The sequence below is a fragment of the Gordonia sp. WA4-43 genome, from assembly GCF_020520305.1.
Taxonomy (GTDB): domain Bacteria; phylum Actinomycetota; class Actinomycetes; order Mycobacteriales; family Mycobacteriaceae; genus Gordonia; species Gordonia hongkongensis.
Genome location: NZ_CP084736.1, coordinates 4,999,143 through 5,437,500, shown reverse-complemented (window position 1 = coordinate 5,437,500; position 438,358 = coordinate 4,999,143). Strand labels below are relative to the sequence as shown.

The window sequence follows — 438,358 nt, the reverse complement described above, 5'->3', positions numbered from 1 at the left end:
ACCCCACAAGGGCCGGCGTTTCAACACAATCAGGAAAGCACAACCTGACCAAAATAAACCTAGCAAAATGTGACACCCAGGACGGGGCCCGAGCGCCACACAAAAAAACAAACATCTACATCCACAAAAGATGCACGATGCCACATTGGCATCAGACAATTCATCATCACACTATCGAGTTCTCAAAGAACACACACCCACCAGCTACCCACCCCAAATCAGGGCTCTCACCAGCAGACTTCGTATTCAACCTTGCCAGCCACCCCGTCTCCGGGGCAACTCTTCCAGCCTACCAGACCCATTTCGCAGCCCGCAACCCCGAAGAATTCCGAACCACTGAAAGACCCAGCAACCCCAACACTCTACCCGAGCCACAACGACTCAAGCCAAAACATTCAGGGGCGGCCAGCCAAGAAACCCGGTCTGCACTCCCCACCATCAGACCCTCTCAGGCCCTTCCGGGGCGGCGCCGTGGCTCGCTGACTTGAAGAAAGTTACGCAAGCGGATCGTCGGGGTCAAATCGCCTGCTCGCCGCCCGCCAGTACGGCCATCGTCGCAGGTCATCGCTTTCCCATCGGAGTCGAATCCCGCTGCTGCTCGCGGATTTCGGTGAATCACATCGATGTGACGTGCGTCGCAGACCGTCCTTTCGGACAGGTCATCACCCCCGGTCGGTCAGTTATGCGCAGGTCAGAGCGCTCATACGGTCGAAACATGACCGCGACCGAACTGGCCACGACCCCGACGACCGCGCCCATCGGCGCATCGCCGGTACCCGGACTCCCACCGCGGGTTGTCTCGTCCGCGCTTGTCCCCGACGGGTTCACGCGTTGCGGTCTCCTCTCCTGGCGCCGACAGGCGGGCGTCCTGCACATCGCCCATCCCTTCGACGAGCGCAGCATCTCCGACGCCGTGGTCGTCGACGGACTCGTCGCTCTCGTCGAGGCCGGCGTGTTGGCCGGCCAGTCGCAGTTCGAATCCGCCGCGATGGGGATCATCCGCACCTCGGCGAGTAGGTCCACCGACGCGTGGGCGGCTTTCTACGACAACTCGCTTCGCGAACTGCGCACGGGCGCATCGGCATTCGCTCCCGTCCACAAACGCGCGCGGAGCCTGGTCTCGGGCGGGGCCGTCCTCGAGGTGGGATCGTGCTTCGGCTTCTTCGCTCTCGCCTGCGCCCTGGACGGTCTCCAGGTCACGGCCTGCGACATCTCGCCCGGAGCGGTGTCGTTGCTCTCCGACGCCGCTCACCGACTCCGACTGCCCGTCGTCGCAACCGTCGGGAACGCGACCGCTCTCCCCTACGCCGACGACTCGGCCGACACCGTCACGCTCATCCACCTCCTCGAGCACCTCGATCCCGCGGGGGCGCACGCCGCGATCGGCGAGGCCCTCCGGGTCGCCCGGCAGCGCGTGGTCATCGGCGTGCCGTTCGAAGACGAGCCGAGCCCGCACTTCGGCCACCTCGTCCGGCTCACCGAGAACGACCTGTGCGGCTGGGCTCGAGCCGTCCCGCATGCCGGCGCCGAGGTCGTCGTCGATCACGGCGGATGGCTCGTCCTTACCCCCCGGTCCTGATTCCTCGAGTCCGGCCGCGGTACCGAGCGACCGCGTCAGATCAGCCCGCGTTTGCTGGCGATGTACACCGCGTCGGTCCGCTTGGACACCCCGAGCTTGCGAATGATGTTGCGAATGTGGAACTTCACGGTTGACTCCGAGATGTAGAGCGTCTCGCCGATCCGCTTGTTCGACAGCCCGTCGGCGAGGAGCCGCAAGACCTCGCGCTCCCGGTCGCTGAGTGCCTCGGACTTCTCGTTCTCGCCGGACACCGCGCGGAGGACGACGGCCGCGCTGCGCGGGTCGAATGCGCTGCCGCCGCCGGACACCGCCTGGATCGCGCGCACGAGTTCGGTCGTGTCGACATCTTTGACCACGTACCCCCGGGCTCCCGCCCGCACGGCGCGCACGACCAGATCGTCGTCGAGAAACGTGGTCAGCACCAGCGCGGCGACCTCCGGGTGGCGCTGCGCGATCTGCTCGATGAGCCGCAGCCCCTCGTACTCGGTGCCCGCCGACAGCTTGAGGTCGACCACGACGACATCGGGGTGTCGGGCGTTCACCTCGGCCAGCGCGGCGTCGGCCGATCCCGCCTCGCCGACCACCTCCACGACGTCCTCGCGCTCCAGCAGCGACCGCATCCCCTGGCGCAGGAGGGCGTGGTCGTCGACGAGAAGGGTCCGGATGGGGCGCCTGATGTCGTTGTCGCTCAACCGAACTCCTTCGTTCTGAGCGGGTCGTCGGGCGTCGCGGTGCCGGCCGTGCCGATCGGCAGCACCACCGCGACGCGGATACCGCCGATACGCGACCGGCGGATCCGCAATTCGCCTCCGAGCTCGGCGGCGCGCGAGGACATGTTGGCCAGGCCGCGGTGCCGTCCGGCCGTGAGATCGCCGAGCGACGCAGTGCGCATCACCCGGCGCAGATGTTCGGGATCACCGACGCCGTCGTCGTCGACCGACAGTGCGACGGTGTCCGTGGCGTAGGTGAGGGTCACCGTGACCTGGTGGGCACGCGAGTGGACGGCGGTGTTGAAGAGGGCCTCGCCGGCGATCCGCAGCAGGGCGTGCTGGACCTCATCGGCAAGATCGCGCTCCCGGCCGCGCATGTGGACCGCCGTGCGCAGGTCCGGCGGCATGTGCAACGAGCACAGCTCGGTCAGGACGTCGCGCACACTCGGCGACGGCGCGTTCGTGGCGTTGTTGAGCGCGTAGATGAACGACCGCAACTGCTCCACGGCCTCCTTGGTCAGCCGGCCCGCCATCTCCAGGCGATCGAGTGCGGGACCTTCGACGAGGCCGCGACACAGTTCGATCTGCACCCCCGCCGACAGCACCGACTGGGTGACCGAGTCGTGGAGCTCGCGGGCGATCCGTCCGCGCTCCTCGTTGAGCACGGTCGCCCGCATCGCCGCCGACAGTTCGCGCTGGGTACGTTCCAGTTCGGTGTTGCGCTCGGCGAGTTCCATTGCGTGGCGGTCGGTCTCGGAGAACAGCTCGGCGTTGAGCAGTGCGACGATCGCCTGGCTGGCCAGGATGCGCAGCACGACGAGATCGGTGGGATCGACCATGCGACCGACCGGTGTCCAGGCCGACAGTCCCCCGACGACGTTGCCGTCGAGTTCGACGGGGACGTGGACGTGGTCCTCCTGGAGGATCGCGCCGTGCAGGACGGTCTCGTGTCCGCGGAGTATGTCGTTGAGCCGGTTGAGCACCTCGTCGGGCAGGTCGTCGGGTGTGGCGGCCCGCTCGGACCCTTCGAAGGCGTAGAGCCGACCACCGCTCGCGCTGATCAGGTGTCGCGGGGCCGACTGCTCGAGCCGGCCGTCCGCGAGCGCGAAGACGACCCAGTCCGCGCCCAGATGGTCCCGCGCCGCCTCGACGACCGCGATGACCAACGCCTCGGGCCCTTCGGCGGTACGGACGAGAGCACGCGAGATCCGCTCCAGCGCACCGACCACCCGACTCAGCCGCGCCTCGACCCCGCGCAGCGCCGCGTAGTGGCTGCCCTTCACGCTGCGGAGTCCGACCAGGCTCTCGAGGTCGGCCTGTTCGGGGAGAGCGCTTCGCTCGGGCGACGGACCGGTCATCACAGCGCTTCGGCGTAGAGGTCCCGGATGCCTGCGGCCTGCGGACGCCGCGGGTTGGTGGTCATGCACGAATCGGCCAGCGCGTGCGCGGTGAGGCGGTCGAGGTCGGCGCTGCGCACGCCCAGCGGTTCGAGCGACGCCGGCATGCCGACCCGGGCGCCGAGCGCGGCGATCGCATCGGCCAGTCGGTCGGCGACGGTCCGGGCGTCGCCGGATGTCTCGACCCCGATGGCGTCGGCCAGGTCGACGAAGCCGTCGGCACACACATGGGCGTTGTAGCGGATCACGTGCGGCAGCAGGACGGCGTTGATCGCGCCGTGCGGGGCGTCGCAGTGCCCGCCGACCGGGTGACTCATCGCGTGCGTGGCGCCGAGAATCGCGTTGGTGAACGCCATCCCCGCCCGTAGTGCCGCGAGCGACATCTCCTCGGCCGCTACCCGGTCCCGCGGATCGTCGACGAGGCGTTCTAGATGCGTCCACACGCCGCGAATGGATTCCAGCGCAAGCGAATCGGTGAGTCGTCCGTGCGCGAGCGAGACGTAGGCCTCGACGCAGTGGGTGAGTACATCCATGCCGACCTGGGCGGTGACCGCGGCGGGCGCGGTCATCAGCAGGGTCGGGTCACTCACCGTCACGTCCGGCACGAGTGAACGCCCGATGATGGTCACCTTGGTACGCCGCTCGGCGTCGTTGATGATGCAGAACTGGGAGACGTCGGCGCCGCTGCCGGCCGTCGTCGGCACCGCGATGAGTGGCGGGAGCGGTCGTCGGGCACGGTCGATTCCCTCGTACTCGAGGATGTGACCGCCGTTGGCCGCCAACACCGCGACACCCTTGGCGGCGTCGATCACCGAACCGCCGCCCAGGGCGACGAGGCCGTCGGCATCGTGTGCCTTGTAGGCGAGGAACGCCGCCGCGACCTCGCCGGACCGCGGGTTGGGCGAGACATCCAGGTACGACGCCGCGTCGAGGCCGCCGGCACGCAGCCCGGCCATCAGCTGTGCGTACCAGGGGGTGCGTTCCAGACAACGATCGCTGACCACGAACGGTCGGCGCATCCCGAGTCCCGCCGTCGCGACCGGCACCTCCCCGAAGGCGCCCGGGCCCAGCACGATCTCCGGGGTGTGGAACTTGGCGACCTGGCCCGATGCGCGCCGACGGACGTCACCCACCATTCGTCCCGCCTCCGTTCCATCCACTCCGACCGCACCGTCCGACCACCTCGCCCCGGCGGTACCCCGACGCTACCCAGGTCACCTCAGCGCCGCACCCAGCTCGTCACAACGCGCGAGCATCTCGGCGCCGTCACGCACGCTGACGACTCCGCTGCAGTGCTCGGCGTAGTCGGCCATCGCGCACCCGGATTGCGCCCAGTAGCGCTCGGGTTCCGGTGTGATCCAGGCGATTCGGTGCGATCGGCGACCGACCTCGGCCACCAGGTCGACACGCGGATCGAGACCATTGCTGCGCGCATCCCCGACGACGAGCACCGATGTCCGCCTGCTGATCAGGTCCCCGCAGCCGCCCAGCAGTTCGCCGAACATGCGCCCGTAGTCGCTCGTCGCGGCGAGATCCAGACCGTCGGCGGCGAGCACCGCCGCGAGAGCCGAGTCGGCCGCCGCGGACCGCAGTGCGGTCGTGACGCGCACCGGGCGATCGACGAACGCGACGACCTCGCAACGGTCGCCGAAGCGATGCAGAGTCTGCGCGAGACGCAGGATGAACCCGGTGACCGGCCGGACCGACAACGACACGTCGACGAGGACCAGCAGCCGGACCGGGCCGGGCCGCCTGCGGCGCCGCCACAGTTCGGCGGGCACACCGTCGGTCGCGACCGACGCGCGCATCGTCGCCCGGATGTCGAGGGCACCCCGGTCGACCGGGCGGACCACCCGGCGCGGGGCGCCGCGCATGCGCTGGATCAGCCGGTGGCAGGCGCGATCGATCTCAGCTTGGTCGACATACCCCTCGGCCGACCGGTCGGCGCCGGACACCGCCTCGGCGCCGCCGTCGGCGTCCAGGCGTGCGACCAGCGCGTCGACGAAAGCACCCAGTGCCCGTTCCAGTTCGGCCCTCCGGGCATCGCCGAGGTCGTCGTTGCCGTCGGTGCCGTATGCCTTGCGCGGATCGTAGGCGTCGAGTGCGGCGAGGATGGCGTGGGCCCCGGTCAGCCCGAGCGGCCGGCTCGAGACCCGGGCCGCCGATCCGGTCAGTTCGCCGACGGTCGACGAGTCGGCGGTGTCGACCTCGACCGTGTAGGTCACTCCCCCACCGGTCGTGCCGCCGTCCGGGTCGACGCCGAGCTGCTCGGCGCCGGCCGAGACGCTGAAGTCGTTCTCCTCCCGGTGAGCGCTCTCGGCGTCCCGGTGCGCGGCGTCGGGATCGTCGGCCATCAGGTGGCCGATCTCGTCGGTGTGTTCGTCGGCGCCGATCTGGCGGGCCGCGCCCTCGAATTCCTCGTCCCAGACCACGTCATCGGGCAGGTCGGCCGCGACGCCGCGGGCCCGGGGAAGGTCGTCCTCGTCGGCCCGATCGGGTTCGGCGCCGAGGAAGAAGAGCTCGAAGGCCCGCTCGAAACCCGCTGTCTCGTAGCCGTATTTGACGCACACGCTCTGTAGCGCCGCACGCAGGACCGCCGGCTCGGCGGCGCCGACCATCGACAGGGTCCGCCGGATCTCGATGACCTCGGCGGGCGAGGCCGCGATCCCGGAGCTCCGCAGGACCCTTCCGAACGCGACCGCGAGCAGGTCGAGCGGGTCCGCCCGCCTCGCGGCGGCGACGGGTACCGGGGTGGCCGACGCCGCAGTCATCGGCGTCATCGTCCCGGTCGGACACCCGCACTGCGGGCGCGCCCGGCACCGAAGGCGCGCGCGGTCACCGACCCGCCGGGCGTCGTGCCGTCGACGCCGACCGGTGATCCGTTCACCGGCGACCCACCGCTGTCGGCCTCGGCAGTCAGTGCGCGCCGGGCGATCTCACCGTCCGCGCCGAACTTCACGAGCAGCGCCAGCAGAGCGCTGCGATGCTCGGCGTCGATCGGCGTGCCCGCCTGTCCGTCTCGTGCTCCGAGGTACGAGGCGGCCCGCGCGGCGTCGATCACCTCCGCGATGGACGGGCTCTTGCGCAACGGGAGATCGCGAAGCCGCCGGGCGAGGTCGACCACCTCGCCGATGATCGTCTCCTCGACGTCGGGGGCGCGGACCGCGACGATGTCCCGCTCGGTCTGCGGATCCGGATAGTCGACCTGGAAGTGCAGGCAGCGACGCTTGAGCGCCGGCGAGAGTTCACGAGTGTCGTTGGAGGTCAGGATGACCCATGGCGACGACCGCGCCGTGAACGTCCCGAGTTCGGGGACCGTCACCTGGCGCTCGGCGAGGACCTCGAGCATCACCGCTTCCATCGCCTCGTCGGTGCGGTCGATCTCGTCGACGAGCAGGACCGTCGGCGAGGGCGACGTGATGGCCGCCATCAGTGGCCGGGCCACCAGGAAGTCCTCGGTGTAGACGCCGACCTCGGCGCGCGCCAGCGCCGAACTCGCGGCCGAGAGGGTCGTCTCGGCGGCGAGTTCCGCACTGATGCGATCGCGCAGCATCTGCACGTGGAGAAGCTGTCGTGCGTAATCCCATTCGTAAAGGGCACGCGACTCGTCGAGACCCTCGTAGCACTGCAGCCGTACCAGCTCGCGCCCCGAAGCCGCCGCCAACGCCTTCGCCAGCTCCGTCTTGCCGACCCCGGCCGGCCCCTCCAGCAGGAGGGGCCGGTCGAGGAGCGTCGCGAGATGGACGACGACCGCGAGTTCCGGACCGATCAGGTATCCCTGCTCACCCAACGCCTCGGTCAGCTCCTCCACGGACGGGAAGGAACGGCTGTCCGGGGTGATGTCCCGGGTGATGTCCTCGGCGGTTTCCCGAGGTGCGCACACGTGCGTCATCGGATGTCGGACTCCTTGTCGGCCTACGGTTCTCGGAACAGTCAGGATCTCGGATCAGGCGGGCGAGCGGGCGGATCAGTAGCTGCCGGTGAAGGCGTGCGCCACCATCGGGATCAGCGACTCGACGGTGCTCTCCCGCGGGTTGCCCGGCGTGCACCAGTCGTCCATCATGTGCTCGGCGATGGCGCGGATCTGCTTGTCCGAGGTGTCCATGGTCTCGCCGCGGCCCTCGTACTTGCCGGTGTTCATCCGGTTCTTGTCGTAGCTGCTCGTCGACAGCTGACCGAAGTTGTCGGGGATGCCGAGGTCTTTGCCCAAGCGGATGGCCTCCTCGACGGCGGCGTCGGCGGCCTGGACCGTCGTCATCTTCGATGTGTCGACACCGAGCAGCGCGGCGATCTCGGCGTAACGCTGGTAGCGAGACGGCAGGTTGTACTCCCAGACGCGGGGAAGGGCGATGGCGTTGTTCAGCCCGTGATGGCTGTCATAGAACGCGCTCACCGCATGCGACAGCGAGTGCACGAGACCGAGGCCGCCGGAGTTGAACGCCTGCGCGGAGATGTACTGCGCGTACATCATCCCGGTGCGGGCCGCCAGGTTTCGCGGGTCGTACACGGCGGTGCGCAGATGGTCGCGGATCAGCTCGATCGAGTACTTGGCATTGCCCAGCGAGGGTGCGAAGTCCAGACGCGACACGTAGGGCTCGCTCGCGTGCGCGAGCACGTCGAAACCGCAGAAGGCGGTGAAGTGCTCGGGGCACGTGTAGTAGAGCAGCGGGTCGTCCATCGCCAGGTCGACGAGGCAGGTGTCGTCGAAGGCCACCCATTTGTGCGGCTTGTTCATGTCCGAGGTATCGGTGATGACGTAGGCCCAGGAGGTCTCCGAGCCGGTGCCGGCCGTCGTCGAGACCGCGATGTGCTTCGGATTCTCCTTGTTGGTGGCCTTGGAGAAGCCCTCGAACTCGTTGATGTTGCGGCCGTCGTGGGCGATGACCATACGTGCACCCTTGGCGGCGTCGTGGCTGGAGCCGCCACCGACCGAGATGATGCCGTCGCACTTCTCCGACTGGTAGAGGGCCGCGGCGTCCATGCAGTTGTAGTCCTTGGGGTTGGACTCCACCTGGTCGTAGAGCACCACGTCGACACCCTGGTACTCGATCTTGCCGATCAGCTCCTCGATGATCCCGGAGCCGCGTAGACCCGTCGTCATCAGGAGCGCACGGGTCATGCCCAGGTCCTTGGCCTCGACACCGAGCATGTCGTGCGCGCCGACACCCAGCTTCGCCTTCGGGAACGGGTGGAACTCCTTGATAGGGAAGTCCCAGATCTGGTTCAGCTCAATGGCCATGGTGGTGAACTCCTTGTGACGGTTGGTCTGTCACAACGAGAATGTCGTCCAGATCACAACCGGGACAAGGGGTCCTGCCCGTCCTCGACCACAGTGCACCCGGCCGGACGGGCCGGTACCTGTCCGATCGGACAGGGTTCAGTCGCGCACGCGCTCGATCTCACCGCCGAGACTGCGCAGGATCTCCACGAAGTGTGGGTACCCGCGGTCGATGTGCTCGACGTCGTGCACTTCGGTCACCCCGTCGGCGACGAGCCCGGCCAGCACGAGGCCGGCGCCCGCCCGGATGTCCGAACACCAGACCGGCGCACTCGACAGGCGGTCGATCCCGCGGATGACGGCGTGGTGGCCGTCGGTCCGCGCATCCGCACCGAGACGGACCATCTCCTCGACGAAGCGGAACCGGGCCTCGAAGACGTTCTCCGTGATCACCGACATGCCGTCGGAGATGGCGGCGAGGCCGATCGCCATCGGCTGCAGATCGGTGGGGAATCCGGGAAACGGCAGCGTCGAGACGTTGACGGCGGTGGGCCGGCGGTCGTGCCGGACCCGGAAGCCGTCGTCGAAGGTGTCGACCACCGCGCCGGTGTCGCCCAGTTTGTTCAGAACCAGCTGCAGGTGCTCGGGTTTCACGCCGCGCACGGTCACGTCACCGCGCGTCATGGCGGCCGCAATCCCCCAGGTGGCACCGACGATGCGGTCTCCGACCACCCGGTGTGTCGTCGGATGCAGCCGGTCCACACCGACGACGGTCAGCGTCGAGGTGCCGGCGCCGTCGATCTGTGCGCCCATCTGCTGCAGCATCACGCACAGGTCGACGATCTCCGGCTCGCGGGCGGCGTTGTCGATGGTGGTCTGTCCCTCGGCGAGCACGGCGGCCATGAGGATGTTCTCGGTCGCCCCCACCGACGGGAACTCCAGCGCGATCGGTGCGCCGACCAACGTGTCGGCCTCGGCCACCACGCAGCCGTGCTCGATCGAGCTGGTGGCGCCGAGGGCACGCAGACCCGCCTGGTGCATGTCGAGCGGCCGCGACCCGATCGCGTCTCCGCCGGGCAGCGCCACGACGGCTCGGTGACAACGCGCCATCAGCGGGCCGAGGACACAGACCGAGGCGCGGAACTGCCGGACCGCCGCGAAGTCGGCGTGGAACTTCGGCTCCGCCGGCGCCGTGATGGTGACCGTCTCGCCGTCCATGTCGACGACCGCACCGAGACCGCGGAGAACGTCCGCCATCAGCGGGACATCGGCGATCTCGGGTGCGTTGGTCAGCACGGTCGTCCCCTCGGCGAGGAGGGCCGCGGCCATGAGTTTCAGGACGCTGTTCTTCGCGCCCCCCACTGCCACCTCGCCGGACAGACGCGCTCCCCCGGACACCAGAAACCGATCGCTCACGACTGCCACCTTAACCGTCCGGGGTCACCGGCCCACCGGCCAGTACGTCCTCCGACCGTGCGTCCGATCCCGTGGGTCGGCGCAGTACATTCGACGCATGGCGGTACACCTGACGAGGATCTACACCCGAACGGGCGACGACGGCTCCACCGGGCTGAGCGACTTCTCCCGGGTGCCCAAAACCGATCCGCGTGTCGTCGCCTACGCCGACTGTGACGAGGCGAACGCCGTCATCGGTCTCGCCCTGGCACTCGGGGGTGACGTCCCCGACGACCTCCGGGAAGTGCTCACGACCGTCCAGAACGACCTCTTCGACGCCGGCGCCGACCTCTCCACGCCGGTCGTCGACGACCCCGAGTACCCACCGCTGCGCATCGCGCAGGATTACATCGATGCCCTCGAGCGCTGGTGCGACTCCTTCGGTGCCGATCTGCCCGCACTGGACTCGTTCATCCTGCCGGGCGGCACACCGCTGGCTGCCCTGCTGCATCAGGCACGAACGGTGACCAGACGGGCCGAGCGCTCGGCGTGGGCCGCGGTCGCCGCCCACCCCGACGACACCAGCCTGCTGCCCGCGAAATACCTGAACCGGTTGTCGGATCTGCTGTTCATCCTGTCGCGGGTGGCGAACCGCACTCGCCCCGCCGCGGGAGGCGACCAGCAGGGCGCGAACTCGCCCGGCGACGTCAAGTGGGTTCCGGGCGGCAACCGGCAACGTCCCCCGGCGCGGCCGGAATCCTAGGCGCTGCGGCGCCGCTGCGATCTCGCGGACTGCCGGGATTCGAGCCAGGACTGGAACGCGGTCACCGCACCCGGGCCCATCGCCAGTTCGTAGTCGTCCTCGGCGCGGCCGGCGGTCTGCACCTGCAGGATGAGCATGCCGTCGAGGATCTCCGTCTCGGTGCCCTCGGGGGCGCGACGACCGGAGATCTCCATGCCCTGTCGTGCGAACGTCACGTTCGGCCCCGGTTTCAGCGACGTGAGCCGGTAGTAGCGCAGAGAGTCGTCGCTGTAGTGCACGGTGCCGTGACGCCATCCCTGGTCGACGCCGGCCGGCACCGTGCGCAGCAGGACCGGAGTACCCGCGCGTCGGAGTTGCGCCAGACGCAGCGCCAGGAAGCCACACAACAGGAGCGCCACCGCCAGCAGCACACTGAGCATCACGACCGCCAGCGACATCACCTACTCCTTCGTGCAATCACCGCGGATAGGCGAAGCGTCGAACCCGGTAGGGCTCCAGACGGCTTGGGCTGCATACGCGCGGGACAGGGGGCTGTGGAACAAGCATGCCAGAACGTGCACATGAGACGCCAAACGACCTCGGCCGGCCATCGGAGAATTCCGATGGCCGGCCGAGGTCGGTCGTTGACCCGAACCGCTCGCGCGGCTCGCTCTACCGGGAAAGGTGTTGTGCCGCAGTCAGACGCGCGTGAGCACGGTGGTACTCGGGCGAATCCGGCTCCGCCTCGTCGAGCGCGGTCTTCTCCGCGTTGACGTCGACATCGTCGGCCCAGTCGGCCGACTCCGCCAGCACCGTGACGGCCTCGCCGGTGACGGAGAGGAACCCGCCCTCGACCGCTGCCGCACGACGGTTGCCGCTCTCCTCGACGATGACCACGAAACCACCCGGGACCAGCTGGCCCAGGAGCGGCTCGTGGTTGGCCAGGACACCCAGCTCACCGACGGTGGTCTGCGCGATCACGAACGTGGCCTCTCCCGAGTACAGGCTCAAATCCGCGGAGACAACCTCGACGTGGAAGGACTTCTCAGCCATGGCGAACCGCTACTTTCCGCTGATCTTGGCGGCGGCGGCCTCCACGTCGTCGAGTCCACCGCAGCTGTTGAACGCCTGCTCGGGCAGGTGGTCGAACTCGCCCTTGGCGACACGGTCGAAGGCCTCGATGGTGTCGGCGAGCGGGACGACCGAGCCCTTCTGGCCGGTGAACTTCTCGGCGACGAGGAAGTTCTGGCCGAGGAACTTCTGGATACGGCGCGCACGCTGCACCGTGACCTTGTCCTCTTCGGAGAGCTCGTCCATACCGAGGATGGCGATGATGTCCTGCAGTTCCTTGTACTTCTGCAGGATGCGCTTGACCTCGTTGGCGACGCGGAAGTGCTCGTCGCCGACGATCGACGCCTCGAGGATGCGCGAGGTCGAGGTCAGCGGGTCCACGGCGGGGTAGATACCCAGCTGCGAGATCGGACGCGAGAGCTCGGTGGTCGCGTCGAGGTGCGCGAACGTCGTGGCCGGTGCCGGGTCGGTGTAGTCGTCGGCGGGGACGTAGATCGCCTGCAGCGAGGTGATCGAACGGCCCTTGGTCGAGGTGATGCGCTCCTGGAGCTCACCCATCTCGTCGGCCAGGGTCGGCTGGTAACCCACCGCGGACGGCATACGGCCGAGGAGGGTCGAGACCTCCGAGCCCGCCTGCGTGAAGCGGAAGATGTTGTCGATGAAGAGCAGCACGTCCTGGTGCTTCACATCGCGGAAGTACTCCGCCATGGTCAGCGCCGACAGCGCCACGCGCATACGCGTGCCCGGCGGCTCGTCCATCTGACCGAACACCAACGCGGTGTCCTGGAGAACGCCCATCTCCTCCATCTCGAGGTGGAGGTCGGTGCCCTCACGGGTGCGCTCACCGACGCCGGCGAACACCGAGGTGCCGGAGAACTCACGCGCGATACGCGTGATCATCTCCTGGATGAGGACGGTCTTGCCGACGCCCGCACCACCGAACAGACCGATCTTGCCGCCCTTGACGTACGGGGTCAGCAGGTCGATGACCTTGATGCCGGTCTCGAGGATCTCGGTCTTGCCCTCGAGCTCGTCGAAGGCCGGCGGCTTGCGGTGGATGCTCCACTGCTCGCCGTCGCGACCCAGGCCCGGGCTGTCGAGGCAGTCACCGAGGGCGTTGAACACATGGCCCTTGACGACATCACCGACCGGCACGACGATCGACTTGCCGGTGTCGGACACGGCCGCGCCGCGGACCAGGCCGTCGGTCGGCTGCATCGAGATCGTGCGCACCAGGTTGTCACCGAGGTGCTGCGCGACCTCGAGGGTCAGGGTCTTGGCGACCGAGGAGAGAGCGACCTCGGCGTGCAGGGCGTTGAACAGTTCAGGAATCGAGCCCCGCGGGAACTCGACGTCGACCACGGGGCCGATGATGCGGACGACCCGCCCGTCGGCGGAACCCGCCGACTGCGCGGAGGGGGTTTCTACTGCTGCGGTCATGGTGCTTGGGTCACTTCCTCTTTATCGAAGTATGGGTTCTCGTCGATCCGGACTCGGCTGGCGCGCACGCTAGTTCGCCAGTGCGCTCGAGCCGCCGACGATCTCGCTGATTTCCTGGGTGATCTGGGCCTGGCGGAGCTGGTTGGCCTCGCGCGACAACGACTTGGACAGTTCTTCGGCGTTGTCCGTCGCGGCCTTCATCGCGGTGCGGCGCGCGGCCGACTCCGATGCCGACGAATCCAGCAGCGCCGCGTAGACCCGCGTCGCCACGTACTTCGGCAGCAGCGCGTCGAGCAGGGCGTCGGCCCCGGGTTCGAAGGTGTAGTTGCGCGACGGCGTGTCGTCGGACGAATCCTCGTCGTGCGACACGACCAGCGGGGCGATCCGCCGGACCTCGGGCACCTGCGCCAGCATCGACTGGAACCGCGTGTAGACCAGGTGCAGCTCGTCGACACCCTCGAGGGTGCCGTCTCCTTCTGGGCGCTCGACCTCGGTGCCCGATCCTGCCTGGAAGAGGTCCACCAGGAAGCTGGTCGCCGTCGCCGCGTCCGAGTACTGCGGTGACTCCGAGAAGCCCGTCCACGAGTCCGAGATCTCCAGACCCCGGAAGCTGAAGAACCCGACACCCTTGCGACCCATGACGAACAGGACCGCTTCCTTGCCTTCGTCGCGCAGGAGCGCGATGAGTTCGCGGGTCGCCTTGAGCACGTTCGCGTTGTAACCACCGCACATACCGCGGTCGCTGGTCACGACCAGGATCGCCGCGCGCTTCGGGTTCTCCCGCTCGTTGAGCAGCGGGTTGTCCAGCGATCCCGAGTTGCTCGCCAGCTCCGAGAGCACGGCGGTCATCTCCTGCGAGTACGGCTTGGCCGCCGCCACCCGTCCCTGGGCCTTGGTGATACGCGAGGTCGCGATCAGTTCCTGAGCCTTGGTGATCTTCTTGGTCGACTGGACCGACCGGATGCGTGAGCGCAGCTCACGAATGCTGGCCATGAGCCCTCACCCCTTCCTTTTCGCGATGTCCGTTGACGTCTGAGATCACTTGCGGATCTTGATCTCTTCGTTCTCGACGTTGTCGGCATCCATCGCCTCGGCCTCGGCCTCGTTGACGACGCGACGGCCGTCGTGGGTGAGGTAGCCGTTCTTGAACTTGTTGGTCTCGGCGATCAGGGCCTCGGCCTGGTCGTCGCTGAGCACCTTGCCGCCGGCGATCGAGTCGTAGACACCGGTCGCGTTGTGGTGCAGGTGGCTCAGCAGCTGGGTCTCGAAGTTGCGCACGTCGTCGACCGGGACCGAGTCGTAGTGGCCCTCACCGCAGAGGTAGATCGAGACGATCTGATCCTCGACCGAGAAGGGGCTGTACTGGTCCTGCTTCAGCATCTCGACCCAGCGGGCACCGCGCTCGAGCTGTGCCTTCGAGGCGTCGTCGAGGTCGGAGGCGAAGGCCGAGAAGGCCTCCAGCTCACGGAACTGGGCCAGCTCCAGACGCAGCGATCCCGAGACCTTCTTGAGGCCCTTGGTCTGGGCGGCGCCACCGACGCGCGACACCGAGGTACCGACGTTGATGGCCGGTCGAACACCCTTGTTGAAGAGGTCCGACTCCAGGAAGACCTGGCCGTCGGTGATCGAGATGACGTTGGTCGGGATGAACGCCGAGACGTCGTTGGCCTTGGTCTCGATGATCGGCAGACCGGTCATCGAGCCGCCGCCGAGCTCGTCGGACAGCTTCGCGCAACGCTCCAGCAGACGGGAGTGCAAGTAGAAGACGTCACCGGGGTATGCCTCGCGGCCCGGCGGACGACGCAGCAGCAGCGAGATGGCGCGGTAGGCCTCGGCCTGCTTGGTCAGGTCGTCGAACACGATGAGGACGTGCTTGCCCTGGTACATCCAGTGCTGGCCGATGGCCGAGCCGGTGTACGGGGCCAGCCACTTGAAGCCGGCCGAGTCCGAGGCGGGAGCCGCGACGATGGTGGTGTACTCCATCGCGCCCGCCTCTTCGAGGGCGGACTTGACGCCGGCGATGGTCGAACCCTTCTGACCGATCGCGACGTAGATGCAGCGAACCTGCTTGGTGGGGTCGCCGGTCTCCCAGTTGGCCTTCTGGTTCAGGATGGCGTCGATGCAGACCGCGGTCTTGCCGGTCTTGCGGTCGCCGATGACGAGCTGACGCTGTCCGCGGCCGATGGCGGTCATGGCGTCGATGGCCTTGATGCCGGTGGCGAGGGACTCCTCGACCGGCTGGCGCTCGAGCACGGTGGCGGCCTGCAACTCGAGGACGCGCTGCTCGTCGGCCTCGATGTCGCCCTGGCCGTCGATCGGGGCACCCAGCGGGTTGATGACGCGTCCCAGGAACGCATCACCGACGGGGACGGAGAGCACGTCGCCGGTGCGGCTGACCTGCTGGCCTTCTTCCAGGGACTCGTAGTCACCCAGGATCACGGCGCCGATCTCGTCCTCGTCGAGGTTCAGTGCGACGCCGAGGACGCCGCCGGGGAACTCGAGGAGCTCGTTGGCCATTGCGCTCGGAAGGCCGCTGACGTGGGCGATGCCGTCCGAGGTATCGGTGATGATGCCGACCTCGTCACGCGACGCTTCGGCTTCGAACGACGAGACGTACTGCTCGATCGCTCCCTTGATCTCGTCTGGTGAGATCGTCAACTCCGCCATGGGTTCTCGTCTTTCCTTGATGTGGCTCTGAGTCTCGAAGGCTCTGAGCTCTGGGCTTCGTGGGTTCGGGTGTGTCGGGGTGGTCGTCAGCGCGGCAGCGTCTCGGCGGCCTTGGCCAGCCGTGTCGCGACATCGGCGTCGATGACCTCGTCGCCGACACTGATCCGGAGACCGCCGAGCAGTTCCGGGGCGATCTCGGTCTGCACCGAGATGGTCCGACCGTAGATTCCGCCGAGCACGCCCGACAGTCGATCGATCTGGGCATCGGACAGCGGAGAGGCGGACACCACGTGGGCGACCGACTCGCCGCGACGGGCGGCGGCCAGCTCGGCGAGCTGATCGACCGCGACGTCGGCGGCCTGGCCGTGCAGCAGGCGCACGGTCGAGGACAGCAGCGTCCAGGTGTGGGTGCCGACCTTGTCGCCGACCAGCTTCTTCAGCAGGTCGACGCGCTTGTCGGCGTCCTTGCCGTGGTCGGACAGCAGCGAGGACAGCTGCGGGTTGGCCTCGAGGACTCGGCTCACCCGGAAGAGCTCGTCCTCGACCTGCTCGATGACCCCGTCGCGTTCGGCGGCGGTGAGGACGATCAGGGAGTTCTGACGACGCAGACCGACGACGAAGTCGCTCGACGACGACCACCGCTGACTCGACGCGGTCGCGAGCACCTCGACGACGACCGGGGCGAGCTTGCCGTCGAACAGACGGTGCACCATGGCCTTCTTGCCCTCGGGGTTCTCGTCGTCCTCGACCAGGCGCTTGCGCAGGACCGGGTTCTCGCCGAGGAAGTTGATCGCCGCGGTGAGGTCACCCGAGGCGTCGGCAAGTGCCGAACCGTCGAGATCGATTGCCGCCGAATCGAAGTGCTCCGACACGGCGAGAGCGGCGTCGCGGCTGGCGGCACGCATCGCGTGCAGACCGACGAGCGAGGCGCTCGAGGGAACCGCGTTCGTCGAACCCGACGACATCTCCTCGAGTTCGTCGATGACCCGGTCGACGCTCGCCGCCTGGGCCGAGTCGTCGGCGAGATGGTTGCGCACCAGTTCGCCGGCCTTGTCGACCGCGGTGAGTCCGAGATCGGTGCGCAGCTGACGAACGAGGTTGGCGCGCACCAGGGCGACCTGGTTGCGGCCGTGCTCGGAGATGCGCTTGACCTCGTGGTCGGCCTGTGCGCGGATGTCGGAGGTGATCGCCTCGGCGTCAGCCGCGGCGTCCTTCTGCATCTGTTCCGCCTCGGCCTTGGCCTCGGCGACCGCCTTCTCGCGGGCCTGCTTGCCGTCGGCGACGCGCTTGGCAGCGGCCTCGCTCTCGGCGAGCTGCTGACGCACGGTCTCCTGTCGATCCCGCATCATCTTCGCCACCGGCGGCCGGACGTACTTCCACAGGAGGAAGAGGATGACCGCGAAGCCGAAGAGCTGAGCGATGAAGATCGCGGGGTCGAACGCAGCACCGATGTCGTGCAGCCAGGTGCCGATGGGGCCCTGGTCGGATTCGGTCTCAGTGTTGGCAGCCATGATCAGTTCACCGCTCCGCTCGTCGATCGGGTATCGGAAAGAGTTGCCGAGTCGACACCGAGCACACGCGCCGCAAGCGTCTTGGCGAGTGCGTCCACATCAGCTGCAGCCGTCGAGGCGGCCTGCTCACCCTGCGTCGCCAGCTCGGAGCTGGTCGACTGCAGGGCGGCGTCGGCCTCGGCGGTCGCTCGCTGCTTCATCTCGTTCAGCTGTTCCCGCCCCTGGGCGCGAGCATCGTCGCGCTTGGCGGTGGCCTCACCGCGCGCTTCCTTGAGGAGTGAACGGAACTGGACGTCCGCATCCTCGAATTCGGCGGCGGCGGTCCGGTTGTCCTCCACGGTGCGGTGGATCATCGCGTCCCGCTCCTCGAGGACCTGCTGGATCGGCGGAACCACGAACTTGCGGATGACCAGCAGCAAAATCACGAAGATGAGCAGGACAACGAAGAACGTTCCATTCGGGAGCAGGAAGTTCTCTGCAGCAAGCGTCATTGTGGTGAGGTGTCGTTTCTACTCGGCGACAAAAGGGAGAGCGACGATCAGCCGGCGCTGATCGGGGTGGCGAACACGAAGAGCGCCATGAAGGCCAGGTTGATGAAGTAGGCCGCCTCGACCAGACCGACGGTGATGAAGAACGGGGTGAACAGGCGACCCTGTGCCTCGGGCTGGCGAGCGATACCGGCGATCAGCTGGCTACCGGCCAGACCGTTACCGATACCGGCACCGACGGCGCCACCGGCCATGATCAGGCCGCCACCGATGAGTGCGCCGAGGCCAATCATTGGATCCATTGTGATATTTCCCTTTCGTTGCTGACATCTGGTGTGTCAGGTCTGGAGTTGCGCCGACAGGTGCCGGAGCAGGTCGTCATGTTCGGTTGTGGGCGCGGCCGTGTCCGTCTCCGCGCGGTGCCCGGGTTCGGGCGGGTCAGTGATCCTCGGTCTCCATCGACTGCGAGAAGTAGAGGATCGTCAGCAGCGCGAAGATGAACGCCTGGATCAGACCGACGAAGAGCTCGAAGGACTTCCAGATCGCGTTGGGCGCCCACATGATGTACGGCGGGAAGAGTGCGATCAGGGCGACCATCATGCTGCCGGCGAAGACGTTGCCGAAGAGTCGCAGCGAGAGCGAGATCGGCTTGGTGAACTCCTCGATGACGTTGATCGGCGCGAGGAATGCGACGTGGCCCTTGATGATCCGCTTCGGGTGACCCAGCAGGCCGCGCTTCCGGAAGCCGGCGATCTGGTACCAGACGAAGACGAAGAGCGCGAGGGCGTAGGCGAAGTTCACGTCCGCGGCCGGCGGCTTGAGGATCTCGTGGTGACCGACCTGGACCGGCAGGATGGACAGCCAGTTGGAGATCAGGATGAAGGTGAAGAGCGAGACCGCGAGCGGGAGAACGTAGGGGGCGATCTTCATGCCGATGGCACTCTCGACCTGCCCACGCATCTGGATGGTGATGGCCTCCCAGAACAGCTGCACACCCGACGGCACGCCGGTCGAGGTGACCTTCGACTTCAGGTAGAACGCCAGCGCGAGCATGATCGCCGCGGCCAGCGCCGTCGCGATGATGGTCTCCAGGTTGAAGGTCAGTCCGAACAGCTCGAATTTGGTGTAGTGACCCACCTGGATGGCCGGTTCGCCATCCTCTGCGGCAAGGTTGAAGGCGGTCGTCATGGTTGGCTACGAAGTCCTTTCATCACCGGAATGACCGTGTTCAGCACCAAGACCACTTGGCCGATGGCGAGTCCGAACATCGCGCCCAACCCGTCGGGTTGGACCAGGAAAGCCGCCAGCAGCGCGAGCGCCGTGATGGCACCGAGTCGCATGGCGGAGTTGAGTGCAAGGGCGGTCTTGCGCGGGTTCTCGTCGGCGACCACGACGTCGACGGCACGTCGGACGAGGATCGCGTTGACGAAGATCCCGGCGACACCGAGAAGGAAGAACGCCGCGAAGAGCGGATGTCCGACGGCGAGCGAGACGGCGGCCACGACCACGATGAACCCGCCCGCGATGAGCGCGGGGCGGCGGAGTCCGGTCGGCGCCTGGGGATAGACGGGGGCCGAATCAGGGGCAGATGCGGTCATGTCCCTCCTCAGCTCTCCTACTCCATACCGATGGCACGGATCACCCGCGTACGTGCAGCAACACATGGCCGCTGGGCGTCAGCTCGCGTTTCGTTGTGACCCTACCAACACCGTTCTTGGTGTCTCACCGGGGGGTATTGCGTCGTGTGAGACAGAACCGGGGCTTTGTGTCCGGGTCTGCGCACATGTTGACTACTACGGGCGATAGTACACGATAATTTACGGTTTCCTTACCTTAGGCCGAGGTATCGCCCTCACGGAAATGACAGGGTCGCAGACGCCGGTCAGCGGTACGCCTTCGTCGACGTTCGCAGTTCGGCGAGGCGTCGATGCAGGCGCGGCGCCATCGTCACCAGCATCGCGACGACGAGGCCCGCGCCGAAGGCCGGGGCGACCACCGACAGCGGGAACAGCGTGCTGGCCGCCGCCGAGAACGCGAGCACCCCGACCCACAGATAGATGATCAGCGCGACCCGGCGCTGCGAGTGCCCGAGTTCGAGCAGGCGGTGGTGCAGGTGCATCTTGTCCGGGGTGTAGAAACCGACGCCGGCCCGGGTCCGCCGGATCACCGCCAGCAGCATGTCGAGCATCGGGATGAAGACGACGGCGGCGACGAGGATCAGCGGGGACAGCAGCGTGAAGATGTCGGCCGGTCCGTAGGCGTTCACGGCGATACGGCCCGAGGCGCTCGTGGAGGCCGCGGCGAGCAGCAGACCGATCAGCATCGCACCCGAGTCACCCATGAAGATCCGTGCGGGTGAGAAGTTGTGCGGCAGGAATCCGAGGCACGCGCCGGCCAGTGCCACCGAGATGAGGGCCGGGGGGTAGTAGCTGACGTCGCCGCCCTGGTCGCGCAGCAGACCGAGCGAGAACATGCAGATCGCCGCCGCGGCGATGAGTCCCAATCCCGCGGCCAGACCGTCGAGGCCGTCGACGAAGTTGATCGCGTTGATCGTCGCGACCGTGATCGCGACCGTGAGGAGACCGGCCTGCAGCGGGTCGAGCACCAGCGTGCCGATGTCGGCGAACGGGATGTAGAGCTGCAGCCAGCTGATGCCGAGCAGCACCAGGACGCCGGCGGCGGTGAGCTGACCGACGAATTTGGTCAGCGCGTCCAGGCCCCACCGGTCGTCGACGACGCCGACGAGGACGATCACCGTGCCGGCGGCGATCACCGCCGTCATGTCCGTGGTGTAGGCGAAGCCGCGGTTGAGCGCGGGGAGGTTCGCGGCGAGCGCGATGCCGGCGACCACCCCACCGAACATCCCGAGCCCGCCGAGGCGAGGTGTCGGGATCACGTGCACGTCGCGGACCCGCGGCACGGCGACCGCGCCGGCGCGGATCGCGAAGACGCGGACCGCCGAGGTCAGGAGGTAGGTCATGGCTGCGGCCGTGAGCCCCACGAGCAGGAGCTCGCGCAGAGGAACGCCCGTCCCTCCCCCGTCCGCGGCGGCGGCGAGCAAGGCCGGTGCGGCACCGGTCATCGCGCCACCACCGGTGTCAGACGGGCAAGGGTCTCCGACATTGCGACCACGCTACCCGTAGGCCAGTGCGGCGATCTCGCGACGGATCCGCTGGTGTGTCTCACGGTCGCGCGTCGACATCGCGGCGGCCATCGCGTCGGCGACGATCGGATGCATCGCGGCGGTCATGCCGCGCTCGGTGGCCACCGGCGTACCGATCCGGATCGCCGAACCCTCGGAGACGGGGCGGGTGTCGAACGGGAGGACCGCCTTGTCGACGACGATCCCGGCCGCGCCGAGCCGGTGCTGCGCCTCCATCCCGGAGATGCCGAAGCCGCTGACGTCGACGACCGCGAGGTGGATGTCGGTGCCGCCGGACACCACCCGGGCGCCCCGAGCCGCCAGTTCCGCGGCGAGACCGCGGGCGTTGTCCACCGCACGACGGACGTAGCCGGCGAACTCGTCGGTACCGGATTCCGCGCAGGCGACCGCCTTCGCGGCGACGGCGTGCATCGCGGGACCGCCCTGCACGAACGGGAAGACCGCCTTGCGCAGGGCCTCGCCGTGATCGGCTCGCGCGAGGATGACCCCGCCTCGCGGACCGCGGATCACCTTGTTGGTGGACAGGGTGACGATGTCGGCGTGCGGCACCGGCGAGGGCAGCAGGCCGGCCGCGATGTGCCCGGCGAGATGTGCGGCGTCGACCCAGAGGATGCACTCGGCCTCGTCGGCGATCCGGCGCAGGGTCGGGAAGTCGAACGTCCGCGAGTAGGACGCGGCGCCGGCGACGAGGATGCGGGGGCGGTGCACCAGCGCGAGATCCCTGACCTGGTCGTAGTCGACGAGTTCGTCGTCGCGGCGGACCTCGTAGTGCAACGGCGAGAACCATCGCCCGGAGAAGTTCGCCCGAGAACCGTGCGTCTGGTGGCCGCCGTGTTCGAGGCGCAGCGCGAGCACCGGGTCTCCGGGCTGGGCGAAGGCGGCATAGACGGCGAGGTTGGCCGCACTGCCCGACAGCGGCTGGACATTGACGTACGCGGCGCCGAACAGCGCACGGGCCCGGCCGACGGCGAGCTCCTCGAGCTCGTCGGCCACGTCACAACCGCCGTGGTAGCGCGCCCCGGGATACCCCTCCGCATACTTCGCGTCGAAGACCGACGCCATCGCGGCCCGCACGCCGGGAGTCGGATCGGTCTCGCTGGCGAGCAGCTGCACGGTGTCGCGGCGCCGTCCGACCTCGCGGCTCACCAGGGCGTCGACCGCGGCGTCGCCGGTCGGTGCGCCGCCCGCCTCGACGCCGGGTGGTCCGGACCTCGGCGCGTCGGGGCTCATCGCTCCGCGAGCAGTGCGGCCGGGTCCGTGTCGAGTACGTCGGCGACGGCGTCCGTCGGGACCGCGCCCTCGCGCAGGATGCGCGGACTCGGCCCGGAGACATCGACGATCGTCGACGCCTGCGCGGCCGGTGCCGGCCCACCGTCGAGATACACGGCGATCTCGTCGCCGAGTTGTTCGCGCGCCTCGTCGGCGGTGGTCGCCGGCGGACGTCCCGAGACGTTTGCGCTCGAGACCGCCATCGGCCCCACCTCGCGCAGCACGTCGATCGCGACCGGGTGCAGCGGCATCCGCAGCATGACGGTGCCGTCGGTGTCGCCGAGGTCCCACGCCAGCGAGGGTGCTTGTCGGACAACCAGACTCAGGCCGCCCGGCCAGAAGGCCTCGATCAGGTCGCGTGCGGGCTGCGGGACGGACAGGACCAGGCCGTCGATCGAGTGCCAGGAACCGACCAGGACCGGCACGGGCATGTCGCGTCCCCGGTGCTTGGCTGCGAGGAGCGCACCGACGGCGTCGGAATCGAAGGCGTCGCAACCGACTCCGTAGAGCGTGTCGGTGGGCATCACGATCAGCCGTCCGGCCTTCGCCGCCCCGACCGCCGCCCGAATCCCCGACGAGCGGTTCTGTGGATCGTTGCAGTCGAAAACAGTGCTCACGCGATCATCCTGCCATGCCGCGTCCGACGGACCCGGCCTGCCGTCGGCGCGCCATCACGAACCTCGGCCGGCCCGTGAGATCCGTGTGCCGGGTGACTTCCTCGAAGTCGCCGTGCGCGTGCAGGCACGACACGACGGCGTCGGCGGTCGTGTCGTCGTGTTCGATCCCGACGACGCCACCCGGCGTCAGCGTGCGGGCGATGACCGGCACCATCGGCACGATGACCGACATCCCGTCCGCGCCGCCGAAGACCGCGCGAGCCGGGTCGTGGGCGACCTCGGGTCCGACCACGGCGTCGAGCGGCACGTAGGGCGGGTTCGTGACCAGGACCGACACGCTGCCGGCCGGGATGGCTCCCGCGACCTGATCCGGATCGGTGACGTCCGCGGCGACGACGTCGACCCGTGACCCGACGGCCGGTGTCGCGTCGGCGACGTTGCGACGCAACCACACCAGCGCATCCTCGTCGGCCTCGATCGCCACGACCCGGGTCGCCGGACTCATCGCGGCGATGCCGATCGCCAGTGCCCCACTGCCGCTGCAGAAATCAGCCGCGAAATGCGATCCGGGGGTGGCGCGGAGTCGGTCGACCGCCCATTCGAGGAGGTACTCGGTCTCCGGCCGGGGGATGAACACCCCGGGGCCGACGGCCAGCTCGACGGGGCCGAAGGCGGCGGTCCCGATGATGTGCTGCAAGGGAATCCGCTGCGACCGCTGGTCGATCGCCGACCGGAACGCGCGGGCCGGCGCGTCGTCGATCGTGTCCACCAGCACCAGTCGGCCCGCATCGATCCCGAGCACGTGCGCCATCAGCCATTCGGCGTCACGGCGTGCGGAGTCGATCCCGGACGCGGCGAGACGGGCGGTCGCGGCACGCAGTTCGTCCGACAACGGGGTCGGCCTGCCGGTCACGACTCCTATTCCGCTTCCATGCGGGCCTGCCGGTCCGCGGCGACGAGCGCGTCGAGCAGGTTGTCCATGTCACCGGCGAGCACCGCGTCGAGATTGTTGGCCTTGTAACCGATGCGGTGATCGGTGATGCGGTTCTCGGGGAAGTTGTAGGTCCGGATCCGCTCGGACCGGTCCACGGTGCGGATCTGGGCCGCACGACCCTGCGCGGCGGCGGCCTCCGCCTCTTCCTCGGCTGCGGACTGCAGCCGGGCGGCGAGGACCTGCATCGCGCGCGCCTTGTTCTGCAACTGCGAACGTTCGTTCTGGCATGTGACGACGATTCCGGTGGGCAGGTGGGTGATGCGGACCGCCGAATCGGTGGTGTTCACGCCCTGGCCGCCCTTGCCGGACGAGCGGTAGACGTCGATACGCAGTTCCGATTCGTCGATCGTCACCTCGGCCACCTCTTCGGGCTCGGGGTAGATCAGCACCCCGGCCGCCGACGTGTGGATGCGGCCCTGCGACTCGGTGACCGGCACCCGCTGGACGCGATGCACACCGCCCTCGAACTTCAGTCGCGACCAGACCCCGTCGCGCACGGCCTCTTTCGACTTGATCGAGAAGGTGGCCTCTTTGTAGCCGCCGAGATCCGACTCGGTCACGCCGAGCACCTGCGCCTTCCAACCGTGCCGCTCGCAGTACTTGAGGTACATCCGGGCCAGGTCCGCCGCGAACAGTGCCGATTCCTCGCCGCCCGCACCGGATTTGATCTCCAGGACCACGTCGTCGGCGTCGTGGGGGTCGCGCGGGGCGAGCAGGTCGGTCAACGTCGCGTCGAGTTCCTCCACGGCCTCTTCGAGAGAGGGGATCTCGGCGGCGAACGACGCGTCATCGGCGGCCAGTTCACGTGCGGCCTCCAGATCCTCGCGTGCCGCCTTCAACCGGGTGTAGGTCGCCATGACCGGTGCGAGCTCGGCGAATCGCTTGCCGACGCGACGGGCCGCGGCGGGATCGTCGTGCAGGGCGGGATCGGCCAGTTGACGTTCGAGACCCGAGTGCTCGGCCAGGATGTCGTCGATGGCCGAGGGACTCTGCGTACTCATGAAGGCGACCTCACTTGTCGACCGGCGCCACAACGGATGATCGGCGAACCGGGAAGAACTCTGACCGGAAAACACAGCGACGCCCGTCCCGACATCGTCGGGCGGGCGTCGCAGCGTGGTCTACTTGGCGCGCTTGCCGTAGCGCTTCTCGAACCGGGCAACGCGGCCGCCGGTGTCGAGGATCTTCTGCTTGCCCGTGTAGAACGGGTGGCACTGCGAGCAGACCTCGACGTTGATCCGACCGTTGGCAGCGGTGCTGCGGGTCTCGAAGGTGTTGCCGCAGCCGCAGACGACGGTGGTCGTCGCGTACTCGGGGTGGATTCCCTGCTTCATGTCTGACTGTCCCTTTCTGAGGTCGCCGGGTCACCGTCGCTTGTCGACGGTGTGAACCGGAACCGGACTCGACCGATCAGTATGCCACGGGGGCATCACCCGGGAAAAATCCCGGTCACCGCGGTCGCAGGTGCCTCAACGGCAGGCCGCTCGGATCCATTCCCGGCACGGCCATCCGCACTCCACTGCACGTGACGCAGATCGCGATCCTCGTAAGGGTTGCCTAAGTGTAGTACCGTGGCGTCGCCCGCCCTGTCGGCGGCACACGCTCCCCCGCACCCCGTCCCCGAAGGAATCCTCGATGTACGACGCCGCCTCCACCGGCAGCAGCCTCACAGTCGACACCGCACGGACCTCCCCCGCCCGTCGTACCGGCAAGACGGCCCGATCGCAGTGGAACCGGCGCAATCCCTACCCGGCGACGGTCGTGCGGAACGAGCTCATCTCCGGTCCCGGATCGGCCAAGGAGGTCCGGCACCTCGAACTCGATCTCGGCGACAGCGGCATCACCTACGAGCCCGGCGACGGCATCGGCATCGCTCCGACGAACGATCCCGCGCTGGTCGATCTACTGCTCGCCCGGCTGCGTGCGGTGGGCGACGAGATCATCGCCGACCGCAAGGCGACCTATACCCTGCGCGAGGCACTGACCAGCAGGTACGAGATCGGGGCGCCGTCGAAGTACCTCGTCCGGGTCGTCGCCGAACGCACCGGACACCCCGAACTCACCCGGCTTCTCGACGCCGGAGACCCGCAGGCACTCGACGCGTGGCTCCACGGACTCGACGTCCTCGATCTGCTGGATCTGGACCCGACCTTCACCCCGACTCCCGAGGAACTGCTCGAGGAGTTGAGTCCCCTCGCGCACCGCGAGTACTCGATCTCGTCGAGCCCGCGAGTCCACGGCGACACCGTCCACATCACGATGGCCACGGTGCGCTACCGCGTCGCCGACCGGGATCGCGGAGGTGTGTGCTCCACCCATCTGGCCGACCGCTGCGCGCCCGGCGCCACCGTGCCCGTCTTCATCTCCCCCAACAAGAAGTTCCGGCTGCCCGCCGACGACGTCTCGGCCGTCATGATCGGCCCGGGCACCGGCATCGCCCCGTTCCGCGGTTTCCTGCACGAGCGGGCCGCGGCCGGCGCACCCGGCGGCAACTGGCTGTTCTTCGGTGACCAGCATCGCGGCCACGACTACCTCTATGCCGAGGAGCTCGACCGGTTCGTCACCGACGGGCTTCTCGACCGGCTCGACCTCGCCTTCTCCCGCGATCAGGAACACAAGATCTACGTCCAGGACCGGATGTGCGAACACGGCGGTGAGCTGTTCGCGTGGCTCGAGGCCGGCGCGCATCTGTACGTGTGCGGCGACGCCACGACGATGGCCGACGACGTCGACGCGGCGCTGCACGAGATCGTCGCCGAACACGGTGGTCTCGAGCCCGACCAGGCCGCGGCGTACGTCGATCGCCTGCGCGCGGAGAATCGCTACTCACGCGACGTCTACTGAGATGACCCACTCCGCCGGGGACCATCCGCACGCCCGCAGCGATCTCGAGATCCTGCTGCGGACAGCCGGATTCGCGGACTCCTCGGTGAATCACGACGTCCCCGCGGTCGCCGCGCGCCTGCCCGGCCTGGCCCAGGTCGTCGGCGTGACCGTTGCCGGTCCGGTGATCATGAACGCGGTCGGAGTCCATGACCTCCCGACGACCGTGGGCGGTCCGCTTCGTGTCGACTCGCAGCAGATCGCACTGCGGCTCAACCCCTCTCGCTTGTCGTCGGCGTTGCTCAGCGATCCCGCCGCCCACGTTCCGCCGACCCTGCGACTGTTCGACCACCGCGGCAACACCGCTCACGCCACCTACCTGACGGAGAACTCCGACCGGCTGGCGTTCGAGGCGATGACCTGCACCGGCGCGGCCGCGGTCCTTGATGGGCCCTTCGTGGATTCGCCTGCGCCACAGTGCGTGGACCCGTCCGCCTCGATCGACGACGATCAGGTCGCACAATTCGACGCGGTACTCACCGACGGAGGTGTCGCCCGCCTGGCGGCCCTCCCCCATCTCGACTGCGCGCGTACCGTCCGCGTCGAGACACGTGCGGTGATCGCCGCACTCGAGCACGCAGCGGGACTGGGGATGACCGTGACCTTCGCGACGGCGGCGCCGGGATGCATCCAGATGCGCCAGGACCGTCTCGACGGAGCCCGCGAGCATCGGGGCCAGATGGTGCTGGCATCCGGCAGCGCCCGCGTGATGATCAACTTCGACCTCGTCGGCGAATGCTGGGTGACGTGGCCCCGCGGGGTGTGGGACCGCACGGGATCACTCGAGATCTACAGCCGCGGAGGCGAGTGCGCGCTGATCGTCACCCAGACCGGGGCCGTCGCACCGCCGTGTGCGCAGGCGTGGCAACACCTGGCGGCCGACCTCGCCGGCTGAGAGGACACCGCGCGAGTCGCGCACCCGTACCGTCTCCCACTGCTTCTCCAAGCCGAGAGAACGACCTGCCCCCTGCTCCTGAGGAGCACCCGAAGCGTGCGGAGGGCGCGTCCAACCCCGCTCCCTGAGGAGCGCCCGGAGCTTGCGGAGGGCGCGTCCAACCCCGCTCCCTGAGGAGCGCCCGGAGCTTGCGGAGGGCGCGTCGAACCCCGCTCCCTGAGGAGCGCCCGGAGCTTGCGGAGGGCGCGTCACGAAGGGTCTTCGCAACCCGTCGTCTCACCAGGACCCTTCGTGACGCTCGCAAGCTCGCTCCTCAGGGAGCGGGGATATGACGCTCGCAAGCTCGCTCCTCAGGGAGCGGGGATATGCCGGACGAACTCAGTCGTCGTTGTTCCCGCCCGGTGCGGTCTTCTGCACCGTCATCAGGAACTCGATGTTCGTCTTGGTCTTCTTGAGCTGACTGATCAGCAGGTCGATGGCCTGCTGCGAGTCGAGACCCGAGAGCACGCGACGCAGCTTGTGCACGATGGAGAATTCCTCCGGCGACAGCAGCAGCTCGTCCTTACGAGTACTCGACAGGTTGACGTCCACCGCCGGGAACACCCGGCGCTCGGAGATCTTGCGGTCGAGCTTGAGCTCGGCGTTGCCGGTGCCCTTGAACTCCTCGAAGATCACCGTGTCGCCGGTGGAGCCGGTCTCGACGAGCGCCGAGGCGATGATCGTCAGCGATCCGCCGTTCTCGATGTTGCGTGCCGCACCCAGGAACCGCTTGGGCGGGTACAGCGCGGTCGAATCGACACCACCGGACAGGATTCGACCCGACGCGGGCGACGCGTTGTTGTACGCACGACCCAGACGGGTGATCGAGTCCAGCAGCACCACAACGTCTTTCCCGCTCTCGACGAGTCGCTTGGCGCGCTCGATCGCGAGCTCGGACACCGAGGTGTGGTCTGACGGCGGCCGATCGAAGGTCGAGGCGATGACCTCACCCCGCACCGAACGCTGCATGTCCGTGACCTCCTCGGGACGCTCGTCGACGAGGACGACCATGAGGTGGCATTCGGGATTGTTGGTCGCGATCGCGTTGGCGATGTCCTGCAGGATCGTCGTCTTACCGGCCTTCGGCGGCGACACGATCAGGGCGCGCTGCCCCTTGCCGATCGGCATGATCAGATCGATCACACGGGTGTCGAGTCGTTCGGGGGTGGTCTCCAGCCGCAGGCGCTGGTTCGGGTACAGCGGGGTGAGCTTGTTGAACTCGGGGCGACGCTTGGCCGTCTCGACGTCTCCGCCGTTGACGGTGTCCAGCCGCACCAGCGGGTTGAACTTCTGGCGCTGGTTCTGTTGGTCGCCCTCGCGCGGCACCTTGACCGCACCGGTGATCGCGTCGCCGCGTCGAAGTCCGTTCTTGCGGACCAGGTTCATCGAGACGTAGACGTCGTTCGGACCGGCGAGGTACCCCGAGGTGCGCACGAAGGCGTAGTTGTCGAGCACGTCGAGGATGCCGGCGACGGGCTGCAACACGTCGTCGTCGGACACCTGCGGCTCGTTCGGGGTGTCGCGATTCTGGCCGCGACGACGCTCACGGAACCGGCGACCCCGACGGCGACCGCCGCCCTCGCCGTCGTCGTCCTGACCACCGTCGCGGTTCTGGCCCCCGTCACGATTCTGATTTCCGTCGCGGTTCTGGTTGCCGTCGCGGTTCTGCTTGTCGCGATTCTGGCCCCCGTCGCGGTTCTGGCCCCCGTCGCGATTCTGGTTGTCGCGGTTCTGGTTGCGGTTGCGGCGAGTGCGCTGGTCGTTGCCGTCGGAGTCACCCGCGGCCTCGCCCGAGCCGTCACGGCCGCGGCGTCGCTCGCGTCCCGCACCGGTCTCCGACGAGTCGGCCTCGGAAGCGCTGCCGCCCTTGGGTGCATCCCCGGCCTGGGCCTCGGACTTCGCCGCGTCGGCGCCGTTCCTCGAGCCGTCGGCCTGGGTGGCTGCCGGGCTGTTCGTTCCCGAAGCGTCGGCGTTCGCGGTCTCGGTGGACGACGCCTCGGCCGGTGCGTCGGCGGCGGCCTTGCGGCCGGTGCCGCGCTGGGTGCGCGCGCCGCTACGGGGGGCGTCGTTCTTCTCGGTCGTGTCCGCCCTGGCCGTTGCCGGGGAGTCGCCGATGGTCAGTTGGTCGTCGTTCGTCGCCGGCTTCGACGTGCCGGCCTTCGACCGGGCGGGAGCGCTCTTCGCGGCCGGGGCGTCGCCACCCGCCTGGCGCTCCTTGATCGCGGCGATCAGATCGCCCTTGCGCATCCCGGAGGTGCCCTTGATGCCGAGTTCACCGGCGACCGTCCGCAGTTCGCTGAGCACCATGCCGGACAGGCCGGTTCGTGCACGTGTCTTGGTGGCCGGTCGTCCCGAGTCGGGGCCGGCCGAACCCGAGGATTCCTGCTCGGCAGGTGCGGTGATCAGGTCCGTATCGGTCACGGAAGTCCTTTCGTTCCTCCCGCAGACGAGAACTGCGTGAGGTCTACGTTTCCCTGCTTCTGTGCGCTAGGGAGTCCGTCCGCGGTGGACGGTGAGAATGTGTGGTCCGCTGCGAGCGTGCCCGGAAACACCTGCGCTTCGGCACCGTCGACAGAGATCCATGACCCCGGCCCGGATCCACAGCCGGTCATCTCCGATCGGTGAAGGATGAGAAGCGGCAGGACAAGCCTGCGCGGCTAGACCAGAATATGGTACCCCGTTCGCATGATAGGGGCAACACGCCGGAAGCGCCAAATGAATGCGCATTCACTCCGGCGGTCGTGCGGACGACGCCGATCAGCCGACGGTGATCTCGACGCCGCCGGCGACGGCAACCGACCGGGCGTCGAACCCGAGGCCCTGCGCCAGCTGACGGATCTCGGCGGGCACCGGCGCCGTACCGAGCACCAGCACGGTCGGTCCCGCTCCGGACACCGTCGCGGCATGACCCCGAGCACGCAGCGCGCTGACCAGATCGTGCGTCGGCGCCATCGCCGACGCCCGGTACGGCTGGTGCAGTCGATCCTGGGACGCGGCCATGAGGTTGCGCGGATCGGTGGTCAGCGCGACGACGGCGAGGGCCGACCGGCTCAGGTTGAACACGGCGTCGGCGCGCGGGACCGAATCCGGGAGCAGCCCGCGGGTGAACGACGTCGACGACTCGGTGTCGGGCACGAAAACCGTCGCGTAGATGTCGGGGTGCACCGGGAGACGGTGCGCGTGATACGAGGCGACGCCGTCGGCCGATTCGGTCCACGTGACGACCGCCGAGCCGAGCACGCTCGCCGCCGCGTTGTCGGGGTGGCCCTCGAATTCGCTGGACAGCTGTACCAGTTCGTCGGGCGAGAGCCCCGGACCGAGGCCCGCGGCCGAGATCAGGCCCGATGCGGCGGCGAGACCCGACACCGCGGCGGCGGCGGACGAACCCAGACCCCGGGAATGCGGGATCCGGTTGACGCAGCGCAATGTCAGACCGGGGGCCCGCAGCCCGGCGTGTGCCAGTCCGCGGGTGAGCGCCCGCACCACGAGGTGCGAGTCGTCGCGGGGCACGGCATCGGCGCCCTCACCCTCGACCTCGAGGGTGACGCCATCCGGGACGGTCTCGACGATCACCTCGTCGTAGATTCCGAGAGCTATTCCGAGACAGTCGAATCCGGGCCCCAGGTTGGCACTGGAGGCGGGCACGCGGACCCTCGTCGACAGCCCTACCGGCACCGTACCCGCGGCAGCCGCCGCGGACCCGGCCCCGTCAGCCGACACCGAGAGCATTCGCGACCGCCACCGGGTCCACCGGAATGGCCTCGACCGCCGGGATGCCCGCCAGCGCGGTGTCGGGGTCCTTGAGACCGTTGCCGGTGACCGTGCACACCACGGTCGAGCCCCGCTCGATCCAACCGTCGGCACTTGCGGCGAGCAGACCCGCGACGCTGGCCGCCGACGCCGGCTCGACGAACACGCCTTCCTTGCCGGCGACGAGTCGGTAGGCCTCGAGCAGCTTCTCGTCGGTGGCCGCCAGGAACTGTCCGTTCGACTCGTCCTTCGCGGCGACGGCCTGGTTCCAGCTGGCCGGGGAACCGATGCGGATGGCGGTGGCGACGGTCTCCGGGTCTTTCACCGGCGCGCCGTTCACCAGCGGCGCGGCGCCCGCGGCCTGGACACCGAGCATGCGCGGCACCGACGACGAGACGCCGTCGGCGTGATACTCCTTGTAGCCCTTCCAGTACGCGGTGATGTTGCCCGCGTTGCCGACCGGCAGAGCGTGGACCTCGGGGGCACGGCCCAGCACGTCGACGATCTCGAAGGCGGCGGTCTTCTGACCCTCGATCCGCGCCGGGTTGACCGAGTTCACGAGTTCGATCTCGGTGAACTCGGCGGTCGCCTTGCGCGCGAGTTCGAGACAGTCGTCGAAGTTGCCCTCGACCTGGATGATCTTGGCGCCGTGCATGACCGCCTGAGCGAGCTTGCCCATCGCGATCTTGCCCTGCGGGATCAGGACGGCGCAGGTGATCCCGGCCCGGGTGGCGTATGCGGCGGCCGATGCCGAGGTGTTGCCCGTGGATGCGCACAGGACCGCGGTCTTGCCGTTGTTGACCGCGTTGCTGACGGCCATCGTCATGCCGCGGTCCTTGAACGAACCGGTGGGGTTGAGGCCCTCCACCTTGAGGTAGACGTCGCAACCCGTCAGCGACGACAGATGCGGCGCACTGATCAGCGGGGTGCCACCCTCGAGCAGCGTGACGACCTTCCAGTCGTCGGCGACGGGCAACCGCGACCGGTAGGCCTCGATGAGGCCCGGCCACGCGCGGTGCACAGGCGTAGAAGTCGCTTCAGTCATCGGTACCTTCCAATCGCAACACACTCGACACCTTGATGACGGCGTCCATGTCTTCAAGCGCCGCAACACAATCCGATTGAGCTCGGTCGGGGGCGCGGTGGGTGACCAGGATCAGGCGGGCGTCGTCGCCCGCGCCCTCCTGGCGCACCGCGGCGATGCTGACCGACCGCTTCGAGAACTCCCCCGCGACCTGCGCCAGCACGCCGGGCTTGTCGGCCACCCGCATCGAGACGTAATACCGCGTGAACACGTCGTCGATCGGGGCGACGGGCAGGGAGGCGTAGGTCGACTCGAGCGGTCCGCGCCCGCCGTGCACGCGGTTGCGGGCGGCCATGACCATGTCGCCGAGAACCGCGGATGCCGTCGGCGATCCCCCGGCACCCTGCCCGTAGAACATCAGCCGCCCGGCGTTCTCGGCTTCCACGACGACGGCGTTGAACGCGCCGTTCACGGTCGCCAGCGGGTGGGTCAGCGGAATCAGCGCGGGGTACACGCGCGCCGAGATCCGTTGCGCGCCATTGGCGTCGCGGACGCGCTCGCAGATCGAGAGCAGTTTGATCGTGCAGTCGAACTTCTTGGCCGCGACCAGGTCCGCGGACGTGACCGAGGAGATGCCCTCGCGGTGCACATCGGCCGCCGTGACCCGCGTGTGGAAGGCGATCGAGGCGAGAATCGCCGCCTTGGCCGCGGCGTCGTAGCCCTCGACGTCGGCCGTCGGATCGGCTTCGGCATATCCGAGGCGGCCGGCCTCGGCGAGGGTGTCGGCGTAGTCGGCGCCCGTCTCGTCCATCGCGGAGAGGATGAAGTTGGTGGTGCCGTTGACGATGCCGTTGACCCGCTCGACGGTGTCGCCGGCCAGCGACTGCATCAGCGGACGGATGACCGGGATGGCGCCGGCGACCGCGGCCTCGAAGTAGAGGTCCACCTTGGCATCTGCCGCGGCGGTCGCGAGTTCGCCGGTGTATTCGGCGAGGAGCGCCTTGTTCGCCGTCACCACCGACTTGCCGCTCTCGAGCGCCGACCGGATCAGACCGCGGGCCGGGTCGATGCCGCCCATCAACTCCACGACGATGTCGACGTCGTCGCGCGCGACGAGTGCTGCCGGGTCGTCGGTCAGGAGATCCTGCGCGATCTTGCGGGGACGGCCGAGATCCCGCACCGCGACGCCGCGGATCTCCACGGGAGCCCCGACGCGCGCCCGGAGGTCGTCGGCGTTGTCGGTGATGATGCGCACCACCTCGGCACCGACATTGCCCATGCCGAGCACCGCGACACCGATGGTGCGCGAGTCCGCATCGGTTGCGCCGCTTGTGTTCTGCACTGATCCGGTCACAGGCCCACCTCCAGGCTGAGGAAGTCGTCGATGGTCTCCCGGCGCAGCAGCAGCCGGGCGTTCCCGTCGGCCACCGCCACCACGGGCGGTCTCATGGTCATGTTGTAGCGGCTCGACATCGAGTAGCAGTAAGCACCGGTGGCCGCCACCGCGATCAGGTCGCCGGGTCCGAGATCCTCCGGCAGCCAACAGTCCTTGATCACGATGTCGCCGCTCTCGCAATGCTTTCCGACGACCCGGCACACCACCGCACGGGCCTCCGACACCCGGGAGACGAGCCGGACGTCGTATTCGGCGTCGTAGAGAACGGTGCGGATGTTGTCGCTCATGCCGCCATCGACGGAGACGTAGCGTCGTACGGCGCCGCCGCCGAGTGCGACGTCCTTCACGGTGCCGACGCGATACAGCGTGATCGTGCCCGGGCCGGCGATGGCGCGGCCCGGTTCGACGGCGATGGTCGGCATGGGCAGCCCGAGCGCTGCCGACTCCCGCTCGACGATCGCCGCGAGCGTCTCCGCCACCTTCTGCACCGGCAGCGGGCGTTCCTCGGGGAGGTACGAGATCCCCAGTCCGCCACCGAGATCGACGACCGACATCTGCGCGGTCTTCTCGACACCGAACTCGCCGACGACGTCGCGGAGCAGTCCGAGCACCCGGTGGGCGGCCAGCTCGAATCCGTCCATGTCGAAGATCTGCGACCCGATGTGGCTGTGCAGACCCACGAGCCTGAGGTTGTCGGTCGCGAAGACCCGCCGGATGGCTTCCATCGCGATCCCACCGGCGAGCGAGAATCCGAACTTCTGGTCCTCGTGTGCGGTCGAGATGAACTCGTGGGTGTGCGCCTCGACACCGACGGTCACGCGCACCAGCACGTCGGCGACGACACCGCGTTCGTGGGCGATCGCGTCGAGCCGATCGATCTCGATCATCGAGTCGAGGACGACGTGCCCGATCCCGGCGTCGACCGCAGCGCGCAGCTCGTCGACGCTCTTGTTGTTGCCGTGCAATGCGATTCGCTCCGGCGGGAAACCGGCGCGCAGTGCGATGGCGAGTTCACCGCCGCTGCAGACGTCCAGGGACAGCCCCTCGTCGTCGACCCAGCGCGCGATCTCGGTGCTCAGGAACGCCTTCGACGCGTAGTGCACTCGCCCGTACGGGCCGAACGCCGCCATCATGTCCCGGCAGCGCGACCGGAAGTCGGCCTCGTCCACGACGAACGCCGGCGTCCCGAACTCTTCGGCGAGCTGACTCACCGGCACGCCGGCCAACCGCAGCTCGCCCGATTCGTCGCGGGATGCGTTGCGCGGCCACACCTGTGCGGGGATGGCGGCGAGCACCGCCGGGTCGTTCGGACGCTCGGCGAGATGGGGTGCGGCCAGCAGTTCGGCGTGCCGGGGGCCGGCGGGGTGGGCGTTCACATCTGCTCCGGCGCGGTGACGCCGACGAGCCCCAGGCCGTTGGCCAAGACCTGACGGGTGGCCTCGCACAGGGCGAGCCGGGCCCGGTGGATGTCCGCCGGTTTCTCGTCACCCTGCGGCAGGACACGGCACTTGGCATAGAACCGGTGGTAGGTGCCGGCGAGGACCTCGAGGTAGCGACAGACCCGGTGCGGCTCGCGCAACGTGGCGGCGGTCGCGACGACATCGTCGAAATCGCCGATGGTGCGGATCAATTCGCCCTCAGCGGGATCGTCGAGCAGGTCGAGATGGTCCAGCGACGACACGACCCCGAGGTCAGCGGCGTTGCGGGCCAGTGCGGACATCCGCGCGTGGGCGTACTGCACGTAGTACACCGGGTTGTCGTTGGACTGTTTGGTGAGCAGGTCGAGATCGATGTCGATGTTGACGTCGACCGACGAGCGGATCAGCGAATAGCGCGCGCCGTCGACGCCGACCGCGTCGACGAGGTCGTCGAGCGTGATGACCGTGCCGGCACGCTTGCTCATACGAACCGGCGTGCCGTCGCGCACGAGGTTGACCATCTGGCCGATCAGCACCTCGACGGTGGCCGGGTCGTCGCCGAGCGCCGCCGCCGCGGCCTTGAGCCGGCTGATGTACCCGTGGTGATCGGCGCCGAGCATGTAGATGCACAGGTTGAAGCCGCGGTTGCGCTTGTCACGGTAGTAGGCGATGTCGCCCGCGATGTAGGCGGCGTTGCCGTCGCTCTTGAGGACCACACGGTCCTTGTCGTCACCGAACTCGGTGGACCGCAGCCACCACGCGCCGTCCTTCTCGTACAGGTTGCCGTTGGCCTTGAGCTCGCCGATGCACTCGTCGACGAGGCCGGTGGCGAACATCTTGTCCTCATGGGTGAAGACGTCGAAGTCGGTGCCGAAGTCGTGGAGGCTCTGCTTGATGTGGGTGAACATCAGGTCCACCCCGACCGAACGGAACGTCTCGAGGCGGTCGGCGTCGGGCTGCGACAGCACCTCGGGGACCGTCTCGACGACCTTCGCGGCGATGTCGGCGATGTAGTCGCCCGCGTAGCCGTCCTCCGGGGTCGGAATGCCCAGGGCCGCGGCCTCCAGCGACCGGGCGAACCGGTCGATCTGGGCACCGTGGTCGTTGAAGTAGTACTCGCGCGTGACCGCACCACCGCGAGCGGCCAGCACGCGGCCGAGCGCGTCGCCGACGGCCGCCCAGCGGGTACCGCCCAGGTGGATCGGTCCGGTCGGATTGGCCGACACGAATTCGAGGTTGATGACCGAGCCGGCGAGTTCGTTTCCGCGGCCGTAGTCCGCACCCCGGGCCAGCACCGCCGCGACGACGGTGTTCTGCGCGGCGGCCCCGAGCCAGAGGTTCACGAACCCGGGACCGGCGATCTCGGCCTTCGCGACACCCTCGGCCGCGGCGAACGCCTCCGCGAGCCAGCCGGCGAGTTCCCGCGGGTTCACGCCGAGCCGCTTGCCCATCTGCAGGGCGACGTTGGTGGAATAGTCGCCGTGGTCAGCGTGACGGGGGCGCTCGACGACGATGGAGTCGGGCACCAGGTTCTCGTCCAGTCCGCGGTCGCGGACCACGGTCAGGGTCACGTCGCGCAGCAGCGCGGCCAGGTCGGCGGGAGTCACAGGACACCATCCTATTGGCCGCGGCCACTACACCGACAATCGCACCCTGCTCCACCCATCGGGCCCACCAGTACACTCGTGTGCGCCGAGCGCGGGCCGGGTCTCCCGCGGGTCCGCTCGGCCCCCGCAGTCGGATGAGGAAAGAAGTCAATGGCGCGCAAACCAGGGGCCAACGTCCCCAAGTCCCGCAAGCGAGCAGGATCCGTTCCCTCGGCGACAGGACGTCAGGTCGACTGGATGCTGATCGGCGCCGTCGTGGTGGTCATCGGCCTCATCGCCGGACTCGCGATCTACCTCGTCCCCAAGTTCAACGAGCGGCGGGCCGAACAGAAGGACGACTTCGCCGTGGAAACGGTGTCCGAGTTCGTGCCCTCACCGCAGAATCCCGATCCGTCGGCGAACATCCCGGGTGTCACGAAGCGCTACTACGAGGCCGCGCGGCACGTCACCGCGACCCAGCGTGTCGCCTACGACCAGTCGCCTCCGTTCGGCGGACCGCACGATGAGATCTGGGCGACCTGCACCGGCGTCGTGTACCCGAACCCGTTGCGGTCGGAGAATGCCGTCCACGCCCTCGAACACGGCGCGGTCTGGATCACCTACAACCCGGACACGATCTCACCCGAGGACCTCGACTACCTCAAGCAGCTCGTCCGCGGTGAGCAGTACCTGTTCCTCTCGCCCTACCCCGGACTCGACCAGCCGGTGTCGCTGCAGAGCTGGGGACACCAGCTCAAGCTCGAATCCGCCCGCGATCCGCGCGTCAACCAGTTCATCACCGCGCTGCGCCGCAACATGATGCCCGGGGTCTACCCGGAGAACCCGCAGACCGCCGCCTACCCCGAGACCCAGGCCACCTGTACCGCCATCCCCGGGTTCGATCCGTCGAACCCCCCGCCGGCCGACGAGGGTGAGCCCGGCCCCGACGCCGTCCCGATGGATGGCGGCAACCAGCAGCCCGCGGGCTGACGCGGGTTCCCAGCGAGCAGCAGACCAGGTAACGGACCGGGCCGCACGCCCCGACGAGATCGGCGAGGACCAGCGATGACCGACAACAGCGACCAGCCCGAATCCCGGGACGAGACAACGACTCCCGAGGGTCCGGACGACACCGCCGAGCCGTCGTCGCGCCCACGGATCCTGCTCGCCCTGGGCGGCGCCGCCCTCCTACTGTTCGGTCTCGGCCTGGGACTGCTGATCCAGGCGAGCCTCGCCGACGACTCCACCGGCGACGATTCCCCGGCTGCGAACTCGGCGGCCGTCGGCTTCGCGCAGGACATGACCCGCCACCATGAGCAGGGTGTGGAACTGGCCGCCATCGAACTCGAACACGGCACCGACCCCGAGGTGCGGAGCATGGCGTTCGACATCCTCACCGCCCAGAGCAATGAGATCGGCCAGATGCAGTCGTGGCTGACGCGATGGGGTCAGCCCGTCACCAACCCCGGCGCGACCATGGCGTGGATGGGCCACGGCGGTTCCGAGACCGACGGACACGACCACTCCGATCCCGCGGATCACTCCGCCGGCGGTCACGATCACGGCCACGGTGGCGACGGCAGTTCGGACCACGGGTACATGGACCACGGGGACATGGATCACGGGGACATGTCCGCACCCGCCTCAGGTGCCGCGGACTCCGACGCAGAACAGCCGCCGATGCCCGGGATGGCGACGTCGGCGGAGATGCAACAGTTCCGCGCGATGCGGGGTCCCGAGGTCGACATCCGGTTCCTCCAGCTGATGCTGCGTCACCACGAGGGCGGTCTGCACATGATGGAATACGCCGCCGACCCGGCCAACGTCGAGCAGGCCTACGTCCGCGACCTGGCGTCGAGCATGAAACGGACCCAGGACAAGGAGATCGCCATCATCACCCAGATGCTGGCCCTGCGTGGCGCACAACCACTTCCGCTGAACTGAGCGCCCCGCACGGCGGGCACGCCGGTGAGGTGAGCAAGTTCGGTCGGGCCACGCGGCTCTCCGAACGGCGATGATGGCGGCATGCTCTCACCACGCCTCGCGGCCGCGGTCGACGCGTTGCCACTGGCCCCTGGTCTGCGAGTCCTCGAGATCGGCTGCGGGCCCGGGCCGGCAGCACGCGAGGTGGCGCGCCGGGTGGGACCCGACGGCTTCGTACTCGGCATCGATCGGTCGCCTCAAGCCGTGAACGCCGCCCGCCGGGCCGCGATCGCCGGCGGCTTCGGTCCGGACCGACTCGACTTCGACTGCAGCGCCATCGAGGACTTCGACCTCGGCGCGCGCATCCCGTTCGACGTGGCGTTCGCACTGCGCGTCGGCGCACTAGACGGGCGACACCCCGATCTCTACGACGCGGCCGTGGGGGCCGTGGCCCGGGCGCTGCGTCCGGGCGGAGTGCTGCTTGTCGACGGCGGTGATCCGTTGCGGCGCATCGAGTTGCCGGCGAGTTGAGGCAGATCAGCACCGCGTGCGCGTGGAACTGTGGCGATCACGCCGGGGCTGTGGCACGCTGCTGCCCAGCGCCGCGTGCCGGTGGCGGACCGCATCAGGCATGGAGGCGCCGGGAGAGCCGTACGTGTGAGGGAACATCCTCCGGGCTGCTCGGTTCAGCAATAGGTATCGGTATCCGATACCTATTGCTGAACGCGGCAGAAGCCGCCTGACAATGGCACATACCCCGCCAAGCCCACCTGTTCAGCGCGGAGGCCAGGGATTATGGGATCGGGCCCCGGAGACTCCCGGGAAGAACGGCTACGCCGGTCAGTGCTACTGGTGCCCCCGATAGGATTCGAACCTATGGCCTTCTGCTCCGGAGGCAGACGCTCTATCCCCTGAGCTACGGGGGCTCATCGGGCGGGACTCAGCCTAGCGCACCGATCCGTCGACATCCCAATCGGCAGCTCAGGACACGCCGAGCGGGCTCTGCACTCGGACCGACGACCCGTGCTCGCCGCGGAGGACGTGCAGCTGGGCCGGAATTCGTGCGCGGAGTTCGTCGACGTGACTCACCACGCCGACGACACGCCCGCCGGCCCGCAAGTCATCCAGGACCCCCATGACGAGGTCGAGCGCCTCGGGATCGAGGGTGCCGAAACCCTCATCGATGAAGATGGTGTCGAGCACCCGCCCGCCCGACTCCGCGGAGACGACGTCGGCGAGTCCGAGTGCGAGGGCCAGCGATGCGAAGAAGGTCTCGCCGCCGGACAGCGTCGTCGTCGGGCGGAGCGCGCCGGTGTACTCGTCGCGGACCTCGATACCGAGGCCGCCACGCCGGCCCCGGACACCCGCGGCGTCGGTGTGCACGAATTCGTAACGCCCGGAGGACATCTCGCGGAGACGACCCGACGCGGCGACGAGGACCTCGTCGAGACGCGCGGCCAGCACGTAGGACCGCAGCGACATCCGGCGTGCGTTCTGTCCGCGCCCGCTGACCAATTCGGCGAGTCCCTGGAGTTCGGCGTGACGTTCCTGCAGAGGCGCCAGGGAGTCGAGGGCCTCCCAGAAGTGGGTGACGTACTCCTGGAGGTCGGCCGCCTGCCGGCCGGCCACGGCGTGTTCCTTCGCGGCGGTGTCGAGGCGGCGGCGGGCGGCGTCACGGTCTGCGGTGAGCTGTTCGACATCCGGCTCCGGAGTCGACATCGCGGCGCGCACATCCTCGTCGGCGAGGGTCTCCTCGGCAGCGGCGCGCAGACTGGCGGCCTCCTGCAGCAACGTGTCCCACGCCGCGATCTGCTTGTCCGGGGCGAATGCCGCTCGGACGGCGGCGACATCGTCGAACCCGGCGTCGGCACACGCCGCGGACAATCGATCGGTCGCCTCGGCGACCCGGTCCCGCGCTCGCGCGGCTTCTTGCCGGGCGTTCCGGTGACGACGGGTGCGACGGACCAGCTCGGCGAGTTCACGGCGCCGCTCGGCGACCCCGCCGCGGCCGCCGGTTGCCTCCCGGACGGCCTCATCGAGCTCGGTGAGGTTCTGCCGCAACGCGGTCACCCGCTCGCGACGGGCGGACTGGGCCGACTCGTCGTCGGCGAGGGTGGTGCGCCACCCATCGACCTCGGCGTCGATCCGATCGACCGCCGTCTGCAGCGCTGGGAGTCGCGACGCGGCACGTTCCGCGGCAGCCAGTTCGGCGCCCACCCGGGCGAGGTCGGCGTCGACGGCGTCGGAACGAGCACCACCGATCACGGCGTCGAGATGCGTACGGCGTTCGACGAGAGCCGCCACCGCGGATTGCGCGATGGCCTTGATCGCGCTCGCCCGCTCCTCGGCGGCCGCTGCCGCGTCTTCGTTGGCTGTGACCTCGGACGCCGGGGCGTCGCCGTCGTCGGTGGCCGGTCGAGGGTGCGTCACTGAACCACACACGACGCAGGGTTCACCCTCGACGAGCCCGCCCGCCAGTTCCACTGCCATCCCGGCGAGGCGACGCTCGCGGGCGTCGAGCACGCGCTCCCGCGCAGCGGCATGGGCGTCGCGGGCGTCGAGCAACTCCTTCTCGGCGGTCGCGAGCCGGACCAGCACCGCGTCCCGGTCGGTGAGTGCGTCGCGTACGCGGCGGAGTGCGTCGCGCTCGGCCCGGAGTTTCGGAGCCTGCATCCGCAACTCCCCCGCTTCCGCCAGTGCGGCGACGGCCTCGGCGCGACGGCCCGGCGCGGCGTCGAGCAGGGTCCGGGTCTGGGCAGTGCGGCGGTCCGCCTCGACGATCGCCGAGTTCAGGGTCTGGATCTCGGCGACCAGAGCCGGCCGCTGCGCGACGCGTTCGGCGAGGGGCTCCCACCGCCCCGACTCCTCGGTCCAGCGGTCGATCGCCGCATCCAGGCGTGCGTCGAGATCCTCGTCTGACCCGCCGGCGCACAGAGACTCACCCTCCGGCAGCGCGCACAGCTCTGCGTGCGCACGCGTGACGGCCTGCTCGGCGACCGTGAGTTCGCGAGTGACACGGTCGGCGTCGTCGGCGAGCGGCACGATGGGCGCCGCCTGCAGGGCCTGCCGACGAGCCTGTGCCGCCGCGCTCAGAGCGGCTTCGCCGTCCGCGAGCCGTGCGAGTCGCTCGGTGGCCGCACGCCCCCGGCGACGCAGCTCGGCGAGCCGGCTCCCGCTCTCGTACGCGGCCTGCGTCTGGTCGGCCGCGGCCTGCGCCGCACCTGACTCGAGGCGCATGCGCTCCGCGGCGGTGCGCGCACGCTCGAGACATTCCTGCGCCCAGTCGAAGTCGGGTTCGGCGGTCGGTTCGACCCCGCCCACCGCCACGATCTGACCGGCGACCCGGTCGAGCACGGCGGTCTGTTCGGTCAGCTTCGCCGCGCTCTCCCGCGCGCGGTCACGCAACCACTCCTCGAGGTCACCGAACCGCTCGGTGTCGAACAACCGCTCCAGCAGCGCTTCCCGCTCATCGGAGTGCGCGCGCAGGAATCGGGCGAAGTCGCCCTGCGGCAGCAGGACCACCTGGAAGAACTGATCGGCACTCATCCCCAGCAGCCGGACCACGGCGTCGCCGATCTCGGGGATGCGGGTCAGGTCGGGTCCGGATCCGTCGACCCACACGAGCGTCGCCCGAGCGTTCACCTTGCGGGTGCCGTCGCCGCGCTTCTTGGGTCGTTCGTGTTCGGGCGACCGCGTGATCCGGAGTCGGCGGGACGCGATCGTCGCCTCGAGTTCGACCTCCGGGATGTCCTCGGCCGCAGCGTGATCCGAGTGCAGGCGCCGGTTGGTGTCGCGCACGCCCGGTACCCGACCGAACAGTGCGAAGGCGACCGCGTCGAGGACCGTGGTCTTGCCGGCGCCGGTCTGGCCGTGCAGCAGGAACAGTCCGTCACCGCCGAGGTCGTCGAAGTCGACCGTGATCTCGTCGGCGAACGGACCGAAGGCCCGGACGCGCAGACGGTGCAGCCTCATGCGGACTCCGCGACGATCGCCTCGATGTCGAACAGGGTCAGTTCGGCCGCATCCGATTCGGGTTCGCCGACCACGGCGCGGAGTGCGCGTTCGAGGAGCACCCGCTCCCCCTTCGTCGGCTCGTCGCGTACGTCCTCGATGAACGATGCAACGATCTCGGCGTCGGTCCGGCCGCGCACGCGGGAACGGTAGTCGACGCCGGAGCCGGAATGCGGCCGCTCCCACTGCACATGGACCGCGAACGGGAACCGCTCGCGCAGCCGACGCATCGCGTCGGTCGGGCGGACCGGGTCGGTCAGCGTCACCTCGACGTAGTGGTCCTGCGCCGCGGCGTACCTTTCGTCGGTCAGCAGGTCGCCGAGAACGCCGGTGAGAGAGCTCAGTTCGCGGACGACGGGCAGCTCGTGTGCGCGGACCTCGGCGACGCCGTCGGCGTCGAGATCCACCACCAGGGCCGCCTTCCGGTGGGTTCGCTCACCGAAGGAGTACGGCAGCAGCGAACCGCTGTAACGGACCGTGTCGGTGACACGTTGCGGCGAGTGCAGATGCCCGAGGGCGACGTAGTCGGCGCCCGAGAACGTCTCGGCGGGAACCGTTTCCACCCCGCCGACACTGATCGAGCGCTCCGAACCGGAGGCCGCGGCCCCGCTGACGAAGGCGTGGGCGACGACCACGGACCGAACCCGGCGCGCAGCCAGATCGGTGCGGACGCGAGTCATGGCGGCGTCGAGGACAGCGGTGTGCCCGCCGATCGACTCGACGCCGAGGTGGCGTCGCGCGGTGTCGGGTTCGAGATAGGGGATGCCGTAGAACGCGACGTCTCCGTGGGCGTCCGACAGGATGACCGGACGGTCGATGTCGGCGATCGAGGTCCGCAGATGCAGGCCACCGGCGGCGGCGAATCCCGACCCCGCACCGAGGCGGGTGGGCGAGTCGTGATTGCCCGAGGTGACGACGATCTGCGCTCCCGCAGCGGCGATCTCGGCCAGGCCCTCGTCGTACACGCGGACCGCGTCGGCGGACGGGACGGACCGGTCGTACACGTCACCGGCGACGATGACGGCGTCGGCCGACTCCGCGGCGACCAGTGCGGCCAGATGCGACAGTGCGCGACGCTGGTCGGCGAGCAGCTCGACCCCGTGGAACGTCCGGCCCAGGTGCCAGTCGGAGGTGTGCACGATCCGCATGGGCGCAACCTTACGGTCGGGTGCCGACAAATCGTGGGACGCGCGCTCGCCTACGCCGTCGACCCCGGCACCGACTCGGACCGACCGGCGTCGGCGCCCACCGCGTACGGGTCGACGACCTGCGGTGGGACCGTCTGATGCGCGGGCCGGACGAAGAAGAAGGTCGCCACGACGCCGATCAGCAGCGCGGCCGCGGGCAGGTAGAGCGACTGCCCCATGGCGGTCGCGAACCCCTCGCGCAGGAACTCCGGCAGTTGCCCGGCCGCACCGTCCTGGGCGTTCTCGGCGTCGACGCCGGGCAGCTCGGCCGCCAGCCGGGTCTGCAGAAGCGCTCCGATCATGGCGGAGCCGAGAACCGAACCGATGACCCGCAGGGTGTTGTAGACGCCGGCCCCGGCCCCGGCCTGATGCCACGGCAGATTGCGGGTGGCGGTCGCGGCCAGCGGCGCCCAGATACCGGCCGAGGCCACACCCATCAGGCACAACGGAATCACGATCAACCAGACCGGGGTCTCCGGGCGGGCGACGAAGCCCAACCACGCGATGGCGATCGCGTTCAGCAGCAGTGCCGAGGACACGATCGTGCGCGGGTGGACGCGATCGACCACCCGGCCCACGATCGGAGCCAGGACACCGGTCAGCACCGCCATCGGCACCAGAACGACCGCCGACTCCGTCGGCGACATCCCGCCGACGAGCTGGAGGAAGAACGTCAGGGGGATCATCATCGCCGACACGGCGAAGCCCATCGACGCGATGCCGATGGTCGACAGCGAGAAGTTACGGTCGCGGAACAGCGACAACGGGACCAGGGGCTCGGTGCGGATGCGGGACTGCCAGTAGACGAAGACCCCCAGGACCACGACTCCGCCGACGATGAGCAGCCAGATCCAGGTATCCCAGTCGAAGGTCTCCCCCTCCTGGATGCCGAACACCAACGCGGACAGCCCCACCGCGGACAGGCCGACCCCGATCCAGTCGAACTGGTGGTCGTTCGTGCTCACCCGCGGGACGAGAACGGCCGCGAGGACGAGACCGGCGAGGCCGACGGGCAGGTTGATGAAGAAGATCCACTCCCAGCCGAACGCGTCGGTCAGCACGCCGCCGAGCAACGGACCGACGAGGGTCGCCACGCCGGCGACCGTGCCCCACACGCCCATTGCGGCGCCGCGCTTCTCGGCCGGGAAGATGCGAGTGATCAGCGCCATCGTCTGCGGGGTGATGAGGGCGGCGCCGACACCCTGCAGACCGCGGGCCGCGATCAGCTCACCGATCGACGACGACAGGCCGCACCAGAGGCTGGCCGCGGTGAAGACCGCCAGACCGAGCTGGTACATCGTCTTGGGGCCGAACTTGTCACCCAGGCGACCGGTGATCAGCAGCGGCACCGCGTAGGTGAGCAGGTACGCACTGGTGACCCAGACGACGCCGTTGACATTCGTGTCGAGGTCGGCCTGGATACGCGGCTGGGCCACGGCCACGATCGTCATGTCGACGAGGATCATGAAGAAGCCCACGCAGAGCGCCAGCATCGCGGCCCACGGGCGGGCGGTGACCATCTCGTCGGTGCCCGCGTTCTGGCCGCGGGTGGCGTCGCTCGACTGCATTTCCCGATGCTAGTGGTGTGTCTCGGAAAGAGGTGGCCGGTATCCGGTGGAGCGATCGGTGAGCTGGCAAGGCGGAGGAGGGAGCGATAGCGGAGCTATCTCGACCGACGACAACGCAGCCAGGCGCCGATCGAACGCCGGAGACCAGTCGCCTGTTTCCGAGACACACCACTCACCCTGTCCGATTCGTGAACGGCCCGCGCGATCACGGGATTCGCGGCAGCTCGGGGCGGGATGTCGCTCCGGATCATTACTGTGGAGCCATGAGCACAGAGTCCGAGCAGAGCACCGCGTCCGAGGGCGAACAGGGTTCGTACGTGATGACCGGCGAGGAGTTCGTCCGGGACACGAAGTACATCGAGACCCGCATCACCGCCGACGGCCGGGACGGCTATCCGGTGGAGGCCGGTCGGTACCGGCTCGTCGCAGCCAGGGCCTGCCCGTGGGCCAACCGGACCCTCATCGTGCGGCGGCTACTCGGCCTCGAGGACGCCATCTCGCTCGGGCTGTGCGGTCCCACGCACGACAAGAACTCGTGGACCTTCGACCTCGACCCCGGCGGAGTGGACCCGGTCCTGCAGATCCCGCGACTCAAGGACGCCTACGAGAAGCGGATCCCCGGCTACCCGAAGGGGATCACCGTGCCGGCGATGGTCGACGTGCCGACCGGCGAGGTCGTCACCAACGACTTCCCGCAGATCACCATCGACTTCTCGCTGGAATGGACCGCCTTCCATCGCGACGGCGCGCCGGAGCTCTACCCGGAGCGTCTGCGCGACGAGATCGACGAGGTCAGCCACGGCATCTACACGGAGGTCAACAACGGCGTCTACCGCTGCGGATTCGCCGGCAGCCAAGAAGCCTACGACGCGGCGTACGACCGGTTGTTCACCAAACTCGGCGAGTTGTCCGAGCGGTTGTCGACGCAGCGCTACCTGGTCGGCGACACCATCACCGAGGCCGACGTCCGGCTCTTCACCACCCTGGCGCGATTCGACGCGGTGTATCACGGCCACTTCAAGTGCAATCGGAGCAAGTTGAGCGAGATGCCGGTGCTGTGGGCCTACGCCCGGGACCTGTTCCAGACGCCCGGCTTCGGCGACACCACCGACTTCACCCAGATCAAACAGCACTACTACATCGTCCACACCGACGTGAATCCCACGCAGATCGTGCCGAAGGGCCCGGACCTCCGCGGCTGGCTCACCGCACACCATCGCGACGACCTGGGCGGTCGCCCGTTCGGTGACGGCACACCCCCCGGTCCCCCACCACCGGCCGAGGTCGTGCCCGCAGCGGACTGGGTACCGACGGAAGGAGCGGCGGCGGAATGAAAGACAAGGCGTCACAGGGACTTTCGGCAGACCACGGCCGTACGCCCCCCGGCAAGGCCGTCGAGGTGACCGGCGGAATCCTGGACCGGGCACAGCGACTGCAGGCACCCGCGGTGAAGAAGTACGTCGATTCATTGCGGCGGAAGTACCCCGACGACTCACCCGCGCAGATCATCGAGCGGCTCGAGAAGCGTTATCTGAACGCGGTCACCGGTTCCGGCGGCGCCGTCGGCGCGGCGGCCGCGGTGCCCGGTGTCGGCACGATGACCGCGTTCGGGGCGATGACCGGGGACACGGCGTTCTTCCTCGAGGCGTCGGCCCTGCTCGCGCTGTCGATCGCCGAGGTACACGGCATCCCGGTGCACGAGTCCGAGCGTCGCAAGGCCCTGGTCATGACCGTCGCGCTGGGCGAAGAGGGTGTGCTGGCCCTCGGTCGCGTGGTCGGCACCGGAGGCGGTGCGCTGCGCCGGCTCGGTGGAGCCGCCCTGCCATCCGGTGCGATCACCAAACTGAACAAGACCCTGGTGAACAAACTCGTCAAGAAGTACGCGATCCGCCGGGCGCCGCTAATCTTCGGCAAGCTCATGCCCGCCGGTATCGGTGCGGTCATCGGTGGTGTGGGGAGTCGCGCCCTCGGCCGCAAGGTCGTCCACAACGCGCGCGAGGCGTTCGGGCCGGCACCCCGGACGTGGGTCATCGACGTCGACTTCAGTGAGGCACCCACCCCGGATCCGCTCCCACCCGGTTCGTGGTGACCGCGGCGGCCGCACCGCACCCGCAGTCGTCGGCAGCCGCGCCCGGCTGGATCCGCCGGCTTCTCGGTGAGTCCTGGCGATACCGACGCGTCGTCGTCGTCACGATGATGTTCACCCTGGTCGCCGTCGGGGTGGACGTGCTGATGCCGCTGCTGACCAAGGCCGCGATCGACCACGCCACCGGCGTCGTCGACGACGGCCTCTCGCTACGGACCGTGATCGTCGCGCTGGTCGTCTCCGCCGTCGTCCGTTACGCCTGCCATCTCGGCCGGCGGGTGTTCGCGGGACGGCTCGCGGTGAACGTGCAGAACACGCTGCGACTCCGACTCCTCGACACCCTGCTGCACCTCGACGGCCGCAGCCAGCACCAGATCCGCACCGGACAGATCGTGTCTCGCTCGATCTCCGACATCCAGGTCGTCCAGAGTCTGCTGGCCATGGCGCCACTGTCGTTGGGCGCCGCGGTGCAGATGGTCGTGGCCCTGGCCATCATGGCGTACCTGTCGCCGCTCCTGACCGGGGTGGCGTTGCTGATCGCCCCGCTCATCGCCCTCGAGGTGTGGCGTACCCGGCGTCGGCTGTTCGCGGCGACGTGGTCGGCGCAGCAGGCCGCCGCCGACGTCGCCCAGCACGTGGAGGAGACCGTCACCGGCGTGCGGGTCGTGAAGGGTTTCGGCCAGGAGGAACGCGCGGTCGACGACCTCATCACCCGGTGCCGGACGGTGTTCGCTCGCCGACTCCGCGCCGCCCGGATCAATGCTCGATTCGCCCCGACCCTGGCCGCCATCCCGCAGCTGGGCATGGTCGGGGTGATCGTCGTGGGCGGCTACCTCACGATGACCGGCGCGATCACGGCCGGCACCTTCGTCGCGTTCAGCACGTACGTCGCCACCATGACCGGCATCGCCCGACTGCTGACGAACCTGATCGTCAACGCCCAGCTGGCGCGGGCGGCCGTCGAACGCGTCTACGACGTCATCGACCATCCCCACGATCCGGGCGACACCGCGACCGGCACGCTGCCCGACGGCCCCCTGGGCGTCGAACTGGACGGTGTGGGGTTCGCCCACCACACCCACGACGCCGACGACCCGCCCGCCGTGCTGTCCGGTATCGACCTGCGGATCGAGCCGGGCGAATGTGTGGCGATCGTGGGTCCGCCCGGTTCCGGCAAGTCGACCATCGCCGACCTGGTCAGCCGGTTCGAACGACCCGACTCCGGGACGATCTCGCTGCTCGGCGAGAGCGCCGGTGACGAGCCGTCCCGGTACCGGATCGACGACCTCGCGCCCGAGGCACTCCACCGTGCCGTCGCCGTCGTGTTCGACGAGCCGTTCCTGTTCTCCGACACCATCACCGCGAACATCGCGATGGGCCCGGCAGCCGCCGGGGCCGACACCGCCGACCGGGTTCGGGCAGCAGCCGCCGCGGCAGACGCCGCCGAATTCGTCGAGGCGCTCCCCGACCGATACGACACCGTCATCGGCGAACGCGGACTCACCCTGTCGGGCGGGCAACGTCAGCGCATCGCCCTGGCACGCGCCCTGTTCGCCGACCCCCGCATCCTCGTGCTCGACGACGCGACGTCCGCGGTGGACGCGACCACCGAGGCGCGCATCCTGGGCGGGCTCCGCGACCGCCGCGCCACGATGCTGGTCCTCGCCCATCGACGTTCGACGCTCGTCCTCGCCGATCGCGTCGCGGTGCTCGACAACGGCCGGATCACCGCGCTGGGGACGCTCGCCGAACTCGAGGCGACCTCACCGCGCTTCCGCGGGCTGATGTCGAGCACCACGCAACCGGCACCCGACGGCGTCCACGACGACATCCCCGGCGCGGCCCCGGTCGCCGACACCGCGCCACCGCTGCGCGGACCGGGCCCGACCGAGATCGAGAGCCTGTGGCCCGAAGTAGCTTCCGACTCGATCGACGTCGCGGCCCGGACCTCTCCGGCGATGGGGGCGGGCTCACGGACCGGTCGCGGCGGCGGCGTGGCCAGCGCGCTCGGTTCGATGCCGGCCACCCCCCAGCTCCAGGCCTCGGTGGACGCGCTCCCCCCGGCGGTCGAGCGGCCGGAGGTCGACGTCGCCGCCGCCCGACGCGAGAACCCGGTCTTCACCCTGCGCGGACTCCTCGCGCCGGTCCGGTGGCTGCTCGCCGCCGCACTGCTCGCCATCGCCGTCGACACGCTCGTCGGCCTGGCCTTCCCGAGCATCGCCCGGGCGGTCATCGACTCGACCGGACACACCGAGGGGTCGACCCTTCTATGGGCCGCGGTCGGCGGTGTCGTACTGGTCGGGGTCGGCTGGGTCGCCGCGTCGTCGATGGCGATCACCTCGACCAGGGCCGGCGAACGGGTGCTGTTCGGACTGCGGATCCGCAGTTATGCCCACATCCAGCGCCTCGGACTCGACTACTACGAGCGCGAGCTGTCGGGCCGGATCATGACCCGGATGACGACCGACATCGATGCCTTGTCGACGTTCCTGCAGACCGGACTGACCTCGGCGATCGTGGCGGTGCTGACGCTCGTCGGCGTCGGTGTCGCGCTCCTGATCACCGGCCCCCTGCTCGGACTCCTGGTGCTGCCCGTCTTCCTCCTCCTGATCGCCGCGACGATCGTCTTCCGCCGCGTCGCGAGCCGCGCCTACACGCGCTCGCGCGAGCTGATCAGCGTCGTCAATGCGGACTTCCAGGAGAACATCGCCGGCATCAAGACCACGCAGACCTACCTGCGCACCGACGACGCCCAGGCCCGGTTCGCGCGTCGTTCCGGAGAATGGGTCGAGGCCCGGATGGTCTCGCAGCGGGCGATCGCCTCGTACTTCCCGCTCATCCAGCTCATGTCCGACATCGCGACCGCGATCGCGCTCGGCGTCGGCGCCGGGCAGGTGGCGTCGGGTTCGCTCTCGGCGGGCACACTCGTCGCCTTCGTCCTCTACCTGACGATGCTGTTCGGTCCGGTGCAACAGCTCTCGCAGGTCTTCGACGGCTACCAGCAGGCGGCCGTGGGGCTCCGCCGGATCGGCGACCTGCTGCGCACGCCGAGTTCGCTGCGCACCTCGACGAGAGCCGAGTCCCCGCCACACGGGGGCTTTGACGGCGTCGTCGACTTCGACCGGGTCGGATTCCGCTACCAAGGTTCGACGACGGATGCGCTGTCCGCCGTCGACCTGCACATCCCGGCCGGGTCGTCGCTCGCCCTGGTCGGCCGGACGGGCGCCGGCAAGTCGACGATCGTCAAGCTGCTGGCGCGCTTCTACGATCCGACCACCGGACGGGTCCTGGTCGACGGCACCGACATCGGTGACTACGAACTCGCCGGATATCGGCGGCGGCTCGGCCTCGTCCCGCAGGAGCCGCACCTGTTCACCGGCACCGTCGCCGAGAACATCGCCTACGGCCGGCCCGACGCCGATCGGGCCGCGATCGTCGACGCCGCCGCCGCGGTCGGCGCACTGCGCATGATCACCGCCCTGCCCGGCCGGATGAACCATCCCATCGGGGAACGCGGCCAGGGGCTGAGCTCGGGCCAGCGCCAACTCATCGCACTGGCCCGGGCCGAACTCGTCGAGCCCGATCTGCTGCTGCTCGACGAGGCGACCGCGACCCTCGACCAGGCCACCGAGGCGCAGGTCCTCGCCGCCGGTCGGGCGGTGACCCGGCACCGCACGTCGGTGATCGTCGCCCACCGACTGGCCACGGCCGCCCGCGCCGACACCATCGCGGTGGTGGACGGCGGACGGATCGTCGAACTCGGAACACACGAGGAGCTGCTCGCGTTGGGACAGAGGTACCGCGGCTTCTGGGATGCCGGTGTCGATCCCGACGAGCCGGCGGTGCCCCGCCCCGACTCACCCGCTCCGACCAGCGCACGGAGGGCCGCCACGACGGTCACGCGGGCCACCTCGGAACTGACTCCGTAGTAACAGGTCGGTAGGTGTGAGCGAGTCGACGACGCGTAGCATCGTCAGGTGGTTCACCGATAGTCTCCACAAGAGACGACGCGTGGCAGAGAACCCGGCACCTTCAGGGAATTGAGGCGAGATACCGCTGTGAGCAGCAGTTCGATTTCAGACTTCGGACAGAACACGTGGCTGGTCGAGGAAATGTACCAGCAATACCAAGAAGACCCGAACTCGGTCGACCCGAGTTGGCACGAACTACTGAAGAACTACGAACCCGGCGACAACGGTGGCTCCGCCCCGGCCGCCGCTCCGCCCTCGAATTCCGCAAAGCCCACTGCCGCAAAGACTTCGGCCACCACAGCGGCCACCTCGTCCTCCTCCTCGACCACGAGTGCGTCGACCAACGGGTCGGCACGCAACACCTCCGCGCCGGCCACCGAGACCACGCCGCGCAAGCAGGTCACCCTGGATCAGACCCCGGCGCGCACGGCACCGCGCAAGCCCACCCCCGCCAAGGAGTCGACCGCCACGAAGGCGGCGTCGGGGCACAGCGTCGCCAGCCGTGACGGTTCCGCCCGCTCGCAGCCCAAGCCCGAGGCGGGCAAGGCCGCCGCGCCCGAGGCACAGAAGTCCGGGTCCGCGAAGTCGGACGCCCAGAAGTCCGAGAGCGCCGACGGCAACAAGGTCCTGCGCGGTCCGGCCGCGGCCATCGCGAAGAACATGGCGCTGTCGTTGGAGATCCCGACGGCCACCAGCGTCCGTGCGGTGCCCGCCAAGGCGATGATCGACAACCGGATCGTCGTCAACAATCACCTAGCGCGCACCCGAGGCGGCAAGATCAGCTTCACCCACATCCTGGGTTACGCGATCGTGCAGGCCATCAAGGCGTTCCCGAACATGAACCGGCACTTCGCCGAGATCGACGGCAAGCCGAACGTCGTCACACCCGCGCACACCAACCTCGGCCTGGCCATCGACCTGGTCGGCAAGGATGGCAACCGCACCTTGGTCGTCGCCGCGATCAAGGAATGCGAGACGATGGGCTTCGCCGAGTTCTACACGGCGTACCAGGACATCGTCCGTCGCGCGCGCGACGGCAAGCTCGGCGCGGCCGACTTCTCCGGTGTGACCATCTCGCTCACCAACCCGGGCACCATCGGCACCGTGCACTCGGTGCCGCGCCTGATGAAGGGCCAGGGCGCCATCATCGGCGCCGGCGCGATGGAGTACCCGGCGGAGTTCCAGGGCGCGAGCGACGAGCAGATCGCCGAACTCGGCGTCGGCAAGCTCATGACGCTGACGTCGACCTACGATCACCGGATCATCCAGGGCGCGGAGTCGGGCGATTTCCTCCGCACGATCCACGAGCTGCTGATCGACGACGCCTTCTACGACGAGATCTTCACCGCGTTCCACGTCCCCTACGAGCCGATCCGCTGGCGTCGCGACCTGCCCGCCGGCCTCGTCGACAAGAGCACCCGCGTCCTCGAGCTGATCGCGGCCTACCGCAGCCGCGGCCACCTGATGGCCGACATCGATCCCCTCATGATGGACAGCGATGCGCGCAGCAGCCATCCGGATCTGGACATCCAGAACTACGGGCTGACGCTGTGGGATCTCGACCGCAGCTTCAAGGTCGGCGGGTTCCACGGCCAGGAGAAGATGAAGCTGCGGGACGTTCTGTCGATCCTGCGCGACGCGTACTGCCGGCACGTCGGTGTCGAGTACACCCACATACTCGAGCCCGAGCAGCAGAAGTGGCTGCAGGAGCGCGTCGAGATCAAGCACGTCAAGCCGCCGGTCGGTGAGCAGAAGTACATCCTGAGCAAGCTCAACGCCGCCGAGGCGTTCGAGACGTTCCTGCAGACCAAGTACGTCGGGCAGAAGCGCTTCTCGCTCGAGGGCGCCGAGTCGGTCATCCCGATGATGGACGCGGTGATCGACCAGAGCGCCGAGCACAGCCTCTCCGAGGTGGTCATCGGCATGCCGCACCGCGGCCGTCTGAACGTGCTCGCCAACATCGTCGGCAAGCCGTACTCGAAGATCTTCACCGAGTTCGAGGGCAACCTGAACCCGTCGCAGGCGCACGGATCGGGCGACGTGAAGTACCACCTCGGCGCCGAGGGCAAGTACTACCAGATGTTCGGCGACAACGAGATCAACGTGTCGCTGACCGCCAACCCCAGCCACCTCGAGGCAGTCGACCCGGTGCTGGAGGGTCTGGTCCGCGCCAAGCAGGACCTCATGGACGAGGACGATCGCTTCCCGATCCTCCCGCTCATGCTGCACGGCGACGCGGCGTTCGCCGGTCAGGGTGTGGTCGCCGAGACGCTCAACATGGCGATGCTGCCCGGTTACCGCACCGGCGGCACCGTACACATCGTGGTGAACAACCAGGTCGGCTTCACCACCGCACCGGAACACTCGCGCTCGACCGAGTACTGCACCGACGTGGCGAAGATGATCGGCGCACCGATCTTCCACGTCAACAGCGACGACCCCGAGGCCTGCGTCTGGGCCGCGAAGCTCGCCGTCGACTACCGCCAGGCGTTCCACAAGGACGTCGTCATCGACCTCGTGTGCTTCCGCCGCCGCGGACACAACGAGGGCGATGACCCGTCGATGACGCAGCCGGCGATGTACGAGGTGATCGACACCAAGCGCGGCGTCCGCAAGAGCTACACCGAAGCCCTCATCGGCCGCGGTGACATCTCGACCAAGGAGGCCGAGGACGCTCTGCGCGACTACCAGGGACAGCTCGAGCGCGTCTTCAACGAGGTCAAGGAACTCGAGAAGTTCAGTGTCGAGCCGTCGCCCTCGGTCGAGGCCGACCAGACGCTGCCGACGAAGCTGGTGACCGCGGTCGACAGCAAGACGCTCGAGCTCATCGGCGACGCGTTCGTCAACGTGCCCGACGGATTCACCCCGCACCCGCGTGTGAAGCCGGTCCTGGAGCGTCGCGCCGAGGCCGCCCGCAAGGGCAACATCGACTGGGCGTTCGCCGAGCTGCTGGCGTTCGGTTCGCTGGTCATGGAGGGGCGCACCGTGCGTCTGTCCGGCCAGGATTCGCGCCGTGGCACCTTCACCCAGCGCCACTCGGTGCTCATCGACCGCAGCACCGGCTCGGAGTACACCCCCCTCAACCACCTGCAGCCCGCAGACGAGGAGAGCAACGGCGGCCGGTTCATGGTCTACGACTCCCCGCTCTCGGAGTTCGCGGTCGTCGGGTTCGAGTACGGCTACTCGGTCGGCAACCCGGACGCCCTCGTGGTGTGGGAAGCGCAGTTCGGCGACTTCGTCAACGGCGCGCAGTCCATCATCGACGAGTTCATCTCGTCGGGTGAGGCCAAGTGGGGCCAGCTCTCCGACGTCGTGCTGCTGCTGCCGCACGGCCACGAGGGACAGGGACCCGACCACACCTCGGGCCGCATCGAACGGTTCCTGCAGCTGTGCGCCGAGGGTTCGATGACGGTGGCCCTGCCGTCGACGCCGGCGAGCTACTTCCACCTGCTGCGCCGCCACGTGCTCGACGGCATCAGCCGTCCGCTCATCGTCTTCACCCCGAAGTCGATGCTGCGCAACAAGGCCGCGGTGAGCCCGGTCGAGGACTTCACCGAGGACAAGTTCCGTTCGGTGATCGACGACCCGCACTTCCTCAAGGACGGCGCGGACCGCAGCAAGGTGAAGCGCGTCCTGTTGGTGAGCGGCAAGCTCTACTACGAACTCGCCGCGCGACGCGACAAGGAGAGGCGCGACGACATCGCGGTCGTGCGCATCGAGCAGCTCTACCCGGTGCCGCACCGCCGCCTGCGCAAGACGCTCGAGCAGTACGGCAACGCGAGTGAGTTCCGGTGGGTCCAGGAAGAGCCCGCGAATCAGGGTCCGTGGCCGTTCCTCGGCCTCTGGCTGCCCGAGGTGCTGCCGGATGTGCTCGGCGGACTGCGCCGGGTCTCGCGCCGCGCGATGTCCGCGCCGTCGTCGGGATCGAGTAAGGTCCACGCGGTGGAGCAGCAGGAGATCCTCGACGAGGCCTTCGGCGAGTAACCTGCCAGACGACGACTGCGGCCACCGACCCGAGAGGGTCGGTGGCCGCAGTCGTCTGAGCGGTCGTGGGTGCCGGTTCTAGGTCAGCCGGGCTTCGCAGATGTCGGCGGCCGCCGCGACGGCCTTGTCGGCGGGCGTCATCCGGCGGGCGAGAGCAGCAGCGGCCGAACGGGTTCCGTCGTCGAACAGGACCGCGAGACCCGCGCGCGCGTCGTCGTCGGTGAAACTCGACAGCCGGACGGCCGCCCCGACGCCCAGGGCACGGACCCGTTCACCCCAGAACGGCTGATCGGCGGTGACCGCGCAAACCAGGGTGGGGAGGCCGGCCCGCAGACTCGCCGCGGTGGTGCCGGCGCCGCCGTGATGGACTGCGGCCGCGCATCGCGGCAGGACCGACGCGTGGTCGACACCCGCGACGTAGAACACGTCCGGGTCGTCGGGATCGACTCCGGTCGGATCTCCCATGGCGATGAGGCAGCGCACCCCCTGGGCACGGGCGGCTGTCCGCCAGCGGGCGATCAGAGCCTCCGGGTCGAGGATCGGCATGCTGCCGAACGTCACGAACAGCGGAGCTTCGCCGGCGGCCAGCCATCGGCCGAGATCGGTTGCCCCGGCGTCGATCTCGGAGATACCCGCCCGGCTTCCCGCGGGCAGGTCGAAGAATCCGACGACGGGTTTGCGATCGTCCCACTCCGCGGCGAGGCCCGGAACCATCTCCGCATCGTAGGCCTGGATCTGGGGGATCCCGGAGGCGTTCAGCCGCACCGGCAGCGGTCGCCGAGCCCGGTCGAGCCCGAGCCGGCGCCGGAACCGATTCTCGTTCCATCCGGTCGCGGCCCAGGTCAACCGGTCGGCGAGGCGCCAGGAGCGCCGCTTCCACTCCGGCGACCAGCTGTCGGTGAGTCCCGGTACGGCGCCGAGGAGTCCGTTCTCCGACATCGGGCCGTATCTCAGCACGGTCAGCGGGATGCCCAGATGTTCGGCGACCGCCAGCCCGCGGTCCTGGCACAGCGGCGCGACGACGAGGAGGTCGGTGTCGCGCAGCGGCGCCGTACCCGCGATGAAGAGTCGCTCGAGGGCGGCGTCCAGGGCGTCGAATCCGCCGCGGACCGTCCGCAGCGCAAACGCCATCCGCGCCAATGGGTTACGACTGTTGCGCGCCGACCGCGCGTCCTCCGACGACCACGCGGTGTCGGAGTCGAGGCCGATCTCGTGGACGTCGCGGACGCCGGTGGCCCGCGCGAGGCCGGCCAGGTTCGGCGGGACGAGGGCGCTCACGCGGTGGCCGCGCACCTGGAGTTCGAGGGCGAGGCAGATACCGGGCTGGATGTCGCCCCGGCTGCCGTACAGAACGATCGCGATGTGTGCCGACGTCACCAGAATCGATGTCCGATCCGCCAGGCGGTCAACTCGTCGGCGATCAGTGTGCGCAGCCGGACGGGATCGCCGAAATCGTCGGGGTCGATGCCGAAGAAGGTGAGCGTGACGGTGTCGCCGTAGGTGACCGCCCAGGCGGCGACCGCCGGGCCGCGTTCGCGCCGCTCCTGGGCGGGCATCCCCTGCATCACCGCGCGGATGGCAAACCGGGACGCCGTGTGACCGCCGATCCGCATCGCCGAATCGGGCGTGGCCCCGAGATTCGACACGGTGGTGTCGGGTCCGGGGATTCCGCGCATCAACCGACCGATGAGTCGTCTCGGCAGGATGCGAACGATCGGCTGCAGGTTGTCGGCGGCCTGACCGGCCCCGGACTCGGCGTAGTCGACGAAGGCCCGTTTGCTCGATGACCGGATGGCGGTGAGGTCGGTGTCCGGCTCGACGGGGTCGGCAAGGCGGATCCACACCCCGCCCGACGCATTGGCGCGGTTGTCGTCGTCGCCGTCCCGCTTGCTGACCGCTATGCACACCTTCATCGGACCGTCGAGCGGGCGACCCGAACGGTGCACGATACCGGCGAGCAAGGCGGTGAACAGGGAGTTGCCGGTGCCGCCGTGCTCGGTGGCGCGCGCGGCCCATTCGGTTGCCGAGACGTCGACCGTCGCCAGCGTGGTGTCCGGCTCGGGCGCGGACCGCGGTCTCGACGGACGCGTGGTGCGCGACGATCCCGGCGCGGATCGGGTGTCGGCGGACCCGGTGTCGGTGCCTCGCGCCGCCCGGGCCTCGCGGATCAGGATTCGCGCTGATCGGGCGGCTGCGCGCACCGACTCGGCGGCGTCGGCGGCGTCGGCGCGGACCGCCTCCCAGGAGTGTCCGCTGACGGGAGCGGGCAGACCGGCGGTGCGGCCCGCCGCGGCGTCGGCCACCAGCCGGTAGAGGCCGTGACCGTCGGTGATCATGTGGGAGGCGAGCAGGGACACCGCCCGCCCGCCGCCGCGGATCCGGGCCGAGTCGAGCTGCCAACCCGTTCCCCGCACGGGATCGAGACGGCTCGCGCGGAGGACGGCGTCGGCCCACTCCCCGACGGCGTCGGCTTCGACGACCGTCACCGGCCCGGGGTGGACCGGCATCGTCGATCGCACCCAGCGGTGCCGGGCGAACGGGACCCGACGGCGCGACACCGCACGGTGCAGCGGCCCGGCCGCGAGTCCGGCGCGCAACGACTCGATCGCCGCGTCCCCCGGGTCGTCGTCGAAGACCCAGGTGATCTGGATGGGCGCACCCATCCCGAACAGTTCCGCGACGAGCAGGTACGACTCGTCGGGGCCGGTCACGCGGAGTACCTCGGCGGGACGGGTGTCGGTTGCCGTTGCCGTCACGTGTGCTCCTCAGCTTCACCAGGTGTCATGATCACCAGATCTCATGGGGCAGACCCCAGGCCGTCAGTTCCCGGTCGAGCAGGTCCGCGACCACGGCATCGGAGGGAAAACTCGTCTCGTCGCAACCGAGCACGGTGAAGGTCACCTGATCACGGGTGCGGACCAGCCACGACTGGACGCCGTCACCGAAGCGTTGGCCGACCGAGGCGTCGACGCCCTGAGCCATGCCGCGGAATGCGACCTTCCGCGCCGACCGCCCGCCGAGCACCGTCGCCTCCGGGGGGATGTCGCCGAGGTTGGAGATCACCGCGTCGGGGATCCCGTTGCCCGCGCTGACCAGTTTCACGATGACCGCGGGCGGCAGGAACCAGGCCAACGGCCGCAGGTGGATGTGCGGTGCCCGGCGACCCTCCGACAGTCGGACGAAAGCCGCCTTGCACGCCGCCCGGATGCCGCCGAGATCGCCACCGGCGACCGGCTCCTCGGTGAGGTACACCGACACACCGGCGATCGGGTTGGACCGGGTGTCCGCCTCGCTCTCACGACGGTCGACGGGGACCCCGACCTTGATCGGATTCGGCAGCGGCGCATGGCCACTGGAGCGCAGCAAGCCGCTGACCACCGCGATGAACAGCGTGTTGGCGGTGCCGTCGTGCTCGGCGGCGACCCGGTCGAAGTCCGTCGCGGGGACCGTCGCGGTCGCCCAGGTGAAGTCGGCGGCCGGCGACCGTTCGGCGATCGGCGCGCGGACCGGACGCGGGTCGGGTTCGGGGCCACCGGCCTTGCGCTGCTCGAGTGCCGCCCGCACGAGCCCGGCAAGGACCGCGCCGGCCTGCGACCCGGCGTCGGCGAGGTCGCCGATCCGCTGCCGCCGCCACGAAACCGGCGGACGCGTCGTCGCGGCCGGATCGGCCCCGGACGCCCGGTCCGCGTCGCGAGCCAGTGGCATCTCCGACGCCGAAGCGGCCTCGGCGGCCGCCGCGAGCATGCCGCGACCGTCGGTGACGACGTGTAGGGCGCAGAGGGACACCACGGTTCCACCCGACGCGGTGGGCGCCGACCGCAGGCGCCAGCACCGCCCGCCCTCGGCGTCGAGGGGAACCGAGGACATCTCGGCGGTCGCCCAGGCGTCGATCTCCGCCTCCGGCACCGGTCGGCTGTCGACGGCCAGCCCGGGTGCGTCGGGCGCGGCAACCCACCGCGGGCGGGCTCCGACGACATCCGGTACGACGAGCATGCGGTTGAGGCGGCCCCGCGCGAAGGCGGCGTTCATCGCGGTCAACGTCTCGATCGAGACCTCCTCGTCGAACACCCACACGAGCTGGAGCACCACCGACCAGCCGAGTGCCGGCGTGACGAACCAGAACGGGGCGTCCTCGGAGGTCAGACGCTCGCCTCGGATCGCCGCCCGCTCGTCGCGGAGCCGGGCTGCGAGGCCACGCAGACCCGGCGCCCGCCCGGCGTCGGGTTGTTCGGCCATGGGCGACTTCGTCGTCGTCATACGTCCACCTTCGTTGCGCTGTGACTGTGTGGTCCCTGTGGGAGCCGTGGCCCCGTGCTCGAGCTTGTCACCGAACGCTCGATCTCGCGCACGGCGTCCCCGAGCGCCACATCCTCGGCCACCAGGGCGTCGCGGAGCCGTCCGGACCGCTCGGCGGCTGCGGGATCGAGCATCGACGCGACGGCGTCGGTCAACCGGTCCACGTCCAGGCCCCGTCCCGCGCGGGCCATGGGCATCGCCACGCCGACCCCCAGGCGTTCGAGTTCGGCGCCCCAGAACGGCTGATCCGCGCCGTACCAGCAGACGACCGACGGCCGGCCCGCGCGCAGAACGGCCGCCGTGGTTCCGGCGCCGCCGTGGTGGACCACCACCGCGCATCGGCCGAAGACCGTGCGGTGATCGACCTGGGACTCGATCCGCACCGCCTCGGATGCGATCTCGGCCCGGACCTCGGCGTCCAGCTCGGTCCAGCCGGCGCACACCAAAACTCGTCGACCGAGCCGCCGACCGAGTTCGGTGACGACGCGTAAGGTGGCCGCCTCTCCCCGCAGCGGCATGCTCCCGAATCCGACATAGATCGGGGCGTCCCCGGCGTCGAGCCAGGACGTGAGCGCGTCGGACCCGGCGACGGGCTGGTCTGCCGGCGATCCGAGGAAACCGACCGTCGGACGACGACGAACCGCGGAGTCGGCGGTCCATCTGCGTTCGTGCTCTACGCCGAACATCGGGTCGTAGGCCTGCAATTCGAGGCCGGGCGCTGCCCGCAGTCGGGCGGCGTAGGACGCCGACGACCCGGGCGACCCGAGGTGCATGCGCAGCCGGCGCTCACGCCGTCGGGTGAGGACGGCGAACGCGGCGTCGTAGGCGGCCCATTGCGTCCGGACGGCACGCGGTCCGCCCGGGAGGTGACCGGGCACCGGTGCGACCCGACTGTTCCGCCGCACCGGCGCGTGATGAAGGGAGATCAGGGGGACGCCGGCGGACTCGGCGAAGGCGAGCGCGGGCTGTTCGGTGATCAATCCCGTGACGATGACATCGGCACCGTCGACGACATCGGCCATGTCGGAGACGAGCTGGTCCCACCCGGCGTTCCGGAGCGACAGCAGCACGCGCAGCCGCCGCAGCGGATGACGGCCGGCCTGCTTCCGGGCTCGCGCCACCGACTCGAGGTGGGCCCGGGTGTCCACGCCGAGACGCACGACCTCGAGCCCGGTGATGCCGTCTGCCCACTCCAGAGCCGGCCCGATCATGTTGGGCGGCACCCCGAGACGGACGTCGTGTCCGCGCCGCGCGAGCGCGCAGGCCAGCACCGTCGCCGGTTGGACGTCCCCGCGGGTTCCGTTGATCACGAACGAGATCCTCATGCCGACCGCCCGGTGATCCCGGCCCCCGGCCGGGTGGTGATCCCGGTCTCCGGCCGCGCGCCGCGGTGGCCGACCGTGTTTAGAATCGGTCCCGATCCGCCACCGCCGGGCACGGGTCGCCCATCCGACCGCACCCAGACGTGAGGGGTTCGACGTTGAGGTTCGTGATCGCAGTCAACGGCAGTCGCGGCGATGCCCAGCCGGCCGTCGCACTGGCCGCCGAGCTCGTGGGCCGGGGCCATACGGCGACTCTCGCGCTGCCACCCGACCTGGTCGACTTCGGCAGCGGCGCAGGGGTTCCCACCGAGTCGTACGGGTCGAGCACCCGTGCCCTGCTCGACTCGGAGATGGTCCGGGAGGACATGCGGTCGAAGAACCCCCGGACCCGGTTGCGTGCGGTGTCGGCGATGTCGGTGCGGGACGGCCGGGCGATGCAGCAGCGGTTGCTCGAACTCGCCGACGGCGCGGATGCGATCATCGCGAGCAGCGCCGGTCAGGAACGCGCCCACAATGTCTCGGCGGTCCTCGGCATCCCCCACATCCCGTTGCACTACTGCCCCATCCGGCGCAACAGCTCGGTGTCGTTGCTCGCGCACCTGGGCATCGACGCCCCGGCGATCGTCAACGACCTGAGCTGGCGCGTCGCCGAACGCGCCCTGTGGCTCGCCACCCGCTCGGCGGAGACCACGCTGCGGGCCGATCTCGGACTGTCGCCGCTGAACCACCCGTATTCCGAACACATCGGCCGTACCGGCGTTCCCGAGATCCAGGCCTACGATCCGGCTCTCTTCGACGGACTCGCGACCCAGTGGGGCCGGCGCCGGCCGCTGGTCGGGTTCTTCACCCTTGCGGCCGCGCAACGCGCCGGGGTGGGCGACGCCGGACTCGACGGGGCCTCGGGAGCGGGGACGCTGGCCGACTGGCTCGACGCCGGCGACGCCCCGGTGTACGTCGGCTTCGGCAGCATGCTGCCCGCCGACCCCGACGGTCTGGCCGATGCGTTCCGGACCGCAGCGCGGCGACTCGGGATCCGCCTGCTGGTGTCGGGCGGCTGGAGCGGTTTCATGTCGACCGAATCCGGCTCTGCCACATCCGAATCCGAGGCATCGGGACTCACGGATGCGATCCGCGTCGTCGGACACGTCGATCACGACACCGTGCTGCCGCGGTGTCGGGCCGCGGTCCACCACGGCGGCGCGGGTTCGGTGGCCGCCGGGTTGCGTGCCGGCCTGCCGACGCTGATCACGTGGGTCGGCGCCGATCAGCCGATCTGGGGCCGGGCGGTGAGCAAGGCCGCGGTCGGGGCCACGCTGCCGATGGCGCGGGTGACAGCGGAGTCGCTGATCGGCGCCCTCGACACGATCCTGGACACCGAGGTCCGGGGACGGTCCGCCGAGCTCCGCAGTCGGCTCATCGCCCCCGACGAGGCCGTACACACGGCGGCCGACATCGTCGAGGACACGATGCGCGTCACGACGGTGCGCGGCGCCGGCTGATCCCGGAACGCCGACCGACCGCCCGACCCTACGGGAGGACTCGATCGGAACCACCGCCCCGCAACAGGTTTCGCGGGTCGACACGCCCGGTCCGGGAGTCGTAGGACCGCAACACGACGAGTCGTAGCGCATGCGCGACGGTGATCGCGGGCACGTACACCGCCGCCGAACCCGCTGCCAACCCGAAGCGACGGTGCAGCAGGAACGTGCGCGGCAGGAAACTCATGTAGCGGACGAACGGCACCATGCCGGTCTCCATCCGGCGCGGTGACACCCCAACGGTCAGCGAGCGGAGAAACGCGTTACGGCCCCCGGCGTCACCGACACACAGTCCCACGTCGACGTCTTCGAAGATGTTGCGGCGCATGCTGACACGGTCCCGTATCCGCACCCAGGTCGCACGGCGCAGCACCATGTTCGAGCCGTACAGGACAGGCACCTCGGACACGGACTGCTCGCCCCGCAACCTGTTCAGCGGGTGCAGCCGGGTCTTCCACCGGTCCAACCTGCCGGCGAGCGGCACGTCGTAGGCCTCCCCGCGCCCGCACAGGGCCGCCCAGTCACCGCGGACATCCGCGGTGAAGAACTCCACGATCGTCCGCGCCCAGTCCGGCGGCACCCGGGTGTCGGCGTCGATGCGGGCGATGAGATCACCGGTCGCGGCGTCGAGTCCGGCGTTGCGCGCGTAGACCAACCCCTGTCGTGCTTCGTCGATCACCCGGACACGGGGATCAGCCGAACACCAGGCATCGATCACCGCCCGGCCGCCATCGGTCGAGTTGTTGTCCACCACCACGATCTCGGTGATCTGGTCGAACTGTGCGGCCAGGCGGGCGAGGCAGTCGCCGATCGTGTCCTCCTCGTCGAAGACCGGGACGACCACCGAGAAGGTGAGCGGCGTGCCCATGATGGCTACTCCTTGCGCTGATCGGTTCGGTGCGGACACTCAGGTCCGCCGCATGTAGGTCCGCAGGGTCACCGGCACCACGACGGCGAGGACCGCCGCCGCGCCCACGAGCGTGTAGGCGATGTCGGTTCCCACGTCCTCGCCCGCGGCCAGTCCGCGCGCCGCCGTGACGAGATGGGAGACCGGATTCGCCGACGCACAGGCCTGCATCCAGCCGGGCATGGTGTCGATCGGGACGAGGGCGTTCGACACGAAGGTGATCGGCATCAGCACGAGCATCGAGACGCCCTGGACGGTCGACGCCTTGTCGAGCAGGACGCCGAGCAGCGCGAAGATCCAGCTCAGCGAGAATGCCACCACCACGATCAGGACACAGGCGATCGCGACCCCCACGGGGCTCGCCGGCCGGTACCCCATGATCACCCCGACGCAGACCGTGATGGCCGAGGCCACCACGTACCGCAACGTGTTGGCCACCAGGGCGCCGGCCAGCGGCGCGATGCGCGCGATCGGCAGCGACTTGAACCGGTCGAACACCCCGCGATCGAGGTCCTCGCGCAGCTGGACGCCGGTGACCACCGACGCCGCGACACACACCTGGACCAGTACGCCGGGAATGAGCAGCGGCAGGTAGCCCACCACGTTCCCGGCGATCGCGCCGCCGAAGATCGAAGAGAACATGACCGTGAACACGATGGGAAGCACGATGACGTCGAACAGCTGCTGCGGGTTGTGTTTGATCTTCAGCAGGCCACGATGGGTCATGGTGAGTGACTGCATCACCGCGGCGGTCGGCCGAACCCGGTCGTGGGGTTCGGCCGGGGCGTCGCCGGCGGCGAGTGCGCTCGGCTGCAGGGAACCGGTGGTCATGCGCGGGCTCCCGCCGAATCCGCCTGTGCCGCCATCGGTGCCGATCGCGTGGGGTCGCCCCCGTCGGTCAGCGCGAAGAACACCTCGTCGAGGGTCGGGCGCACGACGTTGACCGAGGTCAGCCCGAGCCCGCGCGCGCGGAGCGCACCGAGGATGTCGGCGAGGGGGTCGATGTCGGACATGGGCAGTACGAGGATGCCCTCGCCGCGCGCGATCGTCGCCTCGCCGTTCGCGGTGAACGGCGCGCACACCTCTGCCGCGGCGATCAGATCGTCCGCATCGGCCAATTCGAGTTTCACACTCATGTCGCCGACTCCGGCTTTCAATTCGTCGGCGGTCCCGTCGGCGACCACTCGGCCGCGATCCATGACCGCGATGTGATCGGCGAGTTCATCGGCCTCGTCGAGATATTGGGTGGTCAGCAATACGGTCGAACCGCGCGACACCATCTCACGAACCGTCTGCCACATCTGCGCCCGCGTCCGCGGGTCGAGTCCGGTGGTCGGCTCGTCGAGGAACAGCAGGCGAGGCCGGGTGATCAGCGAAGCCGCGAGATCGAGGCGCCGGCGCATCCCGCCGGAGAAGTGCCCCACCCGGCGGGTGGCGACCGCACCCAGCCCAAATTCTTCGAGCAGTTCGTCGGCACGGACCCGGGCGCGGCGGCGCGACGAACCGATCAGACGACCGAAGATCATCAGGTTCTCGCGGGCGGTGAGATCCTCGTCGACCGAGGCATACTGCCCCGTGACCCCGATCAGCGATCGAACCGCCGTCGCCTCCGCGACGACGTCGTGCCCGAAGATCCGGGCGCCCCCGGCATCCGGGCGCAGCAAGGTCGCGAGCATGCGCACGGTGGTGGTCTTGCCCGCACCGTTGGTTCCGAGCAGGGCGAACACCCCGCCCGCGGGTACGTGGAGGTCGACGGCGTCGACCGCACGCGTCCCGCCGTACTGCTTGGTCAGACCGTGGGCCTCGATGGCCGGGACGGTCGTGGACATGGCACCCCCGATGCGTGTATTCGACTTCGAGTGGGCCGCTCGCTCCGCTGCCGGCACCCTTCTCGGCCCACGGTAGGTGAGCTCTCCGGACGCCGCAACGTGACCTGTCCCGGCATACCGTGCTGCCCGCCAATGCATTTCGGCGCAACGCGGCCTGACCGCGCATTCCCTCCGATGCCACCCCTGTGCGGCAGCCGCTCGTCATGAGTTCTTTACATGAACGCTACGAAACGCCCTTGACCGCAAGGCCGAACACCCAATTCGGATCAAAAACCTCTGTCTCGCAGCGCGATTCCGACACCGACGGTGCGTCCGTGCACACCTGGACACCGTCCCCGTGATCAAGCTCACGGACTCCTGCCGCAGCACATGTCCGATGTGACCGCTTAGGCTCGGTTCAGACACAGGCGGCCGTGATGCGGTCCGTTCGACCGGAGAGACCTCCGGGACGTCGTCGGACAAGGTCGTGCGCGTGCATCGGGGTACGGGCGATTCCTGTTGTCTCAGATCAGAACTCATGGGCCGGGGGGCCATGCCGGCGAAGGCATGGCATGGCGTCGCGGCCCGAGAACGGATGACCGACGCATGGACGACCTCGAATGAAGTTCACCGAACTGTCCGACTATCCCGTCCCGCCCGGGACGGTGACGATCTGGACACCGACCACACGCGCGGATTCCGCGGGCTGGCACACCGATCCGCGACCGTTCACCTACGACCAGTCCGCCTCGATACGACGGTCGACCGCCTGCGACTCCGACGAGGCCTCCTGGCTCGGGGCGGTTTTCGAGATCGACGACGATCTCGACGACGAGCACTTCGATGCCTGCCTGCGCGGGTGGATCACCCGGCACGAAGCCCTCCGCTCGACCTCGGACCCGACGGCCGACGACCCGCACCGCGGCCGGCGTACCTACCGCGGAGCGCATCTCGGAGTCGACGCCGAGGCCGTCGGCGGATTCGACTCGGGGGACGACGTCCGCGAGCTGCTCACCGCGATCTTCGACACCAGGCTCGCGCCGACGCGGTGGCCGCACTGCATCGTGGCCACGATCGAGTCCGAGCGCGGCTTCACCGTCGCCTTCGCCGCCGACCACGTGGTGATGGATGCGTACTCGATCCTGTTGAGCATGAGCGAGATCCGCCGGCTCTACCTCTCCCCACGGCACGGCTCGTCCACCGAGATGGCGGAGGTCGGCAGCCACCTCGACTTCAGCGTCCACGATCGGGCGGTGGGACTCGGACTCACCGTCGATCACCCCGTCGTCGCACAATGGCGCGCCTTCCTGGACAGCTCCGCCGAGACCCCGGGCTTCGACCTCCCGCTGGTCCGTCCGCACCTGCAGACCCGGGACCGTGCGCGCACCCCGCGCCAGCGCGGCATCTCCGAGTATGTCGCCACCGACAACCAGGCGACCTTCATGACCTCGGCGGCGCGTGCGCGCGGACACGGTACCCAGACCGCGGTGTTCGCCGCCCTCGCGGTCACCCTCCGCGCACTCACCGGCCGGGACACGCTGCGGCTCACCATGCCGATGCACACCCGATCCGAGGCACGGTATGCCGGGTCGGTCGGCTGGTATGTCGGTCTGGCGCCGCTCGAGGTCGACCTCACCGCCGCCCACACGTTCGACGACGCCCTCGACGCGACCGCGGCCGCCATCGACGCCGTGCGCCATCTGCCGTCCTTCCCCTACCAGCGCATCGTCGAACTGCTCGGTACCGGCGGCGAACCCGAGTTCGTGGTGTCGTATCTCGACATCCGCCACGTCCCCGGGGCGGCCGAATGGGAGGCGGCCCGCGCGCAGATCCTGCGGGGCGGCTCACGGTCGGACCGCGAGGTCTACCTCTGGATCGCGCGTGTACCCGGCGGGATCACCCTGTCCGCCCGGCATCCCGGCCATGACCCCGCCGACGCGAGCATCCGCGACCTCCTCACGACCTACGCGACAGTGCTGCGAGCACTCGCCACCACCGGCACCGGACTGCCCCTGTCCTCCTACACCCACGCGAACTTCGCCGGCGCCACCGCGATCGACGGCGCCCGCCCCGCATGACCGACGAGAGGACCCGATGAGAATCACGGCCATGGGCAACTGGCGCCCACAACCGGGAACCGCCGTGCGATTCGATCCGACCGAGGCGTGCCGCGCGGCCGCGGCGGCCACTCCCGTCCACACCGCACCGGTGACCTTCCTGGCCCAGAACCACGTCCGCGGTGCTGCGGTGGCCCGGGCCGCGGGCCGTACCCATCGCGGATACCTGGGATCGGGCACGGAGATCGACGGCGACCTCGACACCGCGGCACTCGGGACCGCCCTGACGCTCTTCGTCCGGCGACACGAGGTGCTGCGCACCTGGTTCGAATGCCGCGACGGAGAGGTCACCGCCCATGTCGTCGACCCGTCCGACATCGAGTTCGAGGCACACATCGACGGCGAACTGGCGAGCACCGAGGACATCCACCCCTATCTCGTCGACCGATTCGACCGCGAGACCCCGAGCGACTCCTTCCCCGGCTTCTCCTTCGGAGCCGTCCGCCGCCCGGGCGGCTTCGCCATCTTCCTGGCGTGCGATCACGCGCTCTCCGACGGCGCCTCACAGGCCCTCGCCCTCGACGAGATCGCGCAGATCTACGCCGAACTGATCCGGCCGGACGGGCACGGCCACCCCGAGCCGGACCCCGCGACGCCGGCCGCCGGGAGTTACTTCACCTATGCGGCCGCGGAAGCCGAGGTGACCGCCGAGCATCTGGCCGGGTCGCCCGAGACCAGGGCATGGCAGGACATCTTCCGACGCCACGACCTGCAGATGCCGCGCTTCCCACTGGACCTCGGCTTGAGTCCGGGAGAGACAGCGCAGGTGGCCGGGGTCGAGGTCTCACTGCTCGATCGCGCCGGCATCGTCGCCTTCGACGCCGCCTGCCGGGCGGCGGGGGGTCGGTTCGTCGACGGCATCTACGCCGCCATCGCCGTCGCCGACCGCGAACTGGCCGGCGCGGACGACTACTACGGCATGACGGTGTTCAACACGCGTGCCGCGCTCGACGGGTACGCGACGTCGCAGGGATGGTTCTGCAACTTCGCCCCGGTCGAGTTCTCCCTCGCCGGCGCGTCGACGTTCTCCGAACTCATCCCGGCGGCCCATGCGGCCCGTCGCCGCGCTCGTGACCTGGCCGGCGTCCCGGTCGCCGCCGCACTGGCCGCCATCGCCGCCGCCGGGGCCACCCCGGACGCGATCATCACCGCACCGAACCTGTTGTCGTACATAGACTTCCGCTGGTTCCCCGGCACCTCGCGCGAGGCCTTCCGGCGCGGTGCGCTGTTCACCGGGGAGGGGCGCACGGCCAATGCGTCGGCGTGGATCAATCGCGATCACGACGAGCTCTACCTGGGTAGCCAGATCCCGGGCACGCCCTTCGCCGAGTCGGTGGCCCGGCCCTACTACGAGCGGCTACGCGACATCATGACCGACATCGCCGCGACCGGCGATCGGCGAATCCAGGCACCGGCGGCCGGTTCCGGGCGAGCTGCCCCGGCCACCGACACGGCGCTACGCAGAGGAGCGTGAGTGGGCGTGCACGTCACCACCATCGATCGCTACCACCCACCCGCCGGCGAGCTGTTGACCTGGACCGTGGACGTCTCGGCCGCCCGGCCCGAGATGTCCGACGTACCACCGTCGTTCAACCAGACCGTGCACCTGGCCACGGCCGGTGACTCGAGTACGTGGCTGGCCGCCGCGTTCACCGTCCGCGGGCGCGTGGACCGTGCGGCGCTCGGGTCCGCCTACCGGGCGCTCATCGCCCGGCACGGCACCCTGCGGTCGTCGTTCTCGGCGGGGCCCGCGGGAATCCGGCGACACGCATACGATCCGGACGACCTGGTCCTGCACCTCGGCAGCGTGGTCGACACGACCGCCGACACCGTCCTACGCGACCGGCTTCGCGACACCCTCGATCGCGCGTGTCACCCCTTCGGTTACCCCGCGTTCCTGTTCGCGGCAATCGACCGCGACGACGCGTCGACGATCATCTGCGGATTCGACCACTCCCATGTGGATGCCTACTCGATCTCCATCGTCATCGACGACCTGCACCGGTTGTACGACGGATACCGTTGGCACGGCCAGCTTTTCGATCCCACCGCCCTCGCGATGAGCGGGAGTTTCGTCGACTTCTGCGCCGCGGAGTCACAAGCGCCCCCGGTCGCACTGTCCGACCCGCGGATGCGCCGATGGCTCCGGTTCTTCGACGACCGGGACGGCACACTGCCCACCTTCCCGCTGGATCTCGGGGTCGAACCCGGCGCCACCGCGCCACAGGCCACCGAAGTGCGCGTACTCCTCGGCCGGCGGGAGACGGAGCAGTTCGCCGAGTTGTGCCGGCGCAGCGGCGCGAGCGTGTTCGGCGGGACGCTGGCCGCGATGGCCGACGCCGTGCGCCGCTGCGGCGGCGGACCCGAACTGCCACTTCTGTTCCCGATGCACACGCGACGGGAAGAGAGGTGGCGCAACGCAGTCGGATGGTTCACCACCAATGCCCCGCTGCGGGTCGTGGGCACCGGCGATCTGCTGGAGACGATCCGGCGTACCGGGCCCGAACTCCGCCGCGCGGTCACGCTCGGCGAGGTTCCCGTCCCACAGGTGATCGAGGCGATGGGCGGACTCCGTCGCACCCGCTCGGACATCTTCATGGTGTCCTACGTCGACTACCGGCTGCTCCCCGGCGCCGACCGGCACCGGACCATCGACGCCCACCACATCTCGAACGCGACCACCGCCGACGACGCGCAGTTCTGGATCTCGCGCACCGACGACGGACTCGCGTTGCGTGCCCGGCACCCCGACACGCTGACCGCGCACCGCACCATCCGCCGATTCACCGACGAGCTGATCCGTACCCTGCGGGCGGGCGTCGAACTGGCGGGGGCCGACGACAACGACATCCAGGAGCTGGACGGAGGCGCGGACACCGCGCACGTGGTCGGTCTCTGACCACCAGGTTTAGGAGGTCGCGAGGGGGATACTCCCCAGTCGTCCCCTGCCGTGGTGCAGAACCCGCCGCGACGATCCAGGTCTCTTCCGGAGGTCGGCTCTCATGACATCTGCGAACGCGCGAACCGCCCGGTCACCCATCCAGATCGCGGCACTGGCGGTCGGTGCGGTGTTCCTTCTCGTCGGCATCCTGGGTTTCATCCCGGGCATCACCACCGGCTACGACACCCTCACCTTCGCCGGCCATCATTCCGAGGCCGCCCTCCTGGGGATCTTCCAGGTGTCGGTTCTGCACAACATCGTCCACCTGCTCTTCGGCGTGGCGGGCATCCTGATGGCGCGGACGGCGTCCTCGTCGTTCCTCTACCTCGTGGCCGGCGGCGCGGTGTACCTGGTGCTCTGGGTGTACGGACTCCTGATCGACCACCACAGCGCCGCCAACTTCGTCCCGGTGAACACCGCCGACAACTGGCTGCACTTCGTACTCGGCGTCGGGATGGTCGGTCTCGGCCTGCTCCTGCGCGGTCGTTCGGTCCCAACCGGCACCCGCCGCACGGGACCGGTCGGCGGTCAGCGGATCTGAACCCGGTCGCCGGCCTCTACTGGATCGTCGCCGCCGCGAGGGCGGGCAGCGCGGCGGTGATGAGGGCGAGCAGTTCGTCTCGGGTGAGCGCTTCGGCGTCGATCGGTTCGGCGGTGAGCCAGCGGATCGTGGTCTCCTCGACGAACGCGATCCAGCCGTGCACGCTCATCTCGACGATCGGCGTCACCTCGACCCCGAACACGGGCGCGTGGTCGAGCACCCGGCCGACCATCACCTCGCGGGTGCGGTCGACGACCTCCCGCATCGCCGCGTCCGAACTCGACGCGCCGCGGATCAGCGCGGTGTAGGCGGTCCGGTTCTCGCTCACGTAGTCGACGAAGGCCGCCATCGACGCGGTCAGGATCGCGATCGGGTCGCCGAGGGACTCGTCCGGCTCGGTGCGGGCGAGCATCCGGTCGGCCTGGGCCTGTGCGATCGCGACGTGGAACTCCTGCTTCGACGCGAAGTAGTGGAACAGCAGGGCGCGCGACACCCCGGCGGCCTCGGCGATCGCGTCGATCGTGATCTCCTCCAGCGGTCGTTCCCTGACCATCGCGAGCCCGTAGTCGATGAGCTGGTCACGACGTGCCTCGGGACTCATGCGCGTGCGTTTGTGCGGCACGCGCCGGTCACCGCCGTCGTCGCCGATCGACTCGTCGCCGGTCGTCTTGCCGTTGGTCACCGACACCGCGCACGTCCTCGTCTACTGGGCACGCCGCCAGCCTACCCTCTATTGAGTGTTGTTCAATAACTATTGACACGTGTTCAGTACCACCTTATGGTGACACCATGACAACGAACGATGTAGAGATCGCCATCATCGGTGCCGGCTTCTCGGGTCTGGGCGCCGCGGTCCGTCTCAAGCAGAACGGCTTCGACGACTTCGTGCTCCTCGATCGCGGTAGCGACTTCGGCGGGACCTGGCGCGACAACACCTACCCGGGCGCAGCGTGCGACGTGCCCTCGCAGCTCTACTCCTTCTCGTTCGCGAAGAACCCCACCTGGTCGCGGTCCTACTCTCACCAGCCCGAGATCCACGACTACATCAACGGGGTCGCCGACCGGTTCGGAATCGGCGCGAAGGCGCGCTTCGGCACCGAGGTGACGCGGACCGCATGGAACGAGGACGAGGGCCGTTGGATCATCGACACCCTGCAGGACGGCAAGACCGATCAAGTGCGGGCACGAGTCCTGGTCGGCGGTGTCGGCCCGCTCTGCGAGCCCAACCTCCCCGACATCGAGGGCATCGAGTCCTTCGAGGGCAAGATCGTGCACTCCGCGCGCTGGGACAACGACCACGACTTCGGCGGGCAGCGCGTCGCGGTGATCGGGACCGGTGCGTCGGCGATCCAGCTGGTTCCCGAGGTCGCGAAGGTCGCCGGGCGCCTCGACGTGTACCAGCGGACCGCACCGTGGATCGTCCCCCGCACCGAGCGCGCCTACAGCTCCGTCGAGCACTGGGCCTACAAGAACGTCCCCGGGTACCAGTCCGCGGTCCGCGGTGGCATCTACGCCGCCAACGAGGTCGTCGCGTTCGGTCTGACCTACTCCCCCAAGGCCCTCAAGCCGGTCGAGTTGCTCTGCCGCGCCAACATCCTGCGCGGCATCGGTCGCGACGCCGAGCTGCGGCGCAAGGCCACCCCGACCTTCCAGGTGGGCTGCAAGCGCATCCTGCGGTCCAACGACTGGTACCCGGCCCTCGCCCGCCCGAACGTCGATCTCGTGACCGACGGCATCGACCGCATCACCCCGACCGGGATCGTGTCGAAGGACGGCACCGTCCGCGAGGTGGACGTGATCGTCGTCGCCACCGGATTCCACGTCACCGACTCCCCCGTGTTCGAGAAGATCATCGGCAAGGACGGCCGCAGCCTCGCGCAGGTGTGGAACGAGATCGGTATGCAGGGCTACAAGGGCTCGTTCGTCCACGGCTTCCCGAACATGATGCTGATGGTGGGCCCGTCGACCGGGCTGGGCCACACCTCGATGGTGTACATGATCGAGTCGCAGCTCAACTACCTCGTCGATTATCTGAAAACCTCTCGCGCGCTGGGGATCACCCGGACCGAGGTGAAGCTCTCCGCCCAGCAGGAGTTCAACGCCGGAATCCAGCACAAGCTGCGCAACAGCGTGTGGGTGAACGGCGGGTGTGCCTCCTGGTACAAGGACGCCAACGGCAACATCACCACACTGTGGCCGGGCTTCACCTTCGCGTTCCGGCAGACGACCCGTTCCTTCGACGTCGCCGCCTACGATGTGACCCGCGGTGCCCGGCGATCCGCCGCACCCGCGGTGCCGGCCGGTTCTGCCACCGGCGACGACATCGCGTCGCCCGCCACCGCCAACGCCTGACCGAACCCACCCACAGGAGACAAGACATGAAGGACTTTCGCGGCAAGGTCGTCGTGATCACCGGCGCCGGTTCGGGAATGGGCCGTGACATCGCGGTCAAGCTCGCGCGTCGCGGTGCGCGGCTGGCCATCTCCGACGTCACCCCCGACGGCCTGGCCGTCACCGAGAAGCTGGTGACAGAGGCCGGCGCCGAGGTGCATTCGCAGCTGCTGAACGTCGCCGAGCGCGAAGCGGTACTCACCTACGCCGACACCGTCGCCGAGCACTTCGGCGTGGTCAATGTCGTGTTCAACAACGCCGGCATCGCCCACCACGGTGAGATCGAGCGCACCGAGTTCAAGGACATCGAACGGGTGATGGACGTCGACTACTGGGGAGTCGTCAACGGCACCAAGGCGTTTCTGCCGCACGTGATCGCGTCCGGGGACGGGCACATCGTGAACACCTCGTCGTTGTTCGGCTTGCTGGCCGAACCGGGCCAGGCCGCCTACAACTCCGCCAAGTTCGCGGTGCGCGGATTCACCGAGGCGCTGCGGCAGGAGATGATCATCGCCAAGCACCCGGTGCAGGTGTCGTGTGTGCATCCCGGCGGGATCAAGACCGCGATCGCCCGGAACGCCACCGTGTCCGGGGATCACGACCAGAAGGCCACGGCCGCGTTCTTCGACCGCTACCTCGCCCGGATGACGAGTGAGGATGCGGCCGAGGTGATCATCGAGGGCGTCCGGAAGAACAAGGCACGCATCCTGGTCGGCACCGACGCCAAGATCCTGGACCTGTCGGTGCGCCTCGTCGCCTCGAAGTACCAGTGGGTGTCGGCGAAGCTCACCGGCTGGGCGCTGTCGAAGGCGCGCTAGGCGCCGGGGTCACACACAGGTCGTGACACCGACACGCGGTCGGGGCGTGTCGGTGTCACGGCGCCGGGAGCGAAGCGAGCGGGCCGAATGAGCACGGCGCCGGGAGCGAAGCGAGCGGGCCGAATGAGCACGGCGCCGGGAGCAAGCGAGCGGGCCGAATGAGCACGGCGTTGTCGTGTCTTCCCTACAGCCCGTGTTCGCCCAGCCAGGCCAGCGCGACGTCGCGCGGGTCCGCACCGCCGTCGACCTCGGCCGCCATGGTGGCGAGATCGGCGGTCGTGATCTCGCCCGCCACCTTGTTCATGGCCTTCACCTGATCGCGGTTCAGCGCCGCGGAACGGAACACCGGGACCAGCACCTCCGCCCGCGGACCCGTCTCGTCCGCAGGTTCGGCAGCCGCGACACCGTCCGCGGTGTCGCCACCACCCGGTGATGTGCGGAGCGCCTGGACCTCCGACGACGCCCCGTCGGCGTCCTCGCCGGCGATCTCGAGGGGGGTCAGCAGTCCGACTGCGCCGCCGTCGGCGGCACGTCGGAGTACCTCCTCTCCCGTGGCGGTGACCTCGACCGGACCGAAGGCACAACCGGCGTCGGCGAAGGCACGCATCGTCGAGTCATCGGGTTCGGCGACGGCCACGACCGGCAGGCCCGCCGGCAGTCGGCCGCAGTCCTCGAGTCCGGTGGCCCCGACGTCCCCGGCGAGGGCCGTCGACACGAAGATCTGCGGCGCCGCCGACACCGGCGTCTCATCGCCGACCGAAACCCCCTGCGGGAGTGAGCGGTTCAGGTCGTTGTAGACGTCCTCGGCGCCGATCGCGGTAGACGACGGGGACAACAACGTCAGCAGTTCCCCGGTGAAAGCCGGGAAGAGATCGAGCGCAGCGCGGTCCATCTCGTTCAGCAGCGCCGGCGCGTCGCCGCGGAGCTGGTCACCGGACACCACCGATCCGGAATTGCGCAACGCACCCGCGTACACCTCAGCCATCACGCGCATCGCCGGGTCCTCCGACGAGCCGATCACCACCCCGCGTGGTGGAGACGACGAGTCGTCGGCGCACCCGGCGATGACCACCGCCAGGACGACGATCAGACCGGCCACCGTGATGAGACGTTTGCGGACACGACGTTCAGTCACCCCGCCACCGTATCCGCAGCACGTCCCACATCCGAACGAGGCGGGTCCCCGGGTCGGCTCACGCTCCCTCGGCAATGAATCCCATGACGGAGTCGGCGATGAGCTGCACGGCGATCGCGGCGAGGAGCAGGCCCGCGATCTTGGCGAGCAGCGTGATGCCGCCGATGCCCAGGAGGCGGATGAGCGCCGTCGAATAGCGCAGGACCAGCATCACCACCAGGTGAACGCTGACGATGGCTGCCGCGATGGCCAGATAACCACCCGATCCGGCGTCGACGCCGCTCACACCGACGATGACCGCGGCGATGGCACCCGGTCCGGCGAGCAGCGGGGTGCCGAGCGGCACCAGCGCGACGTTGACGTCGTCGGCGGCCGTGGGCTTACCGGCGTTGCCGAGGCCGGTGAGCAATTGCAGCGCCACGAGCAGCAACAACAAACCGCCGGCGCCCTGCAGCGCCGGGATCCCGATGTGGAGATAGTTCAGGATGGCTTTGCCGGCGACGGCGAACACACTGATCACCAGGAGGCTGACGAGCGGCGCCTGCCAGGCCGCGCGCCGCCGGTACTCCGGCGAGCGTTGACCGACCAGGCTGAGGAACAGCGGGATCTGGCCGGGCGGGTCCATGATGACGAGCAGCGTGATCAACGTCGTCGTGTACACCGTGACGTCGAAGGACACGTTCGGAGAGTGTACGGGGCCCGCCGGGTAGCATCGGCACTCGTGCCCTCGATCCCCCGGCCTGGTCCGCGCGGGTTGTCACCGCGCCGCGAGCGCCGCCCGCTCCCCGAGATCCGTGTCCCCGTCGCACGGGCGATCGTCGATTGCGCGGTGTACGTCGACGGCCACCGGCAACCGGGACGGGTGAGCTACACCGAGGGTCTCGCCCGGGTGCGGGCCGCCGGCGAGGGCTTCGTATGGGTCGGACTCCACGCCCCCGACGACGCTCAGATGGCCGACGTCGGCGCCACGTTCGGCCTTCACGAACTCGTCGTCGAAGACGCGGTACACGCGCACCAGCGGCCGAAGCTCGAGGTCTACGACGACACCCAGTTCCTCGTCCTGCGCACCGTGCAGTACATCGAGCACGAGACGATGGCCAAGGCGAGTGAGGTCGTCGAGACCGGCGAGATCATGGTCTTCGCCGGGCCGGACTTCGTATTGACCGTGCGCCACGGTGAGCACACCGAACTGTCGGAACTGCGCCGTCGCCTGGAGACGCACCCCGAGCGTCTGGCCCTCGGCCCGACCGCGGTGCTGCACGCCGTCGCCGACAAGGTCGTCGACAGCTACCTCGCCGTCACCGACCGGATGGACGCCGATGTCGCGGCGATCGAGGAGGTCGTGTTCGGTCGGCAGGGTCACGCACTCGACATCGATCCCGTCTATCTCCTGCGGCGCGAGGTGCTCGAACTCCGTCGTGCGGTGACACCGCTGGCGGCCCCGCTGCAGAGTCTCACGGCGAGCGGTAATCCACTGGTGCCCAAGGAGATCCGGCGCCAGTTCCGCGACGTCGCCGACCATCTCACCACCGTCATCGACCGGGTCCTCGAGTACGACGAACTGCTCACCTCCCTCCTGCAGGCCGCGGCCGCGAAGGTCGGCATCCAGCAGTCGACCGACATGCGCAAGATCTCGGCATGGGTCGCGATCGCCGCGGTGCCGACCATGGTCGCCGGGATCTACGGCATGAACTTCGACCACATGCCCGAACTGCACCAGGAGTGGGGTTATCCCGTCGTGCTGGGCTGTCTGGTGGCCCTCTGCGCGACGCTGTTCGTCGTGTTCCGCCGCAGTCACTGGTTGTGACCCGCGACTGGGATTGCCCACGCACCGGCGTGGGTAACCGGCTTCGATGACCCGCACGGACCACGCCGAGGACACAGCGCGACAACTGATCGACCGCGCCGGCCGCACCTACGCGCAGGACGCCGGCATCACGCTGAAGAACACGCCGTCACCGCTCTTCGAACTGTTGGTGCTCACCCTGCTCCTCAGTACGCGGATCTCCGCGGACATCGCGGTGGCCGCCGCGCGCGAACTGTTCACCGCCGGTTACCGGACCCCGGAGAAGATGGCCCGCGCCGACTGGCAGAAGCTGGTCGACGCGCTCGGCCGCGGCCACTACGTCCGCTACGACGAGAGCACCGCCACCCGCCTCGGCGAGGCGGCGCAGAAGGTCCTCGACGACTACCACGGCGATCTCCGTCGGCTCGCCGACGACGCCGACTCCGACCCCACCCGCGCGGCGGAACTGCTCCAGGATTTCACCGGCATCGGTCCGGTCGGGGCCGACATTTTTTTGCGTGAGGTGCAGTCGGTGTGGGAGTGGGTCGCACCGCGTTTCGACAAACGCGCGCTCGCCGCCGCGCGCGACCTCGGACTACCCGAGGACCCGGCACGGCTCGCCGATCTCGCCGACGGCCGGCCCGAGGTGCTGGCAGCGGCGCTGGTGCGTGTCTCGCTCGACAAGCAGTTGCGCGCGGAGATCGCCGGATCCGACAACCGGGCCTAGGCTGGGACGACGGTCACAACCACCCGGTGATGGTTTGTGCCGTCCCCGATCCGGTTACCCAGGAGAGCTGGCGTCCGCCGCGCACCGCGGTGCCGGACGCCCGGACCCGACAGGAGGACTCCCAGGTGTCAGCTGACCCGATGGTCGACGATCCGACGGCGCACGACACGGCCTTCCGACGCCCCCGGTTGCCGGGTGCGCGCGGACCGCTCTCGGCCCTCGTGATCGATCTCCTCCGCGGTGACCCTGCGTCCGCATCGGTCCTCGACGTGCCGGCCGACGACCCGAGGGTCGTCGATGCCGACCCCTACGGTGACGATCTGCAGCTCGCGCTGTACCTCTGCTACGAGATGCACTACGTCGGGTTCGTCGACGCCGACGCCGGTTGGGAATGGAGTCCGGCCCTGCTCACGGTCCGGGCCACGCTCGAACAGCGATTCCTCGCCGCCCTGCACCGCGACGTCCCGGCGATGGCCGCCGACGATTCCGCCGAGCACGAGATGGACGAACTGTGCATCGAGAACCCCGACGGTGACGGCGCCTCCTACCGGCTCCGCGACGCCGGGACGTGGGAGCAGTACCGGCAACTCTTCGCCCTGCGCTCGCTGTACCACCTCAAGGAGGCCGACCCACACGCCTTCGCGATCCCGCGTCTGCGCGGGCATGCCAAGGCCGCCTACGTCGCCGTCGAGTTCGACGAATTCGGCGGCGGACGCGGCGACGCCGTGCATCAGGAGCTGTTCGCCGATCTGCTCCGCGCTGCCGATCTCAGCGCCGACTACCTGGGCTACCTCGACACCGTGCCCGGCGTCGCCCTCACGCCGGTCAATCTGATGTCGCTGTTCGGGCTTCACCGGCGCTACCGGGGCGCGGCGGTCGGGCATCTGGCGGCCACCGAGATCACCTCGCCGCCCGGTTCGCAGCGCCTGCTGGCCGGTTTGGAACAGCTCGACGCCCCGGAGGCGTGCCGGCGGTTCTATCGCGAACACGTCGAGGCCGATGCGGTGCACGAGCAGATCCTGCGTACCGATGTCGTCGGTGATCTCGTCCGCACCGAGCCCGACACCGAAGCCGATGTGATCTTCGGGATCCGCGCCTTCCTGTTCGTCGAGGACGCCCTCGACCGGCATGTGCTGTCCGCATGGGACGACGGAAAGAGCGCCTTCCCGGGTATCTGATGCGGGCACGGCGCTCGTTCGGGCGGGAGCTCGTGAACCGTCAGGTCGCGCGGCGGCGCTTCTTGCGGTGGCTGGTGTCGCACAGGGGGTAGTTCTTGCTCCGACCGCACGCACACACCGCGACCATGAACCGATCCGACTGCACCCGGGCGCCGTCGGGGAGTTCGATGTCAACGGGACCGGACACCAGGACGGGTCCGCCTCGGATCACCCGCACCGCGTTCGGCTTCTTGTCCCCGCTCACCGCGACGCTCCGGCTGAGGCGGGACCACCCGGGGCGACGGCGACGATCGCGACGAGACGCTCGATGCGACGGTTGCGTTCGAGCATGCCGCACTCTTCCATCCAGCCCGCGCGTGCGGTGAGGACCGGACCGAACGGGATGACCCGCTCGGCCACCACCTCTGCGGTCAGTCCCCCGGCGCGCAGGGCGCGCAGCGAGGCTTCCTCGTCCGCGAATTCCGAGTGGACCAACACGAAAGCGCCGCCGGGTACCAGCAATTCGGGAACGCGTGCGCACAGCGGGTCGAGGACGGCCCGGCCGTCGAGTCCGGCGTCCCAGGCGTGCGACGGGCCGGCCGGGTGCAGTTCCGACTCGGACTCCGGTGGGGTCGGAACATACGGGGGGTTACAGGTGACGACGTCGTAGCGACCCTGATGGCACCGGAGATCACCGTGCGCCACCTCGATCCGGACGCCGGCGTCGGCTCCCGCGCGCCGGGCATAGGCGACCGCGTCCGCCGATGCGTCCACCGCGGTCACGTGCGACGCACCCGCCCGGGCGGCCGCGATCGCGATGGCCCCGCTGCCGGTGCAGAGATCGAGCACGCGGGCCCCCGAGACGCCGCGGGAACGAAGGGTGTCGATCAGCAACTGGGTGTCCTGCTGTGGCAGGTAGACATCGAGCTGGGGTCGCGCTGCGGTCGCTGTGGGAAGCGACGATGAGGTGATGGTCACGCCGAGCACCGCCCGTCCGTCGTGCCGATGGTCCCTGCTCCCCGTGACTCCATGCACCCTCACTTCTCAGACGGACCGTACTCAGTTGGTCAGATGTTCCCTCTGTCATACGTTCCGAAACCTCGACGCGGATGAGTCCGCCGGGAATCCGCCGACCGGTCAGGCCGGGGTTGCCGAGGCCCGATCCGGCCGCCGCACATCGATACCCGCCTCACGCCAGGCCTCGCGGAGTGCGTCGGCACCCTTCAGTCGGACCCACGCGGCCTCGTTGGCGGTGATCGGCACCGCGCGGAGCATGCTGACCGGGTCCATGGGCGTGGGCAGCTCGACCATCCCGAGTTCGTCCGCCTCGAGCAGGACCGCGGTGAACGGCGAACCGTCCCACAGGGGTTCGCCGAGGTCGACCAGCGCATCGGCGGCGATGACGAGGCCCTCGACCGCCGGCGCGGCCGCCAGCGTCGCCATGCGCTTGTGCAGACCGGGCAGCGGCGTTCCCGACGACACGCGCACGACGAGTTCGGCACGGGGGCCGCGGACCGGATCGGCGTGCAGGTCGGTGGGATCGGACATCGGGTGCCGCGCGCACCCCGACGTCACGTAGACCACCTCGCCCCGATCGCCGGCCTCGTCGGCCACGAACCGCAGGACGTCGATCGGCTCGACACCGAGGAACGTCACCGACGCACGTTGGGGGCTCGCCCCCAGCCGGTCTTCGAGAAATCGTCCGACGACCTCAGTCACGGCTTCGCTCACATCCGACAGGCTACCGACTCCGGCGCACGGGCCCGGGGTGCTCCTCTAGCCTGGAGCAATGGTCCGGGTTCTGGCGGTCGCCGACGAGGTGGTGGACTCCCTCACCTTCGGGGTGGGGATCGAGTCCCGGCCCGACCTCATCCTCGGTGCGGGTGACCTCCCGTTCGAGTACCTCGAGATCCTGTCGTCGCTGTGCGACGCGCCGTGCGTGTTCGTGCCCGGCAATCACGACCGGGACCTGCGCGGGTACCGCCGCGGCCGAACCGGGTGGACGCGCGCCGGGCTCCCCGTCGAGGACCCCGGACCGTGCGGTGCGGTCAACGCGGACGGCCGGACCGTGACGGTCGCCGGACTCCGTATCAGCGGCCTCGGCGGCAGCCGCCGCTACAACAACGGCACCAACCAGTACACCGACACCCAGCAGCGGTTGCGGTCCCTCCGGTTGCGATGCACCACCGCCCTGTCACCTCCCCGCGGTGCCGACATCCTGCTCACGCACAGCCCGGCACGCGGCGTCGGCGACCGCGACGATCTGCCCCACCGGGGTTTCGACTGCTTCCACCCGCTGGTCCGGTCGCTGCAACCGGCGCTGCTGGTCCACGGCCACGTCCATCCGTACGGCGAACGACCGGCCGATCTGCCCATCGGCTCCTCGACGACCTCGATGAACGTCGTCGGCTATTGCCAGTTCGACTTCGATCCCGCCACCCGGGAGGTCGAGATCGTGAGGCGCAGACATGGCGCGTGACACCGGATTTCCCGACGCCGACGCGGAGAACGACTTCGCCCGGATGCGACGCCAGGCCGAGCGCGCGCGGCTCGCGCAGTGGTTCATGCGTCAGCCCGCCGATGTGAACACCATCCTCCCGTTCGACGAGGTCGTCGCCGCGCTCGGACGGACCGGGGAGACCGCACTCGGACTGCAGGTCGTCGAGGTGTCCTCGATCGTCGGAAGTGTCGACCGCACCAAGGATTTCGACCGCTATTTCCGGCCCACCTCGTCGCGCGGCCGGGAGCGCTGGCAACGGCTGGCGGCCGCGCAACGCCGCGGCGAATCCGTCCCTCCGGTACAGCTGTACCGGATCGGATCGATGCACTTCGTCATCGACGGCCATCACCGCGTGTCCATCGCGATCGCGCGGAACTGGGTCACGATCGACGCCTACGTCACCCTGATCCACACGCGCATCTCCCCCGAGGGCATCACCGCGACCTCCGACCTGGTCCTCAAGGACCACCGTCGGATCTTCTTGTCACGCGTGCCGCTCGAGGGCTCCCAGGCCGAGGCCATCCGACTCAGCTTCCCGTTCGACTACGCCGAACTCGCCGAGAATGTCGAGGCGTGGGGATTCCGCCTGAGCCAGGAGATCGGCGAGTTCCTCAACCGCACCGAGACCGCCCGGCGCTGGTTCGGTGAGGAGTTCCTGCCGGTCGTGCGGATGGCGCGCCGGGCGGGCATCCGGCCCGACCTCGACAGCGACGCCGAGCTGTACATGTGGGTGGCCTGCGAACGGTATCGGCTTGTGCGCAGGCACATCTGGGACGAACACGTCTTCGACGAACTGCTCGACCACTCCCGCAGGCGCCGGCGCTGAGCCGACGCCTGCCGGGACCGGCGGGACACTAGCGGACGCGCAGGGACTGCCCCGAGCTCTGGTCGAACACCGCGATCTTCGACGCGTCGTAGAACAGCTCCGCCGAACCGCCGCGGCTCACCTTCGAGTCCGGGGACAGTCGGGCGATGAACTGGTTGCCGCCGAGATCGGTTCCGGAATCGGCGGACAACTCCGCGAGGGCGTCGCTCGACGCCCGGCTCGACCCGACGCCGAAGTAGGCGTAGATGTCGGACCCCATCGACTCGAGCACGTCGATGTTCGCGGTGAAGGTCCCGCCGTGTCCGCGGGTCGTCGAGTCGACGAGCGATGCGTCTTCGAGGTGCTCGGGCCGGATGCCGATGAGCACATCGCCGCCACTGCCGACGTCGCCGGCGCGGGAGACCACCGCACGGTGGTCGTCGAGCACGATCGTGCCGATAGCGGTCTCGATGCCCTCGCTGCCGAGGCGCCCGGACAGGAAGTTCATCGCCGGGGAGCCGATGAAACCGGCCACGAACACGTTGGTCGGATTGTTGTACAGCTCCTGCGGCGTACCGATCTGCTGCACGTACCCGTTGCGCAGCACGACGACCCGGTCACCGAGGGTCATCGCCTCGGTCTGGTCGTGGGTCACGTAGACCGTGGTGGTGCCCAGACGCTGCTGCAGCTGCGAGATCTCCGTACGCATCTGCACGCGCAGCTTCGCATCGAGGTTCGACAGCGGCTCGTCCATCAGGAACGCCTTCGGGGAGCGCACGATCGCCCGGCCCATCGCCACGCGCTGTCGCTGGCCGCCGGAGAGATTGGCCGGCTTGCGGTCGAGGTACTGCCCGAGGTCGAGGATGCGCGCTGCCTCGTCGACCTTCGCGGCCACCTGATCCTTCGGCATCTTCGCGAGAGTCAGTGGGAAGGCGATGTTCTCGCGCACCGTCATGTGCGGGTACAGCGCGTAACTCTGGAACACCATCGCGATGTCGCGGTCCTTGGGTGCGCGCTCGTTGACCCGCTCCCCGCCGATCCGCAGCTCGCCACCGGAGATGTCCTCGAGTCCGGCGATCATGTTGAGCGTAGTCGACTTCCCGCATCCCGACGGGCCCACCAGGATCACGAATTCGCCGTCGGCGATCTCGATGTCGACCCCGTGTACGGCGGTCGAGCCGTCGGGATACTGCTTGGAGACGTTGTCCAGAACGATGTCTGCCATGGGTTATCCCTTCACGGCGCCGGAGGTCAGGCCGGCCACGATTCGACGTTGGAAGAAGAGCACGAAGATGATGATGGGGATGGTGATGACCACCGCGGCGGCCGAGATCGACCCGGTCGGTTCCTCGAACTGCGAACTGCCGGTGAAGTTCGCGATCGCCACCGGCGCGGTGATCGCCCGTTCGGTCGACGTCAGCGACAGGGCCAGGAGCAGGTCGTTCCAGGCGAAGATGAACACCAGGATCGCGGCCGTCACGACGCCCGGGGCGGCGAGCGGGGCGATGACCTTGCGGAAGGCCTGCCACGGGGTGGCGCCGTCCATCTTGGCAGCCTTCTCCAGCTCCCATGGGATCTCGCGGAAGAACGCGGACAAGGTGTAGATCGCCAGCGGCAGCGCGAAGGTGATGTAGGGCAGGATCAGGCCGGGCCAGGTGTCGAACAACCCGATGGCCCGCTCGATGTTGAACAGCGGTGTCACCAGCGAGATCTGGGGGAACATCGCGATCAGCAGCGCGGCACCGATCAGGAGCTTCTTGCCCGGGAAATCCAGGCGGGCCACCGCGTAGGCCGCCATCGTCCCCAGGAGCACCGCGATCACCGTGGTGATCAGACCCACGCCGATCGAGTTGATCAGCGCCGAGGTGAAGGCGCTGGTCTCGAAGATGCTCTTGTAGTTGTCGAGGGTGAACTCACTCGGCCAGAACTTCCCGTCGGTCACGCTGCTCGCCGGCTTGAAGGACAGGCTGATGATCCACAGCAGCGGGATGAGTGCATACAGGATCACCAGGATGTTGGCGATCGACCACCAGGCCTTGGACTTTCCGCTCGCATTCAACGGCTTACCTCCCCTCGTCGTCGGAACCCGGTGCGGCGGTGCCGAACCCCTTGATGAACACGAACGCGATGATCGCGACACAGATGAAGATCAGGATCGAGATCGCCGAGCCGACGCCGAGATTGAAGGCGCCGAACAGATTGTCGTAACCCAACATCGACACCGAGTAGGTGTTGTTGGACCCGCTGGTGAGGACGTAGATGTTGTCGAACACGCGGAACGCGTCCAGTGTGCGGAACAGCAGCGCCACCAGGATCGCCGGCTTCATCAGCGGAAGGATGATGCGCCACAGTCTCGTCCACGCCCCGGCACCGTCGACCTGGGCCGCCTTGAGCAGATCGTCCGGGACGAGCGCGAGGCCGGCCAGCAGGAGCAGGGCCATGAACGGCGTCGTCTTCCAGACCTCGGCGAGGACGATGATCGCCAGCGACGGCCACTGCTCGGTGAGCGGTGCGGTGCCGTCGGGTAGCAGGTTGGCGAGATATCCGGTGCCCGGCGTCCACGCGTAGTACCAGGAGAACGCCGCCGCCACGGTGACGATGCCGTACGGGATCAGGACGACGGTGCGGATGGTGCCCCGCCCGAAGATCGTCCGGTGCATGACGAGCGCGATCGCCATGCCCAGCACGAGTTCGATGAGTACCGACACGACCGTGATGCCGACCGTGACGGCAAAGGCCGTCCACCAATAGTTGTCGGTGAGGACGGTGGCGTAGTTGGCGAACCAGACGAACTCGCGTTCCCCCGGCGCCGAGAGGCTCATCTTGTTCAGCGAGAGCCAGACCGCGTACACGATCGGGTATCCGGTGACCAAGAGCATCATCAGTGCGGCCGGCGCCACGAGCCAGAAGGCCAGCCGGCGCTCGGCGGTTTTGCCCTCGCTGCGCTTGCGCGGGGCGGCCGGCGGCGTGTCGGCCCGAGGCCGATCGATCACCGCGGTACCCCCGCCCGTCCCGGTCGCCGGCTTCGACAGCGAGGCGGGCGCGGGATCCGGAGTGGGCCGGTCGGTGTGCGACGACGCCGCGGTCACCTCGTGCCGACCTCCCGGCGGAGCGGTCCACACCTGATCGGACTGCACCGGAGGTGTGTCGCCGACGATCGGGATCGGACCGGTTTGGGGTGGGGCATCATCCGGGAGGGCGTGTCGCCCGGCGCGGAACCCCGCGTCGTCGGGGTTGCCGCCCGCGTTCTCGGCGTCGTTGCGCGGAGTGTCGTTGTCGCTCACGGGACCAGCCCTTCCCCGTCGATGGCCTTCTGGGCCGCTTCGGCGAGCTCGTCGACCAGGGCCTCCGGCTCCCAGGCGCCGACCGGGCTCAACTTGGCCTGCAGCAGCGTCGAGATTGCTTGATAGTCGGGCGATTTCGGCCGCAGAGCAGCGTGCTCGGGTTCGAGCTGCCGCTTGATCTCGTCGGCCATCGGGTACGCGAGGCGGAAATCGGCGTCGTCGTAGATGGACTCGATGACCGGCGGCGGACCCGCACTGAACGAGAACGCCTTCTGCGATGCCTCACTGGTGATGCACTCGGCGGCCTGGTAGGCGAGGTCCTGCTGTTGCGAGGTGCTCGCCACGGCGATGTTGATGCCGCCCAGGGTCGTCTTCGTGGGAAGTCCCTCGAAGCCCGGATAGGGCGCGAAGTCGAAGACCCGCCGCATCTCGCGGTTGAGCGGGACCACCTGCGCCGGGGTCGGCGGATTCGCGGTGTCCGCGTAGAGGTTCGCGTACTCGGTGAGGTCGAGGAAGGCGACACTTCCCGCCACGGCGTTCTCGCGCATCCCGGCGAAGACGAACGGCCAGTTCACCTGGTACAGGGCCTCACCGCTCTCCATGCCGAGCCGCGCGGCGCCCTCGTCGGAGTTGGTCAGCGACGGATCGGCACCGGGGGCGGTGGCGACCCGCTTCAGCGTCTCCAGTGCGCGGACCGTCGCGGCGCGGTGTTCGGGGGTGTCGTTCAGCGTGACCTTGTCGGGGTCGTCCGGGTCGACGATCTGCCCACCGGCGCTGGCGAGTACCGAGTTGAACCACACCATCAGGCCTTCGTACTGCCTGCCCTGCACCATGATGTAGGTCGGTCCGCCGTTGCGACCGCTGACGAGCGCGTCCTCGAGCATGCCGTTCCACGTCGACGCCGGGCGCCGGCGGTCGACGTCCTCGACGAGCACATCCGGTCGGTACCAGAGCAATTGGGTGTTCGTGGAGAACGGGATGGCGTAGAGCCGTTCCCGCTCGTCGTCGTCGGTCTTCCAGACGGCGGTGTCGAGCGGACCACCCAGGGTGCGCGCCGACACCTCGGCGGCCATGGCGTCGGGCACCGGCACCATCCAACCCGCGTCGGCGAATTCGGCCGTCCACACCACGTCCATGCCCATCAGGTCCAGCCCGCTGTCGTTGCCCGCGAGGCGCCGTGCAAGCTGCAAACGCTGATCGTCGGCGCCCTTGGGCAACGGGGTGGTCACGACCTTGTACGCACCACCGGAATCGGCCGAGCACTTGTCGCCGATCTCGGCGAAGGTGTCCGCGCCGTCGGCCGGCGGATAGAAATTGAGTACGCCCGCTTCATATCCCGAGCCACATGCGGACAGCACGGGCAGCATGGCCACCGCTGCCACCGCCGCGGCGAGGACCTTTCGTCTCACGCGCCTGGTAGATCCGTCGGTGCTGATGGATCCGTCCGTGCTGACCCTGCTCCGCACGCAGCCTCCTCGATGTCGTACGCGGCGCCGCAGCGGTGCTCCGCCGTGAGCGTCCGAAGAGCAACGCTATACGTGAGGATTCGTGACATGCAACACATTCGGCATGGGCGTGCCATTCCGCGGGCGATTGTGATCGCTCCGTGTCCGACCGCGGGAGGCGACGTCAGAAGGTGAGACGGGCGAGCATGTCGCGCGCCTTCTCTGCGCTTTTCGGGTCGCACAGCACGTCATAGCGGCCGGCGACCAGCTGCATGGTCGACGCGAAATCCCGCTGGCCCCGGGTCGCCGCGTACGGAATGGTCGCGGAGATCACACCGAAGACCATGCCGCCGACGATGCCCACCAGGATGGGCGCAATGGGCGAGCCGGCGAAGACGAGCGCCACCAGACAGCCGAAGAAGAAGCCGAGCCAGGCACCCGAGACCAACCCGCCGCCGATCACCTTGCCCCACGTCAGCCGGCCGATGACCCGCTCGACCTGCATCAGATCGACGCCCACGATGGTGACGTCCTGGACGGTGAAGTTCTCGTCGGAGAGGAAGTCCACCGCGCGCTGGGCCTCGGCGTAGGTTCCGTACGAACCGATCGGCCAGCCCTTGGGCGGGGTGGGGAGTCCCGGCGTCTCGCGGCTCGGGCGCATGGGATTGGTCATATCGGGGCCTTCCCTGTTGTCAGACTCCAGTGCTGAACGTCGCGGTGAGACCCGACAGTGGGACTGGTCTCCCACCGGTGGGCGTTCGTGTCTGCCGTCGGCCTCCGCTGCACCGATGGCACTACCCTTACTCCCATGTCGTCGGTGAGCAAGGTGTTCGTGGCCAGATTAGTCGGGTTGGCCGTCCTTGGTCCCGACGGCGAGTCCATCGGACGCGTCCGCGACGTGGTGATCTCGATCCGCATGTCCGGGCAGCAACCGCGCGTCCTCGGCCTCGCGGTCGAATTGACCACTCGGCGTAGGATTTTCGTGCCGATGCTGCGGGTGACCGCGATCGAGCCCCAGGCCGTGGCCCTCAACACCGGCACCGTGAGCCTCCGCCGACTCCACCTGCGCCCCGGCGAGGCACTCGCCATCGGACAGGTCCTCGACACCCACGTCCGGGTCGTCGATCCGGATCTCCCCGAGCTCGCCGACGCCGACGTGACGGTGATCGACCTCGGGATCGAGAAGACCCGGACCCGCGATTGGGTCGTCTCCCGCGTCGCGATCCGGGCGGGACGTCGCGGCCTGCGCCGGCGCCACGAGACACAGGTCGTGGAGTGGTCCAGCGTGCAGGGCATCACCCAGAGCTCGCTGAACCTGCCCGGACAAGGAGTCGCGCAGGCCCTCCTGCAGTTCGAGGGCATGCGCCCGGCCGACGTGGCCAACGCCCTGCGCGAACTGCCCGCGAAACGTCGCGACGAGATCGCAGCGGCCCTCGACGACGAACGGCTCGCCGACGTGCTGCAGGAGTTGCCGCCCGACGACCAGAAAGAGGTGCTGGCCGCGCTCGGACGCGACCGCGCCGTCGACATCCTCGAGGCGATGGACCCCGACGACGCCGCCGACCTCCTCGGCGAACTGCCCGACACCGAGGCCGAGGCCTTCCTCGAGGAGATGGACCCCGTGGAGTCCGAGCCCCTCCGCCGACTCCTGCTGCACTCCCCCGACACCGCGGGCGGCGTGATGACCTCGGAGCCGATCGTGGTCACCGCATCGACCACCATCGCCGAGGCCCTCGCCCGGGTCCGCAACCCCGACCTGACGCCGGCCGCGGCGAGTCTGGTGTTCGTCGTCCGCCCGCCCACCTCGACGCCGACCGGCAAGTATCTCGGATGCGTGCATCTGCAGGCCCTGCTCCGGGAACCGCCCGCGCACCTGGTCGGCGGCATCCTGGACACCGACCTCGCCCAACTCCATCCCGAGGACTCCCTGGAGACGATGACGAGATATTTCGCGACCTACAACCTGGTCTGCGGCCCCGTCGTGGACGAGGCCGGCCACCTCCTCGGCGCGGTGAGCGTCGACGACCTGCTCGACGAGATCCTGCCGCGCGACTGGCGTGAGACCGAACCCGAGGACGTCGTCGAGGCCGACGGGTACGGCGTCGGGAGCGGCCCGGAACCGGCATCGGGCGGCCCCCAGGTGCGGATCCGATGAGCGAACCGGGACGCAAGCTCGACACCCCCAGCACCCGCCGCACGATCTCGTTCAATCTCGACTCCGACGTCGTCGGGATGTACAGCGAGCGGATCGCCCGGTTCCTGGGCACCGGACGATATCTGGCGATCCAGACGGTCATCGTCATCGTGTGGATCGTGCTGAACCTGGTCGCGGTGTCGATCCAGTGGGACCCGTACCCGTTCATCCTGCTGAACCTCGCGTTCTCCACGCAGGCGGCGTACGCGGCGCCGCTGATCCTGCTGGCCCAGAACCGGCAGGAGAACCGCGACCGGGTGTCGCTGGAAGAGGACCGGATGCGGTCCGCCCAGACGAAGGCCGACACCGAGTTCCTGGCCCGGGAGCTCGCCGCGGTCCGTCTCGCGGTGGGCGACACCGTCACGCGCGACTACCTGCGCAAAGAACTCGACGACCTGCTCGACGAACTCACCGAACGGCTCGGCGCCCCCGCCGGCGACGAATCCGGCCGCCGCGGTTCCAAGGATCACTGACACCAAAAGCCGGGTTCGTGTCTGGGACGTCAGACCCATATGTATGGTGGGTCACAGTTCGGACCGGATTTCGGCGTCTGTCACGACGCGACGAGATCCTCCGACACATCCATGAGAGCGGCTCTGGACCTGGGCCGCGGGTGGGCATCGCCGCGTTCTCGGGGGCAGAAGTGTGTGTTGACAACGGAGTGAACAGGACCGGGCAGCGGCCCGGGGCCGCACGATGTGCAGGAGGCCTCCGGTGAGGCCCCTCGACCTCGTCCGCCGTCGCCGTGGTCCGCGCCGTCCGTCCTCGTTCCCACGACGCGCCGCGACGCTGGTCGTCGGCGGCGGTCTGGTCGGTGCGCTGGTCCTGGGGACCGCGACGTCGAGCGCCTCCGGCGGCAACGTCGCGTCGGCCGTCGTCGAGCCCGATGCCCCCGTGATGGTGGCCGAACTCGTCGCGGGTTCGCCGGGCACACTCCTTGGCTTCGCGCCGCCGCCGGAGAAGCCCGCGACCGCGCTGCCGGCGCCGCAGTTCCGGCTCGCGAGCGACCTCCCCTCGGGCCCACTGGGGATCCCGGGCGTCGTACTCCAGGCCTACAAGCTGGCCGCCAATCGCGTCGCCGCCGAGAGCGCGGCCTGCAAGCTGCCGTGGTTCCTGCTGGCCGGCATCGGACGCATCGAGTCCAATCATGCGAGCAACGGCTCGGTCGATCAGTACGGCACGACGATCAACCCGATCGCCGGGCCGGTCCTCGACGGCTCGCTGGCCGGCAACGCGGTCATCAAGGACACCGACGGCGGACGCATCGACGGCGACGCCGGACACGACCGGGCGATGGGCCCGATGCAGTTCATCCCGAGCACGTGGGCAGCGTGGGGCTCCGACGCCAACGGCGACGGGAAACCCGACCCCAACAACATCTTCGACGCCACGTACTCGGCCGGCCGGTACCTCTGCGCCGGCGTCACCGACATCATGAACGAGCGCACTCGCGTGTCGGCGGTGCTGCGGTACAACCGCTCGATGGAGTATGTCGCCAACGTCCTCGGCTGGGCCGGGGCCTACGCGACGGGCGTGATGCCGACCGACCCCATCCCGGAGATGAAGCGCAAGCCGTCGAGCAGCTCGAGCTCGTCCAAAAAGCCCAGCCGGCCGGAGTCCGGGTCGTCCTCGTCGTCGTCCTCCTCCACCAAGCGCCGGCCGAGCCCTCCGCCGCCGCCGTGCATCATCGTCTGCCTGCCGTCGATCCCGCCGCTGTTCCCGGGCCAGCCCGCTCCCCCGCCCACCAAGAGGGAGGCCCCGGCGGTACAACAGGCACCGGCGGGGAACGCCGGCCCGAACAGGCCGGGAGGGGCGAGCACCCCGGTTCCCGTCCGCTGACGGCGCCACCGGAGGACCTGCGCCCGGAACCGTCGGCGCCGCCGGTAGTCTGGGCCAGATGACAACAGGAGTCGCGCCCACGGAATCGGCAGTTCGCGCCGCTCTGGGCAAGGTCAAGGATCCCGAGATCGGCAAGCCCATCACCGACATCGGGATGGTCAAATCTGTCACGATCAACGACGACGCGAGCGTCGATGTCGGGGTGTACCTCACGACATCGGGGTGCCCGATGCGCACCGAGATCTCGCAGCGGGTGGAAACGGCCGTCGCCGACGTCCCGGGTGTCGGCGCGATCCGCGTCGAACTCGACGTCATGGACGACGAGCAGCGCACCGAGCTGCGCAAGAAGCTCCGCGGGGACAAGGCCGAGCCGGTCATCCCGTTCGCCCAGCCCGGCTCACTGACCCGCGTCTACGCCGTCGCGTCGGGCAAGGGCGGCGTCGGCAAGTCGAGCGTGACCGTCAACCTCGCCACGGCGCTCGCCGAACGCGGGCTCACCGTCGGAGTTCTCGACGCCGACATCTACGGCCACTCGGTCCCCCGCATGCTCGGGAGCGACGCCAAACCCACGCAGGTCGAGCGCATGATCATGCCGCCCAGCAACCACGGCGTCCGCTTCATCTCGATCGGACAGTTCACCGACGGCAACACGCCGGTGACCTGGCGCGGTCCCATGCTGCACCGAGCCCTGCAGCAGTTCCTCGCGGACGTCTACTGGGGCGATCTCGACGTCTTGCTCCTCGACCTCCCGCCGGGCACCGGTGACGTCGCGATCTCGATCGCGCAGCTCATCCCGGGCGCAGAGATCCTGGTGGTGACGACACCCCAGCAGGCCGCGGCCGAGGTCGCCGAGCGCGCCGGGGCCATCGCCCTGCAGACGCGGCAGAAGATCCTCGGCGTCGTCGAGAACATGTCGTGGCTGGAACTGCCCGACGGCAGCCGCATGGAACCGTTTGGGTCCGGCGGCGGCGAGCAGGTGGCGCAACGCCTCACACGCGCGGTGGGCGCCCAGGTCGACCTGCTGGGTCAGGTACCGCTCGAGACGGCCTTACGTGAAGGCGGCGACGCCGGTGTCCCGGTGGTGCTGTCGGCACCCGAATCGGCGTCCGGTTCCGCCCTGCGCGCCATCGCGGGCAAGCTCGCGGCGCGTAAGCGCGGCCTGGCGGGTATGAGTCTGGGACTCGACACCATCCGGAATTCCTGACCGGTCAGGTCGCGTCCCAGTCGGCCGCGGCGGGACGCGACCCGGACCGCGACCGGCGGTCCGACGCCGCGGATCCCGCCGGGCCGGCGGAGTCCTGATTCCCGCTCTCCTGCTTCTCGAACGACAGGGGCGCCGACACGGGCTTGATCTCCGGCGCCGCCGGGGTGGTCTTCCGGTCGACCGTGGTGGCGCTCTCGTTCAGCCGGAACAGTGAATCATCGCCGTCGAGAAGGTGTTTCGTGACGATCGACCGCGGCGTCATACCCCGCAGTTCGTTGAGGTCGGCGAGCGGCTTGCGCAGGTCGTCGAATTCGGGACCCAGCTCGTCCTTCAGCTGATTGCTCGCACCGGTCGCGTAATCACGGACCTTCTTGGCCGACTGCATCGTCCAGGAGACGGCACCGGGGAGACGTTCGGGGCCGAGGATGACGAGTGCCGCGACCACCAGGATCGCTATCTCGCCCCATCCGATGCTGCTGAACATGTGCCTCGTCCTGACCTGTGCGGTGGTGTGGTTAGTCGCTCGCCGGAGTGATGGTACCGCTGAACGTGCGACCCGCCCGCCAGTACTGGAACGGGACCGACTCGCCGATGCTGGCGGTTCGGATCGCGACGTTCAGCTCGTCGGCGCTCTCGATCGGGCGATTGTTGAACGAGGTGATCACGTCGTTCTCGCGGATGCCCGCGCGTTCGGCGGGGCTGCCGGCGACGACGTTGCGGACCTGTGCGCCCAGCACGCGCTCGTTGCGCACCGAACTGGCGTTGACGCCGATCTGCGGGTGGTTCACGCGGCCGTCGCGGATCAGCGCCTCCGCGATGGGCTTGGCCTCGTCGATGGGAATCGCGAATCCGAGACCGATGTTGCCGCCCCCGGCGCCGAGGCGCCCGGCGGTGTTGATGCCGACCACCTGGGCTTCGCCGTTGACCAGCGGACCGCCCGAATTGCCCGGGTTGATCGCGGCATCGGTCTGGATCGCGTCGATCACCGCGTCGGTGTCGGACTCCGCGTCGGGCGTCAGCGCCACGGCACGGTCGGTCGCGCTGACGATGCCGCTGGTCACGGTTCGGTTGAGCCCCAAGGGAGATCCGAAGGCGACCACCTCTTCGCCGATCTGCAGGTCGCCCGAGCTACCGAGCACCGAGACCGTCGGGTTCTCGACATTGTCGACCTTCAGCACGGCGAGATCGGTCTTGGGATCGCGACCGACGATGCGCGCCGGAACCCGCTGACGGTCGAAGAACACGACCTCGAGTTTGGCGCTCTTGTCGTTCGCGGCCATCGAGATGACGTGGTTGTTGGTGAGGATGTAACCCTCTTTGTCGATGACGAATCCCGACCCGGTCGCGTAGGCGCCCGCCGCGCGGACGTCGATGGCGACGACCGACTTCTCCACCGCCCGGGCCACCTCGGCCACGGACGACCGCGGTCCGGCGTCGCCGCCGGTGTCCTCGGTGGACAACTCGACCGTGTCACTGGTCAGCGGCGCGGCCACCTCCGCGGTGTACTGACCCATCAGCCCGCCGACGAGCCCGATCAGCAACGCGATAACCGCGAGCGTGGCCAGGGCGACCCAGCTCAGGCGATTGCCGAGCAGGATGTCGCGGACACCGAGCTTGGGGCCGGTCTCGGTCGGGATGTCCGACGATGCGGATGCCAGCGCGGGTGCGTCGAGCCGCGCCGGGCTCTCCGGGTCGCGCCACGGGTCCTCCGGCGCCTGCGGCTGCTCGGTCTGGCCGTAGGTTGCGAGCGGATCCCGCTGCAGGGTGTCGCTCGATCCGGCCGGCCGGCCGAAGGCCTCGGCGAGCACCGGGTCCGGGGGTGCGATCTGTGGCTCGGGCGGCCGCTTGTCGCCATCCGAGGTGGCGAACGAGCCGCGCACACCCAACGGGCGGCCGAACACCTGCGCGGTGGACGGCGACACGGGCGAGTGTCGGGTCCGCGACGGCGTCAGACGTTGTGACTCGGGCCGTTCGGCGCGCCGCGCGAACTGTGCGTCACCGGTATCGGGAGAATCGGCGTCGGGGGCCACGGTCACCGGCCCCGGCGACGGAAGGCGCGGCCGCGGGCCGCGGGGATGCCGTCGGTCGGCGCATCGGGCGACACGGTCGGCCCGAACCCTGCCGGGCGGGGCGGCTCGGAGCTCAGATCGATCTCACGCGTGGGGATCTGGGAGAGCTGACCGAGGAGGGAGTCCGGGATCGACACGCGGCCGGACTCGCGGAGTCGGGTGCGGGCCAACGACTGCGCCTCGACCGCGGCGACGCACTCGGGGCACAGCGCCAGATGATGAGCGGCCCGCGCATGCGCGGACATCCCGAGCTCGCCGTCGACGAAGGCGGCAACCGCCTCGGGGGCCAGGTGCTCGGTGGGTGCGAAGCCGCGTCCGCCGGCCGTACCCGGCGCGCGGTAGCCGCGGTTGGGCAGGAACGACGAGGGAGCCGGACTCCAGGTGTTCGTATTCCACCTGGCTGGGGTCCAGGAGGACCGCCGGCGACGAAGGTTGGGAGTCGGCGGTTCGACACCGCCACTTCCGGTCGGACGCCCGCGATCGCCGTCCATCATCGTCGTTCACCCCTCTCCACGACGAAACCGCCGCACGATGAATCCTGTGTTGCCACTGGGCTCTGCTGCTGTCTGCCACGGTACCGACCGGCGGCATCCGATGCCGTCCCCCGAACGCGCGGCGTCCGCGGACTGCGGACTCCGATCGCATCGTGTCCCGTGACACAGGCAACGTCTCAGCGTATCCGAGACTCTCAACGATGCTCGGCGGAGCAGGGTTCCCGGCAGCGACCTCAGGCGTGCGAGCCGAGCGCGACCGAACGGCTGCTGGTGTGTCCCTGGGCCGCGAGGGCGTCGCGGATGCTCTGCCGACCGCGATGGATGCGGCTGCGGACGGTACCGAGCTTGACACCGAGGGTCGCGGAGATCTCCTCGTAGGACAGCCCCTCGATGTCACACAGCACCACGGCCGCGCGGAAGTCGGGAGCCAGCGAGTCGAGGGCGCGCTGCAGGTCGGGGTCGAGGTTCGTCGCGTCGAAGACCTGCTGCGGATCCGGGGTGTCGGCCGGCACCCGGTCGTACTCCTCGGGCAGGGCTTCCATCCGGATCTTGCTGCGGCGACGGACCATGTCGAGGAACAGGTTGGTGGTGATGCGGTGCAACCAGCCCTCGAAGGTGCCGGGACGGTAGTTCGACAGCGAGCGGAAGACCCGGATGAAGGTCTCCTGCGTGAGGTCCTCGGCGTCGTGCTGATTCCCCGACAGACGGTAGGCCAGACGGTAGACGCGGTCGGCGTGTTCGCGGACCAGGTCGTCCCAGGACGGCATGAGCAGTTCGTCGCCGGTGGCGTCGAAACCTGCGGTGCCCGCCGGAACGGCGGGCACGGCGTCGGCGGGATCGCGGGGATCGGTCATGGTCGGTGGTCGGTTCCTCTCTCGTGAAACACGCACCCGGTGACCCAAGCACTCACCGAAGACGAACGGATGATTCCGGCTGGGTATTCCCGAGCTGCCAGGGAGTTCACACCGACCTCCCGGGACCTGTCCCAACCGGAACAGCTCTCACCCTCTCCTATCGGAGTGTGGCCGCCGTATGAGGCGCCTGAGTGTTGCCTGAGGATGCATCGGCGGTCTCGCCGCGAGCGGATTCGCCCAGGTCTGGCGTGCCGGATCGGGTTCCGTCGCGGGGCCGGACTAACCTCGACGCGTGACCGAGTCAACGCCGTCCACACGCCCCGACCTGATCGCCTACGCCGAGTCGGCCATCGTCGAGGACGACGCCGTCATCGCCGCCCGCGCTCGCGCCGAGGAGCTCGGCGCGACACCGGTCAGCCCGGCGGTCGGGGCGCTACTGGCTCTGCTGGCCCGCGCGGCCGATGCGCGCGCCGTCGTGGAGATCGGGACCGGCACCGGGGTGAGCGGCCTCTGGCTGCTCAACGGCATGTCGGCCGACGGCGTGCTGACCACGATCGATCCCGAGCCCGAACATCACCGGGCCGCGCGGGCGTCGTTCGCCGGCGCCGACATCGCCCCGGGCCGCACCCGGCTGATCAACGGCACGCCGGTCGAGGTGCTGCCGCGGTTGTCCGACGCGTCCTATGACCTGGTCTTCGTGGACGGACCACTCCTGGACCTGCCGCGGTTCGTGCGCGAGGCCGTCCGGATGTTGCGACCGGGAGGTGTCGTGGTCGTCCACAACGCGACCGCGCACGGAACGGTCGGCGACCCGGCCCGCACCGAACCGCCGACGGCGGCGGCCCGTGAGGCGGCCCTGCTGATCGCCGACGACGAGCAGCTGCTTCCCGTGGTCATCCCGCTCGGGCCCGGCGTGCTCGCCGCCGCGAAGATCCGCTAGGCGGCCGCCCCGACCGGACTAGACGTCCGTCGAGAACCGGATCCCGTTGTCGGGGATCTCGATTCCCGGCCACACCCGGGCGCCGCGCAGCAACTCGCAGCGGGCGCCGATGTCGGCGCCGTCGCCGATGACCGTGTCCCGGACCAGCGCACGCGGCCCGATGCGGGCACCGAAGCCGATGATCGACCGTTCCACGACCGCGCCGGCCTCGATCACGGCACCGTCGAAGACGACCGCGCCGTCGAGACGGGCGCGCGGGCCGACCTCGGCGCCGCGGCCGACCACCGTGCCGCCGATCAGGAGAGCACCCGGGCCCACTCCCGCGCCTTCGTGCACGAGGGACTCGCCGCGACGGTCCCCCAGGGCGGGCGACGGCGCGATTCCGCGGACGAGGTCGGCCGAGCCGCGGACGAAGTCCTCGGGCGTACCCATGTCCCGCCAGTACGCGTGATCGACGTGTGCGTGGACGTGACTGCCCTCGGCGAGCAGCCGGGGGAACACCTCACGCTCGACCGACACCGGCAGGCCGGCCGGGATGGATTCGATGACCTCGCGCTTGAACACATAGGTGCCGGCATTGATCTGGTCGGTCGGCGGGTCCTGGGTCTTCTCCAGGAACGCGGTGACCCGGCCGTCGGCGTCGGTCGGGACGCAGCCGAACGCGCGGGGGTCGCTGACCCGCACGAGGTGGATGGTGACGTCGGCGTCGGCGGCGCGGTGACTGTCGATGACGTCGCCGACATCGGTGCCACCGAGGACGTCGCCGTTGAACACCACGATCGTGCTCGCGGTCAGTTCGTCGAGGACGTTGCGGATACCACCGCCGGTGCCCAGCGGCTCGTCTTCGGTGACATAGCGCATGCGCAGGCCCAGCTTCGAACCGTCGCCGTAGTACTCGCTGAAGACCTCGGCCTTGAACGAGGTGCTGAGCACGATGTCGCGGATACCGGCCGCCCGGATGCGGGACAGCAGATGGGTCAGGAACGGCAGCCCGGCGGTGGGCAGCATCGGTTTCGGCGCCGACAGGGTGAGTGGGCGCAGGCGGGTTCCCTTCCCGCCGACGAGGACGACGGCCTCGACGTCCTCCCTGATGTTGTCCGATCCCCCCACGGACGGTCTTTCCACCGACTCACGCACGGTGTAGTTGTCCACTGGATCGGGTCCTTCCTCGAGGTGACTGGTGTTCACTTCAGCATTCATCGGGAGTTCTCGCTCGCCGACGCGCGTCGCGCCGCGCGCACGGCGAGCCGGGATCGGACCTCCAGGCCGATGCGCAACGCCAGGCGCAGCGGCGCCCGCCACGGTCCCGGATTGCGGTCGGCCTGGAACCGGTAGGCGCTGCGGTGGTGGGCGGGCAGCATCTTCTCCGGATGCCGGCCGGCGCTGTGCCCCTTGGTGTGCACGACCTCCGCGCTCGGCACATAGACGTTCTGCCACCCGGCCTTGCCGAGGCGGTCGCCGAGATCGACGTCCTCCATGTACATGAAGTAGCGGGCGTCGAAGCCGCCGATGGCGTCGAAGGCCTCGCGCCGCACGAGCAGGCACGAGCCCGACAGCCACCCCACCGGACGTTCCGACGGTGTCTCGTCGTCCGCGCGGTAGGCCGCGGTCCACGGATTGGACTTCCACACCGTGCCGAGGATCGCGTGTCCGGTGCCCGACACGAGGTCGGGAACGCGCCGCGCCGAGGGGTAGATCGAGCCGTCCGGTTCGCGGATCAGCGGGCCGAGCGAACCCGCTCGCGGCCAGCGCTGCGCGGCGGCCATCAGCTCGTCGATGGCACCGGGCTTCCACTCGACATCCGGATTGGAGATGAGCACGAATTCGACATCCGGGTCGAGTTCGGCGACACCGCGGTTCATCGCACCGCCGTAGCCGATGTTGCCGCCGGTGCGGACCAGCGTGACCGTGTCGTACTCTTGCTCGGCCCGCTCGGGCGCGCCGTCGTCGGACCCGTTGTCGGCGATGATGACCTGCGGCATGACGTCGGTGACCGCGTCGAGGCTACGCAGGAAGGTCACGAGGTGATCGCCGGAGAAATAGGTCACCGTCACCACGGCTGGCTGAACTGGCACGCCGCTCAGGGTAACGAACCGGGGTCGGCGTCCGACGCGGCGATCGCCGCGTGCAGCGCGGGTCGCCACGGCCGGAGCGGGGTGAGGCCGGCGGCCTCCCAGGAGTGGCCGGAGAGCACCGAGAACGCCGGCCGCGGGGCCGGGCGCGGGAACTCGGCGGTCGTCGTGGGCAGGACCCGGTCGGGCTGCGCCCCGACCTCTTCGAAGACCCCGCGGGCGACGTCGAACCAGGTGGCCGTGCCCGAGTTCGTCGCATGCAGGACCGCGCCACAGACCTCGTCGCGGGGGCCCGCGACGACGAGTTCCCAGAGCCCGTCGGCGAGGTCGTACGAGTAGGTCGGGGACCCGAGCTGGTCGTCGACGACCGACACCGTCTCCCGCGACTGTTCGAGCCGCCGCATCGTGCCGACGAAGTCGCGGCTGTCGGGCCCGCCGGTGTAGACCCATGCCGTCCGCACGACGGTGGCCCGCGGATCCGCCGACAGTGCGGCGCGTTCGCCGTCGAGTTTGGTGCGGCCGTACACGGTCGCGGGCGTTCCGCTCACGTCGTCGGGTTCGTATCCGTTCCGCTCGACCGGCCGGGAACCCTCCGCGGCGGCACCGGGGAACACGTAGTCGGTCGACACGTGCACCAACCACGCGCCGGCGTCGGCGGTCCGGCGCGCGAGCACCTCGGGCCCGGTGGTGTTGACCCGCCGCGAGCCTTCCGCGTCGGCCTCGGCTCCGTCGACGTCGGTGTAGGCCGCGCAGTTCACCACGATGTCGTCGGGGCCGAGGTCGCCCAGCGCGGCGGCCACCGAGGTCGGGTCGGCGATGTCGACGTCGGCTGAGGTGAGCGGCCGCACGACGACGTCGGGAACCTCGCTCGACCGTGCTTGCAGGGCAGTCCCCAGCTGCCCGCCGGCGCCGACGATGTACACGGTGGGGTTGCTCGGCGTCACACGCATGAACACCATCGTGCCGGAGTCCGGCGGTACCCACGCGGCGACGCGCTCGCCGGCACACGTGACGACGGCTACTCACACGACCGGCGTTGCGTTCTCGAATTCGCGAATCACTTCAGTAGCCTGGCGACAGCACACAACAGCCGACCCGCCTTGCACATCAGTATCGACATCCTCAGGCGTAACGCGCGCCGCGTCGACCCCGGACCCGATGTGCCGACCTCGAAAGGGACTGCTCACCAGTGGATTCACCATCCGACGGCCCGCGTCGGCGCGCGCAGCCGCGCCGTCCGGCACGGCCGGGTCCGGACGGGCGTCAGCCGATGCCCGGCGATCGGCGCGCCCCGGAGCCCGGTGCGCGCAGGCGCCCGGCCCGGCCCCCGTACGACGGTGGACCAGATGGACGCGAATCCCCGCGCCGCGCCGCTCCGCTCCCCGGTGAACCGGGCAATCCCCCACCCCGAGCGCGACGCCAGCCCCCGCCGGACCCGCGACGTCGCGCTGCCGATCCACGCGAACCCCGCGACCCCCGGCGTCGGCCGGCCGCCGACCCCCGCAACTCCGAACGTCGCGCCCCCGGCGGTCGACGAGCCACGCCAGAAGCCGTGGAACCCACCCCGACCCGGCAGCGCCGCCCCGGCGAGCCGCGGCCCGTCCGACGCACCTCCGGCGAGATCCACACCCGCCCGGCCCCGGCCGCCAAACGGGCCTCCGAGCGGAAGCCGGGCGACCCCAAGACGAGCCCGCGGAAGCCGACCGCACGCCAGTCCGCCGACCCGAAGCCGACCGGACCCAAGCAGACCGGACCGAAACAGACCGGACCAAAGTCCGGCGACCGGCGCACGGCGGCGACGTCGTCGTCGACACCGGAACCACCGTCGCAGCCGCCGGCGGACAGCCGACGCAAAGGTGCCCGCACCCCGGGGGCCGGCTGGGGTCGTGCGCTCATCGCGGTCGCCTCGGTGGCGGTGCTGTTGTGCACCGGATACGCCTGGAACACGATGTCGGACCTGCAGACCCGCATCACCCAGCTCGGCGGACTCGATCTCGGCGGTGGCGTCGAAGACGGGGCCGTCGACATCCTCCTCGTGGGCACCGATTCGCGGACCGACGCCAAGGGCAATCCGCTGTCGCCGGAGGAACTCCGACTCCTGCGGTCGGGCGACGAGGTCGCGACCAACACCGACACCATCCTGCTGATCCGCATCCCCGACGACGGCTCGTCGGCGACCGCGATCTCGATCCCCCGCGACTCGTATGTCGACGTACCCGGTGTCGGGATGAGCAAGATCAACGCCGCCTACGGCACGACGCGCGAAACCGTTCGCGCGCAAGCGGTCACCGACGGCAAGTCGGAGGGCGAGGCCGAGTCCGAGGGCACCCTGGCGGGCCGGAAGGCGTTGGTGGACACCGTCGCCAACCTGACCGGCGTGCAGGTCGACCACTACGCGGAGGTGGGCCTGCTGGGGTTCGTGCTGCTGACGAACGCGGCCGGCGGCATCGACGTCTGCCTGAACGACGCGGTCCGGGATCCCTTTACGGGCGCGCGGTTCCGCGCCGGCCGTCAGACTCTCGACGGGCCCAAGGCGCTCAGCTTCGTGCGCCAGCGCCACGGCCTCCCCCGCGGCGATCTCGACCGCATCACCCGTCAGCAGGCGTTCATGGCGTCGCTGACGCAGAAGATCATCTCGGCGAACACCCTGACCGATCCGGGTAAGTTGTCGGAGCTGCAGGACGCGGTGTCGCGGTCGGTGGTCATCGACGACGACTGGGACATCATCCGGTTCGCCGAACAGCTGAAGGATCTCAGCGGCGGCCGGGTGAAGTTCGCGACCATCCCGATCGTGACGGAGCAGGGCTGGAGCGAGGACGGTCAGCAGAGCGTCGTCCAGGTGGACCCGCGCGAGGTCCAGGCCTTCACCGGTGACCTGCTGGCACCGAAGCAGACGCAGGGCATCCAGCGCGGCGACTACACAGTCGACGTGGTCAACGCCGGCACCATCGACGGGCTCGCCTCGAATGTCGCGAACATTCTGACCAACAAGGGTTTCCGGGTCGGAGCCACCTCCAGCGGCAAGGCCGACACGAAGGACTCGATCGTGTACGCCAAGGAGGAGAGCGACGCCGCTCGGCTCCTCGCCAAGGATCTCGGCGGCGCCCAGGTCGTCGCCGATCCCGCCCTCGGCGACGATCAGCTGAAGGTGGTGCTCACCAACACCTACGCCGGTCCGGGCTCGATCAGCGACACCGGCGACCAGACCGACAACACCCCGGCGAGCGAGCGCGTCGGCAACAAGCGCCCGCCGATCACCGCGGGCAACGAGGGGCCCATGTGCGTGAACTGACTCCGAACACTCTCACCGACGCGACCTTCGCCGCGGTCGCCGATCATTCGCGTCCGCTGCTGACCTACTACGACGACGCGACCGGCGAGCGCACCGAGCTCTCGGCGGCGACCCTCGGCAACTGGGCGGCCAAGACCGCGAACTACCTACGCGACGAGATCGGGGTCGCCGAAGGCGATGTCGTCGCGGTCGATCTCCCGGAGCACTGGCAGACGGCCGGCATCCTGCTGGGCGCGCTCTGGGCGGGCGCCGAGGTGCACTTCGACTCCACCGAAGACCCGATGGTCGTGTTCACCAGCCGTGATCGCCTGGACAGCCATCCCGACGTCGACGAGGTCGTGGTCGCCTCGCTCGATCCGTTCGCGCTGCCGCTGCGCGACCTGCCGCCCGGCGTCGGCGACTACGGCAGCGTGGTCCGCGTCCACGGCGATCAGTTCGTCTCCCGCTATCCGGCGTCGGCCACCCTCGAGGGCGCCCCCATCGGCGAGGCGCTCGACGACGCCCGGGCGACGGCTGAGCGCGAGGGAATCGGACCGGGCGCCCGCGTGGTGTCCACCCGGCCGTGGTACTCCGGCGACCGGGTGATCGCTCACCTCCTGGCACCTCTGCTGGCGGGCGGCAGCCTCGTCCACGTCTCCGCGGCCTCACCGGAACGGCTCGCGGCGATCGCCGAGATGGAAAAGGCCACCCTGATCCTGTCGTGAACCCCGCGGGCACGCCGCCGATCGGGCACAGTGGGGACATGCGAATCCCCCGCGCGGTGGCCCGGCTGAACAAGCGAGTGACCAACCCCATCCAGCGACAATGGGCGCCCCGACTGGCTCCGTACGCGATGGTCGAGCACGTCGGACGCAAGTCCGGCAGGCACTACTCCATCCCGGTGATGGCGTGGGTCGACGGCGATCGGCTCACCATCATCCTCACGTACGGGCGGCACACCGATTGGGTCCGCAACGTGCAGGCCGCCGGGACCTTCGGCCTGATCCGCAAGAACCGGCACTACCGGGTGACCGGTCCGCGGGTGGTGCCGTCGGACTCGCCGGACATCGCCCGGGGTGCCCGCATCCCGGCGCGACTTTTCGACTCCGCGCTCCTCGGCACACTGCACGCGGCGTGATCTGATGGCCGACGACCCGCTCGACGACTTCGTCGCCGAGGACGTGACCCTGTACGGGACCACCCGCCGGGTGCATCGCCTCGGCAGTGGTCCCGCCGTCATCGTCATCGCCGAGATGCCGGGGATCAGCCCCAAGGTCGCCGACGTCGCGCGCCGGGTGGCCGGGGCGGGCGCCACCGCAGTGCTGCCGTCGCTGTTCGGCGTCGACGGCCGTGATCCTCGCCCGGACAACCTCGGCGCGGTCGGCTCGGCGACGAACATGCTCGGCACCATCGCCCGGGCCTGCATCACCCGCGAGTTCACGATCCTGGCCACCGGCAAGACGTCACCGGTCGCGTCGTGGCTGCGGGCGTTGGCCGCCCGCGAACACGACCGGTGCGGCGGCCCCGGGGTCGGTGCCGTCGGGATGTGTTTCACCGGCGGGTTCGCACTCGCGATGGCCACCGACGAGCGGATGCTCGCCCCGGTGCTGTCCCAGCCCTCATTGCCGTTCGCGGTGTTGCCGGGACGCGCGCGGGCCATCGACGTGAGCGAGTCGGATCTCGCTCTGGTGCAAGCGCGGTGCGCACGCGGCCTCGAGGTGATGGGTCTGCGTTTCCAGGGCGATCGCCTCGTGCCGGGAGCCCGATTCGCGTACCTGCGGGAGCTCCTCGGCGATGCCTTCATCGGCATCGAACTACCCGACGAGTCCGCGAACCCGGATTCGATGCTGCCGCGGCCACATTCGGTGCTCACCGAGGACCTCCGCGACGAGCCCGGGCAACCGACCCGCGAGGCCTACGATCGGGTCATCGACTTCTTCACCGCGAAGCTCGGCCTGCAGCCGACGATCTGATCGGCGGAAGTGCTACTCCCCCAACAGTTCCTGCTGGAGTGCCGCGTCCTTGTCGAGAACCATCTGTTCGAGCCCCTGCTGGAATTCGACCATCCGGGCGCGCAGGTCGGCGTCGGCGGCGGCGAGGATGCGGACCGCGAGCAGCCCGGCGTTGCGGGCGCCGCCGACCGACACCGTGGCCACCGGGACCCCGGCGGGCATCTGCACGATCGACAGCAGCGAATCCAGTCCGTCGAGATGCCGCAGCGGGACCGGTACCCCGATCACCGGCAGCGGGGTCGCCGACGCGACCATGCCCGGAAGATGCGCGGCGCCACCGGCTCCCGCGATGATCACCTCGATGCCGTGGCCCGCCGCCCCTGCCGCGTAGTCGAGCATGCGCTGCGGTGTGCGGTGAGCCGAGACGACGCCCACCTGGAACGGCACGTCGAACTCGGCGAGGGCCTCGGCGGCCGCCTTCATCGTCGGCCAGTCCGAATCACTGCCCATGATCAGGCCCACCCGCGGGCCGTGCGTCTCACTCATGAATGTTCATCCCATCCGTCGGTCCACGTCGCCCGCGACATCCACTGGGCCGCGCGTTCGGCACGCTCCCGTACCGACTCCGGCGAATCCCCTTCGCGCCCGACGATGTTCACATGCCCGATCTTGCGATCGGGCCGCTCGCCCTTGCCGTAGAGATGCACCTTGGCCTCGGGCATCCGGGCCATGAGGTGGTGCAGCCGCTCGTCCATCGACATCGCCGGTGCGTCCGCCGCACCGAGGATGTTGGCCATCACCGTCACCGGCGCACTCGGTGCCGTGCTGCCCAACGGATAGTCGAGGACGGCGCGCAGGTGCTGCTCGAACTGCGAGGTCACCGCGCCGTCCATCGTCCAGTGCCCGCTGTTGTGCGGACGCATCGCCAGCTCGTTGACGACCAGCTCGCCGTCGACGGTCTCGAAGAGTTCCATCGCCATCACACCGACCACACCGAGCTCGTCGGCCAGCCGCAACGCCATCTGCTGTGCGTGCGCGGCGACCTCGTCGTCGAGCCCGGGAGCCGGTGCCAGGACGACCGCGCACTGCCCGTGGCGCTGGATGGTCTCGACCACCGGCCACGCCCCACCCTGACCGAACGGCGACCGCGCGATCATCGCCGACAACTCTCGTCGCATCGGCACCTTCTGTTCGGCGAGCAGCGCCGGTGCGTCGTCGGGGTGCTCGTCGAAGACCGCGAGAGCGTCGTCCGCGCCGTCGACGAGCCACACCCCGCGGCCGTCGTAACCGCCGCGGACCGCCTTGACGACGATGGCCCAGTCGTTGGCCTCGCCGAACTCGATCAGACGAGACCGGGCCGCGGCCCGGTCCCCGGACAGGTCGGCGAAGTCGGGCACGGGCAGGCCGAGCTCGGCCAGCCGGAACCGCATGGCGAGCTTGTCCTGCGCGAAATGCAGCGCCTTCGACGGCGGCAGCACCGCGACGCCGTCGGCTTCGAGTGCCTGCAGGTGCGCCAGCGGGACACCCTCGTGGTCGAAGGTCACCGCGACCGACCCGGACGCGGCGCGCCGCAGATCGTCGAGGTCGTCGTGCGACCCCAGGACGATGTCGGCGCTGACCTGGGCGGCCGGATCGGATTCCGAGGCCGCCAGTACCCGCAGGCACTGACCCAGCGCGATGGCGGCCTGGTGGGTCATCCGAGCGAGCTGGCCACCGCCGATCATCGTCACGGTCGGCATCCCCGACGCCCGGCCGCCCGGGCGCCCCGACTCAGGGACCGGCGGCACCTGCGACGACGGGGACACGGCCCCGCCGACCTGCTCGCGTGAATTCACGCGCACCATCGTGGCATGTATGCGGCATCATTCGCACAACCGCCCGGCACGTGTCCCGGCGGTTTCGTTTCGTACACTCGGATCTTGTGCCATTGATCGACGAGATGATCGCCCGCCTCCCAGCGCCGGTCCGTCGGCTCGTGATGCGGCACCACGAACTGATCAAGTTCGCGATGGTCGGCGGGACCACCTTCGTCTTCGACCTCGCCATCTTCTACAGCCTGAGCCTCACGGTCCTGGAGACCAAGCCGGTCATCGCCAAGGTCATCGCCGGCGTCCTGGCCACCATCCTGAGCTACATCCTCAATCGCGAGTGGGCGTTCAAGAACCGCGGCGGCCGCGAACGTCACCACGAGGCGATGCTGTTCTTCGCCATCAGCGGTATCGGCGTCATCCTCCAGGCCGCTCCACTGTTCGTCGCCAACAACATCTTCGACATGCGCTCCAACCTGAGCGTGTCCGAGATCGTGGTCATCGACTTCGTGCTCGGCTACATCATCGGCAACCTCATGCAGATGGCGTTCCGGTTCTGGGCACTGCGCAAGTTCGCCTTCCCCGAAGAACAGTTGCGCGGCGGGGACGCCGGATCGACCGACCTGCACCCCTCGCTCGCCGAGCTCAACGATGAGGAACTCGGTCACGCCTGACGCCCGATCGCGGGGGCCGGCCGGAGTTCTCGTCGATCTCGTCGGCGAGTTCGGAGTCGCCCCGGTCGGTGCCGAGCTGATCGCGTCCGGTGACCAGCCGCGCGGGCACGACGATCGCGAACACCGGCGGTCGCCGGACGGTCAGTTCGAGTCGGCCACCGTCGGATTCGATCAGTGCCCGCGCGAGTGACAGGCCGACCCCGCTCCGGCCCGCGCCGGGCCGTCGGCCGGCCGAGAAACCCCGACGGAAGATGTGTGCGGCGATCTCGTCGGCGACCCCGTCACCCTCGTCGGCGACGGTGATGCGCACCAGGTCCCCCGCGGGCAGGGTGCCGACGTGGATCCGGCAGGTCCCGCGGCCGTGCTGCAGGGCATTGTCGACCAGCACACTGACCGCCTCCCGGAGACGACCCGGGTTCGCGGTCAGCGCGTGCGGGACGCCGTCGAAGGTCGCCAGCAGTTCGCGGCCCCTCGCCTCGAAGGCGTGCCGGAAATCCCCGACCAGCGTCGTCAGCATGTCCGACACGTCGACGAACTCGGGCGCGGGTTCGTCGGCCCGGGACGCCTCGACCAGCTCGTCGAGTTCGGCGGCGAGCCGCTCGATCTGATCGAGGGCGGCCTCGGCCTCGGTGACGACCGCGGGGTCATCGTGCAGGGAGAGTTCCTCCAGGCGCAGCTGGATCGCGGTGAGGCGGCTGCGCAGCTGGTGGGAGGCGTCACCGGCGACCTCTCGCTCGCGCTCGAGGCGCAGCGCGAGTTCGGCGTTCGCGTCGGCCAGTGCACGCGACACCCGATCGAGTTCGGCGATGCCGTACATCTTCCACTGGGTCCGGAAGTCGCCCCGGCCCATGGTCGCGGCCCGATCGGCGAGATCGGTCAGCGGATCGACGATCCGACCCGCGGTGACCGCGGCGACAAGCGTGCCGCCGATGACGGACGCGACGACGATGACGGCCACGATCGAGGCGGCGGTGAACTGGTCGTTGCGCACCTCGTCGCGCGGGATGGACAGGGTCAGCGTCCCGGCTGCGCCGAGCACGATGGACTCCGAGAGCCTGGGCTCGCTGATGTCCGCCCCGACCACCGTGCGCTGCAGGGTGCCGGTGGGGTCGGGGAAGGTGACGATCAGGCTGCCGTTCGGCGGCAGCAGCAGCCGGAACGCCTCACGGTCGAGGGACTCCGGCGGGATCCGGCCGTCGGCCCCCTCCTGCCGGATCAGCTGGTCTGCGATGACCTTCAGCCGGTTGTCGAGGTCCTCGTGCGCGTTGTCGGCGACCCACCACCACGCGACGACACTCAGCGGGATGCCCAGCAGCCCACCGACCGCCAGCAGGACGGCGATCATTGTCGTGAGCAGGCGACGGCGCATGAGACGACTAGGGGTCGAACCGGAATCCGACGCCGCGCACGGTCACGATGTGGCGGGGACGGTCGTGGCGGTCGTCGCCGATCTTCCGGCGCAGCCACGAGATGTGCATGTCCAGGGTCTTCGACGACCGCAGGTCGGCCGAACCCCACACCTCGGTGAGGATCTCCTCGCGCGTCACCACCTCGCCCGCGCGTTCCATGAGGAAGCGCAGCAGGTCGAACTCGCGGTTGGCCAGGGTGAGGTCGTGTCCGTTCACCAGGACGCGGCGCGCCCGCGCGTCCAGGCGCAGGGCACCGCCCTCGAGGACGACGTCGCCGGGCTGGCGACGTCGCAGGAGGGCACGCACCCGCGCCAGCAGCTCGGCCAGGCGGAACGGCTTGCCGACGTAGTCGTCGGCGCCGGCGTCGAGGCCGACCACGAAATCCACCTCGTCGGTGCGTGCGGTCAGCATCAGCACCGCGAGCGCGGGTCGCTGGGCCCGTACCCGCCGGCACACCTCCAGACCGTCGAGCACCGGTAGCCCGAGGTCGAGGATGAGTAGCTCGAAGCGGGTGTCGAGGGCCTTCTCCAGGGCATCCGCCCCGGTCGAGACCACCTCGCAGCCGTAACCCTCACGCGACAGCGCCCGCGCGAGCGGTTCGGCGATCGCGGCGTCGTCCTCGGCGAGCAGCACGGTCGTCATCGGTCGCGGACCCCCCGGTTCTCCGCCCGGTCACCGGGGTGCACGGGACCGTCGGCGGGCTGCTCGTGGGAATCGCGCCGGTGTCCGTCCCACGGATGATCGTCGTCGCCGTGGACGTCGAGCACCTCGTGGTAAAGCAGCGCGTGCACCCTCTCCACCTGCGGGATGTCGTCGAAGGACAGCGGTTCGTCGGAGGCCGACTCGATGACCAGCGTGCCGGTGCGCAACATCCGGTCGACGAGGCCGTGCCGGAACTCGACGGTGTTGATCCGGCGGATCGGGATGTCGATGCCCGACCGGGTGATGATTCCGTTGCGGAACATCACCCGCCGGTCGGTGAGCACGAAATGCGTTGTCTTCCAATACATCAGCGGGCGGACGAAGTACCAGCAGAAGCCGATGGCCCAGACCGCCGCGACCGCGATGAGCAGCACGGTCTGCGGCGTCGACCGCAACCCCGACGACGTGATGACGCCGAGGAGTACGCCGGCGGCGGCGGTGAGGAGCCCGAACAACAGGAACGGCCCGAGCAGGCATTTCCAGTGCGGGTGCCGATGGAGGACGACGCGTTCCCCCGACGCCAGATTCTCCCGCGGATAGGCCATGCGGCTCAGCATAAACGGCCGGGTGCCGCAGTAGACTGCCAATCACGCCGACCGCCGCCGTCCTCGTGCCGTGAGCATGCCAGGGCCCTGACACCAGATCCGACCGACACCAGATCCGACCATCGGCTCCCACGACCGGTCGGGGAGGAGAACGCCATGAGCTACCAGGATCCCCGCGACCCGCGGACCGCGCGCTACGAGTCCGGTTACACACCCGAGTCGCGTGCCTACAGCAGCCAGAACGATCCGTATGCCCGCGATCCGTACGCCGCCGATCCCTATGCGGGGGATCCGTACGGGGGCCAGACTGGCTACGGCCGGCCCGGCCAGCCCGCCAAGCCCCGTCATGGCCCGGACATCAACCCCGTCACGTTCGCCGGCGGTGTGGTCATGACCGGCGTGGTGACCGGTCTCGCGGCATGGCTCGTCGCCTGGATCATCTCCGCATTCGTGGAGAAGGTGAACGAGTCGGGCAAGTTCGGCGTGTGGAACCCGGTCGCCGCCAGCGAGCTCTGGTTCGGCGTCGTCGGCTTCCTGTGCGCGCTCGCCGCGGGTGCGCTCTGGTACGTGCTGCACCTGGTCACGCCGTCACCCGATCAGTTCTACCGGTGGATCGTCGGCCTGCTGCTGGTGGCGGCCGTGCTGATCCCGATCCTGACCTACAACCAGATCTCGGTGGGCATCGAGACCGCGATCGTGCACCTGGTGATCGGTCTGCCTTCGCTGACGATCATCCCGGCGATGGCCGGCAAGAGCGTCCAGCGCTAGTAGTCACTCCGGCCGCAGGTGGGTGACATCGCCCGCGGCGGCCACCACCTGCTCACCGTCGGCGTCGACGACGATCCGGCCGGAGGAGTCGACACCGGTCGCGGTGCCGACGACCTCACGATTGCCGGGCAGGACCAGCCGTACGCGACGGCCGATGGTGTCGCTGTCGTCGCGGTACCGCGCCGCGAGCCCGTCCAGGTCGTGCGGCCACAGGTCGAGCAGCTCGGAGAGCGCCCGCAGGTACGACGCGGCGAGCTCGGTCAGGGGGACGTCGCGGCCGGTGGCGAGCCGGAGCGAGGTGGCGGTCGGGACCGGCAGCTGGCCCTCCGCCATCGTGGTGTTGAGCCCGGTGCCGATCACCGCCACGCCTCCCGGGCCACCTGCGGCATGGTCGCTGCGGGTGTATTCCGAGAGGATGCCCGCGACCTTTTTGCCGTCGATCAGCACGTCGTTCGGCCATTTGAGCGTCGGACGAATCCCCATCGCGTCGTCGACACCCTGCACGGCGGCGAGTCCGGCCAGCAGCGACAGCCAGCCCAGGTCCTCGGTGTGGTCGGCGACGTCGAGCGCGGCCGACATGGCCAGCTGCGTGCCGGCCGGCGCGGTCCAGGTGCGGGCGTGGCGGCCACGTCCGGCGGTCTGGTCGGTGGTGATCCGCACGGTGCCCCCGACGGATTCGCCGGAGGCGCGCGAGACGAGGTCGGCATTGGTCGAACCGGTCGCCTCGACCACCTCGATCCGGTGCCAGCGGGTGCCGGTGAGACGGGTGCGGAGCAGATCGGCGTCGAGACTCATACCTGACGAAACTACTGGCCGCCGCCTCCGCACGAACGGATACCACCGGTTTCACGGTCGACCCGCCGGCCCACCGACCGATCGCTCGTAAACCTGAGGGATATCTCACGTTGATCCGGTTGACGTGGCTCACACTCGGGTAGTTAGCATCGTCAGTCATGACCACTGCTTCGCGCGACGCCGCCGCCGCTCCCGACATCCACACGACGGCGGGAAAGCTCGCCGATCTGCGCAATCGTCTCGAGGAGACCAAGCATCCGGTGGGTGAGGCCGCCGTCGAGAAGACCCACGCCAAGGGCAAGCTCACCGCGCGGGAACGGATCACCCACCTGCTCGACGAGGGTTCCTTCGTCGAACTCGACGCCCTCGCCCGGCACCGCAGCACCAACTTCGGACTCGCCGAGCGCCGCCCGCTCGGCGACGGCGTCGTCTCGGGTTACGGCACCATCGACGGTCGCGAGGTCTGCGTCTTCTCGCAGGATTCCACCGTCTTCGGCGGCAGCCTCGGCGAGGTCTACGGCGAGAAGATCGTCAAGGTCATGGACCTCGCGATCAAGACCGGTCGCCCCCTGATCGGCATCAACGACGGCGCCGGCGCCCGCATCCAGGAGGGCGTGGTCTCGCTCGGCCTCTACGGCGAGATCTTCCACCGCAACGTGCGTGCTTCCGGTGTCATCCCGCAGATCTCGCTGATCATGGGCGCCGCGGCCGGCGGTCACGTGTACTCCCCCGCGCTCACCGACTTCGTGGTCATGGTCGACCAGACCAGCCAGATGTTCATCACCGGCCCGGACGTCATCAAGACGGTCACCGGCGAAGAGGTGACGATGGAGGAGCTCGGCGGTGCGCACACGCACATGTCGAAGTCGGGCACCGCGCACTACGTCGCCTCCGACGAAGAGGACGCCCTGGAGTACGTCAAGGAACTCCTGAGCTACCTGCCGAGCAACAACCGCGCCGATGCCCCGCGTCTGCCCGTCGCGCAGCCGGCCGCCGGTTCCATCGAGGACACCCTCACCGAAGAGGACCTCGAGCTCGACACGCTGATCCCGGATTCGCCGAACCAGCCCTACGACATGCACGAGGTCATCCGTCGCATCCTCGACGACGACGAGTTCCTCGAGGTGCAGGCCGAGTACGCGACCAACATCATCATCGGCTACGGCCGGGTGGACGGCCGCAGCGTCGGCATCGTCGCCAACCAGCCGACGCAGTTCGCCGGCTGCCTCGACATCGACGCCTCGGAGAAGGCCGCCCGGTTCGTACGCACCTGCGACGCCTTCAACATCCCCATCGTCACCCTGGTCGACGTCCCGGGCTTCCTTCCCGGTACCGATCAGGAATACCGCGGCATCATCCGTCGCGGTGCGAAGCTGCTCTACGCCTACGGCGAGGCGACGGTCGGCAAGATCACCGTCATCACCCGGAAGGCCTACGGCGGCGCGTATGACGTCATGGGCTCCAAGCACATGGGTGCCGACGTGAACCTGGCGTGGCCCACCGCCCAGATCGCCGTCATGGGCGCCTCGGGTGCGGTCGGGTTCGTCTACCGCAGCCAGCTCAAGGACGCGGCCGCCAAGGGTGAGGACGTCGACGCACTGCGTCTGCAGCTGCAGGAGGAGTACGAGGACACCCTCGTCAACCCGTATGTCGCGGCCGCCCGCGGATACGTGGACGCGGTGATCCCGCCGAGCCACACCCGCGGTCAGATCGCCACCGCGCTCAAGCTGCTCGAGCGCAAGATGGTCAACCTGCCGCCCAAGAAGCACGGCAACATCCCCCTGTGACACCAGCGGTCAGTTCCGAGAGCGAGAATTCCGTGAGCGAAGACTCCACCAAGTCCGAGCGTCCGTTCCTGACGGTCGTCGGCGGCAATCCGACCGACGAGGACCTCGCCGTGCTGGTGACCGTCCTCGCCGGTGCCGGTTCGGGCGGCGGTTCGGCCGAGCCCGAGACCCGGAACGACTGGGGCCACCCGATCGACCGACTGCGTCCGCAGTGGGGCGGCCCGGGAAGCTTCACCAACCTGCGCTACTGACGATGACATCCGAATCCGAGATCGGGCCGGGTACTCCCGGCCCGATCTTCGTACTCGGTTCGGCCTCCCCTGCCCGGCTCCGCATCCTTCGGGCGGCCGGCGTCGAGCCGGTCGTGCGGGTGTCGGATGTCGACGAGGATGCGCTCCTCGCCGCGCTCCCCGATTCCACACCGGCCGATGTGGTGGTCGCCGAACTCGCCCGCGCGAAGGCGGAAGCCGTTGCGGCACTTCCGGAGATCGCCGAGCTCGCCGGGTCCGGCAGCCCCGTGGCCGTCATCGGCTGCGACTCGATGCTCCATCTAGGCGGCCGGCTGCTCGGCAAACCGCACACCCCCGAACGCGCCGTCGCGCAGTGGTCGGAGATGGGCGGTCGTAGCGCGGACTTGCTGACCGGCCATCACCTGATCCGCCTCGACCGGCCCGCGACCGCCGGCGGGACGAGCTCCACCACGATCCATTTCGCCGCCGCCGACGACCACGTCATCCAGCGGTATGTCGCCAGCGGTGAACCTCTACAGGTGGCCGGCGCATTCACCCTCGACGGTCTGGGTGGCTGGCTGGTCGAGCGCATCGAGGGCGACCCGTCATCGGTCATCGGTATCGGCCTGCCGCTGGTCCGCACCCTCCTGGCCGACGTCGGGCTCTCGGTCACCGACTTCTGGCGCCACTGACGACGACCCCGCTCCCTGAGGTGGCCCTACTCCACCTCGAAGAATTCCGGCCAGTACCGCTCGATGCAGTCGACCGGCTGACCCTGGCGGTTGAACTGCGGGCCGGTCAGTCCGACCGTCAACGCCACCGCACGTTCGCGCGCCGAGCCGTGTCCGGAGGCGCCGCCGGTGTCGCCGATGATCGGCAGCAGCGTCGCGACCTGCAGGATCTCCCGCGCGCCGAGCGCATCACGCTGGTAGGCGGTTGCACCCCAGTTCGCGGCCAGGCAGTCGGCGATGAGCTCGCTGTTCTTGCCGGCCGGGAGACGGCTGTCGGGGATGTCGAACGCCTCGGCCATCCGGAACACGACGTTGTGGCCGTACTCGTGCGCGACCACGATCGCCGCGGTGAAGTCGCCGACGATCGGCGACGGCACCCCGAAGACGTTGCCGTCCCAGATGGCCGCGAAGGTGTCGACCGGGAGCACGATGCTGCCCTCGGTCGGGGTGCCCTCTCCGTTCGGTTCGGTGTCCACTCCACAGAAGAACGCGTTGGCCTCGTCGGACGGGATCGGTACCGGGTTCGAATCCTCTTCGCCGGCAATGCACTCCGTGGCGAAGGAGGTGCCGGACTCGATCAGCACCCGTCCCGGTGCCGGGTCGCCCCAGCCCAGTTCGTCGAACCACCCACCCCATGTCTGGTCGAGGTCGTCGAGGAGCGTGGTCAGGTAGTCGGGCACCGCGGTGTCCACATTGGCCGGGGTGACCCCGCTGGTCATGAGTTCCGCGGTCGGCGTCGGCAACTTCGGGCAGTCGTCGGGCCGGCACTGCGCCGCGTCGGCGTCGCCGGTCGGGTCCGTTGAGCGCGACGGCGTCGGACTGGGTGCGCTGCTTGTCGACGCGGACGACGGACGGGACTCCCCGGAATCCTCGGACGGGATGAGTGCGCATCCGCTTCCGACAGACAGTGTCACCACGGCGGCCAGAGCGACCGCCCACCGCATCGCGAGGGGCCCGCGTCGATCGATCATTCGGCGAACGTAGCAGGCGGGACCCGCTTCACCTGGGGTTTGTCGTCTGATCGAAGCACGCTCCGGCCGATGCCCTACGCTTTATCAGCGGGACCGCAGATGGTCCGCGCGTGATCCACGCGGAACGTCCGAACAGCGAGCTGGAGAGCACCGTGAGCGTTGACACCGACCCGAATCCGGCCTTCGCCGACTACGCCCACCCCGAGCGGCTGGTGACGACCCAGTGGCTGTCGGCGCATCTCGGCGCCAAAGGACTCAAGATCATCGAGTCCGACGAGGATGTGCTGCTCTACGACATCGGCCACATCCCGACCGCTCAGAAGATCGACTGGCACCTTCATCTCAACGACCCGGTCACGCGCGACTACATCAACGGCGAGCAGTTCGCGGAACTGATGCGCAGCAAGGGAATCGAACGCGACGACACCGTCGTGATCTACGGCGACAAGAGCAACTGGTGGGCCGCCTACGCGCTGTGGGTCTTCACCCTGTTCGGCCACGAGGACGTCCGCCTGCTCGACGGTGGCCGCGACGCCTGGATGGCCGAGGACCGTGACACCTCCTTCGACGTCCCCGATTACCCGCGGTCGGACTACCCGGTGGTCGAGCGCGACGACGCCAAGATCCGCGCGTTCGCGCCGCAGGTCCTGGAGGCCCTGGGCACCGAGCCCCTCGTCGACGTCCGTTCCCCGCAGGAGTACACCGGCGAGCGCACGCACATGCCGGACTACCCGGAGGAGGGCGCGCTGCGCGGCGGGCACATCCCGACCGCCATCTCGATCCCGTGGGCGAAGTCCGCCGCCCCCGACGGCCGTTTCCGCAGCCGCGCCGAACTCGACGAGATCTACGCCGGGCTCGACCCGAAGACGCCCACGATCGCCTACTGCCGCATCGGTGAGCGGTCGAGCCACACCTGGTTCGTGCTGACACATCTGCTGGGGCACACCGCGGTCCGCAACTACGACGGATCGTGGACCGAGTGGGGCAACGCGGTGCGCGTGCCGATCGCCGTCGGCGAGGAGCCGGGCGCCGTTCCCGGCACCGAGTGAACCCGACCGCACGATGAGTCTGCCTCCAGCCCTGGCCGAGATCGTCGACGACTTCGGCGCACTCGGCGACTCCGACAAGGTCACGCTCCTGCTCGAGTTCGCCGGCGAATTGCCGGACATACCGGCGCATCTCGAGCAGGATGCGATGGAACCGGTACCCGAGTGCCAGTCGCCGGTCTTCCTGTCCGTCGACGCCGCGGACCCGTCGTCGGTGCGGCTGTATTTCAGCGCTCCGCGCGAGGCGCCGACGACCCGCGGTTTCGCCGCCATCCTGCATCAGGGACTCGACACCGCGTCGGCGCGCGAAATCCTCGACGTGCCATCGGATTTCTATTACGACCTGGGACTCGGCAGCGCCGTGAGTCCGCTACGCCTGCGGGGTATGGCGGGCATGCTGGGCCGCATCAAGGCGCAGGTTCGCGCCCAGGTGCCCGACACGCCCGGGGCATGAAGTTCATCCAGATCCGCGACGAACCCATCGCGCCCGGCGGTCTCGTCGAGTGGACGCCGTATGTGCCGGGCGGACTGGGCAATTGGGACTACGACTCGCGCCTGACCTCGCACAATCACGAGCAGCATCTGCGCGCGGCGTTCGAGTACCGGGTCCGCACGCGTCGCGAGGGCGGACGTGAGGCCTGGCTCGGGTTGAGCATCGAGTTCGACGAGCCGCTGTCGATTCCGGCCATCCGGTCGGTGCTGACCCAGTGGATCGACCGGCACGAGGTGCTGCGTAGTCACGTCGTCATCAAGGGCTCCGGCCTGCAGCGGCTGACCACCGCGCCGGGGACCGTGAAACTCAAGATGGGCCGGGTCGGCTGGTACGCCGAGTCGGGTCCGCTCGTCGAGCAACTGGCGGGCTCGTTCGATCGCGCCACCGCCCCGCTGCACTGGCCGGCCTACCGGTTCGCGACGGTCGGACGCGAACGCTCGTTCACGCTCCTCTTCGCCGCCGATCACTCGCTGGTCGACGGGTACTCGCTGATCATGGCCCAGCAGGAGTTGGTGTCGATGTACCGGGCGGCGCGGGAGCATCGCGGCGCGAATCTGCCCGAGGTCGGCAGTTATGTCGACTTCAGCGCCGCGGAACGCCGGCTCGCCGACCAGACCGGGCGCGATCATCCGGCCGTCGGCTTGTGGTCGGAGTTCCTGGCCGCCGGCAACGGTGACATGCCCGGTCTGCACACGGCCGATCCGGCCACCGGCCACCGCACCCACGACGATGCCGCCCCCGACGATGTCGACACGGACGCGGCACTTCCCCAGGAGTCCCTGTGGGGTGTCGTCGCCGACGACGCGACGGCCAACCGGTTCACCGCGATCTGCTCGGAGGCCGGCGGCACGCTGACCGCCGGAGTGCTGGCGGCCTTCGCCGTCGTGCACCACGAACTGACCGGCGATCGGCAGTTCCGGTGTGTGCTGCCGCGGCACACGCGCGACGACGCCCGCTGGCTGACCTCCCTCGGCTGGTTCGTCGGGGTCGCTCCCTTCTGTCTGGACATGTCCGACTCCCCGACGTTCGACCAGGCCGTCGTCCGATCCACCGCCGCGCTCAAGCACGGGCGTCAGGGCGCTTCGCTGCCGTTCCTGCGGGTGGCCGACCTGATCGGGCACGAGGGTGGCCCGCGGTTCGTCATCTCGTTCATCGACACGCGCTATGCGCCGGGCGCCGGGGCCGCCGACGCGGGGCGTGCGAAGGTCCTCCGCAGTCACAGCTACTCGCCCGACGAGGTGTACATCTGGATCAACCGCACCCCGTCGGGGCTGCGGTACTCCGCCCGGTTCCCGCGCGAGTCGCCACTGCGTGAGCTCGGCGTCGCCGCCTCGGCGAACACCCCGGGTGCACAACATGAGGGAAACGTCACATTTCCCGCCGCCGAGGCCCGTTCCGAAGACGGTTGGGCGATCGACCCGACAGGTGGTCCCGTCCACGCCTACCTGCGTGCTTTCGCCGAACTGGTCCGACGCCTCGGTGATGCGAGCACATTCTCTCCGGCGTTGTGACCCAGGGCTCCACCGAACGATTGCTCGGTGGGCTAGGGTATTGCCCGGAAGGTCACGACACCTGCACCGCGAAGGTGTCGCATCGCCCTCGCCGTCCGCATCCCGGCCGGTGACGGCGGGCCGCCAGACTTGACCGACGTCCGCCCAACGTGTCGCGTGCGCTACCGCGTCGTGCACCTGAGTACGAGTAAGGCCCAGGAGAACAAGTGCCCAGTACCTCTGCGAACACTCCGTCCGCAATCAGCAAGGTCCTCATCGCCAACCGTGGCGAAATCGCTGTCCGCGTGATCCGCGCCGCCCGGGATGCAGGCATCGCGAGCGTCGCGGTGTACGCCGAGCCCGACGCGAACGCACTGTTCGTCAAACTCGCCGACGAGGCTTTCGCACTGGGCGGGCAGACATCGGCGGAGTCGTACCTGGTCTTCGACAAGATCCTCGACGCGGCCAAGAAATCCGGCGCCGACGCGATCCACCCGGGTTACGGCTTCCTGTCGGAGAACGGCGACTTCGCGCAGGCCGTCATCGACGCCGGGCTGATCTGGATCGGTCCGTCACCGCAGTCGATCCGCGACCTCGGCGACAAGGTGACCGCGCGTCACATCGCGCTCAAGGCCGACGCACCGATGGCCCCCGGCACCAAGGATCCGGTGAAGGACGCCGACGAGGTCGTCGCCTTCGCCCAGGAGCACGGCGTGCCGGTCGCCATCAAGGCGGCATTCGGCGGCGGTGGACGCGGCATGAAGGTCGCCTACACGATCGAGGAGATCCCGCACCTGTTCGAGTCGGCCACGCGTGAGGCCGTCGCGGCGTTCGGTCGCGGCGAGTGCTTCGTCGAGCGCTACCTCGACAAGGCCCGCCACGTCGAGGCCCAGGTCATCGCCGACCAGCACGGCAACGTCATCGTCGCCGGCACCCGCGACTGCTCGCTGCAGCGTCGATTCCAGAAGCTGGTCGAGGAGGCCCCGGCTCCGTTCCTGACCGACGAGCAGCGCACCAAGATCCACGAGTCCGCCAAGGCCATCTGCCGCGAGGCCGGCTACTACGGCGCCGGCACGGTCGAGTTCCTGGTCGGCAGCGACGGGCTGGTCTCGTTCCTCGAGGTCAACACCCGCCTGCAGGTGGAGCACCCGGTCACCGAGGAGACCGCGGGCATCGACCTGGTGCGTCAGCAGTTCCGCATCGCCAACGGCGAGAAGCTGGAGTTCACCGAGGACCCGACCCCGCGCGGTCACGCTTTCGAGTTCCGCATCAACGGTGAGGACGCCGGCCGCAACTTCCTGCCCGCCCCGGGACCGATCTCGGTCTACAAGGAGCCGACCGGCCCCGGCGTCCGCGTCGACTCCGGCGTCGTCGAGGGTGACGTCATCGGCGGCCAGTTCGACTCGATGCTGGCCAAGCTGATCGTCACCGGCGAGACCCGCGAGCAGGCGCTGGAGCGTTCGCGTCGTGCACTGGCCGAGTTCGAGGTCGAGGGCCTGGCGACGGTCATCCCGTTCCACCGGCACATCGTCTCCAACCCCGCCTTCATCGGCGACGGTGAGAAGTTCGACGTCTACACCAAGTGGATCGAGACCGATTGGGACAACCCGATCGAGCCGTACACCGGCGGCGAGCCCATCGAGGAGGACGACGCCGCCCCGCGGCAGAACGTCGTCGTCGAGGTCGGCGGCCGTCGCGTCGAGGTGTCGCTGCCCGGCGATCTCGCCCTCGGTGGCGGTGTCGGCTCGGCCAACGGCGTCGTCCGCAAGAAGCCGAAGGCACGTTCGCGCAAGAAGGGCGGCGGCGCAGCCGTTTCCGGCGACGCCGTGGCCGCTCCGATGCAGGGCACCGTCGTCAAGGTCGCTGTGGAGGAGGGCCAGGAGGTCGCCGCCGGTGATCTGGTTGTCGTCCTCGAGGCCATGAAGATGGAGAACCCGGTCACCGCCCACAAGGACGGCGTCGTCACCGGCCTCACCATCGAGGCCGGCGCTGCCGTCACCCAGGGCACGGTGCTGCTCGAGCTGAAGTAGGACACACCGCTCCCTCGCTGCCTGAGGTGCGAGCGCCCCTGCTCCCTGAGGTGCGAGGAGCGCAAGCGACGAGCCTCGAAGGGCGGGCGTACAACAAGGCAATGCAACCAGTCGAGATCAACGCCGGGACGTGGTATCTGCGTGCGCTTCGTGCGGACGAGCGGATCACCGACGTCCCGGCGTTGTCTCATCTCGAGGTCGACGACCCCGCCGCGTTCGTCGCTGCGGCGCAGCGTGACTGGGAGTCGGAGACACGATTCGTCTGGGCGATCTGCATTCCTACCACCGGTGAGCTCATCGCCCTGATCGGGGTCACGCCGAACGGCTCGTCGGGCCGCCTGTGGGGCCAGGCCCGCGACGGCTACGACGAGGCGCTCGACGCGGCGGTCGGGCCGGTCTCCCGATTCGCCGAGGGTGCACTCGGACTACTGGTCGATGCCTCGTTCGACCGCGAACTCGGATGAGGACTGGAGCCACCGACGACCCTGCGACGACGCCGTAGATGAACTGTTGAGGAACACCTGACGTTGCGCCGGCAAAGACCCAGGACAAAAACGGCAATCCCGGCATCGGACTTTTAGGCGAGACCTGCGGTCCGGCAGCATGATTGGGCCATGACCGGAGAGATGCTCCTTCTCGTGCTGTTGGTGATCACGGCACTCGGCTTCGACTTCACCAACGGGTTTCACGACACCGGTAACGCCATGGCCACCTCGATCGCCACCGGAGCTCTGAAACCCAAGGTCGCCGTAGGGATCTCCGCCGTCCTCAACCTCGTCGGCGCGTTCTTGTCCGTAGAAGTCGCCGCCACCATCACCAAGGACGTCCTCAACATCCAGCAGACGTCGGGCGACGTCGTCACCGGACTCACCCCGACCACCGCGCTGCTGATCATCTTCGCCGGGCTCATCGGCGGCATTCTGTGGAACCTGTTCACGTGGCTGTTCGGCCTGCCGTCCTCGTCGTCGCACGCACTCTTCGGCGGGCTGATCGGTTCCGGCATCGCGGCCATCGGCCTCTCCGGCATCAACTGGCACGGTGTGCTCTCGAAGATCATCGTGCCCGCCCTGTTCGCGCCGGTCATCGCCTGCATCGTGGCGGCATGCGGGACGTGGCTCGTGTTCACGATCACCCGACGCATCGAGGCGAATCGCAAAGAGGCCGGATTCCGGTACGGCCAGATTGCGAGCGCCTCACTGGTGTCACTGGCCCACGGAACCGGCGACGCCCAGAAGACGATGGGCGTCATCGCGATGGCGCTCATCGTGACCGGCCACCTCGACGCATCGACGGTGAGCCACGGGCTGCCCTTCTGGGTCGTCTTCTCCTGCGCCGCGGCCATCGCGATCGGGACCTACCTGGGCGGTTGGCGCATCATCCGGACATTGGGCAAGGGACTCGTCGAGATCAGTTCACCTCAGGGAATGGCGGCCGAGGCCTCGTCGGCCGCGATCATCCTCACCTCGAGTGCGGCCGGCATGGCCCTGTCGACGACGCAGGTGGCGACCGGGTCGATCCTGGGATCGGGGGTCGGCAAGAAGGGTGCGCAGGTTCGGTGGTCGGTGGCGGGGCGCATGGCCGTCGCGTGGATGACGACGCTGCCGGCAGCGGGACTCGTCGGCGCCTTCTGCTACTACATCGCCAGTCTGCTGGGCGACGTCGCGGGCGGCATCACGATCTTCGTTCTCCTGCTCGCAGCGTCCGGATACCTGTACTGGCGCGCGCAGCAGAACAAGATCGACGCGCGCAACGTCAACGCCGACTGGGACGACACCACCGACTCGATCGTTCCGGCCGACGACGCCGAGCCCACCGCGATCGCCTGACGGTCACCGACGCACCCCGAAAGGACTCGAACACCGATGGACATCGTCGAATCGATCATGAAGGTCTTGCTGGTGGGCCTGATTCTCGGCGCCGGGCTTCCGGCGCTGTTCGCCGTGGGCCTGCGTTGCCATGCGCAGGGCGCGCCCGGTGTCGGCGCGGACGGCACCATCTCGAACGGCAACGCACCCCTGCGCCTGCTCGGCTACGCGATCTTCGCGGTTGTCGCACTCGTGATCGTTACGGCCCTGCTGTGGATCACGCGGCAGACCATCTACTACTACTTCGACGTGAAGATCTTCCCGTTCGGTTACAAGTAGGCGGACCGTGGCGGACCGACGGCAGTTCCTCAGGCGGATCGTGGACTGGTTGCGCGTCGGCTACCCCGACGGAGTTCCCCGCGAAGACTACGTCCCGTTGTTCGCGCTGCTGCGTCGGCAACTCAGCGACGAGGAGGCGGAGAGGGTGTCCGTCGACCTCATCCGTGACCATGGGGATGCGCCGCCACCACCCGAACCGATCTCGAAGATCGACGCCGGGGTCAAGATCAGCGCGATCACCCAGGATCTCCCCCACGAGGACGACATCGCCCGTGTCCGAAGGCATCTCGCGGCCTCGGGCTGGCCGTTCGACGACGAACCGCTGAACTGACGGCTCGACAACTGACATTTCGGGGCGTCTGTCGGTGCTCGGTGGTTACATTCGTAGGCGTTGCAGATCGGCGATGTGATGTATCGGGACATCGGTGACGTTTCTGCATCTGGACATTGGTGACACTTGGTGTGTCAGGACTTCGGTGACGGTGCGGTCTTCTTGGTGGGGCGTGGGCCGCGGGGTTGTCGATTTCCGACGTAGGTGATTCCTGGGGCGGGTCGGGGGTGTTCGACGAGGACTTCGCCTTCGGTGTTGGCGATGACGATTGTGTTGTCGTCGGTGACAACGAGGACCTGGTCGAAGGCGTGGTCCACATCGACCATGTAGGTGACTGCGTCCACGCTGATGGTGCCGGAGGTGCTGACAGTTCTGGCCAGGACGCCGTCGGGTAGGTCGGTGGGTTGCCGCTGTGCGGGCCGAGGGCGTGGTGTCGGCGGATCGAGCAACGGCCGACCGAATTTGGGGTGTGGCGCGTCGGCTTTCGGTGTTGCCTGCCAGGCGGTCAACGGTTTGACCCGCCCGGGCAGTCCTTGGTGAGGCCGCTCGGTGTTGTAGATGTGGTCGAACGCGTCGACCTGGGCCTGCAACTCGGCCAGGGTGTCGGCAAGTGGCTGTTTGTCCAGGTAGCGGAACAGTGTCTGGTGGAAGCGTTCGTTCTTGCCCTGCGTGGTGGGCTTGTAGGGCTTGCCGGTGATTGTTTCGACTCCGAGCGCGTGGGCGTGTTCGACGAGTTGACCGATGCGGCCGCGGCGTGAGGGGTTGAAAGCGGGCCCGTTGTCGGTGAGGAGTCGCTGGGGCACGCCGTGAGCGGTCACCGCCTTGTCGAACACCGCGATCGCGGCGTCGGAGGTCTCACCGGCGGCCACGTGGGAGCCCACGGCGTAGCGAGAGTGATCGTCGATCAGTTGCAGGATGACGCACGTACGTCCGCCGGTCAGAACGTATTCGGTGCCGTCGAGTTGCCAGCACGCATTCGGTGCGGGATAGACGAACCGCCGCCACGCCGAGCGGGGCTTCTTTCTCGGTTCACGCCGGGCTACTCCGGCATCGCGGAAGATGCGGGCCAGCGATGCTGTCGAGGGGACCTGTGCCATGCCCATCGACCGCATCTTGTCGTGCACGCTGATCGGTCCGTGGTCCAGACCCGACCTTTCCAAGGCGGCGCGCACCGCCACCGCTTGTGACTTGACCTCGTCACTGAGCGCTGACGGGCTCGACTTTGGGCGGCGGGTCCGCGGTTCGAGGGCTGCCGCGGGCCCCTCGACTTTGGCGCGTTTACGCAGCTCGTAGAACGACTTTCGAGAAATTCCGTGTTCGACGCAGAATGTTGAGACCGCTCCGCGGGGTGCATCATCAGGCCACTGCGAGATAGCTAGCCGGACGACAGGGTCGATAGGTTCATTAACAGCCACCGTCTGAGCGTTGAATGCGGCACGTGAGCTGACCCGAGGATGGCGGTTCGATCGGAGCCCAACCGGTTGCTTGTCGTGGACACCAACGCGAAAGCGCAAGCCTGCTTCCAGGTCGGCCACCTTGTCGCCTGCATCGACGTGTGTCAATATTGACGCGTGTCGAATAAGAATCTCCTGCTGCCACCCGGCCGCGGCCTCAGTAGCGACGAGACCGGGGCTGTCACCCCACTGTTGAAGGCACTCGCTGATCCGGTTCGACTGCGGTTGCTGTCGGAGGTCGCTGCGCATCCGGGCGGCGAGGCGTGCGTGTGCGACATCTCCGGGCCGTTCGAGCTGTCGCAGCCGACGATCTCGCACCATCTGAAGGTGCTGCGCCAGGCGGGTCTGGTGACCAGCGAGCGCCGCGCGACCTGGGTGTACTACCGGGTGAACACCGAAGCGCTGCAACAACTGTCGGGCCTGCTGGGCGATCTCGCCACGGTCGTGGGGGAAACGCGGTCGTGTGAGGCCGACCAGTGACCGCCACCGACACCGCGGTCGCGGGCAAGTTGTCGACGCTGGACCGGTTTCTGCCGGTGTGGATCGGCGCCGCGATGGTCGCCGGACTGCTGCTCGGTCGAGTCGTCCCCGGCCTGGGTGACACTTTGGCGGCGGTCGAGCTCGACGGCATCTCGCTGCCGATCGCCCTCGGATTGCTGATCATGATGTATCCGGTGCTGGCCAAGGTGCGCTACGACCGACTCGACTCGGTCACCGGTGATCGTCGCCTGCTACTCGGGTCGTTGGCGTTGAACTGGATCATCGGACCGGCGTTGATGTTCGCGCTGGCCTGGCTCCTGCTCCCGGATCTGCCGGAGTACCGGACCGGACTGATCATCGTCGGCCTGGCCCGATGCATCGCGATGGTCATCATCTGGAACGACCTGGCGTGCGGCGACCGCGAAGCCGCTGCTGTTCTCGTCGCACTGAACTCGGTGTTCCAGGTGGTCATGTTCGCCGTGCTGGGTTGGTTCTACCTCTCGGTGTTGCCCGGATGGCTGGGCCTGGAGCAGACCACCATCGACACCTCGCCGTGGCAGATCGCGAAGTCGGTGCTGATCTTCCTCGGTATACCCCTGGTCGCAGGCTTCCTCACCCGCCGCATCGGCGAGCGAACCAAAGGCCGCGACTGGTACGAGTCCTCGTTCCTGCCGCGTCTCGGGCCGTGGGCCCTTTACGGGTTGCTGTTCACCATCGTCATCCTGTTCGCGTTGCAAGGTGAGCAGATCACGTCGCAGCCGTGGGACGTCGTGCGGATCGCTCTGCCGCTGCTGATCTACTTCGCGGTGATGTGGGGCGGTGGGTTCGTGCTCGGGGCCGCGATGGGGCTGGGGTATGCGCGAACCACCACGCTGGCGTTCACCGCCGCGGGCAACAACTTCGAGCTCGCCATCGCCGTCGCGATCGCCACCTACGGTGCAACATCCGGCCAGGCCCTGGCCGGAGTCATCGGACCACTCATCGAGGTCCCCGTCCTCGTCGCCCTCGTGTACGTGTCCCTGGCACTGCGGAAACGCTTCACCACCCCAACCACTGCCTCCAGCCCGGATGTGTCGAAGGAGCCGGCTCGCGATGCCTGAGGATCTGTTGGACGAGCAGCTAAGTCGCAGTGAACACCGCGCGCAGCCCGAACTGTTGATGCCCCATGCCGTGCTCGCCCGTACCGCCGCTGACCTGGCCGCCAAGTATGAGGGGGTGGTGTCTCGCCAGACGGTGGAACGCTGTGTGTTCGAGTCCTACACCGCCTTACGGCGCACCTCCCGGGTGCATGCGCACCTGACGACCTTGGCGGGCAGGTTCGCGGCTGATCGGTTACGCGCCCTGGCCCAGTCCGATGGATCGGTGCCCAAGGATGTGCCCGAAGTTCTGTTCGTCTGCGTCCAGAACGCCGGCCGCTCACAGATGGCCGCCGGATTGTTGACCCACCACGCCGCCGGGCGGGTACACGTGCGCTCCGCCGGGTCAGCCCCCGCGCACTCGATCAACCCCACCGTCGTCGAAGCAATGACCGAGATCGGCGTCGACATGGGCACGCAGTACCCCAAACCGCTCACCGACGATGTAGTCGCCGCCGCCGACGTGGTCGTAGCCATGGGTTGCGGCGACGCGTGTCCGATCTATCCCGGCAAACGCTATCTGGACTGGACGGTCGCGGACCCCCAGGGCCGTCCCCTCGACGAGGTTCGCGCGATCCGCGACGATCTTGACGCCCGAGTTCGTGGTCTTCTCACCGAACTCACCACCGAACGTGTGTGACGTATCTGATGTTCCTTCACAGCTGAAAGGGCTTGTGTCTCATGTCTACATCTCGACCTAGGGTGCTATTTGTGTGTGTCCACAACGCTGGCCGCTCGCAGATGGCCGCCGGTTTCCTCACCGCCTTGAGCCAGGGCAGCGTCGAGGTCCGCTCCGCCGGATCTGCTCCCGCCGACTCCATCAACCCGGCCGCGGTCGAGGCGATGGCTGAAGTCGGTATCGACATCTCCGCACAGTCACCGAAGATCCTCACCCCCGACACCGTCGAATCCTCCGACGTCGTGATCACCATGGGCTGTGGCGATGCGTGCCCGGTGTTCCCCGGCGTCAGCTACCGGGACTGGGCTCTCGACGACCCAGCCGGCCAAGGCATCGACGCGGTCCGCCCCATCCGCGATCAGATCCGCGGACTCGTCGCGAACCTCCTCGACGAACTGGTACCCGCCGACCAGCAGGTCGGCCAATGAGCACACCACCGCAGGTGTTGTTCGTGTGCGTGTCCAACCGCGGCAAATCGGTGATGGCCGAACACCTCACACCGACAGTCACCGACCGGATCACCCCATCCTCAGCCGGCACCAACGCGAAAATCGGCGGCCAGGTCAACGAACTGTCCGCCCAGGTACTCGCCGAAGTCGGCGCCGACGTCGTCGGACATCAGCCGCGGCAACTCACCGATGAACTGATGCAAGCCGTGGACCTGGTCGTGGTGGTCGGCACCGCCGAGGTCACCCCACCCGACGGCGTCGCCCTCGAAGTGTGGGACACCGACGAACCCTCCGGACGGGGCATCGACGGTATCGAACGAATGCGGCTGATCCGCGACGACATCACCAACCGGATCCGCGCCCTCGCCGACCGCATCGCGCGGTAGGCGAGAACGCGAACCGAGGCTGTCAGCAGCAGGCTGTGCGCGCCTCGGCCTGGTCTGCGGCGTTGCCGCCGCAGCACACCGAACCCTGCTCGGCGTCCTCGGTGGCGTTCTGTTCCAACAGTTTCGGGCTGGTCCCGAACGTCTCGGAGTCAGCCAGCACGGTGTAGACCTCCCACTTCTCCTTCGCCGGCCCGGTCACCCACACCTTGTCCTGCGTCGCGAAACAACAGGTGGAGTTGATCTCCTCCTGGGTGAACAGACCCTCCCCGGACAACCGGGCGATCTCGGCGTGCACCTTCTCGCTCGACTCGACCTCGACGCCGAGATGGTTGATCGTGCCGCCCTGGCCGGGATTCTCCAGCAGCACCAGCTTCAGTGGCGGCTCGACGATCGCGAAGTTGGCGTATCCCGGCTTGCGCTTGGCCGGGGTGGTGTTGAACAGCTTGGAGTAGAACTCGATCGCGGTATCGAGATCATCGACATTGAGCGCGAGCTGCATACGGGACATGACCATCACCTTCACCTGTGAGACATATATCGAACTACTGACACCTGCAGGGTGCCACCTTTTCGACATATGTCAAGTACCAGGGTATGGTCGGGTCATGCCGAAGGCCCTGCCGATGGTCGACATCAGTGCCCCGATCTGCTGTGCGCCCGTGTCGGCGGCCCCTCTCGATGACGACACCGCCCTAGAAATCGCTCTGCGGCTCAAGGCGCTGGCCGATCCGGTCCGGATCAAACTCGTCTCGATTCTGCTCACTGACACCGGTGAGGGGATCTGCACCTGCGACCTCGCGACCGCGGTCAGCCTCACCGAGGCCACCACGAGCCACCACCTGGGGCAGCTCCGCAAGGCCGGCATGGTCGCACCTGACCGACGAGGGATGAACGTCTACTACCGTGCCCGGCCAGAGTCGTTGGAAGCGCTGCGCAGCGTTCTCAGCGCCATCACGGGGTGCTGCTGAACCGTCGCAGGCGCGGTCAGTTGAGCACCTGCGTCAGCCCCCCCCCCTCATCGGCAACCGCGCCACGCAACGCAAGGCACATAGCGGTGCGTGGCGGAAACCAAATGAAGAAGTGTCACCACCAAGACCCCTCACACTGTCACCAGTGTCTTGATGCGGAAGTGACACCGATGTCCTGCGAGATGACAGTTGCAGATCGGCGATAACCACTCTTGACTCGAACGTATATTCGAGTATCGTGGAGGTATGTCATCGGGGGCGGGGGCCGGATCCACCACATCGGTGGACCCATCACAGGAGTCGGTCGAGCCGCGCTTTCGTCCCGACCATGAACTCTCCGCATCCGAACTCGTCGAGGTCCTCAACCACTGCGCGGGCTTGGCGGCAGCGTCCGCGCATCGAATGATGGTCGTTGCCAGCCTCATTCACGATGAACGCGAGATGGACTACGCCCAGCGGCGCGCCGAGACGCACAGCGGCGAACTCGACTCCATCGAAGCCTTCGAGCACCTGTCCGCGCGAGTGGCCGCGGGCGAGAACCCCTACGAGCAGTTCGGACCGAACGGTCTCGAACAGGCCATCGCCGAAGTCGGTGCCACCCTCACCGTGACACCGGCTGAGGCGAAAGACCTCATCGAAGCCGGCGACGCACTGCGCTACCGACTCTCCTTCACCGGACACGCACTCGCGTGTGGTCGAATCGACAAGCGGCGCTTCCTCATCGCTCTCAAGCGCACCGATCTCATCACCGACGACGAAGAGATGCAGACCGTCGACGCCCATCTCGCCGAGGCGATCTTCGCCCGCGCACCGATGTCCACGGCCCGGTTCACCGCTATGGTCGATTCCATCGTCGCCAAGTGGGCGCCCGACGCGGTCCGTCGACGCAAGGAGCGGGTGAAGTCCGACCGCAAGGTGACCGTCACCCCCGACCGCTTCACACCCGGGCAGTCCCGGATCTCCGGCACGCTGCCCCATGCTGATGCCGCCGAGTTCGACGCCCGCCTGACGGCGATGGCCACCGCGGTCCACGCCGGTGACCCTCGAAAGTTGGCCAACCGCCGGGTCGATGCTATGAGAGCGCTCGCTCGCGGTGAAGCCGCCATCACGTGCCTATGCGACGACTGCCGACCTGCCGCAACCGAACCCGACACAGCAACAGACTCCGACGCAGCGACAGTGGGGACCGTCGAGCCGCCTGCACCAACTGCTGCGATGACGGAGGCGGACACCATCGTCGACCCGTCAGCCGACGTCGTTGTCGATGACCCGGCTGAGCCGGCCGCCTCGGCGTCGGATTCGGCTGCGCCGCGCGCGACGTTTCACATCGTGGTGAACCTGTCGACCCTGTTCGGTCTCGACAACGATCCCGCTTTCCTCGACCGCCATGGCATCATCGACGCCGACACCGCCCGGCAGCTGCTCGCCGAAGCGCGCCGCACCTACATCCACCCCGCTCCTACCGGACCCGACGGTTCACCGGCTCCAGACGCAGACAGTTCGACAACGCGGTACACCCCGTCGAAGAAGCTGCAGGCGCTGGTGCGTGCCGGCGAACTGTGCTGCACCTTCCCGGGCTGCAACGCCCCGGTCTGGCAGATCGATCTCGACCACACCGAACCCTTCGACCACGCCGACCCGCGTCGCGGTGGCCCGACCGATGCGCGCAACCTCAAACCGCTGTGCCGGTTCCATCACCGCATCAAGACCTTCACCAGCTGGCAGGACCACCAAGACGAACTCCAGACCGCCTGGTTCACCACACCCACCGGGCACATGTTCGTCGGCAACGCCTTCAGCGGACGCGACCTGTTCAACAAGCTCTTCCCCAGACGGTCACCCGATCATCCCGCCCGCGACAGACTCGACACGCAGCGCGACAACGACTTCCGACGCCACCAACGCGCCGAGAAGCGCTGGAACGACGCCAACCCGCCGCCCTTCTGAACACCGCAGAGGCCACATCGCCGGTCAGGACTACCTGGACACGGCGGGTGACGTCATGCGACGAATGTCGATCCGCACGACTCGCCCACCCTTCACGGCGATGTCGATGACGGCGAGCGGGTGACCGCCCGGTGCGATCACATGAACCATCCGACCTCCCAGCCACATCGGTGTACTCGCCCGGATGCGATCGACGAACAACCGGGTCTCCTCCGCGACCGCCCGGGCGCCCCGGACCACGGTCGGTGTGTCCGGCGGGACCAGTGACCGGTCGGCGACACGGACGCAATCATCAGCCAGCAGCGCGACCATCGCATCGAGATCGCCGCCGCGCGCCGCGGCCAAGAAGGCGTCCACGACCCGGGCCGCGGCGGCCGACGGCAGCTCGGATTTCGACTCGGAGTCCAGCTGCGTCAACGCGATCCGGCCGCGTGCCCGGCTCGCATGCTTCTTCGCACCGTCCACGCTGGTGCCGAGGACCGTTGCGACCTCGCCGAACGGCACCGCAAAGAGGTCATGCAGCACATAGGCCACGCGTTGCGACGGCGTCAACCGATCGAGGACCACCATCAGCGCGCGCGACACGTTCTCGCGCTGCAGGTAGAGCTCGTCGGCCGCGACAGCCTCCGCGGGGAGAGCGTCGGCGAACAGCGGATCTTCCTGTCGTCTGCCGCGGGCGCGCAACTGATCGAGACACACCCGGGTGAGTGTTGTCGTCAACCATGCGGCAGGGTTGCGGATCTCGGTGCCGTCGACACGCAGCGAGTTGAGCCACGTGCTCTGCACGGCGTCCTCGGCGTCGTGGATCGAGCCGAGCATCCGGAACGCCATGGCGGTCAGCTGCGGTCGTAGATCTTCGAACTCTGAGGTCGGTACCACCGGATGTCACCTTCTCGTGGGGCAGGACGTCGGTACGGATGAGAGCACCACACTCACATCGTCCATCCGACAACCCACCTCAGAGGAGGACACATGTCGACCGTACCGACCCGGCCACCGCGCGGCGGAACCCGACCGGCGAAGGGCCCCCGGCGATGACCACCGCCCTGTTCGTCGCCACGATCATCTGCATCGTGGCCAATGCCGGTATCGCCATCGCCGACTTCGCCCGGGCCGAGTTCGTGCTGGCCAATTCGGCCGAGGTCCACGTCCCACCTCGGTTCCTGCCCCACCTCGCGACACTCAAGGCCGCCGGAGCAGCAGGGCTCGTCCTCGGGTTGACGATCGAACCCTGGATCGGCGTCGCCGCCGGAACCGGGCTCACTCTGTTCTTCGTCGGCGCGGTCATCGCCCATGTGCGGGCCCGCGTCTTCTACAACATCGCGTTCCCGGGCGCCTTCCTGCTCCTCGGCGTGGCGGCTACGGTCTACATGATCCGACTGACCACAGGCGCGTGACCCGTCACCGGCGTCGACCGCCTCAGCCCATCAACACCGACGCCGACGGGTGGCTTTCGGCGAATCCGTTGGGAAGCGGCGCGATGAAGACGTTCTCGGTGCGGGTGCGGGTGATCCGCCACCGGCCCTCATCCCTCCGGAAGGCGTTGTTCAGCCGGCTCGACCGCAGCAGGGCCGAGCCGTCGCCGAACAACCACGGCTGCATGTGAATCCACTGCCCTTCGGCCTCGTCGCCGTCGACGTGGATCTGCTCCGACGTCAGGTAGTGCGCGTTGAGGAGCAGTGCCGGGTCCCGCTTCTCGCTCCAGAAGCGCTGGAAGTGTTCGCGGATGGCCTGTTTGCCCTCCGCACGCCCGAACTGTCCGTCGTAGTACTCGCCGACGCCCTCCCACACCGCGTCGTCGGTGTAGAGGTCCAGGATGCGCTCGATGCGCTCGGCGTCATCCGCGAGACCGGGTTCGGGACACGGGGTGTCACAGAGGAACATGTATCGAGCCTGGATTCGTCGGATCTCGGCTTCGGCCTCCAGGGTCTCGACCCGCGCGACGAGCGCCGAGATCCTGGCATCGTCGTCGCTCATCGGCCAAGCACCTCGACCACCGCACGCGCCTCCGAGATCCAGGCCTCGACCTCAGAGCCGTTCACGCCCAGCGGCAACTGCGACAACCGGAGCGTCATCGAGTATCCGCCGCGTGCGTCCCGGATCGGCAGGACGACGGAACCGACGTCATAGGTCTGATCGGGTCGCACCTCGCGGAGGCGATAGTCCACGGCCGACTTCCCGATGGACTCGCAGATCTCGCGTTCCTGCGAAGGCGTCAACCGCCCTCGCTCATAGGATTTCGTCGCCTCTCGCATCTCCTCGTACGCAGTCGATGAGGCATCGGGCAGAAAGGACACCAGGTAACCGTGCCGCCGCACGAAGTCGAGACGGTCGCGATGTACCTGTCGCACATCATCGTCGGCATGCCGGAGCTTCGCCAGCCACCGCTCCCGGGTCTCGTCGTCCTGGTCGAACACGTACGTGTCCCCGATGGGCGGCACCATCGGGATGCGGTACGCGAGGCCTTCCTCACGGTCGACGCCCGGCGCGGTGGCCGACAACACGACGGCCATCTCGTCGCGGCTGACCGCGGTGAGGACCGACACCTCGCAGCCGACGGACGTCGCCAATGCCTCCACCTGCGGGCGCGCCGCGTGCGCGGCGTGGATCGTCGGCAGGATCTCGTGGTCCATTCGGGCCATCAGCGACGTCGACACGAAGCTGCCGTAACCACCCTGGAAGAAGATCAGCGGCGACACCGGGTTGGTCACGGCCAGATCCCGCACCTCACAGAGCGTTATCCAGTGATCGCCTGCTTCGACGACGTTGCTGATGCGGGTGTCGATCCAGGCCACCGAATCCGCGAGAACCGGATCGCCCGACGGCGAAGGGAACCAGTCGATGCCCGCGAGCTTGTCCTCCCAACGCTGCGCGATGGTGAGGACGACGTCCTCCTGTTCACCGCCGAGGATGTTGATGCACAACGACTCGCAGGCCCGCATCTTCTCGAAGGTGCGCGAGGTCTTCATCGGCATGAAGGACACCAACGGCGGGTCCATCGACACCGAACTGAAAGTCCCGACGACCATGGCCAGCACGGAGCCGTCGTCACCGCGTCCCGTCACCACGACCACGCCGGTGGGATAGTGCCCCATCACATTTCGGAAGAAGCCTGGGTCGATGGCACTGATCACGTTGTCGGACATGTCTTCTCCTGGGATCGAATCGTCGCGGTGGTCGGGCACTCAGGCGGACCGGGCCTCGACCGGCTCCTGGACGTAACGCTTCTGCAGAATGGCACCGAGTCGCTCCGGTCGGAGGAAGGCGATGCACAGTGCGCCGCCGACCAGCAGGACGATGCCGGTGATCGTGAACGCCTGGTGCACGCCGGCCGCCATGTTGTCGGCCATCTCCGCGCTGGGCTTCTCACCCTTCGGCGGCGACACATACCCCGCGTCGGTCATGAGCCAGCCGACCAGGATCGGCGAAATGACCGCGCCGAACGACGCCACGCCGCCGAGGGTGGCCATGAGGATCGGTCGCTGCCGAGCGCCGACCGCATAACCGATCGCGGTGGCGGTCATCGGGAACGCCAGGCTGCATCCACCGGCGAGGCACAGCAGCGCGACCGCCGTGACCCCCGACGACGCCTGGATGGCGATGAAGCACAACCCGGCCAGGACCGCGGCGCAGCCGAACGGGACGGCGATCGCCCGATGTGCCGAACTCCCCCGGTGCAGCATCCGGTGCCCGAGCGCACCCAGTCCGAGCAGGACGAGCGCGCCGACCACCCACGGCACGGTGGTCACCGCACCGACCTCACCGAGCGACAGCCCGACCACGGTGCCCAGGTACTGGGGCAGCCAGGTCGTCAGGAAGCCCTGCACCCAGAAGTTCGACGCCCCGCCGATCACGGCGGAGATGAACGCCAGGCTCAGCAGCGCACGCCAGATCTTGACCGGCTTCTGCTCGTCGACCGCGGAGGTCGCGACCTCCTTCGCATCGGCAGCGGTCTCGTCGGTGTCGAGTGCCGGCTCGTCCGGCGACGAGGCCTTCTTGGGACGGTAGGGACCGTCCGCGCCGATCGCCCACCAGGCGATCACCCACACCAGGCCGATGATGCCGAGAACACCGAACGCCCAGCGCCAACCCCACACGGCGATGACCCAGGCCAGCAGCGGCGCCGCGAAGACAGGTCCCAGCGTGGAGCCGGCGGCGATCAGGTTCGACGGCAGCGCACGACGGGTGGGCGAGAACCAGGTGTGCGCGGAGGTGAGCGACATGGCGGTCGCGGGCCCCTCGGCGCCGCCGAGGATGATCCGCGTCACCAGCAGGATGGCGGCGCCGCCGCCGAGCAGCATCGGGAATTGCAGCACCGCCCAGGTGACGCCCATCGCGAACAGGATCCACTTCACCGAGATCTTCGACGCCAGGAACCCGGTGACGACCGAGACGATCGCGTACAGGAAGAAGAAGGCACTGCCGATGAATCCGAATTCGGTTGCGGTCAAGCCGAGTTCGGGCATCGCGTCGGCCGAGACCAGGCCGAGCACCGCCTTGTCGGCGAAGGCGATGATCTGGAACAACACGAGCATGCTGGTGACGATCCAGGCCCGTCTCGACATGCGGCCGAAGTCGATTCGTCGATCGGGGGCGGTCGGCGACGACGGCGTCGTCACCGCGGGTTCTCTGAGGCTCATTGGGTTTCCTTGGACTGGCAGGGTGCGAAGACGCCGGGCTGTCGGGGGCTGGCAACGACGTTATGGCCACCCGTCCCTACGGGGATACGAGGGAAATCTTTACTGTCGCCGCGATGCGCGAGAGGGCAGACTGGTCCCAGCACATGAAGGAGGAACGGTGAGCTCGGCCTACTGGAAACAGCCCATCAGTGAGCAGGCGACCGCGGTCCACGAGAAGGTGGTGTCGGCGGAGATTCTCGCGGAACAGGTCCGTGAGGAGATCGTCGGCACCGACACCGATCTGCGCGCGTGGGTCGAGCTGTCCCCGGCCGTCGTCGACGAGGCACGCCGGCAGGATGGGATACCGGGTCGTCGGCCCCTGCGAGGCGTCTCGCTCGGGGTCAAGGACCTCATCGACGTCGAGGGTCTGCCGACCCGTGCCGGTTCACCCGTCACGTCGTCGTCGCCGGCAGCGTCGGATGCGCCCTGTGTCAGTCGTTTTCGCGATCTGGGCGCGGTGATCCAGGGCAAGACGGTCACGACCGAATTCGGCTACTTCTCGCCCGGCCCGACACGCAATCCGCACGACCTCGAGCACACGCCGGGCGGATCCTCGAGCGGGTCGGCGGCCGCCGTCGGCGCGGGCGTCATCCCGGTGGCGTTGGGTACGCAGACCGCCGGCTCGTTGACCCGGCCGGCCGCCTACTGCGGCGCCGCGGGCATGGTCCTTGCGCACGGCTCGACGGATCTGTCCGGCGTCAGCGGACTCTCGGAGTCGCTGGACTCGCTGGGCATCCTCACCCGCGACGTCGCCGATCTGCAGTACGTGTACACCGCCTTCACCGGCCGCTCGCCGATCGTTCCCGGTCGCTCCACCGTCCGGACCGTGGTGGTGTGGGGCGGCAGCGACCTGCACCCGATCGACCCGGCGATGGCGGACCTCGTCAACCGGCTGCCGGACCTGCTCGAGCGGGCCGACGTCGAGACCCGCGCACTCGAATACGACGATCATGTCCGCACCCTGGCCGACGACCACGTGACCGTCATGTCCCATGAGGCGGCCGAGACGCTGGACGATGTCGTCCGGGACCATGCGGCCGCGCTCAGCCCCGCGCTGCTCGACCTCGTCGACGCCGGCCGCGCGGTCCGGCCCGACGACCACGCCGCCGCCCTCATCCGCCGCGACCGCTCCCGGGATCTGCTGGCCGAGACGCTGGGCGATCACACAGTAATCGTCGGTCCCGCCGCACCCGGACCGGCACCGAGCGGCCTCGCCGCGACCGGGTCGCCGGTCCTCAGCCGACCGTGGCAGCTGCTCGGCTGCCCGGTTGTCGTCGTCCCCGGGGCGACCACGGACTCCGGGATGCCCCTCGGACTACAGGTGATCGGTTTGCCGGGGCGGGAGTCGGCCCTGTTCGAGGTCGCCGCGGTGCTCGAGAACGAGCTCCGGTCCCATCCGGTCGTCCCGGCCTGAATCCGGCTGCGAGAGAGAAGATCCGTATGACAGTCAAACCCCGTCCCGAGACGCACCACCGGATGTTCCTCACGTGCTACGAGGACACCTTCAACTACGGCTGGCACCACGTCGACCTGTTCGTGCACGACGAGTACGGCCGGGAGGTCAACTGGGTGCACTGGACCGTCGAGGCCGACGGCCCGGAGGCGGCCGACGAGTCGGTCCGGCGCGAGGAACCCTGGCTCAACCGGACCTCGGAGTGGCGCCACCAGGTGAGCGCCGTCGGGATGAACTACTGGACGGCCGACGCGGCGTGGACGTGACCGCATCGGATGCGACCGCGACGGTGTACGTCGTCGACGACGACCCGGAACTCTGCGAATCGGTCGACTGGCTGCTCGGCAGCATCGGGATCTCGCCGCGGATCTGCCACAGCGCCGACGACTTCCTCGCGCAGTACTCCGGGGACACCCCCGCGTGCATCGTGCTCGACGTCCGCATGCCGACGATGAGCGGCCCGCGGCTGCAGGAGAAGCTCAACGAGTTCGCACCGCACGTCGCCATCATCTTCGTCTCCGCGCACGGCGACATCCGGATGTCGGTGTCCACCCTGCAGGCCGGCGCGATGGACTTCCTGGAGAAGCCCTACGACCCGCAGCGGCTGCTCGACGCCGTCCAGGCGGGGATGGAGAAGGCGGTCGAGCGCTTCCGCACCCACGCGCAGAAGCGGTGGGTGGAATCGAAGGTCGCGCTGTTGACCCCGCGGGAACGCGAGATCCTCGCGCTGGTCGTCGAAGGTCTGCCCAGCCAGAACATCGCCCGCCGCCTCGACATGAGCGTCAAGACGGTGGACGTGCACCGTGCCCGGATCAAGAGCAAGACCGACGCCGACAGCATCAGCACGCTGGTCCGGGACATCCTGCGGTTCGACGTCGAGGTGCCGACCAACCCCTAGGGCAACGGCGTAGGGGTGGCCGGCGCGCTCGGGTCAGTAATAATCGAGCACGATCTTCTCGCCGGTGGTCCGCGAGACGCAGACCGCCATCACCTCTCCGGACTCTCGCTCGGCCTTGGTCAGCACGTTGTCGCGGTGCTCGGGCTCACCGGAGAGGACCTGCATGATGCAGGTACCGCAGATGCCCTCCTGACACGAGGTGTCGACGTCGCAGCCGTTCTCCTCGAGGACCTCGACGATGCTCCGGTCGGCCGGGACGTGATAGGTCTCGCCGTCGAGTTCGACGTCGAAGGACGTGTTCTCCGACGCATCCGGCTGATCGGTGGCGTGGAAGTTCTCGAAGTGGACCGCGTCGGCCGGGATGAACTGTTCCGCCAGTTCGCGGACCTTGGTCATGAACCCGTCCGGGCCGCAGACATAGACATGCGAGCCCTGCGGCGCCGATTCCAGCGCGGCGGTCAGGATCGGTCCGTGGGCCTCACGACCGACGCCGACATGCGCGTGCAGCTTGTCCGGGCAACGCTCCCGCAGCAGCGGCAGGAACGCCGCGTCATCGACCGTCCGGGCGAAGTAGTGCAGCTCGAAGCTGATGTCGTGCACATCCATGTACCGGGCCATGCTCAACATCGGGGTGATGCCGATGCCGGCGGCGACCAGGACGTGATGCGTTGCCGTGGAATCGATCCCGAGCAGGTTCCGTGGCCCGCTGATCTGCAGCCGGTCGCCGACGCGCAGTTCGTGCAGTGCGGCCGAACCACCTCGGGACTGATCCTCGCGCTTGACGGCCACGGCGAACGACTCCCGGCCGTCGGGACGGCTGCAGAGCGAGTACTGGCGGGTGATGGCGGTCGGACCGACGACGTCGATGTGCGCACCCGGCGTGTACTCCCCCATCGTCGAGCCGTCCGGCTTCGACAGGTAGAACGTCTTGATGCTCGGGGTCTCCTGGACGATGGCGGAGACGACGACGTCGGTGAGGGCCATGGGAGTGCTCCTGGTGGTGACAGTGGGTTCGGCGGTGCGGTCAGCGGACGAAGAGCCCGCCGTTGACGTCCCAGCACGCGCCGGTGACGAAGAAGGCGTTCTCGGCGGTCAGCAGGCCGACCATGTCCCCGATGAAGTCGGGGCTGCCCAGCTTCCCGACGGGGATGCCGGCGATCACGGCGCCGAGTTTCTCCGGCGGCACGGTCGCCTTCACGACGGGCAGGTCGTGCGGCCCGGGCGCGATCGCGTTGACCGTGACACCCTTGGCCGCAAGCTCTTTGGCGAAGATCTTGGTGACCGTCAGGATCGCGCCCTTGGACGTGGCATAGTGCGCGCCGGTGGCGGTGCCGCCGTTCTGACCGGCCAGCGAGGCCATGTTGACGATGCGGCCGTAGCCCTCCTCGGCCATCGCGGCACCGAAGACCTGGCAGCCGAAGAAGATGCTGTTGACGTTCGTGTTCAGCACCCGGTTGAAATCCGGCTCGTCCAACGTCATCAGATCGGCGGCCTGGGTGAGTGCGGCGTTGTTGACCACGATCGTCGGTGTGCCCCACACCGACTGCACGTGCGCGAGGGCGTCGACGAAGTTCTGGCGGTGCGCGACGTCGAGGACTGCCGCCTGCGCGGTCGACCCGTCGGGCGAGAGTTCCTCGGCGATCCGCTGCGCCGCGTCGAGTGCGATGTCGGTGAGCAGGACGCGATGACCGTCCCGGTGCAACCGCCGGGCGATGAACGAACCCATTCCGCCGGCGGCTCCGGTGACGACCGCTATCCCCTTGGTGGTCGAGCTCATGTCCACTACCGCCCTCACACCAGGTATCCCGAGGCGCTGACCGCGTCCTCGCTGTCGATGAGGCGGGCCACCTTCAGGCTGATCCGGTCGGTCCCGTCGGGTCCGAGCTCGATGGTGTGGGTGAGCTCGGCGCCGATCGTCGAGAAGGTGTCGCGCTTGAACGCGTTGAGGATCTGCGCCGAGCGCAGGAAGACGGTGTCGTCGCTGACATCGGACACCGTGAAGCGGGAGACGATCCGGACCGTCCGGGCCGCCGCCACAGCCGACGGCGCATATCCCTGCATCATCCGCTCGACGCGCAACCGGCGCATCCGCTGGTCGTCGTACACCATGTTCAGCGACGAGTCGAAGTCGTCGGTGTCGGGATCGATCGGGATGACGTAGTGCGCGTCGTCGGTGTAGAGGGCCTCCCACGCCGGATAGTCCTTGGCGTCGAGGAGTTCGGCTTCCTTCCAGACGAGCGCGATCGCGCGCAGGACCCGCGGGTCGTTGAAGGTGTGCAGCTCAGTCATCGCTCATCATCCTCTTCCACATGCCGTAGGACTCGCGCATCCCGGTCTCGTCGGTGACATGCGAAGTGGGCCAACCCTCTTCGGTCGTGTACTCGCGGTTCTCCCCGCGGTTGACCAGGATCGGCATGTTCGGGTTGCCGCCGGCACCGATCTGCACGCGATCCCACCCCTCCGCGTCGTCCGGGCTACCGAACCCGAAGGGACCCTGGAAGTGCTCGTGGATGCGCAGGCGTTCGCGGTTGATGCTCTCCGGTCCGCCGTCCATGCCGATCGCCATGTGCCACACCTCGGTGACGTCCACACTGATCGGGATGAGGACCCGGAAGAACGACGACGACATCGCGATGTTCGGGAACATGTTGAGGTTGAACCCACAGCCGTGCATCGAGCGCATGTAGCGACGGATGCGTTCGGGACTCTCCCCCGCCTCGGCGAGTTCGTCGACGAGATGCTGGAACCGCGGCTGGATCTCCTCGCTACCGTCGTCGATGTCGAGGTCGGCGTGCGCCGCCGCCATGATCGCGACGCTGTGCCCGTTGCCGAGCGCGTGTGTCTCGGCGGCCGGATCGTCCATGAACGACATCATGTTCGCGGTCTCGGCGTCGACGGAGGCCATCCACGACTTGTGCACCATCGGGAAGTGGTAGCCGTCGGTGGTGTTCTCGAGCTGGATCTTCCAGTTGCCCTTGAACCGGAACTTGTGGCTGCCGAGGACCTTGGTGGGAAATCCGTTGGACTGCTTGAGGAAACGCTCCATCCAGATCTTGGCGTCACCGAGATGATCCTCGAGCGGCTCGATGTCGGGGTTGAACGTCGCGAAGATCATGCCGAGATAGCTCTCGGTGCGCAGCTTCTGCAGGGGGAAGTCGTTCTTCTCGACGACGCCCTCGTAACCGTCCGGGTACGGGATGCCGCGCAGTCGACCGTCCAGGGTGTAGGACCAGTTGTGGTACGGGCAGGTGAACCCGTTGGCCTTGCCGCTGCGCTTATCGCACACCGTCGCGCCGCGATGCCGGCACCGGTTGAGCAGGGTGTTGAAGTTGCCCTTTCGATCCCGGGTCACGATGACCGGTTGATCCCCGACCTGGGTGGTCTTGAACGAGCCCGCCTCGGGGACCTCGCTCTCGTGCGCGACCCACACCCAGGTGCGGTAGAAGATCTTGCGCATCTCCTCGGCGAAGATCTCGGGATCGGTGTACAGCTGACCGGCGACGCGGTCCTTCTCGGCGAGGTCCGCGAAGCCGCGGGTCGGCCGCTCGATGGTGGTCATCGATGTTCCTTCGTGTGTCGACCGCGCCGGGGCGCGGAGAGGGGCTGTCGGTGCGCGAGAGTTCAGGAGGCGGTGCTCATGAGGGGACGTCGTCGCGGATCGTGAGGGCTCGGCCCATCCGCGCCTCGACCTTGAAGTACTTCCAGAGCGCATACTCGCCGACCATGATGGTGCGCAACAGATTGCAGGCCGCCCGGACGGTCGGCTGATCGCGCACGTCGGCGAGGACGTAGAACGTCCACGGCCAGCCGTCGGACGGGCCGACCATGTGGGCGTCGTCGTCGAAGGTCCCGATGATCTCGACACCGTCGAGGTTCTTCAGACTCGTGAGGAACTCCATCGTGGCCTCCCACACCGGACCGATGTCGGCCTTGGGCAGGTCGAAGAAATTCTGGTTGTTCCCCACGCAGAACAGCGTGCGCAACGGTTCGTCGGTCATGGGCGGTGCACTCCTCGCGGTCGAGATGTCGGGTGGCGTGATGTCGGACTGATGTGTGGATGTCAGGGGAAGCTCGGGATGCCGGCCTCGAGGCCGAGCAGAAGGGCACCGGCGGCCTCGTAGGTGTTCGTCTGCAGCATCGCGTGTTGCGCCGGCACCAGGGCGTCCTGCAGGTATCGCTGCAGCGGATGGGTCTCGTAGATGGCTCCCGTTCCGGCGAGGTCGAAGACCTGCAGCACGACGCTGCGGCCGACATGCGCGGCATGGGTGGCACTCAACCGCACCAGAGCCTGATCGTCGGTCGAGATGTGCTGTCCGGAAACCGCTTTGGACCACACCTCGTCCGTGCTCTCGTAGAAGAACGCGCGCGCCGACCGCAGTTCGGCTTCGGCGACGGCGAGTCCGCTCTTGTACGCGGGCCGGTTGCCCTTGCTGGTACCGCCGGTGATCGAGGTCCGCGCCGCGCCGACCTCGACGGCGTAGTCGAGGGCGCCGCGGGCGGCACCGAGGGTCACCACGGCCAGCACCTGGGCGGCGTAGGCCAGCGCCGGGTAGCGGGTCAGCGGTTCGTCGATCTGCGGGGCACCGCCGCGCACGAAGGTCATCTCCTCGGGCACGAAGACACGGTCGGCGCGGATGGCATGCGATCCGGTCGCCTTCATCCCGGCGACGTCCCAGTTGTCGACGATCTCGACCTCGGCCGGATCGACCAGCGCCGTCAGCGGTTTGCCGCCGGTCTCGGGTCCGCCGGCCAGACCGATCCCCAGGAGGTCGGCGCCACGGCACCCGCTCGCGAACTGCCAGACGCCGGTGCACAGATAGCCGCCGTCGACCTTCTGGGCTTCCTGCATCGGGAACAGACCGCCCGCATAGGCGATGTCGGGTCCGTGCGCGTAGATCTTCCGTTGTGTCTCGGCCGGCAGTGCGGCGAAGTACACCAGCGACGACCCGAAGCTGGACACCCACCCGGTGGCCGGGTCGACGGCGGAGATGCGTTCGACCAGCGACATGAAGTCCGACGGAGCCATCGGCTCACCGCCGAACGCAACCGGCGTCGACGCCCGGTACATGCCGGCCCGCTTCAGCAGGGCGATGTAGTCGGCGGGAACGTAACGCTGCGAGTTGAACTCCTCCCGGCGATCGCGGAGCACGTCGAGCGCGTGGTCGAACGCGGCATCGCGCGCCGCCCCCGCCGGTTCCGCACACACCCGTTCGGTCAGGCTCTCCGCGGTCATCATTGTCTCCGTTCGGAATCGACTCTCGATCTCGAGATCAACACTATGGACGCGGAGTCGGGCGCGGTATTGGGAGTTCCCGCGTCGCGGGTAAGCAATTCCTTACTTGCTTGTCTTCACCCGCATGGCATCGTGGCGGGGGCGAAGGTCGGCTGGGATGAATCCTGGACATGGACGAAGGTGAGGTGATGGCGATGTTCCCCGCTCGTCGGGACTTCGAGCAGATGATCCTCAACACCGGCACCGGCATCCTCATCCACGAGGCGGGCTCGAAGAACATCCTGTGGGCGAACCCGGCCGCCTGCCGCATGTTCAGGTTCACCCTCGAGGAGCTGAAGCCCCTGAAGGCGCATCACATGAGCGCCCAGGAACGCCAGTACCGGCGTGAGGTCGGTGTGGCCTGGCTCCAGTCGGCGGTCGTGCACGGCTGAAGTCGCAAACAGTGGAAATATCGCGCGAAGGACGGCACCGAGTTCCTCACCGATGCACGCGCGACACTCGTGCGCTGCGAGGACGGACCGGTCGTGATGGTCGAGTTCCGCAACATCGCCGACGAGGTGGAGTTGCAGGAAGAGCTCACCTGGGTTTCGGACTCGTTGCAGCGCATCATGACCCACACGTCGGCCGGCATCGTCGTGCTCGACGACGACAACTGCATCGACGACATCTCACCGCTGGCCGCGAAGCTGTTCGGCCGTACCCCCGCCGAACTGTCAGGGGTCCACCTGGAAGACCTCGGACGGTGCGAGCCGCGACTCACCAGTGATCCCGTCGTCGAACGTCTGACGGACGGTGCGGGTTCGGTGGAGATCCAGCAGGAGATCATCAAAGACGACGGCAGCACCGTGTGGCTGGCCGGCGAACTCGAGATCGTCGCCCACGACGGCATCTCCTCGCGGGTCCTGACCGTGCGCGACGTGACCGACCGCGTCGAGTGGGAACGCCGCAACGCCTACCAGGAGGCCAATCTCCAATATCTGAGCCGCTACCACGCGATGGGTGACATGGCGATGATCCTGGCCCACGAGCTCGGGCAGCCGCTCGCGGCGTCGACGAACTACCTGAGCGGACTCAAGGCCCGCGTCTCCGCCGAGACCGTCGACGCCCGCAGCCTCGCCTACGGCATCGACCAGATCGAGAAGCAACTCCATCGCGCCGCCGACATCGTGGCGTCGGTCCGCCGCTACGTCCGACGCATCGAGAGCACCACGACGCTGATGGATCTCAACGAGACCGTCGAGGAGAGCCTGTATTTCGTGCGGCTGCGCGCCGCCGAGCAGGGCGTGCGCGTGTATGCCGAGATCCCCGACCGTGACCTTCCGGTGCAGGGCGAGAACGTGCTCATCGGTCAGGTCATCATCAACCTCTGCGTCAACGCACTCGACGAGATCGTCCGGCCGACGACCGAGGTCAAGGAACTGACGATCCAGACCGGTGAAGCCGACGGACTGGCCTCGGTGTGGATCCGCGATCAGGGACGCGGCATGACCGGCGGCGTACCGGCGGACCGCCTCGCGTCCGGGGCGTTCTCGTCCAAGCAGGACGGTTCGGGAATCGGGCTGATCATCTCCGAGCACATCGTCGAACGCCACGGTGAGACCATCCGATACCTGCCGAACGAACCGTCGGGCACCACCGTCCAGGTGACGCTCCCCCTCGCGACGATCGCCGAGGACGGCGCTGGCCACTCCCCGGCTCCCGCGTCGCCGTTTCCGTCCCGCTGATTGAATCCAATCAGCGGGACGGAAACGAGGCCGCGCGAATTTGTCCCGGCTAGGCGTTCGCGTTGGCGAACGAGTCCAGGCTGCTCGTGGCGTCGATGTACTCGGTCACCCACCGCTCGATCACCGCGGAGGTCTTCTCGACCTTGCGGAACTGCCCGACCACCTGCCCGACCGGGTTGAAGGCGACGTCGATGCTCTCGTCGGGGTACTTGTGCGTCGCGGCCACCGCCATCCCGGAGACCATGTACTGCAACGGCATCCCCAGCGGATCGGGATTGTTCGGGTCCTCCCATGCCTCGGTCCAGTCGTTGCGCAGCATGCGGCACGGCTTGCCGGTGAACGATCGGCTCCGCACGGTGTCCCGGCTGGAGGCGTCGATGTAGGTCTGCTGCTGGACCGGGGTGTTCTCGGCCTCCTCGACCATCAGCCACTGGGATCCGGTCCAGGCGCCTTGCGCGCCCAGGGCCAGCGCGGCCGCGATCTGTTCACCGCTGCCGATGCCACCGGCGGCCAGAACCGGCACCGGCGCAACCTCTTTGACGACCTGCGGCCACAGCACGATGGAACCCACCTCGCCGCAGTGACCGCCGCCTTCGCCGCCCTGCGCGATGATGATGTCGACACCCGCATCGGCGTGCTTGCGGGCCTGCTTGGGCGATCCGCACAGCGCGGCCACCTTGCGACCGGCGGACTGGATCTTCTCGATCATGTCGGCGGGCGGAGTCCCGAGGGCGTTCGCGATCAGGGTGACCTTGGGGTGCTGGAGCGCGATCTCGACCTGCGGCGTGGCAGTGGCCTCGGTCCAACCGAGAAGCTGCAGGGAGTTGTCACTGTCCTCGTTGAGCGGCACGCCGTGGTCACGCAGGAGCTTGCGCCCGAAGTCGAGGGTCTCCGCCGGCACCATCGACTGCAACATCTTGGTGAGTTCCTCGCCCGACATGTTCGAGTTCATGCCCTCGTACTTGTTCGGGATGACGATGTCGACGCCGTAGGGACGGTCGCCGATGTGCTCGTCGATCCAGTTGAGCTCGATCTCGAGCTCCTCGGGGGTGAAGCCAACCGCGCCGAGCACTCCGAAACCGCCCGCCTTGCTCACCGCGACCACCACGTCCCGGCAGTGGGTGAACGCGAAGATCGGGAACTCGATACCGAGCTCGTCGCAGATCGGGGTGTGCATGGAGGACTCCTCGCCCAGTCGGACCGTCAGAATTAGAACGTGTTCTACTCTGAATACCAGGCGAGGGGATCACGGACAAGTGATCGGAGGACTCCGGCGGTTCCCGGCGCCGGGAGCGAAGCGAGCGGGCCGAATCAACCCGGCGCCGGGAGCGAAGCGAGCGGGCCGAATCAACCCGGCGCCGGGAGCGAAGCGAGCGGGCCGAGTCGACCCGGTCACTGCCCGTAGGGCTGCCGCGCCGTCTCGGGGTCGCCGTAGGTGATCGCTCGCTCCCGCCGGGTGTCGGTGAGCAGTGTTGCGCCCCATGTCATGACGGTTCCCATCCGGTTGCGGACACCCGCCAGGAAGGCGATGTGGATGACACCCCATGCGACCCAGCCGAGGAACCCCGACAGCTGGAGCGGGCCCGACTGTACGATCGCGTGGCGGCGGGCGATGTAGGCCGCGGTCCCCAGATCGCGGTATCTGAACGGAGTTCTTTCCCGTTGGCCGGCAACAGTTTCCGCGATCACCGCGCCGGCATGCCGGCCGCCCTGCATGGCCACCTCGGCGACCCCGGGCAGGTCTCGGTAGGAACTCATGTCGCCGCAGACGAAGATGTCGGGATGGCCCGGGACCGAGAGATCGTCCTCGACCGGTATCCGCCCGCCGCGGTCCTGTTCGACACCCAGCGACCGGGCGAGTGTGGTGGCGAAGGGGACGGCCTCGACGCCCGTCGTCCACAGCGTCGTGCGCGCCGGGTAGACGTTCTTGGTCCCGTCGGCCTTGCGGGTCGTCTCGACGTGGTCCTCTCCGACCCCGGTGACGTGCACGCCGAGGTGGGTCTCGACGCCGAGGCTGTCGAGCGTGCGCTGGGCGCTGGCCGAGAGCCGCGTCGAGAACGACGGCAGCACGCGGTCGCCGCCGTGGAGCAGCAGCACCCGCGCCTGCGCCGGATCGATCGCGTCGAACTCGCGCTCGAGCGCCAGGGTCGCGACCTCCCGGATCTGTCCGGCGAGCTCGACGCCGGTCGGGCCGCCGCCCGCCACCGCGAAGGTGAGCCAGGACCGCTGCTCCTCCGGGTCGGTGATCGTCTCGGCCATCTCGAACGCGGCCATGATCTTGCGGCGGATCGACAATGCGTCGTCGAGCGTCTTCATCCCGGGCGCGAACTCCGCGAACGCCTCGTTGCCGCGGTAGGCGGTGCGCATCCCGGCGCCGACCACGAGGTAGTCGTAGCCGAGACGGAACGACGACCCGTCGATGCGGTCGACCGTCACCTCGTGACCCTCGACGTCGATGCCCGACGCCTCGCCGAGGACGACGTCGAGGTTCTTGTGCCGACGGGTCAGATGCCGAACCGGGCTGGAGATCGCGCCCTCGGACAACAGACCAGTGGCGCACTGGTACAGCAGCGGCTGGAACAGATGGCTGGTCCCGCGGTCGACGATGGTGACGTCGACCGGCTCGTTCTTGAGCCTGCGGGCGCAGTGCATACCCGCGAATCCGGCACCGATCACAACAACTCTGGGTCTCGAGGGGGCCATTCGACCGATTGTTCCAGACATTTCGCGGTTCTCGACGGGTGTTTACCGCCTCTACGGACGGGTATGCCTCGCGACGTGGAAGCCAAAGTCACCTTGACCGTGAACGGCGCCGAGCACGATGTCGTCGTGGACACGCGAACAACACTGCTCGACGGTCTGCGTGACCGGTTGGGCATCTACTCACCCAAGAAGGGCTGCGACCACGGCCAGTGCGGTTCGTGCACCGTGCTGGCCGACGGGAGGCGCATCGTCAGTTGCCTGTCCTTCGCCGTGTCCTACGACGGCAGCGACATCGTGACCGCCGAGGGCCTGGGCGACGGCGACGAGCTGCACGAGATGCAGCAGGCGTTCATCGACGAGGACGCCTTCCAGTGCGGTTACTGCACGCCCGGCCAGCTGTGCTCGGCGATCGGGATGCTCGACGAGGCGAAACAGGGGTACCCCAGTCACGTCACCGACGACCTCGACCCGTCGTCGAGCGGCGATGTGAGTCCGTTGGCCGACGACGAGATCCGGGAACGGATGAGCGGCAACCTCTGCCGATGCGCGGCGTACCCGAACATCCTCGCGGCGATCCGACAGGCGGCCGATCGATGATCCCGTTCACCTACGAGCGTGCGACCGACGTCCCCACCACCGTGGACTTCCTGCGGGACCACGACGGCGCGAAGCTGATCGCCGGCGGCACCAACCTGGTCGACCACATGAAGCTGGGCGTCGCCGACCCGCCGGCGCTGCTCGACATCTCCCGCCTGCCGCTCGACGACATCACCGAACGGCCGGACGGCTCGCTCCGGCTCGGCGCCACCGCCCGCAACGCCGACACCGCCGCCCATCCCCTCGTCCGACGCCGCTACCCCGTCCTGGCCCGCGCCCTGCTCTCGGGCGCCTCTCCGCAGTTGCGCAACCTCGCGACCAATGCGGGAAACCTGTTGCAGCGCACCAGATGCGTCTACTTCCAGGACGTCACGACCCCGTGCAACAAGCGGACGCCGGGCTCGGGCTGCTCGGCCGTCGGCGGATACACGCGGTATCACGCCATCCTGGGTGCATCCGAGACCTGTGTCGCGACCCACCCCTCGGACATGGCGGTGGCCCTCACGGCGCTCGACGCGCGCATCGTCGTGCAAGGCCCCGACGGCGAGCGCGTGGTGGACATCGGTGACTTCTACCGGCTCCCGGGTGAGCATCCCGAACGGGACACGATTCTCGAGCCGCACGATGTCATCGTGGCCATCGACGTGCCACCGCCCCTACCCGACTCGTCGTCGACCTACCGCAAGGTGCGCGACCGTGCGTCGTACGCCTTCGCGCTCGTGTCCGTCGGGGCCGAGGTGAGCATGGACGGCGACGCCATCGGCGAAACGCGGATCGCGTTCGGCGGTGTCGCGCACAAGCCCTGGCGGGCCGCGCGGGCCGAAGAGGTGCTGCGTGGTCAGCGCCCTTCGACCGAATTGTTCGCCGCGGCAGCCGATGCCGAACTCGGCGAGGCCCGTGCACTCGAGGGCAACGAGTTCAAGGTGCCCCTCGCACGCCGCACCCTGATCGCCACCCTGCGGGAGCTGAGCACTCGATGACCGCGATCGGTACCTCCCACGCCCGCATCGACGGCGCCGACAAGGTGCGCGGCACCGCGCCGTATGCCTACGAGCACCTCACCGAGGCCGCGTACCTGTGGCCGATCACCGCGACCATCGCGCGCGGACGCATCACCGGATTCGACACGACCGCAGCCGAATCGACGCCCGGCGTGCTCTTCGTGCTCACCCCGGACAATGCACCGGAACTGGCCGACACCTCCAGCGGCGACCTCACGATCCTGCAGTCGCCCGAAATCGCCTACCGCGGGCAGCTCGTCGGCGCCGTCGTCGCGGAGAGTCCCGAGACGGCGCGTGAAGCCGCCTCGGCGGTGACCGTCACCTATGACGAGGACGCCCACGACACCGAGTTCCGCGTCGATCACCCCGACAGCTACCGGCCCGAACAGGTCAACGGCGGGTTCGAGCCCACCTCACAGGACGGCCACCCCGATCGAATCCTGGACGAGGCGGCCAGTACCGCCGGCGGGGACACCGTCACGGTCGACCAGTGGTACTCCACCCCGGAGGAACACAACAACCCGATGGAGCCGCACACCGTGGTGGCCACCTGGGATGCGGATGCCGCTGTCCTCACGCTCTACGACTCGACCCAGTCGACCCAGGGCGTGGTGTCCTCGCTGGCGCCGGTGCTGGGTCTCGAACCCGAGCAGATGAGGGTGATCGCGCCGCACGTCGGCGGTGGATTCGGGTCGAAGGGCTCGCCGCACTCGCACGACGTGCTCGCGGCCATGGCGGCCATGCGCCTGCCCGGTCGTCCGGTGAAGTTCGCGGTGACCCGGCAGCACATGTTCGTCTACGTCGGACACCGCGCGCCCACCCAATCCCGTCTGCGGCTGGCCGCCGATCGCAACGGCCACATCACCGCGATGGTGCACGAGGCGTTCACCCACAGCGCACACGCCGGGGAGTTCGCCGAGCAGGCCGCGGTCACCTCACGATCGATGTACTCGGCCGACCATCGGCGGACCGATCACCACGTCGTCCCCCTCGATGTCCCGGTCCCGTTCTAGATGCGTGCGCCCGGCGAGGCTCCGGGGATGTTCGCCGGCGAGGTCGCCATGGACGAACTGGCACATGCCCTCGACCTCGATCCGATCGAGTTGCGTGTGCGCAACGAACCGCCCGAGGACCCCGAGACGGGCAACCCGTGGTCGTCGCGGCGGCTGCTCGACTGTCTCCGCGAGGGAGCCCGACGATTCGGCTGGGAGCGGCGTGTGGCGGAGCCGGCGGCCCGCCGGAACGGTCGGCAGCTGGTCGGCCTGGGGGTCGCGTCGTCGACCTATCCCCACATGGTGCAGCCGGGCAACGCGGCGTCGATCACCCATCGCGACGGGCGGTACACGGTCCGGATCGCCGCCACCGACATCGGCACCGGTGCGTGGACGACCCTGAAGATCATCGCCGCCGACGCGCTCGACGTACCCACCGACGTCGTCGACATCGAGATCGGCGACAGCGCGCTGCCCAGCGCGACCGTCGCCGGCGGTTCGTCGGGCACCTCGTCCTGGGGATCGGCCATCGTCACCGCCGCGCATCAGTTCCGTGCACGTTTCGGCGACGATCCGCCTCCGGACGCCGAACTCAGCGCGGAGGCGGCGGACAACCCCGATCTCGAGAAGTTCACCGTGGCCTCGTTCGGCGCGCACTTCGTCGAGGTCGGCGTCGACATCGACACCGGGGAGATCCGCATCCCGCGCATGCTCGGGGTGTTCTCCATCGGCCGCGCCATCAACCCGCGCACCGTCCGTTCGCAACTCATCGGCGGCATGACCTTCGGTATCTCGATGGCGTTGCACGAGGAGAGCGTCCGCGATCACCGGTTCGGCCACGTGGTCACGCAGGATCTCGCCGAGTACCACATCCCCGTGCACGCCGACATCGCCGACGTCGACGCGATCTGCCTCGACGACCGCGACGAACACGCCACCCCGATGGGTTCGCGCGGAGCGGGCGAGATCGGGATCGTCGGCAGTGCCGCCGCGGTGGTCAACGCGATCTACAACGCCACCGGGGTACGGGTCCGGGACCTGCCGGCGCACCTCGACGATCTACTCGGCGGACTGCCTGACCAGTAGTCGCCGCCCTGCGGTGCGGAGTCAGGCCGCGCCCGGGTAGCTCGACCACCCCGGTACCGGCTGCTGGGCCGGCCACGGCTCGGTGTCGGCCATCGGCAGCCAATGCGGCATACCGTCCGGAGTCATTGCGGCGCATGCCTTCTGATCCGGGGTCGGCGTCGGATACAGGGCCGCGAAGTCGTAGCGGGAGGTGTACCAGCCGCCGAACACGTCGGCGCCGGGCGTCCGCTCACCCCCGCGTGGTGCGGCCGCGGGATCGGTTCCCACCCGGCGGATGTCGATCTCCACCGGCCGCGGGGTGTCGTATCCGACGGTCCACGCACCGTTCTGCTGCACCGACCGATACCCGTGACGGCACATCACGATTCGCGCCCAACCGTTGTCGTCGACGCGGCGCAACCCCTGATAGAAGGCGGTGCCGACCTCGCGGCCCGAGGTCGACTGGATCGTGGGGTACGCCGTCACCATCTGGTCGATGTTCGACGGCGCGGCGTCGGCGAAACCGGGGTAGCCCCACCGCGCCGACCGTCCGGCGTTGGCGAGTTCGAAGGACTCGGTGAAGGCTCGGACGAAGGTGCCCTCGGCGGACTGCGGATCGAGGACACCGGTCGCGGTCCAGCGGAAGGTGGTGTCGAATCCGGGCGGCAGATGCGCGTCCTGCGCGGCGCGGGCCGGCGGTGTCCGCTCCGGTACGTCGGGCCCGGTGGCGCATGCCGCGAGGCCGGCTCCCACGACGAGCGCGGCGAGAATCGCGGTGAGGCGTCGACGACGATCGTGCGCCACGGTGATCACCCGCTTCGACGAGAGTGCGGTCCGTTACCCGGCTATGTCTGCACCCTAGACATGGACGCTTGTCCCACGTGGGATCACCGTGCACCGGAACGGCGACGAGAAGGTCTCGAAATGGGCACGCTGAACCCAGGTCAGGGCCGCTTGTCGATGTCCACGCCGGACGCCAGATCTCCGCACTCGACGCGGGTCACCGCCCGGGACCGGAGATACACCTGAGCACCCACGTCACCATCGACCACACGCAGAGCCGGTCCGAAATGGTCGGCACCGATGTACACCGGGTGCCCCGGACTGCCGTCGAAGACCGCTCGCGCGAGAAGGGCGCGGTCACCCGATGCCGCGCCCAGGACGCGGGCGACGACGTCGGCTCCCGTGGCCGGGGTGTCGACCACGTGCACGGTCAGCCCCGCCGCGTCCGGTCGTCCCATCGCCCACCGCAGGGCCGCCGCCACCGTGGCGCCGACGCCGTCGGCCCAGTCCTCGACAATCAGCGTCTCGGCACCGGCCGGTGGTTCGACGACCGCGGCGCCCATGGCGACCGTCACCTCGGAGCAACCGCCGTCGCGCAACGCCGCGACCGCCCGCTCGAGCCACCGGCCGTCGTGCGCGAGGATCTTCGGCATCCCGTACCTGGTCCCGGCTCCGGCGGCGAGTACCACACCGAGCACCCGTCCCGCGGGGTCGTCCGGGGGCGCTGCCCCGGTGACGTCGTCCATCGCCCCATCTTCCACGCGCCGTCTGCGCCCACGCCTCCTAGGCTGGTCATCATGCGGCTCAACGAGACGGACGACGACGAAGCCCGTGCAGCGCTGCGCAGCTGTTGCGCATCGACGGCCTGGATCGAGCGCATGATGCTCGCGCGGCCCTTCGGCGATGTACCCGCTGTGCTCGATGCCGCCGATCGAGCACTGGCCGAGATCAGCGAGGACGACCTCGACGAGGCGCTCGCCGGGCATCCGCGGATCGGTGACCGGCCCGACAACGCCTCGTCGGCGCGCGAACAGTCCGGGGTGGCGGGCTCGTCGGCCTCGGTGCTCGCCGAGCTGAGAGACGCCAATGTCGCCTACGAGGCGCGGTTCGGGCACGTCTACCTGGTCTTCGCGAACGGGCGGCCCGCCGACGAGCTGCTCGCCATCCTCCGGACGCGGATGACCAACGACGCCTCCACCGAACGCCGGGTACTGCGTGCGGAACTGGCGAAGATCAACCGCGCCCGCCTGCTCCGTATGCTGTCGACCGAGCACGCCGCCGACGAAGGGATTTCGAGATGACCGGTCTGTCCACGCACGTCCTCGACGCGGTGTCGGGTTCACCCGCCGTCGGCCTCGAGGTGTCCCTCCAGGATGCGTCGGGGACCGAATTGTCCAGCGGCAGCACCGATTCCGACGGTCGCATCACCTCAGTCAACACCGAGGCGCTCGTCCCCGGGATCTACCACCTCGTCTTCGACACCGGGAACTGGTTCGCCGACAACGACATCAAGGGTTTCTATCCCGAGATCGACATCTGTTTCGAGATCGACGATCCCGAGCGGCATCACCATGTACCGATCCTGTTGAGCCCCTTCGCCTACTCGACGTACCGGGGTAGCTGAGCCGGCGGCGGGGCGAGGCGCCCCGCCGCCGATCTGCTCAGCGGATCTCGATCAGCAGATCCCCCGGGGCGACCTGGGTGACCTGTCCGATGGCGAGTCGGGTCACGGTGCCCGCGACCGGGGCGGTGATCGCCGCCTCCATCTTCATCGCCTCGATGGTGCCGATCGTCGCGCCGGCGGCGACCTCGTCGCCGACATCGACCGACAGCGACACGACGCCCGCGAACGGGGCACCGATGTGGTGCGGGTTGGAGCGGTCCGCCTTCTCCGCCGACGCGACAGCCGAGTCGACGGAGTGGTCGCGCACCGCGATCGGACGCAGCTGACCGTTCAGGACGCACATGACGGTTCGCATGCCCTGCTCGTCCGGTTCGCTGACCGCCTCCAGCCCGATGAGCAGATCGACACCGGGTTCGAGTTCGACGCGGTGTTCCTCGCCGTAGCGCAGTCCGTAGAAGAACTGGTTGGCCGAGAGCCTCGACGTGTCACCGTAGGCCTCGTAGTGCTCCTCGAATTCCTTTGCCGGACCGGGGAAGAGCAGGTGGTTGAGCCGGACCTGACGGTCACGACCCGGCTTGTCGAGGATGGCCTCGTCGTCGGCGGACAGTGGGGTGACCTCGGGGGCCGGCGCGCGGCCCTGCAGCGCGAGGGTGCGCAGCGGTTCGGGCCAGCCACCGGGTGGGTCGCCCAGCTCGCCGCGCAGGAAGCCGATCACCGAGTCCGGGATGTCGTAGGAGGCCGGGTCGGCCGCGAAGTCCGAGGCGGTGATGCCGCGGCCGACCAGCGCGAGCGCGAGGTCGCCGACGACCTTCGACGACGGGGTCACCTTGACCAGTCGGCCGAGCATCGAATCAGCGGCGGCGTACGCCTGCTCGACGGCCTCGAACCTGTTGCCCAGCCCGAGGGAGATGGCCTGCTGCCGCAGGTTCGACAGCTGCCCGCCCGGGATCTCGTGGGAGTAGACCCGCCCGGTCGGCGCCGGGAGACCGGACTCGAACGGCGAGTAGACCTTTCGCAGCGCCTCCCAGTACGGCTCGAGGTCGCACACCCGCGCGAGGTCGATGCCGCTGTCCCGCTCGGTGTGGGCGGTCGCGGCGACGATCGCCGACAGCGGCGGCTGGCTCGTGGTGCCCGCCAGCGCGGCACTGGCGCCGTCGACCGCGTCGGCCCCCGCCTGCCACGCGGCCATGTAGGTCGCCAGCTGTCCGCCCGGGGTGTCGTGGGTGTGCACGTGGATCGGCAGATCGAACTCACGCCGCAGCGCCGACACCAGGGTGGTCGCCGCGGGAGCGCGCAGCAGACCCGCCATGTCCTTGATCGCCAGGACGTGCGCGCCCGCCTCCACGATCTGTTCGGCCAGCCGCAGGTAGTAGTCGAGCGTGTAGAGGTCCTCGCCCGGGTCGGACAGATCGCCGGTGTAGCTCATCGCCACCTCGGCCACCGCCGTACCGGTCTCGCGGACCGCGTCGATCGCGGGTCGCATCGCGTCGATGTTGTTGAGCGCGTCGAAGATCCGGAAGATGTCGATGCCGACGTCGGTCGCCTCGGACACGAACGCGGTCGTCACCTTGGTGGGATACGGCGTGTAACCGACCGTGTTGGCGCCGCGCAACAGCATCTGCAGACAGATGTTGGGGATCGCCTCCCGCAACTGCGCCAGCCGATCCCACGGGTCTTCCTTCAGGAAGCGAAGCGCCACATCGTAGGTCGCCCCGCCCCAGCACTCGACGGACAGCAGTTCGGGGGTCAGCGCGGCCACGTACGGCGCCACGTTGAGCAGCCCGTTGGTGCGCACGCGAGTCGCGAGCAGCGATTGATGCGCATCGCGGAACGTCGTGTCGGTGATGCCCAGCCGCGGGTTCTCGCGCAGGTCGCGCGCGAACCCCTCGGGTCCGAGCTCCAACAGACGCTGCCGCGAGCCGTTCGGCGGCGACGTGAGCACCGAACGCTCGACGGTGGGCAGCTTGTCGCGCGGGTACACCGTGGTGGGCCGCTCACCGTGCGGCTTGTTCACGGTGACGTCGGCCAGGTACGACAGGATCTTGGTACCGCGGTCGGCCGACGAACGCGAGGTCAGCAGACCGGGACGCTCGTCGATGAACGAGGTCGTGACGCGCCCGGCGCGGAAATCCGGATCGTCGAGCACCGCCTGCAGGAACGGGATGTTGGTCGCGACGCCACGGATTCGGAACTCGGCCACGGCGCGGCGCGCACGCCGCACCGCGGTCGGGAAATCCCGTCCGCGACAAGTCAGTTTGACGAGCATCGAGTCGAAGTGACCACTCACCTCGGCACCGAGGTTCGCACCGCCGTCGAGCCGGACGCCGGCACCGCCGGGGCTGCGGTAGGCGGTGATGCGCCCGACATCGGGCCGGAAGCCGTTGGCGGGGTCCTCGGTGGTGATCCGGCACTGCAGCGCGGCACCGCGGATGCGGATCGTGTCCTGGGTCAGTCCGAGATCCGCCAGCGACTCCCCCGATGCGATGCGCAGCTGCGCGCTGACGAGGTCCACATCGGTGATCTCCTCGGTCACCGTGTGCTCGACCTGGATACGCGGGTTCATCTCGATGAACACATGGCGACCCTGTTCGTCGAGCAGGAACTCCACCGTGCCCGCGCACGAGTAGCCGATCGATCGCGCGAAAGCCACTGCGTCCGAGCAGATCTGCTCGCGCAACTCGTCGGAGAGGTTCGGTGCGGGCGCGAGCTCGATCACCTTCTGATGGCGGCGCTGCAGGCTGCAGTCGCGCTCGTAGAGGTGGATGACGTTGCCGTAGGTGTCGGCGAGGATCTGCACCTCGATGTGCCGCGGGTTGACCACGGCCTGCTCCAGGAACACCGTCGCGTCGCCGAACGCGGCCTCGGCCTCGCGCGACGCGGCCGCGATGGCCTCGGCGAGGTCGGCGCGCTCGTCGACACGGCGCATCCCCCGCCCGCCGCCACCCGCGACCGCCTTGACGAAGACCGGCAACTGCATGTCCTGCGCCGCGGCGAGCAACTCGTCGAGATCCGACGACGGCTCCGAACTCGCGAGCACGGGGATCCCCGCCGCCTTCGCCGCGGCCACCGCGGTCGCCTTGTTGCCGGTCATCTCCAGGATGTCGGCGCTCGGGCCCACGAAGGTGATGCCCGCCTCCGCGCACGCGGCGGCGAGACCCTGGTTCTCCGACAGGAATCCGTAACCGGGGTAGATCGCATCGGCGCCACACCGGACCGCCGCGCCGACGACCTCGTCGACCGACAGGTAGGCCCGCACCGGATGTCCCGGCACCCCGATCTGGTAGGACTCGTCGGCCTTCAGCCGGTGCACGGAGTTGCGATCCTCGTACGGGAAGATCGCGACCGTGCGCGCACCCAGTTCGTAGGCGGCGCGGAATGCGCGGATGGCGATCTCGCCGCGGTTGGCGACCAGAACCTTGTCGAACATCGTGGTGTTCTCTTTCTCTCACGCCTGCGCCGGTCCGGCGCGTGCTCAGCGACTCGCACAATCGCGGTGGAGATCGCGCGAACAAACTCCCGGCGGACACGGATCGACGCGAATGTCCCGACGACGCCGACCCGTTTCCACGGGCAGTTCACGTCGTGATCCTACTCACCGAGACCGGCCGTTCGGCCACCCCCTCACACCGCCTTCGACCCCCTCGGAAACCGTGCTCCCCGACGCCGTCCACCGCGTCGGAAAGGCGGCGGCACGGCACTGTGACGCCTCCGGAGAGGTGATCGAAAACAATTGCCGCGCAATGTACGTGGCACTCATTGCCGCAGTGTTGAGAAATACTCTCCAGCAGGATTCGACAATGAGAGATCCGCGGCGTCGGGAATTCGCGAATGCCGATCGATCGCTCCGTCGGAATGCCGACCGATCGCTCTGTCACGGGCTCGCTTTGTCGGCCGACGGCGCACGGGATTAGCGTCGTCGGAACCACTCCGATCCGACCGGAAGGCGTTGCCGTGGGCTTCACCCGTTACGTCGCCTTGGGCGACTCGTTCACCGAGGGAGTCGGCGATCCGGACCCGGCCCGACCCAACGGGGTACGCGGGTGGGCCGACCGTGTCGCCGAACAACTCGCCGTCGCGGCGCCCGCCGAGGGCGGCGCGGGCTTCGGCTATGCGAACCTGGCCATCCGCGGCCGGTTGCTCGACGAGGTGCTCGCCCAGCAGATCGGTCCGGCGATCGCCCTGGAGCCCGACCTGGTCACCATCTACGCCGGCGGCAACGATCTCATGCGCCCGTCCCTCGACCTCGACGCGATGATCGCGCGGTACGACGCGGCCCTGCGCGACCTGACCGCGACGGGCGCCACCGTCGTCGTCTTCACCGCCTACGACACCGGATGGGCTCCGGTGTTCCGGATGCTGCGTGGACGGGTCGCCATCTACAACGAGCTCGTCCGGGCGGTCGCCGAGAAGCACGGTGCAGTGATCTGCGACTTCTGGCGGATGGCCGGTTATGACGACTACCGCATGTGGGACGCCGATCGCCTGCACATGTCGCCGCTCGGTCACGCACAGATGGCCGGCCGGGTCCTCGACCTGCTCGGCGTCGACCACCACATCACGCCCGAGACGCTGGCCGCCGCCGCGGTCGCCACCCGCCGGGAGCAGCGGCGACAGAACGCGGAGTGGGCCCGCACCTTTCTCGGCCCCTGGGTGGTGCGCCGCATCCGCGGCGTCTCGTCGGGCGACGGACTCACCCCGCGCTGGCCCCGTCCCGTCGGCCTGGCAGACCTCGCGTAGCCCGGACGCCGGGGCTTCCCGCCGGGTGCGAACGTCTGCACCCGCGACCCGCCGGATATCCTGGTCGTTCGGAGGTGTGCACAATCGATGAGCGGAACCAGCGGGATGACGGCGTGACCAGCCGCACCGACGCCGACGGGACGACGGACAGCACTCCGGACCTCCCGCCCCCCGATCCCACCGCCGAGAAGCCCCACCCGCGACTCGCGGTGGCCGTGCTCTGCCTCGCCGGCATCGTCGTCGCGCTTATGCAGACGATCATCGTGCCGCTGATCCCTCAGCTGCCCGCTCTGCTCGACGCCGACGCCTCCGACACCACGTGGGCGATCACCATCACGCTGCTGCTCGGCGCGGTCGCCACCCCCATCGGCGGGCGGATCGGCGACATGTACGGCAAACGCCTCGCCATCCTGGTCAGTCTCGGCTTCGTCGCAGCGGGTTCCGTGGCCTGTGCGGTCGCGACGTCGCTCCCGCTGTTCATCATCGGCCGCGGTCTCCAGGGGCTGGGTTTCGGCATCGTCGCGCTCGGCATCAGCGTCATGCGCGACATCGTCCCGCCCCGCCACCTCGGCTCGTCGGTGGGAACGATGAGCGCCTCACTCGGTATCGGCGGTGCGCTCGGGCTCCCCGTCGCCGCTCTCATCGCCCAACACGTGAGCTGGCACGCCCTGTTCTGGTCGTGTGCGGGTGCCGCGACGCTGGCCGGTGTCGGCGTGGCCCTCACGGTCCGCTCCACCGCCAAGCCCTCCGGCGGCCGGTTCGACGCGCTCGGCGCCCTCGGTCTGACGGTGCTCCTCGTCTGTCTGCTGCTGCCGTTGTCCAAGGGCGCCGAGTGGGGATGGTCCGCTCCGCTGACGCTCGGTCTGTTCGCCGGCTTCCTCGTGTCGCTGGGCGCGTGGGTCCTCGTCGAACTCCGTCGCGACAGTCCGTTGATCGATCTCCGCATCCTGGGCAAGCGCCCGCTGCTGTTGACGAATCTGGCCTCGATCGCGACCGGTTTCGCCTTCTACGCGATGCAACTCATCCCGATCCAGTTGCTGATGGCCCCGACGAACAGCCCGGACGGCTTCGGGTACGACATGGTGCACGCGAGTCTCATCCTCGCGCCCAGCGGTCTGGTCATGTTCGTGTTCTCACACATCAGCGGTCGCATCAACGCCGTCTTCGGCGCCCGTATCTCCCTCGCCCTGGGCGCGGTCATCATCGGCATCGGCTACGTGACATTCATCGTCGGGATCGCCGGCCCGTGGGACCTCACCTGGATCCACATGATGGTCATCGCCTGCTGCATCGGCGCGGGCCTCGGCATCGCCTACTCGGCGATGCCGGCCCTCATCATGCAGTCGGTCAGCGTGGAGCAGACCGGCGAGTCCAACGGCGTCAACGCCCTCATGCGGATCATCGGCACCTCGACGGCCGCCGCCGCGGTCGGCATGCTGCTGACGTGGTCGATGATCTCGGTTCCCGTCGCCGACGGCACCGCGATCGAGGTGCCGACCGCCGAGGGCTACCTGTGGGCGTCGGCGATCGCCCTCGTCATGAGTGCGATCGCCGCCGTGGTCGCCTTCGCGATTCCCGCGCACGGCCGCAGCACCGAGACCCCGGTCTGACGACCCGGTCACCTGCGGGCCGGGTCGCCGGCCCACGAGATGCGGACCGTACCGGATGCACGTAGCGTGACGCCGTGCTTCTCTCGACGTCGATCTCCGCGATCCGCTCCGACGGGCGCATCGGCCTCGTACGGTGGGAGCCACCCACCGCCGCATCCCGCCTCCTCGACAGGGCACGCTGATGGACCTCACCGCCGTCTCCCACTACCGGTTCGCGCGCACGCGGGATGAGGCGTTCCCCGCCCCCGGCGAACAGATCGTCGCCGGGGGCACCTGGGTGTTCTCCGAGCCGCAGCCGGCGACCACGGGACTAGTCGACCTGAGCGAGATGGGTTGGGCACCTGTCGAAGACCTGCCGGGAGGTGGTCTCCGGATCGCGGCCACCTGCACGATCGCCGAACTCGTCGCACTCCCCCCGCGCTCCGGCTTCGTGGCCCACCCGATGTTCGCGCAGTGCGCGAACGCACTGCTGGCGTCGTTCAAGATCTGGAACATGGCGACCGTCGGCGGCAACATCTGCCGGTCGTACGCGGCAGCGTCGATGGTCTCGCTGGCGGTCGGGCTCGACGCGACCGCCCACGTGTGGAGTCCCGATGGCACCGACCGCGATCTACCCGTCGCCGAGCTGGTCATCGGCAACGGCATCAACCTCCTGGCACCGGGAGAAGTCCTGCGCGCCATCGACTTCCCCGCCCACGCGTTACGCGCCCGCACCTCCGTGCGCAAGATCGCCCTCGCCGAGCTCAGTCGCTCGGGGGCCGTGGTGACCGGCCGGGTCGACGACGACGGCGCCGCCACCTTCGGGATCACCGCGGCCACCGAATGGCCGACCGTTCTGCGCTACACCGGGTTACCGACCCGCGACGCGCTGCACGACGACATCGTCTCGGCAAGTGGCTATTACACCGACGCGCTGGGTTCGGCCGACTGGCGCCGCGGCGTCTCGGCGGTGCTGGGCGAGGAGATCCGCACGGAGTTGTCGTCGGCGACGAACGGAATCAAGGACATGGGATTCGGAGCCGGCGCATGAGATTCGAGGTCAACGGAGAGTCGCTCGACGCCGAACCCGCTGCGGGACAGTGCCTTCGGATGCTGCTCCGCGAACACGCACACTACGAGGTCAAGAAGGGCTGCGACGCCGGCGACTGCGGGGCGTGTTCGGTGCTCGTCGACGGACAGCCCGTGCACTCCTGCATCTATCCCGCTCACCGCGCCGCCGGGAAGTCGGTGACGACGGTGGCCGGGCTCGGCACCCCCGACGACCTGCACCCCGTCCAGCAGTCCTTCGTCGACAACTTCGGATTCCAGTGCGGTTTCTGCACCGCCGGAATGATCGTGACCGCCTCCACCGTCACCGCCGAGCATCTCCCCGACCTGCCGCGGCGGATGAAGGGAAACCTCTGCCGCTGCACCGGTTACCGCTCCATCCGGGACGCGATCACCGCGGCCGCCACGGGCACCGCATCCCCCGCTGCGCCCGCGGAGCCCGCGCAACGGCCATTCGTGGGCGAGTCGGTCGCTCCGCTCGCCGCCCGGCGCGTGGTGACCGGAACCGAGCCGTACACCTTCGACGTCCCCACGCCCGGGACGTTGCACATCCACGTACTCGGTTCGCCGCACGCGCACGCACGGATCACCGCCATCGACACCACCGACGCCGCCGCGCTACCCGGCGTCGAGCTGATCCTCACCCACGAAAACGTCTCCACTCCGCGGTTTTCCACGGGACGCCACGAGAGCCGCCTCGAGGATCCCGACGACACACTCGTCTTCGACCCGGTGGTGCGATTCGTCGGTCAGCGGGTCGCCGCGGTGGTCGCGTCGTCCCCGGCCGTCGCCGACCAGGCCCTGGCGCTCATCGACGTCACCTACGAAGTTCTGCCCGCGGTCTTCGACCCGGAAGCGGCCAGAGGCCCCGGAGCCCCACTGCTGCACCCCGATCGCACTCCCGCCGACCGGGTCGCCGAGGCCCATCGCAACGTCATCGCCACCTTTCACGAGGGGTTCGGCGGCGACGTCGAGGCCGCACTCGCCGCATCGTCGGCGACTGTGCACGGCACCTGGTCCAGCGGGCGGGTCTCCCACGCCCAGTTGGAAACCCACGGGTCGATCGGGTGGTTCGACGAACACGGGCGCCTCGTCATCCGGACCAGCACCCAGGTCCCGTTCCTGGTCCGCAACGAGCTCGCGCTCCTCTTCGATCTGCCGCCGGAGCGTATCCGGGTCTTCAGCGCCCGGGTGGGCGGTGGGTTCGGCGGCAAGCAGGAGATGCTGACCGAGGACCTCGTCGCCCTGGCCGTACTCCGCACCGGCAAACCCTGCGCCTACGAGATGAGCCGCACCGACGAGCTGACCCGGACCACGTACCGGCATCCGATGCGGGTCACCGTCGACGTCGGCGCCGACGAGGACGGCAGGCTGACGGGCCTGCGGGTGAACCTGTTGTCGGACACCGGCGCCTACGGCAACCACGCGATCGGCGTGATGTTCCACGCCTGCGCCGAATCGGTGTCGGTGTACAACTGCCCGGTGAAGCGGCTCGACGCCGAGGTCGTCTACACCAACAACCCGCCCTCGGGCGCGTTCCGCGGTTACGGCCTCGGCCAGGTGGTCTTCGCCGTGGAGAGCGCGATGGACGAACTCGCGATCGAACTCGGCATCGACCCGTTCGAGTTCCGACGCCGCAACGCCGTCGCCGACGGCGATCCCCTCCTCATCGCACGCGCCGATCCCGAGGTCGACCTGGTCTACGGCAGTTACGGACTCGACCAGTGTCTCGATCTGGCCGAGCGTGCATTGCACGCCGGCAACGGGGTCGAGGCACCGTCGGGAGATCGCTGGCACGTCGGCGAGGGCATGGCCATCGCCGCGATCGCCACCATGGCCCCGCGCGGGCACTTCGCCGACGTCACCGTCGCGGTCGACGCCGCCGGCACGTACCACGTGGGCGTGGGCACCGCCGAGTTCGGCAACGGCACGACCACGGTCCACGCCCAGATCGTCGCCACCGCGCTGTCGACCGGACTGGACCGGGTCTCGCTGTGGCACGGCGACACCGATGCCGTCGTGCACGACACCGGGGCGTTCGCCTCGGCGGGCACGACCGTGGCCGGGAAGGCGCTGCACTCAGCATGTCTCGCGTTGCGTGACGTCCTCGTCGACGCCGCGGCGCGGCTCACCGGAACGGACCCGGCACAGGTCGGCCTCGGCGTGGAGGGCGCGCTCGTCGACGGCCGGATCGTCGGGTTCGGTGATCTCATCGGCGCTGTCGATCCGTCGAACCGGGTCGAGCACCCCGCGGGAGCGCGCGCCGTCGCCGCGGGCGCCGAACGCGGGGAGATGCGGTCCATCGCGTTCAACGTGCAGGCCTTCCGCGTCGCGGTCGACACCGAGACCGGCACCGTTCGCATCCTGCAATCGGTGCACGCGGCCGACGCGGGCACCGTGATGAACCCCGAGCAATGTCGCGGCCAGGTGGAAGGTGGTGTCGCGCAAGGCATCGGCACCGCGCTCTACGAGGAGATCATGATCGACGACGGCGGACGGCCGATCACGAACGTCTTCCGGGTGTACCGCGTCCCGCAGATGGCCGACATCCCCGTCACGGAGGTCTACTTCGCCGAGACCAGCGACGAACTCGGCCCGTTCGGCGCCAAATCGATGAGCGAGTCACCGTACAACCCGGTCGCGCCGGCGCTCGCGAACGCCATCCGTCGCGCACTCGGGAGCCGGCCCGTCGAGACGCCGATGTCACGCGACCGCATCTGGCGACTCGCTCGGCAAGAGACCTGACCCTTTTTCGTTAGCAATGCGCATCGGTTTGCGCGGCAACGGCATCGAGTTCCGGCACATGGTCACAATTCTGGGCCCGCTCTCGCCGAAACGGTTGCGGGGCGGCATGACTCGTAGGACACTCCCCCTGTACGGGTAGTCCACAGTCAAGGTTGTCCAGAGAAGGGCGTCGTCATGACTCACACCGCACCCACCCACGAGAACAACCGTCCATCCACCTCACAGAACATCGCCGCGGGGACCTCCATCGGCGCCGCGATCATCCTCATCGTCCTCGGTGTCATCCAACTCTTCCAGGGCATCGCCGCGGTCGCCGAAGACGAGGTCTTCGTCCGCGGCGTCGAGTATGTCTACAAGCTCGACTTCACCACGTGGGGCTGGATTCACATCGCCCTCGGGGTCGTGATGGCCGGCGTCGGCGTCGCACTCGTCACCGGCGCGACCTGGGCGCGGTTCACCGCGATCGTGATCGCCGGCCTGTCGATCATCGCCAACTTCCTGTGGTTGCCCTACTACCCCTGGTGGTCGATCCTGATCATCGCTCTCGACATCGTGGTCATCTGGGCCGTCTCGACCTGGCAGCCGAAGGCCGAATACCGCTAGATCCCGACCCACGCTCCACCGTCGAGGCGCCCCTCGGCGGTGGAGCGCGTTCTGTCAGCACCGGAACCCCAGACGATCAGCGGCCGGAAGGGCGGCGTCGAGATGACCACGGACACCAACGGACAGAGCGCGGAGCCGAGCGTCGGCATCACCGACTCCGAGCGCGCCGAACTCGAACAACTACGAGCCGAGGTCGCGCGCCTGCGCGACGCGGCCGGCACCGGGCCGGCCACCAAGACCCCCGACCCGACCCGGCGGAACCGGTGGCGCTGGTTCGCCGTCGCGGTCCTGTGCATCCTCGTCGCCGTACTCGCCATCACCTCGGTGACTTCGCGGTTCGTCCGTGGCGAGATCCTCGACACCGACCGCTACGTCAGCACCGTCGCTCCGCTCGCCTCGGATCCCGCAGTGCAAGCCGAGATCTCGAACACGATCACCGATGAGATCTTCAGTCGCATCGACGTCGAGGGACTCACCGCGGCGGCGCTGACGACCCTGACCGACGCGGTTCCGGCCACCGAGAACGCACCACGCGTCGATCGGGCGGTCGAGGGTCTCGCTCCCGTCCTGGCCGGCCAGGCCCGCGGCTTCGTGCAACAGACCGTGTCGTCGTTCGTCGCCAGCGATCAGTTCGAATCCCTGTGGCTGCAGGCGAATCGGGCCGCACACACCGCCCTTGTCGCGGTCGTGACCGGTGACGTCGGACCGTCGTCGGTGACCGTGGACGACTCCGGCACCGTCAGCATCTCGCTCGGCACCGTGATCGACAACGTCAAGGCACGCCTCCTCGACCGCGGCTTCACCTTCGCCGAGAAGATCCCCGCCGTCGACAAGCAGTTCGTCCTGTTCCGCTCACCCGAACTGGTCCGCGCCCAGCGTGCCGTCTCGGCACTCGACACCGCCGCCGACGTCCTGCCCTGGCTGACGATCGCGCTCGCCTTCGCCGCCGTGGCCGTCGCACCCCGCGGTCGGCGTCTGCGGGCCCTCTCGCTCGCCGGACTGTCACTCGTCCTCGCCATGCTCGTCCTCGCCATCGCGTTGCTGATCGGCCGAGCGCTCTATCTCGACGCGATGCCGCCCGACATCCTCGCCCCGGATGCCGCGGCCGCCACCATCGACACAGTGCTCGATCCGCTGCGGTTGGCGCTGCGTGCCGTGGCGGTCCTCGGGCTCGTGGTCGCCGTCGGGGCCTACCTGCTGGGCGGGTCCGCCTCGGCCACGGCCGTCCGGCGCGGATTCGGCCACGGACTCGACTCGGTGCAGCGGATACGACGCTCGCGGCCGCCGAATGCCTTCGAGGAGAGCCTGTTCCGCGCGCGAATCGCGTTGCGCAGCGCGATCATCGGCATCGCGGCGCTGCTGCTCGTCTTCTGGAGCTATCCGACCGGTCTGGTGGTCCTCCTCATCGCCGTCTTCGGACTCCTCGCCCTCCTGATCCTCGAACTCGTGATCAGGCCGGCGAAGGACTGGGCCGCCCAGGACCGGAGCGAGGAGCCGGATCCGCCGGATCAGCAGACGCCCGATGAGGCGACGCCGGCCATCGAGACGGTATGAGTCAGGCGTCGGTCGCCGCCGAGGTCGCGCCGCCCACGACACGCAGATGGTGGGCGCGCGCGGCCATGGCGCTGACCGTCGCCGCGATCCTGCTCCCGGTGGCCGCCGCCGGCCTCCTCCGCCTGCTGGGCCTCCTGGCGATCTGTGGTGTCTGTGCCGTCGTCATCGTCGCCGCGGTGTACTGGTTCCTCATCAGCCGTGGTGTCCTCCGCATCGTCTCGGCCGCTCTCGCGGTCCTGCCGGTGGCGGTTCTCGTGGTGTTCCTCCTTCGCGAGCGACAGCTCTGGGTCGTGATCGCTGCCGCGCTGCTGGCGGCCGCCGCGGTCGGATGCGGTCGGCGCGCGCTGCGGCCGTCCCGCATCGACTCCCTGATGCCCGAACACCCGGCGCCGGACGTCCACCGCCCGTTCATCATCATGAACCCGCGTTCGGGTGGCGGGAAGGTCGTCCGATTCGATCTGCAGCGCAAGGCCGAATCCCTCGGCGCCGAGGTCGTATTGCTGGACGGGCCGGTGGAGATCGACGTGGAGCAATTGGCACGGGACGCGGTGGCGCGCGGGGCCGACCTGCTGGGTGTCGCGGGAGGTGACGGCACCCAGGCCCTCGTCGCCGGAGTCGCGGCCGAGGCGGGCGTACCCTTCCTGGTCATCAGTGCCGGCACCCGAAACCATTTCGCGCTCGATCTCGGGCTCGACCGTCAGGACCCCGCCCGGTGTCTCGACGCGCTGCGCGACGGCGTCGAGTTCCATGTCGACCTCTGTCACATCAACGGTCGGCCGTTCGTCAACAACGCGTCGTTCGGCATCTACGCCGAGGTGGTCCAGAGTCCGCAGTATCGAGATGACAAGACACGCACGGTGTTACGCATGCTTCCCGACCTCCTGGGCAGAGGGACGAGGTCGGGTCTGCGGGCCGTCGTCGGCAGCGAGACCATCGCCGATCCCCAGGCCGTCCTCGTCAGCAACGGCCCCTATGCCACGAACGACGTGGCCGGGCTCGGTCGCCGCACCCGCATCGACGAGGGACGGCTCGGGGTCGTCACCGTCTCGGTGTCCGACACCCGGCAGGCCGTCGGCCTCCTGCGGCGCACCCACGACCGCGGACTCGTCCAGCGCATCGCCACCGAGGTGACCGTCGACGCCGACGCCGAGGTCATCCCGGTCGGGGTCGACGGTGAATCGTTGCAGCTCACGACGCCGGTGCGGTGCACCATCACGCCCGGGGCGCTCCGCGTACGGGTCCCCCGGCACCGGCCCGAGACCCGGGTCGCGCCACCACAACTGGACTGGCTGCAGTTGTGGTACCTGGCGTGGAACCCACACCGGGCCTCGTAGCCGCCCGTTCGGTCAGCGAAGAGCTCGCCGGGGTGCCACCGCTTCCACGGCCGAGATCGCGGACACCGCCGGACTCCGGCGACGTCGCACCCACTTCTCCGCCTCCACCACGACGGGGATGATCAGCGACCATCCGATGCAGGCGAGCCACTGGCCGCCGGTCAGCGAGGTCGTCTGCAGCAGGTCTTGCAGAAATCCGAGCTCCACCGCGAGCACGGTGACGATGATCGGGATCGACAGGATCTTCACGGCGTTGACGATCGGCGGTGTGAGGCCCGACTCCGGATCGCGCCGCATCACCAACCCGGCGAACACCGAACCCAGGGACAGCACCACGAAGCCCATGGTCATCGGGACGTTCGGTTCGGTCGGGCTCATCGGACCGGGCGCCACCATCATCGCGACGAAGGTCACCGCGAACTGCAGGACCCCGTAGGCGAACCACTGCACGAACGACGCGCGATTCGTGATCGGCTGTTTCGGGTCCCGTGGTGGTTTGGCCATCAGATCCGGTGCCGGCGGGTCCTGCATGATCACGATCACCGGGAACAGGGTGATGAAAAAGTGCTGGAAGACCACCATCAGCGGCGCCAGCGCGACGCCCTCGTTGATGTCGAAGATGCTCGCGACCAGGAACAGGAGCACCAGTGAGAACAGCTTGGACATCTGGTAGCGGATGTAGGCGACGATCTTGTCGTAGACGCTGCGCCCCAACCGGATCGCGGTGATCAACGTCCCGAAGTTGTCGTCGGTGAGGATCAGCTTGCCGGCCTGCTTGGTGACCTCGCTGCCCGAGCCCATCGCCACCCCGATGTCGGCCTTCTTCAGCGCGGCCGCGTCGTTGACCGCGTCGCCGGTCATCGCGACGACCGCGCCCTGGCGCTGCATCACGTCGGCGAGCCGGAGTTTGTCCGACGGCGTGACACGCCCGAACACATGCAACCGCGGAAGCGCCTCGGCGAGTTCCTCGTCGGACATCGCGGCGAGTTCGGTACCGCTGATGGCCCCGGGACCGAGTCCCAGCTGCGCACCGATCGCCGACGCGGTTCCCGTGTGGTCCCCCGTGATCATCCGCACATCGATCCCCGCGGCGTGCGCCGTCCGGACGGCGTCGACGGCCTCGGCACGCAACGGGTCGATGATCCCGACCATCCCGACGAAGACGAGATCGTCCACGAACGCCATCGGGTCGGCGGTCACCTCGTCCTCCCGGCCGTCGAGCACGCGCGCGGCGAAGGCCAGCACACGTAGGCCCTCGGCCGACATCTGCTCGTTGGCCGCCTCGATCTCGGCCCGGACCTCCGCCAGCTCCACCCTCTCCCGTCCGGGGCGGAACGCCCAGCGGCAGCGGTTCAGCACGACATCCGGACCGCCCTTGACCATCTCGACGAAACGGACGGTGCCGTCCACCGGCAGCCGGTGGAACGTCGCCATGAACTTGTAGGCCGAGTCGAATGGAACCTCGGCGAGACGGGGATAGGTCTGGCGGGTGAGTGGCGCGTCGACCCCCATCTTGGCTGCCAGCACGATCAGCGCCGCCTCGGTCGGATCGCCGATGACGGCGCCGGCGTCCGACACGGTGGCGTCGCTGTCGAGGCACAGTCCGTACGCGAGCATGGTGAAGTCGGGAACCGGCTCGCCCGCCGCCTGGGTGATGCTCCCGGTCTTGCCGTAGCCCTCACCGTCGACGGCGAACCACTGACCGTGGAAGTACAACGAGCGCACCATCATCTGGTTCATGGTGAGTGTCCCGGTCTTGTCCGAGTTGATCAGACTCGTCGCGCCGAGCGTCTCCACGTCGGTGAGGTTCTTGACGACCGCCTTGGCATCCGCGAGCTGCCGGGCCCCGAATGCGAGCATCGCCTGGACGAAAGTGGGCAGACCGGAGGGTATCGCCGAGATGCCCATCGAGATACCGAGCAGCATCACCGTCGCCAGGTCTTGTCCGCGCACCAGCCCGATCACCACGATGATCGCCACGGCGGTCCAGGCGATCACGCCCAGGATCTTGGTGAGTGAATCCAGCTCGCGCTGCAGGGGTGACCGCTGTGGGGCGATCGCCGACAGCATCGACGCGATCTGTCCCATCTGCGTCCGCATCCCGGTCTCGGTGACGACCATCGTCGCCGTGCCGCGGGTGACCGAGGTGTTCTGGAAGAGCATGTTGCTGCGGTCACCCAGGGCCAGCTCGACATCGGTGAGCGCGGCGGGGTCCTTCGGGATCGGCGCGCTCTCGCCGGTCAGCGCGGCCTCCTGCGTCTCCAGCGTGGCGGCCCGCACCAGACGTCCGTCGGCCGGCACCAAGTCGCCGGCTTCGAGCTGCACGATGTCCCCGGGAACGAGTTGCGCCGCGGGAACTTCCACCAGGACTCCACCCCGGACCACGCGGGCCTGCGGAACCTGAATCCGCGCCAGGGCGTCCACGCTGGCCCGGGCCTTCAGCTCCTGCCGAGTGCCCAGCACCAGGTTGAGCACCACCAGGGCGGCGACCACCAGCGCGGTCGAGACCTCCGCGATCACCAGGCTGACGATCACCACGGCGATCAGCATCAGGTTCATCGGATCCTTGAGCTGCAGCAGCACCAGTGCAGCCACCGACGGGGCCGGTTCCGCGGCGATCACGTTGTCGCCGAACCGCGTCCGTCGGTCGTCGATCTCGGCCGACGACAGTCCACCGGTGCTGTCGGACTCGAGCGCCGACACGACGGATTCGACGTCCTGGACGTGCCAGGCCGGTGCGGGGGCGTCGTCCTCCCGACGTTCCGGTGACGACGGCGGGCGTGCGATGGCCATACAACTCTCCTGCCTCGGGCTCGGGCGGTGTCGTGACTACTCGACTGCGGCTCGGTTTCGGGTCGTCAATACGGGGTCGGGATCCAGTGCAGGGCCTGCTCGGGTGGCCGATAGTCCTTGGCCTTCTGCCGCTTCGGCAGTTCGATCCGGGGACGTTCGAGCGGCGTGTAGGGAACCTGACCGAGAAGGTGCTCGATCACATTCAACCGACCCCGTTTCTTGTCGTCGGTGGAGACGACATACCAGGGCGCCCAGCCCGTGTCGGTGAACCGGAACATCTCGTCGCGGGCCCGCGAATAGTCGTACCAGCGGCTGTAGGACGCGAGGTCCATGTCGGAGAGCTTCCAGATCTTCCGCGGATCGTCGATCCGGCTCTGCAGGCGAAGGGTCTGCTGTTCCTCGCTGATCTCGAGCCAGTACTTGAGCAGGATGATCCCCGACTCGACCATCGACCGTTCCACCGTGGGCACCTGTTCCAGGAACTGGTGTGCCTGCTTCTCCGTGCAGAATCCGAGCACTCGTTCGATGCCGGCCCGGTTGTACCAACTGCGGTCGAAGATGACGACCTCGCCGGCCGCGGGCAGATGCGGAATGTACCGCTGGAGGTACATCTGCGACTTCTCCCGTTCGGTGGGAGCGGGCAGCGCGACCACGCGGAAGACCCGCGGGCTCACCCTGGCCGTGATCGCCTTGATGACTCCGCCTTTGCCCGCCGTGTCCCGGCCCTCGAAGACGATGCAGACCTTCGCCCCGGTCGCACGGACCCATTCCTGCATGGCGACCAACTCGGCGTGCAGCGGTTCGAGATGCTTGCGGTACTTCTTGCCCGACATCGGGCCCGCCGGGCCGCCGTGATCCGGGCCTCGGAGTTCACCCGAGGACGATGAGTAATCTGGCATGGCCGTACGCTCCCGTGGCTGGACCGAATGACTAACTGGTCATTCTGTGCCACGTCCGAGGCATCCGCGCGGTAACCGACGAAGAGGACGCGCAATTGTCGTGGCAGGTACGGAGCACACCGTCGCATGCTCGATCGTGACCAGTCGTTTCCCCGATGAGCCTGCAGCCGCAAAGGTTTTCCCGCAGAATGTCCCAATGGCTCGGGTTGAGGAGATGCTCGAAGTCGAACAGGTGATTCGTCGCCTGATCGCACGGTTTCCGGTTATGGCTGTCGACGACATCGACGCACGTGTGCACGCCGTCTACGGACGATTCGCCGACTGCAAGGTCAGGATCTTCGTGCCGTTGCTGATCGAGAAGGCGGCTCGACGCGACATCGAGGACTTCCTGGCACAGCCGGACCACCTGACGCTCGTGTCGCCGACGCCCGGCACCACGCCGCAGACGGTCGAGGTCCGGGCCGGCGAGGTCGCCTGAACCCGGCCCGATCGTGTCGGCATGGTCCGACACGACCGGGCCTGTTCGTCAGCCCCGCAGCAGCCCCTTGGCGACGTGGGTCACCTGGATCTCGTTGCTGCCGGCGTAGATCATCAGCGACTTGGCGTCGCGCGCAAGCTGCTCCACGCGATACTCGGCCATGTAACCGTTGCCGCCGAACAACTGCACCGCCTCCATCGCGACGTCGGTGGCCGCCTTCGACGAGTAGAGCTTCATCGCCGACGCCTCGGACAAGCTCAGCGGCTTGCCCGCCTTGCCCCGCTCGAGGGCACTGAAGAGCATGTTCTGGACGTTGATGCGCGCGACCTCCATCTCGGCCAGCTTGAGCTGGATGAGCTGGAACTGTGCGATCTCCTGGCCCCACAGCTTGCGGTTCTTCGCGTAGTCGATCGAAAGCCGTTGCGCCTCGTTGATGATGCCCAGCGACAGGGCCGCGATCCCGACCCGCTCCGCGGTGAAACCGGCCTTGGCGCCTTCGGATCCGCGCGCGTCCGAACCGGTGTCCTCGGTCTCGCCGAGCAGGCGGTCCTTGCCGACGCGCACGTTGTCGAAGAACAGCTCGCCCGTCGGCGAACTCATCATGCCCATCTTCTTGAACGGCTTGCCCTGGGTCAGTCCCGGCATCCCCTTGTCGAGGACGAACGACAGGACCTTACGGTCCCGCATCGGGGTGCCGCTGCCGTCGTCGAGCTTGGCGAACACGACGATGGTGTCGGCGTAGGGGCCATTGGTGATGAAGGTCTTCTGCCCGTTGAGGATGTAGTCGTCACCATCGCGACGGACCGTTGTCTTCATACCGCCCAGCGCGTCCGATCCGGAGTCGGGTTCGGTGATCGCCCAGGCGCCGACCTTCTCCATCGTGACCAGTTCGGGCAGCCACCGCTTCTTCTGGGCGAGCGTGCCCTTACCGCGGATGGTCGAGGCGGTCAGGCCCATGCTCACGCCCAGGGATGCGACGAGACCGAGACAGACCCCCGCCAGTTCGATGTTGACCATCATGAACATCGAGCCGCCCATACCGCCGCCGTCGCCCGAGGGCTTCTTCTTCTCCCCGTTGGCCTCGGCCTCGAGTTCCTTCTCGAGAGCGTCCTTGGCCATCGCGTCGACACCGAAGCTCGACAGCAGTTTGCGAGTGATGTCGTAGGGCGGCAGCGTGCCGGATTCGAGTTCGTCGAGATGTGGCCGGATCTCCTTGTCGATGAACGCCCGCAGGGCGTCCCGAACCATCAGATCTTCTTCGGACCACTCGAACATCGTCACACTCCCAGACCGGTGTCCGCGCAGGGGCGAACACGTTTCAGTTTTGTCGTCCCCAACTGTGTCAGGAGTCACTGCCGATGTCTAGGTACGTCGTCGCAGATCTGTTCCTACCGAGCATCGGTGCAGGTGTAGAGGGTGGCCGGACGCACCTCCCGCGCGAAGAACCCGTCCGCATCGACGCACAGCAGGGCCTGCGCCACCGGCATCGCGACCACCACGTAGCCATCGCCGTGCTCGGCCTGCCCGGCACGCCAGGCATGGACTCGGTCGACGAACTGCGCGACACTCTCACCCCCGTGCGGGCGGGCCTCCGGGTCGGTGAACCACCCGCCGAGGTCGACGGGGTCGATCTCCTCCGGGGACAGGCCCGACCACGCACCGACATCGAGCGTCCGCAGCGCGTCGTCGACGATGAGGCCGCCTGTCGCGCCAAGTATCTCGGCGGTGGCGCGGGTCGCCGCCTCCGGGCCGCAGATGTCGATCGGGCGGGTGAGCGACGCGCTCAGAGCGAGCACGTCGCGTCGACCACGCTGATCGAGAACCGGGTCACCGCCGAACCGCACCGACCGGTTGGGGCCGGTGCGACCGGCGGTGATGATCTGCATGCCGGGCAGTGATCGCCTCAGTTCGGCACGGAGACCGCGCGAGCGCGGTCAGTCGCCTGCGACCGGGCCATCGCCCCCACGATCAGAGCGAACGAGACGGTGAGAACCGTCCACAGAATGACCTGGTTGGCGACCGCATACACCCGGAAATCCCCGATCACGTCACCGGGAAAGCCCGGGAACACGACCTGTCCGGCGTCGTCGCGGACCGGGCCGGGGACCTCGCTGAACGACGGCAGGAAGGCGAGCACGATCGCGATGCCGGCCAGATAGGCGACCGTGGCCGCGACCGCCGAGACCAACCCACCGATGCGCGGGCGCAACCACGACGCCAGGACCACCGCCGCGATGGCGAGGATCACCGACGACACGGTGATGGTGAGGAAGGCACCGGTTCGTTCGCCGATGGTGTCGTCGTCGCCGACGGCGGGTGGGTTCGCCGGGTAGGCGAAGAACGGGACGGCGAAGACGGCGACGAAACCGATGCCGCCGAGCACGCCCGCGACCGCACGGGGATCCGTGGCCGGATGACGGCTGCCGACGTGGCTCCACAAGACCGTGAACGCCACCGCGAAGAACGCGCCCATGCACACCGCGAACACGACGTTGCCGATCCCCGCGCCGAGGTTCTCCTGCATCGCGCGGGTGAACAACTCTCCGCCCTCACCATGGGTGTGACCACCCGGTTCGGCGGCATGGGCCAGGGCCTCCTCGGCCGCCGAGCGGGCGCTCTCGTAGTCGATGGCCTTGCCCACGACGGGTTCGAGGTAGAACCGCGCGAACACGAACGAGACGATGCCGGCGATCAGACCTGCGAGCAGGCCGGCGCCGATGAACTTCTTCTCCATGTCGACTCAGTGGCAGGGGAAGCCGAGGAAATGGCGGGCGTCGTGCACGAACTCGTGCACGTGGGTGTCGGAGCCGAAGACCGACACGACCCCCTGGTCGTAACCGAGGAAGTAGTACGCCAGCCCGGCGAGCAGCACGGTCAGGCTGAGCCAGAGCGCCGCGCTCGCGACGGAGATGTTCGGTACGGGCAGGGCACGGGCCGGGGCGACCTGTAATGCCGCCTCGGTACGGGGAGCTGTCATGGTGGGTCCTTTCGCCGATCTCGCGTCGGAGAGTTCACGGGTGGTGCACGCCGGCACGGCATCCTGACTCACGCATGCCCCGTCACGTCGACCGTGTCGATCTGGGCTGCGTTCACAGTGGCGCGACCGTTCCGGACTCTCACCGGATTCCCCGTACAGGCGTGAGGAGACTGTATACCGCGTTCTGTCGTACGAGTGCGACATAGTGGAGAGATGCCCCGCCCCTCGGTGCTCGACCGCTTCACCGCCCCCACCCGGCGGTGGTTCTCGGGTGCGTTCACCGCGCCCACCGCTGCGCAGAAGGGCGCCTGGACCTCCATCGCCGACGGCGCGAACACCTTGGTCATCGCACCGACCGGGTCCGGGAAGACCCTGGCCGCGTTCCTCTGGGCTCTCGATCGGCTCGCCGCCGACGCCGGCAATCGTCCCGCGGGCACCAAGGTCGTCTACATCTCGCCGTTGAAGGCGCTGGCCGTCGACGTCGAGCGCAACCTGCGCGCACCGCTGACCGGCATCACCCGGGCGGCCCAGGAGCTGAACCTTCCGGAGCCCAACATCACCGTGGGCGTGCGGTCGGGCGACACCTCCGCCGCCGATCGGCGTGCGCTGGTCAAAACCCCACCCGACATCCTCATCACCACCCCCGAGTCGCTGTACCTGATGCTCACCTCGGCCGCGCGGGAGAGTCTCACCGGCGTGGAGGCGATCATCGTCGACGAGGTCCACGCGGTCGCCGCGACCAAACGAGGTACCCATCTCGCGCTGACCCTCGAGCGCCTCGACGAACTGCTGGACAAACCCGCCCAGCGGATCGGCCTCTCGGCGACGGTCCGCCCGCCCGAGGTGGTCGCGGGGTTCCTGTCCGGCGCCGCGCCGTGCCAGGTGGTCAAACCCAAGGCCGACAAGACATTCGACCTGCGCGTCGACGTCCCCGTCGAGGACATGGCCAACATCCCGCCGCCGGTGTCCGATGCCGACCCCGCGGCGCTGGACGACGCGTTCTCGCCGACTGCCGGCTCGTTGTGGCCGTACGTCGAGGCCTCGATCGTCGACCAGATCGAGGCGAACCGCGCCACGATCGTCTTCGCCAACTCCCGACGCCTCGCCGAGAAGCTCACCGCTCGGCTCAACGAGATCCACGCCGAGCGCCACGGCGAGCCTGCCGAACCGACCGGCAATCCGTCGGTCGCGGGCGGCGCCCCGGCGTTCGTGATGGGCAGCGGCGCGAGCTCCGGCGCCGAGCCGGTTCTCGCCCGCGCCCATCACGGCTCGGTCAGCAAGGAGCAGCGCGCCCAGATCGAGGACGACCTGAAGGCAGGCCGCCTCTCGTGTGTGGTGGCCACCAGCTCACTCGAACTCGGCATCGACATGGGTGCGGTCGATCTCGTCATCCAGGTGGAGTCCCCGCCGTCGGTGGCGAGTGGACTGCAGCGGATCGGCCGCGCCGGGCACCAGGTCGGCGAGATCAGCCAGGGCATCCTCTACCCCAAGCACCGCACCGATCTGCTGCACTGCACGGTGACGGTGGGCCGGATGCTCGACGGCGCGATCGAGGAGATCAAGGTCCCGCAGAATCCGCTCGACATCCTCGCCCAGCAGACCATCGCGGCGGCCGCGGTCGACGACCTCGAGGTCGATCACTGGTACGAGGTCGTCCGGCGCGCGGCGCCCTACCGTGAACTGGGCCGGGGCGTCTTCGACGCGACCCTCGACCTGATCGCGGGCCGCTTCCCGTCCGACGAGTTCGCCGAACTGCGCCCCCGGGTGAACTGGGACCGCGACGCCGGGGTCATCACCGGCCGGCGCGGCGCCCAGCGGCTCGCCGTCACCTCGGGCGGGTCCATACCCGACCGCGGACTCTTCGGCGTGTTCATGGTCGGCGAGAAGGCCACTCGCGTAGGCGAACTCGACGAGGAGATGGTCTACGAGTCCCGGGTCGGCGACGTGTTCGCGCTGGGCGCCACCAGTTGGCGGATCGAGGACATCACCCACGACCGCGTACTCGTCTCCCCCGCGTTCGGTCAACCGGGCCGGTTGCCGTTCTGGATCGGTGACGCGATCGGACGCCCCGCCGAACTGGGCGCCGCGATCGGCGCCTTCACCCAGTCGATCGCCGATCCCGGGAAGCTCGACGACCAGGCAGACCGACTCGGGCTCACCGACAACGCCCGCAGCAACCTCGCGACACTCATCGCCGAGCAGCGCGAGGCGACCGGACACCTGCCCACCGACCGCACGCTGGTCGTCGAGAGGTTCCGCGACGAGCTCGGCGACTGGCGGGTGATCCTCCACTCCCCCTACGGCTTACGTGTACACGCCCCCTGGGCCAGTGCCATCTCGCAGCGCCTGCTGGAGACCCTCGGCATCGAGGGCGCCACCACCGCCTCCGACGACGGCATCATCCTGCGGATGCCCGACACCGACGACGCCCCTCCCGGAGCCGATGTGTTCCTCCTCGACCCCGACGAGGTCGAGCAACTCGTGACCGACGGTCTGGCCGACTCGTCGATGTTCGCGTCCCGTTTCCGCGAATGCGCCGCGCGCGCCCTGCTCCTGCCGCGACGGGATCCGGGCCGGCGCGCCCCGCTGTGGCAACAGCGCCAGCGCAGCGCCCAACTGCTCTCTGTCGCATCCAAATTCCCCGACTTCCCGATCGTGCTCGAAGCCGTCCGCGAATGCCTGCAGGACGTCTACGACCTCCCCGCCCTGCTCGATCTGCTGACCCGCATCCGCACGCGCCGGATCCGGGTGGTGGAGACCGAGACCCAGAGCCCGTCTCCCTTCGCCGCGTCGCTGCTGTTCGGGTACGTGGGTGCGTTCATGTACGCCGACGACGCGCCGCTCGCCGAGCGCCGCGCGGCCGCCCTCTCCCTCGACACCAGCCTGCTGGCCCAGTTGCTCGGGCGCGTCGACCTGCGCGAGCTCCTCGATCCGGCGGTCATCGCCGACGTGATCGCCCGGCTCCAACGCCTGTCCCCCGAGCGTCAGGCGCGCGACGCCGAGGACATCGTCGACCTGCTGCGATGGCTGGGCCCGCTCACCACCGAGGAGGTCGCGGCCCGGTATCGCGGCGACGAGCCGGCCGCCGATCTGCTCACCGAGTTGCACCGGGTCGGGCAGATCATCTCGGTCAACCACAACGCACGTGCGCTGTGGGCGGCCATCGACGACACCGCCCGCCTCCGTGACGCTCTCGGGGTGCCCGCACCTCTCGGCATCCCGGCGGCCTATCTCGAGGAGGTGCCCGACCCCGTCGGAGACCTTATCGGCCGGTACGCCCGCACCCATGGCCCGTTCACCGTGCCCGAGGCCTCCGCGGCTCTGGGTATCGCGACCGGGGTCGTGCGCGACACCCTCAACCGTCTCGCATCGGAGCGACGCGTCGTCGAGGGTGACTTCCTGCCCGATGCCGGTACCGGCCCCCGGGACGGGCAATGGTGTCACGCCGACGTGCTGGGTCAGATCCGACGCGGTTCCCTGGCGGCGAGCCGCGCCGAGGTGGCTCCCGTCGGTACCGACGTCCTCACCCGGTTCCTCCTCGACTGGCAGCACGCGTCGTCGGGCACCCAGCTCCGGGGTGTCGACGGGGTGGCGACGGTCATCGACCAGCTGGCCGGGTTCCCGCTGCCGGCGTCCGCGTGGGAGTCCCTCGTACTGCCGGCCCGGGTGTCCGATTACGCAGCGCCGATGCTCGACGAACTGCTCAGCGCCGGTGAGGTCATCTGGTCCGGACACGGTCGCATCGGGAACTCCGACGGCTGGGTGGCGCTGCATCCCGCGGACGTCGCCGTCCTGACGCTGCCCGACGCCGACGAGATCGACACCACCCCGGTCCACGACGGGGTCACGGCCGCACTCGAACCCGGTGGTGCCCTGCGGTTCCCTCAGATCGCCGCCGACATCAGCACCGGCACCACCACGCCGGCCGCCGACATCGAGACCGCCCTGTGGGACCTCGTGTGGGCGGGGCGGGTCAGCAACGACAGCTTCGCGCCCGTCCGGGCCCTGCTGCAACCGCGGCGCAGCCCGTCCGCACCGCGCTCGGCGCCCGCGCATCGGGCACGCGGACGCGCACCCCGGCTCCGGGCCGGCCGCCTGTCGGCCCGGTACCTCACCGAACACTCCGTCGCTCCCCCGGTGTCGCCGACGGCGAGTGGCCGCTGGTTCGCCCTCGACCACCCGTCCACCGAGCCGACCATCGCCACGCAGGGCCTCTGCGATCAGTTGCTGACCCGATACGGCGTGATCACGCGCGGCAGCGTGGTCTCGGAGGAGGTGACCGGCGGCTTCGCGCGGGTCTACAAGGCGCTCACCGTCTTCGAGGACAACGGACATGTTCGTCGCGGCTACTACGTCGACGGCCTCGGCGGGGCGCAGTTCGCCTCGCCGGCCACGGTCGACGAATTGCGCCGGCATGCGCTGCCCGATCGCAAAGCGCCCCGCGAGGCAACCGTGCTGGCCGCGACGGACCCGGCCAATCCCTACGGGGCGGCGCTCGAGTGGCCGGCGTCTCGCGACGCCGAGGCCGGTCACCGCCCGGGCCGCAAACCGGGGGCGCTCGTGGTGATCGTCGACGGTGACGTGGTGTGTTTCGTCGAACGCGGCGGCAAGACGCTGCTGACGTTCAGCGACTCGATCCCGCGGCTGGAGTCGGCCGCGGGCGCGCTGGTCGCACTGGTCCGGCGGGGCCGGATCGCGCGTCTGACGATCGACCACATCGACTCGGAACCCGTGCGCGCCACCGACTTCGGCAAGGTGCTCGTCGAAGCGGGATTCTCGACGACCCCGCGCGGCATCCGGCTGCGTTTCGGTGATCATGCCTGAGGTGGACCATGCCTGAGGGCGACACCGTCTACGCGGCCGCCGCACGACTGCGGGCGGGGCTCGCGGGACGGGTGCTCGAGTCGTCGGACTTCCGCATCCCGTCGCTGGCCACCGCGGACCTCTCCGGACGCGAGGTCCTCGCGGTGCGATCGGTGGGCAAGCACCTGCTGATCGACGTCGCCGAGAGCGGTCCGGGTGTCGGCGACACCCTCAGCATCCACTCGCATCTGAAGATGGAGGGCGCCTGGCACGTGCACCCGCGGGGGCAACGGTGGCGCCGCCCGGCCTACCAGGCCCGCGCGGTCCTGCGCACCGCCGACCATGAGGCGGTCGGTTTCGACCTCGGCGTACTGGAACTGCTCGCCGACCCCGACGCCGCGCTCGCCTACCTCGGCCCCGACCTGCTCGCCGACGACTTCGATCGCGAGGAGGCGATCCGACGCCTCGGTTCCGACCCGGACGCGACGATCGGTGCGGCCTTGCTCGACCAGCGGCTGATCGCGGGAATCGGCAACGTCTTCCGCAGCGAGATCTGCTTCCTGCGGCGGGTCCTGCCGACCCGCCCGGTCGGCGAGGTCGACCTCGGGCCGGTCGTGGACCTCAGCCGACGCCTGCTGTGGGCGAACCGCTTGCGATCGGCCCGCACCACCACGGGCAACACATCGCCCAATGCGCGGATGTGGGTGTACGGACGCCACGGGCGGCTGTGCCGGCGCTGCGCCACCCCGGTGAAGCGGGGCGAACTCGAATCCCCGGGCGGCGAACGATCCGTCTATTGGTGTCCCCGGTGCCAGGTGTGATCCGGCCGAGGCCCCTCACACGGGGTAGCGCTCGGGCTCGGGCCCGAACTCGAAGCGGCGGGCGGTGATCGAGTCGACCGTGATCTCCACGTAGTTGTATTTCATCGTCGCGATCCACGGGCGCAGCGGCAGCTGGTCGGCCGCCTCGATCTCCCGGAGCGACACCAGTATGCGTGCCGTCCCCTTGGCGACCACACTCCACCCGTCGGCGTCGGTGTGTCCGTCGGCCTCGAACGCCACTCGCGAATTCACCGCCAGCTCCGACAGTTTCGTGCCCTCGCCGGACCGCAGCATGATGCGGCCGTCGGTCGCATGGAAGTTCACCGGAAAGATGTCGGGCTGGCCGTCGACGCTCAGAGCGATCCGACCGAGCTCGGCTACTCCCAACAGATCCCAGGCCTGGTCGGGGGTGAGCACCCGAACCGATTCGTCGACCATGATCTCGTCTCCTTCTTCCCCCACCCCGATCGTGCCGCGGCATCAGGGGGCAGAGACAGAGGCCAACGTCCCGACTCGACCGGAGCCACCGTCACTTCGGAACGGGCACCGGCTCCAGGATCTCGGCCCGGGCCTCGGGGGCCGCGGCGCGCAGGGCGTCGGCGGAGTCGTCGTCGGGTTGCTGCTGCGAGGCCACCTCGGCCTCCACGCGCGCGACGTAGGTCGCCACCTCGAAGTCGCGTTGCTCGGTGGTCCAGCCGAGCAGGGGCGCCAGCAGGTCGGCGACCTCGTCGGCGCAGTCGACGCCACGATGGGAGTATTCGATGGCGATGCGGGTCCGCCGGGCGAGGACGTCCTCGAGGTGCAGCGCCGCCTCGTCGACCGCGGCGTACACCACCTCCACGCGCAGATACTGCGGCGCCGCGGCCAGCGGTTGCAGCAGGCTCTTGTCGCCGTCGGCGTAGTACAGCACGTCGTCGATCAGCGAGCCGTAGCGGTTCAACAACCGGCGAATCCGGTACGGGTGCAACCCGAATCGGCGTCCGAGGTGCTCGCACTGGTTGATGAGCGCGAAGTAACCGTCCGCCCCGAGCAGCGGGACGCGTTCGGTGATCGACGGCGCCACCCGGGTCGGGATGAAGTCGTCGCACGCGTCGACGGCGTCGGCGGCCATCACCCGGTAGGTGGTGTACTTGCCGCCGGCGATCGACACGAGCCCGGGCGCGACGGTCGCGACCGCGTGTTCCCGGGACAGCTTCGAGGTCTCGTCGTCCTCCCCGGCCAACAGCGGCCGGAGGCCGGCGTAGACGCCTTCGATGTCGTCGTGGTTGAGCTTGGTGACCAGGACCTCGTTGACGCGTTCGAGGATGTAGTCGATGTCGGCGCGGGTGGCGGCCGGATGCGCGAGGTCGAGGTTCCAGTCGGTGTCGGTGGTGCCGATGATCCAGTGCGTCTCCCACGGGATGACGAACAGCACCGAGTTGGCGGTGCGCAGGATGATCGCCGTCTCGCTGACGATGCGGTCGCGCGGCACCACGATGTGCACACCCTTGGAGGCCCGGACCTTGAAGTGCCCGCGCTGCTTGGACAGTGCCTGCACCTCGTCGGTCCACACGCCCGCGGCGTTGATCACGCAGTGGGCACGGATCTCGGTCACATCGCCGTTCTCGGTGTCGCGCACCCGGACTCCGAGCACCCGGTCGGATTCGCGCAGAAATCCGGTGACCTGGGTCGAGGTCCGGATGACCGCACCGTAATTGGCCGCTGTGCGGGCGACCGTGAGGCTGTGCCGCGCGTCGTCGACGACGGTGTCGTAGTACCGGATCCCGCCGATGAGCGAGCTGCGCTTGAGTGCCGGGGCCACGCGCAGAGCACCCGATCGGGTGACATGACGCTGTCCGGGAACGGACTTGGCGCCGCCCATCCGGTCGTAGAGGAAGATGCCGGCTCCGACATACGGCCGCTCCCACACGCGTTGCGTGAGCGGATACAGGAACGGCAACGGCTTGACCAGATGTGGCGCGAGGAACCGGAGCGACAACTCGCGTTCGCGTAGAGCCTCACGCACGAGGCCGAATTCGAGCTGCTCGAGATAGCGGAGGCCGCCGTGGAACATCTTCGACGACCGGCTCGATGTGCCCGAGGCGATGTCGCGTGCCTCGACCAGCGCGACGCGCAGACCGCGTGTCGCGGCGTCGAGTGCGGCACCGACACCCACCACGCCGCCACCGATGACCACCACGTCGAACTGTTCCTCCCCGAATCTCCGCCACGCCTCGGCGCGGTAGAGGGGCCCCATGTCGGCGGGCCGGTCCGCGTTGAACTCGGTGTTCATGGTTGCTGAGCCTAATTGATCTCTGTGGCCTCGACAGCGTGCGACACTGTCCGGCGTGGGTAGGTCAGGCAAATACGTGGCGGCAATCGACCAGGGCACCACCTCGACCCGGGCGATGATCTTCGATCACGAGGGTCGCGTCGTCGGCGCCGAACAGCTCGAACACGAACAGATCTTCCCGCGCGCGGGCTGGGTGGAACACGACGCCGCCGAGATCTGGCGTAACACCCGCCGCGTCGGCGCCGCTGCCCTCGCGTCGGCCGAACTGACCGCGAAGGACATCGTCGCCTGCGGCCTCACCAATCAGCGCGAGACCACCGTGATCTGGGAGCGCGACACCGGCAAGCCGGTGCACAACGCCATCGTGTGGCAGGACACGCGAACCGATGATCTGTGCACCGAGCTGGCCGGAGATGTCGGCATGGACCGGTTCCGCGATCGCTCCGGCCTGCCGTTGTCGACCTACTTCGCCGGCCCCAAGGCCCGCTGGCTGCTCGACTCCGTGGACGGCCTCCGCGAACGCGCCGAGAACGGCGAGTTGTGCTTCGGCACAATGGATTCCTGGATGGCGTGGAACATGACCGGCGGCGTGGACGGGGGTCAGCACGTCACCGACGTCACGAATGCCTCCCGGACGATGCTGATGGACCTGCGCACCCAGCAGTGGGATGCCGAGATCTGCGCCGACATGGGCATACCGATGGCCATGCTGCCCGAGATCCGAAGCTCCTCGGGCGACTTCGGGGCGCTCCGCGGCAACGGCCCGCTGCCCGGCGTGCCCCTGGCGGGCATCCTCGGCGACCAGCAGGCGGCGACCTTCGGCCAGGCCTGCCTGGAACCCGGCGAGGCCAAGAACACCTACGGGACCGGCAACTTCCTGCTCCTCAACACCGGCACCGAGCCGGTCTTCAGCGAGCACGGACTGCTCACCACCGTCTGCTACCGCATCGGCGAGCAGCCCGCACGATACGCACTCGAGGGCTCGATCGCGGTGACCGGTTCGCTCATCCAGTGGCTGCGCGACAACCTCGGCCTGATCCCGCAGGCATCTGACGTCGAGAAACTGGCCGGCGGGGTCGACGACAACGGCGGCGTCTACTTCGTCCCGGCGTTCTCCGGACTCTTCGCGCCGCGCTGGCGCCCCGATGCCCGCGGCGTCATCGTGGGTCTCACCCGGTTCGCCGACAAGGGCCACATCGCCCGAGCCGCACTGGAAGCCAGCGCCTTTCAGACGCGTGAGGTCATCGAGGCGATGCAGGCCGACTCCGGGGTCGAACTGTCGACGTTGAAGGTCGACGGCGGAATGGTCGTGAACGAACTGCTCATGCAGTTCCAGGCCGACATCCTCGACGTACCCGTCGTGCGGCCGGTCGTCAACGAGACGACCGCCCTCGGCGCGGCCTACGCGGCCGGCCTGGCCGTCGGTTTCTGGGAGAGCGAGGACGACATCCGCGCCAACTGGGCCGAAGACCGCCGGTGGGAGCCCGGGATGGCCGCCGACGACCGCGACCGCCTCTACGCGGGATGGAACCGAGCCGTCGAGCACAGCTTCGGCCTGACCTGACCGGCGCGACGGTGCCGCCGCCTCACATCACGTGGTCGGCGAGGATGGCGACCACACCGGCCGTGCCGCCCAGTGCCGCGGCGGCCTCGTAGGCTGATTCGCGGAGCGCATCGCGCAGCGACTCACCAGCGGCGGGCGTCGACATCGCGGCCACCAGGCAGTCGACGGCGCGGGCGCGGCGGAAGCTGTCGCGCTGGGCGTCCACGTCGCCACGACGCTGATGCGCGAAGGCGTCGAAGTCGTGCTGTGCCGCGACGAGCCGCAGACGTGCGATGCCGGCCGTCGACGCACCGCCCTGCCGCCGCCACTGGCTGATCGCCTCCCGGATCTCGGGCGTCGAGACCGCCGTGACGTCCAGGACGGTCGCGACGATCAGGTGCAGACACGCCGTGAGGTCCTCGTCGGGCACCGAGTCGACGAGGCGGGCGACGCCGCCCGGTAACCGGTCGACACGCTTCAGCCCGGCGTTCACACGGTCTCCGGTCTCGACGTGGCCGAACCGCCCGACGGTGCATCGGTGTCGTCCGAGACCTCCTGCGCCGCACCGTCGACGGGGGTCCGGGAGACGGCGTCGCCGGGTGCCGCGGGCCGCAGGGACAAGGCCTGATCCGGCCCGGCCGGCGCGGCGTCGTCGACCGCCGGGGATGCCTGCCGGATCCAGTCGCCGATGACGGGCGGACCGACGAGCGGCATGTCGCCGACGAGCTGCGCGCCGTGTTCCCGAGTGTGCAGGTACGGCGCTGCCCGGTGGCTGTCGTCGTCGGCGCCGGGCCGCCGTCCGCCGCCCGGGGCCCCGGCGAGCGGCATCCCCGTCGGGCGCTGGGCAACCGGCCCGGCGGTGGCGGGGGTCGCCGGCGTCGGTGAGCCGCCGGCGACCGGGGTCGGCGTCGGCGCCGACGCGGGTGGGAGCAAGCCGGGAGCGGGCATCGCGACCGGGACCCCGGCGCCTCCACTCGCCGGCGCACCGCCACCGGAACCGGATCCGCTGTTCTCGCCGATCCCGTCGGCGCCTCCCGACCGGTGCGTTTCGGGAGCCGCGGCGCCGCGGGTCGTCGACTCGGGCGTCGCCCGACCACCACGCACCAACCCGTCGGGGCCGTCGGTGTTGCCACGACCGGATGGTCCGCCGCCCGGACCCGCAGGCCCTGGCGGCGTCGACGACGCACCGGGTCCGCCGCCACCGGGTGGTGGACCGCCCGCAGCGACCGGCACCGGCCCGGCAGTCGGAGTGGCACGCCCGAAGTCGCCGGCGTCGACGGTGTTGGCGGCCTGACCGCGGGGAGCGTCCGGCCCGGAGCCCGCGGCCCCGGAACCGCCTGCGGTCGGCCCGCCGCCGAGTCCTGCGGTCACCCCGTTCGCCCCGGACGGGTCGTTCGGCAGGGAGCGCTGCAGCCCGATCATCGGCGAGGAGTAGGCGCCCGTCATCGCCCGGTCGACCTCGTGCCGGACCGCCGGCGCGTCCTCGGGATTGTCACGGATGTGCTGCTGCAGCTCACGCAACCGTCCCTCCTGCCCGCGAGCCGACCCGAGGATGCCCGTCGCGCCGGCCAGCGCATCCCCGATCTGACCGGCGGTCTCCGAGGTCGTCGCCAGATCGGCCGACAGCGACCGGCCCGCCTCCAGCGCCGCGTCGGAAGCCTGACCGAGCATGCCGTCGCCGAACATCGCGTGCATCCGTTCGGCCGCGCGGCGGACGGACTCGATCGCCTGCAGGATCGTGTTGACGTCACCGCCGGCACGACCGGGTTCCATCGTGCTCAGGACGTCGAGGATCTCATCGATGCTCATGCCCGCCCACTGCGTGCGACCGCGAGCGAACGCGCGGTCGTTGCGACTGCCGTAGGTGTTGTAGGACTGCTGCGGCGAGCTCACGACACCCCCTTTGTCGCCGGCCGGGACGAACGAATTCGTCCGACCCTACCGTGACGACGCAGCCGGCGGCGCACACCGGCACCGGCTGTGCACAGTGGGCGGGCGGCGCTCAGTCCAGGTCGTCGTGCCGAACCAGCTGCCGCGCCGCCTCGGTGATGGACCCGGTCAGCGACGGGTACACCGAGAACGTCTGGGCCAGGTCGCCGACGGTGAGCTTGTTCTGCACCGCGAGGGCGATGGGCAGGATCAGTTCGGAGGCGTTCGGTGCGACCACGACGCCGCCGATGACCACACCGGTGGCCGGCCGGCAGAAGATCTTCACGAAGCCCCGGCGCAGACCGCTCATCTTGGCGCGCGGGTTGGTGGCCAACGGCAGCATCACGGTGCGCGCCGGGTACTCACCGGTGTCGATGGCGTTCTGCGACACTCCCACCGTGGCGATCTCCGGACGCGTGAAGATCGCGGACGCAACGGTTTTCAGCTTGATCGGGCTCACGCCCTCGCCGAGTGCGTGGTACATCGCGATGCGGCCCTGCATGGCGGCCACCGATGCCAGCGGAAACAGCCCGGTGCAGTCGCCGGCCGCATAGATCCCCGCGACCGACGTGCGGGACACCCGGTCGACCTCGATGTAACCGCCCTTGCCGACCGCGACCCCGGCACGATCGAGTCCGAGATCGGTGGTGTTCGGGACCGAACCGACGGTCATCAGCACGTGACTGCCGGTCACGGTCGAGCCGTCGGCCAGATGCGCGGTGACCGAATCGCCGTGCCGCTCGACCTTGTCGGCGCGGGCGTGCTTGACCAGCTCGACGCCGCGTTCGGCGAGTGCGTCCTCGAGCACCAGCGCGGCGTCCTCGTCCTCGTGCGGGAGGACCCGGTCGCGGCTCGACACGAGCGTCACCTTGACGCCCAGTTCGGTGTAGGCGTGGACGAACTCGGCGCCGGTGACGCCGGAACCGATGACGACGAGGTGTTCGGGCAGCTCCTCGAGGTCGTAGAGCTGACGCCAGGTGAGGATGCGCTCGCCGTCGGGCTGGGCGTCGGGCAGCACGCGGGGCGACGCGCCGGTCGCCAGCAGGACCACATCGCCGTCGTAGCGTTCGGTGGTTCCGTCGGCGAGCGTCGCGACGACGGTGTGCGTCGAGACGCCGACCTGCCGCTCGTCGAGCACGGCCGTACCGGAGACGAGCGTCACGCCTTCGCTGATGAGTCGTGAGCGGATGTCCGCGGACTGGGCGAACGCGAGGTCGCGGACCCGCTGGTGGATCTGCGGCAATGTGACGGAGGTGTCGTCGGTCTTGATGTTGATACCCAGATCGACGGCGCGACGGACCTCGGTGCGGATGCCGGTGGACGCGATGAACGTCTTCGACGGGACGCAGTCCCACAACACGCAGGCACCGCCGATCCCGTCCGAATCGATCACCGTGATGTCGGCCCCGTAGGCGGCCGCCGCGAGCGCCGCCTCGTAACCCGCGGGTCCGCCGCCGATGATGACGATCCTGGTCACTGTGACTCCTGTTCTCCACGCCGGCTCGCCGCGTCCTTCGTGGGGAAGCTGCGCCCGGCTGTGTGTCGTGGCTCGACGGGAACGCGGGGTGACACGCTCCTCGGGTCGCGCGAGACGGTCGACCCCGTTCGCGCCGCCTACCAAACTAGTCGGGCGGGTCCGTCGTTGTGAACGTGGTCGCACACCGGGGCCGGGCCACGGTGTCGCCTTCCGGACTCGGCGGAGACCATCTAGGCTCCATCCGTGCCCATCTACGCCGCCTATGGATCCAACATGCATCCCGAGCAGATGGCCGAGCGCGCGCCGCACTCCCCGATGTCGGGCACCGGATGGCTCCGCGGCTGGCGTCTGACGTTCGGCGGCGGCGACATCGGGTGGGAGGGGTCCCTGGCCACGGTCACCGAGGACCGCGACGACCCCGACGCCCGGGTGTTCGTGGTTCTCTACGACGTCACCACCGAGGACGAGGATCTGCTCGACCGGTGGGAGGGTTCCGAGCTCGGCATCCACCGCAAGATCCGCGCCCGCGTCGACACCGCCGACGGCCCGGTACTGGCCTGGTTGTACGTCCTCGACGCCTTCGAGGGCGGGTTGCCCTCGGCGCGCTACCTCGGCGTCATGGCCGAGGCGGCGGAGATCGCCGGCGCACCCGCGGAGTATGTGCAGGACCTCCGGTTGCGCGAGTCGCGCAATGTCGGACCCGGACCGGGGCCCGCGGAATAGAACGAGGTGTCCTAGCCGGCGGCGCTGGTCGCGTTCAGCACGATCCCGGCGAGCGCGCGCACACCGATGGCGAGGGCACGTTCGTCGAGATCGAAGTTGGGCGCGTGCAGATCGACCTGCGGTCCGAATCCGTCCCACACGCCGAGGCGGGCCATCGCTCCCGGGACGTGTTCGAGATACCAGGAGAAGTCCTCGCCGCCGGGTGACTGCGGGGTGTCCGCGATCGCCTTGGACCCGATCGCGGCGACGGACCGTTCGAACATCCCGACCGCGACCTCGTCGTTGACGACCGGCGGCACCCCGCGGAAGTACGAGAGGTCGTACCGCACGCCGAGCGGTGCCAGCAGCTCGCCGACGACGCTGCGGACCAGCGGCTCGAGCTGGGCCCAGGTGGCGTGATCGCCGGTGCGGACCGTGCCGCGCATGCGACCTTCCTGCGGGATGGCGTTGGCGGCGCTGCCGGCGTTCGCCGCGCCCCACACCATCACCGTGCCCGAACGCGGGTCGATCCGTCGCGACAGCACCCCGGGCAGGCCGGTGATCACCGTGCCCATCGCGTAGATGAGATCCCCGGTGAGGTGCGGCCGCGACGTGTGCCCGCCGGCCGAGTGCAGTTGCAGATCGATGTGGTCGGCCGCGGACGTCAACGGGCCCGACCGCAGACCGACCGTGCCGACCGGCAGGCGCGGGTCGCAGTGCAGGGCGAAGATGCGGCCGAGACCGGTGGTGACGCCCGCCTCGATGGCGTCGAGGGCTCCGCCGGGCATGACCTCCTCGGCGGCCTGGAAGATCAGACGCACGCCGACCGGAAGTGGTTCGGCCGCGGCGAGGAGCTTCGCGACGCCGATCAGGATGGCCGTGTGCGCGTCGTGACCGCACGAGTGCGACGCGCCCTCCACCGCCGAGGTGAACGGCAGGCCGGTGTGTTCGGTCACCGGCAGGGCATCCATGTCCGCGCGCAGCGCAATACGGGGCTCACCGGCGGGACCGAGGTCGCACATCACTCCGGTGCCCAGCGGCAGCCGGCGCGGGGTGAGTCCGGCAGCGGTGAGCTCGCTCATCACCAGCTCGGTGGTGCGGACCTCTTGCCGGGACAGTTCCGGATGCGCATGGATCTGCCGGCGCCACGCGATGAGATCGCCGCCGTGCTCGGCGAGCCAGGCGTCGATGGGATCGTCCGCCGCGGCGAAGTCCGCTCCCGCGGCCGACATCAGAAGACTCCGGGCGGGGTCTGACGTGCGAGGTCGTCGAGCAGGGGGCCACGGAGTCCGCGCTTGATCAGCGCCAGGTTGGGTCCGGCGGTCGCGGAGCGGGCGGCCGCGATCTCGGTGGCCCGCTTCACGAGGAGCTCGGCGTCCACGGCCTCGTCGACGATTCCCGCACGCACCGCGTCGTCGGCGCCGTACCGCCGGCTGGTGTACATCGCCTCGGTGGCGGTGCGATCGGTCAGTCGGGTGCGCAGCAACGTCGCCATCCCACGGGTGAACGGCATGGTGAGAGCGGCCTCGGGCAGCGACCAGAAACCGCGTTCGGTGCGCATCAGGACGTGGTCGGTGCACAACGCGAGCATCGCGCCGGCGCCGAAGGCGTGCCCGTTGACGGCGCTGACCGTCGGGACGGGGACGGTGAGCACCTTGGCGTACAGGGCGTGCACGCGGTCGAGGTAACCGGGCAGCTGGTCGGGAGCGGCGAAGATGTGGTCGGTGTCCAGGCCGTTGGAGAAGAACTTCCCGGTGGCGGTGATCACCAGCGGTCGTGTCGGGTCGGCGACCACCTGGTCCAGCAGTGCATCGACCTCGTCCAACCAGTCGGTCCGGAAGCGGTTCTCCGGATTGGACTCGCTGATCTCCTCACCGCGCGCTCCGAGATGGAGCTCGACGACCTCCCCGTCACCGTTCAGAAATGGCATGTCCCGACCTTATCGCTCCCGGTCTCGTCGCCACCGACCCGATCGGTCGGCGCGGTGCGACGCGCGGCCGTGTGGGCCGGGGAACGGTTTAGGGTTGGCGCATGGAGCCCACCGCCGACCCCGATGCCGCGGCCATCGTCGCCGCGGCCACGATCGCTGCCGAGACCGACGCCGCTACACACGATGTGGCCGTCATCCTCGGGTCGGGATGGTCACCCGCCGCCGACGCCTTCGGGCGGCCCATCCGCTCGTTGCCGATGGCGTCGATCCCGGGATTCGTCCCGCCCAAGGCCGCCGGCCACGGCGGCGTGGTCCACTCCGTCCGGATCGGCGATCGACGAGTCCTGTTGATGCTGGGACGTATTCACGCCTACGAGGGCCACGACCTCGCTCGCGTGGTCCACCCGGTCCGCACCGCAGCCGCGGCCGGTGTCCACACCGTCGTGCTCACCAACGCGGCGGGCGGTCTGCGCGAGGACATGTCGGTCGGGCAACCCGTGCTCATCTCGGATCATCTGAATCTCACGGCCCGCTCCCCGTTGGTCGGCGCCCAGTTCGTCGACCTGGTCGACGCCTATTCACCGCGGCTGCGACAGATCGCGCGCGGCATCGACCCGGGCCTCGCCGAGGGGGTCTACGCCGGGCTCCCCGGCCCGCACTACGAGACCCCCGCCGAGATCCGGATGCTGCGGACGATGGGTGCGGACCTGGTCGGGATGTCGACCGTGCACGAGACCATCGCGGCGCGCGCGGCCGGACTCGACGTGCTCGGCATCTCCCTGGTCACCAACCTCGCGGCCGGCATGACCGGCGAACACCTGAGCCACGCAGAGGTCCTGGAGGTCGGCCGCGCGTCGGCAACCCGGATGGGCGAGCTGTTGGCCCGGATCATCGGCGAACTGTAGGACCGAACGGAACCGCGGCCGGCCGAACCGAAGGAGCGAGATGACCTATCCACCGAGCGGTCCAGGCGGCTATCCCCAGGGTGGCTATCCGTCGGGCGGTTACCCGCAGGGCCCGGTGCCACCTGGCCCGCCTCGGTCCCCGTGGTCGTCGCCGGCGGTGCTGGTGGCGATCGGCGCGGGCGTGCTGCTGGTGGTGGTGGGCGTCCTCGCGGCGCTGCTCCTGATCCCCGCGGACGACGAGTCCGCGGACCGCGACAGCGCGGACGGCGGACAACCGTCGGCGTCGACCTTCACGAGTACCGTCACCCGCCCCGCGGAGACGACGACCCCCACCACCGCGACCACCACCACGACGCCGCCGCCCCCGGTCCGGCCGACCCCCACCGTCGCCGGCGCGGACTGGCAGGGATTCACCAGCGGTCCCCGCTGCAACGCCGCCGACGACCCCGCCGTGGCCGTCGGACAGACCGCCCGGTCGCGCGTGGTGATCTGCCAGGTGGGCACCCAGACGGGCCGCTTGTACTACAAGGGCGCCGCACCCGAGGGCGGGATCGAACTCCAGTTCCCGACCCGCACCGGAGACACCTTCGAGGCGCGCAACGGCTCGGTGCGTTACCTCGTCTCGCCGACAAGTCTCACCATCGTCGACGGCGGCGCCGTGCTCACCGAGGAGCCGATGCTCGCGTACTGGTCGCTGCCCGGCTGAGACCCGCCGCACCTCCCTGACCGCGGTTCGGCTCAGCCCGGTCACCGAAATGCGAAGCGTGCGTGACGGGATGACCGTTGCGTCCGACGTCGCCGCCCGCCGCTCGGGCCGTCGCCAATTGGCTTGGAACACAGACGACGCCGATATCGAGATCACCCGGTGGAATGCGCTGACACAAAGCCGGACGCTCGCTCAGCGCTCAACAGTTCCCATCCACTGCGTCGAGACGGGCCGGTCTCGTACGGGGGGCGGTTGCCTCTGGGGTGACACTGTGGAGTTGTCAAAGGACGGATGCGGTCCCGGGTATGGCCCGGGTGCGGAAGGTGCTACGCGAAAGTGGTTGTCGGACGGCCGGTCAGGCGGCCTCGTCGAGGCGCATGGTGCGCCGGTTGTAGGCGGGTAGCGGTCGGCGTTGCGGGTCGATACTGGCGGGTGGGACGAGCCAGGGATGGCGGTCGAATCCCATCACGATGTCCCAGCCGTGGTGGTGGACCTGCGTATGGCAGCGCTGACACAGCAAACAGCCGTTGTCGAGGTCGGTGGGTCCACCGTCGGCCCACGACTTGATATGGTGAACCTGGGTATGTGACGGTGGTGCACCGCATTTGACGCAACACGCGTCGCGGACGATCACCGCCTTACGTAGGTGCGCCGGATACAACCGACGGGTGTGACCCATCTGCAGCGGTACGCCCTCACTGTCGAGGACGATCTCGGTCAGGGATCCGTCGCAGGAGACCTGTTTCGCGGTGGCATGGCTGACCGTCCCGGTCCACGGCAGCGTTGCGAGTTCTCCGGTGGCGGGGATGGTCAGCATCAGTTGCGTGCGTGGACTTCCGACGGTATCGATGGTCGCGCCGATCGCGGCTTGGTCGAGGATCAACTCGAAAGCGTCGGCGCGACGCTGCTCGGCGGTGCGACGATCCTCGGCGCCGTCGGGTTCGGGCCGTGGACAGGACCGTTCGTCGATCATCGCCAGGAACTTCTCGCCGACCAACTGGGTGAGGTCAGCGCGGACCTCGACGCGCCCGTCGTCGGTGGTGTGCACGTTGACCGCGTTCAGCGATGGGTCGTCGGTGGCCGGTACACCGGTGTCAGAGTCGTCGCAGAGTGTGTTGCTGATGGCTCGAGCGTGCTTGAGTACTTCAGTCGGTGTCGCGCCCGACAGCGCCTAGGCGACGAGCTCGCTCTCATACCGGGAGCGATCGTCGTCGGAAAGCGCCTCACCACATCGTTTCTCGATCTCGTTCATGCCGCGGACGATGGCATCGACGATCTCGCCGGACAGCCGCCCATCGGCGGCATGACGCGCCAAAGCGGGCAGGTTGGGCAGCGCGTCGACACTCCGCATGGTGCGGAGGGCGGAGGCCGGCGCATGTCCTGACTCGATCAGCAGCTTCTTGGTGGTGCTACCGGCTTTCTGCGCGACCCCGAGAGCATCGAGTTGCGCTGCGTTCGTGGCGATTTGATGATCGGCAAGGTTGCGGATCAGGCGCCACGTGTCGAGGGCGTCGAATGTCGCTCTGCCGGTTGGGTCGTTGGTGGGCGGGGTGGTTCCGATGAGTTGATCGAGGAGAGTGGCTAGCTCTGACATGACTCCAAGGTACAGGAACATGCGTTCGACCACGAAGAGTTTCCACAGGCCCAGAAATAGCGAAACTATCCACTGTGCAGCGTTTTTCGTCGACTGTGCGCTGATTCTCGTTGACTGGCGTAGATCGTTGACAGCGGTGAACTTCAGTCACACCCGTTTCAGATTTCATTCTGTAAGCGAATAATTCGTCACGATCCAGCGCTTCTATGTCGCCGCCCCGGCCCCCGCGATCGCTCACGACAAGTGGCGCTCCCAGGTCGGCGGACCCTGTCACTGATCGTCGTCGAGCCAGGCTCATGAGGCCCCTCGCTACTGCGACCGTGATCATTGCGTGGATGTCGATGACCATGGCTTGGCTGTGTTTGCAACGTGTGTGGCGTGAGACAGAGGAGGCGGGGTTCGGCGCAAACGCGCGGCCGCACCGGCGCGGCACTGGGCGCCCACCGAGATGCAGACACCCGGATGCCCCGCCGCGCCTGGGTGTCCGGCCACTGGCGAGTCGAGTTCAATGACCCGAATCGGTCAGCGGAATCGACGGCTGGATATGCGGTTTCAGCGATCCCCTGCGTTCAAGCCAACGGTCAGAAGCGGCGCGACGAGCTCGCTCGGGTGGTCCCGACCCTCACAAATACCTCGGACCGAACTGCCGGTCGCCCGCGTCACCGAGACCGGGCACGATGTAGTTGACCTCGTTGAGACCGTCGTCCACGGCAGCCACGACGAGCCGGCACGGGTGTCCCGAATTCTCCAGCGCCGCAACCCCTTCAGGTGCGGCGACGACACATACGGCGGTGATGTCGGTGGCGTTGCGGGCGACCAGCAACTCGATGGTGTGGAGCATGGAGCCGCCGGTGGCGAGCATGGGGTCGAGGACGAACACCGGCCGTCCCGACAGGTCCTCCGGCAGCGACTCCAGGTACGGCACGGGTTGTGCGGTCTCCTCGTCGCGGGCGAGGCCCACGAAACCGACATGCGCCTCGGGCACCATCGCGTGCGCCTGCTCGACCATGCCGAGTCCGGCCCGCAGGACCGGGACCAGGAGAGGCGGGGATGCCAGCCTCGATCCCGTGTGCGCGGTCATCGGCGTGTTGATCGCGACGTCGGCGCGCGGCGCACCGGCAAGCGCCTCGTAGATCAGCATCTGGGTGAGGTCAGACAGCGCAGCCCGGAATCCGGCGTTGTCGGTGGTCTCGTCGCGCATCGTGGTCAGACGCGCGGCTGCGAGGGGATGGTCGACGATCAGGGACTCCATGCCGACACCCTATTTCCTCCCCGGCGCTCGCGTGCCGCTTGGGCGAGCTCCACCACGCCGGTCTGGGTCGCCGCGAGAATTTGATGGAACCCAACGGGGCCGCGCCGCGTCGAAAACCCATGAGCCCGTCCTCCCCCCATCCCTATCCCGCACCCACCCGGCCAGGCCCGGACACAGGTGGCCGACTGTTCGCCGATTCGTCTGCGCTGCACGAGTTCTCCGGCGCACACCGCACGAACGCCCAGATGCTCGAGGGCGGGACCGGCAGCGACGACGCCGCCGTGGTCGAACTCGCCATCACCTTCGGTCTCATCGGCATCGAGTTCCTCACCGCCGTCGTCGAGTTCCTCGACCTGCACCGTCGCACCATCGAGGCCGCGACGGCGCGCGAGGAACGCGTCGGACTCACGACGAGCTCGGCCGCAACGTCCTACGCCGACTGCGACTGCGCCGCCGCCGACCGGATCGCGACGGCCGGTGAGCTGACGCTGTGATTCCCGTCGAACTCCTCATCGAGCCACTGCGGCAACTGATCGCCGCGCTGGGGACCGGCATCCTGGCACCGGGCAACCCCGCCGAACGGGTCCGGACCGTAGCGGGCACCGTCGAGTCGGTGCGCCAGCGGTCGACGTCGGCCGCCGAGTCCGTCCTCACGCGGTGGGACGGAGCCGGGGCCGCCGGAGCCGCAGCCGCGACCGCGGCGAACCAGCGCCGACTCACCGAACTCACCGAATGCGCCGCCGAGTTCGGCCGGCTCGTCGAGAGCGCCGGCCGTACCGTCCACACGGCGTCGACCGCTCTGAACGGCCTCGTGGACTCCCTGGAACGGCATGTCAGCGGCCTCAACGGCGGACTGGCCACTCCGGCAGTCCTTCTCGCGGTCCTGCCGGTCGCCGTCGAGCATCTGAGCCGCGGCGTGGAGATCATCGGACGTGCTCGCGCCGAGCTCGGCTCCGACACCGAGGCGATGGCCGCCCTGGCCCGCCGCACGGCGCCGGCCGAGATGGTCGGAGTCGCAGGCGGCGACGCCGCCAGACTGTCGCCCGTCCCCACGCCCGGCGGCGTCCCCATCACGCTGCCCGACGGCTCGGTCGCCCACGCTCCGAACGAACGCGCGGCGACCGCGGTGCGGGCCGCGCTGAGTCAACGCGGGGTGCCCTATGTCTGGGGCGGGACGACGCCCGACGGATTCGACTGCAGCGGCTTCACACAGTGGGCCTACCGGCAGGCCGGGCTCGAACTCCCCCGCCTCGCCCAGGAGCAGGACACCGCCGGGTATCAGGTGTCCCAGGCGCAGCTGCAGCCCGGAGACCTCGCGGTGTGGTCCGGCCACGTGGCGATGTACATCGGCAATGGTCAAATGATCGAAGCCGGTGACCCCGTGGGCGTCTCGCCGGTGCGCACCTCGAACCTCGACCAGGCATTCGAAGGATTCTTCCGTCCACGATGAGAGCCGCGCCGATGGTCGCACCCGTGGGCGAGTCAGGAGTTCATCGAAATGTCGTCGGCACACCACCGACCGTCTGTGGGGGCACTACTGGATCCGCCGCCGACAATCGCTAGGCTGTGTCCCCATGGCCGGAGACATCGTCCCGATTGAGCTCGGACTCACCGACGGAAACAGCTTCACCCTGTGGGCACCCCGCTGGCGTGAGGGCGATGACGAATGGGAGGCCTTCCTCGGACTGGACGAGGACCTGTACGTCCTGCCCTCTGTCGCCGAGCTCGCCGCGTTCATCCGCACCAACGAGGACAACGATCTCGTCGAGCACCCGGCGTGGTCGACCGTGGTCGGCCTGCAGGCCGATGAACTGGTCCCCGACGGGCGCCACAGCTACGACCTCGTCGGCGTACCCGAGCTCGCCGCGGAGGACCCCACCGCCGAGGTCATCGCCGAACTCGAAGACGCACTCGAGATCGTCCGCATCCTCGGTGAGGTCTGCGAATTGACACCGGTCACCAAGTTCTTCAACGGCAACCCGATCCTGGGCGCCGTCACCACCGGCACACGCAACTTCGACGGCCGCGAGGGCACCGACCTCTGGGTGCGCATCGGCCGGCTCATCGCCAAGCACTGGGATGACGTGCTCGATGCCATCGACGGTGTCATCAGCACACCGAAGGTGGACGCCAAGGCCGTCGAGACCGCCGAGGCCGAACTCGAGGCCGCCGCGTCCGCCGAGGACGAGGACGAGCCGACCGACGATGACATCGAGATCGTCGGTGCCCCCGACTCCGAGTCCTCGGACGCCGCCGACGACGATGACCTCGAAGAGGACACGGACGAGGAGGACGAGGACGACTACGACGACGACGACGATTTCTGGGCGTCGGTCGGCATCGACCCGATCAAGATCGTCACCAGCGCGAACGAGTACCTGACACTGCGGTGTTACCTCGGAGACGACCCGGTGTTCCTCGGCACCAAGGGCAAGATCTTCGTGTTCACCTCGGCGCGCTCGCTCTCGCGGTTCCTCGCCGACGACAACACGCATGACCTCGCCGACCTGTCCACGTTCGACGAGGTCCGCACCGAGGCGACCAACGGATCCCTCGAGTTCGACGTCATCGACGACAACGTCTACGTCCTGCCGGGTCTCGCCGACGACATCGCCGACGGCCCCCGCCGAATGGATCGCGACCAGCTCGACCTCGCCGTCGAACTCTTCACCGACGCAGCCGACTACGCCGGTGACAACACGGTCTCCGAGGCCCTCGGCGCCACCACTCCGCTGGGATGGTTCGTCGACTACACCGTCAACCCCGACCCCAAGCGCATGGCGCCCAGCGGTCCGTTCGACAACGAGGCCGAGGCGTGGCGCGCGCTCGAGCACGACTTCGAGGCCCGGCTCACGAAGAAGGGCTGACGGGCGCAGTCCTCTCCGCCATAACCGGCCGCGACGGTGCTGCTCAGCCGAGCAGCACCGCGTAGCCGGGCTTGATCACGTCGTCGATGAACGCCAGCCGCTCGTCGAAGTGGATGAACGCCGACTTCATCGCGTTCACCGTGAACCGTTCGAAATCCGCCCAGCCGTAGCCGAACCGATCGGCGAGCAGGCCGAATTCCTTGCTCATGGTGGTGTCGGACATCAATCGGTTGTCGGTGTTCACCGTCACCCGGAACCGTAGGCGCGCCAACACGTTGAACGGATGCTCGGCGAGTGAACCGACCGCCCCGGTCTGCACATTCGAACTCGGGCACAGCTCCAGCGGAATCCGCTTGTCCCGCACGATGTTCGCCACCTGGCCCAGCCGCGCACCCGCGAACGAGTGCGCAGCGAGATCGACCCCCTCCGGGAGTTCGATGTCGTCGAAGACGCGGACGCCGTGACCCAGCCGGTCCGTCCCGCAGAAGCCGATGGCCTCGTGGATCGACGGCAGCCCGAATGCCTCGCCGGCGTGGATGGTGAAGGGCGCACAGTTGGCCCGCATGTACTCGAAGGCGTCGAGGTGGCGGGTCGGCGGATGCCCAGCCTCGGCGCCGGCGATGTCGAAACCGACGACACCCCGGTCCCGGTAGCGGACCGCGAGTTCGGCGATCTCGCGTGACCGGGCGGCGTGGCGCATCGCGGTGACCAGGCACCGCACGGTGATCGTCCGGCCCCGCTCGGCCGCGACCGCCTCGCCCTCGGCGAAGCCCCGCAGCACCGCCTCGACGACCTCGTCGAGGGTCAGCCCACCTTCGAGATGCTGTTCGGGCGCATAACGCACCTCGGCGTACACGACCCCGTCGGCGGCGAGGTCCTCCACGCACTCGCGCGCGACGCGTTCCAACCCGCCGACGGTCTGCATCACCGCGACCGTATGCGAGAAGGTCTCGAGGTAGCGCTCGAGCGAGCCGCTGTCGGCCGCACGTCGGAACCACTGCCCGAGCGTCTCGGCGTCATCGATCTGCCTGCCGTTCTCATCCGCCGGGAGGCCGTCGTATCCCACCTCGTGGGCCAACTCGAGGACCGTCGCGGGCCGGAGTCCGCCGTCGAGGTGGTCGTGGAGGAGCACCTTCGGGGCGAGGGAGATGTTCGCCGGGGTCAGCGTCGTCATGATGGAAACCTAACGCGGTCGATGATCAGTGGACGGGTGCGCGCGCCGCCCGCGTGTTCGGCGGAGTCGGGCCCCACGGTCGTCGCCCCGGCCAGGCAGGAGCGGGCGCCGGGGATCCGGTCCTCATCCTGCGTGTGCAGGGTGAACAACGGTTGACCGGCTCGGACACGATCACCGGGCTTCGCATGGATGGTCACTCCCGCCTCTGCCGCGACCGCCTCCCCCGGCTTCGATCGGCCGCCGCCGAGGCGCCACGCGGCGTCGCCGACCGCGCGCGCGTCCATCTCGGTGACGATGCCGTCGCCCGACGCGGTCACGGTGTCGTGGTGGCGCGCCGTCGGCAGGGGCGCATCGGGGTCGCCACCTTGCGCCGCGATCATCGCCCGCCACGTGTCCATCGCCCGGCCGTCGGCGAGATGGGTTGCGGGGTCGGCGTCGACGAGCCCGGCGGCGTCGAGCATCTCCCGGGCGAGGGCCAGGGTCAGTTCGACGACGTCGGCGGGTCCGCCGCCGGCGAGTACCTCCACCGACTCGGCCACCTCCACGGCGTTGCCGATCGCGAGTCCGAGCGGTGTGCCCATATCGGTGATGACCGCACGGGTGTCGACGCCGGCGTCGTGACCGAGTTCGACCATGGTCGACGCCAGTTCGCGCGCATCGTCCTCATCGGGCAGGAAGGCACCCGACCCGGTTTTGACGTCGAGGACCAGCGCACCGGTGCCCTCGGCGATCTTCTTGCTCATGATCGACGACGCCAGCAGCGGAATGGACTCGACCGTGCCCGTGACATCGCGCAGGGCATAGAGCTTGCGGTCGGCCGGCGCCAGGTCGGCGCCCGCGGCACAGATGACCGCACCGACCCGCTCGAGCTGGTCGAGCATGTCGGACGTGCTCACCTCCGCCCGCCACCCCGGGATGGACTCCAGCTTGTCGAGCGTCCCCCCGGTGTGACCGAGCCCCCGACCGGACAGCTGCGGCACCGCGACGCCGAACGACGCGACGAGCGGCGTGAGCGGGAGGGTGATCTTGTCCCCGACGCCGCCGGTGGAGTGTTTGTCCACGGTGGCCAGCGGCCGCCCGTCCCGCTGCAGACCGGACAGGTCCATCCGGCGCCCGCTGTCGATCATCGCGTGCGTCCAGGACGCGATCTCCCGGCGGTTCATCCCGCGCAGATATATGGCCATCAGCAATGCGGACATCTGTTCCGGCGCCACCTCGCCGCGGGTGTAGCCGTCGACCATCCACGCGATCTGCGCGTCAGCGAGTTCGTGCCCGCCGCGCTTGGTGGCGATCACCGACACCGCGTGGATGATCTCCCGGGCGTCGACCGTCATGAACGGACCGCCTCGAGATCGTCGGGTCCGAAGGCATCGGGAAGCAGCTCCGACAGCATCCGGGGACCACCGGGATGGTCGACGAGGAGCTCGCGCCCGCCGTGTTCGAGAAGGACCTGTCGGCACCGTCCGCACGGCATCAGAACCGCCCCGCGGGCGTCGCAGACGCTGACCGCCCGCAGCGCCCGCCCGCCCCCGTTCACCAGGGCCGCGACCAGCGCGACCTCGGCGCAGATACCCAGGCCATATGAGACATTTTCCACATTGCAGCCGGCGACGACACGGCCCTCGGCTGTGATCCCGGCGGCGCCCACCGGGTACCGGGAGTAGGGTGCGTAAGCACGACCGATCATCGATCTGGCCTTGTCCCGCAACACATCCCAATCGATTTCTGTTACCACGTGGATCTCCTGTCGCCCGGCGTCATCGGCCGTTCATCCGGATTTCATCACCGCAAAGCTTGGGTAAGGCAAACCTAAGTCGTAATGTCTTGTCGCCCAGATCGGTTCGGGCAATTTACCACCGGAATGTGCATGGGTTTAGAGTCTCTTCGTATGGGTCCATGGTCGAGTCGGAGCATGCCGATTCGACGCGTCCATCGACGATGTTGGAGGCCACTTTCCCGATGAGCACCTCGACCGAAGTCGCACCCGACCCGGTGCGCAGACGATCTCTTTATCGCGGCGATCCCGGCATGTGGTCGTGGGTCCTGCACCGCATCACCGGCGTCACGATCTTCTTCTTCCTCTTCGTACACGTGCTCGACACCGCGGTCATCCGAGTCGACCCCAATCAGTACGACGAGATCATCGAGACCTACAAGACGCCGATCATCGGTCTCATGGAGATCGCCCTGGTCGCGTGCGTCCTGTTCCACGCCTTCAACGGTGTGCGCCTGATCCTCGTGGACTTCTGGTCCAAGGGACCCAAGTACCAGCGACAGATGCTGTGGGTGGCCATGACCCTGTTCGTCATCGTCTTCGGTGCCGGCACGGTCCGCCTGCTGCAGATCATGTTCAGCCACCTGTAGGAGACACCAGAGATGACCACCTCGGAAGCCACCGGTGTCGCCAAGACCCTCGGTACTCAGCACGACCGTCCCGCGAGCCTGGACAACCCGCGCTCGCCCCGCAAGCCCAAGGGCGGCAACTTCGAGAAGAACGCGTGGCTGTTCATGCGGTTCTCCGGGCTGCTGCTCGTCGTCCTGACGATCGGCCACATGTTCATCATGCTGGCCTGGGACGGCGGCGTGCACCGCATCGACTCCTCGTTCGTCGCCGCGCGCTGGAGCTCACCCTTCTGGCAGATCTGGGACCTCACCATGCTGTGGCTGGCCCAGCTGCACGGCGGCAACGGTGTGCGCACCGTCATCGCCGACTACTCCCGCAAGGACTCGACCCGTTTCTGGCTGAACGTGCTGCTCGCCGTGTCGATGATCCTCGTCCTCACGATGGGCACCTACGCCCTCCTGACCTTCGACGTCAACAGCGTCGGCTAGAGGAGACCCACAACATGCAGGAACATCGCTACGACGTCGTCATCGTGGGCGCCGGCGGCGCAGGCATGCGCGCGGCGATCGAAGCCGCCCCTCGTGCTCGCACCGCGGTGCTGACCAAGCTGTACCCGACCCGCAGCCACACCGGCGCGGCCCAGGGCGGCATGTGTGCGGCACTCGCCAACGTCGAGGAAGACAACTGGGAGTGGCACACCTTCGACACCGTCAAGGGTGGTGACTACCTCGCCGATCAGGACGCCGTCGAGATCATGGCCAAGGAGGCCATCGACGCGGTGCTCGATCTCGAGAAGATGGGCCTGCCCTTCAACCGGACGCCCGAGGGCAAGATCGATCAGCGGCGCTTCGGCGGCCACACCCGCGATCACGGCAAGTCCCCGGTCCGGCGGGCCTGCTACGCCGCCGACCGCACCGGCCACATGATCCTGCAGACGCTCTACCAGAACTGCGTCAAGCACGACGTCGAGTTCTTCAACGAGTTCTACGCCCTCGACATCTGCCTCACGGAGAACGAGAAGGGCGAGCAGGTCGCGACCGGTGTCGTCGCCTACGAGCTCGCGACCGGCGAGATCCACGTCTTCCACGCCAAGTCGATCGTGTTCGCCACCGGCGGCTCGGGCCGTATGTACAAGACGACCTCGAACGCGCACACGCTGACCGGCGACGGCATGGGCATCATCTTCCGCAAGGGCCTGCCGCTCGAGGACATGGAGTTCCACCAGTTCCATCCGACGGGTCTCGCGGGGCTCGGCATCCTCATCTCGGAGGCGGTCCGCGGTGAGGGCGGCATCCTGCGCAACGCCGACGGCGAGCGTTTCATGGAGCGCTACGCCCCCACCATCAAGGACCTCGCGCCGCGCGACATCGTGGCCCGGTCGATGGTGCTCGAGGTACTCGAAGGTCGCGGCGCCGGGCCGAACAAGGACTACGTCTACATCGACGTGACCCACCTCGGCGAGGACGTCCTCAACGAGAAGCTCCCCGACATCACCGAGTTCGCCCGTACCTACCTCGGCGTCGACCCGGTCACCGAGTACGTGCCGGTGTTCCCCACCTGTCACTACGTCATGGGCGGCATCCCGACCAACATCAACGGTCAGGTGCTGCGCAACAACGACGAGGTCGTCCACGGCCTGTACGCCGCCGGCGAGTGTGCGTGCGTGTCGGTCCACGGAGCCAACCGGCTGGGCACCAACTCGCTGCTCGACATCAACGTCTTCGGACGACGCGCGGGGATCGCGGCCGCGGACTACGCGAACTCGGCCGAGTTCGCCGAGCTTCCCGAGACGCCCACCGAGATGGTCGACTCGTGGCTCGAGCTGCTGCTCAGCGACCACGGACACGAGCGCGTCGCCGACATCCGTACCGAGCTGCAGGCCTCGATGGACGCGAACGCCTCGGTGTTCCGCACCGAGGAGACCCTCAAGCAGGCCCTGACCGACATCCACCGGTTCAAGGAGCGCTACGCCCACATCCGAGTCCATGACAAGGGCAAGCGCTTCAACAGCGATCTCCTCGAGGCCATCGAACTCGGCTTCCTGCTGGAGATGGCGGAGGTGACGGTGGCCGGAGCCCTGAACCGCAAGGAGTCGCGCGGCGGTCACGCACGCGAGGACTACCCGGATCGTGACGACGTCAACTACAAGCGGCACACCATGGCCTACAAAAAGGGCACGGACCTCCTTTCAGACATCGAGTTGGAGTACAAGCCGGTCGTGGAAACCCGCTACGAGCCGATGGAGCGTAAGTACTGATGACATCTGTTCTGGACAAGCCCGCACCGTCTTCCGACGATCCGCCGTTGCCTCCGGTGCCCGACGAGGCCACCATGGTGACGCTCAAGATCTTCCGCTTCAACCCGGAGAATCCCGACGCCCAGGGCTTCGAGAGCTTCCGCGTCCCGGCGCTGCCGACCGACCGCCTGCTCAACCTGCTCCTGTACGTGAAGGGCTACCTGGACGGGACGCTCACGTTCCGTCGTAGTTGCGCCCACGGCGTGTGCGGGTCGGACGCGATGCGGATCAACGGCGTCAACCGTCTCGCCTGCAAGCTGCTGATGAAGGACATGCTCCCGAAGGACAAGTCCAAGGAGATCACGATCACCATCGAGCCGATCCGCGGCCTGCCGGTGGAGAAGGATCTCGTGGTCGACATGGAACCGTTCTTCGACGCGTTCCGCGCGATCAAGCCGTTCCTGATCACCTCGGGCAACGAGCCGACCCGCGAACGCATCCAGAGCCAGGCCGACCGCGCCCGGTTCGACGACACCACCAAGTGCATCCTGTGCGCCTGCTGTACGACGAGCTGCCCGGTCTTCTGGACCGAGGGTTCGTACTTCGGTCCCGCCGCGATCGTCAACGCGCACCGGTTCATCTTCGACAGCCGCGACGAGGGGGCCGTCGAGCGACTCGACATCCTCAACGACGTCGACGGTGTGTGGCGTTGCCGCACCACGTTCAACTGCACCGACGCGTGCCCGCGTGGCATTCAGGTCACCCAGGCGATCTCGGAGGTCAAGCGCGCACTCATGTTCTCGCGCTAGCCGATTCGAACTTTCTCTGCAGCCCGGCGACGGCCCGCACCCTCAGGGGTGCGGGCCGTCGTCGTCGGTCCCGGGGTCCCGACGGAAGATGCCGGCGACGATCGATTCCGCGCTCCGCGCCTCCTCCTCGGGTTCGGCGGGCCAGAGCAGCAGGGCGAGAACGGAACGGATGAGGAACCGTGCATCCGCGGGATCATCGGGATCGACGCCGACCAGATCGGCGGCCACCGCGTGCACCGCGGGAGACGACAGGACGGTGGGCGTCGCGTCGATGAGGTTGTCGGGCCGGAGGAACTGCCGGATGACCCGGTCGCCGCGTAGTGCGCGCAGGGTCTCGATGATCGCCGTCCGGGCTCGATCGGGCCCGGTGAGATCCGCGACGGTCGCACGGATGGCGGCGAGCACCGGTGCCGACGTGGTGGCCAGCACGGACTCGATCAGTGCGGCCCGACCGCCGGCATGGCGGTAGATCGTCGCCCTCGAACAGTGCGCCCGACGACCGAGCTCGTCGAGGTCGAACCCGTCGAGGCCACGGCGTGCGATGAGGGCCGCCGCGTGCGCGATCAGACGCTCGCGTGCAGCATCGTGCCGGTCTGCGTCGACCAGCCAGTCCCGGGCCATCGCTCCCCCGTTCTCTTGGTGAGACGAACCATCTTGTCGATGAAGGACGTTCCAGCTGTTCACGAGGCTAGCCTGAGACACCGGATGGTGTCGTGACTTCTTACCGATCTCGACTTCGGGGATATGCGTGCATCGACGGCCCGGGGTCGCCCACGCTGGACTCCATGGACACCACCGCCGACCCCACGACCTTCTACTCGCGTCTGCACACCGGTTCGCCCGTGCAGCGGATCGGGGAGTCATCGTTCTTCGCCGTCGGCTCCTGGGACCTGATCGCCGACGCGGTCCGACGCCCGGAGGACTTCTCGTCGAACCTGACCGCCACGATGGTGTGGCACGGCGACGGCACGGTCTCGGAGTTCCCGGTCGCCGGCCTGGGCGACGCTATGCACGTCCTCGCCACCGCCGACGGGGCCCGGCACCGCGATCATCGGAAGCTCGCCATGCGGTCGGTGTCTCCGGCACGTATCCGCGAGCTCGAACCGACCATTCGTCGATACATCACGGAGGCATGGGCCGACGATCTCCGTGGTGGCCGGATCGATTGGTTGAGCGCTGTCGCGCAACGGATTCCGATGGAGGTCGCCACGGCGGTGATCGGATTGCCGGTCGCCGACCGTGCCACGCTGACCCGGTGGGCGATCGCGACGAACGTCCTGATCGACGGCGTCATCACGCCGGACCAGCTGACGGCCGCGACCGCGGCGGTCGGTGAGCTGACGGCCTATCTGTCGGCGGCGCTGAGGCACACTGACACTGACACTGACACCGGCGCCGGCGCCGGGAGCGAAGAGAGCGGGCCGACCGCGCTGGGAGAGGTGGCACGCCGTGTCGCCGACGGCAGTCTCGATCACGAGACCGCGGTGATGATCCTGTTCCAGCTGGTCGCGGCGGGGGCGGAATCGACCACGAGCCTGCTCAACAGTGTCGTCTGGCTGCTGGACCGGCACCCCGACGTCGCCGGACGGTTGCGCCGGGATCCCGATCTCATCCCGGTGTTCGTGGAGGAGGCGTTGCGGCTCGAGACGCCGTTCCGCGGCCACTTCCGGCATGTCGTCGCCGACACCACCCTCGGTGACGCGCACCTGCCCGCGGGGTCGCACATCTTCCTGATGTGGGGCGCCGCCAACCGGGACCCCGCCCATTTCGTCGACCCCGCGGCGATCGACCTCGATCCGGCCGCGCGCCGGTCACATCTGGCGTTCGGGAAGGGCATGCACCTGTGTGTCGGGGCCGCGCTGGCGCGTCTGCAGGCGCGTCTCGCGGTCGAGCATCTGCTGCGCTCCACGACTGCGTTCCGGGTCGATCTGACGCAGGCGGCGTGGGAGCCCGGGGTTCTCGTCCGTCGTTTCACCACGCTGCCGCTGACGATCACCCGCTGACAGCAGAATCCCGACTTCCGCTCGCTCAGCAGCCCGATGGAACCGATATGCCGTCCGATGCGTCGAAGGAAGACCGAGGAACCCGGCCCGTCGCCGGACCGGTGATCGCCCATCGAACGGAGTACTTCATGGCCCGCGCCCTTCTGTTCCGGCTGCTGCTGACGCTCGCGGTGAGTGCGTTCGCGTGCTTCCTGGTGTTCGCACCGGCCGCGGCGGCACCCACCACCGACACGCAACGCATCACGATCACGCTGATCTCCGACCACGAGCACAACGGCGCCGCAGCGTGGACCGACGCAGACGGAAGACTACGCATCCAATCCGAAGTGCCGCTGTCGCAACGAGATCCGGACGGCAAGTTCTCGGCGTCGTTGGTGTACACGCGGGCCATGGGCGAGGCGCCGGTCGACGCGCTGTTCCAGTCCGGCGGGCGGTTCGCACGGTGTGAGATCACCGTCGACGGTGAACGGGTCGCCGACCACACCGCGCACGGGTCCCGTCCCACGAGTTCATGTCATTCCGGTTGACGCAGCCCGGCGTGGGTTCCGCCCCCGCGTCGGTGAGAGGAATCGCCACCGAGACCGTACTCTTGCACTCGTCATGAGCACCAGAACACAGCCGGTCGAACGCCCGCGGGAGCGGTTGCGGGTCTTGGAGATCCGGCACGCGGAGTCCGAACCACCCGGCGCCTACGGACCCGCCCTGCACGCGATCACCGAGACGACCACCCTGCGGATCTGGCGCGAACCCGCGACCGTCGATCCCGCGGATTTCGACGCCATCCTCGTTCTCGGCGGAGCGATGGGAGTCGGTGACGCGGACCGCATCCCGTGGATCGCCGACGAGATCGACCTGCTCCGCCGAGCCCGTGAACGGGATGTGCCCATCTGGGGTGTCTGTCTGGGCGCGCAGATGCTGGCAGCGGCTCTCGGTGGCGAGGTGCACACGAGCGACACACCGGAACTCGGTGTACGCCGGGTGCGTCTCAACGAGGCAGGGATGGCCGACCCGGTGTGGGGCGGGGCGGTCACCGCACCCGCACCACGCGACATCGACACCGTCCAGTGGCATTTCGATACGTTCACCCTGCCACCCGGGGCCGCCCTGCTCGCGTCCTCCGACGCCTGCGTCAATCAGTTGTTCCGCGTGGACAACTGCTACGGAGTGCAGTTCCACCTCGAAGCCGGCGGCGATCTGGTCCGGGGGTGGCTGTCACACCCGGAATCACGGTCCGCGGTGGCCGAGGTCCTGGGTGAGTCGGCCACCGACCGCTTCCCGATCGACGCCGCGGCCGCGGAGAAAGTGACCGTGCCGACGGCGGAAGCGGTGATGCGGCGCTGGTTGCAGGATGTCGTCGGCAGCGCCCGGCCCCGCTGGTAACGTGCGGCCGATGACCCCGACGTGGACTCGTCGTACCGCGTGCGCGCTCGTCGCCGTACTGACCGTCGGAGTGCTCGGCCTCGTCTTCCGCGTCGGCCCGGCCGTGGCCGTCCCGCTGCCGACCGTACCGCCTCCGGCGATCACCACGCCGGTCACCGATCACTGCCCGCACAAGGTCGCCACGCCTCCGGCCGTCGACGAATCCGAGGTCGTCGCACCGGGTTCGACGCCCCCCTCTCCCCTGCCGGTTCCCTCTCCCGCCGTCGGGGGTGCCGATCTCGCCGGTTGCGGGGTCGTCGCCGATCCGTCGGCGGGTCCCGTTCCGCCACGGCTGACCTCCGCGGGTTGGTTGATCGCCGATGTCGAGTCCGGGCAGGTCATCGCCGCCAAGGATCCCCACGGCCGGTACCGGCCCGCGTCGACGATCAAGGTGCTGCTCGCACTGGTCGTCCTCGACGAACTCGACCTCGCGGCGCCGGTCGTGCCCACGGTCGAGGACTGGAGCACCGAAGGCGACTCATGCGGCATGGGGCCCGGTGGTGTCTACACCGTTCGCGACGTGCTCACCGGCCTGTTGTTGGTGTCCGGCAACGACTGCGCGCATGCGCTCGCGCGTCAGCTCGGGGGCGTCGACGCGACACTCGAGAAGATGAATGACCGGGCCGCGCACCTGGGCGCGACGGACACGCGTGCTGCCAGCCCGTCCGGACTGGACGCCGCCGGGATGTCCTCCTCGCCCTACGATCTGGCGCTGCTGTTCCGGGCCGCGATGACCGAGCCGACCTTTCGCGAGATCATCGCGATGCCCACGTTCCGCTTCCCGGGCTACCCGCGGCGTCCAGATGTGCCCGGCGACAAGGATCATCCGCCCTACGACATGTACAGCACCAACCGCCTCCTCGTCGATGGGTATCCAGGAATGCTCGGCGGCAAGACCGGTTACACCGACGACGCACGGAAGACGTTCGTGGGTGCCGCCGAACGCGACGGCCGGACGGTGATCATCGTGCAGATGTTCGGCCTGTCCGTCGACGGGGATCTGTACTGGGACCAGGCGAAGGCGATGTTCGACTACGGATTCCGAACCGACCCCGCCATCTCGGTGGGCCGCCTCGTCGAGCCGTCGGCCGCGTCCGGACCGTCCTCGACACCAGCGCCGACGCAGACCGAGAACCGCGCCGTCGCAACAGGTTCCGACCAGGCGTCGTCGACCTCGGTCCAGATCCTCATCGGGCTCGTGGCCGCACTCGCGGCGGTCATCCTCCTGCTCATCGGGTTGAAGCTCTCCGGACGCCGCTGATCAGACGACCAGCGCCGGAGGTCAACGCCGCCGAAGGGCTCCGATCAGCGCGGCCGCGACTGCGCCCAGTCCGACGGCGGCCGCGAGGGCGCCGGGCCGGGGCGCCGGGCTCACCTCGACCGTCGGCGAGATCTGGACCGGCCGGTGCAGTTCCGCGTCCGGCTCTTCCACGACCTGGTACTTGCTGTTGATGGGGTCGGTCGCGCACCACGCGGTGGCATACAGCACGATCCGCGACGCGAGGTACGCGAAGACGAACACACCGAAGATCGGACCGAACGCCACCCCGGCCGGCGAGCCCAGGACCGATTGGAGATACAGCCCGCCAAGGGATTTCATCAGCTCGAACGCGATCGCGATGACCAGTCCGGCCTTCATGGCGTGCGTCATGGGCAGCGGCACCAGCGGTAGCCGCGCCAGCACGAAGGTGAAGAGCAGCCAGCTGGCGAACACCGACACGACGATGGCGACGGCCCGCACCACGACCGGGGCCCATGACGCGTCGTCGAGGCCCACCCAGGAGAGCATCGTGGTGGTGAGTCCGCTGTTGCCCAGCGTCGTCAGCGCCATCGTCACGGCGAAGGCCATGCCCAGCAATGCGAACGTGAGGAGATCCCACACCTTCGACAGCACGGGGTTGCGGTCGACGCGGCCCCCGTACATCTCGGTGAAGGCGACCCGGACGCCGGAGATCCACCCGATCCCGGTGAAGGCGGCACCGATCAGACCGACGATCCCGACCGCGGCGCGGGAGGAGATCGCCGAATCGATGACCTCACTGAGCTGCTCGCCCATCTTGCCGGGCGCGGCGTCGACCACCGCCTGTTGCAGGTCCTCGAGCAGCTGTGGTTGATTCGCCAACACGAACGCGGCGACCGAGAACACCACCATGATGATCGGGACGAGCGCGAGGATGCCGTTGAAGCTGATGGCCGCCGCATACACGTTTCCGCGCCGGTCGTTGTAGCGTTCGACGGTCTGCACCAGGTGCTCGACGGCGGGCCACTTCTCCCGCGCCGCGGCGAAGGCCGACTTGCCCTTGTCGACGGTCGACATCCCTCTGTCCACAGCTGATTTCGCCGTGTCCACCGGTGATCTCGCCGAGTCGCGCGCGGAGGTCATGGATGGCCTTCCTGGTCGGATCGCGGGACGGCGTCCGGCGGATGCGGTCTCACCGGCCAGGCGCCAGGAACCCCACCTTGTCATAGACCGACGCCAGCGTCTCGGAGGCGATGGCACGCGCGCGGGCCGCGCCCCGAGCCAGGATGGCGTCGAGTTCGGCCGGGTCGGACAGGTACTCCTCGACCCGCCCGCGCAGCGGGGTGACGAACTCGGTCAGCACCTCCGCGGTGTCGACCTTCAGGTCGCCGTATCCCTTGCCCTCGTATTTGGCGACCAGATCGTCGACGCCGACACCGGACAGGGCCGACTGGATAGTCAGCAGGTTGGAGACACCGGGCTTCTCGACGACATCGAACCGGATCTCCGATCCGGTGTCGGTGACAGCCGACCGGATCTTCTTCGCCGAACGTTTCGGATCGTCGAGCAGGTTGATCAGACCCTTGTCGGTCTCGGCGGATTTGCTCATCTTGGCCGTCGGGTTCTGCAGGTCGTAGATCTTGGCGAACTCGGCGACGATGTGCGCCTGGGGCACCTTCAGCACCTTGCCGAACCGGGAGTTGAATCGCTGGGCGAGGTCGCGGGTGAGTTCGAGATGCTGCCGTTGGTCCTCCCCGACCGGAACCCGATCGACCTGAAAGGCGAGGATGTCCGCGGCCATCAGGATGGGGTAGGTGAACAGGCCGACGCCCGCCGCGTCGACGCCCTGCTTGGCCGACTTGTCCTTGAACTGGGTCATCCGGCTGGCCTCGCCGAAACCGGTGATGCACGACAGGACCCACGTCAGCTGGGCGATCTCGGGGATGTGGGACTGCACATAGATCGTCGACCGCTCGGGGTCCACACCGACGGCAAGCAATTGCGCGACGCTCAGGCGGGTGCGTTCGGCGAGGACCTTCGGGTCGAACGGCACCGTGAGTGCGTGCATGTCCGGGATGAAGTAGAAGGCCTCGAAGTCGTCCTGCAACGCCACCCACTGCCGGACCGCACCGAGATAGTTCCCGAGGTGGAAGGACTCACTCGTCGGCTGGATACCGGACAGCACACGCGGACGGGTCGGCATCGATTCGGCCGCGGGCTCTCCGTTGCGCTCTACGTCGCTGGTCATGACGCCCAGTTTGTCAGACCCGGTCACTCGTACCGCACGGTGACCGGGGCGTGGTCGGACCAGCGGAGGTCGTAGGCCGCCGCACGTTCCACCTCGGCCTTGGTCGCCCGGCCGGCCAGCATCTTGTTGGTGAGCTGATAGTCGATTCGCCATCCGGAATCGTTGTCGAAGGCCTTACCGCGCCACGACCACCACGAGTAGGGCCCGGCGTCGTCGGGGAAGAGTTCGCGCATGACGTCGCGCCACCCGGCGGCGAGCAGGTCGGCCACCCAGGCCCGTTCGTGCGGTAGGAAGCCGGGGCTCTTGAGGTTGCCCTTCCAGTTCTTGATGTCGGCTTCGGCGGGCGCGATGTTCCAGTCGCCACCCACGACGACGTGGCGGCGTCGACGGACCAACCGATCCAGGTACGCGCCGAACTCGCGCATGAAACGGACCTTCTCGTCGTGCTTGGCGATGTCCTTTTCGGCGTCGGAGAGCGCGGCACCCTTGGGCAGGTACAGGCTTCCCGCGGTCAGCGGTCCCAGGTCGGTGTCGACGTCGACTTCGAGATAGCGGCCGAGGTCGTCGAACTCCGCGCTCCCGAATCCGACGCGCACCGCCGACGGCGCGCTACGTGTCAGCACACCGACGCCCGCGTGGCCCTTCACCGAGGACTCGCTCATCGTCAGATGCCATCCGGTGTCGAGCACCGGCGCCAGCGCGTCGCGGGCGAGTTCCTCGCTCGCGCGGACCTCCTGCAGCAGGACCACATCCGGTCCAGATGTGTCGAGCCAGGGCAGCAGGCCGCGGTTGGCCTCCGACCGATGTTTGACCGCTGCGCGGATTCCGTTGACGTTCACCGTGGAGATCGTGAGTGGCACGGGGCCACATGCTACGGCGGCTGTCCGACAGCCCATTGGCCGTGATCGCGCCACTCGAACGACGTCAAAAAAAGGTAAGGCAACCCTTGTGCGGACACCCTAAGATATGTAAGCATTGCCTAATCCAGGCACGAAGGTGAGTTTCCGAGATGTTCGTTTGCATATGCCGCGCCGTCACCGTGGACGAGGTCCATGCGCACTGCGATGCGGGCGCGTACACGGTCGACGCGATCAGCGACCGCTGCGGCGCGGGCGAAGGCTGCGGGACCTGCCTGGACGAACTGCACACCATCCTGAGCGAAAGGGCGTCAACCGCGACGACCGCTGCATGACCTGACCTCCGAGCCGACGAACCTCGCGCGAGACGACGCGCGGGGGGTTTTGTCGTGTTACGGTTCGACCGGACACACACGGGAAATGGGAGGCAGACAGATGCGTGGCGACCCCGAGGTCATCGACCTGCTCAACGAACAGCTCACGAGTGAGCTGACCGCGATCAACCAGTACTTCCTGCACGCGAAGATGCAGCAGAGCTGGGGTCTCACCGAGATCGCCGCGAAGACACGGGCCGAGTCGATCGAGGAGATGACTCACGCCGAGGTCCTGACCGATCGCATCCTGTTCCTCGACGCCCTGCCCAACTATCAGCGCCTGCTGCCGCTGCGCATCGGGCAGTCGATCCGGGAGCAGTTCGAGTCGGACATGTCGATCGAGGTCGAGGTGGTGGAACGACTCCGCCCCGGAATCGCGATGTGCCGGTCCAAGGGCGACATCACCAGCGCCAACCTCTTGGAGCAGATCCTCGCCGACGAAGAGGAACACATCGACTATCTAGAGACGCAACTCGAGCTGATCAACAAGCTCGGCGAGCAGCTCTACCTGTCGAAGACCATCGCCACACCGCCCACGAACGGCTGATTGCACCGACTCGACGACACGAGGGCCGACCGGACTCATCCGGTCGGCCCTCGTCGTAGGTAGGACGGCCGCGCTCGTTCAGGACCCGACGGGCTGGTGCCGCGCCTGGCGCCGCGCGGTCGCGAGGGCCACGACGGTGACCGCGATACCCGCCACCGCGAGCATCACCCCGACCACCGACGGCGCCAGATATCCGTAGCCGGCACTGACCACCACGCCACCGAGCAGCGCTCCGGCCGCGTTGGCGATGTTGAGCGCGGAATGGTTCAGGGCCGCGGCCAGAGTCTGTGCATCGGCCGCCACATCCATCAGCCTGGTCTGCAGCGCGGGTAGCATCATCGATCCCGTGAGCGCCACGAGGTAGGTGAGGATCAACGCTGCCCAAGCATTCTCGGCCAGCACCGCAAAAGCGCCGAGGGAGAGTGCGGTGGCGGTGAGTCCGCCGAGGATCGCCACCGCCACGCTGCGGTCGGCGACATAACCGCCGACGAAGTTGCCGGTCACCATTCCCAGTCCGTACAACATCAGGGCGAACGGCACGACCGACACCGACAGCCCGGTGTCGGTGGTCAGCGCGGAGTTGAGATACGTGTAGAACGCGAACATCCCACCGAACCCGACGGTTCCGATGACCAGTGTGAACCAGACCTGGGACCGCTTGAGTGCACCGAGCTCGGTGAGCGGGTCGGTGGTCTTCATCCCGGTGAGCGTGGGAAGCACCCGGATCAGCGCGACGACGGTGGCGATTCCGATCACGACCACGATCGCGAACGCGGACCGCCAGCCGAACGTCTCGCCGAGCCAGGCGGCCGCCGGTACGCCGAGGACGTTCGCGACGGACAGACCGAGCATCACCTGTCCCACGGCCTTGCCACGGTTGCGCGGGCCGGCCAGATGAGCGGCGACCAGAGCCGCGACCCCGAAGTAGGCGCCATGCGGGAGGCCGGCGACGAACCTCGCCACCAGCAGCAGACCGTAATCCGGCGCGAGGACGGTCGCGAGGTTGCCGACCGTGAACGCCACCATCAAGCCGATCAGAAGCGTCCGACGGGACATCCGCGCGGTGAGCGCCGCGATCAGCGGCGCACCCACCACCACACCCATCGCGTAGGCCGAGATGACATGTCCGGCAGTCGGTTCCGAGACACCGAGCGATCCGGCGATGTTGGGCAGGAGGCCCATGGCGACGAACTCGGTCGTCCCGATCCCGAATCCACCCAGCGCAAGGGCGAGGATCGTCCACCGACGGACCCGGCGGGGCACCTCGGCCGATTCGGCCCGTGCGGGGCTGCGGACTTCCCCGGCGGTGGACGGACCCGTCAGTGAAGGGTCGGCCGGGGCTTCGGTCGTCGAGAGAGCATCAGGCACGGTTGATGCCAACCCGCGCCCGTCAGCGCTGATTCCTCAGCCGGTGGTGAGTTCATTCACAAGCGCAGTGGCCTGAGTATCGCGCGGGGTGTCAGTCGCCGGCTTCGGAGCCCCCATCGCTGTCGGGCTCGGACGGGTCTGGGGAGGGCCCGTCCGGGTCCGAAGCCGTGTCGGACGAGCCGGCCCTCTCGCCGTCCTCTCCCCCGTGACCGTCGGTTCCAGACGTCTCGACATCGCTTCCCGAGGGATCGGTGACGGCCGGCGAGTCGTCGTCTCGAGGCGGGGCAGGCGCGGGGTCCGCGTCGGGCGTATCGGTCTCGGCATCGTCGCCCGTGTCGGCACCCGAGGACGTGTCGGTCGTGTCGCCCACCGGGGGCTGCTCGGCCGGTGACGGGTCGGTGGCATCCGGTTCGGCACCCCGGGCCGCCGACGGCTCGGACGAGGGGCCGGACCCGCCCACTTCTTCAGCGCGGACCGGCCCCACGGACTCGTCGGGTACGGCTGCCAGTCGCGCGAACGTGGACGATCGCAGGTGCGACGTGTCCGCCGCGAGAATCGTGACGGCGCCGGCCTCCGACGCCACCGGCCCGATGATCGCGCCCGCCCAGTACCGGACGAAGTTGACCGGCAGCAGGACGATGCTGCGCACGCTGGCAGCCAGGGCGCTGACACCGCGCACGAACCGAGCCGGTGTCGCGGTGACGATGCCCTGCAGGATGTCCTCGAAGACGAAGATGTCGGGTAGGTATGCGCCGTACCCGAGACGTGGGAGTGGCGGCAGCAAGCCCTGCACCAGCCGGACCACCGGCTGCAGATTCGCCAGTTCGATGCCGAACGGAAGCCCGATGGTCGGGCGATCCGACAGGAAATCGCCGATGGTGCCCCGGTAGCCGAGGTCACGAGCCCAGCCCTGGACGAGCTCGGCGAACGCCGAGCTCGCGCCGACCATGCAGACGCCGTCCGCACAATCAACCGGGCGATTCGTCCACGTGTATCCCGACACCAGAGGGTTACCCGACATCTGCTCGGGATACAGGAAATGTTTGACCTGGTAGCCGAGGATGCCGTCGATGGCGCCGATCGGGTCGTAGACGGGATCGGGCAGATCGCAGATCGGGTCGCCCTCGATGCACACCGACACGACCCGGTCATTGACCGTCCCGAAGCCGGCGTCCGTACTGTCGGCACCACGCGACCCCGACATGGTCAGACCCGGGATGATCCCGATCAGCGACAACTCGATACCTCGCCCGGTCTTGTCACCGGCCTGCCGCGGATCCGAATACAGCTCGCCCGACACCCCGACGTCGGAGATCACGACGTCGTCGCTGGGATCGTCGGGCGTGTTCGCGACATCGAACTTCCGGCCGTTGCCGATACCGGCGAGCACGTCTCCAGCGATGCGCGCCCCTTGCGAATAGCCCGTCACCACCACCGGCGCCTCGGACCCGCACGCTTCTCGATACGACGAGATCGCCGACGCCGTCGATGCGATTCCCTGTTCGGTGCTGCGGTCGTACCCCGTCGCTCCGAGCGGCCATATGGTTGCCGGGTAGGGAGCGTTGATCACCTCATAGTCCTGCTTGCGGTACCGCTCCTTGACGCCCTCGAGCAATAGCGACTCAGCGTCGACGGTCCCCCCGACCACCACGACGGCACCGCTGCACGAGGGGCCGCCGGCTGTCGCCGCCGCCACCCCCGTGAAGCCGAATGCGGCGAGGGTCGACATCGTCGACATCCAGGCGACCAACAGAGCGACCCGTCGGGTCCGGAGATGAGCCATCACGGCCATGAGCGCTCCTGTGCGAACCCGGACCACCTGAGCGGAGCATTCCGGTGCAGCCGGGGCTGTCCCGAACGCTAGATCCGCGATCGCGGAACCGACAGCACCCTGAGCGTCGCTAACTACCGTGACCAGCGGTTTTGTATCTGAACACACCCGATTTCACTCGGTCGGAGGACAGCCACCGGCACCCTTCCGGTGCACTTCTCAAGGGTTGGGCGCGGCCTGACCGGGACGGTTCTCGGGCCCTCACATCCGTGTTATATCCTTGTCGCCAGGTCATGAGTATCAGCGCGAAGCCCCGGCTGGCTGATCGGCAACCCTCCTTCCGCGGTGGGGTGCTCCGGGTGATGACCGGGTTGCGGGATCGCAGTGGCGATCCCCGGCAAGCGCGGGTCCGAAGGTCGGACCCCAACAGGGTCGAGTTGCCCTGCCGACCGTAGAAAGTGATGAATCGCCATGTCTGATGTCCCTGACGGCACCCTCGACAGCAACGATCCCAGCGAGAACTGGAGCTTCGAGACGAAGCAGATCCACGTCGGGCAGTCCGCGGACGCGGTGACCAATGCCCGTGCGCTGCCGATCTACCAGACGACGTCGTATGTCTTCAACGACACCCAGCACGCAGCCAATCTCTTCGGTCTCGCCGAACCGGGCAACATCTACACGCGCATCATGAATCCCACGCAGGATGCCGTCGAGCAGCGGATCGCCGCGCTCGAGGGCGGCGTCGCCGCGCTGCTCGTCGCATCGGGACAGGCCGCCGAGACCTACGCGATCCTCAACGCCGTCGAGACCGGCGGGCACGTGGTGTCGAGCCCCCGCCTGTACGGCGGCACGTACAACCTCTTCCACTACACACTGCCCAAGCTCGGGGTCGAGGTGAGCTTCGTCGAGGACCCGGAGGATCCGGCGTCGTGGCAGACCGCGGTCAAGGACAACACCCGGGCGTTCTTCGGTGAGTCGATCTCCAACCCCAACAACGAGATCCTCGACATCTCGGGGATCGCGGAGGTCGCGCACCGCAACGGCGTACCCCTCATCATCGACAACACCGTCGCCACCCCGTACCTGATCAGCCCGCTGGCCCACGGCGCCGACATCGTCGTGCACTCGGCGACGAAGTACATCGGTGGTCACGGCACCGCGATCGGCGGCGTCATCGTCGACGGCGGCACCTTCGACTGGCGGGTCCAGCGCGACGGGAAGGACCTGTTCCCCGGTTTCACCACGCCGGACCCGAGCTACCACGGTGCCGTCTTCGCCGACCTGGGCGCGCCCGCCTTCGCACTCAAGGCACGCGTGCAGTGGTTGCGTGACACCGGCGCGGCGATCTCCCCGTTCAACGCGTTCCTGTTGGCACAGGGCCTGGAGACGCTGAGTCTGCGCATCGAGCGCCACGTCGCCAACGCGCAGAAGGTCGCTGCCTTCCTCGAGGCACACCCGCAGGTCGAGTCCGTGGCGTACGCGGGCCTGGAGTCCTCGCCCTGGTACAAGCGCGGTCAGGAACTGGCCCCGAAGGGTCAGGGTGCGATCATCGCCTTCGAGATCCAGGGCGGAGTGGACGCCGGCAAGAAGTTCGTGGACGCGCTCAGCCTGCACAGCCACGTCGCCAACATCGGCGATGTGCGGTCGCTGGTCATCCACCCCGCCTCGACCACCCACAGCCAGCTCACCCCCGAGGAGCAGCTCGCCGCGGGCGTGGCCCCGGGACTGGTCCGGCTCGCCGTGGGCATCGAGGGAATCGACGACATCTTGGCCGATCTCGAACAGGGATTCGCGGCGGCCAAGTGAAACAGGTGAGGCAGCTTTGTCGGTGAGTATCGACCTGAATGCGACAGCATCTGATCAGCCCGACTGGGAGACCCTCCCGGACGGGGAACTCGTCGGCATCCCCATCGGCTCGTTGCCTCTCGACAGCGGAGCACGGATCGACGACGTCACCCTGGCGTTCCAGCGCTGGGGGACGTTGTCACCGTCCCGCGACAACGTCATCCTCACGCTCCACGCACTGACCGGCGACTCGCACGTCACCGGACCCGCCGACGCCGACCACGACTCAGCCGGATGGTGGGACGGGCTGATCGGCCCGGGACAGGCCATCGACACCGACGAATGGTGCGTCATCTCCGCCAACGTCCTGGGCGGATGCAAGGGCTCGACGGGTCCAGGCTCCATCGCCCCCGACGGTCGGCCCTGGGGCTCACGCTTCCCGCAGATCACCGTGCTCGACCAGGTCCGTGCCGAGGTGGCACTGCTGGACCGCCTCGGAATCCGCAGCGTCGGTGCGGTTCTCGGCGGCTCGATGGGCGGCGCCCGCGCGCTCGAGTGGGCCATCGAGTACCCCGACCGCGTCCGCAGCGCCCTGGTACTCGCCGTCGGCGCCCGCGCGACCGCGGATCAGATCGGTATCCAGTCCGCACAGATCGCCGCGATCAAGGCCGACCCGGACTGGTGCGGCGGCGACTACCACGGCACCGGTCGGATTCCGTTGCAGGGCATGGGGATCGCGCGCCGGATCGCCCATCTCATGTACCGCAGCGAACCGGAGCTCGACTCCCGCTTCGGCAACGACGCCCAGGGCGACGAGAACCCCCTGACCGGCGGGCGCTACGCCGTGCAGAGCTATCTCGACCACCAGGCGTCGAAGCTGATGTCCCGCTTCGACCCGGCCAGCTACGTCGTCCTCACCGAGGTCCTCAACCACCACGACGTCGGCCGTGGTCGCGGCGGAGTCGCCAAGGCGCTCAACAATTGCCGCGTTCCGGTGATCGTCGGGGGGATCGACTCCGATCGTCTCTACCCGATCCGGCTACAGGTCGAACTCGCCGACGAACTGGGCAACTGCGTCGGCGGGCTCCAGGTCGTCAACTCCGAGACCGGCCACGACGGATTCCTGACCGAATTCGATGCCATCAGCGATCTACTCAAGCGCACGGTCGAACTCGCGCGTCGCGACGCCTGACGGACCGTAGCCCAGCTGTCGGCGGCGTCTCGTCAGCGCGGCGCCGGCACCGACGGAACCGGGCTGCCGGACCGAGGTACCGGGGTCACCGGTGAGCCCGACTCCCCGTCAACGGACTTCCCCGGTTCGGCTACACCCGGAATCTCAGTCGACCCGGTGGCGCGGGTGCTGCTCGGCCGCGGCGGGCCGCTGGGCGCGGAGCGCAACGTCGACGTCGAGTACGTGGGCGGCGGCGGAGTGGGCGCCACGCTCGGCGGACGCATACCCGGGGGCAGCAGGTCCGGCGGGATCGTCGGTGTCGAACCGGGCGGGAAGGTCAGGTCCGGCCACGGGAACGGCGAGAGGGTGCGGGTGCTGGTACTCGTGGACGGCCGCGTCGGCGGCAACTCCGTCGTCGCCCATGCCGGCGGGTCGTTCCAGCCGGTCTCGGGCGCGGGCCGTTGCGTCGGAACGGGAGTGACGACGGTGGGCTCGACGGGTTCGGCCGGGATTCGGGTGATCGGCTGGGAGGTGGGCCGCGGGGTGGACGGCGGCTCCTCCTCGCTGGTCGCCGCCGCGGGGGGCACACTGCTGACCGACGGCTGCGGCTCGACGGCCGGAAGGTCGGCGAACGACGAGCTCACCGCGTAGATGGTCATCAGCGTGGCCGCGATGACCGCCCCGGCAACCGCAATCGGGGTCGCGGAAAGCCACTCGCGCTGCGGCTTGCCGCCGATGAACGCCAGACGCGCTGCGCCCGAATAACTCTGGAGGGCCAGCAAGGCTGCGCCGGTGGCCACGACCAGCTCCGGCGCCGTCGGGTTCACGACCTCGAGCTCATGCTCCGCCGCGATCGCGCGCACCGCGGGGAGGTTGGCGAGTCCGCCGATGAACACCACCGCGTCCGGTCGTACGCCGCGTGACCTGACGGCCGCGACATAGCGGGCGAACACCTCTTTCGCATCACCGATCATCGGCGCGATCGCCTGCTCGACCTGGGTCGCGGACAGCGCCACACGACCGGTGTTCGCCGAGACCGCGACGACCGACTCGGCGGCCGCGACGCCGCCGTAGGCGATCTCCTCTTTCGCGGTCCGGCACGCGCTGCGCAACTCGCTGCGCTCCGCCCGCGTCCGAGTGGCGTCGCCCAGGACGGGATTGTCGGCGGTCAGCTGGTCGACGATGGACCGGTCGAGACGACGACCGCTCAGCACGGTCGAGTGCTCGGCGTCGCCGATGCGACCCTCGCGGGGATCGACGGTGTAGAGCGACATGCCGGTGTCGCCGCAGTCGACGACGACGGCAGTCGAGAAACGGTCGATCTCCCCGGTGTCGGTCAGGTAGGCCAGCACGGCCTCGTCCTCGCCGGCGAGACGGACCTGACGCCGGGGTCCGCTGCCCCGTGAACGCAATTGCCGACGCTGGCTCCCCGTGCGTGCGGCGACCCCGATCGGGCCCACTCGCGTCCCGGTCTCGCGGGCGGCGCTGAGCATCACGTCGATCCCGGCGTTGACCCGGCCGGCGGAGTCGAGGCCGTCGGTGGGATCCACGTCGATCACGCGGGAATCGACCACACTGCGACCGAGATCGTCACGCGTCAAGAGGACGTAGTGAATCATGCCAGCCCCTGCTGACACGCCCATGGACGTCACTTCATTCACGGTGCCGTCGGTTGGTGATGCGGTGATACAAACTCCAGCGGTCGGTGTGTCTGCGCAGAGCAGCGGAAAATTGCCTGGTTGAGCGCACGACTGGTCCGCCAGGTCACGCTCAGGTCTCTATTGTAATCAATCCGTGCCCAAAGAGTCGATCGACGCCGCCAGCCACAGCATCACGCCGCCGACCGTGGCCATCGCCGTCACGTCGAACGATTTGCCCCTGACCTGCAACAGGCCTGCCTGCGACGACGGGATGAAGGCACGGAGTACGGCTCCGACGAGTAGAGCCGCCCCGAAGACGAAGGACCCACGCCGCCAGCGATCGAACATCACGAGCAGCGCAGCGGCCAACACACCCAGCATCACCAGCAGGTACGGGAGCTGGACGAGCACCGCCCGCAACCGGGAGGAGTCGGCGGCACGACGCCCCCGGTGTCCGGGACGGGCGTCCGCGGTGCCGGGCGACTCGGAGTGAGCGGACTCACTCTGGTGCTCCTCTCGGGTCACGCGTCGCTGCCACTCCCCAAGACGAGCATCTGCTCAGCGCGTTCGACCACATTGACCAGCAGGAACGCCCGCGTCAGCGGACCCACACCACCGGGGTTCGGCGAGACGTGGCCCGCGACCTCCCAGACATCGGGATGAACGTCGCCGGCGAGACGACCCTCGTCAGTACGGCTGACGCCCACGTCGACCACCGCGGCGCCGGGCTTCACCATGTCCGCGGTGATGAGGTGCGGCACGCCTGCGGCGGCGATCACGATGTCGGCGCGCTCGATCTCCGACGCCAGGTCGGTGGTACCGGTATGGCACAGGGTGACCGTGGCGTTCTCGCTCCGGCGGGTCAGGAGCAGCCCGATGGGCCGGCCGATGGTGACCCCGCGCCCGACCACCGTGACCCGGGCGCCGGCCAGCGGGACGTCGTAGCGTCGCAGGAGGTGGATGACCCCGCGCGGGGTGCAGGGCAGCGTCGACTCCTTGCCCAGCACCAACCGCCCGAGGTTGATCGGGTGGAGTCCGTCGGCGTCTTTCAGCGGGTCGATCCGCTCGAGGGCGGCATTCTCGTCGAGATGCCTGGGCAGCGGCAACTGCACGATGTAGCCCGTGCAAGCCGGATCGGCGTTGAGCTCGTCGATCGCCGCGCTGAGCTGCTCGGTGGTGGCATCGGCCGGCAGGTCCTTGCGGATGGAGGCAACGCCGATCCGGGCGCAATCGGCGTGCTTTCCCTTGACATAGGAGTGCGAACCCGGATCGTCGCCGACCAGAACGGTACCCAGACCAGGCGTGATACCCGCCAGCCTGAGCTTCTCCACCCGCTCGGCCAGATCAGCGAAGATCTCGTCGCGCGTGGTCTTGCCATCGAGTCGTATCGCGGTCACGCCGACATTCTTCCACGGCGCTACTGTCGGAACGGTGACCGTGGTGCGCAGCGACGTCGACCTCGCCCGCGCGGCGATCGCACCCCACCTCCGTCGCACGCCGACACTGCGCACGACCATCGACACCGTCGACGGGCCGGTCGAGGTGGTTCTCAAACTCGAGTACACCCAGCTCGGCGGGTGCTTCAAACCGCGCGGCAGTCTGTGGGCCACGCTGCACGCCCGTGACCAGGGGTTGCTGACCGACGCCGGCGTGCTCGTCGCCTCCGGCGGCAACGCCGCGATCGGCGCGACAGTCGCGGCGCGGATCGTCGGCGTGCCGGTCACCGTGGTGATCCCCGAGACCGCGCCGCCGGTCAAGATCGACGCGCTGCGCGCCGCGGGAGCGCGCGTCCATCTCATCGGACGGCGTTATTCGGAGGCCGCCGACGCCGCCGTCGCGCTGGCGGAGCAGACCGGCGCGCTCGCGCTGCACGCCTACGATCTTCCCGATGTCGTCGCGGGCGCCGGCACGATCGGTCTCGAGATCATCGACGACGTGCCCGGACCGCTCACCACGGTTGTCTGTGTCGGTGGTGGCGGCCTGCTGGCGGGCCTCACCGCCACACTGCGCCCGGGCGACCGCATCGTCGGCGTCGAACCACTCGGTGCGTCGTGTCTGCATCAGGCCCTCGCCGCGAGAGCTCTTGTACCCGTCGAACTCGAGAGCATCGCCGCGGACTCGCTCGGCGCCACCAGCGTCGGCGAGCTCTGTTGGAAGGCCGTCGCCGGGAACCCGGCGGTCGGCAGCGTCCTGGTGACCGACAAGCAGATCATCGCGGCGCGACGGATGCTCTGGGACACCCACCGCATCCTCGTCGAACACGGCACCGCCACCGCGGTCGCCGGTGTGGTCTCGGGAGCTGTTCGGCCGCAACCCGATTCGACGCTGTGCATCGTGCTCTGCGGGGCCAACACCGCGCTCGCCGTGTGACCGGCGCGATCGCGCGCATCTGCGAAGGTCGTCACCGACTACGCTGGCACCATCATGTTCCGAATCATGTTCTACCAGCCGTGCATCCCGCCGAACACCGGCAACGCGATCCGGCTGGCCGCCAACACGGGGTGCGAACTGCACCTCATCGAACCGCTGGGGTTCTCGATGTCCGACGCGCAGGTGAAGCGCGCGGGACTCGACTACCACGAGATGGCCAATGTCACCGTGCATCCGAACCTGGTGACCGCCTGGACGACGCTGAAGCCGGAACGGGTCTTCGCGTTCACCGCCCATGCCGAGCGCTACCACACCGACGTCGACTACCAGCCGGGCGACGTGTTGCTGTTCGGCCCCGAGCCGACCGGGTTACCGGCGGAGGTCCTCGACGAGCCCGAGGTGACCGACCGCGTCCGCATCCCCATGCTGGCCGGACGTCGTTCCCACAATCTCGCCAACGCCGCGAGCATCGTCGTCTACGAGGCGTGGCGGCAGCACGGTTTCGCCGGCGCGGTCTGATCAGCCGACGCGGTAGCGCTTGGTGCGTGCCGTGGCACCGCCGATGAGCGCGATCTTGCTCTTCGGGACCCGGCATCGCTCTTCCTGTTTCTTCGTGAACACCGATCCGTCTCGGACCTCCCGGCGCGTCCGCCGGAGGACTACTGCCAATCCCGGGATCTGCTCCCCACCCGAAGATCCATGCGCTGCAGTCGATCTGCCACGACGGTCACAGCACCTTCGGCGTTCTGCACCCGGCCGCGGATCAGCAGAGCGGGTGCCGTCTGAGCGAGTACACGGTACCGCGCCCACAAACCGACCGAACACACCACGTTGACCATCCCGGTCTCGTCCTCGAGGTTGATGAAGGTCACCCCGGACGCGGTGGCGGGACGCTGCCGATGGGTCACCGCGCCACCGACCAACACGCGCGAACCGTCGGGCACCGACAGCAGGCGATCAGCGGCCAGCACACCCATCGCGTCGAGCCGGGGACGCAGGAACTGCGTCGGATACGACGTGGGGGTGATCCCGGTGGCCCAGGCGTCGGTGGCCGCCAGCTCGACGTCGGAGAGACCCGGCAGGGTGGGGGTCGCCTGCGCCGATTCCAGGGCCAGCTGGTCGTCGCGCACCGTCGCGGCGGCCCCGGCCTCCCACAGGGCCTGACGCCGGCTGAGGCCGAACCCGTCGAAGGCGCCGGCGCCGGCGAGCCCCTCGAGTTCCTTGGTCGTCAACCGGGCGCGCCGGGAGAGATCGGTGATGTCGAGGTAGGGACCGTCGGACCGACGGTCGACGATGCGCTGCGCCGCCTCCTCCCCGACGCCGCGCACCCCGTCGAGACCCAACCGGACATCGAGACCCTCGTTCTCCAGGGTGGCGTGCGCGAGTGAGGCATTGATGTCGGGGCGATGGACCGCGACACCGTGCCGTCGGGCGTCGGCCACCAGGGTCTGCGGTGAGTAGAAACCCATCGGTTGCGCCCGTAGCAGCGCGGCGCAGAACGCCGCCGGGTGATGCAGCTTGAACCACGACGAGTAGAACACCAGCGACGCGAAGCTCTGCGAATGACTCTCCGGGAAGCCGAAATTGGCGAACGCGGCCATCTTCTCGAAGATGCGGTCGGCGGTGTCCCCGGTGATGCCGTGCAGGTTCTCCATGCCCTCGTAGAAACGTTGCCGCAGGCGTTCCATCTTCTCCGGCGACCGTTTGGAACCCATCGCCCGGCGCAACTGGTCGGCCTCGGAGGCGTCGAATCCGGCCACGTCGACGGCCAACTGCATCAGCTGCTCCTGGAACAGCGGCACCCCCAGGGTGCGTTCGAGCGCCCTGCTCATCGACGGATGCTCGACCGTCACCGGCTCTTCCCCGTTGCGCCGTTTGATGAACGGATGCACCGAGCCGCCCTGGATGGGGCCGGGCCGAATCAGGGCCACCTCGACGACGAGATCGTAGAAGCAGCGCGGTTTCAGCCGCGGGAGGGTGGCCATCTGCGCACGGGACTCCACCTGGAACACGCCGACCGAGTCGGCGCGACAGAGCATCTCGTACACAGCGGGTTCAGCGAGGTCGAGGGTGGCGAGGTCGACGTCTATCCCCTTGTGTTCGGCGACCAGGTCGATCGCATAGTGCAGCGCGGAGAGCATGCCGAGACCCAGCATGTCGAATTTGACCAGCCCGATGGCGGCGCAGTCGTCCTTGTCCCACTGCAGCACGCTGCGGTTCTCCATCCGCGCCCACTCCGTGGGGCAGACATCGGCGATCGGCCGGTCGCAGATCACCATTCCGCCGGAGTGGATGCCCAGATGCCTTGGCATTCCGAGGATCTCACCGGCGAGTTCGGCGACGTCGGCGGGAGCGGTGTCGGGCATCTTGGCCCAGGCGTCCTGCTGGCCGGGCGCGTACCCGAGCGCCCGGGCCATGTCCCGGATCGCCGACTTCCCCCGGTAGGTGATGACGTTGGCGACCTGCGCGCTGCGCTCCCGGGTGTAGCGGCGGTAGACGTACTGGATGGCCTCCTCGCGTCGGTCGGACTCGATGTCGATGTCGATGTCGGGCGGGCCGTCGCGCTCGGGGGCCAGGAACCGTTCGAAGAGCAGCGTGTTGGCGACCGGGTCGACGTTGGTGATCCCGAGGGCGTAACAGACGGCCGAGTTGGCCGCACTCCCCCGGCCCTGGCACAGGATGTCGTTGGCCTTGCAGTAGTCGACGATGTCGGCGACCACCAGGAAGTAGCCGGGGAACGTGAGCGTCTCGATGATGGCGAGCTCGTGCTCGATCTGCCGGTAGGCCTGCGGATGTTCGGCGGGGGTGCCGTACCGGCGGCGTGCCCGGGTCATGGTGAGTTCGCGCAACCAACTCGCCTCGGTGTACCCGTCGGGGACGTCGAAGGGTGGCAACTGCGGTGCGATGAGGCCCAGGTGGAATGCGCAGTCCGCAGCGATGCCCACCGCGTTGTCGATGGCATCGGGATGTGCGGGCAGCAGCCGGGCCATCTCGTCGCCGCTGCGCAGATGTGATCCGGCGACGCCGGGCATCCACCCCGAGATGGTGTCGATGTCGGTGCGGGCCCGGACGGCGGCCATCGCCATCGCCAGCCGTCGGCGCCGGGGCGCGGCGAAGTGGGCGCCGGTGGTGGCCACGGTCGGCACGCCTGCCCCGGCGGCGAGGCCGGCGAGCACCGCGTTGCGTTCGTCGTCGTCGGCCATGCCCTGCGCGGTCAGCTCGACGACGATGTTGTCGTGGCCGTAGGTCTCGATCAGTTCTCGCAGCGCCTGCTCGGCGGCCGGGACGCCGCCGCGATCGAGGGCGCGTCGGAGGGCACCCTTCCGGCATCCGGTGAGGACGAGCCAGTGCCCGCCGCCGGCCGCGGCGAGGGCTTCGCGGTCGTAACGGAGCAGGCCCTTCTCCCCCGCGACCATGTGCGCGTCGGCGATGGTCCGTGACAGACGGCGGTAGCCCTCACCGTCCCGGGCGAGGACCAGCAGATGCTCGCCCGGTGGATCGTTCTGACCCGTCCGCGCGATATCGGGTTCCAGTGACAGCTCGGCACCGAAGACGGTCGGCATGCCGAACTCACGGGCCGCCTCGGCGAAGCGCACGATGCCGTAGAACCCGTCGTGATCGGTGACGGCCAGTGCGCGGAGTCCGAGCCGTTGCGCCTCCTCCACCAGCTCCTCCGGCATCGACGCACCATCGAGGAAGCTGTACGAACTGTGGGCGTGCAGTTCGGCGTAGGGCACCGCCGACGAGCCGCGCGCGATGTCCTCGGCCTGGTAGGCGCCGCGTTTGCGCGACCAGGCCGGACTGTCGCCGCCATCCCCGGGGAACGGCGCCCATTCGCTGAGGTCGGGACCGAACTCGGTGCCGGGCCGGTCGGCACTGCCGGGCGCCCGGCCGGCGAGCACCCGTTCCATCTCCGACCACGTCGGTGGTCCTTGATCCCAGCCCACCCGCCAAGCTTATCGAACACAAGTTCGATGCGACAGCGGGGAGGAGTCAGCTGTTGGCCCGGCCCCGCTCGACGATGCCGGACCGACGATCGGCCACCCGAGCGGGGTCGAAACCTGCCATCCACTCGACCGACGTGTCGTTCTCCACGTCGAGCGCCGGGCCGACGAGATGCTGCTCGGCACGTCGATACGAGTCGAGCATGGTCCGCACCGCGAGCTGGTCACTCCCGGCCATGGACACCGCGAGTTCCATCGCCGCGGTCAGCAGCTGATCGTGGGCCACCACCTCGGTCACCAAACCGACCCGCAGCGCCGTCTGGGCATCGACGAACTCCCCGGACAGGCTCATGCGGCGCGCGAAACCCCGGCCGACCGCCTCCGGCAACCGGGACGTCAGACCCCAGCCCGGCAACACCCCGACCCGCGAATGGGTGTCGACGAAGCGAGCCCGTTCGGACGCGATCAGGACATCGCACGCGAGGGCGAACTCCAGACCACCGGTGGCGGCGACACCGTTGACGGCGCCGATGATCGGCTTCGAGATGGGGCGCCACGGATGCCCGACAGGTACGTCCGCATGATCGAGCAGTCGAGCACTCTCGGTCGACGAGCCCAACTCGGCCAGGTCCAGGCCGGCGCAGAATGCCGAGCCCGCGCCCGTGAGGATGACGACGTCGACGTCATCGTCGTGATCCGCGTTCGCCAATTCGGAACGGAGAGCGTCGATCAGGCCGGAGCTGAGCGCATTCCGGACCTCCGGACGGTTGAGGACCAACGTCCGCACCCGCCCGGATTGCTCGATCAGCAGAAGCGGTTCTCCCGACGTGGCCGTGTGGTCACTGGTCATGCGATGCCTTTCGGTGACGTCGGATCAACCCGCCGATTGCGGACGCTCGGCGAGCCCGAGCCGCAGGTGTTCGCTGTGGTAGACGGCCTCGTCGAGCAGCTGGGCGACATGGCTGTCATAGAGGCTGTAACTGATCGATCGGCCCGACCGGGTGCCGGTGACCAGCCCGAGGTTGCGGAGTAACCGGAGCTGATGGGAGACCGCGGATTGCTCCATGCCGACGGCGTCGGCGAGATCGGTCACCGAGCGCGGTCCGGACCGCAACTCGGTGAGGATGAGCAGCCGGCTCGGGGTCGCCAGCGCCTGCAGGGTGGTGGCGACGTGCACGGCCGATTCCGGATCGAGCCGCGCAGCCGGCCGCATCCCTTCATCGATGCCGTGTCCCATGCAGCGGATGCTACCGGCTGGACCTCACATGAAAACCTCTTCATATGAACTGTTACTGTCTAAGAGGTGGCTGTCGGCGAGTGGCTTCGACTCGGCGCCTCGCTCGCGCTCGGTGCCGGCTCAACCAGCAGGAGGGTGGCTGTCGGCAAGTGGCTTCGACTCGGCGCCTCGCTCGCGCTCGGTGCCGGCTCAACCAGCAGGAGGACGGCTGTCGGCGAGTGGCGTCGGCTCGGTGCCGGCTCAACCAGCAGAGCGGTCGACGACAGACGGGAGACACGATGGGTACGGCGGAGACGACGGAACAAACGGCCGGTGACATGACGGGCGCGGGAGCAGACCGCGGGACCACCCCGCCGTCGATCTTCCGGACGGGACTTCGGCTACCCGAGGTGCGCTGGGCGGGCCTCGCGCTGGCGCTGTTCCTCACGGGTTGGGTGCTCCAGATCAGCCAGGCGCCCGAATGGTCCTGGTGGACCGCATATCTCGCGTGCTATCTGGCCGGCGGATGGGAACCGACCCGATCGGGCCTGCAGGAACTGCGGGAACGACGACTCGACGTCGATCTGCTGATGATCGTCGCCGCCGTCGCCGCCGCGTCGATCGGGCAGGTCTTCGACGGCGCGCTGCTGATCGTGATCTTCGCGACCTCGGGCGCGCTGGAGGTCGTCGTCACCCAGCGCACCGCCGATTCGGTGACCGCCCTGCTCGGACTGGCCCCCGAACGGGCCACCCTGTATGCGCCCGACGGCACGACACGCGAGATCGACTGCCGCGAACTCGAAGTCGGCCAGCGCATCCTCGTCCGTCCGGGCGAACGGGTGGGCGCCGACGGCGTCGTCGTCGACGGCCGCAGCGAGGTCGACCAGCAGGCCGTGACCGGCGAGTCGGTCCCGATCGTGCGGGCGGCGGGCGACGACGTGCTGTCCGGCACCGTCAATGGCACCGGCGCGCTGATCGTCGAGGTCGCCCGTCCGGCGTCGGAGTCGGTGATCGCCCGCATCGCGACGCTCGTCGCCGAGGCATCCGAGACGAAGGCGCCGACCCAGCTCTTCATCGAGAAGGTCGAGCAGACGTACTCCGTCATCGTCGTCGTCGCCACCCTCCTGGTGCTGGGCGTCCCGATGATGTTGTTCGGCAACACATTCGACGAGGCGCTGCTTCGTGCCATCGTGTTCATGATCGTCGCCTCGCCTTGCGCCGTCGTCCTGTCGACGATGCCGCCGCTGCTCGCGTCGATCGCCAATGCCGGTCGGCACGGCGTCCTGGTCAAGTCCGCCGCGGTGATGGAGTCGGTGGGACGGACCTCGGTCGTCGCGTTCGACAAGACCGGCACCCTCACCGAGGGACGCCCGCAGGTCGTCGACGTGACGGCGTTCGACGGTCACGACCCGTCACAGGTGTTGGCGCTGGCCGCCGCGGTCGAGTACCCCAGTGAGCATCCCCTCGGTCGCGCGATCGTGACCGCCGCCGCCGACCGCGGACTGCGCGTCGGGGCAGTGGACAATTTCCGGGCACTTCCCGGGCGCGGGGTGACGGGTGCGGTCGGCGGGCGCCGCGTCACCGTCGAGCGCACCGTCGCCGGTTCGACCGGGACGATGGTCGGCGTTCTCGTCGACGGACGGGAGATCGGCCGGATCGAACTCGTCGATCGCCTGCGGGACGACGCCGCCGAGGCGGTGCGGCTGATCGGCGACGTCACGTCGGGTTCGGTCCTGCTGCTGACCGGCGACCGGCCATCGGTCGCCGCGGACGTCGCCGACCGGACCGGAATCCGCGAGGTACACGCCGACCTGCTGCCGGAGGACAAGGTCCGGATCGTCGGCGAGATCGAGGGACACGTGCTCGTGGTCGGCGACGGCATCAACGACGCACCGGCACTCATGGCGGCCGGGACCGGCATCGCGATGGGTCGTCGCGGTGCGGACCTCGCGGTCCAGACCGCCGACGCGATCATCGTGCGTGACGACCTCACCGCGGTCCCCGCGCTGATCCGGCTGTCCCGCCTCGCCCGCCGTTACGTCATCGCCAATCTGTGCATCGCCGCCACCGTGATCCTCACCCTCGTGACCTGGGATCTCATCGGCACCCTGCCACTCCCCCTGGCCGTGGCCGGGCACGAGGGTTCGACCGTGCTCGTCGCCCTCAACGGCGCCCGCCTGTTGCGGAAGTCGGCCTGGTCAGGCCCTCGGGGCGCACAATCGAAGACTTGAGGCGCACGGTCGACGCATACGGGCGCGCGACGCCGCGCGCGTAGTCGTTGCCATCGCCGCAAGTTAGTGTCACTCTGAGTACCAGACAGATCCGCGGCCCGCGGGCCGTGGACAGCCAGCGGGCCGTCGGCCCGCCCATCTGATGGGATCTCTTCCATGACGAGCTACTTCATCACCGGGGGCAGCGGGTTCATCGGGCGACGCGTACTCGAACGTCTCCTGACCGTCGCTCCCGACGCCACCATCCACGCACTGGTACGCGAGACCTCGCGCGCGGCGTTCCTCACCATGCTCGACGACCTCGACGCGGGCGACCGCGTGACACCCGTGGTCGGCGACCTGACCGCCCCGGGACTCGGTATCGCACCGGACACCGTCCCCGCGATCGATCACGTCATCCACCTCGCGGCGATCTACGACATGGCCGCCGACGCGGAGTCACAGCGCGCCGCCAACGTCGTCGGGACCTCGCGCGCCGCCGACTTCGCGATCGCGCACGATGCGCTGTTCCACCACGTCTCCTCGATCGCCGTGGCCGGTGACCACCGCGGTCGTTTCACCGAGATGGACTTCGAAGTCGGACAGGGCTTTCCGACTCCCTACCATCGCACCAAGTTCGAGGCCGAACGCGTCGTGCGCGAACGTGAGGGACTCCGCTGGCGCGTCTACCGGCCGTCGATCGTGGTCGGCGACTCGCGTACCGGCGAGATGGACAAGATCGACGGTCCCTACTACTTCTTCGGCCACCTCGCGGCGCTCGGCCGACTGCCCTCGATGCTGCGGCTGCCGATGCCCGATCTCGGGACGCTCAACATCGTGCCGGTCGATTACGTCGCCGCTGCGATGGTCGCCCTCCTCGGCGTGAACCCCACGCGCAGCGGACTGGTGTTCCATCTCAGCGACCCGAGGTCGCTCACCACGACGGAGATGTACAACGCGCTGGCGCCGGCGTTCAAGGCGCCGAAGGGGTTCGACGCCATCCCACGGGCTGCGGTGGAACCCGTGATGACGTTGTCCGGCATGGGGATCGCGCGGGTCGGACGTAATCTCGTCGCCGCTCAGCAGGGCATCCCCGGGGCAGTGCTCGACGCGGTGACGCTGCCGGTCGACTTCCGCGCCGACACCACCGTGGCGGTCCTGGGTGACCTCGGCATCACCGTGCCCGACTTCGCCGACTACGCCCCGCGCCTGTGGACCTACTGGTCACGACACCTCGACCGGTCGCGCAACCGGCGCACCGATCCGCGCGGGCCACTCGTCGGCAAGAACGTCCTCATCACCGGCGGGTCGAGCGGAATCGGCAAGGCCACCGCACGGATGTGCGTCGCACGCGGGGCCAACGTCCTCATCGTCGCCCGCAACGCCGACGAACTCGAATCGGCGACCGAGGAATTGAATTCGACGACGAGCAAGAAGGGCATTCCGCCCGGTCACGTCACCGCATACCAGTGCGACATCACCGACGAGGAATCGGTCAATGCGCTCGTCAAGACCGTGCTGGCCGCGCACGGTCACGTGGACGTCCTGGTCAACAATGCCGGCCGGTCGATCCGTCGCGCCACGGTCAACTCGGTGGACCGGTCTCACGACTACCACCGGGTGATGGCGGTCAACTACTTCGGCGCGGTGAACCTCGTCCTCGGACTGCTGCCGCACATGATCGCCCGGCAGGCGGGTCATGTGGTGAACGTGACCTCGATCGCGGTGCAGTCGCGTGGCCCGCGGTTCGGTGCCTACGCGGCGTCGAAGGCCGCCCTGGAGGCCTTCAGCGACGTCACCGGCACCGAGACGGTGTCCGACCACGTGACCTTCTCCAATGTCCGTCTCCCCCTCGTGAAGACGCGGATGATCGCGCCCACCGAGGCCTACGACAACCAGCCCGGGACCTGGAACGTCGACCGGGCCGCGGCGCGCGTGCTGCACGCGATCATCGATCGACCCAAGCGCGTCGACTCGCTGGTCGGGCTCGTCGCCGAGATCGGGCACCGCGTCACCCCCGGACTGACCACCCGCATCCTGCACCAGGAGTACCTGGTCTTCGGCGAATCGGCGGCGGCGCTGGGCCGTTCGGATCGTGACGCCGGCGGGCGGGACGCGTGATCGACACCCCGTATCTCGAGGTCGACGTCGACCGCATGACGCGCAACCTCGCGGTGCTCGCCGACCGCGCGCGATCGGCGGGCGTCGGGTTCCGGCCGCATGCGAAGACCCACAAATGCGCCGAGATCGCGCGTATGCAGATCGATTCCGGTGCCGCGGGGCTGGCGGTGGCCACCATCGGCGAGGCCGAGGCCTTCGCCGACGCCGCCGACATCACCTCGTGCACCGACATCTTCATCGCCTACCCCATCTGGCCGACCCCGGAAAAAGCCGCCCGGTTGCGCGCCCTCGCGGACCGGGTGTCGCTACGGGTGGGTGTCGACTCGGTGGCGGGCGCACGGCATCTCGGGGCGCTGCTCGGCGGGCAGCGGATCGAGGCGCTCGTCGAGGTCGACTCCGGGCAACACCGCACCGGGACCGCACCCGGGGACGCCGGAGACGTCGCGGCGGCGGGCGTGTCCGCGGGGCTCGACGTTGTCGGCGTGTTCACCTTCCCCGGCCACGGCTACGGCACCGGCGACACCCGTCGGCGGGCCGCGGAACAGGAGGTGGCGGCACTGCGTACGGCGGCGAAGAGTCTCCGAGCGCAGGGCATCGATCCGCGCGTGCGCAGCGGCGGGTCCACACCCACCGTCGAGTTCGTCGGCGACCCCACGTATGCGGGCGTGCTCACCGAGATCCGTCCGGGCGTGTATCCCCTCAACGACGCCCAGCAGGTCGAGATCGGCACCTGCGGATTCGACGACGTCGCGCTGACCGCGGTGGCGACCGTGGTGCGGAGCGAACCCGGACGGATCGTCGTCGACGCGGGCAGCAAGATCCTCGGCGCCGACCGAGCCGCCTGGGCGACCGGCCACGGACGCCTCCTCGATCACCCCGACGCCCGCGTCGTGCAGTTGTCCGAACACCATGCGGTGGTGGAGTTCCCGGCGGAATCGACGTCGGCCCCCCGGTTGGGCGATGTGATCCGGGTGGTGCCGAACCACGTCTGCACCGCGGTCAATCTCGTCGACGAACTGGTGGCGATCGACGGCTCGGACAGCCGGTGGCCGGTCATCGCGCGGGGGCGCAACAGCTGAGTCAGACGGGTCGGATTCCTTGCCGGACCAGGAATTTGCGTGCCCGTCCGAACTTGCGGTCGGTGGAGAACGCGTACCACTGCTGACTCACACCCGCTTCGTGGACGACGTCCCGGAACCTGCGGAACGCACCTCGTCCCTCGATCGCGCGCTCCAGACGGTTGCGCAGGTCGGGATCGGTGGTGCGCGTGGCGAAATCGGCCATGTCCCGCCAGCTGTCGCGCGAACCGATGCAGTCGAAGCGCAGCCAGCGATCCGGGTCCTCCTCGACGTCGAACTCCTCATCGAGCACGCCCGGCTCGAGCATCTCGTCGTTGTACACGAAGCCGGTGCTCAGGTCGATGAGTCCGCCGGTGGACCGGTTCGGATCACCCTCCATCTCGTCGCTGAGCATCTCGAGATCCACCGCGATCGGCCGTCCCGGCGCGGGTTCCCCGCGCAGGCTCGCGAGTAGTTCCTCGGCGAGTTCGGCGTCGCCGGCCTCTCCCCGTCGGTTGAGTTGTTCGACGATCGACACGGCCACCGGTTCGGCTCGCTCGCGGCGCTTCTGCAGTGCCATCGGTACCCCGGGGCCGACCTGCTGGAGTGCGTCGTGCAGATCGCATCCGATGACGGCATCCAGGAAACGATCGGCATCCGACGACGCGATCGACCCGCGTACCTCGCCCAGATCGAGTTCGCGTATCTCCTTCTGCGCGGGCCACTGGCCGACGAGCATCGGATGCGGAACGGTGGGGCGTGGTGGCGTCTCGTCGTCCCCATCGGCCGTCCGTCGACCGTACTGATCCGGGATGTCGCCCCAACCGAAGTACGCCAGCGGCGCTTTCGGTTTGATGCCCAACACGTCCACCGGGTCGACCTTCAGGTCTCCCACGACGCACCGATGGGTCCACCCGTCGCCGAGATCGAAGGTGTACTGGAACTCGGAACCGGTCGCTGCGAACGCGGCGACCTTGGCCGTGGCGATGTCCACGGGCTCGGAGATCGGGCCGCCGATACCACCGGCCAGGTCGGAACCGAGCGCGGCGTCGGCGACCACCCTGCCGTCGTCCAGGGTGAATAGTGACAGATGGGAACGATCCCATCGAGCGAACGCGTCATCGATGGCGGTCGCCAGATCCTTGAACGTGTGCGCCGGTCCGACCGCGAAAACCCTTCCGGGCCAGGGCCACAACTCAACGCCGCGACCACCGAGCAGTTCCACTGTCACCGACAACCAGGTACGTGCCATGCGTCGAGAGTGGCATTTTCTAGGCGAACGCGCACGCTTTCGGTCGCGTCGTTTCTTCTCGAAGGCCACTCCGCGGGACGCAGTCACTCGTAGACACCTTCGACGATCCACTCCCCGGCGCGGTAACACAGCAGCAGGGCGCGCGAATCGTCGAGCAGCACCTGCGCACGCGCGGTCAGTCCGGTCTCGGCGGCTCCGATCGGCACCGAGGCCCCGGCGGGCCGGTCGGCGCCTCCGACCGGCCAGGGCCCGGCCCACCAGCACAGGCCCCAACTCGACCGGCGCGCCCGGGACGAGGCCAGCGCGACGGTCACAGGTTCGGCGGTGAAGGCCCCGCGATCGGTCACCTTCACCGGTTGCCCCACGGCGTCGAGCACGTGGATCGCGGTCTCCACCAGCACCGTCGGGCTGGGTTGTGGCAGGCGTCCGGGCCATGGCGCCGACGGATCCCGGCGCGGCACCGGCTCGTCGCCCAGTGAGACCATGGTGATCCGTTCGGCGGGTCCACGACCACCGCTCAGCACGGGAATACGGACCGCATCCCCGCCCAGCAGCCCCTGTATCCGCACCAGCGAACGCCGGGCGCGCTCCTCCACATCCGGTTCACCGGCCAGCCCGCCACGGGAGAGATCGTCGGTGAGCTGATAGTGCAGGGCCCCGGCCTCGACGACCTCGACCGGTTCGAGCCGCAGCCGGACGATCGGCGAGTCGGGTCGGGCACTGCTCCTCGCTGCGCGCGGCTCGACCCGCGGGGAGGTGGGCCGCGCCGCGCCGGTCAGCCACCCCTCGAGTTGCCATCGGATACGATCCGCGGTTGTCTCCGGCGTCAGCGGTTGGGCACATCGCCAGGTCCGCGAATGCTGTTGTCCGCGTTCGGTGGTCGCGATGATGGTGAGTCGCGTGCAGGCCACCGCGGCATCACGCAGGCGTCGGTGCAGCACGTCGGCGAGGGTGCGACCGATGAACGCCGCGACGTCGATGCGGTCGACCGGCGGGTCGCAGGTGTGGTCGACGTCGAGTTCGGCCGGCACACCACGTGACGACGGGACACGCCCCGGCAGCGCATTGGCCAGCCGGTGCGCGACGACCGCATCCCGGGCGAACCGGGTGGCGACGTCGGTGACGGACATGTCGGCGAAGGCGCCGATCGTGCCGATCCCCAGCCGGCGCAGCAACTCCACGAGATCGGCACGGGACGGATCGCTCATGCTGGGTTCGACGGCGAGGTCGGCGACGGGGCGGCCGGCGAGGTACTCCCGGTCACCCCCGGGCTCCACCTGATGTCCGTGCCGGGCGGCGAGGACGGCGGTGAAGATCTCGTCGGCGATGCCGACCTGCGACTCGATGCCGCACGCCGACACCACGTCGACGAGCTCCTCCGCGAGGGCCTCCATCCCGCCGAAGTAGCGGGCGGCACGGTCGCCGGCGATCACCAGGAGACCCGGCCGGAGCACTTCGAGGGCGGGGATCACCTCGGCGACCGCGGCGACCACCGGTTCGAACAGCCGTCCGTCCCGGTTCTCGTCGGCGGCGACCACGGTCATCTCCGTGCACGCCGCCTGCGCCTGTCGCTTCCGCATCCCCCGCCGCACACCGGCGGCCCGTGCCGAGGCCGAACAGGCCACCACCCGATTCGCCGACAGCACCGCGACCGGATGCAGCGGGGGCAGATCCGCCTCGGCCGCCGCGGCCATCGCCGGCCAGTCCGGGCACCAGAGCGCGAGGATACGCCGGGACCCCTGCTCTCCGGAGGGCATCAGTTCGCCACCGCGAGCACCGGGGAGACGGTCGCCGCCGCGACCATCTCGACCGTGCGATCGGCACCGTGGCCCGTGGCCCGGAGTTCGACCTCGGTGCTCTCGGATCGCCGGCCGCGGCCCGACACCGTGACCTGCAGCCGCATCCCGCCGATGCGGCCGTAGCCGCTGCGTGCGGAGTCGAGACCGGCCGCGCGGGAGGCGGGAGCAGACCGGCCGGGCAGGACCGGACTGTGCCGGTAGGTGAGGACACGGGCCTCGAGGGCCAGTTGCGCACCCGGCCATGCACCACCGGTCACCAGCAGCACCGACGACTGCTTGCGCACGCGGCCCATGACCACCCGGGCACGCGAGGGGGCCACCATCTCGTTCCGCGGGCGAGCCCCCTGGCCGCCGCTCCCCAGGTCCAGGATCACCAGGTCCATACCGTCGAGCAGCACCGCTGCCACCTCGACGGGGTCGGGACCGGGATCGGGGATGGTGGCGATGCGGGACAGGTCGGCGCCCATCTCCGCCGCGGGCAGCAGACTCAACCGGGGCAACCCGACGATCCCCACCTGTCCACCCGCACGGGTCACCGAAGCGATCATCGCGATCAGCACCGAACGGGCGCCGTCGAGCCGGGCCACCGATCCTCGCGGAATACCGTTGTGCGGCAAGATGTCCGACAACGATTCCGGCACGGGGAGGACACCCACCGACCGGTCTCGGACCTCGACCACCCGCTGGTCGGGCCGACCGGACATGGCCGCCATCCGTCGGCGCAGACCCGCCAGCTCGTCGGCCCGGCCACCGGCCGCCGTATCGGTCACGGCATCGGTCACGGCCACACCAGCAGAGACATCCATTCCGGCACCCTCCAGTCGACATGAGTAGTTCTCGAGCGAGCCGGGAAGGTGCGCGCCATCAGGGTTCTCGACACAGTTCCCGAACGATCCCGAGGGAGGCCCCTCGTCCGCCGATCATTCGAACACTGTTTCGATTATTCGAGAGTAGAACCAACCACCGACAAGCGTCAACTGAAGCCGAAAGCCGTTGTGCAGCACGGAATGTTCGCATCCGCGTCGAATCCGCCCAGCTCAGGGGTGCGGTCAGGACGACACGGGTCAGAACAGGGTGAGGGCGTGCTGCAGCTCGGGCGCGGCCACCGTCGCCGGCGAGTCGGGACCCGATTGCCGGAGACCGCCGGAACCGGCCAGGCCATGCCGGTGCACGAGCGGCTTCATCCGGTCACGCAGCCACGAGGAGTACTCCGGGGTGACATAGGCGCCACGCCCGTAGAGCCCCCGGTACCGGCGGATGAGCGCCGGATGCTCCCCCGCCAGCCACTCGAGGAACCACGGCTTGGTCGAGGATCGCAGATGCATCGGGAACGCGGTCACACCAGACGCGCCCGCCTCGGCGAGGGCCTCTAGCAACGAGTCGAGATGCGCGGTCGAATCCGTGAGGTACGGGATGACGGGGGCCACCATCACGTGCGGCGCGATGCCGGCGTCGGCGAGATCGCGGATCACCGACAGCCGCGCCTGGGGCGACGGCGTCCCCGGTTCGATCTTCTTCTGCAGGTCCTGATCGAGGATCGCCAGCGAGATCCCGACGCTGACCGAGACCTCCCCCGCAGCCTGACGCAACAGCGGAAGATCCCGACGGATCAAGGTGCCCTTGGTCAGGATGGAGAACGGCGTCCGGGACTCGGCGAGCGCGGAGATCACGCCCGGCATGAGTCGGTACCGCCCCTCGGCACGCTGATACGGGTCCGTGTTGGTGCCCAGCGCCACCGTCTCCCGGGTCCACGACCGGCGTTTGAGTTCCTTGCGCAGCACCGCCGCGACATTGAGCTTCACCACGACCTGGGTGTCGAAATCGGTGCCCGCGTCGAGGTCGAGATACTCGTGCGTCGGACGGGCGAAACAGTAGCGGCAAGCATGCGTGCACCCGCGAAAGGTGTTGACCGTGAACTGGAACGGGAGCTGCGAGGCCTCTGGCACGCGATTGAGCGCACTCTTGGCCAACACCTCGTGGAATGTGACACCCTCGAAGTCGGGCGTACGCACCGACCGCACCAGACCCGAGCGGCTCAGCCCCGGGAGCGACCCGTCGTCGACCTCGACCGCCTGATCCGACCATCGCATGATGGGAGTCGAACATACGTACGAGATGGCTGTCAAGTGCGGTGCCCGCGGCGTCGACCTCGCCGCTATCATCTCCGTATGTCGACGACCGCCGGAACCCACCATGCGCCGGGTCCCCAGTACCTGGTGGCCGGCCGGTACCGTCTGAAATCGCGCATCGGCGGCGGCGGTATGGGAACCGTGTGGCTCGCCCGCGACCAGCTCCTCGACCGTGACGTCGCCGTCAAGCAGGTCGTCTCCACCGAGGGCCTCACCGAGGACTCCGCCGACAACGTGCGCAAGCGGGCCATGCGGGAGGGGCGGATCGCCGCGAAGCTCTCCCACCGCAACGCGATCGCCATGCACGATGTCGCTCTCGACCGCGGCGAGCCCTGGCTGGTCATGGAATACCTACCTTCCCGCAGTGTGGCCCAGATCTTGCACGCCACAAAGACTCTCGCGCCCGCCGAGGCCGCCCAGATCGGCGCCCAGGTCGCCGATGCGATGGTCGAGGCCCACGCCGCGGGGATCGTGCACCGCGACATCAAGCCCGGCAACATCCTCATCGCCGAGGGAGGACGGCAGACCGGCCTGGTCAAGATCACCGACTTCGGGATCTCGCGGGCGAAGGACGATGTCACTCTCACCCAGACCGGCGTGATCACCGGAACGCCTGCGTATTTCGCCCCCGAGGTCGCGCGCGGCGCCGATCCACAGGAGGCCTCGGACGTCTACTCGCTGGGCGCGACCGTCTACACGATGGTGGAGGGTCAGCCGCCGTTCGGTGTCGACGACAACTCGATCGCCTTGCTGCACAAGGTCGCACGCGCACGCATCAATCCCATGCAGAATGCCGCCGAGCTCGAGCCGATCCTGCTGCGCCTCCTGGAACCGAGCCCGACCAAACGCCCGACGATGAGTCAGGCACGAGACATGCTCACCTCGTTCGCGGCCGGTTCCCGAGGCACCCGCGACCAGGTCCTGACCGGCCTCATCACCCGGCCCGGAGCGGGCACGCCGGCCCGGTCACAGCGTTCCGCACGGTCGTCGACGACCGGTTCGCATCGTCCGGCCGGTGCCACCCTGCCCCCATACGCCCCGACGATGTCCGCCGATCGCGGCTCCCGCGATCTTCCGGACACACGTCGCGGCATGTCCCCGACCCTGATGTCGACGCCGCAACCACATTCGTCGACGCCGAGACCGCCTGCCTCCCAGCAGTACTCATCCGGATCCCGGCAACCGAACCCCGGTCCGCCGGCGCCGGGCACGTCGAGCACGGCACTGGCGGTGTCGATCTTCGTGTTCTTCGCCGTGCTCGCGGTCGTCGTCGTACTCGCGATCGCGCTGTTGCGCTGAGCCGGCGCCGCTGCGGTCAGCCGATGTGACGGGTGGCAGCCCATCGAGTGAGGGCATTGCGGTTGGACTGCTGGGTCTTCCGCAAAACGTTCGACGCGTGTGTCTCGACCGTCTTGATCGAGATGAACAGCTCCTCGGCGATCTCCCGATAGGTGTACCCGCGCGCGAGCAGGCGCAACACCTCCAGTTCGCGCCTGGTCAGCGAGTCGAGTTCGGGGTCGAGCGGCGGTTCGGGTGCCGAGGACTTGCCGGTGAACGAGTCGAGGACGAAGCCCGCGAGACGTGGGCTGAACACCGCGTCGCCGTCGGCGACCCGGCGGACCGCGTCGGCGAGTTCCGGGCCCGCGATCGTCTTGGTCACGTAACCGCGGGCACCGGCCCGGATGGTCGCGATGACATCCTCGGCCGCGTCCGACACGCTCAGGGCCAGGAAGACCGGCGGTGTCGAACCCGTTGCATTCGAACCCGTTCCGTTCGATCCGAGTCGATCGAGCACCCCGCGCAGGACCGCCACCCCGCCGCCGGCCGGCATGTGCACGTCGAGCAGGACCACATCGGGAGCCGCCGCCACGATCCCGTCGATCGCCTCGGGTACGGTGCCCGCCTCGCCGACGACGCGCAGGCCCGGCTCGTCGGCCAGTTCGGCACGGACCCCGGAGCGGAAGACCGCATGGTCGTCGACGAGATAGACGGTCACCGGACCGGGGCCGGTCGGGTCGGAACTCGGGGAACTCGGCGTCATCGTGCCTTCCTGTTGTCGGTCGGGGCGACCGCGTCGGCGGTCACCTCGGCAGAGCGTCGGGTGTCGTCCGCTCTCTCGTCGATCGATCCCGATCCCCCGTCACCACGCGGCATCATCAGACCCACGTTCGTCCCGCGCCCGGGGGTCGACGTGATCCGCACGCGGCCGCCCATCCTCTCCACACGTGCGCGGATCGACCGGGAGATGCCCTGGCGGTCGTCGTCGACGGCGTCGGGGTCGAAACCGATTCCCCGGTCACGGACATACACCTCGACCTCGTCGTCGGTGATCTCGCCGTACACGTCCACGGTGCGTTCACCGGAGTGCTTGGCGGCGTTGACCAGCGCCTCGCGCGTGGCCCCGACGAGAGCCGACCAGCGTTTGGCGTCCCGGGTGTTGTCCGGACGCAGATCGCCGACGGTGATGATCTCCACCTCGATACCGTAGGCGTCCTCGACCTCGGCGCCGACACTGCGCAGTGCCGCCGCGAGCGAGCCGCGTTCGGTGGCCGGATCGCCGAACAGCCAGGCCCGCAACTCGCGTTCCTGACTCCGGGCCAGGCGTGCCACGTCCTCGGGGCGGCCCGCCTTCTTCTGGATCAGGGCCAGGGTCTGCAGGACCGAGTCGTGCAGATGCGAGGCGATCTCCTCGCGCTCGGCGTTGCGAATGCGGGCCGAGCGCTCCTCGTTGATGGTGCGCAGCATCCGCATCCACAGGGGCACGGTCAACAGGACGACGCCGATCAGGGTCGCCCCGACCGCGAGGATCGTGGAATTGAGACCGCCGAAGCTGCGATCCCCGGCCACCACCACGACCACGAGGCCGCCGACAACGAGCGCGACGCCGCCGATCAACCGCGTCCAAGTGCGCAGTGGGGTGCGGGGTGCGCGCGGGGATGTGTCGAATTCGCGCCACACGAGGGCGGCGCCCAACGCGATGAAGACGAACGGGATGAGGTACTCCGCCGGGGTCCCCGACGCCGCGAATCCGACCACGCCCATGGCCACCAGCCCGACCATCGCCAGACCGAGGGATTGACGACGCTCTCCCGGTGCCGGTGACGCGGTGTCGTCGCCCTGCGGGCAGAAGAACCACAGCAGCCCGTAGGCGGCGACCCCGGCGCCGGCCAGCGCGGCCAGGACCACGAAGACAATCCGCACGCGGAAGACCTCGACCCCGAGATGATCGGCCAGTCCGCCGGCGACACCGGCGACGACGCGACCGCCGTCGCGGCGCACCAGTCTCGGGACCGGCTCGACCTCCATTCGACTCACTCCTCGATCGTCCCATGCGATCGGCTTCGCGACATCGGGGTCAACCCCGGATCATGCGCCGCGATCTCAGGGTGTGTCCGCTCCGCCGCCCCGGGCCTCGGGATTCTCCGGGGGACAATTCAGGGGATCACCCGATGTGTCCGGGGCCGGACGGGCGGCACGATGATCGTCATGGACACCAAGGAGTTCCAGCAGCAGATCCAGGGCCTGTGGGCGACCCGTCCGTATCGGCCCGACGATCGGACGATTGCCGGCGTGTGCACCGGCATCGCCGCCCGGTATCGCGTCGACCCGACTCTGGTGAAGGTCGCGTTCGTGGTGGCCGCCTTCTTCGGCGGCAGCGGACTCATCCTCTATCTCGCGGCCTGGGTCGCGTTCCCGGGCGCCGGACGCGCCCGCGCCGATGCGCTCCGTGTCGATTCCCCCCGGGCCGGTCACACCGCGTCGCACAACTCGATGCACGGCCTGGGGAATCCGCAGGTGATCCTGCTGGTCGTGCTCGCGATCGTCATCGTCACCTCATTCGGCCCCAATCGCACCTGGGGCTCGGGCGGGCTCGTCGGCGCGATCCTGATGCTCGGCGGCTGGTACCTGCTGTACCTGCGGACCCCGACTCCACCGGCCGGTACCAGCATCGACACCGCGGCGGTCACCGACATCGTCGTCCCGCCACCGGCGGCCGGGCAGTTCGAACGGTGGGTGCCGCGCGCGATGAGCCACCCGGCCCCCGACGCGGTCACCCCCACGGACGGCCCCCAGACCCCAGGAGCATCCATGACCAAAGCACCGGACACGTCCGCGATCGGCGGGAATCCGGCCACCGAACACCCGGCCACCCCGGCGCCGGGAGTTGAACTGTCGAAGAGTGAACCACTCGAGGCGAGTCCACCCGCGTGGGATCCGTTGGGAGCGGCGCGGTTCGCCTGGGATCTGCCCGAGCCGACCCGCCCGGCCGAACCGGCCGTCCGTCGGCACCGACGCTCACCGCTGACCTTGATCGTGGTCGGTCTGGCGACCATCGTGGGTGCGATCGGTGCGGGCCTGCACCAGATGGGTGTCGAGTGGTTCACCGTCCCCCACATCCTGTCGCTCTCCCTCGCCGTGATCGGAGCCGGACTCCTCGTCGCGGCCGTCGTCAAGCGTCGCACCGGCGAGCACAGCACGGGCCTGGCGCCCATCGCGGTCTCTCTCGGTGCCGCGGTCATCGTCACCACCGTGATCTCCGGGGTCAACGGCCTGTCCGGCCCGCTGCCGCCCGGCGGGGTCGGTGACCGCGAGTGGAAGCCGTTGACCGAGAACGACATCCAGGCCGAGTACTCACTCGGCATCGGTGAGATGGCCTTGGACCTACGTGCGGTCGACCTCACCGCCGACCGGACCGTACGACTCGAGAGCGGGGTCGGCAAGATCACGGTCCACGTGCCGGAGACCATGAACGTGCGTGCCGACTGCCAGACCGGTGTCGGCGACTACAACTGCCCCACCGGGCTCGACGGCGGACGTGACGGCACCGATGGCCCGGTCCTGCAGATCGAGGCCCGCACCGGATTGGGAGAGGTCGAGGTCCTGCGATGAGCACCGAGATGAACGCTTCCGGCACCGATGACGACCGAGGTTGTGGCGCCACCCATCGCGCTCCCGGTCTGGGGCTGCTCGGACTCGCCGCCCTTGCGGTGGCCGGGTGGGGGCTCGCCGACGGGCCGGCACTGCCCGACGCCGCCGACCTCGGATGGGTCGTCGTCGGGATCGGGCTGCTGGTCGGACTCGTGCTGATCGTGTCCGGCACGCGTTCGCGGCGCTGAGAACCGGCACGCACTGACGAGAGCGGCCGGTGGCAGACGCCACCGGCCGCTCTCGTCAGCTCATTCCCACTCGATGGTGCCCGGCGGCTTGCTCGTCACGTCGAGCACCACCCGGTTGACCTCGGCGACCTCGTTGGTGATGCGGGTGGAGATGATCTCGAGGACCTCGTAGGGCACACGCGTCCAGTCCGCGGTCATCGCGTCCTCGCTCGACACCGGGCGCAGCACGATCGGGTGGCCGTAGGTGCGGCCGTCTCCCTGCACGCCCACACTGCGCACGTCGGCCAGCAACACGACCGGACACTGCCAGATCTGCGAGTCGAGGCCGGCGGCGGTCAGTTCCTCGCGCGCGATCAGGTCGGCCTTGCGTAGCGTCTCCAGTCGGTCGCCGGTCACCTCGCCGACGATGCGGATCGCCAGGCCGGGCCCGGGGAACGGCTGGCGGGCGACGATCTCCTCGGGCAGCCCCAGTTCGCGGCCGACCGCACGCACCTCGTCCTTGAACAGCAGACGCAGCGGTTCCACGAGACTGAACTCGAGGTCGTCGGGCAGACCCCCGACGTTGTGATGACTCTTGATGTTCGCGGTGCCGCTGCCGCCGCCGGACTCGACGACGTCGGGGTACAACGTGCCCTGGACGAGGAAGTCGACCTTCTCCCCCGCCTCGGCCTCCTCGCCGAGGACCTCGCTGACCGCACCCTCGAACGACCGGATGAACTCGCGGCCGATGATCTTGCGCTTGGTCTCGGGGTCGCTGACGCCGGACAGCTCACGCAGGAATGTGTCGGCGGCGTCGACCGTCACCAGCTTCGCCCCGGTCGCGCCGACGAAATCGTGCTGTACCTGTTCGCGTTCTCCGGCGCGCAGGAGACCGTGGTCGACGAAGACACAGGTCAGACGATCGCCGATGGCCCGCTGCACCAGCGCGGCGGCCACCGCGGAATCCACGCCGCCGGAGAGCCCGCAGATGGCCCGCCCGTCACCGATCTGGTCGGCGACCGCGTCGATCAGCGCGTCGGCGATGTTGGCCGCGGTCCAGGTGGCCTCGAGACCGGCGATCTCGTACAGGAAACGGGTGAGGATCTGCTGGCCGTGCGGCGTGTGCAGCACCTCGGGGTGGTACTGCACACCGGCCATCCGGCGCTTCAGGTTCTCGAAGGATGCGACCGGCGCGCCGGGCGTCGACCCGGTGACGGTGAACCCCTCCGGCGGGGACTGGACGGCGTCGTTGTGGCTCATCCAGACCGGCTGGGTGTCCGAGAGACCCTGGTGGAGAACGCCTTCGCCGTTGGTCGTGAACGTCGTCCGGCCGAACTCGCGCCCGCCGGTGTTGGCCACCTCACCGCCCAGCTTGTCCGCCATCGCCTGGAAGCCGTAGCAGATGCCGAAGACCGGGACGTCGAGGTCGAAGAGAGCGGGATCGAGGTCCGGCGCGTCCTCCGCGTACACCGACGACGGTCCGCCCGACAGGATGATCGCGACCGGATCCTTCTCCTGGATCTCCGCGATCGGCGCCTCGTGCGAGATCACCTCCGAGTAGATCCGCGCTTCCCGCACCCGACGCGCGATCAGCTGCGCGTACTGCGCGCCGAAGTCGACGACGAGCACCGGCCGCGGGCCCTCGAGGAAGTCCTCGGGAGAGGACGAGTTCGCAGAAGAAGTGTCTGTCACCGGGCCGAGTCTAGTGGGCGGACCGGCGTCGATACCTGGTCACCCCGCCCGGTGGGTGCGGCTGCGCCGCCGCCGCGTGAAATACTCCGGAATCGACATGACTGCATCGCCGAAATCCCCCAACCGCTGGTCGCTGAGCATCGGCGACCTCACCCAGGCCGCCGTGTTCGCCGCGCTGATCGCCGCGCTCGGCCTGCCCGGGACCATCACCATCGGCACCAGCGGTGTGCCGATCACGTTCCAGTCGCTCGGGGTCATCCTCGCCGGGGCGGTCCTCGGTCCGAGGAAGGGCACGCTGGCCGTGGTCATCTTCATGGTGCTGGCGATCGCCGGACTCCCGATTCTCTCGGGCGGACGCAACGGCCTCACCGCGCTGTCCTCTCCGACGGCCGGATACTTCATCGGGTTCCTCCCGGCGGTCATCGTCATCGGGGTGCTGACCGCGATGATGGTTTCGACAAGCTCAACCGGCGGGAGGACGGGCTCCGGGAAATACCGCGTGCTGTGGGGCATCGGCATCAACGCGCTCGGCGGCATCGTCGTCCTCTACGCGTGTGGGGTGCTCGGCCTGCTGGTGCGGACCGACCTGACACTGTGGGCGGCCATCGCGACCAACGGGTCGTTCATCCCCGGCGACATCGCCAAGTGCGTCATCGCGGCCCTCGTCGCGGCCCAGGTCCACCGCGGCCGGCCGGGCCTCATCGAACCGTTGCGCGCGCGCCGATCCGGCACCGTGGCCGGCTGACCCTCGCCCCACCCCACCGGCGATGATCGAGTTCACCGACGTCACCCACGCCTACGGCGACCGCGTCGTCCTGCGCGAGGTCTCACTGACGTTGTCGGAGAACCGGATCGGGATCGTCGGCGCCAACGGGAGCGGCAAGTCGACGCTGGCGCGGATGATCAACGCGCTCGTCGTGCCCGACTCCGGGACCGTCATCGTCGACGGGCTCTCGGTCGCGAAGAACAAGCGTGAGGTCCGACGCCGGGTGGGCTTCATCTTCTCCGACCCCGACCGTCAGATCATCATGCCGACGGTCCGCGAGGACATCGAATTGTCGCTTCGTCGAACCGATCTCGACAAGTCGGCGCGCGCCGAGCGCGCCGGCGAGGTACTCGCCCGATTCGGCCTCGCCGACCACGCGGACCATCCGGCCCAGCGGCTCTCCGGCGGGCAGAAGCAGCTCCTCGCCCTGGCGTCGGTGTTCGTGACCGACCCCGCGATCATCGTCGCCGACGAACCCACCACCCTGCTCGACCTGCGCAACACCCGCATGCTCGCCGACGTGTTCGCGACCCTCGACGAGCAAGTCGTCGTCGTCAGCCACGATCTCGACATCCTGGCCGACTTCGACCGTGTCATCGTCGTCGACGAGGGGCGGGTCGTCGTCGACGACGAACCTCGGCCCGCGCTGGCCGCCTACCGCGGGATGATGTCGTGAACGTCCTCGGCGTCTACCGTCCCGGCAACACGCTGCTGCACCGACTGCCCGCGGGCGTCAAGTTCGTCGCGATGGGCGTGGTGATCCTGGTGCTGTCGCTGATGGTCCGGTCGCTCACCGCCCTCGGCATCGCGACGGCCGGGGTCGCGGTCGTCTACGCACTGGCGGGGATCGGGCCGCGCGAGGCGTGGCGGCAGCTGCGGCCACTGATGTGGTTGCTGCTGTTCATCTTCGCGTTCCAGGTCGTCTTCACCGACTGGCGGCGGGCGGTGGTCGTCTGCGGCGTCCTCGCGCTGTCGGTCGCACTCGCCGCGGCCGTCTCGCTGACCACCCGCACGACGGACATGCTCGACACGATCGTCCGCGCGCTCGGCCCACTGAGACGGCTCGGGGTGCGCGTCGACCTCATCGCTCTCGCGCTGGCACTGACCATCCGGGCGATCCCGCTGATGGTCGAGGTGGTGCGGGAGGTCGACGAGGCGCGCAAGGCGCGCGGACTCCGGCCCGGTCCACGCATCCTCGTCGCCCCGGTCGTCCTCGCCGCCCTGCGCACCGCCGACGGTTTCGCCGACACCCTCACCGCGCGCGGACTGGACTGAGGCGACCTCTCAGAGCAGATCGGAGAGTGCGTCCTCGAGCCGTGGGAAGCGGAAGTCGAACCCGGCGTCCGCGAGCACATCCGACCGCGCACGGCGCCCAGTGAGTCCGAGGGCCGGGTCCGTGCGCAGCACCACCGCACCGAGTTTCAGCAACCACGCGGGCGCCGGCGGCGCGGGCGGCCGTCCGATCTCCGCGCGCAGTATCGCCATGAGTTCGGCGTTGCGCACCGGATGCGGACTGGCCGCCACGACGACACCGTCGGGCAGCGACACCGCGTCGTCGACCCGCAGTGCCGCGCGGGCGATCGCGAGCCAGTCGTCGATGTGAATCCAGCTGAACCACTGCCGGCCGTCGCCGACCCGGCCGCCGAGCCCGAACCTGGTGAGCCCCACGAGGCGTCGGATGGCCGGCGAATCAGCATCGAGCACGATCGAGGTGCGCAGCACGGTCAGATGGTCGGTGTTCGCGCCGTCCACCGCCTCCTCCCAGGGCCGTGCGACCCCGGTCATCTGCGGGAGGCCCACCGGAATCGGCGTCGATTCGGTGCACCACAGTTCGCCCGCGTCGCTCCAGATCGCGGTCGTGCTGGACTGCAGCCAGTACGAGATCGGCGTCGTGCGTTCGCGCGATGCGGTGACGAGTGCGCGCGTCGCGTCGACCCGACTGTTCCGCAGTGCGGCGATGTTGGCGACGGTGGGGCGGCAATCCACGAGCTTGCCCGCGAGGTTGACCACCGCGGTTGGACCGTCCCCGGTCAGCACTTCGGCCCAGTCGCCCTGGGTCCTGCCGTCCCAGACCACCTGCTCGAACGGCGACGACGGATCGACCCGCCGCGTCAGGATGACCGGATGGTGTCCACGTTCGGCGAGATCGGTCGCCAGATGCGTTCCCAGCGAACCACTTCCGCCCGCCAACACCACGGTCAGCGGTTCTGTCCCCGGCATGCGTCTCCCCCGTTCGGCACTGGACGACGACACTACCCGCCGACGCCGCCGACCGGGATTTCGTGGTCACAGTGCGCGTGACGGCGCACCGATGCTACGAGATGCGCTGGGCCGTGAGTGGAGTGGCGGGGACGACCGGGGTGATCGGCAGCCGCAGGGCGCCGGGTGCGTCGGCCGGCACCACCGGGGACGTCGGCGTCGCGGGCTCGATGCGGCGATACGGCTCGCCCTGGGCAGGACGCCGGTCCTGTTCGCCCTTGTTCGGCCACAGTGCCGCCGCGCGTTCCGCCTGCGCACAGATCGTCAGCGACGGATTGACGCCGAGGTTCGCCGACACCGATGCACCGTCGGCGATGTGCAACGTCGGGTAGTTCCACACGCGCTGGTAGGGATCGATGACGCCGTTGTCCGGGTCGTCGGAGATCGCGCAGCCGCCGAGATAGTGCGCGGTCAGCGGCATGTTGACGATGTCGCCCCAGGTCCCGCCGGCGACGCCGCCGTCGAGCTTCGCCGCGATCCGGCGAGTTGCCTCGTTGCCCTTCGGAATCCACGTCGGATTCGGCTCGCCGTGGCCCTGCTTGCTGGTGACGTACCGCAGCGGTCCGCGCTTCCGGACGAAGGTGGTCAGCGAGTTGTTGTTGTTCTGCATGACCAGCGCGATCACGGTCCGCTCGCTCCACTGTCGCACCACGAGCAACCGCACCAGCAGGAGCGGGTTGCGGGCGACCTGACGCAGGAACTGCCCGAACCGGTTGCGCCGGGACCCGCCGTCGGTGAGCAGGGTCTGCAGGTACGCGATCGCGTTGGAGCCCTTGCCGTATCGCACCGGTTCGATGTGCGTGTTCGGCTCGGGGTAGAACGACGAGGTGATCGCGACGCCGCGCGAGTAGTCGTTCTCCGGGTCGATCCGCGACCCCATCGCACCCAGGATCGACTCCGAGTTGGTGCGCGTGAGCCGACCCATCGCGTCCGAGATCTGCGGCAGCGTACCGAGTTTCGCGTGGTGTAGCAGTCGTTGGGTGTTGAACGTGCCGGCCGCCAGGATGACCTGGCCCGCCGTGATCGTGTGTCGACGGCGTCCGAGCGGACCCCACGACGACGAGTGATGCGTGCCCACCTCCCAGACACCGTCGGCGCGCTGCCGCAGCGAGTCCACCGTGGTCCGGTCGATGATGGTGGCGCCGTGGCGTTCCGCGAGGCCGAGATAGTTCTTCAGCAGGGTGTTCTTGGCACCCACCCGGCATCCGGTCATGCACGCGCCGCACTCGGTGCAAGCGGTTCGGGCCGGACCCGCACCGCCGAAGTACGGGTCGGCGACGGTCTCGCCGGGCGCCCCGGACAGACCGGTCTTCGCACCGAAGAACACACCGACCGGTGTCGGGGTCACCGTGTCCCCGACACCCATCTCGGCGGCGACTTCGGCGACCACGCGGTCGGACGCGGTGACCGTCGGGTTGGTGACCACCCCGAGCATCCGCCGGGCCTGGTCGTAGTACGGGCTGAGCTCGTCCTCCCAGTCGGTGATGTGATTCCACTGCGGATCGGTGAAGAACGGCGTCGGGGGCTTGTAGAGCGTGTTGGCGTAGTTGAGCGAGCCGCCGCCGACGCCCGCCCCGGCGAGGATCATCACGTCCTTCAGGGCGTGGATGCGTTGGATGCCGTACAGGCCCAGCTTCGGTGCCCACAACCATCGGTTCAGGCGCCAGCTGGTCTTGGCGAAGTCCTCGTCCTCGAACCGACGCCCGGCCTCGACCACGCCGACGCGGTACCCCTTCTCCACCAGCCGCAACGCACTCACGCTGCCGCCGAACCCGGAGCCGACGATCAGAACGTCGAAGTCGGTGGCGTGTTCGGTCGAGGTGTCGAATCCCATGCCGAACATACTAACGCGCATTGTCACATAAAGAGACCCAGGTCACCCTAACTATCAGCCGCGGACGGACAACCCCACGCGCTGGAATTCCTTGAGGTCGCAGTAACCGGCCTTCGCCATGGCCCGACGCAGTGCGCCGACGACGTTCAGCTCGCCGTACGGGTCGTCGGAGGGGCCGTAGAGGACCCGCTCGAGACTCGGTCGGTCCTCGCCCGCGGCGACCTGCAGGAGGGCGCCGCGCGGGGTGTCGGGGTGAGCAGCGGCCGACGGCCAGTACCACCCGTTGCCGGGCGCGGAACTCGTTGCGGCGATCGAGGTCCCGAGGACCGCGGCGTCGGCTCCACAGGCGATCGCCTTGACGATGTCGCCCGAGCTGTGGATGTCGCCGTCGGCGATGACGTGGACGTAGCGACCGCCGGTCTCGTCCAGGTAGTCGCGACGCGCGGCGGCGGCGTCGGCGATGGCGGTGGCCATCGGCACACCGATGCCGAGCACCTCGCCCGTCGTGGTGGCTCCCGCGGCGGAACCGTAGCCGACGATCACGCCCGCGGCACCCGTCCGCATCAGGTGCAGCGCGGTGCGGTGGTCGTGCACGCCGCCCGCGATGACCGGTACGTCGAGATCGGCGATGAAGGTCTTCAGGTTCAGCGGTTCCCGCTGCGTGCCGTCGGCATCGACCTGCGCCACGTGCTCCGCCGAGATGATCGTGCCGTGCACCACCAGGATCTCCACCCCGGCGGCCAGCAGCGCCGGGGTCAGCTCGGGTGCGTGCTGCGGGCTGACGCGGACGGCCGTGGTGACCCCCGCGTCGCGGACCTGGGCCACGGCCTCGCCGAGCAACCCGCTGTCGAGCGGGGCCGAGTGGAGTTGCTGCAGGTGCCGAACCGCCGCATAGGGATCCGGGTCCTCCGCCGCGATGGCGACGAGTTCGGCGATCTTCGCCTCGACGTCGCGATGACGGGCCCACAGCCCCTCACCGTTCAGGACGCCGAGCGCGCCGAGCTTTCCCAGTTCGATCGCGACCGACGGCGACACCAGGGCATCGGTCGGGTGGCTCAGGATCGGCGAGGAGAACCGGTAGGCATCGATCTGCCATGCGGTGGAGACGTCCTTGGACGAACGGGTCCGACGGGACGGGACGATGCTGATGTCCCCCAGCTCGTAGGTCCGTCGGGCTGTCCGGCCCATGCCGATTTCGACGAGGTCACGCACCACTGCGCCTTTCTGCGGAGTTCAGCTGCACAACGACCCTACGGCCTGGCCCGCCGGACGAGTCCGGCGGGAACGACCTCGGGGAGTTCAGCGGGAATAGTAGTTGGGTGCCTCTGCGGTCAGCGTGATGTCGTGCGGGTGGGATTCCTTCAGGCCCGCCGCGGTGATCTGGACGAACCGTGCGGTCTGCAGATCCGGGATCGTGGACGCGCCGGTGTAACCCATGGCGGCACGCAGGCCGCCGACGAGCTGATGGATCACCTGCGACAGCGGACCGCGGAACGGCACCCGTCCCTCGATGCCCTCGGGAACCAGCTTCTCCTCTTTGAGGACGTCGTCCTGGAAGTAGCGGTCCTTGGAATACGACTTCGCCTGTCCGCGACCCTGCATCGCACCCAGCGAACCCATGCCGCGGTAGCTCTTGAACTGCTTGCCGTTGACCAGGACCAGTTCGCCGGGCGCCTCGGCGGTGCCGGCGAGGAGCGAACCGAGCATCGCGGTCGACGCTCCCGCCGCGAGTGCCTTGGCGATGTCACCCGAGTACTGCAGGCCACCGTCGGCGATCACGGGCACCCCGGCCTTCTGACAGACCGCCACGGCTTCGAGGATGGCGGTGATCTGCGGGGCGCCGACACCCGCCACGACGCGGGTGGTGCAGATCGAGCCCGGTCCGACGCCGACCTTCACCGCATCGGCGCCGGCGTCGACGAGGGCCTGCGCGGCCTCGCGGGTCGCGACGTTGCCGCCTACCACGTCCACCCGGTCGCCGACCTCGGCCTTCAACTTGGCCACCATGTCGAGTACGAGCCGGTTGTGCGCGTGGGCGGTGTCGACGATGATCACGTCGGCCCCGGCGTCGGCCAGCGCCATCGCCCGGTCCCACTGCGGGTCACCGGTTCCGACGGCCGCCCCGACGAGCAACCGTCCGTCGGAGTCCTTGGTCGCCAGCGGATGCTGTTCGGTCTTGACGAAGTCCTTGACGGTGATGAGTCCGGTCAGGCGACCGTTGCCGTCGACGATCGGCAGCTTCTCGATTTTGTGCCGGCGGAGCAGTCCCAGTGCGGCCTCGGCGGAGACCCCCTCCTGGGCGGTGATGAGCGGGGCCTTGGTCATCACCTCGGCGACCGGACGGCTCTGGTCGACCTCGAACCGCATGTCGCGGTTGGTGATGATGCCGACGAGCTCACCCTTGTCGTCGACGACGGGCAGGCCGGAGATGCGGTAGCGCGCACACATGGCGTCCACCTCGGCGAGCGTGTGCGTGGGGGTGCACGTCACCGGATCGGTGACCATGCCCGCCTCGGACCGCTTGACGGTCTCGACCTGGCCGGCCTGCTCCTCGATCGACAGATTGCGGTGGAGGACACCCATACCCCCGGCGCGCGCCATCGCGATCGCCATCCGGGACTCGGTCACGGTGTCCATCGCCGAACTCACCAGCGGGACACGCAGCGTCACGTTCTTGGTCACCCGCGACGAGGTGTCGACCTCGCTGGGTATCACGTCCGACGCCGAGGGCAGCAACAGGACGTCGTCGAAGGTCAGGCCGAGCATCGCGACCTTGCCGGGATCGTCTCCACCGGTACGAACAGCAGTCATCGGACCATGGTATCGAGTCCCTTGTTGCGGCGATCGTCACACAGGAGTCTTCGCGCCGATGAGGTCGCCCGACCTACTCTCAACAGGTGCGCTCGACCGGTGAACGCCTGCGGCGCGCGCACCCGCGGATCGGCTACGGTGGTGTGGTGCGTGACCACCTGCCACCCGGCCTCCCGCCGGATCCGTTCGCCGACGATCCCAGCGATCCCGCATCCGCATTGGACAGCGTGGAGCCGGGTATCCCGTTGGACGAGAACGAGCGGCTCGCGGTCGAGGAGGATCTCGCCGATCTCGCACTCTACGAGGCCTTGCTGGCCAATCGCGGTGTACGCGGCCTGGTCGTCGTGTGCGAGGACTGCCGCGAGGACCATTACCACGACTGGGACATGTTGCGCGCCAACCTGATCCAGCTTCTCATCGACGGCACCGTCCGGCCGCACGAGCCCGCGGTGGATCCTCGTCCGGACGCCTACGTCACGTGGGACTACTGCCGCGGTTACGCCGACGCCCGTAGTCATCTCGACGACGAACGCTGACGCCCCACGGGCGTGGCGGTAACTGTCGCCGACTCTCCGGCACGGCCACATGAGCGAGGCCCCGCACCGATCTGGTGCGGGGCCTCGCTCATGATCTCAACCGACCGTTCGGGTCGGCGATGGTGCGGTCGCGTCAGCCGATCGGCCGACCGGCGTCCACGCCGGGCGGCGGTGTCCATGGGATCTCGGGGAACTCGGCCGGGAAACGGGTGACCTTCGTGCTCGACGACGGCGTCGACGGTTCTGCCGGCTCGCTCGAGGGCGGGACCGACGACGGCTCCTGCGGTTCGCTCGCCTGCTCGGACGGCGTGGTCGGTTCATCCGTCCCGCCGCCCGGAGGCGTCGACGCGTCGGGTGAGGGCTGGTCCTCGGAGTTCCGGAGATCGGGCCGGGTCGGGTCGATCGTCCCGGGCTGTTCCGCACCGGTCGACGGTGCGGGATCGGTGGTCTCGATCGGCAGACCCGCACCCGCGCGGATGCGGTTCATCCAGTCCGTCATCTCGTCACGCATCTCGTTGTCCATCGGACCCATGCGCTCCTGCGCCTCGGCCAGCAGGCTGGCCGCCGCACCCGGATCACCGGCGGCGATCGCGGCCTCGGCACGCTCGAGGTTGTTCCGGACGTCGTGGGCCGCCTGCGTCTGCGACGCGGCCTCGGCGAACACGACCTGCTTGATGCCCCACAGCGGGTCGCCGGGTTGCGAGCCCTCGGAGAGCACGGTCAGGCCGGCAGCCGCAACGATGACGATCGCGGCGGCACCCGACACGACGCGCAGGTGACGGACCATGCGGCGGCCGCGACTCGCGCGCTCGCTGGTCCCGATTGCCCGCTCGACGTCGTCGACGGACAGCAGCTCGGGCTCGGGGGTGGACACGATCTCCGACCGCCAGCCCGACAGCATCTCGGCCAGCTGATACTCGGCCGCGTCGCGGGTCGGCACCGGCACATCGCGGGTCAGCGCGTCGAGGAAGTTCTCGTCGAAGTTCAGTTCGGAGAGGTCGAGCGCGTCGTCGGAAGCGGAGAGATCGAACGCGCCGAGTCCGGACTCCGCGTCCGAGGAGAACGGGTCAACCGGGCGGGGTCCGGGCCCGGCGGGCGCCGGGCCGCTCGAACCGGGCGCGCGACGGTGCGCCGGCGGCTGACCGGGTCGATTCGGCTGGTCACCACCCGCGACACGGCGTCTACGCCAATCAGACTGTCCGCTCATCGTGACCTCCTGTCCGTCTCAACTCGTCTTTCAATTTCGCCAGCGCTCGATGCTGGGCGACTCGTACTGCTCCCGCGGTGCTGCCGATCGCCTGCGCGGTCTCCTCCGCCGACATCCCGACGATCAACCGCAGGACCAGTACCTCGCGTTGCTTCTCGGGGAGGATGCCCAGCAGGGCTCTCATCCGCCTGCTGCCGTCGGCATCGATCGCGAACTGCTCGGGACCCCCGGTGACGTGTGAGACCTCGGGGATCTCCTCGACCGGGTCCGACTTCACCCGTGCCGCCACCCGCATGGCGTCGGCGACCTTGTGCGACGCGATGCCGTAGACGAAGGCCATGAACGGTTTGCCCTGGTCACGGTACCGTGGCAACGCGGTCATCACCGCCATCAATGCCTCCTGCGCGATGTCGTCGGCGGAGAACAGATGCCGTTCCCCTACCCCGATGCGTCCTCGGCAGTAGCGCAAGATCGGTTCCTGCACGCTTTCGAGAACTGACGTGAGAGCTGCCCGATCGCCTTGGCCCGCGGCCCGGACGGCGTCGTTCAACTCACCACCTGTCAACTTCATCGCGCGTAGGAATCCCCGTGTTACAAGTCGGCCAACCGGTCCAATTGCCGGTCCTGGTCCGGGCCCCGGCACGGTGACGCCGCCGGTGGCGATCGTCGTGGCACGCGGCTGGAGAGCGCGTTCCGGCGACGTCTCCGGCGGCGACGACGTGGCAGACCCCAACACACCTTAGCGATCAACCGTCCGGCATCAGCGCCATGCCCTTGCCGATCAGCGTGGCGCGGAGCCGGCGGTGGTGAACGGCCTCGTCGCCGGACGCGGCTCCGGTGCCCAGCAGCAGGCTCATCGCCGCCCACTCCAGGGGCAGGAGGGCCTCGTCGCGAGCGTCGGCGACGACGTCCCGCGCCGCGTTCGCGGTGCCACCCCGATCCCCCGCGCCCGCGGCGGCAGCCGCGGCGATCAACGCAGTCTTCACTCGATGGCGGGCCGGGACCGGAGTCGCCGCGTCGTGCATCTCCCGCACCAGCAGTGCCCCCGCTCGGGCGTGTTCGAGCCCGGACGCCACGTCACCGCGGTACAGACCGAGTTCGGCGCTCACCCATTCCCAGCGCAGGCGGCAGCGCGTGGCCGTCATCCAGTCCGCGTCCGCCGGCCGCCAGGACCACTGTTCGGGGTTCGCCCCGACCGGCCGCTCGTCCGTGGGATCGAGGACCGTTCGCGCCCGGTCGAGCAGCCGACGGGACGCATCGAACCGCAGCAGACCCAGATTGTCGGCCGCGAGCCCGACGAGTCCGTCCGCGACCGCCGCTCGGATGAGCGAGACCTCGCGTGGCCCGGGGCCCGGTGCACCCGGCTCGGCCCGGGCGCCGGAGATGCCGACGGTGAGGAGGGCTCGACCGTCGACCCCATGCGAGATGTGGTGTCGCCCGGCCTGGCGGATCAGAGAGGCCCGCGTGCTCTGACACAGCGACAGCACGGCGAGGTGGGGGTCGGTGGGCGCGGATACCCGCGCCCGTACACCGGCGACCCGTTCGAGGGACGCGAGTTCGGTGAGCGCGCGGGCGTAGTTCCCGTCCCCGCCGGCGGAGACCGCCGCGGCCCACGCATGCAGCAGCGGGACCACCGAAGGTCGCATCGAGGGGTGTCGACGCAGCTCAACGGCTTTGTCGAGCGTCGAGGAGGTGTTCTTGGTCACTCGATCTTTTTCGGTTTGCATGAATTTAACGAACGATTCCCAACGTTAATTCTCTGGACAGATCACGGGTGCATCATCGGAAGATTTCCGCCGTGTAAATCGGTTCGATCGACGTCACCACACCCCTACGTCCGACGCGCTGGACGGAGACCTGGACTAAGCAGCCATCATTGCAGGTCACACCGGGTCGGTCGCCCCGGTTCAGGGGGTACCGCAACGACGCATCCGCGCTGTGCTATCCAACCGCGATCACCTAACCCGCCGTTAACATTTCTGAGACTTTCGCAGCAATCCTGTCCCATTTCAGGGCTATTGACGCAATTTCTCCGGCCCGCTTAATGTGAGTTCAGCGTTGCAGGAAATCGACGTTTCCCACCGAAGCACCCCGGTGCGGCCCACGACAAGGAGTAGCTGTCATGCCTCAGCCCAATCATCTCCCCGGCCCCAACGCTGACATCTGGGACTGGCAGATGTCAGGACTCTGCCGCGGCGTCGACTCGTCGATGTTCTTCCATCCGGACGGCGAACGCGGCCGCGCCCGAGCGCAGCGTGAGCGACGCGCCAAAGAGATGTGCCACCAGTGCCCGGTCATCGCGCAATGCCGGGAGCACGCACTCGCGGTGGCGGAGCCGTACGGCATCTGGGGCGGACTGTCCGAATCCGAGCGCAGCATCTTGATGAAGCGGGGCGTCGGCCGCCGGATGGCCAGCTGAGGCCAGGGGCGTCGAACCCGACCAGACCACGACCCCGAGAGCCGGGCATCCCTGCGAGGATGCCCGGCTCTCGTGTTCGTCGAACTGCGCGGAGTTACGTCAGTGCGCGTGCCCGTGTCCGGCGTGACCGGCCGGTTCGTCGGCCGGCTGATCGGTGATCGCCGTCTCGGTGGTCAGCACCATGCGGGCCACCGACGCGGCGTTGACGACCGCCGACCGGGTGACCTTCACCGGGTCGATGATGCCTTCGGCGACGAGGTCGCCGTAGGACAGGCTCGCGGCGTTGAACCCCGAGCCCTCGGCCCCACCGGCGACCTTGTCGACCACGACCGCGCCGTCGAGTCCGGCGTTCGCGGCGATCCAGTAGAGCGGCGCCCGCGCGGAGTCGCGGACGACCCGCACGCCGAGGGCTTCGTCACCGGTCAGGGACTCGGCGAGGGCGTCGAGCTTCTTCGACGCCTGCACGATGGCCGAGCCACCACCGGGGATGATCCCCTCCTCGACGGCGGCCTTGGCCGCCGCGACGGCGTCCTCGACGCGGTGCTTGCGCTCCTTGAGCGCGGTCTCGGTGGCCGCACCCACGCGGATCACCGCGACACCACCGGAGAGCTTTGCCAGACGCTCGGCGAGCTTCTCCTTGTCCCAGTCGGAGTCGGACTGCTCGATCTCCCGACGCAGCTGCGCCGAACGGTCCGCGATCGCGTCCTTGGTGCCGGCACCCTCGACGAGGGTGGTGGCGTCCTTGGTGACGACGACGCGACGGACCGAGCCGAGCACGTCGAGACCGACCGTCGGCAGGCTCAGGCCGATGTCGGAGGAGACGACGGTTCCGCCGGTGACGATCGCGAGGTCTTCGAGGAAGGCCTTGCGGCGGTCGCCGAAGAACGGCGCCTTGACGGCGACGGCGCGGATCGTCTTGCGGATCGAGTTCACGACGAGGGTCGACAGCGGCTCGCCCTCGACATCCTCGGCGATGATCAGCAGCGACTTGCCTGCTTCGACGACCTTCTCCAGCAGCGGCAGGAAGTCCGGCAGGGAGCTGATCTTGTCGCGGTAGAGCAGGACCAGCGCGTCCTCGAGAACCGCTTCCTGGCTGTCGAGATCGGTGACGAAGTAGGGCGAGAGGAAGCCCTTGTCGAACTGGACGCCCTCGGTGATCTCGAGGTCGGTGCTCAGCCCCGAGCTCTCCTCGACGGTCACGACACCATCGGCGCCGACCGCGGTCATCGCCTTGCCGACCATCTCGCCGATCTCCTCGTCGCGGGAGGACACGGTGGCGATCTGGGCGATGGCCTGTTCACCGGCGACGGGGGTCGCAGCGGCGAGCAGGGCCTCGCTCAGCGCATCGGCGGCCTTGCTGATGCCCTGCCCGAGAGCGATCGGGTTGGACCCGGCGGCGACGTTGCGCAGGCCGGCCTTGACCATCGCCTGTGCCAGCACGGTCGCGGTGGTGGTGCCGTCGCCCGCCACGTCGTTGGTCTTGGTGGCGACGGACTTCACCAATTGCGCGCCGAGGTTCTCGAACGGATCGTCGAGCTCGATGTCGCGCGCGATGGTGACGCCGTCGTTGGTGACACTCGGTCCGCCGAACGCCTTGGCGAGGACCACGTGCCGTCCGCGCGGGCCGAGGGTGACCTTCACGGTGTCGGCGAGCTGGTCGATGCCTCGCTCGAGCGCCCGGCGCGCGGTTTCGTTGAATTCAATCTGCTTGGCCATGAATCACTTTCTGCAACGGGAGCCTGTCGGCGTAACGCACATCGCCCCGGTACCCCTGCACGGGGCGCCGGGGCGATGTGAGACGCGATGAAGGCTCGCGGGGTCTAACTCGGCCGGAGTTCGGTGCCGGTCCTACTTGCCGATGACGGCGAGGACGTCGCGCGCCGAAAGGATCAGGTACTCCTCGCCGGCGTACTTGATCTCGGTGCCGCCGTACTTGCTGTAGATGACGGTGTCACCTTCCTTGACGTCCACGGGGACGCGGTTGCCCTGCTCGGTGACCCGACCCTCGCCGACGGCGATGACGGTGCCTTCCTGCGGCTTCTCCTTGGCGGAGTCCGGGATGACCAGGCCCGACGCGGTGGTCGTCTCGGCCTCGACGGCCTGCACCAGGATCTTGTCCTCAAGCGGCTTGATGTTCACGCTCGCCACGATGTGAGTCCTCAACTTTCGTACTGAGAAAGAATCTGCACGTTCACGGCCCTGCAAAACCCCGTCGTCGCGGGTGTCCGAGGCTTCGGTCAGCGCCATCTAGCACTCTATACATGCGAGTGCCAGCACTCAAGGGTGGAGGCTGCAAAAACCCGGCCGTGTTCGCTCCCCGCGAAGACGGCCGGGCTCCGTCCGCTACAGCTGACTGACACGCACCGACATCGCCGGGTCCGACGCCACGGTCTGCGGCGAGGGCGCCGCTCCCCCGCCGATCACATGAGCGCCGAGCGTGGCGATCATGACGCCGTTGTCGGTGCACAGGCGAGGCTTCGGAACCCGCAGGTCGACCCCGGCCGCCGCGCAGCGCTCCTCCGCCAGCGATCGGATGCGCGAATTGGCGGTGGCACCTCCGCCGAGGACCAGGGTGTCCACCCCGAGGTCACCGCAGGCCCGGACCGCCTTCATCGTCAGCACGTCGGCCACCGCCTCCTGGAACGAGGCCGCGACGTCCGCCACCGGTACCTCCACACCGTCGCGCACGCATTTCTCGACATACCGTGCGACCGCGGTCTTGAGTCCGCTGAAGGAGAAGTCGTGCCGCGAGTCGCGGGGACCGGTCATACCGCGTGGGAAGGCGATCGCACCCGGGTCACCCTCACGGGCGACGCGGTCCAGCGCCGGCCCCCCGGGAAAACCGAGATCGAGCAGGCGGGCGACCTTGTCGAAGGCCTCCCCGGCCGCGTCGTCGACCGTGGTGCCCAGTTCGACGATGGGCTCGGCGAGATCGGTGACGTGCAGCAGGTGCGTATGTCCACCGGAGACCAGCAGTGCGACGCACTCCGGCATCGGTCCGTGCTCGAGGGTGTCCACAGCGACGTGCCCGCCGAGATGGTTCATCGCGTACAGCGGTACGTCCCAGGCGAGTGCATAGGCCTTCGCCGCGGCCACCCCGACGAGCAACGCGCCGGCGAGTCCCGGCCCGATGGTGACCGCGATGGCGTCGGGGCGGTCGATCCCGGCCGCCTCCCGCGCCCGACGCATCGTGGGGACGATCGCCTCCAGGTGCGCTCGGGAGGCGATCTCGGGGACCACGCCGCCGAACCGGGCGTGTTCGTCCACGCTCGACGCGACCTCGTCGGCCAGCATCGTCGCAAATCCGGGTGTGTCGCCGTCGCCCGGCGTCCACCGGACGATGCCGACACCCGTTTCGTCGCAGGAGCTTTCGATACCGAGAACGATCACGCCGGGCCCTCCTCCGGTTCGAGCGGCCGGCCCGACACCGGGAGCCGCAACATCGTGTAGGCATCCGCGCCGGACGGCTGATAGTAGTTGCGGCGAAGACCCGCGGTGCTGAACCCGTGATGTGAGTACAGCCCGATCGCCACCTCGTTGTCGGTGCGTACCTCCAGGAACACCGCGGCGTCGTTCTCGTCCGCGACGGCGAGCATGGCCTCGAGCAGCGCCCGGCCCACTCCCCGTCCCCGATGGTCCGGATCGACGGCGATGGTGTGGATCTCGCACTCCCAGGCGTCGGGTTGCCCGAGCGTGGAGATCCCGGCGTAACCGATGACGTCGGCGCCGAGGCGCTCCCGAGCCGCGAAATAGGTGTTGTACGGGGCGTTGAGTTCGGCGCGGAAAGCCGCGGCGGGCCAGGGTGAGTCGTCGGCGAACATCCGCCGTTCCAGCGCGGCGCAGCGCGGGATGTCACCGAAGGTGAGCGCGTCGATGACCAGTTCCGGTGTGGTCATCGCGCCGCACCCGCCCGACGGGCCTTCTGCTCCACCGCGTCGGGGCGTCGTAGATACAGCGGCACAAGGGGTTCGGGTTCGGCGCCCGCGACGATGTCGGCGGCGGCCGCCATGACCACCCCGCGTACGGTCGGCACGCCGGTCGCGGGTGGATCACCGGTCCAGCCGGCGAGTTCGAGGTGGGCCGCAGAACCCGCCACCGCACCGATCCGCCCCCCGGCGACATCGGGGGCGAGCTCCTCGGCGACCACCGCGGGCGCGGTCACCTCGGGGCCGCGCACACGGCGGCCACCCTCGTAGAGCGCCCAGTAGACCTCGCGCCGGCGCGCGTCGGTCACCACCAGAGCTCGCGATCCTGCGTCGTCCGGACCGGCGTCGACGGCAAGCGCATCGAGGGAGCACACGCCATACGCCGGTATCCCCAGCGCGTCGGCGAAGGCGGCGCCGGTCGCCATCCCCACCCGGAGTCCGGTGAACGGCCCGGGCCCGCAGCCGACGACAACCGCGGTCAGTTCGGTTCGGGCCGTGCCGGATTCGGCAAGACACTCGGCGACCAGGGTGGTGAGCAGTTCGGCGTGCCGCCGGTGGTCGGCGACCACCCGTTCGGCCAGCACGCGCACCTCACCGTCGCGCAGTTCGGCCACTCCGGCCACCACCGAATCGGTGGCGGTGTCGACCGCCAGCACCAGACCCTGACTCATTCCGCGCTCACCCACTCCCACTCGGCGTGTCGCACATCGGTTTCGGTGTCCCGTCGCAGCCGCACGACCAGATGCCGGTCGGCGAGCCGCTCGGCCACACCTTCGCCCCACTCGACGACGACGACCGCCTCGTCCAGGTCGGAGTCCAGGTCCAGGGCATCCAGTTCGTCGAGCATCCCGGAACCGCATCCCGTACCGCCGAGCCGATAGGCGTCGACGTGGACCATCCCCGGGCGGTCGGGCCGGCCCGGCCGGTGCTCGCGGGCGATGATGAACGTCGGCGAGGTCACCCGCCCCTCGACGCCGAGACCGGCACCGATCCCGCGGGCCAGCGCCGTCTTTCCCGCGCCCAACGGACCGTCGAGGATGACCACGTCACCTGCGGACAGGGTCGACGCCAGCTCGGCGCCGAAGGCCTCGGTGTCGTCGACCTCGGGGAGGTCGCGCGTACCGCGGGGACCCACGCCGCTCATCGGCGGCCTCGCTTCCACCAGCGCCGACGGCGGGCCGGCAGAGCGATCCGCGCGCGATCCACCAGTTCGGCGATCGCGTCGCTGACGAGCCGGGGCTCCTCCATCTGGACCATGTGGCCGGCGCCCTTGGCGACGACCAGGCGGGAATCGGCGCCCAGCTGGGAGTACATCCGGACCGAGTTGCGTAACGGCGTGAGCCGGTCCCGGTCTCCGCACACGACCGTGGTCGGCACCTGGGCGACCACCGGCAGCGCGGTCGACTCGTCGTGGATCTCCAAGGCGTGCAAGAAGTTCACGATGGTCTCGATCGGCGTGCTCTGGATCATCGTGTCCACCGCGGCGCCGAGGGCCGGACTGTAGAACGTCGGCCCGAAACTCGCCGCGACCAGCACCGGTTCGAGGGCGGCGCGGGTCAGTCCGCGGCCCGCCTGGACCAGGCGCGGCGCGCGGCGCACGCTCATCCGGAAGGCATCCACCACCGGATTGCGCAGTCCCTCACCGAGTCCGGCGTCGGTGACACCGCGCGACGCCGTCGCCACCAGCGCCACCCCGGCGACCGGACCGTGCGACGAGAACAATGCCGGGTGCCGGCGCGCGAGCCCCATCAGCGTCATCCCGCCCATCGAATGACCCACGAGGACAACGGGTCCCACGGGTACGGTGGCACGGATCACCGCTGCCGCGTCGTCGGCCAGCTGCGCGATCGTGCAGGTCTCGGTCGGGGCCGGGTCGCTCTCTCCGTGCCCCCGGTGATCGAAGAACACCAGCCGGTAGTTGCGATCGTGCCACTCGTCGGCGAGTTGCTCGCGCTGGAAATGCCAGCTCGACAGCCGGAGGCTGAAGCCGTGCACGAACACGATCGTGAGGTCGGGCACGGAGCCCTCCGACACCGTCCCGAGGTCGACGATCCGCACCGCGAGATCCAGCCCGTCGTCGGCGGTGACCGTGGTCCCCCGCTCGCGGTAGAGCGCGGTGAGGTCGACGTCGGCGTGCGGGTCCGGCCGGCCCACCACGCTCTTGCGGGCGATGTTGCGCGCTGCCCCGACGGCTGCCATGCCACCCAGGGCGGCGATCCCCGCCACCCCGGCCAGCAGTCCGACACGGTCGGATTCCACCACTGCTGCCTCGCTCACTGTCCGGCCTCCGTGGTCTCGGGGTCGAGCCCGACCTGCCTCTCACCGAGGTAACGACGGACCACGCGCGTCCCGACCTGGGAGACGATCTCGTAGTCGATGGTGCCGATCGCGTCCGCCCAGTCCTTCGCGGTGGGGCCGCCCGAGGCGCCGGTGCCGAACAGTTCGGCCTGGTCGCCCTCGCGGACACCCGCGCCGTCGGGTCCGAGGTCGACGACGAGCTGATCCATGCAGATTCGGCCCACCCCGTCGAACATCCGCTCGCCGATCCGGACCCGGATCCGGCCCGACAGCAGGCGCGGCACGCCGTCGGCGTACCCCGCGGCGACCACGGCCACCACCGTGTCGCGCGGCGCGATCCACGTTTCGCTGTAGGACACACCCTGCCCCGCGGCGACCTTCTTCACGAGCGCGATGGTCGCGGTCAGGGTCATCGCCGGGATCAGCCCGAAGTCGCCGCGTGCCGGTACCGGGGTCCGGCCGTAGACGGCGATCCCCGGCCGTACCAGGTCGCGGGCGAGATCCGGACGGGTCAGCGCCGCAGGTGAGTTGGCGATGTGGACCACCTGCGGTGCAGCGCCGAGGCGGGCCAGGTCGGCGACCGCGGCGTCGAGTCGCTGCGCCTGCGCGTCGTTCAGCGGGTGCTCGGGTTCGTCGCCGCGCGCGAGGTGGCACATCGCCGCACGCAGGGTCACCGAGCCGTCGACGTGCGCCTTCGCCACCCGCTCGGCGAAATCCGCCCACTCGTCCACCGCAACGCCGCTGCGATTGAGGCCGGTGTCCACCTTCGCGGTGACGACCGCGGACCGGCCGGTGCGGTGTGCCGCCGCGATCACCGCGTCGAGCTGGGAGATCGACGAGAGTGCGATGTCGATGCCGTCGACGATCGCTCCGGCGAAGTCGGCTCCCGGCGTGTGCAGCCACGCGGTGATCGGGGCGTCGATGCCGGCGGCGCGGAGCGCGGCGGCCTCGGTGAGGTGCGCGACCCCGAGTTCGGCGGCGCCGGCGGCGAGCACGGCGCGGGCCACCGGCAGGGCGCCATGGCCGTAGGCGTCGGCCTTCACGACCGCCATCAGGTCAGCGCCCGAAACGGCACGCAGCACGCCGACGTTGTGGGCGATCGCGCCGAGATCCACGGTCGCGGTCAGAGCAGGGGAAGTCATCGTCGACCATTGTCCCAGATCGCCGGGTGCGGCTCGTCCCGGCTGCCTCCGGCGTGAGGTGCGCGTCGTTCTGCGGAGATGGTCTGAGTAGTCACACCGATGCGCGGCGTCGAGCAGAGCGGTTGAGTGGACCCCGACGCTGATCCCGAACCGCCGCACCACCGGAAGTCACCATGTACACGAACTCGAATCCGCAGGACCCCGCCGTTCTCACCCCGGTCCGCCTCGTGCGCCCAGCCCACGACCTCGCCGGCTTCACGCCCGCCGGCTTCGTGCCCGTCGACCCGGTCGTCCCGCCCGCGCCTCCCGGTCGGCCGGGCCTGCGCGCATCGCTGACGTCGTGGGCCGCCAACACGATCGGGTGGGTGGCGTTCGCCACGGCCGCGGTGCTCTTCCTTCTCGCCCTCGGGCACGCCATGGCGGGCGAACCCGCCGACGGGTACGGGGTCGCGGCTCTCGTCGCCTTCGGCGTGGGAGTACTCATGACGATCGTCGCCTGCGCGGGTCTCGTCGTGTCATTCGTCCAGCGGGTCAGGCACGGCGCCTTTCGGCGCCCGGGCGTCATCGCCGACGCGATCGTGCTGTCGTCGGTCACCGCGTTCAGCGTGCTGACGGCGCTGTACCCGCTCGCGTTCGTGCTGGCGGCGTGGTGAACTCGCGGATCGCCGGCCGCAGCGCCCCCAGCAGCGTCGACGCCCCGATCGGCGCGCCGCCACTCGCGAGCTGCGCCGCCCGGGCGTGGACGCGCGCGGCCGACGCACCGGCGACCAGCGGCGACCTCCCGGCGGCAAGCAGGGCCCCGGCGATCCCCGACAGGACGTCGCCGGCCCCGGCGGTCGCCGCCCACGACGACACGGCGTCGTTGCCCAGGACGTGACCCGTCGGGTCGGCGACCAGCGTGATACGTCCCTTGAGCAGCACCGTGACGCCCCACCGCGCGGCGAGACCGGAGACGGCGGTCAGACGGTCGGCGCCCAGTTCGGTACCGGTCAAGCGGGCGAATTCGCCGGCGTGCGGGGTCAGCAGCGTCGGTGCCGTCCGCCCGTCGACGAGCCCGGGGTCGCGGGCGATCAGGGTGAGCGCGTCGGCGTCGGCCAGGACCGGCAGATCGGTGTCCAGGACGGTACGCAGGGTCGTCGCGGCCGCATCGTCGGTACCCATGCCGGGGCCGAGGACCCACGCCTGCACGCGTCCGGCACCGGCGAGGTCGGGCGTGGCGACGACCTCCGGCCACTGCGCCACCACCTCGGCGTGGGCGGAGCCGACGAACCGGGTCATTCCGGAGGTCGCGGTCACCGCCGCGCCGGTGGCGAGGACGGCCGCACCGGGGTACCGATGCGACCCGGCGATCACCCCGACCACCCCCTGCGTGTACTTGTCGTCCCCGGGACCCGGTGTCGGCCAATCGATCTCGTCGTCGGTCAAGGTGGCGAGCGGCGAATCGGCGGGGTCGCCGAGGCCGGCGTCATCGAGGCCGATGTCGACGAGGACGACCCGCCCGCACTGTGGGGCGGCGAGCAGGTGGGCGCGGCGACGGAAGCCGAAGGTGACGGTGATGTCGGCACGCACCGCCGGGTCGTGGACCTCACCGGTGTCGGCGTCGACGCCCGACGGCAGGTCGACCGCGACGACGGTGGTTTCCGGACCGACCACCGCGAAGACCTCGGCGGCGTTCGCCCGCAGCGGCCCCCGGCCACCGAGTCCGACCACGCCGTCGACGATCACCTCGAGGCCGTCGGGTAGCCGCTCGCCGATCCGTCCGCCGGCGGCGCGGAATGCCCGCAGCCCGGCGGCGTGGGCGCGGTCCGGGGCGAGCAGGACCGCGTCGACCCGCACGCCGCGGCGGCACAGCTCGGCACCGGCGAACAGCGCGTCGCCGCCGTTGTCCCCCGCACCGACGACCAGCCCGACCGACCGTCCATAACATCCGCCGGTCCGGCTCAGCTCTGCCGCGATCACCCGGGCGACGCCGTGCGACGCCCGGCGCATCAGGACGCCGTCGGTGAGCAGGTTCCCCGTCGCCCGCTCGGCGGCGCGGACCTCATCGGCCGTCAGGTACCGGATCGGCATGCGGAACCGCTATTCGACGGTCACCGACTTGGCCAGGTTCCGCGGTTTGTCGACGTCGTAGCCACGGGCCTGCGCGACGCTCGCCGCGAACACCTGCAGCGGCACGGTCGACACCAGCGGTTGCAGGAGCGTCGGCGTCTTCGGGATGGGGATGAACTCGTCGGCGACGGCACGGGCGGCCGCGTCGTCGGGCTCGGCGATGACGATCGTGCGGGCTCCGCGGGCCTGGATCTCGCGGATGTTGCTGACCATCTTCGAGTGCAGCACGGCGCGGCCGTCCGGCGAGGGCATGACCGTGATCACCGGGAGCCCGTCCTCGATCAGCGCGATCGGCCCGTGCTTGAGCTCGCCGGCCGCGAACCCCTCGGCGTGCATGTACGCGAGTTCCTTGAGTTTGAGAGCGCCCTCGAGCGCCACCGGATACCCGACATGCCGGCCGATGAACAGCACCGTGTTGTGGTGCGCCAGCGAACGCGCCAGCTCCCGGACCGGCTCCATCGTGTCCAACACCTGCGCGACCGAGTCGGTCATCGCCTCGATGGCCGCGAACTCGCGGGCGACCTCGTCGGCGTACTTCGTGCCGCGTGCCTGCGCAAGCGCGAGCCCCACGAGATAGGCGGCGACGATCTGCGCGAGGAAGCACTTCGTCGACGCGACGCCGATCTCGGGGCCCGCGTGGGTGTAGAGAACCGCGTCGGATTCCCGGGGGATCTGTGCCCCGTTGGTGTTGCAGATCGCGAGGACGCGTGCCTTCTGGTCCTTCGCGTGCCGGACCGCCTCGAGCGTGTCGGCGGTCTCACCGGACTGCGAGATGGCCACCACCAGGGTCGACCGGTCGAGAACCGGGTCGCGGTAGCGGAACTCACTGGCGAGTTCGATCTCGACCGGGAGGCGCGTCCAGTGCTCGATCGCGTACTTGGCCAGCAGCCCGGCGTGGTAGGCGGTGCCGCAGGCCACCACGAACACCTTGTCGACGTCGCGCAGATCGTCGTCGGTCAGGCGTTGCTCGTCGAGCACGATGCGACCGTTCTGCAGGTGCCCGAGGAGGGTGTCGGCGATCGCGCGCGGCTGCTCGGCGATCTCCTTGAGCATGAAGAAGTCGTAGCCGCCCTTCTCCGCGGCCGCGAGATCCCAGTCGATGTGGAACGGCTTGCCGTCCCGGGCGTTCTCGTCGAAGTCGGTGACCGTGTACGAGTCGGCGGTGATCACCACGACCTCGTCCTGGCCGAGCTCGACCGCGTCCCGGGTGTGTTCGATGAAGGCCGTGACATCCGACGCGAGGAACATCTCGCCCTGCCCGACACCCACCACGAGCGGGGTCGACCGCCGCGCGGCGACGATGGTGTCCGCGTGGTCGGCATGGGTGAACACGAGCGTGAACGCACCTTCGAGGCGACGCAGCGCCGCATACGCGCTAGCCACGAAGTCGCCGGCGGTCGGCCCGAACGCGTAGTACTTCGACACGAGGTGCACGGCGGTCTCGGTGTCGGTCTCGGACACGAACTCGATGCCGTCGTCCTCGAGTTCGGCGCGTAGCTCGGCGTAGTTCTCGATGATGCCGTTGTGGACGACGGCGAGCTTGCCGTCGTCACTGGCGTGCGGATGCGCGTTCCGATCGGTCGGCTTGCCGTGTGTGGCCCACCGCGTGTGTCCGATGCCGGTCGTGCCCGACAGCGACTCGCGACCGACCGCGGCGATCTGCTTCTCGAGGTTCTCCAGCCGGAGTGCCTTCTTCTGGATCGCGGTGCTTCCCTCGCCGTCGAGGATCGCGACGCCCGCCGAGTCGTACCCGCGGTATTCCATCCGCCGCAACGCGTCGACGACGATGTCCAGGGCATCGCGCCGCCCCACGTATCCCACGATTCCACACATAGCTAGTCAGGGTACCTGCGGACGCGCGAGCGGCAGCGCGGCGCGTCGGGTGCCGAGCGGGGGTCACAGCAGGCCGCCACCGGGTACCGCGGCACGGACGTCACTCGATGGTGTCGGGCACCACCGCGTTCGGGGCCCGGGACGGCACCGGACTCGCCGCACGGCGGCGTTTGCGCTCTTTCGCGCCGAGCAACTTGGCGATCTTGTCCTGGATCTCCGGCGGATCGTCGAGGTCCACCGCGGGCACCTTGCCGAGCTCGGTGTCGGCGTCGGCGAAGGCCTCGTACCGGCTGTCGTCGTCGAGGGTGTGCAGCAGGAATCCCGTGGTCAGGGCGCGTGCGGCGGTGTGCGTCTTCTTGTCGGCGCCGTTGCCGCCGAGGAGTGATTTGATCGACCGGTGCTCGATCAGCCCGCGGGACGTCGCGGCCGGCGGGGTACGCAGCACCACACCGGGACGGGGATCGGCGGCCGACTCCGACCCGTACGCCTGTGCCAGGGGCAGGGCGTTGCCGTCGATGGTGTCGAGTTCGCCGATCGCCGACACGATGAGTCCCGGAGCACTCACCCGGCGGGCCGCGGGCAGGAGTTGCGCAGTCGTCGGCGCCGGGAACAGTGCGACCACCCCCCGGGCCGGCGGTTGCGGCTGACCGTGCAGCACGCCCTCCGACGCGGCCAATACCGCTGCGGCGGCACCGAAGCCGTGGCCGGCGAACCCGATCTTGCGCGGGTCGACGGTGATCTCGCCGAAGCCGAGCGGGACCCGGGTCACGATCGACAGCGCTGAACGGAGCTGGGCGGCCATCGTGTCGTCGGACGCGAGCAGGCCTCGCTGACCCGCCGGGACGGCGACGACGATGCCCCAGGACGCGAGGTGGTGGCACAGGTCGCGGTAGCGCTCAACCGACGTCATCCACCCGTGCCCGAACGCGATGGCGGGGAGCCGTTCGCCCTCGGCGGGAGTGAACACGACACCCGGGGTCCCGACGATCCCGAGGTCGCCGCGCAACACGCGATGGGGGCCGCGTCGGGCGAGCGCCTTCATCAGCTTCGCGGGCGACTGCGTCGGCTTCTGCTGCTTCTTGCCTGGCACAGCAGACAGCCTATGTGTTGCGCGGCGGCAGATGGGGACTGGCGTCGGCCACGTCGGCCGGCAACATGATGCCCGGGGTGGCGTCCGCGGCGTCGGCGGCGTTCTCGAGGTCGTCCCGGAGTTGCTGCGTCTCCGACCGCACCGCGTTGCGGCGATGCTCGTCCATGGCGAGTTCGAGGTCCCGCTGTCGAGCGGAGAACACGTGCGACGCCTCCGCGACGCCGGCGGTCGCGGTGCGGGCGAGGGCCTCGATCTGGTCGGCGAGGTTCACTGGTCACCCGCCAGCGCCAGATCACCCGACGATCGGTCCGGCGATGCCTCCGGTTCCGGCCCTGACCGATTCTGTTCCGACCGATTCGGTTCCGCGGCTTCGGTTTCGGCGACCACCCCGGTTGCCGCCTCGACGGTGGCCGAGGCCGTCGGCCCCGACGCGACGGGCGCGTCGTGTCCCTCGGCGCCGCCCAGCCGGAACGGGACGTCGACGCCGTCGTCGCGGGGTGCGCGCGCCGACTCGTCGGGCTCCGACGACCGTACGGACGCCGGGGGCTCGGACGCGGCCGCACCTGACACCGACACCGAGGACTCTGATCGTGCCGCGGCGGTCGCCGCCCCGGTTTCCGCCGGCCGGGCATCGGTTGTCGATTCGGCCATCCAGGTCTGGGGTCCCGGTGCGGGCGCGGCGACGGTCTGAGCCGGTTCCGCCGCGGACGGTGATCCCGGCGATACGACCGGGACGGCGTGCGGGGGCCCGGCGTCGACCGGATAGGCCTCGTCGTCGATGCCGTCGACGGACCGGTTGAGGAGGTCGAGGATTCCGGCGATCCCGCGGGTCGTCGTCTCGAGCGAGGTGCTGAACAGGGCCAGCCGGGACGAGATGTCCTCGACCGCCACCCCGATCGGCACGCGACCGGTGAGCACCGCCTGCGGCAGTTCCGCCGGCGGCACCCCGGCCGCGGTCGGTGCCGACAACCGGGCGACGGCCAGATAGAAGGTGCGCAGCAGGCGGTCGATGCCCGACGCCGCGGCCGAGGTGGCGTCGGTGAGCGTGCGCAGGATGTGCAGATCCGATTCGGCGCGACGCTGATGGTCGATGACCGTCGTGAGGGCGACGGCCGCGGACTCGCTGTTCCAGCCGTCGTCGAGGCGGACCTGCTGTTCGGGGAGATGGTGGAGTTGTTCGGACACGGCCCGGTGCGCCGACACCAGGGCGCGGCTGTCCGCGGACAAGGCCGCGATGTCGAATCCGTCGACCACGCGGAGTCCGTTGCGGAGGGTGGCATCGTCGGGGGCGGCGACCCCCATCAGACGCCCGGCCGCCACGAGTTCGATCAACGTCTCGACGCCACCCCGGGCGTCGGACCTCAGCACCGACAGCGAGTCCACGCCTCGTCTCACCGGCCGTCCACCCCCGAGGGCGGCAGCGCTCGCGAGATCTCGCCCGCCACGCGCCGATCCCCGTCCGCCATGGTCAGCGCACTGTTGCGGAGAGTGTCCGCGAGCGCCGCAGCGGCCGTGGCCTGCACCCGTAACCGGCGCGACAGGGTCGCGCTCATCTCGGCGTACGCCGCGGCCGACGGCCCGAAGGCGACCGTGTTCTCGTCTCCTGCGATCGACTCCCGAGCCCAGGTCCCGAAGTCGTGTGCGGCCAGATCGTCGGCGACCGCCGACAACACCAGCGAGGACCTGCGGTAGTACGCCGACACCGCGGACACCCGGGCGGTGTCCATCGAGATCGGGCGCGACCCGACACCGTCCGCACCGTCGCCGTTCATGTCACCCCTCCCCGACGCGCGTCCGCCAGTTCACTGCGATCCTCCGAGCGGCCCTGCATTCTTGGACGCACGGCAGCGGCCGCCGGTTCCCGGGAATTCTCCGGACACGCAGGGAATTGTCGCGTACGGAGGGGCGAGGCGCCAGTGCGCCATCAGGCGGGCGGTCAGTCGGGCAGTTCGATGCCGTGCGAGGTCACGGCGTCGAGCAGAGCGGTGGGCCGGTCGGCGGCCGGGACGTCGTGGACCAGCGCGAACGCGCAGCCGAGGGCGCGCGCCCCGCCGTCGGCGGTCTCGCTGTCCCCGACCATCAGCACCTCGTCGGCCGGCACACCCAGCGGATCGAGCGCGGCGCGGAAGATCCGGGGGTCGGGTTTGATCGCCCCGACCTCGTACGACAGCGCGAACGCGGCGACGAGGTCCTCGACGCCGTGCAGGGCCAGCACCTTGCGCAGGTCGAAGGCGATGTTGCTGACGATGCCGACGGGAACCCCTGCCGCACCGAGCTTCTGCAGCACCGCGACGGTGTCGGCGAACGGAACCCAGGAGGACGGGTCGAGCACCCGGTTGTAGAGAGCGTTCGCGTGGTCGACATTGCCCATCCCGACCGTGCGCAGCAACGCCAGGTAACCGGCCCGATGCAGCGCCGGGTCGAGATCGCGACGTTCCCAGGCGTCCTGGTCGGCACCGACCACGCCGTCGGGCAGACCGACGGGTGCGACCATGCGCCGGATGATGTCCGCCTGACGGTCGCGGTCGAACTCGGCACCCGTATCGTCGCGCAGGTCGGCGAACCACTCGTCGCGCGCCTCGAAGCGGAACAGGGTGCCGGAGAAGTCGAACAGGACCGCGCGCGGTGCCCCACCGGTCATGCCCCGGCCCCCTGGACGACGTCGGCCAGACGGCCGGCCACCGCCAGCGCCTGATCGGCGGTCGCGGCTTCGACCATCACGCGGACGAGCTGCTCGGTTCCCGACGGACGCAGCAGGACGCGACCCGTCTCCCCCAGTTCGGCCTCGGCGGCCACGACCGCTTCTTTCACCGATTGTGATTGGGCCACTGCGTGTTTGTCGCCCACGCGCACGTTGATGAGCTCCTGCGGCAGCACCGTCACGATGCCGGCCAGGTCGGCGAGCCGCGTCGACGTGGCGGCCATCCGCGCCATCAGCATCAGTCCGGTCAGGATGCCGTCACCCGTCGTGCCCGAACCCGGGACGACGATGTGGCCGGACTGTTCCCCGCCGATCGAATAACCGCCCCGCCGCAGTTCCTCGAGGACGTACCGGTCCCCGACTCCGGTGGTGTGCACGGTGATCCCGGCCTCGCGCATGGCGATGTGCAGTCCGAGATTGCTCATGACGGTCGCGACGAGCACATCGTCGTGGAGCTTGCCCTGGTCTTTCAGAGACGTCGCCAGCACGGCCATGATGGCATCGCCGTCGACGATCTGACCCGTGGAATCGACTGCGAGACAACGGTCTGCGTCACCGTCGTGAGCGAGTCCGAGGTCGGCTCCGTGCTCGAGCACGGCCGCCTGCAACTTGTCCATGTGCGTGGACCCGCAGTCGGCGTTGATGTTGAGGCCATCCGGCTCGGCGTGGATCGCGATGACCGTCGCCCCGGCGTCGGCGTAGGCCTGCGGAGCGAGCTCCGACGCCGCGCCGTGCGCGCAGTCGACGACCACGGTCAATCCGTCGAGGCGGGTGTCGACGGCCTGTGCGAGGTGGCGCCGGTAGCGGTCGCCGGCGTCCGGCGCAGCGACGATCCGACCCACCGCAGCCCCGATCGGGCGGATGAACTCACCGTCCATGGCGGCTTCGATGCGGTCCTCGACGGCGTCGTCGAGCTTGTGCCCGCCGCCGGAGAAGAACTTGATCCCGTTGTCGGGCATGGGGTTGTGCGACGCGGAGATCATCACGCCGAGGTCGGCGTGGTAGTCCGCGGTCAGGAATGCGACCGCCGGGGTCGGCACGGTGCCGACACAGATGGCGTCGACTCCGGTGGCGGCGAGCCCCGCACACACCGCGGCTTCCAGCATCTCGCCGGATGCGCGCGGATCACGTCCGACGACCGCGCGCGGACGCCGGTGCGACTCGGTCGCCGAACTCTCTGCGAAAACGACCGCGGCGGCCGAGGCCAGGCGCAACGCGAGCTCGGGGGTGAGCTCGTCGTTGGCCAGGCCTCGGACGCCGTCGGTTCCGAAAAGGCGTGCCAAGATCAGCGCTTGGAGTACTGCGACGCCTTGCGGGCCTTCTTGAGGCCGTACTTCTTGCGCTCGACCGCACGCGGGTCACGGGTGAGGAAGCCGGCCTTCTTCAGGGCGGGACGATCCTCCGGGGTGACCTCGATGAGCGCACGCGCGATGGCGAGACGCAGCGCGCCGGCCTGGCCCGAGGGGCCGCCGCCGACGAGCTTGGCGTAGATGTCGAACGACTCGGTGCGCTCGACGGTGACCAGCGGGGCCTTGATCAGCTGCTGGTGCACCTTGTTGGGGAAGTAGTCCTCCAGCGACCGACCGTTGAGGGTGAACTCACCGGAACCCGGGGCCAGGCGAACGCGGACGACGGCCTCCTTGCGGCGGCCGACGGTCTGGATCGGACGGTCGATGACGACCGGCTCGCGGACCTCTTCGACGACAGCGGCGTCGTAGTCGTCAGCGGCGACCTCGACGGCCTCCACGACCTCGACGGCAGCCTCGTCGACGGCCTCGACGGCGTCGTTGATGTTCTCGTTGCTCACTGGGCCACCTGCTTGATCTCGAAGGGGACGGGGCGCTGGGCCGCGTGCGGATGGTTCGGGCCGGCGTAGACCTTCAGCTTCGAGGCCATGGCGCGGCCGAGCTTGGTCGACGGCAGCATGCCCTTGACGGCCTTCTCGATGACCCGCTCGGGGTAGGTCGCGAGCAGCTCGGTGGTGGTGCGGGACTTCAGGCCACCGGGGTGCCCCGAGTGGGTGTAGTTCAGCTTGCGATCAGCCTTGTTGCTGGTCAGCGCGACCTTTTCCGCGTTGATGATGACGACGAAGTCGCCGCCGTCCATGTGCGGGGCGTAGGTCGGCTTGTGCTTGCCGCGAAGCAGGTTCGCGACCTGCACGGCCAGCCGGCCGAGCACCACGTTCTCGGCGTCGATGACATGCCACGTACGCGTGATGTCACCGGCCTTCGGGGTGTAGGTAGGCACAGTTGTCCTCAACTCTTGTCGAATGGATGCTGGTCGGGTGCACGGCAGAGGTTGTTCCCGGCGACCAGTGGGGACCCGGGCCTCCGCTGACCTGGACACACAGCTGTGCGCCAGGCGCCGAGCACCAGCGATCCAGGCTACGCGACCGCGCTGGTCAGGGTCAAAACGGACTCGGCCTCACGACGACGGCGACACCCGGACCGACCGCACCGCCGCCGCGCACTCGTCGTCGGCGGATTCGGCCGCGGTACCCGCCTGACAGCCGATCGAGACCTGCAGACCATCGTCGACCACGACGTACCAGCGGATCGCGCCGCCCGAGGCCGGTGACTCGCGGTAGCCGATCACGTCCCGCCCGCCGAACCGGGTGGCGGCGGAGAACTCGGTGACGACGTCGTCGCCGCGCTGCTCGATCCGGTTGCGCAGGCTCCCCGCGACCGATTCCCGGGTGGAGCCGGCGCGCACCTCGGTGAGGACGGCGATGATGCGCCGGCCGTCGTCGGGATCGACGAACACCGCGCGAGTGGTCGAGGGGTCGTCGGCCGAACCGCTCGGGGTCCGCTGTTCGGACTGCCGCCAGTCGCCGGGCACCGCCAGCGTCGCACGCCCGAGGCCGACCTCCGTCGACGCCGCGTCCGGTGCGGTGCCGCGCTGCCAGAGTCCCACCCCGATCGCACCGCTCACGACCAGGATCGCCATCACCGCCGCGGCGAGCAGCGTCCCCGACCGGCGCCGGGTGGCGCCGACCGGGAGCGAGGGTCCGGGATCAGCGCCCGGGGCCATCGTGTCCTCGTCCGCACCGCCGGTGCGGTGGCCGAGCCGGACCACGAGCTCGCGGTCGACGGCGACCACGCGTCCCGCGACCGCGTGCCCGGCGATGACGCCGATCGCCGCGGACACCTCGTCCGGGCGGTCCCCGTCGACGAACACCGCCTCGACCGAGTCGTCGATGACGTCGAGGCCGTCCGCGTTCGGCGAGGAGCGCGGCGCACGGTCGGCGCCGGGACGGATGAGCCCGGAGCGCTCGATCACCCAGCCGTCCGGACCGCGTCCGACGATCTGCACGTCCCACCACGCCGGTCGCGGGTGGCCGGGATCGGCGGGCGGCCGCGGGAGATGTGTGGTCTCGACGACGGCGCACCGCCGCACGGTGAGGTCGGCGTGACTGCGCGCGACGAGCACCGCCCGCGGTAGGAGTGCCACCGGCGCGCGGCCGTCGCCGAGGTCGGCGAGGGTCGATGCCCGACGGGGTCCCCAGGTGCTCGGGTGCCCGACGACGAGCGGTCGACCCGCGGGCAGGTCGAGGCCGGCGAAGACCCGCCGCCACACCTGCCGCAGGTGTTCGCGCCGACCGTCGACCACGACACTCATCTGGTCCACCGACTCGAGCAGCGGCCGCACATCGCGATCCACCCGGCGCAGCCCGTGCTCCGGGTCATGGACCAGCGGCGTCCCGAACGCGAGATCGACCACCGACGGACGGATCCCGTCGCCGATCGGTTGCACCTCGCCCGGCTGTGTCATCCGGCCCGACCCACCCCTAGTCGCCGATCGGGAGATGGGCGACCTGGATCATCTCCTGCGGCCGGACGCGCGACACCAGTTCGCCGCGGCCGGGCACCAGCGTCTGCATCCTCGACCGGCCGGTGATGAATCCCTCGTCCCGGTCACCGCTCATCAGCAGGATGTCCGACGACAGGTCCTTGAGGCGCGCGATCAGCGGATCGAACATCGCCCGACCGAGGCCGCCGGAACGTCGGGCGAGCACGATGTGCAGCCCGATGTCGCGCGCATGGGAGGCCAGTTCGACGATCGGGAGCATCGGATTGCCGGTCGAGGTGACGACCATGTCGTAGTCGTCGACCACCACGTACACCTCGGGCTGGCCCTCGAGCCAGGTGCGGTCCCGCAGTTGCTGGACGGTCACGTCCTCGGGTGGCATCCGGTTCTTCAGATATGCCGCCAGCTCCGTCATCATCGACGCCGCGCGGTCGGGCGAACTCGCGTAGCCGGCGAGATGATCGCCGTCGATGATCCCCAGCATCGTGCGGCGGTAGTCGACGAAGACGATGCGCACCTGCTCGGGTGTCGCACCCGCGACCAGCCCGGTGACGATCGTCCGCAGCAGGTTGGTCTTGCCGTGTTCGACGTCGGCGAAGGCCATGAAATGCGGTTGGGCGGTGAAATCGAGGACCACCGGGGCGAGTTCGAGCTCGCCGACACCGATCGCCACCTGATTGGGTGCCAGCGTCAGCCCGGCGCCGGCAACCGCGCGCTGCACCGATGCGTAGTCGATCTCGGTGCTCAGCTTGCGCACGGCCATCGCCGAGCGGCCCGGATAGGCGGCGGTGAGCTTCTCGACCGACTGGGCGACGCCCGCGGGCAGCGACTCGGCACTGCTGACGGAGTCGAGCCGGGGCAGCGCGATCAGCATGTGCAGCTCCTGCCCGGTCAGGCCGCGGCCGGGTCGGTTCTGCGGGACCAGCGCGGCGGCGCGACGACCCATGTCGGAATCCATCGGGTCGCCCAGCCGCAGCTCGATCCGGGTACCCATGAGATCGCGGACCGCCGGGCGCACCTCGGCCCACCGGGATGCGGTGACCATGACGTGGACGCCGTAGCTCAACCCCTGGGCCACGATCGCGGTGATCTGTTCCTCGAGCGATTCCAGTTCCGTCCGCAGCACGTTCATGCCGTCGAGGACGAGGAACACGTCGCCGAACCGGTCCTGCGCCAGCGGGTCCGACGCCGGCGAGGTAACACCGGACCGGAACCACGCTTCCCGGCGGGACCGGTAGTCGCGCATCGACTCGATGCCCAGTCGGGTGAACAGCAGTTCGCGCGACCGGACCACGGCCGCCACCTCGGCGACCGTACGGCGGACCGCGTCCATGTCGCCGCGCGAGGCGACCGAGCCGACATGCGGGAGCCCGGCGAGACCGGCCAGACTGCCACCGCCGAAGTCCAGACAGTAGAACTGCACCTGTTCCGGCGTGTGGGACGCGGCTGCCGACATGATGATCGTGCGCAGCGTCGTCGACTTGCCCGACTGCGGACCGCCGACCACCGCCACGTTGCCCGCGGCCCCCGCGAGGTCGATGACGAGCGGGTCGCGTCGCTGGTCGTAGGGCCGATCGACGACGCCGATCGGAACCGTGAGATGCCCCGGCACCGCCGGGTGGGACCAGTCCCGCTCGCCGAGAAGATGTTCCACGGTGGGCGAGTCGTCCAGCGGCGGCAGCCACACGCGGTGGGCCGGCGGGCCCGCGTGCTCCATGCGTTCGACGATGGTCTCCATGAGCGTGGGCACCTGCGCCGAGACCGGCTCGAACTCGGTGGGCGCCTCGGGTGCCGGCGGTTCCTCGTCGAGCAGGCTCTCGGCCTGGTCGAGCAGCGAACGCGACGCGCCCTCGTCCAGCGGCACCGGAAGTGCGGTGAACACCTTGAGGTTTCCGCGACGCGATGACGCCGTGGTCGTCGGATCGGCCGACTCCGTGACCGTCGGCGAGTAGTAGGCCCCCGACACGTAGGAGGTGTTGAACCTGATCGGGTCCGCCGAATCGCACTTGAGGTATGCCGAACCCGGGACGCTCGGCAGGTGATAGGCGTCGGGAACACCGAGAACCGAGCGGGACTCGTTGGCGGAGAACGTTTTCAGGCCGATCCGATAGGACAGGTGCGAGTCCAGGCCACGCAGCTTGCCCTCTTCCAGCCGCTGCGAGGCGAGCAGCAGATGGATGTGCAGCGAGCGACCCAGACGACCGATGGCGACGAACAGTTCGGCGAAATCGGGCTTCTGCGAGAGCAGTTCGGAGAACTCGTCGACGACGATGAAAAGCGCCGGCAGCGGATCGAGGCGCACCCCCGAGGCGCGGGCGCGCTCGTAGTCGGCGACGTTGGCGTAGTTGCCCGCCGCCCGCAACACCTCCTGGCGCCGGTTCATCTCGCCCGAGAGCGCGTCCTTCATCCGGTCGACCATCGAGAGTTCCTGCTCGAGGTTCGTGATGATCGCGGCGACGTGCGGCGCGGATTCCAGGCCCAGGAACGTCGCGCCGCCCTTGAAGTCCACGAGCACGAGATTCAGCTCCGACGGCGAATGAGTCGCCAGCATCGCCAGGACCAGCGTGCGCAGGAACTCCGACTTCCCCGATCCGGTGGCGCCGATGCACAGCCCGTGCGGACCCATGCCGCCGTGCGCGCTCTCCTTGATGTCGATCTCCACGGGCGCGCCGGTCGGCGTGTAACCGATCGGCACTCGCAGGCGCTCCCGGCCGGTACGACCGCGCCAGGCCGTCGCCGGATCGAAGCGCGCGGCGTCGTCGATGCCCAGCAGCGCGGGCAGGCCGGGGTCGGCCGAGGTCGCCTCGGACTCGAGGTGGGCCAGCGTCGCCGCGGTGGCCAGCCGGTAGCGCGCCATGCGCCGGGCGATCGCCTCCGCCTCGGGAATCGTCAGCGAGTCCATGTCGGCGAACTCCTCGACGCCGGCGGCACTGCGCGCGGAGACCTTGCCCCCGCGCACGACGAGTTGCAGCCCGCGCCGCACCGCGAGACCGTCCGGCGGCGCGGTCAGGTCGAGAATCGTGACGCCTTCCATGCCGGCGTCGTTGATGATCCGCTCGTCGCCGGCGACGTAACCGTCGTCGATGATCACCACGAGATGTGCGCGGTTGGCGTTCGGCGGCGCCGACCGGCTGAACCGGCCGCGCTCGAGGAGGTCCGCGGCCATCGAGTTCTCGAGGTCCGCCAGCGTCGGATAGATCATCCGCATCGCCCCGACGCCGTCGCGCAGCGTCGGATGTCCCACGTGCGGAAGCCATTTCGCCCAGTCCCAGGCCTCCCCCGCCGGATCACCGGTCACGATGCCGATGTGCAGGTGATCGGGACCGTGGAACGCACACAGCTCCACGACCATCGACCGGATGAGTTCGCGGGTCTCCTGCCGCGCACCCTCGATGTTGATGGCGGGGAAGCCGCGCAGCGAGATCGAGGTGGGCAGGCGGTACACCGCGGAGTGCGTCCGCACGAACCGGCGCAGGGCCACCATCGACACCGGCTCGATGTCCTCGAGGGGCCCGGTCTCCGGCGGCATGAGCCGCGTGGCGAGTCGCTGGACGCCCACCCCGACGCGCACATGGGCGAAGTCGGCGTCGCTGGGGCGGCGTTCCCACATGCGCCTGCTGCCGATCACGTCGAGCAGCGCACGCGGGTCCGGGTGGCTCCAGGTGCGTGCCGCGCGCTGGTTGTCGACGGTCTCGAAGACCTGGCCGCGCAGCTGGCCGAGATAGCGGAAGTAGTCCTTGCGATCCTCGTTGAGTTCTCCGGCGCGTTTGCCCCCGCCTCGGCCGCCGGCGGCGAACATGCCGAACATCGACATCAGCATCATCAGCGGGAACATCATGAACAGCGGGTTGGTCAGGATGTTGCGCCCACCGGTGACGACCATCAGTGCCACCATGCCGACGACGGCGACGACCATCACCACCGGCAGCAGTTTCATCAGAAGGCCGCCGGGCACCACCCGCGGCACATCCGGCGGCGCCTGGATGTTGACCTCGCCTCCGGGCGTGCGTGGGGGCGTGATGCGCGGGCGACGCACAAAGCCCTCCGTCGTCGTGACCACACGTCCCCCCTGACATGTCGCGCTGTGTATACCCGGGCGGTCGAACCCGCCGCGGTTGGCTATGTTAGCTGCTGAATCTAGGGGGAGGATTGACCTGATGTCGTCTGTGGACGGATTCGCACCGGGGTACCCGGCCACCGCTGCCGACGCGGACACCGGGGATCGCCGGCGGGGTGAGGGGGCCGTCGAGCCGCAACTCGTACGGGTGTCCGTGCTGGGCGGCAACACCCAGCTCGACGTCGGACTGCCGGCCGGCATCCCCATCGCCGGACTCATCGGTGACCTTGTCGCCCAGATCGAATCGCGCAATCCCTCGAGGTCGGACCCCGACGACCCGGATGCCGACGCCCGCAATCCCGGCCGACCGCACGACCGGCAGAACAAGTGGACGCTCGCGCTCGTCGGACAGGACCCACTGCCCCTGCACCGGTCGCTGTCGGAGTCGGGTATCCGTGACGGCGACCTGCTGCTGTTGACCTCCACGCGAACCGGGGAGTCCCCGGTGCTGTTCGACGACGTGGTCGACGCTGTCGCCCGATTGAACGAATCGCAGTTCGTCGACTGGACCGCGGCGTCCGCCCGGAAGGTCGGTTACGCACTGGCACTCGTCGCCGCGATCGCGGCGGCGGCGTCCCTGGCCGCGGTCCGCTCCGGCACCGGCGCCCTGTGGTTCGCCGGGTTGTCCGGGCTGGCGGTCGTCGGATTCGTCACCGCCTCGACGATCGTGTCCCGCTACTACCGCGACGAGCAGAGTTCGACGGTGCTGTCCCTGTGTGCCGCACCGATGGCCTTCGTGACCGGGATGATCGTGACGCCCGGGTCATACGGCGCCGCACACCTCACCCTGGGCTTCGCGTTCGCACTCGTCGCCGCGGTCGTCAGTTATCGCATGACCGCGGCCGGGGCGACCGCACACAGCGCCGTGACCAGCGCGGCGCTGCTCGGCGCCACCGGTTGTGGGGCGCGACTCCTCATCGATGCGCCGGTGGCCGATGTCGCCGCCGTCATCGCCGCGGTCGGTCTGCTGTGCATCGGTCTGGCTCCCCGCACGACGATCCTGCTCGCGAAACTGCCGCTGCCCCCGGTGCCGACCGCGGGTGCCGCCATCGACGTCAAGGACATCGAACCGCGCCCGGCCATCGAGGGCATCGGGGCGATCGGCGCGACCGCCCTTCCCAAAGCCGATGCGCTGGAACGCCGTTCCTACCTTGCCAACGCGTACCTGACCGGCATCGTCGGCGGGCTCACCGTCGTCACCGCCATCGCGGCCGTGCTCACCGCCGCCCCGCTCGCCGGGTTCGAATGGCGCAACGCCGTCTACGCCGCGATCATCGGCATCGTGCTGTGTCTGCGGGGCCGCTCCCACAGCGACCTGTTCCAGGCGGGAATCCTCGTCATCGGCGGATCGCTCGTGGTTATCACCCTGATCACCGGTCTCGCGTTCGGCGACGACCAGTGGCCGGTGATCGGTTTCGCCCTCGGCATCCTCGTGGTGATCGGCGCCCTCGTCTTCGGGGTCGTCGCACCGAACCAGGACTTCTCACCCGTGATGCGTCGGTGGGCCGAGATCGGCGAGTACATCCTCGTCGCCCTGATCGTGCCCCTGCTGTTGTGGCTGCTCGACCTGTACCGAATGGTCCGCGAGATCTGATGCGCGACAACCGTGTCCGTGGTGCTGGAGTATTCGCGACGACCCTCGTCGCGGCACTCGTCGGGGCCTCGGCGACGCCCGCTGCGGCGGTGACCCCGCCTCGGATCGATCCCGGCGCCCTCGTCCGGTCGGCCCCGGTCGCCCCGCTCGAACCGACCGAGCAGCGGCACCTGTGCAACATCCCGGAACTGACGCGCACCGTGACGAAACCGACCGCGGCGCAGGCGATGATGAATCTCCCGGAGGCGTGGCGGTTCAGTCGCGGACAGGGTCAGCGGGTGGCCGTCATCGACACCGGGGTGACGCCCCATCCGCGGCTCGGTCGCGTCGTCGCCGGTGGCGATTACGTCTCGGGCGGCAACGGACTCGACGACTGCGACGCCCACGGCACCCTGGTCGCCGGGATCATCGCCGCCCGGCCCAGCACCGCCGACGCGTTCGCCGGCGTCGCGCCCGCGGCATCGATCATCGCGATCCGCCAGTCCAGCAGCGCTTTCCAGAAGAAGAACGACCGCGCCCGGGACGACGCCGCGCCGGTGGTCGGCTCGGGTTACGGGTCCGTCCGGACGCTGGCGCACGCCATCGTGCGCGCGGTCGATCTACGCGCCACCGTCATCAACATCTCCGAGGTGGCGTGCGCGTCGGCGGCGGATTCGGTCGACGACCGGGCGCTCGGTGCGGCCATCCGGCACGCCTACGACCGGAACGTCGTGGTCGTCGTGGCAGCCGGCAACCTGACGCGCGACGGCGCCTGCCAGAACCAGAATCCGGCTCCCGCCGCCGACGACCCCGACGGATGGCGGTCGGTCGCGACCGTCGCCAGTCCCGCCTGGTACTCGCCGTACGTCCTGACGGTCGGCTCGGTGGACGCCGACACCGGCTCGCCGAGCGACTTCAGCCTGCACGGCCCGTGGGTGAGCGTCGCAGCGCCGGGCACCGACATCGTGAGCCTGGACAACAAGCGCGGTTCGAACCGGCTGGCGTCGGCCCAGCAGAGCGACGGCGGGCCGGTGCCCTTGATCGGCACGAGTTTCGCCGCGCCGTACGTCGCGGGCACCGCCGCGCTGATCCGGGCCCGCTTCCCGGATCTGACCGCGCGCGAGGTGATGGACCGCATCATCGCCACCGCCCACTCCCCGGGAACCGGGCGCGATCAGCGGATCGGACACGGTGTCATCGATCCGGTCGCCGCCCTGACCGCCGAAGTGCCGGCCGATCAGCAGCCGGACCGGGCCTCGGCGCCCATCGCCGCACCTACCGTGGCGCAGCCACCGGACGATTCCGCGCGCAACGTCGCGATCATCGGCAGCGCCGTCGCGGCGATCGTCATCGCCGCCGTTCTCGCGATCGCACTACCCCACCGACGGGTGCGCAAGCTCGACCCGGACGAGTTCTGACCTGTCGACGCCGGACCGTGGCCCGAGGTCAGCTGGACGAACGTGCGGGGCGCAGCTCGCGCGGGAGCGCGAAGGTCAGCGTCTCGTTGGCCGTGTTGACCGTCTCGACCGTCCCGTAGCCGCGTTCGGCCAGGTAGTCGAGAACCCCGCGGACCAGCACCTCGGGCACCGACGCGCCAGAGGTGACGCCGACCGTCGTCACACCGTCGAGCCACGAGTCGTCGATCTCGCGGGCGTAATCGACCAGGTGGCCGGCCTTCGCGCCGGCCTGCAGGGCCACCTCGACGAGGCGCACCGAGTTCGAGGAGTTCTGCGATCCGACGACGATCACCAGGTCGCATTCGGGAGCCATCGCCTTGACCGCGACCTGACGGTTCTGGGTGGCGTAGCAGATGTCGTCGCTGGGCGGGTCGTTGAGCAGCGGGAACTTCTCGCGGAGTCGACGGACCGTCTCCATGGTCTCGTCGACGGACAGGGTGGTCTGCGACAACCAGACGAGCTTCGACTCGTCACGGACCTCGACCGCGTCCACGCTGTCGGGACCGTCGACGAGCTGGATGTGCTGTGGGGCCTCGCCGGCGGTGCCCTCGACCTCCTCGTGGCCCTCATGGCCGATCAGGAGGATGTCGTAGTCGTCGCGCGCGAATCGCTTCGCCTCTTGATGGACCTTCGTGACCAGCGGACACGTGGCATCGATGGTGCGCAGGTTGCGCTCCGCGGCGGTCTGGTGCACCAGCGGGGACACCCCGTGCGCGGAGAACACGACCAACGCGCCCTCGGGCACCTCGTCGGTCTCGCCGACGAAGATCGCCCCGCGCTCGGCCAGGGTCTCCACGACGTGCCGGTTGTGCACGATCTCCTTGCGCACGTAGACGGGAGCGCCGTGCTTGTCCAGGGCACGCTCGACCGTCTCCACCGCACGGTCGACACCAGCGCAGTAGCCGCGGGGTTCGGCGAGCAGGACACGCTTCGTCTCAGACATGCTTCCCAGGGTACGGGTTACGCGGCGTTGCCCGTGATGGCAGAGTGTTGGCATGGATCGCGCACCGTACCCCGCCCGGATAGCCGCAGGTCTGATCGTCACCGCCCTCGAGGAGACACGGAAACTCCCGGCGCTGCTCATCACGTTGCCGATGACCGCCATCAGCCAGACCCTCCAGGCCGGTATGCGGGCGCAACAGAACATCGCCGAACTGGCCATCAAGGGCGACGCCGCCCTGGAGATGCTCTTCGACCGGCCCGACGAACAGCCCGAGTGGGCACGTTTCGACGAGGACGACGCAGCGGGTCCCGACCCGGTCACGCCCGCCGCGCCCGCGTCGACCACCGATACGTCTGTGCAGGACAAGAAGCCGAAGGCCGTCGCGACGACCCCGTCGCCCACGACCATCGACGAGGAGATCGAGGAGGCGGCCGCCGACGCCGATCTCGCTGCACCTCCCCGCGCCGATGCCGGGCGGTTCGCGCTGTACAGCTCGACCCCCGACGAGGTCGTCGCGGCCGAGGTGCCGGGCACCGAGGCGGTGGGTTCCGCCGACGGCTCGGGGCCCGAGATCGTCGAGCTCATCGACTACGACACCCTCACCCTCGCGCAACTCCGGGCCCGCCTGCGGTCGGTCGCCGTCGAGGACCTGATCGCACTCGTCGACTATGAGAAATCCCACCGCGACCGCGCGCCGTTCGTGACGATGCTCGAGAACCGGATCGCCGCGCAGAACAAGCGCTCCACCGAAGCGTGACCGGGGCCGACACGAGCGACACACCGCGACGTTCCTCGTCACCGAACTCGGCCGAGCATCCCTGGCCGGTCCGGACGGTGAACACCAAGATCGCCGACTGGATCCATCGGCTCGGACAGATCTGGGTCGAGGGACAGGTCACCCAGATCAGCCGGCGGCCGGGGACCCGCACTGCGTTCCTCACCCTGCGCGATCCCGCTGCCGACATCTCGATCTCGGTGACGTGCAGCCCCGACCTGCTGGCACGCACCGAGGTCCCGCTGACGGACGGCAGCTCCGTGGTGGTCCTTGGCCGGCCGAGTTACTACACCGGGCGCGGCACGGTGTCGCTGCGGGTCAGCGAGATCCGGGCCGTGGGCATCGGCGAGCTGTTGCTGCGTATCGAACGGCTGCGGCAGCTCATGGCCGCCGAGGGCCTCTTCGATTCACGGCTCAAACGGCCGCTGCCGTTCCTGCCGCGCGCCGTCGGCCTGATCAGTGGCCGCGCGAGCGCAGCGCAGCACGACGTCGTGAGTGTCGCCACCGCTCGATGGTCGAACGTGCGCTTCGACATCCGGGAGGCCCCCGTGCAGGGGCCGACGGCGGTCGCCCGCATCCTGACCCACCTGGCCGACCTCGATGCCCACCCCGATGTCGACGTCATCATCATCGCGCGCGGCGGGGGCAGCGTCGAAGACCTGCTCCCGTTCTCCGACGAGGCGTTGCTGCGCGCGGTGTCGCGGTGCCGGACCCCGGTCGTCAGCGCGATCGGGCACGAACCCGACAATCCACTGCTCGATCTCGTCGCGGATCTGCGCGCCGCCACTCCGACGGATGCGGCGAAGCGGGTCGTTCCCGACGTCGAGGCCGAACTCGCGGGCATCGCGGAACTGCGTCGACGCAGCGCGCAGGCCCTGCGCAACTGGGTGCGCCGCGAGTCCGGCGTCGTCGCCGCGCTGCGGGCGCGGCCGGTGCTCGCCCGACCCGGGGTGCTCGTGGACTCCGAAGCCGGGCAGGTGGCCGAGCTGGTCCGCGCCCTGCGCCGAGATGTGTTGCGCCACATCGACTCCGAGGAACGACGTACCGACCATCTCGGTGCGCGCCTGGCGACACTCGGTCCCGCGCAGACCCTGGCGCGCGGCTACGCGGTGGTACAGCGCACCGACACCGACCCGCCCCAAGTGGTCGGCACGCTCGCGGACCTGCCGCCGGGTGCACCCCTGCGCATCCGGGTCGCCGACGGCGCCGCAACCGCCCGGGTCGACGAACCCACGACCATGCCGGAACACGGAGGAAATGCGTGAGCACCGACGAATCATCCACTCCGATCGAGGAACTCGGCTACGAGGAAGCACGCGACGAACTCGCCGAGATCGTCACCACCCTCGAGCACGGCGGACTCGACCTCGACGCCTCGCTGGCGCTCTGGGAGCGTGGCGAGGCCCTCGCGACCCGCTGCGAGGAGCACCTGCGCGGTGCCCGCGAGCGCATCGAGGCGGTCATCAGCACCGGCTCCGACCCCGATGACCCCGAGGACGACTGAGACCGATCAGTCGAACCGGGTGAGCGCCTCGCGGTCGAGAACACTGATGCGCGTGTGCTCGGCGGTCGGTCGCGCACCGGCCCGCGCGAGGACCGGCCGACGATCCTCCCCACCCCTCGATGAGGAGGAAAGCGGCCGCCCCACAGCGGAATCCGGAGGCGGCCCGACGATGTACGGAAGACCGGATGCGGTCGCGGCCCCGGATCGCGGGTCGGTCGGCGCATCGATGGCGCCCGCCTGTTGCACCGGAACGGTCACCACGAGCAGCACGAGGACCGCGACGAGCACGAGCCTGGCCCACACGAGGTGCAAGCCGAACCCCGATCCCCCATCCATGAGCGCCTCCTGCCGAAGACGCTAGGAACCGCGGGCCGGGTTCTCACGAGTAGTGCGCTACCCCAATTGCAGCGGCTGCTGGGCGACGACCGACGACGCGATCGTCTCGATGTCGGCGTCGCTGCCGCGCGACAGGACCGCGATGCGTACCTCGCCCAGGTCCGTGATCCAGAACCGCTTGCCCTCCGACGTCTCGTAGGTCACCCACTGCCGCCCGCCCGCCTGGCGCGTACCGGTACCGGAGATGTCGGCGAAATCACCCCCGCTGCCGCCGCCGAGGTAGGGGACGAACACGTCCTCGGGCGCATCGGACTGACTGAGCTGGACGTAGGCGCCGTCGCTGCTGAGCCATCCCACCGTGCTGACCCGGTGCCCCTCGATCGCGTCCGACGAACCGGAGTTGGGCCGCCAGCCCTCCGGCGTAGGCGGGCGGCGGATCGGGAACGGGAGCTGGGCGGCGTCGGCGTTCAATGCGCTGACCACGTCGAACGGCGGTAGCTTGCTGTCGGCCACGTCCTTGGAGGCCCCGATCGAGCAGTTCCCCGACGCGATCGCCACCAGCGCACACAGCGCGAGCAACGGGACCAACGACCAGAACATGTCCTTGCCGTTGTTCAGAATGCGGGGTTTGTCAGCCATGGCGCCGAGTATCCCACCAGCAGGGTCACTGACCGAATGCCCGGTGTGACATGCAAGGATGGTGGTCGAGACCACCGCCACCATCACTCGGCGCCGCTGGAGTCGACCCGCGCCGAACAGAGGAGTCGATTGCCCATGACCGTCAGCACCCATCAGGCCCCGGACCGCAACCTCGCGATGGAGTTGGTCCGCGTGACCGAGTCGGCTGCACTCGCGGCCGGTCGTTGGGTCGGTCGTGGCGACAAGAACGGCGGCGACGGCGCGGCGGTCGACGCGATGCGCGAACTGTTGTCGTCGGTCTCGATGCGCGGTGTCGTGGTCATCGGTGAGGGCGAGAAGGACGAGGCGCCGATGCTCTACAACGGCGAAGAGGTGGGCAACGGCGAAGGCCCCGACTGTGACGTCGCCGTGGATCCCATCGACGGCACCACGCTGATGGCGGAGGGCCGCCCCAACTCGATCTCGGTGATCGCGGTCAGCGAGCGCGGCACGATGTACGACCCGTCGGCGGTCTTCTACATGGACAAGATCGCTGTCGGACCCGAGGCCAAGGGCGCCATCAACATCAACGAGTCCGTCGAGTGGAACATCAACTCGGTCGCGAAGGCGAAGGGCATCGACGTCGCCGATCTGACCGTGATCGTCCTCGACCGTCCTCGTCATGCCGATCTCATCGGTGAGATCCGGCAGGCCGGCGCCAAGATCCGCCTCATCTCCGATGGTGACGTCGCCGGTGCGGTCGCCGCCGCCGACGACTACTCCACCGTCGACATGCTGATGGGCGTCGGTGGCACTCCCGAGGGCATCATCACCGCCGTCGCGATGAAGTGCATGGGCGGCGAGATCCAGGGCAAGCTGTGGCCGCGCAACGACGAAGAGCGTCAGAAGGCCATCGATGCCGGCCACGACCTGGACCGGGTGCTGACCAACGACATCCTGGTCAGCGGCGAGAACGCCTTCTTCTGCGCCACCGGGGTCACCAACGGCGACATGCTGCGCGGCGTCACCTACCGGCCCAATGGCGCGACGACCCGGTCGCTGGTGATGCGCTCGAAGTCCGGCACCGTCCGCCGCATCGAGGCCGTCCACAAGCCGGCCAAGCTTCGCGGCTACTCCCGAATCGATCTCTGAGACACGACATCGGCCCCACACCAACACCGGTGACTTCACGAGTCAACCTCTGGCGTGGGGCCGATGTCGTGGGCGATACGATGCGGTCCGTGAGTAAACCAGCCTCAGCCCCCGAGTTTCTCTACTCCGATCTGCTCCCGACCGGCGCCGACGAGACCCCGTACCGGTTGATCACGACCGAGGGTGTGTCCACGTTCTCCGTCGACGGTCGGACCTTCCTGAAGGTCGACCCGGAGGCCATCCGGAGGCTCACCGCGGAGGCCATGCACGACATCAGCCACTATCTCCGCCCGGCTCATCTCGCGCAGTTGCGCAAGATCATCGACGACCCGGAGGCCTCGGGCAACGACCGGTTCGTCGCCCTTGACCTGCTGAAGAACGTCAACATCTCCGCCGGCGGCGTGCTGCCGATGTGCCAGGACACCGGCACCGCCATCGTGATGGGCAAGAAGAGCGAAGGGGTCCTGACCGGCACCGACGACGCCGAGGCCATCTCCCGCGGTGTCTACGACGCCTACACGCAGCTCAACCTGCGGTACTCGCAGCTCGCCCCGCTGACGACGTACGAGGAGAAGAACACCGGCTCGAACCTGCCCGCCCAGATCGAGATCTACGCCACCGAGCAGGGGCCCAAGGGTCCGGAGTACAAGTTCCTGTTCATGGCCAAGGGCGGTGGCAGCGCCAACAAGTCGTTCCTGTTCCAGGAGACGAAGGCGATCCTGAACCCGACGAGCATCCTGGAGTTCCTCGACGAGAAGATCCGCTCGCTGGGCACCGCGGCCTGCCCGCCGTACCACCTGGCCGTCGTGATCGGCGGCACCTCAGCCGAATTCGCGCTCAAGACCGCCAAGTACGCGTCGGCGCACTACCTCGACAACCTGCCCACGCAGGGTTCGATGTCGGCGCACGGTTTCCGCGATCTCGAGCTCGAGGAGGAGGTCTTCCGGCTGACCCAGTCGTTCGGCATCGGGGCGCAGTTCGGCGGCAAGTACTTCTGTCACGATGTGCGCGTGGTCCGGCTGCCCCGCCACGGTGCGTCGTGCCCGGTGGCGATCGCGGTCTCCTGCTCGGCCGACCGTCAGGCCCTCGGCAAGATCACCGCCGACGGCGTGTTCCTCGAGCAGCTCGAGACCGATCCGGCCCGCTACATGCCCGCAGCCGGTGTGGCCGAGGACATCTCGGGTGGCGAGGTGGTCGAGGTCGACCTCAACCGCCCGATGCCGGAGATCCTCGCGCAACTCTCGCAGTATCCGGTCAAGACGCGCCTGTCGCTGACCGGACCGCTGGTCGTCGCGCGCGACATCGCCCACGCCAAGATCAAGGAACGCCTCGATGCCGGCGAGCCGATGCCCGACTACCTGCGCGACCACCCGGTCTACTACGCCGGGCCGGCGAAGACCCCCGAAGGCATGGCCTCCGGATCGTTCGGTCCGACGACGGCAGGCCGGATGGACAGCTATGTCGAGCAGTTCCAGGCCGCCGGGGGCTCGATGGTCATGCTGGCCAAGGGGAATCGATCCAAGCAGGTCACCGAGGCGTGCGGCGCGCACGGCGGTTTCTACCTCGGCTCCATCGGCGGGCCCGCGGCACGTCTCGCGCTCGACTGCATCAAGAGCCAGGAGATCATCGAGTACCCCGAACTCGGCATGGAGGCCGTGTGGAAGATCGAGGTCGAGAATTTTCCCGCCTTCATCGTCGTTGACGACAAGGGCAACGACTTTTTCACCGACCCGAGTGGGGCCGTCAACGTCCCGCTGAGCGGCATAAGGATTCGATCAAAGGAGTAGGCACGCCGATGACCGAGGAAACACAGACCGACGCGCAGGGCGAGCAATACCGCATCGAGCACGACACCATGGGCGAGGTCCGGGTACCCGTCGACGCCCTGTGGCGGGCACAGACGCAGCGTGCCGTGGAGAACTTCCCGATCAGCGGACGCCCCCTCGAACGGACCCAGATCCGGGCGATGGGACTGCTGAAGGCGGCCTGCGCCACCGTCAACGCCGACCTCGGTCTGCTCGACAAGGAGAAGGCCGACGCGATCGTCGCCGCGGCCACCGAGATCGCGGACGGACGCCACGACGACCAGTTCCCGATCGACGTGTTCCAGACCGGTTCGGGCACCAGCTCGAACATGAACACCAACGAGGTCATCGCGTCGATCGCCAAGTCCAACGGCGTCGAGGTGCATCCGAACGATCACGTCAACATGTCCCAGTCGTCCAACGACACCTTCCCGACGGCGACGCACGTCGCCGCCACCGAGGCCGCCGTCACCGACCTGATCCCGGCGCTCGAACATCTGCAGAAGACGTTGGCCGACAAGGCAACCGAATGGCGTGAGGTCGTCAAGAGCGGGCGCACGCATTTGATGGACGCGGTACCGGTCACGCTCGGACAGGAATTCGGCGGTTACGCGCGTCAGGTCGAGGCCGGCATCGAGCGCATCACCGCCGCCCTCCCGCGCGTCGGCGAACTGCCCATCGGCGGTACCGCGGTCGGCACCGGCCTCAATGCGCCAGATGGCTTCGGCACCAAGGTGGTCGCCGAACTCGTGTCGCTCACCGGCGTCGAGTCACTCACCCTCGCGAAGGACAACTTCGAGGCGCAGGCGGCCCGTGACGGGCTCGTCGAACTCTCCGGCCAGTTGAAGACCGTCGCGGTGTCGCTGACCAAGGTCGCCAACGACGTCCGTTGGATGGGCTCGGGTCCGCTCACCGGGCTCGGCGAGATCCTGCTCCCCGACCTGCAGCCGGGCAGTTCCATCATGCCGGGCAAGGTCAATCCCGTTCTGCCCGAAGCTGTCACGCAGGTGGCGGCGCAGGTCATCGGCAACGACGCCGCAGTCACCTGGGGCGGCGGCAACGGCGCCTTCGAACTCAACGTCTACATCCCGATGATGGCGCGCAACGTCCTCGAGTCCCTGAAGCTGCTCGCGAACGTCTCGCGGTTGTTCGCCGACCGCTGTATTACCGGTTTGCAGGCCAACACCGAGCGGTTGCGCACGCTCGCGGAGAGTTCGCCGTCGATCGTCACCCCCCTCAACAGCGCCATCGGCTACGAGGAGGCAGCGGCCGTCGCCAAGCAGGCACTGAAGGAGGGCAAGACCATCCGCGAGACCGTCCTCGAACGTGGCCTGGTCGGCGAGAAGCTGACCGAGGACGAACTGGACGCCCGGCTCGACGTGCTGAAGATGGCCAATCTCGACCGGGAGCGCTGAGAACCGTGACGGCGCAGCTGCTCCCCTTCCCCACCGACTGGCAGACCGCGCTCGTGCTCGTCGCCCACCCCGACGACCCCGAGTACGGGATGGCGGCGGCCGTCGCCCGTTGGACCGGCGAGGGCCGCCGCGTCGTCTACGCGCTGGCCTCCAGCGGCGAGCGGGGCATCGAGGGTCTGCCGCCCGCCGAGTGCGGCCCCCTGCGGGAAGCGGAGCAGCGCGCGTCCGCGTCGATCGTCGGCGTGGACGAGGTGGAGTTCTGGGGGTTCCCCGACAGTGACATCCGCAACGTGCCGGAGTTGCGGGACAAGATCACCGAGACCGTCGAACGGGTGCGGCCGCAGGTGATCGTCTCGCTCTTCGGTGGACCCGAGTGGGCGCCGGGCATGCCCAATCAACGCGACCACATGGAGTTCGCCGCGGCGGTCCTCGAGGCCTACGACGCCCTGGAAGCCCCGCCGTCGTGGTTGTTCGAGAACGGTCCGGCGGCGACCCACGGCGTCGAGGTCGAGGAACAACTCGACACGGCCGTTCGCGCACTGGCCGCCCACGACCGCTACCTCTCCGTCCTCGATCCGGACACCCCGGTCCTCGACCAGGCGCGGGCGCAGATCGAGATGGCGACCGCGCCGCGGGACGGCGATGCCCGTCATGTGACCGGCTTCGAGCTCAAACGGGGTCGGCCCGCCTGAGTCGGCACGACCCGCCGCGCATCAGCAGCGGCAGCGGCGACGACCCGACGTTTCCTTGGCCCCTCGGATCGGTGACCTTCGGCCCCTCCCGGCGGGCGCGACGCCGGTGGATGGTGTGAGGGTCAATCTCTCCGCACACCGTTCGGTGCAAGCTCTCCCAGGGGGACCGTCATCACTCTCACGGCCGTTCTCGTCGCTTTCCTCGCCGCATTCGCCGTCTGCGCGGTCATCGGATTGTCCGTGTGGCTGCTCGTGCTCTTCGGAGTGCTCACCGGACTCCAAACGGTCGCCTGGCTGACCGAGCGCATGTCGGCATGGCGACTACCGGCCGAGGCGGATGCCCCCTAGTGGGGTGTCTCCACTAGAGCTGCGCCGACCACCGCAGCGCGAGACCGCCGCCCGGCGGCGGGGTCGTCGTGAACGCCCCGCCGGCCTTCTCGGCCCGGAGCGCGAGGTTGGCCAGACCGCTCGGAGTCACGTCCGCCGGCAGCCCGATGCCGTTGTCGATGACCTCGACGACCAGCTCGTCGGCGACCGTGATCGACACCGTCACCGTCGTGGCCCGGGCGTGCTTCACGACGTTGCTGACCGCCTCGCGTATCACCGCGACGACGTTCTCGGCCAAGGGGCGATCGACCACGGACAGCGGACCCGAGGTCCGCACGTGCATCTGGATCGGCAGATCGTCGATCTGCTGGTCGATGACCTCCTGCACGCGCTGCCGCAACCGCGTGACCGTCATGTCCTCGGTCTGCAGGTCGAAGATGGTCGAGCGCACCTCCTGGACGATGTCCTGGAGGTTGTTGATCGACCGGGTGAGTCGCGAGCGGATATCGGGTGAGTGGGTGCGCTGCAGCGTCGCCTGCAGGCTGAGCCCCTCGGCGAAGATCCGCTGGATCACGTGATCGTGGAGGTCGCGCGCGATGCGCTCACGGTCTTCGAGCACGCGCATGTGATGGGCCTGCAACGTCGCGGTGGCCAGTTGCATCGCGAGTGCGGCCTGGTCGGCGAAGTCGGCGCACAGCCCGAGGAGATCCCGGGCGAACGGCTCCCGCCCGTCAGCCCGCATGGCGATCAACACGCCTCGTGTGGAATCGATGGTCCGCAGCGGCGCGGCCATGACCGGCCCGTAGCGCGTCGAATCGCCGACGTCGTACTCCAGGTGATTCCGGAGCACGGGCCGTCGTTGGACGAATGCCGTCCCCGAGGTCGACCCGGTGATGGGGATGCTCTGGCCGCGGAAGACGTGTCCGTCCTCTCCCTCGGCGACCGTGATCACCAGTTCGTCGATCAGCTCCACAGGCTCTTCGGTGTCGTGGGGCTCGGCGATGAAGACCAGGTCGGCATCGGCCAGGGTCAGCACCTTCCGCGCGATCTGCTCGAGGACGTCTTGATGATCGGCGCCGGTCAGCAACTCGGTCATCACGTCGCGGTTGGCCTCGATCCAGGCCAGCTGGTTCTGCGCCTGCGCGTAGAGCCGGGCGTTGTCGATCGCGATCCCGGCAGCCGAGGCCAGTGCCTGGATGACCACCTCGTCGTCCTCGGTGAAGACGCCGCCGTTCCTCTTCTCGGTCAGATAGAGATTGCCGAAGATCTCGTCGCGGACCCGGATCGGCGTGCCCAGGAAACTCGTCATCGGCGGGTGGTTGGCGGGGAAACCCACCGATTCGGGGTGCTCGGACAGGTCGGACAACCGCAGGAGCTCGGGCTGGTCGATGAGCTGACCGAGGACGCCACCGCCGGTGGGCAGGTCGCCGATGAGTACCCGGGTCTCGGCATCGATGCCCTGGGAGAGGAACGCGGACAGATGATGCCCGCTCCCGAGCACGCCCAGCGCCCCGTACTCGGCGTCGACGAGACGGATCGCCGACGCCACGATCGATTCGAGGGTGGTTTCCAGATCGAGTCCGGAACTGACGACCAGCATCGCCTGCAGGAGTCCGTCGGTCTGATCGCGTACGTCGGCGATCTGGCTGATCCGGTCGGAGACCTCGTCGAGCAGTTCGCGCAAACGCATCTGCGACAGCGCTTTCTGCAATTCGAGCGATCTCGGATCCAGTTCCGAGAATTCGGAAACCATGTACCGGATCATAGTCAGGTTCATTTCCGGGTGCTGCACTTCGAGTTCGAACGCGGTTTCGCTCGGGTTGGGACACGAGCGATGACATTTGGTAGACCTGCACACATTCGTCGAATTCGTCCGGCCCGTCCTACAATCCGATTCAGGTGTCCGATCCGGAGGGAGACGGCATGATCAGGGTTTTCCTGGTGGACGACCACGAAATCGTCCGACGGGGACTCGTCGAGTTGCTCGACTCCGTTTCCGACGTGGAGGTCGTCGGCGAGGCCGCCAGCGTCGCGCAGGCGCTCGCGCGCATTCCCGCGGTGTCTCCGGATGTCGCCGTGCTCGACGTCCGGCTTCCGGACGGCAACGGCATCGAATTGTGCCGTGAGCTCCTCAGCAGGGTGGACGGCCTGCGTTGCCTCATGCTGACCTCACTGACCGACGACGAGGCGATGATGGACGCCATCCTGGCCGGGGCCAGCGGATACGTCATCAAGGACATCACCGGGATGGAACTGGCGCGTGCGATCGCCGAGGTGGGCGCCGGCCGGTCTCTGCTCGACAACCGCGCCGCGGCGGCGTTGATGGATCGGCTACGCGCCCGGCAGGACGCCGCGGAACCGGCGGACGACGGACTCAGCGAGCAGGATCGGACGCTGCTGGCCCTTCTCGGCGAGGGCCTGACCAACCGGCAGATCGCCGCGCGGATGCATCTCGCCGAGAAGACCGTCAAGAACTACGTCTCGCGACTGCTCGGCAGGCTCGGCATGGAGCGTCGGACCCAAGCGGCGGTGTACGCGGCGAAGACCGCGAACCGCGACCGACGACGCTGAAGCGCCACGCGGAGGGTCGATCGAACGATGTGTCATTCGACTCTTGAGATCTACGTCACATAAGCCGACACTGAAATGGTCGCTCGTCCGACAGGGAGGGCTCTCGGACGAGTGCGGCCCGACGCCCCAACAAGTGACAGAGAAGGTCCATCGAGATAACAGTTGTTTCCGCATTCGTGGAAACCGGAACTTCCCCCTCCGACCGGCACTGCGGTAGTTGCGGACGCGCGTTCGCGATCCGTACGCCGCTCCGCCAGTCCGATCTGGACGATCTCGCCCGGGTCAACGGGTGGCACATCAGCACCGAGGCCACGTGGTGCCCCGGCTGCCGATGTGCCCGGATGAGTTTGTCCGACGTTCGCGCCCGGCCCGGCCGGACCGATCAGCCCGCCTGACCGCCGAGCCCGAAGAGGGCCGGAACCACGCCGACGAGCTGCGAGAGCAGACCGGTCAGGACGTCGGCACCCGGAACACCCGAGGTGGTGGGAGGCGTCGTCCCCGGCGTCGTGCCCGGAGCGGTTTGAGGGGTTGCTCCGGGCGCGTCGCCCGCGGGTGCACCCTGGTTGACACCGATGGTGATCTTCGGGCTCTTGGCCGGATCGAGCCACACGAGGATCTGTTTCATCAGCTCGCGTTCGATCGCGACGCAGCCCATCGTCGGTTCACCGTTCGTCACGTGGAGGAACATTGCCGACGCCCGACCCGGGGTGCGTTGCGGGTTGTGCGCGATGTTGACCGCGTAGTCGTAGACCGGGCCGGAGTTGTAGAGGTTCTCACTGTCCCCACCGGGGCTCTGCGGCTGACGCACGTGCGTGTTGTAGGTCGGCGACTTCATGTTCGAGTCCCACCAGTCCTGCTGGTCGACCTTGCGATACGGCATCTTGGTCCCGGGATTCTCCGCACGGCCGAAGGCCTGGTCGAGCGGGAAGGTGCCCTGCGGGGTCCGGTGGACGTCGTCCTTCGGCTCGCCCATGCCCAGCGAACCGAGGTAGGCCTTCGTCGGGCCGATGACGGGTTTCCAACTGCCGTCGGCGCCCCGGTCGAAGGCCGTCAGGGTGGCGGTGGTGTCGGACGCCTTCGGCGCGGTCACCACGATCATCTGGCTCGTCGGCCCACCCGCCCCGGGTGCACCGGCACCGCCGGTGCCGTCGTCCGACCCGGTCCCACCGGCGAGCTGGTCGAGAATGCCGTCGAGCAGCGGCATGCCCGACCCGGGCGTCGTTCCCGGACTAGGTGTGGTGGACGTCCCCGGCGTGGATGTCTCGGGTGTAGTTGTCTCCGGGGCGGCGACCGACTGCCCGGCGCCGCCGACAATCGCGGCGAGCACCGCGATCACCAACAGTCCCAACAGTCTCATTCGCCTCATCAGTAACTTCTGCACCATGCCAGTCTGACAGTGCGCAAGAGACCATGAGTCACGTCCTGGTCACGGTGCGGTTCGGATCAGGTGTCGGCGACGAGCCGGTCGGCGTATGGACAGAAGCCGTATTCACGCGGTCGAGGTCGATTTCTCGATACGAAAACACCGAATTGCCATGATTCGAAATGCAGTACAAAAACGCATTCGACGAATCAATCTGAGAAATGGGTCGAATTCTCTTGGACTTTGTTTGCGCGTTTGTTATCAGATCATTACTGTTGCGAACGACGGCGTCGAATAAAGGCGGCCGTCGAAACGGATAGCCATTCGATTAAGGGAGAACAATGACATCCTTGGAGAACGTCGAACTGCTCACCGCCATCGTCGACCTCTTGAATTCGCTCCGCGACTTCACCCCGATCGAACCGCCGACCGCCTGATCTGACACACGAGGGCCGCGTCGACTCCCTTCCGGTGTCGACGCGGCCTTCGAGTTTCCGGCGGCGAAATCCTTACGGCCACCGAGCAATTGGAACCCAGAGGTCGGCGCCGACCCTACGGCGCGAACTCCTCGAGCATCTCGGTCACGAGTGCGGCGATCGGCGACCGCTCGCTGCGGGTGAGCGTGATGTGCGCGAAGAGCGGGTGTCCCTTCAGCTTCTCGATGACCGCGGCGACGCCGTCGTGGCGGCCCACGCGGAGATTGTCACGTTGCGCGACATCGTGGGTCAGCACCACGCGAGATCCCGATCCCAGGCGGGACAGAACGGTGAGCAACACGTTGCGCTCCAGCGACTGCGCCTCGTCGACGATGACGAACGAATCGTGCAGCGACCGCCCGCGGATGTGCGTCAGCGGCAGCACCTCCAGCATGCCGCGGCTCAAGACCTCGTCGATGACCTCCGGCGACGCGAGCCCCTCCAGCGTGTCGAAGACCGCCTGCGCCCACGGACCCATCTTGTCGGACTCACTACCGGGCAGATAGCCGAGCTGTTGTCCGCCGACTGCGTACAGCGGCCGGAACACGACGACCTTCCGCTGGGTACGCCGTTCCAGGACCGCTTCCAGTCCCGCACAAAGCGCGAGCGCCGATTTTCCGGTACCGGCCTTGCCGCCGAGCGAGACGATTCCCACGCTCTCGTCGAGGAGCAGGTCGAGGGCGACCCGCTGCTCGGCCGACCGTCCGTGCAGTCCGAAGGCCTCGCGGTCGCCGCGGACCAGTTGCACCCGCTTGTCCGCGTTCACCCGGCCCAGGGCACTCGACGTGGCGCTGAGCAGTCGAACACCGGTGTGACACGGCAGTTCGCGTGCCTCGTCGAGGTCGACGACGCCCTCGGCGAACAACGTGTCGACCGTGGCGGTGGCGACATCGAGTTCGGTCATGCCCGACCACCCCGAGACCACGACATCCTGCGCGTGGTACTCGTCGGCGGCCAGGCCCACCGCACCGGCCTTCACCCGCAGCGGTGTGTCCTTCGAAACCAGGGTCACGTCCTTGCCCTCGGCGCGCAGGTTCAGTGCACAGGCGAGGATCCGGGAGTCGTTCGAGTCGGTGCGGAAGCCGGCGGGCAGCACGGCGGGGTCGGTGTGGTTGAGCTCCACCTGGAGGGTGCCGCCCTCGTCGCCGATCTCGAGCGGCAGGTCGAGCCGGCCGTGTTCGAGTCGCATGTCGTCGAGCATGCGCAGCGCCTCACGCGCGAACCAGCCGAGTTCGTGGTGGTGACGTTTGCCCTCGAGTTCGCTGATGACCACCAGTGGCAGCACGACGTGGTGTTCGGCGAAACGCATGACCGCCCAGGGATCGGACAGCAGCACGGAGGTATCGAGGACGTAGGTGCGTGTGGTCACGTGGGGCTCCTACGTTCGTGCGGCTCCCGCACAAACCAGTGTTGGTCGACCGGCCGGTCCAGTTGTCCGTTGTCCCGGCGTCAGCCGAGGTGGACGAGGACCGGGGCCGGTCCCCTCGCGTTGCTCGCACAAACCACGAATTGAACCTCCCGAACGAACCGCTTCCCCGCGGTCCGTCACTCGCCAACGTACGCGCGAAAATCGTTGGCGGCGCGCCGGAATCCGGTGTGTCGGCGTGAATTGTGGGTAAACCGCCGTATCGTTTCCACCGGAGACGCAACACGGCGCCACCAGGACTTTCGTCGTCCCGGTGGCGCCGTGTTCGTACTGGGCGCGAGTCGTCAGCGGCCGGTGCGGGCGAGGATGCGGGTGCGCGCGGCCTCCGCCTCCTCACCGAGACCGGAGACGGTGTCGAGCTTGACCGCGTCGGCCAGGGCCGCCGCGATGGCCGCCTTCACCTCGGCGTTCTCGTAGTCGGCGATGAGTGCGCGCTCGGCGTCGAAGTCGGCGATGTCGTGGCCGATCGGCTCGTCGAGGGCCAGCGCCCGGTCGATGGCGAGGACGGTGGCGTCCTGGTCGGCGACAATGCCGGCGTTGAGGAACGCGCCGAAGGTGGTGGCCTGGCCCTGGTCGTCGTTGGAGATCTTCGTCAGGATCTCCACGAGTGCCTCGTCGCCGGCGACCGCGGACAGGCGCTTGATGAAGTGGACGCACTGGTTCTCGTGTACCGCCATCAGCGCGAGCACGTCGAGCGGGCCGAGTGGCTCGACCTGCTCCGGCGTCTGCCGATACCCCTGCGTGACGTGGATGCGACGGCGCTCCTCGGCGTCCACCGGATCGATCGCGCGCCGGACGACGAGGTAGTCGCGCAGGACGATCGCGTGGCGGTTGTCCTCGGCGGTCCACACGCCCACGAGCTGTCGCCAGTCGGAGAAGGCCGGGAAGTGCTTGGCCAGCACCCGGTGGTACGACGGCAGGTTGTCCTTGGTCAGCAGGAGGGCGAGCAGTCCCGCACGTGCCTCATCGGACAGGAAGGCCTCCGACGGATCGAAATCCGCTCCGCCGAGGAACCCGAAGTTGCGTCCGTCGTCCCACGGCACCCAGTCGTGCGGATTCCACGGAGCCGCGGCCGACTGGTGGTCTTCGGCGATCTCGGGAAGAGCCTTCTCGAGCGCGATGATCAGGTCGTCTTCAGTGAGGGCGTTCATCGCTGAAAGGATACGGACGCGCCGCCGGGACAGGCAATCCAGGTCAGATCCGGCTCATCAGGCCCCACTCCTCGAGACCGTCGTAGAGCGGGAAGTCGAGGGCGAGCTTGGACACGCGCCCGCGCAGGGCCGAGACGTCGGCGGCATCGCCGGCCGCGAGCGCGGTGGCGATGATGTCGGCGACCTCGGTGAACTGTTCGTCGCCGAAGCCGCGGGTGGCCAGTGCCGGGGTGCCGATACGTAGACCCGAGGTGACCATCGGCGGTCGCGGATCGAACGGCACCGCATTGCGGTTGACGGTGATGCCGACCTGATGCAGCAGGTCCTCGGCCTGCTGGCCGTCGAGGGCGCTGTTCCGCAGATCGACGAGCACGAGGTGGACGTCGGTACCGCCGGTCAGGACCGAGACGCCGGCCCCGGCCACATCCGAGCCGTTGAGGCGTTCGGCGAGGAGCCGCGCCCCGGACAGGGTGCGCCGCTGGCGCTCGGCGAATTCGTCGGTGGCGGCGATCTTCAGGGCCACCGCCTTACCGGCGATCGCGTGCATGAGCGGCCCGCCCTGCTGACCGGGGAACACCGCCGAGTTCAGCTTCTTGGCCCACTCCTGCTTGGCCAGGATGATCCCCGAACGCGGGCCGCCGAGGGTCTTGTGCACGGTCGAGGACACGACGTCGGCATGCGGGACCGGCGACGGATGCAGGCCGGCGGCGACGAGACCGGCGAAGTGGGCCATGTCGACCCAGAGGTGTGCGCCGACCTCGTCGGCGACGGAGCGGAACGCCTCGAAGTCGAGCGTGCGCGGGTAGGCCGACCACCCGGCGACGATGACCTTCGGTTTGACGTCGAGGGCGATCTTGCGCACCTCGTCCATGTCGATGCGGAAGTCCTCTTTGCTCACGCCGTAGAAGGCGTTCTCGTAGAGCTTGCCGGAGAAGTTCAGGCGCATGCCGTGGGTGAGGTGACCGCCGTGCGCGAGGTCGAGACCGAGCATGGTCTCCCCCGGCTCCATCAGGGCCTGCAGCACCGCGGCGTTGGCCTGGGCACCCGAATGCGGTTGCACGTTGGCGAAGTCGGCGCCGAACAGCTCCTTCGCCCGGTTGCGGGCGATGTCCTCGACGACGTCGACGTACTCGCACCCGCCGTAGTAGCGACGTCCCGGGTACCCCTCGGCGTACTTGTTGGTCAGCACGCTGCCCTGGGCCTGCAGCACCGCACGCGGCACGAAGTTCTCCGAGGCGATCATCTCGAGGGTGTCCCGCTGGCGGCTGAGTTCACCGTTCATGGCGGCTGCGACGTCGGGGTCGAGCTCTGCCAGGGACATCGAGTTCAGGGATGACGGGTTCGCGGTCATGCCCCGATTCTAGGTACCAGGCGCCGGGAGCGAAGCGAGCGGGCCGAGTGTCTACAGCAGTTCGCGCCGCAGACTCGCCGGGATGAGTGGTTCGTCGAGCAGGCGACCGAAGGCGGCCGCGCGGTCGTCGGCCTGCTCGAGCCACGCCTCGAGCAATCGGTATCCCTCGACGTAGGTGCTGATGTAGGCGCGCCAGAGCGGCGAGGTGAGGAATCGCAGCATCTGTCGGGCCCGTTCCTCGGGCGCGAGAAGCCAGCGCCGGAGATGTTCGGCGACGGTGTCGGCGTCGGCGTGGCGGTCGTGCAGCAGCAGCGCGGCGTCCTGACGAACGCCGAGGAGCCCGGCGGTGGCGCGTCCGACGCCCATCGCCCGCCCGGCGTCGAAGCGGAGTCCGAGGTCGGCGTAGATCTCCTGTGCCCACGTTCCCCACTCGGGACCGACGATCGCGGCCAGCGCGTGGTCGGCGAGGCCCTCGGCCATCAGGCACTGTGGGGTGTTGACCAGGAAGATCGACTGCTCGTCGTGCCCCGCGCCGACGAGCAACTGCTCTTTACGGCAGTGCTCGGTGTGGTGACCGGGGTAGGCCTCGTGCGCGATGAGGGCCGGCAGGGAGGACATGTACTGCGTGAGATCGGCGTTGATGGCGACGCGTGAGCGATAGTTGCCGAGGTAGTAGTTGAATCCCGACCACGGCTTGTCGGTGACGACTTCGAACTCGACGATCTCGTTGTCCGGCAACGGATATGCGGACCGTACTCGTTCGCGGAGCGCGCTGCTGAACGCGCGGACGCACTCGTCGACCCGCTCGGGTGGGATCTCGTCGGCACGCCGGTGCGCGGCGTAGATGTCCCGGAGCTCGTCGCCGGTGGCGCCCGGGACGCCGAGGGCCTCCGCCAGGTCGGCGTGCGCCTGCCGATACCGGTCCGGATCGGCCATCGCGATGTCGACGTCGAAGTAGGCGCGGACCTCGTCGATGAATCCGACGTCGTCGCCGGCGAACTTGCGCGCCGAGCACTCCAGCGCGCGCAGGTGGGCGCCGATGAACTCGGCGCGCGCCGCGTCGAGCGCGCCGGGCAGGTCGGCGAGCAGCCCGCGCGCGCGGTCGGCGAGCCGGGCGGGATCGGGTGCGGGCGCGTTCTCGACCTCCGCCTTCAGCGCGGGATCGCCGGTGTAGGCGTCGACGAAGCCCCGTTCGAGGCGATCGAAGGCGAGGCCGAGACGGAGGTACTCGGCCACCAGCGGGTCCGAGGCGTGGTCGGTGTCGGCGACGGTCGGGGACGGCATACCGGCAGGCTACCGATCGACGCTGTCACACGTCGCCCTAAGCTGTACGCATGATCACTCAGGGAGCGGCGGAACCGACATCGGCGGAGCTGCCCTGATGGCCCGCAACGCCACCGATCGGGATCCCAGTCTGTACCTGGAACTCGACCGGAGGCAGTGGCGCGAACTCCGCGAGTCGATGCCCCTGGTCCTCAACGAGGACGAACTGGCCGAGCTCGTCGGCCTCGGTGAGCAGATCGACCTCGACGAGGTCGCCGACGTGTATCTGCCGCTCTCTCGTCTGATCCACCTGCAAGTCGCTGCGCGGCAACGGTTGTTCGCCGCGACCTCGACCTTCCTCGGTGAGCGGCAGACCAATCGGCAGGTGCCCTTCGTCATCGGGATCGCGGGCAGTGTGGCGGTCGGGAAGTCGACGACGGCCCGCGTGCTCGCCGCCCTGCTCGCCCGCTGGGAGTCCCACCCGAAGGTGGACCTGATCACCACCGACGGTTTTCTGCTGCGCCTCGCGGAGATGCAGCGTCGGGGCATTCTGCACCGCAAGGGATTTCCCGAGTCCTACGATCGCCGGGCCCTTCTGCGCTTCGTCACCGAGGTGAAGTCGGGTGCGCGCGAGGTCGCCGCGCCGGTCTACTCGCACCTCGCCTACGACATCGTGCCCGACGTCTATCACTATGTGCGCCAGCCCGACATCCTGATCCTCGAGGGCCTCAACGTGCTCCAGACCGGAGCGACGCTGATGGTCTCGGACCTGTTCGACTTCTCCATCTACGTCGACGCCAAGATCGACGACATCGAATCCTGGTACATCTCGCGCTTCCTGCAGATGCGGACCACCTCGTTCGCCAACCCGGACTCGCACTTCCACGCGTACGCGTCGCTGACCGACGATCAGGCGACCGCCGCGGCCCGGGATCTGTGGACCTCGATCAACCGTCCGAATCTGATCGAGAACATCCTGCCCACCCGGCCGCGGGCGTCACTGGTGCTGCGCAAGGACTACGACCACTCCATCAATCGGGTGCGCCTGCGGAAGCTCTGACCGACGATGCGGCCCGGCGTTCGTCGAGTCCGGCCGGGTACCCGCCGGCCAGCGCGATGCGGTTCCACGCGTTGATCATCACGATCGACGCGACCAGCTGACCCATCGCGGCGGCGTCGAAATGGGCTCGTGCGGAATCGAACACGTCGTCGGGGACACCGTTCTCGCCGATCAGCGTGACGCTCTCGGTGAGAGCCAGCGCCGCCCGTTCGGCCGGGGTGAACGCCGATCCGGCCTCCCGCCACGCGGCGATCAGCATCAGTTTGTGCGGGTCGATGTCCTTGGCGAGGGCATCGGAGGTGTGCATGTGCAGGCAGTAGGCGCACCCGTTGAGTTGCGAGGCCCGGATGACGATCAGTTCGGCGAGTTCTGGGTCAACCCCGGCCGACGATGCCCGCTGCAGCGCCACGAGGGCCTTGTACACGGACGGATTGTCCTGCGGTATCCACATTCTCGTCGCAGGCCGGGCGGCGGTGCTCATCGCCGTTCCCCCGCGCTCGCATTCTCGCGACCGGCCAGCCACCCGTCGAGCGTCGTCGACGTGACGACGTCGGGATCGACTGGCACGAGTCCGCCCTCCCGTATCGCCGGCCCCCCGAACCGGACGCCGAATATCCATCGTGGTGAGCCGGTCTGCGCAGCAACCGCTTTCGCCACATCGACCAGGTCCATCTCCACCGGTCCGCTCACCTCGATCGTCCGCTTTCCGGTCGGACCCGCGGTCACCACGTCGGCGACCGCCACGGCCACGTCGGCGACCGCGGCCGGGGCGCACCGCATCCTGGGCACCGCGGCGATCGGACCGAACCCCATCGACGACATCATCTGCTCGGCGAGCTCGAACCACTGCACCGACGCCAGGATGGTGAGTGCCGCGGGGTCGACGACCTCGCCGTAGGCGGCCTCCTGTGCCGCTTTGCCCTGGTAGTAACCGAATTTGGCGTTGACCGCCGGATCGCCGGCGTTGACGATCGACACCACGACGACGTGCGCGACACCCGCCGTCGTCGCGGCACGGCCGATCTTGGTCGCCGTGGTCTCGAAGAAGTCGATCGCCTCCTTCGCCTTCAGCGTCTGGAGACTGAGGCAGTCGACGACGGCGTCGGCACCGTCGAACGCCGCCGCCAGACCCGTTCCGGTGTAGGCGTCGACGCCGGTCGCCCGGCTGGCGCGCACCACCTCGTGGCCCCGCTCGACGAGCAGGTCGGCGACCCGACTTCCCAGCGCACCGCTGGCACCCACGACCACTATCTTCATCTCGTTCCTCCTCAAGGACGGACAGCTCTGTGTTGTGGGTTTAGGCTATGCCGCAATTAGCTCAAGAAAGTGGTCCAATCCGATGGCAGAAAAGCGGGTCAATTCGACGGCGGATCCCTGGGCCGAAGTGGCCGAGCGGCTGGGCGCGGACCTTTTCCTCGACCTGCAGCCCGATCCGGGCGCGGGTGCACGCGGGCGCGGTGCCACCCTGCGTCGGGCCCTCACCGAGGCGCTGCGCTCGGCCATCCTCGACAACCGACTGCCCGCGGGCACCGCATTGCCGCCGTACCGATCCCTCGCCGCGGACCTCGGTCTCGCTCGCGGCACCGTGTCGGCGGTCTACTCCGAACTGATCGCGGAAGGGTGGCTGACCGCGCGCCAGGGCTCGGCCACCCGGGTCGCCGACGGTGCGGCACGGCCACCGGCCATCGACGATCCCGGTGCGTCCACAGCCATGCCGGCCCTGCGTCACGACTTCTCGCTGGGACGACCCTGCGCCGGGATGTTCCCGCGCAACGACTGGATCCGCGCCACCCGACGCGCCCTGACCGAGACCCCCGACGACGCCTTCGGACCGGCTCACCCCCGCGGGCGCCTTGAGCTGCGGAACGCCCTCACCGGTTACCTGGCCCGCACGCGGGGTGTCCGCACCGCACCGGACCTGATCGTTCTCGGGACGTCGGTGCTGTCGGCACTGGAGTTGTTGGCGCGCACGGTGATCGGTGGTGTCGTCGCGGTCGAGAGCCACGGTCTGCCCTTTCACCGGCACGCCCTCGAGCGCGGCGGCGCGCGGGTCGTACCGGTGCGCATCGACGCCGACGGCATGGTGATCGACGAGCTCGAACGCACCGGGGCGGCCGCGGTCGTGCTGACCCCCAGCCACCAGTTCCCCACCGGTGTCGCTCTTTCGCCGGCGCGCCGGATGCAGGTCGTCGACTGGGCGCGGCGGACCGGCGCGGTCATCGTGGAGGACGACTACGACGGCGAGTTCCGCTACGACCGCGAACCGGTCGGTGCGTTGCAGGCGCTCGGCCCCGACGTCGTCGTCCACACCGGCTCGCTGAGCAAGAGCCTGTCGCCGGCGGTACGCGCGGGCTGGCTGGCCACTCCCGCCCACCTGGTCGAACCGGTGTTGCGCGGCAAGGGCTTCCGTGAGGCCGACGCGAGCATCGTCGATCAGCTCACGCTGGCCGAACTGATCGGTTCCGGAGCCTACGACCGGCACATCCGGCGCAGTCGTCAGGCGTACCGGACCCGGCGCGATGCGCTGGTGTCGGCCCTGGCCGGAATCGGACTCGAACTCCCCGGCATCGCCGCCGGACTGCACGCGTTGATCCCCGTCGACCATGCCGACGAGGGAGCCATCGTCCACCGGGCCTACGAACGCGGAATCGCGGTGACCGGACAGTCCCTGTTCCGGCATCCCGACGCCGACCCGCTGCCCTCCGGCGGGATCGGCGTCGGCTTCGGCACTCCCGCGGCGTCGACCTTCGGCGCCGATCTCACCGCATTGACCGGGCTCCTGGCCGACTCCGCCGCACGCTGAACCCGGCGCGGATCGACACCGGCGGAGTCACTTGCCGAACCGCCGGCTCCGCGCGGAGTAGTCGCGCAAGGCGCGCAGGAAGTCCACCCGACGGAACTCCGGCCAATAGGCGTCGGTGAACCAGATCTCCGAATAGGCGCTCTGCCACAACAGGAATCCCGACAGCCGCTGCTCTCCGGAAGTCCGGATCACGAGATCCGGGTCGGGCTGACCCTTGGTGTAGAGATTGGCGTCGATCGCCTCCACGGTGACCGCATCCACCATCTCGGCCGCAGTCGCCCCGGCGGTCACCTTCTCCTCCAGGAGCGCGCGAACCGCGTCCACGATCTCCTGCCGCCCGCCGTATCCGACGGCGACGTTGACGTTCATCCCCTGCCGTTCGGCGGTGCGGTCGGCGGCCGCCCGCAGACGTCCGGCCACCAGCTCGGGCAGTGCGTCGAGGGTGCCGACGATGCGGATCCGCCACTCGCCCTCGGGCGCGGAGATCTCGTCGACGATGTCCGGCACGATCTCGAGGAGTGCGTCGAGTTCGTCCGACGACCGGTTGAGGTTCTCGGTCGACAACAGGTAGATCGTGACGGCTTCGATGCCCAGGCCGGCGCACCAGCCGAGCATGTCCGCGATGCGCTGGGCACCCACGCGGTGTCCGTGGCTGACGTCCTCGAAACCAGCCTCACGCGCCCACCGCCGGTTGCCGTCGCAGATGATCGCCACGTGACGCGGCAGACGCTCGGTGTCGAGGAGCTGGATGAGCCGCCGTTCGTAGACGGAGAGAACGGGTCGTCGAAGCCGGTCCGGCAGGAGCTTCATCGTCGCGTCGTTCCCGCGTCGTGTCGGCCTCGTGTCACGCAGGACACCTTACGCGTCGCATCACGCCTTGCCGGTGACGCTGTGGACGCGCGAAGTTACGGTACCGTAGGTTCGGTGAGCACGTTGCTGAACCCGCCGGCTGACGTCCGCCCACGACTGCGCGGGGTCATCCACCACTACTCCGCCTATGTGGCCGCGGTCGCGGGGCTGGCCCTGGTGATCGGCGCGGCCACGGTCGGCGACCCCGTCGCCGTCGTACCGTGTGCCGTCTACGCGGTCACCGTGCTCGGACTCTTCGCGATCAGCGCCGGCTACCACCGGATTCCGTGGAAGACCGCCCGCGCGCGGACCCGGATGAAGCGTGCCGACCACGCGATGATCTTCCTCTTCATCGCCGGCACCTACACGCCGTTCTGCGCCCTCGGGCTTCCCTCGCCGACCAGTTGGTGGGTCCTCGGCATCGTCTGGGCCGGCGCAGCCGCCGGTGCGACCCTCAAGATCGCGTGGCCCGGCGCACCCCGCTGGCTCGGCGTCACCCTCTACATCGTGCTGGGCTGGGTGATCGTGGCCGTCGCCCCGGCGCTCGTCGGCGAGACCGGTCTGCCCGTTCTGATCCTGCTCGCGCTCGGCGGTGTCTTTTACAGCGTCGGTGGCGTCCTCTATGCGGCACGCTGGCCCGACCCCTGGCCGGAGACCTTCGGTCATCACGAGGTGTTCCACGCCTGCACCGCAGTCGCGGCCCTGCTGCACTACGTCGCCGCCTGGCTCCTGGTGTTGGGCTGACCTGCCCGTACGGTGACCGCACGCGGTTCGGGCATGACCGCCGTCGCTATGCTCCTTCCGTGAACCCGGACGTGCGCGCCCTCCACCGCCTTCGCGGTGGGGTCGTCGGCGCGCTGTCGGCGAGCACCGCGGTGGCCGCGCACGGGCTCGCGGCGGGTTCTCTCCCCGCCACCTCATCTCTGGTGTTCATGATCGCGGCGTGCACCGTACTCGGCTGGGCGATCGGCGCGACGGCCCGTCGTCGTCCCGGGTGGCTCGGCACGATCGGGCTCCTCGCGGCCGGGCAGGTGCTCGCACACGTGTCGCTCACCGCGCTCGATGCCTCGTCGGCGCACCACGCGGGCGTGAGTGCGCTTGCACACGCGCCGAGCGGGACCATGATGTTCGTCCACGCGGTGGCGACTCTGCTCACCGCCGCCGCCATCCACGTCGTCGAACCCGCCCTGCTCAGCGTCCTGACCGCGGTCGTCGCACTCATCCGGGCCGTCCTCGACCCGCCCGCTGACGACGCGATCCCGCGCGCCCCGCGGGCGACCCACGACGACGCGCGGCCCCGCCTGCGCGCCATCGCCGCTCTCGACACCCGCGGACCCCCGGCCCTCACGCGCTGATTCCCTACTCCGCCGACCCGTCACCCGACGGGCCGGTCGGTGCGCGTCTGCCCTCCCGCCTGACCGCGGTCAATGCCGCGCGCCGTCTTCCGCATGAGAGGCCCACCCGTGTCCCTGTCGAACCTGTCCCGCCCCGGTGAACCCGCCGGGCCGCCCGACCCCCGTCCCGAAACATCCGACGACAACCCCACTCCACCAGCCGCCGCACCAGACCGGCGAGTGACCCCGAACAGCTGGCAACCTCTGCTGCGCCGGTTGCACTTCTACGCCGGCGTCTTCATCGCGCCGTTCCTGATCGTTGCGGCGGTCAGCGGCGGGCTCTACGCGATCTCCCCATCGCTGGAACAGGTCGTCTACCGCGATCAACTCTCCACCGAAAGCACCGGCGACGCACGTCCGATCTCCGAACAGGTCGAGGCGGCGGCCCGGATCCGGCCGGACCTCACCCTGTCCGCGGTGCGCCCGGCCGCCGAACCCGGCGACACCACCCGCGTCCTGTTCGACGATCCCTCCCTCGGGGCGTCGAAGCGCCAGGCCGTGTTCATCGATCCGGTGACCCTGGAATCGACCGGAGAGCTGGTGTCCTACGGCAGCAGCGCGGCGTTGCCGATGCGCACCTGGATCAGCGAACTGCACCGTCACCTCCATCTCGGCGAGCCCGGCCGGATCTACAGCGAGCTCGCCGCCTCCTGGCTGTGGGTCATCGCCGTGGCCGGCCTCGCGCTGTGGATCTCCGCGTATCGCGCGCGCCGAAAACGACGCGCCGCCGACCTGGTCGCCTTCGACCGATCGGCGACCGGACGCAACCGCACCCGCAACCGGCACGGCGTGATCGGCGTCTGGATCGCGGTGGGGTTGGTGTTCTTGTCGGCCACCGGTCTGACTTGGTCGAAGTACGCCGGTGAGCACGTCTCCGATGTGCGCACGGCGCTGAGCTGGACGACCCCGACGGTCGACACCTCGCTGTCCGGATCGACGTCCGGATCGGACGGGCTGGGTGATCACAGCGGGCACGGCGATCACGGCGGCGCGGGTCACGGGCAGCGCGTTCCGGAAACGTCCGGCCAGACGATCGCGCAGCTCGACCGGGTGCTGGGCACCGCTCGGGCCGCCGGTGTGGACGGCCAGGTGGAGGTCTCGATCCCGACCGATGCGGACACCGCCTTCACCGTCGCCGAGACCAGGCAGCCCTGGCAGTTCGCCCAGGACACCGTCACCGTGAACGGCGCGACCGGTGCCGTTGTCGACGAACTGCGGTTCGCCGACTGGCCGCTCGCCGCGAAACTCACGACCTGGGGCATCGCACTGCACATGGGCATCCTGTTCGGCTGGGTGAGCCAGCTGGTTCTCCTGCTCCTGGCGATCGCGCTCGTGGTGCTGATCGTCCGCGGCTATCAGATGTGGTGGCAACGGCGGCCGAAGCGTGGCGGCGCGGTCGCGGTGGGTCGCCCGCCGGCACGGGGTGCACTGCGTCGGGTGCCGGTGGCCGGCGCGGTCGCGATCGTGGTGGTGGCCGCGGTGGTGGGCTGGTTCGTGCCGTTGCTCGGACTCAGCCTCCTCGGCTTCCTCGTGGTCGACGCCGCACTCGGAATCCGCGCCCGTCGCAAGCAAGTCGGCGTCGTCACCGGCGCCGGGAGCGAGTCGAGCGGGTCGGTCGACTCGCGGTAGCCCGTCGGGCAGGCGGCGGGGACGTACGCGTGGAGGTCGGAGACTTCACCTCCGCATCATGTCCCCGCCGTCTGCAGGTGGAGCCCAGGTCAGGTGATCCTGGTCGGCTGAGGCCATGCGGGGAAACCCGGCCGACGCATCACCGGCCCTTCTCACACCGTCGACCATCCGTTGTCATCCCGACCTCACGCTCCGCGGCGGCACTTCCCGACGCCGCTTCCTCACCTGGTCGGCACTCGTCGCCGGTCTCGCGTTCACGCCCGGCCTCCTCGGCGGCACCTCGCCGGCCCTACCCACACCGGCTCACCCCGCCGGCGTCTTCGGACTCGGGGTGGCGTCCGGTGACCCCCTCCCCGACGGCGTTGTGCTGTGGACGCGGTTGTCGCGCAACCCGTTCGCGCCCGGTGGCGGCATGGGACCACGCCCGGTGCGGGTCGACTGGGAGATCGCCGCCGACGAATCCATGACCCGCATCGTCCGTCGGGGTACGGTCCACGCCACCGCGGAATGGGGACACAGCGTGCACGTCGATGTCCGCGGTCTCGCGCCCGCCGCCGACTACTTCTATCGGTTCCGGGCACTCGGCGAGGTCTCGACGATCGGCCGGACCCGAACGGCACCAGCACCTTTCGCACGAGTCGAGAAGATGACGGTCGCCGTCGCGTCCTGCCAGAACTGGTCCGACGGCTACTACCATGCGTACGCTGACCTGGCGGCGCATGCACCCGACGTGGTGCTCCACCTCGGTGACTACATCTACGAGAAGCCGATCCCGGTTCATGGTGGCGCGAGACCCGAGGCGGTGCTTCCTCTCTCGGCAACACGGGAAGCAGTCGACCTCGACGACTACCGCGAGCGCTACGCGCTGTACAAGTCCGACCCCGACCTCCAACTCGCCCACGCGATGACACCGTTCGTGATCACCTTCGACGATCATGAGGTCGACAACAACTGGGCCGCAGCGATTCCCGAGGACCACACCCCACTCACCGCGTTCGCGCTGCGTCGCGCCCGCGCCCTGCGCGCGTGGTGGGAGAACACGCCGGTGCGGGTGGCGGCCCGACCGAACGGAACCGTCATCCGCGCGCATCGGCGGCTCGGCTTCGGCGACCTGGTCGACCTCACCCTGCTCGACACCCGCAGTCACCGCAGCGATCAGGCCAACGGAGACAACGACACCGGGCAGAACGCGCGCACCGCGGACGCCTCCCGAACCATCCTCGGTGCCGAACAGGAACGATGGGCGCTCGACGGCTTCGCCTCGTCCCGGCACCGGTGGAACGTCCTCGCCCAGCAGGTACCGATGGCCGACCTCGCCCGAACCGTCGGCTCGACCCGGGCGGTCAGCATGGACGGGTGGAGCGGCTACGAGGCCTCGCGCTCCCGCATCCTCGGCGGCGCCGCCGACCGGGGCGTGCGCAACCTGGTGTCGCTCGCCGGCGATATCCATCGCAGCGTGGTCGCCGACCTCCGGACCTCCTACACCGATGAATCGCCCATGCGCGGCGTCGAATTGGCCGCGACGTCGATCACCTCCGGCGGGGACGGGGAGGACATCGACGACGGCGACCGCCGCCTCAAGGAAGCGTCACCCCACGTCCGGTTCGGCAACTCGCAACGCGGCTACCTGCTCAACCGGATCCACTCCGATCGGTGGGAGGCCGAGTTCCGCGTGGCGCCGTCGGTACGGTCGCCCCGCGGAACACTGCGTCGTCGAGCACTGATCACGATCCCGGACTCGACGTCTGAGGTCGACGTCGTCTGACGCCGCTCCCTGATCCGAAAGAACGCCCTGCCCCCTGCTCCCTGAGGAGCGCCCGGAGCTTGCGGAGGGCGCGTCACGAAGGGTCAGCCCCGCGCGAGCGCCGCCAGGACCTGGGCGCTGGCCTCCCAGCCCATGCACTTGTCGGTGACGGACTTGCCGTACACCAGCGGGGTGGCCTCGGTCGATTGCGCGCCGGGCTCGAGGAAGCTCTCCAGCATCACGCCGCTGACGTTCGAGGGCTCACCGGCCTCGCGCGCCGCCCGGAGTCGCGTCGCGATCTCGGTGGCGACCTCCGCCTGACGGACATGATCCTTGCCCGAATTGGCATGCGAGCAGTCGATCATGACCCGGGCGGGCAGGCCGGCCGCGGCGAGCGCCTCGGCGGCCGCCGACACCGACTCCGCGTCGAAGTTCGGGCCGCGCGTGCCGCCGCGCAGGATGATGTGGCAGTCCTCGTTGCCTGCGGTCTCCACCACGGCGCCGTTGCCGAAGTCGTCGACTCCGAAGAAGACGTGTTCGGCCGCAGCGGCTTTCACGCCGTCGATGGCGACCTGGACGTTGCCGTCGGTGCCGTTCTTGAAGCCGATCGGCATCGACAGGCCCGACGCCAGCTGCCGGTGGACCTGGGACTCGGTGGTGCGGGCGCCGATGGCACCCCACGCGACCGCGTCGGCGATGTACTGCGGGCTGGTCGGTTCGAGGAACTCACATCCGACGGGCAGACCGAGGTCGATGATGTCGAGCAGCAACGACCGGGCGGTGCGCAGGCCACGCTCGACATCGAAGGTGTTGTCCATCCCGGGGTCGTTGATCAGGCCCTTCCACCCGACGGTGGTGCGCGGCTTCTCGAAGTAGACGCGCATGACGATCTTGAGTCGCTCGGAGTAGGCATCGGCCAGCGGCGCGAGGCGCCGGGCGTAGTCGATGGCGGCGATCGGATCGTGGACCGAACAGGGCCCGACGATGACGAGCAGCCGGTCACCGCGGCCGGCGAGGATGTCGGCGATCTCGTCCCGGTCGCGCTGGACGGCGACTGCTCGTCGTGCCGAGAGGGGCAGTTCGCTGCGCACGGTGTCGGGCGACGGGATCGGACGGAACGCCCGGATGCGGCGGTCGGAGGTCGATTCGGCGTTGTCGTCGGATCGGATCGGGAGGTCCGGCAAGGTGGTCACGTTGTGTGCCTTTCGAGGTCATGCCCGTGTCGTTGTGGTGACGAGGCATGCCCTGGGTGTGGTCGGAGCCCCGCTCAGATGACAAGAGCAGCGACCGTGGGGTCGCTGCTCGGGCTCCGGGTGTGTCGTGCGCGCGTCAGGTCAACGCATCATCGTGGCCCCACCCGGAGCCTCGATAAAGCGCCAATACGCGCGCACGGTGCTGATCACGGCGACCACACTAGCACAACGGTTTCGACACCCCGATTCTCACGGGTGCCCCCGGTCGATCAGCTCGCTGAGCACGAGGATCGACTCTGATCGATCCACCGGACCCGCCCGCCGGATGCGTTCGAGCGCCTGCTCGAGGTGCCGTACGTCGCGGGCCATCACGCGCAGGACGGCGTCGGCCTGACCGGTGACCGTCGCCGCGCCCACGACCTCCGGTATGGGCTCCCACGCCGCCTTCAACTCTTCGGGCGAGATGTTGCCCCGGCAGTAGACCAACACGTATGCCTCGGTGGTCCACTGCATCGCGTGCGGGTCGACGACCGCGGTGAAACCCCGGATGACGCCGCCGGCGACCAGGCGGTCGACGCGTCGTTTCACCGCGGGGGCCGACAACCCCACCTGCTGCCCGATCTGCTGGTAGGTCGCCCGGGCGTCCCGGGTGAGGTGCGCGAGCACCCTCTCGTCGAGGTCGTCCAGTGTCCGCAACAGACCGCTCCCCTTCGCGTCCATACCGGCGATCCGTTGCGTTCAGACGCAATCGACGTCGATTGTTTGCACCAGACCTCGACGATACCCTCGATTCATGACGATGACGAGCCCCGGCACCGGCACCCACGCCAGCGCGGGTGCACCGCTGGACGTCGTCGAACCTCATGTGGCGCACAACTATTCGCCGATCCCGGTGACCGCGGCCACCGCCGAGGGGGCCTGGATCACCGACATCGACGGCCGTCGACACCTCGACTGTCTCGGGGCCTATTCCGCGGTCAATTTCGGCCACCGCCATCCACGCATCGTCGCCGCCGCACTCGATCAGCTGGCGCGGGTCACCCTCACCAGCCGCGCATTTCGGTCCGATCGACTCGAACCGTTCTGCGCCGCACTGGCTTCCGTGTGCGGCAAGGACATGGTCCTGCCGATGAACACAGGTGCGGAGGCGGTCGAATCCGGGATCAAGGTCGCCCGCAAGTGGGGTTACGACGTCAAAGGCGTACCCGACGGCCGCGCCACGATCGTGGTGGCCTCCGGGAACTTCCACGGCCGCACGACGACGATCGTCTCGTTCAGCGACGACCCCGGGGCGCGCGCCGGATTCGGCCCCTACACACCGGGATTCGTTCGCGTCCCGTTCGGCGACCTGGCTGCCCTCGATGCCGCGATCGACGAGAACACGGTGGCCGTCCTGCTCGAACCCGTCCAAGGCGAAGCCGGCGTCGTCGTGCCTCCCGACGACTATCTGCCCGGCACGCGGGCCCTCTGCTCCGAACGCGGCGTGCTGTTCATCGCCGACGAGATCCAGTCCGGTCTGGGCCGCACCGGTAGGACCTTCGCAGTAGAGCACTGGGGCGTCGAACCCGACGTCTACCTGCTGGGGAAGGCACTCGGCGGCGGGCTCCTACCGGTGTCGGCGGTGGTTGCCGACCACGACGTCCTCGGCGTGCTGCATCCCGGTCAGCACGGATCGACCTTCGGCGGTAACCCGCTCGCCGCAGCCGTCGGTCACACCGTCGTCGACATGCTCGCCGACGGGACCTGGCAGCGACGGGCGGCGGAACTGGGCGATCATCTGCACGCCCGACTGCGCGACTTCGTCGGGAACGGGGTGGTGGCGGTGCGCGGCCTCGGCCTGTGGGCAGGGATCGATCTCGACCCCGCGCTCGGCACCGGCAAGGACTTCTGTCTGCGGCTGTCCGAACGCAATGTCCTCGCCAAGGACACCCACGGCTCGACGCTGCGACTCGCACCACCGCTCGTGGTCACGGAATCCGAGATCGACTGGGCGATGGACCGATTCGCCGCGACGCTCAGGCAGGCGCCGGTGACCGCCGACCACGATTGAGCCACCAGGCGCTCGTCGAGAGCACGGTGGCGAACGCGCACCACGCCGGGTAGGCGGCGAGCGCGGCACCTGCCGTCCGGTTCGTACGTGCGGTGCGCCGGGCGAGGTCGGCGCTGCTCACGGTGAGCGCCGCCGCCGCGACCGACGCGGTTCCGAGGGCGCCCCGGCCGAAGTAGATCCAGCTCCACCCGCCGTTGAGCACGAGGTTGGCGCCGAGCGCCGCGAGATACCGCTGACGTTGTTCGTGGTCGCCGTCGTCGGCCAGGTCGTCGAGGGTGACCGCCGAGGTCACCGCGAGGTCGGCGTAGAGCGAGGTCCAGGCGAGCGGGAACGCCCAGTTCGGTGGTACGAAGGACGGTTTCGCCAGCTTCGGATACCAGGTCTCGACCGCCGGCTTGGTGACCACACTGCCGATGGCTGCCGCCGCAGCGGTCGCGAGTGACGTCCCGATCAGAGTGGAGATGCGCATGACTCCACTTCTACGCCTCGACTCAGGTGTCGGCGGGCCGCCGGTCGTCGGTGCCCGCGGCACTGGTGGCACCCGGGGTCCCGGGCGGGTTCGGTGCGACCGCGTCCGAACCGGCCGGGCCCGGCGAATCGGTTCCCTCGTCGAAGGCCTGGTCGGCCTCCGGGTGTTCGGCGTCGAAGGACGCGGGCAGCTTCTTCAGCTGCCGGTTCATCGACCAGATGAGGAACGCGGTCCCGACGAGCAGCAACAGGATCACGAGCAGACCTAGCGGTGAGGCCTTGCCGAACTCCGGCCCCTGGGGTTCCTGCGCCAGGACCATCAGGGTGTCGTTCACGACTGTGCTGGTGCCCATCACGCCTCGATCCCGGCGAAGAGATCGGTCTCCGGCAACGCGGTCTTGACCCGGGTCCGGGCGAGCTCGAACTCCTCCGTCGGCCACAGGCGTTGTTGCCACTCCAGCGGCACCGCGAAGAACACCCCGTTCGGATCGATCTGCGTGGCGTGGGCGCGCAGCGCGTCGTCACGCTGCGGGAAGTACTTGGAGCACTCGACCTGGGTCGTCACACGTCCCATCAGATCGCCACGGCTCGGGTCCCACTTGCTGAGCCACTCGGCGAACGGACTCTCCTGGCCGTGCCGCGCGAACTCGTCGGAGAACAGGACCATCCGGTCCCGGATGAACCCGTGGGTGTAGTAGAGCTTCGACACCGTCCACGGTTCGCCGGCGTCCGGGAACGCGTCCGGATCGCCGGACTGCTCGTACGCCGCGACCGACACCTCATGGCAGCGGATGTGATCGGGATGCGGATATCCGCCGTGCTCGTCGTAGGTGACGATCACGTGCGGGCGGAACTCGCGGACCACGCGCACCAAGGCCTCGGTGGCCTCGTCGAGCGGCACCGAGGCGAAGGAACCCTCCGGAACAGGCGGGAGCGGGTCGCCCTCGGGGAGGCCCGAGTCGACGAAGCCGAGCCATGTCTGTCGGACGCCGAGCGCCTCGGCGGCCTTGGCCATCTCCTCGCGACGGACCTCGGTCATCCGCTCTTTGATGCCCGGGCGGTCCATCGCCGGATTCAGGATGTCGCCACGCTCACCGCCGGTGAGTGTGACGACGAGCACTTCGTTGCCCTCGGCCGCATACTTCGCGGTCGTGGCGGCACCCTTGCTCGACTCGTCGTCTGGGTGCGCGTGCACCGCCATCAGCCGGAACACACCCGACTTGGGGTCGCCGACGTGGGATTCGGTCACAGTTCCTCACCTTCGGATCGCTACTCCTCCCATGGTAGGTATTGACGCGTGAACAGTTCGGATGGGGGCGCCGCAGACGCCGGTGACGCGCCGCGCGCGACACCCGACACCTTGCGACCGCACAGCGGTCCGCGCGCCACCTATCCGGAGCGTTCGGAGACCGCCTCTGGGCGTCGTCGCTGGTTCATCGCCCTGTCGATCCTGGTCGTCGCGGCCGGCGTGACCCTCGCCGTCATCGGCTACAGCAAGTTCTCGTCGGCGGACGTGACCGGTGAGGCCACCGGCTACGAGATCATCGACGGCTCGACCGTCGCGGTGCAGTTCACCGTCGAGCGTTCCGATCCGAGCCGGGCGGCTGCCTGTGTGGTGCGCGGCCGCTCCCGCGACGGCGGCGAGACCGGGCGTCGCGAGATCCTGATCCCCGCGGACTCCGCAGAACGGATCGGCGTCCGCACCGAGGTCACGACGTCGAAACCACCGGTCATCGGCGAGGTCTTCGGGTGCACCCTTGACGTGCCGGCCTACCTGAAGCCGTCGGCCTCGTGACCGCCGCGTCCACCGGCAGTGAGTTGCCGTCGCCGCTCGCCGCCTTCGCCTCCATCGGCAGCCGCTACTTCCCCCTTCTGGTCGCCGTCTTCGTCGGCGTCATGCTCATCAGCAACGTCACCGGCACCAAGGGCGTCGTCCTGTTCGACGAATGGCTGCAGGTCGATCTCGGGCCGATCCAGATGGACGGCCTGGTGACCGACGGCGCCTTCTTCCTGTTCCCGCTCGCGTACGTGCTGGGCGACGTGATCAGCGAGGTCTACGGGTTCCGTGCCATGCGCCGGACGATCCTCGCCGGGTTCGCGGTCCTGATTCTCGCGTCGTTGTGTTTCTGGTTGACCATTCACCTGCCGGCCGCCGAATTCTACGAAGGCCAGGCGGCTTTCGAGACGGTTGCCGGAGTCGTCCCACAATTCCTGCTCGCCGGATTGGCCGGTTATGTCGTGGGCGAATTCCTCAATTCCTTCGTCCTGGTGAAAATGAAGGAACGCGCCGGGGAAAATCGCCTCTGGGCGCGCCTGCTGGGTTCGACGATTGTCGGCCAGTTGGCCGACACCATCGTCTTCTGTTCGATCGCCGCCACCGCCCTGGGTATCTCGACCTGGGGAGATTTCATCAATTACACGATCGTCGGGTTCGTCTGGAAAACACTCGTCGAGGTCATCCTCATGCCTGTGACGTATTTCGTTGTGGGATGGCTGAAACGGATGGAACCGACGTATCAGGACGCTCTCGGCGCGCTGTCGCGCGGTAGTACCGATGTGCCATAGGTCTCACCACCTGGTACCCTGAACGGATACACGGCTCCGCGAGGGGTCGTGTTGCTGCATTTTCAGCAGTCCATATGCCCCTGGTGTAAACGGTCGCCCGGGGCGCGGACAACACAAAGGAGTGACCGATGACCGACACCCAGGTGACCTGGCTGACCCAAGAGTCGCATGACCGCCTCAAGAGCGAGCTCGATTCGTTGATCGCCAACCGTCCGGTCATCGCCGCCGAGATCAACGAGCGTCGCGAAGAAGGCGACCTCAAGGAGAACGGTGGCTACCACGCCGCTCGCGAGGAGCAGGGCCAGCAGGAAGCGCGTATCCGCCAGCTGCAGGAACTGCTGAACAACGCGAAGGTCGGCGAGGCGCCGACCCAGTCCGGCGTCGCACTGCCCGGTTCCGTCGTGACCGTCTACTACGACGGTGACGAGAAGGACACCGAGACGTTCCTCATCGCCACCCGCGAGGAGAGCGGCCAGGGCGGCCTGGAGACCTACTCCCCGAGCTCCCCGCTCGGTGCCGCCCTCATCGACGCCAAGGTCGGCGAGACGCGCGAGTACTCCGTGCCCAGCGGTGCCACCATCAAGGTGACCCTGGTCAGCGCGGAGCCCTACCACGGCTGATCGGACGACGAACACAACCCGGGACGGTATGACCGTCCCGGGTTTCGTGTTTTCGGGGGTTCTCGTCCGTGAGCTACCGCCGGTCGCGCGACCGGCGAACCTCGACTCGACTCCTGGACTTCGATCGAAGTCCAGGAGTCGAGTTGGGGTTCATCAGTCAAGCCGCGGTCAGTTTGTCCAACCACGGCCGGAGCAGATTGGCGAGCCCGCCGCGCTCGAGCGTTCCCCACGTCCATCGGATCACCATGATCCCCTGTGCGCGCAGCGCATCCTCCCGGCGCTTCTCCCGGATGAGTGCATCGCGCGGGCTCTCACCCTGGCGCAACAGTCGGCCGTACTTCTGTAGTCCGTCGAACTCACCGACAAGTGTTCCGTCCCAGTCGAAGTCGGTCCGCGCGTCTCCGGCGTCCGTCTGGAACGTGTGCTGCAGTCGCGGAGTCGGCAACCCGGCCTCGATCATCTGCGCCCGGCTCCACGACTCCCCGACACTCTCCGACGCACCGTCCGCATGCGCAAGGGCACGACGCGCGGTCCCCGCACCGCGCCAACGGTTCCGCGACGCGAGGATACGGGTCATCGTGGCGATGTCGGCGCCGGACGCTAGCGCGCGATCGAACACGGCCAGCGCTTGGGCGAAGTCACCGGACATCGCAACATCTACGGCGGTTCGCTCACGAGACGTGACCCTGATTCCGCCGATGTCGACCACCTCGTCGGGCGCCACCGGCCCGGCATGGACGATCCGTAACCCGTGCCCGAACCCGCCCACCTTCGACTTCTTCGTCAGATGCACGACCTCGCGTTCCGGGTGCAGCAGCGGCAGCTCGTGAACGGCTGCCGCCGAGTCGTGACTCAGGATCGACGCGTCACAGTCTCGAACAGACGTCGCGACCGCGATCGATCTCAGTCGGTACAGACGGTCACCCGGGTCCTCGGCGGACGCCTCGTCGGCCGCCAGTGCGCAGACCCCCGGGGCAAGACGAATCAGTTCGCCGCGCCGTACGGCGGCTGTCACAGCGTCGTCGTTGATGCCGAGTCGCAGCGTTGCCGTGCGGCGAATCAGCCCGTGTCTGTCGGTGGGAAAAGAGGTCATGACTTTAGGACGCACCAGGGCCGATATCGGATCCGCTTGCGAGGGTCGCTTACCCCACGACCGGCGAACCTCGACTCGACTCCTGGACTTCGATCGAAGTCCAGGAGTCGAGTTGAAGTGCACCGGTGGACCTCGACAGGAGGCCGACCCTGTTTCGACCACGCTCGCCCGGGGCTCGACCCGGAACACCGTGCTTCAATGTGACACATGGCACGTTCTCATGAGCTGGAGTCCTTCGATCTTGACTTCTTCGACGATGCGCCGGTGCGGCACGTCATCGACGTGCGTCTGCCGGTCGCGCCGGAACGCGCGTGGGCCGAGTTCACCCGTCAGCACACGCTGGACTGGTGCCGCGCGATCAAGAAGATCGAGTTCGTCTCACCGGAACCGTACGGGGTGGGAACACAACGCCGCGCGGTCCTCGGTCCCGGCTATGTGACCCTCGAAGAGGACTTCTTCGACTGGACGGAAGATCCGACGAATGGCCACTACCGCAACGGTTTCCGGGTCCTGAGGGCGAACGTTCCCGGCATCCGCCGCTTCGGCGAGGCGACCGAGATCCTGCCCGCCGATGTGGGCTGCCGACTCAAGTGGACCTTCGCGCTCGAGTTGCCCACCTCGTCGCGGGTGGTCACCGCGTTCTCCGGTCCCGCGTCGTCGACGGTCTACAAGACCATCGAGGCCGACACCCTCAAGCACTTCGCGAACCTCGAACCTGCGAAGTGAGCCGCCGGCCGGTTGTCAGGCCACCACCGCGACGGCCGCCGACGTTCGACCCGTCGTCGGCACAGGCGAGGCAGTCAGCGTGCCCCGGCCCAGGTCATCGGCGAGACGCATCAGCACGCGAACCGATGGAGACGCTTGTGTGCTCCCCGTCCACGCAGGCTCGATCGCCACGGTGAACACGTCCACGTCGACGACCGCCGGGCGTCGCCCGTCGATCTCTGCGGAGCGGCAGAGCTTCCGGTCGCGGGTCAGCACGTGCAGCCTGATCATGTCCACGACGGGCGGCGAATTCTCCCCACCGAGTGTTGTTCGCCACCAGCACAAGCCGTCGATCCCGACGTCGCGATTGTCGAGACCCGGACATCTCTTCGATGGTCGATGGCGTCCGGCGGACCTCTCGAACAAGGCGAGACCGGCGCTACCCAATGTTGGTAGGACGCGGGTGTCCACACCGCCACCCCCGGCGGTGGCTTCCTCGTTCCGCACGCCTGTGATCAGCTCGACTGCCGGGGCAGTGACCCAGTGCACCGGCGCGTCGGCGAGATTCAACACCGTCACCGCGAGCGACGAAGACCACCAGTTGATGAGGCTGAGGAGTCCGTCCGCCTTCTCGAGGACGGCCTCCCGGTCGGCGTACTCGTCCGGATCGAGATGCAGCGAGCCCTCGTCCGCATCATTGAGATCTTCGGCCAGCAGACTCGCTTCGGCCTCGAGTTCGTCCAGCCGCCGGTAGGCCTTCCGTCGTTGCTCGTGAACGTCATCCATGAGCTCGTGACGGACGCGGTGAGCAATCCGTGGTGTCCAGGCCGCCTCGGCGGAGTGTGTGCGTCGTCCCATGGCAGGCAACGTAATCCGCCCTGCCCTCGCAGCCGCACCGAGAATCCACAGCACAGACGCTCATCCACAGAACTCCTCGTGTCAGCCGCGTCGAATACACGTCGGTCGCCCGTGGACGTTCCTCGGGAGCGTTCTGCGGAACACTCCGCCTCAACGACAGCACCACGTAAGCCGACGCAAGCCCGACGACAGGCTACGGCGCACAGTTGTCGGCATGACAACGACAACCACTCCCCGGCCACCCGGGTCCGTCCCCAGCTCGGTCGACAGTCGCCGTCGGAGCCGGTCGAACACCACGAGCGCGTCGGCGGCGCGGCCTTCCCCGGCGAGCGCCCGCATCAGGGCGGTGTGTGCCGACTCGTCGAACGGGTCTCGCGCGCAGCGCTGTTCGGCGATGGATCGCGCGGTCGCGAAGTCACCTTCGGCGAGCGCGGCCGTCAGTTGCGCACCGTCGAGCGCGTCCTGGGTGCGTCGAATGCGTGCGGACAGTGTCGCCGTCGCCGGGGACCCGTCCCCGAGATCGTCTCCGGGCACGCCGCGCCACCACTGCCGGGCCCGGTCGTGGGCATCCCGGCCGCCTTCGGCGAGCAGCGTGTCGACCACGTCGAGGTCGGTGCGGCTGTTGCGCAGTCGATAACCGTTCTCGGTGCCCTCCAGAACCCCCTCGGGCAGGAGCTTGCGCAGCCGGGACACCTGGGTGTGCAACGCACTGTGCGGCGAACGCGGCGGATCGTCGGCCCAGACGTGGTCGATGAGGCGGTCCGCCGAGATCACGCGCCCGTCGGCGAGGGCGAGCGACACGAGCAGGCGTCGGGCCCGAGCCCCGGCACCGCGACGAGCCGATGGGGGCTCTCGGCGCCCACCGGGCACGCGCCGACCGCGATCGGGCCCAGCACACCGATCAGGGCGGGTCCGTCGGCAGCCACCCAGACAGGTTAGCGCCGACGTTCGCCCTCAGTCCCGCAGGAACCCCGCGTCGGCGAGGGCCCGCCGGACGTCGTGCTGGTGGTCGTGTCCGCGGGTCTCGACACTGACGGTCACCTGCACCTCGCCGAGATACAAATCGTCGGCGACGCGGGAATGGACGACGTCGAGCACACTCGCGCCGAGGTCGCGGAGCAGTTCCAGCAGTGCGACCAGTCCACCGGGCCGGTCGGAGACGGTCGCGGTCACGGTGAGGAATCGTCCGGCGGCGGTCAGGCCGTGTGTCGTCACATGGCGCAGCAGCAGCGGGTCGATGTTGCCGCCGGACAACACGACGCACACGGTCCCGGACAGCGCGAGCCGACCGCTCACCGCCGCCGCCACCGCCGCGGCACCGGCAGGCTCGACCACCAGCTTCGCCCGCTCCAGCATGAGCAGCAGCGCGGTGCTCAACTCTTCCTCGCTGACCGTGACGATCCGGTCGACGAACTCGGAGACGTGCGCGAACGGGACCTTCCCGGGTGTCGCGACGGCGATGCCGTCGGCCATGGTGTTCATCGCCGCGACCGGTGTCGGCCGCTTCTCGGCGAGGGACGTCGGCCAGGCCGCGGCCTGCGCCGCCTGCACGCCGATCACCTCGACCTCCGGTCGTCGCAGACGCGCCGCCGCGGCGACGCCGGCGAGCAGCCCACCGCCGCCGAGTGGCACGAGAATCGTTGACACGTCCGGGATCTGCTCCAGGATCTCGACGCCGACCGTCGACTGTCCGGCAACGATGTCGAGATGATCGAACGGGTGGATCAGAGCCGCGCCCGTCGTATCGGCGTGACGCTGGGCCTCGACGAGCGCCTCGTCGACGGTCGATCCGGCGAGCACCACCTCTGCGCCATAGGCTTTCGTCGCGGCGATCTTCGGCAGTGCGGCTCCGACCGGCATGTAGACCCGTGAGGCGATCCCCAGTTCCGATGCCGCCCAGGCGACTCCTTGCGCATGATTGCCAGCACTGGCCGCGACGACCCCGCGGGCACGTTCCCCCACCGACAACCGCGAGATACGCAGGTACGCGCCGCGTGGCTTGAAAGATCCGGTGCGCTGCAGGTTCTCGCACTTGAGCCACACCTGCGCACCGCTGCGCTCGGACACCACCCGCGACGCGATCGTCGGGGTCCGCCGGATCACGGACGCGAGCTCGTCGGTGGCGCGGTCGACGTCGTCGGCAGTCAGCAGCATGCGACCAGTATCGGCCATCCCCGGCCGGCGGGAACCACCCGAGGAGACGTCATCGCGCCGCCGAGCTCCCGCGGTCGTCCGGCGACGACTCCCCGATCTCCCGGAGTTCGCGCATCGCCCGGTCGAGCACGGCTCCGGTGTCGGCGTGCACCATGTTGTCGGCGTGCACCAGGTCCCCGGACGCACGGTCCGCGACACCTCTGCGTGTGTCGAAGGCCGCGGCGGGATCGAGATCGGCACACTCGACGAGCAGGTCGGCCACCTCGATGCGCCCCCTGGCACGCAGCAGGGTGGCGGCGTCGCGCGCCGTGGTCCACAGCTGTGTCGGCTGCCCGCTGTCGCGCCATGCCCCGAGCAGGACGACGTAGGCCTCGGCTGCACGCGGTACGTCGCCGACGCGGACGAGACACGCCGCCCCGCCGACACGAGCGACCCCGACGATGAACGTCGCCCCGACGCCGGCGGCCCGTTCGTGGGCGCGTTCGTAGAGCGCGAGCGCGCTGGACGGATCGTGCGCGGACAGCAGCTCGCCGTGAACGTAGTCGAGGAAGGCGTGCTGCGACGGCCCCGCCGACGCGTCCAGCGTCGACCGGGCCTCGCCCAACAGCCGGGCAGCCACGCTCGAGTCCCCGGAGTACGACGCGGCGAGCGCCGCAGACGCGAGAAACGCCGACCCCAGGGACGGGTGGGTGCCGCAGCGGGTCCATTCCCGCACCGCCACCGCGAAGTCGCCACGGAAGTGCGCGACCGCCGCCCTGGCCGCCCGCGCACCGACCAACGCGGGCGCATCCGGATCCGGTGGCGCCCCGGAGGCATCGGGACGTAAGGCAGCGGTCGCGAAGTCGACGGCGAGGTCGAACTCGCCGACGAGTCGCGCGGCCTCGGCCGCCGCGGACAGCATCTCGGCGCGATCGGGATGACCGTCGAGCCACGCCGAACGCGCCGATTCCATGGCCCACGTCCACAATTCGGTGAGGTTGCGCCACGTGCTGATCAGCGACAGCGAGGTCGTGATCGACACGAGTACGTCGACGCGTTCGCGCGCCAGGGCCAGGTCCCGCGCCGACCGGAGGTTGTCCATCTCGGCATGGAGACATTCATTCGCCTCGAACTCCGCGACGCCGAGCCACTCGTCGCCGATGTCCCGTACCGTTGCGACGCATTCGTCGAGGAACCGGTCCTCGGCCACGGCGAGCGCGCCCGCACGGTCGAGGTGATCGAGCAGATGGGTCCGGATGAGATGCAGGAGACGGTATCTGCCGTCCGACGCATCGGCGACGAGCAACGAGCTGTCGATCAGGCGGTGCAGGGTCCCCACCGGATCGAGCCCGCCGTCACCTCGCACGCCGATGCCCCCTGCGCCGATGACCTCCGCTTCGACGCTCCGCGCGACGGATTCGAACGTGCGCAGCGACACACCGCCGGGAAACGGTGCGAGGGAGGCGAGTACGGCTTGATCGACCACGGTCAGCCGTCGAAACGACACATCGATGCTGCTGCGGAGCGTCAGCCGCCGTTGGTCGACGGGTGCGGTTCCCGTCGCGAGATCGAGTGCACCATCGAGCATTCGGGCCACTGCCGACATCGGCATCACGGCGGCCTGACGCGCCGCCAGCTCGATGCCGAGCGGGAGTCCGTCGACACGGCGCACGACGTCGACGAGGTCCGCGAGCTCACGACTCGACACCGCGAAGTCCGGATTGCGCCGCAGCGCGTGCTCGACGAACGCGCGCACCGCAGGCTGCCGGGCGACCGCGTCGACGTCGTCGATGCGAGTGGGGAAGGTCAAGGGCTGCAGACGCAGGACGTACTCGGCGGGCAGGGAGAGCACGACTCGGGAGGTGGCCAGGATCCGCACTGCGGGAGCTAGTTCGACGATCGCCGCGACCAATTCGCGACAGGACGACAACACATGTTCGCAGTTGTCGAGGACGAGCAGGAGCGACCCATCGACGGCGCGTGCGATCGCGTCCACGGAAGCACCCACCCCGACCTCGAGACCCAGGGTGGACACCACCGACGGGAGGACGCGGTCGGCTCGCGCGACCGCGGCAAGGTTGACGACGACAACGGCGTGCCCGGGAAACACCGCGGGGTCGGCGGCGACGTCGAGCGCGAGACTGGTCTTGCCGACGCCGCCCGTACCGGTCAGGGTCACGACCCGATGCGCCGACAACAGCCGGACGATCTCGGCGCGTTCTCGCTCCCGCCCCACCAGAGGCCCGGCCGGCGGAGCAGGTCGACGCCGCGAGGTCACTCCGGGTCCCGGATTCGTCTCGGCCTGACAGAATTCGGAGCCCGCCGCCACCCGCTGCTCGAGCGACGCGAGGGCAGGACTCGGATCGAGACCCGTCCGCTCGCGCAACCGGTCGCGGAACTCCATCGCGACCGCCATCGCATCGCCGACCCGCCCGTCGGCGGCGAGTGCGCGGATGAGCAGTCGTGTCGAACTCTCGCGCAGCGGCGCGGACGCGACACCGGCCCTCGCCGTCGCGGTCGCGCTCGGGTCGCGGCACTCCACCAGCGCTTCGACGTGAGTGTCGGCGAGCCGGTTGTGGAGGTCCTCCAACGCAACGCGTTCGGTGTCCAGGTCGGGGATGCCGGCGAACTCGCCGAGCGGCTCGCCGCGCCAGAGTTCGCGGGCCCGGACGGTCAGACGGAGACGCTCGGCGGGATCGGGCGTGTCGGCGGCGGATGCGAGCAGGTCGCGCACGATCGTCACGTCGACGACGGAAACCCGGAGCCGGTAGCCGTCGGGGCGTCGTTCCAGCAGATCCGCGTGGGGGGCGAGATGACGTCGTAGCCGGGACACCAGATTGTGCAGTGCGGCAACCGGTTCCCGCGGCAGGTCGTCGCCCCACAGCGCGTCGACGAGCCGCCCGGTTCCCATGCCGTGCCGGCCGGCGACGGTCAACAGCGCGAGCAGGGCGCGGCGTCGTTCCCCGGGAACCGCGACCTCAACACCGTCGACCCGCAGCCTCAGCGCACCCAGCAGGCCGACCTCGACCGCGGGCCGCACGTGCCCGTCTTCGGTTTCGCGCACCACCATCCCGATCGTCGCTCTCTGTTTTCCGACGGCCTATGCAGGATGAGCGTAAATCTCCACCGACACCCATGTTCGATATCGCTCGAGGCCGATCGCCGCGGCCAGGTCCGCGGTCTGCGAGCGCTGAGCCAGCAGGGCTCGCACCTTACGGTCCAGTTCGGCCCCGTCGAGATCGATCCGCAGCGCGACCATCTCCTCCGGACACTGGCGCGGCCCGCCCAGCGCCCACATGTCGAACTCACGGGCGAGGTCGAACTCGATCCCCCGCCCGGTGCCCACCGGGTGGAGGATTCGCGGGCAGGTCGACGAACGGTCGACGGCGAGGCGGACCCACCGGTTGACGGTGCGGTGGTCGGGGTGCCCGGTCACGCCGTCGGGTCCGAAGGTCAGGACGGTGTCGGGTGACACGTCGTCGAGGAGGGTGGTGATGCGTCCGACCGGGCCGCTCTCGTCGATCGCCGCCAGTGAACCATCGGGTAGGTCCAACCAGTGGTGCTCGTGGACGCCGAGCTCGATGAACGCTTTCTCGAGCTCGCCGCTCCGGACCAGGGCGAGCTCCGAACGCTCTGCGGCGGTGGCGTTCTCGTCGGCCGCTTCCCCGCGGGTCGCGGTCACGCACACCACGCGCCCACCCGCATCGCGGACGGCGGCCATCACGCCGCCGGCGAGGTAGGTCTCGTCGTCGGGGTGAGCCCAGATGGACATCACGGTGCCCAGGTCGCTGATCTGTGTTGTTCTCATGCGTCGACGGTCTCCGAGCCCGCTGTCACGGGGCTGTCACCATCGGCTCACCGCGCAACGGGTCGCGGTCGAGTCATGACAGCGCCGCGACAGGACCCCGGCGCACGCTCGGTGCACACGCCGCCCGGCGTGGTTCCGACATCGCACACGAGAGGCTCGTCCCATGACCACCACACACGCCGACGGTTCCGACACCGCGATCGACCTCGCCCGGGTCGAGGCCTTCGCCGGCCAGGTGAGCGCCGATCTCACCCATGCCTATCACTCGATCAGCACCCACCTCGGCGACCGCCTGGGACTGTGGCGGGCGCTGGCGCAACTCGGTTCGGCGACGAGCGCCGAGCTCGCCGAACGCTCGGGACTCGCCGAACGGTATGTGTACGAATGGCTGTGCGTGCAGGCCGCGGCCGGATACGTCCTGCTCCACGACGGCGGCGATGACGCCGCGAATGGCCCAGAGGTGTTCGTGTTCCCCGCCGAGCACGCGATGGTGCTCGCCGAGGACAACAGTCCGTCGGCGATCGTGGCCGGCTTCGAGGTCGCGGCCGCGGTGTGGTCCTCGGTCGACCAGCTCGCGCATGCGTACGCGACCGGCGACGGCGTGCCCTGGCACGCGCACGATTCCCGGCTGTTCTCCGGCGTCGAACGGTTCTACGGCACGATCTACCGCGCGTCGCTGCTCAGCGAGTGGGTTCCGGCGATCGACGGCCTCGAACAGCGCCTCACCGACGGCATCCGCGTTCTCGACGTCGGGTGCGGGTACGGGGTCCCCACGATCCTGCTCGCCGAGGCCTTCCCGAACTCCACGTTCGTCGGTGTGGACAGCCACGAGGAGTCGGTCCGGCGCGCCGAAGCAGCCGCCCAGGCAGCCGGGGTCGACGACCGGGTCCGCTTCGAGGTGGCGACGGCCCGATCGTACGACGGTGACTACGACGCGGTCATGATCTTCGACGCCCTGCACGACTTCGGTGATCCGATGGGCGCGCTCGCACACGCCCGGTCATCACTGCGTCCCGGCGGTCAGGTGATCGCCGTCGAGCCGCTGGCGCACGATACGCTGGCCGAAAATCTGACCAATCCCGTTGCGCTGCTGTTCTACTCGGGTAGCTCATACCTCTGCGTGCCGCACAGCATCGCCGACGGCACGACCTCGCTGGGCGCCCAGGCCGGCCCCGCTCGACTGCTCGACGCCTTCCGGGCGGCCGGTCTGACCTCGGCGCGAGTCGCGGCGACCACTGCGTCGAACCTGCTCCTCGAGGCGCGGGTCTGACGGCGAGCCGAGTCCTCAGCGCAGCGCGTTCTCCAGGTCCCCGAGGAGGTCGTCGATGTCCTCGATACCGACCGAGAGCCGGACGAGGTTGGCAGGGACCTCGAGGAGCGATCCGGCGGTCGAGGCGTGCGTCATCGCACCGGGGTGTTCGATCAGCGACTCGATGCCGCCGAGCGATTCGGCGAGTGTGAACACCTCGGTGCGGGCGCAGAACTCCTTGGCGGCGTCGAGCCCGCCCTTGACCAGCACCGACACCATGCCGCCGTAGCGCTTCATCTGCTTGCCCGCGACCTCGTGGCCCGGGTGGTTCGACAGACCCGGGTACAGGACGGCGTCGATCTTGTCGTGGCCGCTCAGGTAGTCGACGACCTTCTCCGCGTTGTCACAGTGCCGGTCCATCCGGACGCCGAGGGTCTTGATGCCGCGCAGGGTGAGGAATCCGTCGAACGGTCCGGGGACCGCCCCGGCGCCGTTCTGCAGGAACGCGAACGCCTCGTCGAGCTCCTCGCTGTCGGTGACCAGTGCGCCGCCGACGACATCCGAGTGCCCGCCCAGGTATTTGGTCGTCGAGTGGAGCACCACGTCGGCGCCCAGGACGAGCGGCTGCTGCAGGTACGGCGAGGCGAAGGTGTTGTCGACCACGAGCTTCGCGCCGGCCTCGTGCGCGACGGCGGCGAGGGTCTCGATGTCGCCGACGTTGAGCAGCGGGTTGGTCGGCGTCTCGGTCCAGACCAGCTTGGTCTCCGGCCGGATGGCGTCGCGCACCGCGGCGACGTCGGACACCGGGGCCACCGAGTAGGTGATCCCCCACTGGCTGAACACCTTGTCGATGAGCCGGAAGGTCCCGCCGTAGGCGTCGTTCGGGATCACCAGATGATCGCCCGGCCGCAGCGTCGAGCGCAGCAGGCAGTCGGTGGCCGCCATGCCAGAGGCGAAAGCCCGTCCGTAGGTGCCGCTCTCGAGAGCGGCGAGATTGGCCTCGAGGGCGCGTCGGGTCGGATTGCCGGTGCGCGCGTACTCGAAGCCGTCGCGCAGCCCGCCGACACCGTCCTGGGCGAAGGTCGAACTGGCGTAGATCGGGACGTTCACCGCGCCCGTCTGGGGATCCGGGTCGTAACCGGCATGGATGGCGCGGGTCGAGAAGCCTTGCCAGCGAACCGAATCCGCGGCACTGCGTCGTTCACTCACGGTGATGCTCCTATCCGACGATCGGGTGGCTCGACACGAAGGCGAGCAGGTCGTGGCGCGTGATCACGCCGATGGGCTTGCCGTCCTCGACGACCATCAGCGCATCGCAGTCGCCGAGCGCCTTGGTGGCCGCCGACACCGGTTCGCCGGAACCGATGAGCGGGAACGGCTCCCCCATGTGTGCCGACACCGGGTCGGCGAGGCTGGCACGACCTTCGAAGACCGCGCTGAGCAGGTCGCGCTCGGTGACCGCACCCGCGACCTCGCCGGCCATCACCGGCGGCTCGGCGCCGACGACCGGCATCTGCGAGACGCCGTACTCGCGCAGGATCTCGATCGCGTCGCGCAGGGTCTCCTGCGGGTGGGTGTGCACGAGGTCGGGCAGGGCGCCGGTCTTGCCGCGCAACACATCTCCGACGAGGGATTCCTTGGTGTTGGCGTCCAGCGGCGTCCGTAGGAAGCCGTAGCTGCTCATCCACTGGTCGTTGAAGATCTTCGCCATGTAGCCGCGGCCACCGTCGGGCAGCAGCACGACGACGACGGCGTCGGGTCCCTCGCGTTCGGCGACCTGCAGGGCCGCGACCACCGCCATCCCGCACGAGCCGCCGACGAGCAGCCCTTCCTCGCGGGCGAGACGCCGGGTCATGTCGAACGAGTCGGCGTCGGAGACCGCGATGATCTCGTCGGGGATGTCCGGGTCGTAGGCCGACGGCCAGAAGTCCTCCCCGACACCCTCGACGAGGTAGGGGCGCCCGGTCCCGCCGGAGTACACCGAACCCTCGGGGTCGACGCCGACGATCTTCACCGAGCCGCCGGACACCTCCTTGAGGTACCGGCCGGTGCCGGTGATGGTGCCGCCGGTGCCGACGCCGGCCACGAAGTGCGTCACCTTGCCGTCGGTGTCGGCCCAGATCTCGGGACCGGTGGTCTCGTAGTGACTCTGCGGACCGGCCGGGTTCGCGTACTGGTTGGGCTTCCACGCACCGTCGATCTCGGTGACCAGGCGGTCGGAGACGCTGTAGTAGCTGTCCGGGTGGGACGGCTCCACCGCGGTCGGGCAGACGACGACCTCGGCACCGTAGGCGCGCAGGACGTTGCGCTTGTCCTCACCGACCTTGTCCGGGCACACGAACACGCACTTGTAGCCACGCTGCTGGGCGACCAGCGCCAGGCCGACGCCGGTGTTTCCCGACGTCGGTTCCACGATGGTCCCGCCCGGCTTCAGCTCACCCGAGGCCTCCGCCGCGTCGATCATCCGCACGGCGATGCGGTCCTTGCTGCTACCACCGGGATTGAGGTACTCGACCTTGGCGGCGACCAGGCCCGATCCGGGTGAGGTCACCGAGTTCAGCTTGACCAGCGGGGTGTTGCCCACCAGGTCGACGACGTGATTGGCGATGCGCATGTGTCCATGGTCCCAGAGCCACCGCGAACAGCGACACCCGGCCGCTGCCCCAGTCAGCAGATCCCGCTGAACGCCTAAACTGGCACTCGTGTCCGGTTCGAGTCGTCGAGGAATCGTCCCCGCCAGGATCGTGCGCGACGTCGGCGCCACCGCGGCCGCGACCGCGGGCGCGGCCGGCGCCGGCTGGGCCGCCTACAACCTGTTGAACAGTCAGGCCGCCGAGGCCCGCGTGGTGATCCCGCACCGTACCGACAACGCCCCGGACGGCGACGGCGTGTACCGCCCCGACGGCACCAGCGCACGTTTCACCCGGGACACCGTGTACGACCTGTATCTCGTGGTGTTCGGGGACTCGACCGCGGCCGGACTGGGTGCCGAGACCGCGGACGAGACGCCAGGAGTCCAGATCGCCCGCCGCGTGGCCGCGGAGACCGATCGGGTGGTCCGCTACGCCAACAAGGCCATCGTCGGCGCGACGTCGAAGGGGCTCGCGGCCCAGATCGAGGCGATGTTCGTCCATCACGAGCGACCCGACGTGGCCGTCATCCTCGTCGGCGCCAACGACGTCACCGCCCGCAACAGTCCGCTCCCGTCGGCGCGGCGGCTCGGAGATGCCGTCCACGCACTCGTCGACGAGGGCGCGAAGGTCGTCGTCGGCACCTGCCCGGATTTCGGCGTGGTGACCGCGATCCCCCAGCCCCTGCGAATGGTGTTGCGACGCTGGGGACTCACGCTGGCCGCCGCGCAGCGATCGGCGGTCCGGGCCGCCGGGGGGCGGCCGGTCCCACTGGCCGACCTGCTGACCGAGGAGTTCCTCGCGCGCCCCGAGCACATGCTGTCGCCCGATCGATTCCACCCGTCGGCCGCGGGGTATGAGCTCGCCGCCGACATCCTGGTGCCCGAGGTGCTCGCCTCGATCGGCGAGTGGGGTCCGACGCCGCTACCCGAACCGCCGAAGGTGTCCGAGGCCGTCGAAGAAACACGGTTCGTCACACGTCTCAGGAGACGTCTGACACGTCGGTGACCAGCCACGACCCGGGCTGACCGACCTCGTGACCAAGCAGATGCTTGGTGCGGTAGTTTCGAGGTATGCCTGAAGCCGTCATCGTCGCCCACGCCCGTTCCCCGATCGGCCGCGCCGCCAAGGGATCCCTCAAAGACATCCGACCCGACGAACTGTCGCGCCAGATGGTCGAAGCCGCGCTCGCCAAGGTGCCGGAGCTCGACCCGGCACTGATCGAGGACATCCACTGGGGCATCGGCCAGCCCGGCGGACAGGGCGGTTACAACATCGCCCGGGTCATCGCGGTCGAGCTGGGTCATGACCACATCCCCGGCGTCACGGTGAACCGCTACTGCTCGTCGTCGTTGCAGACCACCCGGATGGCGCTGCATGCCATCAAGGCCGGCGAGGCCGACGTCCTCATCTCCGGTGGCGTCGAGAGCGTGTCGAGCTTCGGCATCTCCGGCGGCGCCGACGGCGCACCGAATTCCAAGAACCCGCTGTTCGACGACGCCATGGCCCGCACCGAGAAGGCGGCCGCCGGTGACGCCGGCATCTGGCACGATCCGCGCAAGGACGGGGTCATCCCGGACGTGTACATCGCGATGGGCCAGACCGCCGAGAACGTCGCCTCGTTCACCGGCATCTCCCGCGAGGACCAGGACAAGTGGGGCGTGCTGAGCCAGAACCGCGCCGAAGAAGCCATCAAGTCCGGTTTCTTCGAGCGGGAGATCGACCCGGTCACCCTGCCCGACGGCTCGCTGGTCACCACCGACGACGGCCCCCGCGCGGGCACGACCTACGAGAAGATCTCGCAGCTCAAGCCGGTCTTCCGCCCGGACGGCACGATCACCGCGGGCAACGCGTGCCCGCTCAACGACGGCGCCGCGGCGCTGGTCATCATGAGCGACACCAAGGCGAAGGAGCTTGGCCTCACCCCGCTGGCGCGCGTTGTCGCCACCGCGGCCACCGGCCTGTCGCCGGAGATCATGGGGCTCGGTCCGATCGAGGCGATCCGCAAGGTGCTGCGGGCCTCGGGGATGTCGCTGTCGGACATCGACCTCGTCGAGATCAACGAGGCCTTCGCCGTGCAGGTCCTCGGTTCGGCCCGTGATCTCGGCATCGACCACGACAAGCTCAACGTGTCGGGTGGCGCCATCGCCCTGGGTCACCCGTTCGGGATGACCGGCGCCCGCATCACGACCACCCTGCTCAACAACCTGCAGACCCGCGACAAGACCTTCGGCATCGAGTCGATGTGCGTGGGTGGCGGTCAGGGCATGGCCATGGTCCTCGAGCGCCTCAGCTGATCACTGCTGGAGCGCCTCAGCTGAGCGAGGCCGTCTCCGTCTCGTCGACACCCCTCGCCGCGTTCGGTCCCAGGACCGCGACGCTGCGGGGGGTCGTTCGTCGGTACACGAACCAGGCGATGACGACGGCGCCGACGATGTAGATCTCGGCGGGGATCGCCCAGACGTTGTTCGTAGCGGTGTTGTCGTGGATGTAGTACTGCGAGATGTGACCGGCGAGGTCTCCCCCGTAGCTGATCGCCAGTGCCCACACGGCGGCGTCGAGCCATCCGCCACGATTGCGCACCCGGTAGCAGAGCACGCCGAGCACGCCCACGGCGATGTCGTTCCACCCCAGCTCCCACTGGAACATGGACGGGATGAAGTCCGGCCCGATGCCCTCGGCGATCTCGGGGGCGTTCGGGCCGACGTGGCCGACCCCGGCGAGGATGCCGAATGCGCCGCCGGGGACGAGTATCCAGAGCAGCACGAGTTCGGCTGCGCGGCCGACGGTGCGTCGTCGCGTCGATCGGTCCACCAGTATGTGTACGACGGCGCCGATGATCATCAGCGCCAGCTGGATCAGAAAGAACACCATGTCCGCACGGTAGAACCGCGGTGATGGGGTTGTTCCCGCAAACGCACCGGGTGGCACACTTTGTCGCCAACCGACCCTGACGCGACAGTGGCCCCGCACCTGCCGAGGTGCGGGGCCACTGTCACATGACCGACTAGTCGGAGTTGAAGTAGGTCAGCAGACGCAGGATCTCGACGTACAGCCAGACCAGGGTGACGGTCAGGCCGAGTGCCACGCCCCAGGCGGCCCGGTCGGGTGCGCCCGCGCGGATCAGGCGATCCGCGGCGTCGAAGTCCAGCAGGAAGCTGAACGCGGCGAGGGCGATGCAGACCAGCGAGAAGATGATGGCGATCGGGCCACCGTCGCGCAGGACTCCGGCCTCACCGGTGAACAGACCGATGACCAGGTTGCCGAGCATCAGGACCAGGACGCCGATCATGCCGGCGAACAGCATGCGGGTGAAGCGCGGCGTCACGCGGATGGCGCCGACCTTGTACACGAAAAGCATGCCGAAGAACACACCGAAGGTGCCGAGGACGGCCTGTCCGATCAGCGCACCGGCCGAGGTGTCGCCGGCAACTGCCCAGTTCGCGAACACGAACGAGATGGCACCGACGAAGAGGCCTTCGAACGCGGCGTAGGCCAGCACGATGGCCGGGTTGTCCTGCTTGCGACCGAAGCTCGCCACGAGGACGAGCACGAGACCGGCGATGGCGCCGACCAGCATCAGCGGGGTGGCGAGAGCTGCCTGGGCGGCCTCGGTGGCGCGGCTGCTGATCGCGAAGTACGTGGCAGCGGCGGCCAGCGTCAGCACTCCGAGCGTGATCGCGGTCTTGGTGACGACGTCGTCGATCGTGAGCTGACGAGTGGCCGGCGGTGCCGGCTGGGTGTAGGGGTCAGTGGCCTGACCGAACTGGTTGGCCGCGGCGCCGGCGCCGGCCATGCCGGCCCCGAAACCCGCGTATCCGGATTGATTGTCGCGGACCACGCCGCGCATCACCGGATTGCTGCTTTCTCGCACGAAGCGCTCCTTCATCGGTACGGATGTCTGCCGTCTCAACGTCGGGCCGTTTCTGAGAGTTCCCTGACGGGAGCTCGCAACGACCGAGTCGACGTCGACTTTACCGACTCTTGACCCTTCTGTCGTCAGACACCCGCCACCGGGTCAGTTCACCCGGTCGCGCAGCGATCTCAACCGGCGGCCCACTGCGGTCTGATCGATGCCGCCGTCGGTCGCGAGCGAGGCCCGGCCCAGGCACATGGCGGTGAGCATGGCTTCCGCACGCGCGAAGTCGTCGCCCCAGGCGAGACCCGGTTTGGCGAGCATCAGCGACGCGATCCCGTGGGCGGCGGCCCAGAACTCGAGAACGATGTCGGCGATCTCGGCGTGATCGAACACCCCGTCGTCGGCCAGCTCGGTGACGGTTCCGGCGAACCGCGAGTACGCACTGGCGGCGAGTACCTCGTCGACCTTCGACGGATGCCCTTCGGGAGTGGGTTTGCCGAACGCCACGCGATAGAGCACCGGGGTAGCGACGGCGAAGCGGACATAGGCCATCCCCTGGCCCAGCGCTCGTTCTAAGGCGTCGTCGACGCCTTCCGATGCGGCGGCCATCTCGTCGTCGAGACGCTCGAAGTAGCGGGCGCACACGGCGTCGAGCAGGGCTTCCTTGTCGGCGAAGTGCAGGTAGATCGATGGCGGTGTGACCCCCACGCGGTTGGCGACCGCGCGAATCGACATCGCGGTGTCGTCGCCGTTCTCGACCAGCAACTCACCGGCGGCCTCGATGATCTCCTCCGCGAGGATCTCTCCGGACCCGCGCGGTGATCTCGCTCGTCTACGTGTCGTCACTGCACTCCTGCACCTGTCCCGCCGTTGTTCGTCCGCCGTTATGACGTATTCGGTGTCAGACCCTCGTCGGCGCGGTGTCCGGCGCCGCTTTCTCGGGACGCCCGACCTCCGGAGCCTCCTCGGACAACCCGATCCGATCATGTAGCCGTCGCAGCGGACCCGGCGCCCACCAGTTCGCCCGCCCGGCCAGACGCATGAAGGCGGGGACGAGGAACATGCGGATGATCGTCGCGTCCATCAGGACCGCCAGGGTGAGACCGACCCCGAACATCCGCATGAACGAGACCTCTGACGCCGCGATGGCGGCGAAGACGATGCTCATCAGCAGGGCTGCCGCCGTGATGACCCGGCCGGTCCGGGCCAAGCCCAGGGCCACGGCATGGTCGCTGGCCGCGCGCGTCCGGTCCGATCGCAACCACTCCTCGCGGATCCGTCCCAACAGGAACACCTCGTAGTCCATCGACAGGCCGAACGCCACGCAGAACAGCAGCACCGGCATGGTCGCGCTGAGGGTGCCCGTGGCGGTGGTCCCCAAACCTCCGAGGTGCCCTTCCTGGAAGAACCAGACCATCGCGCCGAACGTCGCCGACAGCGACAGGATGTTGAGGACGAGCGCCTTCAGCGGCAACACGACGCTCCCGGTGAACAGGAACAGCAGCACGAACGTCGCGATCGCGATGAGGCCGAGCACCCAGGGCAGATGCGCGTAGATCGACCCGACGGTGTCGTCGGTGGCGGCGGCGAGCCCGCTGAACAGGGTCTCCGTTCCCGCCGGCGGCGGCACCGCCCGCAGCTCGTCGAGCTGGGCGATCCCCGACTCGCTCATCGGGTCGCGGTCGGTCGACACCTGCAGGACGTGTACGTCGCCCCGGGTGTCGTCCGGGCTGCCGGGCGCGGCCGGCGCACCCCGGACGAACGTCCCCGCCGACGACCCTGCGGAGTTGACATCTCCGACCGTCGACAGGGCGCGGGTGTAGTCGGCCAGGGCCGCATCGTCCACCGGCCCCCGCACGACGACGGTGACCGCTGCGGACAGGTCGTCCTCGAAGTCGTCCCGGATCTCCTGCTGGATCGCGTGCGCGCTCGCCGACTCCGGTAACACCCGATCGTCGGGGAAACCCAGCTTCATCGACAGGAACGGCGCACCGAGTACCAGCAGGAAGACCGTGACGACCGCGGCGACCGGCAAGGCGTGGCGCAGCACCCACTGGACGAGCCGGTACCACCAGGTGTCCTCGGGTTCGACGGGCCGCGCCGGCGGCAGCCGAAGCAGGCGCCGGAGCGGCTTCCGGGCGTCGAACGCGTCGATGCGATCACCGAGGAGCATGAGCACGGCCGGCGTGAGGACGAGCGCCGACACCGCGGCCACAGCCACGACGCCGAGACCCGCGAAGGCGAAGCTGCGCAGGAAGTACTGCGGGAACAGCACGAGCGCGCTGAGCGACAGGGCGACGGTCACCGCGGAGAAGGCGACCGTCCGCCCGGCCGTGGCCAGGGTCCGGACGATCGCGTCGGGCCGGCTCAGACCGTGTCCGACCTCTTCCCGGTAGCGCGTCAGGATCAGCAGCGTGTAGTCGATCGCGAGCGCGAGACCCAGTGCGGTGGTGAGGTTGAGCGCGAAGACCGAGACGTCGGTGACCGATCCGATCGCGCGGAGCAGCGCGAAGGTGAGGATGATCGAGACGATGCCGATGCCGACCGGGACGGCCGCCGCGAGCAATCCGCCGAAGATGAAGATCAACACGATGAACGTGATCGGGATCGCGATGGCCTCGGCGACGAGGAGATCGGACGCGGTCTGGTCGTTGACCTGTGCGAAGACCATTCCTTGACCGCCGACCTGCACGGTGATCCCGTCGCGGTCACCGGCCAGGGCCTCGGCGATCTCCTCGGCGTGCCCCGGCGCCGAATTCTCGCCACCGTCGAGCGAGGCGATGATCAAAGTCGACGTCCGGTCGCGACTGACGAGCGCGGAGTCGAGCGCCGGATTGGCCCACACCGAGAGGATCTGGTCCTGCACGTACTGATTGCGATTCAGGTCGGCGACGATGTCCTCACCGACCGCTCGGGCCGTCGGGTCGCGGGAGATGTCGACTCCGTCGGGACCGTCCAGTTTGAGCACGACCTGGACCCCGCCGCGGTTGAACGTCTCGTCGAGAGTTCTCTCCGCCCGCGCCGACCCCGAGTTCGGATCGCTGTACCCTCCGGCCAGCAGATGTTCGGCCGCGGTGGCGCCGTACGCGCCGCACACCACCAGCAGGATGAGTGCACCCAGCAGCACTCGTTTGGGCATGGATATGACCAGCCGTGTCAATCTGACCAGCATGCGGACCCCTGTCGCGTCGGTCGACTTTACGGCGTTAAGTTATCAGCAGTAATTTAGGCGGTCAAGGACGATTCCGAGACGTGCGGCATGCCGAGTCCGCGTCGGACCGTTCGCAGTTCGCGCTCGATCACCGTCGACTCCGATCCGAGCAGTCCGGTCGCCCGCGCGATCTCGCGCAGCCTGACGGCGGGCCGTGCGACATCGACGAGATGGTGCAACGGCGTCCGGCGCAGACCCATCCGCCGGGCGACCGGGCGCTCGACCCATCTGGTGCTGATGGCCGAGAACGACGACATGAGCAGGGGTCTGGTGATCGCATCCACCGCGGAGACCAGCAACCCCGGCACCGGAATCGGCGCGGCCCCGTGCACGACGCGCGGAAGGTCGTACCCCTCGCGAAGCAGCGCCTTGATCAGCACCTTCGACGAATCGTCGGGCTGCAGCTCGAATTCGCCTGCGATACGGAACAATTCGCTCGACGACTCGTAACTCGGCGGCAGGAGGTCGTCGTCGACCCCGATGACCCAGCCGATCCAGCGCCACAGATGTGTGATCGCCTCACATTCCGCACTGCTGTAGTGGATCCCGAAATCCCGTGCGACGACGAGAGGTAGAGCCAGGAAGCCGCACGAGATGGTCATCACGGCATATGTCTGGTTGATGGGTGCGCCCCACTCCCCTTCGTCCCAGGCCCCGGCGTCGTCCGTCGGATCGCCGCCGAGCGGGTGCCGCAGGACGTCGCGGATGTAGGCGTGTAGCAGCCGAATACGAAGCGTCGCAGCCCAACCGGGACGGCCCGGGAGCATCGATCCGGGCGTGGTCGCCTCGGCGACCCAGCGGGCCGTCGACTCGACCCGATCACGTGTCCCCGATCCCAGCCGGCCGGTGGCCACCAGCGGACGGACGAACCCCTGCGCCTTGAATCCGTAGATCAGCGATTGATACAGCGTCGACGACTGCAACGTCCCGAACCGCCACCAGGCGCGGGCGCCGGCCTCCGCCCAGGCCGGGTCGAACCACGGAGGTGGGGTGCTCGCGACCTGCAACAGATGCGTCATCGAGGCGGGCATCTCGAGCTGTTCGACATCGGTCTCCTCCTCGGCGGAGGTGTGCGCTTCCAAGAGCGCGACCAGTGTGGAGAAAGAGATTCCGCGTTCTCTGGCCTCGACGATCACCGCGTCGGCGAGCGGATCACCCTGCGTCAGACCCGCCTCGAGGCGCTCGACGATGGCGGGATGCCGCCCTCGGACGGCCTCCCAATTGCGTGCCCCGGTCACCGCTGCCGCGTCCATGCCCCATGATCACCCCGGCGACTGGGCCGGTCAAGGACGGCTGACTCCCAGACGTCGACTCGACTGCCAGACCTCGATCGAAGTCTGGCGGTCGAGTTGACGTCTGTCGGTGGCAGCGCCGGACGAATTCGGACACGCTGCCGCGGCTGACTATGCTCACCGTGGGGACCGTCGTCGAGCGGACCCTTCGCCCCCATAGCCCAATTGGCAGAGGCAGCCGACTTAAAATCGGCCAAGTGTCGGTTCGAGTCCGACTGGGGGCACTGGTCAGGAGCTATTTCGTGCCGTCGGCGCCCGTGTCGGTGACACCGATTGACACATCTCGACCGAAACTCTGCGCCGCGACCTGCAGCGCGTCGTCCTGACTGTGGGCGTACGTCGCCATCGTGAACGCCGCCGAGGCGTGACCCATCCACGCAGCAATGACCGCGATCGGGACGCCACGCAGGTGCATGAGCGTCGCGCACGAATGCCGCGCATCGTGCAGGCGCACACGGCTGATCTGCAGCTCGTCGAGCAACTTTCCCCATCGGAAGGTGAGCAGGTTCGGGTGGTACGGCCGCCCCGCTTCGTCACACGCGACGTACTCCCCGGGCCCGTACGCCTCCCCCAACGCCATTCGCTCCTCGAGCTGACGTTTCCGGGCAGCCTTCAGAACCTCGACCACCTCGTCGGGCATCGGCAACGTCCGCCGCGACCGCACCGATTTCGGCGTCCCCGAGACGATCTGGTCTCCGACCGCGACACGGTTCTCCGAGATGGTGACCGTCTTGGCTTTCAGATCGACGTTCTCCCATCGGAGGCCGGCGATCTCGCCGCGGCGCAGCCCGTACAACGCGAGAGCCCACATGTGTCGGTCTCGGCACTCATGGTCGAGGATCCGGAACATGTCGCGCTGGGCGAGAGTCTTCATCTCGGCGCGTTCACCGGGCACACGATCGACCAACCGGGCGACGTTCCGCACAACGTGGCCCTGCTGCTCCTGGTCGTCGAGTACCGCCGTCAGAAGGCTCAGCATGTAATTCACTGACCGCGGCGACCACACCTTGCGTCCCTCGACCTGTCCGGCGCGCAGCCGGCCGACGAGGTCGTCGATGTCGCGCTTGGTGAGCCGCTGCACCAGGGTGTCGCCGAGTTCGTCTTTCACCACGCTCAGCGCACCCGTGTGCCCGCGCAGTGTCGACGGCTTGAGCGAGTGTTTCGCCGCGAGCCAGTTGTCGATCGCGACGGACGTCGTCAGTTTCGACGCGTGCACGTATGTGCCGGCCGCGACCGATGCCTGCAGCGTCGCCAACTCGTCTCGCGCCTGGCGCTCGGTCCGAAATCGGCGCTTCACCTGACGACGCGCATCGCCGACCCCGACCTCGGTGCGGACCTCGTAGCGCGTCTCAGACTTTCCGGTTCGCCTGTTGGTGACCGAAACCTTGCGAATCTGCGGCGGGAGTTGTTGGCGTGCCATGACTTTCAGCTCTCGTAGATGGTTCCGCCGAGTCGGCGAATCAGGTCGGTGAGTTCGTCGATTCGTTCTTCGTACTGGCGTCCGATCCTCGACCACGTCGCATCGTCTTCCGAGAGCGCGTCGAGGACTTCGCGCGTCTGGGCGTCCATCAGCCGTCGGCGCTCGTTGACCGCGCTGGTTAGGGTGAAATCGGTTGGTACACGGCTCAATCCGGTGAGACCCGCGAACCACGCCGCAGCTTTCGCCGACTCCGTGCCGTAACCCGGCACGATGTCGACGTGCTTGTCGGGCAGGTCTGGATAGAGCAGCTGCATAGGGGGCACGCGGAGGGCCGCTGCCAACACGATCAGCTCCCCGACGTCGAGACTCCGCTTTCGCCCGGTCTCGAGGTCGGAGATGACCGACCGGGAGATCGGAAGACCCAGCGCGGCAGTGCGTTCAGCGAGTTGCGTAGCGGTCACCTTCGGGGTCGACCGCTCACGCTCTCGTTTGATCGCACCCGCGACCCGGGACACAAGATCCTCGCTCCACGTCGTCATGAACACGCAGACTACGCCGGTCCTTGCGTAACAACCACGCACGGAGTAGAACGTGTAGTCACTACGACAAACACCCACAATCGTTCGTAGTGACTACGAATCGAGAGGACTGACTCCATGTCCATGACCGAGGACCGTTCCGAACTCCTCGAGGTGCCTGATATCCAGATCGCGCTCAACGCGAGCAGATCGACCGTCTACCAGCTCATCACCTCGAACGCCCTGAAGACGGTCAAGGTCGGCCGCCGGCGCTACACCACACGCCGGTTCCTGGCCGAGTACATCGCGACACTCGAGGCCGAGGCCGAGAGCTCGCTGGCGCACGGTGGCGCAGCATGAGCAACCGCTACGCCGCCCTTGAGTCCCACGCCGACGCCGGCCTCGGCCTGGACGAACCCGACGTCCGACGGTTCACCCGACCGTGCGAGCGGATCGATCCCGAGGTCGAGGCCTCCCGCGTACCCGTAGACGACTCGCGCGTCGAGGTCGGCGACGCGACCGGAATGCACCTCGACGGCATGCTCACCGCGATCGACGACGGCCACCGCGCCAATCTCGAATCCGAAATCGCGGAGGGATGGCGAGCCTGGGAAACGATGTCCGACAGCGCGGAACGCGATGCGCTGCGTGACTCCCTCTGGTCACTCGAGGATCGCGCCGACGCGCTCGAACACTCCCGGGCCGACCGGCCCGGGCAAGAGAACGGCCCCGGATCGGCGGCAACCGATTCCGAGGCCCAAGTTTCCAACCCCACCAAAGAGCAGGAGAACTGACATGCACGCTACACGCCGCAGCCGACAGGCCGCACCTCCCGTCATTCGGACGGTGACGCCGCTGGCCGCCGACGACGACCTCGTGCGCGACGTCCTGCACGACGCGCTCGCCGTGATCGAACCCGAGACCATCGCCGACCTGCTCGAGCTCGCCGACCTCGTCGAGGACGCCACAGCCTCCCGGCTCGTCCTCCAGACGATGGCCGGAGGTGACCGGCAGTGACGACACCCACACGCCCCGCACCTCACCGCTGCGACTTCGAATGGTGCGAGCAAACCTCGCGGCATCCCGACGACGGCCACACCTGCGATCTCGGATACACGCCGGCGTCGCTGAGCGCCATGAGCGAGATCGGCTACGCCGGGGCGCTGTTCCCGGCGGTCGGTGTCGGTGTTCGCTTTCAGCACGGCGAGCCGGGTGTGTATATGCACCTCGCGGCCCACGCCTGGTCGATCGATGTCGATGTCAACCTCCGTCTCGACGAAGCACGCAAGCTCGCCGAAACGCTTGAATCCGCGCTCGCGCTGCTCACCGACTCCACGCATTCCACCTGACGCTGACGCTCGCGCGGCCGGAAGCTCTTCGGGCCTGCCAGCCCCGGCCGCGCGAGCACCAGCACTCAACCCGCCACCGACCCACGGACAGGACATGACAGCAGCAGACACACCCGAGGCAGGCCCGCCCGTGATCCCAGTCGGTCGGTTCGAATGGGAACGAATCATCCGCGAGGACGCGACGCTGTCGACGAAGCTGAAGGCCGTCGCGTTCGTGTTCGCGACGCACGCGCGGACGGCCGAGGGAGACAGGATCTTCCCCGGCAACGACCAGCTCGCCCGAGGGGCGTCTATGAGCCTCGCCACCTTCAAACGGCACCGCGACGAACTGGTCCGCCGAGGTCTTCTGCAGAAGGCCAAGCAGGGCAACCGGCACCGCAACCTCGCCGACGAATGGCGTCTAACGATGCCCGATCTGATCGCGCCCGCAGCGGTCCCGGCCCGGGCAGGCGAACAGCACGATGTCCAAGAACACCACGAAGACGTTCTCCCAGAGCGACATCAACCGGACACGCCCGCCGCCGAGCAACGAGACGACGCCCATTCAGAGGGTCACCATCCCGGCGAGGGAATTCCGACGCCGTACGAACGGGCTCGTCGTCGCGTCGAGGCTGCGCTCGCTGGCCTCGACGCGGGCACACCCGAGTTCGATCAGGCCCGCGCCGAACTTGTCCATGAGCTGAGTATGCGGGTGACGCCGACCGAGGTACGCGAACTACTCGGCCTGTCGGAGCTCGAATACCGAGCCGCGAAGAAACGGAGGCGATCTGCATGAGAACGTCGCCGAAACCGACACCCGCAGTGAGCCTGTGGACAACTCTGCGGCTCATCCTGGTGAGCCATAGACTCGTAGTCCACGGCTCGTCTAGGCGAGCCACAGACATTTCAACGGCTCATCTGGGTGAGCCACAGACTTTTTCGCTGCTGTCCGCGGACCGTCACGGGACTGTCCGCGGACAATGTCTGTGGCTCAAAATGACCCAAGTCTGTGGCTCATTCCTCGGAGTCTGTGGCTCATTTTCGAAAGTCTGTGGCTCATTTTGGCCGAGTCTGTGGCTCACCCTGGGTGAGCCACCACTGCCCATACACTCACTGCCCCTACTTCACTGTGGCGTCGCCGCCGCCACCGGCCCGCGGCCGGTCACTGCCCACGAGCTGGTGACGACGACGGGGTATCGGTACGCAAGTAGACGCGCGCGACCGGATCGGACCCCCTCGTCGAAATCGATCGGAGTCAGACGGTGAGCCGACTCGACCGCACCGGCGAACCGATCGACGACACCCTTCTCGGTGATGCCACCGAAAAGGCAAACCCGCACGGCCACGACGCGATGTGCGATGGCGGCTGGATCGGTGGCCGCGATGCTGACCACCCGCGCCCGTGCCTGGAATGCCGGCCGCACCTCCGGCAGCTCGCCGACGTCGCGGACTGCACACCCGAACCCCGCCCAGGAGATCCGAGATGAATCACCCCACCGACCGACAGCACCAGGACGAGCACCAGTGCCGCACCGACGGACCCTGCTGGTGCCGTCTCCTCGACCCCGACACCCGCGTGCCCCTCGGCCCGTACGGTGCGGCCGGTCTCGAGATGGCAGAAACCGTCGACGGATTCGGCGACCGCACGTTCTGGGTCGTCCAGACGGCCCACATCGGCCAAGCCGTCGACCACGGCAACGGCCAACCCGCTCACGAAGGCCTCGGGCCGCTGCACCCGGAGTGGTTCGACCGCACCCAGGCCGCACCCCTGCGGTGCGGGCGTCTAACCACCGCCGGGAAACCGTGCCGGTCCCGCGTCGCCGAACCTGGGGCCGCGTGCCCGTCTCACCGAGAGGTCCGCCGATGAGCCGAACAGCCACCGCCGACGAGCTGACCCGCGTGCACATGTCGCTGGTCGCTCTGATGGCCGAGGGCCGCCGCGACGACGCACGCGCGCTGCTGAAGACGCTCGACGTCGAGACCGAAGCCGCGATGTGGGCGCGCGGCCTGTTCGACACGCTGCTGCTGGCCACCGCGCTCGCCGCCACCCTCGGAGTCGAGGACGTACCCGGCTGGCTGCGCGACTTCGGCCGCAGCGACGAGGAACCGTCGTGAGCGCGCGACCTTTTTCGGGGCGCCCCGAAAAAGGTTTTTCCCGGCGCCGGGAATTGGTCACCAGGCCGTCGGGAGCAGCGTCGTGAGAGTCCACGGCCACACCGCGCCCGCCCGAGTCCGCCGCGTCAACGCCGACCGACCAATCCAGTTCCGTGTCGGATCGCTGCTCGTCTCGATGACTGACCACGAAGCACTCGACCTCGCCGACCAGCTCGTCGACGCCGCCGAAGGAGACCCCACGTGACCCACGGACCCGACCCCGCTGCCCGCCGCATCCTCGACGCCGGCCGCCCGCATCGCCGCCGCCCCGAGGACTGGCCCACCCACCGCGGGAAAGCACGCCGCTCCCGCCGATTCCGAACCGCCGGCAGGGCCGAGCGGTGACCACCCCGGACCCCGACGCCATCGACGACGCACGCCGCGCCGCCGCGCTGATCCTCGCCACCCACCGCGACGACCAGCCCGGGCAACGCGAGATCCTCGCCGCCACCGCCGAAGTCGGCCGCGTCGTGCCGCTCGTGCTGCACCTCGCGCGCCTGGCGAGCTGGATCGCCGGCCCGGACCTTGACGCACAACTCACCGCGTACCTGCACGAGCTGACCGTCGACGAGGCGAACCAGTGACCGCGCGCCGACTGACCGGGATTCACCTGACCGAGGACGACGCCGCGTTCCTCGCCGCCGCCCTACGCCAGCTCATCGCGATGCTCTCGGCGAGCTACCGCCGGCCGGTCGCGCGAGTGATCGACCTGGAACGCGACCTCACACGTTCCGTTGCGCATTCCGAACCCGGAACATCGGAACAGTTGGCTGATGGCGTTGTGGGAGAGTCAGTCTCAGGTGACCTGATGGGGTCAGCCGAGGCGGCCAACCGGCTCGGCTGCAGCGCGGAGAACGTGCGCGCGCTCTGTCGACGAGGAGCACTACCGGCCACCCGACACGCCGGCCGATGGCTCATCCCCGCCGAGGCCGTCACCGAACGGACTACCCGAAAGGATCCCCAGTGCCGAACCTCAGCATCGACATCTACGGGCCCGGACGCGACATCACCGCCCGCGCCTCGGCCGCCGTCGCAACGAGCCGCTTCGTGAAGATCAGCGGCAACACCACCGAAGGCGTCCCGGCCGTCGCGCACGCCGACGCCGGCGGCCGCATCGCCGGAGTCGCGAAGTACCCCGCCGCCACCGGCGAACTCGTCGGCCTCGCCCGCGGCGCGTCCCGCGTCGTCCGCGTCGCCGCCGCCGGCACGATCCCCGCATTCGCCGAAGTCGAAGTCGGCGCCGACGGCAAGGCCGTCGCCAAGACCAGCGGCATCGCCGTCGGCTACGCCCTCACCGCCGCCGCGTCGGGCACCGACGCCGCCGTGAGCCTCTACCACTGACAGGAGCACCGATCATGCCCAACGTCCTCACCCCCACACTCAACGACCAGCGCGTCACCGTCGCCGCGATCATGGCGCAGCCCACCTGGATTCGCGCGAAGATCTCCGAACTCTCCGAGGGCAACGAACTGCTGTCGGTGTTCTTCACCGCCCAGGGCGCCGCCGTCCAGGGTGGCGGCATCCTGCACCCGCGACTGTCCGGCGCCGAGCGGTACACCGCCGACGACGTCGTCGAACGAGCACCCGGCGACGAATACCAGCACGTGCGCGCCGTCGATCCCGAATACCGCCTCGCCCTCGTCAAGGACTACGGCGGCTACGTCGAGATCACCGACGAGGAGATCGACCGCGGCGACATCAGCGCACTCAACAACAAGATCGGCCAGCTCACCAACACCCTCGTCCGCAAGCTCAACGTCAAGGCCCTCGAAGCCGTCGACACCGCCGCGCCCGACTCGCTGGCCGCAACCGCGCCGTGGGACCAGTTCCTCACCGTCGGGCCCGCCGAGGACATCACCCCGCACAACCAGCGCCCGCTGGCCGACCTCATCCGCGCCAAGACCCAGTTCACCCGCGACCGACTCGGATTCGTGCCCGACACCCTGCTCGTGTCCGCGACCGACGCCGAGAACCTCGCGATCGGGTACGCCGAGGACCTCGACAAGATCCTCAGCGCCGCGGGACTCACCCTCGAGTCGAACCCGTACGTCGCCGAGGGCCGCGCCTACGTCGTCCAGCGCGGCAAGCCCGGGATCGTCGGCTACGAACGCCAGCTCACCGTCGACATCATCGACGAGCGCAAGAACCGCCGGAAGCTGGTGCAGGCGTACGCCGTTCCCGCGTTCGCCGTCGACCGGCCGCAGGCCGTCAAGGTCATCACCGCGACGGTGACCCCGTGACCGGATTCCTCCGGGCCGACACGATCGCCGCCCACGGCCTCAAGCAGTCGTTCACCCGCGCCGCGGCCGCGACGACCGCGACCGAACGCGACCGCACGCACCGGCAGCTCGTCGACGCCGCGGTCGCCGACGGCCGAATCCCGGCCACCCGCCGGCAGTTCTGGCTCGACCACCTCGCCAAGGCGCCGAACGACACCGCGATCCTCGCCGCCATGGCCGCACCGCCAGTACCACCCCGAGGGGCCTGGCCCGACCGATAGAGAGACTTCGGCGTCAAACTCACCCCACGGCCGTAACGCTCCAGTTCCAGCCAACCCGGGGAATGCATGGCCGCGAGAGCCCCGTCCCGCCAGTGGACTTTCCAACTCGAAGACCGACCAGCGCCGAACCCCCGACGCCCCCCGGACCACACCAGGCCCGGGGGCGTCGGCACATCACCACACCCGCGAGAGGACCTGCCATGCCCATCCTCCTGACCGACGGCCGCCGGTTCTCCGCACGCATCCCCGACCCGCCCCACCACCGGACGCGCACCTGCTGGTCGGACGACCTCGACGACCTCGGCCACATCGACAGAGCAGACGCCATCGTCGGCTGGCGACTGTGGTGGCTCCTGGCCAACGGCGACCAGTGGGGTCTCGCCGAGGCCGCGCTCACCCGACAACCCGACGGCCACCGCGCGTTCGAATCGCTACCCGCAGAGTGCCGAACCGAGGCCGACCTCGCCGGCTGGTACGGCCGCCAACGCCAGCACGCCGCCGGCCCCGACCACGAAGTACCCGACCCCGATTGCACCTGCGGCTACTGCGTCGTGCGCGACCTCGAGGACCTCGTCGACCTCTTCAACGACCGCGAGTGGGCCGCCCGTGTCGACGAACGAGCCCGCACCCGCATCGACGACCTACAGAACATCCCGATCCTCACCTGCGTCTCCGCGTGGGGAGTGTGCGCCGAAGGCATGCCCTACGACCCCTGGGGCACCGCGCGTGTCCAACACTGCGCCGTCCGATACGCCATCCTCCCGGCGACCATGAGCCCCGAATGGGTCGACACCATCACCGGATCCGGACTCCTGAAAGTCCTCGGCACAGCGAACTTCGGCACCCTCCAAGAGCGCCGGATCACCGTCCCGACCCGCAACCGGAAGAAGAAGCGAACCAACCGCCGGCGCTGACCCCCACCCCTCCAAGTATCTGAAGGGGGTGGGGTCACGCGACTCCGCCGGTGAGTGGGATTTTTTTCGCGGGTCACTCCCGTTTTCGGCGCAGACCCACCCCGGGATCCGCTCTGAGCTCAGAGGGGTCCGCAGTCCGCGAGGGCGATCTCGTCTCGGTTCCGAGGCCCCTTTTTCAGGACGAAGAACGTCGGCTCACTGGCGACGCTGGCATCGTCGATCACGTATGCGAGCGCACCGACGAGGACACTGAACTCGCCGTACAGAGACAGACGTCCACGAGCCGCAACCTTGGGTAGACCCAGCCAGTGAAGTCCAGCGTCGCGACATGCGGTGCGCTCTCCCGGCCGCGCGAGCTCATCGAGCTGGTCGATGTCGCCGGTCAGGAACAGGTCCGCACCGAGGTCACGAGCGATCGGAAAGAGCGGTATGTCGTCCTCCCCCTTGTCCGTGTCGACGCCGGCGACGAGAAACTGGTGGGCTGGGAACAGCATCCGGAGTGGCTTCACCATCTTGTTGTTGACGTTCTCGTCGAGGAAGATGTTCACCGCGCTGACCGCACCTGCTCGGCAAACGACACCGCATCGGGGACGTCGGCAGGCGACACCGTCGGGTAGAAGTCCGAGACCTCTTCTGGGGATACGTCGCCATCGGTGACCAGGTCGGCGACGACGTCGAAGGGGACGCGTGTCCCTGCCACGGTCGGCCAGCCACCCAGGCGACGTTCCCGAACCTCGAGCCGGTGGCGGGGGTGCAGGAAGTCGACGACCTCCTGATCCCGGAAGTTCCGGAACGGTGCGAATACGTCGCCGAGGCCCGCAAGCATTTGCTGACCGCGGCGGTGAACGAGGTCCATCGAGATATCCTCGTCGAGCAAAAGGAACACGGAGACGCCGTCGGTCCACAGCTGGTAACGGGAGGGATGGTCTGTCAGGTCCATCTCCTGCAACGCCTGAAAGGCTTTGCGCACCCGCTGTAGGGGGATCTCGCTTCGCAGGTAGACGACTGTGCGGAGAGCAACCAGGTCCCGGAACGAGTAGAGCGCACGGGGGCGGCGCGCAACCTCTGGAACCAGCAGCGGTGTCTTGCCGCCGCGCCACGATGAGAGTTGAGCCGTCGTCGCGCCGGTGAGCGTGACCGTCAGGTCCACTGGGAACGCCACGACGAATCACCACCTCTACTAGGGGAAACGGACGACCAGTTCGTTTCGCGATACCCGATTGAGTACCACACTCGCACTCGTTGACACGACACTGACACAACCCAGTGACACACAGGCAGTCATTATCGGACGACGACGTACGAACGTTCCTGGTCCTCGAACATGCGAGTACACGCACGGACGGGTGTGGTGCTGTTCTCAGCGACTTAAAATCGGCACAGTGTCGGTTCGAGTCCGACTGGGGGCACTTCCGGCCGGGCATTCTCGCCGTTTCGGGTCGACACCTCCGGCGGCGCGTCCAAGTTCTTCGACCCGATCCGCGTCGATCAAACGCATGGCCGTTCAGCCGAATACGTACGTGGACACCGCTTCGATCCCCGCGGTTACATGACTGCCGGTGGTACCGAACGACTCTCGGGACCTCCGGGGCGGCATCGCTCATTTCGAGATCATCCCGAACGTGAGGTGACCACCATGCCGAAGCACACCATCGAGGATCTGATCGCGCTGATCCCACCACCGGTGGCACGGCCGGCGACGGTCGACTGGGCGCTCATCGAACAGCGACTCGGATTCCGGTTGCCGACCGACTACAAGGCACTCGCCGACACGTCCGGACCGGGAGTCTTCTGCGACGACTTCCTCGCGTGGACCGGTCTCCCCTGGACCGACGCGTCGATCGAGGAGGCGGGGCGCCACGCGGTGGCCGACCTCGAGCCACTTCTCGAGGACTTGAGCATCGTGACGTGGGCGCATGACGACGGCACCGACACGGCCGTCGACCTCTCCGGCGATTCGTTGTTCGGGTGGGGACGTTCCACCGACGGCGACTCGGGATACTGGCACCGGACGGGCGACGACCCCGACGGGTGGCCGGTCCTGGTCACCGACGGCGTCATGGTCTGCGACTACCACCGCGGCGGTCTGGTCTCCTACCTGTACGACTTCTGGACCGGCGGCTTCCCGAATCGTCAGGTCTTCGCCGGCCGCGAAGCCACCGGAACGGCTGAGCTTCGAGCAGGTGACCGTCGACTCCTGAGCGGGCGCGGACCCGTCCGCGCCGAGCATGAACAGACGGGCCCGCGGGCTCGGCTCACATACCGGGCCCGCGGATCCCCTCGACCACGAGATCCAAAAGACGCTGCGACTCAACGCAATTACGGCCCAAAGCGATCATGTTCGCGAGCGTGAAGAGTTCGTCGACGGTGAGATCGGCGCGGATTCCACCGGACCACTGGGCGGCGCCGAGGATGTCCGCGCCGGCCACGCGGAGGTCGGCGCAACTGGTGTAGAGCGGGCTCTCGGGGTCGCCCGCCGACGCGATGATGATCTCGGGCAGACCCTGGTACGCCCCGACGTGGCGCGCGAGCGCCCGGACCCACTCGACGAGACGCTCGCCGGGGTCCCGCTGCTCGTCGTCGGCGCGCGCAGACTCCACGAGGGCGGCGGTGTCCTGTCGCATCGCGGCCGCGACGAGCGCCTCGCGAGAGGGGAAGTGGCGGTACAACGTGCCGGCGCCGACGCCGGCACGTTTGGCGATGTCATCGAGCGACGTGTCGATTCCCGACTCACGAAATGCCTCGGCCGCCGTGGCAACGACTTTGTCGTAGTTGCGTCGAGCATCGGCTCGCATCGGTTTCGCCGGCGCGGATGCGCTGGTCATGACACCTCCCGAAGAAACACTTGTAACCGGAGAGCATCTCCGCTTCAATAAGCGGAGACAGTCTCCAATTGGAGACACTCTCCTGTTCGACCTTACCCGCCCGGGAGGCCCTGATGTCCCAGACCACCGATAGCGTCGCTCCCGCGGCAGGTTCCGACACCGCAGGGTCGACGATCGACCGCCGCACCTGGATCGGACTGGTCGTCGTGGTGGCGAGCCAGCTGATGGTGATCCTCGACGGCACGATCGTCACCGTCGCGCTCCCCCGCATCCGTGACGACCTGGGTTTCAGCGAGGTGTCTCAGTCGTGGGTGATGAACGCCTACGTGCTGGCGGTGGGTGGCCTGCTGCTGCTCGGCGGCCGCTTGGGCGACCTGATCGGACGGCGTCGCGCGCTGCTCTACGGCATCGCCCTGTTCACCGCGGCCTCGCTCCTCGGCGGACTCGCCACCAGCGCGTGGATGCTTCTCATCGCTCGCGTCCTGCAGGGCGTGGGAGCCGCGCTCGCCGCACCCACCGCCCTGGGACTGATCGTCGCCAACTTTCCGCCCGGTCCCGATCGCGCCCGGGCCATCAGCTGGTTCTCCCTGGGTGCCGCCTCGGGCGGAGCGCTCGGCCTGCTGCTGGGCGGCGTACTCACCGAACAGCTGTCGTGGCACTGGGTGATGCTGGTCAACGTCCCGATCGGGGTGGCGATCCTCATCGCCGCACCGTTCACCGTCGATGAGACACCCCGGCAGCCCGGTCACCTGGGTCTCTGGGACACCCTGCTGTCCGCGGCGGGCGTCGCGGCGGTGGTCTTCGGCTTCATCCGCGCCTCCGAGGTCTCCTGGACCGACCCGGCGACCATCGCTTCTCTCGCCGTCGGCGCATCGACGCTCACGGCGTTCGCGATCAGACAGCGTCGTACGAGCCATCCCCTGCTGCCGCCCCGATTGGTGAACTCCGCGCGCAAAGCCGCGCCCTTCGTGGTGATGTTGCTCTTGCCCGGCGCGATGATGGGCATGTTCACCTTCATGACCCTGCACCTCCAGGACGTGATGGGTTACAGCGTCGTCGCGTCCGGGTTCGCGTTCCTGCCGTTCATGGTTCTCAACATCGGATTGACGGTCACCGGGATCACCGCCCGTCTCGTCGCGCGCTTCGGTGCGGCTGCGGTGTTGATGGCGGGATTGTCCCTGGCGATCGCCGGGCTCGTGTGGTTGTCGTTCGTCGGGCCCGACTCCACCTTCGCCGCAGCGATTCTGGCGCCCTCGATGATCATGGGTGCGGGAATCGGCCTGTCCGTGGTGCCGGCGAACGTCCTGATCGTGGACAACTCGCCCGCAGCCGACGCCGGCGCCGCCTCGGGCCTGATGCAGGCGCTGTTGCAGGTCGGTGGCGCGCTCGGACTCGCCACGCTGATGACCGTGTTCGGCCCACTCCAACGTAGCGATCCGTCCGAACTGCTACCGGCACAACGATTCTGGTCGGTTCGTCGTTCGCGATGGTCGCCCTGCTCGTGCTCGTGGTCGCCTACCGGCCGCGGCGTGCCGCGGCCGCGTGACCCAACGCGACGACATACGTCACGACGTCGGCGCCCGTGCACCCCTCCGAGTCGATCCGCGTGCATCCCCCGAGCCCGCTGATGATGTACTCGGTGTCATGTCCACTCGGGTTGTCCTGCTCGCCGACTCCTCCGTCGCCCTGCTCACCCTCGGTATCTCGGTGTACTCGATCGCGGTCCTGGTGTGCCTCGGAATCGCGATCAACGCCGCCCGGTTCGGACGCAGACGGGTCGCGATCACGATGGCCTGGGTCGTCGGTGTACTGACCGTGGCCGGTGTCATCATCGCCATCCTGAGCAGCACCGCCGGCGGTTAACCCTCCGGCCGCAACTCCGCGCGTTGCCGATCGATGAATTGCGCGGCAAGCCGATTCGTGAGGCCGGGCGCCAATCGCTGGACGCGCCAGGTGATCCGGGATCGACGCGGGACGACCAGCAGTGGCTGATTCCGCTCGATGGCGGCGAGCGTGTCCCGGGCGAGGCGGTCGGCGTCGTACGCGGTCGACGAACCCTGACTCGCCAGATAGTAAGAGCGACCGACGAATCCGCCGACCGATCCCTTGTCCAGGATCGGGGTCTCCACTGCCGAGGGACACACCGCCAGCACGTTCACCCCGCGGCCCGCGGCCTCGGTACGTAGTGCGAGCGACAGCCCCACGACCGCATGTTTGGTCATCACGTAGCTCGTGATCAGTCCCGCGGCGACGAGCCCGGCCATCGACGCCGTGTTGACGATGTGTCCGGAACGCTGCTCGATCATCACCGGGTACGCGGCCGCGACCCCGTGCACGACGCCCCGGATGTTGACGTCGATGATCGCGTCCCATTGTTCCGGCGTCAGCATCTCGGTCGGACCACCCCAGGTGATCCCGGCGTTGTTGAACATCAGATCCAGGCGCCCCCACTCGGCGACGACCTCGTCGACCACCCGCTGCACAGCGGCGGCATCCGTCACATCCAGTTGCACCGCCCGTGCGGTGCCCGGCCCACCGGACAACGAGTCCGTCACCCGCTGCGCCGCGGGTAGGTCGATGTCCGCGCAGGTGACGTGGGCTCCCCGGGTCACCAGCGCGCGCGTGAGCGCGGCCCCGATACCGGACCCGCCCCCGGTCACGATCGCGATCCTGCCCCCGACATCTGCTCCGCGCGTCTTCCCGAATCCCAGCACGAACAGAGCATGACCGATCCCGTTCCGGCGGGGTGCGCTTTGTGCGAACCGGGTCTTGACATCCTCACAGGCCGCTCTTAGTGTTGCTGCCATCACAAATTGAAACGTTTTAATTCGCCGGGTTGATCCTCTCTCGACGGTCTGCGTTTCCCATCACGTCGTTTGTCAGGAGCAGCCATGTCCGACCCCCAGCGCGTCTGCTTCGTGCTCCAGCTCCGCCCGGAGCGCGTCGAGGACTACCTCGACGCCCACACGGAGGTGTGGCCGGAGATGCTCGACGCCCTGCGCGAGACCGGGTGGCGCAACTACTCGTTGTTCCTCCGCAAGGACGACGGCATGGTCGTGGGTTACCTCGAGACCGACGACTTCGCGACGACCGCCGCAGCCATGGAGGCAACGGACGTCAACGCCCGGTGGCAGGCGCACATGTCCGAGTACTTCCTCCCGGCCACCGGCGGAGACGCCGACGGCGCCAATCCCGACACCATCCGTACCGAACTCCTCGAGTACTTCCACCTCGACTGACCGACATCGAACACACGACGCGTACTGACGGGCACACCGACATCAGCGAACCCGGCTTGACCCCTCCGATCCCGACCCTCTCTACTGATCTCCGACGCTAGGAATCCCATGAAAGTAGGAGCGCGCTCCACCACCGGCTGGCGGGCGACCATCTCGGTTGCCATGTCGAACTACATCGAAGCCGGCTCGATCATCGCGGTCGCCACCAGCCTGACCTTCTGGCAGGACGAGTTCGGCATCAGCAACTTCGCCGTCGGCCTGCTGGCCGCACTGAGCGCCAACGCGTTCGGCGCGGCGGTCGGCGCCGCCATCGGCGGACCGCTGTGCGACCGCTACGGCCGCAAGGCGATCTACACCTACGACCTGCTGGTCTACATGGCCGGCGTGTTGCTCGCCGCCTTCGCGCTCAACTTCACCATGCTGCTGGCGGCGTTCATCATCACCGGCCTCGCGGTCGGCGCGGGCGTACCCGCGTCCTGGACCTACATCGCCGAAGAGGCGCCATCGGTCGAACGCGCCAAACACGTCGGCACCGCCCAGCTCGCCTGGTCGGTCGGACCCCTGATCGGCTTCGCACTGGCGGCCGCGCTCGCCCCGATGGGCCTGCTCGGTTCGCGGATCATCTTCCTGCACCTCTTCGTCGTCGCCGCGGTCGTCTGGTGGATTCGCCAAGGGCTCGCGGAGTCCAAGATCTGGTCCGACGAGGCGGTCAACGAGACCCGTGAGCTCACCGCTTCCGTCGGCGCCCGCGGAATCAAGGGCCTGTTCTCCAAGAAGGTCAACATCACCGCACTACTCCTGCTCGGTGGCATCTACCTCTTCTGGAACACCGTGGCCGGACAGGCCGGCATCTTCATGCCGCGTGTCTACGAGACCGCGGGCGTCGAGAGCGCGGTCCAGCAGAACCTGCTGCAGGTGCTGGTCTGGGGATGCACCGTCCTCGCGACCTACTTCGGCTTCATGCGATATGCCGATCGGGTCTCCCAGCGCGCCCTGTACGTCTTCGGCGCCGCATTGGGCATCGTCGCCTGGATCGTGCTGGTCGCCTTCACCGACAGCGGTGTCGCCACGATGCTCGTCTTCGCGGTCCTGTGGGGCATCTCCTCGGGCATCGGCGCGCAGGCGTTCTACAGCCTCTGGGCCAGCGAGATGTTCGCGACGCCCTATCGGGCCAGCGCCCAGGGCGTCATGTTCTTCGCCGTCCGCACCGCAACCGGTCTGTTGAGCTACTTCTTCCCCACCATGCTCGCGGCCACCGGACTCACCACGGTCGGCATCCTGCTGGTCGCACTGCTCACCGTCGCGCTGATCATCGGCGCCATCGCGGCTCCGGACACCCAGGGCAAGACGCTGCAGCAGATCGAGGTCGAGCGCTACGGCGCTCCGCTGTCACCCGAGCTCATCGAGACACCGGCGTCCGCCGCGCACCCGACCCCGGGCACCAACCCGGCCGCGGAGTCGGGACACAAAGCCCCGGCCTGACACCACGGGCCTGATCGCGCGGTGCGCGATTGAAACGTTCCACCAGATCGACTGTTCCACTCAGACCTCCCCGCCGCCGGCTGACCCCGACGCCGGCGGTGGGGAATCCCAACCGAAAGAAATCTCATGGCCACCTTTGACGAGACGATCCTCGACAACCTCGAGATCGAGCTCCCCTCCTGGGCGTTCGGCAACTCCGGCACCCGGTTCAAGGTGTTCGGCACCCCGGGCACCCCCCGCACCATCCACGAGAAGATCGCCGACGCCGCGAAGGTCAACGAGCTGACCGGGCTGGCACCCACCGTCGCCCTGCACATCCCGTGGGACACCGTCGACGACTACACCGCCCTGGCCGCTTACGCGAAGGATCTCGGCGTCGGCCTGGGCACCGTCAACTCCAACACCTTCCAGGACGACGCCTACAAGTTCGGCAGCCTGACCCACACCGACAAGACGGTGCGGCAGATGGCCATCGACCATCACCTCGCCTGCATCGAGGTGATGAACGCGACCGGTTCGCGCGATCTGAAGATCTGGCTGGCCGACGGCACCAACTACCCCGGGCAGGGCGACATCCGCGGACGCCAGGACCGGCTCGCCGAGTCGCTCGCGACCATCTACCAGCACATCGGCGACGACCAGCGACTCGTGTTGGAGTACAAGTTCTTCGAGCCCGCCACCTACGTCACCGACGTCCCCGACTGGGGCACCTCCTACGCCCACGTGACCGCGCTCGGCGAGCGGGCGATGGTCTGCCTCGACACCGGCCATCACGCGCCGGGAACCAACATCGAGTTCATCGTCGCGCAGCTGCTGCGCCTCGGAAAGCTGGGTTCCTTCGACTTCAACTCGCGCTTCTACGCCGACGACGACCTCATCGTCGGTGCCGCGGATCCGTTCCAGCTCTTCCGGATCCTGTTCGAGGTGATCCGCGGCGGCGGGCTCGACGCCGGGTCGCCGGTCGCTCTCATGCTCGATCAATGCCACAACGTCGAGGAAAAGATCCCCGGCCAGCTCCGTTCGGTGCTGAACGTCGAGGAGATGACGGCCCGCGCACTGCTCGTCGACACCGATGCGCTGACCGAGGCACAGGCCGCCGGAGACGTGTTGGGCGCGAACGCGATCGTGATGGACGCGTTCTACACCGACGTCCGTCCGATGCTCGCCGAGCGTCGTGTCCGTCGCGGCCTGCCCGCAGACCCGATGGCCGCATACGCCGACTCCGGATACCACGAGCGCATCGTCGCCGAGCGTGTCGGCGGTACCCAATCATCCTGGGGCGCCTGAGCCCTCCCCCCGCCCCAGTTCCCCTGAACTCCCGAGGAGATCACCCGCAATGACCAATCCCGCAGTCGCCGCCCTCATCGCGCGGTCCAACCGACTCGGATCGGATCCGAAGAACACCAACTACGCCGGCGGCAACACCTCCGCCAAGGGCTCCGACACCGACCCGGTCACCGGTGAGAGCGTCGAACTGCTCTGGGTGAAGGGCTCCGGCGGCGATCTCGGCACCCTCACCGAGAAGGGCCTGGCCGTGCTCCGGCTCGATCGCATGCGTGCGCTCGTCGACGTCTATCCCGGCCTCGACCGTGAGGACGAGATGGTCGCCGCCTTCGATTACTGCCTGCACGGAAAGGGCGGTGCCGCACCGTCGATCGACACCGCGATGCACGGCCTCGTCGACGCCGCGCACGTCGACCACCTGCACCCGGACTCCGGTATCGCCATCGCGACCGCGGCCGACGGCGAGGTCTTGACGCACAAGATCTTCGGTGACCGCGTCGTGTGGGTGCCGTGGCGTCGTCCGGGTTTCCAGCTCGGGCTGGACATCTCGGCGATCAAGAAGGACAACCCGCAGGCCATCGGTTGCATCCTCGGCGGCCACGGGATCACCGCCTGGGGCGACACCTCCGATGAGGCGCAGGCACATTCGCTGGAGATCATCCGCACCGCCGAGGAGTACATCGCCGCCAACGGTCGGCCGCAACCCTTCGGCGGCCCGATCGACGGCTACGGCGCACTGCCCGCACAGGAACGCCGGGCCAAGGCCGCGGCGCTCGCCCCGTTCATCCGCGGCCTCGCCTCGATGGACAAGCCGCAGGTCGGTCACTTCACCGACGTCGACCCGGTCCTCGAATTCCTGGCGGCAGAGGAGCATCCGCGCCTGGCCGCACTCGGCACCAGTTGCCCGGACCACTTCCTGCGCACCAAGGTCAAGCCGCTGGTCCTCGACCTCCCGGCCGACGCGAGCGTCGAGGAGTGCAAGGAGCGCCTCACGGCACTGCACGAGGCCTACCGCAAGGACTACCGCGCGTACTACGACCGTCACGCCACCGCGGACAGCCCCGCGATGCGCGGCGCCGACCCGGCCATCGTGCTGATCCCGGGCGTCGGCATGTTCAGCTTCGGCAAGGACAAGCAGACCGCACGTGTCGCCGGCGAGTTCTACCTGAACGCCATCAACGTGATGCGCGGCGCCGAGGCCATCTCGACCTACGCACCGATCGACGAGTCGGAGAAGTTCCGGATCGAGTACTGGTTGCTCGAGGAGGCCAAGCTCGCCCGCATGCCGAAGCCCAAGCCGCTCGCCACCCGCATCGCCCTGGTCACCGGGGCGGCCTCCGGCATCGGCAAGGCCATCGCGACGCGTCTGGCCGCCGAAGGCGCGTGCGTGGTGATCGCCGACCTCGACGCCGAGAAGGCACGGGCGGCCGCCGAGGAGATCGGTTCGACCGATGTCGCCATCGGGGTGGCCGCCGACGTCACCGACGAAGCGGCCGTACAGTCCGCGATCGACGCGACGGTGCTCGCCTTCGGCGGCATCGACCTCGTCGTGAACAACGCCGGCCTGTCGCTGTCGAAGTCGTTGCTGGACACGACCGCCGCCGACTGGGACCTCCAGCACAACGTGATGGCCCGTGGTTCGTTCCTGGTGAGCAAGGCCGCCGCACGCGCCCTCATCGACCAGAAGCTCGGCGGCGACATCCTGTACATCTCGTCGAAGAACTCGGTCTTCGCCGGCCCCAACAACATCGCCTATTCGGCGACGAAGGCCGACCAGGCCCATCAGGTCCGGCTCCTGGCCGCCGAACTCGGCGAGCACGGGGTCAAGGTCAACGGCATCAATCCCGATGGCGTGGTGCGTGGTTCGGGGATCTTCGCCGGCGGCTGGGGCGCCAAGCGCGCCGCCGTCTACGGCGTCGAGGAGAAGGACCTGGGCAAGTTCTACGCGCAGCGCACCCTGCTCAAGCGCGAGGTGCTGCCGGAGAACATCGCCAACGCCGCCTTCGCACTCTGCACGTCCGACTTCTCGCACACCACCGGCCTGCACGTGCCGGTGGATGCGGGCGTCGCCGCCGCGTTCCTGCGATGAGCCGATCCACCCGGTCCGCCCAGGTCGCCGCGATCGACCTGGGCGCGACCAGCGGCCGGGTCATGCTGGCCGACGTCTCGCGCGGACGACTCGAGCTCGAACAGGTCGCCCGGTTCACCAACGACCCGGTCCACATCTGGAACGGGCGCAGGTCCGCGCTGCACTGGGATGTCCCGGCGCTGTTCCGCGCCGCGTCGGCCGGCCTCGCCGAGGCGGGCAGGCAGTCCGACGATCTGGTCGGGATCGGGGTGGACTCCTGGGCGGTGGACTACGCGCTCCTGCGGGAGGGCCGCATGATCGGGTTGCCGCACCACTACCGGGACACCCGGAGCGTGGTCGGGGTCGACGCCGTGCACGCCGAACTCGGTCCCGCGGACCTGTACGTGCGCAACGGCTTACAGTTCCTGCCGTTCACCACCGTGTACCAATTGGCCGCCGAAAAGGCCGACGGGTTGCTCGATCAGGCCGACACCGCCCTGCTGATCCCGGACCTCATCACATACTGGCTCACGGGCCGACGCGGCACCGAACGCACCAACGCCTCGACCACCGGATTGCTCGGCATCAACGGGCGGTGGGACACCGCGATGATGGAGCGTCTCGGATTGCCCGTCGGCTTGTTCCCCGACCTCGTGGAGACCGGCACCGACCAGGGCCCGTTGCTCGGCGACGTCGCCGAGCGCCTCGGACTGTCGACGTCGACCCGCGTCACCGCGGTCGCGTCCCACGACACCGCGTCGGCGGTCGCCGCCATCCCGATGGACCCGTCGCGGTCGGCGTACATCTCGTGCGGGACCTGGGGTCTGGTCGGCGTCGAACTCGAGCAGCCGGTCGTCTCCCGCGACGGGTGGAAGGCCAACTTCACCAACGAGGTCGGCGCCGACGGCCGTATCCGCTACCTGCACAACGTGATGGGCCTGTGGCTGCTCAGCGAGACGGTCCGCCAGTACCAGCGCGAAGGGTATCGCGCCGAACTCGGTGAACTGCTCGCGCAGGCCGCCGAGGCGCCGGCGACGGTCGAGATCTTCGACACCGACGACGCCCGGTTCCTCCCGCCGGGAGACATGCCCGGACGCATTCGCGACTGGTACGACGAGCGCGGCATGCGTCCGCCGATGACGCGCGCCGAGATGGTGCGCACGATCGTCGAGAGCCTCGCGGCGGCCTTCGCCGACGGGGTGGCGCGAGCGGCCGAACTGTCCGGCACGACGGTGGAGACCGTCCATCTCGTCGGCGGCGGCTCGCAGAACCGGCTGCTGTGCCAACTCACCGCCGATCGGCTGGGCCTGCCGGTGCAGGCCGGTCCGGTGGAGGCGACCGCGCTGGGCAACGTGCTGATCACCGCCCGCGCCCACGGTCTCATCGATGGCGACCTCGAGGCGATGAGGTCTATCGTCGTCGACAGGTTCCCGCCGCAACACTACGCACCCCGACACTCCCGCGGCACGCGCTCCCGCACCGCGGTGGGGACAGGAAAGGCATGACCATGCAAGGCAGTTCTCCCATGAAGCGTCGAGTTCCCAAGCCGCGCGACCTCGCGCCGCTGATGCAGTTCAAGAAGCCCCAGTTCGACGCGAAGAAGCGCCGCCTCGACGCCGCCCTCACCATCGAGGACCTGCGCGCGATCGCCAAGCGCCGCACCCCGAAGGCGGCCTTCGACTACACCGACGGTTCGGCCGAGGCCGAGCTGTCCATCGGACGGGCACGACAGGCGTTCGCCGACATCGAGTTCCATCCGGCCATCCTGCGTGACGTGTCCAAGGTCGACACCTCGTGCACGATCCTCGGCGGGCGTTCGGAACTGCCGTTCGGCATCGCACCCACCGGGTTCACCCGGATGATGCAGACCGAGGGCGAATACGCTGGTGCGCGCGCGGCCGGCCGGGCCGGGATCCCCTTCTCGCTGTCGACGATGGGTACGGCGTCGATCGAGGACGTCCGGGATGCGAATCCGCACGGCCGCAACTGGTTCCAGCTGTACATGTGGAAGGACCGGGAGCGCTCGATGGCCCTGGTCGACCGCGCGGCGAAGGCCGGGTACGACACCCTGCTGGTGACCGTCGACGTGCCGGTCGCCGGGGCTCGTCTGCGCGACAAGCGCAACGGCATGTCGATCCCGCCGGCGCTGACCGCCAAGACCGTGCTCAACGCCATCCCGCGCCCGCAGTGGTGGATCGACTTCCTCACCACCGAGCCCCTGGCGTTCGCCTCGCTCGATCGATGGTCAGGAACGGTGGCCGAACTGCTGGACACGATGTTCGACCCCACCGTCACCTTCGACGATCTGGCGTGGATCAAGTCGCAGTGGCCGGGCAAGCTGGTGGTCAAGGGCATCCAGACCGTCGACGACGCCAAGGCCGTCACTGCCCTCGGCGCCGACGGCATCGTATTGTCGAATCACGGTGGGCGCCAACTCGACCGCGCACCGATCCCGTTCCACCTCCTGCCCGAGGTGGCCCGCGAGGTCGGCGCGGACACCGATGTCATGCTCGACACCGGCATCATGAGCGGTGCCGACATCGTGGCGTCGGTCGCCCTCGGCGCGCGGTTCACGCTCGTCGGCCGGGCCTACCTGTACGGCCTGATGGCCGGCGGGGAGGCCGGGGTGGACCGGATGATCGAGATCCTCGGCGAGCAGATCGCACGCACGATGCGGCTGCTCGGTGTCGCCTCGCTCGACGAGCTGACCCCCGCGCACGTGACCCAGCTCGAGCGGCTGGTGCCCCGGGCGCGTTCCTGAGGCTCGACTGCCGAGGTCGCGTGGGCATCAGACCGGCCGCCTACGCGACCTCCGCGTCCTCGCGGCGGTGGGCGAAGTGATCCACGAGGCCCACCACCAGCGCGATCAGCACCAGGACCGCGGCCGTCGCCAGTCCGATCTGGAACGCCCGCGCCCAGTCGCCGCCGGTGTTCGCGACCTGGGCGAAGAACACCGCACCGACGAGCGCGATCCCCGCGGCGGCCCCGATGCGCTGACCGGTCTGCAGGACGCCACCGGCGATGCCCGCCTTGGTGACCGGCACCTGGTCGAGGCTGAGCGTGAGGTTGGGCGAGATCACGAGACCGGAACCGATACCCGCCACCAGCAGCGGCAGCGCGGCGGCGTACCCGACACCGGGACCGGACACGAACGCGACGGCGACGATCGTCGCGATCATCCCCACGACCACCAGGCCCAGACCCAGCAACACCAGCGAGCGCCCGACCCGGTTGACGATGTTGCCGCCGACGCTGGCCGACACCGCCGAACCGAGCGCGAACGGGGTCACCGCCAGACCGGCCTGCAGTGCCGAATAGCCCAGGCCCTGCTGGACGAACAGCGTGTAGATGAAGAACACCGTGGTGAACCCGGCGAAGTAGACCATCGCGATGATGCACCCCAGCGTGTACGACCGCATGGAGAACAACGAGAGGTCGACGAGTTGCTGGCGGCCGACGCGGCCCTGCCGGCGTTCCCACAGGACGAACGCGCCGATCAGCACGGCCGCGAGGACGAGCAACAACCATTTACGCCCGCCGGGCCATTCCTGTTCCTGGACCATCGGCAGCATCAGTGCGAACACCCCGGTACCCAGGAGCACGACGCCAACGGGATCGAAACTCCCCCGCAGTGGTTGTTTGAGTTCCTCGGGCCGAGCGGGGATCAACCGTATCGCGGCGACGAAGGCCGCGATGCCGATCGGCACGTTCACGAAGAAGATCCAGCGCCACCCGTCGCCGGACCCGCCCAGCTGGATGAGGACCCCACCGAGCAGCGGCCCGACCGCGGTCGAGATCCCGATGGTCGCGGCGAACATGCCGAAGGCCCGGCCACGCTCGGCCCCGCGGAACAGCAGCTGGATGAGCCCAGAGACCTGCGGCGCGAGAATGCCGCCCGCAACGCCCTGGATCAGGCGGAAGACGACGAGTTGCGTCGGGCCCTGGGCGAACCCACATGCCGCCGACGCCAGCACGAACAGGGACAGCCCGATGAGGAAGGTCACCTTGCGGCCGCGCGCGTCCCCGACCCGGCCGGCCGGGACCAGGACGAGGCCGAAGGCGAGGGCGTAGCCGGACACGACCCACGACAGGTCGGCCGAGTTCGCGCCGAGACCGGATTCGATGGACGGGAGCGCGACGTTGACGATCGAGACGTCGAGAAGGGTCATGAAGCCGACCACCAGGCACACCGCGAGCGCCTTCCAGCGCCGCGGATCGGGTTCGTAGTCCGCGGAGAACGGGCTGGCCGGAGTCGACATGAATCGCCTTTTCTACAGGGGGTACCGCGGGTGTTCGTAGTCAATCAGCTCACGAGATGGGCGACCCTCCCGAGTCCGCGAAACGCGAGGACCGGCATCGCATCTGGTGAGATGGACACATGGGTGTGAGCATGCGGGATGTCGCGGCGGCGGCCTCGGTGTCGGTGGGCACGGTCTCGAACGTGCTCAACTCGCCCGGAAAGGTCTCGCCCGCGACCGTCGCGCGGGTCCAGGCGGCAATCGACCAGCTGGGTTTCGTGCGCAACGACGCCGCGCGTCAACTCCGTGCGGGCCGATCGCGTTGCGTCGGCATGGTGGTTCTCGACGTGGGCAACCCCTTCTTCACCGACATCGCCCGCGCCGCCGAACAACGGGCCGGCGAGCACGACCTCACGGTGCTGCTCGGCACCTCCGACGACGACGAATCGCGCGAACAGGCCTATCTCGACACCTTCGATGAGCAGCGGGTGTTCGGTCTGCTCGTCTCGCCGATCGGCGACGATCTGCGACGGTTCGACTCGCTGCGCCGTCGCGGTACCCCGGTGATCCTCGTCGACCGCGACGCCGGCGGCTCCCCCTTCGATTCCGTCGCCGTCGACGACATCGCGGGCGGGCGGCTCGCGGTGTCGCACCTGTGCGAGACCGGTCGTCGCCGGATCGTGTTCGTGGGCGGACCGCCCGGACTGCGGCAGGTCGCGGACCGCCGCCGGGGCGCGCAGGAGGCGGTCGACGCCGTCGACGACGCCACGCTCGAGGTCGTGCAGACGGCGAACCTGAGTGTGCTGGCCGGACGCGAGGCGGGACAGGCCCTGCTGGCCAGGGCCCCCCGAGACCGACCGGATGCGGTGTTCTGCGCCAACGACCTCCTGGCCATCGGGGTCCTGCAGGCGTTGACGATGCTCGGCGGCGACGTCCGCGTTCCCGACGACATCGCGCTGATCGGTTACGACGACATCGATTTCGCCCGCTCGGCCGTCGTCCCGTTGTCGTCGATCCGGCAGCCGACCTCCCGCATCGGCGTCACCGCGGTCGATCTGCTGATGAGCGCGGCCGACGATCCCGCCGAACGCCACGTCCCGTCGAACCTCGTGTTCCAGCCCGAGTTGGTCGCCCGCGCATCGACACTGGGCTGATGGTGTGACGCACGCCATCGCCGGGTAGACGGTGTGAGGACTCTCCTAATATTGCGTAGTCCTGCAAGTTTGCAGGGTTCTGCAAGTTCCGTACCGTGGGTGCGGTGAACTCCCCCGGACTCCGCGAGGCGAAGAAGGCGGCGACCCGTTCGGCGCTCGCCCGCGCTGTGCTGCGGTTGTCCACCAGCGCCGGGATGGATCACGTGACGATCGACGCCGTCGCGGCGGAGGCGAACGTCTCGGTCCGCACGTTCCACAACTACTTCAGCGGCAAAGAGGATGCGCTGCTGCACTTCGTGTCGTCGCCGTTCGACACGATCGTGGAGCGGATCGAGGCCCGACCGACGGACGAGAGCTTCTTCTGCTCGGTCCGGACCGCCCTCATCGAGGCCGCCACCTCGCCCGACGTCGGCGAACCCGCCGAGATCGTCGCGCTACTGCGCCTCCTCGACACGGATCCGGGGCTGACGGCCAGGTCCCGCGACATGGAGTTGGGCGACACCGTCGAAGCGCGTCTCGCCGAACTGTGCGCGCAGCGCGGGCAGCCGGCACACACCCTGTATCCGCGCCTCGTCCTGCACAACGCGATCACCACCATCCGCGTCGCCCTCGAATTCTGGGTGACCCATCACGACGACACCCCGGGCACCGCTGCCGACCTGGCCACCGTGCTGGAGTCCGCCTTCGACCAGTTGGCGTCCGGGCTCGCACAACCCATCCCACCGTTGAACGAACTCGCCGACCCATCCCTCGAGGAGCACTGACGTGGCAACACACCTGTACCGACTAGGGCGATGGGCGTACGAGAACCGCCTCAAGACCATCGCGATCTGGGTTCTGGTCCTGATCGGGCTGGGCATCGGCGCGAGCCTGCTGGCCAAACCGACCTCGGAGTCGTTCTCGATCCCGGGCATCCCGTCGGAGCGCGCCCAGGACCTGATGATCGAACGCTTCCCCGGGGAAGCGACGTTCGGTTCCGACATCGGTGTCACGTATGTCGTCCGCGCACCGGAGGGTTCGACGCTGAGCGAGCCCCGGTTCCAGAGCGCCATCGACTCGATGGTGGCCGCCCTCAAGACCGTCGAGAACGTGAAGAGCCCCGATTCGATCGCCAACCCGTTCGTCTCGTACGGCACCGAGCAATCCCCCGGTCAGCTCCGTGAACTCTCGGCGACCTTCCAGCGGGAGACCTTCGGCAAGAGCGCGGACGAGGCCGCCGCCGACGCGCAGGCCACTTCGCCGATCAACGCAGCGGGCACCGTTGCGCAGCTCGGCGCCTCCTTCGACGTCGAGGCATCCTCGGACGTCACCGAGACCATGCGCGAACAAATGGACGCCATCGCCGACGACGCGCGGGCCGCCGGCCTCACCGTCGAGATGAAGGGTTCGGCCACACAGCAATTCGAGCTCGGGATCACCTCTGAGCTGATCGGCATCGGGGTCGGCGCGCTGATCCTCATCCTGACCTTCGCCTCCCTGGTCGCGTGGGGCATGCCGATCATCACCGCGATCGTCGGCGTGGCCATCGGGATGCTCGGCGTGCAGATGGGCACCCACTTCTTCGACCTCAGCAACGAGACACCGATTCTCGCGACGATGATCGGCCTCGCGGTCGGCATCGACTACGCGCTGTTCATCGTGTCCCGCTACCGCCACGAGATCCATCGGTCGGCGAACCGCGCCGACGCGGCGGGCCGGGCGGTCGGCACCGCGGGTTCGGCGGTCGTCTTCGCCGGCAGCACCGTCGTCATCGCGCTGGCCGCACTGGCGATCGTGAACATCCCGTTCCTCACCGCGATGGGTATCGCCGCCGCGGGCACCGTGGTGGCTGCCGTGCTGGTCGCGCTCACCCTTCTGCCGGCCATCCTCGGCCTGTTCGGCGGCAAGGCGTTCGCCGGACGGGTGCCGCGCCTCAACGCTCCCGATGTCGGACCGCACGATGCGGAGCGGTTGCACAACGGCCAGCGCTGGGTCCAGCGCATCGTGGCCCGGCCGCGCACCGTGACGGTCGCGATCGTCGGCATCCTCGTCGTCCTCGCGATCCCGATGGCCGGGCTCAAGCTCGCGCTACCCAACGACGGGACCGCAGAGCCGTCGGAGACGCAGCGCCGGGCCTACGACATGGTCGCCGAGGGTTACGGCCCCGGCGTGAACGGACCGCTGGTCGTCGTCGCGGACGGTCGCGAGATCCAGGACACCGGGGAGCGCCTGCGCGCCTTCGACTCACTCGTCGACGACCTGGGTCGCGTCGACAACGTCGAGGTGGCGCAGATCGGTGCCGGCGGGCTGAACGAGGCCCAGGACACCGCGAAGATCACCATCATCCCGTCGACCGCGCCGGCCGACGAGGCGACGCCCGCACTCGTGGAATCGCTCCGCGAGATGGAGTCCCGGGTGCAGGGCACGACGGGCATCTCCTACGGGGTGACCGGACAGACCGCGATCGAACTCGACATCTCCGACCGCCTGTCCAGTTCGCTGATCCCCTACCTCCTGGTCGTGGTGGGTCTCGCCTTCATCCTGCTGATCATCGTGTTCCGCTCGATCCTCGTGCCGCTGACCGCCGCGCTCGGCTTCCTGCTCAGCGTCGCCGCGACCTTCGGTGTGACCGTCGCCCTCTTCACCGACGGCGCCCTGGGGATCGTCGACAACCCGCAACCGCTGGTGTCGTTCCTGCCGATCATGTTGGTGGGCATCGTGTTCGGACTCGCCATGGACTATCAGGTGTTCCTGGTGACCCGGATGCGGGAAGCGTACGTGCACGGCGCCGACGCGAAGACCGCGGTGGTGGAGGGATATCGCCACAGCGCCCGCGTCGTGGCGGCGGCCGCGGCCATCATGATCTCGGTCTTCGCCGCATTCATGCTGCAGGACATGGCCTTCATCATGGTGATGGGCTTCGCCCTGGCCGCCGCGGTGTTCCTGGACGCCTTCGTCGTCCGGATGACCCTGATGCCGGCGGTGCTCACCGTCCTCGGCGACAAGGCGTGGTGGATCCCGCGCTGGCTCGACCGCATCCTGCCCGACGTGGACATCGAGGGCGAGAAGCTCGGCATCGGCGACGACGCGGCGCGACCGGCGGACCCGGCGGGGGCCGACACGGACTCCGAGGTCCGCGCCGGCCGCTGAGAGAGCTCAGTCGACCCGGAACTCCCCGAGTTCGGACCAGGTGTCGCCCTCGATCGTCGTGTTGATGACGTCGGGTGTGCGCTGGAGGTACTTGGGGAGTTCCTGCTGGGCCTGCTTGAAGTGCGGGGCGGTGACATGTGCCTCCGCGGCATCGTCGTCGAACGCCTCGACCAGGACGTAGGTGTTGGGGTCCTCGAGCGATCGCGACCAGTCGAACCAACTGTTACCCGGTTCGGCACGGGTCGCGTCCGTGAACTCGCGCGACAACTCGGGCCACTCGTCGGCGAATTCGGGCTTGATGGGGAACTTCACGACGATGAGGATCATGATTCGACCCTAGTCGTTCGCGGCCGGGCCGAGCGTCGCAGAATGCGACTGGGACGGCTGTTCCAGAACCGGTCACAAAGTGTCGCCCCCGGAACGCCGGGATTCGCGAGACCCCGGTCGCGGCAGCGCCTACAGTGTGAAACAGACAACAATTGTCCTCACTTCAGGCTGCAACGGAGGCACCATGCCGGACATCACCAAGTTCTACATCGACGGTCAGTGGGTCGAGCCCGCCGAGCTCAACCTCATCGACGTCATCAACCCGGCCACCGAGAAGTCGGCCGGACAGGTCGCCATCGGCAGCGCGGCCGACGTCGACGCAGCGGTCGACGCCGCCCGTCGCGCATTCGTCACCTGGGGACAGACGACCGTCTCCGAACGTCTCGAAGTCCTCAACCGGATCATCGCCGAGTACCAGAACCGCATGGGCGACCTCGCCGCCGCGGTCACCGAGGAGATGGGTTCGCCGGTCGGCCTCACGAACGCCGCCCAGGTGCCGATCGGTCTCGGCCACCTGATGACCGCCGCCGCGCAACTCCCCGACTTCAAGTTCGTCGAGGACCGCGGCAGCTCGCGCATCGCCAAGGAGCCGATCGGCGTGTGCGGCTTCATCACTCCGTGGAACTGGCCGCTCAACCAGGTCATGTGCAAGGTCGCCCCGGCACTCGCCACCGGTTGCACCATGGTCCTCAAGCCCTCCGAGGTCGCGCCGTTCAGCGCGGCGATCGTCGCCGAGATCTTCGACGCCGCCGGCGTACCCGCAGGCGTGTTCAACCTCGTCAACGGTGACGGCCCCGGCGTCGGCGCCGCGCTGTCGAGCCACGAGGGCATCGACATGATCTCGTTCACCGGGTCCACCCGCGCCGGCATCGAGGTCGCCAAGAGTGCCGCGCCGACCGTGAAGCGCGTCGCCCAGGAACTCGGCGGCAAGAGCCCGAACATCATCCTCGACGACGACGACTTCGCGAAGAACGTCGCCGGCGGCATCGCGACGATGATGATGAACTCGGGCCAGTCCTGCAACGCCCCGAGCCGCATGCTGGTCCCCGCCGGCCGCGTCGACGAGGTCGCCGAGATCGCCAAGGGGGTCGCCGCCGAGCTCACCGTCGGCGATCCCACCACCGACGTGAAACTCGGCCCGGTCGTGTCCGAGGCGCAGTTCGACAAGATCCAGGGTCTCATCGAGCGCGCCGTCGCCGACGGCGCGACCGCGGTCGTGGGAGGTCCCGGGCGCCCCGAGGGTCTCGAGACCGGCTACTACGTGAAGCCGACCGTGTTCACCAACGTCACCAACGACATGGAGATCGCCCGCACCGAGGTGTTCGGCCCGGTCCTCGTCGTCATCGGTTACGACTCGATCGACGAAGCGATCAAGGTCGCCAACGACACCGAGTACGGCCTCGCCGGCTACGTCTCCGGCAAGGACGTCGACGAGGTCCGCCGCATCGGATCACAGATCCGTGCGGGTTCGATCTCGCTCAACGGCGCCCAACTCGACCCGAGCGCACCGTTCGGCGGATACAAGAAGAGCGGCAACGGCCGCGAGTGGAGTGACTACGCCTTCGACGAATTCCTCGAAGTGAAGTCGCTGCTCGGTTTCGGCGCCTGACAACCCAGCCCGTTCCCTCTCCCGACGCCGCCGGGCGCATCCCCAACGGATGTGCCCGGCGGCGTCGTTCGTCGAGAGCCGCGGAGTCGCGCCCATCGCGGTACCCCGGGATTTCGCAAGGCCCGGACAGGACTGCGCGAACGTCCTACGCTTGCCGAACGACTTCGATCCGGCGGCCCGGCCGCCTACCGATCGAATCCACATTCTTCGGGGGAAGAGCGTCCACGCGGCGCACATGGGGGAACGGTGCTTCGAGTGATTCTTCGTGCGGTCTGTGCCGCATGTCTGGTGATGCTGTGTCTGGCCGCCGCGCCGGCGGCCGCAGCGCCCGTGGCGCCGCGGGTGGTGTCGATCGTGCACGAGTCCCCCACCCGCGCCGTAGTCTGGGTCTACTCGGCGGCGATGGCCAAGAACATCAAGCTCTTCGTCCTCACGCCACGAACGAAGACCGGACCCCGGCCAACGCTCTACCTCCTCGACGGGGCGGGTTCGCGCGGCAACGACAGTGGGTGGCGCGGAGCCGGCAATGCCGACGAGTTCTTCGCCGACAAGGACGTGAACGTCGTACTCCCGACGGGTGCGTACGGCAGCCAGTACGCCGACTGGCAGCGCCGGGATCCGCGCGTCGGTCAACCGATGTGGGAGACGTTCCTGACCAGGGAACTCCCGCCCCTCATCGACGCCCGCTTCGAGTCGAACGGTTCGCGCGGGATCGCGGGCGTCTCGATGGGCGGGCAGGCGGCGTTCACGCTCGCGTCACGGGCCCCTTCGCTGTACCGCGCGGTGGCCTCGATCAGCGGATGTCCTCCGGTGTCTTCACCGCAGGGAGAGTCGTATGTGCGGGCCACCCTCGCCCGGGGTGGGGCGAACGCCGACAACCTCTGGGGGCCGGTCGGTTCGGCCGGATGGCGGGACCACGACCCGGCGCTGCATCTCGACCGTCTCCGCGGCAAGGCCCTGTACCTGTACTCCGGTGCGGGCCGGCTCGGTCCCGCCGACCTCAAGCGGAACGTGACGCCCGAGGAAGGCCTCTACCAGGTGGTACTCGCCGCATCGTCGGCGTTCGAGATCGCGACCAGCGACTGTTCGCGCCGGTTCGCCGGGTTGTTGCGCGGTGCGGGTCTGCCGTTCACCGACGCGTTGCAGGAGGTCGGAACCCACCATTGGTACTACTGGGAGAAAGAACTCCCCAACATGTGGGCGGCGATCTCGCCGGCACTCTGAGGCGAATCACGGAATCCGGTCAGCCGCGTGGCTACCATCTCCGCATGCAGATCCCCGTCGCGTCCGATACCGGTCCCGTCCTCGACACCGAGGTGTTCGGCGACGGCGAACCGCTGCTGCTCATCGGCGGCATGTCCGCACACCGCGGGATGTGGACCGACGAGCTCCTCGACGCCCTCACCCCGCACTTCTCGGTGGCCGCCTACGACCATCGCGGCATCGGCACGAGCAGTCGCGCCGAGGGACCGTTCACCATCGCCGACCTGGCCGCCGACGCCCGCGGAATCCTCGACGGCCTCGGCTGGGACTCCGCCCATGTGCTGGGCACGTCGATGGGCGGCATGATCGCGCAGGAACTCGCCCTGAACTCGCCGGACCGGGTGCGCAGTCTCGTCCTCGGCTGCACCACCGCGGGCGGCCCCGGGGCCATCGGTGCGCCCGGCTCGTCCGGCGCCGCCCGCCTCGTCGAGGCGATCTCGTCGCGCGACGCCGACCGCGTCGCGCGCATCGCGTTCGAGGTCAATCTGTCTCCCGAGTTCATCGCCCGCGTCGGCGCCTTCGACCATTTCGTCTCGATGTCGAGGCAGCGCCGCGTTCCGTCGGCAGTCGTCGCCTGGCAGGCGGGCGCCTGTGCGGCACACGACACCCGCGACCGGATCGGCTCACTCGACATGCCGACGGCGGTCATCCACGGCGACGTCGACGAGATGATCGCGGTCGCCGAGGGCGAGCGGCTCGCCGACCTCATCCCGCAGGCCACCCTGGCGCGATGGTCCGGGGTCGGACACATGTTCTGGTGGGAACGTCCGGACGAGACCGCCGAGGTCGTCCGGAAAAATGCGCTCGCCCGGTAACGCCGGTCCACTCTCCGAACGACATCCCTAACATCGGCACCGTGTAGTCGGGTGGCCGCGTATGTCAGGAGCTCCATGTCGCACTCGCACAGCGAACCGCCCGTCCCCTCCACCCCCGCGGGCCAGACGCCCGAGTCGCCACGCCGACCCTCACCTCGTCGCCGACTCCTCACCGGCATCTCGGTGGTCGCGATCCTCACGCTCGGCCTGTTCGGCGCGAGCACGCTGATCAACTCGTCGAACACCGCCAGCGCTCTGCGTGGGCATCCCGAAGTGCTGCGGCCGGGCTGCACGTGGGACTCCTCCGGGAACTACGTCCAGAACTGCAAGGTCTGGTCGGAGTCGCAGAAACGGCACGTGATCGTGCAGATCCGCGCCTCGAGCGGCAGCGACAGCGGCGTCTACCTGCTCGACGGTATGCGTGCCAGCGAAACCCGCTCGGCATGGACCACCGACGTGCAGGCCGCCAAGGTCTACGACGCCAAGGCCGACACCACCCTGGTCATGCCGGTGGGCGGCGCATCGTCGTTCTACACCGACTGGGACGGCGGCGCCGGTGACAAGAACACGGTCATCAAGCAGGAGACCTTCCTGACCTCGGAGCTGCCCGGTTACCTCGAGCGTGAGTTCGGCGTGGCCCGCAACAACAACGCGATCATCGGACTGTCGATGTCCGGCGGGCCCGCGGTGACCCTCGCCGAGCGCCACCCCGAGCAGTTCAAGGTCGTGCAGGCGATGTCGGGTTACTACCAGACCGACAACCCGGTCGGCGCCCTCGGCGTGTTCGCCACGCAGACCATGGTGTCCAACTACGTCAACGGCGTCGTCAACATGTGGGGCGCGCCGGGCGGCACCCGCTGGACCGACAACGACCCGTCGAAGAACCTGACGCAGCTGGCCGACAACGGCCAGGTTCTCATCATCTCCTCGGGCAACGGTTTCCTGACGCCGTCGGAGATGGCCAAGCTGTCGCCGCAGGACCAACTCAGTGCGATGGCCCTGGAGATCCTGTCCGCGGTGTCGACCGTGCTCATGCAGTTGCAGGCCAAGCAGGCCGGCGTATCGGTGATCTCGTTGCCGAACTACGGCGGCCACACGTGGGAGAACTGGGGACGTGCGCTCGGTGACGGCAAGGAGCACGTGCTGACCACACTGCGCAACAACCCGCCGGTGACCACGAAGACGACCGTCGTCTCCGCCTCGGGCAGCCCCGATCCCGACGGCCCCGCGAAGGTGACCCTGGCGGCGAAGAAGGCGGCCGAGGAATCACCGGCTCTCGACCTGTCGGGTCTCTCGGCCCGTGGTTCGGACGAGACCGGGTCCGCTTCGCAATCGGCCTCCTCGTCCGCCGAGTCGTCCGCAGCGGAGTCGTCGGCCTCCGGGTCGTCCTCGGCCGGCCTCGCGCCGTCCGCGGTGTCGGGCTCGGAGTCGGTGGACGCTTCCGTCCCGGAATCGGCCACCAGCTCGGAGTCGAGCACGCCGACCGTGCCCCAGCTCGCCCCGACGGGGCCCGTCACACCCGGTACCTCGAGCAGCACCCCGGTCCCGTCCCGCTGACCGGCTCTCCCGCTCACGGTTTCCGTTCCCGCTCACCGGAAGTGTGAGCGGGAACGGACTGCGTGAGCGACCGATCCCGTCGACTCACCTGCTGCTAGCGTTCAGCCATGACCGCCGACCCCGATCTCGCCGACCTCGTCGGCGTCGACACCATCGTCGTGGTCGTGGCGTCCGGTGTGATCCTCGTCTGGGCACTCGCCTTGGGCGTGTGGAAGTACCACGGCATCCGCACCTCACCGGACCGGACGGCCCATGTGTATGTCGACATCGCGCACCGGGCCGCGCTGATGTACTCGTTCGCCACCCTGGTGCTCGCCGCGCTGGTCGAACTCAGCGCCTTCCCGACGACCGTCAACGTGATCGCCGCGGCGGTCCCGATCGTCTTCTTCGTCGCGGCGATCGCCGCGTATTGCATCCACGGCGCCCTGCGGGACACCACGAATCAGTTCGTCGACCCGACTCCCGGCACCTACCTGTTCATGCTCGCGCTCATCGTGGGCGAGATCGGCGGCGTGCTGGTCCTGCTGGCCGGGGTAGTGGTGCGACTGACGTGAGTGGTCGCGCGACGGTCACGGGCGCTCGGTGTGACCGCGCAACCAGGTGATCACCGCGTCGAGCACCACCGCCTGCTCGGGTTCGTTGAAGATCTCGTGGAACAGGTCGTCGTAGATCACGAGCGTCTTGTCCGCCGATCCGGCGAGCCGCTCGACGAGTTCGCTGCCGCGCGGGTCAGTGAGCGCGTCCTCGCTGCCGTGCATCACCAGGATGGGTAGTTGCAGGGACGGCAGGCGCTCGGGAAACGACCGCATGGTGCCGATCATCGCCCCGCCCAGCCCGGCCGGGATCTTGCCGCGCGTCACCAGAGGGTCGGCGTCGTAGGCGGCCACGACGTCCGGATCCCGGGAGATGCTCGACGAACTCAACTCGGTGGTGGGCAATCCCGGTGCGATCCGGCCGATCAGCGGCGCGAATCGGACGGCCAGATCGGGCAGGTCGTCACCGGGCAGCACGGCCGCCCCCGACAGGATCAGTCCGTCGAGCTTGTCCTGGTGGTCGAGCGCATAGTCGAGAGCGATGCACCCGCCCATGCTGTGCCCGATCAAGAACGTCGGGACGCTGCCGTCGGCGACATGGGTGAGCACCGTGTCGAGGTCGTCGGTGAAGTCACCGAACCGGCGCAACCGGAGTCGCTTGCCACCCGACCGGCCGTGACCGACATGGTCCGGTATCGCGACGAGGTAACCGGCGTCGACGAGCCGCTGCGCCACGTGCAGATACCGGCGACCGTGCTCGGCGAGGCCGTGGACCACCACGACGACGCCGCGCGGGCTCTCCGCGGGACGGTAGACGTCATAAACGATGGTGTGCCCGTGCCGGCCACGAAAACTGTGTTCTTCCGGTGTCATTCCCTGATCTCGTTTCGATGTTCAGTGCCAGCCGAGTCGGGCAGCGACCGACTTGCCTGCCGACTCCAGGACGCCGAGCGGACGGAAGGCCGCCTCGCCGATACCGACGAGTGCCTCGACCCGCCCGACCACCCGTTCGAGCCGCCCGACGATGTCGGACATGCGGTCGACGGTGGCGTCGACCTGGTCGAGGGTTCCGGAGAGTCGCACCAGCGTCACGTCGAGTTTCGCGATCGTCGAGTTCAGCCCGTCCAGGGTGGGACCGAGTCCTTCGAGGGTCTCCCCCATGTCGGCGATGATGCCCTCGAGTTGCTCGACGGTCACGTCGGCGTTGAGCGCGGCCTGGGCCAGCTTCTTGATCCGTTGACGTTCCGGCGGTCTCGATGATGTGTGCTCGCCCCTGTCGGCCATGAGGTTGATTATGGCCCATCCTGGTCGGCCCGGGTGCCGGGTCGGGGGAACCCTTCGAGGACACTCGACTGTCTAATCCGACAGAACCACCAAACCCCTGGTCCCTGTGCCGAAAGAGGCGCATAACCCCTGCTCCCGAATCCGAAAGAACCACAAAACCTCTGGTCCCTGAGGTGTGAGGAGCGCAAGCGACGAGCCACGAAGGGCCTGGCGAGACACGTTGCAACACCCTTTGTGGCTCGCTTCGCTCGCACCTCAGGGAGCATGGGATCTAGCCACTCATACTCGTGGGCGGGTGCCTTTCATGGTCCACGACGGCCGCCGGGCCGCTGACACTTCGGAGCAAGCTTTACGAACGCCGCACCCAGCAGACGGGGTGCCCGCGGGCGCTCACGCCAACTGCGGGGCGACCTTAGACGCGACGAGCTCGAGGTGATCGAGATCCGACAGATCGAGGGTCTGCAGATACATGCGCGTGACGCCCAGCTCGCCGTAGGTCGCGATCTTTGCGGCGACCTCGTCCGGGGTTCCGGCAGCCCCGTTCTCGCGCAACGCGTCCGGTTCCCGGCCGATGGCCTCGGCCCGGCGTCGGAACTCGGCTTCGTCGCGGCCGCAACACAATACGAGCGCGGCGGAGTAGGTCAGCGACTCCGGGTCGCGACCGGTGTCGACGCACGCCGTGCGGACGCGCCCGATGAGATCCCCGGCGACGTCGAGTGGTTGGAACACGACATTGAACTCGTCGGCGAAACGCGCGGCCAGCGCGGGCGTCCGCTTCTTGCCACTGCCTCCGATGATGATCGGCGGACGCGGGTGTTGCACGGGTTTGGGCAGGGCCGGCGACTTCGAGAGGCGAAAGTGTGTGCCCTCGTAATCGAACTCCTCGCCCAGCGGGGTCTGCCACAACCCGGTGATGATCTCGAGGTTCTCCTCGAGGCGGTCGAACCGCTCCTTCAACGGCGGGAACGGGATTCCGTACGCCTCGTGCTCACCCTCGTGCCAGCCCGTTCCGATTCCCAATTCGACACGGCCACCGCTCATCTGATCGACCTGGGCGACTGCGATCGAGAACGGCCCGGGTAGCCGGAAAGTGGCCGACGAGACGAGCGTCCCCAGCCGGATTCGCGAGGTCTCGCGCGCCAAGCCCGCCAACGTGATCCACGCGTCGGTCGGCCCGGGGAGGCCGTCGCCGCCCATTCCGGCGAAATGGTCGGAACGGAAGAAGGCATCGAAGCCCAGGTCCTCGGTCGCCTTGGCGACGGTGAGCAGGTCGTCGTAGGTCGCACCCTGCTGGGGCTCGGTGAAGATTCGCAGTTGCACGTTTTCAACCTACGCGCGCTGGGCACACGACCGGTGGCGAGGCGGCGTGCGAAGCGGACCCCATCCGGCCCGGCGGCCATTCCGAATCGCTCCACGCACGACACCGTTCCTCGACAAAGGAGTCCCAACATGAAGACGGTCACGCGCACAGCTCTGGGTTTCGTCGTCGCCGCCGCAGGTGCGACCGCAGTATCGCTCGCCGCCGCGCCGTCCGCCGGCGCCGCGCCCACCGTATGTCCGGCACTTCCCGGCCAGTCCGCCTCTGCGGCCTCGTGTAGCGCCGACTCCGGCCCGACCGGACTCTCGCTGGCCATCACCGACAACGGCGGCGAAGCCAACGTCACCGCCGACAACTTCGCCGGACCCGCGGCCATCGCCCTCGGTCCCGGAGCGACGGTCACCATGGACGGCATTCGTCCCGGCCTGGCCATCGGTATCGCCGGACCCGGCGGCGAGGTCGTCGTCGACGGAAAGAACGGGCCGACCTGCAAGGGACCCGCCTTCGCCGGTGACTTCCAGACCTTCAAGGGCTGCCTGTCCTGACCGTCTAGATCCCGACCGCGATTTCGAACCAACCTTCCGTCAAACCCACCCCTTTTCCGTGAACCCACCCGGTCCGAGCGCTGTGGGTTTACGGAAAAGGGGTGGGTTTGCGGGACCAGAACATCAGGACAACAGGCCCCGGACGTATGCCGCCTGACCGATGTGCTGGGTGTCGTCGTCGATCACGCTGAGCAGTCGTACGCCCAACGTGACCGGCGGGTCCCAGTTCTCGTCGACGACGCGGTCGAGATCTGAATCCGACAGCGCGCCAATGTAGTCGACGCTGACCGCGTGCGTGGCGTCGTAGTAGCCACGCAACAGGTCCGGGTCGTCGACGACGACCCGCGCCGCCTCGTCGGCCGACTGCCCGTACCCGCTCTCGCCGGGCGGGAACGGCAGACCGAACCGGTCGACCCATCCCCCGGTCACCCACACCTCGTCGGTTCCGGCGACGTCGGCGACGTGCGAGTCCTGCACGCGCGTCAGATGCCACACGAGCCAGGCGATCGTGTTGGCACCGGGCGCGGGAGCCCGGTTCAATTCCTCGGTGGAGATGTCGTCCAGGACGGCGTGAACGTTCTCGACGACTCGACCGAGACCGTCGAGCAACACATCTGTGGATCGCACGGCACAAGTTTAGGTTCGCGGTGGGCACAACGATGGCCACTCCGACGATCCGTCAGCATCATTCCTCCGGTGTCAGCACCGAATGCCCCACGTAAGATCCGATTCAACGCCTTCGACATGAATTGCGTTGCGCACCAGTCACCGGGTCTGTGGCGCCACCCCGACGACCGGTCGTGGGACTACAACACCATCGACTACTGGGTCGACCTCGCCCGCTTGCTGGAGACCGGCGGATTCGACGGTCTGTTCATCGCCGACGTCCTGGGCACCTACGACGTGTACGCCGGCAACGACGAAGCCGCCATCCGCCAGGGTGCGCAGATCCCCGTGAACGACCCGCTGTTGCTCGTCTCGGCGATGGCGCACGCCACCGAACACCTCGGCTTCGGGGTCACCACCGGTACGGGTTTCGAGCATCCCTACCCCTTCGCACGGCGTCTGTCGACGCTGGACCACCTCACCCGTGGCCGGATCGGCTGGAACGTGGTGACGGGATACCTGCCTGCGGCAGCCCGCAACATGGGCGCCGACGATCAACTCGAGCACGACGAGCGCTACAACCAGGCCGATGAGTACCTCACCGTGCTGTACAAGCTCTGGGAGGGTTCGTGGGAACGCGACGCGGTCCTCCGCGATCGCGAGGCGGGCATCTTCGCCGACCCGGCCCGGGTCCATCACATCGGGCACCGCGGCACCCACTTCACCGTGCCCGGCATTCACCTCGCCGAGCCGTCGCCGCAGGGTTCACCGGTCATCTACCAGGCCGGGGCCTCGCCTCGCGGTCGGCGTTTCGCCGCGGAGAACGCGGAGGCCATCTTCGTCGCCGCGCCGACCAAGGCAATCCTGCGTGATGTGGTGAGCAAGGTGCGCGACGAGCTGATCCTGGCCGGACGCGACCCGTACGACGCGAAGATCTACACGCTGCTGACGATCATCACCGACTCGACTCCGGAGGCCGCCCGCGCGAAAGCCGCGGAGTACCAGTCCTACGCCAGCACCGAGGGTGCGCTGGTCTTCATGTCGGGCTGGATGGGCATCGACCTCGCGAGTTACGAGATCGACGAACCGATCGGCAACGTGCACAGCAACGCGATCCAGTCTGCGGTCGCCGCTTTCCAGCAGGCGAGCGACACCGGCGAGGAATGGCGCGTGCGGGACATCGCGGCGTGGGGCGGCATCGGCGGAATGGGTCCGGTCCTGATCGGCTCCGGTGACGAGGTGGCAGAAGCCCTGCAGGACTGGGTGACCGAGACCGACGTCGACGGCTTCAACGTCGCCTACGCGGTGACCCCCGGATCGTTCGAGGACATCATCACCCACGTGGTGCCCGCCCTCGAGCGGCGCGGACTCTACGACCGGGACTACGTCCCGGGAACCCTGCGCCACAAGCTCTTCGGGCGTAGCGATCAACTGCCGGAGAATCATCGCGGGTCCACGTACCGGGTCGGTGGGAGCAACTCGACCATCGACGATTCGATCAGGGAAGCCGCTCAGCTCACCAGCGCGAACGGGGGCCTCCGGTGATCGAGGTGGTGGGGTTGACGAAGGTGTTCGGTGTCGGTTCGCCCGACCCGACGACGGTGCTCGACGAGGTCGACTTCACTGTCGACGCCGGTGAGATCTTCGCCGTCGTCGGCCCGTCCGGCGCCGGCAAGAGCACGTTGGCCCGGTGTCTGAATCTGCTGGAACGTCCGACGTCGGGCAGGGTCGTCGTCAACGGGGAGGATCTCACCGCACTGGGCACGTCGGGCCTTCGCGACGCCCGGCGCCGGATCGGCACCGTGTTCCAGTCGGCGAGTCTGCTGTCCCGGCGAACCGCCGCGCAGAATGTCGCTTTACCCCTCGAATATCTGGGTGCGACAAAACGATCGACCACGGCACGTGTCGGCGAACTTCTCGACCTGGTCGGCCTTGCCGACAAGGCGGACCTGTATCCGCATCAGCTGTCCGGCGGTCAGCGGCAGCGCGTCGGCATCGCTCGGGCCCTCGCACTCAAACCTTCCGTCCTGCTGTCCGACGAAGCCACCTCGGGTCTGGATCCCGCGGCCACGGACACCTTCTTACGGCTGCTCACCGACGTTCGGGACGAACTGGATCTCGCGGTGGTGTTCATCACCCACGAGATGGACACGGTCGTGCGGGTCGCCGACACGGTCGGCCGTCTCGACCGCGGCCGCATCGTCGAGCACGGTCGGCTGGAACAGGTGGTCCTGGAAACGGATTCGGTTCTGGGACGGGCACTCCGGCCGCGCGGGCCGAGTGCGCAACCGGCCTCTGCCGAAACCCCGATCTCGGTGGTCTACCACTCCGCGACGGTCCCCGCGGACTGGTTGACCCAGCTGGGCAGGCGACTCGACATCTCGATCTCGGTGCTGGGCGCCACCGTGCAGACCATCGACGGCACCGTCTTCGGCGATCTCACCGTGTCGGTGCCGACCGGACACGCGTCGGCATTCATCGGCGCCGCGGGCGAACTCGGCCTGGCCGGAAGACTTCTCGACGCCACCGCGACCGCGGGCGATTCCGCCGTCAAGACCGACACCGGCTCTGAGGTGGCCGCGTGAGCACCACGTATTCGGCGAACATCACGGTGCCGCTCGACGAGATCCCCGACCTGCTCATCCCGGCGGCCATCGACACGGTCCTGATGGTGAGCATCGTGATGGTCGTCGTCCTGGTGGTGGGAGTCCCGCTGGGCGCACTCATCCACAACCTCGCTCCCGGCGGGCTTTTCGCACGACGCTCGTTGCACACGCCCCTGTCGTGGGTGATCAGCATCGGTCGGTCGTTGCCCTTCCTGGTGCTGATGACGGCGATCATCCCGTTCACCCGCCTGGTCACGGGCACGAACATCGGCATCGCCGCGGCGGTGGTCCCGATGTCGATCGCCGGCATCGCCTTCTTCACACGCATCGTCGAGAACTCGCTGCGGTCGGTCCCGGCCTCGACGATCGACGTGGCACGTGCGTCCGGCGGATCGAACGCCCAGATCATCTGGAAGGCACAGGTTCCCGAGGCGCTGCCGAGCATCGTCGGCGGACTGACGATCAACACCATCGCGATGATCGAGTACTCCACGATCGCCGGCACCATCGGCGCCGGCGGACTCGGATACGTGGCGGTCACCTACGGCTACCAGCGATTCGATCAGGGAGTCATGGTCGCCACCATCATCGTGCTCATCGTGACGGTGGCCGTGATCCAGGTCGCCGGCGACGCCCTCGCCCGCAGCCTCAACCCGGTCACGTCCCGCCGGGTCAACCACTAAGAACCACAAAACAGCCGGCCGGCTCTGCTCCCTGAGCGGCGGAGCGCCCGTCACCGCATCACCCAGCCACACCCGAAAGGCACCCCATGACACAGGACACCGGTTCCACCACCGGCACCTCATCGAAATCCGGCGAGACTCCCTCTCCGCCCGGCAGTTCCGGAATCGAGATCTCGACACGTCGCCGCTGGCCGCTGATCGTCGGCGCGCTGGTCGTGGTCGCCGTGATCGCCGCCGTCGTCGGCTGGCGCTTCCTCGGGTCCGACTCGACGTCGCCCAACGAGACCGCCGGTGCGACACTGACCGTCGTCACCGCCGAGGGCAACGCCTCCGAGCAGGCACTGGTCGAGTTCATCGCCGACGAGGTCGCACCCCGGTATGACATCAAGGTCGCATTCAAGGGCCTGTCCGACTCCGCGACGCTGAACCGTGCGGTCAGCGACGGGGAGGTCGCGGGCACCGTCTATCAGCACAAGCTGTGGCTGTCGCAGGTCCTCGAGGCGAACCCGGACTTCCAGGAGGAAGCCGCGACGCCGGTGTTCCGCTGGGGATTCGGCATCTGGTCGGACAAGTACCGCGACGTCGCCGACCTGCCGCAGAACGCCCGCGTCTCCCTCTACTCCGATCCCGCGAACGAGGCCCAGGGACTCTGGCTGCTCGAACGCGCCGGACTCATCACGCTGAAACCAGGCGTGGACAAGTGGAAGGCGACCCAGAAGGACATCGCCACGAATCCGCGGAACCTGCAGTTCGTCCTGCTCGACTTCGCCGCCCAGTCGCGCTCGCTCGCCGACCTCGACGCCACCGTGGGCTACACCGAGTACTACCTCGCCGCGAACATCGACATCGCCAAGCAGATCTACGCTCCGCCCGCTCCCGACGAGTTCGCCGGGCAGCTGACCATCGGAACGCAGTGGAAGGACACCGAGAACATCAAGAACCTGGTCGCCGCGTTCAAAGACCCTGCCGTGCAGGAATTCCTGCGGACCGATCCGCGGGTCAAGGGCATCCTGCTGCCCCTGTGACCAGCGTCGGCACTGCTGCACACCCCATCACCGCACCCGGGTCGCCCATCGCGACCCGGGTGCGGTGCGCATAGGCTCACCGCGTGAGCCGCACACATCACGGGCACGGTCATGCGCACTCGCTGTCCGACATCAGCCACACGTTGTCGCCGATCGCCCGGTGGTTCGTCATCGGCACGCTCGCGGTGACCGCGGTCGCGGTCGCGGTCGGCATGGTCGTCCTGTGGCCGTCGGATTCCGAACACCCGATCCCCACCCAGTTCCGGTCCGCCGACGGCGGGCCGATCACCACGGTCGACGGCGAGATCGTGGACCAGTTCCATGCGAATTGCCTCAACTCGGTGGCGGGATCAGTGCTCGAGACCGCGGACATCCCGGTGAATCCGGTGCCGGGTGGGCCGTGCATCCTCAACGCGGTCCGGTTCACCTCCGGCGACGTGGCCGGCCAGTACACCGTCCTGGAGATCCCGACCAACCGGGCGCAGGCCGGGTCCGGGCCCGACACCGTGGCGCCCGCCGCCGGCACGCTCGACGACCCCCAGGCCGGCCAGCCGACGTTGAACGTCGGTGACGGCATCCGGCTCGCGACCGTTCCCGGCCCCGACGGCAGCAGCCGGTACAGCTTCTTCGACTTCCAGCGCGGACCGGCGATCATCTTCTGGGCCGTGCTGTTCATCGCCGCGATCGTGCTGGTGGCGGCGTGGCGCGGGTTCCGCTCGATCATCGGGCTGGCGATCGCCTTCGGGATACTCACCGTTTTCACGCTGCCGGCCATCCTCGACGGGTCGTCCCCTGTCGCGGTGGCGGTCGTGTCGTCGGCGGTGATCCTGTTCGTGGTCCTCTACCTCGCGCACGGTGTCAGTCTCCGGACCAGTTCGGCTCTGCTCGGGACGCTGACCTCCCTGCTGCTCGCGGGATTCCTGAGCTGGCTCGCCATCCGGACCATGAACCTCACGGGGCTCTCGGGCGATCAGACCACCAATCTGCAGGTGTATCAGGGCAACATCTCGGTCAGCGGTCTCCTGCTCGCCGGGTTCATCATCGGCACCCTCGGTGTTCTGAACGACGTCACGATCACACAGGCCTCGGCGGCCTTCGAACTGGCCGCGGCCGGCGAACCGTCACGGCTCGCGACCTTCCGCGCCGCGATGCGCGTGGGCCGCGACCACATCGCGAGCACGGTGTACACCCTCGTCTTCGCCTACGCGGGCAGTGCGCTGCCGCTGATGCTGCTGTTCTCGGTGGCCCAGCAGCCGTTGGGCGGACTGCTCACCACCGACGTCGTGGCAGTGGAGTTGGCCCGCTCGTTCGTCGGCGGAATCGCGATCGCCCTGTCGGTTCCGCTCACGACGGCGATCGCCGCCGCGCTCACGACCCCGGCGGGCGCGGGACGTACACCGGCCGCGCACGCCGCGGCCTGAGGTCACGGCCCGCGATCAGCATCGACCCTTGGGGAGGGCGGCCAGGTTCTTTCCGAGCCAATTGCCGAGCCGGGTCAGCATCTTGGTCCCGTCGGTGAACGATCCACTCCGCGGGATCGCCGCCATCGACACCGCGACCTGGCCGCTGGTCGTGGTGATGATGCCCAGTTGCCGCACCAGATGCGCCGACGACTTCGACGTCGCCGGACCCCAGCCACCCTTGACCGCGGTCACCGCTCCCTGATTGCGCCCCACCTTCGCGATACCCCACTGCTGATTCGGGGCGACGGCGCTCATCAGCCGGATGAGGTGTTCGCTGTCGGGCAGACACGGCAGGTGAGCGCCGAAGATCGCCTGGTCGCGTAGCGCCCAGGCGGTGTGACCGGGGTACGACGGCGGATTGTCGACCTCGGAGGACACGTGCGTCCGGACGTCGTGGCCCTCACGGAGGACCGCACTGACAGCGTCGACGGACGCGTGCCCGCCGCCGAGCACCCCCCACAATTCGCCGGCTGCATCGTTGTCGGAGAACGTGATCGCCTTGTCCTCCATCGCGGCGACCGCTGGACCGCGCTCGCGCTGCGCGGCGAGCGACACCGGGACCTTCATCGTCGACCATGCACGTCCCGATTTGAGCGACCCGAGGGAGATGACCTCGTCCCCGCCGACGGGCACGATCGCGATCCCGAGCTGGCCGGGCAGGGACTTCCGCATCGACTTCGTCAGTGCGGCATAGCTCTTCGCGAGCTTCTTGTCGAGCGGTTCCGGGGGCTTGAACCACGTGGCGAAGGGCTCCGGCAGCGGCGGCAGCACGGGGAGCGGTATCGCCGTCGCCGAGCCCGCGCCGATCACCATCGACATCGCCACCGCGCAGAACACCACGCCGATCCTGGTCACAACTTTCACTTCTGTCTCCTGAGTCACTTCAGACACTTGAGACTACGGCGGTTACGCACCAGGGACCAGGCTGTATACCCAATCGGAACCTTGCTGGGACCGGGGTCACACCGCTTCGAGGACCGGTCAGGCGGAACAGCGTCCGCGCGGAAGACGGGCGAGGTTGGTGTCGAGCCAGTTCGCCACCGAATTCAGCGCGGCGATACCCCCCGACATCGAGCCCCCGACCGCGCTCATCGCCACCGCCGCACGTTGGCCGTCGCGGAAGGTGAGGATTCCGATCTGACGGACGAGGTATCCCTCGGACACTCCTGGACCCCAACCACCCTTCACCGCGGTTGCGCGGGGCGCCGGCATGATCTCGATTCCCCACTGCTGATTGCCGCCCACCTGACCCATGAGGGCGACGACCTGTCGCGAACCCGAGATGCAGGGCAAGCCGGCGGTGAACGTCGCGGCCCCCGGCAGCGACCACACCGTCTGCCCGAACACGGTGAAACCGGCACGACGCTGCGTCGCCGGGACCACCGTCGTGGTGTCACCGCCGTCCCGCAGCACCGCGGTGACGGCGTCGGCTGCCGCCTGTCCGCCGCCCAGCGAGGACCAGAGGCTCTCCGCGGCGGCGTTGTCGGAGTCGACGATCGCCGCCCGCGCCGCCGGGCCCGGGCCGTTCGCCCGTTCTGCGGCGACCGCGAGCGGGACCTTGATCGTCGACCACGCCACCCGGGGTGTGGCATCGCCGAGGGTGAGCCCGGGGACGGCCGACCCACCGACCGGTGCGATCGCGATGCCGACCGTCAGTCCGGTCGACGCGGCAACCCTGCGGAAACTCGCCGCGAGGCCTCCATACGACCCGGAGGGGACGGCCGCCGACGACGTCGGGATGTCTGTAGCGCGTGCGGCGGGTGTTGACGCCGATGGGTCGGCGGTCACGGTGACGGTGACCGGCACAACGGGTTTCGGGTCGGATTCGGTCGAGCAACCGGCGAGGAGCGCGAGCGCGCCGAGCACGACGATGCAGCGGTTCCGCCGAGTCCGCTTAAGCCACAACGGCCGTCGGGTGGTGTCCATCAGTAGATGTGCACCACGGCGTCATTGCCTCCCCGGCACGCGACGATCCCGCCTTCGGGAACGCAGTTCATCGCATAGGCCTGCCCGGTGACCGGGCTGACCGCGACCACGACACGCGGCGACCGTGCCGCACCCGCTCCCACATACGCATCGCGCACCGCGAACGCGAACGGGCAGCTGGTCACCGATGTACCGATCCCGACCGTCGCATCGCACGGACTCGAACCGGGCGGCGGCGCAGCCGGGGCCGGCGGCGCCGGCGGAACGTTCTGGACGGTCGGCGGGGGCGCCACCGTCTCGGTCACGGTCGGCGTCGTCGGCTCCTCGTCGGCCCGGGTCTCGGCATCGTCACCCGAGCCGGCGATCAGGACGCCGCCGAGGACGGCGAGCCCGACGAGTGCCACCGCGATCAACCCGATCAGCATCGGTATCGCGACCGAGCGCCGCTGCGGCGGCGGATAGGCGGGCGGATACCCCGGCGGCCCGTACATCGGCGGACCGGGTTGCGGTCCTGCGTAGTTGTGCGCCCCCGAGAAGTGCTGGGCCCCCGAGAGCTGCTGCGGCCCCGAGAACTGCTGCGGCCCCGAGAACTGCGTGGTCCCGGCTCCGCCCTCGGGGCCCGTCGTGTGCCGCACCAGGGTCGGTTCGTACCCGGGGTCGGTGGGCGCGATGACCGTGTCCGGAGCGCGGACGACACCGGTGGGTGCTTCCGGAGGCGGTGGCGACGCCTTGACGAGATCCGGCCCCGGCCGGACCCCCTCCACGCCCCCGGCGAGCGCGCTTCGAGCCGCGCGTGCGAGCGCGACCGCGGAGTCATGGCGGGCCGCGGGATCGGCGGCGAGGGCCGTGCGGATCACCTCGTCCATCGCCGGCGGTACGTCTGCGTTGACCGCACTCGGCGACGGGGCCGGTGACAGTACGGCCGCCTTGATCGCCGCACTCACCGTCTTCGCCGGATGCGGCACCCGCCCGGTCAGGCACTCGAAAAGCACACAGGCCAGGGCGTAGATGTCGCTGGCCGCGCTGACCTGGGCGGCGTCGAACAACTCCGGAGCCATGTAGGCGATCGATCCCACGGCCGTCCCGGTCTGGGTGAGGTGGGTGTCCTCGGCGGCATGCGCGATGCCGAAATCGACGAGATACGCGAAGTCGTTCGCCCCGACCAGGATGTTCTCCGGTTTGATGTCGCGGTGCACGAGCCCCTCGGCGTGTGCGGCGTCGAGCGCCGCGGCCACCTGTTCGATGATCGACACCGCGCGTTCGGGCGGAAGCCGCGTCTCCTGCGTCAGGAGCGCGCGTAGATCTTCTCCGACGACCAGGCGCATGTCGATGAACAGCACGCCGTCGATCTCGCCCCAGTCGTGGATCGGGATGACGTGCGGTTCGCCGAGGCGGGCCGCGGCGTGCGATTCCCGGCGAAACCGCTCCTGGTACATCGGATCGTGTGCCAGCCCGGGGTTGAGCAGCTTCAGCGCGACGACCCGGTCCTTGGTCGTGTCGTATGCGCGGTAGACCTCGCCCATCCCACCGCGGCCCAGTAGTTCGTCGAGGCGGTACGGCCCGAACTGTGTGTTGACCCGACTCCCAGCCATACGCAGGAGCATATGTCGGCAATCGGACATCGTCTGTCGACCACTCGATTGCACCTTCGGAGTACGGGTGTCGCGTCGGGCCCCGAGCCCGCGCCGTTGCGTGACTACGCTGTGCCTGGTGACGCCGTCCACCCGGACGGCACGGACTCGGCCCGCTCGCTCCGCTCCCGGCGCCGATACGGATGCGGCCCGACTGATGTGAGGAAACGCCCGGAGATGTCTGCTCTGACCAAAGGCCAGAACGGCCCGTTGCCGACCCCCGATGTCATCGTCACGGTGGACCTCGCGACCGCCGCCGACCTGTCGGCCCTGCTGGTCACCGACCGGGGGGTGGTGCGTACCGACGACGACTTCGTCTTCTACAACCAGCCGACCGGGCCCGGCGTCCGGCTGGAACAGGCCGCCGCAGGTTCTGCGCGACTGCACATCTCGACCGCTCGAGTACCTGCAGACATCGACGCGGTCCGCGCGGTCATCACGCTCGACGACGCGTCGTCGACCTTCGGCCGTTTCGCACCGCCGGTCGCTCACGTCACCGACGAAGCGGGCCGGGCGCTGTACGACTTCACCGTCACCGGCCTCACCAGCGAGTCGGTGGTCATCGCCCTCGAGGTGTACCGGCGCAACGGCGAGTGGAAGGTACGTGCCGTCGGTCAGGGATACGCGGGCGGTTTCGCCGACCTGGTCCGCGACCACGGGGTGAGCGTCGACGACGAGCCGCAACCGACGCCCGCCCCGCCCACGCCGATCAGCTACTCGCGGCCGTCGGCGCCGACTCCCCCGGCACCCGCGCCCCCGGCGGCGGCGCCGCCCACTCCCGCGCCCCCGGCACCCGCGCAGCCCGCGGAAGTCAGTCTGCGCAAGGGCGCCCCGGTGAGCTTGGCGAAAGGCCAGAAGGTCACCCTCCGCAAGGAGGGTGGCGTGGCACTCACCGACATCCAGATGGGACTCGGGTGGGATCCGGTGCGCGGCGGATTCGGGCGCGGGGGCTCGATCGACCTCGACGCCTCGGTGCTCATGTTATCGGGCGGGAAATGCGTCGAGACCGTCTACTACGGTCACCTCAACAGCAAGAACCGTTCGATCCTGCACTCCGGCGACAACCTCACCGGTGAAGGCGAGGGCGACGACGAGGTCATCCGCGTTGCGCTGCAGTCGGTCCCACCCCAGATCGACGCGTTGATGTTCATCGTCACGTCGTACCGGGGCCACACGTTCGAGAAGATCGAGAACGCCTACTGCCGGCTCGTCGACGAGACGACCTCCGCCGAGCTGGCCCGTTACACCCTCAAGGGCGGGATGCCGTTCACCGCGGTCGCGATGGCGGTCATCTCCCGCGACGGCGGCGAGTGGAAACTGCGTGCGATCGGCGACGGTTTCAACGCGAAAACCCCAAAGAAGGCCGTGCCGCTCGTCGGCCGCTACCTCTGACGCCGACGCCGGACGCCCCCCCGGTCAGATCACGCCGTGCAGGGGCGGCTCCTCGCCGCGCAGAACCCAGCGCCCGATGTGCTGGTACTTCCATCGCACGGGGTCGTGCAGCGTGTGCGTCCGGGCGTCGCGCCAGAAGCGATCCAGACCCCCGCCACCGGCGGCACTGCGGGTCCCGCTCACCTCGAACAGGGCCGACGCCACCGAGGGGGCCACCCGGTCGGCCACCACCTTCGCCGTCGCGACTGCGATCGAGGCCTCCGCGACCAACTCGCGCGAGGGCGATTCCGGGGTACCTCCCACCGCCGCGTCGACTCTTCGACCGGCCGCGGCGAGGGTCGCCTCGGCGGTCGCGACCTCGACCTCCAACTCGCCGAAGCGCTGCACCAACAGCGGATCATCCACTGCTCGTTCGACATTCGCCTCGAACCACGGTCGCGACTTCGTACGCACGAACTCCGACGCCGCGCGCAGCGCACCGCGGGCGATACCGACGTCGATCGCCACGTGGAGCAGCTGGGCGAAGGCGCCGTAACCGGTGGGCGCAGACGTTGCCGGTGCACGCGCCACCAGATCCGCGAGACCCACGCCGACCCCGCTGAACCGGACGGTCCCCGAGCCGGTCGTGCGCTGTCCCACCGCATCCCAGTCGTCGACGATCTCCACGCCGTCGGCATCGGCCGGGACGAACGCCACGTACTCCCCGGGCGCGACGTCGCCGACGGCGACGTCCAACCGCGCGAGGACGGCGAGGGTGTCCGCGAACAACGAACCGGTGCAATAGAACTTCTCACCGTCGAGGACGAATAGCGTCGATGCTCGATCGGCCACCGGACTCAACCGTGTCGAGATGTCGGCGATGGTCTTGCCGCCCCGCTCGGACTGCGCGTTGGCCACCCGTCCACCCGCGAGGACGTCGGCGAAGATGCGCTCCTGCAACACTTCTCCCGCGGACAGGCGGACGAGGTTGAGGTAGACGAAGTGGCTGTGCGGGATCTGCGCGATGCTCGCGTCCGCGGCGGCCAGGATGGACACCACCTCGGCGAGCGCACTGGGACGCAGGTCGAGACCGCCGAACCGAGCCGGGACGGTGAGTGCCAGCAGCCCCGACTGCGACAGACGGTCGATCTCGGCATGGGGCAACCGACGTTCGCGGTCGCGCTCGGCCGCCCCGACCGCGAATTCGGCGGCCAATTCGCGCGCGATCGACAGCGCCTCGGCCTCGGACCCGATCCGCACGGCGGACCGGACCCGCGCCTGGCTCACTGCGGTCACGCCACTCCCGCAGGCGTCGGGGCGGTGTCGCTCTGGGCGCCCTCGATCTCGCGCACCAGAGGCAGCACCTTCTCACCGAAGTACTCGATCTCCTCCTGGAAGTGCAGGAAGCCGCCGAGGATCAGGTCGACGCCCAGACGCTTGTAGGCGACGATGCGTTCGGCCACCTGCTCCGGGGTGCCGATCAGCTGGGTCCGGAAGCCGTCGTTGTACTGGACGAGGTCCTCGAACGACGAGTCGGCCCACATGCCCTTCTTGTCGCCTGTCGAGTTCCCGGCCTGCTGGACGGCGTCCCGGAAGCCCTCCACCGCAGGGCGATTCGCCTTCTCGACGATCTCGCGCAGAGTGTCGCGGGCCTCTTTCTCGGTGTCCCGCGCGATGATGAAGCCGTTGAGCCCGAACTTCACCTCGCGCTCGTGGGCACGTGCGACGGCGCGGAGGTCGTCGAGCTGCTCGGTCACGCCGTCGAAGTCCTTGCCGTTGGAGAAGTACCAGTCCGCGTACCGTCCGCCGTTGTTGCGGGCGGCCGAGGAGTTCCCGCCCTGGAACAGCTCGGGGTTCGGACGCTCGACGGTGTTGAGCGGCTTGGGCTTCAGCGTGAAGTCGTGGATGCGGTAGAAGTCGCCGCGGTAGTCGACCTCGTCCTCGGTCCAGATCTTGCGGATCACCTCGAGGAACTCTCCGCTGCGCCGGTACCGCTCGTCGTGCTCGAGCCACGGCTCGCCGAGGTGGGTGAACTCGTCCTTGAACCAGCCGCTGACGACGTTGATCGCGAAGCGACCCTTGGACAGATGGTCGGCGGTGGCGCCGAGCTTGGCCAGGACGGCCGGATGCCAGAGCCCCGGGTGCACCGCCGCGATCACCTTCAGCCGCTGCGTGGCGAGCAGGAGTGCGAGGCTGAAACTGGTGGATTCGTGCTGGTATTCGGCTCCGTAGCTCGCCTCGTACCGCACCTGCGACAGCGCGTACTCGAAACCGTTGTTCTCGGCGGTCTGCGCGAGTTTGACGTTGTAGTCGTAGTCCCAGCCGGTGCGTTGCTCGATGGTGCTGGTGACCAGGCCACCGCTGACGTTGGGCACCCAGTAGGCGAACTTGATCTGGTCCGCGATGGACTCGGTGGACATGGCTACCTCCGCGAGGTGTCGGTTACATGGCGAGAAGGGACGTGGTGAAGGTGAAAAGTGTTGTCGATCAGGATGATGCGGCCTGCAGACGCGGCAGGAACGCGGTGCGCACGGCCACGGACGGGCCGGCCGACGCCGGGTCGAGCAGTCCGAGCCGGGCGAGAGCGGGCCGGACCCCGTCTCCGAAGTGGTACGCCTCTTCGAGATGCGGATAGCCCGACAGGATGAAGTGGTCGAGTCCGAGCGCGGCGTACTCGGCGATGAGTGCGGCCACTTCGTCGTAGGAGCCGACCAGCGCCGTACCCGCACCACCACGGACGAGCCCGACCCCGGCCCACACGCCGGGGTGGATCTCCAGCGAGTGCGGATCGTTGTGGTCGGCGAAACCGGCTCCACGACCGTGGAGTTCGGACATACGTCGCTGGCCCTCGGACTCCGAGCGCGCCAGGTTCTGCTGCGCAGTCGCGACCTGGGCCGGATCGAGCGCACCGAGCAGACGGGCCGCCTCGGCCCAGGCCTGCTCCGACGTCTCGCGGGCGATCACGTGAAAACGGATGCCGTGCGAGAGTTCCCGGCCCTGCGCGGCCGCGAGACCGTTGACCCACGCGATCTTCTCGGCCACCGCGTCCGGACGCTCGCCCCAGGTGAGGTAGGTGTCGGCGTGCTTGGCGGCGACGTCACCGGCGGCCGGCGACGATCCGCCGAAGAAGATCTCCGGCGTCGGATCGGGACGACGTCCGAGCTGCGCACCCTCGACGCGCAGGTACTTCCCCACCACGTCGACGGGCTCTTCCTCGGTCCAGAGCCGGCGGATGATCTCCAGGTACTCGTCGCAACGCTCGTACCGCGCGTTCTTCGCCAGGAAGTCGCCAAAGGCGCGCTGTTCACTCGACTCGCCGCCGGTGACGACGTTGACCAGCAGGCGGCCCTGCGAATGCCACTGGAACGTGGCGGCCATCTGGGCGGCCAGCGTCGGCGAGATGAGCCCGGGGCGGAACGCGACCAGGAATTTGAGGCTCTCGGTGGCGTCGATCAGAGCGGCGGTGGTCAGCCAGGCGTCCTCGCACCAGAGACCTGCCGGGGTCAGGACGGCTTCGAAGCCGTTGGCCTCGGCGGCGCCGACGAGCTGTTTGAGGTACCGCAGATCGGCCGGCCGGTCCCCTGTCATCTGGCTGCCGTGGCCGCCCGCGATCAGATTGCGCGAGTCGCCGTAGGTGGGCAGGAACCAGTGGAAATGCAGAGACACCGCGAGGGCACCTTTCGGTCGGGTCGGCACGTGACGAGCACGACACCGCCTCGACTCCCGCCTCGGGGCGAGTGGGCCGGCGCGGTGCCTCGGCCCAGTGTCCGGCACCATCGCGTCGGCGGACCACAGTTGAAATCGCCCTGAGGGCAAATCGACAACCGCGGGGCCCGGCCGCTAGGCGTCGGCGGGTACGACTGTTTCAGCAGTCGCAGACCACCGAGTCCAGTGGCACGGTGAGCGGGTCTTTGGACCGGATGATCCGGCTGTGATCATTCTCGACGGGGTAGCCCTCGCGCGCCCAGTATTCGTAACCGCCGATCATCTCCTTGACCCGGTAACCCAGCTTGGCGAACTCCAGCGCGGCCCGCGTCGAACCATTGCATCCGGGCCGCCAGCAGTACGTCACAACCGGTGTGCTCGTTGCTATCTCGTCGACGGCGCGTGCGGCGATCTGTGACGTCGGCATGTGCACGGCTCCGACGATGCGCCCCTGCGCCCACGCCGCCTCACCTCGTGAGTCGATCAAGACGAAGTTCACACCGCGTTCCTGATCGGCGTGCACGTCGGACGCATCGGTCTCGAAGCCGAGCTTGCGAGCGAAGTGGGATATCAAGAGGTCTGATGACGGCGAATCTGGCATGCCTCGACGCTATTCACGTCCGTTCGCCAACGGGAGGTCGACTTCCCGGCACCTTGTCGGAGTCGCCGGTACTTTCATGGCATTATTGCTCGATGGCGAAGAATCTCACTTTCGAGCCCGACAGGGTCGACACGGCAATCCTGACGTCGCTTCAAGCGAACGGACGGCAGAGCATTGCAGAACTGGCCCGGCAGATCACAATGAGTCACAGCGCCACAGCCGAGCGCGTGCGCCGCCTCGAAGAATCTGGGGTGATCAGCGGTTACAGCGCCAGCGTCGACCCCGAGCGGCTCGGGTTCGCGATCCTGGCCTTCCTACGGCTGCGGTATCCCAGCAGCAGGTACGAGCCATTGCACACCCTGCTCGCAGGGCTACCCGAAGTCATCGAGGCGCATCACGTCACCGGCGACGACTGTTTCATCATGAAGGTCGTCGCCACCGACATGAAGCACCTGGAACGGGTCAGCGGCATGGTCGGAACCCTCGGCAGCGTCACCACCAATGTGGTCTACTCCTCCCCGCTGCCACCTCGCCCGCTACTCCCGCCCGGCGGGTCGGGACTCACCGAGAGCGCGGACAACCTGTAGGTCGGCGACTACCAGGGCGTCCGATCCCCGCAGCTCAGTCGGTCGATGGACGCCATTGCCCCATGCCGAGGAAGACCATCACGAGTTGCCGCTCGGTGCGCTCGACGATCTCCTGCTCGGCGGAACGTCCGCGATACTCACCGTCGAGCAGATCGGCCACCGCGGTGAGCATGATGATGACGATCAGCTCCGCTGCCAGTTCGAGGTCGTCTGATTGCCACCGTGCCAGGTCCGGCATCCGGGCGAGATCGATCGCGAGTTCCTTGGAGAACAACCGGAGTTCGGTGTCGATCGCACGACGGATCTCGGCGATGCCGCCCCGCTGCTCGCGCACCAGGAACCGGAATTGCGACTCGTTCTCGCGGACGTGCCGCAGCAGGATGGCCAGCGAGTTCTGTGCGGTGGGCAGGGCGTCACGCGCCGCCAGGTCGCGTCGTCCCTCACGCAGCGCCCGTCGCAGGACGCGCATCGAGTCCTCGACGACGGTGACCCCGAGATCCTCCATCGATGCGAAGTGGCGATAGAAGGCGGTCGGCACGATCCCGGCGCCACGGGCGACCTCACGGAGGCTGATGCTGCCGAAACTGCGCTCGCCGACCAGTGACCGCGTGGTGTCCAGCAACGCCTGTCGCGTCTGGTTCTTGCGGTCCGCACGGGTCTGCGCATCGCGCCGGCTCGGCTCTCGCGTGCGTGTCACGCATCCGAGTCTATGCGTCGGGTCAGCCGACGCGGCGGAGAGGCACAGGCGGTGTCGTGACGGCAGTCACATCAGCGAACACTTGACGATCGACCATCGCGCTGTGTCACACTTGCCGGTGTACGCATGTACACCGAAACAGACCGAACGGAGCCCAGCCCATGAGCATCCGCACACCCCAGGACCAGACCCGCGCCGACACCGGCGCCGAGCCCGGCCGGTGGAGCCGTCTGGTCGGTTCGATCGTGGAGGCAGCGCTGCCGCCGCATCCGGTCGACCGCTACCTCGAGTTGCTCGATCCGATGATCACCTGGCGCGATCTGCGCGGCGAGATCACCCGTGTCGAGCGTCCCACGGCGCGCACCGTCCGCCTCACCATTCGTCCGACCCGTCAGTGGCGAGGCCACGAGGCCGGCCAGTTCGTGCAGCTCAAGGTCGTCATCGACGGCGTTCGGCACACCCGCTGCTTCTCGCCGGCCAACGCCGCCGCGGGCCCGGACGGCGAGATCGAGCTGACCATCACCGCGCACGACGACGGCTTCGTGTCCACCCACCTGCGTGAGCACGCCCGCGCCGGGGACGTCGTCGGGCTGTCCGCCGCCGACGGCGAGTTCGTGCTTCCCGACACCGACCCGACGTCGGCGGTCTTCGTCAGCGGCGGCAGCGGGATTACACCTGTACTCTCAATGGCGCGAACACTCGTCGCCCGACGGTACGCGGGACCGATCACGTTCGTGCACTATGCGCGCACCCCGGCCGACGTCGCCTACCGCGACGAGTTGCGTGAGCTCGCGGACAGCCATCCCCGGTTCGACCTGCGCGTCTACCACACGCGCGACGACGGACACTTCAGCGCCGACCACCTCGAGGGAATCCCGGGGTTGTCCGACGCCGACGTGTTCGTCTGCGGCCCCGCCGCCCTCATGGACGAGGTCGCACGGGTCCATGCCGAGCTCGCCATCACCCAGCCGTTGCACAGCGAGGCCTTCGCGCCGGTCATCCCGGCCGTCGACCCGGACTCCGTCGAGGGCGAGGTCACGTTCTCCTCGTCGGGGACGTCGGCAACCAACGACGGCCGTCCGATCCTGGACCAGGCCGAAGCGGCCGGGCTCACGCCCGAATCCGGGTGCCGGATGGGGATCTGCTTCTCCTGCGTCGCGACGAAGAAGTCGGGGTGCACCCGCAACGTCCTGACCGGCGAGATCGACGACGAGTCCGACACCCAGATCCAGCTGTGCATCAGCGCGCCGGTCGGCTCGGTCGACATCGACATCTGATGTCCACGAGCTGATCCCCCAGATCCACCCTTCCCAGCCACATCTCCTCTCCGAGAAGGAGGCAATGCCATGACCATCGACATCAGCCGTGACGTCGAGACCACCATCGACGACAACCTGCCCGCGCTGCACCGCGTCGGCGCCGACCAGAAGGTCGCGGACGATCCCAACACCGTCGTCATGTCCTACGAGCAGGTCGAGGCGCTCGGGCGAGACCTCGACGCCCTGCGGGCCCGGATCGTCGCCGACCTGGGCCAGAAGGACCGCGACTACCTCTACTCGGTGATCCGCGCCCAGCGCGGCTTCGAGATCGGCGGACGCGCGCTCATGTACCTCGGGTTCTTCCCGCCCGCGTGGATCGCCGCGGTAGGCGCCCTCTCGGTGTCGAAGATCCTCGACAACATGGAGATCGGCCACAACGTCATGCACGGTCAGTACGACTGGATGCGCGAGGACACCTACAACTCCCGCGAGTTCGAGTGGGACACCGTCTGTCCGGCCGATCAGTGGAAGCACAGCCACAACTACCTGCACCACACCTTCACCAACATCCTGGGTGAGGACCGCGACATCGGTTACGGCATCCTGCGAATGGACCGCGACCAGAAGTGGAACCCCTACTACCTGGGCAACCTCGGCTACGCGACCGCACTCATGCTGCTCTTCGAGTGGGGCGTCATGCTGCACGACCTCGAAGCCGAGAACGTCATCGCCGGCAAGCGCAAGTGGAGTGACATCAAGGGCCTGGTGAAAGGCATGTGGCGCAAGGCCGGTCGTCAGGTCCTCAAGGACTACGTCGTCTTCCCCGCGCTCACGGGCCCGCTGTTCGTCCCGACCCTCATCGGTAACGCGACCGCCAACCTGGTGCGCAACGTGTGGACCTACTCGATCATCTTCTGTGGCCACTTCCCCAGCGGTGCACAGACATTCACGTCCGAGGAATGCCAGAACGAGACGCGGGGCCAGTGGTACCTGCGGCAGATGCTCGGTTCGGCCAACATCACCGGCAGCCCGTTGTTCCATGTGATGAGCGGCAACCTCTCGCACCAGATCGAGCACCACCTCTTCCCCGACATCCCGGCCAGTCGCTACCCCGAGATGTCCGCGGAGGTCCGGGAGATCTGCGAACGCTACGGACTGCCGTACAACACCGGCTCGCTGAGCCACCAGCTCGCGTCGACCTGGAAGAAGATCGCGAAGCTGTCGTTGCCCAACTGGATGACGCGCGACGACAACGATCTCACCGTCATCGTCGAGCGCGAGAAGCCCGCCTCGGTCGCCTGACGCCGGTTTGATCGGTGTGCCCCGGGGGTAGGCTCTGGGCACACCGATCAGGCTCCAGCCGCAACCAACTGCAGGGGGATTCCCGAAGCGATGGTCGACAGCATCGAACGCAACAAGGATCTGTTCCAGGAATTGATCGAGTCCACGGCCACCCATGTCGGCCGGATAGCGACCATCATCACCGGAGCCGTCGCGGGCGTGACCCGCGAGATCGGTGAGATCGTGACCGACGGGTTCGAGATGCGCGAGGCCGCCCGCAAGGCCAAAGCCGACGCCCACCCGCGATACGACGCGAGCGGCATCATCGACGCCGAGTTCGCGGACGCATCGTCCGAGGTGGACACCTCGGCCCCGTACGCCGAATCCGAACAGGCCAGAGAGGTGACCGGAGTGGACATGGACGAACTGCCAGACCGCATCGACGTCGGTGAGCAGACCGGTATCGACCAAGAGGGCGAGGTCTCCCGCGAGGCGGAACTCGCCTCCGACGGCGGCGAGACCGACAAGGACGAACCGGACGTCGACGACCCGCGGGACATCGCCGCGTCCGAGCCGCGAATGGACCCGACCGCAGGGTCCTGACCGGCACCGATCGATTCACCCTGGGCGCAATCGTTGCCCGATGGGGCCGTCGCACGTACCTTGGTCGGCGATTGTCCCCGCTCTCCGGAGGTTGTTGCCCGATGTCGGTGCGCTCTGTCCTCACGTTCCCGAACCCGGTCAACGACTACGCCGCGCGCAGTACCGCCGGGTTGGTCGTCGTCCTCGCGATCATCGCGGTGTCGGTGAACACGCCCGTGCTCTACGGCATCCTCGCCCTGGGGTTCGCGCTGCGTGTGGCATCGGGACCGACCCTGTCGCCTTTCGGGCAACTCTCGGTGCGCTTCCTCGTGCCGAAGATCATCCGCAAGGAGAAGCTGGTCCCTGGGCCGCCCAAGCGGTTCGCCCAGACCATCGGCCTCGTCGTCAGCGGGACCGCCTTCGTGCTCAGCCTGCTCGGCTACGGGCTCGCCGCCCAACTCGCCACGGGCGTGCTGATCGCCGCCGCTACGCTCGAGGCCGTCTTCGGCTTCTGCCTGGGCTGCACGATCTTCGGATTCCTGCAGCGCCGCGGTGTCATCCCCGAGTCGGTCTGCGAGGCGTGCAACAACATCTCGCTGCGCGATCCGGCTGCCGTCTGATCCGACGCCGCTCAGCCGTCGGACTTCACCGAACGGTCGGGAACGGTCATGGCCATCATCATGATCTCGGTCTCGCTGTAGTCGCGGCCGGGATGTTCGGCGGCGAGGTGGGCCTGGACCGACGGCACGAAGTCGGCTTCGAGGGCCGTGATGGACTCACCGCAGGGGCAACGCAGGTTATATGCCATGCGACGCATGGTAACTGGATCGAGCACCGCTCAGTCGAGTATTCCCAACGCGATCCCGTCGAGGATGTCGTGTTCGCTCACGACGAGTTCGTCGATACCGGCACTTTCCGACAGCACTCTCGCGAGCTCGAGGGTGATCAGTGATCCGCCGCCGATGACGTCAACGCGCCCGGGGTGCATCGGTCCGAGCGCCGCGCGGTCGGCGCGTGTCATACCGATCAGGTTCCGGCAGACCCGGTCGAGTTCGGGCAGCGAGATCGTCGACAGATGGATCGCGTCCGAGTCGTACTCGGGGAGGCCGGCACCGAGCGCGGCGAGCGTCGTCATCGTGCCGGCGACGCCCACCCAGGTGCGAGCGGACTGAACCGGCACCGCGGCGAACGCCTCGGCGAGACGTTCGCGCACGAACTCGGTCGCCGCGGCCAGTTCGGCCGGCGTGGGCGGGTCGGACGGCAGAGCACGCTCGGTCAGCCGAACACACCCGATGTCGGCCGAGTACGCCGCGGTCACCCCGTCCGCATCGCCCAGGACGACTTCCGTCGAACCGCCGCCGAGGTCGGTGACCACGAACGGCCCATCCGCCGCATCCAATTCGCCGACTGCCCCGCGGAACGACAGCCGCGCCTCCTCGTCGCCGGTGATGACCTCGGCGATCGCGCCGGTGGACACGCACCCGAGCAGATCGGCGGTCATGGCGAAGAACTCGTCGCGATTCGACGCGTCACGGGTCGCGGAGGTGGCGACCATCCGCACTCTCTCGACGCCGAGCGCTTCCATCGTGTCGACATAGTCGCTGAGGGCGACGCGCGTCCGCTCGATCGATTCCGCGGCGAACATCCCGGTCGCGTCGACGCCGTAACCCAGTCGGACCACACGCATCTCACGATGGAGATCGACGAGGCGCCCGTCCGGGCCCGGCTTCGCCACGAGCAGGCGGATCGAGTTGGTGCCGCAGTCCACGGCTCCGACGACGGTCACTCGTCGGTCCCCGCGTCCGACGGCTCGGGCCAGTCCTCCGGAATCGCGGTGCCGCGCAACCCGTTCGCGGCCGCGAGCGCCACCGCCTCGTCACCGAGCGGATTGAGTCCCGGACCCTTGGCGAGGGAGTGCGCGATCAGGACGTGCAGGCACTTCACCCGGTCCGGCATACCGCCACCGGTGAAATCGGTGCCGAGGGGTTCGATCGCGTCGCGTTCGGCGAGATAGTCCTCGTGCGCACGGCGGTACGCCGCGGCGAGTTCGGCGTCGTCGTGCAGGCGCGCGGTCATGCCCTTCATGACACCGGCCGACTCCTGGCGGCTCGCCTCGGCGGTCAGACGCGGATCGGTCAGGTAGTACAACGTCGGGAACGGTGTGCCGTCGGGCAGCCGGGGCGCGGTCTTGACGACCGCGGGCTTCCCGTCAGGTGTGCGGTAGCTGATCTCGAGGACCCCGCGCGGTTCGCGTCCGAGCTGGGCGGCCACCGTGGCGAGATCCTCCGCGGAGACACCGTGGCCGGAGGAGGAACTCACTGCACGCCGGGAGGGGTCGACAGGGTGTCCCAGAGATTTCCGTACCACGGTGCGCGAGCGCGCTCTTCGGCACGTTCGGCGGCCTCGCGCCGTGCCTCGTCGGCGGGGAACAACATCACGAGCGGGATCTCTCCTGGTTTGACGAACTGCAGACGCGTCCGCGCCTGGGCCTCGATGTAGGCGGGATCGTTCTGCTCGTTGACCTTCTGCTGATAGTCCGCGACCTCGCGTTGCAGCTGCTCGTTCGACGCGGTCAGCTGACGGAATTCCGAACGCTGACTGAAGTACGTCCGCAGCGGCATCGCGAGGGTCAGTGCCACCACGCACACCACCACGACGGTGATGACGAGCGTCGCAAGGCCGGCCGGGGTCATCTCGACACCACGCAGGCGGGCGCCGATGCCGGCGCGGGCCGGACGACGGCGGGTTCGCGGCACACGCTCCGGCGCCACCCGACGGACCCCGGAATCCGAGGTCTCGTCGGCGACCGGTGCGTCGAGATCGGCGGGAACTTCGTGTCCGGCCGCCTCGACCGCTTCCTCGGGCGCCGCCGACGACGCAGGACGAGCGTGCCGCCGCGTGCGACGGGCGCGTTCGCGTGAGCGCGCGTCTACCCGACGATCGCGCCCACGCTGACGCCCGTCACCGCGGTGACGTCGCTGCGAAGCCATGCAGACAGCTAATCACGAACCAAACGAGAAACGCGGGAAGGCGAGGTCGCCCGCGTACCGTGCCGCGTCGCCGAGTCCTTCCTCGATCCGCAGCAGCTGGTTGTACTTGGCGACGCGCTCGGAGCGGGCCGGGGCGCCGGTCTTGATCTGTCCACAGCTGCAGGCGACGGCGAGGTCGGCGATGGTGGTGTCCTCGGTCTCACCGGACCGGTGACTCATCATCGTCTTGTAGCCGTTGTTGTGCGCGAGTGCGACGGCGTCGAGGGTCTCGGTCAGGGTGCCAATCTGGTTCACCTTCACGAGCAGTGCGTTGGCGATGCCCTTGGAGATCCCCTCCTCGAGACGCTCGGGGTTGGTGACGAACAGGTCGTCACCGACGAGCTGCACCCGATCGCCGATCGACTCGGTCAGCTTGGCCCAGCCGTCCCAGTCGTCCTCGGACAGACCGTCCTCGATCGAGACGATCGGGAAGTCGCTGATGAGCTTCTCGTAGAACGACACCATCTCGTCGGCGCCGAGTTCCTTGCCCTCGAGCTTGTAGGCACCGTTCGAGAAGAACTCGGTCGCTGCGGCGTCGAGCGCGATGACGACGTCGCGGCCGAAGTTGTAGCCGGCCTTGCCGACCGCCTCACCGATGACCGCGATGGCCGCCTCGGTGTTGGGCAGGTCGGGGGCGAAGCCACCCTCGTCGCCGAGTGCGGTGCTCATGCCCTGCTTGCTCAGGACGCCCTTGAGGGCGTGGTAGACCTCGGCACCGCACCGCAGCGCCTCCTTGAAGGTCGGCGCGCCGACCGGGGCGATCATGAATTCCTGGAAGTCGATGCCGTTGTCGGCGTGCTCGCCACCGTTGATGATGTTCATCATCGGCACCGGCAGGATGTGGGCGTTGGGTCCGCCGATGTAACGGAACAGCGGCAGCCCGGCCGATTCGGCCGCGCCCTTGGCGACCGCGAGCGAGACACCGAGCAGCGCGTTGGCGCCGATACGGCTCTTGTCGGGGGTGCCGTCGCAGTCGAGCAGTGCCTGGTCGACGAGGCGCTGTTCCTCGGCCTCGATCCCGATCACGGCCGGGGCCAGTTCCCCGAGGACACCCTCGACGGCCTTGGTGACGCCCTTGCCCAGGTACCGGTCGCCACCGTCGCGCAGTTCGACGGCCTCGTGTTCGCCGGTCGACGCCCCGGACGGCACGGCGGCCCGGGTGAAGGTGCCGTCATCCAGGACGACCTCGACCTCGACCGTCGGGTTGCCCCGCGAATCGAGAATCTCACGCGCACCTACCTGCTCGATGATTGCCACGGTTGCACCCCAATCTCGGTGGACGAGTTCGTCGGCGTGATCCCAGGAGATGTGTCCTCCGACGGGGCCGCCTACGCCGACGACGGCCGGTTCTGGTGCCGGCCGATAGGCAAGAGCCTAGTGGCTGCGCCGAAGCCGCACGTGACAAGGTCGACGCAAGCGCTGAAGCCCTTCCCGGCAGGGTTCAGAAGCGGACGTTGATCGAGTAGGCGTTGGCGTGATCGCGCACGTCGAGGACGTAGGCCATCGAGTTGTTGTAGGTCCGGACTGCCTTCTCCCACCCTTCCGGCGTCGTCATGTCGTTGCCGGCGGAGACACACAGATAGCGGGCCGCCGAGAGGGCGGCGTCGTCGATGTTGTCGGGGTCGGGGACGCCGTCACCGTTGGCGTCGACGCCGTAGCGCTTCCACGTCTCCGGGATGAACTGGAACGGCCCCATCGCTCGATCGTGGGTGGCGTCGCCGTCGAGTGCGCCGCCGTCGGTGTCGAGGATCTCCATGTTGCCGCGGGTGCCGTCGAGTTTGACGCCCCGGATGGGCGGGTTGACGTCGCCGTTGTCGGCCACGTCGGAGCCGCGGTAGTGGCCGTGTTTGCTCTCGACGCCGGCGATCCCCGCCAGCGTGGTCCAGTTCAGTCCGCACTCGGGGTGTTGCTGGCGCTGGATCTCGGCGGCGTTGCCGTAGGCCTGGAGCGAGACGACCGGGATACCGGTGGACTCCGCGATGGGCACGGCCCAGTCGTGCATCCTGTCCGCGGTACGCCCGGGTGCGTTGATGTCGATGTAGGGCTGGGGCACGCCTGCCCCCGGCGGGATGCCCTCCGGGATGTCCGGCCTGGTCAGCGACGGCAGGTCGATGCAGCCGGCCAGCAGCACCGACGACGCGACCGCCACGGCCGAGGCCATGAGGCCGTTCCTCCACGGGTTCGGCCGCCTCGACTCCCGACGCACCGCATCCCGGCCCTCCACACGCATTCCTGCCCTACTCCCCTCTCCGGTCCGACGACTTTCGGGCGGACACCGCCCGAGGGGAACCACGATCGCACAGCCGATCGGGTCTCCCGGAAATCGACACACAGTCTGCTGATCCAACTGACCACGGCGGAGTTCGGTTCCCAGCGACGTGTGGACGGGTTGTCGGCCGGATGGATGTCAGCCGGCCGCGGGACGGACGGTCCGGAACCCGATGTTGCTCGCCGTCGACTCCGGCGTGTTGTGCGATCGCGCGGCGACCCGGTAGCGATGACAGTACGAGTCGTGGCAGAGATGGCTGCCGCCCCTCAAGACGCGAGCGCAGCCCCGCCCCGGCCCACCCGGATCGATGCGGTCGGACACGCGGTAGTACCGGGCGCTGAACGTGTCGGCGCACCATTCCCAGACGTTGCCGGCGCACTGGTACAGGCCGAAGCCGTTGGGCTCGAAGTCTCGCACGGGCACGGTACCGACCCGGGCGGTCGGCGCATCCGGGAACTCGCCGCGAAAGATGTTGCAGCGGGGCGCTTCTGCGGTGGGTGGTTCATTCCCCCAGGGGTATCGGGCCCCGCGCAACCCACCCCGCGCCGCGTTCTCCCACTGCGCTTCGGTGGGCAGGACACGTCCGGCCCAGGCACAATAGGCCTGCGCGTCGCGGTGGCTGACGTGGACGACGGGGTGGTCGGCCAGATCGTCGACCCGGCTGCCGGGACCCGCCGGGTGGCGCCACGACGCACCTTCGACCGCGAGCCACCACGGTGTTCCCGGCACGGGTTCGCCCGGCGCGGTGGCGTAGGTGTGGAACACCGCGGAACCGCCGAATCGCTCGGCATCGGTCTGGTGTCCGGTCGCCGCGACGAACGTGGCGAACGCGGCGTTGGTCACCGTCGTCGCGTCGATCGAGTACGCACCGAGCTCGACCTCGTGCACCGGTCGCTCACCGTCGGTGCGGTACCCCTCGTCGAACGCATCGCCCATGGCGAAGCCCCCGGCCGGGATGTTTACCGTCTCGATCGGGTGCACTCCGGGACGGCCACCGGCGTGCTCGGCCGGCGGGAACGGCGCACCCGGGCCGCCGTGCGCGGGTCCCGGGGGATGACAGCAACTCACCCCGCCATGATGCCGCGATCCATCAGCGCACCGAGGATGAGCGACGCCAGCCGGTCGATGTCCGCGCCGGTGGTGTCGAATCGCAGATCGGGGCTCTCCGGACTCTCGTAGGGCGCATCGATGCCGGTCAGCCCGCGGAGTTCGCCGCGACGCGCGCGTTCGTAGAGGCCCTTGGGGTCACGGCGTTCGCATTCGGTGACCGGCGTGGAGACGTGGACCTCGATGAAGTCGAGGTCGGCGGCGCGGTGCAGTTCACGCGCGATCTCCCGGTCGGAACGCAGCGGCGAGACCATCGACGCGATCGCGATGACCCCGGCGTCGGCGAAGAGTCGGGCCACGTGGCCGACACGGCGGATGTTCTCCGCGCGGTCACCGGCGGAGAAGCCGAGGTCGTCGGAGATCCCGTGCCGGATGTTGTCGCCGTCGAGGAGGTAGGCGACGCGCCCGCGGCTGACGACGGCCCGCTCGAGCGCGACGGCGACGGTGGACTTGCCCGACGCAGGTAGACCGGTGAGCCACACCGTCGCTCCGCGCTGCTGGGTGTGCGCCCATCGTTCCGCACGCGCCAGCGAACTCGGATGCCACTTGATGTCGTTGCGTGTCGCCTTACCCGGGATGACCTCGCGCGGCTCGAGGATCGTCCCCGCGCCGACCGTGTCGTTCGAGGCCTCGTCGATGAGGATGAACGCGCCGGTGTCGCGGTTGCTCGCATAGGGGTCGGCCGGCACCACCGACGACGTCCGCAGCGTGACGGTGCCGATGTCGTTGAGCACGAGCTCACCGGGGGCGACATGCTCGATGAGGGTGTCCGGGTCGAGGCGCCGCTCGAGGGACTGGACGGTGGCTCGGACCGTCGACGGGCCGTGCTTGAGGGCGACGCGGTCACCGGCCCGCAGCGGCGAGTTCGACAACCAGCACACGTGCGCATCGATCTCGCGGGCCAGGACCGGTACATGCGCTCCGTCCGCACCGCTCACGATGACGTCGCCGCGACCGATGTCGATGTCGTCGGCGACCTGGATTCCCACCGAGAGAGGCGCCACCGCAACGTCTCTCGTGGGATCGAGGGTATCGAGCGCCGTGACGGTCGACCGGCTTCCCGACGGCAGCACGACGATCTCGTCACCGACGCGCAGTGTTCCGGAGGCGAGCCGGCCGGTGTAGGTACGCCGGTTCGACTCGCTGGGACGCGACACCCACTGGATCGGAAGGCGCAGTTCCTCGGTCACCGGCGCGGGCGCCTGGAGCTCGACGTCCTCGAGGTACTCCAACAGCGTTGTCCCGGAGTACCACGGGGTGTTCGACGAGCGGTGCACGACGTTGTCCCCGTGCTTGGCGGCCACCGGGATCGCCGGGATCTCCCCGATCCCGAGTTGCACCGCGAGTTCGGCGAGGTCGGCCCGGATCTCGTCGAAACGGCGCTCGGAGTAATCGACGAGGTCGATCTTGTTGATCGCCGCGATCACGTGCGGCACGCCCACGAGAGTTGCGATCCGGGCGTGGCGTCGGGTCTGCCGCAGCAGGCCGTGCCGGGCGTCGACGAGCAGGATCGCCACGTGCGCGTTCGACGCCCCCGTGAACATGTTGCGGGTGTACCGCTCGTGTCCGGGGGTGTCGGCGAGGACGTAACTCCGTGTGGGCGTGGAGAAGAAGCGATAGGCGACATCGATCGTGATGCCCTGTTCGCGTTCGGCGCGCAAGCCGTCGGAGAGGGCGGCCAGGTCGACATCACCGTCGCCGTCGGTGACCGCGGCGAGATGATCGGTCGGCAGACTGCCGGTGTCGTGCAGAATCCGGCCGATGAGCGTGGACTTGCCGTCGTCGACACTGCCCGCGGTCGCGATCCGCAGGAATTGCCTTGTGGACGTGCTTGTTTCGTCACCGGCGGGGACGACCGGCTGTGGCGAGGTGAGAGTCATCAGAAGTATCCTTCGCGCTTGCGGTCTTCCATGGCGGCGCTGGACGTGCGGTCGTCGGCGCGGGTCTCCCCGCGTTCGGAGACGGTGGATTCGCTGATCTCGGCGATGATCTCGGCGATCGTGGTGGCCCGCGAGCGAACCGCCCCGGTGATGGTCAGGTCACCGACGGTGCGGTAACGCACCCACTCGGTCCGTACCTCCTCACCGTCGCGGGGCCGTGAGTACTCCGAGACCGAGAGCAGGATGCCGTCCCGGTCGAAGACCTCCCGCTCGGCGGCGAAATAGATGGAGGGCAGCTCGAGGCCCTCGAGCTCGATGTAGCGCCAGATGTCGGTCTCGGTCCAGTTCGAGAGCGGGAACACACGCACCGACTCCCCACGACGGATCCGCCCGTTGTACAGCGACCACGGTTCGGGTCGCTGGGCACGGGGATCCCATTGCCCGAACTCGTCGCGGAAGCTGAAGATGCGCTCCTTGGCGCGGGCACGCTCCTCGTCGCGGCGGGCGCCGCCGAACGCGGCGTCGAATCCGCCCTCCTCCAGCGCATCGAGCAGGGTGCGGGTCTGCAGGCGGTTCCGCGAACCCGACGGGTCGGTGGACTCGGCGACTCGTCCGGAGTCGATGGACTCCTGGACCGAGGCCACGATGAGTTCGATGCCCTCGGGATTCTCGGCGGTCGGCGCGACCCGTCGGTCACGGAATTCGATCACCTCGTCGAAATTGTGGCCGGTGTCGACGTGCATGATCGGGAAGGGCAGGGGCGCGGGCCGAAATGCCTTCTCGGCCAACCGGAGCAGGACGATGGAGTCCTTGCCGCCGGAGAACAGCAGCACCGGCCGCTCCAGTTCCGCCACCACCTCGCGGATGATGTGCACCGCCTCGGCCTCCAGCACCCGGATGGCGGTCACATGGTCGAAGTCGTCGGCGTCCCCGGGCCGGGCCCGGTCGCCGGTCGCCCGGTCGAGCGAGGTCTCGTCTACAGCGGTCACAGTGGGTATCCGTTTCGTTCGGCGTCTTCTCGATAGCGTCGGGCCCACTCCTTGGACCGCGAATTGGACTGTGGCTTCAGCGGTGGCGGCGGCGCCAGCTCCGGGTCCTGCCCGATCTTCTCCAGCACCAGTGCGGTCGCCTTCGTGGGATCGGTGACCAGGTCCCGGAACCCGATCTCGAGCGGTTCGATCCCCTCGGCGGCGAACCAATTGCGCCACTGTCGTTCCTGGTCGCTCAAGATGCCGGCGAGATGGGCGATACCGCCGGCGTGATACACCGCCTCGTCGTGCTCGTCGGTGTCCGAGCCGTCGTGCCGCCACACGCGGGTCTGCACCGCGCGCCACATCGACACCGCTTGCGGCACAACATCTTCTCGATGGACGTGCACGTAGAGCGGATCGGCTCCGTCGAACAGCCAGCGGACGGCGCCGCGCAACGAACCCGACGCGACCCGGCTGCGCGAGATCAGCAGCGGCGTCTGGTTCCACATGAGCTTGCCGCCCCACACCCCGTTCGGCGTGCGACCCGCCGCCCGCACATCCGAGCGCCAGGTGGCCGAATCGCGGGTGTCCACCACCCCGGGATCGAGTGGCTCCAGGAGCTCGAGGATGGTGGGATCGCTGACACCGGCGAACCATTCACGCGGCTGCGGAGCCGCCGAGGAATCCGAGAAGTACTGGAAGAACTCCTCCGGACGACCCGCGACGCCGGTCGCGGCGAGCGACTCCACCAGCAGCGTGCTGCCGCTGCGCTGGCTGGCACACACCAGATAATTTGCCGGTCCCGACGAGGACTTCGCTGACATGAAAGACGAGTCTAGCGAGCGGGAAAAGCACCGCAAGCTGGCCTTTTACGCGCAGCCGGGTCGAAACCATTGACACCGAGACCGCGCTGTGGGTGGCGTGAGATCGCGTGTCCGAGATGACGCTTTCGCGCCGACGCCCCTCAGCGCTCGCCCGACGTGAGGTCCCCGGCCAACTCGCGACGGGCACCCAGCGGACGCCGGGACGGCAATGCCTCCTCCTCGGCCTCGACCTGCGCCGCCTTGGCGTGGAATGCGTCCATGAAGGCCTCCGCCGTCGCCGTGCCGGCCGCTTCATCGGGCAAGTCGTCATGGGTGCGCTCGCGCCAGTCGGCCAACGCCCGCGCGAGCTCGTCCCGGACGTGCGCATACGACGGGTCGTCGGCGAGGTTGTTGCGCTCATGCGGATCGGAACGCAGGTCGTAGAGCTCGACCCGCGACCGATCCTGTTGCACCTCTTGCCGATCCAGCGACCGCGCCGACAAACTGTCGGCGATGTCGAGCGGGAGCAACAACGCCGGCCGCGCCGCGTAGTTCTCGATGTAGCTGAAGTCCTTGGTGCGCACGGCCCGGATCGGATCGAAGGCATCGTGGTAGGTCTTCTCGGTGAACACCTCGGTGCGAACGGCCGTGGATTCGGTTCCCACCAGCGCGGGGGCGTGCGAGTCACCGTCGACCGTGTCCGGGATGTCGACGCCCACCAGGTCGAGCAGCGTCGGCGTGAGATCGACCCCCGAGAACAGATCGTCGTAGACCGTCGGCGTGATCCCCAGCCGCGACGGCGGGCGCATGATCAATGCGATCCCGGTGCCCTCGGCGTACAGCGTCGATTTCGCCCGTGGGAACGCCAGACCGTGATCGGTGACGAACACGATCCAGGTGGAGTCGTCGAGACCGAGTTCGGCGACGGTGTCGAGGAGCCGGCCCACGGCCGAGTCGGCCTTCGTGATCGAGCCGTGCAGACCCGCCAGATCGTCGCGCACGTCGTCGGTGTCCGGCAGGAACCCGGGCACCGCGATCGTGCTGGTGTCCGCCGGCTTGTACTCGTCGGCCGGGTAGGGCCGATGCGTTTCGAAGAAGCCCGCCGTCAGGAAGAACGGCCGATCGTCGTGCGCATGTCGTCGCAACCAGTCCTGGGACCGGTCCACCACGTAGTCGCAGCGCGAGTCGGACACATCCACCGAGTCGAAACCGAGCCGGCCGGGGTCCGCACTCTCGTGCTGCATCCCGAAGAGTGCCGAGCGGTAGCCCGCACCCGCGAGGAGAGCCGGCAGGGTCTGCACGTCCGGGAAGTACTCGAACCCGTGGTGGGCCAGGCCGACGAGCCCGTTGCCGTGCGGGTAGCGCCCGGTGAACAGGGAACCGCGGGCCGGTGAGCACAGCGGCGCCGTCGCGTGTGCGTCGGCGAACCGGATGCCGACGGCCGCGAGGTCGTCGAGGACGGGACTCTCGACGCCATCGGCGCCGTAACACCGCAGATGGCGACCGAGATCGTGCCAGTGCACCAGGATCACGTTGTCACTGTGCGCGGTGCCGGGGGTGGAGACCATGCACCCATGATGGCGCAGACGATTCCCCTGCCGGGGCCCACCCGGGGCGGCGGATGCGCTCTCTCCCGCCGCCGCACCGCCTGACGAGATCAAATCAGCGTGGGCGAAAGTCCGGTGGCCGGGGTCACGGCGATCGCGCACCGGATCAGGTACGGAGCAGCCGGACGAGCACGCCGGCGGCGTGGGCGCGCGCGGCCCGGTCGGCTTCGTCGGCGTCACCGACCTCCAGTGCCGCGACTATCCGGCGGTGCTCGGTCACGGCGTGCCGACGGTTGTCCTCGTGCGACCACATGTCGGATCGGTAGAGATGTGACTGGGTGTCGAGCTTCAGCAGTGCGTCGCACAGCGGGGCGTTGCCCGACAGCGACCGGACCGCGGTGTGGAAGTCGAGATCGAGTTCGGCGTCGCGTCGGTGATCGGGCTCGGTCTCCAGCAGACGCTCCTGCTCACGAACCCGATCCCAGAGCCCGGTCAGCTCGGCACGGGTCACCCGGATGGTGGCCTGGTGCGCGGCGAGTCCGTCGAGGACCTCACGAACCTCGAAGACGTGCCGCAGCATCTCGTCGTCGAGGACGGCCACCTTCGCACCGACACGAGGCGTGTAGACCGCCAGCCCGTCCATGACGAGTTGTTGGACCGCCTCGCGCACCGGGCTGCGGGACACGTCCAGTCGGGCGGCCAGACCCGGAACCGAGAGCGACGCACCGGGTTCGAGCGTGCCGTCGAAGATCTCGTCTCGTATCCGGCGCAGGACCGACTGCATGAGCAGCGCGCCGTCGTCTCCGTTTCCCGTCATGATCGTCCCAGCGTAGAAGGCCGATGCCCCGGCCTCATCCCGCGGCCATCACGCGCTGCGCCTCGCGCTCGGCGCCGACGGGTGCGATTCCGCTCTTCATCCCGGCGAGCTTCGCATCGATGTTCTCGGCGACGGTGATCGGCGGATATCCCGGGTGGTCGGTACGCGCACACCCGGGCAGCGTCTCGATGACGGCATCGGCGTTGCCGTCGAAGAAGAACGCTGCCGACCGACGACGCAGGATCCGGCCGTCGACGACGGGCGGGTCGACGCGGTGGACAGTCGATCGCCACCGGTCGTTCGTCCACCGCGCCATGGCGTCGCCGAGGTTGACCAGCAGCGCGCCGTCGGCGGGTGCCACGTCGTGCCACCGCCCCTCGTGATCGAGCACCTGGAGCCCGGGCACCTGGTCGGCCCAGAGCACGGTGAGGATGCCGAAGTCGGTGTGCGCACCCATCCCGGTCAGCTCCCCGGCGAGTTCGATCTCGCCTTCGGGGAGGGTGTAGTTGTTGAGCTTCAGCGCGTCGATGGAGTGATCGGTCATCCCGTCGAAGTACCCGGGCGGCAGACCGAGCGCATCGGTGAAGGCGGTGAGCAGAACTCGTGAGAGGCCCCGCGCCGCGTCGAACCAGGATTCGACGGCCGGGCGGAATCCCGGCGCCGCGTCCGGCCACGTGTTCGTCGGGTAGCTGGACGCCGGCAGGTCGAGGCCCGGGAACCAGGAACCCTCCGAGCCGACGGTGAACGCCTCGTAGAAGTCGTTCATCTGATTCGCCGCGGCCACACCCAGACTCGTGCTCAGCGACTCACTTTTCGGCGGGCTGTAGCCACGATTCTGCCCCGGGCGGGCGTATTGCTTCTTCACCTCGAGGGGCAGCGCGTAGAACTCGTCGAGCGCCGCGGTCAGGGCATCGATGACGGCCGGTGCGATGCCGTGACCGACGATCTGGACGAAACCGACTCCGCTGCAGGCGTCGTCGAGGGCGCGCGCCACGCCGTCGCGGGCCGCGGCCGAGCTCTCCGGGTCGAGGTAGGGCGAGATGTCGATGGTGGGAACGGTGAACATGAATCCTCCGAATGGGTTCGGGTCGAGGTGGTTGCGAGCGCGGAGATGGCCTCAGCGACGACGGTTCACGGCTGCGTTGAGAATGCTGAAGGCGCCGAAGACGAGGATGCCGAACACCGAGGCCAGGACGATCGCCGCGATGAGGTCGTCGGACTGCAGGCGAGCCCGATAGATGTCGAGCAGGGTCCCGATACCGGGTTCGCCCTTGGCGAAGAACATGTCACCGATGATGGCGCCCACCACGACCAGCCCCGAGGCCGTCCGAAAGCCGGTCATCATCGACGGGAGCGCCGACGGGAACTCGAGCATCAGCAGGCGTTGCACCGGTGAGGCCTTCGACAGGGTGAACAGCTCCTGTGAGGACTTGTCGACCGAGACGAGCCCGAAATGCGTGTTGGCGATGATGGGGAAGATCGCGATGATCACGCACACGATCGTGCGGGCGACCATCCCGTAGCCGAACCAGAGCCCGATCAGCGGAACGATCGCGAGCACCGGGATCACCTGCAGCACAACGGCCCAGGGGTAGATCGCGCGTTCGAGGAAGGACCCCCGGCTCATCAGGACGCCGATGACGACCCCGATCAGCGCGGCGAAGGCGAAGCCCACGAGACAGACCTTCGCGGTGACCCACAGGGCGTCGAGCATGGGGCCGACGCTGTCCGGGTCCAGCAGCGACTCGGTCAGCACGCTGTGTGGCGACGGGAGCAGGAAACGCCGTTCCGGAGTGAGGATGAGATAGCTGACCGCGTACCAGGCGGCGATTCCCACGGCGAGGGAGAGGACCGGGGGTGCTCCGTACCTCAGCACGGCTGCCGTGACACGGCGGGCGCCACTCTTCCGCGACGACCGTTCGCCGCGTGTGGGTTCGGGCTGCGGCGCGGAGACCGGTCCGTGGTGCTCGCCGGCGGCGGGACGAGATCGGGCGGCGGTGGTCATCGTGCACCTCGGAGGGTCTCGGAGATCTCGGCGACGTGGTCGGTGAAACGGCTGTCGTAGCGCAGATCCGGGTGGCGTGGGTGAGCGAAGTCGATGCCGATGTCGGCGACGATCCGCCCGGGGCGTGCGGACATCACGATCACCCGGTTGGCGAGGAAGACCGCTTCGGACACCGAATGCGTGATGAACATCGCGGTGAACCGGCGTTCGGCGTAGAGCCGTTGCAGCTCGGATTGCATGTCGAGCCGGGTCATCTCGTCGAGAGCGCCGAAAGGCTCGTCGAGGAGCAACAATTCGGGCTCGGAGGTCAACGCGCGGGCCAGCGAGGCACGCATCTTCATGCCACCGGACAGCATGCGCGGCAATTGCGACTCGAACCCGGTGAGACCGACCGCGTCGATGGCGGCCTGCGCCCGGCGTCGTCGTTCACCCCGCGGCAGCCGGGCGATCTCGGCGCAGAGTTCGACATTGCCCCGCACACTGCGCCAGGCGAGGAGGGTCGGTTCCTGGAAGATGAACCCGACCGACTCCGTGGACAGTGCCACGCTTCCCTCTGTGGGCTTCTCGAGACCGGCGGCCATCCGGAGCAGGGTCGACTTACCACAACCCGACGGTCCGACGACGGCCACGAAGTCGCCGGCGCGCACGTCGAGGTCCACCCGGTCCAGCGCCTGGGTCCCGGACTCGAATCGCTTCGTCACCCCGGAGACGGACGCGACCACATCTTTGGTGAGATGACGCGCATCCACATCCCTCACCGTGTCGTAGAGTTTCATCCGGCCTTCCCGCCCTGTGCATGTCTACATGTAACTGTTGCAGTCTTTCTGCTATTAGATGACCCGCCTCCGCACGTCGCGTCTGGCCGTCGCCGCCACGGCGGCGACGATCTGCGCAGCGGTTCTCGCCGGCTGCTCGAGTTCCGGGTCCGACGACACCGCGTCGTCGAGCCTCCCCTCGGCGCCGGCCGAATCCACCCTCGCCGGAACCTGCCCCGACAACGCGGTGGTTCAACTGCAGTGGCAACCGCAGTCGGACATGGCCGGGGTCATCGGACTTCTCGGACCCGGGTACACCGTCGACACCGACAACAAGTCGGTCTCCGGCCCGCTCGTCTTCGACGGCATGGACACCGGCGTCGACATCACGCTGCGCGCCGGCGGACCGGCCATCGGATTCCAGTCGGTGCCCTCGGCCATGTACTCCGACGACTCCATCCACCTCGGTCTCGTCCACGGCGACCAGATGATCTCCGCCGCCAAGGACCAACGCGTGGTCGGTGTGACGCCCCTGCTGCAGTACAACCCCTCGATCATCATGTGGGACCCCGCAACCCACCCGGACGTGAAGACGATCGCCGACATCGGCCGATCCGACGCCAGCGTGGTGGTGTCGAAGGATCAGATCTTCCCGCAGTGGCTGGTCGCGAAGGGGCTGCTGCAGCAGGGTCAGCTCGACACCAGTTACGACGGCGCCCCGGCACGTTTCGTCGGCGACCCGTCGATCACCCAGCAGGGGTTCGCCAACTCCGAGCCCTACACCTACGAGAACGAGACCCCGTCGTGGAACAAGCCGGTCGCCTACGCGATGGTCAAGGACGCCGGGTACGACGTCTACGCGTCGAACGTCTCGGTCCGCGCCGGTGACGTCGAGGAGATGTCGCCGTGTCTGGAGAAGCTGGTCCCGATGATCCAGCAGACCGGTAAGGACTACGTGGCCTCGCCCGACGCGGTCAACGCCACCATCGTCAACTGGGTGTCCCAGGACGTCTCCTTCACCCCGTATTCAGCCGGGGAGGCGGCGTACTCGGCGGGCCTGCTGAAGGATCGCGCGGTCATCGCCCCGGGCGCGGACGGTGTCTACGGCAGCTACGACATGGTGAAGGCGCAGAACGTGATCAACGACCTCGTGCCGATCCTGAACGGCGGAGGCGCCGACCTGCCGGCCGCATTGCCCGCCGACCAGCTGTTCACGACCCAGTTCATCGATGAGCAGATCCGCTGACCCGACGCCCACGTCTTCCCCGACCACAGAGAGACACACGATGACAGAGACCACCACACCCCCATCGCCGGCCGCCTCGGCCGGCCTGACCGAGCTCGACCGGGAACGCCGGATGGGCGGGCTGGGGACCGAAACCACCGACCGCGAGATCCGCCGGATCAGTCTGGCCGATCTGGACAACCGCCGCGACGAGATCGCCGACCAACTCTGGTCGGCCGCAACCGACATCGGCTTCTTCCAGGTGATCGACCACGGCATCGACCTGGCCGCGGTGGACCACGCGTTCGAGATGTCCGCCCGGTTCTTCGCGCTCCCCCGTTCGATCAAGGAGCAGTATCCGCTCAAGAAGGGCCAGAACGCGGGCTGGGAGTACCGCACCCAGGTACGCCCGTCGATCGGCACACCGGACCAGAAGGAGTCCTACCAGTTCACCCGGCCCCGCATGGACGGACTGTGGCCGAGTGAGCGCGAGCTCGCCGGATTCCGCTCCACCATCGAGGATTTCGAGCACCGGTGCTGGTCGGTGGCGATGACCCTGCTCAGCTGTTTCGCCGAGCGTCTGGGTCTCGACCGCGACTTCTTCACCCGGGCGCACGACCCGACGGCGGACACCTACCAGAGCACCCTGCGGTTGCTGCACTACTACGCGTTCCCCGACGAACTGATCGACTCCGAGAACAGTTGGCGCGCCGGCGCACACACCGACTTCGACGCACTGACCCTGCTGTTCCAGCGGTCCGGTCAGGGAGGTCTGCAGGTGCTACCGGGAGCCGAGGCCGACGGTCAGGCCTGGACGTCGGTCGAGCCGTCCGACGACGCCATCACCTGCAACATCGGCGACATGCTGATGCGCTGGTCCGACGACCGACTGCCGTCGAACTTCCATCGGGTCCGGGCTCCCCGCCGAGGCGAGTACACCGGTCCGCGCTACACGCTCGCGTATTTCGCCCAAGCGAACTCCGACGTGCTGATCGAGAGCGCGGGCGGCACCTACCCGCCGATCACCGCCGCCGACTACCTCGCCCAGCGCATCGCCGCGAACTTCGCGAAGTGACCGACACATCATTGCCCGGGGCCGCCGTCACCGCGGCGGCCCCGGCCTTTCGCGACGTCACCGTCTACACGGCCGGGCAGTGGAAAGCCCATCACGACGTCCATGTCGTCGACGGGATCGTCACCGCGATCGCGCCCACCGACCGTCCGGGCGAAGATACCGGCGGCTACGTCATCCCCGGGTTCGTCAACACCCACACGCACCTCCAGCAGTCGCTCATGCGGGGAATCGCCGAATGCACACCGTTGCTCGAATGGTTGCTGGCCGTGGGCGAGGAATCGGTGGCGATCACACCCGAGCGGGCCTACCTCGCCGCTGTCTCGGCCTGCCTCGAACTGTTGCGATCGGGCACGACGACCGTCGTCGAACACATGTGGCCGAACCCGTCGCACGAGATCCATGACGCCGTCGTACGGGCACTGCGCGACACCGGAATCCGCGCAGTCCTCGGCCGCGGGGTCGCCGACCGGGCCGACCCGAGCCGCAAGTGGGGGTTCGAACCGCGGCTGATGCAACCCCTCGGCGAGGTCCTCGACCACGTCGACCATCTCCGCAACGAGGTTGCCGGGTCAGCGATCTCGATGGCCCTGGCGGTACCCAATCCGCGCTCGGTCACCGACGCCGGGATGCGGACGATCCGCGACTTCGCGCAGGAACGTGGACTGCCGGTCTCCATCCACCTGCTCGAGACCGGCACCGACGAGCAGATGTGTCGGCAGCACACCGGCTTCGGGGCCGTCGACCACCTCGACCGCAACGGCTTCCTGTGGGACCGCGTCCTCGCCGTCCATTGCGTCGAGCTCGACGACGCCGGCCAGCGCACCCTCGCCGCCCGGAAGGTTGCGGTGTCGCACAACCCGCTGTCGAACATGCGGCTCGGCAGCGGGGTGGCCCCGATCCCGGCGATGCTGGAGCGCGGCCTGGCGGTCGGGCTGGGCGTGGACGGCGCCGCCAGCAACGACACCCAGGACATGCTGGCGACGCTGCGCATCGCCGCTTACCTGCAACGTGCCGTCCACCGGCGTGCGGACCTGCTCGGGTTCCCCGAGATGCTCGACATCGCCTGCGGCGGCGCCAACTCCGCGCTCGGTCTGTCGCCGGTGACCGGCGGCGTGACGGTCGGGTCGCCCGCGGACCTCACCCTGGTGCGGTTCGATCGCGACTACGCCACCCTCCCCGTCCGGGATCCCGGCGCGTCGCTGCTCACCACCGGATCACGGTCCATCGTCGACACGGTGATGGTGGGTGGCGAGATCGTCGTCGAGGACGGACGCCACACGCGAATCGACGAGGCGGAGTTCACGAAACAGCTGGCCGCACTGTCCGTCTGAGCCTCGATCCGGTTCATCTCCCACACCTCGCGACAGTCGTCGCGTTTCGTTGCGTGGATCGCAACGAAACGCGACAACTGCGCGCTTGATGATCAGGCCGGGTTCTCGCCCAGCACGGCCGACCACGCCTCGGGCGAGTCGAGGGTGACGCCTCGCTCGGCCGCACGCGCTTCTGCCGCGTGCACGTCCGCCATCAACGCGAGCGCTCGGTCCCGCGCCTGCGCCTCGACGCTGTCGCCGCCGGCGACGACCGTCACGGTCAGGGTCTCCGCGGGGATGGTGTCGACGGGATAACCGGCCGCGGTGAGCCGTTCGAGGACCTTCTGCACCAGGGCGAGAGCGGGCTGGGTCGTGGCGACGCCGTCGAACACCGAGCCGCGGCGCTTCTCGGCCGCCTTGCGTTCCTCCCATTCCCGGATCTGGGTCTCCAGATCCGAGTGGGCGCCGGACAGCACACCGGGGGTCCGGCCGGTCACCTTCGACGTGAAACTCCGTGCGACGTCGTCGATGTCGAACGGCGACTCCGGGTCGTCGGCGGCGATGCGCGCGTGGAACAGCACCTGCAGCAGGAGGTCGCCGAGTTCTTCACGGAGCTCCACGGGGTCACCGGCCTCGATGGCGTCGAGCAACTCGTAGACTTCTTCGAGCAGGTAACGCCGCAACGAGTGGTGCGTCTGGGTGCTCTCCCACGGGCCGTTCCGACGCAATGTGTCCATCAACGCCACGGACTCGAGAAGCGCCATGCCGGAGACCGTCTGCGCCGCGATGACGTCTTCCCCGCGCGCGATTCGCGCCTGCACCAGCGGATGTTCGGGATCGGTACTGACGAGCACCGACCCCGGATCGACGGGTGCGTCGTCGAAGACGGGTTCGACGTGGTCGAACTCCCACAGCATCGCCGCGGGCACGTCCTCGGTGACCTGCACCGGCCCGGCGAGACATGAGCGTGCCCGAATGGGGATCAGATCCGGCCGTGCCGGGTCCAGCAGCACCACCGTCACGTGACCGGCTCCGGCCGCAGTTGGGTGAGGAAGGTCGTCAGATACTCGATCAGCTCGTCGTCGCGCAGGCGCGCCGACCCCACGCCTCCGGTGCGCGGGATGGGCAGCGTGACCACCGACGTCGTCGCCCGGTAGGTGGCCGACGAGTACAGGCGACGAAGACGTACCTGCTCGCTGTCGAGCAGCGACAGCGGCGAGATCTTCATTCCCTGTCCGGCGAGACCGATCTCGGTGATCCCCCGCTCCCGGCATCGCAAACGCAGCCGGGCGATGGATGCCAGCCGCGTGGTCTCCACCGGTGGTGGGCCGTAGCGGTCGTTGAGTTCGACGAGGACCGAGTCGACCGCGGCGTCGTCGGTCGCCGACGCGAGCTTGCGGTACGCCTCGAGACGCAGGCGGTCGGAATCGACGTACTCGACCGGGATGTGTGCGTCGACGGGGAGGTCGATGCGCACCTCGCCCGTCTCCCGGGATTCGACGGGCTTACCGTCCGCGGCCGCGCGGTAGGCCTCCACCGCCTCGCCGACCAGCCGGACGTAGAGATCGAAGCCGACGCCCGCGACGTGCCCGGACTGCTCGGCGCCCAACACGTTTCCGGCGCCGCGCAACTCGAGATCCTTCAGCGCCACCGCCATTCCCGCGCCGAGCTCGTTGTTCTGCGCGATCGTCGCCAGCCGGTCGTAGGCGGTCTCGGTCAGCGGCCGGTCGGGGCTGTAGAGCAGGTAGGCGTATCCACGCTCGCGGCTGCGACCGACGCGACCGCGCAGCTGATGTAGCTGCGAGAGGCCGAGGTTCTCGGCGCGGTCGACGATCAGGGTGTTGGCGTTCGAGATGTCCAGACCGGTCTCGATGATCGTCGTACAGACCAGCACGTCGTACTCGCGATTCCAGAATCCCGACACCGTGCGCTCGAGCTGATCCTCGCCCATCTGCCCATGTGCGACAACGACTCTCGCCTCCGGGACCATCGCCGCGATGTCCTTGGCCATCTTGTCGATGGTCGACACCCGGTTGTGCACGTAGAAGACCTGGCCGTCACGCAACAGCTCGCGGCGGATGGCGGCGGCGACCTGCTTGGGCGCGTAGGCGCCGACGTAGGTGAGCACCGGGTGCCGTTCCTCGGGCGGGGTCAGGATCGTCGACATCTCGCGAATCCCGGCCATCGACATCTCCAGCGTGCGCGGGATCGGGGTGGCCGACATCGTCAGCACGTCGACATGGGTGCGCAGCGACTTGATGTGTTCCTTGTGTTCCACACCGAACCGCTGCTCCTCGTCGACGATCACGAGTCCGAGGTCTTTCCAGACGATCCCGGTCTGCAGGAGGCGGTGGGTACCGATGACGACATCCACCTCGCCCTTGGACATCGCCTGGGTGATCTCGCGGGATTCCTTGGCGTCGGTGAACCGCGACAGGCCGCGCACCCGCACCGGGAATCCGCTCATCCGCTCGGTGAAGGTCTGCAGATGTTGTTGCGCCAGAATGGTCGTCGGGACGAGGACAGCGACCTGCTTGCCGTCCTGCACGGCCTTGAAGGCGGCGCGGACCGCGATCTCGGTCTTGCCGTAACCGACGTCGCCGACCACGACGCGGTCCATCGGCACCGCACGTTCCATGTCGGCCTTGACCTCGGCGATGACCGTGAGCTGATCCACGGTCTCGGTGAAGTCGAAGGCGTCTTCCATTTCCTGCTGCCACGGGGTGTCGGGACCGAATGCGTGTCCGGGCGCGGCGTGGCGGGCGGCATAGAGCTGTACGAGCTCGCCGGCGATCTCGCGAACAGCCTTGCGCGCCTTGCGTTTCGTGTTCTGCCAGTCCGACCCGCCGAGTTTCGACAGCGACGGTTGTTCGCCGCCGACGTACCGCGAGAGCTGGTCGAGTGCGTCCATCGGGACATACAACCGATCGGCCGGCTGGCCGCGTTTGCTCGAGGCGTACTCCAGGACGAGGTACTCGCGCCGGGCACCCGAGACGGTCCGCTCGATCATCTCGACGAACCGGCCGATGCCGTGCTGGTCGTGCACCACCAGGTCGCCGGCGGCCAGGGCGAGCGGGTCGACCTGGTTGCGCCGCTTCGCCGGCAGCCGGCGGCCGTCCCGGACGTTCGCGACCCGTGTACCGGTGAGGTCGGCCTCGGCGACCACCACGAGACCCGCGTCGGGACAGACGATCCCGGCACGCAGCGGCGCGCAGAAGACGGTCACCTCGCCGGGCTGCGGCCGATGCCCGGGTTCGGCGATCACGTAGGGCACCTCGGCGTCGGACAGTCGTTCGCCGACACGCTGCGCGGTGCCCTTGCCCGCCACCACGATCGCCGCCGTCTTGCCGTCGGAGACGTGGGCGCGCAACTGCGCGAACGTCGCCGCGATCTCGCGGTCGTCGCCCCGTGGCGCCGGGCCGGGAGCCAGGTCCAGTTCGAGTTCGTCACCGCTGCCGGTCGCGAGTGGACTCAGGGTCCACCAGGGCCGGCCGGCGGCGAGCGTCGCCTTCCGCACCTCGTCGAGAGAGCGGTACGCGCTGGCCTGCAGGTCGATGCCGAGGCTCTCCGACGACCGGCCGTCGATCGGCGCCGAGGCGCCCATGGCGGCGGCGGTCCACGACGCCTCGAGGAATTCCGCACCCGTCTTCGACAGATCGGAGGCCCGGGTCCGCACCTTCTCCGGGTCGAGGATGAGGACCCGTGTGCCGTCGGGGATCACCTCGGTCAGCAACTGCATGTCGCCGTCGACGAGCGCGGGGATCAGCGCCTCCATCCCCTCCACCGGGATGCCCTCGGCGAGTTTGCCCAACATCTCGGTCATGGTCGTGTCGCCCGGATCGGCGGCCGCGAGATCGGCGGCCCGCGCACGGACCTTCTCGGTCAGGAGCAGTTCACGGCACGGGTGAATCCGCACCTCGCTGGTCTCGACCTCGGGCTGGCTGCGCTGGTCGGCCACCGAGAACGCACGCATCTCGGTGATCTCGTCGCCCCAGAACTCCACGCGCACCGGATGATCGGCGGTCGTCGGAAAGACGTCGAGGATGCCGCCGCGTACCGCGAACTCGCCGCGTCGGCCGACCATGTCGACGCGCTCATAGGCCATCTCGACCAACTGGGACAGCAGTGCGTCGAAGTCGACCTCGATGCCCTCACGCAGGGTCACCGTGGCGACGTCGGCGAGGCCCGGTGCCATCGGCTGGACGAGCGAGCGAACAGTGGTCACGACGACCCGCAGCGGGGTGTCGCCGGGGTTCGCCAGGCGGTGCAGCACGGCCAGTCGCTGTCCGACGGTGTCCGCACTCGGGGAGAGCCGCTCGTGCGGCAGCGTCTCCCAGGACGGGAACTGTGCGACGGCCCCGGCGTCGTCGAGGAGTTCGCCCAGCTCGGCCGTCAGATCGTCGGCCTCGCGGCCGTTGGCCGACACGACCAACAGCGGCGCCTGCGCATCGGTGACCAGGCACGAGACGAGGAAGGGGCGCGCGGCATCCGGCGCGGTGATGTCCAGTCGGCGCTCGTCGCGGTGCTTGTGCACCTCGCGGAAGGACTTGTCCGCACACGCGAGTGTGGCCAGACCGGACAGGGCAGACAGCGTCGACACTCCGTCGATTGTATGGGTCGCCGATCGGCCCGCCCTGCCCGGTCGGCGGACTCGTCCCGACGGAGTTCTCGCCGTCGGCGCCCCTGCCCTACTCTCATCGGCATGAGCGACCGCACCTCCGGCGCGACCTCGCCCCCGATCCGCGTGTCAGACGCGACGATCGACGATTGCGAGGCCGTCGCGGACATCTACGCGCACTACGTGCAGCACACCGTCGCGACCTTCGACTACCTGGTTCCGTCGGTCTCGCAGTGGCATGCCAAGCACGCCGCGATCACCGCTGCGGGCCGGCCGTTCGTGGTGGCCCGCGCGGTCGACGACGGGGTCGAGCACGTCGTCGGATACGCCTACCTGGGGACGTTCCGGACGATGCCCGCGTACGACCTGTCGACCGAGGACTCGATCTACGTGCGGCCCGGTCACGGGGGGCGCGGGATCGGCACCGCGTTGATGTCCGCGCTGCTCGCCCGCGCCGACCCGGACAACGTCCGCCAGATCGTCGCGGTCATCGCCGCGACCGGAGGTGAGGGCTCGATCGCATTGCACCGGCGGTTCGGATTCGACGAGGTGGGTCGCCTGCGCGCCATCGGTCACAAGGCCGAGCAGTGGATCGACTGCGTCTACATGCAGAAGGACCTCTGGAACGGCGACGATGCTCCCGTCGCGGGCGCCTGACCGGCCTGGCCACCGGGTCGGGGTCAGCCGTCGCTCAGCGTTCCAGACCCGCGGCCTCGGCAGCCGCGTCGGCCAATCCGACGCCGGTGCCCTCGTAGATGTGGAACGCCACATCGGCCCCTCGCTGGAGTAACTCGTCGCGTTCGTCGTCGTACTGCGCGACGACGGCGATGGTCCCCGTGACGCCGAGCTCCTCGATCCGTTCGAGCGCCACGAGATTCGAGCCGTGGAAGGGCATGGCCAGGACGAGCAGTTCGAGGTCGCCGACGCCGACGGCCCGGTCCCAGAAATCGGTCTCGGTGGCGTCGGCGTCGAGTACCCGGACACCCTGCTCGGCCAGTTCGCTCGCCTTGAGCGGGTCGTTCTCCACGCCGATCACGGGCAGGCCGTATTCGTCGACCAGCCGGTCGTAGACCGAGTGGCCGACGCGACCCATCCCGAGGACGAGTACGCGCGCCGGCGCCAGCACGATCGGCGCGTCGTCGGGGTGCGCCCGGGCGGCGGCCGTGGTCGGGACGAACGCCGACAGCCGGGTCACCAGGCCCGTGCCGCGACGGTTGACGAGGGTGGAGAACACGAAGCTTCCCGCCACCGCGACCGATGTCACCACCAGCCAGTCCTCGCCGATGATGCCGGCCCCCACACCGGTCGCGATCACGATGAGCCCGAATTCCGAGAAGTTGGCCAGAGCGAGTCCGGTGAGGATCGACGTCCGGCGACGCAGGCCGAACAGCGAGAGGACCAGCGTGTACACCGCTCCCTCGAGCGGCAGCAGGATGAGCAGGAGCAGGCCGAGCAGCACGGTCTCGGTCGTCGGTGTGACGTGCAGGCCGATCGACACGAAGAAACCGACCAACAGCAGCTCACGCAAACCGAACAACGTCCGCGACAACTCCCCCGCACGCGGGTGCGAAGCGAGGAGGACGCCGATGATCATCGCGCCGAAGTCGCCCTTGACACCCACGGATTCGAAGAGCCAGTAGCCGGGTACGAGCGCCATGACGATCCCGAACAACGTCTGCAACTCGCCGTGGCCGAGGGTGTTCCACAACCGCCGGACGATCCACGCGCCGGGGATCAGCAACACCAGGGCCAGCGCCCAGGGGCTCGGCGGCTCGCCCTGCATGGCGGTCAGATAGACGACGGCGACGATGTCCTGCAGCACGAGGACGCCGATGGCGATCCGGCCGTAGAGGGAATGCGACTCCGACCGCTCGTCGAGTACCTGGACGACGAACACCGTGCTCGAGAAGGACAGCGCAAATCCCAACAGCGCCACCGTCTCCCAGCCCTCGCCGGCGAGCAGCCGCACCCCGATGGCACCCAGGACGCCGAGGAAACCCATTGTGAGACCGAGGATGACGAGCAGGTTCACCGCCGTGGTGATGACGACCTCGCGCCGGAGCAGCATCCGCACGTCGAGCTTGAGCCCGATCGTGAACAACAGGATCGTGACGCCCAGTTCGGCCATCGTGTCGATGATCGGCAGTTCGTCGATTCCCGGTGCGTGCAGGATGAACCCGGCGGCGAGGTAGCCGACGAGGGTCGGCAGGCGGGCCACACGCGCGAGGAACCCGCACCCGAAGATGACGACCAGGTAGATGCCGACGGTCTCCACGCGCGGCGCCTCAGCGGGATGCGATGGCCGGCCGGCCGGCGCCGTGCGGGGTCGACATCGGTTGATCCTTCCGGCCGGGGGACGCAGAGTGAATCAACAATAGACGCGGTTGGGGCACACTGCCGTGCACCTCGGGTCGGGTGTGGGCCGGGACGCGAGCGGCCCCCGGTCAGGCGTCGTCGACGGTGGTCCGCTTGCGCGATTCGACGTAGTCGGGCCCGACGAGTTCGGGATCGGGTTCGAGTCGGGTGAGCCCGTTCCAGCACAGGTTGACCAGGTGCGCCGCCACGACCTCCTTCGACGGTTCGCGGACGTCGAGCCACCACTGCGCCGTCACCGACACCATCCCGACGAGCGCCTGGGCGTAGAGCGGTGCGAGGGCGGGATCGAAGCCGCGTCGTTCGAAGTCCCCGGCCAGGATGTGCTCGACCTGACTGATCGCGTCGTTCAGGAGACTCGAGTAGGTCGCCGTCTCGTCCGTGCTCGCGGTGCTGTCGCCGCGGACCAGGATGCGGAAGCCGTCGGTGCGCTCCTCCATGTACGTCAGCAGCGCGAGTGCGACCTGCTGGATGCGATAGAGCGAGCGGTTCTTCGACAGCGACGAGGTCACCATCTCCAGCAGGGTCTCCATCTCACGGTCGACGACCACCGCGTACAGACCTTCTTTGCCGCCGAAGTGCTCGTAGACGATCGGTTTCGAGACACCGGCGCGCTGCGCGATCTCTTCGATCGACGTGCCCTCGAAACCCCGTTCGGCGAACAGCCCGCGCGCCACCTCGATGAGCTGCAATCGCCGTTGCGCGCCGGTCATCCGCGCCCGCGGCGCGCGCTGCACCTCCGCCGAACCCTCCGATGGACGCCCGATAGCCATGGGCCCAGCGTAGTGGTGCACCTCGGGAGATTCCGAGCGGTCGCGCGAGGTCGGGTTCAGTAGAGGCTCGACCAGTACGACCAGAACCGCACCGCGATCAGCACGATCACGAGGCCGACCGCCGCGACGAGGATGGGGGCGTGGTTCCGGGCCAGCGCAAGCGCGACACGGGACCGCGAGGTGAGACCGCTCGCGTGCGCGTTACGCACGCTGACGAGGACGAAGATCGGCAGTGTGACCGCCCAGACGACCATGCAGTACGGACACAGCGCCCCGATCGAGTAGAGGCTCGAATAGATCAGCCACCCGATGAAGACCATCGCCGCGGTGACCCCGACCTGTAGCCCCGCCCAGTACCAGCCGGCGAGGCGCGCCCCGGCCAGCAAGGCCATCCCGGTGGTGATCGCGACCGCGAAACCGGCGATCCCGAGCAGCGGGTTGGGGAAACCGAAGAGCGCCGCCTGCGGCTGCGCCATCACCGAACCACAGCTCAGCACCGGGTTGAAGTTGCAGGACGGCACGTACTCGGGGTCGGCTGCCAGTTCGAATCGTTCCACGGTCAGCACGAACGCCGCGACGAAGCCGATGGCCCCGCCGACACTCAGCACCCAGGCGACGATGCGCGTCCAGGAACGCACGGCCTCGGCCAGGTGGGCCCGATCGTCGTCGGGTCCGACCTCCGAGCTGGTCAGCGCAGTCTCACTCACCCATCCAGGATGGCACCGCGTCGAGCGGAGATCGACCCACGCCGCGTGAAAGTCACACTGGATCGGTCCAAATGTCGGCAGTCTCGTTCAACTCTGCGTAATGTCGACGCAGACACCGGGGGTGGGACACCGGGGATGGGACACCGACAGTGCAATTGTGGGATTACCTCAGCGAGAACGCCCGATCACTCACTTTTCTGACCTATCAACACGCGTCGCTGTCGTTCCAGACAGTGCTCGTGGGTACCGCCGTGGCGATCCTCATCGCCGCCGTGGTCTATCGCCTCCCGCTCGCCAGCGCGCTGACGCTGACGTCGAGCCGTGTGGCGCTGACCATTCCGTCGCTTGCCCTCCTGGCCCTGTTGATCGTGCCGTTCGGACTCGGTGTGACGCCGTCGTTTCTGATGCTGGCCTTCTTCGCCACGCTGCCGGTGATCGGCAACGCGGTCGTCGGCCTACGGTCCGTGCCGCCGGCCGTGGTCGAATCCGCCCGCGGCATCGGGCTTTCGAGATGGCGCATCCTGCTCACCGTCGAGTTGCCGATCGCCTGGCCGGTGATCCTGACCGGCATCCGCGTGTCGACCCAGATGATCGTCGGTGTCGCCGCGATCGTCGCCTACGTCCTCGGCCCCGGCCTGGGATCGCTGATCTTCAACGGGCTTTCCCGCCTCGGTGGTGCCAATGCACTCGAAATGGCGCTCGCCGGAACGATCCTGATCGTCATCATCGCCCTCGTCTTCGACGCTCTCCTGGTTCTGCTCGGCCGACTCACCATCTCCAAGGGACTCTCATGACCGACTCCGCCACCTCGTCCGCGCCGAACGGCAACAACCGCAACGTCACCGGGGAGTCCATCCGCCTCGACGGCGTGGCCAAACGTTACCGCGGAGCCACCACGCCGGCCGTCGCCCGTCTCGACCTGGAGATCGACGCCGGTGACATCGTCGCCTTCGTCGGCCCGTCCGGATGTGGCAAGACGACGACGCTGAAGATGATCAACCGCCTCATCGAACCCACCGAGGGGCGCATCTACATCGGCGGACGCGACGTCACCGCGGAGAACCCGGACAAGCTGCGGCAGTCCATCGGCTACGTCATCCAGTCCGGCGGACTCTTCCCGCACTGGTCGGTGAGCAAGAACATCGGCGCCATCCCGCGAATCCTGAACTGGGACAAGAAACGTATCGCCGAGCGCACCGAGTACCTGCTCGACCTCGTCGGACTCGACGCCGCGACCTTCGCCGACCGGCTCCCCAAGGACATGTCCGGCGGCCAGCAGCAGCGGGTCGGCGTCGCACGCGCCCTCGCCGCCGATCCCCCGGTGCTGCTGATGGACGAGCCGTTCGGCGCCGTCGATCCGATCACCCGAGCACGCCTGCAGGACAAGCTGATCGCGATCCAGCACGAGCTGGCCAAGACCATCGTCATCGTCACCCACGACTTCGAGGAGGCGACCAAACTCGGCGACAAGGTGTTGATCCTCTCCGAGGGCGGGCACATCGAACAGTTCGCGCCGCCGGAGGAGATCCTGGCCAATCCGGCGAGCCCGTTCGTCGAGGAGTTCGTGGGATCGGGCGCGACTCTCGCCCACCTGACCCTCACCCGCGTCCGCGATGTCGACTTCAAAGAGGTGATCACCGCCCGGGTCGGAGAACCGTCCGGTGCCGTGGTGACCCGCGCGAAGGCGGCCGGCGAGGACTGGGTCGCCGTCGTCGACCAACACGGCCGCCCACGCGCATGGCCGTCGATCGAGGAGATCCGCGCCAAGCCGGAGGTCTCCGACTACCTCGACCATCGCCTCCCCGTCGTGGCCAAGTCCTCCACACTGAACGACGCTCTCGACTCGATGCTCGCGACGAGCCAGGGTGGTGTGCTCGTCACCGACGGACGCGGCGCGGTCGTCGGTGCGCTGAACATCGCCTCGGTGATGGAAGCGATCCGCGGCCAACTCGCGACGGTGCGGGAAGACGACGACCACGGCGGCTATCTCGACCACGCCGAGGGATCTGCTCCCGTCGAGACCCCGGTCGTCGCGGCCGACGACGAGCCCGGCCTGGAACCTGCCGCAGGCGCCGGTTCCGCGACGGCGCCGGTGGGCACGCCCGAGACGAGCGCCGAGCGGTGACGGGTTTCATCGCCGAAGAGGCGAGGATCACCGAGACCGCGAAACCGCCTGCCCCGGAGTCGGTCCCGAGCGGCTTTCGACGACGGCTCTCCCGTATCCCCATCGACGTGTGGTTCGAACCGCTCGTGATCGTGGTCGTCGGGGTGGGTTTCGCCATCTGGTACGCGAACACCACGTTCACCACCACCGAGAGCGCGTCGATGTCGTGGGCCGCGCTGCGCGCCACCATCCTCGATCACATCCAACTGACTCTCGTCGCCACCGTCATCGTCGTCGTGATCGCGATCCCACTGGGTATCGCGCTCACCCGGCCGTCGCTCCGGTGGCTGAACCCGATCGCGGTGAACATCGCCAACATCGGGCAGGCGGCGCCGGCGATCGGTCTGCTGGTGCTGTTCACCTTCTGGCTCGGGACCGGTTTCAACACCGCCGTCGTCGGCCTGGTCGTCTACGCGGTGCTCCCGATCCTGCAGAACACCATCGTCGGATTGCGTCAGGTCGATCAACGGACCGTCGAGGCATCGCGGGGCATCGGCCTGTCCGCCGTCCGCACCCTCGTCCAGGTCGAACTCCCGCTCGCGGTACCCGTCATCCTCAACGGGGTGCGGACCGCACTGGTGATCCTGGTCGGCACCGCCACCCTCAGCACGTTCATCGGCGCGAACAGCCTGGGCACCCTCATCACCACCGGCATCACACTGTTCCTGCCCAAGCTGCTGGTCTCGGGCGCGATCCTGGTCGCGCTGCTCGCCATGACGATCGACTGGCTCGGGCGCCTCGTCGAACTCGTCGCGACACCACGGGGGATCGCATGATGACACGGTCGCAGTCGGCCCGCTCGCTGCGCTCCCGGCGCCGGTCACATTCGGCCCGCTCGCTGCGCTCCCGGGCACTCGCGATCCTGGCCGCGTCGGCGGCCCTCGTGATGACGCTGTCTGCGTGTGGTCTGGTGAGTTCGTCCGGAACCTTCCGTCCCGCTTCCCTTCCCGGCGGCGAACGCCCGCTGGAGGGCACGTCGGTCGCCGTGACGTCGAAGAACTTCACCGAACAGGTCCTGCTCGGCAAGATCACCGCGACCTATCTGGCAGCGGCCGGGGCCGACGTCGACGACCTCACCAACGCACCGGGATCGATGTCCTCGCGGCAGGCGGTTCTCAACGGCGACGCCGACATCGTGTGGGAGTACACGGGCACGGCCTGGCAGACCTATCTCGGTGAGACGGAGACCATCGCGGATCCGCAGCAGCTGTACGAGCGCGTCCGTGACGCCGAACGCGCCAACGGTGTCGAGTGGCTACCGCCTTCGTCGTTCAACAACACCTACGCCTTCGCCGCTTCGGCACCGACGGCCGAGCGGTTGAACGTCACCAAGATGTCCGACATCGCGAAGCTGCCCGAATCCGAGCGGACGTTCTGCATCAACGACGAGTTCCTCTCGCGCGCCGATGGATTCATCCCCATGCTGGAGGCTTACGACATCCCGCTCGACGCCCCCGGCGGCGTGCCCAAGAGCAACGTGACGACCATGGACTCCGGCGTCGTCTACACCTCGACCGCACGGAGCGAACCCTGCAACTTCGGCATGGTCTACTCCACCGACGGCCGGATCAAGAACCTCGACCTCGTCGTCCTTGAAGACGACAAGAAGTTCTTCCTGCCCTACAGCGGCTGCCTCGTGGTGAGCACCGGCGTCAACGACGCCAACCCGGAAATCGCCGAACTCATGGCTCCCGTGTCGGCGAAACTCACCGACGAGCTCATGCAGGAACTCAACGGACTCATCGACATCGACGGCGCCGACCCCTCCGACGTCGCCTACGACTGGCTCGTGAAAGAAGGCTTCATCGTCCCGGTCGACTGACCGTCGACTCACAGTCAATGAGACTGGTTCGGTGCGTAGACCGTCATCCAATGCGGGTGCAGGCGAAAGTAGATGACCTCGACGTCCCAGTCGAACGCATCGTCGCCGTAGATCGTCTTGAAGTGGGCCACCAACTCGGGCCAGTCATCGGCGCGGTCGCCGTCGAGCGGATTGAGGATCTCGACCGTCCCGTGCGTGAACACCCCGAGCTCCTCGCCCTGGATGTGAGCCGCGCTGGCGGCCGGACGGGCGGCGAGGTGCCGAGCCTTCGCAGCAGTGCGCGCCGTGCCGAAGACCCACTTCCCATGCAGAAAATGCCCGTCGACGGCGCTGATCCGCGGCTCGCCCGCCGCGGTGACGGTCGAGAGCGCGAGAACACGCATGCCCGCCAGTATCTCGACCAATTGCGGTGCATCGACCGTGTTCTCGCTGCTGATGATGGACCGCAGATGATCTGTGGATCGGGACAGAGACGCGTCGAGAAGGGTCTGCAGTTCTTGTAGTTCATCCGGGGTCTCGTACATGGTGGACGTCCTCGTTGGCTGCTCGTCGGCGACGACCGTCGTCACCGGAGAACCTCATGGTGCCACCGGGACCCGGTTATGAGACCTTTCCGCGGCCGACCGTTCTTGCTGACTCCAACGGGAGACCCAGGGGCGGTGCCTCCGGATGCAGCGCCGCACACACGGCGAGTAAATCCACGTCGACGCGACGCCGGATGCCGGTGAACAACACCCTCAACGACGACCGCACACCGGCGCGTCGTCCGAAACCCTCTGCCGCGTAGCCGGTCATCTCACTTCCCTCGCAATCCCCATGCGGCCGCCAGCAACTCATGCGACGCCAGCCGGTGGTCGAAGTCGTGGGTGACGCTGGTGACGAGCAGTTCGTCGGCGCCGGTCACCCGCACGAGGGTGCGCAGCCCGTCCACCACGGTGTCGGGGTCGCCGACGAACTGGGTGCGCACGCGATCGTCGACCAGCGGGAGCGCGTCATCGTCGAGCGGACGCGACGTGTCAGGGTCCGGGTACGGTTGCGCGCCGGCTCCGCTACGGATGCCGTACACCCAGTGTCCGTAGGTGGATGCACGGTGCCGTGCGGTCGATTCATCCGCGGCGACAACGACATCCGCGGAGACGACCACATACGGCTCGGCCAGGACCGGCGACGGCCGGAACGCACTTCGGTACGCCTCGACGGCCTCCAGGACCGTGCTCGGGCTGACGTGATAATTGGCGACGAACGGCAACCCGCGCGCACCTGCGGTCTGGGCACTCTGCCCCTTGCTGCTCCCGAAGATCCAGACCGCCACGTCGGCGCCCTGCCCCGGCACCGCGGTCAGTTCGACGTCGCGGTGACTGAACCCGCCCGCCAGGAGCGCCAGGACATCACCGACGGCGTCGTCGAAGTCCGGCGGCGACGCACCGTCGAACTGCGAGGCGTCGAACGCGGCGACGACCCGCGGTGCGTTCAGGATCGACTCGACGGGGAACGGCGACGGTATGAGCAGGCCGTCGACGACCTCGTCGGGCTGCCGGGGTGCGGGCTCGCGGGGTGCGGATTTCCGGTCGGCGGTCGCCAACTCGGTGCGACGCTGCGCGGAACGACCGAGACCCAGGTCCAGTCGGCCAGGGTGGAGCGCGTCGATGGTCCCGAAGGCCTCCACGATCGACACCGGGGTGTGCAGGCCGCTCTGGACCGCCGCCGATCCCACGCGGATGGACTCGGTCGCGCCGGCGATGAGTCCGATGAGCGTGGTCGTCGACGAGCTGGCCACTGCCACGAAGTGATGCTCGGCGAGCCAGAAGCGGTGATATCCCAGACGTTCGGCGTGCCGGGCCAAGGCAACGCTGCGGCGCACCGCCGTCGCCGCGTCACTTCCCTCGGTGACCGGCGCGAGGTCGAGCACCGACAGCGGTATGGGTTCATGTCCCGTCATACCGCTCCCCGACCGTCTCGAGTCCTGTGCCGAACACACCTCATCCTGATCACCGAAGCGGCATCGGCGGGACATCGGAAGGGTTAGGCCCACGCCGATCCGATGACCGGGCCCTGGAATCCCGTGTCATGCCGCCACTGTTCGAGACGGAGACACACATCGACGACACGACTCGAGGGGAGACTCGATGACCGAACACGTACGCGTCGCCGTGGCGCTGGACGGTTGCGGGTCGCATCCGGGTGCGTGGCGTGCGCCCGGGGCCCGGGCAAACGCGCTCACGGCAGCGGCGCACTGGCAGCAACTGGTCGGCGAGGCCGAAGCCGGGCTCCTCGACTTCGTCACCCTCGCGGACACCTTCGCCCTGCATCGCGGGCACTCCCGCACCGACCGGGCGACGGGAGGACTCGACTCGGTACTGCTCGCCTCCCGTCTCGCTCCCACGACCCGTTCGATCGGGCTGATCCCGACGGCGACCGCCACCCACACCGAGCCGTTCCACGTCTCCAAGGCGATCGCGACCCTCGACTATGTGAGTCAGGGTCGCGCCGGGGTCCTGCTGCGTACGACCGCGGACCCGGACGAGGCCGCGCTGTTCGGCCGACGACGATTTCCCGACGATCCGGCGGTGCTCGCCGATCTCGCGTCCGAGGCCCTCGACTTCGCGACCGTGCTCGGTCTGCTCTGGGATTCGTGGGAGGACGACGCCGAGATCCGCGACGTCGCAACCGGTCGCTTCGTCGACCGGGACAAGCTGCACTACATCGACTTCGCCGGGGATCATTTCTCGGTGCGCGGCCCCGCCATCACGCCGCGCCCGCCGCAGGGCCGGCCGGTCATCGCCGCGACCGGCGCCCACCCCACCGATCTGCGGCTGATCGGTCGGGGCGCCGACCTCGGGTTCATCAGCCCGCGCGACGTCGACGACGCCGTGCGCGCGGTGGACGCCGTGGGCACCGCACACTCCGACGCCGGTCGCGAGATCACCGATCCAGCACTCCTGTTCGTCGACCTGTTCGTCGTGCTCGCCGCATCGGAGGCGGAGGCCGACGACCGTCGGGCGCGGCTCGACGACTTAGCCGATGGACCGTTCACGCCCGACAGCGCGGTCTTCACCGGCACACCGGTCGGGCTCGCGGACGAGATCGAGCGCTGGGCCGCGGTGGCAGGGATCAGCGGAATACGACTGCACCCGGCCGCCTTGCCCGAGGACCTGCGCGCAATCACCCGAGAGCTCGTACCGGAACTCCGGCGCCGCAACCTGTTCCGGGATGAGTACAGCCATTCGACGCTGCGCGGGCACCTCGGCCTGGCGCGCCCGTCCAATTGTTTCGCCACTGGAAAGGCCGGTGTCGTATGACCAAACAGGTCCATCTCGCCGCCCACTTCCCCGGGGTCAACAACACCACGGTGTGGAGCGACCCGGCGTCGGGCAGCCAGATCGAGTTCGACTCGTTCGTCCACCTCGCACAGACCGCCGAGCGCGGGAAGTTCGACTTCTTCTTCCTCGCCGAGGGACTGCGGCTCCGCGAGCAGAACGGGCTGATCTACGACCTCGACGTGGTCGGTCGACCGGACACCTTCACCGTGCTGTCGGCGTTGGCCGCGGTCACCACCCACCTCGGCCTGACCGGCACCATCAACTCGACCTTCAACGAACCCGTCGACGTCGCACGGCAATTCGCCACCCTCGATCATCTGTCCGCCGGACGCGCGGCCTGGAATGTGGTGACCTCGTGGGACGAGTTCACCGGCGAGAACTTCCGCCGTGGCGGCTACCTGCCCGAGGACCAACGGTACGCGCGCGCCAAGGAATTCCTCACCGCCGCCGCGACTCTCTGGGACTCGTGGCGCGACGATGACCTCGTCGCCGATGCCGAGAGCGGCCGGTTCCTGGCCCGTCACGAGGCGGGTGAATTCGAGTTCACCAGTTCACAGTTCGACATCCGCGGGCACTTCCCGACCCCCCGCCCGCCACAGGGCCGGCCGGTCATCTTCCAGGCCGGCGACTCCGACGAGGGCCGGGAGTTCGCGGCTGCGACCGCCGACGCCATCTTCTCCCGGCACGCCACCTACGACGCCGGCCAGGCGTTCTACACCGACGTCAAACGACGACTCGCCACGTACGGCCGACGCCCCGACCAACTCCTCGTGCTGCCCGCCGCCACCTTCGTCGTCGGCGACACCGACGCGCAGGCAGCCGAACTCGCCCACGAGGTGCGCCTGCAACAGGTCAGCGGGCAGACGGCGATCAAGTTCTTGGAACAGCTGTGGAATCGGGATCTGTCCGATCACGACCCCGACGGCCCGCTGCCGCAGGTGGATCCGATACCGGGAGAGAACACGGTCGCGAAGGGACGCGCGAGCGTGCGCATGCACCGTGACCCGGTCGCCGTGGCACGCGAATGGCGCGACCTCGCCGAGGCGAAGAACCTGACGACGCGTGAACTCATCATCGAGGTCACCGGGCGCCAGTCGTTCGTCGGCTCCCCACAGACGATCGCGCACACGATCAACGATTTCGTGCAGGCCGACGTCGCCGACGGTTTCATCCTGGTGCCCCACATCGTGCCCGGCGGACTCGACCGGTTCGTCGACGAGGTGGTGCCGGTGCTGCAGGAGCTGGGCGTGTATCGCACCGACTACGAGGGCACCACGCTCCGGGACAATCTGGGGCTGGCGCGCCCGGCGGGATGACCGTCGCCGGCCATCGGCGCTCGTCGTGGAACGTTCCGGGCCGCGACCGCGGCCCGACTCATGAGCTCCGCCACCAGGACTCGAACCTAGAATGCCTGAACCAAAATCAGGAGTGTTGCCGATTACACCATGGCGGATCACTGCGCTGACGATTGTGCCACAGCCCGAGGGCACTCACGCCAGGTGACCACTCGACGTCAACTCGACTCACAGACTTCGATCGAGGTCTGGGAGTCGAGTCGACGTCTGGGAGTGATCAGTCCTTGGGGCCGCCGGCCACGTAGACGACCTGCCCCGACACGAAGCCGGCACCTTCGCTGATGAAGAAAGACGCGGTGTGGGCGATGTCCTCGGGCACACCGACGCGGTTCACCGGGATCTGGCCGGCGGCGGCGCGCTTGAAGTCCTCGAAGGGCACGCCGATGCGCTCGGCGGTGGCGGCGGTCATCTCGGTCTCGATGAATCCGGGTGCGATGGCGTTGGCGGTCACGCCGAACCGTCCCAGCTCGATGGCGAGGGTCTTGGTGAAGCCCTGCATGCCGGCCTTGGCCGCCGAGTAGTTGACCTGTCCCCGGTTGCCGAGTGCCGAGGTGCTCGACAGGTTGACGATGCGTCCCCACTCCGCCTCGACCATGTACTTCTGGACGGCCTTGGTGACGTTGAACGCGCCCCGCAGGTGCACGGCCATGACGGCATCCCAGTCATCAACGGTCATCTTGAACAGCAGGTTGTCGCGGGTGATGCCGGCGTTGTTCACGACGACCGTCGGCTTTCCGAGTTCGGCGACGACCTTGTCCACCGCCGCGTTCACCGAGGCCTCGTCGGCGACGTCGGCACCCACCGCGATCGCCTTGCCACCGGCGTCGGTGATGGCCTCGACGGTGTCGGCGCAGGCGTCGGCGTCGAGGTCCAGGACAGCCACCGCGAGCCCGTCGTCGGCCAGGCGCTTGGCCACCGCCGCACCGATCCCCCGTGCGGCCCCGGTGACGATCGCCGTCTTCTGCGTGCTCATTCACTACCTCCGTGTGGTCGTTTCGCGAGCCGGACAACTCCGGCGCACATGGTTGGTTCCCCCGCACCCACCCTGTTCCGTCAGCGACAACGGCAATGATCTACCCATTGATCGCTCGGCGTTGCGGTCCCTATGTGTTCTATCAGGCCCGGTCGCGAGGTTTCGCCACAAACAGCGCGCTGCATTTCTGCCATCGGGTACCGATGCGTAGGATCGCACCCGACGTGCGACCGCGAACCCGGTCAGCGACCCCCGCCGGCGCCGTCGGACAGACATGATCGTGGCAGTCACCGATCAGGAAGAGGGTGGGCATTCGATGACGGGAACGTCGCCGTCCGTGGCCGTGATCGTCCTGGCCGCGGGTGCCGGTACCCGCATGAAGTCCAAGACCCCGAAGATCCTGCACACCATCGGCGGCCGCTCGCTCGTCGGCCACGCGCTCCACGGGACCGCGGGCATCGACCCCGAGCATCTCATCGCCGTCGTCAGCCACGAACGCGAACGGGTCTCGGCTGCCATCGGCGAGATCGGGGCAGGCCTCGGCGTCGAGATCGGGATCGCCGAACAGGACGCCCCCCGCGGGACCGGTGACGCCGCTCGGGTGGGACTCGGCGGACTCCCCGACGAGTTCGACGGCACCGTCGTCGTCACCGCTGCCGACGTCCCCCTCCTCGACGCCGACACCCTCCGCGCGCTCATCGACACCCATCTCGCCGACGGCGGGGCCGCGGTCACGCTGACGAGCTTCGTCGCCGACGACCCGACCGGATACGGACGCATCATCCGCGACGGGAAGGCCGTCACCGCGATCGTCGAACACAAGGACGCCTCCCCGGAGCAGCGCGCGATCACCGAGGTCAACGCCGGCGTCTACGCCTTCGACGCCGCTGCGCTGCGCGACGGGTTGTCGAAGCTGTCGACGGACAATGTGCAGGGCGAGTACTACCTCACCGACATCGTCGAGATCGCCCGCGGCGAGGGCCGGGCCGTCCGCGGACACACCGTCGCCGATCCGGTGCTCGTGGCCGGCTGCAACGACCGTGCCCAACTCGCCGCCCTGGGCGCCGAACTCAACCGCCGCATCATCCGTCGTCATCAACTCGACGGGGTGACCGTCGTCGACCCGGCCACCACCTGGATCGACACCGACGTCACCATCGAGCCCGACGCGCACATCGCGCCCGGCACACAGTTGCACGGGCGCACGCACATCGCCGCCGACGCCGTGATCGGACCCGACACCACTCTGACCGACGTCACCGTCGGACCCGGCGCGCAGGTGATCCGCACGCACGGCAGTGACGCGGTCATCGGCGCCGAGGCCACCGTCGGGCCCTTCGCCTACCTGCGACCGGGCACGGCCCTCGGAGACGCGGGCAAGATCGGCACCTTCGTCGAGACCAAGAACGCGACCATCGGTGCCGGGTCCAAGATCCCGCACCTCACCTACGTCGGCGACGCCACCATCGGCGAGCACTCCAACATCGGCGCGTCGAGCGTCTTCGTCAACTACGACGGGGTCGCCAAGCACCGCACCGTGATCGGCGACCACTGCCGCACCGGCTCGGACAACATGTTCGTCGCGCCGGTCAGCGTCGGCGACGGGGCATACACCGGCGCCGGAACCGTGGTGCGGCAAGATGTACCGCCGGGAGCCCTCGCGGTCTCGGCGGGCGAACAACGCGTCATCGAGGACTGGGTCGTGCGCAAGCGGCCCGACACCGCGGCGGCGCGCGCGGCCCTCGAGGCACGCGACAAGAACTCCGGGACGGCCTGACACCCCGACCCGAGCTCGACCCTGCAGATCCGAAACGACACGAACAGAAGAGTTTTCATGACCTGGACCACTGACAACCAGAAGAACCTGATGCTGTTCTCTGGTCGTGCCCATCCCGAACTCGCCGAAGCAGTCGCCGATGAACTGGGCATCAAGGTCACCCCGCAGACCGCCCGCGACTTCGCCAACGGCGAACTGTTCGTTCGTTTCGAGGACTCGGTCCGCGGATCGGACGCCTTCGTCCTGCAGAGCTGCCCGTACCCGCTGAACCAGTGGGTCATGGAGGCGCTCATCATGATCGACGCCCTCAAGCGCGGCTCGGCGAAGCGCATCAGCGTGATCCTGCCGTTCTACCCCTACGCCCGCCAGGACAAGAAGCACCGCGGACGTGAGCCGATCTCGGCCCGCCTCATCGCCGATCTGCTCAAGACCGCGGGCGCCGACCGGATCATCACCGTCGACCTGCACACCGACCAGATCCAGGGCTTCTTCGACGGCCCTGTCGATCACATGCACGCTCAGGGACAGCTCGCCGAGTACATCCGGGGCAAGTACGGCACCGACAACATCGCCGTGGTCTCCCCCGACTCCGGTCGCGTGCGTGTCGCCGAGAAGTGGGCCGACACCCTCGGTGGCGCGCCGCTGGCGTTCATCCACAAGACGCGTGACCCGCTCGTGCCCAACCAGGTCAAGTCCAATCGCGTGGTGGGCGAGGTCGAGGGACGCACCTGCATCCTCATCGACGACATGATCGACACCGGCGGCACCATCGCCGGCGCCGTGCGGGTCCTCAAGGACGCCGGCGCGGGCGACGTCATCATCGCCACCACTCACGGCGTGTTCTCCGATCCCGCGGCCGAGCGTCTCGCGTCCTGCGGCGCCAAGGAGGTCATCGCCACCGACACCCTGCCGATCCCGGCCGAGAAGCGCTTCGAGAACCTCACCGTCCTCTCCATCGCACCGCTGCTCGCGCAGACGATCCGCGAGGTCTTCGAGAACGGTTCTGTCACAAGCCTTTTCGACGGCATCGCCTGAGTGTCCCCGCTCCCTGAGGTGCGAGCGAAGCGAGCCCAACCACTGCTCCCTGAGGTGCGAGCGAAGCGAGCCTCCCCTGCTCCCTGAGGTGCGAGCGAAGCGAGCCTCGAAGGGCTCCGTAGCACGAGTCGCCAGCCCTTCGAGGCTCGTCGCTTGCGCTCCTCGCACCTCAGGGAGCAGAGGGATTGGCGCTCCTCAGGGAGCAGAGGGATTGGCGCTCCTCAGGGAGCAGAGGGATTGGCGCTCCTCAGGGAGCAGATTGCGCCCCGCCGGGTACCGTGTCACCCGTGGACGCGACGATCTATCACAACCCGAAGTGTTCGACCTCGCGGAAGGCGTTGCAGGCCCTGCGCGACGCCGGGATCGAGCCGGCAGTCGTGAAGTATCTCGACGAGCCGTACAGCCGCGAACAACTCGTCGAGCTGTTCGCCGACGCCGGGATCACACCTGCGCAGGCCGTCCGCAAACGCGAGGCCCTCTACAAGGAGCTCGATCTCGCATCGGCCACCGACGAGCAGATCCTCGACGCCATGGTCGAGCACCCGATCCTCGTCGAACGTCCGATCGTGGTGACCGACAAGGGCACTCGCATCCCCCGGCCCATCGAGAAGCTCGACGAGATCCTCTGACTCCGGGGCGCGGCAGCGCTCAGGTCAGGCCGACACGGCCGGCGCGGGCAGCGGCCGCTGCACCGACGGCACGGCCAGTGCCGCGACCCCGCGCACCAGTGCCTTGGTCATGTCGAAGTAGTCGAAGTAGTCGCGCCACACCGTGATCCGGCCCTCGCGTACCTCGAACCGGCCGCACACCCAGAACTGGAGATGCAGCCGACCGAATCGGAGTTCGTCGACCCGCTCGGTCAGCACCACACCGGCGTCGTCGGCGCTCACGTTGATCATCCGGTAGTTGAATCCCACCGAGTCCTTGCGCGCCACCCCGCCCAGGACACCGGCCACCTTTCGCTTGCCGCGGATCGTCGGCAGCGAGACGTTCGTGTAGGCGATGTCGTCGTCGATGGTCTCCAGTGCTGCGGGGACATCGCCCCGCGCGAACTCGGTCAGCAGGGTCGTCACGATCTCGATCGGCGTCTGTGAGGTCATGGCAGACCAGTATCCCCGAGCGCGGCGTCGGTAGCGGGCGATGTGACATCCCGGCTGGTCATCGACTACTCTGGTCGCCGTTGTCTCGGCGAGGGTGACCCAGTCACCGTGATCGGCGCGGCCATCGCAGTACTCCTCACGCCCTCGGGGCAGGTGGATGCCCGCGGTCGGAGCTCGTGTCCGGTGGTGCTCGTCGCGACGCCGACAGAACACACCCACCGATCGCGAGGAGACCGTCATGGCCACCCAGACCAGCAAGCTGTCCGTCAGCACCCGTACCGAGAAGGGCAAGGGCGCAGCCCGCCGCGCGCGTCGCGAGGGCAAGGTCCCCGCCGTGCTGTACGGCCACGGAACCGACCCGCAGCACCTGCACCTCCCGGCCCGTGAGTTCGCCGCCATCCTGCGTAACAGCGGCCTCAACGCCGTCATCGACCTCGACATCGAGGGCTCCAGCCAGCTCGCGCTCACCAAGCAGGTCGACGTCCACCCGATCCGCAACTACATCGAGCACGCCGATCTGCTGATCGTCCGTCGTGGCGAGAAGGTCACCGTCGAGATCGCGATCATCGTCGAGGGCGACGCCGCCCCGGGCACCCTCGTCGTCCAGGACGCCAGCGTCGTCGAGGTCGAGGCCGACGCCCTGTCGATCCCCGAGCAGATCGTCGTCAGCGTGGAGGGTGCCGAGATCGGCCTGTCCGTGCATGCCTCTGATCTGGACCTGCCCGAGGGTGTGACCCTCACCGCCGATCCCGAGACCCTCATCGTGTCGGTCACCGAGGCGCAGCTCGCCGCCACCGAGTCCGACGCCGACGGCTCGGCAGACGCCGCGGCCGAAGGCGACGCCGAGGGCGAGGCGACCGAGGAAGCCGCCGAGGAGTCGGAGTAATCCGACCCCGGACTGCCCGGCTCGGGTGGTGAAACTGCGTAAGTGGTGAAACTCATTGTCGGACTCGGCAACCCCGGGTCCAAGTACGAGAAGACGAGGCACAACGTCGGCGCGATGGTCGCCGACGGCCTCGTCGCCTCGGCCGGCGAGCGCTGGAAGGTGCACAAGAAGTCCGGCGCCGAGGTCGCCGAGGTACGCCTCGGCGGCCAGTCGGTACTCGTGGCTAAACCCCGCACCTACATGAACGAGTCCGGCCGTCAGATCGGCCCGCTCGCCAAGTTCTACTCGGTCACGACTGACGACCTGATCGTCGTCCACGACGAACTCGACATCGACTTCGGCGCCGTCCGTCTCAAACGGGGCGGCGGCGAGGGCGGCCACAACGGGCTGCGGTCGCTCAGTCAGGCACTCGGTACGCGCGACTATCTGCGCGTGCGCATCGGCATCGGCCGGCCACCCGGCCGGCAGGATCCCGCCGATTTCGTGTTGAAACCGTTTCCGTCCTCGGCTCGGAGCGAGGTCGAACTCCTCATCGCCAACGGTTGCGACGCCGTCGAACTATTGCTCGGACAGGATCTGGAGTCCGCGCAGAACACCGTGCACGCCTGGTGAGGACACCGAATTCGGCGGCCGCGCGGCCGTAGAATCGCTGCGGCGGGCAATGCGAAGGGATCGGCAACAGTGGTCAACCTCTCGGTGAAGACCGGACACCAGAACGTCTCGATGCTCGGCATCGGCGCCTACCGTCCGCGACGCCTGGTCAGCAACGACGAGGTCTGCCAGGTCCTCGATTCCTCCGACGAGTGGATCTTCGAGCGGAGCGG

General features: G+C 68.8%; 407 protein-coding genes, 3 tRNA genes, 5 pseudogenes and 2 riboswitches (1 of these 417 running past the window's edge). Of the genes and pseudogenes, 190 read left to right on the top strand and 225 right to left on the bottom strand.

What is annotated here, in order from left to right:
- The first annotated feature begins 715 nt into the window (after positions 1–715).
- On the top strand, positions 716–1,579 hold the full coding sequence (mftM, locus tag LEL84_RS24700; protein ID WP_226513015.1) for a mycofactocin oligosaccharide methyltransferase MftM: 864 nt from the start codon (positions 716–718) through the stop codon (positions 1,577–1,579).
- 35 nt (positions 1,580–1,614) lie between these two features.
- Here the strand turns inward: mftM and LEL84_RS24695 are convergent, their stop codons facing one another.
- From LEL84_RS24695 to murA, 7 genes are all read right to left on the bottom strand, one after another.
- A complete protein-coding gene (locus LEL84_RS24695; RefSeq protein WP_065632852.1) occupies positions 1,615–2,271 on the bottom strand; it encodes a MadR family response regulator transcription factor in 657 nt (218 codons plus the stop codon).
- The gene (locus LEL84_RS24690) at positions 2,268–3,647 is read right to left on the bottom strand and encodes a MadS family sensor histidine kinase (RefSeq protein ID WP_226513014.1); all 1,380 of its coding nucleotides are present in this window, start codon (positions 3,645–3,647) and stop codon (positions 2,268–2,270) included. The genes LEL84_RS24695 and LEL84_RS24690 overlap by 4 nt, the downstream gene beginning before the upstream one ends.
- On the bottom strand, positions 3,647–4,822 hold the full coding sequence (locus LEL84_RS24685) for an iron-containing alcohol dehydrogenase (RefSeq protein WP_065632850.1): 1,176 nt from the start codon (positions 4,820–4,822) through the stop codon (positions 3,647–3,649). The genes LEL84_RS24690 and LEL84_RS24685 overlap by 1 nt, the downstream gene beginning before the upstream one ends.
- 78 nt (positions 4,823–4,900) lie before the next feature.
- On the bottom strand, positions 4,901–6,457 hold the full coding sequence (gene madC / locus LEL84_RS24680; protein ID WP_226513013.1) for a MadC family VWA domain-containing protein: 1,557 nt from the start codon (positions 6,455–6,457) through the stop codon (positions 4,901–4,903).
- 5 nt (positions 6,458–6,462) lie between these two features.
- Positions 6,463–7,578, bottom strand: a complete 1,116-nt coding sequence (locus tag LEL84_RS24675; RefSeq protein WP_226513012.1) for a MadB family AAA-type ATPase — start codon at positions 7,576–7,578, stop codon at positions 6,463–6,465.
- Positions 7,579–7,653: 75 nt separating this feature from the next.
- Entirely contained in the window at positions 7,654–8,925 is a 1,272-nt protein-coding gene (gene mdo / locus LEL84_RS24670) for an NDMA-dependent methanol dehydrogenase (RefSeq protein ID WP_068969908.1), read from the bottom strand.
- Positions 8,926–9,063: 138 nt separating this feature from the next.
- Positions 9,064–10,320 (bottom strand): UDP-N-acetylglucosamine 1-carboxyvinyltransferase, encoded by a 1,257-nt coding sequence (gene murA, locus LEL84_RS24665; RefSeq protein WP_058252773.1) that lies wholly within the window; start codon positions 10,318–10,320, stop codon positions 9,064–9,066.
- Between the two features lie 97 nt (positions 10,321–10,417).
- Between murA and LEL84_RS24660 the strand changes: the two genes are divergently transcribed.
- A complete protein-coding gene (locus tag LEL84_RS24660) occupies positions 10,418–11,062 on the top strand; it encodes a cob(I)yrinic acid a,c-diamide adenosyltransferase (RefSeq protein WP_226513011.1) in 645 nt (214 codons plus the stop codon).
- On the opposite strand, the gene LEL84_RS24655 is transcribed toward LEL84_RS24660, so the two are convergent.
- The 16 genes from LEL84_RS24655 to rpmE all read right to left on the bottom strand — a co-directional run bounded on the left by LEL84_RS24655 (position 11,059) and on the right by rpmE (position 25,595).
- Positions 11,059–11,499 carry a DUF2550 domain-containing protein gene (locus LEL84_RS24655; RefSeq protein ID WP_058252759.1) on the bottom strand — a complete coding sequence of 147 codons (441 nt, stop codon included), beginning with the start codon at positions 11,497–11,499 and terminating at the stop codon, positions 11,059–11,061. The genes LEL84_RS24660 and LEL84_RS24655 overlap by 4 nt on opposite strands.
- Before the next feature lie 214 nt (positions 11,500–11,713).
- On the bottom strand, positions 11,714–12,094 hold the full coding sequence (locus LEL84_RS24650; protein ID WP_226513010.1) for a F0F1 ATP synthase subunit epsilon: 381 nt from the start codon (positions 12,092–12,094) through the stop codon (positions 11,714–11,716).
- A gap of 9 nt (positions 12,095–12,103) precedes the next feature.
- On the bottom strand, positions 12,104–13,552 hold the full coding sequence (gene atpD, locus LEL84_RS24645; RefSeq protein ID WP_010842985.1) for a F0F1 ATP synthase subunit beta: 1,449 nt from the start codon (positions 13,550–13,552) through the stop codon (positions 12,104–12,106).
- A 69-nt stretch (positions 13,553–13,621) separates the two neighbouring features.
- Positions 13,622–14,545 carry a F0F1 ATP synthase subunit gamma gene (locus LEL84_RS24640; protein WP_055474988.1) on the bottom strand — a complete coding sequence of 308 codons (924 nt, stop codon included), beginning with the start codon at positions 14,543–14,545 and terminating at the stop codon, positions 13,622–13,624.
- Between the two features lie 45 nt (positions 14,546–14,590).
- Positions 14,591–16,219: a F0F1 ATP synthase subunit alpha gene (gene atpA / locus LEL84_RS24635; protein WP_055474989.1), complete on the bottom strand. Its 1,629-nt coding sequence runs from the start codon at positions 16,217–16,219 to the stop codon at positions 14,591–14,593.
- Positions 16,220–16,305: 86 nt separating this feature from the next.
- A complete protein-coding gene (locus tag LEL84_RS24630; RefSeq protein WP_137810078.1) occupies positions 16,306–17,730 on the bottom strand; it encodes a F0F1 ATP synthase subunit B/delta in 1,425 nt (474 codons plus the stop codon).
- 2 nt (positions 17,731–17,732) lie between these two features.
- A complete protein-coding gene (locus tag LEL84_RS24625) occupies positions 17,733–18,221 on the bottom strand; it encodes a F0F1 ATP synthase subunit B (RefSeq protein WP_055474991.1) in 489 nt (162 codons plus the stop codon).
- Between the two features lie 47 nt (positions 18,222–18,268).
- On the bottom strand, positions 18,269–18,520 hold the full coding sequence (locus LEL84_RS24620; RefSeq protein WP_004021252.1) for a F0F1 ATP synthase subunit C: 252 nt from the start codon (positions 18,518–18,520) through the stop codon (positions 18,269–18,271).
- A 136-nt stretch (positions 18,521–18,656) separates the two neighbouring features.
- Positions 18,657–19,406, bottom strand: coding sequence for a F0F1 ATP synthase subunit A (atpB, locus tag LEL84_RS24615; protein ID WP_055474992.1), 750 nt, complete (start codon positions 19,404–19,406; stop codon positions 18,657–18,659).
- Positions 19,403–19,816 (bottom strand): hypothetical protein, encoded by a 414-nt coding sequence (locus LEL84_RS24610; protein ID WP_165630225.1) that lies wholly within the window; start codon positions 19,814–19,816, stop codon positions 19,403–19,405. The genes atpB and LEL84_RS24610 overlap by 4 nt, the downstream gene beginning before the upstream one ends.
- A 284-nt stretch (positions 19,817–20,100) precedes the next feature.
- On the bottom strand, positions 20,101–21,300 hold the full coding sequence (locus LEL84_RS24605; RefSeq protein ID WP_226513009.1) for a glycosyltransferase family 4 protein: 1,200 nt from the start codon (positions 21,298–21,300) through the stop codon (positions 20,101–20,103).
- Between the two features lie 51 nt (positions 21,301–21,351).
- Entirely contained in the window at positions 21,352–22,611 is a 1,260-nt protein-coding gene (gene glyA / locus LEL84_RS24600) for a serine hydroxymethyltransferase (protein ID WP_226513008.1), read from the bottom strand.
- Positions 22,608–23,267, bottom strand: a complete 660-nt coding sequence (locus tag LEL84_RS24595) for an L-threonylcarbamoyladenylate synthase (protein WP_065632843.1) — start codon at positions 23,265–23,267, stop codon at positions 22,608–22,610. The genes glyA (LEL84_RS24600) and LEL84_RS24595 overlap by 4 nt, the downstream gene beginning before the upstream one ends.
- A gap of 4 nt (positions 23,268–23,271) precedes the next feature.
- Positions 23,272–24,180 (bottom strand): N5-glutamine methyltransferase family protein, encoded by a 909-nt coding sequence (locus LEL84_RS24590; protein WP_065632842.1) that lies wholly within the window; start codon positions 24,178–24,180, stop codon positions 23,272–23,274.
- A 5-nt stretch (positions 24,181–24,185) separates the two neighbouring features.
- Positions 24,186–25,262 (bottom strand): peptide chain release factor 1, encoded by a 1,077-nt coding sequence (prfA, locus tag LEL84_RS24585; protein WP_055474996.1) that lies wholly within the window; start codon positions 25,260–25,262, stop codon positions 24,186–24,188.
- A gap of 120 nt (positions 25,263–25,382) precedes the next feature.
- Entirely contained in the window at positions 25,383–25,595 is a 213-nt protein-coding gene (gene rpmE / locus LEL84_RS24580; RefSeq protein ID WP_010842972.1) for a 50S ribosomal protein L31, read from the bottom strand.
- A gap of 301 nt (positions 25,596–25,896) precedes the next feature.
- Between rpmE and LEL84_RS24575 the strand changes: the two genes are divergently transcribed.
- On the top strand, positions 25,897–27,105 hold the full coding sequence (locus LEL84_RS24575) for a sulfite reductase subunit alpha (protein WP_226513007.1): 1,209 nt from the start codon (positions 25,897–25,899) through the stop codon (positions 27,103–27,105).
- 1 nt (position 27,106) lies between these two features.
- Positions 27,107–28,039: a heme transporter gene (locus LEL84_RS24570; RefSeq protein ID WP_065632840.1), complete on the top strand. Its 933-nt coding sequence runs from the start codon at positions 27,107–27,109 to the stop codon at positions 28,037–28,039.
- A 378-nt stretch (positions 28,040–28,417) separates the two neighbouring features.
- On the opposite strand, the gene rho is transcribed toward LEL84_RS24570, so the two are convergent.
- The 6 genes from rho to argS form a co-directional block, all read right to left on the bottom strand.
- On the bottom strand, positions 28,418–30,499 hold the full coding sequence (rho, locus tag LEL84_RS24565) for a transcription termination factor Rho (RefSeq protein WP_226513006.1): 2,082 nt from the start codon (positions 30,497–30,499) through the stop codon (positions 28,418–28,420).
- A gap of 336 nt (positions 30,500–30,835) precedes the next feature.
- The gene (gene thrB / locus LEL84_RS24560) at positions 30,836–31,807 is read right to left on the bottom strand and encodes a homoserine kinase (RefSeq protein ID WP_226513005.1); all 972 of its coding nucleotides are present in this window, start codon (positions 31,805–31,807) and stop codon (positions 30,836–30,838) included.
- A complete protein-coding gene (gene thrC / locus LEL84_RS24555; RefSeq protein WP_226513004.1) occupies positions 31,788–32,873 on the bottom strand; it encodes a threonine synthase in 1,086 nt (361 codons plus the stop codon). The genes thrB and thrC overlap by 20 nt, the downstream gene beginning before the upstream one ends.
- Complete coding sequence (locus LEL84_RS24550) at positions 32,866–34,206, bottom strand: homoserine dehydrogenase (protein WP_226513003.1); 1,341 nt, start codon at positions 34,204–34,206, stop codon at positions 32,866–32,868. The genes thrC and LEL84_RS24550 overlap by 8 nt, the downstream gene beginning before the upstream one ends.
- A complete protein-coding gene (lysA, locus tag LEL84_RS24545) occupies positions 34,203–35,624 on the bottom strand; it encodes a diaminopimelate decarboxylase (protein ID WP_226513002.1) in 1,422 nt (473 codons plus the stop codon). Before lysA ends, LEL84_RS24550 begins: the two co-directional genes overlap by 4 nt.
- Entirely contained in the window at positions 35,621–37,273 is a 1,653-nt protein-coding gene (argS, locus tag LEL84_RS24540; protein ID WP_226513001.1) for an arginine--tRNA ligase, read from the bottom strand. The genes lysA and argS overlap by 4 nt, the downstream gene beginning before the upstream one ends.
- Before the next feature lie 150 nt (positions 37,274–37,423).
- On the opposite strand from argS, the gene LEL84_RS24535 reads away from it, so the two are divergent.
- The 3 genes from LEL84_RS24535 (at position 37,424) to LEL84_RS24525 (ending at position 39,706) form a co-directional block, all read left to right on the top strand.
- Positions 37,424–38,242 (top strand): DUF3105 domain-containing protein, encoded by an 819-nt coding sequence (locus LEL84_RS24535; RefSeq protein ID WP_058252744.1) that lies wholly within the window; start codon positions 37,424–37,426, stop codon positions 38,240–38,242.
- A gap of 75 nt (positions 38,243–38,317) precedes the next feature.
- On the top strand, positions 38,318–39,196 hold the full coding sequence (locus LEL84_RS24530) for a DUF305 domain-containing protein (protein WP_065632834.1): 879 nt from the start codon (positions 38,318–38,320) through the stop codon (positions 39,194–39,196).
- A gap of 81 nt (positions 39,197–39,277) precedes the next feature.
- The gene (locus tag LEL84_RS24525; protein ID WP_065632833.1) at positions 39,278–39,706 is read left to right on the top strand and encodes an SAM-dependent methyltransferase; all 429 of its coding nucleotides are present in this window, start codon (positions 39,278–39,280) and stop codon (positions 39,704–39,706) included.
- Between the two features lie 319 nt (positions 39,707–40,025).
- Here the strand turns inward: LEL84_RS24525 and LEL84_RS24520 are convergent.
- The 4 genes from LEL84_RS24520 to LEL84_RS24505 form a co-directional block, all read right to left on the bottom strand.
- Positions 40,026–40,101 (bottom strand) — tRNA-Arg (locus LEL84_RS24520).
- Positions 40,102–40,156: 55 nt separating this feature from the next.
- The gene (locus tag LEL84_RS24515; protein WP_226513000.1) at positions 40,157–43,147 is read right to left on the bottom strand and encodes an AAA family ATPase; all 2,991 of its coding nucleotides are present in this window, start codon (positions 43,145–43,147) and stop codon (positions 40,157–40,159) included.
- Positions 43,144–44,334: an exonuclease SbcCD subunit D gene (locus LEL84_RS24510; protein WP_226512999.1), complete on the bottom strand. Its 1,191-nt coding sequence runs from the start codon at positions 44,332–44,334 to the stop codon at positions 43,144–43,146. Before LEL84_RS24510 ends, LEL84_RS24515 begins: the two co-directional genes overlap by 4 nt.
- A 50-nt stretch (positions 44,335–44,384) precedes the next feature.
- Positions 44,385–45,941 (bottom strand): MFS transporter, encoded by a 1,557-nt coding sequence (locus tag LEL84_RS24505; protein ID WP_226512998.1) that lies wholly within the window; start codon positions 45,939–45,941, stop codon positions 44,385–44,387.
- Positions 45,942–46,204: 263 nt separating this feature from the next.
- On the opposite strand from LEL84_RS24505, the gene LEL84_RS24500 reads away from it, so the two are divergent.
- From LEL84_RS24500 to LEL84_RS24485, 4 genes are all read left to right on the top strand, one after another.
- On the top strand, positions 46,205–47,275 hold the full coding sequence (locus tag LEL84_RS24500; protein WP_226512997.1) for a glutathione S-transferase family protein: 1,071 nt from the start codon (positions 46,205–46,207) through the stop codon (positions 47,273–47,275).
- Complete coding sequence (locus LEL84_RS24495) at positions 47,272–48,030, top strand: hypothetical protein (RefSeq protein WP_058252736.1); 759 nt, start codon at positions 47,272–47,274, stop codon at positions 48,028–48,030. The genes LEL84_RS24500 and LEL84_RS24495 overlap by 4 nt, the downstream gene beginning before the upstream one ends.
- Positions 48,027–51,956 carry an ABC transporter ATP-binding protein gene (locus LEL84_RS24490; protein WP_226512996.1) on the top strand — a complete coding sequence of 1,310 codons (3,930 nt, stop codon included), beginning with the start codon at positions 48,027–48,029 and terminating at the stop codon, positions 51,954–51,956. The genes LEL84_RS24495 and LEL84_RS24490 overlap by 4 nt, the downstream gene beginning before the upstream one ends.
- A 183-nt stretch (positions 51,957–52,139) precedes the next feature.
- The gene (locus LEL84_RS24485; RefSeq protein WP_065632827.1) at positions 52,140–55,982 is read left to right on the top strand and encodes a multifunctional oxoglutarate decarboxylase/oxoglutarate dehydrogenase thiamine pyrophosphate-binding subunit/dihydrolipoyllysine-residue succinyltransferase subunit; all 3,843 of its coding nucleotides are present in this window, start codon (positions 52,140–52,142) and stop codon (positions 55,980–55,982) included.
- A gap of 78 nt (positions 55,983–56,060) precedes the next feature.
- On the opposite strand, the gene LEL84_RS24480 is transcribed toward LEL84_RS24485, so the two are convergent.
- From LEL84_RS24480 to LEL84_RS24465, 4 genes are read right to left on the bottom strand one after another with little or no spacing between them, the layout of a single operon-like run.
- A complete protein-coding gene (locus LEL84_RS24480; RefSeq protein WP_226512995.1) occupies positions 56,061–57,359 on the bottom strand; it encodes a glycosyltransferase in 1,299 nt (432 codons plus the stop codon).
- Entirely contained in the window at positions 57,356–58,738 is a 1,383-nt protein-coding gene (locus tag LEL84_RS24475; protein ID WP_226512994.1) for a hypothetical protein, read from the bottom strand. Before LEL84_RS24475 ends, LEL84_RS24480 begins: the two co-directional genes overlap by 4 nt.
- A 31-nt stretch (positions 58,739–58,769) precedes the next feature.
- Positions 58,770–60,239, bottom strand: coding sequence for a hypothetical protein (locus LEL84_RS24470; RefSeq protein WP_226512993.1), 1,470 nt, complete (start codon positions 60,237–60,239; stop codon positions 58,770–58,772).
- Positions 60,236–61,603, bottom strand: coding sequence for a glycosyltransferase (locus LEL84_RS24465; RefSeq protein WP_226512992.1), 1,368 nt, complete (start codon positions 61,601–61,603; stop codon positions 60,236–60,238). The genes LEL84_RS24470 and LEL84_RS24465 overlap by 4 nt, the downstream gene beginning before the upstream one ends.
- A 164-nt stretch (positions 61,604–61,767) precedes the next feature.
- Between LEL84_RS24465 and LEL84_RS24460 the strand changes: the two genes are divergently transcribed.
- Positions 61,768–63,099, top strand: a complete 1,332-nt coding sequence (locus LEL84_RS24460; RefSeq protein ID WP_226512991.1) for a glycosyltransferase — start codon at positions 61,768–61,770, stop codon at positions 63,097–63,099.
- Between the two features lie 28 nt (positions 63,100–63,127).
- Here LEL84_RS24460 and LEL84_RS24455 read toward each other — a convergent pair whose 3' ends face one another.
- The 3 genes from LEL84_RS24455 to LEL84_RS24445 are packed head-to-tail and all read right to left on the bottom strand — an operon-like array spanning position 63,128 to position 65,874.
- The gene (locus tag LEL84_RS24455) at positions 63,128–64,006 is read right to left on the bottom strand and encodes a glycosyltransferase family 2 protein (protein WP_226512990.1); all 879 of its coding nucleotides are present in this window, start codon (positions 64,004–64,006) and stop codon (positions 63,128–63,130) included.
- 39 nt (positions 64,007–64,045) lie between these two features.
- Positions 64,046–64,876: an ABC transporter permease gene (locus LEL84_RS24450; RefSeq protein WP_159370558.1), complete on the bottom strand. Its 831-nt coding sequence runs from the start codon at positions 64,874–64,876 to the stop codon at positions 64,046–64,048.
- Positions 64,873–65,874 carry an ATP-binding cassette domain-containing protein gene (locus LEL84_RS24445; protein WP_065632819.1) on the bottom strand — a complete coding sequence of 334 codons (1,002 nt, stop codon included), beginning with the start codon at positions 65,872–65,874 and terminating at the stop codon, positions 64,873–64,875. The genes LEL84_RS24450 and LEL84_RS24445 overlap by 4 nt, the downstream gene beginning before the upstream one ends.
- Before the next feature lie 599 nt (positions 65,875–66,473).
- Here LEL84_RS24445 and LEL84_RS24440 point away from each other — a divergent pair.
- The 4 genes from LEL84_RS24440 to LEL84_RS24425 all read left to right on the top strand — a co-directional run bounded on the left by LEL84_RS24440 (position 66,474) and on the right by LEL84_RS24425 (position 71,452).
- The gene (locus LEL84_RS24440; RefSeq protein WP_065632818.1) at positions 66,474–67,931 is read left to right on the top strand and encodes a condensation domain-containing protein; all 1,458 of its coding nucleotides are present in this window, start codon (positions 66,474–66,476) and stop codon (positions 67,929–67,931) included.
- Positions 67,932–67,947: 16 nt separating this feature from the next.
- Complete coding sequence (locus tag LEL84_RS24435) at positions 67,948–69,444, top strand: condensation domain-containing protein (protein WP_065632817.1); 1,497 nt, start codon at positions 67,948–67,950, stop codon at positions 69,442–69,444.
- Positions 69,445–70,869, top strand: coding sequence for a condensation domain-containing protein (locus LEL84_RS24430; protein ID WP_226512989.1), 1,425 nt, complete (start codon positions 69,445–69,447; stop codon positions 70,867–70,869). It begins immediately after the preceding gene.
- 103 nt (positions 70,870–70,972) lie between these two features.
- Entirely contained in the window at positions 70,973–71,452 is a 480-nt protein-coding gene (locus LEL84_RS24425) for a DUF4383 domain-containing protein (RefSeq protein WP_065632816.1), read from the top strand.
- A gap of 16 nt (positions 71,453–71,468) precedes the next feature.
- Here the strand turns inward: LEL84_RS24425 and LEL84_RS24420 are convergent, their stop codons facing one another.
- Positions 71,469–72,053: a TetR/AcrR family transcriptional regulator gene (locus tag LEL84_RS24420; protein WP_226514402.1), complete on the bottom strand. Its 585-nt coding sequence runs from the start codon at positions 72,051–72,053 to the stop codon at positions 71,469–71,471.
- A 188-nt stretch (positions 72,054–72,241) separates the two neighbouring features.
- Between LEL84_RS24420 and LEL84_RS24415 the strand changes: the two genes are divergently transcribed.
- A complete protein-coding gene (locus tag LEL84_RS24415) occupies positions 72,242–73,804 on the top strand; it encodes a flavin-containing monooxygenase (RefSeq protein WP_226512988.1) in 1,563 nt (520 codons plus the stop codon).
- Between the two features lie 26 nt (positions 73,805–73,830).
- Positions 73,831–74,661 carry an SDR family NAD(P)-dependent oxidoreductase gene (locus LEL84_RS24410; RefSeq protein WP_068969927.1) on the top strand — a complete coding sequence of 277 codons (831 nt, stop codon included), beginning with the start codon at positions 73,831–73,833 and terminating at the stop codon, positions 74,659–74,661.
- Positions 74,662–74,845: 184 nt separating this feature from the next.
- On the opposite strand, the gene LEL84_RS24405 is transcribed toward LEL84_RS24410, so the two are convergent.
- Positions 74,846–75,796, bottom strand: coding sequence for a glycine betaine ABC transporter substrate-binding protein (locus tag LEL84_RS24405; protein ID WP_226512987.1), 951 nt, complete (start codon positions 75,794–75,796; stop codon positions 74,846–74,848).
- 58 nt (positions 75,797–75,854) lie between these two features.
- Complete coding sequence (locus LEL84_RS24400) at positions 75,855–76,475, bottom strand: MarC family protein (protein ID WP_211538110.1); 621 nt, start codon at positions 76,473–76,475, stop codon at positions 75,855–75,857.
- 42 nt (positions 76,476–76,517) lie between these two features.
- On the opposite strand from LEL84_RS24400, the gene LEL84_RS24395 reads away from it, so the two are divergent.
- The 3 genes from LEL84_RS24395 to LEL84_RS24385 all read left to right on the top strand — a co-directional run bounded on the left by LEL84_RS24395 (position 76,518) and on the right by LEL84_RS24385 (position 79,487).
- On the top strand, positions 76,518–77,603 hold the full coding sequence (locus LEL84_RS24395; RefSeq protein WP_058252770.1) for a magnesium and cobalt transport protein CorA: 1,086 nt from the start codon (positions 76,518–76,520) through the stop codon (positions 77,601–77,603).
- Positions 77,604–77,649: 46 nt separating this feature from the next.
- Positions 77,650–78,309: an endonuclease gene (locus LEL84_RS24390; protein ID WP_226512986.1), complete on the top strand. Its 660-nt coding sequence runs from the start codon at positions 77,650–77,652 to the stop codon at positions 78,307–78,309.
- Between the two features lie 140 nt (positions 78,310–78,449).
- The gene (locus LEL84_RS24385; protein ID WP_226514401.1) at positions 78,450–79,487 is read left to right on the top strand and encodes an iron-containing redox enzyme family protein; all 1,038 of its coding nucleotides are present in this window, start codon (positions 78,450–78,452) and stop codon (positions 79,485–79,487) included.
- Between the two features lie 40 nt (positions 79,488–79,527).
- Here the strand turns inward: LEL84_RS24385 and LEL84_RS24380 are convergent, their stop codons facing one another.
- The 3 genes from LEL84_RS24380 to LEL84_RS24370 all read right to left on the bottom strand — a co-directional run bounded on the left by LEL84_RS24380 (position 79,528) and on the right by LEL84_RS24370 (position 81,197).
- A complete protein-coding gene (locus LEL84_RS24380) occupies positions 79,528–79,731 on the bottom strand; it encodes a CDGSH iron-sulfur domain-containing protein (protein WP_058252716.1) in 204 nt (67 codons plus the stop codon).
- Positions 79,728–80,444 (bottom strand): HemK2/MTQ2 family protein methyltransferase, encoded by a 717-nt coding sequence (locus LEL84_RS24375; protein ID WP_226512985.1) that lies wholly within the window; start codon positions 80,442–80,444, stop codon positions 79,728–79,730. Before LEL84_RS24375 ends, LEL84_RS24380 begins: the two co-directional genes overlap by 4 nt.
- Positions 80,445–80,603: 159 nt before the next feature.
- Entirely contained in the window at positions 80,604–81,197 is a 594-nt protein-coding gene (locus LEL84_RS24370; protein WP_226512984.1) for a suppressor of fused domain protein, read from the bottom strand.
- Positions 81,198–81,255: 58 nt separating this feature from the next.
- Here LEL84_RS24370 and LEL84_RS24365 point away from each other — a divergent pair, with 58 nt between their 5' ends.
- Positions 81,256–81,945: a metallophosphoesterase family protein gene (locus tag LEL84_RS24365; protein ID WP_068969932.1), complete on the top strand. Its 690-nt coding sequence runs from the start codon at positions 81,256–81,258 to the stop codon at positions 81,943–81,945.
- The gene (locus LEL84_RS24360; protein ID WP_226512983.1) at positions 81,935–82,792 is read left to right on the top strand and encodes a chromosome partitioning protein ParB; all 858 of its coding nucleotides are present in this window, start codon (positions 81,935–81,937) and stop codon (positions 82,790–82,792) included. Before LEL84_RS24365 ends, LEL84_RS24360 begins: the two co-directional genes overlap by 11 nt.
- Positions 82,793–82,820: 28 nt before the next feature.
- Here the strand turns inward: LEL84_RS24360 and LEL84_RS24355 are convergent, their stop codons facing one another.
- The 5 genes from LEL84_RS24355 to LEL84_RS24335 all read right to left on the bottom strand — a co-directional run bounded on the left by LEL84_RS24355 (position 82,821) and on the right by LEL84_RS24335 (position 88,173).
- Complete coding sequence (locus LEL84_RS24355; protein ID WP_159370548.1) at positions 82,821–83,996, bottom strand: ABC transporter ATP-binding protein; 1,176 nt, start codon at positions 83,994–83,996, stop codon at positions 82,821–82,823.
- Positions 83,997–83,999: 3 nt separating this feature from the next.
- Entirely contained in the window at positions 84,000–84,830 is an 831-nt protein-coding gene (locus tag LEL84_RS24350) for a carbohydrate ABC transporter permease (RefSeq protein ID WP_055475025.1), read from the bottom strand.
- Positions 84,831–84,834: 4 nt separating this feature from the next.
- A complete protein-coding gene (locus tag LEL84_RS24345; RefSeq protein ID WP_082652962.1) occupies positions 84,835–86,055 on the bottom strand; it encodes a sugar ABC transporter permease in 1,221 nt (406 codons plus the stop codon).
- Complete coding sequence (locus LEL84_RS24340; protein WP_226512982.1) at positions 86,052–87,464, bottom strand: extracellular solute-binding protein; 1,413 nt, start codon at positions 87,462–87,464, stop codon at positions 86,052–86,054. Before LEL84_RS24340 ends, LEL84_RS24345 begins: the two co-directional genes overlap by 4 nt.
- A gap of 220 nt (positions 87,465–87,684) precedes the next feature.
- The gene (locus LEL84_RS24335; RefSeq protein WP_055475026.1) at positions 87,685–88,173 is read right to left on the bottom strand and encodes a general stress protein; all 489 of its coding nucleotides are present in this window, start codon (positions 88,171–88,173) and stop codon (positions 87,685–87,687) included.
- Between the two features lie 135 nt (positions 88,174–88,308).
- On the opposite strand from LEL84_RS24335, the gene LEL84_RS24330 reads away from it, so the two are divergent.
- The 4 genes from LEL84_RS24330 to LEL84_RS24315 all read left to right on the top strand — a co-directional run bounded on the left by LEL84_RS24330 (position 88,309) and on the right by LEL84_RS24315 (position 92,737).
- The gene (locus LEL84_RS24330) at positions 88,309–89,655 is read left to right on the top strand and encodes a magnesium transporter MgtE N-terminal domain-containing protein (protein ID WP_226512981.1); all 1,347 of its coding nucleotides are present in this window, start codon (positions 88,309–88,311) and stop codon (positions 89,653–89,655) included.
- On the top strand, positions 89,652–90,167 hold the full coding sequence (locus tag LEL84_RS24325; RefSeq protein WP_055475028.1) for a DUF1003 domain-containing protein: 516 nt from the start codon (positions 89,652–89,654) through the stop codon (positions 90,165–90,167). The genes LEL84_RS24330 and LEL84_RS24325 overlap by 4 nt, the downstream gene beginning before the upstream one ends.
- 241 nt (positions 90,168–90,408) lie before the next feature.
- Entirely contained in the window at positions 90,409–91,533 is a 1,125-nt protein-coding gene (locus LEL84_RS24320; RefSeq protein ID WP_226512980.1) for a lytic transglycosylase domain-containing protein, read from the top strand.
- A gap of 58 nt (positions 91,534–91,591) precedes the next feature.
- Positions 91,592–92,737: an Mrp/NBP35 family ATP-binding protein gene (locus tag LEL84_RS24315; protein WP_055475030.1), complete on the top strand. Its 1,146-nt coding sequence runs from the start codon at positions 91,592–91,594 to the stop codon at positions 92,735–92,737.
- A gap of 4 nt (positions 92,738–92,741) precedes the next feature.
- Here LEL84_RS24315 and tatB read toward each other — a convergent pair whose 3' ends face one another.
- The 4 genes from tatB to sigE form a co-directional block, all read right to left on the bottom strand.
- Positions 92,742–93,221, bottom strand: a complete 480-nt coding sequence (tatB, locus tag LEL84_RS24310; protein ID WP_058252709.1) for a Sec-independent protein translocase protein TatB — start codon at positions 93,219–93,221, stop codon at positions 92,742–92,744.
- Positions 93,222–93,252: 31 nt separating this feature from the next.
- A complete protein-coding gene (locus tag LEL84_RS24305; RefSeq protein WP_226512979.1) occupies positions 93,253–94,773 on the bottom strand; it encodes a S1C family serine protease in 1,521 nt (506 codons plus the stop codon).
- Positions 94,770–95,300, bottom strand: coding sequence for a hypothetical protein (locus LEL84_RS24300; RefSeq protein WP_159370544.1), 531 nt, complete (start codon positions 95,298–95,300; stop codon positions 94,770–94,772). Before LEL84_RS24300 ends, LEL84_RS24305 begins: the two co-directional genes overlap by 4 nt.
- 233 nt (positions 95,301–95,533) lie before the next feature.
- Positions 95,534–96,154, bottom strand: coding sequence for an RNA polymerase sigma factor SigE (gene sigE, locus LEL84_RS24295; RefSeq protein ID WP_055475034.1), 621 nt, complete (start codon positions 96,152–96,154; stop codon positions 95,534–95,536).
- A gap of 292 nt (positions 96,155–96,446) precedes the next feature.
- Here sigE and LEL84_RS24290 point away from each other — a divergent pair, with 292 nt between their 5' ends.
- On the top strand, positions 96,447–97,094 hold the full coding sequence (locus LEL84_RS24290) for an O-methyltransferase (RefSeq protein ID WP_055475035.1): 648 nt from the start codon (positions 96,447–96,449) through the stop codon (positions 97,092–97,094).
- Positions 97,095–97,112: 18 nt separating this feature from the next.
- Here the strand turns inward: LEL84_RS24290 and LEL84_RS24285 are convergent, their stop codons facing one another.
- From LEL84_RS24285 to rfbD, 3 genes are read right to left on the bottom strand one after another with little or no spacing between them, the layout of a single operon-like run.
- Positions 97,113–98,246 carry a sugar phosphate nucleotidyltransferase gene (locus LEL84_RS24285; RefSeq protein WP_055475036.1) on the bottom strand — a complete coding sequence of 378 codons (1,134 nt, stop codon included), beginning with the start codon at positions 98,244–98,246 and terminating at the stop codon, positions 97,113–97,115.
- A gap of 44 nt (positions 98,247–98,290) precedes the next feature.
- Complete coding sequence (locus LEL84_RS24280; protein WP_203235915.1) at positions 98,291–99,169, bottom strand: glycosyltransferase family 2 protein; 879 nt, start codon at positions 99,167–99,169, stop codon at positions 98,291–98,293.
- 5 nt (positions 99,170–99,174) lie between these two features.
- On the bottom strand, positions 99,175–100,125 hold the full coding sequence (gene rfbD, locus LEL84_RS24275) for a dTDP-4-dehydrorhamnose reductase (RefSeq protein ID WP_226512978.1): 951 nt from the start codon (positions 100,123–100,125) through the stop codon (positions 99,175–99,177).
- A 593-nt stretch (positions 100,126–100,718) separates the two neighbouring features.
- Between rfbD and LEL84_RS24270 the strand changes: the two genes are divergently transcribed.
- From LEL84_RS24270 to LEL84_RS24255, 4 genes are read left to right on the top strand one after another with little or no spacing between them, the layout of a single operon-like run.
- The gene (locus LEL84_RS24270; protein ID WP_226512977.1) at positions 100,719–102,458 is read left to right on the top strand and encodes an LCP family protein; all 1,740 of its coding nucleotides are present in this window, start codon (positions 100,719–100,721) and stop codon (positions 102,456–102,458) included.
- Positions 102,446–103,162, top strand: a complete 717-nt coding sequence (locus LEL84_RS24265; protein ID WP_226512976.1) for a TIGR03089 family protein — start codon at positions 102,446–102,448, stop codon at positions 103,160–103,162. The genes LEL84_RS24270 and LEL84_RS24265 overlap by 13 nt, the downstream gene beginning before the upstream one ends.
- Positions 103,163–103,200: 38 nt before the next feature.
- Positions 103,201–103,575 carry a nitroreductase family deazaflavin-dependent oxidoreductase gene (locus LEL84_RS24260; RefSeq protein WP_226512975.1) on the top strand — a complete coding sequence of 125 codons (375 nt, stop codon included), beginning with the start codon at positions 103,201–103,203 and terminating at the stop codon, positions 103,573–103,575.
- A gap of 4 nt (positions 103,576–103,579) precedes the next feature.
- Positions 103,580–104,410 (top strand): dienelactone hydrolase family protein, encoded by an 831-nt coding sequence (locus LEL84_RS24255; protein ID WP_078112028.1) that lies wholly within the window; start codon positions 103,580–103,582, stop codon positions 104,408–104,410.
- 12 nt (positions 104,411–104,422) lie between these two features.
- Here LEL84_RS24255 and purE read toward each other — a convergent pair whose 3' ends face one another.
- Entirely contained in the window at positions 104,423–104,935 is a 513-nt protein-coding gene (gene purE, locus LEL84_RS24250; protein WP_055475043.1) for a 5-(carboxyamino)imidazole ribonucleotide mutase, read from the bottom strand.
- On the bottom strand, positions 104,932–106,128 hold the full coding sequence (locus LEL84_RS24245) for a 5-(carboxyamino)imidazole ribonucleotide synthase (RefSeq protein WP_319005283.1): 1,197 nt from the start codon (positions 106,126–106,128) through the stop codon (positions 104,932–104,934). The genes purE and LEL84_RS24245 overlap by 4 nt, the downstream gene beginning before the upstream one ends.
- A 182-nt stretch (positions 106,129–106,310) precedes the next feature.
- Here LEL84_RS24245 and LEL84_RS24240 point away from each other — a divergent pair, with 182 nt between their 5' ends.
- Positions 106,311–106,871 carry a GtrA family protein gene (locus LEL84_RS24240; protein WP_197282748.1) on the top strand — a complete coding sequence of 187 codons (561 nt, stop codon included), beginning with the start codon at positions 106,311–106,313 and terminating at the stop codon, positions 106,869–106,871.
- On the opposite strand, the gene LEL84_RS24235 is transcribed toward LEL84_RS24240, so the two are convergent.
- Genes LEL84_RS24235 through LEL84_RS24225 form a run of 3 tightly spaced genes read right to left on the bottom strand, consistent with a single transcriptional unit; the run spans position 106,843 to position 109,539 of the window.
- On the bottom strand, positions 106,843–108,240 hold the full coding sequence (locus LEL84_RS24235; protein WP_226512973.1) for a sensor histidine kinase: 1,398 nt from the start codon (positions 108,238–108,240) through the stop codon (positions 106,843–106,845). The genes LEL84_RS24240 and LEL84_RS24235 overlap by 29 nt on opposite strands.
- Before the next feature lie 7 nt (positions 108,241–108,247).
- On the bottom strand, positions 108,248–108,922 hold the full coding sequence (locus LEL84_RS24230) for a response regulator transcription factor (protein ID WP_159370539.1): 675 nt from the start codon (positions 108,920–108,922) through the stop codon (positions 108,248–108,250).
- Positions 108,919–109,539 (bottom strand): PH domain-containing protein, encoded by a 621-nt coding sequence (locus tag LEL84_RS24225; protein ID WP_226512972.1) that lies wholly within the window; start codon positions 109,537–109,539, stop codon positions 108,919–108,921. The genes LEL84_RS24230 and LEL84_RS24225 overlap by 4 nt, the downstream gene beginning before the upstream one ends.
- A 144-nt stretch (positions 109,540–109,683) precedes the next feature.
- On the opposite strand from LEL84_RS24225, the gene LEL84_RS24220 reads away from it, so the two are divergent.
- Positions 109,684–110,295 carry a hypothetical protein gene (locus LEL84_RS24220; RefSeq protein WP_226512971.1) on the top strand — a complete coding sequence of 204 codons (612 nt, stop codon included), beginning with the start codon at positions 109,684–109,686 and terminating at the stop codon, positions 110,293–110,295.
- Between the two features lie 3 nt (positions 110,296–110,298).
- Here LEL84_RS24220 and LEL84_RS24215 read toward each other — a convergent pair whose 3' ends face one another.
- Positions 110,299–111,090 (bottom strand): biotin--[acetyl-CoA-carboxylase] ligase, encoded by a 792-nt coding sequence (locus LEL84_RS24215; RefSeq protein WP_226512970.1) that lies wholly within the window; start codon positions 111,088–111,090, stop codon positions 110,299–110,301.
- A gap of 158 nt (positions 111,091–111,248) precedes the next feature.
- On the opposite strand from LEL84_RS24215, the gene LEL84_RS24210 reads away from it, so the two are divergent.
- Genes LEL84_RS24210 through LEL84_RS24200 form a run of 3 tightly spaced genes read left to right on the top strand, consistent with a single transcriptional unit; the run spans position 111,249 to position 113,799 of the window.
- On the top strand, positions 111,249–112,877 hold the full coding sequence (locus LEL84_RS24210; RefSeq protein ID WP_226512969.1) for an acyl-CoA carboxylase subunit beta: 1,629 nt from the start codon (positions 111,249–111,251) through the stop codon (positions 112,875–112,877).
- 32 nt (positions 112,878–112,909) lie between these two features.
- Positions 112,910–113,128, top strand: coding sequence for an acyl-CoA carboxylase subunit epsilon (locus LEL84_RS24205; RefSeq protein WP_171011626.1), 219 nt, complete (start codon positions 112,910–112,912; stop codon positions 113,126–113,128).
- A gap of 2 nt (positions 113,129–113,130) precedes the next feature.
- Entirely contained in the window at positions 113,131–113,799 is a 669-nt protein-coding gene (locus LEL84_RS24200; RefSeq protein ID WP_226512968.1) for a Maf family protein, read from the top strand.
- 26 nt (positions 113,800–113,825) lie between these two features.
- On the opposite strand, the gene LEL84_RS24195 is transcribed toward LEL84_RS24200, so the two are convergent.
- Complete coding sequence (locus tag LEL84_RS24195; protein WP_226512967.1) at positions 113,826–114,809, bottom strand: metalloprotease; 984 nt, start codon at positions 114,807–114,809, stop codon at positions 113,826–113,828.
- Positions 114,810–114,961: 152 nt separating this feature from the next.
- Between LEL84_RS24195 and LEL84_RS24190 the strand changes: the two genes are divergently transcribed.
- From LEL84_RS24190 to LEL84_RS24155, 8 genes are all read left to right on the top strand, one after another.
- Complete coding sequence (locus LEL84_RS24190) at positions 114,962–115,858, top strand: sulfurtransferase (protein ID WP_055475116.1); 897 nt, start codon at positions 114,962–114,964, stop codon at positions 115,856–115,858.
- Positions 115,859–115,871: 13 nt separating this feature from the next.
- Positions 115,872–116,309, top strand: coding sequence for a SufE family protein (locus LEL84_RS24185; protein ID WP_058252692.1), 438 nt, complete (start codon positions 115,872–115,874; stop codon positions 116,307–116,309).
- Positions 116,306–117,859 carry a condensation domain-containing protein gene (locus tag LEL84_RS24180; RefSeq protein WP_226512966.1) on the top strand — a complete coding sequence of 518 codons (1,554 nt, stop codon included), beginning with the start codon at positions 116,306–116,308 and terminating at the stop codon, positions 117,857–117,859. The genes LEL84_RS24185 and LEL84_RS24180 overlap by 4 nt, the downstream gene beginning before the upstream one ends.
- Positions 117,860–118,065: 206 nt before the next feature.
- Positions 118,066–119,868, top strand: coding sequence for an acetyl/propionyl/methylcrotonyl-CoA carboxylase subunit alpha (locus LEL84_RS24175; RefSeq protein ID WP_226512965.1), 1,803 nt, complete (start codon positions 118,066–118,068; stop codon positions 119,866–119,868).
- Positions 119,869–119,969: 101 nt separating this feature from the next.
- The gene (locus LEL84_RS24170) at positions 119,970–120,332 is read left to right on the top strand and encodes a GNAT family N-acetyltransferase (RefSeq protein ID WP_226512964.1); all 363 of its coding nucleotides are present in this window, start codon (positions 119,970–119,972) and stop codon (positions 120,330–120,332) included.
- Positions 120,333–120,482: 150 nt separating this feature from the next.
- Positions 120,483–121,694: an inorganic phosphate transporter gene (locus LEL84_RS24165; protein WP_226512963.1), complete on the top strand. Its 1,212-nt coding sequence runs from the start codon at positions 120,483–120,485 to the stop codon at positions 121,692–121,694.
- 36 nt (positions 121,695–121,730) lie between these two features.
- Positions 121,731–122,012, top strand: coding sequence for a hypothetical protein (locus tag LEL84_RS24160; RefSeq protein ID WP_226512962.1), 282 nt, complete (start codon positions 121,731–121,733; stop codon positions 122,010–122,012).
- A gap of 7 nt (positions 122,013–122,019) precedes the next feature.
- Positions 122,020–122,343, top strand: coding sequence for a DUF3349 domain-containing protein (locus tag LEL84_RS24155; protein ID WP_226512961.1), 324 nt, complete (start codon positions 122,020–122,022; stop codon positions 122,341–122,343).
- Between the two features lie 45 nt (positions 122,344–122,388).
- On the opposite strand, the pseudogene LEL84_RS24150 reads toward LEL84_RS24155, so the two are convergent.
- Positions 122,389–123,716, bottom strand: a pseudogene (locus LEL84_RS24150) (integrase core domain-containing protein).
- Positions 123,717–123,914: 198 nt separating this feature from the next.
- Between LEL84_RS24150 and LEL84_RS24145 the strand changes: the two are divergent.
- From LEL84_RS24145 to LEL84_RS24125, 5 genes are read left to right on the top strand one after another with little or no spacing between them, the layout of a single operon-like run.
- Positions 123,915–124,277, top strand: coding sequence for an ArsR/SmtB family transcription factor (locus LEL84_RS24145; RefSeq protein ID WP_007240805.1), 363 nt, complete (start codon positions 123,915–123,917; stop codon positions 124,275–124,277).
- Positions 124,274–125,377 carry an ACR3 family arsenite efflux transporter gene (gene arsB / locus LEL84_RS24140; protein ID WP_005179505.1) on the top strand — a complete coding sequence of 368 codons (1,104 nt, stop codon included), beginning with the start codon at positions 124,274–124,276 and terminating at the stop codon, positions 125,375–125,377. The genes LEL84_RS24145 and arsB overlap by 4 nt, the downstream gene beginning before the upstream one ends.
- On the top strand, positions 125,370–126,053 hold the full coding sequence (locus tag LEL84_RS24135) for an arsenate reductase ArsC (protein ID WP_005179509.1): 684 nt from the start codon (positions 125,370–125,372) through the stop codon (positions 126,051–126,053). The genes arsB and LEL84_RS24135 overlap by 8 nt, the downstream gene beginning before the upstream one ends.
- Before the next feature lie 41 nt (positions 126,054–126,094).
- Positions 126,095–126,520, top strand: coding sequence for an arsenate reductase ArsC (locus tag LEL84_RS24130; RefSeq protein WP_012834432.1), 426 nt, complete (start codon positions 126,095–126,097; stop codon positions 126,518–126,520).
- Positions 126,517–126,927 carry a low molecular weight phosphatase family protein gene (locus LEL84_RS24125; protein ID WP_005179518.1) on the top strand — a complete coding sequence of 137 codons (411 nt, stop codon included), beginning with the start codon at positions 126,517–126,519 and terminating at the stop codon, positions 126,925–126,927. Before LEL84_RS24130 ends, LEL84_RS24125 begins: the two co-directional genes overlap by 4 nt.
- Positions 126,928–126,949: 22 nt before the next feature.
- Here LEL84_RS24125 and LEL84_RS24120 read toward each other — a convergent pair whose 3' ends face one another.
- A complete protein-coding gene (locus tag LEL84_RS24120; protein WP_005179519.1) occupies positions 126,950–127,435 on the bottom strand; it encodes an ArsI/CadI family heavy metal resistance metalloenzyme in 486 nt (161 codons plus the stop codon).
- Positions 127,436–127,532: 97 nt separating this feature from the next.
- Here LEL84_RS24120 and LEL84_RS24115 point away from each other — a divergent pair, with 97 nt between their 5' ends.
- Positions 127,533–127,895 carry an Rv2640c family ArsR-like transcriptional regulator gene (locus LEL84_RS24115; protein ID WP_005179521.1) on the top strand — a complete coding sequence of 121 codons (363 nt, stop codon included), beginning with the start codon at positions 127,533–127,535 and terminating at the stop codon, positions 127,893–127,895.
- A gap of 246 nt (positions 127,896–128,141) precedes the next feature.
- Positions 128,142–129,842: an HNH endonuclease signature motif containing protein gene (locus LEL84_RS24110; protein ID WP_226512960.1), complete on the top strand. Its 1,701-nt coding sequence runs from the start codon at positions 128,142–128,144 to the stop codon at positions 129,840–129,842.
- A gap of 30 nt (positions 129,843–129,872) precedes the next feature.
- Here LEL84_RS24110 and LEL84_RS24105 read toward each other — a convergent pair whose 3' ends face one another.
- On the bottom strand, positions 129,873–130,721 hold the full coding sequence (locus tag LEL84_RS24105) for a sigma-70 family RNA polymerase sigma factor (RefSeq protein ID WP_226512959.1): 849 nt from the start codon (positions 130,719–130,721) through the stop codon (positions 129,873–129,875).
- A gap of 155 nt (positions 130,722–130,876) precedes the next feature.
- Here LEL84_RS24105 and LEL84_RS24100 point away from each other — a divergent pair, with 155 nt between their 5' ends.
- Complete coding sequence (locus LEL84_RS24100) at positions 130,877–131,239, top strand: DoxX family protein (protein ID WP_226512958.1); 363 nt, start codon at positions 130,877–130,879, stop codon at positions 131,237–131,239.
- Positions 131,240–131,261: 22 nt separating this feature from the next.
- Here the strand turns inward: LEL84_RS24100 and LEL84_RS24095 are convergent, their stop codons facing one another.
- From LEL84_RS24095 to LEL84_RS24085, 3 genes are read right to left on the bottom strand one after another with little or no spacing between them, the layout of a single operon-like run.
- A complete protein-coding gene (locus LEL84_RS24095) occupies positions 131,262–131,819 on the bottom strand; it encodes a nuclear transport factor 2 family protein (RefSeq protein ID WP_226512957.1) in 558 nt (185 codons plus the stop codon).
- Positions 131,816–132,988 carry a flavin reductase family protein gene (locus LEL84_RS24090; RefSeq protein WP_226512956.1) on the bottom strand — a complete coding sequence of 391 codons (1,173 nt, stop codon included), beginning with the start codon at positions 132,986–132,988 and terminating at the stop codon, positions 131,816–131,818. The genes LEL84_RS24095 and LEL84_RS24090 overlap by 4 nt, the downstream gene beginning before the upstream one ends.
- A gap of 39 nt (positions 132,989–133,027) precedes the next feature.
- The gene (locus LEL84_RS24085; RefSeq protein WP_226512955.1) at positions 133,028–134,482 is read right to left on the bottom strand and encodes an MFS transporter; all 1,455 of its coding nucleotides are present in this window, start codon (positions 134,480–134,482) and stop codon (positions 133,028–133,030) included.
- Between the two features lie 157 nt (positions 134,483–134,639).
- Here LEL84_RS24085 and LEL84_RS24080 point away from each other — a divergent pair, with 157 nt between their 5' ends.
- From LEL84_RS24080 to LEL84_RS24070, 3 genes are read left to right on the top strand one after another with little or no spacing between them, the layout of a single operon-like run.
- On the top strand, positions 134,640–135,935 hold the full coding sequence (locus LEL84_RS24080) for an amidase (RefSeq protein WP_226512954.1): 1,296 nt from the start codon (positions 134,640–134,642) through the stop codon (positions 135,933–135,935).
- Positions 135,936–135,961: 26 nt separating this feature from the next.
- A complete protein-coding gene (locus tag LEL84_RS24075) occupies positions 135,962–136,240 on the top strand; it encodes a hypothetical protein (protein WP_058250617.1) in 279 nt (92 codons plus the stop codon).
- Positions 136,237–136,872, top strand: a complete 636-nt coding sequence (locus LEL84_RS24070) for a response regulator transcription factor (protein ID WP_390271985.1) — start codon at positions 136,237–136,239, stop codon at positions 136,870–136,872. The genes LEL84_RS24075 and LEL84_RS24070 overlap by 4 nt, the downstream gene beginning before the upstream one ends.
- 33 nt (positions 136,873–136,905) lie before the next feature.
- On the opposite strand, the gene LEL84_RS24065 is transcribed toward LEL84_RS24070, so the two are convergent.
- From LEL84_RS24065 to LEL84_RS24040, 6 genes are all read right to left on the bottom strand, one after another.
- On the bottom strand, positions 136,906–137,856 hold the full coding sequence (locus LEL84_RS24065; protein ID WP_226512953.1) for a PDR/VanB family oxidoreductase: 951 nt from the start codon (positions 137,854–137,856) through the stop codon (positions 136,906–136,908).
- A gap of 40 nt (positions 137,857–137,896) precedes the next feature.
- Positions 137,897–138,649 (bottom strand): SDR family NAD(P)-dependent oxidoreductase, encoded by a 753-nt coding sequence (locus LEL84_RS24060; protein ID WP_226512952.1) that lies wholly within the window; start codon positions 138,647–138,649, stop codon positions 137,897–137,899.
- Between the two features lie 14 nt (positions 138,650–138,663).
- Complete coding sequence (locus LEL84_RS24055; RefSeq protein WP_226512951.1) at positions 138,664–139,161, bottom strand: aromatic-ring-hydroxylating dioxygenase subunit beta; 498 nt, start codon at positions 139,159–139,161, stop codon at positions 138,664–138,666.
- Entirely contained in the window at positions 139,154–140,431 is a 1,278-nt protein-coding gene (locus LEL84_RS24050; protein ID WP_226512950.1) for an aromatic ring-hydroxylating oxygenase subunit alpha, read from the bottom strand. Before LEL84_RS24050 ends, LEL84_RS24055 begins: the two co-directional genes overlap by 8 nt.
- 76 nt (positions 140,432–140,507) lie before the next feature.
- A complete protein-coding gene (locus LEL84_RS24045) occupies positions 140,508–140,870 on the bottom strand; it encodes a hypothetical protein (protein WP_226512949.1) in 363 nt (120 codons plus the stop codon).
- A gap of 62 nt (positions 140,871–140,932) precedes the next feature.
- A complete protein-coding gene (locus LEL84_RS24040; protein ID WP_226512948.1) occupies positions 140,933–142,108 on the bottom strand; it encodes an acyl-CoA dehydrogenase family protein in 1,176 nt (391 codons plus the stop codon).
- A gap of 191 nt (positions 142,109–142,299) precedes the next feature.
- Here LEL84_RS24040 and LEL84_RS24035 point away from each other — a divergent pair.
- Positions 142,300–143,829 (top strand): annotated as a pseudogene (locus tag LEL84_RS24035) (PAS domain S-box protein).
- Between the two features lie 49 nt (positions 143,830–143,878).
- On the opposite strand, the gene LEL84_RS24030 reads toward LEL84_RS24035, so the two are convergent.
- Positions 143,879–145,006, bottom strand: a complete 1,128-nt coding sequence (locus LEL84_RS24030) for a nitronate monooxygenase (RefSeq protein ID WP_226512947.1) — start codon at positions 145,004–145,006, stop codon at positions 143,879–143,881.
- A 215-nt stretch (positions 145,007–145,221) separates the two neighbouring features.
- Complete coding sequence (locus LEL84_RS24025) at positions 145,222–146,532, bottom strand: NAD(P)/FAD-dependent oxidoreductase (protein WP_226512946.1); 1,311 nt, start codon at positions 146,530–146,532, stop codon at positions 145,222–145,224.
- 75 nt (positions 146,533–146,607) lie between these two features.
- On the opposite strand from LEL84_RS24025, the gene LEL84_RS24020 reads away from it, so the two are divergent.
- The 3 genes and pseudogenes from LEL84_RS24020 (at position 146,608) to LEL84_RS24010 (ending at position 150,208) form a co-directional block, all read left to right on the top strand.
- Positions 146,608–147,129: a 2Fe-2S iron-sulfur cluster-binding protein gene (locus LEL84_RS24020; RefSeq protein ID WP_226512945.1), complete on the top strand. Its 522-nt coding sequence runs from the start codon at positions 146,608–146,610 to the stop codon at positions 147,127–147,129.
- On the top strand, positions 147,126–148,109 hold the full coding sequence (locus tag LEL84_RS24015) for an FAD binding domain-containing protein (protein ID WP_226512944.1): 984 nt from the start codon (positions 147,126–147,128) through the stop codon (positions 148,107–148,109). Before LEL84_RS24020 ends, LEL84_RS24015 begins: the two co-directional genes overlap by 4 nt.
- A pseudogene (locus LEL84_RS24010) lies at positions 148,106–150,208 on the top strand (xanthine dehydrogenase family protein molybdopterin-binding subunit). The gene LEL84_RS24015 and the pseudogene LEL84_RS24010 overlap by 4 nt, the downstream one beginning before the upstream one ends.
- Before the next feature lie 21 nt (positions 150,209–150,229).
- On the opposite strand, the gene LEL84_RS24005 reads toward LEL84_RS24010, so the two are convergent.
- Together LEL84_RS24005 and LEL84_RS24000 are read right to left on the bottom strand one after the other, a co-directional pair.
- Positions 150,230–151,000: a hypothetical protein gene (locus tag LEL84_RS24005; protein ID WP_226512943.1), complete on the bottom strand. Its 771-nt coding sequence runs from the start codon at positions 150,998–151,000 to the stop codon at positions 150,230–150,232.
- A 131-nt stretch (positions 151,001–151,131) separates the two neighbouring features.
- Positions 151,132–151,716, bottom strand: coding sequence for an NTP transferase domain-containing protein (locus LEL84_RS24000; RefSeq protein WP_065630744.1), 585 nt, complete (start codon positions 151,714–151,716; stop codon positions 151,132–151,134).
- A 51-nt stretch (positions 151,717–151,767) separates the two neighbouring features.
- Here LEL84_RS24000 and uraD point away from each other — a divergent pair, with 51 nt between their 5' ends.
- Both uraD and uraH read left to right on the top strand, forming a co-directional pair.
- A complete protein-coding gene (gene uraD, locus LEL84_RS23995; RefSeq protein ID WP_226512942.1) occupies positions 151,768–152,271 on the top strand; it encodes a 2-oxo-4-hydroxy-4-carboxy-5-ureidoimidazoline decarboxylase in 504 nt (167 codons plus the stop codon).
- Positions 152,268–152,594 carry a hydroxyisourate hydrolase gene (gene uraH, locus LEL84_RS23990; RefSeq protein WP_226512941.1) on the top strand — a complete coding sequence of 109 codons (327 nt, stop codon included), beginning with the start codon at positions 152,268–152,270 and terminating at the stop codon, positions 152,592–152,594. The genes uraD and uraH overlap by 4 nt, the downstream gene beginning before the upstream one ends.
- Before the next feature lie 37 nt (positions 152,595–152,631).
- On the opposite strand, the gene LEL84_RS23985 is transcribed toward uraH, so the two are convergent.
- Positions 152,632–156,021 (bottom strand): pyruvate carboxylase, encoded by a 3,390-nt coding sequence (locus tag LEL84_RS23985; protein ID WP_226512940.1) that lies wholly within the window; start codon positions 156,019–156,021, stop codon positions 152,632–152,634.
- A gap of 524 nt (positions 156,022–156,545) precedes the next feature.
- Between LEL84_RS23985 and LEL84_RS23980 the strand changes: the two genes are divergently transcribed.
- From LEL84_RS23980 to LEL84_RS23950, 7 genes are all read left to right on the top strand, one after another.
- Positions 156,546–157,331: an SGNH/GDSL hydrolase family protein gene (locus LEL84_RS23980; protein WP_226512939.1), complete on the top strand. Its 786-nt coding sequence runs from the start codon at positions 156,546–156,548 to the stop codon at positions 157,329–157,331.
- 113 nt (positions 157,332–157,444) lie between these two features.
- The gene (locus tag LEL84_RS23975) at positions 157,445–158,941 is read left to right on the top strand and encodes an MFS transporter (protein ID WP_226512938.1); all 1,497 of its coding nucleotides are present in this window, start codon (positions 157,445–157,447) and stop codon (positions 158,939–158,941) included.
- 181 nt (positions 158,942–159,122) lie between these two features.
- Entirely contained in the window at positions 159,123–159,971 is an 849-nt protein-coding gene (locus LEL84_RS23970) for an FAD binding domain-containing protein (protein WP_226514400.1), read from the top strand.
- On the top strand, positions 159,968–162,733 hold the full coding sequence (locus tag LEL84_RS23965) for a molybdopterin-dependent oxidoreductase (protein ID WP_226512937.1): 2,766 nt from the start codon (positions 159,968–159,970) through the stop codon (positions 162,731–162,733). The genes LEL84_RS23970 and LEL84_RS23965 overlap by 4 nt, the downstream gene beginning before the upstream one ends.
- A 174-nt stretch (positions 162,734–162,907) precedes the next feature.
- The gene (locus tag LEL84_RS23960) at positions 162,908–163,336 is read left to right on the top strand and encodes a hypothetical protein (RefSeq protein WP_159370508.1); all 429 of its coding nucleotides are present in this window, start codon (positions 162,908–162,910) and stop codon (positions 163,334–163,336) included.
- A gap of 102 nt (positions 163,337–163,438) precedes the next feature.
- Entirely contained in the window at positions 163,439–164,890 is a 1,452-nt protein-coding gene (locus LEL84_RS23955; protein ID WP_203235913.1) for a hypothetical protein, read from the top strand.
- Positions 164,887–166,224: a diacylglycerol/lipid kinase family protein gene (locus LEL84_RS23950; protein WP_159370506.1), complete on the top strand. Its 1,338-nt coding sequence runs from the start codon at positions 164,887–164,889 to the stop codon at positions 166,222–166,224. Before LEL84_RS23955 ends, LEL84_RS23950 begins: the two co-directional genes overlap by 4 nt.
- Before the next feature lie 12 nt (positions 166,225–166,236).
- Here LEL84_RS23950 and LEL84_RS23945 read toward each other — a convergent pair whose 3' ends face one another.
- Together LEL84_RS23945 and ppk2 are read right to left on the bottom strand one after the other, a co-directional pair.
- Positions 166,237–169,017, bottom strand: a complete 2,781-nt coding sequence (locus LEL84_RS23945; RefSeq protein ID WP_159370505.1) for a cation-translocating P-type ATPase — start codon at positions 169,015–169,017, stop codon at positions 166,237–166,239.
- Positions 169,018–169,082: 65 nt separating this feature from the next.
- Entirely contained in the window at positions 169,083–169,916 is an 834-nt protein-coding gene (ppk2, locus tag LEL84_RS23940) for a polyphosphate kinase 2 (protein ID WP_058250637.1), read from the bottom strand.
- Between the two features lie 196 nt (positions 169,917–170,112).
- Between ppk2 and LEL84_RS23935 the strand changes: the two genes are divergently transcribed.
- The gene (locus LEL84_RS23935; protein ID WP_226512936.1) at positions 170,113–170,394 is read left to right on the top strand and encodes a three-helix bundle dimerization domain-containing protein; all 282 of its coding nucleotides are present in this window, start codon (positions 170,113–170,115) and stop codon (positions 170,392–170,394) included.
- Positions 170,395–170,442: 48 nt separating this feature from the next.
- Here the strand turns inward: LEL84_RS23935 and LEL84_RS23930 are convergent, their stop codons facing one another.
- From LEL84_RS23930 to LEL84_RS23915, 4 genes are all read right to left on the bottom strand, one after another.
- A complete protein-coding gene (locus LEL84_RS23930) occupies positions 170,443–171,669 on the bottom strand; it encodes an acyl-CoA dehydrogenase family protein (RefSeq protein ID WP_058250638.1) in 1,227 nt (408 codons plus the stop codon).
- A 113-nt stretch (positions 171,670–171,782) separates the two neighbouring features.
- Positions 171,783–172,280: a histidine phosphatase family protein gene (locus LEL84_RS23925; protein ID WP_068970322.1), complete on the bottom strand. Its 498-nt coding sequence runs from the start codon at positions 172,278–172,280 to the stop codon at positions 171,783–171,785.
- 17 nt (positions 172,281–172,297) lie between these two features.
- Positions 172,298–173,128, bottom strand: coding sequence for a CbtA family protein (locus tag LEL84_RS23920; protein WP_226512935.1), 831 nt, complete (start codon positions 173,126–173,128; stop codon positions 172,298–172,300).
- Between the two features lie 6 nt (positions 173,129–173,134).
- Positions 173,135–173,371 (bottom strand): CbtB domain-containing protein, encoded by a 237-nt coding sequence (locus tag LEL84_RS23915; RefSeq protein ID WP_226512934.1) that lies wholly within the window; start codon positions 173,369–173,371, stop codon positions 173,135–173,137.
- A gap of 35 nt (positions 173,372–173,406) precedes the next feature.
- A riboswitch (cobalamin riboswitch) is annotated at positions 173,407–173,567 on the bottom strand.
- Between the two features lie 17 nt (positions 173,568–173,584).
- On the opposite strand from LEL84_RS23915, the gene LEL84_RS23910 reads away from it, so the two are divergent.
- The gene (locus tag LEL84_RS23910; RefSeq protein WP_226512933.1) at positions 173,585–178,195 is read left to right on the top strand and encodes an ATP-dependent helicase; all 4,611 of its coding nucleotides are present in this window, start codon (positions 173,585–173,587) and stop codon (positions 178,193–178,195) included.
- An 8-nt stretch (positions 178,196–178,203) separates the two neighbouring features.
- Positions 178,204–178,995, top strand: a complete 792-nt coding sequence (locus LEL84_RS23905; RefSeq protein ID WP_226512932.1) for a DNA-formamidopyrimidine glycosylase family protein — start codon at positions 178,204–178,206, stop codon at positions 178,993–178,995.
- A 15-nt stretch (positions 178,996–179,010) separates the two neighbouring features.
- Here the strand turns inward: LEL84_RS23905 and LEL84_RS23900 are convergent, their stop codons facing one another.
- Together LEL84_RS23900 and glpD are read right to left on the bottom strand one after the other, a co-directional pair.
- Positions 179,011–179,433 (bottom strand): pyridoxamine 5'-phosphate oxidase family protein, encoded by a 423-nt coding sequence (locus tag LEL84_RS23900; protein WP_065630753.1) that lies wholly within the window; start codon positions 179,431–179,433, stop codon positions 179,011–179,013.
- 91 nt (positions 179,434–179,524) lie between these two features.
- Positions 179,525–181,267: a glycerol-3-phosphate dehydrogenase gene (glpD, locus tag LEL84_RS23895; RefSeq protein WP_065630729.1), complete on the bottom strand. Its 1,743-nt coding sequence runs from the start codon at positions 181,265–181,267 to the stop codon at positions 179,525–179,527.
- Positions 181,268–181,343: 76 nt separating this feature from the next.
- On the opposite strand from glpD, the gene glpK reads away from it, so the two are divergent.
- Positions 181,344–182,831: a glycerol kinase GlpK gene (gene glpK / locus LEL84_RS23890; protein WP_159371872.1), complete on the top strand. Its 1,488-nt coding sequence runs from the start codon at positions 181,344–181,346 to the stop codon at positions 182,829–182,831.
- 22 nt (positions 182,832–182,853) lie between these two features.
- Here glpK and LEL84_RS23885 read toward each other — a convergent pair whose 3' ends face one another.
- The 3 genes from LEL84_RS23885 to LEL84_RS23875 form a co-directional block, all read right to left on the bottom strand.
- Positions 182,854–183,303 carry a hypothetical protein gene (locus LEL84_RS23885; RefSeq protein WP_223258846.1) on the bottom strand — a complete coding sequence of 150 codons (450 nt, stop codon included), beginning with the start codon at positions 183,301–183,303 and terminating at the stop codon, positions 182,854–182,856.
- Positions 183,300–184,703: a hypothetical protein gene (locus LEL84_RS23880; protein WP_159370502.1), complete on the bottom strand. Its 1,404-nt coding sequence runs from the start codon at positions 184,701–184,703 to the stop codon at positions 183,300–183,302. The genes LEL84_RS23885 and LEL84_RS23880 overlap by 4 nt, the downstream gene beginning before the upstream one ends.
- A gap of 109 nt (positions 184,704–184,812) precedes the next feature.
- The gene (locus LEL84_RS23875) at positions 184,813–186,216 is read right to left on the bottom strand and encodes an NAD(P)H-quinone dehydrogenase (protein ID WP_058250647.1); all 1,404 of its coding nucleotides are present in this window, start codon (positions 186,214–186,216) and stop codon (positions 184,813–184,815) included.
- A 243-nt stretch (positions 186,217–186,459) separates the two neighbouring features.
- Between LEL84_RS23875 and LEL84_RS23870 the strand changes: the two genes are divergently transcribed.
- Positions 186,460–186,939 (top strand): gamma-glutamylcyclotransferase, encoded by a 480-nt coding sequence (locus LEL84_RS23870; protein ID WP_004021668.1) that lies wholly within the window; start codon positions 186,460–186,462, stop codon positions 186,937–186,939.
- A gap of 11 nt (positions 186,940–186,950) precedes the next feature.
- Here the strand turns inward: LEL84_RS23870 and LEL84_RS23865 are convergent, their stop codons facing one another.
- Both LEL84_RS23865 and LEL84_RS23860 read right to left on the bottom strand, forming a co-directional pair.
- Entirely contained in the window at positions 186,951–188,150 is a 1,200-nt protein-coding gene (locus tag LEL84_RS23865) for an amidohydrolase (RefSeq protein WP_159370501.1), read from the bottom strand.
- Positions 188,150–188,848: an enoyl-CoA hydratase/isomerase family protein gene (locus LEL84_RS23860; RefSeq protein ID WP_159370500.1), complete on the bottom strand. Its 699-nt coding sequence runs from the start codon at positions 188,846–188,848 to the stop codon at positions 188,150–188,152. Before LEL84_RS23860 ends, LEL84_RS23865 begins: the two co-directional genes overlap by 1 nt.
- 101 nt (positions 188,849–188,949) lie before the next feature.
- Between LEL84_RS23860 and LEL84_RS23855 the strand changes: the two genes are divergently transcribed.
- Both LEL84_RS23855 and LEL84_RS23850 read left to right on the top strand, forming a co-directional pair.
- Positions 188,950–189,753 (top strand): purine-nucleoside phosphorylase, encoded by an 804-nt coding sequence (locus tag LEL84_RS23855; protein WP_058250650.1) that lies wholly within the window; start codon positions 188,950–188,952, stop codon positions 189,751–189,753.
- A 40-nt stretch (positions 189,754–189,793) separates the two neighbouring features.
- Positions 189,794–190,459 carry a hypothetical protein gene (locus LEL84_RS23850; RefSeq protein ID WP_159370499.1) on the top strand — a complete coding sequence of 222 codons (666 nt, stop codon included), beginning with the start codon at positions 189,794–189,796 and terminating at the stop codon, positions 190,457–190,459.
- A 355-nt stretch (positions 190,460–190,814) separates the two neighbouring features.
- Here the strand turns inward: LEL84_RS23850 and LEL84_RS23840 are convergent.
- Together LEL84_RS23840 and upp are read right to left on the bottom strand one after the other, a co-directional pair.
- Positions 190,815–192,074 (bottom strand): annotated as a pseudogene (locus LEL84_RS23840) (DUF222 domain-containing protein).
- Positions 192,075–192,675: 601 nt separating this feature from the next.
- On the bottom strand, positions 192,676–193,305 hold the full coding sequence (upp, locus tag LEL84_RS23835) for a uracil phosphoribosyltransferase (RefSeq protein WP_068971761.1): 630 nt from the start codon (positions 193,303–193,305) through the stop codon (positions 192,676–192,678).
- Between the two features lie 119 nt (positions 193,306–193,424).
- On the opposite strand from upp, the gene LEL84_RS23830 reads away from it, so the two are divergent.
- The 3 genes from LEL84_RS23830 (at position 193,425) to LEL84_RS23820 (ending at position 196,172) form a co-directional block, all read left to right on the top strand.
- Positions 193,425–193,799 carry a type VII secretion target gene (locus tag LEL84_RS23830; RefSeq protein WP_068971760.1) on the top strand — a complete coding sequence of 125 codons (375 nt, stop codon included), beginning with the start codon at positions 193,425–193,427 and terminating at the stop codon, positions 193,797–193,799.
- Complete coding sequence (locus tag LEL84_RS23825) at positions 193,796–194,755, top strand: C40 family peptidase (protein ID WP_226512931.1); 960 nt, start codon at positions 193,796–193,798, stop codon at positions 194,753–194,755. Before LEL84_RS23830 ends, LEL84_RS23825 begins: the two co-directional genes overlap by 4 nt.
- A 124-nt stretch (positions 194,756–194,879) precedes the next feature.
- Positions 194,880–196,172: a primosomal protein gene (locus tag LEL84_RS23820; protein WP_226512930.1), complete on the top strand. Its 1,293-nt coding sequence runs from the start codon at positions 194,880–194,882 to the stop codon at positions 196,170–196,172.
- A gap of 43 nt (positions 196,173–196,215) precedes the next feature.
- Here LEL84_RS23820 and LEL84_RS23815 read toward each other — a convergent pair whose 3' ends face one another.
- The 3 genes from LEL84_RS23815 to LEL84_RS23805 are packed head-to-tail and all read right to left on the bottom strand — an operon-like array spanning position 196,216 to position 199,081.
- Positions 196,216–197,346 (bottom strand): adenosine deaminase, encoded by a 1,131-nt coding sequence (locus tag LEL84_RS23815; RefSeq protein ID WP_068971758.1) that lies wholly within the window; start codon positions 197,344–197,346, stop codon positions 196,216–196,218.
- A complete protein-coding gene (locus LEL84_RS23810) occupies positions 197,343–198,680 on the bottom strand; it encodes a thymidine phosphorylase (RefSeq protein ID WP_137809206.1) in 1,338 nt (445 codons plus the stop codon). Before LEL84_RS23810 ends, LEL84_RS23815 begins: the two co-directional genes overlap by 4 nt.
- On the bottom strand, positions 198,677–199,081 hold the full coding sequence (locus LEL84_RS23805; protein ID WP_137809207.1) for a cytidine deaminase: 405 nt from the start codon (positions 199,079–199,081) through the stop codon (positions 198,677–198,679). Before LEL84_RS23805 ends, LEL84_RS23810 begins: the two co-directional genes overlap by 4 nt.
- 224 nt (positions 199,082–199,305) lie before the next feature.
- Here LEL84_RS23805 and sdhC point away from each other — a divergent pair, with 224 nt between their 5' ends.
- Genes sdhC through LEL84_RS23785 form a run of 4 tightly spaced genes read left to right on the top strand, consistent with a single transcriptional unit; the run spans position 199,306 to position 202,735 of the window.
- A complete protein-coding gene (sdhC, locus tag LEL84_RS23800; protein WP_058250873.1) occupies positions 199,306–199,710 on the top strand; it encodes a succinate dehydrogenase, cytochrome b556 subunit in 405 nt (134 codons plus the stop codon).
- Positions 199,711–199,722: 12 nt separating this feature from the next.
- Complete coding sequence (locus LEL84_RS23795) at positions 199,723–200,178, top strand: succinate dehydrogenase hydrophobic membrane anchor subunit (RefSeq protein ID WP_058250659.1); 456 nt, start codon at positions 199,723–199,725, stop codon at positions 200,176–200,178.
- A 14-nt stretch (positions 200,179–200,192) separates the two neighbouring features.
- Positions 200,193–201,947: a succinate dehydrogenase flavoprotein subunit gene (gene sdhA / locus LEL84_RS23790; RefSeq protein ID WP_058250660.1), complete on the top strand. Its 1,755-nt coding sequence runs from the start codon at positions 200,193–200,195 to the stop codon at positions 201,945–201,947.
- Complete coding sequence (locus tag LEL84_RS23785; protein WP_058250661.1) at positions 201,947–202,735, top strand: succinate dehydrogenase iron-sulfur subunit; 789 nt, start codon at positions 201,947–201,949, stop codon at positions 202,733–202,735. The genes sdhA and LEL84_RS23785 overlap by 1 nt, the downstream gene beginning before the upstream one ends.
- A gap of 42 nt (positions 202,736–202,777) precedes the next feature.
- Here LEL84_RS23785 and LEL84_RS23780 read toward each other — a convergent pair whose 3' ends face one another.
- The gene (locus LEL84_RS23780) at positions 202,778–203,356 is read right to left on the bottom strand and encodes a TetR/AcrR family transcriptional regulator (protein ID WP_226512929.1); all 579 of its coding nucleotides are present in this window, start codon (positions 203,354–203,356) and stop codon (positions 202,778–202,780) included.
- A 164-nt stretch (positions 203,357–203,520) separates the two neighbouring features.
- Between LEL84_RS23780 and LEL84_RS23775 the strand changes: the two genes are divergently transcribed.
- The 4 genes from LEL84_RS23775 to LEL84_RS23760 all read left to right on the top strand — a co-directional run bounded on the left by LEL84_RS23775 (position 203,521) and on the right by LEL84_RS23760 (position 207,418).
- On the top strand, positions 203,521–204,738 hold the full coding sequence (locus LEL84_RS23775; protein WP_226512928.1) for a cytochrome P450: 1,218 nt from the start codon (positions 203,521–203,523) through the stop codon (positions 204,736–204,738).
- A 47-nt stretch (positions 204,739–204,785) separates the two neighbouring features.
- Positions 204,786–205,265, top strand: coding sequence for a hypothetical protein (locus LEL84_RS23770; RefSeq protein WP_226512927.1), 480 nt, complete (start codon positions 204,786–204,788; stop codon positions 205,263–205,265).
- Positions 205,266–205,338: 73 nt separating this feature from the next.
- Positions 205,339–206,118 (top strand): type 1 glutamine amidotransferase, encoded by a 780-nt coding sequence (locus tag LEL84_RS23765; RefSeq protein ID WP_226512926.1) that lies wholly within the window; start codon positions 205,339–205,341, stop codon positions 206,116–206,118.
- A gap of 10 nt (positions 206,119–206,128) precedes the next feature.
- Positions 206,129–207,418: a D-alanyl-D-alanine carboxypeptidase family protein gene (locus LEL84_RS23760; RefSeq protein WP_226512925.1), complete on the top strand. Its 1,290-nt coding sequence runs from the start codon at positions 206,129–206,131 to the stop codon at positions 207,416–207,418.
- A gap of 21 nt (positions 207,419–207,439) precedes the next feature.
- On the opposite strand, the gene LEL84_RS23755 is transcribed toward LEL84_RS23760, so the two are convergent.
- From LEL84_RS23755 to LEL84_RS23745, 3 genes are read right to left on the bottom strand one after another with little or no spacing between them, the layout of a single operon-like run.
- Positions 207,440–208,540, bottom strand: coding sequence for a YhjD/YihY/BrkB family envelope integrity protein (locus LEL84_RS23755; RefSeq protein WP_226512924.1), 1,101 nt, complete (start codon positions 208,538–208,540; stop codon positions 207,440–207,442).
- A 49-nt stretch (positions 208,541–208,589) separates the two neighbouring features.
- Positions 208,590–209,645 carry a tryptophan--tRNA ligase gene (gene trpS, locus LEL84_RS23750; RefSeq protein ID WP_226512923.1) on the bottom strand — a complete coding sequence of 352 codons (1,056 nt, stop codon included), beginning with the start codon at positions 209,643–209,645 and terminating at the stop codon, positions 208,590–208,592.
- A gap of 23 nt (positions 209,646–209,668) precedes the next feature.
- A complete protein-coding gene (locus LEL84_RS23745; protein ID WP_058250666.1) occupies positions 209,669–210,505 on the bottom strand; it encodes an exodeoxyribonuclease III in 837 nt (278 codons plus the stop codon).
- Between the two features lie 149 nt (positions 210,506–210,654).
- On the opposite strand from LEL84_RS23745, the gene LEL84_RS23740 reads away from it, so the two are divergent.
- Positions 210,655–210,837, top strand: a complete 183-nt coding sequence (locus LEL84_RS23740) for a bacterioferritin-associated ferredoxin (protein WP_058250667.1) — start codon at positions 210,655–210,657, stop codon at positions 210,835–210,837.
- Between the two features lie 100 nt (positions 210,838–210,937).
- Complete coding sequence (bfr, locus tag LEL84_RS23735; protein WP_058250877.1) at positions 210,938–211,423, top strand: bacterioferritin; 486 nt, start codon at positions 210,938–210,940, stop codon at positions 211,421–211,423.
- A gap of 78 nt (positions 211,424–211,501) precedes the next feature.
- Here the strand turns inward: bfr and LEL84_RS23730 are convergent, their stop codons facing one another.
- On the bottom strand, positions 211,502–212,791 hold the full coding sequence (locus tag LEL84_RS23730; RefSeq protein ID WP_137809212.1) for an MFS transporter: 1,290 nt from the start codon (positions 212,789–212,791) through the stop codon (positions 211,502–211,504).
- Between the two features lie 91 nt (positions 212,792–212,882).
- Positions 212,883–214,583: a cutinase family protein gene (locus tag LEL84_RS23725; RefSeq protein ID WP_226512922.1), complete on the bottom strand. Its 1,701-nt coding sequence runs from the start codon at positions 214,581–214,583 to the stop codon at positions 212,883–212,885.
- A 268-nt stretch (positions 214,584–214,851) separates the two neighbouring features.
- Positions 214,852–214,972: riboswitch (SAM riboswitch) on the top strand.
- 61 nt (positions 214,973–215,033) lie between these two features.
- Here LEL84_RS23725 and LEL84_RS23720 point away from each other — a divergent pair.
- Positions 215,034–216,368: a bifunctional o-acetylhomoserine/o-acetylserine sulfhydrylase gene (locus tag LEL84_RS23720; RefSeq protein ID WP_226512921.1), complete on the top strand. Its 1,335-nt coding sequence runs from the start codon at positions 215,034–215,036 to the stop codon at positions 216,366–216,368.
- A gap of 16 nt (positions 216,369–216,384) precedes the next feature.
- The gene (gene metX / locus LEL84_RS23715) at positions 216,385–217,539 is read left to right on the top strand and encodes a homoserine O-acetyltransferase MetX (protein ID WP_058250670.1); all 1,155 of its coding nucleotides are present in this window, start codon (positions 216,385–216,387) and stop codon (positions 217,537–217,539) included.
- 32 nt (positions 217,540–217,571) lie between these two features.
- Here metX and LEL84_RS23710 read toward each other — a convergent pair whose 3' ends face one another.
- The 3 genes from LEL84_RS23710 to LEL84_RS23700 all read right to left on the bottom strand — a co-directional run bounded on the left by LEL84_RS23710 (position 217,572) and on the right by LEL84_RS23700 (position 220,555).
- Positions 217,572–219,137 (bottom strand): Hsp70 family protein, encoded by a 1,566-nt coding sequence (locus LEL84_RS23710; RefSeq protein ID WP_226512920.1) that lies wholly within the window; start codon positions 219,135–219,137, stop codon positions 217,572–217,574.
- A 168-nt stretch (positions 219,138–219,305) separates the two neighbouring features.
- Positions 219,306–219,578: a DUF3017 domain-containing protein gene (locus tag LEL84_RS23705; RefSeq protein WP_068971771.1), complete on the bottom strand. Its 273-nt coding sequence runs from the start codon at positions 219,576–219,578 to the stop codon at positions 219,306–219,308.
- Between the two features lie 101 nt (positions 219,579–219,679).
- Positions 219,680–220,555: a bifunctional methylenetetrahydrofolate dehydrogenase/methenyltetrahydrofolate cyclohydrolase gene (locus tag LEL84_RS23700; protein ID WP_226512919.1), complete on the bottom strand. Its 876-nt coding sequence runs from the start codon at positions 220,553–220,555 to the stop codon at positions 219,680–219,682.
- A 40-nt stretch (positions 220,556–220,595) separates the two neighbouring features.
- On the opposite strand from LEL84_RS23700, the gene LEL84_RS23695 reads away from it, so the two are divergent.
- Positions 220,596–221,528, top strand: a complete 933-nt coding sequence (locus LEL84_RS23695) for a serine/threonine dehydratase (protein WP_413466997.1) — start codon at positions 220,596–220,598, stop codon at positions 221,526–221,528.
- A gap of 54 nt (positions 221,529–221,582) precedes the next feature.
- Positions 221,583–222,047 (top strand): tRNA (cytidine(34)-2'-O)-methyltransferase, encoded by a 465-nt coding sequence (locus LEL84_RS23690; RefSeq protein WP_058250672.1) that lies wholly within the window; start codon positions 221,583–221,585, stop codon positions 222,045–222,047.
- Here LEL84_RS23690 and LEL84_RS24870 read toward each other — a convergent pair.
- The 4 genes and pseudogenes from LEL84_RS24870 to LEL84_RS23675 all read right to left on the bottom strand — a co-directional run.
- Positions 222,048–222,119: pseudogene (locus LEL84_RS24870) on the bottom strand (DUF167 domain-containing protein); the annotation flags it as partial.
- A gap of 68 nt (positions 222,120–222,187) precedes the next feature.
- Positions 222,188–225,475 carry an error-prone DNA polymerase gene (locus tag LEL84_RS23685; RefSeq protein WP_226512917.1) on the bottom strand — a complete coding sequence of 1,096 codons (3,288 nt, stop codon included), beginning with the start codon at positions 225,473–225,475 and terminating at the stop codon, positions 222,188–222,190.
- A gap of 46 nt (positions 225,476–225,521) precedes the next feature.
- Positions 225,522–226,322, bottom strand: coding sequence for an enoyl-CoA hydratase (locus LEL84_RS23680; RefSeq protein ID WP_226512916.1), 801 nt, complete (start codon positions 226,320–226,322; stop codon positions 225,522–225,524).
- Between the two features lie 24 nt (positions 226,323–226,346).
- Positions 226,347–226,709: an ArsR/SmtB family transcription factor gene (locus LEL84_RS23675; protein WP_078112077.1), complete on the bottom strand. Its 363-nt coding sequence runs from the start codon at positions 226,707–226,709 to the stop codon at positions 226,347–226,349.
- A gap of 278 nt (positions 226,710–226,987) precedes the next feature.
- Between LEL84_RS23675 and LEL84_RS23670 the strand changes: the two genes are divergently transcribed.
- The 3 genes from LEL84_RS23670 (at position 226,988) to LEL84_RS23660 (ending at position 232,098) form a co-directional block, all read left to right on the top strand.
- Positions 226,988–228,919 (top strand): heavy metal translocating P-type ATPase, encoded by a 1,932-nt coding sequence (locus LEL84_RS23670; protein WP_226512915.1) that lies wholly within the window; start codon positions 226,988–226,990, stop codon positions 228,917–228,919.
- 156 nt (positions 228,920–229,075) lie between these two features.
- A complete protein-coding gene (locus tag LEL84_RS23665) occupies positions 229,076–231,019 on the top strand; it encodes an SDR family oxidoreductase (RefSeq protein ID WP_226512914.1) in 1,944 nt (647 codons plus the stop codon).
- Positions 231,016–232,098 (top strand): alanine racemase, encoded by a 1,083-nt coding sequence (locus LEL84_RS23660; RefSeq protein WP_065630699.1) that lies wholly within the window; start codon positions 231,016–231,018, stop codon positions 232,096–232,098. The genes LEL84_RS23665 and LEL84_RS23660 overlap by 4 nt, the downstream gene beginning before the upstream one ends.
- 1 nt (position 232,099) lies before the next feature.
- On the opposite strand, the gene LEL84_RS23655 is transcribed toward LEL84_RS23660, so the two are convergent.
- From LEL84_RS23655 to LEL84_RS23640, 4 genes are all read right to left on the bottom strand, one after another.
- The gene (locus LEL84_RS23655) at positions 232,100–233,329 is read right to left on the bottom strand and encodes a UPF0158 family protein (RefSeq protein ID WP_226512913.1); all 1,230 of its coding nucleotides are present in this window, start codon (positions 233,327–233,329) and stop codon (positions 232,100–232,102) included.
- An 83-nt stretch (positions 233,330–233,412) separates the two neighbouring features.
- Positions 233,413–235,086 (bottom strand): DNA polymerase Y family protein, encoded by a 1,674-nt coding sequence (locus LEL84_RS23650; RefSeq protein WP_226512912.1) that lies wholly within the window; start codon positions 235,084–235,086, stop codon positions 233,413–233,415.
- A complete protein-coding gene (locus tag LEL84_RS23645) occupies positions 235,086–235,934 on the bottom strand; it encodes a hypothetical protein (RefSeq protein WP_189340124.1) in 849 nt (282 codons plus the stop codon). Before LEL84_RS23645 ends, LEL84_RS23650 begins: the two co-directional genes overlap by 1 nt.
- Positions 235,935–236,192: 258 nt before the next feature.
- The gene (locus LEL84_RS23640) at positions 236,193–237,218 is read right to left on the bottom strand and encodes an Rv2578c family radical SAM protein (protein ID WP_065629888.1); all 1,026 of its coding nucleotides are present in this window, start codon (positions 237,216–237,218) and stop codon (positions 236,193–236,195) included.
- Between the two features lie 78 nt (positions 237,219–237,296).
- On the opposite strand from LEL84_RS23640, the gene LEL84_RS23635 reads away from it, so the two are divergent.
- On the top strand, positions 237,297–238,556 hold the full coding sequence (locus tag LEL84_RS23635) for a serine/threonine-protein kinase (RefSeq protein WP_226512911.1): 1,260 nt from the start codon (positions 237,297–237,299) through the stop codon (positions 238,554–238,556).
- 16 nt (positions 238,557–238,572) lie between these two features.
- Here the strand turns inward: LEL84_RS23635 and LEL84_RS23630 are convergent, their stop codons facing one another.
- Together LEL84_RS23630 and LEL84_RS23625 are read right to left on the bottom strand one after the other, a co-directional pair.
- Positions 238,573–239,298 carry a LuxR C-terminal-related transcriptional regulator gene (locus tag LEL84_RS23630; protein WP_226512910.1) on the bottom strand — a complete coding sequence of 242 codons (726 nt, stop codon included), beginning with the start codon at positions 239,296–239,298 and terminating at the stop codon, positions 238,573–238,575.
- Positions 239,295–240,563 (bottom strand): ATP-binding protein, encoded by a 1,269-nt coding sequence (locus tag LEL84_RS23625; RefSeq protein WP_226514399.1) that lies wholly within the window; start codon positions 240,561–240,563, stop codon positions 239,295–239,297. Before LEL84_RS23625 ends, LEL84_RS23630 begins: the two co-directional genes overlap by 4 nt.
- 171 nt (positions 240,564–240,734) lie before the next feature.
- Here LEL84_RS23625 and LEL84_RS23620 point away from each other — a divergent pair, with 171 nt between their 5' ends.
- A complete protein-coding gene (locus LEL84_RS23620; protein ID WP_226512909.1) occupies positions 240,735–242,147 on the top strand; it encodes a PspC domain-containing protein in 1,413 nt (470 codons plus the stop codon).
- A complete protein-coding gene (locus tag LEL84_RS23615) occupies positions 242,144–242,374 on the top strand; it encodes a hypothetical protein (protein ID WP_058250687.1) in 231 nt (76 codons plus the stop codon). Before LEL84_RS23620 ends, LEL84_RS23615 begins: the two co-directional genes overlap by 4 nt.
- Before the next feature lie 60 nt (positions 242,375–242,434).
- Here LEL84_RS23615 and guaA read toward each other — a convergent pair whose 3' ends face one another.
- Entirely contained in the window at positions 242,435–243,982 is a 1,548-nt protein-coding gene (guaA, locus tag LEL84_RS23610; protein ID WP_058250688.1) for a glutamine-hydrolyzing GMP synthase, read from the bottom strand.
- 160 nt (positions 243,983–244,142) lie between these two features.
- Between guaA and LEL84_RS23605 the strand changes: the two genes are divergently transcribed.
- The 3 genes from LEL84_RS23605 to LEL84_RS23595 are packed head-to-tail and all read left to right on the top strand — an operon-like array spanning position 244,143 to position 246,086.
- Positions 244,143–244,790: a biotin transporter BioY gene (locus LEL84_RS23605; protein WP_226512908.1), complete on the top strand. Its 648-nt coding sequence runs from the start codon at positions 244,143–244,145 to the stop codon at positions 244,788–244,790.
- A 22-nt stretch (positions 244,791–244,812) separates the two neighbouring features.
- Positions 244,813–245,487 (top strand): energy-coupling factor ABC transporter ATP-binding protein, encoded by a 675-nt coding sequence (locus LEL84_RS23600; RefSeq protein WP_159370469.1) that lies wholly within the window; start codon positions 244,813–244,815, stop codon positions 245,485–245,487.
- Entirely contained in the window at positions 245,484–246,086 is a 603-nt protein-coding gene (locus LEL84_RS23595) for an energy-coupling factor transporter transmembrane component T family protein (protein ID WP_226512907.1), read from the top strand. Before LEL84_RS23600 ends, LEL84_RS23595 begins: the two co-directional genes overlap by 4 nt.
- Positions 246,087–246,095: 9 nt before the next feature.
- Here the strand turns inward: LEL84_RS23595 and LEL84_RS23590 are convergent, their stop codons facing one another.
- The 4 genes from LEL84_RS23590 to guaB form a co-directional block, all read right to left on the bottom strand.
- Complete coding sequence (locus LEL84_RS23590) at positions 246,096–247,031, bottom strand: epimerase (protein WP_226512906.1); 936 nt, start codon at positions 247,029–247,031, stop codon at positions 246,096–246,098.
- Between the two features lie 94 nt (positions 247,032–247,125).
- Positions 247,126–248,913, bottom strand: a complete 1,788-nt coding sequence (locus LEL84_RS23585) for an FAD-dependent oxidoreductase (RefSeq protein WP_226512905.1) — start codon at positions 248,911–248,913, stop codon at positions 247,126–247,128.
- Between the two features lie 45 nt (positions 248,914–248,958).
- Positions 248,959–250,116 carry a GuaB3 family IMP dehydrogenase-related protein gene (locus LEL84_RS23580; RefSeq protein WP_226512904.1) on the bottom strand — a complete coding sequence of 386 codons (1,158 nt, stop codon included), beginning with the start codon at positions 250,114–250,116 and terminating at the stop codon, positions 248,959–248,961.
- An 87-nt stretch (positions 250,117–250,203) separates the two neighbouring features.
- Positions 250,204–251,715, bottom strand: a complete 1,512-nt coding sequence (gene guaB / locus LEL84_RS23575; RefSeq protein ID WP_058250693.1) for an IMP dehydrogenase — start codon at positions 251,713–251,715, stop codon at positions 250,204–250,206.
- Positions 251,716–251,861: 146 nt separating this feature from the next.
- Between guaB and LEL84_RS23570 the strand changes: the two genes are divergently transcribed.
- The gene (locus LEL84_RS23570; protein WP_058250883.1) at positions 251,862–252,251 is read left to right on the top strand and encodes a DUF5319 domain-containing protein; all 390 of its coding nucleotides are present in this window, start codon (positions 251,862–251,864) and stop codon (positions 252,249–252,251) included.
- A 133-nt stretch (positions 252,252–252,384) separates the two neighbouring features.
- On the opposite strand, the gene LEL84_RS23565 is transcribed toward LEL84_RS23570, so the two are convergent.
- From LEL84_RS23565 to LEL84_RS23555, 3 genes are all read right to left on the bottom strand, one after another.
- Positions 252,385–253,458, bottom strand: coding sequence for an anti-sigma-D factor RsdA (locus LEL84_RS23565; protein ID WP_226512903.1), 1,074 nt, complete (start codon positions 253,456–253,458; stop codon positions 252,385–252,387).
- On the bottom strand, positions 253,442–254,029 hold the full coding sequence (locus tag LEL84_RS23560; RefSeq protein ID WP_010841867.1) for a sigma-70 family RNA polymerase sigma factor: 588 nt from the start codon (positions 254,027–254,029) through the stop codon (positions 253,442–253,444). The genes LEL84_RS23565 and LEL84_RS23560 overlap by 17 nt, the downstream gene beginning before the upstream one ends.
- A gap of 175 nt (positions 254,030–254,204) precedes the next feature.
- Positions 254,205–255,164 (bottom strand): hypothetical protein, encoded by a 960-nt coding sequence (locus tag LEL84_RS23555; protein ID WP_137809230.1) that lies wholly within the window; start codon positions 255,162–255,164, stop codon positions 254,205–254,207.
- Between the two features lie 416 nt (positions 255,165–255,580).
- On the opposite strand from LEL84_RS23555, the gene LEL84_RS23550 reads away from it, so the two are divergent.
- The gene (locus LEL84_RS23550) at positions 255,581–255,877 is read left to right on the top strand and encodes a WhiB family transcriptional regulator (protein ID WP_010841865.1); all 297 of its coding nucleotides are present in this window, start codon (positions 255,581–255,583) and stop codon (positions 255,875–255,877) included.
- Positions 255,878–255,976: 99 nt separating this feature from the next.
- Here the strand turns inward: LEL84_RS23550 and groL are convergent, their stop codons facing one another.
- From groL to alr, 8 genes are all read right to left on the bottom strand, one after another.
- The gene (groL, locus tag LEL84_RS23545; protein ID WP_058250696.1) at positions 255,977–257,593 is read right to left on the bottom strand and encodes a chaperonin GroEL; all 1,617 of its coding nucleotides are present in this window, start codon (positions 257,591–257,593) and stop codon (positions 255,977–255,979) included.
- 132 nt (positions 257,594–257,725) lie between these two features.
- On the bottom strand, positions 257,726–258,025 hold the full coding sequence (gene groES / locus LEL84_RS23540; protein WP_004019185.1) for a co-chaperone GroES: 300 nt from the start codon (positions 258,023–258,025) through the stop codon (positions 257,726–257,728).
- Between the two features lie 195 nt (positions 258,026–258,220).
- On the bottom strand, positions 258,221–259,267 hold the full coding sequence (tsaD, locus tag LEL84_RS23535) for a tRNA (adenosine(37)-N6)-threonylcarbamoyltransferase complex transferase subunit TsaD (protein WP_226512902.1): 1,047 nt from the start codon (positions 259,265–259,267) through the stop codon (positions 258,221–258,223).
- Positions 259,264–259,773 carry a ribosomal protein S18-alanine N-acetyltransferase gene (rimI, locus tag LEL84_RS23530; protein ID WP_065629901.1) on the bottom strand — a complete coding sequence of 170 codons (510 nt, stop codon included), beginning with the start codon at positions 259,771–259,773 and terminating at the stop codon, positions 259,264–259,266. The genes tsaD and rimI overlap by 4 nt, the downstream gene beginning before the upstream one ends.
- Positions 259,770–260,474 carry a tRNA (adenosine(37)-N6)-threonylcarbamoyltransferase complex dimerization subunit type 1 TsaB gene (tsaB, locus tag LEL84_RS23525; protein WP_137809234.1) on the bottom strand — a complete coding sequence of 235 codons (705 nt, stop codon included), beginning with the start codon at positions 260,472–260,474 and terminating at the stop codon, positions 259,770–259,772. The genes rimI and tsaB overlap by 4 nt, the downstream gene beginning before the upstream one ends.
- The gene (gene tsaE, locus LEL84_RS23520) at positions 260,471–260,947 is read right to left on the bottom strand and encodes a tRNA (adenosine(37)-N6)-threonylcarbamoyltransferase complex ATPase subunit type 1 TsaE (RefSeq protein WP_226512901.1); all 477 of its coding nucleotides are present in this window, start codon (positions 260,945–260,947) and stop codon (positions 260,471–260,473) included. The genes tsaB and tsaE overlap by 4 nt, the downstream gene beginning before the upstream one ends.
- Positions 260,944–262,080 carry an alpha/beta fold hydrolase gene (locus LEL84_RS23515; RefSeq protein WP_226512900.1) on the bottom strand — a complete coding sequence of 379 codons (1,137 nt, stop codon included), beginning with the start codon at positions 262,078–262,080 and terminating at the stop codon, positions 260,944–260,946. Before LEL84_RS23515 ends, tsaE begins: the two co-directional genes overlap by 4 nt.
- On the bottom strand, positions 262,077–263,243 hold the full coding sequence (gene alr, locus LEL84_RS23510; protein WP_226512899.1) for an alanine racemase: 1,167 nt from the start codon (positions 263,241–263,243) through the stop codon (positions 262,077–262,079). Before alr ends, LEL84_RS23515 begins: the two co-directional genes overlap by 4 nt.
- A gap of 173 nt (positions 263,244–263,416) precedes the next feature.
- Here alr and LEL84_RS23505 point away from each other — a divergent pair, with 173 nt between their 5' ends.
- Positions 263,417–263,896: a hypothetical protein gene (locus LEL84_RS23505; protein WP_065629904.1), complete on the top strand. Its 480-nt coding sequence runs from the start codon at positions 263,417–263,419 to the stop codon at positions 263,894–263,896.
- Here LEL84_RS23505 and LEL84_RS23500 read toward each other — a convergent pair.
- From LEL84_RS23500 to eccCa, 12 genes are all read right to left on the bottom strand, one after another.
- Entirely contained in the window at positions 263,844–265,313 is a 1,470-nt protein-coding gene (locus LEL84_RS23500) for an NAD(P)H-hydrate dehydratase (protein ID WP_065629905.1), read from the bottom strand. The two genes, LEL84_RS23505 and LEL84_RS23500, sit on opposite strands and share 53 nt — an antisense overlap.
- 9 nt (positions 265,314–265,322) lie before the next feature.
- On the bottom strand, positions 265,323–267,185 hold the full coding sequence (gene glmS / locus LEL84_RS23495; RefSeq protein ID WP_065629906.1) for a glutamine--fructose-6-phosphate transaminase (isomerizing): 1,863 nt from the start codon (positions 267,183–267,185) through the stop codon (positions 265,323–265,325).
- A gap of 100 nt (positions 267,186–267,285) precedes the next feature.
- Complete coding sequence (locus LEL84_RS23490) at positions 267,286–268,275, bottom strand: alpha/beta hydrolase (protein ID WP_065629907.1); 990 nt, start codon at positions 268,273–268,275, stop codon at positions 267,286–267,288.
- Positions 268,276–268,285: 10 nt separating this feature from the next.
- Positions 268,286–268,546 (bottom strand): hypothetical protein, encoded by a 261-nt coding sequence (locus LEL84_RS23485; RefSeq protein WP_137809238.1) that lies wholly within the window; start codon positions 268,544–268,546, stop codon positions 268,286–268,288.
- A complete protein-coding gene (locus LEL84_RS23480) occupies positions 268,543–269,670 on the bottom strand; it encodes a hypothetical protein (RefSeq protein ID WP_226512898.1) in 1,128 nt (375 codons plus the stop codon). Before LEL84_RS23480 ends, LEL84_RS23485 begins: the two co-directional genes overlap by 4 nt.
- Positions 269,667–270,047 carry a hypothetical protein gene (locus tag LEL84_RS23475; protein ID WP_137809240.1) on the bottom strand — a complete coding sequence of 127 codons (381 nt, stop codon included), beginning with the start codon at positions 270,045–270,047 and terminating at the stop codon, positions 269,667–269,669. Before LEL84_RS23475 ends, LEL84_RS23480 begins: the two co-directional genes overlap by 4 nt.
- 164 nt (positions 270,048–270,211) lie before the next feature.
- Complete coding sequence (locus tag LEL84_RS23470) at positions 270,212–270,916, bottom strand: HAD family hydrolase (protein WP_226512897.1); 705 nt, start codon at positions 270,914–270,916, stop codon at positions 270,212–270,214.
- Positions 270,913–272,259 (bottom strand): phosphoglucosamine mutase, encoded by a 1,347-nt coding sequence (glmM, locus tag LEL84_RS23465; protein ID WP_226512896.1) that lies wholly within the window; start codon positions 272,257–272,259, stop codon positions 270,913–270,915. The genes LEL84_RS23470 and glmM overlap by 4 nt, the downstream gene beginning before the upstream one ends.
- 2 nt (positions 272,260–272,261) lie before the next feature.
- Positions 272,262–272,783 carry a 30S ribosomal protein S9 gene (rpsI, locus tag LEL84_RS23460; protein WP_065629913.1) on the bottom strand — a complete coding sequence of 174 codons (522 nt, stop codon included), beginning with the start codon at positions 272,781–272,783 and terminating at the stop codon, positions 272,262–272,264.
- A complete protein-coding gene (gene rplM, locus LEL84_RS23455; RefSeq protein WP_058250710.1) occupies positions 272,780–273,223 on the bottom strand; it encodes a 50S ribosomal protein L13 in 444 nt (147 codons plus the stop codon). The genes rpsI and rplM overlap by 4 nt, the downstream gene beginning before the upstream one ends.
- A 177-nt stretch (positions 273,224–273,400) precedes the next feature.
- Positions 273,401–274,747 carry a type VII secretion-associated protein gene (locus tag LEL84_RS23450; protein WP_226512895.1) on the bottom strand — a complete coding sequence of 449 codons (1,347 nt, stop codon included), beginning with the start codon at positions 274,745–274,747 and terminating at the stop codon, positions 273,401–273,403.
- Positions 274,748–274,763: 16 nt separating this feature from the next.
- On the bottom strand, positions 274,764–278,843 hold the full coding sequence (gene eccCa / locus LEL84_RS23445) for a type VII secretion protein EccCa (RefSeq protein WP_226512894.1): 4,080 nt from the start codon (positions 278,841–278,843) through the stop codon (positions 274,764–274,766).
- Between the two features lie 97 nt (positions 278,844–278,940).
- On the opposite strand from eccCa, the gene eccD reads away from it, so the two are divergent.
- Positions 278,941–280,494 carry a type VII secretion integral membrane protein EccD gene (eccD, locus tag LEL84_RS23440; RefSeq protein WP_226512893.1) on the top strand — a complete coding sequence of 518 codons (1,554 nt, stop codon included), beginning with the start codon at positions 278,941–278,943 and terminating at the stop codon, positions 280,492–280,494.
- Entirely contained in the window at positions 280,494–281,891 is a 1,398-nt protein-coding gene (gene mycP, locus LEL84_RS23435) for a type VII secretion-associated serine protease mycosin (RefSeq protein ID WP_226512892.1), read from the top strand. Before eccD ends, mycP begins: the two co-directional genes overlap by 1 nt.
- Before the next feature lie 28 nt (positions 281,892–281,919).
- Here mycP and LEL84_RS23430 read toward each other — a convergent pair whose 3' ends face one another.
- On the bottom strand, positions 281,920–282,873 hold the full coding sequence (locus LEL84_RS23430) for a 4-hydroxy-3-methylbut-2-enyl diphosphate reductase (protein WP_058250715.1): 954 nt from the start codon (positions 282,871–282,873) through the stop codon (positions 281,920–281,922).
- A 52-nt stretch (positions 282,874–282,925) separates the two neighbouring features.
- Here LEL84_RS23430 and LEL84_RS23425 point away from each other — a divergent pair, with 52 nt between their 5' ends.
- Genes LEL84_RS23425 through LEL84_RS23415 form a run of 3 tightly spaced genes read left to right on the top strand, consistent with a single transcriptional unit; the run spans position 282,926 to position 285,152 of the window.
- Positions 282,926–283,630 carry a lipid droplet-associated protein gene (locus tag LEL84_RS23425; protein WP_226512891.1) on the top strand — a complete coding sequence of 235 codons (705 nt, stop codon included), beginning with the start codon at positions 282,926–282,928 and terminating at the stop codon, positions 283,628–283,630.
- Positions 283,627–284,913, top strand: a complete 1,287-nt coding sequence (gene xseA, locus LEL84_RS23420; RefSeq protein ID WP_159370451.1) for an exodeoxyribonuclease VII large subunit — start codon at positions 283,627–283,629, stop codon at positions 284,911–284,913. The genes LEL84_RS23425 and xseA overlap by 4 nt, the downstream gene beginning before the upstream one ends.
- Positions 284,910–285,152, top strand: coding sequence for an exodeoxyribonuclease VII small subunit (locus LEL84_RS23415; RefSeq protein WP_068970159.1), 243 nt, complete (start codon positions 284,910–284,912; stop codon positions 285,150–285,152). Before xseA ends, LEL84_RS23415 begins: the two co-directional genes overlap by 4 nt.
- Positions 285,153–285,158: 6 nt before the next feature.
- Here LEL84_RS23415 and LEL84_RS23410 read toward each other — a convergent pair whose 3' ends face one another.
- Together LEL84_RS23410 and LEL84_RS23405 are read right to left on the bottom strand one after the other, a co-directional pair.
- Complete coding sequence (locus LEL84_RS23410; protein WP_058250719.1) at positions 285,159–285,488, bottom strand: hypothetical protein; 330 nt, start codon at positions 285,486–285,488, stop codon at positions 285,159–285,161.
- A gap of 57 nt (positions 285,489–285,545) precedes the next feature.
- Entirely contained in the window at positions 285,546–286,127 is a 582-nt protein-coding gene (locus LEL84_RS23405) for a DUF4245 domain-containing protein (RefSeq protein WP_165630263.1), read from the bottom strand.
- Between the two features lie 135 nt (positions 286,128–286,262).
- On the opposite strand from LEL84_RS23405, the gene glpX reads away from it, so the two are divergent.
- The 4 genes from glpX (at position 286,263) to LEL84_RS23385 (ending at position 291,170) form a co-directional block, all read left to right on the top strand.
- On the top strand, positions 286,263–287,258 hold the full coding sequence (glpX, locus tag LEL84_RS23400) for a class II fructose-bisphosphatase (protein WP_065629922.1): 996 nt from the start codon (positions 286,263–286,265) through the stop codon (positions 287,256–287,258).
- An 89-nt stretch (positions 287,259–287,347) separates the two neighbouring features.
- On the top strand, positions 287,348–289,045 hold the full coding sequence (locus tag LEL84_RS23395; RefSeq protein ID WP_068970178.1) for a fumarate hydratase: 1,698 nt from the start codon (positions 287,348–287,350) through the stop codon (positions 289,043–289,045).
- An 8-nt stretch (positions 289,046–289,053) separates the two neighbouring features.
- Positions 289,054–290,478, top strand: a complete 1,425-nt coding sequence (locus LEL84_RS23390; protein ID WP_137809247.1) for a class II fumarate hydratase — start codon at positions 289,054–289,056, stop codon at positions 290,476–290,478.
- Positions 290,479–290,483: 5 nt separating this feature from the next.
- Entirely contained in the window at positions 290,484–291,170 is a 687-nt protein-coding gene (locus LEL84_RS23385; RefSeq protein ID WP_068970156.1) for a PIG-L deacetylase family protein, read from the top strand.
- A gap of 361 nt (positions 291,171–291,531) precedes the next feature.
- Here LEL84_RS23385 and LEL84_RS23380 read toward each other — a convergent pair whose 3' ends face one another.
- On the bottom strand, positions 291,532–293,250 hold the full coding sequence (locus LEL84_RS23380; protein WP_226512890.1) for a GAF domain-containing sensor histidine kinase: 1,719 nt from the start codon (positions 293,248–293,250) through the stop codon (positions 291,532–291,534).
- A 170-nt stretch (positions 293,251–293,420) separates the two neighbouring features.
- On the opposite strand from LEL84_RS23380, the gene LEL84_RS23375 reads away from it, so the two are divergent.
- A complete protein-coding gene (locus LEL84_RS23375; RefSeq protein WP_068970176.1) occupies positions 293,421–294,068 on the top strand; it encodes a response regulator in 648 nt (215 codons plus the stop codon).
- A gap of 382 nt (positions 294,069–294,450) precedes the next feature.
- Here the strand turns inward: LEL84_RS23375 and LEL84_RS23370 are convergent, their stop codons facing one another.
- The 5 genes from LEL84_RS23370 to LEL84_RS23350 form a co-directional block, all read right to left on the bottom strand.
- On the bottom strand, positions 294,451–295,425 hold the full coding sequence (locus tag LEL84_RS23370; RefSeq protein WP_068970155.1) for a L,D-transpeptidase family protein: 975 nt from the start codon (positions 295,423–295,425) through the stop codon (positions 294,451–294,453).
- 558 nt (positions 295,426–295,983) lie between these two features.
- Entirely contained in the window at positions 295,984–297,276 is a 1,293-nt protein-coding gene (locus LEL84_RS23365) for a PhoH family protein (RefSeq protein WP_058250725.1), read from the bottom strand.
- 341 nt (positions 297,277–297,617) lie between these two features.
- Positions 297,618–298,484, bottom strand: coding sequence for an acyl-ACP desaturase (locus tag LEL84_RS23360; protein ID WP_068970154.1), 867 nt, complete (start codon positions 298,482–298,484; stop codon positions 297,618–297,620).
- A 43-nt stretch (positions 298,485–298,527) separates the two neighbouring features.
- Positions 298,528–299,835, bottom strand: a complete 1,308-nt coding sequence (gene glyA / locus LEL84_RS23355; protein WP_068970153.1) for a serine hydroxymethyltransferase — start codon at positions 299,833–299,835, stop codon at positions 298,528–298,530.
- A gap of 51 nt (positions 299,836–299,886) precedes the next feature.
- Positions 299,887–301,119: a DUF885 domain-containing protein gene (locus LEL84_RS23350; RefSeq protein WP_068970151.1), complete on the bottom strand. Its 1,233-nt coding sequence runs from the start codon at positions 301,117–301,119 to the stop codon at positions 299,887–299,889.
- Positions 301,120–301,216: 97 nt separating this feature from the next.
- Here LEL84_RS23350 and coaA point away from each other — a divergent pair, with 97 nt between their 5' ends.
- Positions 301,217–302,158, top strand: coding sequence for a type I pantothenate kinase (gene coaA, locus LEL84_RS23345; protein WP_226512889.1), 942 nt, complete (start codon positions 301,217–301,219; stop codon positions 302,156–302,158).
- On the opposite strand, the gene LEL84_RS23340 is transcribed toward coaA, so the two are convergent.
- Together LEL84_RS23340 and LEL84_RS23335 are read right to left on the bottom strand one after the other, a co-directional pair.
- Positions 302,130–302,639 (bottom strand): carboxymuconolactone decarboxylase family protein, encoded by a 510-nt coding sequence (locus LEL84_RS23340; RefSeq protein ID WP_068970150.1) that lies wholly within the window; start codon positions 302,637–302,639, stop codon positions 302,130–302,132. The two genes, coaA and LEL84_RS23340, sit on opposite strands and share 29 nt — an antisense overlap.
- Entirely contained in the window at positions 302,636–303,415 is a 780-nt protein-coding gene (locus LEL84_RS23335; RefSeq protein ID WP_068970149.1) for an SDR family oxidoreductase, read from the bottom strand. The genes LEL84_RS23340 and LEL84_RS23335 overlap by 4 nt, the downstream gene beginning before the upstream one ends.
- 82 nt (positions 303,416–303,497) lie before the next feature.
- Here LEL84_RS23335 and LEL84_RS23330 point away from each other — a divergent pair, with 82 nt between their 5' ends.
- On the top strand, positions 303,498–304,961 hold the full coding sequence (locus LEL84_RS23330; protein WP_068970148.1) for a PLP-dependent aminotransferase family protein: 1,464 nt from the start codon (positions 303,498–303,500) through the stop codon (positions 304,959–304,961).
- Positions 304,962–304,988: 27 nt separating this feature from the next.
- Here the strand turns inward: LEL84_RS23330 and LEL84_RS23325 are convergent, their stop codons facing one another.
- On the bottom strand, positions 304,989–305,771 hold the full coding sequence (locus LEL84_RS23325; protein WP_068970147.1) for an isoprenyl transferase: 783 nt from the start codon (positions 305,769–305,771) through the stop codon (positions 304,989–304,991).
- 114 nt (positions 305,772–305,885) lie between these two features.
- Between LEL84_RS23325 and trhA the strand changes: the two genes are divergently transcribed.
- The 4 genes from trhA to LEL84_RS23305 all read left to right on the top strand — a co-directional run bounded on the left by trhA (position 305,886) and on the right by LEL84_RS23305 (position 310,598).
- The gene (gene trhA / locus LEL84_RS23320) at positions 305,886–306,554 is read left to right on the top strand and encodes a PAQR family membrane homeostasis protein TrhA (protein ID WP_068970146.1); all 669 of its coding nucleotides are present in this window, start codon (positions 305,886–305,888) and stop codon (positions 306,552–306,554) included.
- Between the two features lie 59 nt (positions 306,555–306,613).
- Positions 306,614–307,165 (top strand): hypothetical protein, encoded by a 552-nt coding sequence (locus tag LEL84_RS23315; protein WP_223258833.1) that lies wholly within the window; start codon positions 306,614–306,616, stop codon positions 307,163–307,165.
- 93 nt (positions 307,166–307,258) lie between these two features.
- Entirely contained in the window at positions 307,259–308,833 is a 1,575-nt protein-coding gene (locus LEL84_RS23310; RefSeq protein WP_083229305.1) for a PepSY-associated TM helix domain-containing protein, read from the top strand.
- A gap of 115 nt (positions 308,834–308,948) precedes the next feature.
- Positions 308,949–310,598 (top strand): alkaline phosphatase D family protein, encoded by a 1,650-nt coding sequence (locus tag LEL84_RS23305; RefSeq protein WP_068970144.1) that lies wholly within the window; start codon positions 308,949–308,951, stop codon positions 310,596–310,598.
- 83 nt (positions 310,599–310,681) lie between these two features.
- Here LEL84_RS23305 and LEL84_RS23300 read toward each other — a convergent pair whose 3' ends face one another.
- Together LEL84_RS23300 and LEL84_RS23295 are read right to left on the bottom strand one after the other, a co-directional pair.
- Positions 310,682–311,770, bottom strand: a complete 1,089-nt coding sequence (locus LEL84_RS23300; RefSeq protein ID WP_226512888.1) for a 3-deoxy-7-phosphoheptulonate synthase — start codon at positions 311,768–311,770, stop codon at positions 310,682–310,684.
- A 249-nt stretch (positions 311,771–312,019) separates the two neighbouring features.
- The gene (locus LEL84_RS23295) at positions 312,020–312,466 is read right to left on the bottom strand and encodes an Lrp/AsnC family transcriptional regulator (protein WP_226514398.1); all 447 of its coding nucleotides are present in this window, start codon (positions 312,464–312,466) and stop codon (positions 312,020–312,022) included.
- Positions 312,467–312,563: 97 nt separating this feature from the next.
- Between LEL84_RS23295 and rocD the strand changes: the two genes are divergently transcribed.
- Complete coding sequence (gene rocD, locus LEL84_RS23290; RefSeq protein WP_226512887.1) at positions 312,564–313,820, top strand: ornithine--oxo-acid transaminase; 1,257 nt, start codon at positions 312,564–312,566, stop codon at positions 313,818–313,820.
- On the opposite strand, the gene LEL84_RS23285 is transcribed toward rocD, so the two are convergent.
- From LEL84_RS23285 to mca, 3 genes are read right to left on the bottom strand one after another with little or no spacing between them, the layout of a single operon-like run.
- The gene (locus LEL84_RS23285) at positions 313,786–314,289 is read right to left on the bottom strand and encodes a TspO/MBR family protein (RefSeq protein ID WP_058250738.1); all 504 of its coding nucleotides are present in this window, start codon (positions 314,287–314,289) and stop codon (positions 313,786–313,788) included. The genes rocD and LEL84_RS23285 overlap by 35 nt on opposite strands.
- Before the next feature lie 22 nt (positions 314,290–314,311).
- Positions 314,312–314,641 carry a hypothetical protein gene (locus tag LEL84_RS23280; protein ID WP_058250739.1) on the bottom strand — a complete coding sequence of 110 codons (330 nt, stop codon included), beginning with the start codon at positions 314,639–314,641 and terminating at the stop codon, positions 314,312–314,314.
- Complete coding sequence (gene mca, locus LEL84_RS23275; protein WP_055474886.1) at positions 314,641–315,537, bottom strand: mycothiol conjugate amidase Mca; 897 nt, start codon at positions 315,535–315,537, stop codon at positions 314,641–314,643. The genes LEL84_RS23280 and mca overlap by 1 nt, the downstream gene beginning before the upstream one ends.
- A 48-nt stretch (positions 315,538–315,585) precedes the next feature.
- Here mca and LEL84_RS23270 point away from each other — a divergent pair, with 48 nt between their 5' ends.
- The 3 genes from LEL84_RS23270 (at position 315,586) to greA (ending at position 317,473) form a co-directional block, all read left to right on the top strand.
- Positions 315,586–316,083, top strand: coding sequence for a DUF4307 domain-containing protein (locus LEL84_RS23270; protein WP_055474887.1), 498 nt, complete (start codon positions 315,586–315,588; stop codon positions 316,081–316,083).
- Positions 316,080–316,853 carry a queuosine precursor transporter gene (locus LEL84_RS23265; protein WP_226512886.1) on the top strand — a complete coding sequence of 258 codons (774 nt, stop codon included), beginning with the start codon at positions 316,080–316,082 and terminating at the stop codon, positions 316,851–316,853. Before LEL84_RS23270 ends, LEL84_RS23265 begins: the two co-directional genes overlap by 4 nt.
- Before the next feature lie 128 nt (positions 316,854–316,981).
- Complete coding sequence (greA, locus tag LEL84_RS23260) at positions 316,982–317,473, top strand: transcription elongation factor GreA (RefSeq protein WP_004020945.1); 492 nt, start codon at positions 316,982–316,984, stop codon at positions 317,471–317,473.
- Positions 317,474–317,630: 157 nt separating this feature from the next.
- Here the strand turns inward: greA and LEL84_RS23255 are convergent, their stop codons facing one another.
- Positions 317,631–318,566, bottom strand: coding sequence for a type IV toxin-antitoxin system AbiEi family antitoxin domain-containing protein (locus tag LEL84_RS23255; protein ID WP_068971446.1), 936 nt, complete (start codon positions 318,564–318,566; stop codon positions 317,631–317,633).
- Positions 318,567–318,773: 207 nt separating this feature from the next.
- Between LEL84_RS23255 and LEL84_RS23250 the strand changes: the two genes are divergently transcribed.
- Positions 318,774–319,292 carry an SRPBCC family protein gene (locus tag LEL84_RS23250; RefSeq protein ID WP_226512885.1) on the top strand — a complete coding sequence of 173 codons (519 nt, stop codon included), beginning with the start codon at positions 318,774–318,776 and terminating at the stop codon, positions 319,290–319,292.
- Positions 319,293–319,307: 15 nt separating this feature from the next.
- Here the strand turns inward: LEL84_RS23250 and LEL84_RS23245 are convergent, their stop codons facing one another.
- The 6 genes from LEL84_RS23245 to LEL84_RS23220 all read right to left on the bottom strand — a co-directional run bounded on the left by LEL84_RS23245 (position 319,308) and on the right by LEL84_RS23220 (position 326,070).
- Positions 319,308–320,129 (bottom strand): hypothetical protein, encoded by an 822-nt coding sequence (locus LEL84_RS23245; protein ID WP_226512884.1) that lies wholly within the window; start codon positions 320,127–320,129, stop codon positions 319,308–319,310.
- 150 nt (positions 320,130–320,279) lie between these two features.
- Entirely contained in the window at positions 320,280–320,930 is a 651-nt protein-coding gene (locus tag LEL84_RS23240) for an AfsR/SARP family transcriptional regulator (protein ID WP_264186747.1), read from the bottom strand.
- Positions 320,900–321,055 (bottom strand): hypothetical protein, encoded by a 156-nt coding sequence (locus LEL84_RS23235; RefSeq protein ID WP_226514408.1) that lies wholly within the window; start codon positions 321,053–321,055, stop codon positions 320,900–320,902. The genes LEL84_RS23240 and LEL84_RS23235 overlap by 31 nt, the downstream gene beginning before the upstream one ends.
- Positions 321,056–321,083: 28 nt before the next feature.
- Complete coding sequence (gene ilvA / locus LEL84_RS23230; RefSeq protein ID WP_226512883.1) at positions 321,084–322,283, bottom strand: threonine ammonia-lyase; 1,200 nt, start codon at positions 322,281–322,283, stop codon at positions 321,084–321,086.
- Positions 322,284–322,332: 49 nt separating this feature from the next.
- Positions 322,333–325,332 (bottom strand): BTAD domain-containing putative transcriptional regulator, encoded by a 3,000-nt coding sequence (locus LEL84_RS23225; RefSeq protein ID WP_226512882.1) that lies wholly within the window; start codon positions 325,330–325,332, stop codon positions 322,333–322,335.
- 30 nt (positions 325,333–325,362) lie between these two features.
- A complete protein-coding gene (locus tag LEL84_RS23220) occupies positions 325,363–326,070 on the bottom strand; it encodes a PIG-L deacetylase family protein (protein WP_065629948.1) in 708 nt (235 codons plus the stop codon).
- A 163-nt stretch (positions 326,071–326,233) separates the two neighbouring features.
- On the opposite strand from LEL84_RS23220, the gene LEL84_RS23215 reads away from it, so the two are divergent.
- The gene (locus LEL84_RS23215; protein ID WP_226512881.1) at positions 326,234–327,340 is read left to right on the top strand and encodes a class I SAM-dependent methyltransferase; all 1,107 of its coding nucleotides are present in this window, start codon (positions 326,234–326,236) and stop codon (positions 327,338–327,340) included.
- A 15-nt stretch (positions 327,341–327,355) separates the two neighbouring features.
- Here the strand turns inward: LEL84_RS23215 and LEL84_RS23210 are convergent, their stop codons facing one another.
- Entirely contained in the window at positions 327,356–328,528 is a 1,173-nt protein-coding gene (locus LEL84_RS23210; protein WP_065629950.1) for a cystathionine gamma-synthase, read from the bottom strand.
- Between the two features lie 10 nt (positions 328,529–328,538).
- A complete protein-coding gene (locus LEL84_RS23205; protein ID WP_055474900.1) occupies positions 328,539–329,933 on the bottom strand; it encodes a cystathionine beta-synthase in 1,395 nt (464 codons plus the stop codon).
- Between the two features lie 88 nt (positions 329,934–330,021).
- Between LEL84_RS23205 and LEL84_RS23200 the strand changes: the two genes are divergently transcribed.
- Both LEL84_RS23200 and LEL84_RS23195 read left to right on the top strand, forming a co-directional pair.
- Positions 330,022–330,957, top strand: a complete 936-nt coding sequence (locus LEL84_RS23200; RefSeq protein WP_413466899.1) for an SGNH/GDSL hydrolase family protein — start codon at positions 330,022–330,024, stop codon at positions 330,955–330,957.
- Positions 330,958–331,022: 65 nt separating this feature from the next.
- The gene (locus tag LEL84_RS23195) at positions 331,023–332,246 is read left to right on the top strand and encodes an acetyl-CoA C-acetyltransferase (protein ID WP_226512880.1); all 1,224 of its coding nucleotides are present in this window, start codon (positions 331,023–331,025) and stop codon (positions 332,244–332,246) included.
- Between the two features lie 16 nt (positions 332,247–332,262).
- Here the strand turns inward: LEL84_RS23195 and LEL84_RS23190 are convergent, their stop codons facing one another.
- The 5 genes from LEL84_RS23190 to LEL84_RS23170 all read right to left on the bottom strand — a co-directional run bounded on the left by LEL84_RS23190 (position 332,263) and on the right by LEL84_RS23170 (position 338,272).
- The gene (locus LEL84_RS23190; RefSeq protein WP_058250755.1) at positions 332,263–332,823 is read right to left on the bottom strand and encodes a DUF6790 family protein; all 561 of its coding nucleotides are present in this window, start codon (positions 332,821–332,823) and stop codon (positions 332,263–332,265) included.
- Between the two features lie 133 nt (positions 332,824–332,956).
- On the bottom strand, positions 332,957–333,823 hold the full coding sequence (locus LEL84_RS23185) for a Bax inhibitor-1/YccA family membrane protein (RefSeq protein ID WP_055474978.1): 867 nt from the start codon (positions 333,821–333,823) through the stop codon (positions 332,957–332,959).
- A 144-nt stretch (positions 333,824–333,967) separates the two neighbouring features.
- Positions 333,968–334,654 carry a TetR/AcrR family transcriptional regulator gene (locus LEL84_RS23180; protein ID WP_226512879.1) on the bottom strand — a complete coding sequence of 229 codons (687 nt, stop codon included), beginning with the start codon at positions 334,652–334,654 and terminating at the stop codon, positions 333,968–333,970.
- Between the two features lie 55 nt (positions 334,655–334,709).
- The gene (locus tag LEL84_RS23175) at positions 334,710–336,980 is read right to left on the bottom strand and encodes an MMPL family transporter (RefSeq protein ID WP_226512878.1); all 2,271 of its coding nucleotides are present in this window, start codon (positions 336,978–336,980) and stop codon (positions 334,710–334,712) included.
- A 53-nt stretch (positions 336,981–337,033) separates the two neighbouring features.
- Positions 337,034–338,272, bottom strand: coding sequence for an oxygenase MpaB family protein (locus LEL84_RS23170; RefSeq protein ID WP_226512877.1), 1,239 nt, complete (start codon positions 338,270–338,272; stop codon positions 337,034–337,036).
- Between the two features lie 189 nt (positions 338,273–338,461).
- Here LEL84_RS23170 and LEL84_RS23165 point away from each other — a divergent pair.
- A tRNA-Leu gene (locus LEL84_RS23165) sits at positions 338,462–338,535 on the top strand.
- Positions 338,536–338,546: 11 nt separating this feature from the next.
- On the opposite strand, the gene xerC is transcribed toward LEL84_RS23165, so the two are convergent.
- Positions 338,547–339,731 (bottom strand): tyrosine recombinase XerC, encoded by a 1,185-nt coding sequence (xerC, locus tag LEL84_RS23160; protein ID WP_226512876.1) that lies wholly within the window; start codon positions 339,729–339,731, stop codon positions 338,547–338,549.
- Positions 339,732–339,736: 5 nt separating this feature from the next.
- The gene (locus LEL84_RS23155) at positions 339,737–340,270 is read right to left on the bottom strand and encodes a helix-turn-helix domain-containing protein (RefSeq protein ID WP_226512875.1); all 534 of its coding nucleotides are present in this window, start codon (positions 340,268–340,270) and stop codon (positions 339,737–339,739) included.
- Positions 340,271–340,387: 117 nt separating this feature from the next.
- Here LEL84_RS23155 and LEL84_RS23150 point away from each other — a divergent pair, with 117 nt between their 5' ends.
- The 5 genes from LEL84_RS23150 (at position 340,388) to LEL84_RS23130 (ending at position 342,373) form a co-directional block, all read left to right on the top strand.
- Positions 340,388–340,609: a helix-turn-helix domain-containing protein gene (locus tag LEL84_RS23150; protein ID WP_226512874.1), complete on the top strand. Its 222-nt coding sequence runs from the start codon at positions 340,388–340,390 to the stop codon at positions 340,607–340,609.
- Complete coding sequence (locus LEL84_RS23145) at positions 340,606–341,043, top strand: hypothetical protein (protein ID WP_226512873.1); 438 nt, start codon at positions 340,606–340,608, stop codon at positions 341,041–341,043. The genes LEL84_RS23150 and LEL84_RS23145 overlap by 4 nt, the downstream gene beginning before the upstream one ends.
- A gap of 1 nt (position 341,044) precedes the next feature.
- The gene (locus LEL84_RS23140; RefSeq protein WP_226512872.1) at positions 341,045–341,266 is read left to right on the top strand and encodes a hypothetical protein; all 222 of its coding nucleotides are present in this window, start codon (positions 341,045–341,047) and stop codon (positions 341,264–341,266) included.
- Positions 341,267–341,385: 119 nt separating this feature from the next.
- Positions 341,386–341,598, top strand: coding sequence for a hypothetical protein (locus LEL84_RS23135; RefSeq protein WP_226512871.1), 213 nt, complete (start codon positions 341,386–341,388; stop codon positions 341,596–341,598).
- Positions 341,599–341,692: 94 nt separating this feature from the next.
- Positions 341,693–342,373, top strand: a complete 681-nt coding sequence (locus tag LEL84_RS23130) for a hypothetical protein (RefSeq protein ID WP_226512870.1) — start codon at positions 341,693–341,695, stop codon at positions 342,371–342,373.
- A gap of 328 nt (positions 342,374–342,701) precedes the next feature.
- Here LEL84_RS23130 and LEL84_RS23125 read toward each other — a convergent pair whose 3' ends face one another.
- Positions 342,702–343,001 (bottom strand): hypothetical protein, encoded by a 300-nt coding sequence (locus tag LEL84_RS23125; protein ID WP_226512869.1) that lies wholly within the window; start codon positions 342,999–343,001, stop codon positions 342,702–342,704.
- 59 nt (positions 343,002–343,060) lie between these two features.
- Here LEL84_RS23125 and LEL84_RS23120 point away from each other — a divergent pair, with 59 nt between their 5' ends.
- The 10 genes from LEL84_RS23120 (at position 343,061) to LEL84_RS23075 (ending at position 347,145) form a co-directional block, all read left to right on the top strand.
- Positions 343,061–343,444, top strand: coding sequence for a hypothetical protein (locus LEL84_RS23120; protein ID WP_226512868.1), 384 nt, complete (start codon positions 343,061–343,063; stop codon positions 343,442–343,444).
- Entirely contained in the window at positions 343,441–343,692 is a 252-nt protein-coding gene (locus LEL84_RS23115) for a hypothetical protein (RefSeq protein ID WP_226512867.1), read from the top strand. The genes LEL84_RS23120 and LEL84_RS23115 overlap by 4 nt, the downstream gene beginning before the upstream one ends.
- An 82-nt stretch (positions 343,693–343,774) precedes the next feature.
- Positions 343,775–343,936 (top strand): hypothetical protein, encoded by a 162-nt coding sequence (locus LEL84_RS23110; RefSeq protein ID WP_226512866.1) that lies wholly within the window; start codon positions 343,775–343,777, stop codon positions 343,934–343,936.
- Positions 343,933–344,076, top strand: a complete 144-nt coding sequence (locus LEL84_RS23105) for a hypothetical protein (RefSeq protein ID WP_226512865.1) — start codon at positions 343,933–343,935, stop codon at positions 344,074–344,076. The genes LEL84_RS23110 and LEL84_RS23105 overlap by 4 nt, the downstream gene beginning before the upstream one ends.
- Positions 344,073–344,315 (top strand): hypothetical protein, encoded by a 243-nt coding sequence (locus LEL84_RS23100; RefSeq protein WP_226512864.1) that lies wholly within the window; start codon positions 344,073–344,075, stop codon positions 344,313–344,315. The genes LEL84_RS23105 and LEL84_RS23100 overlap by 4 nt, the downstream gene beginning before the upstream one ends.
- A gap of 80 nt (positions 344,316–344,395) precedes the next feature.
- On the top strand, positions 344,396–344,782 hold the full coding sequence (locus LEL84_RS24955; RefSeq protein ID WP_226514396.1) for a helix-turn-helix domain-containing protein: 387 nt from the start codon (positions 344,396–344,398) through the stop codon (positions 344,780–344,782).
- On the top strand, positions 344,695–345,072 hold the full coding sequence (locus LEL84_RS23090; RefSeq protein ID WP_226512863.1) for a capsid cement protein: 378 nt from the start codon (positions 344,695–344,697) through the stop codon (positions 345,070–345,072). The genes LEL84_RS24955 and LEL84_RS23090 overlap by 88 nt, the downstream gene beginning before the upstream one ends.
- A gap of 14 nt (positions 345,073–345,086) precedes the next feature.
- On the top strand, positions 345,087–345,971 hold the full coding sequence (locus LEL84_RS23085) for a major capsid protein (protein ID WP_226512862.1): 885 nt from the start codon (positions 345,087–345,089) through the stop codon (positions 345,969–345,971).
- Entirely contained in the window at positions 345,968–346,231 is a 264-nt protein-coding gene (locus LEL84_RS23080) for a hypothetical protein (RefSeq protein ID WP_226512861.1), read from the top strand. Before LEL84_RS23085 ends, LEL84_RS23080 begins: the two co-directional genes overlap by 4 nt.
- A 200-nt stretch (positions 346,232–346,431) precedes the next feature.
- A complete protein-coding gene (locus LEL84_RS23075; RefSeq protein ID WP_226512860.1) occupies positions 346,432–347,145 on the top strand; it encodes a hypothetical protein in 714 nt (237 codons plus the stop codon).
- A gap of 119 nt (positions 347,146–347,264) precedes the next feature.
- Here LEL84_RS23075 and LEL84_RS23070 read toward each other — a convergent pair whose 3' ends face one another.
- The gene (locus LEL84_RS23070; protein ID WP_226512859.1) at positions 347,265–347,693 is read right to left on the bottom strand and encodes a hypothetical protein; all 429 of its coding nucleotides are present in this window, start codon (positions 347,691–347,693) and stop codon (positions 347,265–347,267) included.
- The gene (locus LEL84_RS23065; RefSeq protein WP_226512858.1) at positions 347,690–348,307 is read right to left on the bottom strand and encodes a DUF433 domain-containing protein; all 618 of its coding nucleotides are present in this window, start codon (positions 348,305–348,307) and stop codon (positions 347,690–347,692) included. The genes LEL84_RS23070 and LEL84_RS23065 overlap by 4 nt, the downstream gene beginning before the upstream one ends.
- 474 nt (positions 348,308–348,781) lie before the next feature.
- On the opposite strand from LEL84_RS23065, the gene LEL84_RS23060 reads away from it, so the two are divergent.
- Positions 348,782–349,498 (top strand): SMI1/KNR4 family protein, encoded by a 717-nt coding sequence (locus LEL84_RS23060; protein ID WP_226512857.1) that lies wholly within the window; start codon positions 348,782–348,784, stop codon positions 349,496–349,498.
- On the opposite strand, the gene LEL84_RS23055 is transcribed toward LEL84_RS23060, so the two are convergent.
- Positions 349,401–349,970 carry a TetR/AcrR family transcriptional regulator gene (locus LEL84_RS23055; RefSeq protein ID WP_226512856.1) on the bottom strand — a complete coding sequence of 190 codons (570 nt, stop codon included), beginning with the start codon at positions 349,968–349,970 and terminating at the stop codon, positions 349,401–349,403. The genes LEL84_RS23060 and LEL84_RS23055 overlap by 98 nt on opposite strands.
- Positions 349,971–350,083: 113 nt before the next feature.
- Here LEL84_RS23055 and LEL84_RS23050 point away from each other — a divergent pair, with 113 nt between their 5' ends.
- Together LEL84_RS23050 and LEL84_RS23045 are read left to right on the top strand one after the other, a co-directional pair.
- Positions 350,084–351,598 (top strand): MFS transporter, encoded by a 1,515-nt coding sequence (locus LEL84_RS23050; protein ID WP_226512855.1) that lies wholly within the window; start codon positions 350,084–350,086, stop codon positions 351,596–351,598.
- Positions 351,599–351,614: 16 nt separating this feature from the next.
- Positions 351,615–351,833, top strand: coding sequence for a hypothetical protein (locus LEL84_RS23045; protein ID WP_004020299.1), 219 nt, complete (start codon positions 351,615–351,617; stop codon positions 351,831–351,833).
- Here the strand turns inward: LEL84_RS23045 and LEL84_RS23040 are convergent.
- The gene (locus tag LEL84_RS23040) at positions 351,830–352,684 is read right to left on the bottom strand and encodes an SDR family NAD(P)-dependent oxidoreductase (protein ID WP_226512854.1); all 855 of its coding nucleotides are present in this window, start codon (positions 352,682–352,684) and stop codon (positions 351,830–351,832) included. The two genes, LEL84_RS23045 and LEL84_RS23040, sit on opposite strands and share 4 nt — an antisense overlap.
- 177 nt (positions 352,685–352,861) lie before the next feature.
- Between LEL84_RS23040 and LEL84_RS23035 the strand changes: the two genes are divergently transcribed.
- The 6 genes from LEL84_RS23035 to LEL84_RS23010 all read left to right on the top strand — a co-directional run bounded on the left by LEL84_RS23035 (position 352,862) and on the right by LEL84_RS23010 (position 360,804).
- On the top strand, positions 352,862–353,209 hold the full coding sequence (locus LEL84_RS23035; RefSeq protein ID WP_226512853.1) for an L-rhamnose mutarotase: 348 nt from the start codon (positions 352,862–352,864) through the stop codon (positions 353,207–353,209).
- 108 nt (positions 353,210–353,317) lie between these two features.
- Positions 353,318–354,691, top strand: coding sequence for an MFS transporter (locus tag LEL84_RS23030; protein WP_226512852.1), 1,374 nt, complete (start codon positions 353,318–353,320; stop codon positions 354,689–354,691).
- A 126-nt stretch (positions 354,692–354,817) separates the two neighbouring features.
- On the top strand, positions 354,818–355,978 hold the full coding sequence (gene rhaI, locus LEL84_RS23025) for an L-rhamnose isomerase (RefSeq protein WP_068971034.1): 1,161 nt from the start codon (positions 354,818–354,820) through the stop codon (positions 355,976–355,978).
- A gap of 49 nt (positions 355,979–356,027) precedes the next feature.
- Positions 356,028–358,064: a bifunctional aldolase/short-chain dehydrogenase gene (locus LEL84_RS23020; RefSeq protein ID WP_226512851.1), complete on the top strand. Its 2,037-nt coding sequence runs from the start codon at positions 356,028–356,030 to the stop codon at positions 358,062–358,064.
- A complete protein-coding gene (locus LEL84_RS23015) occupies positions 358,061–359,548 on the top strand; it encodes a rhamnulokinase (protein WP_055474927.1) in 1,488 nt (495 codons plus the stop codon). The genes LEL84_RS23020 and LEL84_RS23015 overlap by 4 nt, the downstream gene beginning before the upstream one ends.
- Before the next feature lie 20 nt (positions 359,549–359,568).
- Positions 359,569–360,804, top strand: a complete 1,236-nt coding sequence (locus LEL84_RS23010) for an alpha-hydroxy acid oxidase (RefSeq protein ID WP_055474928.1) — start codon at positions 359,569–359,571, stop codon at positions 360,802–360,804.
- Positions 360,805–360,844: 40 nt separating this feature from the next.
- Here the strand turns inward: LEL84_RS23010 and LEL84_RS23005 are convergent, their stop codons facing one another.
- On the bottom strand, positions 360,845–362,302 hold the full coding sequence (locus LEL84_RS23005) for an MFS transporter (RefSeq protein ID WP_226512850.1): 1,458 nt from the start codon (positions 362,300–362,302) through the stop codon (positions 360,845–360,847).
- A gap of 119 nt (positions 362,303–362,421) precedes the next feature.
- Here LEL84_RS23005 and LEL84_RS23000 point away from each other — a divergent pair, with 119 nt between their 5' ends.
- The 3 genes from LEL84_RS23000 to LEL84_RS22990 all read left to right on the top strand — a co-directional run bounded on the left by LEL84_RS23000 (position 362,422) and on the right by LEL84_RS22990 (position 366,564).
- Entirely contained in the window at positions 362,422–363,435 is a 1,014-nt protein-coding gene (locus LEL84_RS23000) for a LacI family DNA-binding transcriptional regulator (protein WP_226512849.1), read from the top strand.
- Between the two features lie 104 nt (positions 363,436–363,539).
- Positions 363,540–364,199 (top strand): TetR family transcriptional regulator, encoded by a 660-nt coding sequence (locus LEL84_RS22995; RefSeq protein WP_226512848.1) that lies wholly within the window; start codon positions 363,540–363,542, stop codon positions 364,197–364,199.
- A gap of 1 nt (position 364,200) precedes the next feature.
- Positions 364,201–366,564 (top strand): MMPL family transporter, encoded by a 2,364-nt coding sequence (locus tag LEL84_RS22990; protein WP_226512847.1) that lies wholly within the window; start codon positions 364,201–364,203, stop codon positions 366,562–366,564.
- Between the two features lie 6 nt (positions 366,565–366,570).
- Here the strand turns inward: LEL84_RS22990 and LEL84_RS22985 are convergent, their stop codons facing one another.
- On the bottom strand, positions 366,571–366,891 hold the full coding sequence (locus LEL84_RS22985) for a putative quinol monooxygenase (RefSeq protein WP_226512846.1): 321 nt from the start codon (positions 366,889–366,891) through the stop codon (positions 366,571–366,573).
- Positions 366,892–367,075: 184 nt separating this feature from the next.
- On the opposite strand from LEL84_RS22985, the gene LEL84_RS22980 reads away from it, so the two are divergent.
- From LEL84_RS22980 to LEL84_RS22960, 5 genes are all read left to right on the top strand, one after another.
- A complete protein-coding gene (locus LEL84_RS22980; protein ID WP_068971039.1) occupies positions 367,076–368,500 on the top strand; it encodes an aldehyde dehydrogenase family protein in 1,425 nt (474 codons plus the stop codon).
- A 291-nt stretch (positions 368,501–368,791) separates the two neighbouring features.
- Positions 368,792–369,724, top strand: a complete 933-nt coding sequence (locus tag LEL84_RS22975) for an alpha/beta hydrolase (protein WP_413466996.1) — start codon at positions 368,792–368,794, stop codon at positions 369,722–369,724.
- Between the two features lie 44 nt (positions 369,725–369,768).
- Positions 369,769–370,578 carry an alpha/beta fold hydrolase gene (locus tag LEL84_RS22970; RefSeq protein ID WP_226512844.1) on the top strand — a complete coding sequence of 270 codons (810 nt, stop codon included), beginning with the start codon at positions 369,769–369,771 and terminating at the stop codon, positions 370,576–370,578.
- A gap of 75 nt (positions 370,579–370,653) precedes the next feature.
- Positions 370,654–372,135, top strand: a complete 1,482-nt coding sequence (locus tag LEL84_RS22965) for an alpha/beta hydrolase (RefSeq protein ID WP_226512843.1) — start codon at positions 370,654–370,656, stop codon at positions 372,133–372,135.
- 107 nt (positions 372,136–372,242) lie between these two features.
- On the top strand, positions 372,243–372,689 hold the full coding sequence (locus LEL84_RS22960) for a hypothetical protein (protein ID WP_226512842.1): 447 nt from the start codon (positions 372,243–372,245) through the stop codon (positions 372,687–372,689).
- A gap of 15 nt (positions 372,690–372,704) precedes the next feature.
- Here LEL84_RS22960 and LEL84_RS22955 read toward each other — a convergent pair whose 3' ends face one another.
- From LEL84_RS22955 to LEL84_RS22945, 3 genes are all read right to left on the bottom strand, one after another.
- Positions 372,705–373,541, bottom strand: coding sequence for an alpha/beta hydrolase (locus LEL84_RS22955; protein ID WP_226512841.1), 837 nt, complete (start codon positions 373,539–373,541; stop codon positions 372,705–372,707).
- Positions 373,542–373,562: 21 nt separating this feature from the next.
- On the bottom strand, positions 373,563–373,952 hold the full coding sequence (locus tag LEL84_RS22950) for a hypothetical protein (RefSeq protein WP_137809274.1): 390 nt from the start codon (positions 373,950–373,952) through the stop codon (positions 373,563–373,565).
- 390 nt (positions 373,953–374,342) lie between these two features.
- Positions 374,343–375,272 (bottom strand): LLM class F420-dependent oxidoreductase, encoded by a 930-nt coding sequence (locus tag LEL84_RS22945; RefSeq protein WP_226512840.1) that lies wholly within the window; start codon positions 375,270–375,272, stop codon positions 374,343–374,345.
- 129 nt (positions 375,273–375,401) lie between these two features.
- Between LEL84_RS22945 and LEL84_RS22940 the strand changes: the two genes are divergently transcribed.
- Positions 375,402–375,815: a hypothetical protein gene (locus tag LEL84_RS22940; RefSeq protein WP_065631983.1), complete on the top strand. Its 414-nt coding sequence runs from the start codon at positions 375,402–375,404 to the stop codon at positions 375,813–375,815.
- Positions 375,816–375,938: 123 nt separating this feature from the next.
- Here LEL84_RS22940 and LEL84_RS22935 read toward each other — a convergent pair whose 3' ends face one another.
- Complete coding sequence (locus tag LEL84_RS22935; protein ID WP_137809276.1) at positions 375,939–376,442, bottom strand: mycothiol transferase; 504 nt, start codon at positions 376,440–376,442, stop codon at positions 375,939–375,941.
- A gap of 69 nt (positions 376,443–376,511) precedes the next feature.
- Here LEL84_RS22935 and LEL84_RS22930 point away from each other — a divergent pair, with 69 nt between their 5' ends.
- From LEL84_RS22930 to LEL84_RS22910, 5 genes are all read left to right on the top strand, one after another.
- A complete protein-coding gene (locus LEL84_RS22930; RefSeq protein WP_207624908.1) occupies positions 376,512–377,966 on the top strand; it encodes an LLM class flavin-dependent oxidoreductase in 1,455 nt (484 codons plus the stop codon).
- On the top strand, positions 377,963–379,006 hold the full coding sequence (locus tag LEL84_RS22925) for a methionine ABC transporter ATP-binding protein (RefSeq protein ID WP_226512839.1): 1,044 nt from the start codon (positions 377,963–377,965) through the stop codon (positions 379,004–379,006). Before LEL84_RS22930 ends, LEL84_RS22925 begins: the two co-directional genes overlap by 4 nt.
- Complete coding sequence (locus LEL84_RS22920; protein WP_065632009.1) at positions 379,003–379,710, top strand: methionine ABC transporter permease; 708 nt, start codon at positions 379,003–379,005, stop codon at positions 379,708–379,710. Before LEL84_RS22925 ends, LEL84_RS22920 begins: the two co-directional genes overlap by 4 nt.
- Before the next feature lie 86 nt (positions 379,711–379,796).
- On the top strand, positions 379,797–380,735 hold the full coding sequence (locus LEL84_RS22915; protein WP_226512838.1) for a MetQ/NlpA family ABC transporter substrate-binding protein: 939 nt from the start codon (positions 379,797–379,799) through the stop codon (positions 380,733–380,735).
- 83 nt (positions 380,736–380,818) lie between these two features.
- Positions 380,819–382,156, top strand: coding sequence for a YibE/F family protein (locus tag LEL84_RS22910; RefSeq protein WP_065632007.1), 1,338 nt, complete (start codon positions 380,819–380,821; stop codon positions 382,154–382,156).
- Positions 382,157–382,171: 15 nt separating this feature from the next.
- On the opposite strand, the gene LEL84_RS22905 is transcribed toward LEL84_RS22910, so the two are convergent.
- From LEL84_RS22905 to LEL84_RS22895, 3 genes are all read right to left on the bottom strand, one after another.
- The gene (locus tag LEL84_RS22905) at positions 382,172–383,017 is read right to left on the bottom strand and encodes a hypothetical protein (protein ID WP_226514395.1); all 846 of its coding nucleotides are present in this window, start codon (positions 383,015–383,017) and stop codon (positions 382,172–382,174) included.
- Positions 383,018–383,179: 162 nt separating this feature from the next.
- Entirely contained in the window at positions 383,180–384,124 is a 945-nt protein-coding gene (locus LEL84_RS22900) for a hypothetical protein (RefSeq protein ID WP_065632005.1), read from the bottom strand.
- Positions 384,124–385,716: a serine/threonine-protein kinase gene (locus tag LEL84_RS22895; protein ID WP_065632016.1), complete on the bottom strand. Its 1,593-nt coding sequence runs from the start codon at positions 385,714–385,716 to the stop codon at positions 384,124–384,126. The genes LEL84_RS22900 and LEL84_RS22895 overlap by 1 nt, the downstream gene beginning before the upstream one ends.
- Before the next feature lie 216 nt (positions 385,717–385,932).
- Here LEL84_RS22895 and LEL84_RS22890 point away from each other — a divergent pair, with 216 nt between their 5' ends.
- Complete coding sequence (locus tag LEL84_RS22890; protein ID WP_226512837.1) at positions 385,933–387,147, top strand: TerD family protein; 1,215 nt, start codon at positions 385,933–385,935, stop codon at positions 387,145–387,147.
- A 24-nt stretch (positions 387,148–387,171) separates the two neighbouring features.
- Here LEL84_RS22890 and LEL84_RS22885 read toward each other — a convergent pair whose 3' ends face one another.
- From LEL84_RS22885 to LEL84_RS22870, 4 genes are all read right to left on the bottom strand, one after another.
- Positions 387,172–388,422, bottom strand: coding sequence for an SfnB family sulfur acquisition oxidoreductase (locus LEL84_RS22885; RefSeq protein ID WP_226512836.1), 1,251 nt, complete (start codon positions 388,420–388,422; stop codon positions 387,172–387,174).
- A complete protein-coding gene (gene sfnG, locus LEL84_RS22880; protein WP_058250796.1) occupies positions 388,419–389,546 on the bottom strand; it encodes a dimethylsulfone monooxygenase SfnG in 1,128 nt (375 codons plus the stop codon). The genes LEL84_RS22885 and sfnG overlap by 4 nt, the downstream gene beginning before the upstream one ends.
- 67 nt (positions 389,547–389,613) lie before the next feature.
- On the bottom strand, positions 389,614–390,792 hold the full coding sequence (locus tag LEL84_RS22875) for an LLM class flavin-dependent oxidoreductase (RefSeq protein ID WP_226512835.1): 1,179 nt from the start codon (positions 390,790–390,792) through the stop codon (positions 389,614–389,616).
- Between the two features lie 199 nt (positions 390,793–390,991).
- On the bottom strand, positions 390,992–391,432 hold the full coding sequence (locus LEL84_RS22870; RefSeq protein WP_226512834.1) for a rhodanese-like domain-containing protein: 441 nt from the start codon (positions 391,430–391,432) through the stop codon (positions 390,992–390,994).
- On the opposite strand from LEL84_RS22870, the gene LEL84_RS22865 reads away from it, so the two are divergent.
- Entirely contained in the window at positions 391,414–392,019 is a 606-nt protein-coding gene (locus tag LEL84_RS22865; protein WP_226512833.1) for an Lrp/AsnC family transcriptional regulator, read from the top strand. The two genes, LEL84_RS22870 and LEL84_RS22865, sit on opposite strands and share 19 nt — an antisense overlap.
- A 34-nt stretch (positions 392,020–392,053) precedes the next feature.
- Here LEL84_RS22865 and LEL84_RS22860 read toward each other — a convergent pair whose 3' ends face one another.
- Positions 392,054–392,716: a TetR family transcriptional regulator gene (locus tag LEL84_RS22860; protein WP_065631999.1), complete on the bottom strand. Its 663-nt coding sequence runs from the start codon at positions 392,714–392,716 to the stop codon at positions 392,054–392,056.
- Between the two features lie 161 nt (positions 392,717–392,877).
- Between LEL84_RS22860 and LEL84_RS22855 the strand changes: the two genes are divergently transcribed.
- The 4 genes from LEL84_RS22855 (at position 392,878) to LEL84_RS22840 (ending at position 396,458) form a co-directional block, all read left to right on the top strand.
- Complete coding sequence (locus tag LEL84_RS22855; RefSeq protein WP_226512832.1) at positions 392,878–393,993, top strand: ferredoxin reductase; 1,116 nt, start codon at positions 392,878–392,880, stop codon at positions 393,991–393,993.
- A 69-nt stretch (positions 393,994–394,062) separates the two neighbouring features.
- Positions 394,063–395,277, top strand: coding sequence for a fatty acid desaturase family protein (locus LEL84_RS22850; protein ID WP_226512831.1), 1,215 nt, complete (start codon positions 394,063–394,065; stop codon positions 395,275–395,277).
- A gap of 90 nt (positions 395,278–395,367) precedes the next feature.
- Positions 395,368–395,859 carry a hypothetical protein gene (locus tag LEL84_RS22845; RefSeq protein WP_065631996.1) on the top strand — a complete coding sequence of 164 codons (492 nt, stop codon included), beginning with the start codon at positions 395,368–395,370 and terminating at the stop codon, positions 395,857–395,859.
- Between the two features lie 101 nt (positions 395,860–395,960).
- Complete coding sequence (locus LEL84_RS22840; RefSeq protein WP_065631995.1) at positions 395,961–396,458, top strand: DUF4395 domain-containing protein; 498 nt, start codon at positions 395,961–395,963, stop codon at positions 396,456–396,458.
- Positions 396,459–396,469: 11 nt separating this feature from the next.
- Here the strand turns inward: LEL84_RS22840 and LEL84_RS22835 are convergent, their stop codons facing one another.
- The 15 genes from LEL84_RS22835 to LEL84_RS22765 all read right to left on the bottom strand — a co-directional run bounded on the left by LEL84_RS22835 (position 396,470) and on the right by LEL84_RS22765 (position 411,042).
- Positions 396,470–396,646, bottom strand: coding sequence for a hypothetical protein (locus LEL84_RS22835; RefSeq protein ID WP_171011688.1), 177 nt, complete (start codon positions 396,644–396,646; stop codon positions 396,470–396,472).
- A gap of 30 nt (positions 396,647–396,676) precedes the next feature.
- Positions 396,677–397,624: a Ppx/GppA phosphatase family protein gene (locus tag LEL84_RS22830; RefSeq protein ID WP_137810719.1), complete on the bottom strand. Its 948-nt coding sequence runs from the start codon at positions 397,622–397,624 to the stop codon at positions 396,677–396,679.
- Positions 397,621–398,157, bottom strand: a complete 537-nt coding sequence (locus LEL84_RS22825; RefSeq protein ID WP_137810720.1) for a DUF501 domain-containing protein — start codon at positions 398,155–398,157, stop codon at positions 397,621–397,623. The genes LEL84_RS22830 and LEL84_RS22825 overlap by 4 nt, the downstream gene beginning before the upstream one ends.
- Entirely contained in the window at positions 398,154–398,828 is a 675-nt protein-coding gene (locus LEL84_RS22820) for a septum formation initiator family protein (protein ID WP_068970645.1), read from the bottom strand. The genes LEL84_RS22825 and LEL84_RS22820 overlap by 4 nt, the downstream gene beginning before the upstream one ends.
- A 12-nt stretch (positions 398,829–398,840) precedes the next feature.
- Positions 398,841–400,124 (bottom strand): phosphopyruvate hydratase, encoded by a 1,284-nt coding sequence (gene eno / locus LEL84_RS22815; RefSeq protein WP_058250807.1) that lies wholly within the window; start codon positions 400,122–400,124, stop codon positions 398,841–398,843.
- 184 nt (positions 400,125–400,308) lie between these two features.
- Positions 400,309–401,097: a lytic transglycosylase domain-containing protein gene (locus LEL84_RS22810; protein ID WP_065631991.1), complete on the bottom strand. Its 789-nt coding sequence runs from the start codon at positions 401,095–401,097 to the stop codon at positions 400,309–400,311.
- A 177-nt stretch (positions 401,098–401,274) separates the two neighbouring features.
- Positions 401,275–402,204: a formylglycine-generating enzyme family protein gene (locus LEL84_RS22805; protein WP_226512830.1), complete on the bottom strand. Its 930-nt coding sequence runs from the start codon at positions 402,202–402,204 to the stop codon at positions 401,275–401,277.
- Positions 402,201–404,123 carry an adenylyl-sulfate kinase gene (cysC, locus tag LEL84_RS22800; protein ID WP_226512829.1) on the bottom strand — a complete coding sequence of 641 codons (1,923 nt, stop codon included), beginning with the start codon at positions 404,121–404,123 and terminating at the stop codon, positions 402,201–402,203. The genes LEL84_RS22805 and cysC overlap by 4 nt, the downstream gene beginning before the upstream one ends.
- Entirely contained in the window at positions 404,123–405,112 is a 990-nt protein-coding gene (cysD, locus tag LEL84_RS22795; RefSeq protein ID WP_264186743.1) for a sulfate adenylyltransferase subunit CysD, read from the bottom strand. Before cysD ends, cysC begins: the two co-directional genes overlap by 1 nt.
- Positions 405,109–405,918, bottom strand: a complete 810-nt coding sequence (stf0, locus tag LEL84_RS22790; RefSeq protein ID WP_058250810.1) for a trehalose 2-sulfotransferase — start codon at positions 405,916–405,918, stop codon at positions 405,109–405,111. The genes cysD and stf0 overlap by 4 nt, the downstream gene beginning before the upstream one ends.
- A 140-nt stretch (positions 405,919–406,058) precedes the next feature.
- Positions 406,059–407,465 carry a sulfatase gene (locus tag LEL84_RS22785; RefSeq protein ID WP_226512828.1) on the bottom strand — a complete coding sequence of 469 codons (1,407 nt, stop codon included), beginning with the start codon at positions 407,463–407,465 and terminating at the stop codon, positions 406,059–406,061.
- A gap of 145 nt (positions 407,466–407,610) precedes the next feature.
- Positions 407,611–408,261, bottom strand: coding sequence for a GntR family transcriptional regulator (locus LEL84_RS22780; RefSeq protein WP_226512827.1), 651 nt, complete (start codon positions 408,259–408,261; stop codon positions 407,611–407,613).
- Between the two features lie 34 nt (positions 408,262–408,295).
- Positions 408,296–409,327, bottom strand: coding sequence for an isopenicillin N synthase family dioxygenase (locus tag LEL84_RS22775; protein ID WP_226512826.1), 1,032 nt, complete (start codon positions 409,325–409,327; stop codon positions 408,296–408,298).
- 51 nt (positions 409,328–409,378) lie between these two features.
- Positions 409,379–410,266, bottom strand: coding sequence for an ABC transporter permease (locus tag LEL84_RS22770; protein WP_226512825.1), 888 nt, complete (start codon positions 410,264–410,266; stop codon positions 409,379–409,381).
- Complete coding sequence (locus LEL84_RS22765) at positions 410,263–411,042, bottom strand: ABC transporter ATP-binding protein (RefSeq protein WP_065630925.1); 780 nt, start codon at positions 411,040–411,042, stop codon at positions 410,263–410,265. The genes LEL84_RS22770 and LEL84_RS22765 overlap by 4 nt, the downstream gene beginning before the upstream one ends.
- A gap of 58 nt (positions 411,043–411,100) precedes the next feature.
- Here LEL84_RS22765 and LEL84_RS22760 point away from each other — a divergent pair, with 58 nt between their 5' ends.
- From LEL84_RS22760 to LEL84_RS22750, 3 genes are read left to right on the top strand one after another with little or no spacing between them, the layout of a single operon-like run.
- Positions 411,101–412,267 carry a nitrate ABC transporter substrate-binding protein gene (locus LEL84_RS22760; RefSeq protein WP_226512824.1) on the top strand — a complete coding sequence of 389 codons (1,167 nt, stop codon included), beginning with the start codon at positions 411,101–411,103 and terminating at the stop codon, positions 412,265–412,267.
- A gap of 40 nt (positions 412,268–412,307) precedes the next feature.
- Positions 412,308–413,321 (top strand): isopenicillin N synthase family dioxygenase, encoded by a 1,014-nt coding sequence (locus tag LEL84_RS22755; protein ID WP_159370418.1) that lies wholly within the window; start codon positions 412,308–412,310, stop codon positions 413,319–413,321.
- Complete coding sequence (locus LEL84_RS22750) at positions 413,318–414,652, top strand: amidohydrolase family protein (protein ID WP_226512823.1); 1,335 nt, start codon at positions 413,318–413,320, stop codon at positions 414,650–414,652. The genes LEL84_RS22755 and LEL84_RS22750 overlap by 4 nt, the downstream gene beginning before the upstream one ends.
- Before the next feature lie 92 nt (positions 414,653–414,744).
- Here the strand turns inward: LEL84_RS22750 and LEL84_RS22745 are convergent, their stop codons facing one another.
- Positions 414,745–415,653, bottom strand: coding sequence for a MazG family protein (locus LEL84_RS22745; RefSeq protein WP_226512822.1), 909 nt, complete (start codon positions 415,651–415,653; stop codon positions 414,745–414,747).
- On the bottom strand, positions 415,650–419,231 hold the full coding sequence (gene mfd, locus LEL84_RS22740) for a transcription-repair coupling factor (protein WP_226512821.1): 3,582 nt from the start codon (positions 419,229–419,231) through the stop codon (positions 415,650–415,652). The genes LEL84_RS22745 and mfd overlap by 4 nt, the downstream gene beginning before the upstream one ends.
- A 102-nt stretch (positions 419,232–419,333) precedes the next feature.
- Here mfd and LEL84_RS22735 point away from each other — a divergent pair, with 102 nt between their 5' ends.
- On the top strand, positions 419,334–419,906 hold the full coding sequence (locus LEL84_RS22735) for a GNAT family N-acetyltransferase (RefSeq protein WP_058250820.1): 573 nt from the start codon (positions 419,334–419,336) through the stop codon (positions 419,904–419,906).
- A 34-nt stretch (positions 419,907–419,940) separates the two neighbouring features.
- On the opposite strand, the gene LEL84_RS22730 is transcribed toward LEL84_RS22735, so the two are convergent.
- The 3 genes from LEL84_RS22730 to LEL84_RS22720 form a co-directional block, all read right to left on the bottom strand.
- A complete protein-coding gene (locus tag LEL84_RS22730; RefSeq protein ID WP_226512820.1) occupies positions 419,941–421,524 on the bottom strand; it encodes a cation:proton antiporter family protein in 1,584 nt (527 codons plus the stop codon).
- A 169-nt stretch (positions 421,525–421,693) separates the two neighbouring features.
- Positions 421,694–422,395 carry a TetR/AcrR family transcriptional regulator gene (locus LEL84_RS22725; RefSeq protein ID WP_068971913.1) on the bottom strand — a complete coding sequence of 234 codons (702 nt, stop codon included), beginning with the start codon at positions 422,393–422,395 and terminating at the stop codon, positions 421,694–421,696.
- A 56-nt stretch (positions 422,396–422,451) separates the two neighbouring features.
- Entirely contained in the window at positions 422,452–423,102 is a 651-nt protein-coding gene (locus LEL84_RS22720) for a vitamin K epoxide reductase family protein (protein WP_226512819.1), read from the bottom strand.
- 149 nt (positions 423,103–423,251) lie between these two features.
- On the opposite strand from LEL84_RS22720, the gene LEL84_RS22715 reads away from it, so the two are divergent.
- The 4 genes from LEL84_RS22715 (at position 423,252) to LEL84_RS22700 (ending at position 427,088) form a co-directional block, all read left to right on the top strand.
- Complete coding sequence (locus LEL84_RS22715; protein WP_058250824.1) at positions 423,252–423,896, top strand: ABC transporter permease; 645 nt, start codon at positions 423,252–423,254, stop codon at positions 423,894–423,896.
- Complete coding sequence (locus tag LEL84_RS22710) at positions 423,893–425,227, top strand: ATP-binding cassette domain-containing protein (RefSeq protein WP_226512818.1); 1,335 nt, start codon at positions 423,893–423,895, stop codon at positions 425,225–425,227. Before LEL84_RS22715 ends, LEL84_RS22710 begins: the two co-directional genes overlap by 4 nt.
- Positions 425,224–426,042, top strand: a complete 819-nt coding sequence (locus LEL84_RS22705; RefSeq protein ID WP_058250826.1) for an ABC transporter permease — start codon at positions 425,224–425,226, stop codon at positions 426,040–426,042. The genes LEL84_RS22710 and LEL84_RS22705 overlap by 4 nt, the downstream gene beginning before the upstream one ends.
- Positions 426,043–426,152: 110 nt before the next feature.
- Positions 426,153–427,088 carry a glycine betaine ABC transporter substrate-binding protein gene (locus LEL84_RS22700; protein WP_078112134.1) on the top strand — a complete coding sequence of 312 codons (936 nt, stop codon included), beginning with the start codon at positions 426,153–426,155 and terminating at the stop codon, positions 427,086–427,088.
- Between the two features lie 14 nt (positions 427,089–427,102).
- Here the strand turns inward: LEL84_RS22700 and LEL84_RS22695 are convergent, their stop codons facing one another.
- The 3 genes from LEL84_RS22695 to LEL84_RS22685 all read right to left on the bottom strand — a co-directional run bounded on the left by LEL84_RS22695 (position 427,103) and on the right by LEL84_RS22685 (position 429,027).
- Positions 427,103–427,612, bottom strand: a complete 510-nt coding sequence (locus LEL84_RS22695) for a pyridoxamine 5'-phosphate oxidase family protein (RefSeq protein ID WP_226514394.1) — start codon at positions 427,610–427,612, stop codon at positions 427,103–427,105.
- Between the two features lie 76 nt (positions 427,613–427,688).
- A complete protein-coding gene (locus LEL84_RS22690; RefSeq protein ID WP_137808838.1) occupies positions 427,689–427,883 on the bottom strand; it encodes a hypothetical protein in 195 nt (64 codons plus the stop codon).
- Position 427,884: 1 nt separating this feature from the next.
- Positions 427,885–429,027: an LLM class flavin-dependent oxidoreductase gene (locus tag LEL84_RS22685; protein WP_165630288.1), complete on the bottom strand. Its 1,143-nt coding sequence runs from the start codon at positions 429,025–429,027 to the stop codon at positions 427,885–427,887.
- A gap of 187 nt (positions 429,028–429,214) precedes the next feature.
- Between LEL84_RS22685 and LEL84_RS22680 the strand changes: the two genes are divergently transcribed.
- Both LEL84_RS22680 and LEL84_RS22675 read left to right on the top strand, forming a co-directional pair.
- Positions 429,215–430,387 carry an LLM class flavin-dependent oxidoreductase gene (locus LEL84_RS22680; protein WP_226512817.1) on the top strand — a complete coding sequence of 391 codons (1,173 nt, stop codon included), beginning with the start codon at positions 429,215–429,217 and terminating at the stop codon, positions 430,385–430,387.
- Positions 430,384–431,724, top strand: coding sequence for an NtaA/DmoA family FMN-dependent monooxygenase (locus LEL84_RS22675; RefSeq protein ID WP_226512816.1), 1,341 nt, complete (start codon positions 430,384–430,386; stop codon positions 431,722–431,724). Before LEL84_RS22680 ends, LEL84_RS22675 begins: the two co-directional genes overlap by 4 nt.
- Before the next feature lie 65 nt (positions 431,725–431,789).
- On the opposite strand, the gene LEL84_RS22670 is transcribed toward LEL84_RS22675, so the two are convergent.
- Positions 431,790–431,861: transfer RNA gene (locus tag LEL84_RS22670), tRNA-Gln, on the bottom strand.
- A gap of 119 nt (positions 431,862–431,980) precedes the next feature.
- Positions 431,981–432,736, bottom strand: a complete 756-nt coding sequence (gene fabG, locus LEL84_RS22665) for a 3-oxoacyl-ACP reductase FabG (protein WP_226512815.1) — start codon at positions 432,734–432,736, stop codon at positions 431,981–431,983.
- 316 nt (positions 432,737–433,052) lie between these two features.
- Between fabG and glmU the strand changes: the two genes are divergently transcribed.
- From glmU to arsC, 3 genes are all read left to right on the top strand, one after another.
- The gene (gene glmU, locus LEL84_RS22660; protein WP_226514393.1) at positions 433,053–434,513 is read left to right on the top strand and encodes a bifunctional UDP-N-acetylglucosamine diphosphorylase/glucosamine-1-phosphate N-acetyltransferase GlmU; all 1,461 of its coding nucleotides are present in this window, start codon (positions 433,053–433,055) and stop codon (positions 434,511–434,513) included.
- Positions 434,514–434,570: 57 nt separating this feature from the next.
- The gene (locus tag LEL84_RS22655) at positions 434,571–435,548 is read left to right on the top strand and encodes a ribose-phosphate diphosphokinase (RefSeq protein WP_004022643.1); all 978 of its coding nucleotides are present in this window, start codon (positions 434,571–434,573) and stop codon (positions 435,546–435,548) included.
- Positions 435,549–435,835: 287 nt separating this feature from the next.
- Entirely contained in the window at positions 435,836–436,177 is a 342-nt protein-coding gene (gene arsC / locus LEL84_RS22650) for an arsenate reductase (glutaredoxin) (protein WP_137808843.1), read from the top strand.
- 24 nt (positions 436,178–436,201) lie between these two features.
- Here arsC and LEL84_RS22645 read toward each other — a convergent pair whose 3' ends face one another.
- Positions 436,202–436,648, bottom strand: coding sequence for a limonene-1,2-epoxide hydrolase family protein (locus LEL84_RS22645; RefSeq protein WP_137808844.1), 447 nt, complete (start codon positions 436,646–436,648; stop codon positions 436,202–436,204).
- A 238-nt stretch (positions 436,649–436,886) separates the two neighbouring features.
- On the opposite strand from LEL84_RS22645, the gene LEL84_RS22640 reads away from it, so the two are divergent.
- The 3 genes from LEL84_RS22640 to LEL84_RS22630 all read left to right on the top strand — a co-directional run.
- Positions 436,887–437,534: a 50S ribosomal protein L25/general stress protein Ctc gene (locus tag LEL84_RS22640; protein WP_137808845.1), complete on the top strand. Its 648-nt coding sequence runs from the start codon at positions 436,887–436,889 to the stop codon at positions 437,532–437,534.
- 45 nt (positions 437,535–437,579) lie between these two features.
- On the top strand, positions 437,580–438,146 hold the full coding sequence (pth, locus tag LEL84_RS22635; protein WP_058250849.1) for an aminoacyl-tRNA hydrolase: 567 nt from the start codon (positions 437,580–437,582) through the stop codon (positions 438,144–438,146).
- Between the two features lie 111 nt (positions 438,147–438,257).
- Positions 438,258–438,358, top strand: the beginning of a protein-coding gene (locus tag LEL84_RS22630) for a beta-ketoacyl-ACP synthase 3 (protein ID WP_137808965.1). 919 nt of this gene lie beyond the right edge of the window; the window shows 101 of its 1,020 coding nt (coding positions 1–101); its start codon is at positions 438,258–438,260; its stop codon lies off the right edge, out of view.

What these genes read in the sequence shown, in the direction of transcription:
- ilvA (WP_226512883.1), bottom strand. Translation starts at nt 322,283, where the DNA reads ATGCTGCTGACTGCCGACGACGTCGACCGCGCCACCGACGAGCTCGCG.
- LEL84_RS24385 (WP_226514401.1), top strand. Translation starts at nt 78,450, where the DNA reads ATGGTCGACGATCCGACGGCGCACGACACGGCCTTCCGACGCCCCCGG.
- groL (WP_058250696.1), bottom strand. Translation starts at nt 257,593, where the DNA reads ATGGCCAAGCAGATTGAATTCAACGAAACCGCGCGCCGGGCGCTCGAG.
- LEL84_RS22975 (WP_413466996.1), top strand. Translation starts at nt 368,792, where the DNA reads ATGCTGTGTCTGGCCGCCGCGCCGGCGGCCGCAGCGCCCGTGGCGCCG.
- LEL84_RS23550 (WP_010841865.1), top strand. Translation starts at nt 255,581, where the DNA reads ATGCCTCAGCCCAATCATCTCCCCGGCCCCAACGCTGACATCTGGGAC.
- LEL84_RS23950 (WP_159370506.1), top strand. Translation starts at nt 164,887, where the DNA reads ATGAGTCAGGCGTCGGTCGCCGCCGAGGTCGCGCCGCCCACGACACGC.
- LEL84_RS24095 (WP_226512957.1), bottom strand. Translation starts at nt 131,819, where the DNA reads ATGAGCGACGACGATGCCAGGATCTCGGCGCTCGTCGCGCGGGTCGAG.
- LEL84_RS23220 (WP_065629948.1), bottom strand. Translation starts at nt 326,070, where the DNA reads ATGAGAACAACACAGATCAGCGACCTGGGCACCGTGATGTCCATCTGG.
- LEL84_RS24255 (WP_078112028.1), top strand. Translation starts at nt 103,580, where the DNA reads ATGGCCGACGACCCGCTCGACGACTTCGTCGCCGAGGACGTGACCCTG.
- LEL84_RS23310 (WP_083229305.1), top strand. Translation starts at nt 307,259, where the DNA reads ATGAGAGGCCCACCCGTGTCCCTGTCGAACCTGTCCCGCCCCGGTGAA.
- LEL84_RS24955 (WP_226514396.1), top strand. Translation starts at nt 344,396, where the DNA reads ATGCTCTCGGCGAGCTACCGCCGGCCGGTCGCGCGAGTGATCGACCTG.
- glpD (WP_065630729.1), bottom strand. Translation starts at nt 181,267, where the DNA reads ATGAACACCGAGTTCAACGCGGACCGGCCCGCCGACATGGGGCCCCTC.
- LEL84_RS24435 (WP_065632817.1), top strand. Translation starts at nt 67,948, where the DNA reads ATGAGAATCACGGCCATGGGCAACTGGCGCCCACAACCGGGAACCGCC.
- LEL84_RS24215 (WP_226512970.1), bottom strand. Translation starts at nt 111,090, where the DNA reads ATGAGTCTCGACGCCGATCTGCTCCGCACCCGTCTCACCGGCACCCGC.
- LEL84_RS22870 (WP_226512834.1), bottom strand. Translation starts at nt 391,432, where the DNA reads ATGCCAGATTCGCCGTCATCAGACCTCTTGATATCCCACTTCGCTCGC.
- tsaB (WP_137809234.1), bottom strand. Translation starts at nt 260,474, where the DNA reads ATGAGTCAGGGTCTGGTGCTGGCGGTCGACACCGCCACCGATTCGGTG.
- LEL84_RS24330 (WP_226512981.1), top strand. Translation starts at nt 88,309, where the DNA reads ATGTCGTCGGTGAGCAAGGTGTTCGTGGCCAGATTAGTCGGGTTGGCC.
- LEL84_RS23640 (WP_065629888.1), bottom strand. Translation starts at nt 237,218, where the DNA reads ATGCGATGGTCGGATCAGGCGGTCGAGGTCGACGACGGGTCGCTCCCG.
- LEL84_RS23905 (WP_226512932.1), top strand. Translation starts at nt 178,204, where the DNA reads ATGCCTGAGGGCGACACCGTCTACGCGGCCGCCGCACGACTGCGGGCG.
- LEL84_RS24505 (WP_226512998.1), bottom strand. Translation starts at nt 45,941, where the DNA reads ATGCAGTCGAGCGACGCCACCCGCGGCCAGAACGCGGGCACCGACGAG.
- LEL84_RS23645 (WP_189340124.1), bottom strand. Translation starts at nt 235,934, where the DNA reads ATGGATGTCTCTGCTGGTGTGGCCGTGACCGATGCCGTGACCGATACG.
- madC (WP_226513013.1), bottom strand. Translation starts at nt 6,457, where the DNA reads ATGACTGCGGCGTCGGCCACCCCGGTACCCGTCGCCGCCGCGAGGCGG.
- LEL84_RS23330 (WP_068970148.1), top strand. Translation starts at nt 303,498, where the DNA reads ATGGCAGAAAAGCGGGTCAATTCGACGGCGGATCCCTGGGCCGAAGTG.
- LEL84_RS23785 (WP_058250661.1), top strand. Translation starts at nt 201,947, where the DNA reads ATGACATCTGTTCTGGACAAGCCCGCACCGTCTTCCGACGATCCGCCG.
- LEL84_RS23620 (WP_226512909.1), top strand. Translation starts at nt 240,735, where the DNA reads ATGATCGTCATGGACACCAAGGAGTTCCAGCAGCAGATCCAGGGCCTG.
- LEL84_RS22980 (WP_068971039.1), top strand. Translation starts at nt 367,076, where the DNA reads ATGCCGGACATCACCAAGTTCTACATCGACGGTCAGTGGGTCGAGCCC.
- LEL84_RS23255 (WP_068971446.1), bottom strand. Translation starts at nt 318,566, where the DNA reads ATGACCTCTTTTCCCACCGACAGACACGGGCTGATTCGCCGCACGGCA.
- LEL84_RS24470 (WP_226512993.1), bottom strand. Translation starts at nt 60,239, where the DNA reads ATGACGACGACGAAGTCGCCCATGGCCGAACAACCCGACGCCGGGCGG.
- LEL84_RS22950 (WP_137809274.1), bottom strand. Translation starts at nt 373,952, where the DNA reads ATGGCCGACAGGGGCGAGCACACATCATCGAGACCGCCGGAACGTCAA.
- LEL84_RS24530 (WP_065632834.1), top strand. Translation starts at nt 38,318, where the DNA reads ATGACCGACAACAGCGACCAGCCCGAATCCCGGGACGAGACAACGACT.
- LEL84_RS24050 (WP_226512950.1), bottom strand. Translation starts at nt 140,431, where the DNA reads ATGACCACCATCGAGCGGCCGACCCGCGGCTTCGCGGACCTCGCCGAG.
- glyA (WP_068970153.1), bottom strand. Translation starts at nt 299,835, where the DNA reads ATGACCGCGAACCCGTCATCCCTGAACTCGATGTCCCTGGCAGAGCTC.
- greA (WP_004020945.1), top strand. Translation starts at nt 316,982, where the DNA reads ATGACCGACACCCAGGTGACCTGGCTGACCCAAGAGTCGCATGACCGC.
- LEL84_RS23605 (WP_226512908.1), top strand. Translation starts at nt 244,143, where the DNA reads ATGACTGCATCGCCGAAATCCCCCAACCGCTGGTCGCTGAGCATCGGC.
- LEL84_RS22640 (WP_137808845.1), top strand. Translation starts at nt 436,887, where the DNA reads ATGGCCACCCAGACCAGCAAGCTGTCCGTCAGCACCCGTACCGAGAAG.
- LEL84_RS24235 (WP_226512973.1), bottom strand. Translation starts at nt 108,240, where the DNA reads ATGCGCCGTCGCCTGCTCACGACAATGATCGCCGTCCTGCTGGCGGTC.
- LEL84_RS24355 (WP_159370548.1), bottom strand. Translation starts at nt 83,996, where the DNA reads ATGGCAGACATCGTTCTGGACAACGTCTCCAAGCAGTATCCCGACGGC.
- LEL84_RS23690 (WP_058250672.1), top strand. Translation starts at nt 221,583, where the DNA reads ATGTTCCGAATCATGTTCTACCAGCCGTGCATCCCGCCGAACACCGGC.
- LEL84_RS23765 (WP_226512926.1), top strand. Translation starts at nt 205,339, where the DNA reads ATGAGCACCAGAACACAGCCGGTCGAACGCCCGCGGGAGCGGTTGCGG.
- LEL84_RS23865 (WP_159370501.1), bottom strand. Translation starts at nt 188,150, where the DNA reads ATGTCGGCCGCGGGAGCGGACTTCGCCGCGGCGGACGATCCCATCGAC.
- LEL84_RS24525 (WP_065632833.1), top strand. Translation starts at nt 39,278, where the DNA reads ATGCTCTCACCACGCCTCGCGGCCGCGGTCGACGCGTTGCCACTGGCC.
- LEL84_RS23820 (WP_226512930.1), top strand. Translation starts at nt 194,880, where the DNA reads ATGGCCGGAGACATCGTCCCGATTGAGCTCGGACTCACCGACGGAAAC.
- LEL84_RS23775 (WP_226512928.1), top strand. Translation starts at nt 203,521, where the DNA reads ATGGACACCACCGCCGACCCCACGACCTTCTACTCGCGTCTGCACACC.
- LEL84_RS23195 (WP_226512880.1), top strand. Translation starts at nt 331,023, where the DNA reads ATGCCTGAAGCCGTCATCGTCGCCCACGCCCGTTCCCCGATCGGCCGC.
- LEL84_RS23450 (WP_226512895.1), bottom strand. Translation starts at nt 274,747, where the DNA reads ATGACACAGCCGGGCGAGGTGCAACCGATCGGCGACGGGATCCGTCCG.
- LEL84_RS23425 (WP_226512891.1), top strand. Translation starts at nt 282,926, where the DNA reads ATGGATCGCGCACCGTACCCCGCCCGGATAGCCGCAGGTCTGATCGTC.
- LEL84_RS22725 (WP_068971913.1), bottom strand. Translation starts at nt 422,395, where the DNA reads ATGGCTATCGGGCGTCCATCGGAGGGTTCGGCGGAGGTGCAGCGCGCG.
- atpA (WP_055474989.1), bottom strand. Translation starts at nt 16,219, where the DNA reads ATGGCGGAGTTGACGATCTCACCAGACGAGATCAAGGGAGCGATCGAG.
- LEL84_RS22840 (WP_065631995.1), top strand. Translation starts at nt 395,961, where the DNA reads ATGTCGGTGCGCTCTGTCCTCACGTTCCCGAACCCGGTCAACGACTAC.
- rimI (WP_065629901.1), bottom strand. Translation starts at nt 259,773, where the DNA reads ATGACCACACCGGAACTGGTCATCGACGCGCTCACCTTCGGTGACATC.
- stf0 (WP_058250810.1), bottom strand. Translation starts at nt 405,918, where the DNA reads ATGTCAGCGAAGTCCTCGTCGGGACCGGCAAATTATCTGGTGTGTGCC.
- LEL84_RS23305 (WP_068970144.1), top strand. Translation starts at nt 308,949, where the DNA reads ATGCGGGGAAACCCGGCCGACGCATCACCGGCCCTTCTCACACCGTCG.
- LEL84_RS24535 (WP_058252744.1), top strand. Translation starts at nt 37,424, where the DNA reads ATGGCGCGCAAACCAGGGGCCAACGTCCCCAAGTCCCGCAAGCGAGCA.
- LEL84_RS23505 (WP_065629904.1), top strand. Translation starts at nt 263,417, where the DNA reads ATGTACACGAACTCGAATCCGCAGGACCCCGCCGTTCTCACCCCGGTC.
- LEL84_RS23140 (WP_226512872.1), top strand. Translation starts at nt 341,045, where the DNA reads ATGCACGCTACACGCCGCAGCCGACAGGCCGCACCTCCCGTCATTCGG.
- LEL84_RS23340 (WP_068970150.1), bottom strand. Translation starts at nt 302,639, where the DNA reads ATGAGCACCGCCGCCCGGCCTGCGACGAGAATGTGGATACCGCAGGAC.
- glyA (WP_226513008.1), bottom strand. Translation starts at nt 22,611, where the DNA reads ATGAGCCCCGACGCGCCGAGGTCCGGACCACCCGGCGTCGAGGCGGGC.
- LEL84_RS22890 (WP_226512837.1), top strand. Translation starts at nt 385,933, where the DNA reads ATGTCTGCTCTGACCAAAGGCCAGAACGGCCCGTTGCCGACCCCCGAT.
- LEL84_RS24335 (WP_055475026.1), bottom strand. Translation starts at nt 88,173, where the DNA reads ATGACCAATCCCATGCGCCCGAGCCGCGAGACGCCGGGACTCCCCACC.
- LEL84_RS23720 (WP_226512921.1), top strand. Translation starts at nt 215,034, where the DNA reads ATGTCTGATGTCCCTGACGGCACCCTCGACAGCAACGATCCCAGCGAG.
- LEL84_RS23060 (WP_226512857.1), top strand. Translation starts at nt 348,782, where the DNA reads ATGCCGAAGCACACCATCGAGGATCTGATCGCGCTGATCCCACCACCG.
- LEL84_RS24130 (WP_012834432.1), top strand. Translation starts at nt 126,095, where the DNA reads ATGTCTACATCTCGACCTAGGGTGCTATTTGTGTGTGTCCACAACGCT.
- LEL84_RS24260 (WP_226512975.1), top strand. Translation starts at nt 103,201, where the DNA reads ATGCGAATCCCCCGCGCGGTGGCCCGGCTGAACAAGCGAGTGACCAAC.
- LEL84_RS23680 (WP_226512916.1), bottom strand. Translation starts at nt 226,322, where the DNA reads ATGACCAGTGACCACACGGCCACGTCGGGAGAACCGCTTCTGCTGATC.
- tatB (WP_058252709.1), bottom strand. Translation starts at nt 93,221, where the DNA reads ATGTTCAGCAGCATCGGATGGGGCGAGATAGCGATCCTGGTGGTCGCG.
- LEL84_RS23170 (WP_226512877.1), bottom strand. Translation starts at nt 338,272, where the DNA reads ATGGACGCGGCAGCGGTGACCGGGGCACGCAATTGGGAGGCCGTCCGA.
- LEL84_RS23410 (WP_058250719.1), bottom strand. Translation starts at nt 285,488, where the DNA reads ATGGATGGGGGATCGGGGTTCGGCTTGCACCTCGTGTGGGCCAGGCTC.
- LEL84_RS24675 (WP_226513012.1), bottom strand. Translation starts at nt 7,578, where the DNA reads ATGACGCACGTGTGCGCACCTCGGGAAACCGCCGAGGACATCACCCGG.
- glmU (WP_226514393.1), top strand. Translation starts at nt 433,053, where the DNA reads ATGACGGGAACGTCGCCGTCCGTGGCCGTGATCGTCCTGGCCGCGGGT.
- LEL84_RS23985 (WP_226512940.1), bottom strand. Translation starts at nt 156,021, where the DNA reads ATGTTCGACAAGGTTCTGGTCGCCAACCGCGGCGAGATCGCCATCCGC.
- LEL84_RS24180 (WP_226512966.1), top strand. Translation starts at nt 116,306, where the DNA reads ATGAAGTTCATCCAGATCCGCGACGAACCCATCGCGCCCGGCGGTCTC.
- LEL84_RS24315 (WP_055475030.1), top strand. Translation starts at nt 91,592, where the DNA reads ATGACAACAGGAGTCGCGCCCACGGAATCGGCAGTTCGCGCCGCTCTG.
- guaB (WP_058250693.1), bottom strand. Translation starts at nt 251,715, where the DNA reads ATGACTGCTGTTCGTACCGGTGGAGACGATCCCGGCAAGGTCGCGATG.
- LEL84_RS24060 (WP_226512952.1), bottom strand. Translation starts at nt 138,649, where the DNA reads ATGAGCTCGACCACCAAGGGGATAGCGGTCGTCACCGGAGCCGCCGGC.
- LEL84_RS22960 (WP_226512842.1), top strand. Translation starts at nt 372,243, where the DNA reads ATGACCGCCGACCCCGATCTCGCCGACCTCGTCGGCGTCGACACCATC.
- LEL84_RS22855 (WP_226512832.1), top strand. Translation starts at nt 392,878, where the DNA reads ATGAGCATCCGCACACCCCAGGACCAGACCCGCGCCGACACCGGCGCC.
- LEL84_RS23085 (WP_226512862.1), top strand. Translation starts at nt 345,087, where the DNA reads ATGCCCAACGTCCTCACCCCCACACTCAACGACCAGCGCGTCACCGTC.
- LEL84_RS23795 (WP_058250659.1), top strand. Translation starts at nt 199,723, where the DNA reads ATGACCACCTCGGAAGCCACCGGTGTCGCCAAGACCCTCGGTACTCAG.
- LEL84_RS23850 (WP_159370499.1), top strand. Translation starts at nt 189,794, where the DNA reads ATGACCTATCCACCGAGCGGTCCAGGCGGCTATCCCCAGGGTGGCTAT.
- upp (WP_068971761.1), bottom strand. Translation starts at nt 193,305, where the DNA reads ATGGAGTCCCTGATCGTCGACCATCCCCTCGCAGCCGCGCGTCTGACC.
- LEL84_RS23470 (WP_226512897.1), bottom strand. Translation starts at nt 270,916, where the DNA reads ATGACCGGTGGGGCACCGCGCGCGGTCCTGTTCGACTTCTCCGGCACC.
- LEL84_RS24655 (WP_058252759.1), bottom strand. Translation starts at nt 11,499, where the DNA reads ATGTCGCTGGCGGTCGTGATGCTCAGTGTGCTGCTGGCGGTGGCGCTC.
- LEL84_RS24040 (WP_226512948.1), bottom strand. Translation starts at nt 142,108, where the DNA reads ATGATGACCGCGGAGAGCCTGACCGAACGGGTGTGTGCGGAACCGGCG.
- LEL84_RS22765 (WP_065630925.1), bottom strand. Translation starts at nt 411,042, where the DNA reads ATGAAACTCTACGACACGGTGAGGGATGTGGATGCGCGTCATCTCACC.
- LEL84_RS23205 (WP_055474900.1), bottom strand. Translation starts at nt 329,933, where the DNA reads ATGCGCATCGCCAATCACGTCGTCGACCTGGTGGGCAACACCCCGCTG.
- LEL84_RS23650 (WP_226512912.1), bottom strand. Translation starts at nt 235,086, where the DNA reads ATGCCCTCCGGAGAGCAGGGGTCCCGGCGTATCCTCGCGCTCTGGTGC.
- mftM (WP_226513015.1), top strand. Translation starts at nt 716, where the DNA reads ATGACCGCGACCGAACTGGCCACGACCCCGACGACCGCGCCCATCGGC.
- LEL84_RS24605 (WP_226513009.1), bottom strand. Translation starts at nt 21,300, where the DNA reads ATGACCGGTGCCGCACCGGCCTTGCTCGCCGCCGCCGCGGACGGGGGA.
- LEL84_RS23670 (WP_226512915.1), top strand. Translation starts at nt 226,988, where the DNA reads ATGGGTACGGCGGAGACGACGGAACAAACGGCCGGTGACATGACGGGC.
- uraD (WP_226512942.1), top strand. Translation starts at nt 151,768, where the DNA reads ATGCGGCTCAACGAGACGGACGACGACGAAGCCCGTGCAGCGCTGCGC.
- LEL84_RS22690 (WP_137808838.1), bottom strand. Translation starts at nt 427,883, where the DNA reads ATGACCGGCTACGCGGCAGAGGGTTTCGGACGACGCGCCGGTGTGCGG.
- LEL84_RS22710 (WP_226512818.1), top strand. Translation starts at nt 423,893, where the DNA reads ATGACCGACTCCGCCACCTCGTCCGCGCCGAACGGCAACAACCGCAAC.
- LEL84_RS22785 (WP_226512828.1), bottom strand. Translation starts at nt 407,465, where the DNA reads ATGGTCTCCACCCCCGGCACCGCGCACAGTGACAACGTGATCCTGGTG.
- sdhC (WP_058250873.1), top strand. Translation starts at nt 199,306, where the DNA reads ATGAGCACCTCGACCGAAGTCGCACCCGACCCGGTGCGCAGACGATCT.
- LEL84_RS23475 (WP_137809240.1), bottom strand. Translation starts at nt 270,047, where the DNA reads ATGAACGGCGACGGTGCGGACGGTGTCGGGTCGCGCCCGATCTCGATG.
- LEL84_RS24575 (WP_226513007.1), top strand. Translation starts at nt 25,897, where the DNA reads ATGTACGACGCCGCCTCCACCGGCAGCAGCCTCACAGTCGACACCGCA.
- LEL84_RS24415 (WP_226512988.1), top strand. Translation starts at nt 72,242, where the DNA reads ATGACAACGAACGATGTAGAGATCGCCATCATCGGTGCCGGCTTCTCG.
- LEL84_RS22655 (WP_004022643.1), top strand. Translation starts at nt 434,571, where the DNA reads ATGACCTGGACCACTGACAACCAGAAGAACCTGATGCTGTTCTCTGGT.
- atpB (WP_055474992.1), bottom strand. Translation starts at nt 19,406, where the DNA reads ATGACGACCGCCTTCAACCTTGCCGCAGAGGATGGCGAACCGGCCATC.
- LEL84_RS23625 (WP_226514399.1), bottom strand. Translation starts at nt 240,563, where the DNA reads ATGGAGGTCGAGCCGGTCCCGAGACTGGTGCGCCGCGACGGCGGTCGC.
- LEL84_RS23755 (WP_226512924.1), bottom strand. Translation starts at nt 208,540, where the DNA reads ATGACCTCCGCGCGCGACTCGGCGAGATCACCGGTGGACACGGCGAAA.
- glpX (WP_065629922.1), top strand. Translation starts at nt 286,263, where the DNA reads ATGACCGTCAGCACCCATCAGGCCCCGGACCGCAACCTCGCGATGGAG.
- LEL84_RS23960 (WP_159370508.1), top strand. Translation starts at nt 162,908, where the DNA reads ATGACTCACACCGCACCCACCCACGAGAACAACCGTCCATCCACCTCA.
- LEL84_RS22850 (WP_226512831.1), top strand. Translation starts at nt 394,063, where the DNA reads ATGACCATCGACATCAGCCGTGACGTCGAGACCACCATCGACGACAAC.
- mdo (WP_068969908.1), bottom strand. Translation starts at nt 8,925, where the DNA reads ATGGCCATTGAGCTGAACCAGATCTGGGACTTCCCTATCAAGGAGTTC.
- LEL84_RS23335 (WP_068970149.1), bottom strand. Translation starts at nt 303,415, where the DNA reads ATGAAGATAGTGGTCGTGGGTGCCAGCGGTGCGCTGGGAAGTCGGGTC.
- LEL84_RS24245 (WP_319005283.1), bottom strand. Translation starts at nt 106,128, where the DNA reads ATGCCGACCGTGACGATGATCGGCGGTGGCCAGCTCGCTCGGATGACC.
- LEL84_RS24325 (WP_055475028.1), top strand. Translation starts at nt 89,652, where the DNA reads ATGAGCGAACCGGGACGCAAGCTCGACACCCCCAGCACCCGCCGCACG.
- LEL84_RS23970 (WP_226514400.1), top strand. Translation starts at nt 159,123, where the DNA reads ATGGACCTCACCGCCGTCTCCCACTACCGGTTCGCGCGCACGCGGGAT.
- LEL84_RS23860 (WP_159370500.1), bottom strand. Translation starts at nt 188,848, where the DNA reads ATGCCATTTCTGAACGGTGACGGGGAGGTCGTCGAGCTCCATCTCGGA.
- LEL84_RS24425 (WP_065632816.1), top strand. Translation starts at nt 70,973, where the DNA reads ATGACATCTGCGAACGCGCGAACCGCCCGGTCACCCATCCAGATCGCG.
- LEL84_RS22970 (WP_226512844.1), top strand. Translation starts at nt 369,769, where the DNA reads ATGCAGATCCCCGTCGCGTCCGATACCGGTCCCGTCCTCGACACCGAG.
- LEL84_RS22900 (WP_065632005.1), bottom strand. Translation starts at nt 384,124, where the DNA reads ATGGACACCACCCGACGGCCGTTGTGGCTTAAGCGGACTCGGCGGAAC.
- purE (WP_055475043.1), bottom strand. Translation starts at nt 104,935, where the DNA reads ATGAGTGAGACGCACGGCCCGCGGGTGGGCCTGATCATGGGCAGTGAT.
- LEL84_RS22735 (WP_058250820.1), top strand. Translation starts at nt 419,334, where the DNA reads ATGAGCGACCGCACCTCCGGCGCGACCTCGCCCCCGATCCGCGTGTCA.
- LEL84_RS23145 (WP_226512873.1), top strand. Translation starts at nt 340,606, where the DNA reads ATGAGCAACCGCTACGCCGCCCTTGAGTCCCACGCCGACGCCGGCCTC.
- LEL84_RS22895 (WP_065632016.1), bottom strand. Translation starts at nt 385,716, where the DNA reads ATGGCTGGGAGTCGGGTCAACACACAGTTCGGGCCGTACCGCCTCGAC.
- alr (WP_226512899.1), bottom strand. Translation starts at nt 263,243, where the DNA reads ATGACTTCCCCTGCTCTGACCGCGACCGTGGATCTCGGCGCGATCGCC.
- LEL84_RS23030 (WP_226512852.1), top strand. Translation starts at nt 353,318, where the DNA reads ATGAAAGTAGGAGCGCGCTCCACCACCGGCTGGCGGGCGACCATCTCG.
- LEL84_RS24685 (WP_065632850.1), bottom strand. Translation starts at nt 4,822, where the DNA reads ATGGTGGGTGACGTCCGTCGGCGCGCATCGGGCCAGGTCGCCAAGTTC.
- LEL84_RS22865 (WP_226512833.1), top strand. Translation starts at nt 391,414, where the DNA reads ATGACGGCGAATCTGGCATGCCTCGACGCTATTCACGTCCGTTCGCCA.
- eccD (WP_226512893.1), top strand. Translation starts at nt 278,941, where the DNA reads ATGTCGTCTGTGGACGGATTCGCACCGGGGTACCCGGCCACCGCTGCC.
- LEL84_RS22940 (WP_065631983.1), top strand. Translation starts at nt 375,402, where the DNA reads ATGAAGACGGTCACGCGCACAGCTCTGGGTTTCGTCGTCGCCGCCGCA.
- rocD (WP_226512887.1), top strand. Translation starts at nt 312,564, where the DNA reads ATGACGATGACGAGCCCCGGCACCGGCACCCACGCCAGCGCGGGTGCA.
- uraH (WP_226512941.1), top strand. Translation starts at nt 152,268, where the DNA reads ATGACCGGTCTGTCCACGCACGTCCTCGACGCGGTGTCGGGTTCACCC.
- LEL84_RS23155 (WP_226512875.1), bottom strand. Translation starts at nt 340,270, where the DNA reads ATGACGACGTGGAGCGAGGATCTTGTGTCCCGGGTCGCGGGTGCGATC.
- LEL84_RS24220 (WP_226512971.1), top strand. Translation starts at nt 109,684, where the DNA reads ATGAGCTACCAGGATCCCCGCGACCCGCGGACCGCGCGCTACGAGTCC.
- LEL84_RS23955 (WP_203235913.1), top strand. Translation starts at nt 163,439, where the DNA reads ATGACCACGGACACCAACGGACAGAGCGCGGAGCCGAGCGTCGGCATC.
- LEL84_RS23050 (WP_226512855.1), top strand. Translation starts at nt 350,084, where the DNA reads ATGTCCCAGACCACCGATAGCGTCGCTCCCGCGGCAGGTTCCGACACC.
- LEL84_RS24660 (WP_226513011.1), top strand. Translation starts at nt 10,418, where the DNA reads ATGGCGGTACACCTGACGAGGATCTACACCCGAACGGGCGACGACGGC.
- LEL84_RS24630 (WP_137810078.1), bottom strand. Translation starts at nt 17,730, where the DNA reads ATGGCTGCCAACACTGAGACCGAATCCGACCAGGGCCCCATCGGCACC.
- LEL84_RS23600 (WP_159370469.1), top strand. Translation starts at nt 244,813, where the DNA reads ATGATCGAGTTCACCGACGTCACCCACGCCTACGGCGACCGCGTCGTC.
- LEL84_RS23560 (WP_010841867.1), bottom strand. Translation starts at nt 254,029, where the DNA reads ATGAAGTTGACAGGTGGTGAGTTGAACGACGCCGTCCGGGCCGCGGGC.
- LEL84_RS24450 (WP_159370558.1), bottom strand. Translation starts at nt 64,876, where the DNA reads ATGACCACCGGTTCCCTGCAGCCGAGCGCACTCGCCGCCGGCGACGCC.
- LEL84_RS23120 (WP_226512868.1), top strand. Translation starts at nt 343,061, where the DNA reads ATGAATCACCCCACCGACCGACAGCACCAGGACGAGCACCAGTGCCGC.
- LEL84_RS23945 (WP_159370505.1), bottom strand. Translation starts at nt 169,017, where the DNA reads ATGGCCATCGCACGCCCGCCGTCGTCACCGGAACGTCGGGAGGACGAC.
- LEL84_RS23020 (WP_226512851.1), top strand. Translation starts at nt 356,028, where the DNA reads ATGACCAATCCCGCAGTCGCCGCCCTCATCGCGCGGTCCAACCGACTC.
- LEL84_RS24100 (WP_226512958.1), top strand. Translation starts at nt 130,877, where the DNA reads ATGACCACCGCCCTGTTCGTCGCCACGATCATCTGCATCGTGGCCAAT.
- LEL84_RS23920 (WP_226512935.1), bottom strand. Translation starts at nt 173,128, where the DNA reads ATGGAGAAGAAGTTCATCGGCGCCGGCCTGCTCGCAGGTCTGATCGCC.
- LEL84_RS23500 (WP_065629905.1), bottom strand. Translation starts at nt 265,313, where the DNA reads ATGCCGATCCGGTACCTGACGGCCGATGAGGTCCGCGCCGCCGAGCGG.
- LEL84_RS23740 (WP_058250667.1), top strand. Translation starts at nt 210,655, where the DNA reads ATGTTCGTTTGCATATGCCGCGCCGTCACCGTGGACGAGGTCCATGCG.
- bfr (WP_058250877.1), top strand. Translation starts at nt 210,938, where the DNA reads ATGCGTGGCGACCCCGAGGTCATCGACCTGCTCAACGAACAGCTCACG.
- LEL84_RS23225 (WP_226512882.1), bottom strand. Translation starts at nt 325,332, where the DNA reads ATGGTGGTGCGCGAAACCGAAGACGGGCACGTGCGGCCCGCGGTCGAG.
- LEL84_RS22905 (WP_226514395.1), bottom strand. Translation starts at nt 383,017, where the DNA reads ATGTCGATGGTGATCGGCGCGGGCTCGGCGACGGCGATACCGCTCCCC.
- cysC (WP_226512829.1), bottom strand. Translation starts at nt 404,123, where the DNA reads ATGACTCTCACCTCGCCACAGCCGGTCGTCCCCGCCGGTGACGAAACA.
- LEL84_RS22770 (WP_226512825.1), bottom strand. Translation starts at nt 410,266, where the DNA reads ATGACCACCGCCGCCCGATCTCGTCCCGCCGCCGGCGAGCACCACGGA.
- LEL84_RS23360 (WP_068970154.1), bottom strand. Translation starts at nt 298,484, where the DNA reads ATGAACGCCCTCACTGAAGACGACCTGATCATCGCGCTCGAGAAGGCT.
- LEL84_RS22965 (WP_226512843.1), top strand. Translation starts at nt 370,654, where the DNA reads ATGTCGCACTCGCACAGCGAACCGCCCGTCCCCTCCACCCCCGCGGGC.
- sdhA (WP_058250660.1), top strand. Translation starts at nt 200,193, where the DNA reads ATGCAGGAACATCGCTACGACGTCGTCATCGTGGGCGCCGGCGGCGCA.
- LEL84_RS24000 (WP_065630744.1), bottom strand. Translation starts at nt 151,716, where the DNA reads ATGGACGACGTCACCGGGGCAGCGCCCCCGGACGACCCCGCGGGACGG.
- LEL84_RS22700 (WP_078112134.1), top strand. Translation starts at nt 426,153, where the DNA reads ATGACGCTGTCTGCGTGTGGTCTGGTGAGTTCGTCCGGAACCTTCCGT.
- LEL84_RS22845 (WP_065631996.1), top strand. Translation starts at nt 395,368, where the DNA reads ATGGTCGACAGCATCGAACGCAACAAGGATCTGTTCCAGGAATTGATC.
- LEL84_RS23325 (WP_068970147.1), bottom strand. Translation starts at nt 305,771, where the DNA reads ATGAAGCTCCTGCCGGACCGGCTTCGACGACCCGTTCTCTCCGTCTAC.
- LEL84_RS22685 (WP_165630288.1), bottom strand. Translation starts at nt 429,027, where the DNA reads ATGACGGGACATGAACCCATACCGCTGTCGGTGCTCGACCTCGCGCCG.
- LEL84_RS24690 (WP_226513014.1), bottom strand. Translation starts at nt 3,647, where the DNA reads ATGACCGGTCCGTCGCCCGAGCGAAGCGCTCTCCCCGAACAGGCCGAC.
- sigE (WP_055475034.1), bottom strand. Translation starts at nt 96,154, where the DNA reads ATGACCGATCCCCGCGATCCCGCCGACGCCGTGCCCGCCGTTCCGGCG.
- LEL84_RS22775 (WP_226512826.1), bottom strand. Translation starts at nt 409,327, where the DNA reads ATGTTCACCGTTCCCACCATCGACATCTCGCCCTACCTCGACCCGGAG.
- LEL84_RS23115 (WP_226512867.1), top strand. Translation starts at nt 343,441, where the DNA reads ATGAGCCGAACAGCCACCGCCGACGAGCTGACCCGCGTGCACATGTCG.
- LEL84_RS23045 (WP_004020299.1), top strand. Translation starts at nt 351,615, where the DNA reads ATGTCCACTCGGGTTGTCCTGCTCGCCGACTCCTCCGTCGCCCTGCTC.
- LEL84_RS23910 (WP_226512933.1), top strand. Translation starts at nt 173,585, where the DNA reads ATGCCCCGCCCCTCGGTGCTCGACCGCTTCACCGCCCCCACCCGGCGG.
- LEL84_RS23245 (WP_226512884.1), bottom strand. Translation starts at nt 320,129, where the DNA reads ATGGGACGACGCACACACTCCGCCGAGGCGGCCTGGACACCACGGATT.
- LEL84_RS24075 (WP_058250617.1), top strand. Translation starts at nt 135,962, where the DNA reads ATGACAGTCAAACCCCGTCCCGAGACGCACCACCGGATGTTCCTCACG.
- LEL84_RS24410 (WP_068969927.1), top strand. Translation starts at nt 73,831, where the DNA reads ATGAAGGACTTTCGCGGCAAGGTCGTCGTGATCACCGGCGCCGGTTCG.
- LEL84_RS24135 (WP_005179509.1), top strand. Translation starts at nt 125,370, where the DNA reads ATGCCTGAGGATCTGTTGGACGAGCAGCTAAGTCGCAGTGAACACCGC.
- LEL84_RS24160 (WP_226512962.1), top strand. Translation starts at nt 121,731, where the DNA reads ATGGACATCGTCGAATCGATCATGAAGGTCTTGCTGGTGGGCCTGATT.
- LEL84_RS24115 (WP_005179521.1), top strand. Translation starts at nt 127,533, where the DNA reads ATGCCGAAGGCCCTGCCGATGGTCGACATCAGTGCCCCGATCTGCTGT.
- LEL84_RS23760 (WP_226512925.1), top strand. Translation starts at nt 206,129, where the DNA reads ATGACCCCGACGTGGACTCGTCGTACCGCGTGCGCGCTCGTCGCCGTA.
- LEL84_RS24045 (WP_226512949.1), bottom strand. Translation starts at nt 140,870, where the DNA reads ATGACCGACGAACCGTTGCGCACGCTGTTCTGCGTGGGGAACAACCAG.
- LEL84_RS23135 (WP_226512871.1), top strand. Translation starts at nt 341,386, where the DNA reads ATGAGCGAGATCGGCTACGCCGGGGCGCTGTTCCCGGCGGTCGGTGTC.
- LEL84_RS24065 (WP_226512953.1), bottom strand. Translation starts at nt 137,856, where the DNA reads ATGGCCCTCACCGACGTCGTCGTCTCCGCCATCGTCCAGGAGACCCCG.
- thrC (WP_226513004.1), bottom strand. Translation starts at nt 32,873, where the DNA reads ATGACTGAAGCGACTTCTACGCCTGTGCACCGCGCGTGGCCGGGCCTC.
- mycP (WP_226512892.1), top strand. Translation starts at nt 280,494, where the DNA reads ATGCGCGACAACCGTGTCCGTGGTGCTGGAGTATTCGCGACGACCCTC.
- LEL84_RS23935 (WP_226512936.1), top strand. Translation starts at nt 170,113, where the DNA reads ATGGCTCGGGTTGAGGAGATGCTCGAAGTCGAACAGGTGATTCGTCGC.
- LEL84_RS24230 (WP_159370539.1), bottom strand. Translation starts at nt 108,922, where the DNA reads ATGACGACCGTGCTGCTCGCCGAGGACGACGCCGCGATCGCCGAACCG.
- LEL84_RS24200 (WP_226512968.1), top strand. Translation starts at nt 113,131, where the DNA reads ATGACATCCGAATCCGAGATCGGGCCGGGTACTCCCGGCCCGATCTTC.
- LEL84_RS24390 (WP_226512986.1), top strand. Translation starts at nt 77,650, where the DNA reads ATGACCCGCACGGACCACGCCGAGGACACAGCGCGACAACTGATCGAC.
- LEL84_RS24120 (WP_005179519.1), bottom strand. Translation starts at nt 127,435, where the DNA reads ATGTCCCGTATGCAGCTCGCGCTCAATGTCGATGATCTCGATACCGCG.
- LEL84_RS23615 (WP_058250687.1), top strand. Translation starts at nt 242,144, where the DNA reads ATGAGCACCGAGATGAACGCTTCCGGCACCGATGACGACCGAGGTTGT.
- LEL84_RS22835 (WP_171011688.1), bottom strand. Translation starts at nt 396,646, where the DNA reads ATGGCATATAACCTGCGTTGCCCCTGCGGTGAGTCCATCACGGCCCTC.
- LEL84_RS24440 (WP_065632818.1), top strand. Translation starts at nt 66,474, where the DNA reads ATGAAGTTCACCGAACTGTCCGACTATCCCGTCCCGCCCGGGACGGTG.
- LEL84_RS23405 (WP_165630263.1), bottom strand. Translation starts at nt 286,127, where the DNA reads ATGGCTGACAAACCCCGCATTCTGAACAACGGCAAGGACATGTTCTGG.
- prfA (WP_055474996.1), bottom strand. Translation starts at nt 25,262, where the DNA reads ATGAGTACGCAGAGTCCCTCGGCCATCGACGACATCCTGGCCGAGCAC.
- LEL84_RS24125 (WP_005179518.1), top strand. Translation starts at nt 126,517, where the DNA reads ATGAGCACACCACCGCAGGTGTTGTTCGTGTGCGTGTCCAACCGCGGC.
- LEL84_RS24420 (WP_226514402.1), bottom strand. Translation starts at nt 72,053, where the DNA reads ATGAGTCCCGAGGCACGTCGTGACCAGCTCATCGACTACGGGCTCGCG.
- LEL84_RS24500 (WP_226512997.1), top strand. Translation starts at nt 46,205, where the DNA reads ATGAGCACAGAGTCCGAGCAGAGCACCGCGTCCGAGGGCGAACAGGGT.
- LEL84_RS23915 (WP_226512934.1), bottom strand. Translation starts at nt 173,371, where the DNA reads ATGACAGCTCCCCGTACCGAGGCGGCATTACAGGTCGCCCCGGCCCGT.
- LEL84_RS24055 (WP_226512951.1), bottom strand. Translation starts at nt 139,161, where the DNA reads ATGACTGAGCTGCACACCTTCAACGACCCGCGGGTCCTGCGCGCGATC.
- LEL84_RS24465 (WP_226512992.1), bottom strand. Translation starts at nt 61,603, where the DNA reads ATGAGGATCTCGTTCGTGATCAACGGAACCCGCGGGGACGTCCAACCG.
- LEL84_RS23710 (WP_226512920.1), bottom strand. Translation starts at nt 219,137, where the DNA reads ATGATTCACTACGTCCTCTTGACGCGTGACGATCTCGGTCGCAGTGTG.
- LEL84_RS23965 (WP_226512937.1), top strand. Translation starts at nt 159,968, where the DNA reads ATGAGATTCGAGGTCAACGGAGAGTCGCTCGACGCCGAACCCGCTGCG.
- LEL84_RS23215 (WP_226512881.1), top strand. Translation starts at nt 326,234, where the DNA reads ATGACCACCACACACGCCGACGGTTCCGACACCGCGATCGACCTCGCC.
- rhaI (WP_068971034.1), top strand. Translation starts at nt 354,818, where the DNA reads ATGGCCACCTTTGACGAGACGATCCTCGACAACCTCGAGATCGAGCTC.
- LEL84_RS23285 (WP_058250738.1), bottom strand. Translation starts at nt 314,289, where the DNA reads ATGCGCATCTCCACTCTGATCGGGACGTCACTCGCGACCGCTGCGGCG.
- LEL84_RS23150 (WP_226512874.1), top strand. Translation starts at nt 340,388, where the DNA reads ATGTCCATGACCGAGGACCGTTCCGAACTCCTCGAGGTGCCTGATATC.
- LEL84_RS23280 (WP_058250739.1), bottom strand. Translation starts at nt 314,641, where the DNA reads ATGGGCACCAGCACAGTCGTGAACGACACCCTGATGGTCCTGGCGCAG.
- LEL84_RS22780 (WP_226512827.1), bottom strand. Translation starts at nt 408,261, where the DNA reads ATGACGGGAAACGGAGACGACGGCGCGCTGCTCATGCAGTCGGTCCTG.
- ppk2 (WP_058250637.1), bottom strand. Translation starts at nt 169,916, where the DNA reads ATGCCAGATTACTCATCGTCCTCGGGTGAACTCCGAGGCCCGGATCAC.
- LEL84_RS23930 (WP_058250638.1), bottom strand. Translation starts at nt 171,669, where the DNA reads ATGTTCGAGTGGTCCGAAGAAGATCTGATGGTTCGGGACGCCCTGCGG.
- LEL84_RS23780 (WP_226512929.1), bottom strand. Translation starts at nt 203,356, where the DNA reads ATGGCCCGGGACTGGCTGGTCGACGCAGACCGGCACGATGCTGCACGC.
- LEL84_RS23035 (WP_226512853.1), top strand. Translation starts at nt 352,862, where the DNA reads ATGTCCGACCCCCAGCGCGTCTGCTTCGTGCTCCAGCTCCGCCCGGAG.
- LEL84_RS22820 (WP_068970645.1), bottom strand. Translation starts at nt 398,828, where the DNA reads ATGGCTTCGCAGCGACGTCACCGCGGTGACGGGCGTCAGCGTGGGCGC.
- LEL84_RS24210 (WP_226512969.1), top strand. Translation starts at nt 111,249, where the DNA reads ATGACCACTGCTTCGCGCGACGCCGCCGCCGCTCCCGACATCCACACG.
- LEL84_RS23770 (WP_226512927.1), top strand. Translation starts at nt 204,786, where the DNA reads ATGCCGTCCGATGCGTCGAAGGAAGACCGAGGAACCCGGCCCGTCGCC.
- LEL84_RS22680 (WP_226512817.1), top strand. Translation starts at nt 429,215, where the DNA reads ATGACCGAACACGTACGCGTCGCCGTGGCGCTGGACGGTTGCGGGTCG.
- glmS (WP_065629906.1), bottom strand. Translation starts at nt 267,185, where the DNA reads ATGTGTGGAATCGTGGGATACGTGGGGCGGCGCGATGCCCTGGACATC.
- xerC (WP_226512876.1), bottom strand. Translation starts at nt 339,731, where the DNA reads ATGGCACGCCAACAACTCCCGCCGCAGATTCGCAAGGTTTCGGTCACC.
- LEL84_RS22985 (WP_226512846.1), bottom strand. Translation starts at nt 366,891, where the DNA reads ATGATCCTCATCGTCGTGAAGTTCCCCATCAAGCCCGAATTCGCCGAC.
- LEL84_RS24170 (WP_226512964.1), top strand. Translation starts at nt 119,970, where the DNA reads ATGCAACCAGTCGAGATCAACGCCGGGACGTGGTATCTGCGTGCGCTT.
- fabG (WP_226512815.1), bottom strand. Translation starts at nt 432,736, where the DNA reads ATGAGCACGCAGAAGACGGCGATCGTCACCGGGGCCGCACGGGGGATC.
- LEL84_RS22810 (WP_065631991.1), bottom strand. Translation starts at nt 401,097, where the DNA reads ATGCGTGTGGAGGGCCGGGATGCGGTGCGTCGGGAGTCGAGGCGGCCG.
- LEL84_RS23810 (WP_137809206.1), bottom strand. Translation starts at nt 198,680, where the DNA reads ATGACGGTCGACGCCCGGGAGATCATCCACGCGGTGTCGGTGATCGCC.
- LEL84_RS24650 (WP_226513010.1), bottom strand. Translation starts at nt 12,094, where the DNA reads ATGGCTGAGAAGTCCTTCCACGTCGAGGTTGTCTCCGCGGATTTGAGC.
- LEL84_RS22695 (WP_226514394.1), bottom strand. Translation starts at nt 427,612, where the DNA reads ATGTACGAGACCCCGGATGAACTACAAGAACTGCAGACCCTTCTCGAC.
- LEL84_RS23000 (WP_226512849.1), top strand. Translation starts at nt 362,422, where the DNA reads ATGGGTGTGAGCATGCGGGATGTCGCGGCGGCGGCCTCGGTGTCGGTG.
- LEL84_RS24225 (WP_226512972.1), bottom strand. Translation starts at nt 109,539, where the DNA reads ATGCTGAGCCGCATGGCCTATCCGCGGGAGAATCTGGCGTCGGGGGAA.
- LEL84_RS23675 (WP_078112077.1), bottom strand. Translation starts at nt 226,709, where the DNA reads ATGGGACACGGCATCGATGAAGGGATGCGGCCGGCTGCGCGGCTCGAT.
- LEL84_RS24495 (WP_058252736.1), top strand. Translation starts at nt 47,272, where the DNA reads ATGAAAGACAAGGCGTCACAGGGACTTTCGGCAGACCACGGCCGTACG.
- LEL84_RS24030 (WP_226512947.1), bottom strand. Translation starts at nt 145,006, where the DNA reads ATGCACACCCCGATCTGCGACGAGCTCGGTATCGAGTTCCCGATCTTC.
- LEL84_RS22760 (WP_226512824.1), top strand. Translation starts at nt 411,101, where the DNA reads ATGACCCGCCTCCGCACGTCGCGTCTGGCCGTCGCCGCCACGGCGGCG.
- LEL84_RS24165 (WP_226512963.1), top strand. Translation starts at nt 120,483, where the DNA reads ATGACCGGAGAGATGCTCCTTCTCGTGCTGTTGGTGATCACGGCACTC.
- trpS (WP_226512923.1), bottom strand. Translation starts at nt 209,645, where the DNA reads ATGACCAGCGACGTAGAGCGCAACGGAGAGCCCGCGGCCGAATCGATG.
- LEL84_RS23380 (WP_226512890.1), bottom strand. Translation starts at nt 293,250, where the DNA reads ATGGTTTCCGAATTCTCGGAACTGGATCCGAGATCGCTCGAATTGCAG.
- rpmE (WP_010842972.1), bottom strand. Translation starts at nt 25,595, where the DNA reads ATGAAGCAGGGAATCCACCCCGAGTACGCGACGACCACCGTCGTCTGC.
- LEL84_RS23010 (WP_055474928.1), top strand. Translation starts at nt 359,569, where the DNA reads ATGAAGCGTCGAGTTCCCAAGCCGCGCGACCTCGCGCCGCTGATGCAG.
- LEL84_RS24570 (WP_065632840.1), top strand. Translation starts at nt 27,107, where the DNA reads ATGACCCACTCCGCCGGGGACCATCCGCACGCCCGCAGCGATCTCGAG.
- atpD (WP_010842985.1), bottom strand. Translation starts at nt 13,552, where the DNA reads ATGACCGCAGCAGTAGAAACCCCCTCCGCGCAGTCGGCGGGTTCCGCC.
- LEL84_RS24300 (WP_159370544.1), bottom strand. Translation starts at nt 95,300, where the DNA reads ATGATGGACGGCGATCGCGGGCGTCCGACCGGAAGTGGCGGTGTCGAA.
- LEL84_RS24620 (WP_004021252.1), bottom strand. Translation starts at nt 18,520, where the DNA reads ATGGATCCAATGATTGGCCTCGGCGCACTCATCGGTGGCGGCCTGATC.
- LEL84_RS24110 (WP_226512960.1), top strand. Translation starts at nt 128,142, where the DNA reads ATGTCATCGGGGGCGGGGGCCGGATCCACCACATCGGTGGACCCATCA.
- LEL84_RS23830 (WP_068971760.1), top strand. Translation starts at nt 193,425, where the DNA reads ATGAGCCCGTCCTCCCCCCATCCCTATCCCGCACCCACCCGGCCAGGC.
- LEL84_RS23665 (WP_226512914.1), top strand. Translation starts at nt 229,076, where the DNA reads ATGACGAGCTACTTCATCACCGGGGGCAGCGGGTTCATCGGGCGACGC.
- LEL84_RS24455 (WP_226512990.1), bottom strand. Translation starts at nt 64,006, where the DNA reads ATGGGCACGCCGCTCACCTTCTCGGTGGTCGTCCCGGTCTTCGACGAG.
- LEL84_RS23900 (WP_065630753.1), bottom strand. Translation starts at nt 179,433, where the DNA reads ATGGTCGACGAATCGGTTCGGGTGCTCACCCCCGACCAGGCCTGGGAT.
- LEL84_RS23015 (WP_055474927.1), top strand. Translation starts at nt 358,061, where the DNA reads ATGAGCCGATCCACCCGGTCCGCCCAGGTCGCCGCGATCGACCTGGGC.
- LEL84_RS23375 (WP_068970176.1), top strand. Translation starts at nt 293,421, where the DNA reads ATGATCAGGGTTTTCCTGGTGGACGACCACGAAATCGTCCGACGGGGA.
- LEL84_RS24085 (WP_226512955.1), bottom strand. Translation starts at nt 134,482, where the DNA reads ATGAGCCTCAGAGAACCCGCGGTGACGACGCCGTCGTCGCCGACCGCC.
- LEL84_RS23370 (WP_068970155.1), bottom strand. Translation starts at nt 295,425, where the DNA reads ATGAGACTGTTGGGACTGTTGGTGATCGCGGTGCTCGCCGCGATTGTC.
- LEL84_RS23585 (WP_226512905.1), bottom strand. Translation starts at nt 248,913, where the DNA reads ATGTTCGGCATGGGATTCGACACCTCGACCGAACACGCCACCGACTTC.
- LEL84_RS24015 (WP_226512944.1), top strand. Translation starts at nt 147,126, where the DNA reads ATGATCCCGTTCACCTACGAGCGTGCGACCGACGTCCCCACCACCGTG.
- LEL84_RS23590 (WP_226512906.1), bottom strand. Translation starts at nt 247,031, where the DNA reads ATGCCGGGGACAGAACCGCTGACCGTGGTGTTGGCGGGCGGAAGTGGT.
- LEL84_RS24510 (WP_226512999.1), bottom strand. Translation starts at nt 44,334, where the DNA reads ATGCGGATCGTGCACACCTCCGACTGGCACCTGGGCCGGACGTTCCAC.
- LEL84_RS23075 (WP_226512860.1), top strand. Translation starts at nt 346,432, where the DNA reads ATGCCCATCCTCCTGACCGACGGCCGCCGGTTCTCCGCACGCATCCCC.
- LEL84_RS23130 (WP_226512870.1), top strand. Translation starts at nt 341,693, where the DNA reads ATGACAGCAGCAGACACACCCGAGGCAGGCCCGCCCGTGATCCCAGTC.
- rfbD (WP_226512978.1), bottom strand. Translation starts at nt 100,125, where the DNA reads ATGGTGTTCATGCGTGTGACGCCGAGCAACCCCACCGTGTACATCGTC.
- thrB (WP_226513005.1), bottom strand. Translation starts at nt 31,807, where the DNA reads ATGCTCTCGGTGTCGGCTGACGGGGCCGGGTCCGCGGCGGCTGCCGCG.
- LEL84_RS23430 (WP_058250715.1), bottom strand. Translation starts at nt 282,873, where the DNA reads ATGTCTGAGACGAAGCGTGTCCTGCTCGCCGAACCCCGCGGCTACTGC.
- LEL84_RS23655 (WP_226512913.1), bottom strand. Translation starts at nt 233,329, where the DNA reads ATGGCACGTACCTGGTTGTCGGTGACAGTGGAACTGCTCGGTGGTCGC.
- LEL84_RS23635 (WP_226512911.1), top strand. Translation starts at nt 237,297, where the DNA reads ATGTCGACGACCGCCGGAACCCACCATGCGCCGGGTCCCCAGTACCTG.
- LEL84_RS24365 (WP_068969932.1), top strand. Translation starts at nt 81,256, where the DNA reads ATGGTCCGGGTTCTGGCGGTCGCCGACGAGGTGGTGGACTCCCTCACC.
- LEL84_RS23055 (WP_226512856.1), bottom strand. Translation starts at nt 349,970, where the DNA reads ATGACCAGCGCATCCGCGCCGGCGAAACCGATGCGAGCCGATGCTCGA.
- sfnG (WP_058250796.1), bottom strand. Translation starts at nt 389,546, where the DNA reads ATGTCCACCGAGTCCATCGCGGACCAGATCAAGTTCGCCTACTGGGTG.
- LEL84_RS23250 (WP_226512885.1), top strand. Translation starts at nt 318,774, where the DNA reads ATGGCACGTTCTCATGAGCTGGAGTCCTTCGATCTTGACTTCTTCGAC.
- LEL84_RS24360 (WP_226512983.1), top strand. Translation starts at nt 81,935, where the DNA reads ATGGCGCGTGACACCGGATTTCCCGACGCCGACGCGGAGAACGACTTC.
- LEL84_RS22645 (WP_137808844.1), bottom strand. Translation starts at nt 436,648, where the DNA reads ATGACCTCACAGACGCCGATCGAGATCGTGACGACCCTGCTGACCGAG.
- LEL84_RS23005 (WP_226512850.1), bottom strand. Translation starts at nt 362,302, where the DNA reads ATGTCGACTCCGGCCAGCCCGTTCTCCGCGGACTACGAACCCGATCCG.
- LEL84_RS23390 (WP_137809247.1), top strand. Translation starts at nt 289,054, where the DNA reads ATGACCGAGGAAACACAGACCGACGCGCAGGGCGAGCAATACCGCATC.
- coaA (WP_226512889.1), top strand. Translation starts at nt 301,217, where the DNA reads ATGGCCCGCAACGCCACCGATCGGGATCCCAGTCTGTACCTGGAACTC.
- LEL84_RS23190 (WP_058250755.1), bottom strand. Translation starts at nt 332,823, where the DNA reads ATGGTGTTCTTTCTGATCCAGCTGGCGCTGATGATCATCGGCGCCGTC.
- LEL84_RS24625 (WP_055474991.1), bottom strand. Translation starts at nt 18,221, where the DNA reads ATGACGCTTGCTGCAGAGAACTTCCTGCTCCCGAATGGAACGTTCTTC.
- LEL84_RS23925 (WP_068970322.1), bottom strand. Translation starts at nt 172,280, where the DNA reads ATGCAGATCATCACCGCCGGTCGCACCGGCCCCAACCGGTCGGTGCGG.
- LEL84_RS24515 (WP_226513000.1), bottom strand. Translation starts at nt 43,147, where the DNA reads ATGAGGCTGCACCGTCTGCGCGTCCGGGCCTTCGGTCCGTTCGCCGAC.
- LEL84_RS23350 (WP_068970151.1), bottom strand. Translation starts at nt 301,119, where the DNA reads ATGCCGTCCCCGACCGTCGCCGACACCGACCACGCCTCGGACCCGCTG.
- LEL84_RS23630 (WP_226512910.1), bottom strand. Translation starts at nt 239,298, where the DNA reads ATGACGCCGAGTTCCCCGAGTTCCGACCCGACCGGCCCCGGTCCGGTG.
- LEL84_RS24025 (WP_226512946.1), bottom strand. Translation starts at nt 146,532, where the DNA reads ATGGCCCCCTCGAGACCCAGAGTTGTTGTGATCGGTGCCGGATTCGCG.
- LEL84_RS24185 (WP_058252692.1), top strand. Translation starts at nt 115,872, where the DNA reads ATGAGTCTGCCTCCAGCCCTGGCCGAGATCGTCGACGACTTCGGCGCA.
- LEL84_RS22955 (WP_226512841.1), bottom strand. Translation starts at nt 373,541, where the DNA reads ATGACACCGGAAGAACACAGTTTTCGTGGCCGGCACGGGCACACCATC.
- LEL84_RS24195 (WP_226512967.1), bottom strand. Translation starts at nt 114,809, where the DNA reads ATGATCGATCGACGCGGGCCCCTCGCGATGCGGTGGGCGGTCGCTCTG.
- LEL84_RS24445 (WP_065632819.1), bottom strand. Translation starts at nt 65,874, where the DNA reads ATGTCCACGACCGTCCCGGCCATCGAGGCCCACGGTCTGACCAAGCAG.
- LEL84_RS24610 (WP_165630225.1), bottom strand. Translation starts at nt 19,816, where the DNA reads ATGACCGCATCTGCCCCTGATTCGGCCCCCGTCTATCCCCAGGCGCCG.
- LEL84_RS22675 (WP_226512816.1), top strand. Translation starts at nt 430,384, where the DNA reads ATGACCAAACAGGTCCATCTCGCCGCCCACTTCCCCGGGGTCAACAAC.
- LEL84_RS22755 (WP_159370418.1), top strand. Translation starts at nt 412,308, where the DNA reads ATGACAGAGACCACCACACCCCCATCGCCGGCCGCCTCGGCCGGCCTG.
- LEL84_RS23815 (WP_068971758.1), bottom strand. Translation starts at nt 197,346, where the DNA reads ATGACGACGCTGACCCCGGCGAACATCTCCCTCGCCCCGAAGGTGCTC.
- LEL84_RS24485 (WP_065632827.1), top strand. Translation starts at nt 52,140, where the DNA reads ATGTACCAGCAATACCAAGAAGACCCGAACTCGGTCGACCCGAGTTGG.
- LEL84_RS23565 (WP_226512903.1), bottom strand. Translation starts at nt 253,458, where the DNA reads ATGAGCGGACAGTCTGATTGGCGTAGACGCCGTGTCGCGGGTGGTGAC.
- LEL84_RS23175 (WP_226512878.1), bottom strand. Translation starts at nt 336,980, where the DNA reads ATGCTGGTCAGATTGACACGGCTGGTCATATCCATGCCCAAACGAGTG.
- LEL84_RS23855 (WP_058250650.1), top strand. Translation starts at nt 188,950, where the DNA reads ATGGAGCCCACCGCCGACCCCGATGCCGCGGCCATCGTCGCCGCGGCC.
- LEL84_RS24090 (WP_226512956.1), bottom strand. Translation starts at nt 132,988, where the DNA reads ATGTCCGACAACGTGATCAGTGCCATCGACCCAGGCTTCTTCCGAAAT.
- LEL84_RS24640 (WP_055474988.1), bottom strand. Translation starts at nt 14,545, where the DNA reads ATGGCCAGCATTCGTGAGCTGCGCTCACGCATCCGGTCGGTCCAGTCG.
- tsaE (WP_226512901.1), bottom strand. Translation starts at nt 260,947, where the DNA reads ATGAGCGGCGTGGGTCCCCGCGGTACGCGCGACCTCCCCGAGGTCGAC.
- LEL84_RS22915 (WP_226512838.1), top strand. Translation starts at nt 379,797, where the DNA reads ATGACACAGGACACCGGTTCCACCACCGGCACCTCATCGAAATCCGGC.
- LEL84_RS23725 (WP_226512922.1), bottom strand. Translation starts at nt 214,583, where the DNA reads ATGGCCGTGATGGCTCATCTCCGGACCCGACGGGTCGCTCTGTTGGTC.